This window comes from Terrabacter sp. Root85 (assembly GCF_001429185.1).
In the GTDB taxonomy this organism is placed as follows: Bacteria; Actinomycetota; Actinomycetes; order Actinomycetales; family Dermatophilaceae; genus Terrabacter.
Genome location: NZ_LMIW01000009.1, coordinates 1 through 452170 on the forward strand (window position 1 = coordinate 1; position 452170 = coordinate 452170).

The 452170-nt window shown below is 72.0% G+C and carries 418 protein-coding genes, 6 tRNA genes and 4 riboswitches; of the genes, 235 read left to right on the forward strand and 189 right to left on the reverse strand.

Features of this window, described 5'->3' with window-relative positions; genetic code table 11:
* Nucleotides 1-26: 26 nt before the first annotated feature.
* A protein-coding gene (locus tag ASE25_RS12235) for an IS3 family transposase (protein WP_369793485.1) occupies nucleotides 27-1306 on the reverse strand; the annotation gives its coding sequence in 2 pieces (ribosomal slippage) (nucleotides 27-982 and nucleotides 982-1306; 1281 coding nt in all).
* Nucleotides 1307-1566: 260 nt separating this feature from the next.
* On the opposite strand from ASE25_RS12235, the gene ASE25_RS12245 reads away from it, so the two are divergent.
* From ASE25_RS12245 to ASE25_RS12265, 5 genes are read left to right on the forward strand one after another with little or no spacing between them, the layout of a single operon-like run.
* Nucleotides 1567-1824 (forward strand): hypothetical protein, encoded by a 258-nt coding sequence (locus tag ASE25_RS12245; protein WP_157623416.1) that lies wholly within the window; start codon nucleotides 1567-1569, stop codon nucleotides 1822-1824.
* A gap of 49 nt (nucleotides 1825-1873) precedes the next feature.
* Complete coding sequence (locus tag ASE25_RS12250; protein WP_235508667.1) at nucleotides 1874-2620, forward strand: NTP transferase domain-containing protein; 747 nt, start codon at nucleotides 1874-1876, stop codon at nucleotides 2618-2620.
* Nucleotides 2621-2668: 48 nt separating this feature from the next.
* Complete coding sequence (locus ASE25_RS12255) at nucleotides 2669-3556, forward strand: MoxR family ATPase (protein ID WP_056825789.1); 888 nt, start codon at nucleotides 2669-2671, stop codon at nucleotides 3554-3556.
* Nucleotides 3553-4704 (forward strand): VWA domain-containing protein, encoded by a 1152-nt coding sequence (locus ASE25_RS12260; protein WP_082622852.1) that lies wholly within the window; start codon nucleotides 3553-3555, stop codon nucleotides 4702-4704. Before ASE25_RS12255 ends, ASE25_RS12260 begins: the two co-directional genes overlap by 4 nt.
* A complete protein-coding gene (locus ASE25_RS12265; protein WP_056825790.1) occupies nucleotides 4697-5866 on the forward strand; it encodes an XdhC/CoxI family protein in 1170 nt (389 codons plus the stop codon). The genes ASE25_RS12260 and ASE25_RS12265 overlap by 8 nt, the downstream gene beginning before the upstream one ends.
* A gap of 34 nt (nucleotides 5867-5900) precedes the next feature.
* On the opposite strand, the gene ASE25_RS12270 is transcribed toward ASE25_RS12265, so the two are convergent.
* Nucleotides 5901-6335 (reverse strand): DUF309 domain-containing protein, encoded by a 435-nt coding sequence (locus tag ASE25_RS12270; protein WP_056825792.1) that lies wholly within the window; start codon nucleotides 6333-6335, stop codon nucleotides 5901-5903.
* A gap of 76 nt (nucleotides 6336-6411) precedes the next feature.
* Nucleotides 6412-6912, reverse strand: coding sequence for a cupin domain-containing protein (locus ASE25_RS12275; protein ID WP_056825794.1), 501 nt, complete (start codon nucleotides 6910-6912; stop codon nucleotides 6412-6414).
* A 73-nt stretch (nucleotides 6913-6985) separates the two neighbouring features.
* Here ASE25_RS12275 and ASE25_RS12280 point away from each other — a divergent pair, with 73 nt between their 5' ends.
* Complete coding sequence (locus tag ASE25_RS12280) at nucleotides 6986-7597, forward strand: TetR/AcrR family transcriptional regulator (protein ID WP_056826225.1); 612 nt, start codon at nucleotides 6986-6988, stop codon at nucleotides 7595-7597.
* Between the two features lie 5 nt (nucleotides 7598-7602).
* Here ASE25_RS12280 and ASE25_RS12285 read toward each other — a convergent pair whose 3' ends face one another.
* Nucleotides 7603-8115, reverse strand: coding sequence for a PaaI family thioesterase (locus ASE25_RS12285; protein ID WP_056825797.1), 513 nt, complete (start codon nucleotides 8113-8115; stop codon nucleotides 7603-7605).
* Nucleotides 8116-8199: 84 nt separating this feature from the next.
* Here ASE25_RS12285 and ASE25_RS12290 point away from each other — a divergent pair, with 84 nt between their 5' ends.
* The 4 genes from ASE25_RS12290 to ASE25_RS12305 all read left to right on the forward strand — a co-directional run bounded on the left by ASE25_RS12290 (nucleotide 8200) and on the right by ASE25_RS12305 (nucleotide 11350).
* Entirely contained in the window at nucleotides 8200-8937 is a 738-nt protein-coding gene (locus tag ASE25_RS12290) for a FadR/GntR family transcriptional regulator (protein ID WP_056825798.1), read from the forward strand.
* On the forward strand, nucleotides 8937-9764 hold the full coding sequence (locus ASE25_RS12295) for a sterol desaturase family protein (RefSeq protein ID WP_056825801.1): 828 nt from the start codon (nucleotides 8937-8939) through the stop codon (nucleotides 9762-9764). The genes ASE25_RS12290 and ASE25_RS12295 overlap by 1 nt, the downstream gene beginning before the upstream one ends.
* Before the next feature lie 85 nt (nucleotides 9765-9849).
* Complete coding sequence (locus tag ASE25_RS12300) at nucleotides 9850-10419, forward strand: NADPH-dependent FMN reductase (protein ID WP_056775113.1); 570 nt, start codon at nucleotides 9850-9852, stop codon at nucleotides 10417-10419.
* Between the two features lie 136 nt (nucleotides 10420-10555).
* Nucleotides 10556-11350 (forward strand): trypsin-like serine protease, encoded by a 795-nt coding sequence (locus ASE25_RS12305; protein WP_056825803.1) that lies wholly within the window; start codon nucleotides 10556-10558, stop codon nucleotides 11348-11350.
* 208 nt (nucleotides 11351-11558) lie between these two features.
* On the opposite strand, the gene mgrA is transcribed toward ASE25_RS12305, so the two are convergent.
* Nucleotides 11559-12602 (reverse strand): L-glyceraldehyde 3-phosphate reductase, encoded by a 1044-nt coding sequence (gene mgrA, locus ASE25_RS12310; protein WP_056825805.1) that lies wholly within the window; start codon nucleotides 12600-12602, stop codon nucleotides 11559-11561.
* A gap of 206 nt (nucleotides 12603-12808) precedes the next feature.
* Here mgrA and ASE25_RS12315 point away from each other — a divergent pair, with 206 nt between their 5' ends.
* The 5 genes from ASE25_RS12315 (at nucleotide 12809) to ASE25_RS12335 (ending at nucleotide 18236) form a co-directional block, all read left to right on the forward strand.
* Nucleotides 12809-13336 carry a (2Fe-2S)-binding protein gene (locus tag ASE25_RS12315; RefSeq protein WP_056825807.1) on the forward strand — a complete coding sequence of 176 codons (528 nt, stop codon included), beginning with the start codon at nucleotides 12809-12811 and terminating at the stop codon, nucleotides 13334-13336.
* Complete coding sequence (locus ASE25_RS12320) at nucleotides 13333-15819, forward strand: xanthine dehydrogenase family protein molybdopterin-binding subunit (protein ID WP_056775103.1); 2487 nt, start codon at nucleotides 13333-13335, stop codon at nucleotides 15817-15819. The genes ASE25_RS12315 and ASE25_RS12320 overlap by 4 nt, the downstream gene beginning before the upstream one ends.
* Nucleotides 15816-16673: a xanthine dehydrogenase family protein subunit M gene (locus ASE25_RS12325; protein WP_056825809.1), complete on the forward strand. Its 858-nt coding sequence runs from the start codon at nucleotides 15816-15818 to the stop codon at nucleotides 16671-16673. The genes ASE25_RS12320 and ASE25_RS12325 overlap by 4 nt, the downstream gene beginning before the upstream one ends.
* A gap of 7 nt (nucleotides 16674-16680) precedes the next feature.
* Nucleotides 16681-17469 carry an SRPBCC family protein gene (locus ASE25_RS12330; RefSeq protein ID WP_056825811.1) on the forward strand — a complete coding sequence of 263 codons (789 nt, stop codon included), beginning with the start codon at nucleotides 16681-16683 and terminating at the stop codon, nucleotides 17467-17469.
* Nucleotides 17470-17582: 113 nt separating this feature from the next.
* Complete coding sequence (locus ASE25_RS12335) at nucleotides 17583-18236, forward strand: NAD(P)-dependent oxidoreductase (RefSeq protein ID WP_056825812.1); 654 nt, start codon at nucleotides 17583-17585, stop codon at nucleotides 18234-18236.
* A 140-nt stretch (nucleotides 18237-18376) separates the two neighbouring features.
* Here the strand turns inward: ASE25_RS12335 and ASE25_RS12340 are convergent, their stop codons facing one another.
* The gene (locus ASE25_RS12340) at nucleotides 18377-19330 is read right to left on the reverse strand and encodes an ornithine cyclodeaminase family protein (RefSeq protein ID WP_056825814.1); all 954 of its coding nucleotides are present in this window, start codon (nucleotides 19328-19330) and stop codon (nucleotides 18377-18379) included.
* A gap of 1 nt (nucleotide 19331) precedes the next feature.
* Complete coding sequence (locus ASE25_RS12345) at nucleotides 19332-19661, reverse strand: hypothetical protein (RefSeq protein ID WP_056825817.1); 330 nt, start codon at nucleotides 19659-19661, stop codon at nucleotides 19332-19334.
* 160 nt (nucleotides 19662-19821) lie between these two features.
* Between ASE25_RS12345 and ASE25_RS12350 the strand changes: the two genes are divergently transcribed.
* Nucleotides 19822-21195, forward strand: a complete 1374-nt coding sequence (locus ASE25_RS12350; RefSeq protein ID WP_056775085.1) for an L-serine ammonia-lyase — start codon at nucleotides 19822-19824, stop codon at nucleotides 21193-21195.
* A 238-nt stretch (nucleotides 21196-21433) separates the two neighbouring features.
* A complete protein-coding gene (locus ASE25_RS12355; RefSeq protein WP_056825819.1) occupies nucleotides 21434-21922 on the forward strand; it encodes a hypothetical protein in 489 nt (162 codons plus the stop codon).
* Nucleotides 21923-21992: 70 nt separating this feature from the next.
* Here ASE25_RS12355 and ASE25_RS12360 read toward each other — a convergent pair whose 3' ends face one another.
* Together ASE25_RS12360 and ASE25_RS12365 are read right to left on the reverse strand one after the other, a co-directional pair.
* Nucleotides 21993-22418: a hypothetical protein gene (locus ASE25_RS12360; RefSeq protein ID WP_056775079.1), complete on the reverse strand. Its 426-nt coding sequence runs from the start codon at nucleotides 22416-22418 to the stop codon at nucleotides 21993-21995.
* An 80-nt stretch (nucleotides 22419-22498) separates the two neighbouring features.
* Nucleotides 22499-23818 carry a glycoside hydrolase family 1 protein gene (locus tag ASE25_RS12365; protein WP_056825821.1) on the reverse strand — a complete coding sequence of 440 codons (1320 nt, stop codon included), beginning with the start codon at nucleotides 23816-23818 and terminating at the stop codon, nucleotides 22499-22501.
* Between the two features lie 42 nt (nucleotides 23819-23860).
* Here ASE25_RS12365 and glp point away from each other — a divergent pair, with 42 nt between their 5' ends.
* From glp to ASE25_RS12380, 3 genes are all read left to right on the forward strand, one after another.
* Nucleotides 23861-25054, forward strand: a complete 1194-nt coding sequence (gene glp, locus ASE25_RS12370) for a gephyrin-like molybdotransferase Glp (protein WP_056825823.1) — start codon at nucleotides 23861-23863, stop codon at nucleotides 25052-25054.
* A 36-nt stretch (nucleotides 25055-25090) separates the two neighbouring features.
* Nucleotides 25091-26728 (forward strand): ABC-F family ATP-binding cassette domain-containing protein, encoded by a 1638-nt coding sequence (locus ASE25_RS12375; protein WP_056826227.1) that lies wholly within the window; start codon nucleotides 25091-25093, stop codon nucleotides 26726-26728.
* A gap of 99 nt (nucleotides 26729-26827) precedes the next feature.
* Nucleotides 26828-27178, forward strand: coding sequence for a VOC family protein (locus ASE25_RS12380; protein ID WP_056775070.1), 351 nt, complete (start codon nucleotides 26828-26830; stop codon nucleotides 27176-27178).
* Nucleotides 27179-27287: 109 nt separating this feature from the next.
* Here the strand turns inward: ASE25_RS12380 and ASE25_RS12385 are convergent, their stop codons facing one another.
* Together ASE25_RS12385 and fdhD are read right to left on the reverse strand one after the other, a co-directional pair.
* Nucleotides 27288-27626 (reverse strand): YciI family protein, encoded by a 339-nt coding sequence (locus ASE25_RS12385; RefSeq protein ID WP_056775067.1) that lies wholly within the window; start codon nucleotides 27624-27626, stop codon nucleotides 27288-27290.
* Between the two features lie 35 nt (nucleotides 27627-27661).
* On the reverse strand, nucleotides 27662-28510 hold the full coding sequence (gene fdhD / locus ASE25_RS12390) for a formate dehydrogenase accessory sulfurtransferase FdhD (RefSeq protein ID WP_056775390.1): 849 nt from the start codon (nucleotides 28508-28510) through the stop codon (nucleotides 27662-27664).
* 38 nt (nucleotides 28511-28548) lie between these two features.
* On the opposite strand from fdhD, the gene ASE25_RS12395 reads away from it, so the two are divergent.
* Nucleotides 28549-29196, forward strand: coding sequence for a molybdenum cofactor guanylyltransferase (locus ASE25_RS12395; RefSeq protein ID WP_157623417.1), 648 nt, complete (start codon nucleotides 28549-28551; stop codon nucleotides 29194-29196).
* 246 nt (nucleotides 29197-29442) lie between these two features.
* The gene (locus ASE25_RS12400; RefSeq protein WP_056825827.1) at nucleotides 29443-31500 is read left to right on the forward strand and encodes a M4 family metallopeptidase; all 2058 of its coding nucleotides are present in this window, start codon (nucleotides 29443-29445) and stop codon (nucleotides 31498-31500) included.
* Nucleotides 31501-31630: 130 nt separating this feature from the next.
* Here the strand turns inward: ASE25_RS12400 and ASE25_RS12405 are convergent, their stop codons facing one another.
* Nucleotides 31631-32257, reverse strand: coding sequence for a hypothetical protein (locus ASE25_RS12405; RefSeq protein ID WP_157623418.1), 627 nt, complete (start codon nucleotides 32255-32257; stop codon nucleotides 31631-31633).
* Nucleotides 32258-32491: 234 nt separating this feature from the next.
* Between ASE25_RS12405 and ASE25_RS12410 the strand changes: the two genes are divergently transcribed.
* Complete coding sequence (locus ASE25_RS12410; RefSeq protein WP_082622853.1) at nucleotides 32492-34456, forward strand: N-acetylmuramoyl-L-alanine amidase; 1965 nt, start codon at nucleotides 32492-32494, stop codon at nucleotides 34454-34456.
* Between the two features lie 141 nt (nucleotides 34457-34597).
* Here ASE25_RS12410 and ASE25_RS12415 read toward each other — a convergent pair whose 3' ends face one another.
* The 3 genes from ASE25_RS12415 to ASE25_RS12425 all read right to left on the reverse strand — a co-directional run bounded on the left by ASE25_RS12415 (nucleotide 34598) and on the right by ASE25_RS12425 (nucleotide 38303).
* The gene (locus tag ASE25_RS12415; protein WP_056825830.1) at nucleotides 34598-36523 is read right to left on the reverse strand and encodes a penicillin-binding transpeptidase domain-containing protein; all 1926 of its coding nucleotides are present in this window, start codon (nucleotides 36521-36523) and stop codon (nucleotides 34598-34600) included.
* Nucleotides 36524-36558: 35 nt separating this feature from the next.
* Nucleotides 36559-37593, reverse strand: coding sequence for a hypothetical protein (locus ASE25_RS12420; RefSeq protein ID WP_157623419.1), 1035 nt, complete (start codon nucleotides 37591-37593; stop codon nucleotides 36559-36561).
* A 77-nt stretch (nucleotides 37594-37670) separates the two neighbouring features.
* The gene (locus tag ASE25_RS12425) at nucleotides 37671-38303 is read right to left on the reverse strand and encodes an N-acetyltransferase (protein ID WP_156415522.1); all 633 of its coding nucleotides are present in this window, start codon (nucleotides 38301-38303) and stop codon (nucleotides 37671-37673) included.
* Between the two features lie 135 nt (nucleotides 38304-38438).
* On the opposite strand from ASE25_RS12425, the gene ASE25_RS12430 reads away from it, so the two are divergent.
* From ASE25_RS12430 to ASE25_RS12440, 3 genes are all read left to right on the forward strand, one after another.
* Nucleotides 38439-39551, forward strand: a complete 1113-nt coding sequence (locus tag ASE25_RS12430) for an App1 family protein (protein WP_056775052.1) — start codon at nucleotides 38439-38441, stop codon at nucleotides 39549-39551.
* A gap of 12 nt (nucleotides 39552-39563) precedes the next feature.
* A complete protein-coding gene (locus ASE25_RS12435; protein WP_056775050.1) occupies nucleotides 39564-40424 on the forward strand; it encodes an Fpg/Nei family DNA glycosylase in 861 nt (286 codons plus the stop codon).
* 63 nt (nucleotides 40425-40487) lie between these two features.
* The gene (locus ASE25_RS12440) at nucleotides 40488-41288 is read left to right on the forward strand and encodes a hypothetical protein (protein WP_056825834.1); all 801 of its coding nucleotides are present in this window, start codon (nucleotides 40488-40490) and stop codon (nucleotides 41286-41288) included.
* Between the two features lie 4 nt (nucleotides 41289-41292).
* Here the strand turns inward: ASE25_RS12440 and ASE25_RS12445 are convergent, their stop codons facing one another.
* The 4 genes from ASE25_RS12445 to ASE25_RS12460 all read right to left on the reverse strand — a co-directional run bounded on the left by ASE25_RS12445 (nucleotide 41293) and on the right by ASE25_RS12460 (nucleotide 43554).
* On the reverse strand, nucleotides 41293-41784 hold the full coding sequence (locus ASE25_RS12445; RefSeq protein ID WP_056825836.1) for a CD225/dispanin family protein: 492 nt from the start codon (nucleotides 41782-41784) through the stop codon (nucleotides 41293-41295).
* A gap of 110 nt (nucleotides 41785-41894) precedes the next feature.
* Nucleotides 41895-42224, reverse strand: coding sequence for a rhodanese-like domain-containing protein (locus ASE25_RS12450; protein WP_056775043.1), 330 nt, complete (start codon nucleotides 42222-42224; stop codon nucleotides 41895-41897).
* A 17-nt stretch (nucleotides 42225-42241) separates the two neighbouring features.
* Entirely contained in the window at nucleotides 42242-43201 is a 960-nt protein-coding gene (locus ASE25_RS12455; RefSeq protein ID WP_056825839.1) for a DUF1648 domain-containing protein, read from the reverse strand.
* Nucleotides 43198-43554, reverse strand: a complete 357-nt coding sequence (locus ASE25_RS12460; protein ID WP_056775036.1) for a GntR family transcriptional regulator — start codon at nucleotides 43552-43554, stop codon at nucleotides 43198-43200. Before ASE25_RS12460 ends, ASE25_RS12455 begins: the two co-directional genes overlap by 4 nt.
* A gap of 54 nt (nucleotides 43555-43608) precedes the next feature.
* Here ASE25_RS12460 and pdxY point away from each other — a divergent pair, with 54 nt between their 5' ends.
* Nucleotides 43609-44457 (forward strand): pyridoxal kinase PdxY, encoded by an 849-nt coding sequence (pdxY, locus tag ASE25_RS12465; RefSeq protein ID WP_056775383.1) that lies wholly within the window; start codon nucleotides 43609-43611, stop codon nucleotides 44455-44457.
* 234 nt (nucleotides 44458-44691) lie between these two features.
* Nucleotides 44692-45960, forward strand: coding sequence for an ATP-binding protein (locus ASE25_RS12470; RefSeq protein ID WP_056825841.1), 1269 nt, complete (start codon nucleotides 44692-44694; stop codon nucleotides 45958-45960).
* Between the two features lie 3 nt (nucleotides 45961-45963).
* Here the strand turns inward: ASE25_RS12470 and ASE25_RS12475 are convergent, their stop codons facing one another.
* Complete coding sequence (locus ASE25_RS12475; RefSeq protein ID WP_056775029.1) at nucleotides 45964-46548, reverse strand: helix-turn-helix domain-containing protein; 585 nt, start codon at nucleotides 46546-46548, stop codon at nucleotides 45964-45966.
* A 48-nt stretch (nucleotides 46549-46596) separates the two neighbouring features.
* Between ASE25_RS12475 and ASE25_RS12480 the strand changes: the two genes are divergently transcribed.
* Both ASE25_RS12480 and ASE25_RS12485 read left to right on the forward strand, forming a co-directional pair.
* Nucleotides 46597-47508, forward strand: coding sequence for a class I SAM-dependent methyltransferase (locus ASE25_RS12480; protein WP_082622854.1), 912 nt, complete (start codon nucleotides 46597-46599; stop codon nucleotides 47506-47508).
* A 156-nt stretch (nucleotides 47509-47664) separates the two neighbouring features.
* Entirely contained in the window at nucleotides 47665-48534 is an 870-nt protein-coding gene (locus ASE25_RS12485) for a peptidase inhibitor family I36 protein (RefSeq protein ID WP_056825843.1), read from the forward strand.
* A 60-nt stretch (nucleotides 48535-48594) separates the two neighbouring features.
* On the opposite strand, the gene ASE25_RS12490 is transcribed toward ASE25_RS12485, so the two are convergent.
* Nucleotides 48595-49332, reverse strand: a complete 738-nt coding sequence (locus ASE25_RS12490) for a metal-dependent hydrolase (protein WP_082622855.1) — start codon at nucleotides 49330-49332, stop codon at nucleotides 48595-48597.
* Between the two features lie 247 nt (nucleotides 49333-49579).
* Here ASE25_RS12490 and ASE25_RS12495 point away from each other — a divergent pair, with 247 nt between their 5' ends.
* The 3 genes from ASE25_RS12495 to ASE25_RS12505 all read left to right on the forward strand — a co-directional run bounded on the left by ASE25_RS12495 (nucleotide 49580) and on the right by ASE25_RS12505 (nucleotide 53652).
* Nucleotides 49580-50236, forward strand: a complete 657-nt coding sequence (locus ASE25_RS12495; protein WP_056826233.1) for an HNH endonuclease family protein — start codon at nucleotides 49580-49582, stop codon at nucleotides 50234-50236.
* A 332-nt stretch (nucleotides 50237-50568) separates the two neighbouring features.
* Nucleotides 50569-52581 carry an acyltransferase family protein gene (locus ASE25_RS12500; protein ID WP_082622856.1) on the forward strand — a complete coding sequence of 671 codons (2013 nt, stop codon included), beginning with the start codon at nucleotides 50569-50571 and terminating at the stop codon, nucleotides 52579-52581.
* Nucleotides 52582-52647: 66 nt separating this feature from the next.
* The gene (locus tag ASE25_RS12505) at nucleotides 52648-53652 is read left to right on the forward strand and encodes a YdcF family protein (RefSeq protein WP_056825849.1); all 1005 of its coding nucleotides are present in this window, start codon (nucleotides 52648-52650) and stop codon (nucleotides 53650-53652) included.
* Nucleotides 53653-53667: 15 nt separating this feature from the next.
* Here ASE25_RS12505 and ASE25_RS12510 read toward each other — a convergent pair whose 3' ends face one another.
* Both ASE25_RS12510 and ASE25_RS12515 read right to left on the reverse strand, forming a co-directional pair.
* Complete coding sequence (locus ASE25_RS12510; protein WP_056825850.1) at nucleotides 53668-55218, reverse strand: fatty acyl-CoA synthetase; 1551 nt, start codon at nucleotides 55216-55218, stop codon at nucleotides 53668-53670.
* A complete protein-coding gene (locus ASE25_RS12515; protein ID WP_200959097.1) occupies nucleotides 55215-56030 on the reverse strand; it encodes an enoyl-CoA hydratase/isomerase family protein in 816 nt (271 codons plus the stop codon). Before ASE25_RS12515 ends, ASE25_RS12510 begins: the two co-directional genes overlap by 4 nt.
* Nucleotides 56031-56136: 106 nt before the next feature.
* Between ASE25_RS12515 and ASE25_RS12520 the strand changes: the two genes are divergently transcribed.
* The 3 genes from ASE25_RS12520 to ASE25_RS12530 are packed head-to-tail and all read left to right on the forward strand — an operon-like array spanning nucleotide 56137 to nucleotide 57765.
* Nucleotides 56137-56736, forward strand: a complete 600-nt coding sequence (locus ASE25_RS12520) for a sulfite oxidase-like oxidoreductase (protein ID WP_056825853.1) — start codon at nucleotides 56137-56139, stop codon at nucleotides 56734-56736.
* Entirely contained in the window at nucleotides 56706-57461 is a 756-nt protein-coding gene (locus ASE25_RS12525) for a ferredoxin reductase (RefSeq protein WP_056825854.1), read from the forward strand. Before ASE25_RS12520 ends, ASE25_RS12525 begins: the two co-directional genes overlap by 31 nt.
* A 13-nt stretch (nucleotides 57462-57474) precedes the next feature.
* Nucleotides 57475-57765, forward strand: coding sequence for a DUF6510 family protein (locus ASE25_RS12530; protein ID WP_056825856.1), 291 nt, complete (start codon nucleotides 57475-57477; stop codon nucleotides 57763-57765).
* Between the two features lie 111 nt (nucleotides 57766-57876).
* Here the strand turns inward: ASE25_RS12530 and ASE25_RS12535 are convergent, their stop codons facing one another.
* From ASE25_RS12535 to ASE25_RS12545, 3 genes are all read right to left on the reverse strand, one after another.
* Complete coding sequence (locus ASE25_RS12535; protein ID WP_056825859.1) at nucleotides 57877-58404, reverse strand: hypothetical protein; 528 nt, start codon at nucleotides 58402-58404, stop codon at nucleotides 57877-57879.
* Nucleotides 58405-58455: 51 nt separating this feature from the next.
* Nucleotides 58456-63993, reverse strand: coding sequence for a carboxyl transferase domain-containing protein (locus ASE25_RS12540; RefSeq protein WP_056825861.1), 5538 nt, complete (start codon nucleotides 63991-63993; stop codon nucleotides 58456-58458).
* A gap of 111 nt (nucleotides 63994-64104) precedes the next feature.
* Complete coding sequence (locus ASE25_RS12545; RefSeq protein WP_056825862.1) at nucleotides 64105-65007, reverse strand: aminoglycoside phosphotransferase family protein; 903 nt, start codon at nucleotides 65005-65007, stop codon at nucleotides 64105-64107.
* 237 nt (nucleotides 65008-65244) lie between these two features.
* On the opposite strand from ASE25_RS12545, the gene ASE25_RS12550 reads away from it, so the two are divergent.
* The 3 genes from ASE25_RS12550 (at nucleotide 65245) to ASE25_RS12560 (ending at nucleotide 67266) form a co-directional block, all read left to right on the forward strand.
* Complete coding sequence (locus ASE25_RS12550) at nucleotides 65245-65529, forward strand: hypothetical protein (protein ID WP_235508669.1); 285 nt, start codon at nucleotides 65245-65247, stop codon at nucleotides 65527-65529.
* A 56-nt stretch (nucleotides 65530-65585) separates the two neighbouring features.
* A complete protein-coding gene (locus tag ASE25_RS12555) occupies nucleotides 65586-66194 on the forward strand; it encodes a thymidine kinase (RefSeq protein WP_082622857.1) in 609 nt (202 codons plus the stop codon).
* A gap of 118 nt (nucleotides 66195-66312) precedes the next feature.
* Nucleotides 66313-67266, forward strand: a complete 954-nt coding sequence (locus ASE25_RS12560) for an alpha/beta fold hydrolase (protein ID WP_056825866.1) — start codon at nucleotides 66313-66315, stop codon at nucleotides 67264-67266.
* Here the strand turns inward: ASE25_RS12560 and ASE25_RS12565 are convergent.
* On the reverse strand, nucleotides 67261-67893 hold the full coding sequence (locus tag ASE25_RS12565) for a uridine kinase (RefSeq protein WP_157623420.1): 633 nt from the start codon (nucleotides 67891-67893) through the stop codon (nucleotides 67261-67263). The genes ASE25_RS12560 and ASE25_RS12565 overlap by 6 nt on opposite strands.
* A gap of 66 nt (nucleotides 67894-67959) precedes the next feature.
* Between ASE25_RS12565 and ASE25_RS12570 the strand changes: the two genes are divergently transcribed.
* A complete protein-coding gene (locus ASE25_RS12570; RefSeq protein ID WP_056825868.1) occupies nucleotides 67960-68373 on the forward strand; it encodes a RidA family protein in 414 nt (137 codons plus the stop codon).
* Here ASE25_RS12570 and ASE25_RS12575 read toward each other — a convergent pair.
* From ASE25_RS12575 to ASE25_RS12600, 6 genes are all read right to left on the reverse strand, one after another.
* Nucleotides 68366-69532 carry a VWA domain-containing protein gene (locus ASE25_RS12575; RefSeq protein ID WP_056774989.1) on the reverse strand — a complete coding sequence of 389 codons (1167 nt, stop codon included), beginning with the start codon at nucleotides 69530-69532 and terminating at the stop codon, nucleotides 68366-68368. The genes ASE25_RS12570 and ASE25_RS12575 overlap by 8 nt on opposite strands.
* Complete coding sequence (locus tag ASE25_RS12580) at nucleotides 69529-71739, reverse strand: DUF5682 family protein (RefSeq protein WP_056825869.1); 2211 nt, start codon at nucleotides 71737-71739, stop codon at nucleotides 69529-69531. Before ASE25_RS12580 ends, ASE25_RS12575 begins: the two co-directional genes overlap by 4 nt.
* A gap of 19 nt (nucleotides 71740-71758) precedes the next feature.
* Nucleotides 71759-72856 (reverse strand): AAA family ATPase, encoded by a 1098-nt coding sequence (locus tag ASE25_RS12585; RefSeq protein WP_056825871.1) that lies wholly within the window; start codon nucleotides 72854-72856, stop codon nucleotides 71759-71761.
* Nucleotides 72853-74373: a DUF5691 domain-containing protein gene (locus tag ASE25_RS12590; RefSeq protein WP_056825873.1), complete on the reverse strand. Its 1521-nt coding sequence runs from the start codon at nucleotides 74371-74373 to the stop codon at nucleotides 72853-72855. The genes ASE25_RS12585 and ASE25_RS12590 overlap by 4 nt, the downstream gene beginning before the upstream one ends.
* The gene (locus ASE25_RS12595) at nucleotides 74370-75515 is read right to left on the reverse strand and encodes an SWIM zinc finger family protein (RefSeq protein WP_235508670.1); all 1146 of its coding nucleotides are present in this window, start codon (nucleotides 75513-75515) and stop codon (nucleotides 74370-74372) included. The genes ASE25_RS12590 and ASE25_RS12595 overlap by 4 nt, the downstream gene beginning before the upstream one ends.
* Nucleotides 75516-75747: 232 nt before the next feature.
* Nucleotides 75748-76002, reverse strand: a complete 255-nt coding sequence (locus ASE25_RS12600; protein WP_056774975.1) for a helix-turn-helix domain-containing protein — start codon at nucleotides 76000-76002, stop codon at nucleotides 75748-75750.
* A 144-nt stretch (nucleotides 76003-76146) separates the two neighbouring features.
* On the opposite strand from ASE25_RS12600, the gene ASE25_RS12605 reads away from it, so the two are divergent.
* Nucleotides 76147-76839 carry an SDR family oxidoreductase gene (locus tag ASE25_RS12605; protein ID WP_056774973.1) on the forward strand — a complete coding sequence of 231 codons (693 nt, stop codon included), beginning with the start codon at nucleotides 76147-76149 and terminating at the stop codon, nucleotides 76837-76839.
* Here the strand turns inward: ASE25_RS12605 and ASE25_RS12610 are convergent.
* Together ASE25_RS12610 and ASE25_RS12615 are read right to left on the reverse strand one after the other, a co-directional pair.
* Nucleotides 76829-79036 (reverse strand): acyltransferase family protein, encoded by a 2208-nt coding sequence (locus ASE25_RS12610; protein ID WP_162260608.1) that lies wholly within the window; start codon nucleotides 79034-79036, stop codon nucleotides 76829-76831. The two genes, ASE25_RS12605 and ASE25_RS12610, sit on opposite strands and share 11 nt — an antisense overlap.
* A complete protein-coding gene (locus ASE25_RS12615) occupies nucleotides 79005-80282 on the reverse strand; it encodes an MFS transporter (protein WP_056825877.1) in 1278 nt (425 codons plus the stop codon). The genes ASE25_RS12610 and ASE25_RS12615 overlap by 32 nt, the downstream gene beginning before the upstream one ends.
* Before the next feature lie 71 nt (nucleotides 80283-80353).
* On the opposite strand from ASE25_RS12615, the gene ASE25_RS12620 reads away from it, so the two are divergent.
* Nucleotides 80354-81283, forward strand: a complete 930-nt coding sequence (locus ASE25_RS12620; RefSeq protein WP_082622858.1) for a LysR family transcriptional regulator — start codon at nucleotides 80354-80356, stop codon at nucleotides 81281-81283.
* Here ASE25_RS12620 and ASE25_RS22790 read toward each other — a convergent pair.
* The 7 genes from ASE25_RS22790 to ASE25_RS12650 form a co-directional block, all read right to left on the reverse strand.
* The gene (locus ASE25_RS22790; protein WP_156415520.1) at nucleotides 81267-81443 is read right to left on the reverse strand and encodes a hypothetical protein; all 177 of its coding nucleotides are present in this window, start codon (nucleotides 81441-81443) and stop codon (nucleotides 81267-81269) included. The two genes, ASE25_RS12620 and ASE25_RS22790, sit on opposite strands and share 17 nt — an antisense overlap.
* 102 nt (nucleotides 81444-81545) lie before the next feature.
* Nucleotides 81546-82214: a B12-binding domain-containing protein gene (locus ASE25_RS12625; RefSeq protein WP_056825879.1), complete on the reverse strand. Its 669-nt coding sequence runs from the start codon at nucleotides 82212-82214 to the stop codon at nucleotides 81546-81548.
* Between the two features lie 153 nt (nucleotides 82215-82367).
* Entirely contained in the window at nucleotides 82368-82610 is a 243-nt protein-coding gene (locus ASE25_RS12630) for a hypothetical protein (protein ID WP_056774958.1), read from the reverse strand.
* A 62-nt stretch (nucleotides 82611-82672) separates the two neighbouring features.
* Nucleotides 82673-83665, reverse strand: coding sequence for a hypothetical protein (locus ASE25_RS12635; RefSeq protein ID WP_056825881.1), 993 nt, complete (start codon nucleotides 83663-83665; stop codon nucleotides 82673-82675).
* Nucleotides 83666-83837: 172 nt separating this feature from the next.
* Entirely contained in the window at nucleotides 83838-84194 is a 357-nt protein-coding gene (locus ASE25_RS12640) for a DUF2853 family protein (RefSeq protein WP_235508671.1), read from the reverse strand.
* 74 nt (nucleotides 84195-84268) lie between these two features.
* Entirely contained in the window at nucleotides 84269-85267 is a 999-nt protein-coding gene (locus ASE25_RS12645) for a peptidoglycan-binding protein (protein WP_056825883.1), read from the reverse strand.
* Nucleotides 85268-85323: 56 nt separating this feature from the next.
* The gene (locus ASE25_RS12650; protein ID WP_056825885.1) at nucleotides 85324-86319 is read right to left on the reverse strand and encodes a helix-turn-helix transcriptional regulator; all 996 of its coding nucleotides are present in this window, start codon (nucleotides 86317-86319) and stop codon (nucleotides 85324-85326) included.
* A gap of 58 nt (nucleotides 86320-86377) precedes the next feature.
* On the opposite strand from ASE25_RS12650, the gene ASE25_RS12655 reads away from it, so the two are divergent.
* Entirely contained in the window at nucleotides 86378-87586 is a 1209-nt protein-coding gene (locus ASE25_RS12655; RefSeq protein ID WP_056825886.1) for a hypothetical protein, read from the forward strand.
* Between the two features lie 6 nt (nucleotides 87587-87592).
* On the opposite strand, the gene ASE25_RS23705 is transcribed toward ASE25_RS12655, so the two are convergent.
* The 4 genes from ASE25_RS23705 to ASE25_RS12670 all read right to left on the reverse strand — a co-directional run bounded on the left by ASE25_RS23705 (nucleotide 87593) and on the right by ASE25_RS12670 (nucleotide 92500).
* Nucleotides 87593-90586, reverse strand: coding sequence for a helix-turn-helix transcriptional regulator (locus ASE25_RS23705; RefSeq protein ID WP_304437919.1), 2994 nt, complete (start codon nucleotides 90584-90586; stop codon nucleotides 87593-87595).
* 17 nt (nucleotides 90587-90603) lie between these two features.
* Nucleotides 90604-90762, reverse strand: coding sequence for a hypothetical protein (locus ASE25_RS22795; RefSeq protein WP_020143554.1), 159 nt, complete (start codon nucleotides 90760-90762; stop codon nucleotides 90604-90606).
* A gap of 157 nt (nucleotides 90763-90919) precedes the next feature.
* Nucleotides 90920-91846, reverse strand: coding sequence for a nuclease-related domain-containing protein (locus ASE25_RS12665; protein ID WP_082622859.1), 927 nt, complete (start codon nucleotides 91844-91846; stop codon nucleotides 90920-90922).
* Between the two features lie 57 nt (nucleotides 91847-91903).
* A complete protein-coding gene (locus ASE25_RS12670; protein ID WP_157623421.1) occupies nucleotides 91904-92500 on the reverse strand; it encodes a LysE/ArgO family amino acid transporter in 597 nt (198 codons plus the stop codon).
* 70 nt (nucleotides 92501-92570) lie between these two features.
* Here ASE25_RS12670 and ASE25_RS12675 point away from each other — a divergent pair, with 70 nt between their 5' ends.
* From ASE25_RS12675 to ASE25_RS12685, 3 genes are read left to right on the forward strand one after another with little or no spacing between them, the layout of a single operon-like run.
* A complete protein-coding gene (locus tag ASE25_RS12675; RefSeq protein ID WP_056774942.1) occupies nucleotides 92571-93512 on the forward strand; it encodes a LysR family transcriptional regulator ArgP in 942 nt (313 codons plus the stop codon).
* Between the two features lie 28 nt (nucleotides 93513-93540).
* Nucleotides 93541-94239, forward strand: a complete 699-nt coding sequence (locus tag ASE25_RS12680; RefSeq protein WP_056825890.1) for a hypothetical protein — start codon at nucleotides 93541-93543, stop codon at nucleotides 94237-94239.
* A gap of 34 nt (nucleotides 94240-94273) precedes the next feature.
* Nucleotides 94274-95650 carry a glutamate decarboxylase gene (locus ASE25_RS12685; RefSeq protein ID WP_056774937.1) on the forward strand — a complete coding sequence of 459 codons (1377 nt, stop codon included), beginning with the start codon at nucleotides 94274-94276 and terminating at the stop codon, nucleotides 95648-95650.
* Between the two features lie 36 nt (nucleotides 95651-95686).
* Here ASE25_RS12685 and ASE25_RS12690 read toward each other — a convergent pair whose 3' ends face one another.
* Nucleotides 95687-96067 (reverse strand): rhodanese-like domain-containing protein, encoded by a 381-nt coding sequence (locus tag ASE25_RS12690; protein ID WP_056774935.1) that lies wholly within the window; start codon nucleotides 96065-96067, stop codon nucleotides 95687-95689.
* A 192-nt stretch (nucleotides 96068-96259) separates the two neighbouring features.
* Here ASE25_RS12690 and ASE25_RS12695 point away from each other — a divergent pair, with 192 nt between their 5' ends.
* The 3 genes from ASE25_RS12695 to ASE25_RS12705 all read left to right on the forward strand — a co-directional run bounded on the left by ASE25_RS12695 (nucleotide 96260) and on the right by ASE25_RS12705 (nucleotide 99713).
* Nucleotides 96260-97192 carry a DMT family transporter gene (locus ASE25_RS12695; RefSeq protein ID WP_235508672.1) on the forward strand — a complete coding sequence of 311 codons (933 nt, stop codon included), beginning with the start codon at nucleotides 96260-96262 and terminating at the stop codon, nucleotides 97190-97192.
* Between the two features lie 124 nt (nucleotides 97193-97316).
* The gene (locus ASE25_RS12700; RefSeq protein ID WP_056825892.1) at nucleotides 97317-98801 is read left to right on the forward strand and encodes an HNH endonuclease signature motif containing protein; all 1485 of its coding nucleotides are present in this window, start codon (nucleotides 97317-97319) and stop codon (nucleotides 98799-98801) included.
* A 66-nt stretch (nucleotides 98802-98867) separates the two neighbouring features.
* The gene (locus ASE25_RS12705) at nucleotides 98868-99713 is read left to right on the forward strand and encodes a PHP domain-containing protein (protein ID WP_056825893.1); all 846 of its coding nucleotides are present in this window, start codon (nucleotides 98868-98870) and stop codon (nucleotides 99711-99713) included.
* Nucleotides 99714-99742: 29 nt separating this feature from the next.
* On the opposite strand, the gene ASE25_RS22800 is transcribed toward ASE25_RS12705, so the two are convergent.
* Nucleotides 99743-99904, reverse strand: coding sequence for a hypothetical protein (locus ASE25_RS22800; RefSeq protein WP_156415519.1), 162 nt, complete (start codon nucleotides 99902-99904; stop codon nucleotides 99743-99745).
* Between the two features lie 91 nt (nucleotides 99905-99995).
* Between ASE25_RS22800 and ASE25_RS12710 the strand changes: the two genes are divergently transcribed.
* A complete protein-coding gene (locus tag ASE25_RS12710; RefSeq protein WP_056825895.1) occupies nucleotides 99996-100958 on the forward strand; it encodes a GlxA family transcriptional regulator in 963 nt (320 codons plus the stop codon).
* 101 nt (nucleotides 100959-101059) lie between these two features.
* The gene (locus tag ASE25_RS12715) at nucleotides 101060-102301 is read left to right on the forward strand and encodes a lipase family protein (RefSeq protein WP_200959099.1); all 1242 of its coding nucleotides are present in this window, start codon (nucleotides 101060-101062) and stop codon (nucleotides 102299-102301) included.
* A gap of 20 nt (nucleotides 102302-102321) precedes the next feature.
* On the opposite strand, the gene ASE25_RS12720 is transcribed toward ASE25_RS12715, so the two are convergent.
* Genes ASE25_RS12720 through ASE25_RS12745 form a run of 6 tightly spaced genes read right to left on the reverse strand, consistent with a single transcriptional unit; the run spans nucleotide 102322 to nucleotide 109158 of the window.
* Nucleotides 102322-103749, reverse strand: coding sequence for a tryptophan-rich sensory protein (locus ASE25_RS12720; RefSeq protein WP_056825897.1), 1428 nt, complete (start codon nucleotides 103747-103749; stop codon nucleotides 102322-102324).
* A gap of 4 nt (nucleotides 103750-103753) precedes the next feature.
* Entirely contained in the window at nucleotides 103754-104473 is a 720-nt protein-coding gene (locus ASE25_RS12725; RefSeq protein ID WP_056774914.1) for a CPBP family intramembrane glutamic endopeptidase, read from the reverse strand.
* An 8-nt stretch (nucleotides 104474-104481) separates the two neighbouring features.
* Nucleotides 104482-105849 (reverse strand): deoxyribodipyrimidine photo-lyase, encoded by a 1368-nt coding sequence (locus ASE25_RS12730; RefSeq protein WP_056825898.1) that lies wholly within the window; start codon nucleotides 105847-105849, stop codon nucleotides 104482-104484.
* Complete coding sequence (locus ASE25_RS12735) at nucleotides 105849-107126, reverse strand: cyclopropane-fatty-acyl-phospholipid synthase family protein (RefSeq protein ID WP_056825900.1); 1278 nt, start codon at nucleotides 107124-107126, stop codon at nucleotides 105849-105851. The genes ASE25_RS12730 and ASE25_RS12735 overlap by 1 nt, the downstream gene beginning before the upstream one ends.
* Complete coding sequence (locus ASE25_RS12740; RefSeq protein WP_056774906.1) at nucleotides 107123-107878, reverse strand: DUF1365 domain-containing protein; 756 nt, start codon at nucleotides 107876-107878, stop codon at nucleotides 107123-107125. The genes ASE25_RS12735 and ASE25_RS12740 overlap by 4 nt, the downstream gene beginning before the upstream one ends.
* The gene (locus tag ASE25_RS12745; RefSeq protein ID WP_056825901.1) at nucleotides 107875-109158 is read right to left on the reverse strand and encodes an NAD(P)/FAD-dependent oxidoreductase; all 1284 of its coding nucleotides are present in this window, start codon (nucleotides 109156-109158) and stop codon (nucleotides 107875-107877) included. Before ASE25_RS12745 ends, ASE25_RS12740 begins: the two co-directional genes overlap by 4 nt.
* 157 nt (nucleotides 109159-109315) lie before the next feature.
* On the opposite strand from ASE25_RS12745, the gene ASE25_RS12750 reads away from it, so the two are divergent.
* Genes ASE25_RS12750 through ASE25_RS12770 form a run of 5 tightly spaced genes read left to right on the forward strand, consistent with a single transcriptional unit; the run spans nucleotide 109316 to nucleotide 113736 of the window.
* Nucleotides 109316-109771 (forward strand): SRPBCC family protein, encoded by a 456-nt coding sequence (locus tag ASE25_RS12750; protein WP_056774899.1) that lies wholly within the window; start codon nucleotides 109316-109318, stop codon nucleotides 109769-109771.
* Between the two features lie 3 nt (nucleotides 109772-109774).
* The gene (locus ASE25_RS12755; protein WP_056774896.1) at nucleotides 109775-110710 is read left to right on the forward strand and encodes a MerR family transcriptional regulator; all 936 of its coding nucleotides are present in this window, start codon (nucleotides 109775-109777) and stop codon (nucleotides 110708-110710) included.
* 2 nt (nucleotides 110711-110712) lie between these two features.
* Nucleotides 110713-111453, forward strand: coding sequence for a cobalt-precorrin-6A reductase (locus tag ASE25_RS12760; RefSeq protein ID WP_056825902.1), 741 nt, complete (start codon nucleotides 110713-110715; stop codon nucleotides 111451-111453).
* Nucleotides 111454-111482: 29 nt separating this feature from the next.
* On the forward strand, nucleotides 111483-113267 hold the full coding sequence (locus ASE25_RS12765) for a SulP family inorganic anion transporter (protein WP_157623422.1): 1785 nt from the start codon (nucleotides 111483-111485) through the stop codon (nucleotides 113265-113267).
* A gap of 10 nt (nucleotides 113268-113277) precedes the next feature.
* Nucleotides 113278-113736: an MOSC domain-containing protein gene (locus tag ASE25_RS12770; RefSeq protein WP_056825903.1), complete on the forward strand. Its 459-nt coding sequence runs from the start codon at nucleotides 113278-113280 to the stop codon at nucleotides 113734-113736.
* Here the strand turns inward: ASE25_RS12770 and ASE25_RS12775 are convergent.
* The 8 genes from ASE25_RS12775 to ASE25_RS12810 all read right to left on the reverse strand — a co-directional run bounded on the left by ASE25_RS12775 (nucleotide 113702) and on the right by ASE25_RS12810 (nucleotide 122450).
* A complete protein-coding gene (locus ASE25_RS12775; RefSeq protein ID WP_056825905.1) occupies nucleotides 113702-114658 on the reverse strand; it encodes a cobalamin biosynthesis protein in 957 nt (318 codons plus the stop codon). The two genes, ASE25_RS12770 and ASE25_RS12775, sit on opposite strands and share 35 nt — an antisense overlap.
* Nucleotides 114655-115665 carry a uroporphyrinogen-III C-methyltransferase gene (gene cobA / locus ASE25_RS12780; RefSeq protein ID WP_056825906.1) on the reverse strand — a complete coding sequence of 337 codons (1011 nt, stop codon included), beginning with the start codon at nucleotides 115663-115665 and terminating at the stop codon, nucleotides 114655-114657. Before cobA ends, ASE25_RS12775 begins: the two co-directional genes overlap by 4 nt.
* Complete coding sequence (gene cobC, locus ASE25_RS23490; protein ID WP_056825908.1) at nucleotides 115655-116716, reverse strand: Rv2231c family pyridoxal phosphate-dependent protein CobC; 1062 nt, start codon at nucleotides 116714-116716, stop codon at nucleotides 115655-115657. Before cobC ends, cobA begins: the two co-directional genes overlap by 11 nt.
* On the reverse strand, nucleotides 116713-118239 hold the full coding sequence (locus ASE25_RS23495; protein ID WP_235508673.1) for a cobyrinate a,c-diamide synthase: 1527 nt from the start codon (nucleotides 118237-118239) through the stop codon (nucleotides 116713-116715). Before ASE25_RS23495 ends, cobC begins: the two co-directional genes overlap by 4 nt.
* Nucleotides 118236-118847, reverse strand: a complete 612-nt coding sequence (gene cobO / locus ASE25_RS12795) for a cob(I)yrinic acid a,c-diamide adenosyltransferase (RefSeq protein ID WP_235508674.1) — start codon at nucleotides 118845-118847, stop codon at nucleotides 118236-118238. Before cobO ends, ASE25_RS23495 begins: the two co-directional genes overlap by 4 nt.
* Nucleotides 118847-120982 carry a VWA domain-containing protein gene (locus ASE25_RS12800; RefSeq protein WP_082622860.1) on the reverse strand — a complete coding sequence of 712 codons (2136 nt, stop codon included), beginning with the start codon at nucleotides 120980-120982 and terminating at the stop codon, nucleotides 118847-118849. The genes cobO and ASE25_RS12800 overlap by 1 nt, the downstream gene beginning before the upstream one ends.
* Nucleotides 120983-121063: 81 nt before the next feature.
* Nucleotides 121064-121135: riboswitch (cobalamin riboswitch) on the reverse strand.
* 56 nt (nucleotides 121136-121191) lie between these two features.
* Nucleotides 121192-121944: a hypothetical protein gene (locus tag ASE25_RS12805; protein ID WP_156415517.1), complete on the reverse strand. Its 753-nt coding sequence runs from the start codon at nucleotides 121942-121944 to the stop codon at nucleotides 121192-121194.
* The gene (locus ASE25_RS12810) at nucleotides 121941-122450 is read right to left on the reverse strand and encodes a hypothetical protein (protein WP_056774872.1); all 510 of its coding nucleotides are present in this window, start codon (nucleotides 122448-122450) and stop codon (nucleotides 121941-121943) included. Before ASE25_RS12810 ends, ASE25_RS12805 begins: the two co-directional genes overlap by 4 nt.
* Nucleotides 122451-122594: 144 nt before the next feature.
* On the opposite strand from ASE25_RS12810, the gene cbiE reads away from it, so the two are divergent.
* The 5 genes from cbiE to ASE25_RS12835 all read left to right on the forward strand — a co-directional run bounded on the left by cbiE (nucleotide 122595) and on the right by ASE25_RS12835 (nucleotide 126218).
* Nucleotides 122595-123824, forward strand: a complete 1230-nt coding sequence (cbiE, locus tag ASE25_RS12815; protein WP_157623423.1) for a precorrin-6y C5,15-methyltransferase (decarboxylating) subunit CbiE — start codon at nucleotides 122595-122597, stop codon at nucleotides 123822-123824.
* On the forward strand, nucleotides 123821-124585 hold the full coding sequence (gene cobM, locus ASE25_RS12820) for a precorrin-4 C(11)-methyltransferase (protein WP_056774868.1): 765 nt from the start codon (nucleotides 123821-123823) through the stop codon (nucleotides 124583-124585). The genes cbiE and cobM overlap by 4 nt, the downstream gene beginning before the upstream one ends.
* Before the next feature lie 30 nt (nucleotides 124586-124615).
* Nucleotides 124616-124803, forward strand: a riboswitch (cobalamin riboswitch).
* Nucleotides 124804-124832: 29 nt separating this feature from the next.
* Entirely contained in the window at nucleotides 124833-125039 is a 207-nt protein-coding gene (locus tag ASE25_RS12825) for a CbtB-domain containing protein (protein WP_020143588.1), read from the forward strand.
* 1 nt (nucleotide 125040) lies between these two features.
* Nucleotides 125041-125814, forward strand: coding sequence for a CbtA family protein (locus ASE25_RS12830; RefSeq protein WP_056825913.1), 774 nt, complete (start codon nucleotides 125041-125043; stop codon nucleotides 125812-125814).
* Complete coding sequence (locus ASE25_RS12835) at nucleotides 125811-126218, forward strand: hypothetical protein (RefSeq protein WP_235508675.1); 408 nt, start codon at nucleotides 125811-125813, stop codon at nucleotides 126216-126218. The genes ASE25_RS12830 and ASE25_RS12835 overlap by 4 nt, the downstream gene beginning before the upstream one ends.
* A gap of 9 nt (nucleotides 126219-126227) precedes the next feature.
* Here ASE25_RS12835 and ASE25_RS12840 read toward each other — a convergent pair whose 3' ends face one another.
* On the reverse strand, nucleotides 126228-126518 hold the full coding sequence (locus tag ASE25_RS12840; RefSeq protein WP_056774862.1) for a DUF1905 domain-containing protein: 291 nt from the start codon (nucleotides 126516-126518) through the stop codon (nucleotides 126228-126230).
* A gap of 76 nt (nucleotides 126519-126594) precedes the next feature.
* Between ASE25_RS12840 and ASE25_RS12845 the strand changes: the two genes are divergently transcribed.
* On the forward strand, nucleotides 126595-127050 hold the full coding sequence (locus ASE25_RS12845) for a DUF1801 domain-containing protein (protein WP_056826250.1): 456 nt from the start codon (nucleotides 126595-126597) through the stop codon (nucleotides 127048-127050).
* A 60-nt stretch (nucleotides 127051-127110) separates the two neighbouring features.
* Nucleotides 127111-128115 carry a DUF4037 domain-containing protein gene (locus tag ASE25_RS12850; protein ID WP_056826252.1) on the forward strand — a complete coding sequence of 335 codons (1005 nt, stop codon included), beginning with the start codon at nucleotides 127111-127113 and terminating at the stop codon, nucleotides 128113-128115.
* 63 nt (nucleotides 128116-128178) lie between these two features.
* Here the strand turns inward: ASE25_RS12850 and ASE25_RS12855 are convergent, their stop codons facing one another.
* From ASE25_RS12855 to ASE25_RS12870, 4 genes are read right to left on the reverse strand one after another with little or no spacing between them, the layout of a single operon-like run.
* On the reverse strand, nucleotides 128179-129708 hold the full coding sequence (locus ASE25_RS12855) for a precorrin-2 C(20)-methyltransferase (protein WP_056825915.1): 1530 nt from the start codon (nucleotides 129706-129708) through the stop codon (nucleotides 128179-128181).
* Nucleotides 129705-130373, reverse strand: a complete 669-nt coding sequence (locus ASE25_RS12860; protein ID WP_056774858.1) for a precorrin-8X methylmutase — start codon at nucleotides 130371-130373, stop codon at nucleotides 129705-129707. The genes ASE25_RS12855 and ASE25_RS12860 overlap by 4 nt, the downstream gene beginning before the upstream one ends.
* A complete protein-coding gene (locus ASE25_RS12865; protein WP_369793486.1) occupies nucleotides 130364-131506 on the reverse strand; it encodes a precorrin-3B synthase in 1143 nt (380 codons plus the stop codon). Before ASE25_RS12865 ends, ASE25_RS12860 begins: the two co-directional genes overlap by 10 nt.
* A 54-nt stretch (nucleotides 131507-131560) precedes the next feature.
* Complete coding sequence (locus tag ASE25_RS12870) at nucleotides 131561-132340, reverse strand: GNAT family N-acetyltransferase (protein ID WP_157623424.1); 780 nt, start codon at nucleotides 132338-132340, stop codon at nucleotides 131561-131563.
* 53 nt (nucleotides 132341-132393) lie between these two features.
* Nucleotides 132394-132522: riboswitch (cobalamin riboswitch) on the forward strand.
* 40 nt (nucleotides 132523-132562) lie between these two features.
* Between ASE25_RS12870 and cobN the strand changes: the two genes are divergently transcribed.
* Both cobN and ASE25_RS12880 read left to right on the forward strand, forming a co-directional pair.
* Nucleotides 132563-136216 (forward strand): cobaltochelatase subunit CobN, encoded by a 3654-nt coding sequence (cobN, locus tag ASE25_RS12875; RefSeq protein WP_056825918.1) that lies wholly within the window; start codon nucleotides 132563-132565, stop codon nucleotides 136214-136216.
* 57 nt (nucleotides 136217-136273) lie between these two features.
* Nucleotides 136274-136735: a hypothetical protein gene (locus tag ASE25_RS12880; protein WP_157623425.1), complete on the forward strand. Its 462-nt coding sequence runs from the start codon at nucleotides 136274-136276 to the stop codon at nucleotides 136733-136735.
* 42 nt (nucleotides 136736-136777) lie between these two features.
* Here ASE25_RS12880 and ASE25_RS22805 read toward each other — a convergent pair whose 3' ends face one another.
* The 4 genes from ASE25_RS22805 to ASE25_RS12895 all read right to left on the reverse strand — a co-directional run bounded on the left by ASE25_RS22805 (nucleotide 136778) and on the right by ASE25_RS12895 (nucleotide 138500).
* Complete coding sequence (locus ASE25_RS22805) at nucleotides 136778-136918, reverse strand: hypothetical protein (RefSeq protein WP_156415514.1); 141 nt, start codon at nucleotides 136916-136918, stop codon at nucleotides 136778-136780.
* 49 nt (nucleotides 136919-136967) lie between these two features.
* Nucleotides 136968-137450 (reverse strand): DUF2510 domain-containing protein, encoded by a 483-nt coding sequence (locus ASE25_RS22420; RefSeq protein ID WP_082622861.1) that lies wholly within the window; start codon nucleotides 137448-137450, stop codon nucleotides 136968-136970.
* 88 nt (nucleotides 137451-137538) lie between these two features.
* The gene (locus tag ASE25_RS12890; protein WP_056774842.1) at nucleotides 137539-137910 is read right to left on the reverse strand and encodes a VOC family protein; all 372 of its coding nucleotides are present in this window, start codon (nucleotides 137908-137910) and stop codon (nucleotides 137539-137541) included.
* On the reverse strand, nucleotides 137907-138500 hold the full coding sequence (locus ASE25_RS12895; protein ID WP_056825925.1) for a helix-turn-helix domain-containing protein: 594 nt from the start codon (nucleotides 138498-138500) through the stop codon (nucleotides 137907-137909). The genes ASE25_RS12890 and ASE25_RS12895 overlap by 4 nt, the downstream gene beginning before the upstream one ends.
* Nucleotides 138501-138561: 61 nt before the next feature.
* Between ASE25_RS12895 and ASE25_RS12900 the strand changes: the two genes are divergently transcribed.
* Nucleotides 138562-139137 carry a dienelactone hydrolase family protein gene (locus ASE25_RS12900; RefSeq protein ID WP_056825927.1) on the forward strand — a complete coding sequence of 192 codons (576 nt, stop codon included), beginning with the start codon at nucleotides 138562-138564 and terminating at the stop codon, nucleotides 139135-139137.
* 4 nt (nucleotides 139138-139141) lie between these two features.
* On the opposite strand, the gene cobF is transcribed toward ASE25_RS12900, so the two are convergent.
* Together cobF and ASE25_RS12910 are read right to left on the reverse strand one after the other, a co-directional pair.
* Nucleotides 139142-140518, reverse strand: a complete 1377-nt coding sequence (gene cobF / locus ASE25_RS23500; protein WP_082622862.1) for a precorrin-6A synthase (deacetylating) — start codon at nucleotides 140516-140518, stop codon at nucleotides 139142-139144.
* Complete coding sequence (locus tag ASE25_RS12910; protein WP_056774833.1) at nucleotides 140515-142032, reverse strand: cobyric acid synthase; 1518 nt, start codon at nucleotides 142030-142032, stop codon at nucleotides 140515-140517. Before ASE25_RS12910 ends, cobF begins: the two co-directional genes overlap by 4 nt.
* A gap of 56 nt (nucleotides 142033-142088) precedes the next feature.
* On the opposite strand from ASE25_RS12910, the gene ASE25_RS12915 reads away from it, so the two are divergent.
* A complete protein-coding gene (locus ASE25_RS12915; protein ID WP_056825930.1) occupies nucleotides 142089-142595 on the forward strand; it encodes a nitroreductase family deazaflavin-dependent oxidoreductase in 507 nt (168 codons plus the stop codon).
* Nucleotides 142596-142634: 39 nt separating this feature from the next.
* Here the strand turns inward: ASE25_RS12915 and ASE25_RS12920 are convergent, their stop codons facing one another.
* Nucleotides 142635-143345: a PadR family transcriptional regulator gene (locus tag ASE25_RS12920; protein WP_056774827.1), complete on the reverse strand. Its 711-nt coding sequence runs from the start codon at nucleotides 143343-143345 to the stop codon at nucleotides 142635-142637.
* A 396-nt stretch (nucleotides 143346-143741) separates the two neighbouring features.
* On the opposite strand from ASE25_RS12920, the gene ASE25_RS12925 reads away from it, so the two are divergent.
* Genes ASE25_RS12925 through ASE25_RS12940 form a run of 4 tightly spaced genes read left to right on the forward strand, consistent with a single transcriptional unit; the run spans nucleotide 143742 to nucleotide 147312 of the window.
* A complete protein-coding gene (locus ASE25_RS12925; RefSeq protein ID WP_056774825.1) occupies nucleotides 143742-144176 on the forward strand; it encodes an ATP-binding protein in 435 nt (144 codons plus the stop codon).
* Between the two features lie 19 nt (nucleotides 144177-144195).
* Nucleotides 144196-145650, forward strand: a complete 1455-nt coding sequence (locus tag ASE25_RS12930; protein WP_056825931.1) for an LLM class flavin-dependent oxidoreductase — start codon at nucleotides 144196-144198, stop codon at nucleotides 145648-145650.
* Nucleotides 145651-145678: 28 nt separating this feature from the next.
* Nucleotides 145679-146566: a DUF5926 family protein gene (locus tag ASE25_RS12935; RefSeq protein WP_056774819.1), complete on the forward strand. Its 888-nt coding sequence runs from the start codon at nucleotides 145679-145681 to the stop codon at nucleotides 146564-146566.
* Between the two features lie 14 nt (nucleotides 146567-146580).
* Nucleotides 146581-147312 carry a glycosyltransferase family 2 protein gene (locus ASE25_RS12940; protein WP_056825933.1) on the forward strand — a complete coding sequence of 244 codons (732 nt, stop codon included), beginning with the start codon at nucleotides 146581-146583 and terminating at the stop codon, nucleotides 147310-147312.
* A gap of 10 nt (nucleotides 147313-147322) precedes the next feature.
* On the opposite strand, the gene ASE25_RS12945 is transcribed toward ASE25_RS12940, so the two are convergent.
* Both ASE25_RS12945 and ASE25_RS12950 read right to left on the reverse strand, forming a co-directional pair.
* On the reverse strand, nucleotides 147323-147895 hold the full coding sequence (locus ASE25_RS12945) for an orotate phosphoribosyltransferase (protein WP_056825935.1): 573 nt from the start codon (nucleotides 147893-147895) through the stop codon (nucleotides 147323-147325).
* 11 nt (nucleotides 147896-147906) lie between these two features.
* A complete protein-coding gene (locus ASE25_RS12950; protein WP_056825936.1) occupies nucleotides 147907-150099 on the reverse strand; it encodes a hypothetical protein in 2193 nt (730 codons plus the stop codon).
* A 97-nt stretch (nucleotides 150100-150196) separates the two neighbouring features.
* Between ASE25_RS12950 and ASE25_RS12955 the strand changes: the two genes are divergently transcribed.
* Together ASE25_RS12955 and pheA are read left to right on the forward strand one after the other, a co-directional pair.
* Nucleotides 150197-150697 (forward strand): DUF4446 family protein, encoded by a 501-nt coding sequence (locus ASE25_RS12955; RefSeq protein WP_056825938.1) that lies wholly within the window; start codon nucleotides 150197-150199, stop codon nucleotides 150695-150697.
* Entirely contained in the window at nucleotides 150694-151641 is a 948-nt protein-coding gene (gene pheA / locus ASE25_RS12960; RefSeq protein ID WP_369793489.1) for a prephenate dehydratase, read from the forward strand. The genes ASE25_RS12955 and pheA overlap by 4 nt, the downstream gene beginning before the upstream one ends.
* A 34-nt stretch (nucleotides 151642-151675) precedes the next feature.
* On the opposite strand, the gene ASE25_RS12965 is transcribed toward pheA, so the two are convergent.
* The gene (locus tag ASE25_RS12965) at nucleotides 151676-152440 is read right to left on the reverse strand and encodes a peptidoglycan-binding protein (RefSeq protein ID WP_157623426.1); all 765 of its coding nucleotides are present in this window, start codon (nucleotides 152438-152440) and stop codon (nucleotides 151676-151678) included.
* A 439-nt stretch (nucleotides 152441-152879) separates the two neighbouring features.
* Here ASE25_RS12965 and ASE25_RS12970 point away from each other — a divergent pair, with 439 nt between their 5' ends.
* The 4 genes from ASE25_RS12970 (at nucleotide 152880) to ASE25_RS12985 (ending at nucleotide 158274) form a co-directional block, all read left to right on the forward strand.
* The gene (locus tag ASE25_RS12970) at nucleotides 152880-154454 is read left to right on the forward strand and encodes a S8/S53 family peptidase (RefSeq protein ID WP_056825941.1); all 1575 of its coding nucleotides are present in this window, start codon (nucleotides 152880-152882) and stop codon (nucleotides 154452-154454) included.
* Complete coding sequence (locus tag ASE25_RS12975; protein ID WP_020143616.1) at nucleotides 154451-155032, forward strand: RNA polymerase sigma factor; 582 nt, start codon at nucleotides 154451-154453, stop codon at nucleotides 155030-155032. The genes ASE25_RS12970 and ASE25_RS12975 overlap by 4 nt, the downstream gene beginning before the upstream one ends.
* Before the next feature lies 1 nt (nucleotide 155033).
* The gene (locus ASE25_RS12980) at nucleotides 155034-155540 is read left to right on the forward strand and encodes a carboxypeptidase regulatory-like domain-containing protein (RefSeq protein ID WP_056825943.1); all 507 of its coding nucleotides are present in this window, start codon (nucleotides 155034-155036) and stop codon (nucleotides 155538-155540) included.
* Nucleotides 155541-155646: 106 nt separating this feature from the next.
* Nucleotides 155647-158274, forward strand: a complete 2628-nt coding sequence (locus ASE25_RS12985) for a CHAT domain-containing protein (protein WP_056825944.1) — start codon at nucleotides 155647-155649, stop codon at nucleotides 158272-158274.
* A 124-nt stretch (nucleotides 158275-158398) separates the two neighbouring features.
* Here ASE25_RS12985 and ASE25_RS12990 read toward each other — a convergent pair whose 3' ends face one another.
* Entirely contained in the window at nucleotides 158399-159580 is a 1182-nt protein-coding gene (locus ASE25_RS12990) for an NAD(P)/FAD-dependent oxidoreductase (RefSeq protein ID WP_056825947.1), read from the reverse strand.
* An 80-nt stretch (nucleotides 159581-159660) separates the two neighbouring features.
* Here ASE25_RS12990 and ASE25_RS12995 point away from each other — a divergent pair, with 80 nt between their 5' ends.
* Complete coding sequence (locus ASE25_RS12995) at nucleotides 159661-160524, forward strand: methyltransferase domain-containing protein (RefSeq protein WP_162260609.1); 864 nt, start codon at nucleotides 159661-159663, stop codon at nucleotides 160522-160524.
* A 25-nt stretch (nucleotides 160525-160549) separates the two neighbouring features.
* On the opposite strand, the gene ASE25_RS13000 is transcribed toward ASE25_RS12995, so the two are convergent.
* The gene (locus ASE25_RS13000; protein WP_056825950.1) at nucleotides 160550-161227 is read right to left on the reverse strand and encodes a DUF2461 domain-containing protein; all 678 of its coding nucleotides are present in this window, start codon (nucleotides 161225-161227) and stop codon (nucleotides 160550-160552) included.
* A 113-nt stretch (nucleotides 161228-161340) separates the two neighbouring features.
* On the opposite strand from ASE25_RS13000, the gene efeU reads away from it, so the two are divergent.
* From efeU to efeB, 3 genes are all read left to right on the forward strand, one after another.
* Nucleotides 161341-162231 (forward strand): iron uptake transporter permease EfeU, encoded by an 891-nt coding sequence (gene efeU / locus ASE25_RS13005; RefSeq protein WP_056825952.1) that lies wholly within the window; start codon nucleotides 161341-161343, stop codon nucleotides 162229-162231.
* A gap of 68 nt (nucleotides 162232-162299) precedes the next feature.
* Nucleotides 162300-163481 (forward strand): iron uptake system protein EfeO, encoded by a 1182-nt coding sequence (gene efeO / locus ASE25_RS13010; RefSeq protein ID WP_056825954.1) that lies wholly within the window; start codon nucleotides 162300-162302, stop codon nucleotides 163479-163481.
* The gene (efeB, locus tag ASE25_RS13015; RefSeq protein WP_369793490.1) at nucleotides 163478-164836 is read left to right on the forward strand and encodes an iron uptake transporter deferrochelatase/peroxidase subunit; all 1359 of its coding nucleotides are present in this window, start codon (nucleotides 163478-163480) and stop codon (nucleotides 164834-164836) included. Before efeO ends, efeB begins: the two co-directional genes overlap by 4 nt.
* 122 nt (nucleotides 164837-164958) lie before the next feature.
* Here the strand turns inward: efeB and ASE25_RS13020 are convergent, their stop codons facing one another.
* Nucleotides 164959-166068 (reverse strand): diacylglycerol kinase family protein, encoded by a 1110-nt coding sequence (locus tag ASE25_RS13020; RefSeq protein WP_056825956.1) that lies wholly within the window; start codon nucleotides 166066-166068, stop codon nucleotides 164959-164961.
* Nucleotides 166069-166149: 81 nt separating this feature from the next.
* Between ASE25_RS13020 and ASE25_RS13025 the strand changes: the two genes are divergently transcribed.
* From ASE25_RS13025 to ASE25_RS13040, 4 genes are all read left to right on the forward strand, one after another.
* Complete coding sequence (locus ASE25_RS13025; RefSeq protein ID WP_056825958.1) at nucleotides 166150-166698, forward strand: DinB family protein; 549 nt, start codon at nucleotides 166150-166152, stop codon at nucleotides 166696-166698.
* Nucleotides 166695-167750, forward strand: a complete 1056-nt coding sequence (locus ASE25_RS13030; RefSeq protein WP_056825961.1) for a Gfo/Idh/MocA family protein — start codon at nucleotides 166695-166697, stop codon at nucleotides 167748-167750. The genes ASE25_RS13025 and ASE25_RS13030 overlap by 4 nt, the downstream gene beginning before the upstream one ends.
* 66 nt (nucleotides 167751-167816) lie before the next feature.
* Nucleotides 167817-168314, forward strand: coding sequence for a hypothetical protein (locus ASE25_RS13035; RefSeq protein WP_056774769.1), 498 nt, complete (start codon nucleotides 167817-167819; stop codon nucleotides 168312-168314).
* 51 nt (nucleotides 168315-168365) lie between these two features.
* Nucleotides 168366-168848, forward strand: coding sequence for a DUF2500 domain-containing protein (locus tag ASE25_RS13040; protein ID WP_200959101.1), 483 nt, complete (start codon nucleotides 168366-168368; stop codon nucleotides 168846-168848).
* A 20-nt stretch (nucleotides 168849-168868) separates the two neighbouring features.
* Here ASE25_RS13040 and ASE25_RS13045 read toward each other — a convergent pair whose 3' ends face one another.
* The gene (locus ASE25_RS13045) at nucleotides 168869-169888 is read right to left on the reverse strand and encodes a hypothetical protein (RefSeq protein WP_056774764.1); all 1020 of its coding nucleotides are present in this window, start codon (nucleotides 169886-169888) and stop codon (nucleotides 168869-168871) included.
* A gap of 83 nt (nucleotides 169889-169971) precedes the next feature.
* Entirely contained in the window at nucleotides 169972-171405 is a 1434-nt protein-coding gene (zwf, locus tag ASE25_RS13050; RefSeq protein ID WP_056774761.1) for a glucose-6-phosphate dehydrogenase, read from the reverse strand.
* Nucleotides 171406-171633: 228 nt separating this feature from the next.
* Between zwf and ASE25_RS13055 the strand changes: the two genes are divergently transcribed.
* Complete coding sequence (locus ASE25_RS13055) at nucleotides 171634-172566, forward strand: YhjD/YihY/BrkB family envelope integrity protein (protein ID WP_056774758.1); 933 nt, start codon at nucleotides 171634-171636, stop codon at nucleotides 172564-172566.
* Nucleotides 172567-172593: 27 nt separating this feature from the next.
* The gene (locus ASE25_RS13060) at nucleotides 172594-172857 is read left to right on the forward strand and encodes a GlsB/YeaQ/YmgE family stress response membrane protein (protein WP_056774754.1); all 264 of its coding nucleotides are present in this window, start codon (nucleotides 172594-172596) and stop codon (nucleotides 172855-172857) included.
* Between the two features lie 23 nt (nucleotides 172858-172880).
* On the opposite strand, the gene ASE25_RS13065 is transcribed toward ASE25_RS13060, so the two are convergent.
* From ASE25_RS13065 to ASE25_RS13075, 3 genes are all read right to left on the reverse strand, one after another.
* Entirely contained in the window at nucleotides 172881-174539 is a 1659-nt protein-coding gene (locus ASE25_RS13065; protein WP_056825963.1) for an ABC-F family ATP-binding cassette domain-containing protein, read from the reverse strand.
* 294 nt (nucleotides 174540-174833) lie between these two features.
* Nucleotides 174834-175547, reverse strand: coding sequence for a response regulator transcription factor (locus tag ASE25_RS13070; RefSeq protein ID WP_056775322.1), 714 nt, complete (start codon nucleotides 175545-175547; stop codon nucleotides 174834-174836).
* Nucleotides 175544-176779, reverse strand: a complete 1236-nt coding sequence (locus ASE25_RS13075) for a sensor histidine kinase (protein WP_200959103.1) — start codon at nucleotides 176777-176779, stop codon at nucleotides 175544-175546. The genes ASE25_RS13070 and ASE25_RS13075 overlap by 4 nt, the downstream gene beginning before the upstream one ends.
* A gap of 186 nt (nucleotides 176780-176965) precedes the next feature.
* Here ASE25_RS13075 and ASE25_RS13080 point away from each other — a divergent pair, with 186 nt between their 5' ends.
* Entirely contained in the window at nucleotides 176966-177865 is a 900-nt protein-coding gene (locus ASE25_RS13080; protein ID WP_056774748.1) for an ABC transporter ATP-binding protein, read from the forward strand.
* A complete protein-coding gene (locus ASE25_RS13085) occupies nucleotides 177862-178710 on the forward strand; it encodes an ABC transporter permease subunit (RefSeq protein WP_056774745.1) in 849 nt (282 codons plus the stop codon). Before ASE25_RS13080 ends, ASE25_RS13085 begins: the two co-directional genes overlap by 4 nt.
* 85 nt (nucleotides 178711-178795) lie before the next feature.
* Here ASE25_RS13085 and ASE25_RS13090 read toward each other — a convergent pair whose 3' ends face one another.
* A complete protein-coding gene (locus ASE25_RS13090) occupies nucleotides 178796-180382 on the reverse strand; it encodes a catalase (RefSeq protein WP_056825965.1) in 1587 nt (528 codons plus the stop codon).
* Nucleotides 180383-180448: 66 nt separating this feature from the next.
* On the opposite strand from ASE25_RS13090, the gene ASE25_RS13095 reads away from it, so the two are divergent.
* Together ASE25_RS13095 and serS are read left to right on the forward strand one after the other, a co-directional pair.
* Nucleotides 180449-180982: a hypothetical protein gene (locus ASE25_RS13095; RefSeq protein ID WP_056825967.1), complete on the forward strand. Its 534-nt coding sequence runs from the start codon at nucleotides 180449-180451 to the stop codon at nucleotides 180980-180982.
* Nucleotides 180983-181176: 194 nt separating this feature from the next.
* Nucleotides 181177-182502 (forward strand): serine--tRNA ligase, encoded by a 1326-nt coding sequence (serS, locus tag ASE25_RS13100; RefSeq protein ID WP_056825969.1) that lies wholly within the window; start codon nucleotides 181177-181179, stop codon nucleotides 182500-182502.
* 47 nt (nucleotides 182503-182549) lie between these two features.
* Here the strand turns inward: serS and ASE25_RS13105 are convergent, their stop codons facing one another.
* From ASE25_RS13105 to ASE25_RS13130, 6 genes are all read right to left on the reverse strand, one after another.
* Nucleotides 182550-183596, reverse strand: coding sequence for a Gfo/Idh/MocA family protein (locus ASE25_RS13105; RefSeq protein WP_235508677.1), 1047 nt, complete (start codon nucleotides 183594-183596; stop codon nucleotides 182550-182552).
* A gap of 46 nt (nucleotides 183597-183642) precedes the next feature.
* Nucleotides 183643-184383: a GntR family transcriptional regulator gene (locus ASE25_RS13110; RefSeq protein ID WP_056774733.1), complete on the reverse strand. Its 741-nt coding sequence runs from the start codon at nucleotides 184381-184383 to the stop codon at nucleotides 183643-183645.
* A gap of 66 nt (nucleotides 184384-184449) precedes the next feature.
* On the reverse strand, nucleotides 184450-184863 hold the full coding sequence (locus ASE25_RS13115; protein ID WP_056774731.1) for a universal stress protein: 414 nt from the start codon (nucleotides 184861-184863) through the stop codon (nucleotides 184450-184452).
* 13 nt (nucleotides 184864-184876) lie between these two features.
* Entirely contained in the window at nucleotides 184877-185692 is an 816-nt protein-coding gene (locus tag ASE25_RS13120; RefSeq protein WP_020143647.1) for an ATP-binding cassette domain-containing protein, read from the reverse strand.
* A gap of 1 nt (nucleotide 185693) precedes the next feature.
* Nucleotides 185694-186755 carry an ABC transporter permease gene (locus tag ASE25_RS13125; RefSeq protein WP_020143648.1) on the reverse strand — a complete coding sequence of 354 codons (1062 nt, stop codon included), beginning with the start codon at nucleotides 186753-186755 and terminating at the stop codon, nucleotides 185694-185696.
* A gap of 88 nt (nucleotides 186756-186843) precedes the next feature.
* A complete protein-coding gene (locus tag ASE25_RS13130) occupies nucleotides 186844-187845 on the reverse strand; it encodes a substrate-binding domain-containing protein (RefSeq protein ID WP_056825970.1) in 1002 nt (333 codons plus the stop codon).
* A gap of 566 nt (nucleotides 187846-188411) precedes the next feature.
* Between ASE25_RS13130 and ASE25_RS13135 the strand changes: the two genes are divergently transcribed.
* The 11 genes from ASE25_RS13135 (at nucleotide 188412) to ASE25_RS13185 (ending at nucleotide 201708) form a co-directional block, all read left to right on the forward strand.
* Nucleotides 188412-189416 (forward strand): Gfo/Idh/MocA family oxidoreductase, encoded by a 1005-nt coding sequence (locus ASE25_RS13135; protein WP_056775316.1) that lies wholly within the window; start codon nucleotides 188412-188414, stop codon nucleotides 189414-189416.
* A gap of 14 nt (nucleotides 189417-189430) precedes the next feature.
* Nucleotides 189431-190444, forward strand: a complete 1014-nt coding sequence (iolC, locus tag ASE25_RS13140; protein ID WP_056826260.1) for a 5-dehydro-2-deoxygluconokinase — start codon at nucleotides 189431-189433, stop codon at nucleotides 190442-190444.
* Nucleotides 190441-191364, forward strand: coding sequence for a hypothetical protein (locus ASE25_RS13145; RefSeq protein WP_056825972.1), 924 nt, complete (start codon nucleotides 190441-190443; stop codon nucleotides 191362-191364). The genes iolC and ASE25_RS13145 overlap by 4 nt, the downstream gene beginning before the upstream one ends.
* Nucleotides 191361-192281 (forward strand): 5-deoxy-glucuronate isomerase, encoded by a 921-nt coding sequence (gene iolB / locus ASE25_RS13150; RefSeq protein ID WP_056825973.1) that lies wholly within the window; start codon nucleotides 191361-191363, stop codon nucleotides 192279-192281. The genes ASE25_RS13145 and iolB overlap by 4 nt, the downstream gene beginning before the upstream one ends.
* The gene (gene iolD / locus ASE25_RS13155; RefSeq protein WP_056825975.1) at nucleotides 192278-194248 is read left to right on the forward strand and encodes a 3D-(3,5/4)-trihydroxycyclohexane-1,2-dione acylhydrolase (decyclizing); all 1971 of its coding nucleotides are present in this window, start codon (nucleotides 192278-192280) and stop codon (nucleotides 194246-194248) included. Before iolB ends, iolD begins: the two co-directional genes overlap by 4 nt.
* Entirely contained in the window at nucleotides 194245-195126 is an 882-nt protein-coding gene (locus ASE25_RS13160) for a sugar phosphate isomerase/epimerase (protein WP_056774714.1), read from the forward strand. Before iolD ends, ASE25_RS13160 begins: the two co-directional genes overlap by 4 nt.
* A 97-nt stretch (nucleotides 195127-195223) precedes the next feature.
* Nucleotides 195224-196723, forward strand: coding sequence for a CoA-acylating methylmalonate-semialdehyde dehydrogenase (locus tag ASE25_RS13165; RefSeq protein WP_056774711.1), 1500 nt, complete (start codon nucleotides 195224-195226; stop codon nucleotides 196721-196723).
* 32 nt (nucleotides 196724-196755) lie between these two features.
* Nucleotides 196756-197688: a TIM barrel protein gene (locus ASE25_RS13170; protein WP_056774709.1), complete on the forward strand. Its 933-nt coding sequence runs from the start codon at nucleotides 196756-196758 to the stop codon at nucleotides 197686-197688.
* A 33-nt stretch (nucleotides 197689-197721) separates the two neighbouring features.
* Nucleotides 197722-198726 carry a Gfo/Idh/MocA family protein gene (locus ASE25_RS13175; protein ID WP_056825977.1) on the forward strand — a complete coding sequence of 335 codons (1005 nt, stop codon included), beginning with the start codon at nucleotides 197722-197724 and terminating at the stop codon, nucleotides 198724-198726.
* Nucleotides 198727-198990: 264 nt separating this feature from the next.
* A complete protein-coding gene (locus tag ASE25_RS13180; RefSeq protein ID WP_082622863.1) occupies nucleotides 198991-200808 on the forward strand; it encodes an amino acid permease in 1818 nt (605 codons plus the stop codon).
* A 3-nt stretch (nucleotides 200809-200811) separates the two neighbouring features.
* Nucleotides 200812-201708 carry a universal stress protein gene (locus ASE25_RS13185; protein WP_056825979.1) on the forward strand — a complete coding sequence of 299 codons (897 nt, stop codon included), beginning with the start codon at nucleotides 200812-200814 and terminating at the stop codon, nucleotides 201706-201708.
* A 30-nt stretch (nucleotides 201709-201738) separates the two neighbouring features.
* On the opposite strand, the gene uvrA is transcribed toward ASE25_RS13185, so the two are convergent.
* From uvrA to ASE25_RS13200, 3 genes are all read right to left on the reverse strand, one after another.
* A complete protein-coding gene (uvrA, locus tag ASE25_RS13190; RefSeq protein ID WP_056825981.1) occupies nucleotides 201739-204225 on the reverse strand; it encodes an excinuclease ABC subunit UvrA in 2487 nt (828 codons plus the stop codon).
* A 56-nt stretch (nucleotides 204226-204281) separates the two neighbouring features.
* Nucleotides 204282-204746 carry a hypothetical protein gene (locus ASE25_RS13195; RefSeq protein WP_056825982.1) on the reverse strand — a complete coding sequence of 155 codons (465 nt, stop codon included), beginning with the start codon at nucleotides 204744-204746 and terminating at the stop codon, nucleotides 204282-204284.
* A 110-nt stretch (nucleotides 204747-204856) separates the two neighbouring features.
* Nucleotides 204857-205300 carry a PA2169 family four-helix-bundle protein gene (locus tag ASE25_RS13200; protein WP_056825984.1) on the reverse strand — a complete coding sequence of 148 codons (444 nt, stop codon included), beginning with the start codon at nucleotides 205298-205300 and terminating at the stop codon, nucleotides 204857-204859.
* A 204-nt stretch (nucleotides 205301-205504) separates the two neighbouring features.
* Here ASE25_RS13200 and ASE25_RS13205 point away from each other — a divergent pair, with 204 nt between their 5' ends.
* Nucleotides 205505-206623: an ANTAR domain-containing protein gene (locus ASE25_RS13205; RefSeq protein WP_056825985.1), complete on the forward strand. Its 1119-nt coding sequence runs from the start codon at nucleotides 205505-205507 to the stop codon at nucleotides 206621-206623.
* Between the two features lie 42 nt (nucleotides 206624-206665).
* On the opposite strand, the gene ASE25_RS13210 is transcribed toward ASE25_RS13205, so the two are convergent.
* From ASE25_RS13210 to ASE25_RS13230, 5 genes are all read right to left on the reverse strand, one after another.
* On the reverse strand, nucleotides 206666-207253 hold the full coding sequence (locus tag ASE25_RS13210; RefSeq protein ID WP_056774693.1) for a DUF6529 family protein: 588 nt from the start codon (nucleotides 207251-207253) through the stop codon (nucleotides 206666-206668).
* A 154-nt stretch (nucleotides 207254-207407) separates the two neighbouring features.
* A complete protein-coding gene (locus ASE25_RS13215; RefSeq protein ID WP_235508678.1) occupies nucleotides 207408-208229 on the reverse strand; it encodes an Ltp family lipoprotein in 822 nt (273 codons plus the stop codon).
* 109 nt (nucleotides 208230-208338) lie between these two features.
* Nucleotides 208339-208743, reverse strand: coding sequence for a DUF1294 domain-containing protein (locus ASE25_RS13220; protein WP_056825990.1), 405 nt, complete (start codon nucleotides 208741-208743; stop codon nucleotides 208339-208341).
* Between the two features lie 161 nt (nucleotides 208744-208904).
* Nucleotides 208905-209510 (reverse strand): dihydrofolate reductase family protein, encoded by a 606-nt coding sequence (locus ASE25_RS13225; protein ID WP_056825991.1) that lies wholly within the window; start codon nucleotides 209508-209510, stop codon nucleotides 208905-208907.
* A 121-nt stretch (nucleotides 209511-209631) separates the two neighbouring features.
* Nucleotides 209632-210606 (reverse strand): patatin-like phospholipase family protein, encoded by a 975-nt coding sequence (locus ASE25_RS13230; RefSeq protein ID WP_082622865.1) that lies wholly within the window; start codon nucleotides 210604-210606, stop codon nucleotides 209632-209634.
* Between the two features lie 227 nt (nucleotides 210607-210833).
* On the opposite strand from ASE25_RS13230, the gene ASE25_RS13235 reads away from it, so the two are divergent.
* The 5 genes from ASE25_RS13235 (at nucleotide 210834) to ASE25_RS13255 (ending at nucleotide 214562) form a co-directional block, all read left to right on the forward strand.
* A complete protein-coding gene (locus tag ASE25_RS13235) occupies nucleotides 210834-211199 on the forward strand; it encodes a nitroreductase/quinone reductase family protein (RefSeq protein WP_056774680.1) in 366 nt (121 codons plus the stop codon).
* Between the two features lie 102 nt (nucleotides 211200-211301).
* The gene (locus ASE25_RS13240; RefSeq protein WP_056825995.1) at nucleotides 211302-211991 is read left to right on the forward strand and encodes a GPP34 family phosphoprotein; all 690 of its coding nucleotides are present in this window, start codon (nucleotides 211302-211304) and stop codon (nucleotides 211989-211991) included.
* Nucleotides 211992-212281: 290 nt separating this feature from the next.
* Complete coding sequence (locus tag ASE25_RS13245) at nucleotides 212282-213691, forward strand: alkaline phosphatase family protein (RefSeq protein WP_162260610.1); 1410 nt, start codon at nucleotides 212282-212284, stop codon at nucleotides 213689-213691.
* 49 nt (nucleotides 213692-213740) lie between these two features.
* Complete coding sequence (locus tag ASE25_RS13250) at nucleotides 213741-213941, forward strand: hypothetical protein (protein WP_056774673.1); 201 nt, start codon at nucleotides 213741-213743, stop codon at nucleotides 213939-213941.
* A 60-nt stretch (nucleotides 213942-214001) separates the two neighbouring features.
* A complete protein-coding gene (locus tag ASE25_RS13255) occupies nucleotides 214002-214562 on the forward strand; it encodes an NYN domain-containing protein (RefSeq protein ID WP_056774669.1) in 561 nt (186 codons plus the stop codon).
* Between the two features lie 15 nt (nucleotides 214563-214577).
* Here ASE25_RS13255 and ASE25_RS13260 read toward each other — a convergent pair whose 3' ends face one another.
* On the reverse strand, nucleotides 214578-214988 hold the full coding sequence (locus tag ASE25_RS13260) for an MmcQ/YjbR family DNA-binding protein (RefSeq protein ID WP_056826264.1): 411 nt from the start codon (nucleotides 214986-214988) through the stop codon (nucleotides 214578-214580).
* A gap of 78 nt (nucleotides 214989-215066) precedes the next feature.
* Here ASE25_RS13260 and ASE25_RS13265 point away from each other — a divergent pair, with 78 nt between their 5' ends.
* Nucleotides 215067-215660: a GNAT family N-acetyltransferase gene (locus ASE25_RS13265; protein ID WP_056825998.1), complete on the forward strand. Its 594-nt coding sequence runs from the start codon at nucleotides 215067-215069 to the stop codon at nucleotides 215658-215660.
* Nucleotides 215661-215700: 40 nt separating this feature from the next.
* On the opposite strand, the gene ASE25_RS13270 is transcribed toward ASE25_RS13265, so the two are convergent.
* A complete protein-coding gene (locus ASE25_RS13270) occupies nucleotides 215701-216378 on the reverse strand; it encodes a Type 1 glutamine amidotransferase-like domain-containing protein (RefSeq protein ID WP_056826000.1) in 678 nt (225 codons plus the stop codon).
* A gap of 266 nt (nucleotides 216379-216644) precedes the next feature.
* Between ASE25_RS13270 and ASE25_RS13275 the strand changes: the two genes are divergently transcribed.
* Nucleotides 216645-219368: a GAF domain-containing protein gene (locus ASE25_RS13275; protein ID WP_082622867.1), complete on the forward strand. Its 2724-nt coding sequence runs from the start codon at nucleotides 216645-216647 to the stop codon at nucleotides 219366-219368.
* 106 nt (nucleotides 219369-219474) lie between these two features.
* Nucleotides 219475-219891, forward strand: a complete 417-nt coding sequence (locus ASE25_RS13280; protein ID WP_056826004.1) for a nitroreductase family deazaflavin-dependent oxidoreductase — start codon at nucleotides 219475-219477, stop codon at nucleotides 219889-219891.
* A gap of 68 nt (nucleotides 219892-219959) precedes the next feature.
* Here the strand turns inward: ASE25_RS13280 and ASE25_RS13285 are convergent, their stop codons facing one another.
* Nucleotides 219960-220772, reverse strand: a complete 813-nt coding sequence (locus tag ASE25_RS13285) for an oxidoreductase (RefSeq protein ID WP_235508691.1) — start codon at nucleotides 220770-220772, stop codon at nucleotides 219960-219962.
* Here ASE25_RS13285 and ASE25_RS23505 point away from each other — a divergent pair.
* Complete coding sequence (locus ASE25_RS23505) at nucleotides 220677-221336, forward strand: hypothetical protein (RefSeq protein WP_235508693.1); 660 nt, start codon at nucleotides 220677-220679, stop codon at nucleotides 221334-221336. The genes ASE25_RS13285 and ASE25_RS23505 overlap by 96 nt on opposite strands.
* A 136-nt stretch (nucleotides 221337-221472) precedes the next feature.
* Here ASE25_RS23505 and ASE25_RS13290 read toward each other — a convergent pair whose 3' ends face one another.
* Nucleotides 221473-222864, reverse strand: coding sequence for a hypothetical protein (locus tag ASE25_RS13290; RefSeq protein ID WP_157623429.1), 1392 nt, complete (start codon nucleotides 222862-222864; stop codon nucleotides 221473-221475).
* Between the two features lie 247 nt (nucleotides 222865-223111).
* Here ASE25_RS13290 and ASE25_RS13295 point away from each other — a divergent pair, with 247 nt between their 5' ends.
* Nucleotides 223112-224707, forward strand: a complete 1596-nt coding sequence (locus tag ASE25_RS13295) for an alkaline phosphatase PhoX (RefSeq protein ID WP_056826010.1) — start codon at nucleotides 223112-223114, stop codon at nucleotides 224705-224707.
* A gap of 84 nt (nucleotides 224708-224791) precedes the next feature.
* On the opposite strand, the gene ASE25_RS13300 is transcribed toward ASE25_RS13295, so the two are convergent.
* Complete coding sequence (locus tag ASE25_RS13300; protein ID WP_056826012.1) at nucleotides 224792-225778, reverse strand: sugar phosphate isomerase/epimerase; 987 nt, start codon at nucleotides 225776-225778, stop codon at nucleotides 224792-224794.
* 49 nt (nucleotides 225779-225827) lie between these two features.
* The gene (locus tag ASE25_RS13305; protein WP_056826014.1) at nucleotides 225828-227006 is read right to left on the reverse strand and encodes a Gfo/Idh/MocA family protein; all 1179 of its coding nucleotides are present in this window, start codon (nucleotides 227004-227006) and stop codon (nucleotides 225828-225830) included.
* Nucleotides 227007-227195: 189 nt separating this feature from the next.
* Between ASE25_RS13305 and ASE25_RS13310 the strand changes: the two genes are divergently transcribed.
* Nucleotides 227196-228299: a LacI family DNA-binding transcriptional regulator gene (locus tag ASE25_RS13310; RefSeq protein WP_056826016.1), complete on the forward strand. Its 1104-nt coding sequence runs from the start codon at nucleotides 227196-227198 to the stop codon at nucleotides 228297-228299.
* 37 nt (nucleotides 228300-228336) lie between these two features.
* Entirely contained in the window at nucleotides 228337-228993 is a 657-nt protein-coding gene (locus ASE25_RS13315) for a VOC family protein (protein WP_056826266.1), read from the forward strand.
* A gap of 6 nt (nucleotides 228994-228999) precedes the next feature.
* Here ASE25_RS13315 and ASE25_RS13320 read toward each other — a convergent pair whose 3' ends face one another.
* Genes ASE25_RS13320 through ASE25_RS13330 form a run of 3 tightly spaced genes read right to left on the reverse strand, consistent with a single transcriptional unit; the run spans nucleotide 229000 to nucleotide 231712 of the window.
* Nucleotides 229000-229836 carry an alpha/beta fold hydrolase gene (locus tag ASE25_RS13320; RefSeq protein ID WP_056826018.1) on the reverse strand — a complete coding sequence of 279 codons (837 nt, stop codon included), beginning with the start codon at nucleotides 229834-229836 and terminating at the stop codon, nucleotides 229000-229002.
* A 26-nt stretch (nucleotides 229837-229862) separates the two neighbouring features.
* On the reverse strand, nucleotides 229863-230675 hold the full coding sequence (locus tag ASE25_RS13325) for an alpha/beta fold hydrolase (protein ID WP_056826020.1): 813 nt from the start codon (nucleotides 230673-230675) through the stop codon (nucleotides 229863-229865).
* On the reverse strand, nucleotides 230672-231712 hold the full coding sequence (locus ASE25_RS13330) for a LacI family DNA-binding transcriptional regulator (protein ID WP_082622868.1): 1041 nt from the start codon (nucleotides 231710-231712) through the stop codon (nucleotides 230672-230674). The genes ASE25_RS13325 and ASE25_RS13330 overlap by 4 nt, the downstream gene beginning before the upstream one ends.
* A 117-nt stretch (nucleotides 231713-231829) precedes the next feature.
* Between ASE25_RS13330 and ASE25_RS13335 the strand changes: the two genes are divergently transcribed.
* Nucleotides 231830-232870, forward strand: coding sequence for a Gfo/Idh/MocA family oxidoreductase (locus tag ASE25_RS13335; protein WP_056826024.1), 1041 nt, complete (start codon nucleotides 231830-231832; stop codon nucleotides 232868-232870).
* Nucleotides 232870-233661, forward strand: a complete 792-nt coding sequence (locus ASE25_RS13340) for a TIM barrel protein (protein ID WP_056826026.1) — start codon at nucleotides 232870-232872, stop codon at nucleotides 233659-233661. The genes ASE25_RS13335 and ASE25_RS13340 overlap by 1 nt, the downstream gene beginning before the upstream one ends.
* Nucleotides 233662-233755: 94 nt before the next feature.
* On the opposite strand, the gene ASE25_RS13345 is transcribed toward ASE25_RS13340, so the two are convergent.
* From ASE25_RS13345 to ASE25_RS13355, 3 genes are all read right to left on the reverse strand, one after another.
* Nucleotides 233756-234607, reverse strand: a complete 852-nt coding sequence (locus tag ASE25_RS13345) for a hypothetical protein (protein ID WP_200959105.1) — start codon at nucleotides 234605-234607, stop codon at nucleotides 233756-233758.
* Nucleotides 234608-234651: 44 nt separating this feature from the next.
* On the reverse strand, nucleotides 234652-235386 hold the full coding sequence (locus tag ASE25_RS13350; protein ID WP_056774618.1) for a sulfite exporter TauE/SafE family protein: 735 nt from the start codon (nucleotides 235384-235386) through the stop codon (nucleotides 234652-234654).
* Nucleotides 235387-235461: 75 nt separating this feature from the next.
* On the reverse strand, nucleotides 235462-235959 hold the full coding sequence (locus ASE25_RS13355) for a MarR family winged helix-turn-helix transcriptional regulator (protein WP_056826028.1): 498 nt from the start codon (nucleotides 235957-235959) through the stop codon (nucleotides 235462-235464).
* Between the two features lie 39 nt (nucleotides 235960-235998).
* Here ASE25_RS13355 and ASE25_RS13360 point away from each other — a divergent pair, with 39 nt between their 5' ends.
* From ASE25_RS13360 to ASE25_RS13405, 10 genes are all read left to right on the forward strand, one after another.
* Nucleotides 235999-237054 (forward strand): DMT family transporter, encoded by a 1056-nt coding sequence (locus ASE25_RS13360; protein ID WP_235508679.1) that lies wholly within the window; start codon nucleotides 235999-236001, stop codon nucleotides 237052-237054.
* Nucleotides 237055-237128: 74 nt separating this feature from the next.
* Nucleotides 237129-239363, forward strand: coding sequence for a M15 family metallopeptidase (locus tag ASE25_RS13365; protein WP_056826029.1), 2235 nt, complete (start codon nucleotides 237129-237131; stop codon nucleotides 239361-239363).
* Nucleotides 239364-239454: 91 nt separating this feature from the next.
* On the forward strand, nucleotides 239455-240822 hold the full coding sequence (locus tag ASE25_RS13370) for an NAD(P)/FAD-dependent oxidoreductase (protein ID WP_056826031.1): 1368 nt from the start codon (nucleotides 239455-239457) through the stop codon (nucleotides 240820-240822).
* 168 nt (nucleotides 240823-240990) lie between these two features.
* The gene (locus ASE25_RS13375; protein ID WP_056826032.1) at nucleotides 240991-241848 is read left to right on the forward strand and encodes an HAD family hydrolase; all 858 of its coding nucleotides are present in this window, start codon (nucleotides 240991-240993) and stop codon (nucleotides 241846-241848) included.
* 21 nt (nucleotides 241849-241869) lie between these two features.
* Complete coding sequence (locus tag ASE25_RS23070; protein WP_056826035.1) at nucleotides 241870-242796, forward strand: hypothetical protein; 927 nt, start codon at nucleotides 241870-241872, stop codon at nucleotides 242794-242796.
* A gap of 108 nt (nucleotides 242797-242904) precedes the next feature.
* A complete protein-coding gene (locus tag ASE25_RS13385; protein WP_056826271.1) occupies nucleotides 242905-243345 on the forward strand; it encodes a YciI family protein in 441 nt (146 codons plus the stop codon).
* Between the two features lie 30 nt (nucleotides 243346-243375).
* A complete protein-coding gene (locus ASE25_RS13390; RefSeq protein ID WP_082622870.1) occupies nucleotides 243376-244698 on the forward strand; it encodes an RNA polymerase sigma factor in 1323 nt (440 codons plus the stop codon).
* A gap of 98 nt (nucleotides 244699-244796) precedes the next feature.
* Nucleotides 244797-245630 (forward strand): uracil-DNA glycosylase family protein, encoded by an 834-nt coding sequence (locus tag ASE25_RS13395; RefSeq protein ID WP_056826036.1) that lies wholly within the window; start codon nucleotides 244797-244799, stop codon nucleotides 245628-245630.
* Entirely contained in the window at nucleotides 245615-247057 is a 1443-nt protein-coding gene (locus ASE25_RS13400) for an amidohydrolase family protein (protein WP_235508680.1), read from the forward strand. The genes ASE25_RS13395 and ASE25_RS13400 overlap by 16 nt, the downstream gene beginning before the upstream one ends.
* A gap of 187 nt (nucleotides 247058-247244) precedes the next feature.
* A complete protein-coding gene (locus tag ASE25_RS13405) occupies nucleotides 247245-247865 on the forward strand; it encodes a hypothetical protein (RefSeq protein WP_056826038.1) in 621 nt (206 codons plus the stop codon).
* Nucleotides 247866-248011: 146 nt separating this feature from the next.
* On the opposite strand, the gene ASE25_RS13410 is transcribed toward ASE25_RS13405, so the two are convergent.
* The 7 genes from ASE25_RS13410 to ASE25_RS13440 all read right to left on the reverse strand — a co-directional run bounded on the left by ASE25_RS13410 (nucleotide 248012) and on the right by ASE25_RS13440 (nucleotide 253959).
* A complete protein-coding gene (locus tag ASE25_RS13410; protein WP_056826040.1) occupies nucleotides 248012-249070 on the reverse strand; it encodes a TerC/Alx family metal homeostasis membrane protein in 1059 nt (352 codons plus the stop codon).
* A gap of 174 nt (nucleotides 249071-249244) precedes the next feature.
* Nucleotides 249245-249937: an NADPH-dependent F420 reductase gene (locus ASE25_RS13415; protein ID WP_056826041.1), complete on the reverse strand. Its 693-nt coding sequence runs from the start codon at nucleotides 249935-249937 to the stop codon at nucleotides 249245-249247.
* A 183-nt stretch (nucleotides 249938-250120) separates the two neighbouring features.
* Nucleotides 250121-251509, reverse strand: a complete 1389-nt coding sequence (locus ASE25_RS13420; protein ID WP_056826043.1) for a HAMP domain-containing sensor histidine kinase — start codon at nucleotides 251507-251509, stop codon at nucleotides 250121-250123.
* Nucleotides 251506-252282 carry a response regulator transcription factor gene (locus ASE25_RS13425; protein ID WP_056826275.1) on the reverse strand — a complete coding sequence of 259 codons (777 nt, stop codon included), beginning with the start codon at nucleotides 252280-252282 and terminating at the stop codon, nucleotides 251506-251508. Before ASE25_RS13425 ends, ASE25_RS13420 begins: the two co-directional genes overlap by 4 nt.
* Before the next feature lie 56 nt (nucleotides 252283-252338).
* A complete protein-coding gene (locus ASE25_RS13430) occupies nucleotides 252339-252839 on the reverse strand; it encodes a DedA family protein (RefSeq protein ID WP_056826045.1) in 501 nt (166 codons plus the stop codon).
* A 53-nt stretch (nucleotides 252840-252892) separates the two neighbouring features.
* Entirely contained in the window at nucleotides 252893-253453 is a 561-nt protein-coding gene (locus ASE25_RS13435; protein ID WP_056774581.1) for a cysteine hydrolase family protein, read from the reverse strand.
* A 77-nt stretch (nucleotides 253454-253530) separates the two neighbouring features.
* Entirely contained in the window at nucleotides 253531-253959 is a 429-nt protein-coding gene (locus ASE25_RS13440; protein WP_082619627.1) for a VOC family protein, read from the reverse strand.
* 421 nt (nucleotides 253960-254380) lie between these two features.
* On the opposite strand from ASE25_RS13440, the gene ASE25_RS13445 reads away from it, so the two are divergent.
* The 3 genes from ASE25_RS13445 to ASE25_RS13455 all read left to right on the forward strand — a co-directional run bounded on the left by ASE25_RS13445 (nucleotide 254381) and on the right by ASE25_RS13455 (nucleotide 256829).
* Nucleotides 254381-255238, forward strand: a complete 858-nt coding sequence (locus tag ASE25_RS13445; protein ID WP_056826048.1) for an RNA methyltransferase — start codon at nucleotides 254381-254383, stop codon at nucleotides 255236-255238.
* A gap of 139 nt (nucleotides 255239-255377) precedes the next feature.
* Nucleotides 255378-256013, forward strand: a complete 636-nt coding sequence (locus tag ASE25_RS13450) for a VOC family protein (protein ID WP_020143723.1) — start codon at nucleotides 255378-255380, stop codon at nucleotides 256011-256013.
* Between the two features lie 123 nt (nucleotides 256014-256136).
* Nucleotides 256137-256829 carry a hypothetical protein gene (locus tag ASE25_RS13455; protein WP_157623430.1) on the forward strand — a complete coding sequence of 231 codons (693 nt, stop codon included), beginning with the start codon at nucleotides 256137-256139 and terminating at the stop codon, nucleotides 256827-256829.
* A 64-nt stretch (nucleotides 256830-256893) separates the two neighbouring features.
* Here the strand turns inward: ASE25_RS13455 and ASE25_RS13460 are convergent, their stop codons facing one another.
* The 5 genes from ASE25_RS13460 to ASE25_RS13480 all read right to left on the reverse strand — a co-directional run bounded on the left by ASE25_RS13460 (nucleotide 256894) and on the right by ASE25_RS13480 (nucleotide 260799).
* Nucleotides 256894-257232: a VOC family protein gene (locus ASE25_RS13460; RefSeq protein ID WP_056774572.1), complete on the reverse strand. Its 339-nt coding sequence runs from the start codon at nucleotides 257230-257232 to the stop codon at nucleotides 256894-256896.
* Nucleotides 257233-257336: 104 nt separating this feature from the next.
* Nucleotides 257337-259805 carry a cation-translocating P-type ATPase gene (locus ASE25_RS13465; RefSeq protein ID WP_056826050.1) on the reverse strand — a complete coding sequence of 823 codons (2469 nt, stop codon included), beginning with the start codon at nucleotides 259803-259805 and terminating at the stop codon, nucleotides 257337-257339.
* Entirely contained in the window at nucleotides 259802-260023 is a 222-nt protein-coding gene (locus ASE25_RS13470; RefSeq protein WP_020143727.1) for a heavy-metal-associated domain-containing protein, read from the reverse strand. Before ASE25_RS13470 ends, ASE25_RS13465 begins: the two co-directional genes overlap by 4 nt.
* Before the next feature lie 34 nt (nucleotides 260024-260057).
* On the reverse strand, nucleotides 260058-260339 hold the full coding sequence (locus ASE25_RS13475) for a metal-sensitive transcriptional regulator (RefSeq protein ID WP_020143728.1): 282 nt from the start codon (nucleotides 260337-260339) through the stop codon (nucleotides 260058-260060).
* 52 nt (nucleotides 260340-260391) lie between these two features.
* Nucleotides 260392-260799, reverse strand: coding sequence for an MmcQ/YjbR family DNA-binding protein (locus ASE25_RS13480; RefSeq protein ID WP_056826051.1), 408 nt, complete (start codon nucleotides 260797-260799; stop codon nucleotides 260392-260394).
* 279 nt (nucleotides 260800-261078) lie between these two features.
* On the opposite strand from ASE25_RS13480, the gene ASE25_RS13485 reads away from it, so the two are divergent.
* From ASE25_RS13485 to ASE25_RS13575, 20 genes are all read left to right on the forward strand, one after another.
* Nucleotides 261079-261885 (forward strand): bacterial transcriptional activator domain-containing protein, encoded by an 807-nt coding sequence (locus tag ASE25_RS13485; RefSeq protein ID WP_056826053.1) that lies wholly within the window; start codon nucleotides 261079-261081, stop codon nucleotides 261883-261885.
* 189 nt (nucleotides 261886-262074) lie between these two features.
* On the forward strand, nucleotides 262075-262311 hold the full coding sequence (locus tag ASE25_RS23075) for a hypothetical protein (RefSeq protein ID WP_056774562.1): 237 nt from the start codon (nucleotides 262075-262077) through the stop codon (nucleotides 262309-262311).
* Nucleotides 262308-262850 carry a Pvc16 family protein gene (locus ASE25_RS13495; protein WP_056826055.1) on the forward strand — a complete coding sequence of 181 codons (543 nt, stop codon included), beginning with the start codon at nucleotides 262308-262310 and terminating at the stop codon, nucleotides 262848-262850. The genes ASE25_RS23075 and ASE25_RS13495 overlap by 4 nt, the downstream gene beginning before the upstream one ends.
* Nucleotides 262847-263458, forward strand: coding sequence for a hypothetical protein (locus ASE25_RS13500; RefSeq protein WP_056774556.1), 612 nt, complete (start codon nucleotides 262847-262849; stop codon nucleotides 263456-263458). Before ASE25_RS13495 ends, ASE25_RS13500 begins: the two co-directional genes overlap by 4 nt.
* A gap of 117 nt (nucleotides 263459-263575) precedes the next feature.
* Nucleotides 263576-266191, forward strand: coding sequence for a phage tail sheath subtilisin-like domain-containing protein (locus tag ASE25_RS13505; protein WP_056774552.1), 2616 nt, complete (start codon nucleotides 263576-263578; stop codon nucleotides 266189-266191).
* Nucleotides 266192-266264: 73 nt separating this feature from the next.
* Nucleotides 266265-266702 (forward strand): phage tail protein, encoded by a 438-nt coding sequence (locus ASE25_RS13510; RefSeq protein ID WP_056774549.1) that lies wholly within the window; start codon nucleotides 266265-266267, stop codon nucleotides 266700-266702.
* Nucleotides 266703-266705: 3 nt separating this feature from the next.
* The gene (locus ASE25_RS13515) at nucleotides 266706-267167 is read left to right on the forward strand and encodes a phage tail protein (RefSeq protein WP_056755764.1); all 462 of its coding nucleotides are present in this window, start codon (nucleotides 266706-266708) and stop codon (nucleotides 267165-267167) included.
* Entirely contained in the window at nucleotides 267168-267335 is a 168-nt protein-coding gene (locus ASE25_RS22820; protein ID WP_156415510.1) for a DUF5908 family protein, read from the forward strand. It abuts the gene before it with no gap.
* On the forward strand, nucleotides 267332-268006 hold the full coding sequence (locus ASE25_RS13520) for a hypothetical protein (RefSeq protein WP_056826057.1): 675 nt from the start codon (nucleotides 267332-267334) through the stop codon (nucleotides 268004-268006). Before ASE25_RS22820 ends, ASE25_RS13520 begins: the two co-directional genes overlap by 4 nt.
* Nucleotides 268003-269754, forward strand: coding sequence for a phage baseplate assembly protein V (locus ASE25_RS13525; protein ID WP_056826058.1), 1752 nt, complete (start codon nucleotides 268003-268005; stop codon nucleotides 269752-269754). The genes ASE25_RS13520 and ASE25_RS13525 overlap by 4 nt, the downstream gene beginning before the upstream one ends.
* A gap of 60 nt (nucleotides 269755-269814) precedes the next feature.
* On the forward strand, nucleotides 269815-270090 hold the full coding sequence (locus tag ASE25_RS13530; protein ID WP_056774539.1) for a PAAR domain-containing protein: 276 nt from the start codon (nucleotides 269815-269817) through the stop codon (nucleotides 270088-270090).
* A complete protein-coding gene (locus tag ASE25_RS13535) occupies nucleotides 270087-270521 on the forward strand; it encodes a GPW/gp25 family protein (RefSeq protein ID WP_056774535.1) in 435 nt (144 codons plus the stop codon). The genes ASE25_RS13530 and ASE25_RS13535 overlap by 4 nt, the downstream gene beginning before the upstream one ends.
* The gene (locus tag ASE25_RS13540; RefSeq protein WP_056826060.1) at nucleotides 270518-273235 is read left to right on the forward strand and encodes a baseplate J/gp47 family protein; all 2718 of its coding nucleotides are present in this window, start codon (nucleotides 270518-270520) and stop codon (nucleotides 273233-273235) included. Before ASE25_RS13535 ends, ASE25_RS13540 begins: the two co-directional genes overlap by 4 nt.
* Nucleotides 273232-274986 (forward strand): hypothetical protein, encoded by a 1755-nt coding sequence (locus ASE25_RS13545; protein WP_056826063.1) that lies wholly within the window; start codon nucleotides 273232-273234, stop codon nucleotides 274984-274986. The genes ASE25_RS13540 and ASE25_RS13545 overlap by 4 nt, the downstream gene beginning before the upstream one ends.
* Nucleotides 274979-275905: a hypothetical protein gene (locus ASE25_RS13550; RefSeq protein ID WP_056826065.1), complete on the forward strand. Its 927-nt coding sequence runs from the start codon at nucleotides 274979-274981 to the stop codon at nucleotides 275903-275905. The genes ASE25_RS13545 and ASE25_RS13550 overlap by 8 nt, the downstream gene beginning before the upstream one ends.
* Nucleotides 275906-275925: 20 nt before the next feature.
* Nucleotides 275926-278148 (forward strand): hypothetical protein, encoded by a 2223-nt coding sequence (locus tag ASE25_RS23230; RefSeq protein WP_056826066.1) that lies wholly within the window; start codon nucleotides 275926-275928, stop codon nucleotides 278146-278148.
* Nucleotides 278145-279356: a contractile injection system tape measure protein gene (locus tag ASE25_RS22825; protein ID WP_056826069.1), complete on the forward strand. Its 1212-nt coding sequence runs from the start codon at nucleotides 278145-278147 to the stop codon at nucleotides 279354-279356. Before ASE25_RS23230 ends, ASE25_RS22825 begins: the two co-directional genes overlap by 4 nt.
* Nucleotides 279353-280702: an ATP-binding protein gene (locus ASE25_RS13565; RefSeq protein WP_056826070.1), complete on the forward strand. Its 1350-nt coding sequence runs from the start codon at nucleotides 279353-279355 to the stop codon at nucleotides 280700-280702. The genes ASE25_RS22825 and ASE25_RS13565 overlap by 4 nt, the downstream gene beginning before the upstream one ends.
* Nucleotides 280699-285813 carry a hypothetical protein gene (locus ASE25_RS13570; RefSeq protein WP_157623431.1) on the forward strand — a complete coding sequence of 1705 codons (5115 nt, stop codon included), beginning with the start codon at nucleotides 280699-280701 and terminating at the stop codon, nucleotides 285811-285813. Before ASE25_RS13565 ends, ASE25_RS13570 begins: the two co-directional genes overlap by 4 nt.
* Complete coding sequence (locus ASE25_RS13575; protein WP_056826074.1) at nucleotides 285810-286127, forward strand: hypothetical protein; 318 nt, start codon at nucleotides 285810-285812, stop codon at nucleotides 286125-286127. The genes ASE25_RS13570 and ASE25_RS13575 overlap by 4 nt, the downstream gene beginning before the upstream one ends.
* Nucleotides 286128-286233: 106 nt before the next feature.
* Here the strand turns inward: ASE25_RS13575 and purB are convergent, their stop codons facing one another.
* From purB to ASE25_RS13595, 4 genes are all read right to left on the reverse strand, one after another.
* Complete coding sequence (purB, locus tag ASE25_RS13580; RefSeq protein WP_056826076.1) at nucleotides 286234-287646, reverse strand: adenylosuccinate lyase; 1413 nt, start codon at nucleotides 287644-287646, stop codon at nucleotides 286234-286236.
* Between the two features lie 108 nt (nucleotides 287647-287754).
* The gene (locus tag ASE25_RS13585; RefSeq protein WP_056774502.1) at nucleotides 287755-288549 is read right to left on the reverse strand and encodes a VOC family protein; all 795 of its coding nucleotides are present in this window, start codon (nucleotides 288547-288549) and stop codon (nucleotides 287755-287757) included.
* Nucleotides 288550-288578: 29 nt separating this feature from the next.
* Nucleotides 288579-289349 (reverse strand): VOC family protein, encoded by a 771-nt coding sequence (locus ASE25_RS13590; protein WP_082622873.1) that lies wholly within the window; start codon nucleotides 289347-289349, stop codon nucleotides 288579-288581.
* 25 nt (nucleotides 289350-289374) lie between these two features.
* Nucleotides 289375-289920 carry a low molecular weight protein-tyrosine-phosphatase gene (locus tag ASE25_RS13595; RefSeq protein WP_056775295.1) on the reverse strand — a complete coding sequence of 182 codons (546 nt, stop codon included), beginning with the start codon at nucleotides 289918-289920 and terminating at the stop codon, nucleotides 289375-289377.
* A gap of 159 nt (nucleotides 289921-290079) precedes the next feature.
* On the opposite strand from ASE25_RS13595, the gene ASE25_RS13600 reads away from it, so the two are divergent.
* Together ASE25_RS13600 and ASE25_RS13605 are read left to right on the forward strand one after the other, a co-directional pair.
* The gene (locus tag ASE25_RS13600) at nucleotides 290080-290508 is read left to right on the forward strand and encodes a nuclear transport factor 2 family protein (protein ID WP_157623432.1); all 429 of its coding nucleotides are present in this window, start codon (nucleotides 290080-290082) and stop codon (nucleotides 290506-290508) included.
* Between the two features lie 9 nt (nucleotides 290509-290517).
* Nucleotides 290518-291861, forward strand: a complete 1344-nt coding sequence (locus tag ASE25_RS13605) for an MFS transporter (RefSeq protein ID WP_200959109.1) — start codon at nucleotides 290518-290520, stop codon at nucleotides 291859-291861.
* A 65-nt stretch (nucleotides 291862-291926) separates the two neighbouring features.
* On the opposite strand, the gene ASE25_RS13610 is transcribed toward ASE25_RS13605, so the two are convergent.
* Both ASE25_RS13610 and ASE25_RS13615 read right to left on the reverse strand, forming a co-directional pair.
* Nucleotides 291927-292604 (reverse strand): response regulator transcription factor, encoded by a 678-nt coding sequence (locus ASE25_RS13610; protein ID WP_056774492.1) that lies wholly within the window; start codon nucleotides 292602-292604, stop codon nucleotides 291927-291929.
* Entirely contained in the window at nucleotides 292601-293839 is a 1239-nt protein-coding gene (locus ASE25_RS13615; RefSeq protein ID WP_156415507.1) for a sensor histidine kinase, read from the reverse strand. Before ASE25_RS13615 ends, ASE25_RS13610 begins: the two co-directional genes overlap by 4 nt.
* Before the next feature lie 230 nt (nucleotides 293840-294069).
* Here ASE25_RS13615 and ASE25_RS13620 point away from each other — a divergent pair, with 230 nt between their 5' ends.
* From ASE25_RS13620 to ASE25_RS13630, 3 genes are read left to right on the forward strand one after another with little or no spacing between them, the layout of a single operon-like run.
* On the forward strand, nucleotides 294070-297231 hold the full coding sequence (locus tag ASE25_RS13620) for an efflux RND transporter permease subunit (RefSeq protein ID WP_235508681.1): 3162 nt from the start codon (nucleotides 294070-294072) through the stop codon (nucleotides 297229-297231).
* Nucleotides 297228-297668 carry a hypothetical protein gene (locus ASE25_RS13625; protein WP_056774487.1) on the forward strand — a complete coding sequence of 147 codons (441 nt, stop codon included), beginning with the start codon at nucleotides 297228-297230 and terminating at the stop codon, nucleotides 297666-297668. The genes ASE25_RS13620 and ASE25_RS13625 overlap by 4 nt, the downstream gene beginning before the upstream one ends.
* Nucleotides 297665-300832, forward strand: coding sequence for an efflux RND transporter permease subunit (locus ASE25_RS13630; protein ID WP_235508682.1), 3168 nt, complete (start codon nucleotides 297665-297667; stop codon nucleotides 300830-300832). Before ASE25_RS13625 ends, ASE25_RS13630 begins: the two co-directional genes overlap by 4 nt.
* Before the next feature lie 10 nt (nucleotides 300833-300842).
* On the opposite strand, the gene galE is transcribed toward ASE25_RS13630, so the two are convergent.
* The 7 genes from galE to ASE25_RS13665 are packed head-to-tail and all read right to left on the reverse strand — an operon-like array spanning nucleotide 300843 to nucleotide 309471.
* Nucleotides 300843-301859, reverse strand: a complete 1017-nt coding sequence (galE, locus tag ASE25_RS13635; RefSeq protein WP_056774484.1) for a UDP-glucose 4-epimerase GalE — start codon at nucleotides 301857-301859, stop codon at nucleotides 300843-300845.
* 41 nt (nucleotides 301860-301900) lie between these two features.
* Nucleotides 301901-302797, reverse strand: coding sequence for a M56 family metallopeptidase (locus tag ASE25_RS13640; RefSeq protein ID WP_056774482.1), 897 nt, complete (start codon nucleotides 302795-302797; stop codon nucleotides 301901-301903).
* Nucleotides 302798-302839: 42 nt separating this feature from the next.
* Nucleotides 302840-303253, reverse strand: a complete 414-nt coding sequence (locus ASE25_RS13645) for a BlaI/MecI/CopY family transcriptional regulator (RefSeq protein ID WP_056774481.1) — start codon at nucleotides 303251-303253, stop codon at nucleotides 302840-302842.
* Between the two features lie 11 nt (nucleotides 303254-303264).
* Nucleotides 303265-305133: a thiol reductant ABC exporter subunit CydC gene (cydC, locus tag ASE25_RS13650; RefSeq protein ID WP_235508683.1), complete on the reverse strand. Its 1869-nt coding sequence runs from the start codon at nucleotides 305131-305133 to the stop codon at nucleotides 303265-303267.
* A complete protein-coding gene (gene cydD, locus ASE25_RS13655) occupies nucleotides 305130-306872 on the reverse strand; it encodes a thiol reductant ABC exporter subunit CydD (RefSeq protein WP_056826084.1) in 1743 nt (580 codons plus the stop codon). Before cydD ends, cydC begins: the two co-directional genes overlap by 4 nt.
* A 54-nt stretch (nucleotides 306873-306926) precedes the next feature.
* On the reverse strand, nucleotides 306927-307976 hold the full coding sequence (cydB, locus tag ASE25_RS13660; RefSeq protein WP_056774476.1) for a cytochrome d ubiquinol oxidase subunit II: 1050 nt from the start codon (nucleotides 307974-307976) through the stop codon (nucleotides 306927-306929).
* A 16-nt stretch (nucleotides 307977-307992) separates the two neighbouring features.
* Nucleotides 307993-309471, reverse strand: coding sequence for a cytochrome ubiquinol oxidase subunit I (locus ASE25_RS13665; RefSeq protein WP_056826086.1), 1479 nt, complete (start codon nucleotides 309469-309471; stop codon nucleotides 307993-307995).
* Between the two features lie 184 nt (nucleotides 309472-309655).
* Between ASE25_RS13665 and ASE25_RS13670 the strand changes: the two genes are divergently transcribed.
* Nucleotides 309656-310615 carry a hypothetical protein gene (locus ASE25_RS13670; protein ID WP_156415506.1) on the forward strand — a complete coding sequence of 320 codons (960 nt, stop codon included), beginning with the start codon at nucleotides 309656-309658 and terminating at the stop codon, nucleotides 310613-310615.
* Complete coding sequence (locus ASE25_RS13675) at nucleotides 310612-310989, forward strand: GntR family transcriptional regulator (protein ID WP_056774467.1); 378 nt, start codon at nucleotides 310612-310614, stop codon at nucleotides 310987-310989. Before ASE25_RS13670 ends, ASE25_RS13675 begins: the two co-directional genes overlap by 4 nt.
* A 24-nt stretch (nucleotides 310990-311013) precedes the next feature.
* Here the strand turns inward: ASE25_RS13675 and ASE25_RS13680 are convergent, their stop codons facing one another.
* Entirely contained in the window at nucleotides 311014-311235 is a 222-nt protein-coding gene (locus ASE25_RS13680; RefSeq protein ID WP_056826088.1) for a hypothetical protein, read from the reverse strand.
* Between the two features lie 568 nt (nucleotides 311236-311803).
* Here ASE25_RS13680 and ASE25_RS22830 point away from each other — a divergent pair.
* Nucleotides 311804-311962, forward strand: a complete 159-nt coding sequence (locus tag ASE25_RS22830) for a hypothetical protein (RefSeq protein WP_156415505.1) — start codon at nucleotides 311804-311806, stop codon at nucleotides 311960-311962.
* 142 nt (nucleotides 311963-312104) lie between these two features.
* The gene (locus tag ASE25_RS13690) at nucleotides 312105-314162 is read left to right on the forward strand and encodes a discoidin domain-containing protein (protein WP_056826092.1); all 2058 of its coding nucleotides are present in this window, start codon (nucleotides 312105-312107) and stop codon (nucleotides 314160-314162) included.
* Between the two features lie 27 nt (nucleotides 314163-314189).
* Here ASE25_RS13690 and ASE25_RS13695 read toward each other — a convergent pair whose 3' ends face one another.
* The 5 genes from ASE25_RS13695 to ASE25_RS13715 all read right to left on the reverse strand — a co-directional run bounded on the left by ASE25_RS13695 (nucleotide 314190) and on the right by ASE25_RS13715 (nucleotide 319143).
* Entirely contained in the window at nucleotides 314190-314963 is a 774-nt protein-coding gene (locus tag ASE25_RS13695; protein WP_056826094.1) for a DUF402 domain-containing protein, read from the reverse strand.
* Nucleotides 314960-316279 (reverse strand): phenylacetate--CoA ligase PaaK, encoded by a 1320-nt coding sequence (paaK, locus tag ASE25_RS13700; protein WP_056774452.1) that lies wholly within the window; start codon nucleotides 316277-316279, stop codon nucleotides 314960-314962. Before paaK ends, ASE25_RS13695 begins: the two co-directional genes overlap by 4 nt.
* A 103-nt stretch (nucleotides 316280-316382) precedes the next feature.
* A complete protein-coding gene (locus ASE25_RS13705) occupies nucleotides 316383-317285 on the reverse strand; it encodes an amino acid ABC transporter ATP-binding protein (RefSeq protein WP_056774450.1) in 903 nt (300 codons plus the stop codon).
* Nucleotides 317285-318232 (reverse strand): amino acid ABC transporter permease, encoded by a 948-nt coding sequence (locus tag ASE25_RS13710; RefSeq protein WP_056774447.1) that lies wholly within the window; start codon nucleotides 318230-318232, stop codon nucleotides 317285-317287. Before ASE25_RS13710 ends, ASE25_RS13705 begins: the two co-directional genes overlap by 1 nt.
* A gap of 8 nt (nucleotides 318233-318240) precedes the next feature.
* Nucleotides 318241-319143: an ABC transporter substrate-binding protein gene (locus tag ASE25_RS13715; protein WP_056774443.1), complete on the reverse strand. Its 903-nt coding sequence runs from the start codon at nucleotides 319141-319143 to the stop codon at nucleotides 318241-318243.
* 366 nt (nucleotides 319144-319509) lie between these two features.
* Here ASE25_RS13715 and ASE25_RS13720 point away from each other — a divergent pair, with 366 nt between their 5' ends.
* A complete protein-coding gene (locus tag ASE25_RS13720; protein ID WP_056774440.1) occupies nucleotides 319510-321066 on the forward strand; it encodes a DEAD/DEAH box helicase in 1557 nt (518 codons plus the stop codon).
* 130 nt (nucleotides 321067-321196) lie between these two features.
* Here ASE25_RS13720 and paaI read toward each other — a convergent pair whose 3' ends face one another.
* Both paaI and ASE25_RS13730 read right to left on the reverse strand, forming a co-directional pair.
* Nucleotides 321197-321649: a hydroxyphenylacetyl-CoA thioesterase PaaI gene (paaI, locus tag ASE25_RS13725; protein WP_200959111.1), complete on the reverse strand. Its 453-nt coding sequence runs from the start codon at nucleotides 321647-321649 to the stop codon at nucleotides 321197-321199.
* Nucleotides 321646-322866, reverse strand: a complete 1221-nt coding sequence (locus tag ASE25_RS13730; protein ID WP_056774438.1) for a 3-hydroxyacyl-CoA dehydrogenase NAD-binding domain-containing protein — start codon at nucleotides 322864-322866, stop codon at nucleotides 321646-321648. The genes paaI and ASE25_RS13730 overlap by 4 nt, the downstream gene beginning before the upstream one ends.
* 104 nt (nucleotides 322867-322970) lie before the next feature.
* On the opposite strand from ASE25_RS13730, the gene paaN reads away from it, so the two are divergent.
* Both paaN and ASE25_RS13740 read left to right on the forward strand, forming a co-directional pair.
* On the forward strand, nucleotides 322971-324695 hold the full coding sequence (gene paaN / locus ASE25_RS13735) for a phenylacetic acid degradation protein PaaN (protein ID WP_056774436.1): 1725 nt from the start codon (nucleotides 322971-322973) through the stop codon (nucleotides 324693-324695).
* 7 nt (nucleotides 324696-324702) lie between these two features.
* Nucleotides 324703-326028, forward strand: a complete 1326-nt coding sequence (locus ASE25_RS13740) for an MFS transporter (RefSeq protein WP_056826096.1) — start codon at nucleotides 324703-324705, stop codon at nucleotides 326026-326028.
* Here ASE25_RS13740 and ASE25_RS13745 read toward each other — a convergent pair.
* From ASE25_RS13745 to ASE25_RS13755, 3 genes are all read right to left on the reverse strand, one after another.
* Nucleotides 326021-326401, reverse strand: a complete 381-nt coding sequence (locus ASE25_RS13745; RefSeq protein WP_056826098.1) for a DUF1304 domain-containing protein — start codon at nucleotides 326399-326401, stop codon at nucleotides 326021-326023. The genes ASE25_RS13740 and ASE25_RS13745 overlap by 8 nt on opposite strands.
* Before the next feature lie 115 nt (nucleotides 326402-326516).
* On the reverse strand, nucleotides 326517-329510 hold the full coding sequence (locus ASE25_RS13750) for an AAA family ATPase (RefSeq protein WP_056826099.1): 2994 nt from the start codon (nucleotides 329508-329510) through the stop codon (nucleotides 326517-326519).
* 1 nt (nucleotide 329511) lies between these two features.
* Nucleotides 329512-330708: an exonuclease SbcCD subunit D gene (locus tag ASE25_RS13755; protein ID WP_056826101.1), complete on the reverse strand. Its 1197-nt coding sequence runs from the start codon at nucleotides 330706-330708 to the stop codon at nucleotides 329512-329514.
* 124 nt (nucleotides 330709-330832) lie between these two features.
* On the opposite strand from ASE25_RS13755, the gene ASE25_RS13760 reads away from it, so the two are divergent.
* The gene (locus tag ASE25_RS13760) at nucleotides 330833-331567 is read left to right on the forward strand and encodes a dihydrofolate reductase family protein (protein WP_056826103.1); all 735 of its coding nucleotides are present in this window, start codon (nucleotides 330833-330835) and stop codon (nucleotides 331565-331567) included.
* Here the strand turns inward: ASE25_RS13760 and ASE25_RS13765 are convergent.
* From ASE25_RS13765 to ASE25_RS13780, 4 genes are all read right to left on the reverse strand, one after another.
* Nucleotides 331557-332303 carry a TetR/AcrR family transcriptional regulator gene (locus ASE25_RS13765; protein ID WP_082622875.1) on the reverse strand — a complete coding sequence of 249 codons (747 nt, stop codon included), beginning with the start codon at nucleotides 332301-332303 and terminating at the stop codon, nucleotides 331557-331559. The two genes, ASE25_RS13760 and ASE25_RS13765, sit on opposite strands and share 11 nt — an antisense overlap.
* A 141-nt stretch (nucleotides 332304-332444) precedes the next feature.
* The gene (locus tag ASE25_RS13770; protein WP_200959113.1) at nucleotides 332445-333356 is read right to left on the reverse strand and encodes a hypothetical protein; all 912 of its coding nucleotides are present in this window, start codon (nucleotides 333354-333356) and stop codon (nucleotides 332445-332447) included.
* A 186-nt stretch (nucleotides 333357-333542) separates the two neighbouring features.
* The gene (locus ASE25_RS13775) at nucleotides 333543-333920 is read right to left on the reverse strand and encodes a phage holin family protein (RefSeq protein ID WP_056775276.1); all 378 of its coding nucleotides are present in this window, start codon (nucleotides 333918-333920) and stop codon (nucleotides 333543-333545) included.
* A gap of 4 nt (nucleotides 333921-333924) precedes the next feature.
* Nucleotides 333925-335013, reverse strand: coding sequence for a 6-phosphofructokinase (locus tag ASE25_RS13780; RefSeq protein WP_056774416.1), 1089 nt, complete (start codon nucleotides 335011-335013; stop codon nucleotides 333925-333927).
* A gap of 146 nt (nucleotides 335014-335159) precedes the next feature.
* On the opposite strand from ASE25_RS13780, the gene hisC reads away from it, so the two are divergent.
* The 11 genes from hisC to ASE25_RS13835 all read left to right on the forward strand — a co-directional run bounded on the left by hisC (nucleotide 335160) and on the right by ASE25_RS13835 (nucleotide 345744).
* Nucleotides 335160-336317: a histidinol-phosphate transaminase gene (gene hisC, locus ASE25_RS13785; RefSeq protein ID WP_082619622.1), complete on the forward strand. Its 1158-nt coding sequence runs from the start codon at nucleotides 335160-335162 to the stop codon at nucleotides 336315-336317.
* A gap of 82 nt (nucleotides 336318-336399) precedes the next feature.
* On the forward strand, nucleotides 336400-337137 hold the full coding sequence (locus tag ASE25_RS13790; RefSeq protein ID WP_056826105.1) for a hypothetical protein: 738 nt from the start codon (nucleotides 336400-336402) through the stop codon (nucleotides 337135-337137).
* Nucleotides 337134-337901, forward strand: a complete 768-nt coding sequence (locus ASE25_RS13795) for a hypothetical protein (protein WP_056774412.1) — start codon at nucleotides 337134-337136, stop codon at nucleotides 337899-337901. The genes ASE25_RS13790 and ASE25_RS13795 overlap by 4 nt, the downstream gene beginning before the upstream one ends.
* Nucleotides 337898-338662 (forward strand): hypothetical protein, encoded by a 765-nt coding sequence (locus ASE25_RS13800; protein WP_056774410.1) that lies wholly within the window; start codon nucleotides 337898-337900, stop codon nucleotides 338660-338662. The genes ASE25_RS13795 and ASE25_RS13800 overlap by 4 nt, the downstream gene beginning before the upstream one ends.
* A gap of 77 nt (nucleotides 338663-338739) precedes the next feature.
* Entirely contained in the window at nucleotides 338740-339147 is a 408-nt protein-coding gene (locus ASE25_RS13805; RefSeq protein ID WP_056826107.1) for a glyoxalase superfamily protein, read from the forward strand.
* A gap of 27 nt (nucleotides 339148-339174) precedes the next feature.
* The gene (locus tag ASE25_RS13810; RefSeq protein ID WP_056826109.1) at nucleotides 339175-339672 is read left to right on the forward strand and encodes a hypothetical protein; all 498 of its coding nucleotides are present in this window, start codon (nucleotides 339175-339177) and stop codon (nucleotides 339670-339672) included.
* A 76-nt stretch (nucleotides 339673-339748) separates the two neighbouring features.
* Nucleotides 339749-341128 (forward strand): AAA family ATPase, encoded by a 1380-nt coding sequence (locus ASE25_RS13815; RefSeq protein WP_056774402.1) that lies wholly within the window; start codon nucleotides 339749-339751, stop codon nucleotides 341126-341128.
* A gap of 281 nt (nucleotides 341129-341409) precedes the next feature.
* Entirely contained in the window at nucleotides 341410-342564 is a 1155-nt protein-coding gene (gene pdhA / locus ASE25_RS13820; RefSeq protein WP_056755923.1) for a pyruvate dehydrogenase (acetyl-transferring) E1 component subunit alpha, read from the forward strand.
* The gene (locus ASE25_RS13825; protein WP_056774399.1) at nucleotides 342564-343556 is read left to right on the forward strand and encodes an alpha-ketoacid dehydrogenase subunit beta; all 993 of its coding nucleotides are present in this window, start codon (nucleotides 342564-342566) and stop codon (nucleotides 343554-343556) included. Before pdhA ends, ASE25_RS13825 begins: the two co-directional genes overlap by 1 nt.
* A gap of 15 nt (nucleotides 343557-343571) precedes the next feature.
* On the forward strand, nucleotides 343572-345029 hold the full coding sequence (locus ASE25_RS13830; protein ID WP_056826111.1) for a dihydrolipoamide acetyltransferase family protein: 1458 nt from the start codon (nucleotides 343572-343574) through the stop codon (nucleotides 345027-345029).
* Nucleotides 345030-345315: 286 nt separating this feature from the next.
* Complete coding sequence (locus ASE25_RS13835) at nucleotides 345316-345744, forward strand: response regulator transcription factor (RefSeq protein ID WP_056826113.1); 429 nt, start codon at nucleotides 345316-345318, stop codon at nucleotides 345742-345744.
* Between the two features lie 27 nt (nucleotides 345745-345771).
* Here ASE25_RS13835 and ASE25_RS13840 read toward each other — a convergent pair whose 3' ends face one another.
* Together ASE25_RS13840 and ASE25_RS13845 are read right to left on the reverse strand one after the other, a co-directional pair.
* Complete coding sequence (locus ASE25_RS13840; protein WP_056826115.1) at nucleotides 345772-347070, reverse strand: sensor histidine kinase; 1299 nt, start codon at nucleotides 347068-347070, stop codon at nucleotides 345772-345774.
* 52 nt (nucleotides 347071-347122) lie between these two features.
* The gene (locus tag ASE25_RS13845) at nucleotides 347123-347749 is read right to left on the reverse strand and encodes a response regulator transcription factor (protein ID WP_056774388.1); all 627 of its coding nucleotides are present in this window, start codon (nucleotides 347747-347749) and stop codon (nucleotides 347123-347125) included.
* A 328-nt stretch (nucleotides 347750-348077) separates the two neighbouring features.
* On the opposite strand from ASE25_RS13845, the gene ASE25_RS13850 reads away from it, so the two are divergent.
* The 3 genes from ASE25_RS13850 to ASE25_RS13860 all read left to right on the forward strand — a co-directional run bounded on the left by ASE25_RS13850 (nucleotide 348078) and on the right by ASE25_RS13860 (nucleotide 352720).
* Complete coding sequence (locus ASE25_RS13850) at nucleotides 348078-350300, forward strand: multicopper oxidase family protein (protein ID WP_056774384.1); 2223 nt, start codon at nucleotides 348078-348080, stop codon at nucleotides 350298-350300.
* An 87-nt stretch (nucleotides 350301-350387) separates the two neighbouring features.
* The gene (locus ASE25_RS13855) at nucleotides 350388-351518 is read left to right on the forward strand and encodes a hypothetical protein (protein WP_056826117.1); all 1131 of its coding nucleotides are present in this window, start codon (nucleotides 350388-350390) and stop codon (nucleotides 351516-351518) included.
* Nucleotides 351519-351733: 215 nt separating this feature from the next.
* Nucleotides 351734-352720, forward strand: coding sequence for a BTAD domain-containing putative transcriptional regulator (locus ASE25_RS13860; RefSeq protein WP_056826118.1), 987 nt, complete (start codon nucleotides 351734-351736; stop codon nucleotides 352718-352720).
* Between the two features lie 71 nt (nucleotides 352721-352791).
* Here the strand turns inward: ASE25_RS13860 and ASE25_RS13865 are convergent, their stop codons facing one another.
* Nucleotides 352792-353613 carry an oxidoreductase gene (locus ASE25_RS13865; protein WP_056826120.1) on the reverse strand — a complete coding sequence of 274 codons (822 nt, stop codon included), beginning with the start codon at nucleotides 353611-353613 and terminating at the stop codon, nucleotides 352792-352794.
* Between the two features lie 225 nt (nucleotides 353614-353838).
* Nucleotides 353839-355971 carry an MDR family MFS transporter gene (locus tag ASE25_RS13870; protein ID WP_056826282.1) on the reverse strand — a complete coding sequence of 711 codons (2133 nt, stop codon included), beginning with the start codon at nucleotides 355969-355971 and terminating at the stop codon, nucleotides 353839-353841.
* 74 nt (nucleotides 355972-356045) lie between these two features.
* Between ASE25_RS13870 and ASE25_RS13875 the strand changes: the two genes are divergently transcribed.
* On the forward strand, nucleotides 356046-356654 hold the full coding sequence (locus ASE25_RS13875; RefSeq protein WP_056826122.1) for a TetR/AcrR family transcriptional regulator: 609 nt from the start codon (nucleotides 356046-356048) through the stop codon (nucleotides 356652-356654).
* Nucleotides 356655-356723: 69 nt separating this feature from the next.
* Here the strand turns inward: ASE25_RS13875 and ASE25_RS13880 are convergent, their stop codons facing one another.
* The gene (locus ASE25_RS13880) at nucleotides 356724-357299 is read right to left on the reverse strand and encodes a TetR/AcrR family transcriptional regulator (protein ID WP_056774373.1); all 576 of its coding nucleotides are present in this window, start codon (nucleotides 357297-357299) and stop codon (nucleotides 356724-356726) included.
* Nucleotides 357300-357395: 96 nt separating this feature from the next.
* Here ASE25_RS13880 and ASE25_RS13885 point away from each other — a divergent pair, with 96 nt between their 5' ends.
* Nucleotides 357396-358073, forward strand: a complete 678-nt coding sequence (locus ASE25_RS13885) for an NADPH-dependent F420 reductase (protein ID WP_056826124.1) — start codon at nucleotides 357396-357398, stop codon at nucleotides 358071-358073.
* Between the two features lie 24 nt (nucleotides 358074-358097).
* Here the strand turns inward: ASE25_RS13885 and ASE25_RS13890 are convergent, their stop codons facing one another.
* On the reverse strand, nucleotides 358098-358448 hold the full coding sequence (locus ASE25_RS13890; protein WP_082619617.1) for a hypothetical protein: 351 nt from the start codon (nucleotides 358446-358448) through the stop codon (nucleotides 358098-358100).
* A gap of 338 nt (nucleotides 358449-358786) precedes the next feature.
* On the opposite strand from ASE25_RS13890, the gene ASE25_RS13895 reads away from it, so the two are divergent.
* Nucleotides 358787-363454, forward strand: coding sequence for a multicopper oxidase domain-containing protein (locus ASE25_RS13895; RefSeq protein ID WP_235508684.1), 4668 nt, complete (start codon nucleotides 358787-358789; stop codon nucleotides 363452-363454).
* Between the two features lie 77 nt (nucleotides 363455-363531).
* Here the strand turns inward: ASE25_RS13895 and ASE25_RS13900 are convergent, their stop codons facing one another.
* Nucleotides 363532-363891: a TraR/DksA C4-type zinc finger protein gene (locus tag ASE25_RS13900; protein ID WP_056774367.1), complete on the reverse strand. Its 360-nt coding sequence runs from the start codon at nucleotides 363889-363891 to the stop codon at nucleotides 363532-363534.
* 259 nt (nucleotides 363892-364150) lie between these two features.
* On the opposite strand from ASE25_RS13900, the gene ASE25_RS13905 reads away from it, so the two are divergent.
* The 7 genes from ASE25_RS13905 (at nucleotide 364151) to ASE25_RS13935 (ending at nucleotide 372346) form a co-directional block, all read left to right on the forward strand.
* Nucleotides 364151-364783 (forward strand): hypothetical protein, encoded by a 633-nt coding sequence (locus ASE25_RS13905; RefSeq protein ID WP_157623434.1) that lies wholly within the window; start codon nucleotides 364151-364153, stop codon nucleotides 364781-364783.
* A gap of 100 nt (nucleotides 364784-364883) precedes the next feature.
* Nucleotides 364884-366347 (forward strand): hypothetical protein, encoded by a 1464-nt coding sequence (locus ASE25_RS13910; RefSeq protein ID WP_056826128.1) that lies wholly within the window; start codon nucleotides 364884-364886, stop codon nucleotides 366345-366347.
* A 93-nt stretch (nucleotides 366348-366440) separates the two neighbouring features.
* Entirely contained in the window at nucleotides 366441-367697 is a 1257-nt protein-coding gene (locus ASE25_RS13915; protein WP_235508685.1) for an Nramp family divalent metal transporter, read from the forward strand.
* 310 nt (nucleotides 367698-368007) lie between these two features.
* The gene (locus tag ASE25_RS13920) at nucleotides 368008-369153 is read left to right on the forward strand and encodes an acyl-CoA dehydrogenase family protein (protein ID WP_056826132.1); all 1146 of its coding nucleotides are present in this window, start codon (nucleotides 368008-368010) and stop codon (nucleotides 369151-369153) included.
* Complete coding sequence (locus ASE25_RS13925) at nucleotides 369153-370229, forward strand: acyl-CoA dehydrogenase family protein (RefSeq protein ID WP_056774358.1); 1077 nt, start codon at nucleotides 369153-369155, stop codon at nucleotides 370227-370229. Before ASE25_RS13920 ends, ASE25_RS13925 begins: the two co-directional genes overlap by 1 nt.
* Nucleotides 370230-370314: 85 nt before the next feature.
* Complete coding sequence (locus ASE25_RS13930; protein WP_056774356.1) at nucleotides 370315-371052, forward strand: enoyl-CoA hydratase-related protein; 738 nt, start codon at nucleotides 370315-370317, stop codon at nucleotides 371050-371052.
* 94 nt (nucleotides 371053-371146) lie between these two features.
* A complete protein-coding gene (locus ASE25_RS13935; protein WP_056774354.1) occupies nucleotides 371147-372346 on the forward strand; it encodes an MFS transporter in 1200 nt (399 codons plus the stop codon).
* Nucleotides 372347-372507: 161 nt separating this feature from the next.
* Here the strand turns inward: ASE25_RS13935 and ASE25_RS13940 are convergent, their stop codons facing one another.
* Together ASE25_RS13940 and ASE25_RS13945 are read right to left on the reverse strand one after the other, a co-directional pair.
* Nucleotides 372508-374253 carry an MDR family MFS transporter gene (locus ASE25_RS13940; protein WP_056826134.1) on the reverse strand — a complete coding sequence of 582 codons (1746 nt, stop codon included), beginning with the start codon at nucleotides 374251-374253 and terminating at the stop codon, nucleotides 372508-372510.
* Nucleotide 374254: 1 nt separating this feature from the next.
* Nucleotides 374255-374761 (reverse strand): MarR family winged helix-turn-helix transcriptional regulator, encoded by a 507-nt coding sequence (locus ASE25_RS13945; RefSeq protein ID WP_162260611.1) that lies wholly within the window; start codon nucleotides 374759-374761, stop codon nucleotides 374255-374257.
* 238 nt (nucleotides 374762-374999) lie between these two features.
* On the opposite strand from ASE25_RS13945, the gene ASE25_RS13950 reads away from it, so the two are divergent.
* A complete protein-coding gene (locus ASE25_RS13950; RefSeq protein ID WP_056774344.1) occupies nucleotides 375000-375755 on the forward strand; it encodes a GAF and ANTAR domain-containing protein in 756 nt (251 codons plus the stop codon).
* A 119-nt stretch (nucleotides 375756-375874) separates the two neighbouring features.
* Here the strand turns inward: ASE25_RS13950 and ASE25_RS13955 are convergent, their stop codons facing one another.
* Together ASE25_RS13955 and ASE25_RS13960 are read right to left on the reverse strand one after the other, a co-directional pair.
* The gene (locus tag ASE25_RS13955; protein WP_200959116.1) at nucleotides 375875-376663 is read right to left on the reverse strand and encodes a sigma-70 family RNA polymerase sigma factor; all 789 of its coding nucleotides are present in this window, start codon (nucleotides 376661-376663) and stop codon (nucleotides 375875-375877) included.
* Between the two features lie 192 nt (nucleotides 376664-376855).
* Nucleotides 376856-377719, reverse strand: coding sequence for a maleylpyruvate isomerase family mycothiol-dependent enzyme (locus tag ASE25_RS13960; protein WP_235508686.1), 864 nt, complete (start codon nucleotides 377717-377719; stop codon nucleotides 376856-376858).
* Nucleotides 377720-377745: 26 nt separating this feature from the next.
* Here ASE25_RS13960 and ASE25_RS13965 point away from each other — a divergent pair, with 26 nt between their 5' ends.
* The gene (locus ASE25_RS13965) at nucleotides 377746-379851 is read left to right on the forward strand and encodes a cytochrome c oxidase assembly protein (RefSeq protein WP_056826140.1); all 2106 of its coding nucleotides are present in this window, start codon (nucleotides 377746-377748) and stop codon (nucleotides 379849-379851) included.
* Nucleotides 379852-379907: 56 nt separating this feature from the next.
* Nucleotides 379908-380111 (forward strand): DUF6767 domain-containing protein, encoded by a 204-nt coding sequence (locus ASE25_RS13970; protein WP_056826142.1) that lies wholly within the window; start codon nucleotides 379908-379910, stop codon nucleotides 380109-380111.
* Here the strand turns inward: ASE25_RS13970 and ASE25_RS13975 are convergent.
* Nucleotides 380083-380337, reverse strand: a complete 255-nt coding sequence (locus ASE25_RS13975; RefSeq protein WP_157623435.1) for a hypothetical protein — start codon at nucleotides 380335-380337, stop codon at nucleotides 380083-380085. The genes ASE25_RS13970 and ASE25_RS13975 overlap by 29 nt on opposite strands.
* Here ASE25_RS13975 and ASE25_RS13980 point away from each other — a divergent pair.
* The 6 genes from ASE25_RS13980 (at nucleotide 380321) to ASE25_RS14005 (ending at nucleotide 387001) form a co-directional block, all read left to right on the forward strand.
* Nucleotides 380321-381127 (forward strand): carbon-nitrogen family hydrolase, encoded by an 807-nt coding sequence (locus tag ASE25_RS13980; protein ID WP_056826146.1) that lies wholly within the window; start codon nucleotides 380321-380323, stop codon nucleotides 381125-381127. The two genes, ASE25_RS13975 and ASE25_RS13980, sit on opposite strands and share 17 nt — an antisense overlap.
* Nucleotides 381124-383010 carry an NHL domain-containing thioredoxin family protein gene (locus ASE25_RS13985; RefSeq protein ID WP_056826148.1) on the forward strand — a complete coding sequence of 629 codons (1887 nt, stop codon included), beginning with the start codon at nucleotides 381124-381126 and terminating at the stop codon, nucleotides 383008-383010. Before ASE25_RS13980 ends, ASE25_RS13985 begins: the two co-directional genes overlap by 4 nt.
* 55 nt (nucleotides 383011-383065) lie before the next feature.
* The gene (locus ASE25_RS13990) at nucleotides 383066-383944 is read left to right on the forward strand and encodes a hypothetical protein (RefSeq protein WP_157623436.1); all 879 of its coding nucleotides are present in this window, start codon (nucleotides 383066-383068) and stop codon (nucleotides 383942-383944) included.
* A gap of 99 nt (nucleotides 383945-384043) precedes the next feature.
* Complete coding sequence (locus ASE25_RS13995; RefSeq protein WP_056774322.1) at nucleotides 384044-384337, forward strand: DUF6458 family protein; 294 nt, start codon at nucleotides 384044-384046, stop codon at nucleotides 384335-384337.
* Between the two features lie 171 nt (nucleotides 384338-384508).
* Nucleotides 384509-385888, forward strand: a complete 1380-nt coding sequence (locus tag ASE25_RS14000; protein WP_056826152.1) for an acyltransferase — start codon at nucleotides 384509-384511, stop codon at nucleotides 385886-385888.
* Between the two features lie 105 nt (nucleotides 385889-385993).
* Complete coding sequence (locus ASE25_RS14005) at nucleotides 385994-387001, forward strand: GNAT family N-acetyltransferase (protein WP_056826155.1); 1008 nt, start codon at nucleotides 385994-385996, stop codon at nucleotides 386999-387001.
* Between the two features lie 183 nt (nucleotides 387002-387184).
* Here the strand turns inward: ASE25_RS14005 and ASE25_RS14010 are convergent, their stop codons facing one another.
* Nucleotides 387185-389047 (reverse strand): acyl-CoA dehydrogenase, encoded by a 1863-nt coding sequence (locus tag ASE25_RS14010; protein ID WP_056826157.1) that lies wholly within the window; start codon nucleotides 389045-389047, stop codon nucleotides 387185-387187.
* Nucleotides 389048-389300: 253 nt separating this feature from the next.
* Between ASE25_RS14010 and ASE25_RS23235 the strand changes: the two genes are divergently transcribed.
* On the forward strand, nucleotides 389301-389456 hold the full coding sequence (locus tag ASE25_RS23235) for a hypothetical protein (protein WP_200959118.1): 156 nt from the start codon (nucleotides 389301-389303) through the stop codon (nucleotides 389454-389456).
* A 118-nt stretch (nucleotides 389457-389574) separates the two neighbouring features.
* Here the strand turns inward: ASE25_RS23235 and ASE25_RS22835 are convergent.
* Nucleotides 389575-389648: transfer RNA gene (locus tag ASE25_RS22835), tRNA-Gly, on the reverse strand.
* 114 nt (nucleotides 389649-389762) lie between these two features.
* On the reverse strand, nucleotides 389763-390257 hold the full coding sequence (locus ASE25_RS14015) for an FBP domain-containing protein (protein WP_056826159.1): 495 nt from the start codon (nucleotides 390255-390257) through the stop codon (nucleotides 389763-389765).
* A 390-nt stretch (nucleotides 390258-390647) separates the two neighbouring features.
* A riboswitch (cyclic di-AMP (ydaO/yuaA leader) is annotated at nucleotides 390648-390818 on the forward strand.
* Between the two features lie 37 nt (nucleotides 390819-390855).
* Between ASE25_RS14015 and ASE25_RS14020 the strand changes: the two genes are divergently transcribed.
* Together ASE25_RS14020 and ASE25_RS14025 are read left to right on the forward strand one after the other, a co-directional pair.
* A complete protein-coding gene (locus ASE25_RS14020; RefSeq protein WP_235508687.1) occupies nucleotides 390856-391374 on the forward strand; it encodes a C40 family peptidase in 519 nt (172 codons plus the stop codon).
* Between the two features lie 127 nt (nucleotides 391375-391501).
* Nucleotides 391502-393133 carry a DUF6345 domain-containing protein gene (locus ASE25_RS14025; RefSeq protein ID WP_056826160.1) on the forward strand — a complete coding sequence of 544 codons (1632 nt, stop codon included), beginning with the start codon at nucleotides 391502-391504 and terminating at the stop codon, nucleotides 393131-393133.
* A 62-nt stretch (nucleotides 393134-393195) separates the two neighbouring features.
* Here ASE25_RS14025 and ASE25_RS14030 read toward each other — a convergent pair.
* Nucleotides 393196-393269: transfer RNA gene (locus ASE25_RS14030), tRNA-Gly, on the reverse strand.
* 110 nt (nucleotides 393270-393379) lie between these two features.
* On the opposite strand from ASE25_RS14030, the gene ASE25_RS14035 reads away from it, so the two are divergent.
* Both ASE25_RS14035 and ASE25_RS14040 read left to right on the forward strand, forming a co-directional pair.
* Nucleotides 393380-393811 carry a hypothetical protein gene (locus tag ASE25_RS14035; protein ID WP_056774299.1) on the forward strand — a complete coding sequence of 144 codons (432 nt, stop codon included), beginning with the start codon at nucleotides 393380-393382 and terminating at the stop codon, nucleotides 393809-393811.
* Nucleotides 393811-394680, forward strand: coding sequence for an SMP-30/gluconolactonase/LRE family protein (locus tag ASE25_RS14040; RefSeq protein ID WP_056826162.1), 870 nt, complete (start codon nucleotides 393811-393813; stop codon nucleotides 394678-394680). The genes ASE25_RS14035 and ASE25_RS14040 overlap by 1 nt, the downstream gene beginning before the upstream one ends.
* An 83-nt stretch (nucleotides 394681-394763) precedes the next feature.
* Here ASE25_RS14040 and ASE25_RS14045 read toward each other — a convergent pair whose 3' ends face one another.
* Nucleotides 394764-396296: an ATP-binding protein gene (locus ASE25_RS14045; RefSeq protein WP_056774293.1), complete on the reverse strand. Its 1533-nt coding sequence runs from the start codon at nucleotides 396294-396296 to the stop codon at nucleotides 394764-394766.
* A 104-nt stretch (nucleotides 396297-396400) separates the two neighbouring features.
* Here ASE25_RS14045 and dcd point away from each other — a divergent pair, with 104 nt between their 5' ends.
* From dcd to rpmG, 7 genes are all read left to right on the forward strand, one after another.
* Nucleotides 396401-396979: a dCTP deaminase gene (gene dcd / locus ASE25_RS14050; RefSeq protein ID WP_020143865.1), complete on the forward strand. Its 579-nt coding sequence runs from the start codon at nucleotides 396401-396403 to the stop codon at nucleotides 396977-396979.
* Nucleotides 396976-397716 (forward strand): serine aminopeptidase domain-containing protein, encoded by a 741-nt coding sequence (locus ASE25_RS14055; protein WP_082622880.1) that lies wholly within the window; start codon nucleotides 396976-396978, stop codon nucleotides 397714-397716. Before dcd ends, ASE25_RS14055 begins: the two co-directional genes overlap by 4 nt.
* Before the next feature lie 51 nt (nucleotides 397717-397767).
* Complete coding sequence (locus ASE25_RS14060) at nucleotides 397768-398919, forward strand: ABC transporter ATP-binding protein (RefSeq protein ID WP_056774290.1); 1152 nt, start codon at nucleotides 397768-397770, stop codon at nucleotides 398917-398919.
* Nucleotides 398916-399557, forward strand: a complete 642-nt coding sequence (locus ASE25_RS14065) for an ABC transporter permease (protein WP_056826163.1) — start codon at nucleotides 398916-398918, stop codon at nucleotides 399555-399557. Before ASE25_RS14060 ends, ASE25_RS14065 begins: the two co-directional genes overlap by 4 nt.
* Nucleotides 399554-400411 carry an ABC transporter permease gene (locus tag ASE25_RS14070; RefSeq protein WP_056826165.1) on the forward strand — a complete coding sequence of 286 codons (858 nt, stop codon included), beginning with the start codon at nucleotides 399554-399556 and terminating at the stop codon, nucleotides 400409-400411. The genes ASE25_RS14065 and ASE25_RS14070 overlap by 4 nt, the downstream gene beginning before the upstream one ends.
* Entirely contained in the window at nucleotides 400408-401340 is a 933-nt protein-coding gene (locus ASE25_RS14075) for an ABC transporter substrate-binding protein (protein WP_056826167.1), read from the forward strand. Before ASE25_RS14070 ends, ASE25_RS14075 begins: the two co-directional genes overlap by 4 nt.
* Before the next feature lie 204 nt (nucleotides 401341-401544).
* Complete coding sequence (rpmG, locus tag ASE25_RS14080; protein WP_020143871.1) at nucleotides 401545-401712, forward strand: 50S ribosomal protein L33; 168 nt, start codon at nucleotides 401545-401547, stop codon at nucleotides 401710-401712.
* 84 nt (nucleotides 401713-401796) lie between these two features.
* Here the strand turns inward: rpmG and ASE25_RS14085 are convergent, their stop codons facing one another.
* The gene (locus ASE25_RS14085; RefSeq protein ID WP_056826169.1) at nucleotides 401797-402522 is read right to left on the reverse strand and encodes a hypothetical protein; all 726 of its coding nucleotides are present in this window, start codon (nucleotides 402520-402522) and stop codon (nucleotides 401797-401799) included.
* A gap of 167 nt (nucleotides 402523-402689) precedes the next feature.
* On the opposite strand from ASE25_RS14085, the gene ASE25_RS14090 reads away from it, so the two are divergent.
* The 3 genes from ASE25_RS14090 (at nucleotide 402690) to ASE25_RS14100 (ending at nucleotide 406041) form a co-directional block, all read left to right on the forward strand.
* Entirely contained in the window at nucleotides 402690-403925 is a 1236-nt protein-coding gene (locus ASE25_RS14090) for a GAF domain-containing protein (RefSeq protein WP_056826172.1), read from the forward strand.
* A gap of 128 nt (nucleotides 403926-404053) precedes the next feature.
* Nucleotides 404054-405577, forward strand: coding sequence for an aldehyde dehydrogenase family protein (locus tag ASE25_RS14095; RefSeq protein ID WP_056826175.1), 1524 nt, complete (start codon nucleotides 404054-404056; stop codon nucleotides 405575-405577).
* Nucleotides 405578-405591: 14 nt separating this feature from the next.
* Nucleotides 405592-406041 (forward strand): DUF779 domain-containing protein, encoded by a 450-nt coding sequence (locus tag ASE25_RS14100; protein ID WP_056774267.1) that lies wholly within the window; start codon nucleotides 405592-405594, stop codon nucleotides 406039-406041.
* A 106-nt stretch (nucleotides 406042-406147) separates the two neighbouring features.
* Here ASE25_RS14100 and ASE25_RS14105 read toward each other — a convergent pair whose 3' ends face one another.
* The 5 genes from ASE25_RS14105 to ASE25_RS14125 form a co-directional block, all read right to left on the reverse strand.
* Nucleotides 406148-406873, reverse strand: a complete 726-nt coding sequence (locus tag ASE25_RS14105; RefSeq protein WP_056826176.1) for a transporter substrate-binding domain-containing protein — start codon at nucleotides 406871-406873, stop codon at nucleotides 406148-406150.
* Nucleotides 406874-406877: 4 nt separating this feature from the next.
* Complete coding sequence (locus ASE25_RS14110; protein ID WP_056826179.1) at nucleotides 406878-407570, reverse strand: hypothetical protein; 693 nt, start codon at nucleotides 407568-407570, stop codon at nucleotides 406878-406880.
* Between the two features lie 13 nt (nucleotides 407571-407583).
* Entirely contained in the window at nucleotides 407584-408387 is an 804-nt protein-coding gene (locus ASE25_RS14115; RefSeq protein ID WP_020143878.1) for a hypothetical protein, read from the reverse strand.
* Nucleotides 408388-408396: 9 nt separating this feature from the next.
* Complete coding sequence (locus tag ASE25_RS14120) at nucleotides 408397-409116, reverse strand: hypothetical protein (protein WP_056826181.1); 720 nt, start codon at nucleotides 409114-409116, stop codon at nucleotides 408397-408399.
* A gap of 171 nt (nucleotides 409117-409287) precedes the next feature.
* Nucleotides 409288-411624, reverse strand: a complete 2337-nt coding sequence (locus ASE25_RS14125; protein WP_056774257.1) for a (Fe-S)-binding protein — start codon at nucleotides 411622-411624, stop codon at nucleotides 409288-409290.
* A gap of 268 nt (nucleotides 411625-411892) precedes the next feature.
* On the opposite strand from ASE25_RS14125, the gene cysK reads away from it, so the two are divergent.
* From cysK to ASE25_RS14150, 5 genes are all read left to right on the forward strand, one after another.
* Complete coding sequence (cysK, locus tag ASE25_RS14130; RefSeq protein ID WP_056774255.1) at nucleotides 411893-412822, forward strand: cysteine synthase A; 930 nt, start codon at nucleotides 411893-411895, stop codon at nucleotides 412820-412822.
* Nucleotides 412823-412871: 49 nt separating this feature from the next.
* A complete protein-coding gene (gene cysE / locus ASE25_RS14135) occupies nucleotides 412872-413621 on the forward strand; it encodes a serine O-acetyltransferase (protein ID WP_056826183.1) in 750 nt (249 codons plus the stop codon).
* Nucleotides 413622-413788: 167 nt separating this feature from the next.
* Nucleotides 413789-413879, forward strand: a tRNA-Ser gene (locus ASE25_RS14140).
* 752 nt (nucleotides 413880-414631) lie between these two features.
* A complete protein-coding gene (gene folP, locus ASE25_RS14145) occupies nucleotides 414632-415567 on the forward strand; it encodes a dihydropteroate synthase (protein ID WP_056826288.1) in 936 nt (311 codons plus the stop codon).
* A gap of 228 nt (nucleotides 415568-415795) precedes the next feature.
* Nucleotides 415796-415999, forward strand: coding sequence for a cold-shock protein (locus tag ASE25_RS14150; RefSeq protein WP_013491183.1), 204 nt, complete (start codon nucleotides 415796-415798; stop codon nucleotides 415997-415999).
* A gap of 103 nt (nucleotides 416000-416102) precedes the next feature.
* Here ASE25_RS14150 and ASE25_RS14155 read toward each other — a convergent pair whose 3' ends face one another.
* On the reverse strand, nucleotides 416103-417629 hold the full coding sequence (locus tag ASE25_RS14155; RefSeq protein ID WP_056826185.1) for an LCP family protein: 1527 nt from the start codon (nucleotides 417627-417629) through the stop codon (nucleotides 416103-416105).
* Between the two features lie 191 nt (nucleotides 417630-417820).
* On the opposite strand from ASE25_RS14155, the gene ASE25_RS14160 reads away from it, so the two are divergent.
* A tRNA-Ser gene (locus ASE25_RS14160) sits at nucleotides 417821-417907 on the forward strand.
* A gap of 206 nt (nucleotides 417908-418113) precedes the next feature.
* On the opposite strand, the gene ASE25_RS14165 is transcribed toward ASE25_RS14160, so the two are convergent.
* Both ASE25_RS14165 and ASE25_RS14170 read right to left on the reverse strand, forming a co-directional pair.
* Entirely contained in the window at nucleotides 418114-418647 is a 534-nt protein-coding gene (locus tag ASE25_RS14165) for a DUF6328 family protein (protein ID WP_056826300.1), read from the reverse strand.
* A gap of 202 nt (nucleotides 418648-418849) precedes the next feature.
* Nucleotides 418850-420694, reverse strand: a complete 1845-nt coding sequence (locus tag ASE25_RS14170; RefSeq protein WP_056774247.1) for a phosphoenolpyruvate carboxykinase (GTP) — start codon at nucleotides 420692-420694, stop codon at nucleotides 418850-418852.
* A gap of 442 nt (nucleotides 420695-421136) precedes the next feature.
* Here ASE25_RS14170 and ASE25_RS14175 point away from each other — a divergent pair.
* From ASE25_RS14175 to ASE25_RS14215, 9 genes are all read left to right on the forward strand, one after another.
* Nucleotides 421137-421209 (forward strand) — tRNA-Arg (locus ASE25_RS14175).
* A gap of 224 nt (nucleotides 421210-421433) precedes the next feature.
* Nucleotides 421434-422282: an alpha/beta fold hydrolase gene (locus tag ASE25_RS14180; protein WP_056775249.1), complete on the forward strand. Its 849-nt coding sequence runs from the start codon at nucleotides 421434-421436 to the stop codon at nucleotides 422280-422282.
* Nucleotides 422283-422415: 133 nt separating this feature from the next.
* The gene (locus tag ASE25_RS14185; protein WP_056826187.1) at nucleotides 422416-424059 is read left to right on the forward strand and encodes an AMP-binding protein; all 1644 of its coding nucleotides are present in this window, start codon (nucleotides 422416-422418) and stop codon (nucleotides 424057-424059) included.
* A 270-nt stretch (nucleotides 424060-424329) separates the two neighbouring features.
* Nucleotides 424330-425229: a hypothetical protein gene (locus ASE25_RS14190; protein WP_056826189.1), complete on the forward strand. Its 900-nt coding sequence runs from the start codon at nucleotides 424330-424332 to the stop codon at nucleotides 425227-425229.
* A 127-nt stretch (nucleotides 425230-425356) separates the two neighbouring features.
* Nucleotides 425357-426193: a hypothetical protein gene (locus tag ASE25_RS14195; protein WP_157623437.1), complete on the forward strand. Its 837-nt coding sequence runs from the start codon at nucleotides 425357-425359 to the stop codon at nucleotides 426191-426193.
* A gap of 191 nt (nucleotides 426194-426384) precedes the next feature.
* Nucleotides 426385-428145 carry an arginine--tRNA ligase gene (gene argS, locus ASE25_RS14200; protein ID WP_056826192.1) on the forward strand — a complete coding sequence of 587 codons (1761 nt, stop codon included), beginning with the start codon at nucleotides 426385-426387 and terminating at the stop codon, nucleotides 428143-428145.
* Between the two features lie 118 nt (nucleotides 428146-428263).
* A complete protein-coding gene (locus tag ASE25_RS14205) occupies nucleotides 428264-429061 on the forward strand; it encodes a DUF4328 domain-containing protein (protein ID WP_056826194.1) in 798 nt (265 codons plus the stop codon).
* A gap of 114 nt (nucleotides 429062-429175) precedes the next feature.
* Nucleotides 429176-429886: a flavodoxin family protein gene (locus ASE25_RS14210; protein ID WP_056826196.1), complete on the forward strand. Its 711-nt coding sequence runs from the start codon at nucleotides 429176-429178 to the stop codon at nucleotides 429884-429886.
* A gap of 109 nt (nucleotides 429887-429995) precedes the next feature.
* The gene (locus tag ASE25_RS14215) at nucleotides 429996-430379 is read left to right on the forward strand and encodes an SHOCT domain-containing protein (RefSeq protein ID WP_056826198.1); all 384 of its coding nucleotides are present in this window, start codon (nucleotides 429996-429998) and stop codon (nucleotides 430377-430379) included.
* Nucleotides 430380-430500: 121 nt separating this feature from the next.
* On the opposite strand, the gene xylB is transcribed toward ASE25_RS14215, so the two are convergent.
* The 6 genes from xylB to ASE25_RS14245 form a co-directional block, all read right to left on the reverse strand.
* On the reverse strand, nucleotides 430501-431946 hold the full coding sequence (gene xylB, locus ASE25_RS14220; protein ID WP_056826200.1) for a xylulokinase: 1446 nt from the start codon (nucleotides 431944-431946) through the stop codon (nucleotides 430501-430503).
* The gene (locus tag ASE25_RS14225; RefSeq protein WP_056826202.1) at nucleotides 431919-433445 is read right to left on the reverse strand and encodes a mannitol dehydrogenase family protein; all 1527 of its coding nucleotides are present in this window, start codon (nucleotides 433443-433445) and stop codon (nucleotides 431919-431921) included. Before ASE25_RS14225 ends, xylB begins: the two co-directional genes overlap by 28 nt.
* A 97-nt stretch (nucleotides 433446-433542) precedes the next feature.
* Nucleotides 433543-434328: an SDR family oxidoreductase gene (locus ASE25_RS14230; RefSeq protein ID WP_056774223.1), complete on the reverse strand. Its 786-nt coding sequence runs from the start codon at nucleotides 434326-434328 to the stop codon at nucleotides 433543-433545.
* Nucleotides 434325-435167: a carbohydrate ABC transporter permease gene (locus ASE25_RS14235; RefSeq protein ID WP_056826203.1), complete on the reverse strand. Its 843-nt coding sequence runs from the start codon at nucleotides 435165-435167 to the stop codon at nucleotides 434325-434327. The genes ASE25_RS14230 and ASE25_RS14235 overlap by 4 nt, the downstream gene beginning before the upstream one ends.
* Nucleotides 435164-436114 carry a carbohydrate ABC transporter permease gene (locus ASE25_RS14240; RefSeq protein ID WP_056774214.1) on the reverse strand — a complete coding sequence of 317 codons (951 nt, stop codon included), beginning with the start codon at nucleotides 436112-436114 and terminating at the stop codon, nucleotides 435164-435166. Before ASE25_RS14240 ends, ASE25_RS14235 begins: the two co-directional genes overlap by 4 nt.
* Nucleotides 436115-436224: 110 nt before the next feature.
* On the reverse strand, nucleotides 436225-437589 hold the full coding sequence (locus ASE25_RS14245; protein ID WP_056774211.1) for an ABC transporter substrate-binding protein: 1365 nt from the start codon (nucleotides 437587-437589) through the stop codon (nucleotides 436225-436227).
* A gap of 309 nt (nucleotides 437590-437898) precedes the next feature.
* Between ASE25_RS14245 and ASE25_RS14250 the strand changes: the two genes are divergently transcribed.
* The 3 genes from ASE25_RS14250 (at nucleotide 437899) to pntB (ending at nucleotide 441997) form a co-directional block, all read left to right on the forward strand.
* The gene (locus ASE25_RS14250) at nucleotides 437899-438846 is read left to right on the forward strand and encodes a helix-turn-helix domain-containing protein (RefSeq protein ID WP_235508688.1); all 948 of its coding nucleotides are present in this window, start codon (nucleotides 437899-437901) and stop codon (nucleotides 438844-438846) included.
* Between the two features lie 187 nt (nucleotides 438847-439033).
* A complete protein-coding gene (locus tag ASE25_RS14255; RefSeq protein WP_056774205.1) occupies nucleotides 439034-440602 on the forward strand; it encodes a Re/Si-specific NAD(P)(+) transhydrogenase subunit alpha in 1569 nt (522 codons plus the stop codon).
* A 6-nt stretch (nucleotides 440603-440608) separates the two neighbouring features.
* Nucleotides 440609-441997 (forward strand): Re/Si-specific NAD(P)(+) transhydrogenase subunit beta, encoded by a 1389-nt coding sequence (gene pntB, locus ASE25_RS14260; RefSeq protein WP_056774202.1) that lies wholly within the window; start codon nucleotides 440609-440611, stop codon nucleotides 441995-441997.
* 114 nt (nucleotides 441998-442111) lie between these two features.
* Here the strand turns inward: pntB and ASE25_RS14265 are convergent, their stop codons facing one another.
* The 4 genes from ASE25_RS14265 to ASE25_RS23240 all read right to left on the reverse strand — a co-directional run bounded on the left by ASE25_RS14265 (nucleotide 442112) and on the right by ASE25_RS23240 (nucleotide 445901).
* Nucleotides 442112-443047 carry a hypothetical protein gene (locus ASE25_RS14265; protein ID WP_056826207.1) on the reverse strand — a complete coding sequence of 312 codons (936 nt, stop codon included), beginning with the start codon at nucleotides 443045-443047 and terminating at the stop codon, nucleotides 442112-442114.
* A gap of 187 nt (nucleotides 443048-443234) precedes the next feature.
* The gene (locus ASE25_RS14270) at nucleotides 443235-444734 is read right to left on the reverse strand and encodes an APC family permease (protein WP_056826209.1); all 1500 of its coding nucleotides are present in this window, start codon (nucleotides 444732-444734) and stop codon (nucleotides 443235-443237) included.
* Nucleotides 444735-444911: 177 nt separating this feature from the next.
* Entirely contained in the window at nucleotides 444912-445712 is an 801-nt protein-coding gene (locus ASE25_RS14275; protein WP_056774195.1) for a PH domain-containing protein, read from the reverse strand.
* A gap of 18 nt (nucleotides 445713-445730) precedes the next feature.
* Nucleotides 445731-445901, reverse strand: coding sequence for a hypothetical protein (locus tag ASE25_RS23240; RefSeq protein WP_200959120.1), 171 nt, complete (start codon nucleotides 445899-445901; stop codon nucleotides 445731-445733).
* 150 nt (nucleotides 445902-446051) lie between these two features.
* On the opposite strand from ASE25_RS23240, the gene ASE25_RS14280 reads away from it, so the two are divergent.
* Entirely contained in the window at nucleotides 446052-447041 is a 990-nt protein-coding gene (locus ASE25_RS14280; RefSeq protein ID WP_056826211.1) for a small ribosomal subunit Rsm22 family protein, read from the forward strand.
* A 28-nt stretch (nucleotides 447042-447069) separates the two neighbouring features.
* Here ASE25_RS14280 and upp read toward each other — a convergent pair whose 3' ends face one another.
* Nucleotides 447070-447708, reverse strand: a complete 639-nt coding sequence (upp, locus tag ASE25_RS14285; RefSeq protein WP_020143911.1) for a uracil phosphoribosyltransferase — start codon at nucleotides 447706-447708, stop codon at nucleotides 447070-447072.
* A 17-nt stretch (nucleotides 447709-447725) separates the two neighbouring features.
* On the opposite strand from upp, the gene ASE25_RS14290 reads away from it, so the two are divergent.
* The 5 genes from ASE25_RS14290 to ASE25_RS14315 all read left to right on the forward strand — a co-directional run bounded on the left by ASE25_RS14290 (nucleotide 447726) and on the right by ASE25_RS14315 (nucleotide 452152).
* Nucleotides 447726-448229 (forward strand): nucleoside deaminase, encoded by a 504-nt coding sequence (locus ASE25_RS14290; RefSeq protein ID WP_056774190.1) that lies wholly within the window; start codon nucleotides 447726-447728, stop codon nucleotides 448227-448229.
* Nucleotides 448230-448239: 10 nt separating this feature from the next.
* A tRNA-Ser gene (locus ASE25_RS14295) sits at nucleotides 448240-448326 on the forward strand.
* Nucleotides 448327-448736: 410 nt separating this feature from the next.
* Nucleotides 448737-449186: a hypothetical protein gene (locus tag ASE25_RS14300; RefSeq protein WP_157623439.1), complete on the forward strand. Its 450-nt coding sequence runs from the start codon at nucleotides 448737-448739 to the stop codon at nucleotides 449184-449186.
* A gap of 919 nt (nucleotides 449187-450105) precedes the next feature.
* On the forward strand, nucleotides 450106-450666 hold the full coding sequence (locus tag ASE25_RS14310; RefSeq protein ID WP_082622882.1) for a DUF4265 domain-containing protein: 561 nt from the start codon (nucleotides 450106-450108) through the stop codon (nucleotides 450664-450666).
* Between the two features lie 286 nt (nucleotides 450667-450952).
* A complete protein-coding gene (locus ASE25_RS14315) occupies nucleotides 450953-452152 on the forward strand; it encodes an IS110 family transposase (RefSeq protein ID WP_056826218.1) in 1200 nt (399 codons plus the stop codon).
* The last annotated feature ends 18 nt before the right edge of the window (nucleotides 452153-452170 follow it).

A 452170-nucleotide genomic window follows, 5' to 3' on the forward strand; every position in this document is an offset into this window, starting at 1 on the left:
TGAACCGCCCCGGTGAGTCGGGAGACTCAGTGGTTTGAGAGCTCCAGATCCTGCTGGGCCTCGTTTTGAGCGTAGTAGGCCGCTTCGAGGTCGACCGGTGGGATGTCGCCGCAGTACTCGTAGAGGCGGCGGTGGTTGAACCAGTCGACCCACTCGGCGGTCGCGATCTCGACGGCGTCGAGGGTGCGCCACGGACCGCGTGGTTTGATCAGCTCGGTCTTGAACAGGCCGTTGATCGACTCGGCCAGCGCGTTGTCGTAGGACGATCCAACCGAGCCGACCGACGCGGCGATGTTCGCCTCGGCCAAGCGTTCGGTGTAGCGGATCGCAGTGTACTGCGACCCGCGATCCGTATGCGCCACAACGGAATCCAGCGAATGACCCTCACGTTCCCGCGTCCAGACGGCCTGCTCCAGCGCGTCCAGGACCAGCTGGGTAGACATGCTCGACCCACACCGCCAGCCGATGATCCGCCGCGCGAACGCGTCAACGACGAACGCGACGTACACCCATCCCGCCCATGTCGACACATAGGTGATGTCGGCGACCCAGAGCCGATTCGGAGCGAGCGGGGCGAAGTCGCGCCGGACCAGGTCACGCGCCCGCGGGCCGGCCGGGTCCGCGATGGTGGTGCGCTTGACCTTCCCGCGGACCGCGCCGGTCAGGCCGTCCTCGCGCATGAGTCGTTCGACCGTGCACCGGGCCACTGGGATCCCTTCGCGGTTGAGCTGGAGCCACACCTTCCGCGCGCCGTACACCCCGTAGTTGCCGGCGTGGACTCGTCGGACCTCGTTCAGCAGCAGCGCATCCCGGTGCTCACGAGCCGTGGCGGGCCGGTTCACGTGCGCGTAGTACGTCGACGGGGCGATCGGCAGCCCGTGCTCGCTCAGCACGGTGCAGATCGGCTCGACACCCCATCGCAGGCCACCGTTGTCGCACTCCTCACGGTGCCCTGCGTGCTCGCGGATGAACTCCACGATCAGCGGGAGGGCCGGTCGAGCTCGGCTCCGAAGAAAGCCGCCGCGGCCTTCAGGATCGAGTTCGCGCGGCGTAGCTCGGCGTTCTCTCGTCTCAACCGTTTGACCTCGGCCGACTCCTCGCTGGTGACGCCCGGACGGGCGCCTTGGTCGACCTGGGCTTGGCGCACCCACTTGCGGACGGTCTCTGCGGTGCTCACCCCGAGCAGCTGCGCGACCTTCGTCATCGCCTCCCAGTCCGTGGCGTGATCGCCGCGGATCTCCTCGAACATCCGCACCGCCCGAGCCCTCAGCTCAGGCGGGTACCTCTTGGACGTGTTCCCCGGCATGACTCCAACCTTCCCAAGGTTTGGAGTCTCCCGACATGCCGGGGCGGTTCACCCGAGCCCTCAGCTCAGGCGGGTACCTCTTGGACGTGTTCCCCGGCATGACTCCAACCTTCCCAAGGTTTGGAGTCTCCCGACATGCCGGGGCGGTTCAGATCGGCAAGTTCTCGTAGGACTGGAGGTGGACTTCGATGACCACCACGAACCGAAGCCAAAGCGTCTGTGGCACAGAGTCCTTCACCGCAGGCGCCACGCCCGCGGCAGTGAGGCAGCGTGGTCCGGCGCGCATTCGACGCCGCGCCTCGATCGCCCTCTTCGTCGCCATGGCGGCTCTGGCAGTGCCACACCCGGCGGCCGCGCTCGTGCCCATCCCGCCCGCGCCGGTGAGGTTCCCGATCGCGGACGTCGGGCACGCCATCCTGACGCTCGCCGAGCAGTACACGCAGGCGCCGCTCACCGACAAGGGCCCACTCCACAACGAGATGGTGCTGCTCATCAACATGGGGCACGCGGCGATCTGAGCAACCCCGCCTCAGCAAACAAGTGCATCCCGCCGGGTAGGTTCCGGATGTGAGCGAGAGCGACACCGCACCCCACCCGGCTGCCGTGCATGGACGGGCGGCCCACGGCCGCGGGCTCGTCCTTGCTGCCGGTGCCGGCAGGCGCATGGGCGGCCCCAAGGCTCTGGTTCGCCGCCACCCCGATGAACCGACGCTCGTCGAGCGCGCCGTCTCCCTGCTCCACGCCGGCGGCTGCTCCGGAATCACCGTCGTCGTCGGTGCCGCCGCCGAAGAAGTGACGGCGATCGTCACCGCCCTTGGCCGAGATGTCGACGTCGTGACTTGCCCCGACTGGGACGAGGGCATGGGCGCCTCCCTCCGCGCCGGACTGACCGCCCTCACTCGCTCCACCCATGAGGGCGAGGGCTGCGTCGACGCCGTGCTCGTCACCCTCGTCGACCTCCCGGACCTGACACCCGAGGTCGTCGCAAGAGTCCTCGACGCCCCCGGCCATGTCGACAACGCCCACTCACCGCACCCCGACCCCGACGAGCACGCCGTCGAGCTCCACAAGACAACCACCGCCCCCACCAACCAGGAGCTCCGAGCGACCCTGCGCCGCGCGGCATACGACGGAGTCCCCGGACACCCGGCGCTCATCGGGCGCGACCACTGGGAGCAGGTCATCGCCTCGGCGACCGGCGACCACGGAGCCCGCCACTACTTCCGCACCACCCCTCACGAGCTCGTCGAGTGCGGCGACCTCGCGACGGGCCGCGACGTCGACACCCGCGAGGAGCTCGACACGTCTCGCTGAAGAGGCCCTCCGCTTCCGCAACCCCCGTTCATGAGTGATGCTCAGGGGATGGATCACCTGTTCAACAGTGCCGACGACGTCACGACCGCCCTGGGCGGCACGGGCTATCTCGCCGACGAGGCGCTCGCGACGATCACCTTCCTCGCGACCCGGCTGAACCGCCCGATCCTGCTCGAGGGCGAGCCCGGCACCGGCAAGACCGCTCTCGCGGAGGGCCTCGCCCAGGCGCTGGACCTCAAGCTGATCCGCCTCCAGTGCTACGAGGGCATCGATGCGACGCAGGCCCTCTACGACTGGGACTTCCCGCGCCAGATCCTCCACCTGCGCACCGTCGAGGCCCTCAGCCGCGAGGAGCACCACGACGCCAAGGCGCTCGAGGCCGAGCTCTTCGACGAGCGCTTCCTCCTCGCCCGCCCCGTGCTCCAGGCCCTGCGCGAAGCCCCCTGCGTGCTGCTCATCGACGAGATCGATCGCGCTGACGACGAGTTCGAGGCCTTCCTCCTCGAGGTCCTGAGCACGTGGCAGGTGACGATCCCCGAGCTCGGCACCATCGCAGCCAAAACCCCGCCGATCGTCGTCCTCACCTCCAACCGCACCCGCGAGCTGCACGACGCGCTCAAGCGCCGCTGCCTCTACCACTGGATCGACCACCCCGGCCTGGCCCGCGAGCTCGAGATCGTGCGCACGCGCCTGCCCGAGGTGAGCGCCGCGCTCGCCGAGCAGGTCGTCACCCTCGTCCAGCGCCTCCGCACGGGCGGCGAGCTCATCAAGCCCCCGGGCGTCGCCGAGACGCTTGACTGGGCGCGCGCCCTCGAGACCGTCGGCGCCACCCGCCTCGACGCCGAGGTCGCCGCCGCCACCCTCGGCGCCGCCCTGAAGTATCGCGAGGACTCCGAGCGGATCCGCGCCTCGCTCGACAAGCTGCTCACCGCATGACCCGAGACCTCACGCCCGCCGCGCGCCCCGCCGCAACCACCCGGCCCCAGACCGAGCCCGACGTCGACGAGCTGCTCCTCGGCTTTGCCCGCGCCCTGCGCGCCGCCGGCATCAACGTCACCGCCGACCGCGAGCGCACCTTCCTCGTCGCTGCGGCCACCGTCGGCATGGGCGAGCGCACCGGGGTCTACTGGGCCGGCCGCTCGACCCTCACGTCCACGCCCGCGGACTTCCCGGCATACGACGAGCTCTTCGAGCGCTGGTTCGGCGGCGAGTCCATCCCGCAGGGACGCCGCGTCGACATCCAGCGCCCGCCCGTGCGCCAGGCGCCCCTCGGCGACACCGAGGGGGAGGCCGGCGACGGCGACGCCGACACGATCCAGGCCAAGGCGAGCGCGCAGGAGGTGCTGCGCCACCGCGACGTCGCGAGCCTCAGCGCCGCCGACCGCGCCGCCGCCGCGCGCCTCTTCGCGAGCCTCGACCCGCGCTCGCCGCTGCGCCGCGCCCGCCGCCACGTCCGCGCGAGCAGCGGCACCGTCGACGGCCCCGCCACGCTCCGCGAGCAGCTGCGCCGGATGGGCGAGCCCGGCCGCATCCACCACCGCCGCCGCGGCACCCGCCCGCGCCGCATCGTCCTGCTCATCGACGTCTCCGGCTCCATGAGCCCGTATGCCGACAGCCTCCTCCGCCTCGCCCACGTCTTCGTGCGCACGGTGCCCCACGTCGAGGTCTTCACCATGGGCACCCGCCTGACCCACGTGACTCGGGCGCTCACCGAGCGCGACCCGGACCGCGCGCTCGCCGCCGCCGGACGCGTCGTCCCCGACTGGTCGGGCGGCACCCGCCTCGGCGAGGCCATCGGCGCCTTCCTCGACCGATGGGGCCGGCGGGGTATGGCCCGGGGCTCCGTCGTCGTTGTCTTCTCCGACGGCTGGGAACGCGAGGGTCCGGAGGTGCTCGGTGAGCAGATGCGAAGGCTGGGCGCCCTCTCGCACCGGGTCGTGTGGGCCAACCCGCACCGCGGGAAGGTCGGCTACGAGCCGGTGCAGCAGGGGATCGTCGCGGCCCTGCCGCACATCGACGACTTCGTCGCTGGGCACTCGCTCGCGGCGTTCGAGGAGCTGATCGAGGTGGTGGCCCGTGCGTGAGGTGATGGACGAGCTGATGCAGTGGTGGTCGGCCGGCGAGACCGTCGGCGTCGGCACCGTCGTCGGCACGTGGCGCTCGGCGCCACGCCAGGCCGGCGCCTCGATGCTCGTCGGCCCGGGCGGCGAGGCCGTCGGCTCGGTCTCCGGCGGCTGCGTCGAGGGCGCCGTCTACGAGCTGAGCCAAGAGGTCGTCGAGACCGGCCGGCCGGTGCTCCAGCGCTACGGCGTCAGCGACGACGACGCGTATGCCGTCGGGCTGACCTGCGGGGGCATCCTCGACGTCTTTGTCGAGAAGGTCTCCCGCGAGACGTTTCCCGAGCTCGGCGACGTCGCCGACGACATCGCGACCGGACGGCCCGTCGCCGTCGTCACCGTCATCGAGCACCCCGAGCCGACGTGGGTCGGCCGCCGCGTCGTCGTGCACGCAGAAGACGAAGGCGACGACGACACCTCCGTGCTCGGCTCGCTCGGCAGCGGGCGCGCGGACGATGCCGTACGCGATGACGCCCGTGGCCTTCTGGCACAGGGCCGCTCGGCCATCCTCACCTACGGCCCCGACGGGGAGCGTCGCGGCGAGGGGATGCGGGTCTTCGTCGCCGCGCACGCCCCGAAGCCGCGGATGCTCGTCTTCGGCGCCATCGACTTCGCCGCGGCCGTCGCGCGGGTCGGCGGCTTCCTCGGCTACTACGTCACCGTGTGCGACGCCCGGCCCGTCTTCGCGACGAAGACGCGCTTCCCCGGCGCCGACGAGGTCGTCGTCATGTGGCCGCACGACTACCTCCAGAACGAGGTCGACGAGGGCCGCATCGACAGCCGCACCGTCATCGCCGTGCTCACCCACGACCCGAAGTTCGACGTGCCGCTGCTCGAGGTCGCGCTCCGGCTGCCCGAGGTCGCCTACATCGGCGCGATGGGCTCGCGGCGCACCCACGAGGACCGGCTCGAGCGGCTGCGCGAGGCCGGCCTCACCGACGACGAGCTGGCCCGGATGAGCTCACCGATCGGCCTCGACCTCGGTGCCCGCACCCCCGAGGAGACCGCGGTCTCGATCGCGGCCGAGATCATCGCGCTGCGGTGGGGCGGCGCCGGCGAGCGGCTCGCCGCGACCGAGGGCCCGATCCACCACCATCATCCCGCGCACGACAACCCGCTCGGCCACTGAGCACTCCGCTGTCGGCGGCGCCGCCGTCGGTCGGCTACTGCGAAGCGACCCGGTCACGCGCGCAGGAGACGACGGCCGTGAGGTCGAGCCCGTAGGTGGGACCCCCGCTCGCGGCATACTGCTGGAGCCGGTCGACGCCACGGTCGAGCAGCCGGTGAGCCCCGACCTCGTTGCCCCGAGCGGCGTGCGTCAGGGCGACGCAGAGCTGGGCGAGGCCCTGCCAGAGGTCACGCTCGCCATCGGGCCCGGCCTTCCAGCGGGCCTCGAGGACCTCGTGCGCCGAGAAGGGTCGCCCCTCCTCGACGAGGGCCTTGGCCGCAGTCAGGCTCTCGTGCGGCGGGAGTGGCTCCTCGGAGACCGGCTCGACACCTTCGGCGCCATACGGCAGCGGCCGACCGAGAGCATCGCGCGGTCGCTCCTGGCGGGGTCGCCCGGCCCCGTCGCGGTCGCGGTCGCTCGCGCCGGTCACCGCAGGTTCCGCTGGACGTGACGTCGGATGGGCAGCCTCATACGCCCACCGTAGGCCGTGCCCTCGCGGTCCGGTCCTACCCGTCGACCCGCGACGAGAACGGCGGCGGGCCGAGCAGCTCGATGCCGCCGTGCTCGCGGGCCGAGGCCGCGATGCGGTCGAAGTCGACCACCCCCGTGCTCGTCGCGGCGTCGATGGGCTCGCTGGCCCCGAGGTAGAACGCCTCGCACGTCCCTGGTGTGTGCAGGCACAGCATCCGCGCGCCCTCCGAGCCGACGAGGAACGCGTGCGGCACTCCGGCCGGTGCGAGCGCGACCCCGCCTGCCGTGACGCGGTGGTCCGTGCCGTCGAGGTGGACGAGCAGCTCTCCCTCGAGGACGACGAGGGTTTCGTCGGCGGGATGGGTGTGGAGCGGCGTGGCCTTGCCGGACTCCATCGACATCTCACACAGCAGGAAGGTGCCGCCCGTGTCCGCAGCGCGCGCCAGCCAGGTGTGGACCCCGCCGCCGTAGAACCACCGCCGCTCGGCGTCGTCCGCGTTGCGGACCAAGGACGGGACCATCTCGGTAGCGCTCATGTCGCGCCTTCTCTCGTCGGCGGCAGCATTTGGTACTGCCGTACCAAATTGAGACTGACGTACCATGTTCAGCATGTCAACCCCCTACGAGCAGGGCGGCTACGTCAACCCCAAGCGCCGCACGAGGCAGGCCCTCGTCACTGCCGCGCAGGACATCGTCGCCAACGGCCGCGCGCCCAAGGTCGAGGAGGCCGCCGCCGTTGCAGGGGTCTCGCGCACGACGGCCTACCGCTACTTCCCCAACCAGGCAGCCCTGCTCGCAGCAGCACACCCGGAGGTCGCAGCGCCCACGCTGCTCGACGCCGACGCCCCCGAGGACGTGGCCGTCCGGCTCGACGCGGTGGTCGTCCGTTTCGTCGAGCTCATCTTGTCGACCGAGGCGCAGCAGCGCACGATGCTGCGCCTGTCCCTCGACCCCGATCCCCAGCGTCGAGCCGACCTCCCGCTCCGGCAGGGGCGGGCCATCGGCTGGATCGAGACGGCCCTAGAGCCGCTCCGGGCCGAGCTCGGCGAGGACGCCATCCACCGCCTCACGCTGGCCGTCCGCAGCGCCATCGGCATCGAGTCCCTCGTCTGGCTCACGGACGTCGCGGGTCTCTCCCGCGAAGCCGCAGCCCGGACGATGCGCTGGTCCGCGGCGGCCATGCTCTCGGCAGCGCTCGCGGACGGCGGCCCGCTGGGCTGAGAGGCTCAGGTGCGAGGGCGCCAGCGCTTCCAGACGGCGGTCGCTTGCGCGCGCACCTTGCCGTCGAAGTGCAGCTCGACCGAGACCGTCATCTGCGGCTCGTCCGACTCGGTGACGGTCGCGAAGAGCTCGACCTCGTCGTGCAGGGGAGCAGGTCGCAGGTAGCGCACGTCGAGCCCGGCCGTGACGTAGGAGAGGTCGGCGCCCGGCAGCGGCGGCCAGCCCCGGCGCTCGGCCTCGAGCATGACGGCGGCCGCGCTGTGGCAGTCGAGGACCGTGCCGATGATGCCGCCGTTGAGGTGGCCGAGGCCGTTGTCGTGCTCGGGCCACGGCGTGAACGCCGCCGTCACCCCTGCGCATTCACCACCGCCACTGCTGTCACCGACGGGATAGCTCTTGAGCTGGAGCCCCTTCGGGTTGCCCTGCCCGCAGCCGAAGCACGGGAGGTTTGGGTAGAGCCGCTCCTGGATGCTGAGCGCGGTCGCAGCCACGGCGGTGTCGACGTCGGTGTCCGGCATCCGCCCAACCTACAAGCGTGCGTCCGGTCACGAATTGGTCCAACCTCTTGATGAGTTGACGCGCCCGGTGTCATCCTCGACGACATGAGTCAGAGTGGATTCAGCCCCGTCCCGCGACGGTCGGTCTCCGACGAGGTCTTCGCCGAGCTGCGCGACGCCGTGCTCACCGGCCGCTTCGCCCCCGGCGACTCGCTGCCGCCCGAGCGCGAGCTCGCCGCCTCCTTCGCCGTCAACCGGCACGCCGTCCGCGAGGCCCTCCAGCGCCTCCAGCTCGCCGGCTTCGTCCGCGTCGTCCACGGCGGCGGCACGACGGTCCTCGACGTGCGCAGCACCGCCGGCCTCGACCTGCTCGCCCACCTCGCCCGGTCGGGCGACGGGCTCGACCCGATGATCCTGCGCGACGGTCTCGAGATGCGCCGCTGCATCGGCATCGAGGCCTCCCGGCTCGCCGCGACCCGGGCCGCCGAGCCGGCACGCGCGAGCGTCGTGGCGGCAGCGGCGGCATACGGCTGCCCCGACATCGACGACGCCGACCGCGACTTCTGGCTCGCCGTCGTCGAGGCGAGCGGCAACCTCACCTTCCGGCTCGCGCTCAACTCGCTCGTCCACGCCATCGACGGCAGCCCCGACGTCATGGACGCGCTGCTCGCCGGCGACCGCGCCGACCTGCTGCCGCACGCGCCGCTCGCCGAGGCCATCGCCACCGGTGACGCCGCCGAGGCCGCGCGCCTCGCCGACGCGATCCTCACCCAGGCCGTCGACGTGTGGGCCTCGCTCACCGACGACGGTCGCACGCTCGACCCGATGACCAAGGGGGCGTGATGGTCGACATCATCGTCACGGCGATCCCCTTCTTCATCGTCTTCATCGTCATCGAGGTGCTGTCGCTGTGGCTCGCGCCCGACGACGACGAGGTCGGCTACGAGGTCCGCGACACCGTCACGAGCCTCACGATGGGCATCGGGAGCGTCGGCGTCGGGATCCTCTACAAGGCATCCCAGCTCGTCGTCTACGCCGCGTTGTATGCCGTGACGCCCCTGCGCCTCGACACCTCGCTGTGGTGGGTGTGGGTCGTCATCTTCTTCGCCGAGGACCTCGCCTACTACTGGTACCACCGCGCCCACCACGAGGTGCGCATCCTCTGGGCCAGCCACGTCGTGCACCACTCGAGCCAGCGCTACAACTTCTCGACGGCGCTGCGCCAGACGTGGACCCCCTTCGGCGGCATCCCGTTCTGGGCGCCGCTCGCGCTCCTCGGCGTGCCGGTCTGGGCGATCTTCCTCCAGCAGTCGATCTCGCTGCTCTACCAGTTCTTCCTCCACACCGAACGCGTCGGGAAGCTCTGGCGCCCAGTCGAGTTCGTCATGAACACGCCCTCGCACCACCGCGTTCACCACGGCATGAACAACGCCTACCTCGACCGCAACTACGGCGGCATCCTCGTCATCTGGGACCGGCTCTTCCGTTCCTTCGAGCCCGAGGGCGAGCGCGTCGTCTACGGCCTGACGAAGCAGCTGCGCACCTACAACCCGCTCGTCGTCGCTACCCACGAGTACGCCTCGATCTGGGCCGACGTCCGCGGCGCCCGCTCGTGGCGCGACCGGTGGGGCTTCGTCGCCCGCGGCCCGGGCTGGCAGCCCCGCACCTGAATCCGCACGGCTGGCCGAGGCCCGCCCTCAGGGCCACGATGGAGGGATGGGCGCGGCCCCCGCTCCCGGACCAGGAGGACCCATCGTGAGCACGTACAAGGTCGGCTACTTCGTCGGCAGCCTGTCATCGGCGTCGATCAACCGGACGCTGAGCAAGGCCCTGATCCGCCTCGCACCGAAGGACCTCGAGTTCGCCGAGATCCCCATCGGCAACCTCCCGCTCTACAGCCCCGACTTCGACGCCGACTACCCGGCCGAGCCGCGCGCGCTCAAGGAGGCCCTCGCCGCGTCGTCGGCCGTCCTCTTCGTCACGCCGGAGTACAACCGGTCGATCCCCGGCGCGCTGAAGAACGCCATCGACTGGGCGTCGCGCCCGTGGGGCCAGAACTCCTTCAACCACGTGCCCGCCGCCGTCATCGGCGCCTCGCCCGGACAGATCGGCACCGCGCTCGCCCAGCAGAGCCTGCGCGGCGTCCTCAGCTTCTGCAACGCCCGCCAGATGACCTCGCCCGAGGCCTACGTCCGACTCGCGCCCGGGACGATCACCGACGACGGCGACGTCACCGACGAGTCGATGAAGACCTTCCTCACCGACTTCATGCAGGAGTTCCGCGACCACATCGAACGCGTCCTCACGGTGCTGCCCCGCCACTGAGTGCCACACCGGGCCCGATGCCTCGGATCGGTTGGACGAAGAGGCACCTGCGGGCCGTGTGCCGGGTTACCGTGGCGGGACCTCGGGGGAACGAGCCACGCGCTTCGGCGCGCCCGCCCTCGAAAGGTCAACTCACATGAAGAAGATCTGGTTCGCGCTCGTCGCGACCCTCGCCCTGCTGCTCGGGGCGTCCGCGCCCGCGGGTGCCGTCACCAACGGCACGCTCGACGGCAACGGCCACCCCTACGTCGGGCTCATGGTCGCCCAGGACGCCGCCGGCAACCCCCTGTGGCGCTGCTCCGGCACGCTCCTCAGCCCCACCGTCTACCTCACCGCCGGTCACTGCACCGAGGCTCCCGCTGCCCACGTCGAGATCTGGTTCGCCGCTGACGTCGAGCACGGCATCCCCGGCAACGGCTACCCGCGCAACGGCGACGTCGGCGGCACGCCGCACACGATCCCCTCGTTCGACACGGACGCGTTCTTCCTCCACGACGTCGGCGTGGTCGTGCTCGACACGCCGATGCCCATGTCGACCTACGGCGCCCTGCCCTCGACCAACCAGCTCGACGCCCTCAAGCCGAGCCGCGCGACGACGTTCACCTCGGTCGGCTACGGCCTCCAGAAGGCCTTCCCCGACGCCGCCGCGTGGAAGGAGTCGGCGCTGCGCATCCGCATGGTCGCGCACCCGCACCTGCTGCAGATCAACACCGGCTTCACCGGCCCCCAGTCGCTGCTGCTGTCCAACAACGCCAACACCGGCGGGACGTGCTTCGGTGACTCCGGAGGCCCGAACTTCCTCGGCACGAGCAACGTCGTCGCGGGCGTCACGTCCTTCGGGATCAACCCGACGTGCGCCGGCACCGGCGGGGTGTTCCGGGTCGACCGGCCCGACGTCCTCGCGTTCGTCAACGGCTTCCTCGCGGACTGACGACCGCACGCGGGCCCGCAGCCAACAGGCACCACCTGGGTATGCCGTGTCGCCGGCCCCGCTCGGAAGCTGCTCCGTTTTAGGGAGCAGCTTCCGAGCAGCACGGCGGGGTCAGGACAACCGGCCCACACCTCGACCCACGTCCGTGACTCCGGGCCGGCGGCTGGGACCGCGCGCAGGCGCGGTCCCAGCGACACGGCATACGCCATCAGTGGGCGCTGGAGGTCTTCCAGAGGTTGATGCCGCCCTCGACCGCGTGCTGGTCGATCGTGTCGAGCTCCTCCTGCGAGAAGTCGAGGTTGTCGAGCGAGCCGAGGCTGTCCTCGAGCTGGGCGACCGAGGAGGCGCCGATGAGCACCGACGTGACGCGCTGGTCGCGCAGGATCCACGCGAGCGCCATCTGCGCGAGCGACTGGCCGCGCGACTGCGCCATCCCGTTGAGGGCACGGATGTGCGTGAGGTTCTGCTCGGTCAGCAGGTCGGTCGAGAGCGACTTGTCCTGCGACGCGCGCGAGCCCTCCGGCACCCCGTTGAGGTACTTGCTCGTGAGCATGCCCTGCGCGAGCGGGCTGAAGGCGATGCAGCCGACACCCTCGTCGCCGAGCACGTCGAGCAGGTCCTCCTCGACCCAGCGGTTGAGCATCGAGTAGCTCGGCTGGTGGATGAGCAGCGGCGTGCCCATCGACCGCAGGATCTCTACGGCCTCGCGAGTGCGCGGACCCGAGTAGGAGGAGATGCCGGCATACAGCGCCTTGCCCTGGCGGACGGCCGTGTCCAGGGCGCCCATCGTCTCCTCGAGCGGCGTCGTCTCGTCGAAACGGTGGGAGTAGAAGATGTCGACGTAGTCGACGCCCATCCGGGCGAGGGACTGGTCAAGGGAGGACAGGACGTACTTGCGGCTGCCACCGCCCTGACCGTACGGGCCCGGCCACATGTCGTAGCCGGCCTTCGTCGACAGGATCAGCTCGTCGCGGTAGCGCTTGAAGTCCTGCGCGTAGATCGCGCCGAAGTTGCGCTCGGCGCTGCCGTAGGGCGGTCCGTAGTTGTTGGCGAGGTCGAAGTGCGTGACGCCGAGGTCGAACGCGCGGCGCAGCGTCGCGCGCTGGCGGTCCAGCGGGACGTCGTCGCCGAAGTTGTGCCACATCCCGAGCGAGACGGCCGGCAGGTCGAGCCCCGAACGGCCCGTGCGGCGGTAGGTCATCGAGTCGTAGCGGCTGCGCGAGGCCTGGTAGTCGTCGGCGTGAAGAGTCATGCGACCCAGTCTCGTCCCCCTGGCGTATGCCGCCAAAAGCCGGGTCACGCTGTGGCCGCGACATCGCCCGGCTGGGGATCCGCTGCGGATGCTCTGCGGATGTGGAGGGTTCTCCCCGTTGCCCTTGTGCAGTAGTTGAACGCGAGTCAGACTGCGCGTGGGGAAGTCAACGATGTCAACTGCAGCGTGGCAGGAGGACCGACAGCATGACCCGAATCAACATGACCGTCGACGGGGTGAGCTACTCCGATGAGGTCGAGCCCAGGACCCTTCTGGTCCAGTACCTTCGCGAGAGCCTGGGGAAGACCGGAACCGTCATCGGATGCGACACGAGCAACTGCGGTGCCTGCACCGTGCACCTCGACGGCACCAGCGTGAAGTCGTGCAACGTCCTCGCCGTCCAGGCCGACGGCCACGAGGTGACGACGATCGAGGGGCTCGCCCAGAACGGTGAGCTCCACCCGGTCCAGCAGGCCTTCCACGAGTGCCACGCCCTCCAGTGCGGCTACTGCACCCCCGGCATGATCATGCAGGCGTGTGACGTCCTCAAGAACAACCCCGACCCCAGCGAGCAGGAGATCCGCGAGGGTCTCGAGGGCAACCTCTGTCGCTGCACCGGCTACCACAACATCGTCAAGGCCGTGCAGCAGGCGGCCGGCACGATGAGCTCAGCCAGCTCAGCCAGCTCGGCCAGCGCAGCAAGCCCGGCGAGCTCGCAGGCGGTGTCGTCATGACGATCACCGAGGACCGCCCGGCCGACGCGCCGACACCCGAGATCGGCAAGTCGCGCACCCGCAAGGAGGACCAGCGCCTCATCACCGGACGCACCCGGTGGACCGACAACATCCAGCTCCCCGGCATGCTGCACCTCGCCATGGTGCGCAGCCCCTTCGCCCACGCCACGATCAGCGCGATCGACACCTCCGAGGCCAAGGGATCGTCCGGCGTCGTCGCCGTCTTCACCGGCGAGGACCTCAAGGACATCCAGGGCGTCAACATCACCGCCTGGCCCGTCTCCGCCGAGCAGAAGAGCCCCGACCACCTGCCCGTCGCCGTCTCGCACGTCGCGCACGCCGGTGAGATCGTCGCCGTCGTCGCCGCCCGCACGGCGGCCGAGGCCCGCGACGCCGCCGAGCTCGTCGACGTCGACTACGACGAGCTGCCCGCGGTCCTCGACCTCAAGGAGGCCGCGAAGGACGAGGTGCTCGCCCACCCCAGCCTCGGCACCAACACGAGCGCCACGTGGCAGCTCGACTCGGCCGGACAGGGCTCCGGCGGCGACATCGAGGAGGCCATCGCCACGGCCCGCGAGGGCGGCATCCTCATCGAGCGCGAGTACCGCCAGCAGCGGCTCATCCCCGCCTTCATGGAGCCGCGCTCGACCGTCGTCGACCCGACCGGCGAGCAGGTGACGATGTGGTCGTCCACGCAGGTGCCGCACGTGCTGCGTTTCTGCATCGCCGCCACGACGGGCCTGCCCGAGTCGAAGATCCGCGTCATCGCCCCCGACGTCGGCGGCGGTTTCGGCGGCAAGCTGCAGACGACCCCGGAGGAGTTCGCGACGCTCGCCGTCGCGCGGAAGCTCAGCAAGGCCGTCAAGTACACCGAGACCCGCTCCGAGACGATGGTCTCGGGCCACCACGGCCGTGACCAGTGGCAGAAGCTGACGCTTGCCGCCGAGAAGGACGGCCGCGTCACCGGCCTCAAGGTCGAGCTCATGGCCGACCTCGGGGCGTATGCCGCGCTCGTCGGTGGCGGCGTGCCGGTCCTCGGCGCGTGGATGTTCAACTCGATCTACAAGTTCGCGTCGTACCAGTTCAACCTGACGAACTACTACACGAACAAGACGTGGGTCGACGCCTACCGCGGCGCCGGCCGGCCCGAGGCGACGTATGCCATCGAGCGGCTCATGGACGAGCTCGCGGCCGAGGTCGGGGTCGACCCGCTCGAGATCCGCGAGAAGAACTGGATCACCCACGACGAGTTCCCGTTCACCACGGTGGCGGGCATGACGTACGACTCGGGCAACTACGAGGCGGCCACGGCCAAGGCCAAGGAGCTCTTCGGCTACGACGAGCTGCGCGCGGAGCAGAAGCAGCGCCGCGAGAGCAACGACCCGGTCCAGCTCGGCATCGGCATCTCGACGTTCACCGAGATGTGCGGCCTCGCGCCGTCCCGCATCCTCGGCGCGCTCAACTACGGCGCCGGCGGCTGGGAGAGCGCCAGCATCCGGATGCTCGCCACCGGCACGGTCGAGGTCATCACCGGCGTCTCGCCGCACGGCCAGGGCCACGAGACGGCGTGGAGCCAGATCGTCGCCGACAAGCTCGGCGTGCCGTTCGAGAACGTCGAGGTGCTCCACGGCGACACGCAGATCGCACCCAAGGGCATGGACACCTATGGCTCGCGCTCGCTCGTCGTCGGAGCCGAGGCCGTCGTCCGGGCCGCCGACAAGGTCATCGAGAAGGCCAAGGTCGTCGCGGCCCACCTCCTCGAGGCGAGCGTCGACGACATCGAGTTCTCGGCCGGGACGTTCGGCGTCAAGGGCACCGACAAGGGCATCTCGATGCCCGAGGTGGCGCTCGCGACGTGGACCGGCCACAACCTGCCCGACGGGATGGAGCCGTCGATCGACGCCGACGCCACCTTCGACCCCGACAACTTCTCCTTCCCGCACGGCACCCACCTGTGCGCGATGGAGGTCGACACCGAGACCGGGGCCTCGACGATGCGCAAGTACGTCTGCGTCGACGACATCGGCAACATCATCAACCCGCTCATCGTCGAGGGGCAGGTCCACGGTGGCCTCGTCCAGGGCATCGCCCAGGCCCTCTGGGAGGGGGCGGAGTACGACGACCAGGGCACCCTCGTCACCGGCTCGTTCGTCGACTACACCCTGCCGACGTCGGCCGACACGATCAGCTTCATCACCGACCACACCTACTCGCCGTCGACGTACAACTCGCTCGGCACCAAGGGTGTCGGCGAGGCGGGCTGCATCGCCTCGACCCCGGCCGTCGTCAACGCCATCGTCGACGCCGTGCGCTCGTTCGGTGTCAACGACATCCTCATGCCGTGCACGCCCGAGCGGGTGTGGAAGGCGATCCAGAAGGGCCGTTCGGTGCCCGGCGAGGGCGAGCGCGACGCGCAGCCGCACTTCGACGAGGGCGTGCCCAACCAGGATCCCGGCGCCGCGGCCGAAGGGAGCCAGGCATGATCCCCGCACAGTTCGACTACCTCGCACCGACGTCGGTGGCGGACGCCGTTGCAGCGCTCGCCGAGCACGGTGACGACGCCAAGGTGCTGGCCGGCGGCCAGTCCCTGCTGCCGATCCTGCGCATGCGGCTGAACGCACCCGGGGTCGTCATCGACCTCGGCCGCATCCCCGAGCTCCAGGGCGTCTCCGAGGACGGTGACCACCTCGTCATCGGAGCCATGACGACGTATGCCGCCGTGCTCGCCTCCGAGGCCGTCACGACCCACGCGGCCCTGCTGTCCAAGGCGATCGCGACCGTCGCCGACCCGCAGATCCGCCACCGCGGCACCATCGGCGGCGCGCTCGTGCACGCCGACCCGGCCGGTGACGTCGGTGCGCCGGCGCTCGCGCTGGGCGCCGAGCTCGTCATCGCGGGCGCGGACGGCTCGACCCGCACCGTCGCGGCGGAGGACTTCTTCGAGGACCTCTTCGCGACAGCGGTCGGTGAGGGCGAGCTGCTGACGCAGATCCGCATCCCGAAGCACACGGGCTGGGGCGCGCACTACGAGAAGTTCGTCCGCGTCAGCCACCAGTGGTCGATCGTCGGCGTCGCGGCCACGGTGCGGAGCGAGGGCGGCTCGATCGCCGAGGCCCGCGTCGGCCTGACCAACATGGGCTCGACCCCGCTGCGGGCGCGCTCCGTCGAGGAGGCCCTCGTCGGGCAGCCGGCGACCGACGAGGCCGTCCGCGCGGCCGTCGCCTCCGTCACCGACGGCACCAACCCGCCGTCGGACCTCAACGGCGACGCCGACTACCGCAAGCACCTCGCCACGGTGCTGACGCGGCGTGCGGTCCTCGCCGCGGCAGGAGCGTGATGCCCGGATGGACCTGACGCACTCCTTCACCGTGCCGACCTCGGTCGACGACGCCTGGGCCCTCTTCATGGACCTCGAGCGCGTCGGCAGCTGTTTCCCCGGGGCGACCGTGACGGAGGTGACCGACGACGGCTTCTCCGGCACGGTCAAGGTCAAGCTCGGGCCGATCGCGCTCGTCTACTCCGGGTCGGGCTCGTTCGTCGAGCGCGACGACGCGGCGCACCACGCCGTCATCGAGGCCAAGGGCAAGGACAAGCGGGGCAACGGCACGGCCGGCGCCACCGTGACGATCACCCTGAGCCCCGACGGCGACGGCACCCGCGCCGACGTCGTCACCGACCTCGCGGTCACGGGCAAGCCGGCGCAGTTCGGCCGCGGCGTCATGCAGGACGTGTCCGACAAGCTGCTCAATGCGTTCGTCGCGTGCATCGAGAAGCAGCTGACCGGTCCCGAGGCGGCACCGGAGGCGGCGCCTGCTGCTGCTGCCGGCGCACCCTCCTCCGGCGGCTTCGTCGAGACGGCGTCGGACGCACTCGCGGCCGACACGGGGGCCCGGGTCGGTGCCGGAGTCGGTGCCGGCGTCGGCTCCACGACGGCCGCGCCGGTCACGACGGCGCCTGCAGCGGCGCACCGTCCGCCGGCCCCGCGCCGGGTCCCGGCCTCCGTCGAGGAGGACGCACCCCTCGACCTCGGTTCGGCAGTGATGCCCGTGCTGGTCCAGCGGTATGCCGGTTACGCAGCGGCTGCCGCCATCGGGGTCGTCATCGGTTGGCTCATCGGCCACCGGGGCGACTGACCCCAGCACGTGCAGCAGGCCCGGTCGCGCTCCCGACCGGGCCTGCGGCATACCTAAGGGGTCCGGTGGCGTTGGACCTGACGAGACCCCCGTCCCCGACCCCCAGGAGAGTCATGTCCCGCGTCATCCTCATCGGCGGCCACGGCAAGGTCGCGCTGCTCGCCGCCCCGCTGCTCGTCTCCGACGGCCACGACGTCACCTCCGTCGTGCGCAACCCCGACCACGTGGCCGACGTCGAGGCGACCGGCGCCTCGGCAGCCCTGCTCGACGTCGAGCACGCCACGACCGAGCAGATCGCCGACCTCGTGCGCGGCAGCGACGTCGTCGTGTGGTCGGCGGGCGCCGGTGGCGGCAGCCCCGAGCGGACGTATGCCGTCGACCGCGACGCCGCGATCCGCTCGATGGACGCCGCGGCGCAGGCCGGCGTCGGGCGCTACGTCATGGTGTCCTACTTCGGTGCCGGGCCCGACCATGGCGTCCCCGAGGACAACAGCTTCTACGCGTACGCCGAGGCCAAGGCCGCGGCCGACGAGCACCTCCAGGGCACCGACCTCGCGTGGACGATCCTGCGCCCGAGCGGCCTGACCACCGACGCGGCCACGGGTCACATCGAGACCGGTGCGGGCGTCGAGGCCGGCAAGGTCTCGCGCGACAACGTCGCCCACGTCATCCGCGCCGTCGTCGAGCACCCCGACACGACGGCCCGCCGCATCCTGCCCTTCAACGACGGCTTCCAGCCGATCGACGACGTCGTAGCAAGCCCCTGACCCACGCCCATCCCACTCGAGTGAGCACCCCGTCCCACTCGAGTGAGCGCCCCGTCCCACTTGTCCGCGTCGCATGTGACTGCCTACTCACTCGACTGTGACTGGGGGCTCACTCGACTGTGACTGCCGGCTCACTGGTGTCAGGCGCGGGCGAGGTGCTCGGCGATGACGAGGTCCTGCCACGCCATGCCGACGCTCTTGAAGACGTTGGGCCGGTCGGTCGTCCGCTCGACCCGGCCGTGCACGAGGTCGGCGAGCGTGTGCACGTCGGCCCAGTCGAGGGCGCCCTGCGCGGCGGCGAGGATGACGTCGCCCGCCTCGCGGTGCGCCGTGCCTATGTCCTCGACGACGACGAGCGAGCGCCCGAGCAGCGCCGACCCGAGCTCGCGCCGGTGCGGCTCGTGCGACCCGATGGCCACGACGCACGCGCCGTCCGCGACCCAGTCGTCGCCGAGCACCGGGGTCGCCGCCGACGTCGCCGTCACGACGACCTGCGCCTCGCGCACGGCTGCCTCGACCTGCGGGTCGTCGACGGTGAGCCCACGCGTCGTGAGCGGGTGCGTCGAGGCCAGCCCCGAGATCCGTTGCGCGGTCGCACGGGCCGCGTCCTCCCGGCGACCGACGACGGTCACCGAGGTCGTGTGCCGGATGGCGAGCAGCGCCTCCGCGTGACCGAGTGCCTGAGGCCCGCTGCCGAAGATGACGGCCGACTCGACCTCCTCCGGGGCGAGCGCGTCGATCGCGACGGCGGACACCGCCGGGGTGCGCAGCGACGTGACGGCCGTGCCGTCGACGAGCACCGACGGGGCCAGGGTGTCGGCGTCCATGAGGACGTAGACCGCCTGGATGCGGTCGAGCCCGCGCGCCGGGTTGCCCGGTGCGACGGTGAGCACCTTGACCCCGGCCACGCGGCCGTTCGTCGACGGCATGACGAGCAGCTGCCCGCGGCCGTCACCGACGTCGGCGACGAGCCTTGCCGGGTCCGACGCCGGGTCGAGGCCGTCAGCGAGCTCGCGACGGATGAGCCTGCGGGCGCGGTCGGGGGAGAGGCTCCGGCGCACGGCGGCGGCGTCGACCCAGCGCGGCTGCTGCACCTCAGTCCTCGCCCGCGCTCGAGCGGGCGCGCTCGACCCGCACCGGGTCGCCACCGGCATCCGTGAGGGTCGCGAGGTGGGTGCGCAGCTGCCTGGCGAGCGACCACTGGGTGACCTCGTGGGTGATCGAGCGCACCCAACCCGGGTCGACGGCATACGCCAGCGTCAGCACGACGAGCGTGCCGTCTCTCTCGGCGTCGAAGCGCCAGGTGAGGGGCTCGGGGGTCACGTGCGGGGGCAGTCGGAGGGCCGGCTCACCCACGGACGCGGCCAGCGCCCGGGCGACGGACGGCGGGAGCGGGACGTGGACATCGGCACTGACCTGGGGCACTCCTCGACTGTAGGTGTCAGCGCTGGGAGCCGCCCGTCCGCCCTGCGCCGGGGGAGCGGATCCACGCATGTGCGTGGGGGTGCCCCCGGGACGTAGGCTCGAGCGGATCGCCCACCACCCCGGGCGGCAGCCGTCAACGACGACACGAAGTCAGGACTCCATGGCGCTCAGCGTTTTCGATCTCTTCTCGGTCGGCATCGGGCCGTCGAGCTCGCACACCGTCGGTCCGATGCGGGCCGCCGCCCTCTTCGCGGAGCGGCTGCGCGACGAAGGAGTCATCGACCGGGTCGCCCGGGTGCGCTCGCAGCTCTTCGGCTCGCTCGGGGCCACCGGGCACGGGCACGGCAGCGACAAGGCCGTCCTCCTCGGCCTGACGGGCGAGCGGCCCGAGCTGTGCGACCCGCGGGCCGTCGAGGGCCGCCTCGCCGAGATCCGCGCGACCAAGCGCCTCCGCCTGCTCGGCGAGCACGAGATCGACTTCATCGAGCTCGAGGACCTCACGCTGCACCGCCGCAAGACCCTCCCGCTGCACCCCAACGGCATGACGTTCACGGCGCTCGACGCCGACGGCGCGACCGTCGCCGAGCACACGTACTACTCGGTCGGCGGCGGCTTCGTCGTCGGCGAGGACGCCGACGGGTCGACGAAGATCGTCGAGGACTCGACGCCGGTCGCGCACCCCTTCCGCACCGGTGACGAGCTGCTCGCCCACTGCAAGGAGACGGGCAAGTCGATCGCCCGCATCATGCTCGAGAACGAGCTGTCGTGGCGCACGGAGCAGGAGGTCCGCGACGGCCTCCTCGAGATCTGGCGCGTCATGAAGGAGTGCGTGCGCAACGGCATCGCCACCGAGGGCGTGCTGCCCGGCGGTCTGCGCGTGCGTCGCCGCGCTCCGGAGCTGGCCCGCCGCCTCTCGCTCGAGGCCAACAGCGACGACCCGCTGCGCGGCATGGACTGGATCACCCTCTACGCGCTCGCCGTCAACGAGGAGAACGCGTCGGGTGGCCGCGTCGTCACCGCCCCGACCAACGGCGCGGCCGGCATCATCCCCGCGGTGCTCCACTACTACGCGAACTTCGTCAACGGCGCCGACCGCGACGGCATCGTCCGCTTCCTGCTCACCGCCGGCGCGATCGGCGTCATCTACAAGGAGACCGCCTCGATCTCCGGTGCCGAGGTCGGCTGCCAGGGCGAGGTCGGCTCGGCCTGCTCGATGGCGGCCGCCGCGATGGCCGCCGTCATGGGCGGCACGCCCGAGCAGGTCGAGAACGCCGCCGAGATCGGTATGGAGCACAACCTCGGCCTGACCTGCGACCCCGTCGGCGGCCTCGTGCAGATCCCGTGCATCGAGCGCAATGCCATCGCCTCGGTCAAGGCCATCACCGCGGCCCGCACCGCGTTGCGCGGCGACGGCTCGCACGTCGTCTCGCTCGACAAGGTCGTCAAGACGATGCGTGAGACCGGTCGCGACATGAAGGTGAAGTACAAGGAGACCGCGCGCGGCGGTCTCGCCGTCAACGTCATCGAGTGCTGACACCCGGGACGGGCGCTCACGACCGCCGTACGCGGCCCGGCCACGCAGCACCGGGAATGTCCCGGTATGCGTGCAGGACGGTCTCAGGCTGGGACGTGATCCTCCGAGTTTCCTGACAGTTGCGGCCTTTTCGTCTCTGGAGACGTGCTTCGGAGCACCGTGGAGAGTGGCGCCGAAACGGCGTCGCCCGGCGACCTCGGGGGCCCTGCGCCGGCTTCAACAGGGAAAAGGGGAAGTCATGCGTTCACTGCGCAGCCGTGCCGTCGTGGCCGGCATCACCGCACTGGGCACGATCGGACTGGCATCAGGAGCCGCCTTCGCGGCACCGGCGAGCGGGGGGACCGAGCACTCGTCGTTCCCCGCGGTGGGTGCCGTCTTCGAGTGCAGCGCCCCGACGGGCGACATCACCGCGACGAGCGGCACCGTCGACATGGTCGACCACTGGAACGTCGACGCTCGTGGGGTCTTCCACGAGACCGGGACCGTCCACACGAGCGGCGTCACGCTGCAGGGGTCGAACGGTGACCGCTACACGGTCTCGGGGGCCTCGTGGTTCGGCGGAAAGGTGTCTGCCGGGGGCGCGCCGCTCGTCTTCACCGACACCGAGCACTGGGTCCTGCACGACGTCACCTCCGGCGGGAACGTCAAGGTGCAGATCGTCAGCCACTGGTCACCCGGTTCGAGCTTCACGTGGGACAAGGGCACCTGCTCCGCTCCGGAGGGGTGAGCGGAAAGGCCTGCCCGGGCGCCGCCGCGTCCCGCCGAGGGGCGTGGCGGCGTTCCCGTGTTCGGGCTGCTCAGGGCTCCGTCGCGTCGCGCAGCGGCAGCTCGACCTGGCACTCGTAGTAGCGCATCTGGAGCCGGGAGTGCTCGACGTCGATGGTGCCCTCGCCCACGGCGATGACGTCGTCGAGCCACCGGTGCGACGGTGCCTCGGCCTGGAAGGTGAGGACGTGGACGCCGCGACCGTCCGTCAGCGACGACAGGCCGGTCAGGGTGAAGAGCACGACCCCGTCGTCGACGTGGATGACGCCCCTGGCCTCCGGTGAGGCCCAGCCCTCCCGGATGCGCGGGAAGTTCGACCACGACGCCGTGCCCGACAGCCGGCCCGTCAGGGTGCCGGTGCCCTGGCCGTAGACGCGTCCGTCACGCCCGGCCGAGGGCTCGACCTCGTGGATGAGGTCATAGACCCAGCTCGCGTCACAGAGAGGGATGAGACGCATGGCAGCCTCCTCGGGAAGGTCCGACCCCTTCGACGGTACTCTCGTCGTCGCGCCCGCGCCGCCGTCTGTGCGAGATCACCTCAACGGTGATGGGCCCCGGCGCTGCTGACCGGATAAGTCTGTCCCGCAACGTATCTCGCGTGCATGTCGGCCGTCGCTCCGCCCTCACGGGCGACCTCGGCGAAGAGTCGCCCCGAGTCGCGCACCGTGCGCTCCTGCGTGTCGTAGTCGAGGGCCACGAGGCCGAACCGCGGGCCCTCGCCCTCGTTCCACTCCCAGTTGTCGACGAAGCACCAGTGGTAGTAGCGGTCGACCGGAACCCCTTGGGCCCGAACGTCGCTCAGGACCGACAGGTGCTCCCAGAGGTAGCGCGACCGGAAGGCGTCGGCGGCGTCACACGTGCCGTTCTCGGTGACCCAGACGGGAAGGCGGTAGGTCTCCCACGCCCACCGGGCCGTCTCGCCGAGCCCGGCGGCATGCACCTCCCAGCCGAGGTCGTTGACCGGGACGCCCGGCGGCGTGCCGTCGTCGAAGCGCGTCACCGTGGTCCGGGAGTAGTAGTTGAGCCCGAAGAAGTCGGCGTAGCGCCCGGGCGTGATCCCGTCCGGTCGGCGCAGCGGCGGCGCGAACTCCCCGGTCGTCATCGCCCGCACGATCGCGTCCTGGAAGAGGTGGCGCATGACGGGTGTCAGCGCGCGGTGCCAGGGGTTGCGGGGGTTGCCCGGCCGGAAGGGCCGCAGGTGGTGGGCGACCCCGACCATCGTGTCGGAGCCGGGCCGCAGCGCGTGGATGAGGGCGTACGCCCGGATGTGCGCGGCCGCGAGCACGCCGTAGACCCGCATCCCCTCGCGCAGGCTCCGGTGGCCCGGCGGGAAGTCGCCGAAGACGTGCGCGCCGCTGACGTAGACGTTCGGCTCGTTGATCGTCACCCACTCCGCGACGAGGTCGCCCAGCCGCGTCACGACCTCGGCGACGAAGCGCTCCCACACCCACAGGGCGCCGGGCGCGAGCCATCCGCCGTCGCGCTCGAACCACAGCGGGTGGCTGAAGTGGTGCAGCGTCACGAGGGGGCGGATCCCCTTGTCGCGCAAAAGCTCCAGCTCCTCTCGGTAGCGGGCGAACGCCGCGTCGTCCCACACGCCCGGGAGCGGCTCGAGGCGCGCCCACTCGACGCTCATTCGGTAGACCTGCACCCCGAGCGAGGCCATCAGCCCGGTGTCCTCGCGCCAGCGCCGCCAGTGGTCGGTGGCGCGCCGTGGCGTCGAGCCGTCGGCGATGGTGCCCGGGCGGTCGGCCCAGTCGGTCCAGCTGCTCTCGACGTCCCCGCCCTCGATCTGCGTGGCCGCGGTCGCGACGCCGAGCAGCAGCCCGTCGAGCCTGAAGCCGTCAGCGGTCGCCATGCGGCTCAACGTACCGGCGCCCGATGCGTCAGACTGGCGCGCGTGGGTCACGTCTCCGTCGCAGATCACCGGTCCGCCGTCGAGCGGCTGCTCGGCGACGGGTCCCTCGAGCAGGTGACGCTCGACCGCCACGCCGCCGGACGCCGCCTCGCCGCCGACCTCGTCGCGGCCGACGACCTGCCGCGCTTCGACGCCTCGGCCATGGACGGGTATGCCGTGTGCCCGGGTTCGCCGGACCAGCGCGCCTATCCCGTCGTCGGGGACGTGCCCGCCGGGTCGGCACCCGACTTCGTGCTGGCCCCCGGTGAGGCGGCCCGGGTCATGACGGGCGCGCGGGTGCCGCAGGGCACGGTCGCCGTCGTCCCCGTCGAGCGCACCGACGCTAGCCCCACCGGCCCCGCGCCCGAGCACGTCACCGTCGACCTCGATCCCGCACCGGGCCGGCACATCCGTCCCCGCGGCGAGGACGTGGCGGCTGGGTCGGTCATCGCGACCGCCGGCACGGCCGTGACGGCGGCGCTCATCGCGCTGGGTCGTTCGGCCGGGTGCACGAAGGTCGAGGTCCACGTGCCGACGAGGGTGGCGGTCATCGCGACCGGCGCCGAGCTCGCGCCGCCCGAGGCCGACCCCGGCGCCGGCGGCATCCACGAGTCGAACTCCGACATGGTCGCCGCGCTCGCCGAGGCCGCGGGCTGCGACGTGCGCCGTGTCGAGGTGTGCTCCGACGAGCCCGACGACCTGCGGGCCAGGCTCGACGCGCTCGACGCCGACCCCGACGTCGATCTCGTCGTCACGACCGGGGGCGTCAGCGCCGGCGCCTACGAGGTCGTGCGACAGGTCTGCGAGCCGCTCCCGACGTTCGACTTCGTCCACCTCGCGATGCAGCCCGGCGGCCCGCAGGGGCTCGGCCGCTACGGGTCCACGCCGGTCGTCTGCCTGCCGGGGACGCCGATCGGCGCGTTCGTGGCCTTCCACGTGCTCGTCCGTCCGGCGCTCGACCGACGCCACGGGGTGCCGCCCACGCGACCCGGCCGGGCGGCATACGTCGGCAGGACCCGACGCACCCGCACGGGGCGCGTCCAGTTCGTCACGAGCGTGCTCCACGACGACGGCACCGTCAGCGCGCCCGACGCCCGGCACCTCACGGCGCTCGCCGCGGCCACCTGCCTCATCGAGGTGCCCGAAGGTGTCGACCAGCTCATCGAGGGCGACCTCGTCGCCGTCCACCCGGTGTGAACGGGGCACCGGCCGAGCGCCCCTAGGCTGGTGGGCGTGAGCGCGACCCTCGTGGCCAAGGACCTCGCCGGGGGCCACGCCCACCGGACCCTCTTCGAGCACCTCGACCTCACGGTCGCGCCCGGCGACGTCGTCGGGGTCGTCGGCGCCAACGGGGCCGGCAAGTCGACCCTGCTGCGCCTGCTCGCCGGCGAGGACGAGCCGCTCGGCGGCACCGTGACGACCGCGCCCTCCGACGCGTTCGTCGGGTGGTTGCCGCAGGAGCACGAGCGCGTGCCCGGCGAGACCGTCGCCGACCACATCGGTCGCCGCACGGGCGCCACCGCCGCGACCCTCGCCATGGAGGAGGCGGCTGCCACCCTCGGCGGTGACGACCCCACCGCCGACGAGAGGTATGCCGTCGCGCTCGACCACTGGCTCGTCAGCGGTGCGCCGGACCTCGACGACCGGATCCCGCCGATGCTCGCCGAGCTGGGCCTCGACGTCGGACCTGACGCGCTCATGACGTCCCTCTCCGGAGGCCAGGCGGCCCGGGCGGCGCTCGCCGCGCTGCTGCTGAGCCGCTTCGACCTCGTGCTCCTCGACGAACCGACCAACGACCTCGACCTCGCCGGGCTCGACCGGCTCGAGGCCTTCGTCGACGGCCAGCGCGGGGGAGTCGTGCTCGTCTCGCACGACCGCGAGTTCCTCGCCCGCTGCGTCACCCGCATCGTCGAGCTCGACCTCGCGCAGAACTCCGTCGCCGTCCACGACGGCGGCTACGAGTCCTACCTCGAGGAGCGCGAGGTCGCCCGTCGGCACGCGCGCGAGGCGTACGAGGCGTATGCCGGCACGAAGTCCGACCTCGAGGCGCGGGCCCGCACGCAGCGCGAGTGGTCGTCCAAGGGCGTGCGCAACGCGATGAAGAAGAGCCCCGACAACGACAAGATCCGGCGCTCGGCGCAGCACGACTCGGCCGAGAAGCAGGCCCGCAAGGTGCGCCAGATGGAGTCGCGGATCGCCCGGCTCGACGAGGTCGCCGAGCCGCGCAAGGAGTGGGTGCTCCAGTTCAGCATCGCCGCGGCGCCCCGGTCGAGCTCCGTGGTCGCGACGCTCAACGAGGCCGTCGTGCGCCGGGGTGACTGGACCATCGGACCGGTGTCGCTGCAGGTCGAGGCGCGACGGCGCATCGGCATCACCGGGCCCAACGGCGCCGGCAAGACGACCCTGCTGTCGCTCCTGCTCGGGCGGGTCGACCCCGACGAGGGGAGCGCCTCGCTCGGGGCCAGCGTCGCCGTCGGCGAGATCGACCAGTCGCGCACGGGTCTGCGCGACGACCTCCCGCTCGGGGACGCGTTCGGCGAGGCCGTGCCCGACCTCAACCCGGCCGACCGCCGCACCCTGCTCGCGAAGTTCGGGCTCAAGGCCGACCAGGTCGGCAGCGCCGTCGGTCGGCTCTCACCCGGCGAGCGCACCCGGGCCGCGATGGCGCTCCTCCAGGCGCGGGGCGTCAACCTTCTCGTCCTCGACGAGCCGACGAACCACCTCGACCTGCCCGCCATCGAGCAGCTCGAGGAGGCGCTCGACTCCTACGACGGGGCCCTGCTGCTGGTGTCGCACGACCGCCGGCTGCTCGAGAACGTCCGTCTCGACGAGCGCTGGCACGTCGAGGCCGGCAAGGTCACGGCGACCTGACCGGCCGGTCGAGCGGGGCGCGTGTCGATTTCCGGGGCGCTCGTTCGTCATCGAGGTGAGCGGTCACCGGCCGGTGATCGTGAGCCCACGGAGGTCATCATGAGTCACCCCATCGTCCACGCCGAGATCCGCTCGAGCGACCCCGACGCCACCCGCGCCTTCTTCGGCGACCTGTTCGGCTGGACCTATCCCACCGAGGGCGCCTTCCCCGGCTACACCTTCGTCGAGACGGGCGTCCCGGGCGCGCTCTACACGGCGATCAGCCCGCTGCAGGGCGATGCCGACCTCGTCACGTTCTTCGTCGGCGTCGACGACATGACCGCCTCCATCGCCGACGCGACCCGCCTCGGCGGCCGGGTCGTGCAGGATCCGGTCACGGTCCCGGGCGTCGCGTTCGCCCTCATCGCCGACCCGCAGGGTCACGTCGTCGGCCTGGCCCAACAGCTCTGACCCCCTCCCCCACCCCCGCAACACACCGAGCAGGTCACAACACACCCGGGTCCGATCCCGGTGTGTCGCGACCTGCACGGTGTGTTGCCCGGGGGAGTGGTGCGGGGTGTCAGCCGGGTGAGTTGGTCGGGTCGGCGACCCACGGGCCGAGCGGCGGGTCCCACCGGCGCACGACGCGGCGCAGAATGTGGCCGCCGAGCCAGTAGGGGTCCTGGTCGAACGCCTCGGTGACCGCCTCGAGCGACTCGCCCGAGCACACGATCAGCGCCGCGTTGACGGCCTCCTGATCGGTCGGCTCGCCCTCGCTCACCTCGTCGATGCCGTCCTGGTACATCCCGGCGACGAGCAGCCCAGAGAGCCCGCTCAGCCACTCGCGGTGCTCGGGGCGGATCGTCAGCATCTCGGTCGCGTCGTCGGGGTAGGTGTAGTGGATCGCGAAGATCGCCACGGGTGGGCCTCCAGTCGCTCGGGTGGTCAGGGTGGTCAGGTGGTCGTGATCCGGTGCGCGCCCGCATACACGTTGAGGCGGGTGCCGCGCACGAAGCCGAGCAGGCTCATCCCGGCGTCCTCGGCGCACTCCACCGCCAGTGACGACGGCGCCGAGACCGCTGCGAGGCAAGGGATCCCGGCCATGATCGCCTTCTGGGTCAGCTCGAACGACGCGCGCCCCGACACGACGAGCACGCACCCGACGCCGGGCACGCGTCCGCTCTGCAGGGCCCATCCGACGACCTTGTCGACGGCGTTGTGCCGGCCCACGTCCTCGCGCACGACGAGCAGCTCGCCGTCGGCGGTGAAGAGGCCGGCGGCGTGCAGCCCGCCCGTCTTGTCGAACGACCGCTGCTCGACGCGCAGGGCGTCGGGCAGCTCGGCGATGATCTTGGCCGCGAACTCCGTCGTGTCGGCGCGCACGTCGAAGGCCGACTGCGCCCGCAGCTGCTCGATGCTGGCCTTGCCGCAGACGCCGCACGACGAGTTCGTGAAGAAGGCGCGCGTGGCCGAGGCGGCCGGCGCTGCCACGCCCGGCGCCAGCGTCACGTCGATGACGTTGTACGTGTTCTCGTCGAAGCCGCTCTCACCCGAGACGACCGCGCCCTCGCAGTAGCGCGCCAGGGCGATGTCGTCGGCGGACCTGATCAGCCCCTCCGACATGAGGAAGCCGTGGATGAGCTCGATGTCGTGCCCCGGCGTGCGCATCGTCACCGTGAGCGGCGAGCCGTTGACCCGCAGCTCGAGCGGCTCCTCGACCGTGAGGGTGTCGGGGCGCGTCGTCGACGATGGGGTCGCGAGGTCGATCGTCGTGACCTTGCGCCGTACCGTGACCCGTCCCATGACCTCAGCCTGCCAGACTCCGTGCCAGACTCCGATGGGTGCCGCCCCGCCCACCTGAAGCGCCCCCGGTCGTCGTCGTCCTGACGGGCGGGGCCTCCCGGCGGATGGGCTCGCACAAACCCGTCCTCGACGTCGGCGGCCGCCCCCTCGTCGCGCGCGTGCTCGACGCGGCCGGCGACCGCCCGGCGCTCGTCGTCGGCCCGGGCCAGGGCGTCCCCGACGGCGTACGCGTCGTGTGGGAGCGCGTTCCCGGCGGCGGTCCCGTGTCCGGCGTGTCCACCGCCGTCGAGGCCCTCGCCGCCGATGCCGCCACGAGTGCCACCCCGCTGCCGTATGCCGTCGTGCTGCTGGCCGCGGACCTGCCCTTCGTCACCTCCGCCCACGTCGACCGGCTCCTCGAGGCGCTCGGGTCGGCCGACCTCGCCGTGACGGTCGACCGTGACGGACGCACCAACTGGCTCTGCTCGGCCTGGCGCGTCGCCGCCCTGCACGGGCGTCTCGACGAGCTCGGGGACCCCTACGGCAGGAGCATGCGCGACCTCGCCGACGGCATACGCACGCAGTCGGTGGACGACCCCTCCGGGGTCGCGCTGGACGTCGACACACCGGCCGACCTGACGCGTGCGCGCGACCGTGCGCGCGGCCGCGCGCGCGGCCGCGCGGAGCACCGTCCGAGCGTCGACTGAAGGCCGGCTGAGGCCCTCGACGGGCGACTCTGGGAGATCGCCCAAGTCGGACCCTGCGGCGAATCCCCCTGCGGCCAAGTGCTACTCCGGACTTCGGAGGCATTTGGCAAAGACTTGGTAAGCCCCGTTGACCCGTGTTCCGGGCGGCTGCCAACGTCACGCTCGTTCCGGCCCGATCTCATGTCGTGAGATGAGCGGAACTCCCTCCAGGCGGCCCTCGAGCCGCATCTCGACAAGGAGCAACCAGTGAATCGACTGAAGTCTGGGCTGGCGACCGGAGGGCTGCTCGCCCTCGCCCTCGCCATCTCGCCGGCGATCCCGGCGGGCGCAGCGGCCGGTGCAGGACGCGACAAGGCGCCCGCCCCCGAGTCGCAGAGCCTCAAGGCGACCGAGCAGTCCCGAGCAGCATCGTCCGCGAGCGCCCTCGGCCTCGCCTCGGGCGAGAAGCTCACCGTCAAGTCCGTCATCCAGGACGCCAACGGCGCGACGCACGTCCGCTACGAGCGGACCCTCGACGGCCTCCGCGTCATCGGCGGCGACTTCGTCAGCCACAAGGACTCCTCGGGTGCCGTCAAGAGCGTCACGTGGAACTACCGCAAGAACGTCACCCCCGCGACGATGACCCCGAGCGTCTCCAAGAGCGAGGCGCACCAGGCTGGTCTCGCCGCGTCGAAGGCCAACAAGGAGACCGCCACCCCCGGTGAGCTCGTCGTCTTCCAGTCGGCCACCGGCCCCAAGCTCGCCTACGAGGTCATCACCGAGGGCATCAAGGCCGACCAGACCCCGACCCGACTGCACACGATCGTCGACGCCACGACGGGCAAGACCCTGACGAGCTGGGACGACGTCAAGCAGGGCACCGGCAACGGCATCTTCGTCGGCTCCGTCACGCTGGCCACGACCGCCGGCACGACGTACACGATGAAGGACACGCACGGGAACTACACGACCGACCTCAACCAGGCCACGAGCGGCAACGGCACGACGTTCACCGACGCCGACGACGTCTGGGGCAACGGCGCCCAGAGCAACCGCCAGTCGGCGGCCGTCGACGCGCACTACGGCGCCGGCAAGACGTACGACTACTACAACACCCAGCTCGGCCGCGCCGGCATCTGGAACAACGGCACGGGCGCCCGCAGCCGCGTCCACTACGGCCAGAACTACGTCAACGCCTTCTGGGACGGCACGCAGATGACCTACGGCGACGGCGCGGGCAACGCGGCCCCGCTCGTCGAGCTCGACGTCGCCGGCCACGAGATGAGCCACGGCGTCACCGAGAACACCGCGGGCCTCGCCTACACCGGCGACGCGGGCGGCCTCAACGAGGCGACGTCGGACATCTTCGGCACGGGTGTCGAGTGGTACACCAACAACCCGAGCGACACCCCCGACTACCTCATCGGCGAAGAGATCAACATCAACGGCAACGGCACGCCGCTGCGCTACATGGACAAGCCGAGCAAGGACGGCGGCTCGAAGGACTGCTGGAGCAGCTCCCTCGGCGGCCTCGACCCGCACTACTCGTCCGGCCCGCTGAACCACTGGTACTACCTGGCCTCCGAGGGTTCGGGTGCCAAGACGATCAACGGTGTGAGCTACAACAGCACCACCTGCAACGCCTCGACGGTGACCGGCATCGGCCACCTCAAGGTCGAGAAGATCTGGTACCGCACGCTGTCGACGTACCTCACCTCGAGCAGCAACTACGCGGCGGCCCGCACCGGCGTCATCAAGGCGGCCAAGGACCTCTACGGCGTCGGCTCGGCCGAGTGCACCGCGGTCGACAAGGCCATGGGCGCCATCTCGGCTCCGGCCAGCACCGAGACCTGCGGCACCGGTGGTGGCGGTGGCGGCGGCGCTGCCCTGACGAACGGCGGCTTCGAGTCCGGCCAGACCGGATGGACCGGCACGACGGGCCCGATCACGAACAACACGGGCCGTCCGGCCCACGGTGGCTCGTACAAGCTGTGGCTCGGCGGCAACGGCACGGCCGGCTCGGAGAACGAGTCGCAGACCTTCGCCGTCCCGGCCACGGCCACCGCTCCGGCGCTGACCTACTGGATCCGCATCGACACGGCCGAGACCACGACGACGAGCGCCTACGACACGGCCACCGTCCAGATCAACGGCGTGACGAAGCAGAGCTACTCCAACCTGTCCACGCCGAAGGCGTCCTACGTCCAGAAGACGATCGACCTCACGGCCTACAAGGGCACGAACGTCACGCTGAAGTTCGCTGACACCGAGGACTCCTCGCTCCAGACGAGCTTCGTCGTCGACGACGTCGCGACGAACTTCTGACGGACCGAGCACTCCGGGCCGCGTGAGCTGCCCAGATGGACACGCACCACAGAGGTCGGTATGCCGCCGGGTCAGCCCCGCGGCATACCGACCTCCTGCGTGCGGCGGGGGCTCCTGCCCGCGCGGACGCTCAGGAGGCGGGCGCGGTGGTCGGCGTCCCCGGCGCAGCGGTGGTCGGCGTCGTGCAGCGGGTCGTCGAGGGCGCCGAGAGGGTGACGTCGCTGACGAGGATGCCGACGAGGCCGGAGATCTCACCGAGCGACGGGTCGCTGAGGTCGACGGCGCGGGCCTGGTGGTCGGTGACCGAGATCGTGATCGGGTCGCTCTCGGGGACGGCGTCGGGGTCGAGCACGGTGGACCCGTCGGTCGGCGGCGGGGCCGTCGAGGGGCCGAGGCGGAGCGTCGCGAGGAGGGTGACGAGCTGGCGCTGCTGCGGGGCGCTGAGCGTGCACACGCGACCGTGGACCGAGCGGGTCTCGACGCGGACCCGACCGTTGGCCTCGAGCACGATCTGGTCGTCGAAGCCGGCGATGCCACCGGTGCGCCGCAACGTCAGCGGGAACGTGGGGCCGTACGACGACCCGAGCGCGTCCTCACCGGCGGCGCCGAAGCGCAGCGCCGAGGTCGTCGACGACGTGGGCGCCGAGGCCGACGAGGTCACCTCACCCGTCGACCCGTCCTCAGGCGTGGCTGACCCGCAGCCCCCGACGAAGAGTGCTGCGACGGCCATCCCCACGCACAGGCCTGCGCGCCCCATGACGTCCATGGTGGCCCCTCGCGGCGGACGATGCACGCCCGACGCGGTGGAATCGGGACAACGCTTGGGTGACGGTTTCAAGTGGCGGGCCTCGGGGTGCGCGGGAATGCTCGGTGTCAGAGGTGTGTGTCGGGCTCGGGGCCGGACGCACCCATTCGCACGGAGGCGGGCACCGACGGACCCACGTCGGCGGTCGGCGTCCTGCGGTCACCAGGGACATGAAAGGGACATCGAGTGATACCCATCTCCACACCACACCGAACTCCGGGAAGCCGCAGGACGCGGCGGTCGGTCGCAGCGCTCGGCGCCGTCGCGGCCGTCGCCGCCGGCCTGGCTCTGACGAGCCCGGCCGCGCAGGCTGCGGACCCGTCGGCCTCGGCCTCGGGCAGCGACCCCGCCAGCCGGGAGCGGGCCTTCGCCGCGGCCTCGGCGGAGTACGGCGTGCCGCGCACGGTCCTCGAGGCGGTGTCGTACGCCCAGACCCGCTGGGACTTCAACCCCGGGCACAGCACGTCCGGCGGCTACGGCCCGATGCACCTCGTCGACGCCGACCTCGGCACCCGCGCCGACGCGAAGGGCCTCGGGGAGCCGTCCGCTCCGGAGGCCGCACCCGTGGCCGACACGCTCGGCCGCGCCGCGGAGCTGACCGGCCTCGCCGAGGACGCACTGCGCACCGACGAGGTCGCCAACATCCGCGGCGGTGCGGCCCTGCTCGCCGCCACGCAGAAGCGCCTCGGGCTGCCCATGGGACAGTCCACCGACGCGGGCCAGTGGTACGCCGCCGTCGCCGACGCCTCGGGCTCGGCCCAGGAGGACGTCGCGGCGGCCTTCGCCGACGACACCTACTCCGTCATCGCGTCCGGCGCCTCGCGCCGCACCGTCGACGGCAAGGAGGTCTCGCTGCTGCCGTCGGCCGTCAGGGCGGACACGGCGCAGGTCGACCGCCTCGGGCTGCTCAAGAAGCCCAACGGCGGCCCCGTCGACTGCCCGCCCGGGCTCGACTGCGAGTGGGTCCCCGCACCGTACGAGCAGTACGGCCCGGGCGCCGGTGACTACGGCAACCACGACCTCGCCCAGCGTCCGCGCTCGCCGAAGATCACCAACATCGTCATCCACGACACCGAGGCGACCTACGACACGACCCTCAAGCTGGTGAGCGACCCTACCTACGTGTCGTGGCAGTACAGCCTGCGCAGCTCCGACGGCCACATCGCCCAGCACCTCACGCCGCAGGACGTCGGCTGGCACGCGGGCAACTGGTACGTCAACAGCCACTCGATCGGCCTCGAGCACGAGGGCTTCGCGCCCCAGGGCGCCGAGTGGTTCAGCGAGCCGATGTACCGCTCGTCCGCGCGGCTCGTGCGCTACCTCGCCACGACGTACGACATCCCGCTCGACATGCAGCACGTCTTCGGCCACGACCAGATCCCGGGTGTGACCCCGGGCAACGTCGCCGGCATGCACTGGGACCCGGGCCCCTACTGGAACTGGGAGCACTACTTCCAGCTCCTCGGGGCGCCGCTCTCGGCCCACCAGTCCGGTGCGGCCCAGGACCTCGTGCGGATCCTCCCCGGCTTCGAGGACAACATCCAGCCGGTGACCGGCTGCACGACGGCGGGCGTCGCCTGCCGCGCGCAGGGCACCAACTTCGTCTACCTGCACACCCAGCCGTCCGAGACGGCGCCGCTCGTCAACGACATCGGCCGCAAGTCCAACGGCGCGGCGTCGACGACGAACGTGTCCGACATCGGGGCCCGGGCCCAGACCGGTCTGACCTTCGCCGTGGCCGAGCGCAGCGGTGACTGGACGGCCATCTGGTTCAACGGCGTCAAGGGCTGGTTCCTCAACCCGGCGTCCGACCCGACGGCCGTCCCGGTCAAGGGCTCCTACGTCGTGCCCAAGGCCGGTCTGGCCAAGGCCCCCGTCTACGGGCGGGCCTACCCCGAGGCGTCGGCCTACCCGGCGGGGATCCCGGTCCAGGCGCTCGCGCCGCTGCAGTACTCCTTCGCGGCGGGCCAGCGGTATGCCGTCGGTGACCTCACGGTGCCGACGAACTACTACCGTGCCTCGACGTTCTCGCTGGGGACCCCGAACGACCACGTCGACGTCGTCGGTCAGGACCGCTACTACCAGATCTCCCTCGGCCACCGCTTCGCCTACGTGCGCGCGGCCGACGTGGACGTCGTCACGGCCCAGTAGCCAGCGGCACCACCCAACCGTCGAGGGGCCAGAATCTGTCGCCTCATCGACGTCGAAAGGCCACTTCTCGTCACGAGAAGTGGCCTTTCGACTGCCCGTGACCGGCACGAAGTGGCCTCTCGACGGTCAGGGGGCGGGGGCTCAGCGGAGGTCGTACGCCTTGAGGAAGCTGACGATGAAGGGCGCGGCGCCCGTCACGCCGTTGTCCCCGACCTCGTTGTAGGCCGCGATCGCGATGTCCCCGCGGCCGGCGACCATCCACACGTGGGTGTCGGGCGGGCTCTTCGTGCCGAACTCGGCGGTGCCGGTCTTGGCGTACTCGACGCCGAGCGGACCCAGGACCTTGCCTGACCCCTCGGTGACGACGTCACGCATCTCCTGACGCAGCACACCCGCCTCGGTGGGGTCGAGGGGCGTCGCGGGCTTGGGCAGGGCGGGGGCGCCGGCCACGAGCTGCGGGCGCACCGTCTGGCCCTTCATGACCGACGCGACGACGATCGCCATCGTCAGCGGTGACGCCTCGACGCGCCCCTGCCCGATGAACGACGCCGCGTGCTCGACGACGTCGTCGGTCGTCGGCACCGAGCCGAGGAAGCCGGTGAAGGGCAGGTCGAGCTTCTCGCCCATGCCGAGCGACTGCGCGGCGGACACGAGGTCGTCCTGGCTCACCTTCTCGTGCTGGCTGATGAAGGCCGTGTTGCACGAGTAGGCGAGGGCGGTCCGCATCGGGATGTCGCCGAGCTTGTCCTTGGGGTAAGTCGTGTAGTTGCTGAACCGGCGGCCGTTGACGGTGAGCGTCTCGGTGCACGGCAGCAACGCGTCGGCCGTGGCGCCCTTGCGCACGTTGGCGAGCGAGCTGACGATCTTGAACGTCGAGCCCGGCGCCTCCTTGCCGGCCAGGGCGAGGGTCGTGCCGGCAGCGGCAGGCCCGACGGCCGCGGCGAGCACCTCACCGGTCGACACGCGGACGGCGACGAGCGCGGTCGGGTGCTTCGTCTGCTTGGCGAGCGCCGACTCGGCCGCGGACTGGGCCTTGGGGTCGAGGGTGATCGTCAACGGCTCGCCCTCGGTCGACTGCTCGGCGAAGAGCTCGCGCTTGTCGAGGGCGCTGCCGTCGGCGCCGCGCTTGACGGCGTGGACCGCCAGGCCGGGCGTGCCTCGTAGCCGGGCGTCGTAGCGGTACTCGAGGCCGTTCTTGCCGACGGTGTCGCCGGCCTCGAGGGCGTCCTTCGAGGCCTTGATCTGCTCGGCCGTGGCCTCGCCGACCGTGCCGAGGATCGGGGCGGCCCACGTGCGGCTCGGGCCGAGCACCTGCAGGGCCGGGACGGTGAGCGCACCCGTGACCTTCTCGATCGCGGTGCCCCGCTCCTCGATGATCGGGTCGGTGGCTCGCAGGGTGACGCCCTCGACGAAGGCCTTGGAGCCGGCTGCCTCGACCTTCGCCGCGAAGCGGGCGGGATCGATCTCGATGAGGGCGGCGAGCTTCTTCGCCGCGGCAGTCGCCTCGGCGCCCGACACCTTCGTCTTGTCGATGCCGACGGCGGCGACCTCGCGCTCGGTCATGATCTTGCCGCCCGAGGAGTCGACGATGTCGGCCCGCCGAGGCCACTTGCGGGCGAGGTCGAGGGTCTCGTCGGAGGTGAGCTGGGGCGCGACGACGCCGGGCGTCCAGGACACCCGCCACTGGTCGTCGACGAGACTCAGGTCGACCTGCGTCTCGTAGGTCCAGTCGGTCGGGGACGTCGAGACGTCCCAGCGGCTGAAGAGCGTGGCCGTGGCGTGGTCGGAGCCCTCGGTGTGGCTCATCTCGCTGAGGGCCACCTGCGGACGCAGCGTGCCTAGGTCCTTGTAGGCGGCCTTGACGAAGGCGGTCGCCTTAGCGGGCGTCGTGTTCTTGAAGGTGACCGCGCCGAGGTCACCGCTCGCCAGCCCCGAGGCGAGGGCACGAGCGGTGTCGTCGGGCTTCGGCGGCGAGTCGAAGAGGGAGCAGCCGGCGCCGAGCGTGCCGACGAGCACCCCCGAGAGCGACACGGCGACGAGAGTCCTGGCACGAGATCCCCTGAGCATGGCTCCACGGTACGTGCCGGGCCGCGGCCGCCGTGTCATGAGGTCGTGGCGCCGGCGTGACGATCGTCTGCAGGAGCGGGCGTGTGCCGGGCGGCCTGGCCGGGTGCCTGGCGTGCGCCGCCGCGGGGCGGCGTGCGCGGCCGGCGCCACAGCACGAGCGACCCGAGCAGGCCGACGACGAGCGCGACGAGGTGAACGCCCCAGGCCTGGTTGGCGGGCGACAGAGCGGCGAGGAAGACGTCGCGGCTCGCCTCGACGTGGTCGCGCAGCCCGTTGGGCAGTCCCGAGCGCGGCCGCAGGTAGGACGCGAGGTAGGAGAAGGCGGTCTGGCCGGCGGCGCAGACGGAGAGCAGGACGAGCACCGCGAGCCACGCGACGAGGCGTCGGGCCGGGCGCAGACCCAGGCCGGCCAGGGCGAGACCCGCGGCCACGCCCACGACGACGGAGCTCCACTGCAGCAGGCCCAGCGACCGCTGGAGGCCGAGCAGGGCGACGACGACGGCGCTGACCCAGCTGCCGAGAGCCACGGCGAGCGGGGCGGCGGCCAGGGCTCGCAGCACCGGGCCGCCGAGGGCGACGAGGAGCCCGAGCACGAGACCGAGGACGGTGCCGAGGACCGCGACGGCGAGGACGCCGACGATGACGCGGTCGTCGCGGTCGAAGTCGCTGCCGAGCTGGCGGGTGGCCCCCGCCGACTGGGCGATCGTGTAGGCGCCGGACGTGAGGGCCCCCAGGGTGGCGAGCACGGCCACCCGGAGCCGTCGCCCGGCGCGGGGACGCACCCAGAGCGTCGCGAGGGCCGCGAGGCCGCCGCCGACGAGCGTGATCGTCAGGAGCAGCCCGAGGCGCGCCGTGATGAACGGCAGGAGGCTGATGTAGCCGTCGGTCGCCGACCCCGTGGCGACGTCGTAGGGCCAGTTTCGTGGTGAGCGCGCGCCGAGCCCGTCGAGGATCCAGGGCAGCGCGCCGCCGACCCACCAGGCCGCCGCCGCGAGAGGGAGGACCGGCCACAGGTGGGCACGCGCAGGCCGACGGTGTGCCTCACTGCCCACGCCAACGCCGGTGTCCACGCGCAGATCCGATCATGACTGACCGACATCCGCCAATCGTCGGCGTGCTCGAGCGCCACAAAGGTCAGCGGTCGGGGTCAGCGCTCGGGGCGCCAGAGCTGCACGGACGCCACCGGCTCGAAGCCGGCCGCGAGGAACGCGCGCAGGGCGCGGGCGTTGCCGGGCGCGCAGGCCGCGACGACGACGTCGCCCTCGTCGATGAGGGTCAGGGCGTCGCGGACGACGTCGGTCCCGACGTGGTCCTTGGACGGATCGGTCTCGAGGCCCACCTCGGGCAGTCCGCCCAGCCCCGTCGAGAGGGTCACGAGCGTGTGGTCGTCGGGGGCGGCATACCCGAAGGTCGTGACGTCGCTGCGCACGGAGGTCGCGTGCTGGGCGCGGGGGTGGTTGCGCAGGTCGCTGCGCGGCACGAGCGCGGGCTCGCCGCCGGCTCCGCGGGCCACGAGGATGAGGTCGAGGGCGTCGATCCAGCCGGTGCCGGCCAGGCGCGAGACGAGGCGCGGGTTGCTCGCGCCGCCGAAGCCGTCCGGGCTCAAGGAGTCCAGGGTGCCGTCCGAGACGTCGTCGTCGACGGCGAGGTAGGCGTGCCCGGTGAAGGCGACGACGCCCTCGACGCCGGGCCGCCACGGCTCGACGCGCTGCCACGCGCCGTCGACGGTCGGGAAGTCGCCGCCTGCGGCCTTGCTGAGGACTTCGGCAATGGGGTGCACGGCGTCCATCAAACCCGCCGCGTCGACCCGGCGCCCGCCGGGGTCCACCTGTTGGCACCCGGCCGCCGCGCGCCCGCCGCGCGCCCGCCGCGCTCCCTCTGCTCGCCCGACACCCCCGCCGGGTAGGTTGTGGCCATGTCCCGACCGCACGCGGCCGCCATCGTGGAGGACGCCGTCCACGAGCAGGTCGAGCGCGTGCTCCGCAGCCGCGGCTGGGGCAACCGGGTCATCACCCACGTGGGCTACGGCTCGTCCTCCTTCGTCCGTGTCTATGCGCGGATCCTCCTCGGGCGCAAGGGCCGTGAGGACGTCGAGGGTCCGGAGGCCAGGCAGGACGCGACCGGTGCCCTCAGCCCGGCCCACTACGACCGGGGTTGGCGCGCCTTCATCACCTCGCCCGCGACGGGCGTCCCGGTCAAGGTCACCGCCGGTGACCGTGAGGTCTACGGCCGGTCCGACCGCGGCGGACACGTCGACATCGTCGCCCGCGACCACGGCCTCGCCCCGGGCTGGCAGCAGGTGGTCGTCGAGGTGCAGGGCACCGACCCCGTCGCGGCAGACGTCTTCATCGTCGCCGACGGCGTGACGCACGGCATCGTCAGCGACATCGACGACACCGTCATCACGACGATGCTGCCCCGCCCGATGATCGCGGCGTTCAACACCTTCGTCCGCAGGGGCAAGGCGCGTCACGCGGTGTCGGGCATGGCGCCGATGTACCGCCGCATCCTCTCGGCGCACCCGGGCGCGCCCATCGTCTACGTGTCGACCGGCGCCTGGAACGCCGCCGCCACCCTCAACCGCTTCCTCGTCGAGAACGGCTTCCCGCTCGGTCCGCTCATGCTCACCGACTGGGGGCCCACCAACACCGGGTGGTTCCGCAGCGGACAGGCGCACAAGCGCACCTGCCTCGACCGCCTCGCCCGCGACTTCCCCGAGATCACGTGGCTGCTCGTCGGCGACGACGGCCAGCACGACCCCCAGATCTACGCCGACTTCGCCGAGGCGCGCCCCGACCGCGTCGACGCCATCTGCATCCGGCACCTGTCGCCGACCGAGCAGGTGCTCTCCAACCCGATGAAGATCGACTCGCCCATCCGTCCCTGGGCGTCGCGGTCCGTGCCGACGTTCTCGGCTGCGGACGGGCACGGGATGCTCCGCGTCCTCGAGGGCGCCGGCAAGGTCGGCGAGGTCGTCGCGGCCGACGAGCAGCCCTCGCGTCCGGGCCGTTCCGTCGGCTCCGGGTGACAGACTGGGGCCATGCCTGAGCTGCCGGAGGTGCAGGCGCTCGTCGACTTCCTCGCCGAGCGGACGGACGGCCTTGCCGTCACGAAGGTCGAGCTCGCCTCGTTCAGCGTGCTCAAGACGTTCAACCCGCCACCGCAGGCGCTCGAGGGCGCACCCATCGACGGCGTCCACCGCCACGGCAAGTTCCTCGACATCGACGCCGACGGCACCCACCTCGTCTTCCACCTCGCGCGGGCCGGCTGGCTGCGCTGGTCCGACCAGCTGCCGATGACCGTCCTGCGACCGGGCAAGTCACCGATCGCGCTCCGGGTGCGGTTGTCCGACGGCTCCGGTTTCGACCTGACCGAGGCCGGCACGAAGAAGTCGCTCGCGGCCTACATCGTCACCGACCCGGCCCAGGTGCCCGGCATCGCGCGCCTCGGTCCCGACCCGATGGCCGACGACTTCACGCTCGAGCAGTTCCGCTCGATGCTCGAGGGCCGGCGCACGCAGATCAAGGGACTGCTGCGCGACCAGGAGTTCATCGCCGGCGTCGGCAACGCCTACTCCGACGAGATCCTCCACGTCGCCAAGATCAGCCCGTTCGCCATCGCGGGCACGCTCGCCCCCGAGGTGGTCGACCGGTTGTATGCCGCCCTGCGCGACACGCTGAAGAGCGCGGTCACGACGGCGTCGGGCAAGCCGGCCAAGGAGCTCAAGGACGCCAAGCGCGCGGGCATGCGGGTCCACGCGCGCACCGGCCAGCTGTGCCCGGAGTGCGGCGACGTCGTCCGCGAGGTGTCGTTCGCCGACACGTCGCTGCAGTACTGCGCCACCTGCCAGACCGGCGGCAAGCCGCTCGCCGACCGACGGATGTCCAAGCTGCTCAAGTGAGCACGTCCCGTCAGGCATGACGGCCCGGCGCGGATTCGTCCGGAATGCAACGCTTCCGGTCTCGTGGTTGTCTTCATCGTCATGAAGCCGTTGACCCACCACGTCCTGCGCGGTCCCCTCCACCCGGTTCGTCCCGGTCGAGCATTCGTCGCGCTCGCCCTCGGATCCGTGCTCGTCACGAGTGCCTGCGGGCAGGCGACGCCGTCACCCGGGGCCGCCACGCCCGCCGGTGGCGACGGTCCGTCGGCCACGGCCGGCTCGACGGTCGACGCCGGCGCGGGCGCCGAGACGGCGACGTCGGGCGACGTGCGCCTCGAGGCGACGATGGCGCCGGGAGGGCCCGAGGTGGGCGCGACGGGTGCCGGCATCGCGGCGAGTCCCGGCCTCGTCGTCGACTACACGCTGACCAACACGGGCACGAAGCCCGTCCTCGCCTACGACGTCGTGCCCGCCGACCTCGGCAGCGCGACGCTGCCCATGGACGTCGATGCCAAGCACGCGTGGGTCTACGAGGAGTCCGGCGTCCTCCGCCTCAGCAAGCAGGGTTTCGCTCCCGGCCCGAACGTCCGCTTCGCGGCGGCGCCCGTCATGGGCGGCCACACGATCGCGCCCGGTGCCAGCATCACCGGGAAGGCGTATGCCGTGTCGCCGCCGACGCTCGACGTGCCGGGTGACTCCTTCGAGGCCCCGCGGACCCCGGTCGACCCGGCCGTCAAGCAGTGGCAGTTCTGCGTCCAGGTCTCCGATCGTGCCGGGCAGGCCCGACCGTCCGCGGTCGGCGGCGGCGTCCTCGAGGCGGCCTCCGCGGCGCCGCAGGGCGACGAGCTCGTCTGCACCCCACCGTCGACGATCCCGGTCGCCTGACGGGTCAGAGGTGGATCGAGACGTGGCCGCCGTTCGCGATGCCCAGGCAGCTGAAGAGCATGAAGGATCCGGGCCAGGCCGCGGCGGCGGCCAGGCACCACGTCTTGACCGACCGTGAGGCGGCCCGCGCCCCGTCCCAGTCGCCGAGGGCCCACTTCGCGTTGACCTGGGTGGACTTGATGATCGCGACGATCCCGAAGGGCGTGAAGCAGCAGATCGTGCACAGGATCGCCCAGCCGAGGCGGGTCGGCGGTGGCGGGGCCTGGCCGCTGCGGGGGCCCACCCACTCGGCGATGGGGGTGGAGGCATACGGCAGCGGGTCGACCCGGCCTGCGGGCGGCGGCAGCGGGACGGGCGGCGGCATCACCGGTGAGATCGGCGCGCTCGGCGCGCTCGGCGCGCTCGGGGCGCTCGAGGCCGTGGCGTCCGGCGACTCGAGGTCGGGCAGCCACTGCGACCAGGTGTCCTGCGTGGGATCGGGTCGACGGTCGTCCATGGTCCGGGTGCTCCTGGCTCGGCGGGTCGGTCACTGGTGAGACCCGTCAGGAGCGACAGCGTTACACGGAGAAGACGCGTGCGGGTGTGAACCGGACGAATCGCCCCGAGTCAGATGATGGTGGGGTCGCCGTCCGCGCTGAGCTGCTTGCCGGCCCGCTCCCACTCGAGCATCCCGCCCTCGACGTTGGCGACGTCGTAGCCCTGGTGCACGAGCCACTGGACAGCGCGGGCCGACCGGCCGCCCATCCGGCAGACGATGGCGACGGTGTCGTCGGTCTCGGGCAGCTCGTCGATACGTGCCGGCAGCTCCGCGAGGGGGATGTGGATGGCGTTGGGGGCGTGGCCGGCGGCCCACTCGTCGGCCTCGCGGACGTCGACGAGGACGGCGTCGTCGGGCAGCTCGGACACGGTCGTCGTGGGGATGCTCATGCCGTCCATCCTGACACGGGACCTCGTCATCCCACGCGTGCGGCGAGGGTGTTGAGCACGGCGGCGGCCTCGTCGGCGTCGTCGACCGTGACGACGACGTCGGGCTCGCCGACGCGGTGCACGACGAGGGCCTCGCCGGCGCGGGTGACGTAGCCACGCCGGCCGTCGACGCCGATCCGCCAGCCCCAGCCGCCGAACTCGCGCAACGGGGAGACGGTCGTCGTCCCGGCCGACGCCACCCGCTCGAGCGGCACGCGGGACCACGAGAGCCCGGCGCTCGAGACCCGCAGGCCGGAGGCGTCGACCGTGACGCGCGCCGAGAGAGTGAGAGCGAGGAGAGCCCCGAGGGCGAGCGCCAGCAGCCAGACCCAGGCGAACCCGGCGAGCGCCACCCAGACGAGCGGTAGCGCGACGACGACCGCGAGCGCCGCCGTCGGGCCCACGCGCAGGCTCGCCCGCCCCGTCCACGCGAGCCGGGTCGTCGGTGTGACGTCGAGCCGAGGCTCGTCGGCGGGCAGGGGCGCGCGGGCACCGGTGACCTCGGGTGGCGTCGTGCGTCCCCAGCGCCAGAGCCCGACGGCGACGAGGGCGGTCAGCACGAGTGTCGGGACGGCCCACTGCGGCGGGAACGCCTGCGGGACCTGTCCCGGCCGCTGCGCGAGGAGGCCACCGAAGAGCACGCCGCCGAGGAACACGGCGAGGCCACCGGCGACGGCGGCGAGCGGACCCCGGGCGGAGCGGTGCATGAGCGCGCCGAGGCCGACGAGGGCCAGTGGCATCACCGTCGTGATGACGGCCGCGGTGACGACGGCCGCCCCGAAGGGCTGCCAGCGGTCCGGCTCGCCGTCCAGGCCCCAGTGGACGGCCACGGGGTCCGGCACCAGGTCGCGGACGGCATACGCCAGCCCGGTGCCGACCGCGGCCACGACGGGAGCCAGCACGGCGCTCGCGACCAGGGCGTGGGTCGGGCGGCGGTCGGTGGTCATCGCTGGAACTCGCTCTCGATGAGTCGGGTGAGGTCGGCCGGGGTGGCGCCGACGAGCCGAGCCTCGGCGACGAGCTCGGCGACGAGGGTGCGCAGCCGCGCGTCACCTCCGGGGTCGGAGGTGCTGACGACGGCCCCGCGGCCGCGGCGCAGGTCGATGAGCCCCTCGTCCCGGAGGGACTGGTAGGCGCGGAGCACCGTGTGGAGGTTGACGTCGAGCACGCCGGCGACCTCCTTGGCCGAGGGCAGGCGGTCGCCCTTCGCGAGGCGTCCGGAGGCCATCTCGCGTCGGACGCAGGCGGCCACCTGCACGTGCAACGCCGTGCTCGACGTGGGGTCCACCTGCCACAACATAGTTCTAGTATCACTAGAAATAGATCGTCAAGACAAGCGGCTAGGGTGGAGGCCGTGAAGATCCTGTCGATCCAGTCCCACGTCGCCTACGGTCACGCCGGCAACTCGGCCGCGGTCTTCCCGCTCCAGCGGCTCGGGCACGAGGTCTATCCCGTGCTCACGGTCACCTTCTCCAACCACACCGGCTACGGCTCGACGCGAGGCCCGCTCATCGCGCCCGCCGACGTCGCGGCCGTCATCGACGGCGTCGAGGAGCGGGGGGCCTTCCCGGCCATCGACGCGGTGCTCTCCGGCTACCAGGGCGCCGAGGCGGTCGGCGAGGTCGTCCTCGACGCCGTCGCGCGGGTCAAGGCGGCCAACCCCGCCGCGGTCTACTGCTGCGACCCGGTCATGGGCGACGTCGGCCGCGGCTTCTTCGTGCGCGAGGGCATCCCCGAGTACATGCGCGACCACGTCGTGCCGAAGGCCGACATCGTCACGCCCAACCTGTTCGAGCTCGAGTTCCTCGTCGGTCGCCCGGTGTCGACGCAGGCCGACCTCGTCGCCGCGGCGCGCGAGCTCGTCGCGCAGGGGCCGAGCGTCGTCCTCGTGACGAGCGCGCTGACCTCCGACACGCCTGAGGGCTCGATCCAGATGGCGTGCGTCACCGCCGACGACGCCTGGGTCGTGACGACCCCGATGCTGCCGATGACGGTGCGCGGCGGTGGTGACGTGACCGCTGCGGTGTTCCTCGCGCACTACCTGACGGACGGCCCGGAAGTGGCCCTGCGCCGCACCGCGGCGACGATGTATGCCGTGCTCGAGCGCACCCACGCGAGCGGCTCGGACGAGATGCTCCTCGTCGCCGAGCAGGACGCGATCGCGCACCCCGACGAAGTTTTTGAAATCTCTTCGATCAGTTGACCGTTTCGCCCCAGAGCGCGTTATAGTCGCAACGCGCCGTTCCGCATGACCACCCCTGACCGTGCGGAACGGCGCTTTTTCATGCCTGAATTCAGTGGAATCCGAATCAAATGACTTCGGTATCCATGGAGTCGGTGTCGGCCTCGCGCTCCGCCCCGGCGTTCGGACGACGCGCCGATCAGGGTCGATCGGGATGTCTCAGGTTTTCGGTAGAGATGCGTATAGCCTCCGATCGTGGACCCGATCACGAACCCGTACGCCCCGGGGGCGGGCCAGCGCCCGCCCGAGCTCGCCGGCCGTGACGAGCAGCTGCGCACCTTCGACGTCGTGCTCGAGCGCATCGCCCGCGGACGCTCCGAGCGCTCGATCGTCCTCACCGGCCTGCGCGGCGTCGGCAAGACCGTCCTGCTCAACGCCCTGCGCAGCTCGGCCGTGCGGGCCGACTGGGGCACGGGCAAGTTCGAGGCCCGCCCCGACCAGCGGCTGCGGCGACCGCTTGCCGCGGCCGCGCACCAGGCCGTGCGCGAGCTCGGTCACCCGCGCGGCGAGGACGTCGACCACGTGCTCGGCATCATCAAGGCCTTCGCGCTGCGTGACGCCCCGACGGGCGCGAAGCTGCGTGACAAGTGGCAGCCGGGCATCGATGTCCCGGCCGTCACCGGCCGCGCCGACTCGGGCGACATCGAGATCGACCTCGTCGAGCTCTTCACCGACATCGGTGGCCTCGCCGCCGACGTCGGCAAGGGCGTCGCCGTCTTCATCGACGAGATGCAGGACCTCGACCCGGACGACGTGTCGGCGCTCTGCGCGGCGTGCCACGAGATCTCGCAGTCGGGTCTGCCCGTCATCGTCGTCGGTGCCGGCCTGCCCCACCTGCCCGCGGTGCTCTCGGCCTCGAAGTCCTACTCCGAGAGGCTCTTCCGCTACTCGCGCATCGACCGGCTGCCTCGCGACTCCGCCGACCGCGCCCTCGTCGGCCCGGCCACCGAGGAAGGGTGCGAGTTCACGCCCGAGGCGCTCGACGAGATGTATGCCGTGACGGCCGGCTACCCGTACTTCATCCAGGCCTACGGCAAGGTCGTGTGGGATGTCGCGCCCTCCTCACCCGTGACCGCCCAGGACATCCGGGTCGCGGTGCCCGAGGCCGAGTCCGAGCTCGCCGTCGGCTTCTTCGGCTCACGCTTCGAGCGGGCGACGCCGGCCGAGCGCGAGTACCTCCGGGCCATGGCCGACGCGGCCCTCGTCAACCCGCCCGCAGGGGAGGGGGACGCGGAGGGGAGCGACGCAACGATCGCGGTCGAGACGGCATACGTCCGCGACGGGGTGACCGAGCGCGAGGCCGTGCCGACGTCCGCCGTGGCGGAGGTGCTGGGGCGCAAGCCGCAGTCGCTGTCGCCGGCGCGCGACGCCCTCATCAAGAAGGGCCTCATCTACTCCGGCGAGCGCGGCCTCATCGCCTTCACGGTGCCCCACTTCGGGCGGTACCTGCGCACCCAGTCCTGAGGGCTACGCGGGCGCCTCGCCCGCAGCGACGTCGAGGTGCGCGCGGCGTCCGTCCCGGTCGAGCACGAGGATGACCTCGACCGGCTCGTCGTCGGCGGTGATGGCGTGCGGGACCATCGTCGAGAACTGCGCCGACTGGCCCTCCTCGACGAGCACGACGCGCTCGCCGAGGTGCAGCCGAGCCGTCCCCGACAGCACGGTGAACCACTCGTGACCCGGGTGCACGCCGAGCCGGCCGCTGTGGCGCGTGGCCGTGATCCGCATCTTGGCCACGACCAGACCGTGCGGCTCGTCCTCACGCGTCAGCAACCACGTCGTGCGCCCCTGGGTCGTGTCCCGGCGCGGGTGGATGACGACGTCGTCGTCGCTCGCGAGGTCGACGAGCTCGTCGATGGTCGTGCCGAGCGCGCGGGCGATCGGACCGAGCTGGTCGATGGCGATCCGGCGGTGGCCCGTCTCGATCCGGCTCAGCGTCGACGGGCTGAGGCCGCACCGGCCGGCGAGGGCGTCGAGGGACCACCCGCGGGCGACGCGGAGGCCGCGGATGCGGGCGCGGATCACTGCGTCGAGGTCGAGTTCTTGCGTCATCGGCAAGATCGTATGCCGTGTGCGCAACGGTGTCCTACCGTGACACGTATGTCGCACGCACAGCACGGAGACGCCCCCGCCCACCACGGACACGGTGACCACGACGGCCACAGGCACGACGACCTGGCGTCCGAGGCCGAGGGCGCCGACCTGCTCGACCTCGACGGCGACGTGCTCCGGACCTACTGGGACGCGGCGCTCGACTGCATCACCGCGGCCCTGGTGTCGTCGCCGGCCGACGAGCAGGGCGCGCCCGCCCGGGTCGTCGACCTCGGTGCCGGCACCGGCACCGGCACGCTCGGACTGGCCCGACGGCTGCCCGACGCCGAGGTCGTCGCCGTGGACGTCTCAGAGCTCGCCCTCGTGCGTGTCGACGCCAAGGCGCGGGCCGCCGGCGTGGGCGACCGCGTCCGCACCGTGGTGGCCGACCTCGACGCCGGATGGCCCGACCTGGACCCGATCGATCTCACCTGGGCCTCGATGTCGCTGCACCACCTCGCGGACCCGAACCGCGCTCTCTCCGACCTTCGTCGGATCACCCGCGACGGGGGTCTGGTCGCCGTGGCCGAGTTCGACGAGCCGCTGCGCTTCCTGCCCGACGACCTCGGTCTCGGCCGTCCCGGTTTCGAGGGCCGGGCGCTCGGCGTGCTCTCCGCCGTGCACGCCGAGGTGCTGCCCTCCATCGGCGCGTCCTGGGACGAGGTGCTCCGCGAGGCCGGCTGGACGGTGGTCGACGAGCACGACGTCGTCATCGACGAGCGCTCGCCGGACCATCCGCTCGCCGGCCGCTACGCCCGGGCCTGGTTCGACCGGCTCGCGCACGGCCTCACCGACCGGCTGGACGCCGAGGACCTCCGCACGCTCGAGGCCCTGCTCGACGACGACGGCCCCCACGGTCTGCTCCACCGCACCGACCTGCACCTGCACGGCGTCCGCACGGTGACGATCGCGCGCCGCTGACCGGTCCCGGTCTGCCGACTGCACGCCGATGGGGAGTGCTCCCCGCTTTCCGGCGCGCCGGCCGGGAGCGGCTGTCCTAGCGTCGGATCCGGGACGAAAGCCGGGCGACCGCCCGACGGCCCGGGGGCCCATGGCCCCACGACGACAGGGGACACCATGAAGAAGACGATCGCGCCGGCCGCCGTCGCGGCCGCGCTCGCCGGGGCCGTTGTGGCTTCGGCACCCGCCGCGCAGGCCGCCACGGCGCGCAACGGCGTCTGCGAGACGGGCGAGTTCTGCCTCTACTACAACTCCGGCAACGGCGGGTCGCTCGTCGACCTCGCGAACAGCCAGTCCGACTACGGCACCGGGTCCGGGTGCGTCACCTTCGTCTCGGCGGGCAACGGCCAGGGGCAGTGCGTCAAGAACAACGCCGCGTCGGTCTGGAACCGGGAGGCCGCCGTGGCGACGGTCTTCTACCGGAGCGGCTACTCCGGGGCCATCGACTCGGTCGACCCGGGCGTCATGGCAGACCTGCGTCCGGAGCTGAAGAACGAGAATGCCGGCCACATCGTCGGCGTCGCCACCAACGACGCCTTCGAGTACGGCGTCTACCACTCGGCGGGTGCTCGCGTGACGGCGTGGTTCGACGGCTACCTCAACACCCCGGGGCGACACGAGGGCATCGACGTCGCCTACCAGTCCGGCGCCGACGTCTTCGCCGTCCTCGGCGGCACCGTGACCCGGGTGACCGAGGGCAGCGACGCGACGGATGCGCTGTCCACGCTCGCGGTCTACAACGCCACCTACGACAAGACCGTCGTCTACCTCCACCTCAACCCGTTGGGCTTCGCGGTGGGACAGTCGATCTCGAAGGGCCAGAAGATCGGCGACGAGGCGGCTCGCGGCGCCCCTGCCACGCACACCCACGTCGAGATGCGCCCCGGGCGCCAGACCGCGGCGACCTTCAGCAGCGACACGACGCTCGTGAATCCGGTGCCCACCCAGTTCTGGATGGACCGCCGCTACAACGCCTGCTGCCAGTGACGCGTCGGGTGTGGCCGACGCGCTCGGCCACACCCGAGGCCGGCGCGTCAGCTGGGCGCCTCAGCCGGGGACGGCGAGCTGGACGGTGCGCCAGGTCGTCCGGAGTGCAGGACCGATGACGTCCACGCCGCCGGCCATCGTCACGACGAGCCAGGCCGCCGCCACGGTGAGAGCCGGCCCGACGACGTAGCGCTCGACGGCGTGGTCGGTGCTCAGGGCCAGGTAGTTGTAGCGGTGTCCGTGCACCGGCCAGAAGAGCGGGCAGCCCTGCACCGTGGCCATGTCGCCGAGGAGGTGGACCACCACCCCGACCGCGACCGCCCACGGCACGACGTCGACGGGGAAGGAGTCGAGCACGGCGCCACGAGTCAGCATCGCGCCCATCAGCAGGCAGAGCAGGGTGTGGCCCACCGTCGCCCGGACCATCGTGACGCGCAGGGCCGCCGCCGCGAGGGCGAAGAGGAACGACAGGAACAGACCGAGGGGCAGGCCGCCGACGTTCGTCAGGTAGGCCGCGAGTGCGGTGAAGGCCGCCAAGCCGAGGAGCGAGTGGGTGCCGTTGCGGTGCCCGCCACTGACCAGTCCCACGCACCAGGCGATTCCGGCCGTCAGCGGCCCGAGGGAGCGTGCCGGTGTCGCGTGCGCGTGGTCGATGTCCGGGAGCACTGCGGCGCCCGCCGCGGTCACGGCTGCGACCGGGACCGCCCAGGCCTCGACGGGGACGCCGTGGTCACGCAGCAACGGCGTCAGGGCGAGCACGGCCACCGCCCCGGACAGGGCATGAGTCCTACCGAGCACCGCGGGTCACCGATCGCACGACGGCAGACTCTAGCCAGCCGGCGCGGTGACGCCGACACCGGGGGCCAGCCGTCTCGGCGAGCCGTATGCCTCCCAATTCCATTGTGTGGCAGGGTTGCCGATCGTGCCTGCTCGCTCCTTGCCCCCGCTCCTGGCTGTTCTCGTCGCGGCGGGCGTGGCGCTGGCCGGCTGCGGCCTGCCGCTGTCGTCGCCCGGCGCCGGCCTTCCGCACGCCCCGACCCGCGTCGTGCCCGGCAGTGCGGCAGGCGGAGCCACCGCGAGCTCCGGGCCGTCCCCCGTCCCGCCCCTGACACCCGCGCTAGCGCGCGCGGCGCTCACGACGCTCGACGGCCTCCCGGTCAAGGGCCGGGCCCCCAAGACCGGCTACGACCGGGACGCGTTCGGCCCCGCCTGGAGCGACGACGTCGACGTGAGCCTCGGACACAACGGCTGCGACACCCGCAACGACGTGCTGCGCCGCGACCTCGTCGCCGAACGGTTGAAGCCCGGCACACACGGATGTGTCGTCGTCTCAGGCACGCTCGCGGATCCCTACACCGGGCGCAGCATCACCTTCGTCCGGGGACGCGCCACGTCGGCGAAGGTGCAGATCGACCACGTCGTTGCCCTCGGCGATGCCTGGGTCACGGGTGCGCAGCAGCTGACGGCGACCGAGCGCAGGACGCTCGCAAACGACCCGCTCAACCTGCTCGCCGTCGACGGCCCGACGAACAGCGCCAAGCGTGACGCGGACGCCGCGTCGTGGCTGCCTCCGAACAAGGCCTACCGCTGCACCTACGTCGCGCGTCAGGTCGCCGTGAAGTCGCGCTACCGCCTCTGGGTCACCGCGGCGGAGAAGGCGCAGATCGCTCGGGTCCTCACCGGGTGCTCGCGAGCACGCTGACTCCGGCTGACGCCTGGGAGGTGGAAGGGCCGGACCCCACCTGACTGCCAAGCCGTGAGGGAGGGGTGGAGTGGCAGTCAATCCCGGCCCTTCCAGTAGGACACGCTACGGGACGCGGGGTGCCCTGTGGGGGCGAAGATCCCCGTGAATCCTGTCGATTCGACGGGAAATGCGCCTTTCGTCGGGCTCGTGGGCGTCACATCCTCGGTGCACCGTTCTCCCGGAATCGCCCGAACCGCGTTCGCCGCGCACGTCGACCACCCGCGAGGCGGTGCGACCTAGCCTGCTGGCATCCGGGGTCCTCGGCATCCCGGCGACCTCTGGCGGACCCGATGCCCAGACCGACAGAACGCCCGACCGCCTACGTGCCGGGGCTCGACGGAGTGCGTGCCCTCGCGGTGGCGGCTGTCGTCGGCTACCACCTCGGTGTGCCGGCCCTTGGCGGAGGGCTGCTCGGGGTCGGGGTCTTCTTCACGCTCAGCGGCTTCCTCATCACGGGCGTCCTCGTCGCCGGGTGGGAACGTACGCGGACCGTCGGACTCAGCCGCTTCTACGTGCACCGGGCCCGTCGGCTGCTTCCGGCCGTCGTCGTGCTGCTCGTCGTCGTGTCGTTCGTGTCCGTCGTCACCCACCCCGACGCCGCGGGTGAGCGCCTGGCCGAGTCCGTGGCCGCCCTGCTCTACGTGAGCAACTGGAAGACGATCTCGGACGGCGAGTCCTACTTCCAGCGGTTCAGCGGGCCGGGACCCTTCGACCACCTCTGGTCCCTCGCCGTCGAGGAGCAGTTCTACGTCGTCTGGCCCGTGCTCATGCTCGGACTCCTCGTCGTCGTGCGGGGTCGGCTGCGTGGCGTGGCGACGCTGACGACCGTGCTCGCCCTCGCGTCGTTCGTGCTCCTCTGGCTCCTCGCCGTGCCGGGCTTCGACAACACGCGGGCCTACGAGGGCACCGACGCGCGGGCCGGAGGACTCCTCGTCGGCGCTGCCGTGGCCCTCGTCTGGCGCCGCGGCTCACTGCCACCACTGTCCGACCGAAAGGACCGTCGGGCTCTCGACGGCGTCGGCGTCGGCTGTCTCGTCGTCGTCCTCGCCCTCATGACGCTCACGGACGAGTACTCGCTGTCGCTCTACCGCGGCGGACTGCTGCTGCTGTCCCTCGCCACGGCCGGCCTCGTCGCGGTCGTGTCGCACCCGCGGTCACGACTCGGCCGCCTGCTCGGGGTCCGGCCCCTGCGCTGGGTCGGCGAGCGGTCGTACGGGATCTACCTCTGGCACCTGCCCGTCGTCGCCCTGACCGGCCCGGACGTGCTGCGCGGGCATCACGGGCTCAGGGGCGCGCTCCAGCTCGGGCTGACGCTGCTGCTCGCGACGCTGTCGTGGAACCTCGTCGAGGACCCGATCCGACGGCGCGGCTTCCGGCGCGCCCTCCGCCCGCGACGGCCGCGACCCGGCGACCTGCCGCGCGCCGTGCCGTCGATGCCGGCCGTCGCCGCCGGCACGATCGCCCTGGCCCTCGTCTCCGTCACCTCGCTCAGCGCCGCCGCGCTCGTCGGCGGGGGACGGGCGGACGACCGGGCGCTCGACCCGGGCGACCCGCCCGCGCCGCCGACGACCGCCGCGACCTCGACGTCCCCACCCGCGTCACCGCCGTCCCCGACCTCAACGCCGTCCCCGACGTCACCGACGTCACCGACCGCGCCGCCCTCGCACCCTCCGGCGCGGACGTCGTGCACGTCCCTCGTCCACATCGGGGACTCGACGTCCGTCGGTCTCGTCGACCCGGCATACCAACCCCGTGCGTCGACGCGGCTGCCCGCCCAGTACGCCCGCGTCGGGGTCACGAGCTTCGTGCCGGACATCCTCGGCGCGCGCTCGATCGTCGAGACGTTCCGGGGGCAGCCGAACGCCGAGAGCGCCGTGACGTCACGGACCACGCAGGGGTACGCCGGGTGCTGGGTCCTCGCGATGGGCACCAACGAGGTCGCGAACCAGTACGTCGGGGGTGTCGTGCCGCTCGCCCACCGGATCGACCTGCTGATGCGGCCGATCGGCAACCACCCGGTGCTGTGGCTGACGGTGCGCACCACCGACACCTCGGGGCCCTACGCCGACCGTGAGATGGAGAAGTGGAACGCGGCCCTGCTCGACGCGTGCAGCCGCTACCCGACCATGCGCGTCTACGACTGGCGCACCGAGGTGCACCGGTCGTGGTTCGTCGACGACGGGATCCACTTCACGACGCGGGGCTACACCGAGCGCGGCAAGCGCATCGCCGACGCGCTGGCCCGGGCCTTCCCGGCCGCAGGGGCGCCGGCCCCCGGCTGTCTCGTGCAGTCGGGAGACTGACCGGCCGGGACGCCCCGGCCACCAGCCGGTTTCGCGACGAGGCCTCCGGGAGGGCATGCTCGTCGCATGCGCCCGGCCCTCGACCTCCTCCTCGTCGTGGCGCTCCTGGGCCTCGCGGTCCACCTCGCGCGTGCCGACCCGCGCCGATGGCGGATCGGGGTCCTGCTCCTCGGCACCCTCTGGGCCGTGCTGTCGGCGGTCGGGGTGGACGTGCTCGTGCTCCCGCAGGTCCTCTCGGTCGTGCTGGGACTCCTCTTCGTCGGCAACGGCCTGCGCCTGCTGCGCCCGCAGGGCCGGGGTCCGACCAACGTCCTCGCGCTGCTCCTCGGCATCGCGATCCTGACGGCGACGGCCGTCGGGACGGGTGTCGTCGGCTCCGGTGCCGCCGGCGCGATCGCCGCCGTCCCGACGGGGCCGGAGGTCCTCGGGATCGTCGTCCTGCTCCTGCCCGGCTACCCGGCGCTCGCCTTCGGCAGCTTCGCGCTCTACTGCCTGACCTACCGGCGCCACCGCGCCCGCGCCGAGCCGGCGGCGGTCGTCGTCCTCGGCTCGGGACTCGTGGGCGGCACGGTGCCGCAGCTGCTCGCCCACCGGCTCGACGCGGCCGCCGACGCGTGGCGCGCAGAGCGCGACCGCGGCCACGAGTGCCTCCTCGTGCCGAGCGGCGGGCAGGGCGACGACGAGCCGATGTCCGAGGGGATGGCCATGACCGCGTACCTCATGGCCCACGGCATACCCCAGGCGTCGGTCGCGACCGAGGACCGCGCGACGACGACCGAGGAGAACCTGCTGCTCTCACGCGAGATCCTGCGGTCGCGCGGGATCGGCGACGCCGGGCCCCTGCGCGTCGTGACGAGCAACTACCACGTCGGCCGCGCGGCGCTGCTGGCCCGGCGCCTCGGCATCGACGCCGACGTCACCGGCGGGCCGACGGCGTGGTACTTCGTGCCGAGCGCCTTCGTGCGCGAGTTCCTCGCCGCGCTGACGCTCCACCCGCGCACCAACCTCGCGGGCCTCGGCGTGTGGGCGGCCTGGACGGCCTGGCTCGCGTATGCCGTCCTGCCCGTCTGAGGGCGCCGCGCGCGGTCACGACGTGGCTGGCCCCTGAGCCAGGTCGTCACGCAGCACTCGCTTGAGCAGCTTGCCGCTCTGGTTGCGGGGCAGCTCGTCGACGAAGTGGATCGCCTTGGGCAGCTTGAAGGGCGCGAGGCTGGCGCGGGCATGGTCGACGAGCTCGGTCTCGGTCACCGTCTGTCCGTCGCGCAGGACGACGACGGCGGTGACGGCCTCGACCCAGCGTTCGTGCGGCGTTGCGATGACGGCGACCTCGGCCACGGCAGGGTGGGTGTAGAGCGCGTCCTCGACCTCGCGGGAGGCGACCATGACGCCGCCGGTGTTGATGACGTCCTTGATGCGATCGACGACGGTGAGGTAGCCGGCGTCGTCGCGGGTGACGAGGTCGCCGGAGTGGAACCACCCGTCACGGTAGGCCTCGGCCGTCGCGTCCTGCTTGTTCCAGTAGCCGGTGCACAGCTGCGGCGATCGGTAGAGCAGCTCGCCCGACTCCCCGGCGGGGACGTCGGTGCCTTCGGGGTCGACGACGCGTGCCTCGACGAAGAGCACGGTGCGGCCGCACGCCTCGGGTCGCTCGGCGTGCTCCTCGGGCCGCAGCACCGTGGCGAGCGGGCCGATCTCGGACTGCCCGAAGCAGTTCCAGAAGCCGAGCCCGGGCAGGCGCTGCTGGAGCCGGTCACGCACCGGGACCGGCATGATCGACGCGCCGTAGTACGCCTTGCGGAGCGAGCCGAGGTCGGCGGTCTCGAGCGCCGGGTGGTTGGAGAGCGGTACCCAGACGGTGGGGGCGAGGAAGAGCGAGCCGATGCCGTGCGTGGCGACCCGCTCGAGGATCGTCGCGACGTCGGGACGGGGCAGCAGGTGGTTCGTCGCGCCGACCGCGAGGTAGGGCAGGAGGAAGACGTGCATCTGGGCCGAGTGGTAGAGCGGCATCGAGTGGAGTGGGGCGTCGTCCTCGCACAGGTCGAGGCCGACGATGCACGAGACGTACTCGTGGACGAGGGCCCGGTGCGTCATCATCGCGCCCTTGGGCTGGGACGTCGTGCCCGAGGTGTAGAGCAGCTGGACGAGGTCGGTGTCGCGCGTCCCGACGTCGAGCGTGGGCACATCGCCCTCGCTCCACCGCGGCAGCACGGCGTCGTCCCCGCCGTGGAGCAGCAGCACCTGCTCGAGGTCGGTGTCGGCGCGCACGGCCTCGACGCCGTCGCGCAGCGTCACGTCGACGAGCGCGACGCGCGCGCCTGAGTCGCGCAGCAGGTAGGTCAGCTCGGGGCCGGTCAGCGCGTAGTTGACGGGGACGTGGACGAGGCCCGCGCGGGCACAGCCGAGGTAGGCGAGCAGGTAGGCGTCGGAGTTGACCCCGACCGTCGCGACGCGGTCGCCGCCGGCGAGTCCGAGACCGAGCAGGTGCGCGGCCGCGCGGGACACGGCGGCGTCGAGGGCGGCATACGTCCACGTGCGGTCGTCGAAGACGAGCGCGACCCGGTCCGGATGGCGCGCGGCGCTGCGGCGGACGACGTCGTCGACGGTGCTCGAGGTGATCTGCGCGGTGCTGACGCTCATGGGGTGTCTCCGGGGTCGGGGCGTTCGCGAGGTCGGTCGGGTCGGTGGGCGGGCGCGGCGAAGGACTCGAGGAGGGCTCCCGCCTCGGCGCCCCCGGCGAGCCGCGCGATGGTCGCGGCCTCGTCGGCGAGCTGGTCGGCATACGGGCGCTCACCCGCGAGGCGCAGCAGGCGGGCTGCCTCGCCGACGGCCTCGCGGGGGAGGGCGGCGATCGCGGCGACGACCTCGCCGGCGCGGGCGTCGAGGTCCGGGGCGGGGCACACCTCGGTGACGAGCCCCCAGTCGAGCGCGGTCGCCGCGTCGATGGGGGTGCCGGTCAGCAGGAAGAGGGCCGCCCGGCGCGCGCCGACCGCGCCGGGCAGCAGGGCGCTGACGCCGCAGTCGGGCGACAGGCCGACGCCGGGGTAGGCCGCGACGAACGTCGCGTGGTCGGCCGCGAGGACCACGTCGGAGGCGAGGACGAGGCCGACACCGGCGCCCGCGGCGGCGCCCTGGACCACCGCGACGACCGGGACCGGCAGCGCGCGCAGGGCCGTGAGCGTCTCGTGCAGGATCCCCGCCAGCTCGGCGACGAAGGCCCGGCGCTCGGGTGCCGCGGCCATGGCGCGCACGTCGCCGCCGGCGCAGAAGAGCCGGCCGTCGGCCCGGAGGACGACGACGTGCACCGGCCCGGAGGCGCTCGCGACCGCGCCGACCGCGTCGCGCAGCGCGATGGCGGTCGGCAGGTCCACGGCGTTGCCGGCGTCGGGTCGCGCGAGCCGGATCGTGGCCACGCCGTCCGACACCGACAGCATCGGCACCGTCGTCGTCACGGGCTCATCCTGCCCCGCCGGAGCCGTCCTGGGGAGGGGTGGCGCACGGAACGACCGGTCGCGTATGCCGTCCGGCGTGGTCGGCGGCCCCGTACAGTGACTGGGCATGGACTTCGTGACACGAGGGTTCCAGGGTCGGCCACGCGGCCGCGACGACCGGCTGCCCCCGGGCCAGTACCTCACCGGTGACTTCCCGGTGCTCTCGGCGGGCCCCACCTCGAACGTCGACCACGACGAGTTCGAGCTGTGGGTCGCGACGGAGGACGGCACCCGCCACACGTGGTCGTGGGCCGAGCTCATGGCCCTCCCGGCCGAGACGGTGACCGTCGACATCCACTGCGTCACGAGCTGGTCCAAGCTCGACACCGAGTGGCGCGGCGTCTCGCTCGACACCCTCCTCGCCGACGTCGAGACGGCCGCCGACTTCGCGATGGTGCACAGCTACGGCGGCTACACGACGAACCTGCCGCTCGAGGACCTCCTCGACGGACAGGCCTGGGTCGCGTACGGCTACGACGGCGACGACCTCCGACCCGAGCACGGCGGTCCCGCAAGGCTGCTCGTCCCGCACCTCTACTTCTGGAAGTCGGCCAAGTGGGTGCGCGGCATCGAGCTGATGCTCGAGGACTCACCCGGCTTCTGGGAGCAGCTCGGCTACCACGACTACGGCGACCCATGGCGCGAGCAGCGGTACCAGGGGGACTGAGTGCCCGGCGCGCGTGGCGGGAGGCCACGCTCGTCGAGCGACGTCCCGAGACCGACAGCGCCGTGACGCTCGTCCTCGACGTCGACGGGTGGCCCGGTCACCTGCCGGGTCAGCACGTCGACGTGCGGCTCACCGCGCCCGACGGCTACACGGCGACCCGGAGCTACTCCGTCTCGGCGCCCGAGCGCGGTGACCGGGTCGAGCTGACCGTCCAGCGGGTGCCGGACGGGGAGGTCTCGACCTTCCTCGCCGACGGTCTCGCGGTCGGCGACGCCGTGCGCGTGCGTGGGCCCGTCGGTGGCTGGTTCGTCTGGCGCACCGGGCAGCCCGGGCCCGTGCTGCTCGTGGCCGGCGGCTCCGGCGTCGTCCCCCTCATGGCGATCCTGCGGGCCCGCGGGCCCGGCGCAGCGCCGTTCCGCCTCGTCTACTCGGTCCGCGGGCCCGACGACGTCATCTACCGCGACGAGCTCGCGGTGCTGGCCGCCACGGACGGCGTCGACGTCCGGCTCGTCCACACGCGCCGGGCCCCCGACGTTGACAAGCGCCCGGTCGGCCGGCTGCGCGAGTCGGACCTCGCCGCGCCCGGCTGGACGGGGGAGGACGCACCCACGTGCTACGTGTGCGGGCCGACCGGCTTCGTCGAGGGCGCTGCCGACCTGCTCGTCGCGCTCGGCCACGCGGCCGACCGCATCCGGACAGAGCGATTCGGGCCGAGCGGCCCGTGAAGGAGGACTTCCCATGACGATCCCCGACGGTCCAGGGCCCACGGCGGCATACGACGGCAACCTCATGGCCGGCCCGCTCTCGGAGCTCTTCGCGCTCGACGTCACGGTGGCCGTCGTCCGCTGTCGCGGCTGTGGCGCGGACGCGGAGGTGGCGACGCTGCGTGTCTACGGGCCCGAGCCGGGCCTCGTCGGTCGGTGCCCGGGCTGCGACGACGTGCTCGTCCGGGTCGTCCGCACTCCCGACGCGGTGTGGCTCGACCTCGGCGGCGTCACGTCACTGCAGGTGCCGGCCCCGAAGCGCTAGCCGGGTCAGCTCAACGGTGCGTCCTCGTGCCACAGGTGCGCGTTGCAACGCGCACTCCTGCCGTCGGGGACCATCTCCCGCGCCACCGCGCACCGCTGCCGGTGATCCTGGTCAGCTGAGCAGGGCGTGGATGCCGATGGCGGCGAAGGCGCCCACGGTGAGGACGATCGTGGCGATGCCGACGACGAGAGCACCACGCTGCTCGGTGTTCATCCGCTCCGTCCAGCCGAGCTCCTTCGCCACACCCCGGATGAGGTCGCGTCCCTCGCCGGCCTGGAACGAGTAGTCGACGACCTTGCCGACCCGACCCGTCCCGGCGTCGACGCCGAACTCGACGCGCCGCGAGTAGCTCATCACCCGGCCACGCTTGAACGACCTCTCGGCCGAGAGCGACGCGGTCCCGCCGCTGTAGCTGACGGTGTTGTCGACGTCGGTGATGCCGTAGCGGCCATCGTCCCTCAGGTGCACCTCGTGGGTGAAGACGCGCTTGAGCCCGTGCGCCCGCGTGATGGTGAGCCACCGGGCGTCGGCGAGGTCGATGGTCAGGTCGAAGCCGTACGGGCGCTCCGCGACGGCATACGGCGTGCCCTCGGCTGCCGCGCGGGCACGGTCGACGAACTCCTGCGTGCTGCTGCTCATGTGCTCCCCTGTGTGTCGGTGGTGGGCGCCCGGATCCGCGCGCCCACCCGGTCAGCCCTGCAGGCCGGCCTCGATCGCGGCGATGATGCGCGGACGAATGTCGTGGGCGTCGATGACGGCGTCGACGGACCCGACCGAGACGGCGCGGTGGATGCTGTGCACCGTGTCGAACTCGGACGCGACCTGGCCGAGCTTCTCGGCGCGCACCGAGCTGCGCAGCTCGGCGAGCTCGGTGGCCAGCCGGGCGCGCTCGACGCCGGTGGCCGACGCGACCCGACCCTCCAGCTCGGTGACGCGCGGGTCCGACGCCGTGCGGGCGTCGACGTCGCGCGAGAAGACGACGGCCGCCGCCGGCGCACCGCCGAGCACCGACGCGAACGACCCTTCGATGGCCAGCACCGTCATGCGCGGGTTGAGCGTCTTGGAGAAGACGACGAACGCGCCGCCGTGGTAGCGGGAGACGACGGTGAAGACGATCGGGCCGTCGAAGTTGACGATGGCCCGGCCGATCTCGGCGCCGTACTCGAGCTGGAGGCTGCGCATCGACTCGGGTGAGCCGTCGAAGCCCGACAGGTTCGCCAGGACGACGACGGGGCGGTTGCCGCTCGCCGCGTTGATGGCGCGCGCCACCTTCTTGCTCGACCGCGGGAAGAGCGTGCCGGCCGTGTACGTGTCGGGGCCGTCGGTGGGCGGGAAGCCGCGGCGCGGCACCGACTTGGACTCGATGCCGATGAGGCACACGGGGATGCCACCGAGGTGGGCGTCCTGCACGACCGCGGTCTCGGCGTCGGCCATGCCGGCCCAGCGCTCGAGCGGCTCGCGGTCCTGGTCGCTGACGGCCCGCATGAGAGTGCGGATGTCGAACGGCTTCTTGCGGTCCGGGTTGGTGAGCGAGCTGAAGATGTCGCCGACCGTCTTGAAGCCGGAGTCGGCCAGCTCGTGCGGGTAGAGCGTCACGTCACGGTGCGACGGGTCGCTCGTCGTGACGCGGCGCGGCCCGGACTCGCCCGGGCTGACGTAGGCGTGCTCGTAGTGCGCCATGAGGATGGCCCGGGCACCCGCGAGATCCTTGGCCCAGTACTGCGCCTGCCCGTTCGGGCCCATGACGCGGTCGTAGCCACCGATGCCGAAGTTGTCCTCGGCCGAGACGCCGCCGGAGAAGTCGAGCGACTGCTTGCCGGTGAGGACCATGGCGCTGTCCGGCGTCATGACGAGGATGCCCTTGGTGTGCATGAGCATCGTCGCCTCGGCGTTCCAGTAGGGCTGGGCGCCGACGTTGATGCCGGCGACGACGATGTTGATCTCGCCACCCGCCTGGGTGAACTCGATGATCCGCTTGAGGGCACGGGCGACCCAGTCCATGTTCTCGGTGCCGGAGTCCATCGAGATGCGCGCACCGGCGGACAGGGAGTACCACTCGAGCGGCACCTGCATCCGCTCGGCGAGGTCGAGGGCCGCGATGACCCGGGCGCACTCGGCCTCGGCCACGGAGCCGAGCGACCGGAGCGGGTCGCCCGAGAGGACGACGCGCGTCACGCCCTCGGGGTGGCGGACCGTCGGCGAGCTGACGACGGCGACGATGATGCCGGCCTTGTTGAGACCCTGGGGACGGTCGACGGGCACGAGCGTGCCGGAGTCGTCGAGGTCGTGCTCGACCACCGTGCCGCCGTCGCCGGCGATCATCGACTGGAGCTCGTAGGGGTAGACGAGACCACGGCGTCGGGCCCGGACGACCTTGGAGGCGTAGTCGTCGAGCGGCTTGAGCGGCTCGGTGGGCGGGGCGCCCAGCGAGCCGGTGACGCCCGAGCCGGGCTGGTAGAAGAAGCGGCCCGCGATCGGGGCGGGCGCCTCGCCGGGTGCCCCGGCGACCTGCGCCTGCACGAGGACCTCCTCGATGCCGGCGCCGGCGGTGACGGGGGCGATCTTGCTCTGGAGCGCCGTCAGCTGGCCGAGGTCGGCCTCGATGGTCGGCCAGATCTGGACCCACACGTGGTTCATGTCGAGCCGGGAACCCTTGGCGCCGCGGCTCGCCCGGACCCGACGGATCGCCTCGAGACAGTTGGCGATGGCGCGCTCGACGTGCGGCAGGCCCGACACCTGACCGGACTCGTCGCGCACGACGACGACCTGACGCACCTGCGCGAGGGCGACGAGGCGGTGGTCGTCGGGGTTGTCCTTGGCGACGCACTCGTAGAGCAGGACGTCCTCGGGGGCCTCGAGCCGCGTCACGTCGAAGGACGTGAGGCGCCACAGGTTGAGGCGGCGCCCGACCATGGGGTGCACGCCGCGGACGAGGCGGTCCTCGACGAGGGTGCCGTCGACGGGGCGGAAGGTGAAGTAGCCGACCGGGCGCCCCTGGCCGGCGCTCACGGCGACGGCGACCCGGCGTACGTCCTGGGCGAAGGGCAGTTGCTGGAGCAGCGCGGCGAGCTGATCGCTCGCGGCGTCCGGCGACTCGGGCTCCTGCGCCCAGCGCAGGTAGAGGTCGACGACGGACTGGAGCCCCGTGGGTCGCGACCACACGTCGTTGGAGACGGCCGCGTCGAGCGGGCTGCCCGGCACGAGCTCGTCGACCCCGCCGATCGTCGACGTCAGGTGCGTCGGACGCTCGTCGAGCGTGTAGTCGGCGACGGCGAAGGGCCGGTCGCCCTCGGAGAAGGTGCGCAGGCCGTGCAGCTCGTGCTCGCGGTAGTGCCGCTTGATGAGCACCTCGAGCATCGGCTCGTGCTCGGGTAGCCGCTCCGGCGCCTCCTCGTGGAGGCGCTCGGTGAGGAACCGGACGATCTGCTCGGGGATCGCAGCGAGCTCGTCGATGCGCGCCGTGTGGTCGGGTGCGTCGGGCTCGGCCGCGAGCGCCGCGAGCTTGTCGCGGACCCCGGCGAGGACGCTCTGGCGCTCCTCGTCGACGAGCGGCTGGTCGAACCAGCGGAAGCGGACGCTGCGGGCGAGGTCGCCGATGACGGGGAAGCGCAGCTGGGTCGCGACGACGAGCCGGTCGAGCGCGTCACGGGCTGCCGCGTCGAGCGGCGGCGCCGGGATCGGCTCGGCGAGCCACCGCTGGAGGATCGATGTCGCGAGCTGCACCTCGGGCGCCGAACGCTGCTGCGCGAGGAAGACGCGGAAGACCGCCTCCTCCAGGTCGGGCGTGCGCTCGAAGTCGGTGACGCCGTAGTGGCGCAGGACGCGGGCGAGCTTGTCGCGGAAGTCCGCCGAGAGACCGGCGCGGTCGACGTCGAGGCTCTGGAGGTAGGAGTGGAAGTGCTCGCGCGGGCTGTGGACGAGCAGCTCGGTGTGGCGCTCCTCGGCGGCCGGGCGGTTGCGGCTCAGCTCGGCGAAGTCGGTGAGCAGCTCGAGGACGTCGATCTCCTCGGCCAGTGGGATCGTGCCCTCCGCCGCGAGCTCGTCGCGCGCCGAGAGGTAGCCGGTGAGCACCCTGCGGTCGCCGATCGGGTCGCCGTCGAAGCCGAGGACGCTCGCGGAGAGGTCCTCGATGCCGCGGCCGACGCGCTCGCGCACGCTCGCCTGCCCGGCGTTGGAGTCGGGCAGGTCGAGGTCGACGGTCTCGGTGGCCACGGCCTCGGCGACCTCGGCCTCGTCGCCGGTGGGCTCGAGCCGCACGAGCGGTGCGCCGGTCTCGACCTGGCTGCCGACGGAGACGAGCAGCTCGCGCACGCGGGCGGCGAAGGGCGCCGGGAGGACCGTCTCCATCTTCATCGACTCGAGGACGAGCACCGGGGCACCGGCGGCGACCTCGTCGCCCACGGCCGCGGGGGTGGCGACGACGAGCGCGGGCGCGGGCGAGCGCACGACGCCGCCCTCGTCGCGGGACACGCGGTGGGTCACGCCGTCGACCTCGACGAGGTGGACGGGGCCGTGGGTGGCGGTCACGAGGCGGTGCGCGCGTCCCTCGACGACGATGCGGCCGGCATACTCGTCGATGCGGTCGAGCGTCGCGTCGACGACGTGCTCGTCGCCGCCGTTGGCGATGGAGACGCGGTAGCGGTGCGACGCGGTGCGCAGCACCATGACCTTGTATGCCGTGCCGCGCAGCTTGAGGTCGATGGCGCGGCCGACCGTGTGCTGCACCTGCGGACGGCCCCCGCGGGCCGACTCGAGCAGGCGGGCCCGCTCGATGGCCTCCGCGTCCTCGTAGGCCTCGATGCCGGCGGCGACGAGCGCGACGCCGGAGTGGCGGTGCGACACGAGGCGGCCCTCGGCGCGGACGCGGTCGATCCAACCGGTGTCGGCGGAGCCGTCGATGATCTCGGGCTGGTCGAGCAGGTCGAGGATGAAGCTCTTGTTCGTCGAGCCGCCGTCGATGACGACGGTCGTCTCGGCCATGGCGCGGCGCAGGCGGGCGAGGGCCTCGTCGCGGTCGCGGCCGTGGGCGATGATCTTGGCGATCATCGAGTCGAAGTCGGCGGGGATCGAGTCGCCCTCTCCCACACCGGTGTCGACGCGGATGCCGGGACCGGCCGGGAACTGGAGCAGGCTGATGCGGCCGGGGCTCGGGGCGAAGTCGCGGTCGGGGTCCTCGGCGTTGAGGCGGGCCTCGACGGCGTGGCCGCGCTGCGTGGGGCGGCCGCCGGGCAGATCGTCGAGACGCCCGCCGTTCGCGACGTGGATCTGGAGCTTGACGAGGTCGGTGTCGGTGACGACCTCGGTGATCGGGTGCTCGACCTGGAGGCGGGTGTTGACCTCGAGGAAGGCGAAGAAGCGCTCGCCCGGGTGGTAGAGGAACTCGACGGTCCCGGCGCCGGCGTAGCCGACCGCGATGGCGAGCCGCTCGGCGCTGGCGCGGACCTCGTCCTCCTGCTCGGGGCGCAGGACGGGAGAGGCGGACTCCTCGATGACCTTCTGGTTGCGGCGCTGCACCGAGCAGTCGCGCACGCCCACGGCCCACGCGGAGCCCTGGCCGTCGGCGATGACCTGGACCTCGATGTGGCGGGCGCCGGTGACGAGCTTCTCGAGGAAGACGACGCCCGAGCCGAACGCGCGCTGGGCCTCGTCGCGGGTGCGCTCGTAGGCATCGGTGAGGTCGGCGTCGGAGTCGACGCGGCGGATGCCGCGGCCACCACCGCCGGCGGTCGCCTTGAGCATGAGGGGATAGCCGATGCGTGCGGCTGCTGCCTTCGCGTCCTCGAGGGTGTCGACGCCGCCGCGGCTCCACGGCGCGACGGGGACGCCGACCTCCTCGGCGATGAGCTTGCTGCCGATCTTGTCACCGAGCTTGCGCATGGCATCGGGGCTCGGGCCGATGAAGGTGACGCCGACGCGCTCGCACAGCTCGGCGAAGGCGGGGTCCTCGGCGACGAAGCCCCAGCCGACCCACGCCGCGTCGACCTTCGTCTCGCGCAGGGCGCGCTCGAGGACGGCGTGGTCGAGGTAGGGGCGCGCCGAGGCCGGTCCGAGGTCGTAGGCGTCATCGCTCTCGCGCACGAACATGGCCCGCCGCTCGCCCTCGGTGTGCAGGGCGACCGTCTCGATGCGGTGGCCGTCGCGACCCGCGGCGGCGTTGAGGTCCCGCACCGCGTGGATGAGCCGCATGGCGGCCTCGCCGCGGTTCACGATGGCGATGCGCGAGATCATCGGTGCTCCTTCAGACGGGGGTGGTGTCGCACCCTGCAGCCTTCCACGCCTGCCCGGTGACCGGCGAGTAGACAGGCGCGGAGTCGTGGGGTGCGTGGTTCGGCCGGTCGGTCAGGCGAGCTCGGCGACGACGGCGCGCACCATCTGACGGCCGTGCTCGGCCATCCGCGGGAAGGTGTGCCGGTAGTAGTCGATGCCGGTGAGCGACGGCGCGAGAGCCCAGCCGCACGCCCGGAGCCACGTGGCGTCGTCGGGGCAGACGGTCTCGCGGTAGAGGTCTCGTGCGTCTCCCGTGAAGGTCCACAGGGCGGCGGCGACGTCGGGAGCCGGGTCGCCGACACCGAGGGCGCCCCAGTCGATGACGGCGACGAGGCGGCCGGTGTCGACGACGAGGTTGCCGGGCTGGAGGTCGCCGTGGATCCACACGGGGTCGCCCTCCCAGTCCGGGGCGGAGACGCAGATGTCCCAGGCGCGCTCGGCGGCGTCGAGGTCGAGGGCGTCGTCGTGGCCGCGCAGCCGCTCGAGGCCGGCGCGCGCCGCCGCGTCGACGTGGGAGAGCGGGGTGCCGCGCGAGCCCGGTGGCTTGGTGGGGCCGCCCGTGGCGTCGACCTCGCGCAGTCGCAGGGCGAAGTCCGCGACGTCGCGGGCAAGAGGGACGTCGTCGGAGCCGAGGCGCGGCGGGGTCGTGCCGTCGACCCAGGGGACGACCGACCACGCCCACGGGTAGTCGTCGGACGGGCGTCCGAGGTGGACGGGGACCGGCACGCCGACGGGCAGGTGCGGTGCGAGACGAGGGAGCCACCGGGCGTCGGAGTCGGCCTGCTGCGCGGCCCACTCGACCTTGGGCATCCGCACGACCAGCGCGTCGCCGAGCCGGAAGAGGACGTTGTCGGTGCCCTCGACGTCGTCGGGAAGGGCCGTCACGGGCAGCTCCGCAAGCTGCGGGCACTGGTCGGCGAGCAACCGTCGGACCAGCTCGGGAGTCGCGCGGACCTCGTCCTCGTGCATGGGCATCCCGGCACGCTAGGCGGCGAGCAGCGTCCCTGGCGACTGCTTTCCGGGCGAGGCGTCGACCTTGGGAGTACCTTCGCCTCACCGGCACAGGGGAGCGCCACGGACGACAGGGGCAGTCGCATGGACGAGACGGTGACCAGCACGACGCGGGCGGAGGCGCCGGACGGGCTCGGGCAGCCGGGGCAGCGCGGTCCGGACTCGCCTCTCAGCGGCGTGGAGCGCTCAGTGGGTCGCCCCGTGAGCGTGGGCCTCGTGCTCCTGCTCGTCATCGCCAACACCATCGGCTGGCTGTGGTTCGTGGGCCACCAGGACGAGCAGTTCCAGATGCTCCAGTCGCAGGTGGGGGCGGTCGACGTGTCCGTGCCGTCCACCCAGACCGACCCGACGCTGTGCTGGCTCGTCGGAGCGCAGGCCCGGGCCGCCGGTCACGCCAAGGAGCTCGTGGGTCAGGTGACCACGTCGGGCACCGTCGACGCGTGCATCGAGAACGTGATCCGAGGCGCCAACGGCTACGGCCGCTGACCCGGGTGCGAGGCGATGCCACCGACTGACACCGGGGGCCGATAGCGTTCTCGCCCGTGACCACGATCGACGACGTCAGGCAGGCCGTCCGCACCGCGTCCGAGGTGTCGCTCGACGTCGTCCTCGGGCCGATGAAGTCGGGCAAGAGCCTCGCGCTCATCTCGCTGCTGTCACCGCTGCAGTTCACGCGGGTGCGACACCGCGTGTACCAGTCGGAGCGGCACGTCCGCGACAGCGGCGTCACCTCCCGCAGCGGTGGTGTGCTCGCGACGACGAAGGTGCGCAGCCTGCACGAGGCCCTCGACGAGCAGCTCGACGTCGTGGCCGTCGACGAGGTGCATATGTTCGACCTCGACGACGTCGCGGTCGTCGACCAGCTCCTGCGTCGCGGCACCCGTGTCGTCGTCGCCGGCATCGACCTCGACCACCGCGGCGAGCTCTTCGCCCCCGTCCGGGCGCTGCTCGAGCTCGGGCCCGACACCGTGACCTACCGCCGCGCCGTGTGCGACCAGTGCCGCGACTTCAGCGCCACGCACACGCAGGTCCTCCGCTCGGGCGAGCCCTTCCTCGACAGCCTCGGCGGCTCCGAGGCCCTTCCGGACGACGGCACCTTCACCTACGAGGCACGCTGCCGCTCCTGCTTCGTGCGGCCCGCGTCGTCCTGAGCCGGCGGCACCCGGGCTCCTGTCCGGCTCTGTCGCCGCGCGCACAGACACGCGTCCCCTGAACGGTCATCCTCGGGTCGAGGACGCAACGCCCTCGCTCTCGCAGAGGGAGACCGAGATGGGAACCACGACCGGACGCAGGCACCGGACCGGAACCACGCACGGCCTGAGGTGGCTGACCGTCGTGCTCGTGATGGCGCTGGCACCGGCCCTCGCGGCCTGCACGTCCGGCTCCGCCGGTGCCGGCGCCGTGACGACCCCGACCGCACGAGCAACCCCCACCGTACGAGCAACCCCGACCGTGCGAGCGACCCCGACCCTCGAGCCCGAGCGTGACGTCGTCGTTGCCGGCCGGCACCTCAAGGCCCGGTGCGCCGGCAGCGGCCCGTCGGTCGTCCTCGTGGCCGACTACGGACTGGCCATGGACGACGCGTGGGGCACGATCCCGCAGACCCTCGCGACGCGCGGCCGGGTCTGTGTCTATGACCGACTCGGGATCGGACGGAGCGACTCGGTGCCCGACCGCCAGACCTTCGCCAGCCTCGCCGACGACCTCGACGGAGTCATCTCGGGGCTCGGGCTGACACGGCCCGTCGTCGTCCTGGGACTCGCCATGGGGGCTCCGATCGTGCTGACGTGGATGAGCCGGCACGAGTCCGACGCCAAGGCCGTCGTCCTGCTCGACCCCGTCCCCCCGGGCTACTTCGGACCCACCGGCGCCCTGCTCAGGCTCCTGCCGCCGAAGGACCCGAGCGACCCTGAGCTGGGCAGCGTGTGGGCCGACCTTGGCCGCTTCAGCGCGGTCGCGACGAACAAGGAGAGCCTCGACCCGACCTCGTGGACGGCCTACGAACGGCTGCCCGTGACGTCCACGCCGCTCTACGACCTCGTCGGGGCGCAGGTGCAGCCGTGGCCGGCGGCGGTCGACGGCAGCAAGATCGACGGTGTCTGGAGGCAGTACCAGCGCCGGGTGCTCGCGCTGTCGTCGCAGGCCGAGCTCCGGATCGTGCCGAAGCCCGACGACTGGCCCGCGACGATCAGGAGCACGCTCGAGCGCGCGCTGCAGTCATGACCGAGGACCGCCCGGCGCCACCACCCAGCCGCCAGCGTCGCCGCTGACCACGAGGTCGGCTCGCTGCCAAGGACGGTCGCCGGCGAGGAAGGGCTCCTCGGCCGTCATCCACTCGTCCCAGAATCGCTCGGCCTCCGCACGCGTGCGACCGAGCTCGACGTCGCGCCGCAGCCCGCGCTCGCGCGCCTCGTCACGGTCGGCCTGCACCCAGACGACCACGTCGGCGTGGAGGGCCAGCGACGCGCGGCCCGCGCCGACCCCCTCGAGGACGAGCACGCGTACGCCCTCGAGGACGGTCACGGAACCGTCGCGCCCCTGCGCGGCCCAGCCCGGCGGTCGGTGGTCGACGAGCTCGCCGCGCCGCCAGGGCCCGATGACGTGCTCGAGGGCGACGTCGTCCCACGCGATCGCGTCGTGGTGCCAGGCGGGGTCGTCGGTGTGGACGACAGCACCGCCGAGCAGCGTCGCCGCCCGCTCGGCGAACGTCGTCTTGCCCGACCCGGACCGGCCGTCGACGAGCAGGACGCCCCGTCCGTCCGGGAGCAGGGTCCCGAGGAGCGTCTCGATCGCGGCATCGTCGACGGGACGCCACGGCCCCGCCTCGGTCTCCTCGGGGTGCAGTCGCATGGCGTGAGTATGCCGTCCGGTCGCGTCGGTCACGGTCAGGTCGGCTCGCGCACTAGCGTCCTGACCATGAGCCGACCCACCAGCGCCGTGCGCCTCATCAGGGCCGCCGCGCTCACCGACACCGCGCCCTACGCGTATGCCGCGACGACCGACCCCGGCGCCCGGCTCCTCTTCACGGCGGGAGCCTGCCCCCTCGACGAGTCCGGTGCAACCGTGGCGCCCGGCGACGTCCCAGCCCAGGCCCGGCAGTGCGTGGCCAACCTCGTGACCGCTCTCGAGGCCGCCGGCGCGACGCTGGGGGACGTCGCCTACACGCGCGTCCTCGTGGCGACGGCCGTCCGCGAGGACCTCGTGGCGGCGTGGACCGTCGTCCACGACGCCTTCGGCGAGCACGAGGTGCCGAGCACCCTGCACGGCGTCACCGTCCTCGGCTACCCGGACCAGCTCGTGGAGATCGAGGCCGTCGCCGCGCTCAGGTAGCCGGCTCGGCCTCGTGGGTCGTGACGATGTCGTTGGCCGCGGCCCAGGCCGTGATGTCGCGCTTCTCGATGGCCGTCGCCATGAGGTCGGGGAACTGGTCGGGCGTGCAGGCGAAGGCCGGCACCCCGACGGCCGCGAGGGCCGAGGCGTGGTCGGCGTCGAAGCTCGGCCGGCCCGAGTCGCTGAGCGCGAGCAGGGCGACCATCGTCGCGCCGGACGCGACGATCGAGGATGCGCGTCGGACCATCTCCTCGGCGATGCCGCCTTCGTAGAGGTCGCTGATGAGCACGAGGATCGTCTCGCCCGGCTGCTCGATGAGGCCCTCGCAGTAGGCGAGCGCCTGGTTGATGTCGGTGCCTCCGCCGAGCTGCACGCCGAAGAGCACGTCGACGGGGTCGTCGAGCTCGTCGGTGAGGTCGACGACGGCGGTGTCGAAGACGACGAGGCGCGTCTCGACCGACCGGAGCGAGGCGAGGACTGCCCCGAAGACGCTGGAGTAGACGACGGACTCGGCCATCGAGCCGGACTGGTCGATGCAGAGGATGATCCGCCGCTCGACTCGGTGCGCCCGCCGGGCGTGACCGACGAGCCGTTCGGGCACGACGGTGCCGTGCTCGGGCTGGTAGTGCTTGAGGTTGGCCGCGATGGTGCGGTTCCAGTCGATGTCGGACGCCTTGGGGCGCCGGGTGCGTGACGCCCGGTTGAGCGCGCCGGAGACGGCCTGGACCGTCTCGGAGCGGAGCCGCTCCTCGAGCTCGTCGGTGACGACGCGGACGACCGCCCGCGCCGTGGCGCGCGACCGCTCGGGGATGACGCGGCCCAGCCCGACGAGCGTCGTGACGAGGTTGACGTCGGGCTGCACGGCCTCCATGAGCTCGGGCTCGAGGAGCAGCTGGGTCAGGCCGAGCCGGTCCATCGCGTCGTGCTGCATGACCTGCACGACCGACGACGGGAAGTAGCCACGGATGTCGCCGAGCCAGCGCGCGACGCGCGGCGCCGACGCCCCCAGACCGCTACGGCGCTCGCCGTCGTAGAGCTCGCGCAGGGCCTCGTCGCGCTTGAGGTCGTCGGGGTCGAGGCTTGCGCCCTCGCCGATGCCGTCGGACTGCTCGCCGCCGAGGACGAGGCGCCAACGGGTGAGCCGGTCGCGGTCGGTCATGACGCCACCTCCATCCCGAGCAGGCGAGCGACCGCGGCGATCGCCGGTGCCGCCCGGTCGAGGTCGAGCGAGTCCGTCGACGACGGAGTCGTACGCGTGCCGCTCGCGAGGTCGCGCAGGTGCGTCCCGATGAGGCGGCGTTCGGCGGGCTGGTAGCGCGAGAACGTGCGGCGCACGAGGGGCAGGAGGTCCTCGAAGGCCTCCTCGGACGCGCCGACGAGCCACTCGTCGATGATCGAGAGCAGGTCGTCGCCGTGGATGAGGAGCAGCGCCTCGCCGGTGAGGAAACCGTCGAGCCAGGCCGCGGCGGCCGGGGCCGGGGTGCCGGGGGAGAGCCGGCGGCTCAGGCGCGCGGCCGCGTCGTCGTGCGTGAGGTGCGAGCCGTCGAGCAGCAGCCGGTTGACGCGTCCGGCGACGGCGCCGTGGATGACCTCGTCGCGACCGACGGTCACGAGCGCCTCGGTCCACGGGTCGCGCAGGTCGTCGCGGTCGACGAGCGCCACACCGCGGTGCGCCGCCTCGACAGCGGTGCGCATGGCGGCCGCGCTGTCGTCGTCGAGGCTCGAGCACGCGGCGCGGAGCCCGACGGACGCACGCACGACGACGGTCTGGAGCACGTGCGCCACGTCGGCGACGTCGACGCCGCGCACGTCGCCGTAGCGGCACGTCCGCGCGAGCGGCTCGACGGTCTCGAGCAGGGCCTGGGTGTCGTGCTGTCGGGCCGTGCGCTCGGCCAGCGCGGCCACGACGGCGCGCAGTCCCTCCGGCAGGTCGGCGAGCAGGCACTCCTCGATGAGCCGCCCGAGGACGCGGAGGTCGGCCGCCTCCCCCGCCTCCTCGGCGATGCGGGACTCGGCGGCGCTGCGGACCGTCGTGCCGTGGAGGCTCGCCTCGATGACGGCGACGGCGAGCTCGGGTGTCCACTCGAGCTCCCAGGCCTCCTTGAAGGTGCCCGTCGTGCGGCCGGCGTCGACCTGCGTGCCCCACGGGACGTCGAGGACGGCGAGTCGGTGCAGCAGCACCGACCGGGCGAGCTGGGACTCGCGGCGGAGGTCGAGCTGCACGACCGTCGAGGTCGCGGACGCCTTGAGCCGCAAGGTCTTCTGCTGCTTGGCGAGGTCGCCGGCCAGTGGCACCATCGGCGTCGACTCGGGCACCCTCCCGAGCAGCTCACCGATGACGAGGGTGCGGTCGACGAGCCGCAGGGGCAGGTCGGAGCCCTCCGTGAGGACCGCCCGGGCCGCATCGGTCAGCTCGGCGAGCCCGACCGACGGCCTGCCCCGCACGGCGGCGAGCGCGCCCGCGAGACGGGTCGCCTCGACGACCGAGGCGGTCGACGCGTCGAGATCCTGGCCGCGCAGGGCCCGGGCGACGCGGACGAACCACGACGGCACGACCTCGTCGTCGGGGGTGACGAAGAGGTGGTGGTACCACCCGGGCGAGCGGACCCCCGCGCCGTAGCCACTGGCATACGACAGGCGCTCGGAGCTCCACGGCGCCCACGTGGCGGCGACCTTGATCTTCGGCAGCTTGCTCATGAGCGCGTTGTCACGGCTGGCCGGCGGGAAGGATGCCGGGTCGAGAGCCGGGGCGTGGTAGGCGCCGCAGACGACGGCGATGCGCTCGCGACCGCCCCGCATCTCGGCGCGGATCACCTTGCGCATGAACGCCTCTCGCCGCGCGTCGTCGTCGACCTCGAGGTCGCCCCGGACCCCCTCCATCGCCCCGCGCAGGTGGGCGAAGTGGGCGAGAGACGACGTGCGGCGGTGCTCGACGGCGTCCTCCCACCAACGCTCGGGGTCGTCGTAGCCGGCAGCCGACGCGAGGGCCGAGATGGGGTCGAGGCGCCGGCCCGGACGACGCGGAGCGTCCTCGGCGTCGCTGTCGGCGAGGTGGTGCGTCGCGGGCAGGTCGGCGAAGCGGACGTCGACCCCGTGCTCGAGGGCCCACCGCAGCGCGACCCACTCGGGGGAGAAGACGGCGAACGGGTAGAACGCCGCCCGCCTCGGCTCGTCGACGGCGTAGACGAGCCCGGCCACCGGCGGCACGAGGTCGGGGTCGGCGGCGAGCGGGATCAGCGCGTCGAGCTCGGGTGGGCCCTCGATGACGATGACGTCGGGCAGCAGCTCGTCGAGGGCGCGCCCGACGGAACGTGCGGAGCCCGGACCGTGGTGCCGGACGCCGAGCACCTCGACACGAACGTCCACCCCAGGAACGCTCACGGGCTCAGCCGAGCTCGCGGCACGCGCGGTAGAGGTCGGTCCACTCGGTGCGGTCCTTGACGACGGTCTCGAGGTACTCATGCCAGACGATGCGGTCCTGGACCGGGTCCTTGACGACGGCGCCGACGAGGCCGGCCGCGACGTCGTCGGCCCGGACGATGCCGTCGCCGAAGTGGGCGGCGAGCGACAGCCCGTTGGTCATGACCGAGATGGCCTCGGCGGTCGACAGCGTCGCCGACGGCGACTTGACGGTGGTCCGCTGGTCGGCGGTGACCCCCGAGCGCAGCTCGCGGAAGATCGTGACGACGCGCTCGATCTCGGCGAGGGACTCGAGCCCGGGCGGCAATTCGAGCGAGCGGCCCAGCGAGTCGACGCGGGTGCGGACGATCTCGACCTCCTGCGCGAGGGTGTCGGGCAGGGGCAGCACGAGGGTGTTGAAGCGGCGCTTGAGGGCCGACGAGAGGTCGTTGACACCCTTGTCGCGGTTGTTGGCGGTGGCGATGACGTTGAAGCCCTGCTGCGCCTGCACCTCGGAGTCGAGCTCGGGGATCGGCAGGTGCTTCTCGGACAGGATCGTGATGAGGGCGTCCTGGACGTCAGCCGGGATGCGCGTCAGCTCCTCGATGCGCACGAGGGTCCCGGTCTCCATGGCCCGCATGACCGGGCTCGGCACGAGCGCGCCGCGCGTCGGCCCCTCGGCGAGCAGGCGCGCGTAGTTCCAGCCGTAGCGCAGCGACTCCTCGGGCGTGCCGGCCGTGCCCTGGACGACGAGCGTCGACGAGCCGCTGACGGCGGCCGCGAGGTGCTCGCTGACCCATGTCTTGGCCGTGCCCGGCACGCCGAGGAGCAGCAGGGCCCGGTCGGTGGCGAGCGAGGCGACGGCGACCTCCATGAGCCGCCGTGACCCGAGGTACTTCGGGGTGATCTCGGTGCCGTCGTCGAGCGTGCCGCCGAGGAGGTAGGTCGTGACGGCCCACGGCGACAGCCTCCATCGCGGAGGGCGGGGGCGGTCGTCGGAGGCAGCGAGGGCGGTCAGCTCGGCGGCATACGCGTCTTCGGCGTGGGCGCGCAGGACCGTGGTGGGAGAGGGTGATTCGCTCATCTGAAGGCCTCGGTGATCGATCGCTTGACGGAGTGGAACTGGAGCAGGTGGCGCAGGTTGGTCGTCAGGGTCTGGTCGGCGCCGCTGGACTCGAGCCAGCGCTCGACGGCGTCGAGCGCGGCGGGGTGCAGCCCGGCGACGAGGTAGGGCATCGTCGCGACGACGATCGCCGAGCCCTGGGGTGCGGCGCGGAGCCGGGACACGAGGGCGACGCTGTAGTCGGCCGACCACGGGGGCTCGACGGCCGCGATGACGGCGGCCGCGTGGTGCGGCTTGGTGCTCGTCGCGTCGACGCGCCTCAGCACGGCTCGCTCACGCAACTCACGCGGAAGGGCGGGCACGAGCGTCGGGTCCCAGCCGCCGTCGAGGAGCGCCGCCGCCCACTCGGGGTCGCGTCGGACTCGCACGGCACGGCGTATGCCGGCCAGGGCGTCCGTCGCCTGCGCGTCGGTGAGGCGCTTGACCGTCGCCACCGGACCCGCGCCGGTCAGCTCGGCCCAGAGCTCGAGCGGGGCGCCGGCGCAGAGCTGCTCGAGCCACCAGCCGCGGGCGGAGCGGCGCGGCGGGGGCTTGCCGAGGCCGTCGCGCACGGCTGCGTCGTCCGGCTCGTCGGGCAGCCGCACCTCGACGCCGCGACCGAGCAGGCCGGTGCGCTGGACGAGCGGTCGCAGCCGCGCGGCCATGCGAGCGGCGCGTGCCGAGTCCGGAAGGGCGTCGAGCAGCTCGGCCGCCAGCTCACGCACACTGGCGGCCCGGTCGTCGAGAGCGTCCTCGAGGAGCGGCTCGTCGTCGGGGCCGAGGGCGATGCGCAGGGCGTCGAGGTGTGCGCGTCGGTCGCGCGCCGCGTCGGTGGCCCAGGTGGAGCGGACGAGCTCGCGCGCCGCAGCCGGGTCGTGGGCCCGGACACCGGTGAGCACGGTGACCCGGTCGGTCGAGGGCAGGCGGGCCCAGTCGTCGGCCCGCGGCGCGGCGCCGGTCCGGCGCGAGGCGGTGCGGGCCTCGGCGCCCGCGGAGGCGTCGGCGACCCACGACCACTCGTCGCGCAGCCCGGCGAGCCATCGGCCCCGTTCGTCGAGCACCGCGGCCGTCGGGCGCCGCAGCTCGCGCGCCCCGGTGGCGAGCGCGAGCAGCGTCGGCAGCAGGGCGTGCGGCACCCGGCAGCCGGCGTCGTCGGCGGCACCCAGCCAGTGCGCGAGCAGGGCGCTGCGCTGCTGGGCCCCGGCCGGAGGCTGGGTCATGACGAGCTCGAGCAGCTGGACGGCCCGGCGCGGGGCCACGGGACGACGGTCGTCGGGGGCGGCTTCCGGTGGGTCGGCGTGGTCGAGCCGGCGCCCCGCGCGCAGGGCCGCGCCGCCCAGCGCGGCGGCGTCGAGGAGGGCCTCCTCGCGGGAGGACTCGCCGGAACGTCCCAGGACACCGGCCCGCCCGAGATCGGGCAGCGGGGGCGCCGGCCGGCGCGCCGTGCCCAGCAGCGCGGCGTTGCCGACGTCGCGCCACCACGTGTCGACATCGCTCACAGCCCGACCACCTCGCCGTCGAGCACGACGGTGAGCGGCCTCAGGCGGGTCTCCTCGAGCTCGCCGAAGACGCGCGCCGGTCCGCCGCCGGTCAGGCCGAGCAGCGACCACACGTCGGCGTCGTCGGTCAGGGAGACGCTCGCACCGTCCGCGTCGACGACCCGGTCGACTCCGACGCGCACGTCGGACAGGACGACGGGGATGCGGCGCGCCCACGGGTTGCGGCCCCAGGCCTCGGCCGCCGCCGACCGCGCGTCCGCGAGGGACGCGCCGGACGGCATACGCACGTCGCCGTCGGAGACGGTGGGCTCGTCGACGAAGAGGGCCCGCCGCACGGCGGCACCCGGGTAGCGGGCCAGCGTCGCGTCGAGCCCGGATCCGACGACGCGCGGGACCGGCAGCACCTGGCCCCCGGCCGCGAAGTCGAGCACCTGCACCGTCTCGCCGGTGGCGCTCCCGCGCAGCCACGTGCGCTGCTGCTGGAGGCGGCCGTCGTCGCTGCGGTGCGCGCCGAGGACGAGCCAGCGGTCGGCCACGGCGTCGGCCCGGCGCACCGACTCGGTGCTCGTCGACCAGCCGAGGTAGGCGCGCAGGTCGCCGAGCCGGGCCTCGTCGAGGGACTCGCGTCCGGACCAGGCCCGGGTGGCGGTCCACCAGCGACCGAGCGCGACGAGCAGGCGCTCGGCCCAGTCGGGGCGACCGCTCACGGCGCCTCCGACCGAGCGCACGTCGTCGGCGAGTCCGGGCAGCTGGGCGTCGACGAGGCGCGCGGCCGTGCCGTCCCACCACGCGTAGGACTGGTGCCGTGCGGCTGCCGTGCCGCTGCGCGCGAGGTCGGTGAGCCACCGCGCGAAGTCGTCCATGCCGTCGTCCATGAGGGCGAGCCGCTCCTCGAGGCGCTTTGCCGCGGCTGCGGGGTCGGGGGTCCTCGCCGGGCGGGCGGCGTCCCCGGCGGCCTTCGCCTCGGCCCGGGCCGAGCGCTCGGCGGCCCACTCCTGGGCGAACCCGGCCACCTCGGTCGCCTCGGCGACGGACCCCGACCCGTCCACCCAGAGGAGCAGGAGCGCGAGCCCGTGCTTGCACGGGAACTTGCGGCTCGGGCACGAGCACCGGAACGCGGGCCCGGTGAGGTCGATGCTCACCTGGTAGGGCGTCTTGCCGGAGCCCTGGCACTTGCCCAGAGCAACGTCTCGGTGGAGCCGGTGTCGGACCACGGCCCGGGGCGCGCGAGCCTCCGGGCAGCGGCCAGCGACGAGGCGTCGGGAGCCAGACCGGCCACCTGCTGGGAAGTCCATCGCGTCATGACTCGCACATCATGACCGACACCCCCCACACCCGTGGGCGGAGCGCCGTATGCCGTGTCGCCGCGTGCGGTCAGGCGTCGCCGGTCGAGCTTCGGCTGCGGTCCGCGTCACCCTCGCGCACGAGCCGCTCCAGGTGGGCCATGACGCTGGCGCGCTCGAACCGCCGGTGGCCGCCGGGCGTCCGGGTCGAGGTCAGCAGGCCGACCCGGGCCCAGCGGGTGATGGTGGCCGGAGAGACCCGGAAGATCCGGGCGACCTCGTGCGGAGCCATGAGCTCCCGGTCGTCACCGTCGTGCCCGCGGCCGGATGAGTGTGCTGTCGCCATGGTGCTGCCCCCGTGTCCCCTGTGCGCTGCGTCCCCCGACGCGCGATCGACCACAACATACCCACCTTCGCAGCCGTCCGTCGGCGAACCGAGCGACCCGGGGCGCACCTTCCGGCCGGCCGTTCGCCGGGTGATGATGGCCGGGTGACCGACCTCGCCTCTGCGCACGTCCTCGTCCTCGGCGCCACCGGCGGCCTCGGCAGCGCGATCGCGAGGCGTCTCGTGGCGTCCGGCGCCCGGGTCAGCGTGTCCGGTCGGGACGGAGCCCGTCTGGAGGCGCTCGCCGACGAGCTCGGCACCGCCGTCGTGACAGTCGTCGCCGCCGACCTGACGATGCCCGACGGACCGGCCTCGGTCGTGCGTGCCGCGAGTGCGGACGCAGCCCTCACGGGGGTCGTCAACGCGGCCGGTGTCGTCGCGTTCGGCACGGTCGAGGACCTCGACGACGACACGCTCGACGAGGTGCTCCTGCTCGACCTCGTCGCGCCGATCCGCCTGGCCCGTGCCGCCCTCGCGGTCATCCCGGAGGGTGGCTTCCTCGCGCAGGTGAGCGCCGTCGTCGCTGAGAAGGCGATGCCCGGGATGGCGGCCTACAGTGCCGCGAAGGCGGGCCTCACCGCCTTCGACGCGGCTCTCGCGACCGAGCTGCGGCGGCGGCGCATCCGGGTCCTCGACGTCCGTCCGCCGCACACCGAGACGGGTCTGGCGACCCGACCGGTCGCCGGCGAGGCGCCGAGGCTGCCGCAGGGGCTCGACCCCGACGCCGTCGCCGAGCGCGTCGTGCGGGCCCTCGCCGACGAGGAGCGCGACCTCCCGTCGACGGCCTTCACAGCCTGACGCCGGAGGCCCTGAGGAGATGGGCGAGGTCGGGGGCGAGCTGGCGGGCGTACTGCACCGACGTGTGGAGGTAGTCGCCCTTGAGCACCGTCCCGGTTGTCGTCGTGAAGATGGGGCACCGTCCGTCGACGCAGTACCAGTGGGTCGTGTCGACGAAGACGGCGTGCTGCACCTTCTTCTCGACGTCGCGCGTGCGCGCCCACCACGTCGGGATGCCGGTGACGCACCGTCCCGGCGACCCACCCGTCCGGTAGCAGTCGAGGAACGCGACGCCCGGCATCGACGGCGCGACGATGACGACGGTGCCGACGCTCCCGCGCACCGCGTCGACGAACGCCTGGTCGGCGGCCAGCCACTCCTTCGCCGAGGCCGCGCCCTTCGCGTGGGACGTGAGGCGGACGGCCCACGAGTACGTCTCGGTCATGATGAGGACCTTCGGCTTCACCTTCCGCACGTAGTCGAGCACCATCTTCCGGTGGTCGACGCAGGGGAGCGCCCACTCGTCCTTGCCGTAGTTTGCGTCGACGCCGTTGACGGCACAGGCGATCTTCGTCATGCCGCGCACCTTGTAGGTCCTGCCGTAGGCCTTCTCGACCGTCGCGAGGAGCGGGAAGCCGATGGAGTCGCCGTAGACGATGATCTCGGGCCCGGCGCGGTTGCCGAAGGTGCACGACTCGGGGTCCTCGGCGTCGGTCGCCGTGCAGGCGCTCATCGCGGCGCGCTGGTCGGCGGTCGTCTGCCACTGGTCGGGTGAGGGGTTGAGGTCGGTCGGCCACGACCCCGACGCGAGGGCGCCTCGGAGCCCGTCCTGGATGCGGGTTCCGCTGGCGCCCAGTGGGATCGGCGTCCAGCTCGTGGACGTGGGCGTCGGCGTGGGGGTCGGCGTGGGGGGCGGCACGGGGGGCGTCGTCCGGGTCGGTGGGCTGGTCGTCGTCGCCGTGGGCGTCGGCTCGAGGGTCTGCGCCGTCGGCGCGGGCACCTCGCCCTCCGGAGGTGGTGGAACAGCGCCATCGGGGTCGTCGGCCGCGACGACGGTGCCACCCGCGAAGAGGTCGGGTCGGGCCGACGCCGCCCCGCCGACCCCGACGACGAGGAGCACGAGCGCCAGGGCGGCGGCCACCATGCTGCGACGCCGCACCCGTGGCGCGTCGAGAACCGGTCGCTCGACGAGGTGGTGCGAGATGACGGCCAGCGCGAGCGTCGCCGTGAGGACGATCGCCGCGCTCGTCGCGCCCGTGGTCGTGAGCACGACCGGGGCGAGCACGACGAGCGGGAAGTGCCAGAGGTAGAGCCCGTAGGAGATGTCGCCGACGTAGCCGCTCACCGGGTTCGTCAGCAGCACCGCTCCCGGTGCCGGCGCACCGATCCCAGCGACGAGCACGAGCACGGTGCCGACGGCGACCCCGAGCGCCGCCGGCCAGGGGATGCCCGTGCCCGGCGTGACGAGGACGTATGCCGTCACGACCGTCGCGAGGCCCGCCCAGGACAGCGCGGTGCGGGCTGCGGGAGCCAGCCGGACGGCATACCGGGGCACGGTGGCGAGCGCGGCGCCGAGCGCGAGCTCCCACGCGCGGGTCAGCGTCGAGAAGTAGGCGGTCGTCGGGTCGGAGGAGGTCGAGGCGGCTGCCCAGACGAGGGACGCGACGCCGACGGCCGCCGCGAGGCTGCCGATCGCCACCCGGTGTCGGCGCACACCTCCCGCGATGGCGACGACAAGCACGACGAGCAGCGGCCACACGAGGTAGAACTGCTCCTCGACCCCCAGCGACCAGTAGTGCAGGAGCGGCGAGGGCGCCGAGCCGGTATCGAAGTACGTGTCGGCGCGGGCGGCGTAGTGCCAGTTCGCGGCGAAGAGCATCGCCCACAGGGCGTCCGTGTGGATCGAGGCGACCTTGGCGGCCGCCCACGCCCACGGCGCGATGGCGACGACGGCGGCGATGACGAGCAGCGCGAGCGGCAGGATCCGTCGGGCCCGGCGGATCCAGAAGGCGCGCAACGAGATCCGTCCCGTGCGGTCGCGCTCGCGGACGAGCACCCCGGTGATGACGAAGCCGGACACGAGGAAGAAGGCGTCGACCCCGAGGTAGCCGCCGCTCGGCCAGCCGAAGAGGTGGAAGGCGATGACGGCGGTCACGGCCACGGCCCGGAGGCCCTGGATGTCCGCCCTACGCGGTCCCCCCACCGGACCGTCGCTCATGCGGGACAGCATGCACCGCGCGGGCCTCCGGGGAGACCGTAACGCCGGTGCCGATCCGATCGCGGCCGGGCAGCGCGGTCAGGGCGAGCGCCAGGGCGACCGCGGCGAGCACGACCACGGCGCCCACGACGGCGCGCCAGCCGGGTCCCGACCACGCGTAGCCGAGCAGCCAGCCGACGAGGGCGGACCCGCTGTAGTAGGCGACGTTGTAGAGCGCGGTCGCCTGGGCGCGCCCGGTCGTCGCCCGGGCGCCGACCCAGGCGGAGGCCGTCGCGTGGGCGGCGAAGAAGCCGGCCGTGAGGACGAGGAGGCCGACGACGACGACGGGCAGCGCGCCCGACAGCGTGAGCAGGGCGCCGACGGCCATGGTCACGGTGCCCGAGGCGAGCACGCGCCGCCGCCCGAGACGCGGCACCCAGCGGCCGGTGAGGCGCGAGCTGACGGTCCCGGCGGCATAGGCGGCGAAGATCAGCGACCCGACCGTCGCGGGCAGCGCGAACTCCGGGCCCTCGAGCCGGAAGGCGAGGTAGTTGTAGACCGCGACGAAGCCGCCCATGAGGAGGGCCCCCTGGCCGTAGAGCGCCAGCAGCGCCGGGTCCCGCAGGCTCGTGCGTATGCCGTCCACGACGGTCCGCGCGGTGGCTGCGGTCGTCGGTCGGTAGCCACGCGCCCGCGGCATGAGCCGCAGGAAGACGACCGACGCGACGGCACACACGGCGGCCACCGTGAGCAGGGCCGGGCGCCAGCCGACGACGCCCGCGAGCGGTCCGGCGATGAGCCGCCCGGCTGCACCACCGATCGTCGTGCCGGAGATGTAGGCAGCCGCAGCCGCTGCCGTGTGGCGGGCGTGCACCTCGTCGTGGAGGTAGGTGACGGCGAGCGCGGGCAGCCCACCGAGGGCCATCCCCTCGACGAGGCGCAGGGCGAGCAGGGCCTCGATCCCGGGCGCGAGCGCGACGGCGACGCCGAGCACGGTCGAGGCGACGATGGCCACCTGCATGGCGCGCAGCCGACCGACGCGGTCGGCGATCCACGACCACGGCAGCACCGCGACGGCGACGCCGAGGGTCGCGAGCGAGACCGACAGGGCCGCATCGGCGGGGCTGACCTCGAGGCCGCGCGCGAGGGTGGGCAGCAGCCCCTGGGGTGAGTAGAGCTGCGCGAACGTCGCGATGCCGGCGGCACCGAGCCCGACGAGGATGCGGCGGTACTCGCGGCTCGCGGGGAGGTGTCCGGCCCAGGTCATGCGCTCGACGCTAGGTCGGTCAGGTCGTGCGCACCAATGCATACCAGAGGCCCGACGCATACGATCAGAGCATGAGACCTGCCGATTCCCGGGCCGTCGTGCGGTTGCTGCCCGTCTTCGTCGTCGTCGCGGAGGTCGGCCAGGTGACGACCGCGGCCGCCGTCCTCGGCATGCCGCAGCCGACCGTCAGTCGGGCCCTGGCCCGCCTCGGGGAGCTGCTCGGCACCCCCGTCGTCGAGCGGGACGGGCGCGGGATCGCCCTGACCGCGGCCGGCCGGGCGCTGCTGCCCTTCGCGCAGGAGGGGGTGGGTGCGCTCGAGCGCGGTGTCGACGTCGTGACCGGGTCGAGCGTCGTCGGGCACGGCACGGTCGGTCTGTCGTTCCAGACCCTGCTCGGGGAGGCGGTCGTGCCGGCCCTGATCCGCCGATTCCGCGACCGCTTCCCGGGCGTGCGGTTCGAGCTGGCCCAGGGCTCACGGCAGAAGGCCCTCGACGACTTCGCGGCCGGCCGCTGCTCCGTCGCGCTCGTCGCGTCGCCACCGTCACTGCCCGGTGCGTCGACCACGGTGCTCTACGACGAGCCCCTCGTCGTCGCCGTGCACCGGTCGCACCCGGCCGCCGGAGCGGGCTCGGTCTCCGTCGAGCGTCTGGCCGCCGACGGGGGCGACGAGCTCATCGTCCTCAAGACCGGCTTCGGCCTGCGTGGCCGCGTCGAGGAGATCTACGCCGACGCCGGGGTGCCGCTGCGCGTGGCCTTCGAGGCCGAGGACGTCCACACCGCAAGGGGACTCGTCGGTGCAGGCCTCGGCGTCGCGATCCTCCCGGACTTCGCCCCGGAGGGCGACGTGGTGCCCGTCCGGCTCGACCACCCGCAGGCGCAACGGACCATCGGCGCGATGGTGCGCAACCCCGCGCACGACCCGACGATCGCCGCCTTCGAGGAGTTCGTGGGCCGGTCGGGGCGGCCGGTGGCGCTCGCCGCGCTCAGCCGGCCATCCTGACCACGACGGTGATCAGCCCGGCGACGAGGAGGGCGGCGGCGGCGATGCCCGCGAAGACGAGCCCGATCCGCTGGTCGCGCCCCGTGCGACCGGGTCCCTCCACGGGCTCCGACCCGACCTGGTCGACGAGGTGCTGCGGGCCGTTCGGTCCTGCGTTCATGGGAGCTCCATCGGTCGGGTCCTGCGGGTCACGGTGCCTGGGCACGGCAAACGAGCCTAGCGCCGAACAGGTCACGCGCGCGGTGGGCAGGCCGGCCTGTCGTCAGACAGCCGTGGACTCGTCGATCTGCGTGGCGGACTCGCCGAGGGCCTCGTGGAGGGTGCGGGCGCCGCGGACGGGATCGCCGTCGAGGCGGGTCGCGTGGCACAGCTGGGCGACCTCGTCGGTGGCGCCAGCCGCGGCGAGGTGTACCGGCGTGGACTTGGCGACGCGGCGCAGCGCCGGCGCGTGGGCGGCGAAGGCCGTGGCCCGGCGTGCCGCGACGACGACGACCGCGGGCTGGAGCGTCCGGCAGGTGAGGGCGAGCTCGGCGGCGGGCGTGTCGGCACCGAGGTAGCAGGTGCGCCAGCCGAGGCGCGAGAGCACGATCGAGGTGGCCATGAGCCCGAACTCGTGCTGCTCGCCGGGCATGCAGGCGAGCACGGCGAGGGGGCCCTCGGGTCGTTCGTCGGCCCCCATGAGCACCGAGAGCCGCGAGCGCAGGACGTTGCTCGCGAAGTGCTCCTGCGCCACGCCGATCGACCCGGCCGACCACCGTTCACCGAGCCCGTGGAGGTAGGGGAGCACGACGAGCGAGAGGGCGTCCTCGACGCCGAGCTCGTCGAAGACCTGGGTGAGGATGCGGTGCCCGCCGGTCTCGTCGAACGCCTCGAGCGTCTGCTCGAGGTGGTCCATCCACTCGCGGGGCGTGGTGCGGCGCGGCGTCGGCATGGCGGGATCCTCGCGGGTGGGACGGGGACCCGGGACGTCACCCGGGTCCGAACTGACGCGACGTACCCAGTCGGGCCGTTGTCCCCACCGGCCGTGACCGAATCGTGGCCCGGGGCGCCGGACCACCCCTGCGAGCAGGCTCGACGGGTGGCGCTAGAGGTCGCTCATCATCGAGACGGAGCACGACCCGGCCCGTGTGGGCACGTGGTGCGGCGTCGGCGCCGACGGCAGGCGCACGTCGGCGAGCGAGGTCGTGACGACGGGGGCGACCGGAGCCACCGTCCGGGGTGCGGCGACGGCCGACGATCCGGCCAGGGCCGTGAGGGCGACGAGTGCCGAGCCCGCGACGGCGGTCAGGGCGCTGCGACGGGTCAACCTGCTGCGGCGCGTGTCCATCTGTCCAGTGTGCGCCCGTACGGCCGCCGGGTCCATGGGGGACCCGACGGCATACGTCCTCGTCATCCGGCCGGGAGGCGGGTGACCCAGAAGGGTGCCGTGTCGGGTGAGGGGATCCCGAAGCGGGCGTTGACGACCCAGAGCGACCCGAGCGCGGCCGTGGCGGTCGACGGCACGTCGAGTCCGGCGTCGGTGAGCGTGGCGACCCACCGGCCGCGCAGCTCGCCGGCGTGAGTCCGGAGCCGCACGACGCTGACGTCCTGGGGGCCGCTCCCGCGCACGTTGTAGAGGGTCCGGCCCACGAGCTCCAGCCCGTCGCCGCTCGTGATCGGGGGTCCACCGGTGACGGCGATCCGGCGGGCGACGCCGGATGCCGGGTCGACCTGCCAGAGACCGCCCACGCGGCTGTGGTTGAGGACGATCGGTCCGTGTGGGAGGGTGCGGATCCCGTTGGCGTTGAAGGTGTTCGGGGGACTCGTCGGCCAGTCGCCGATGAGGTTCACGAACTCGGCCGGGGCCCAGGACGGGCGGCCGTGGCGGGTGAGTCGCACGATCGTGAGGCGGTCGACGTTCGAGTCGGTGGCCCACACGGCGCGACGGGTGACGACGAGGTCGTTGAGGAAACCCGCCCCGGGGACCACGGTGTCGCCGACGACGGCTCCCGACCGGGCGTCCACGGCCCAGACGTGTCCGACGGTGCCGAGCGAGCCCACGGCCCAGACGAGCCCTGTGCGGGAGTCGAAGTAGAGGCCGCGCAGCGATCGTCCGGCCTCGGGGGCGAGAAGGGTGCGGACGGCTCCGGTGCGGAGGTCGCCCGTAACGATGCGGCCGTCGGCGACGGAGCCGACGTAGAAGGTCGGCCCCGGCCCGGACGTGATGCCCTCGGGGCGGGTCCCGACCGGGAGGTCGATGCGCGACGGGAGGCGGCCGCGGCGAAGGCCCTGCTCGGCGGAGGCGACGGGAGCGGTGAGGGCGGTGACGGCGACGGCAGCAGCCGAGCCGAGGACGAGGCGACGCGAGGGAGTGCCATGGTGCACGGCGTTGTGGTTGTCCATCCTCCATGGTGAGCGGACGGCCGACCGGAAATCGAGGGGCGGCCGGTGAACCTTTGACCCGGGTGTGTCGTTGCACCCGGGCCACCGCCCCGGAAACAGACCGTGTGCCGCCTGGCCCGGCCAGGCGGCATACGTTCGTCCGCGTCCGAAGGGACGCGGTCAGCAGCGGAGGTCAGCGGAAGAGGTCGAGCTTCCCGTGCTTCTCGGCCAGCAGGTAGTAGACGGTGACGCGGTTCTTCGTGCGGTCGCCCTTGAGCGTCTGCCCGACCTCAGCCAGGGAGGCGTCGAGATCGGCGTCGGAGTCGGTGAGGCCGAGCTTCTTCTTCATGAATCCGTCACGCACGCGGTCGGTCTCGCTCTTGTCGCTGAACGACACCAGTGCCGAGTCGCGCTTCTGCAGCGCGATGCCGCAGTGCCGGACGACGGCCCTTGATCGCGGCGTCGTCGGCGTCGGGGGAGTACTTCTTGACGTCTGCTGCCCAGTCTTCTGCCATGTGCCGTGCCCCTCTTCGTTGAATGGCGTGAACACCACAGACGCTAGACCTGAAACCCCCGTCGGAGAGGGGTCCTCGCTGGGAAGTTCCGGGGAGAACCGTTCGCTTGTCAGACGGTGAGCATCGCCCAGGTGCGGGCGCCCACGACGCCGTCGGCCGCGAGCCCCCGGGACTGCTGGAAGGCCTGCGTCTTCGTCGCGGTCATCGCGCCGAAGACGCCGTCGGCCGTGAGGCTGTAGCCCCGGTGGGTCAGCAGCTTCTGCGCGGCGACGACGGCCTGGCCGCTCGAGCCGCGCTTGACGGAGACGACGAGCGCCGACCAGGTCTTCGGTCCGACGACACCGTCGACCGCGAGGCCCTTGGAGCGCTGGAACGAGATGACGCGGCTCTGGGTCGTCGGTCCGAACGAGCCGTCGACGGTGAGGCTGAACCCGCGCTGGCGCAGCAGGTGCTGGATGGCCGTGACGCGGAAGCCGCTCGCCCCGCGCTTGACCGTGGTCCAGGCGATCGGGGCGGGCGTCGGGGTGCCGCCACCGCCGCCGATCCGCTGGGCGAGGGCCGCGAGGCGAGCATCCCCGGGGCGGACGTTGATCTCGAAGTGCATCTCGTCCTTGCGGCCCGAGTAGTCCCCGCCCCAGCGCACGACTCCGTTGCAGGAGTTCAGGATCGAGCGGATGTGCGAGCGCTGCGTCGCCGTGAAGGTGCCCGACGTGCCGAGCGGGTGGCGCGGGGCGTTGAGGTCGATGGCCGTGCCGCTCGAGTGGTTCGACAGGGTGGTGCTCCCCGAGATCGGACGGTAGCTGTGGCCCCAGCACCAGCCCTTGACGAGCGCCTCGACCTCGCTGTTGAAGCGGCGGGCGACGTAGCCGAGGACGATGTGGACGTCACCACGGCGGACGCCTGCCGGGAAGGTCGCGGCGCCGACGGCCAAGGTGGCGAGCGGGACGGTCGACGTTGAGCCGGCCGGCCAGCCGTTCTGCGACGTGGCGGCCTGGGCGGCGGTGGCCGTGGCGGCGACGAGTCCGCCGCCGATGAGGAGGCCGCCCGCGCCGCGGATCAGTGTGCGGCGCCCGACGGCGGGACTGGTGGTTTCGTGGAGCTCACACATGACTACCCCTGAGCGTGTGTCGGTGGCTGGACGCGGGCGCGTCCGCAGCGCCGACGCTAGGGGCGAGCGGCGTTGCGGTACATGGGGAGAACTCCCCGACCAGAGGCCACGAGGGCGTCGCCCAGGGCGGTGCGCCAGTAGAGCACCTCGCGTCCCGACCGTCGGCGCAGCACGGTGCCCGAGGCGAGCAGCACCTTGAGGTGGTCGCCGACCGAGCCCAGCGGCATACCCGTGCGGGCGACGAGCGCGCTCGTGCTCGACGGTCCGTCGAGGGCGCGCAGCAGCCGTGCCCGAGCGCTGCCGACGAGGCGCTCGAGCCCGTCGTCTGCCTGGCCGTCGACCTCGGCGAGGGCTCCGGTCACGGGGTAGTAGATGGCGTAGCGACGGGGGAGGTCCCAGCCGACCCACGTGGCGGTCCCGTGGGCGGGCACGAAGTAGAGGTCGGCGTCGTCGTCGAGGACGCGCGAGGGCAGGTCGTAGCGGTTGATCCGGAGCTGGCCGTCGCCGAGCCACTCGCGGTCGCGGCCGAGGTCACGCAGCACGGCGGCCCAGCCGTGGGTCGCGAGGCGCGCCGTCCGCGACACGATGTCGGCACGCAGGATGCGCTCGCGGCGGCCCCAGTCGCTGGCGAGGGCGTGCGTCCACACCCACTCGAGCAGCTGGGCCGCCTGCTCGGCCGTGCCCGGTCGGCTGAGGATGCGCGGCAGCGACGCCTCGGGGGTGCTCTCGCGCAGGTAGGCGCGAATTCGCTTGTCCCCCAAGGTTCGCACGTCATCGACCTCGTCGGCGAAGCTGCGACCCGGACCGTCTGGCGGGAGTGCGAGCCAGTCGGAGATCCATCCCGTGCGCCAGCTGTGGTCGAGGACGGCACGCCGCACGGGGTGCTCGGCGAGCATCGCCTCGAACGACTCGCGGTGCGCGGCGGCGAAGGCCCGCCCCGCGGCGTCGCTGGGCCGCACGAGGTCGTTGAGGGCGGCCACCGTCTCGATGCGCGGTGACACCACGAAGCGGCTCCGCGCCAGCAGGTCGGCCGAGATCCGCCACGTCCCCATGTTTCGCCTCCGTCCGAAAGATTAGCGGCCCGGGTCGCGACTCGTCAGGGTGGAGCGAGTGAAGACCTACCGCCAGCTGTTCGCCATCCGTGAGTTCCGGGTCCTCTTCCTCGTCCAGTGCATCAACATCGGGTCGTATGCCGTCGCGTCCCTCGCGCTCGGCACCATCACCTTCGCCGCCACGGGGTCGCCGGTCCTGACGGCCCTCGCGATGTTCGGCGCGCCGCTCATGCGCATCGTCGGCCAGACCCTCTTCGGCTCCGGCTCCGACCTGGTCCGCCCGCGCACCGCGCTGCTGCTCGTCTTCACGACGACGATGGTCACCGACCTGCTGCAGGCGATCCCGGGCCTGGCCTGGGGCTGGCGTTTCGCCCTGCTCGCGGTCGGCCCGCTCATCACCTCGGCGCTCGGCGGCAGCATGATGGCGCTCGTCTCCGACATCCTCCCGCCCGACGGCTTCATCCTCGGCCGGGCGACGATGAACATCGCGGTCGGCGGCATGCAGATCGTCGGCTACGGCATCGGGGGCCTGCTCCTCATCACCTTCACGACGACCGAGCTCTTCCTCGGTTCGGGTGTCGCCCTCCTCGTCGCGGTCGTGCTGCTCCGCCTCGGCCTCTCGGACCACCCGCCGCGGCACGCGGCCACCTCCCTCGTGCGCCGCACCCGCGAGGTCAACCGAGCCCTGCTCGGGTCGCGCGTCATCCGTCCGATCTACCTGACGTTGTGGGTGCCCAACGGGCTCATCGTCGGGTGCGAGGCACTCTTCGTGCCGTTCGCGGGCGAGCGCGCGGGCTACCTCTTCGCCGTCACCGCCGCCGGCATGCTGCTCGGCGACGTCGTCGTCGGGCGCTTCCTCGCCGTGGCCGTGCGCGACCGGCTCATCGGCCCGCTGCGGCTCCTGCTCGCGATCCCCTACCTCGCCTTCTTCGCCGTCCCGTCGCTTCCGTATGCCGCCGCGCTGGCCTTCGTCGCGTCCGTGGGCTACTCGGCGAGCCTGCCCCTGCAGGAGCGGCTGGTGACGCACACCGACGCGCAGGCGCGAGGCCAGGTCTTCGGGCTGCAGGGCACGGGCCTCATGGTGGGCCAGGCCCTCGGGGCGCTGCTCGGCGGCGTCGTCGCGAGCTCCCTGGGGATGGGGCCGGCCGCGGCCGCGCAGGCGATGGGCGTCATGGCCGTCGCCTCGGTGGTCGTCTCGGTCGCCCTCACCCCCGGTCTGCGTCGGTCGCGGCCGGCGACCGAGGTCCTCGAGGCCGCCGCGGCCTGATCGCACTCAGCCGGTCACGAGCCCACGTCGCCGCGCGATGGCGGCCGCCTCGGTGCGACCGGAGGCGCCGAGCTTGGCCAGGAGGTTGGAGACGTGGACGCTCACGGTCTTGGTGCTGATGTAGAGCTGCTTGCCGATCTGACCGTTGGTCAGGCCCTGCGCCAGCAGCGCGAGCACCTCGAGCTCACGCGGGGTGAGGTCGACCGTCACGCCGCCGGGGCGCACCGCGTCGAGCTCGGCGAGGAGCGGCTTCGCTTCGAGCCTGACGGCCTCCTCGCGGGCCAGCTCGGCGACCGTGCGGGACTCGACGTCCTCGCCCGCGGCCCGCAGGGCCTCGGCGAGCCGCGCCCGCGAGCGGGCGGTCTCGAAGACGTGGCCGTAGCGCTCGAACGCCGCGACGCTCTCGCGCCACGCGTCGACGAGCTCGGTCACCGGCGGCGGCTCCTCGACCCCGGCGACCCGCTGAAGCCGCAGCACCTCGGCCTCGAGCCGCGCGGTCCACGCCCACGTCTCGCGGCTCGTGTCCTCGAGCGACTCGGCGGCCGCGCGCTCGAACTTCGGACGGCTCGCCTTCTCGACGGCGGGCCGCAGCTCGCTGATGCGGCGGCCGCGATCGGCGAGCTCCTCGACGACGGCGACGGCGCGGGCCCGGAGCGCCGGGTCGGCCCGCGGTACGAGCGCTGCAGCCTGCCCGGCCACGAGCGCGGCGAGCCGCACGACGGCGTGGTACTCGCCCCAGGTGGCGTCGAGGACGCGGACGGCCTCCTCGGTGAGGTCGAGCATCCCTCCGAGGTCGCCCGTCTGGCCGAGCACGTCGACGGCGGGCATGGTCGTCAGCACGACGCACAGGCCGTCGACGGGCCACCACTCCCGCATCGCCCCGATGAGGTCGGGGTCGACGGGGTCTCCGCGACCGGCGTGCACGAGCAGGGCGGCGCCGGTGAAGATCGTGCGCCCCGGCTGCGGGGCCGGTCGCCCCGCGAGGTCGAGGCGTCGAGCCGCGCCGTCCCAGTCGCCGAGCTCGTAGGCCGTGAGTCCGCCGAGCAGGCGGCACTCCTGCCCCCAGGGTGCCCACTCTCGGTGCATCCGCCGGGCGACGGCGGCCCCGCGGTCGTAGAGCTCGAGCGACCCGGGAAGGTCGCCGCGGCGGTGCGCGAGGGACGCGAGCTGGTGCAGGGCGCGAAGGAGGAGGGGGTCGTCTGGATCGATGTCGGCGACGATCGAGCGAAGGTGCGTCTCGACCGAGTCGAGGTCCTCCTGCGCCTCGAGGATGCGAGCCATGATGGTGCGCACCTCGGCGAGCGCGCCGCCGAGTCCGAGACGCTCGGCGAGCAGGGACACCTCGTTGCCGACGACGGCGGCTTCGACGAACGAGCCGTTGTCGACGAGAGCCTGCACTCGGGCGACGAGCACCCGGACCCGGCGCTCGTCGGCCTCCTCGCCGATGAGCGACAGGGCCTCGTCGGTCAGGGCGATGGAGTCGATCGGCAGGTCGAGGATGCGCGAGCGGATGACGAGCGTCGAGAGCAGGTCGGCGCGCGCGCCCGGGTCCTGCGCGGTGCCGGGATGGTCCAGCCGGTCGCGCAGCAGGTCCATGGCTCGGATCGGCTCACCGGCGACCATCGCCGCGCGCGAGGCCCGGAGGGTCACCTCGTCGCGTTCGGGGTCGTCCTCGTCGAGCCACGAGAGCGCGCGCTCGAGGAGCAGCAGCGCCTCCTGCGGACCGCCGACGGCCATGGCGGCCTCGGCCGCGGCTCGACTCGCGCGGACCGCCGTCGGCAGGTCGCCCACGGCGGCGGCGTGGCGGGCCAGCTCGGACGCGGGGGCGAGCTCGGGACGCTCGGCCAGCACGGCGGCATACGCCCGGTGGAGCCGTAGGCGCTCGCCGGGCAGGAGGCTGTCGGCCACGGCCTCACCGAGGAGGGCGTGGCGGAAGGTGTAGGCCGGCGGCCAGCGGGCCTCGAGGACGTGGTGCTCCACCGCGGCGGCCAGCGCGGCCTCGAGCGTCTCGTCGGGGAGGTCGACGACGCGGGAGAGGAGGTCGTGGCCGATGAACTGCCCGCCCTTGAGGGCGATGGCCCGGAGCACGCGCTGGGCGGTGTCGTCGAGCTGCTCGACGCGGGCGCGGAGCACGCGGCTCAGGCCGCCGGTCAGGCCCTGGCCGGCCGCGGCGCTCGCGACGAGCTCCTCGGCGAAGAACGGGTTGCCCTCGGAGCGGCGGGCGATCTCGGCGTTCGTCGCGGCGTCGGTCGGGGCGCCCTCGATGCCGGAGACGAGCTCTCGCACGGCGTCGTCGGGGAGCGGGGCGAGCTCGACGTGCTCGAGCCCCGCGATGCGCGCCCACACGGCGAGCGTCTCGTGCAGGGGGTGGCGGCGGTAGAGGTCGTCGGAGCGGTAGGTCACGACGAGGCCGACCGCGTGCGTGAAGCCACGGGTCAGCAGGAGGGTGATGAGGTCGCGCGAGGAGTGGTCGGCCCAGTGGACGTCCTCGACGACGAGGAGGGACGGCTGGGCGTCGCCGAGCGCGGACAGCAGCGCGTGCACGGCCTCGGCGACCTGGCCGGGGTCGGTGCTGCGTCCGGAACGGTCCCGGTCGGGTGCGTCGGTGCGCCCCGGCAGCAGGTGGCCGAGGCTCGGGTGGGTCTCGAGCACACGCTCGACGACGTCGGGATGGCCTGCGTCGATGGTGCCGACGAGCTCGACGAAGGGCAGGTAGGCGAGGCTGCTGCCGGCCTGGCCGACGCAGTGACCGACGGCGGTGAACCAGTCGGACGCGGTGGCCTCGGTGACGAGGTGCCCCACGATGCGGGACTTGCCGATGCCGGCGTCGCCCGACAGCACGACGACGCCACCGGGCCGGGCACCCGGGGTGGGGCGCAGTCCGATGGCGTCGGCGAGACGGGACAGGTCGGTGTCCCGCCCGATGAGGGGGCCCGTGCTGAGCGGCATACGCGGAATCATCGCGTACTCCGCCGACAGGAGCGGGACGGTCGGCGACACGGGTCGCGTCGCCGTCGTCACCGCGCGCGGCCCGGGTTGTTCTCCTCTCGGGAGACCCGCGCCATGGTGCGGCGCATGATCTCGAGCGACGAGTCGCGGCGGACGCGGCGACGCTGCGGGTAGCGGGACTCGATCTCGACCTGGACGGTGCGGAAGTCGATGTACTGGGTGGTCATGGTCTTTCCTCTGCTCGTGCCGTTCTGGACTTCTCCAGACTCGGTTGCTGAGGTAGACCCCCACATCGGACGACCGCCCTATCCCTGCCCGCCGACTACCTCAGATCCGATGGCGTATGCCGGGTGGACCCGTCTGAGGTAGTCGCCCGGTGGCTTTTCAGGCGGGCGGGAAGGCAGCCGCCAGCCGATCGCGCACGGCTGCGACGTCCACGGTCGCGAGCGACGCCGTGTCGCGGGTGGGCGGCGTCGCCGTGACGAGCTGCACGAGGCGCTGGGACCACAGCACGTGAACTCCGCAGGTCACGAAGGCACCACCGATGAGCGGCCAGTCGGCGGCGACGAAGCACAGCACCCCCGTCACGGGGACGGTCGGGTCGTCGACGGCCGTGCGGACGATGTCGACCTGCCCCAGCACCCCGTCGACGAGCTTCGTGCAGTCCCTTCCACCGACGACGAGCTTCTCGGTGCGGGGCCGAAAGAGGCCGCCCTCGACGCGGAGGGCGGGCCTGCCCTTGTACTTCTTCGCGTCGACGACGAAGATGCCGTGGCGCGAGACGACGACGTGGTCGATGTTGGCCCGCGTCCTGGGAATGCGCCGATCGTGCAGCACGGCGAGGTCGTCACCCACGAGGGCGTCGAGACGGCCGCCCACGAACTGCTCGCCCTCCGCGCCGGTGTCCCACGCCCGGGTGCTCTGCGGCTCCTCGGTGATGGCGAGGAGGAATCCGCCGATGCGTGGGTGGCGCTCGCGGACGCGTCGCTCCCGGGCGTCGCGCCGCCGTTCGAACTCGCGCCGCGCCGACCCCCCGGCCTGGCCGCTGGTTTCCCGGGCCGGCTCGGGCTGGAGGGACGGCTGGGCCCGTGGTTCGTCGGGGACGACGGCCACGCCGACGTCGTCGCACTCCGGGGTGACCGTCTTGGCCGACTCACCCGGGCACTCGAGGCAGCGCACGGTCCGGCTCGACCGTTCGTAGACGGCACGGGTACCTGCTGGGAGCGGGGCGGCGCACCGTCGGCACGTGCCGGCATACCGAAGCCTCATGCGTTTGTCGTCGCCGACGTCGGCGACGTCCCCCGTGCTCACGCAGCAGAGGTTAGGTCGAGTCCTTCCGTCGCGCAGGCCAACGAGCGAATCGGGCGTTCAGCCGAGGAGGAGGGTGGCGGCGATGGTGAACATGACGACGGCGATCGCGACGTCGAGAACGCGCCACGTGGCCGGCCGCGCGAAGAGCGGCGCGAGCAGGCGCGCGCCGTAGCCGAGCGAGGTGAACCACACGACGCTGGCGAGCGCGGCCCCACCGGCGAACCACCACCGTCCGTCCGGACCGTGCTGGTTGGCGAGCGACCCGACGAGCAGCACGGTGTCGAGGTAGACGTGCGGGTTGAGCCAGGTGAGCGCGAGGACCGTCGCGAGCACGCCGCTGCGCGACCGCTGGGTGCCGCCGGCCTCGAGGCCCTTGGGGTGGCGCGCGTTGCGCAGGCACAGCAGGCCGTAGCCGACGAGGTATGCCGCCCCGACCCACCGCACGACCGTCAGCAGTCCCGGGTGGGCCGTGACCAGACCGCCCACGCCGAGCACGCCGGCGAGGACGAGGACGGCGTCGCTCACGGCGCAGACGGCGACGACGAGCCCGACGTGGTGACGCGCGAGGCCGGTGCGGAGCACGTAGGCGTTCTGCGCGCCGATGGCCACGATGAGCGAGGCCATGGTGAGGAAGCCGGGCACGAGGGAGGTCACGCCCTCGACCGTAGAGGGAACGTGACCTTCAGTGAAGCGAAGGTTTCTTCAGCATCATTAGCATGGCTTCATGCGGCTCCAGCCCGAGCACCTCGCGACCCTGCTCGCCATCATCGACACCGGCACCTTCGACGCGGCGGCCCGACGGCTCCACGTGACACCGTCGGCCGTGAGCCAGCGGGTCAAGGCGCTCGAGGCCGAGGTCGGCCAGGTCGTGGTCGTGCGCAGCACCCCGTGTCGCGCCACGAGCGCGGGCGAGGCGCTCGTCCGGCTCGCCCGGCAGCAGGGACTGCTCGAGTCGGAGGCGCTTGCGGGGCTTGTCGCCGACGGCCGGTCCCGGGTCGACCTGCCGATCGTCGTCAACGCGGACTCGATGTCGACGTGGTTCGGTGCGGTGCTGACCGAGGCTGCCGCCTGGGACGACGTCGTGCTGCGCCTGAGGGTCGAGGACCAGGACCACTCGGCTCGGCTGCTCCGGTCGGGTGAGGTGCTCGGCGCCGTGACGTCCGACCCGACGCCGGTCCAGGGCTGCTCGACCGAGCCTCTCGTCACGATGCGCTACCTGCCAGCGGCAGCGCCACAGCTCGTGGACCGTCATCGGGTCGGCCGTGGGATCGACTGGGCCGCAATGCCGCTCGTGCGTTTCAACGACAAGGACGACATCCAGCAGCGCATCCTCGACCGGCGCGGCGTGGACGTCGCGCCGCCGACGCACGAGGTGCCCGACGGTGGTGGCTTCGTGACGGCGGTCCGCTCCGGGCTCGGCTGGGGTGCGCTCCTGACAACGCAGCTCGGGCCGTTGCTCGACGCTGGTGAGCTCGTGCGACTCGGGTCGCGCGACCACGTCGACGTCCAGCTCTACTGGCAGCGGTGGCGGCTGCCCTCGGCGCACCTCGACCGGCTGAGCGACACGGTCCGACGCGAGTCGGCGCGTGGCGGGATCCATCCGGATGGCGGCAGTCACCCGCAAGGGGTGAGCCGCGGCGACCAGGGCCGCTCGATAGTGGAGTGATCGACCCGTCGACGGGAGCGAGCCGAGGATGAGGGTACGACCAGAACGCCTGAACGCGGCGATCGCCTGGCTCTTCATGGCCGGCTCGGCGTGCTTCGTGCTGGGCTCGGTGCCTGCCTACCTGAATGCCGTCGGGGGATGGGTCGATGGCGTCACCTACGTCGTCGGCTCGGTCTTCTTCACCAGCGCTTCGTCCTGCCAGCTCGTGCAGGCGCAGAACCCCTCGACGACCGCCGTCGACGAGGTCACCCAGCACCAGCCGGTCCAGGCGCGTCTGTGGTGCTGGCTGCCGCACGACCTCAACTGGCTGGCCGCGGCCGTGCAAGTCCCCGGCACGCTGTTCTTCAACGTCAGCACCGTCGCCGCCGTGACCCACAACGCGACGGCCGCCGAGTCCGATCGCTACGTGTGGCGGCCGGACCTCTACGGGTCGGTGCTCTTCCTCGTGGCGAGCGCCTGCGCCGTGCTCGCGGTCTCGAGCCGCTTCCTCAGCGTCCAGCCCCGGTCGTTCCCGTGGCGGATCGCATGGCTCAACATGCTCGGCTCGGTGTTCTTCATGGCCTCCGCGATCGCCAGCTTCGTCGTTCCGAGCACGGACCAGGTGCTGAGCACGCGGATCGCCGTGGCCGGGACCTTCTGGGGCGCCGTGTGCTTCCTCGTCGGCGCCGCACTCCTGCTCCCGGCCTGGCGGCGTGCCGTCGCGACCGTCACGCCCGCGAGTCCCTAGACACCACCCCTCCGTCCGACTCAAGGAGAAGCGCATGTCCACACCGTCCGAGATCAACGCCATAGCAGCGCTCTACGGCAACCGCTTCGTCACCGAGGAGGTGCCCAGCCGCGAGTTCCCGGTCACGGGGATGAGCGCGGTCGACGCCAGGCGCCTGGTGGCCGAAGACCTCGCCCTCGAAGGGGATCCGGGGCGCAACCTCGCGACCTTCGTCACCACGTGGATGGAGCCGGAGGCGCAGCAGATCATCGCGGAGAACCTGCACCGCAACTTCATCGACCACGCGGAGTACCCGCGCACGGCCGAGATCGAGCAGCGCTGCATCCGGATGCTCGCCGACCTGTTCCACGCCCCGGGCGAGACCACGGGAGCGCGGACGCAGGGCTCGTCCGAGGCGATCATGCTCGGCGGTCTGTCGCTGAAGTGGAACTGGCGCACCCGTCGCCAGGCCGCGGGCAGCTCGACGGAGCGTCCGAACCTGGTCTTCGGCGGCGACGTGCACGTCGTGTGGGAGAAGTTCTGTCGCTATTTCGACGTCGAGGCGCGGATCGTCCCGCTTCAGCGCGGGAAGTACACCATCGGCCCGGAGGACGTCGCCCCGCACGTGGACGAGAACACCATCGGAGTCGCGGCCGTCCTCGGCACGACCTTCACCGGCCACAAGGACGACATCGTCGGCATCAACGACCTGCTCGTGCAGATGAAGCAGGAGCGTGACCTCGACGTGCCGTTACACATCGACGGGGCCAGTGGTGGCTTCGTGTGGCCGTTCCTCTACCCGGACTCGCCCTGGGACTTCCGGCTCGAGCAGGTGCGCTCGATCAACGTCTCGGGGCACAAGTTCGGCCTGGTCTATCCGGGCATCGGCTGGTTGATCTTCCGGGAGGTCGCCGACCTGGCGCCCGACCTGGTCTTCAAGGAGAACTACCTCGGCAAGACCGACTCGACCTTCACCCTGAACTTCTCGACGGGGTCGGCGATGGTCCTGGCGCAGTACTACAACCTCGTGCGCTACGGACGTGAGGGCTACACCTACATCATGCGCAACATGCAGGCGAATGCTCGGATGCTCGGCGACAAGCTCGAGGCGATGGGCCGCTTCGAGCTGATCGGCCGGGAGGAGGAGCAGCTCCCGCTCGTCGCCTTCATGCTGTCCGGTGACCACGGGTACGACGAGTTCGACATCGCCTGGCAGCTGTCTGCCGAGCGCGGTTGGATGGTGCCCGCCTACACGCTGCCACCCGACGCCCAGGACGTCACCATCATGCGCGCGCTGGTCAAGGAGACGATGAGCCGCGAGCACGTCGACACCCTGGCCCGCGACATCGAGGAGGCCTGCACGACGCTGGCGGCGAAGGGTGCGGCACACGAGTCGGAGCGAGCCAAGATGGTCAGCGGCCCGGGCCACTGAACGACTGCTGCGCCCTCGACCGTCCTCGGTCCTGGCCTACTCGGCGGAGGCGTGCCACGCCCGCCACGCGGCATACCCCCCGATGACGTCGGTGGCGCGGTGGATGCCGAGGTCCTGGAGCGCGGCGGCCGCCAGGCTGGAGGTGTAGCCCTCCTGGCAGAGGACGATCACCTCGAGGTCGTGGCTCGCGACCGGCAGCGACGCGTCGCTCGAGGGGTCGAGACGCCACTCGAGGACGTTGCGCTCGATCACCGTCACGAAGGGCAGCTCACCCTCGGCCGCACGCTGGGCGGCAGGGCGGATGTCGACGACGAGCGCGCCGTCCGCACGTGCCGTCTCCGCCTGTTCGGGCGTGAGCCGGTGGAGGCGACCGCGAGCCTCGGCGAGGACCTCGTCGATGGTGCGGGGTCGGGACATGGTCAGGCCTCTCGGGACGGGCAGTGGCAGGTCGGCCAGCCTTGCGCTGGGGGCACGTCCACCGTGCCACACGGCGGGCGTCGACGCGTGTGCGACCTGACGCCTGACACCCGTCCGTGGTGGCGGGATGTGGGGGACATCTGACCGGAAAACCGGCGGCGCTCTGTCGGTGTCGACGCCTACGGTCGTCGAGTGACCGTGGACTCCCGCACTGCATCCCAGGCCCCGCCCAGCGCTCGCCGTGCGAGGTGGCTCGTCCTGGCTGCCGTGGCCGTGACGCTCCTCCTCTGGGCGTCCGCGTTCGTCGCGATCCGCCACCTCGGCCGAGACGTGCCGCCGGGCGCACTGTCGCTCGGGCGGCTGCTCGTCGCGTCGGTCGCCCTCGGGGTCCTCGTCTTCCGACGGCCGCGGACCTGGCCGGCCCGCCGCGACTGGCCCCTGCTGCTGCTCTGCGGCGTCGGCTGGTTCGGCATCTACAACCTCGCCCTCAACGAGGCCGAGCGGCGCATCGACGCCGGCACCTCCGCGCTCATCGTGCAGATCGGGCCGATCATCGTCGCGCTCCTCGCCACGGTCTTCCTCGGCGAGAAGATGACGCGTTGGCTGCTCATCGGCATGGCCGTCGGCTTCGCGGGTGTCGTCGTCATCGCGCGCGGCTTCTCCTCCGGTGACTCCGGCGACATGGTGGGCGTGTGGCTCGCCGTCCTGGCTGCGGTGACGTATGCCGTGGGCGTCCTCGCGCAGAAGCCGCTCCTCGGGCGGTTGCCGGGTCCCGAGGTCACCTGGCTCGCCTGCATCATCGGCGCCATCGTGTGCCTGCCGTGGAGCGGCGAGCTCGTCACCGTGGTGCGTGACAGCGACCCGAGCACCTTGTGGTGGATCGCCTACCTCGGCCTCTTCCCGACCGCCATCGCCTTCTCGACGTGGGCCTACGTGCTGGCGCGCAGCGATGCCGGCACGCTGACCCTGACGACGTTCCTCGTGCCGTTCATCGCGACACTCATCGCCTGGGCGCTGCTCTCCGAGGTGCCGCCGCCCCTGACCTTCGTCGGCGGGGCGTTGTGCATCGCCGGTGTCCTGCTCACGCGGCGCAAGCCACGAGTGGCTCCGACCGCGGAGGAGTGAGTGCGCTCCGATCCCTTTGCGACGCAACGGGATCGGTGGACTCACAGTGTGGACAGACCTTCACAATCTATCGAACATGTGTTCCAATAGAGGGGTCGGCGACCCGGGTGGGAGGAGTGAGTTCGTGCCATTCCTCGACACCGGGCGTCCGGCGCCCGACGCGACTGACGGTGGCAGCAGCCTCGACCCCCGCGTGGTCTGGCTGGTCGGTCAGGCGAAGGCCCGCGCCGATCGGGCGCAGGAGCGCAGCTCGTCCCTCACGTTGGCCGACGAGGCCGACGAGGTGCTCACGCAGATCGAGCGCCTCGAGGTCCAGAAGGCTCGCCTCGAGGGTCGTATCGTCGACGCGTATGCCGCGCTGCACTCCGTCGAGGAGCAGCAGCTCGCCCGGTGGACGACGAGCTCGCCCGTGCCGATCACGGCCGACCAGGTCGCCGCGCAGGAGATCGCCTGGGCGACCGGGGTGGGCGCGACCGAGGTCGCCCGTCGGCTCGAGCTCGCGACAGCACCCCGGCGTCATCGGGTGCTGCGTGAGCGGCTGCGGGCCGGTGCTGTCAGTCTCCAGCGAGCCCTGCGCGTCGTCGTCGAGACGCGGGCGCTCGCCGACGACGTCCTCCCCGACCTCGAGGCCACGGTGCTCGCGCCGGCTCCGGACGGCGCGGTCGCCTCTCAACGCCTCTTCGCCACACGGTTGCAGCGGTGCGTCCGCTCGGCCGAGTCCCGCGCCGCCGAGGAGCGCCGCCGGTCCTCTCATCTGCGTCGCACGGCGTACGGCCGCCTCGTCGAGGACGGTATGGGGACGTTCACCGTCGTCGCGCCGGCCGAGCGGGTCGTCGGTGTGCTCGACCGGGTCGATGCCCTGGCTCGGGCCGCCCGCGCGGGTGGCGACGACCGCAGCCTCGACCAGCTGCGCAGCGACCTGCTCTGCGACCTCGCCCTCTTCGGCGTCGTCCCGTCCGGCATCGGCGGACCTGCCGGCGCCGGTGCCGGTGGCGGTCTTGGTGGCGGTCTCGAGGAAGAGCTCTCGTGTGCGGGCCTGCTGTCCGACGCGGCGCCCGCGGCCGTCCGCATCGTCGTCCCGTTCGAGGTCGCCGTCGGGATGTCCGACGCTGCGTGCGAGCTGCCCGGCCACGGCTGGGTCACCGCCGCCCACGCCCGCCAGATCATGACCGCACCGGGCTCGGTGTGGCAGCGCCTCGCCGTCGACGTCGACACCGGCCGCGCCCTCGAGCTCTCCACCGACTGCTACCGCCCGACCGCCGCGATGGTCGAGCACGTGCGGGCCGTCGACGGCGTCTGCCGGGCACCCGGGTGCCAGGTGCCGGCCGACCGGTGCGATCTCGACCACGTCGTCCCGTGGCCGGCCGGCCCCACCCACGTCTCCAACTCCGAGTCCCTGAGCCGGGGCTGCCACAACGGCAAGACCGCCGGAGTCTGGCAGGTCGAGTGGGTCGACGACGACGGCATCTCCTGGTCCTCGCTCGCCGGTCGCGACTACATCACCTATCCCAAGGACTGGCGAGAAGCCCTCCGCGACCCGGGCTCGGGTCCACCGCCTCGATCCCCTTCAGCAGGAGCCGAGACTGCCGACGATCCGCCACCCTTCTGACCGCTGGGCCGGCTGGTGTGCGGCTTCGGCGGCGCCAATGGCGGCGGGTGGGCCTAGCGTGGCCGGATGACGCTTCCGGCGGACAGTCATGTGCACAGCGAGTGGTCGTGGGACGCCGCGCACGGGTCGATGGACCGCACGTGCGCGCGGGCGCTCGAGCTGGGCCTGCCGGCCGTCGCGTTCACCGAGCACGTCGACCACACCGTCTGGTCGCTCGACCGCTCGCACCTCGTCGAGGATGCGCACCTGCTGACCTTCACGTCGCCCGATGGCCTGGTGACCCCCGGCCCGTTCGACGCCGCCGGCTACCTCGAGGCGATCGCGGAGTGCCGGGAGCGCCACCCCGGCCTGCGCATCCTCAGCGGGCTCGAGCTCGGCGAGCCGCACCTGCACCCCGAGGCCGTCGCGCGGGTGCTCGCGGCCGGCCCGTTCGACCGGGTGCTCGGCTCCCTGCACTGTCTGCCGGACGGCGACGGCTGGACCGAGCCCGGCGAGCTCTTCGGCCGCAGGCCCGCCGTGGACATCGTCCGCAGCTACCTGCGCGACGTCGCAGCCATGGTCGCGGCCGACGACACGTTCGAGGTCCTCGCCCACATCGACTACCCCGTCCGCTCCTGGGACGAGGCCGCGGACGGCCCCTTCGACCCGGCGGAGTTCGACGTCGAATTCCGCCAGACGCTCGAGGCCGTCGCGGAGGCCGGCAAGGTGCTCGAGATCAACACCGTGCTGCCGCTGCACCCGACGGTCGTCCGCTGGTGGCACGACGTCGGCGGTGGCGCGGTGAGCTTCGGCAGTGACGCGCACGAGCCCGTGTCGCTCGCCCGTCGGTTCCGCGACGCCCGGCACCTCGCCGAGGCCTGTGGCTTCCGACCGGGTCGCGATCCGCACGACCTCTGGCCGCGCATCGACTGACGGCCGCCAGACGGCGGGGTCCAGGTGGGTCAGCGGGTGACGGGCACGTCGTGCAGGACGCGCTCGATGTCGCGGTCGACCTCGGCGTCGGCGCCGAAGGGAGCGCGCGGCAGCGAGAACGTCCGGCGGTGGTGCGGCTCGAGGGCCGCGACGATGGCGATGATCATGACGAAGAAGAAGATGATGTCCATGGCAGAAAGTCTGCGCTCATCATGATCCCGCCACGAGTGGCAGAACTGTCGATGATCGACAAGATCCTGCCAAACATGCCATGCTGGCCGGATGCTGCGCACCATCGCCGTCATCGCCCAGGAGCCTGTGGCCATGTTCGAGCTCGGCGTCCTCTGCGAGGTCTTCGGCATCGACCGCACCGACGACGGGGTCCCGGCCTTCGACTTCCGGGTCTGCTCGTCGCGTCCCGGCGAGGTTCTGCGCACGACGAGCGGCATGAGCATCGTCGCGCCCTTCCCGCTCGAGGCGGCCCGCGGTGCCGACCTCGTCGCCATCCCCGGTGGAGCGGTCGACGGTCCCTACGACCCGGACGTCCTCGACATCCTCCGCCACACAGCGGCGAACGGCGGTCGCGTGCTCTCCGTCTGCTCGGGCGCCTTCCAGCTCGCCGCCGCCGGCCTGCTCGACGGTCGTGAGTGCACGACCCACTGGAGGTATGCCGCCCGGCTGGCCGACGAGCACCCCCGCGCCTGCGTTGACCTCGACGTCCTCTACGTCGAGGACGGCCCGGTCCTGACGAGCGCCGGCACGGCTGCCGGCATCGACGCGTGCCTGCACATCGTGCGCACCGAGCTCGGCTCGGAGGTGGCGACCCGCATCGCGCGCCGCATGGTCGTCCCGCCGCACCGCTCCGGTGGGCAGCGCCAGTTCGTCGAGACGCCCGTCCCGTCCGAGCCGTGCGAGGGTCTCCAGGACGTCATGGAGTGGGTCGCCGAGCGCCTCGACGAGGAGCACTCGATCCCCTCGCTCGCCAGGCGGGCGGCCATGTCGGAACGCACCTTCGCGCGCCGCTTCACCGCCGAGGTCGGCACGACCCCGCACAAGTGGGTGACGAGCCAGCGGGTGCTCCGGGCCCGCCACCTGCTCGAGTCGACGGACCTCGACGTCGAGCGGATCGCCCGCGAGAGCGGCTTCGCCACTGCGGCGGTGCTGCGCCACCACTTCCAACGGGAGATCGGCATCCCGCCCGTCGCCTACCGACGCGCCTTCACGAAGCAGCCCGCCTCGGCCTGACCCTGCGCCGCAGCTTCAGCGCGACAGGCATGGTTACCGTCAGTAAGTTGCTGGCCAGTGGACGCCACCGACGTCGTCCTGCCGCCTGAGGGGAAGCCGCCGTGCCTCGTTCGACCCACCGCTCGTCCCGCACCCGCACCCGCACCCGTCGCGTCGTCGGCGTCGTGGTGCTCGCGATCGCCGCGGCCGTCATGTCGCCGGTCACGACAGCCCGGGCCTCCGGCTTCTACGACCCTCCCACGCCCGTCACCGGAGCACCCGGCACGGTGCTCAAGACCGAGCCGATGACCTTCTATCTCGACCCGCTCAAGGCCGTCCCCTCGACCGCGCGCGCCACTCGGGTCATGTATGCCAGCCGCGACCGCAGCGGTGCGCCGATCGCCGTGACGGGCACCGTCCTCGTGCCGCCGGTCCCGTGGTTCGGTCCGGGCCAGCGCCCCCTCATCGGCTACGCCGCGGGCACCCAGGGCATGGGTGACCAGTGCGCCCCGAGCCGTCAGCTCGCGGCCGGCTCGGAGTACGAAGGTGCCTTCGTCTCCGGCCTGCTGACCCGCGGCTATGCGGTCGCCATGACCGACTACCAGGGCCTCGGCACACCCGGCACCCACACCTACATGGTCCGCGAGGCCCAGGCGTACGCCGTCCTTGACATGGTGCGCGCCGCCCAGCGCCTCCCCGGCACCGGGCTGCCGAGCGGCGGCCCGGTCATGCTGGCCGGTTACAGCCAGGGCGGCGGTGCGAGTGCCGCAGCCGTGGAGCTCGCGCCCACGTATGCCCCAGAGCTGAGGCTCGAGGGTGCGGTCGCCGGCGCCGTCCCCGCCGAGCTCGGTGCCGTCGCCGACCACCTCGACGGCAGCCTCTACTCCGCCTTCGCGCTCTACGCCGTCGCCGGCCAGTCCGCCGCCTACGGCCTCGACCTCGACGGCTTCCTCAACGCCCGGGGCGCCTCGGTCGTCGCCGCCGTCAAGGGCGAGTGCGTCGGCGAGTCGATCGCGCTGCACGCGTTCACCCGCTCGAGCGACCTGACGAAGGACGGCCGCACGCTGACCGAGCTCGCCGCGGCCGAGCCCTTCCGATCGATCATCGCCGAGCAGCGCATCGGTCGGCTCAAGCCCGCCGTCCCGGTGCTCGTGACGCACTCCGTCCTCGACGACGTCATCCCGTATGCCGTCGGGCGCGGTCTCGCGCACGACTGGTGCACCCGCGGCGCCAACGTGGCCTTCTCGCCCAACATCACACCGACGCACGTCGGCGGGGCGGTGCCGTCGTTCGCCAAGCAGTACGCCTTCCTCGAGGCGCGCGTCGCCGGGCTCCCCGAGGTCTCCGACTGCTGGTGGCTCTGAGCCGGTCCGACCGACCGGGCTCAGCGGTTGCGGCGCGCGATCGCCGTCGAGAGCGCGGTCGCGAAGCCGCACCACACGGCATACGGCGACAGGGCGATGCCCGCGCCCTTGCTCACGGTGCCGGCGCGGCGGGCGAGGTCCGCCGCGCTCGCCGTGAGCAGCGCCGCCTCCGCGGCCGCCACCCACGGCTTGCGCACGCGCCAGAAGAGCACGCTCCAGGCCGTGTTGAGGGCCAGGTTGGTCCCGAAGGCCTTGAGGTAGGCGTTGCGACCCTCGGTGTCACCGGCCTTGTCGTACGCGTTGAGCGCCGTCGCGGACGTCGCCGCGATGTCGGCGTAGAGCGCGGTCCACACCAGGGGGAAGGCGAGCGTCGGGGGCTGCCAGTCCGGCAGGTCGAGAGAGCGGTACCAGCGTGAGTCGGGCTGCGTCGCAAGCGAACCCGCAACGGCACTCGCCACCGTCGCGGCGCTCGTCAGGGCGAGGTTGCGCATCGCCGTGTCGGGCTTGGCCGTGCGCATCGCCGACCGGACGGCCGTGTCGAAGTCGATGAAGCCCCCGGGCACGTCGACGTGCTCCCGGATGTCGTCCTCCTTGGCGACGACCTCGTGGACGAGGCTGCCGACGAGCGGCTTGGCCAGGCCCGCCGAGATCGGGGTGACGAGCCCGACCCAGTGGCTCGCCAGGCGCGGCGTCAGCACCGGCACGGTCACGACGACCGGGCGGCGCCGGTCCGTCGCGTCGGAGAAACGGGCGATCATCTCGCGGTAGGTCAGCACCTCGGGACCCCCGATGTCGAAGGGGCGGTTGACCTCGGGGGGCAGGCTGCCGGCGCCCACGAGGAGCGTCACGACGTCGTCGATGGCGATCGGCTGGATCTTGTTGTCGAGCCACTTCGGAGCGACCATCGCCGGCAGGCGGGTCGTGAGGTAGCGCAGCATGTCGAAGGACGCCGACCCGTCACCGAGCACGACGGCGGCCTGGAGCACCGCCGTCGGCACGCCCGAGTCGAGCAGGATCCGCCCGACCTCGACGCGCGAGGCGAGGTGCGGCGAGAGCACCTCGTCATCGGGGTGCAGGCCGCCGAGGTAGACGATGCGCGAGACCCCGGCCTCCTTCGCCGCCTCCGAGAAGATCGTCGCCGCCTCGCGGTCGCGCTCCTGGAAGTCGGGCTGGTCGTCCATGGAGTGCACGAGGTACCACGCGGCGTCGACGTCCTCGAGCGCGCGGCGCATGTCGTCGGCCGACGCGACGTCACCCTCGGCGACCTCGACCCGGTCGACCCACGGCTTGTCGTCCATCGAGGCGCGGCGGCGGGTCAGCACCCGCACCGCCCAGCCCTCGTCGAGCAGCCGCGGCACGACCTGCCCGCCGACGTATCCGGAGGCGCCCGTGACGAGGGCGCGGCGCGGAGTGCCGTCGGTCGTGGTGGGGTTCGGGGCAGGGTTCATGCGGTCACCTGGTCAGCTCGAGGGCGGGTGGGAGGAGCAGGAGCATCCCCGTCGACCACACGACGTGCGTGATGATCGGCCCGAGGAAGCCGCCGGTGACGCGGCGCTGCAGGGCGGTCACGAGACCGATGACGGCAGCCGCCAGGACGAGCAGCGGGATGCCGCTGCCGACGGTGGTCAGGGCGTAGAGCAGGGTCGTCAGGGTCACCTGGTGGCGGGGGAGGGCGGCGTAGAGGGCGCCGCGGAAGTAGAGCTCCTCGACGACGCCGTTGACGAAGGTGATGGCGAGCACCGCCGTGAAGGCCCCGAACCGAGCGTGGTCGAGCAGCTGGTCGACCGGCTCGCGCAGCACGGGGATGCGGGCGACGACGAGCGCGCCGACGAGGAAGAGGACGAGGAGCAGCACGCCGAGCACGAGGGACTGCACGATCGGCCGGGCCTTCTCGCCGCGACGCGTGTGCCCCATGCCCGCGTGCAGCGGGCCCGAGAGCAGCGCGCCGACGAGCCACACCGCCGCCAGGGCGAGCGTCGCGACGTAGAAGAGCGGGTCGCCCGGGGTGATCCGCAGCGCCCACGCCAGCACCGCGGTGCCCACGACGAAGGTGAGCGCGACGACGACCTGGCGGCGCCGGAAGACGTCGTCGGGGTCGCGGTGGTCGCGGTCCACCTTCTCGATGAGCGCGGCGTTGACGAACGCACGCAGCTCGGTCACGGGGCCCCGCATCTCGTCTCCTAGCCTCGGGCGCGCTCGTAGCGGGCCAGGGTCTCCTTGCGCTCCTCATCATGGTCGACGACGCGCTGGGGATACTCATGGTCGTACCCGTTGTCGTGCTTCCACGGCTCGTGAGCCGCGCCACCCGGCAGGTGGGCGAGCTCCGGAACCCAGCGCCGGACGTACTCCCCGTCGGGGTCGAACTTCTTCCCCTGCGTCACGGGGTTGAAGACGCGGAAGTACGGCGACGCGTCGGTGCCCGTCCCGGCGACCCACTGCCACCCGTGGTTGTTGGAGGCGATGTCGCCGTCGACGAGGTGGTCGAGGAAGTGCTGTGCCCCGACCGGCCACCAGACGTGGAGGTCCTTGGTGAGGAAGCTCGCCGTGATCATCCTGACGCGGTTGTGCATCCAGCCCTCCGCGAGCAGCTGGCGCATGCCGGCGTCGACGACGGGGTAGCCGGTGCGCCCCTCGCGCCACACGTCGACGAGCCGGTCGGTCTCGGCGCCCGAGTCGTAGGGCAGCTTCGCGAGCTCGGGCCGCAGGTCGTGCCACGCCGAGTCCGGGTGGTGCCACAGCACGTCGGCGTAGAACTCGCGCCAGATCAGCTCGGTGACGTAGGTGCTCGCCGCCTGCGACCGCCCGGCCGAGTGCGCCGCGATGTCGGCGAGCATCGTGCGGGGGTGGATCTCGCCGTACTTGAGCGGCGCCGACAGCCGACTCGTCGTGTCGAGGTCGGGACGGTCGCGTTCCTTGTCGTATGCCGTGAGCCCGTCGTGGAGGAAGCTCTCCCACCGCTTGAGCGCGGCGGCCTCGCCGGCCTCGAGCCGGGACAGATCGGGCACCTCGGGCAGCGGGTCGCTGTGGACGTCCTCGCGCAGCCACGGGATGCGCTTGGGGCGGGCTGCCGGAGCCGGCCGCCCGTGCTCGTGCCATGCCTTGGAGAAGGGCGTGAAGACCTTGTACGGCGAGCCCGCCTGGTTGACGATGCGACCCGGCCCGACGGCATAGGGCGTCCCTGTGGCGACGAGCTCGCGCCCGTCCTCGGCGAGGGCCTTCTCGACGGCGTCGTCGCGTCGGCGGCCGTAGGGCGTCGTCTCCCGCGACACGTGCACCTGCGTCGCCCCGACCTCGGCGGCGAGCGCGGGGATGACGTCGACGGGGTCACCGCGCCGGACGACGAGCGCCCCCCGGGTGTCCTTCGACAGCGATGCGAGGGAGGCGAGCAGTCGCCGGGTGCGGGGCGTGTCGGTCTCGAGCAGGCGCGGGTCGAGGACGAAGACCGGCAGCACGTGCGAGGCCGCGTCGACCGCCGCGAGCAGCGCCGGGTGGTCGTTCAGCCGCAGGTCGCGGCGGAACCACAGGATCGACGTCGTCGACGGAGCCATCACGAGGCCGCGGCCGCGGCGCCCTCCCGCTCGAAGCGCACCTGGGCCACGTCGAGGTAGCCGGTCGCGAATCCCGCCTCGCAGTAGGCGAGGTAGAACTCCCACTTGCGGCGGAAGGTCTCATCGAAGCCCAGTGCGTGCACCTCGGGCCAGCGGGCGAGGAAGGTCTCGCGCCAGCGCCGCAGGGTCTCGGCGTAGTCGGCGCCGAACGCCTCGACGGCCGACATGCGCAGCGTCGTCGCGGCGTCGGTCGTCTCGCTCATCGCCTGGAGGCTCGGGATGAGCCCGCCGGGGAAGATGTGCTTCTGGATCCAGCCGTAGGAGTGCTTCGTCGCCATGAGCCGCTCGTGCGACATGAGGATCGCCTGGACGGCCGCGATGCCGCCCGGGGCGAGGCGCTCGTCGATGGTGCGGAAGTAGGTCTCCCAGTACTCCTCGCCGACGGCCTCGATCATCTCGACGCTGACGACGGCGTCGTAGACGCCCTCGACCTCGCGGTAGTCCTGGATGCGGATGTCGACGGTGTCGGTGAACCCGGCATCGGCGACGCGCTGCCGGGCGAGCGCCGCCTGCTCCTTGGAGAGGGTGACGCTCGTGACCGTGGCGCCGCGCCGCGCCGCCTCGAGGGCGAGCGTGCCCCAGCCGGTGCCGATCTCGAGCACGCGGCTGTCCTGGCCGACCTTGGCCATGTCGAGGATCGCGTGGACCTTGCGCAGCTGGGCCTCCTCGAAGGACTGCGTGCGCAGCGGCTCGTCCTCGTCGAAGATCGCCGAGCTGTAGCTCATCGTCTCGTCGAGGAAGGTCGCGAAGAGGTCGTTGGACAGGTCGTAGTGCGCCTCGATGTTGCGGCGCGAGCCAAGCAGCGAGTTGTTCTGGATGCTCGGGATGCGGCGGTCGACGAAGCCGCGCAGCCGCAGCCACCCCCCGGGGACGGCCGTCGTCATGCGCTCGGCGAAGGGCATGAGCAGCTCGGCGAGGTCGGTGCCCTCGGCGGCCTTCCAGTCCCCGGCCATGTAGGCCTCGCCGATCCCGATCTTGGGGTGGTGCGCGAGCCGCTCGAAGACGGCGGTCGGACGCACGATCTCGAGCCCCGGCCGGTCGGTCCGACGCGTGCCGCCACCGAGCAGCGAGCCGTCCGGCATGACGACGTCGACCGGCACGCGCTTGGCGACCTGGGCGAGGATGCTGCGGGCCAGGCGGGCGCGCACGCACAGGACGCGCAGGGTGGGGCGGCGCAGGCACAGCGGCTGGGCCATGGTCGGGGACTGGGCGGTCATCGGACGGCCTCCTTGGGGTGTCGGGGGCGGGGCATGACGGGCAGACGGCGCAACCACAGACGGATGCCGTGTACCCGGATGAGGGTCGTCACTCTCTGCGTGATGAGGCCGTGACGTCGGACGAGGCGGAGCAGCGCCCGGGTCGTGGCCGGCTCCGGGGTGCCGCGGGTGACGGCGGTCATGATCCGCTCGCCGTCGCGGTCGAGGGCCACTGTCACGCTCACGGCGCCGGGCTCGAGGACGAGGCGGACGGCATACTCCCCGCGGGTGTCGTTGAAGGGGGAGACGTAGAAGGCCTTGCCGACGGTCGCCGTGCCGTCGTCGTGCACGTCGAGGAGGTAGGCGTGGCGCTCGCCGTACGTGTTGTGCACCTCGAAGACGACGGCGAGGAGGGAGCCGTCGGGCCGCAGGCACCAGAAGACCGACAAAGGGTCGAAGGTGTGGCCGAGCACCCGCGCGTTGGCGAGCATGAGGACACGGTCCTCGGCGGCCAGCGACACATCGCGCGCCGCGAGGAAGCGCTCGACGTCGCCGCGGATGCCGCCGCCGAGCCGACCCCCGTCGAGGTGGTCGCGCACGTCGAAGCGCGCGAGCAGCCTTGCGGGCCAGGGGAGCCGGGGAAGATGGTCGACGTCGACGAGCCACTGGTAGTGGCCGTAGGTGAAACTGTGGTGCAGCGGGGTGCGGCGCGAGTGGGCCACGGTGCCGTCGACGAGCGCGGGCACCTCGGGCGGTGTCAGGACGGCCGTCACCAGCGCACCCCGAAGGACTCGGCGGCTTCCACGCCGGAGCGGCACCCGTCCTCGTGGAAACCCCAGCCGAGGTGTGCGCCGGCGAAGGCCAGGCGGTCGCCGCCGCCCTCGCGCAGGTGCGACGCGGCCTCGACGGCCTCACGCGTGAAGATCGGGTGGTCGTAGGACATCCGCGCCGTCACGAGCGACTCGTCGATGCTGCCGGCCGGGTTGAGCGTCACGACGTGGTCGTCGGCGTCGGTGATGCCCTGGAGGCGGTTCATCCAGTAGCTGACGGTGACGTCGGGGGCCGGGGCGTCACACGCGTGCATGCGGTAGTTCCAGGAGGCCTTGGCCTGGCGCGGCTTCGGCAGGACCGAGGAGTCGCGGTGCAGCCAGGTCTCGTTGCGGGAGTAGCGGATCGCCGAGAGGTCACGCTTCTCGTCGGGCGTCGCGTCGGCGAGCAGGTCGAGGGCCTGGTCTGCGTGCGTGGCGATGACGGCGCGGTCGAACGTCGCCGTCCGGCCGTCGCGCACGAGCACGTCCACGCCGTCGTCGTGCCTCGTCACGGCGGTCACCGGGCTCTCCTTGCGCACGTCGGGCAGGCGCTCGACGAGCCGGTCGACGTAGGTCGCCGACCCGCCGGTGACGGTGCGCCACGTGGGCGACCCCGTCACCGTCAGCATCCCGTGGTGGTCGAGGAACCGGAAGAGATGACGCGCCGGGTAGGACGACGCGTCGAGGTCGCCGCACGACCAGACGCAGGCCACGAGCGGGATCGCGAAGTGGCGCACGAAGTAGTCGGAGAAGCCCTCGACGGCGAGGAACTCGCCCCACGTCGGGTCCTGCGAGTCATCGGCGAGCAGGGCGCGCGCTGCCGCGTGGAAGCGCGGGACGTCGCGGAGCATGCGGATGAAGCGGGGGTCGGCGAGGCGGCGCTTCTGGGCGAACATCCCCTTGGGACCGCGTCCACCGGCATACGACAGGCCGCACCCCTCGCACGTGATGCTCATGCTCATCTCGGTCGGCTGGGTCGGCACGTCGAGCTCGCTGAAGAGGCGGAGCAGGTGCGGGTAGGTCTTCTCGTTGTGCACGATGAAGCCGCTGTCGATGCGCAGGCTGCCGTCGCGCCCGGGGACGTCATGGGTGTGCGCGTGCCCGCCGAGGCGGGTGTCGCTCTCGTAGAGGGTCACGTCGTGCGTCGCGCTGAGGACGTGGGCGGCGGTCAGGCCGGACACGCCCGCGCCGATGACGGCTGCGGTCGGTCTGGTCGACGGTGTGGGTCGGTTCGGTCGAGTCACCGAGGCCTCCTGGCTGATGTGGTCCCGTGTGGTTCGGCGCGGAGCCCCGACCGGATGGTTCGACGGTTTTGAGTGATGGCGGTCGCGTCGTGCGTTGTCCATCCTTCGTCCACACCGTAGAGTGGCTGTTCAAGGTCTGTCAAAGGTTGGAGAAGGCATGGAGATCGAGCGCAGCGTCACGGTGGCACACCCGGTCGACCGCGTCTTCGCCTACCTCAGCGACTTCACGAACACCACGGAATGGGACCCCGGGACCGTCCGCACCGAGCGCGTCTCGGGCGACGGCGGCCTCGGCACCCGCTACCACAACGTGTCGAAGTTCCTCGGCCGTGAGACCGAGCTCGACTACATGGTCATCGAGCACGTCCCCGACGAGCGGTTCGCGCTGCGGGGCGAGAACGCGACGGTCGTCGCCAAGGACACGATGACCTTCGTGCGCACCGTGACGGGCTCGGGAGCAGCCTCGAGCGAGGGCACGACGGTGACCTACCGGGCGGACTTCGAGTTCAAGGGCATCGCCAAGCTCGCCGCACCGTTGCTCGCGCCGGCCTTCAAGAAGCTCGGCGACGAGGCCGAGCAGGGCATGCGAGACGCGTTGAGCAGGCTGGGGTAGCGGATGTACACCATCAAGCGTGCCGCGGAGCTGACCGGGATCAGCGTCGCCACCCTGCGCGCCTGGGAGCGCCGCTACGGCGTCGTCAGCCCGCAGCGCTCCGACGGCGGCTACCGCCTCTACGGCCCCGAGGACGTCCGCGCCCTCGCGATCATGAACTCCCTCGTCAACGAGGGCTGGTCGGCCCGTGAGGCCGCCGCCGAGACGACCCGGCGGCTCTCGAGCCGCGACCCCGCCGGTCGAGAGGCACCCTTCGGTCGCGCCGACCGCGAGGGCCGCGGCGGCCGCGTCGCACCGCTGCGCCCAGGTGGGCGCTACCAGTCCGAGGACGCCGAGGCGTTCGTCCGTGCGGCCGAGCGGCTCGACTCCGCGTCCGCGTCGGCGGTGCTCGATGCGCGCTTCGCGCTCGGCACCTTCGAGCACGTCGTCGACGACTGGCTCATGCCGACCCTCCAGCTCGTCGGTGAGGAGTGGGCGCACGGCCGGCTCACCGTCGCCGGTGAGCACCTCGTGTCGTATGCCGTCCAGCGCCGTCTCGCGGCCGCCTATGAAGCCGCGTCTGGCCGGGTCGACGGCCCGACCCTCCTCATCGGCCTGCCGCCCGGTGCCCGTCACGAGCTCGGCCTGCTGGCCTTCGCCGTGGCCGCGCGTCGGGCCGGCTTCGCGACGGTCTACGTCGGCGCCGACCTGCCCGTCGAGGACTGGCTGCGCGCCATCGAGGCGCGGGGGGCCACCGGCATGGTCATGGCCGTGCCGCGCGACATCGACATCACCGCGGCGCAGGAGATCGTCGACACCGTGGCCCGCGTCCACCCGGAGGTCGTCATCGGGCTCGGCGGCAGCCAGCAGAACGAGATCAACGGACCCTGCGTGCACCTCGGCCACTCGATCACCGTCGCGGTGGGCGAGATGACGCGCCGCCTGCGCATCCCCGCCTGACCGTGCGCGTCCTCGTCCTCGGGGGCACGGGGGAGGCGCGGGACCTCGCAGGTCGCCTCGTCGAGCGCGGCGACGCCGTCGTGTCGAGCCTCGCGGGCCGGGTCAGCGCGCCGGCCCTGCCGGTCGGCGAGGTGCGCACCGGCGGCTTCGGCGGTGTCGACGGCCTCGCCGACCACCTCGTGGCGCACGGCTACGACGTCGTCGTCGACGCGACCCACCCGTTCGCCGCGCAGATCACGGGCAACGCCGTCGCCGCCTGCGGCCGGGTCGGCGTGCCGCTCGTCCGACTCCAGCGACCGGGGTGGTCGCGCCACCCGCTCGCCGGGGCGTTCACCTGGGTCGACGACGTCGAGGCCGCGCGGGTCGCGGCCGAGGCCCTCGGGGTCCGGCCGTTCCTCACGACCGGGCGCCAGCAGCTCGAGACCTTCGCCGCGTGGGACGACCGCTACGTCCTGGCGCGTGTCGTCGACCCGCCCGACTGGGACGTGCCCTCCTCCTGGGAGGTGCTGCGGGCGCGCGGGCCCTACCCCTACGCCGCCGAGCGCGAGCTCCTCGAGAGCCGGGCCGTCGACGTACTCCTCACCAAGGACTCCGGCGGCGCCCTGACAGAGGCCAAGCTCGGTGCCGCCCACGACCTCGGCGTGCCCGTCGTCGTCGTGCGACGACCGCCGGTGCCCGGCGGCGTGGCCGTCGTCGAGTCGGTGGGGGAGGCCCTCGGCGCGATCGACGCGAAACGGGCCTGACGGCATACGACCTCGCGTACGTTCGAGAGGTGACGGCGGACCTGCAGCAGCGGGCGCGGTGGGAGCGGCTGCTCCCGGGTGTGGCGGTGCTGCGCCGCTACGACAAGGTGTGGTTGCGCGGCGACGTGCTCGGCGGCATCACGGTCGCCGCCTACCTCGTGCCCCAGGTGCTCGCCTACGCCGAGGTGGCCGGGCTTCCCGCGGTCAGCGGGCTGTGGGCCGTCGGGCCGGGACTGCTCGTCTACGCGGTGCTCGGGTCGTCGCGACAGCTGTCCGTCGGGCCCGAGTCGACGACCGCGCTCATGACGGCTGCCGGCGTGGGTGCGCTCGTGACGGCCGGCGGGGGCATGGCGATGCGCCAGGAGATGGCTGCGCTCCTCGCGATCGCCGTCGGGCTCATCTGCCTCGTCGGCTTCGTGACGCGGCTCGGCTTCCTCTCCGACCTGCTGTCGAAGCCGGTGCTCGTCGGCTACATGGCCGGCATCGCGGCACTCATGATCGTCAGCCAGATCGGCAAGGTGACCGGGCTCCACGTCGAGGGCGACTCCTTCCTCCAGGAGGTGAGGTATGCCGTCACGCACCTCGGCGACGTCCAGGTGCCGACGGTGCTGCTGTCGCTGGGCGTGCTCGTCGTGCTCTTCGCCTTCCAGCGCTTCGCGCCGCTCTGGCCGGGGCCGCTCATCGCGATGCTCGGGGCGACGGTGGTCGCCGCCGTCCTCGACCTCGCCGACCGTTTCGGGATCACGCTCGTCGGCCCCGTGCCGGAGGGGCTCCCGTCCTTCTCGCTGCCAAACGTGTCCGACGTCGACGTGTGGGCCCTGCTGCCTGCGGCCCTGGGCGTCGCGGTCGTCGCCTACTCGGACAACGTGCTGACCGGGCGGGCCTTCGCCGGTCGCCACCGCGAGACCATCGACAGCGACCAGGAGTTCCTGGCCCTCGGCGGCGCCAACGTCGCGACCGGCCTGCTGCAGGGCTTCCCGATCAGCTCGAGCGGCAGCCGCACCGTCATCGCCGACTCGATGGGGGCACGCACCCAGCTGCACTCCCTCGTCTCGCTCGTCCTCGTCATCGCGACCCTGCTCTGGCTCGGGCCGGTCATCGCGGCCTTCCCCACCGCGGCGCTCGGCGCCGTCGTCGTCTACGCCGCGATCCGCCTCGTCGACATCGCCGAGATGCGGCGCATCGGCGCGTTCCGGCGCAGCGAGCTCGTGCTGGCGCTCGCGACGACCGCCGCCGTGCTCCTCTTCGGGGTGCTGCCCGGCATCGGGGCGGCGATCGCGCTCTCGGTGCTCGACCTGCTGCGCCGCATCGTCCACCCGCACGACGGGGTCCTCGGCTACGTGCCCGACGTCGCGGGCATGCACGACGTCGACGACCACCCGGACGCCGTGCAGGTGCCCGGACTCGTCGTCTACCGCTACGACTCGCCCCTCTTCTTCGCCAACTCCGACGACTTCGTCAGCCGTGCCCTCAAGGTCGTCGACGAGGCGACCCGCCACGCACGGGTCGAGTGGTTCCTGCTCAACGCCGAGGCCAACACCGAGGTCGACCTCACGGCGGTCGACGCGCTCGAGACGCTGCGCTCGACGCTCTCGGACCGGGAGATCCGCTTCGCCATGGCCCGGGTCAAGGAGGACATGCGGCTCTCGCTCGAGGCGGGTGGCTTCATCGACAAGGTCGGGACGGACCTCATCTTCCCGACGCTGCCGACCGCCGTGGCCGCGTATGCCGCGTGGTACGAGCGCGAGCACGGCTCTGGTCCGCCCGGGCTCCGGATCCCACCCGTGCCGGTCCAGCCCGAGCCCGACGCCTAGCCTGGCCGGCATGCACCTCGACCCACCTGCCGCGCCGCCGACCGTCGTCGGGATCCACGTCGCCAAGGGGCGCCGGCTGCCGACGCGCTCGGTGCCGAGCGTCGAGGCGGAGGCGGGCGCCGGGCTCGTCGGTGACCGCTACCACGGCAGCAAGCACCGGCACGTGACGATCCAGTCGCTGCCTGACCTCGAGGCCGCCGCTGCCGACCTCGGGCGTCCGGTCGACCCGGGCCTGACGCGTCGCAACCTGACGATCTCCGGCGGCGTGATCCCGACGAAGCCGGGCTCCCGCATCACCATCGGCGACGTCGAGCTCGAGGTCGTCCGCATCGCGGCGCCCTGTCGCCTCCTCGACGACAACCTCGGACCGGGCGCGGCGCGGGCGCTGCACGCACGGGCGGGGACGGTCTTCCGGTTGCTGACGTCCGGGACGATCAGCGTCGGCGACGAGGTCGACCTCGCCCCCTGAGCGCTGTCGCGGCCGCGACAGCGACGGCGACGGCGAGGGAGCCGACGCTCACGCGTCGCGCGAGGCGGGCGGCCGGGCCGATGTCGTGGGCCCTCGCCGCCGGGCCGGTGCCGAGGGTGCCGCGGTCCTCGCTCTCGCCGTCGTAGACGTTCGATCCCCCGAGCCGCACCCCGAGCACGCCGGCGAAGGCGGCCTCGACGACGCCGCCGTTCGGGCTCGGGTGGGCCGGGGCGTCACGCCGGACGGCCGCCCAGCCGGCGACGGCTCGCTCCCTGGACCCGGCGCTCGCCAGGGTCAGGGCGGCCGCGACCCGGGCCGGGACCCAGTTGACGACGTCGTCGAGCCTCGCTGCGGCCCAGCCGAACTCGCGGTAGCGGTCGTTGCGGTGGCCGACCATCGCGTCGAGCGTGTTGACGGCGCGATAGCCGAGCAGCCCGGGGACGCCGAGCAGAGCGCCCCAGAGGAGCGGCGCGACGACCGCGTCGGACGTGTTCTCGGCGAGCGACTCGATGCAGGCGCGGGCGACCTCGTCGGCGTCGAGCCGCGTCGTGTCCCGCCCGACGAGGTGGCGCACCTGCACCCGGGCGGCCTCGAGGTCACCCCGCCGCAGCTGGCCGTCGATCGTGGACGCCTCGCGCGTCAGTGAGCGACCGCCGAGCACGGCCCAGGTCGCCGCGGCGGTCACGAGGGTGTGGGCGACGTCGCTGCGCCGCGTCGACCGCTCGGCCACGACGCCGAGGCCGGCGGTGGCGCCCACGAGCAGCGCGACGTGCGCGACGCCGCGAGCTCGCCGGACGGCATACGTCCGCTGCTCGAGGGCCGTTGCGGCCGAGCCGAACCCGGCCACGGGGTGCCAGCGGCGCGGGTCACCGAAGGCCCGGTCGAGCGCCCAGCCCAGGACCAGCCCGGCGGACCGGCTCATCGGAGGACGTCGAGGGCCGCGACGTCACCGATGACGACGACGGCAGGGGCGCCGAGGCCGTCACGGCGGGCGCGGGCGTCGATGTCGCGCAGGGGTGCCCGGACCGTTCGCATGCTCGGCAGCCCTGCGTCGGCGACGACCGCCGCAGGGGTCTGCGGCGACAGGCCCTCGGCGACGAGGGTCTCGGCGACCGCTCCCAGCGTGGCGACACCCATGAGCACGACGATCGTCGTGCGGCTCCGGGCGATGGCCCCCCAGTCGAGAGTGCTGCGCGGGTCGCCCGGCGGCACGTGGGCGCTCACGACGGTGAAGCCCTGCACGAGGCTGCGGTGCGTGACGGGGATGCCGGCGAGGGCCGGTGCGGCGATGCTCGACGAGATGCCCGGGATGACGACGACGGGGATGCCACGCGCCGCGCAGGCCTCGGCCTCCTCACCACCGCGACCGAAGACGAAGTTGTCGCCGCCCTTGAAGCGCAGGACGTTCCGACCGGCCAGGGCGTGCTCGACGAGAAGGTCGTTGATCCGCTCCTGGGGTGTGAAGTCGCCGCGCGGGATCTTGCCGACGTCGACGACGTGCACGTCATCGCGGGCGTGCCGCAGCGCGCTGAGCGGCGCGAGCCGGTCATGGACGATGACGTCGGCCTGCCGAACGGCCTCGATGCCGGCGACCGTCAGCAGGCCGGGGTCGCCGAGGCCACCCCCGAGCAGCGTCACCGTCCCGACCACGGGGTGGCCTTCCGCGACAGCGGCTTCGGGGGGCGGCGCGGGAGACGTCGACGGGTCGCCGCGCAGGACGACGTCGTAGGCCGTCGGGTCGGCCTGCGGGGCGAGCGTGACGAGCCCGCGTTCGGCGAGGTCGCGCAGGGAGGTGGGCAGGTCGTCGAGCGCCGCGGCGACGGTCACGTGGGCCCCGTCGCGCAGGAGCGCATGGACCGTCGCGACCGAGTGCGGAGCGATGCGCGCGACGAGGACGGAGAGGCTGGAGAAGCTCAGCTCAGGCGACATGGTGGAGTCTCCTCAGGTCGTCGAGCGCCGCGGCGACGCCGCGTGAGGTCGCGGGGTCACGCACGGCGAGCCGGATCCACGTCGGGCCGAGGCCGGGGAACGTCTCGCCCCGGCGCACGGCGAACCCGAGGCGGGCGAGGTCCTCGCGGACGGACTCTGCGCCGACAGGGCTCGTGTCCACGAGGACGAAGGGCGCCGCCGACGGGGCCGCGGCGCGCAGCCCGACGGCGGCGAGCTCGCCCACGAGCACTGCACGGTCGGCGGCGAAGGACACGGCCGCTGCCTCCGCCTCGGCGACGGCGCGCTCGGACAGGCAGGCGACCGTGGCGGCGAGGGCAGGGCTCGAGACGGCCCACGGCGGCTGCACGCCACGGAGGCCGGCGACGAGCGCAGGGTCTCCGACGACGTAGCCGGCACGCAGGCCGGCCAGGCCCCACGTCTTCGTCAGCGACCGGACGACGATCAGCCCTTCGAGGTCGCGACCGACGACCGACTCGGGCTCGCCCGGCACGGCGTCCATGAAGGCCTCGTCGATGACGACGACGCGCCCGCTCCGGCGCAGCGACCGCACGTCGCCGGCGGGGTGCAGCACCCCCGTGGGGTTCGTCGGGTTGCCGACGACGACGAGGTCGGCGGCGGCGTGCTCGCCGGACGGGCCGAAGGACGACGGGTCGAGGCGGAAGCCGTTCTCGTGCGGCAGCACGCACCGGTCGACCGGTCGACCGGCTGCGACGAGGGCTGCCTCGGGCTCGGTGAACTGCGGGTGCACGACGACGGGGCGGCCGCCGGAGACCGCGCGGGCGACGAGCGTGAACGCCTCGGCCCCTCCCGCGGTCGGCAGCACGCACTCAGGGTCGACGCGGTGCCGTCGTGCGATGGCAGCGACCGCCGCTGACGGGTCCGGGTATCTCCCGAGGTCGTGCAGCGAGACCGCGATGACGTCGGCGAGCCATGGCGGCGGCGCCGGCAGCCGGACGTTGACGGCGAGGTCGACGAGACCGGGGACGACGTCACGGTCGCCGTGGTGGTGCAGGTCGACGTGCCCGCTCACGACGCCCTCCGGCGCGAGGCGGTCGTGACGGCATACGCGTGGACGGCCTCGGCGAAGCGGGCAGCGAGCCGGGGGTGACCCGCCCAGTGGGTGTGGAGGTAGGACGCGTGCAGGGTGGCGCGGCCGGTGCCGGCGGGGTCGAGGGCGAAGCCGTCGGGCGTCCCGTCGAGCAGCCAGGCCGCCGAGCTGGGCCGCTGCTCGCCGCCCACGGTCGTCCGGTGGAACTCGTGGCCCGTCACGCGGGTGCCGGCCACCGAGAGCACCGAGTCGCCCGGGGCGATCGCGGTGCGGTAGCCCAAGGTGAGGCGTGGGCCCATCGCCCCCACCGTCGGGATGGCGCCGACCATCTCGTGGCCGTCGACGGACTCGGAGAGGTAGAGCATGCCCGCGCACTCGGCCACGGTCGGCAGGCCGCCGCGGACGGCGTCCAGGATGTCCTCGCGCAGGTCGGAGTTCGCGGACAGGTCCTCGGCGTGGACCTCGGGGAAGCCGCCGCCGAGGTAGAGCCCGGCCGTGCCCGCGGGCAGGGACCGCGCGTGGAGCGGGTCGAAGACGACCGGCTCGAGGCCCGCGGCCCGGAGCAGCTCGTCGGTCTCCGCGTAGCGGAAGGTGAAGGCACGGCCGCCCGCGACGGCCACGACGGGACGCCGCCCGGTCGGGGCCGGCCGGGCGGCCTCGCCGAGGACGGTGGCAGCGTCCCACGCCGGGACGTCGAGGTCGGGGGCCGACCGGGCGATCGACAGCACCGCGTCGAGGTCGACGTGCTCGGCCACGCGCTCGGCGAGCAGCCGCACCGACCGGGCGGCCTCCTCGCGCTCGGCGGCGGGCACGAGGCCGAGGTGACGCGACGGGGCCTCGATGCCGGCGTCGCGCGGCAGCACTCCGAGGACCGGGACCCCGGTCGCCTCGAGCGCTGACCAGACCTCGCGGGTGTGCCGGCCCGACGCAGCCTTGTTGAGGACGACCCCGGCGACGCGGACCCCGGGCTCGAAGGTCGCGAGGCCGTGGACGATCGCGGCCGCGGTGCGCGTCATGTGGCTGACGTCGAGGGCGAGCACGACCGGCGTGCGGGTCAGGGTCGCGACGTGCGCGGTCGACGCGTAGCCGTCGCCGCCGATACGCCCGTCGAAGAGCCCCATGACGCCCTCGACGACGGCGACGTCGGTCGGTCCGCCGGCGGTCGCGCCGTGCACGAGGAGCGGCGCCACCTGGTCCTGGCCGCAGAGGAAGGGGTCGAGGTTGCGACCGGGTCGGCCCGTGGCGAGCGTGTGGTAGCCGGGGTCGATGAAGTCCGGGCCCACCTTGAACCCCGAGACCCCTAGACCACGGGCGCGCAGCGCGGCCATGAGCCCCGTCGCGACGGTCGTCTTGCCGTGGCCCGAGCCGGGGGCCGCGACGACGAGTCGAGGGAGAGCGGTGGCGCCGGGCACGTCGGGCCCGTCGGGCCCGGCGGAGAGCCGGCCGAGGGCGGTGCCGATCGCCGAGCCGACGGCGGCGTCGACCGCGCTGCTGAAGGCGCTCACCACTCGATCCCTCGCTGGCCCTTCTGGCCCTCGTCGAACGGGTGCTTGACCTTGGTCATCTCGGTCACGAGGTCGGCGAGGTCGAGGACGGCCTGCGGGCAGCGACGTCCGGTGATGACGACGTGCTGGTGGCCCGGGCGCTCGCGCAGGGTCGCGACGACGTCGTCGACGTCGATCCAGCCCCACGCCATCGGGTAGGTGAACTCGTCGAGGACGTAGACGGCGTGCGTCTCGGCAGCGAGCCGGCGCTTGATCTCCGCCCACCCCTCGCGAGCCGCCTCGGCGTGGTCGTCCTCGGTGCCCTCCTTGCGGGTCCAGGACCAGCCGGCGCCCATCTTGTGCCACTCCATCGGACCGCCCTTGCCGGTCTCGCGGTGCAGCTCGGCGAGGGTCTCGACGGCGGTCTGCTCGCCGATGCGCCACTTCGCGCTCTTGACGAACTGGAACACGCCGACCGACCAGCCCTGGTTCCAGCCGCGGAGGGCCAGGCCGAAGGCGGCCGTCGACTTCCCCTTGCCGTCGCCGGTGTTGACGATGAGCAGGGGCCGGTTGCGACGCTGGCGCGTCGTGAGGCCGTCCTCGGGGACGGTCGTCGGCTGGCCGCGCATCAGGCGGCCCGCCCCGTCGGGCGCGGCGTGCGTGCCGCGCCGACGATGGCCGACGCGGCGAGCTCGCCGACGGGCAGGTGCTCGGCGCCGAGGTGCTCGGCGAGCCGGGCCGCCAGCCCCATCCGGAAGCGCCCCGACTCGCAGTCGAGCACGACGCTCTCGACTCCTTCGCCGCGAAGCCGGGTGGCGACGCGCGCGGCGCGGCCCAGCGCGTCGGCGCCGCTCGTGGCCCGGCCGTCCGTGACGACGACGAGGAGCGCGCGCCGGTTGGGGTCGCGCAGGCGCTCGACGCGCAACGTGTCGAATGCCGTCCCGAGCCCTTCCGCGAGCGGCGTCCGTCCGCCGTGGGGCAGGTCGCGAAGCCGCCGGGCCGCGATGTCGACCGAGCCGGTCGGCGGCAGGGTGAGCTCGGCGTCGGACCCGCGGAAGGTCACGAGGCCGACCTTGTCGCGCCGCTGGTAGGCGTCGAGGAGCAGCGAGAGCACCGCCGACTTCACGGCCTCCATGCGCTTGCGGGCGGCCATCGACCCGGACGCGTCGACGCAGAGCAGCACGAGGTTGGACTCCCGACCCTGCAGGACCGAGCGGCGCAGGTCGCCGGGGAGCACGCGCAGGCGTCCCGACCGGTCGCCCGTGGCGCCGCGTCCCGCGGCCGCGCGGATCGTCGCGGGCACGTGGACCGGCCCGGTGCGGGCGGTCGTCGAGCCGACGCGGCGTCCCGTGCTCGTCAGGGCGGCCGACCGGCGTCCCGGGTCGCCCTGCCCGATCCCCTTGGCGCGCAGCAGCTTCGCCCGGTAGGGCTCATCGGCCGCGCTCACCGTCGAAGCCGCGGGCACCTCGCTCTCACCGCCCTCGCCGCCCTCACGGCCCTCGCCGGGCCCCGGCTCGAGCTCGGCGTGCTGGGGCTCGGGCTGTCGTGGCGACTCCTGCCCGTCGGTCCGTGCCGTCTCCGACGACGAGCCCGGCTGCGCCTCGCCGTCGTGGTCGTGGTCGTGGTCGCTAGGCTCCGGCTCGCCGCCGTCACCCGGTCCCGGATCCGGCTCGGGGTCCGGCTCGTCGGCGCCGAGGAGCTCGTCGAGCAGGTCCTCGTCGATCCCGGGGGAGTCGAACGGGTTGCGGCGCCGGCGGTGCGGCAACGCCAGCCGGGCAGCCGCCCGGACGTCGGCGACGGTGACCACCGTGCGGCCCGACCAGGCCGCGTGGGCGACGGCGGCGCGTGCCGTGACGATGTCGGCGCGCAGACCGTCCACCTCGAAGCCGGCACAGACGACCGCGATCCGGGTCAGCATCTCGTCCGTCAGGGTCACGGCTCCGACCCGCGACCGCGCGGCGGCGATCCGCCCGCGCAGCGCCTCCTGGTCGTCCTCGAACCGGGCCGCGAACGCAGCCGGCGACGCGTCGAAGGCCAGCCGGCGGCGTACGACCTCGGCGCGCAGCGCGGGCTCCCGGGGCGCGGCGACCTCGACGGTCAGCCCGAAGCGGTCGAGCAGCTGCGGGCGCAGCTCGCCCTCCTCGGGGTTCATCGTCCCGACGAGGACGATCCGGGCGGCGTGCGAGACCGAGACGCCGTCGCGCTCGACGGTGTTGCGGCCCATGGCAGCCGCGTCGAGCAGCAGGTCGACGAGGTGGTCGTGGAGGAGGTTGACCTCGTCGACGTAGAGGATGCCGCGGTTCGCGGCCGCGAGCAGGCCGGGCTGGTATGCCGTCTCGCCGCGTCCCAGCGCCCGCTCGAGGTCGAGGGACCCGACGACACGGTCCTCGGTGGCGCCGATCGGCAGCTCGACGAGGCGGGCCGCTCGGGTGCCGGCCGCGGCGTCCGGGTCGTGCGGTCCGTCCGGGCATCCGGCGCCGTCGCCCGGTGCGCAGCCGAAGCGGCAGCCGGCGACGACCTGCTGGCGGGGGAGCACGGCGGCGAGGCCGCGCACCATCGTCGACTTCGCCGTGCCCTTCTCGCCGCGCACGAGCACGCCGCCCACCTCCGGCGAGACCGCCGTGAGGACGAGCGCCAGGGCCAGGTCGTCGGAGCCGACGACCGCCGAGAAGGGGAAGGTGCCGGGTGGTGACCCGTGCTGGTCAGGGTCGTTCAGGACATCGTTCGGGACGTCGTTCGGGACGTCGTTCGAGCCGTCGCGCATGTGACTGCGAGCCTCCTGCGGGTGCCGCGCCCGCGTCGGTGGACCGGACGCGCCCGGGCGGGCGCGACCAGCGACGGGAGATGCCCTGGCTTCCGCCGACCGCGTGGTCGGAGGTTCACAGTGGCGGGACCGCTCCGGATTCGCACCGGATTCCTCTCCCAGTCGCCAGCGGCAGTCTGCCACGTCGCCGGGGTGCGGCGCCCGGCGGCTCAGGCCGACTGCGCCACGGTGCCGGTCTCGGTGCCCGTCTCGGCGTCGGTCGGAAGGATCGACACGATGGCCCGCCACACGGCGGTCGACGTCGTCGGCACCAGGGCAGGACCGTGCTCGTCGGCCTCGACCCGGAGCAGTCCGGCGTCGACGTCGACCCACGCGAGTCGACGCACGACGGTGCGGTCCCGGGCCTGGAAGGCGATGTCGACGACCGACAGCTGCCACAGTCCGGCACGCACGGCCGCGCCCGCGCGGGGCCACGGGGCGAGCAGGTCGGCGAGGGCCTCGCTGCCGGCGGTGCGGGCGGCCACGGAGTTGGAGGCGAGGTCGTCGAGCAGCGACTCGTCGACGACGGCCGACGCCGCGTCGAGACGGGGCCGGGCCCGCAGCCCGGTCAGCTGCGCGATGGTCGTCGGCACGAACTCGGTGCTCAGGGCCGCGAAGTCGTAGGTGCCGTCGGCGAGGTCGGTGAGCATGGCGCTGACGAAGGCCACCCAGGCCTGGTGGAGGCGCACTCCGTCGGGTCCGGTGACGAGCACCTGGAGCGAGCCGAGCGAGCTGGTGACGGCGGCCAAGGCGTTGCGCAGGACGGGGTGCGGGGCTCCGTCGGCAACCGCGCCGGCGTCGCTGAGGCGCTCCACGACGTCCTCGCAGGCACCCTCGGGGTCGGTGGCGTACTCCACGAGGGTGATGAACGCGTCGGCGTCGAGCCGCAGACGGGTGGTCGAGGCGTCGAACGTCACGCTCATGCAGGCACCAGACCGTCGGTCCGCATGACGAGGCTCGCCGCGACGGCGTCGAGGACGGGTGCCAGGTGCGTGAGTCGCAGGGTGCCGACCCGGGCGGTCAGCGTGATGCCCGTGCCGTCGACGAGGGTCGTCCACGACTCGGTGGTCACGGACTCATGGGCAGGGGTCGAGTGGGTCGTGAGCCGGCGCAGCCCGACGTGGCCGCCCACGGTGATCTCCTCGTGGTCGAGGAGGAGGTAGCCGTCGAGCTCCTGCGACTCCAGGTGCTGCGTCGTGCGCTGCCATTCGGCGAGCGAGCCCTGCACGTCGGCGAACGTGAGGACGACGTTGGTCCGGAAACGGTCGGAGTCGTCCGGCTCGACGGCGGCGACGACGTCCCCGTCCGGCGAGAGCTCGATCGCGTCCCAGTGCTCGGGCACGGCGAACGACACGCGGCCCCCGCGCGTGCTCATCGTGGTCAGTCGGGGCGTCGGGACCTGCCCCGAGCCCGGGTGGACGTCGGTCATCTCGGTGTTCCTCCCCTGTGTCGCCATCTGGGTGCCAGCCGTCCCCCGACGACGTGCGATAGACATCATGGGGCCGAGATGGGGCGTATCGCACCGGAACGGTCATAACGAATGCCACCGGATCGTCGCGCTAGGGTCGCCGCTGTGATCGAGGTGGTCGGCGTGGGTGCATCCGGGCTGGAGTCCCTCGGCCCCGACGGCCGCCGGCTCGTCGACGAGGCCGAGGTCGTCGTCGGCGGTGAGCGGCATCTCGCGATGCTCGGGGTCCGTCCCGGCCGGCGCCTCGTGCCGTGGCCGTCGCCCTTGCTCCCGGGCCTGCGGCGCGTGCTCGACGACGCCGGTGCGGGTCGGGTCGTCGTGCTCGCGAGCGGGGACCCGCTCGTCTCGGGCATCGGGTCGACCCTCGTGCGCGAGCTCGGTGCCGCCGCCGTACGCATCCACCCGGGTGTCTCGTCGGTTGCGCTCGCCCGAGCCCGGATGCATTGGGCCGCAGAGGATTCCGACGTCGTCACCCTCGTGGGCCGAGATGTCGACCGGCTGCGCCGTGACCTGGCGCCGCGGGCCCGGCTCGTCGTGCTGACGTCGGGCGACGACGCCCCCGCGCGCATCGCCTCCCTGCTCGTCGAGGAGGGGTATGCCGGCAGCCGGCTCACGGTGCTCGGTGACCTCGGCTCACCGGCGGAGTCCCGCATCGACGGGCTGGCCGCATCGTGGGACGGCCGTCCCGCCCCTCGACTGCACCTGGTCTGCGTCGAGTGCGAGCCCCGTCCCGCCCGGAGCGCGAGGTCGCTCGTGCCGGGACTCGACGAGACGGCATACGACCACGACGGGCAGCTGACGAAGCGCGTCGTGCGCGCGGCCGCGCTGGCCCACCTCGCCCCGCAGCCCGGCGACGTCATGTGGGACCTCGGCGCCGGCGCCGGGTCGGTCGGCATCGAGTTCGCGCGGCAGCACCCGCGCAACGAGGTCCACTCGGTCGAGCGTGACCCGGAGCGGGCCGAGCGGGTGCGGCGCAACGCCCGTGCGCTCGGGGTGCCCGGGGTGCGGGTCGTCGAGGCGGCGTCGATCGACGCGGTCGCGGAGCTGCCCCGTCCGGACGCCGTCTTCGTGGGGGGCGGAGCCACCGGCCCGCTGCTCGACGCGTGCTGGTCCGCACTCGTGCCGGGGGGACGGCTCGTCGTCCACGGCGTCACGGTCGAGACCGAGGTGCTGCTCCACGAGGTCCGGGCCAGGCTCGGTGGGTCGATGAGCCGGATCGCCGTCGAGGACCTCGACACCATCGGGTCGCTCCACGGCTGGAAGCCTGCGCGGTCGATCGTGCAGTGGTCGGTCGAAAGACCTGTGACACAGACGGATTCGGAGACTGACGCATGACGGTCCACTTCATCGGTGCCGGCCCGGGTGCCGCCGACCTGCTGACGCTCCGCGCGGTACGGCTCGTCGGGGAGGCGCAGGTGTGTCTCTATGCCGGCACCTACATCGGGTCGGAGGTGCTCGCGCACTGCCCCGAGGGAGCCGAGCTCGTGGACACCCAGCACCTCGACCTCGACGCCATCACCGAGCACTGCGTCCGCGCCCACGCGGCCGGTCACGACGTGGCGCGGCTGTGCTCCGGGGACCCGTCGCTCTACTCCGCCGTCGCCGAGCAGACCCGGCGGCTCGACCGCGCGGGGGTGCCGTGGGACGTGACGCCCGGCGTTCCCGCGTATGCCGCTGCTGCTGCCCTCATCGGTCGCGAGCTGACGGTCCCCGAGGTCGCGCAGTCCGTGGTGCTGACCCGGGCCCACCGCGACTCGACGCAGATGCCCGAGACGGAGTCGCTCGCCCACTTCGCGCGGTCCCGAGCCACGCTCGTGCTGCACCTCGCGATCCGCCGCACCCGCGAGCTCATGGCGTCGCTCGTCGGCGACTACGGCGACGACTGCCCCGTGGTCGTCGTCGCCAACGCCGAGCAGCCCGACCAGCTCGTGCTGCGCGGGACCCTGGCCGACATCGCCGACCAGGTCGAGGCCGCCGGTCTGCGTCAGGCCGCGGTCATCCTCGTCGGACGCGCGCTCGCCGCGCGCGACGCCGACGACTTCGTCGAGTCGCACCTCTACGGCACGCGGATCACCCGAAACACGCCGGGCGCCTAGGGTCCCCGTGGCGTGTCCGGACGGGCTGTGTCAGGATGCGAGTGCCGCAGTGCACGGGAAGTCGGTGTGATTCCGACGTGGTCCTCGCCACTGTGACCAGGGAGCAAGTCCCCACCGTTCGCCACTGGTGACCTCAGGTTGACGCCGGGTCGCTGGGAAGGCTGGGGAGGCGTGACGATCTGGAAGCCAGGAGACCGGCTGCGGCGCGATCTGTCCACGAGGCATGGAACGAAAGGGTCAATCTGCCATGACCACTGCTGCATCGGCGTCTGCCGTCTCCCCGTCCACGAGCGTCCGCGTCCCCGTCTGGGCGTGGGCCCTGCTGGCGTTCGCCGTCTTCGCGCTCTACTTCGTCTCGCAGGAGAACGGCGCCCTGCTCAGCGCTCCCGCTGCGCAGATGCTCCACGAGCTGACGCACGACGCGCGTCACGCTCTCGGCGTCCCCTGCCACTGAGGTGGGCCTGAGCTTCGGCTCCGTGCTGCGGCGCGGGGTCCTTGCCGGCGTGTCCGCAGGTCTCGCGGCCGCCGTCGTCATCTGGCTCGTCGTCGAGCCGGTCATCCGTCGGGCCCTCGCCATCGAGGACATGCGCTCGATGCACGGCGGCCAGTCGGCGCCCGCCGGTCTGCCCACCCACGGTGGCGACGAGCCGCTCGTGTCGCGGGCCGCCCAGGTCGTCGGTGGCGCCGTGACGGCGGTCCTCGTCGGGGTCGCCGTCGGGGTCGTCTTCGCCGTCGTCTTCGCCAGGATGCGTGAGCGGCTCCCCGGTCGGGGCGACTTCGGCCGCTCGATGGTGCTCGCCACCATCGGCTTCGCAGCCGTGAGTCTCCTTCCGGCACTGAAGATCCCGTCGAACCCGCCGGCAGTCGGCGATCCGGGGACAGTCGGGCAGCGCACGCTGGTCTATGCCGTCGTCCTCCTCCTCGGGGTCGCGATCGCCCTGCTCGTGCCGGTGCTCGACCAGCGCCTCGTGGCGCGAGGGACGGTGCCGGCCACGCGGTGGGCCATCGACGTCGTCGCGACCGTGGTGCTCGTCGTGCTCGTGCTGGTGCTCGTGCCGGGCTCGCCCGATGCTGTGCCGGCCGACGTGCCGGCGGCGCTGCTCTGGGACTTCCGGCTCGCCTCCCTGGCACAGCTCGCCACGATGTGGCTCACGCTGGGTCTCGTCTTCGGGCTGCTCCTCGAACGGGTCGCCGCGCCCAAGCGGGCTCTCGAGCCCGTGGCGGCGTGACGGCACACGAGAACGCCTCTGCCGACAGCGATTCCGCGCGCACGTGCATCGTCCGCGTGTGCCGTGACTGCTGCTGCGGCACGGAACGCAAGCACCCCGGGGTCGACCACGACGGGCTCCTGGCCCGCCTCGAGGTCGGCACCCGGGGGAGCGCCCGCGTGCTGCGGAGCGCGTGCCTGCTCGCCTGCGACGAGTCGAACGTCGTCGTCGTGACGCCGTCGGTGGTCGGTCGCCGCGCCGGCGGTCGGCCCGTGTGGGTGCGCGCCGTGCTCGACGACGAGACGGTCGACGCGGTCACCGGGTGGGTCGCGCTCGGCGGCCCGGGTGTCGCGGACGTGCCGGCGCCGCTCGCGCAGCAGGTGTTCGCCCCGAGCGGGCTGTCGCTGACGTGGACGGCGGTCTGAGGCGCCGCATCAGGAGTCGGCGCGGACGTCCAGCCCCACCTCGACGGTGTCACCCTCCTCGACGTCCTCGGCGCGACGGACGGCGACCTTGAGGGGGACGACGTAGCCGCCGTCCTTGGGCCACAACGACGTCGTCCACCGGGTGCGCCCGATGCGTGCGGTGACCGGGATCATGCCCCAGCCGTAGCTGACGTGCGCGACGTCGTGCAGCGCCTGCGACTCGTCCTCGGGCACGCTGACGAAGTAGTAGGGCGACGGACCCCGCCACTCCCAGACCTCGGCGCTGAACTCCAGCTCCATGCCCACAGGATGGCACCGATGTCGCTCCGCTCGACGTGGTCTGCGACGGCCCGACGTGGCTAGCATCGTGACCGAGATGGACACTCCTCAGCAGGTCGAGGCCTACCTCGCCGGTCAACCCGAGCCCAAGCAGACCGAGCTCCGAGAGCTGCACGCGCGGATGCTCGCGGAGTTTCCCGCATGCCGGCTGTGGTTCATCGACGGCTCGGACGAGCACGGCAGGGTCGTGGCCAACCCCAACATCGGCTATGGCGTCCGCACCATCACCTATGCCGACGGGTCGTCACGCGAGTTCTACCGCATCGGCCTCAGCGCGAACACGACGGGCATCTCCGTGTACGTGCTCGGCCTGGCGGACAAGACCTACCTCGCGCGCACCTACGCAGACTCGATCGGCAAGGCCAGCGTCACGGGCTACTGCATCAAGTTCAGGCGCCTCTCGGCCGTCGACGCCGATGCGCTCCAGGCGGCGATCCGCGACGGCATGACCGGCGACCAGAGCTGCGGACCGTTGTCCACGGAGCACAGGTAGCGGCGTGGTCGACCAAGCCGTCGGGTCAACACTGTCCACGGAGGAGGTGGGGGCGTGTCGATGTTCGTTCCCGGGGCGGAGCTGAGCCGGCGGTTCTACGACGAGGTCGTGCAGCCCGTCTTGAGCGCCACCTTTCCCGGCGTGCCGCACTCTGCTGCGCTGCTCGGCCGTGGGTCGGAGGTGCTCGGCTTCGATGATGAGATGTCGACGGACCACGACTGGAAGCCCCGTGCTCTGATCTTTCTTGCCGAGGAGGACGAGCGGCGCCTCGGTGCCGAGGTGCGAGCGGCGCTGCAGCGCGACCTTCCGGCGACCTTCGCCGGTCGTCCGACCGGCCATGCGGTCCACACCGTGCGCGGCTATCTCCGGCAACAGCTGGAGCTGGACATCGACCACGACATCGAGCCGCGCGACTGGCTGACCCTGCCGGAGCACGGGTTACGTGCGTTCACCTCGGGCGTCGTCTTCCACGACGAGGTGGACCTGCAGACGGCCCGCGACCGTCTGGCCCACTATCCCCATGACGTCTGGCTCTACCTGCTGATCGCCGGGTGGTGGCGCGTGCACCCGGAGATGAACCTGGTGGGCAGAGCGGGAGCTGCGGGCGACGAGCTGGGCTCCTCGCTGATCGGGTCGCGCCTGGTCGGCGACCTGATGCGGCTCGCGTTCCTGATGGAACGGCAGTACGCGCCGTACTCGAAATGGTTCGGGACGGCCTTCTCACGTCTGGAGTGTGGCTCGGAGCTGACTCCGGTCCTGTGGAACGTAGGCCGCGCGGCAACGTGGCCGGACCGCGAAGCGGCTCTCATGACGGCGTACGAGCGTCTGACCGCGATGCACAACGCGCTCGGTCTGACGGCTCCGGTCACGACGGAGGTCGTGCAGTTGTGGGACCGACCCTTCAAGGTCGCGTGGGCGGGCATCCCGGACCTGCTCCTGCCTCTGATCCAGGACCCAGCGGTCGTGAGCATTGCGCAGAGATGGCCGGTCGGACCCGTGGACCAGTTCCGCGAGCTGATCTGGGCACCGCAGAATCGACACCTGCTCCTGCGACTCTTCGACTAGGGGGAGCCCACGGAGTGTTCGCACGCGTCTCCGGGCCGTGGTCAGAGCGGTCGCCCGCGAGCGTCAGTGGACGTAGCGGGGCGTCCACACCTGGCCGACGCCGGTGACGCGGGTGCCGGACGCGCAGACGATGACGAGGCACTTCATGTCGATCGTCGCCGGGTCGAGGTCGGCGAGGGTCGTCACCGTGAGGGACTCCTCGGCTCGGCCGACGTCGCGACCCACGACGACGACGGTGGCTGGGTCGCGTTCCTCGAGGAAGACCTCGCGGGCGCGGGCCACCTGCTCGGTCCGGCTGCGTGAGGCGGGGTTGTAGAGAGCGACGACGAGGTCGGCCGACGCGGCGGCCCGCAGGCGCCTCTCGATGACGTGCCACGGCTTGAGCCGGTCGGAGAGCGACATGATGGCGAAGTCGCCGCCCAGCGGTGCGCCGGCGCGAGCCGCCACGGCCTGGGCCGCAGTGACTCCGGGCAGCACTCGCACCGGCACGTCGGTGTAGCCGTGCATCTCGGCCGCCTCGAAGACCGCCGATGCCATGCCGAAGACTCCGGCGTCGCCACCGGAGACGACCGCGACCCGCTCGCCCTTGCGGGCCAGCTCGAGGGCGTCCCGGGCGCGGTCCACCTCGACCGTGTTGCCGGAGGCGTGACGGGTGAGGCCCTCGCGCTGCGGGACCCGGTTGACGTAGGGCGCGTAGCCGACGACGTGACCGACGTCGGCGAGCGCGGCCGACGCCTCCGGGGTGAGCCAGCGGTCGGGTCCGGGGCCGAGGCCGATGACGACGACCTCGCCCTGGACGTCGTCCTCCGGACCTTGTTGCGGGACAGCCGGATCGCTCGTGCCTGAGGATGCCGCACGCCCGGCCGCGTCAGCCCGCAGGTCGCGACCGGGAACGACGACCATCGACATGTACGGCACGGTCGAGGCGTCGACCTCGGCGACGGGGAGCACCCGCTCGGCATCCGAGCTGGCCCGCTCGACGTAGCGCGCCTCGTCGAGCCGTCCGGCCTGTCGCAGGGCCTCGCGGACGTTCTCGAAGGTGCGGCCGAGCTTCATCACGACGGCAGCCTCGGTGTCGGCGAGCCGGCGCGCGAGCTCCGGCACCGGCAGCGTCCCGGGCAGGATCGTCAGCACGTCCTCGTGTCGGCAGAGGCCGGTGGCGACGGCGGCCGCCGACCCGCTGACCGACGTGACACCCGGGACGACCGCGGTGTCGTAGCGGTCGGCGAGACGGTCGTGGAGGTACATGTAGGTGCCGTAGAAGAGCGGGTCCCCCTCGGCGAGGACGACGACGTTGCGGCCCGAGTCCAGATGTGCGGCAAGGCGATCGGCCGACTCGTCGTAGAAGTCGGCCATGAGGCCGTGGTAGCCGAGCGGGTGGTCCGTCGCGCCGGTGGTGACGGGGTAGACGAGCAGCTCCTCGACGACTCCGTCACGGAAGTACGAGGCGGCGATGCGTCGGGCGATCGAGTCGCCCCGCGGCCCGCTGTGGAAGGCGACGACGTCGGCCTCACCGATGAGCCGCGCGGCCTTGACGGTGACGAGCTCGGGGTCACCCGGCCCGACGCCGACGCCGCGGAGCCAGCCGGTCACAGCTCCTCCTCGCGGGCCAGGGCGTTGACGGCAGAGGCCGCGAGGGCTGAGCCACCGCGCCGACCGTGCACCACGAGCCACGGGATGTCGAAGGGGTTGTCGGCCAGGGCGAGCTTCGACTCCGCGGAGCCGATGAAGCCGACGGGGATGCCGATGATGGCGGCCGGGCGCGGGCCCCCGTCGGCGATCGTCTCGAGGAGGTGGAAGAGCGCCGTGGGCGCGTTGCCGATCGCGACCACGGCGCCGTCGACCCGGTCGCCCCAGAGCGAGACGGCCGCCGCGGATCGCGTCGTGCCCCAGGCCCGTGCGAGAGCCGGAACCCGCTCGTCGCGCAGCGTGCAGACGACCTCGTTGTCGCGGGGGAGCCGGGCCCGGGTGATGCCGGAGGCGATCATGTGCGCATCGGTGAGGATGGGCGCACCGGACCGCAACGCGGTCCGCGCGGCCGCGACGAGCCGGGGGTGCACGGCGATGTGCTCGGTGAGGTCGACGTCGCCGCTGGCGTGCACCATGCGGACGGCCACGACTCGGGCGTCCTCGGGAAGGTGGTCGAGCCGGGCCTCCGTCCGGATCGTCGCGAACGACCGGCGATAGATCTCCGCCCCGTCCGTGACGTAGTCGTAGCGGCGCGTCGGCGCCTGCCGTGTCTCGGTGGTCACGTCCATGAGGACTCCTGCTCGGCGATGGTGGACAAGGCTTGCTCGGCGGACCGTGGGGCCACCACGTCGACGTATGCCGTCGCGGGCGTTCCGCACCGACGCTCGCATCCGCTGACGTGCACGGGGAGGTGGCCGCCCGGCAGGACCGGGGCGAGGTCGCGGGCCAGGGCTCGGGTGTCGAGAGCGGACCGGGCACAGCCCGGGAGGCCGGTGCAGGCGTGCAGCCGGGTCCAGGGTGAGCCGGCGTGGGTCACCAGGCCCGCTGCCTCGAGCTCGGGCAGTGCTGCGGCGGCCTTCTCGATGACGAGCGAGCGCCACGGAGTCACGAGCACGCGGTCCGTGACCCCGGCGAGCGCGGCAACGTGGTCGGGTCGGAGCAGGCCGAGCGGCACCGCCACGACGGCGTGGTCGCCGACGGCGCCGAGCGGGCGCTCCGGCTGACGTGGCAGGTCGAGCTCGGCCGTCGGCTCGGGTCCGAGCGGCACCGCGAGCTCGCTGACGTGCCAGACGGATTCGTCGCCGCTGGCCGCTTGCACGAACTGACGGGCGAGGGCGACCAGCCGCGGAACTGCGGCCGCCAGCGGCACCTCCCAGCCGCGGTCGATGCCGCCAGCCAGCACGACGCAGCGAGCGGGACCGGTCGCGAACAGGCCGAGGTCGAAGGACTCGCCCACGACGTCGCCACGCCCGTCGTCGAGGACGAGGAGGAAGCGGCCGCCGAGGCGGGAGAGGTCGGGATCGGTGCGGAGCGCGGCGTCGAGGGCGCGGGTCACGGGACGCAGGTCGCAGTGCCCGGCGCCGTCGAGACCGGAGAGCGGCGAGGCGACGATGTTGCGGACGAGCTCGTGGGTCGCCGAGGGGACGAGTCCCGTCGCCCGGATCGCGTCGCGGATCCGCGGCGTCAGCGGGTCGGGGAGCCCCCGCAGCTGCAGGGCGCCCCGAGACGTCAGTTGGATCGCCGGATCCTGCTGTCCGGCAATGACATCCATGAGATCGGACAGGACCTCGATGCGCACCGGCTGGCCGGCAGGACGGAGCCGCACGATCGAGCCGTCGACCGCGACGAAGGGTCGGCTGACACCGGGACAGGCATCGCCTGCCCGGCGCTCTCGGCTCGACGGGGCGGTCACGCGGCACATGCTAGGCCTGAGCCCGGCGAGGTCAAGACGGCCGTCTCGGGCACCGGCCCGGTGTCAGGGGCTCGGCACCCACATGTACTGGGGGGTCTGGCACACCTCGACGAAACCGAGTCGCTCGTACGTGGGCCGACCCATCTCGGACGCCATGAGGACCGCTTCGGTGCATCCGCGGCGTTGCGCGAGGTTCATCAGGGTGGCTGTGACGGCATACCCCAGGCCTTGTCGCCTGGCCGGCTCGACGGTGGCGATGTTGTAGACTCCTGCCGTCCGCCCGGTGACGAAGACCGACCCGGTGCTCACGGCCTCCCCACCGACCCGTGCGACGACGTGGAAGAGCACGTCGGGGCCGAAGTCGGCCAGTGCCAGTCGCAGCGGTTCGACGACGAAGTCGGGGAAGCCGAAACCGGAGGCCATCACGGCCACGAGCTCCTCGGTCACCGGGCTGAGCGAGATGTCGACACCCGCCCGTAGGCCTGCGTCGACCGGTCCGGCGAGCCGGACGTGCATGCCGGGCTCGGGGCGCGGGTCGATGCCCCGGTCGCGCAGCACGGCGTCCATCTCGGGCGTCATCGTCGACGGGGTCGCCCACCACAGGAAGGGCAGCCCTCGGGCCACGTAACCGTCGACGAGCTCGGCGGTGCGCCGCGCCTCCGAACCCGCAGCGAACCGTGCTCCGCAGATCGCGTTGAAGAGCGGGAACGCGAGATCGCGGGTGAACGCGACGACATCGTCGTCGGGGAGGGCCTCGACGTGCTCGGTGCCGGCCAGGAGCCGGAACTGGGCGATGAGGTTCTCCTCCACTGCGGTGACTCGTGGATCGCCGTGAGCGCTCACGGTCGCACCGTAGCCGGGGCGCGATGCGGTCCGCAGGGAAATGCGCGTCGCCCACGGGCTATGGTGGGGCCAGCGTCGTCGATCCAGGAACCCGGTGAGAATCCGGGACGGTCCCGCCACTGTGAGTCGCCACCCGTGAGGGAGGCGGTGAGTCAGGAACTGCCGGCAGCGCTTCTCTTTCCTTTCGACCGCGGGGCGTGGACACCCCGCCGAGGAGTTCCAGTGACGCGCATCGCGCTGCTCTCGACGTCTGACACCGACCTGCTGTGTGCCCGCGGGAGCGGTGCCGACTACCTGGTCGCCAACCCCTCCCGTCCCGGTCACACGTCCATGGCCGAGGCCATCGAGGCTGCCGACATCGTCGTGGCCCGCATCCTCGGTGGTCCCCAGGACCTCTGCGCGGGCTTCCGCCGGATCCGGAGCACGGGCACGCCGATGGTCGTGCTCGGCGGCGAGCAGACCCCGCACGCCGCCCTCATGGAGCTCTCGACGGTCGCGCCCGGCGTCGTCGCCGAGGCGCACCGCTACCTCGCCGAGGGCGGTGCCGCCAACCTCCGGGAGCTGCACGCCTTCCTCGGCGACACGCTCCTCATGACGGGGGAGGGTTTCGAGCCGCCCGTGGCCCTGCCGACATGGGGCGTGCTCGACCGCCCGGAGCCCGGGCCTGCGGTCGACGGCCACCCCCGTCCTCGAGTCGGGATCCTCTTCTACCGGGCCCAGTTCGCCGCCGAGAACACCGCCTACGTCCACGCCCTCGCCGACGCCGTCGACGCGGCCGGCGGTGTCGGCGTGCCGGTCCACGTCTCGTCGCTGCGCGACGCCCCCGCCGACCTGCTCGAGCACCTCACGGCATACGACGTCCTCGTGACGACGGTGCTCGCAGCGGGCGGCACCAAGCCGGGCACGGCGAGCGCCGGCGAGGACGACGAGGCGTGGGACGTGCAGGCGCTGGCCGCCCTCGACGTCCCGATCATCCAGGGCCTCTGCCTGACGTGGAGCCGCGACCAGTGGGACGCGAGCGACGACGGGATGAGCCCGCTCGACGTCGCGACGCAGGTCGCCGTGCCCGAGTTCGACGGCCGCATCATCGGAGGGGTCTTCTCCTTCAAGGAGACCGACGCCGACGGCCTGCCGCACTACGTGCCCGACCCCGAGCGCTGCGCGCGTCTCGCCACGCTCGCCGTCAACCACGCCCGCCTGCGCCACACCCCGCCGGCCGAGCGCAGGATCGCGATCGTCCTGTCGGCCTACCCGTCCAAGCACTCGCGCATCGGCAACGCCGTCGGTCTCGACACGCCGGTCTCGATCATCCGGCTGCTGCGGGCGATGCGCGACGCCGGCTACGACCTCGGCGAGCCGGGCGAGATCCCCGGCACCGGGCCGCTCGAGCCGGTCGACGGCGAGTCGCCCGACACGACCGCGGGCAACGCGCTCATCCACGCCCTCATCGAGGCTGGTGGCCAGGACGAGGACTGGCTGACGCAGGAGCAGCTGAGCGGCCAGCCGGTGCGCATCCCGGCTGCCCGCTACCGCGAGCACTTCGACGCCCTCCGGGCGGGGCTGCGCGACGCCGTCACGAAGCACTGGGGCGACGCGCCCGGCGAGGTCTTCGTCGACCGCCACGCGGACCCCGAGGGCGAGCTCGTCGCGGCGAGCATCCGAGCCGGCAACGTCGTCGTCCTCGTCCAGCCGCCGCGCGGCTTCGGCGAGAACCCCATCGCGATCTACCACGACCCCGACCTGCCGCCGACGCACCACTACCTCGCCGTCTACGACTTCCTCGCAAGGGAGTTCGGCGCTCACGCCGTCGTCCACATGGGCAAGCACGGCAACCTCGAGTGGCTGCCCGGCAAGAACCTCGCGCTCTCCGCGGCGTGCGGGCCCGACGCGACGATCGGGTCGATCCCGCTCGTCTACCCCTTCCTCGTCAACGACCCCGGAGAGGGCAGCCAGGCCAAGCGCCGCGCCCACGCGACGATCGTCGACCACCTCGTGCCCCCGATGGCCCGCGCCGAGTCCTACGGCGACATCGCCCGACTCGAGCAGCTGCTCGACGAGTACGGCAACGTCTCCGTCATGGACCCGGCCAAGGCGCCGGCCCTGCGCGCCGAGATCTGGACGCTCATCCAGTCCGCTCAGATGCACCACGACCTGGGCCTGACGGACCGGCCCGACGACGATGCCTTCGACGAGTTCGTCATGCACGTCGACGGCTGGCTCTGCGAGGTCAAGGACGTCCAGATCAGGGACGGACTCCATGTTCTTGGCGAGGCCCCCACGGGGGAGGGCCTCGCCAACCTCGTGCTCGCGATCCTGCGGGCCAACCAGGTCTTCGCCGGTGCCGTGGGCGCCGTGCCGGGACTTCGGACGGCGCTCGGGGTGAGTGAGGGGCACTCCGAGCGCTCGTCCGTCGACGACGCCGAGGAGCAGGCGAGCGCACTCGTCGCCGCTCTCGCCGAGGCCGACTGGGACGAAGCCGCGGTGCCAGGCATCGTGCGCGACCGGCTGGGCGCCGACCCGCAGGTCGACACCGATGGCGTATGCCGTTCGCTGGCCTTCGCGTGCCGCGAGGTCGTCCCGCGCTTGCGGGCGACGACGGGCGAGATCGACGCGGTGCTCCATGCGCTCGACGGTGGCTACGTCCCGGCCGGGCCGTCGGGGTCGCCTCTGCGCGGCCTCGTCAACGTGCTGCCGACCGGCCGCAACTTCTACTCCGTCGACCCGAAGGCGATCCCGAGCCGACTCGCCTGGGAGACCGGACAGCGCCTCGCCGACGACCTGCTCGCCCGGCACCGAGCCGACACCGGCGAGTGGCCACGGTCGGTCGGGCTCTCGGTGTGGGGCACGTCGGCGATGCGCACGTCGGGCGACGACATCGCCGAGGTGCTGGCGCTCCTCGGCGTGCGCCCCCGCTGGGACGAGATGTCGCGCCGGGTCGTCGGGCTCGACGCCGTCCCGCTCGCCGAGCTCGGCCGGCCGCGCATCGACGTCACGGTCCGCATCTCCGGCTTCTTCCGGGACGCCTTCCCGCACGTCATCGCCATGCTCGACGACGCCGTGCAGCTCGTGGCCGACCTCGCCGAGTCCCCCGACGACAACTACCTCCGGGCCCACGTCGCCGGCGACCTCGCCGAGCACGGTGATGCCCGCCGCGCCACGACCCGGATCTTCGGCAGCAAGCCCGGCTCCTACGGCGCCGGCATCCTCCCGCTCATCGAGTCGGGCAACTGGCGCTCGGACGCCGACCTCGCGGAGGTCTACGCGACGTGGGGCGGCTTCGCGTACGGGCGTGAGCTGGACGGCATACCTGCTCGGGCCGACATGGAGCGCACCTACGCGCGGATGGACGTCGCCGCGAAGAACATCGACACGCGCGAGCACGACATCGCCGACAGCGACGACTACTTCCAGTACCACGGCGGCATGGTCGCGACGGTCCGCGCGCTCACCGGTCGCGAGCCCAAGGCGTACGTCGGCGACTCCACGACGCCGGACGCGGTGCGCACGCGCAGCCTCACGGAGGAGACGGCGCGCGTCTTCCGGGCACGCGTCGTCAACCCGCGCTGGATCGCGGCGATGCGGCGGCACGGCTACAAGGGCGCCTTCGAGCTCGCGGCGACCGTCGACTACCTCTACGGCTTCGACGCGACGGCCGGTGTCGTGACGGACTGGATGTACGAGCAGCTCGCCCAGACCTACGTGCTCGACAAGGAGAACCGCGACTTCCTCCAGCACGCCAACCCGTGGGCGCTGCACGGCATGATCGAGCGGCTCCACGAGGCCGTCGACCGCGGCCTCTGGGAGGAGCCGGACCCCCAGCTGATGGCGGACCTCCAGCAGGTCTACCTCGACGTCGAGGGCGACCTCGAGGACTGAGCCGCGCGCTCGTCTCGTTGCGGGGACGCGGCGGCGCCCCGGGTCCTACCGTGGGGCATGGTCGGTCGATCGGGAGGTCGGGCGGTGCGTGGCCTCGCGGCAGCCGCAACCGTCGTCATGATGGCCGGGCTGGCCGGCTGTGGGGACGACGACAGTGGCGGTGGCGGCGGGGACGCCGCGACCGACCAGGCCTGCGAGTTGACCATGAGTGCCCTCGCCTCGGGGCTGCAGGAGTACTCGCGCACCCGCGCCGTCGGCGAGTTCCTCTCCGTCATCGCCAAACCCGCCTCGGTCCCGTGCCGCAACGCGATCGCCAACCTCGCTTCCGGTCGCTCGGCGACGTTCGACCTGCTGCGCCCCAACGGGTCGGTCGAACCGCTCGACGTGTCGCCCCAGGTGTTCGAGCCGGTCATCGGTAGGCCGGGTGGCGCGGACGTCAGGGCGTCGCGGTGTGCGGCGACGTTCGGGACGACCTGGCTCTACGACTCCTGCGTCCTCGGGCGGATCGACCCGCTCTGACGCACTGCCCTCGGGTCGTGGTTCGCCCCGGCCCGTCAGGTCTCAGAACTGCAGGCCGCGCATGTCGTGCTCGACGACGTCGACGTCGCCGCACCGCTTGCAGGTCAGGATCGTGCGGCCCCTCAGCTTCATGCGCGTGTAGCGGTGGCCGAGGATGAGGCACTTGAGATTTCGTCGCGCCATCCCCCGAGTCTCCTCCGATCCCTTCGCCCCGGGACCGGATCGACCGGAACTAGCTGAGGATCCCGTGGCGCGCGTTCCAGCGCCTCGCGCCCGCGGCCGCGTCGACCATGCCCCACACCCAGAAGCCGAAGACGCCGACGATCCCGATGAGGACGATGACGAGCACACAGCTGATGAGGTAGCCGATGAGGATCCCGACGCCCTTGGCCACGTCGCCGTTGATCATGCTGCCGAGGCCCGGCAGGAAGAACGACGCGAGCACGGAGAGCGCCGGGCTCTTCGGTGCCACCTGGGCGTAGTAGACCGGGGTGCCGACCATCCCGGGAGGGCCGGGGGAGGGCGTCGGAGGCGGCCAGCCGGGCTGTCCCCAGGGCGCGTCCGCCACACGGTGCGGCAGCCCGTGGGCGTCCGTCGCGGCCACCGGTGGGGCCATCGGGGGCCGGGTGTGCGCTGTCCACGCGCGCCCGTCCCAGTAGCGCTCGCCCTCACCGGCCGGGTACCAGCCGGGAGGAGCCGAAGGTCCTTCGTTCATGATCGAGCTCCTCCTCCGCCTCGTCGGCCTCGTCAATGTCCTGACCTCCAGAGCGTATGTCGGGACGCGGCCACGTCTGGACGTTTTGTCAGGGAGCGAAGGGCGTCAGGCAGAAGGGATGGCCGGCAGGGTCGAGCAGCACGCGCCAGCGGGCGTCGGGCTGCGGGTCCACGAGGCGCGCGCCCAGTCCGCGGGCGCGCTCGGTCTGGGCGTGGAGGTCGTCGGCGTCGACCGTGACGTCGAGGTGCACGATCGAGTGGTCTGGCCACGTCGGCTCGCGATGGTCCTCGACCCCCTGCGCCACGAGGACCAGGCCGCCCACGTCGACAGCCGACGCGTGGTCGTGCGACCAGAGCACCGTGCCGTCGAAGAGCTCCGCGTAGAAGGTCGCGAGCGCGGCATGGTCGGCGCAGTCGAGCGAGACGGCGCTGACGCGAAGAGGGGCTGGGTCGGCGGTCATGGTGCCTCCTCGTCGGCAGGCTCGGCCTCGGGCAGGACGGGCTGGTCGGTGGGGTAGAGGCCGACGGCGAGCCCGTAGACGGTGTCGCCGGAGCGCGGCAGTGCGGTGAACTCGCGCACGAGCCCCTCGACGCGGCGCCAGAACTCCGACGCGCTCTCCCTCGGGATCCGGACGTGCCGGAGCGTCGAGTAGAGCGTGTCGTCCTCGTGGGCCGGGACCGACTCGGCCGCGGCGACCGAGAGCCCGTTGACGCACACGGGGACCGTCGGGTCGCCGGGGTGGCGGGACACGCCGATGGTGATGGTGCGGCCGGTGCGACCGTAGAAGCGCTCGTCGATGGCGCGCACCCGGCGGGTCCGGACGACCCGCAGCATGCCGGCGTCGACGAGCACGCCGACGTGGTGCGCGACGGTGCTCCTGGGCCGGCCGACGGCGGCGGCCAGCTCGGCCACGGTGGCCGCCCGCTCGAGCACGAGGTCGAGGAGGGACGAGCGGAGCGGATCGGCGATGGCGCGCAGCTGGGCAGGCGTCGTCAGCTCCACCGCGTCGGGGAGCTCGTAGTCGGGAAGCTGCGGGCTATTGATCGACATTGTTGGATCAGTCTAGATTGTTGGATCAACAGCAGGGAAACCATCGAGCACAGGAGCAAGCATGGCCGACGTCCTCCTCCTCCACCACGCCCAGGGCCAGACCCAGGGCTTCCTCGCCTTCGCCGACGCCCTCCGCGCCGCGGGCCACACGGTCCACACGCCCGACCTCTACGGCGGCGAGAGCTTCGCGACCCTCGACGAAGGGATGGCCAAGGCCCGCTCGATCGGCTTCGGCACCCTTCAGGAGCAGGGGGTCGCTGCGGCCGACGGTCTCCCCGACGACCTCGTCTGTGCCGGCTTCTCGCTCGGCGTCATGGCGGCGCAGCGGCTCGCCCAGACCCGGCCGGGCGCGCGCGGCGCCGTCCTGCTCGACTCGGCCATCCCGCTCGGCGAGTTCGCCCCCGACTGGCCCGCAGGCGTCCCCGTGCAGATCCACGGCGGCGAGGCCGACGAGTTCTTCATGGACGAGGGTGACGTCGACGCGGCCCGCGCCGTCGTCGCCGCCGCCGAGGACGGGGAGCTCTTCACGTATGCCGGGTGCGGGCACCTCTTCGCCGACGCGAGCACGACGGCCTACGACCCCGAGGCCGCCGCGCTCGTGCAGCAGCGCGTCCTCGACTTCCTCGCCCGGGTCTGAGGGTTCAGGCCGGGGCCTCTGGCCTCAAGGCCTCGCGGGTCAGGGAGTAGTAGATCTCGTCGGAGCGGGTGCCGTCCGGGTTGGGCAGACGGCCGCTGAGCCGGCCCTCGGCCCGGAAGCCCGCCTTGGCGGCCACCCGGCCCGAGGCCTCGTTGCCCACCTTGTGGCCGAGCTCGAGCCGGGCGAGCCCTGTCTCCTCGAGCGCCCACCGCGACACGAGTCGCAGGGCCCGGGTCGTGAACCCGCGCCCCCGGAAGGCCGGGAGCACGCCGTAGCCGATGAGCCCGGTGCCGGGCGGTCCCATCCGCAGGACGCCGATGACGCCCGCACCCTCACCGGAGGCGGCGTCGACGACGACGAATCGCGCCGCCCGCCCGCGGCGCCACTCGAGCGTGGCCGAGGCCGCCCGGCGGCGCGCCTCGTCGTCGGTCAGCGGCTGGCCCGCGAAGTCCCAGCGCAGCGACTCCTCGTTGTTGTGCTCGTCCCGCACCGTCTCCCAGTCGGCAGCGGTCATCGGCCGCAGCGTGACGACTCCGTCGGTCAGCGGCTCCGTCTGCGGGAAGGGGCTCGGGCGGGGGCCGGTGGGCGCGTCCGCCGGCGGCCGGAGCAGGTAGGTGTCCATGACCCAGCCGTGGCGCTCGCGGGCCTCGGCGCGCAGGCGCCGCACCTCGCCGACGACGTCGGCGAGACGTCCGTGCACGAGCAGCTCGTCGGGCGTGCCGAGGTAGGCACCCCACCAGAGCTCGAGGTCGGGGAAGGCGCCGGCGAGCTCGCCGCACGCGAGGTGCCCGTCGAGCATGACGACGACATCACCGAGCGAGGGGTCGTACTCGTCGAGCAGCCGTCGGCCGGTCGTGATGTGGATCGGCGCGCCGATCCGGTTGAGCGGGATGCGGTGCCGCGCGGCGAGCAGCTGCGGCGCGCTGATCCCGGCGATGACGTCGTGCTCGACGGTGAACCCCGTTGCGGCGTAGCGCTCGACGAGCGCGTCGACGACCCGGATCGTGGAGTCGTAGAAGGCCGGGTCGCCCCACACGAGGAAGCCGACCGTCGTCTCGCCGTCGTCGAGCCCGTCGATGACGTCGGCGTACGCGTCCACGCGGGCCGCGTGCCAGTCGCGCACCCCGCGGTCGTATGCCGTCGCGTCGCGTTCGGCGTCCGGCCCCCGTCGCGGGTCGGTGACCTCCACGACGCGGTAGGCGTGCTCGGCGGGGATGAGCGCGTCGCACACGGCCTGCCGGGCGGCGACGAGGTCGGACTTCGCGTCGCCCTTGTCGGCGACGAGGTAGACGTCGACGGTGGCCAGGGCGCGGGCCGCCTCGCCGGTCACGTGCCCCGGGTCGCCCATGCCGATCCCGATGACACGGATGTGCTCGATCATGGCGTGGCTCCCATCCGGGTGAAGGAGAGGAGGGCGTCGATGTCGACGTGCTCCTCGAGGGCGTCGGCGAGGGTGTCGAGCATCCGCTCGCGCCGCACCGCGAAGCCCGGGGCGTCGGCGTGGGGCTGCCACTCCGATCCTGCCGCGCGGGCGACCTGCGTGAGCCAGGCTCGACGGAAGTCGTCGCTCTCGAAGGCGCCGTGCCACATCGTGCCCCACACCCGGCCGACGGTCCAGCCGTCGAGGAAGCCCTGCGCTGCAGGCGATTCCACGGTCGCAGGGTGACCGTCGGGCAGCCTTCGCGCGATGCCGTGGTGGATCTCGTAGGCGGTGTCCACGGCGTGCTGGCCCCACCACCCCTCGGGCCGCGCCAGCACCTTCGACTCGCCGAACTCGACCCGCACGGGCAGGTGCCCGAGTCCGGGCACGACTCCGACGCGGCCCTCGACGTCGTCCTCGATCTCGTGCCCGAGCATCTGGTAGCCGCCGCACACGCCGAGAACCGGACGTCCGGCCGCGACGCGGCGGTCGACGACCTCGGCGAGTCCCCGTTCGCGCAGCCACTCGAGATCGCTTGCCGTCGAACGGGATCCGGGCAGGACGAGCAGGTCCGCAGCCTCGGCGACGGCCGGGTCGATCGTCACGAGGACGTCGACGCCGGGCTCGGCGGCGAGGGCGTCGACGTCGGTGGCGTTCGAGATGCGGGGGAGCCGGAGGACCGCCACCTTGAGCCGGTCGCGAGACGTCGCGGACAGGGCGGTCGAGGCCCGCCAGTGACCGACCTCGAGGGTGTCCTCGCTGTCTAGCCACACGTCGAGCAGCCACGGGATGACGCCGTGGAACGGCACGCCGGTGCGGTCCGTGATGGCCTCCAGCCCCGGCTCGAGCACCGACACGTCGCCGCGGAACTTGTTGATGACGAAGGACTTGAGCAGCGACCGGTCGTCCTCGTCGAGGAGCGCCCACGTGCCGTAGAGCGAGGCGAGGATGCCACCCCGGTCGATGTCACCGACGACGACGACCGGCAGGCCGAACTCGCGGGCCAGTCCCATGTTGACGTAGTCGCCCGAGCGGAGGTTGATCTCGGCGGGGGAGCCGGCGCCCTCGCACACGACGAGCTCGTACGCGTCGGCGAGCTCGCGGTAGGCCGCGAACGCGGCGTCGGCCAGGTGGGCGCGCCCGGCGGCATACTGCCCCGCCTCGAGCGTCCCGGCCGGTTCGCCCCGCACGACGATGAACGACCGGCGGTCGGTGCCCGGCTTGAGCAACACGGGGTTCATCGCCGTGGTCGGCTCGACCCGGGCGGCGACGGCCTGGAGCCACTGCGCCCGGCCGATCTCACCGCCGTCGAGGCAGACCATCGAGTTGTTCGACATGTTCTGCGCCTTGAACGGGGCGACCCGCACGCCACGGCGCACGAGGGCGCGGCACAGTCCCGCGACGATGACGGACTTGCCGGCGTCGGACGACGTCCCGGCGACGAGGAGGCCGGAGGGGGCGGCGGGCGTGGGCACCCGACCATCCTGCCGGACGACCCCGCAACGCCACCCGACGGTCCTACGCTGCACCCATGCAGCTGCGCCCGGTCGACGACGCCAACCCGGTCCAACGCGCCCTGCGGTCCGTCGTCGCCTCCCGGCCGGGTGCGTGGGTCTCGAAGCGCGTGCTCCACCGGCTCGACCTGCTGGCCCACCGGCTCGCGCCCGGCCGGACCCTGCCGAGCCAGTGGCTCGCCGCCGTCCCCGTCGGGATGCTGACGACCACGGGTGCACGGTCCGGGCAGCCCCGCACCGTGCCGCTCATGCTCGCGCCGCTCGAGGACGGGTGGGGCGTCATCGCCTCCCGCTACGGCTCGGCGACGCCGCCGGCGTGGTACTTCAACCTCCGCGCGCACCCGCAGGCCTCGCTCGAGGTCGACGGCGTCGTGCACCGGGTCAGGGCCGAGCAGGTCCAGGGGCCCGACAAGGAGCGCGTGCGCGAGGCGGCCCTCGAGTACTACCGCGGCTACACGGCTTACGAGGAACGTGCCGGTGGGCGCGACCTCGGCTTCTTCGTGCTGCACCCCGAGCGCGACTGAGCGCGCTCGGGGTGCAGGTGGGGCCGGTGGTTGTCAGGCCTACTCCGGGTCGCCGTCGGCGAGCAGGCGGTAGAGCTTGCGTCGGGTCTCCGTGAGGATCTCCGCCGCCTCCGCGCGCTGTTGGGAGGTGCCGGTCGTGACGACCTGCCACATCCCGCCCATGACCTGGCCGACGAGCGGCATGAGGTCGTTGGCACCGCCGGAGGGGCGGGGGGCGTCCTCCTCGGTCGACTCCTCGAAGGGCCGCCAGGTGGCGGCCATCTCCTCGGCGTTCTCCTCGACGTAGGCGCGACCCGCGTCGGTGAGGCGCAGCAGTCGCCGGCCCTCGACGTCGCGGCCCTCGACGAGGCCTTCGTCCTCGAGCTGCTGGACGGTCGGGTAGACCGAGCCGGGGCTCGGCTTCCACGCACCGTTCGTGCGCTCGGAGATCTGCTGGATGAGCTGGTAGCCGTTCATCTCGTCGCCCGCGAGGACGTCGAGGATGGCGGCGCGGACGTCGCCGCGTCGGGCGCGGGGTCCGCGGCGTCCGCCGAACTCGGGGCCGAAGCCGGGTCCGCCGAAGTGGCGGACGAGGTCGGCGACCCACGGGGGCGGGCCGGGGCGGCCACGGCCGCCGGGGCCGGGTCCTCCGGGACCGCCCCAGGGGCCACGGCCGGGTCCGAAGCCGGGGCCGTTGCCCTGGCCTCCCCAGCCGCCGCCCCAGTTGCCGTCCCAGCCGGACTCGCGTCGGTGGTGGTGGTGTCCGTGCATGGTGGTTCTCCTTCTACGAACGCGGCTCACGAACAGTCGCGATAGGTCGACGATATATCGCGACTGTTCGTGATGCAAGCAGCTGTCCAAGACGTCCGCGGGTGGGTAAGGGCGGGGCGGGTGCGAGAGTCCCCGCAGTGCGAGCCCGCGGCTTCCGCCGTATCCAGCCCTCTACGACATTCGCTAGATGTCTGGATACGGACGAATCGGCAGGTCAGCGGCACGGGAAAAACTCGCACTTCATTGAGGTACGGCGCAGGTTTCGTTAGCGTTCAACGACGGGGGCATGCGAATCGCCCGTGAGGAGGACCTGACGTGGCGAGCACACAGGGGAGCGGCTCGGCGTCCCACACCGATGTGGACGCCCGACGAGCCAACGCGATCGCGAGGAGATCCATGAGCAACGTCCCGGCCGTTCCGCTGGGCGAGAAGCGCACCGTCCGCATCCAGTGGGCGCCGTCCGCGGCTCCTCGGATCCGCAAGGAGCTCGTCGAGGACCTCCTGGCCCGTGAGGTCTCGCCGCAGGTCATCGACGAGGCCGAGATCGTCGTCAGCGAGCTCGTCGCCAACGCCATCCGCCACGCAAAACCCCTCTCCGACGGTGCGATCCGCATCCACTGGAAGGTCAAGAACAACGTCGTCGAGGTCGAGGTCTCCGACGGCGGCGGTCCGACCGCACCACGCCCCGCGCCCCCGACGATGTGGGCTCCGGGCGGCCGCGGTCTGCGCATCGTCCGCTCCCTCGCCCACGAGTGGGGCGTCATCGAGGAGCCCCACGGCCGCACCGTCTGGGCCTCGCTCGGCGGTCCCTCGCGCCGCCGCTCGCACTGAGCCTCGGGCAACCCGCGTCGTGTCCCTTCCCGACCCGGCGCTCGTCGTCCTCGTCGGCGCCTCCGGCTCGGGCAAGTCGACGTGGGCGGCGTCGCGCTACCGCGACGCCGAGGTCGTCTCGTCCGACGCGCTGCGCGCCGTCGTCGGCAGTGGTGAGCACGACCTCGACGCCTCGGCCGATGCCTTCGCGCTGCTCGAGCAGGTCGTCGCCGCCCGCCTCGGTCGCCGACTCACGACCGTCGTCGACACGCTCGGCAACGACGCCATCCGGCGCGGCGCGTGGAGGGACGCCGCTCGGGCCGTGGGACTCCCGGCCGTCGCGGTCGTCCTCGACACCCCTGCGGGCGTATGCCGTGCGCGCAACGCGGCCCGCGACCGCCCGGTCCCGGCCCGCGTCCTCACGAGCCAGCTCGCGTCGGTCGCGGCCACGGTCGACCTGCTCGATGCCGAGGGCTGGCAGGTCGTGCGGGTCGCCGTGGACCAGTCGTCCACCGACGGGCCCGCGCTCGAGCCTGCCCGTCCTCCAGCATCGGCCGGGGCACCGCCGGGCCTGCGCGGCGTCGTGCTCCAGCTCTCGCGCTTCCCGGCCGAGGGTGACCTGCTCGTCTGGCTTCGCGACATGGCCGCAGCGGCCGAGGAGGCCGGGCTCGCCGGCCTCGCCCTCATGGACCACCTCATCCAGATCCCTCAGGTCGGCCGCGCGTGGGACCCGATCCCGGAGCCGTGGGTGACCCTCGGCGCCCTCGCCGCCTCGACGACCCGACTCCAGCTCGGCACCCTGGTCACGCCCGTCACCTTCAGGGCCCCGGGCATCACGGCCAAGGCCGTGGCGACACTGTCGGCGCTGACGGGTGGGAGGGCGTTCGTCGGTGTCGGTGCGGGCTGGTGGGAGCGCGAGCACGCGGCATACGGCCTCGGGTTCCCTTCTGCGCGAGCGCGACTCGACGCGCTGGAACTGGGCATCGAGACGATGAAGGCCCTCTGGGCACCCGGCACCAAACCGTATGCCGGACAGCGGGTCTCGCTGCCCGAGACGACGTCGTACCCCAGGCCGGTCGGCGAGATCCCGGTCATCGTGGGCGGCGGCGGCGACCGGACGCTGCGCATCGCGGCCCGGCTCGGCGACGGCTGCAACGTGCCCTCCGACGAGGTCGGTCTCGCCAAGGTGGTGCGCTACCTCGCGCTCGTGGGGCAGGCCGGTCGGGACCCGGCAGCGGTCCACGCGACGGTGCTCGACCTGCCGCTCGTCGGCCGGGACCGCGACGACGTCTGGGCCCGTGTCGAGCGACACCGGGGTCGCACGGCCGCAGCGACCTTCGCTGCGCGACACCACGCCGGCACGGCGGCGGAGCACGCGCCCCGTCTCGCGGGCCTCGCCGACCTCGGGGTCACCACCGCGTTCGTCGCTCCGATCGGGCTCGACGGGCCCGACGACGTGCTGGCCCTCGCCCCGCTCGCGACCGCGTTCGGCTGACCCCGCCCCGGCCACTAGGGTGGCGCGCATGGGTAAGGCATCACGTCGACCGCGCAGCGAGCGCGCAGACCGTTCCGCACGTCCGCTTCCGGCCCCGTTCGTGGCGCGCCCCTTCGAGGGCCTTCCCAACGAGACCGACTGGGTCGCGATGCGCGAGATCGTCCCGGCCGCGACCGCCACGGTGCGCTTCGCGAAGGGTCAGGCGCCCGAGGACGCGCCCGACGAGGTGACGATCGCGACCGTGCTCCCCCTCGCCTGGCCGGGCCTGCACCGCGAGAACGGCGAGGTGCTCGTCGGCATCCAGTCCGGCAACGCGAGCGGCGACACGAGCCGCGACATCGCCCAGGCGATCGCGCTCGCGTCCGTCGCCGAGGCCGGCTCGCCCGTGACGACGCTGCCGGTCTCGATGGCCGACACCCCGCGCCTGCAGGACATCCTCGACACCGAGGCGGCCTTCGAGATGGAGCTGCACGAGGGCTTCGACTTCTGGGTTGCCGACGCCGATCTCGACGCCGACGGCAAGGAGTCGCTCGACCGCGCCAACGAGTCGGCCATCCCGACGGTCAAGCTCGACGCCGCGCCGTCCGCCTTCTGGTGCCGCATCGGCGAGCGCACCTACGTGCGTTGGGTGCTGCCGTTCGACGAGGACACCGCGACCGGCGCCCTGGCCCGCCTCCACGCCGCCGGCGAGAGCCACCTCGGCGAGGACGGCCGCCTGCTCGGCTGCTTCCGCTCGAGCGGGCTGCTCATCCCGGTGTGGGAGGTCGACCCCGGTTCAGCCGCCGCCGACTTCGAGGACGCCGTCGCGGCCATGAAGACGAAGATCGACGCCGCGGCCGCCTCGACCGAGCCGCTCAATGCGGCCGAGCGCGGCGCGAAGGCCGGGCTGACCAACCGCCAGGTCACCCTGCGCTGAGGAGACGCGCGACGATGACGACCCCACCGCTGTCCGTCGCCGTCGTCATCCCGGCCAAGGACGAGTCCGCTCGGATCGCCGAGACCATCCGGGGCGTGCGCACCATCCCCGGCGTGTCCGCGGTGGTCGTCGTCGACGACGGGTCGACCGACGGCACCGCCGTGATCGCCGCCCGCGAGGGGGCCGAGGTCGTGCGCCACGTGCGCAACCACGGCAAGGCCGACGCGATGATGAGCGGCCTCGGCCGCGTGTCCGGGCTGCGCCGAGTCGGGCGCCTCGACGCCGGCACGTCGGTCCTCTTCGTCGACGCCGACCTCGAGGCGTCGGCCCAGGCCGTCGGTGCCCTCGTCGGACCCGTCGCCCGCGGCGAGGCCGACCTCACGATCGCCACCCTGCCCGAGCAGAAGGGCAGCGCCGGCGGACACGGCCTCGTCGTCGGCCTGGCCCGGCGCGGCATCGAGGAGCTCACCGGCTGGTCCCCGAAGCAGCCGCTGTCGGGCATGCGCTGCCTCTCGCCGGCGGCGATCGCCGCGGCCACGCCCTTCGCCCGCGGGTGGGGCGTCGAGGTGGGCATGACCGTCGACGTGCTCGACGCCGGCCTGACCATCCTCGAGGTGCCGTGCGACCTCCAGCACCGGGTCACCGGCACCGACTGGCGCGCGCAGGTGCACCGGGCCGGTCAGTACCGCGACGTCGCGCTCGCCCTCGGCGTCCGCCGGCTGCGTCGCCGCCTCGGCCCCGGCTGACCCGGCCCGTTCAGGGGCGCGCGGTCGCTCGCGCGGCGTCGAGGTCGGCGCGGGTCAGCACGGACCGGGTCTCGAGCCCCAGCTCGTGGAGGCGGTTGGCCCCCGGCTCGCTGCGGTCGATGGTGCACACGACGACCTCGACGGTGGCGCCCTGCCCACGGAGCGCGACCGTCGCGTCCCGGGCGGCGCCGCCCGTCGTGACGATGTCCTCGACGAGGGTGATCCGTCGACCGTCCACGTCGGCGCCCTCGGCGAGCCGGCGCGTGCCGTACGCCTTGGGTGCCTTGCGGACGAAGAGCGCCGGCAGGCCGGTGAGGCTGCTCATCATCGTCGCGATCGGCACGCCGCCGAGCTCGAGACCGCCCAGCAGGTCGGTGTCGGCCGGCACGAGGGGCACCATGGCCGCGGCCACCCGACGCAGCAGCAGCGGGTCGGACTCGAAGAGGTACTTGTCGAAGTACTCCGACACGACGGCGCCGGACCGGACGACGAACTCGCCCTCGAGGCGGCAGACCCGGTCGATGTCACGGGCCAGCGCGGCCAGCTCGGCCGGCGCGGCGTGCACGTCGGGCTGCTCGCCCATGGGGTCGCTCCTCAGATGTGGTGGCGGTCGCGGCGCCGGCGCACGGGGGCGTTGCGCGCCTCGATGGACAGGAAGTGCATGACCGCCGACACGACGAGCGGCACGGTGAAGATCGCCGCGACGGGTGGGATCGCCGCGCCCGAGTCGTTGGTGAGGAAGCCGATGACGGCCATGACGATGACCGAGAGCAGGCCGCGTCGCATGAGCGGGGCCTCCTCGAGCAGGCGGCGGAGCGGCTCGGTCCCGAGGATGCCGGGGCGCAGCACGATCATGACGACGACCACCATGAGGGCGACGACGACGAGGAGCAGCACCGGCAGGTGCACGGCGAGGGAGACGTTGCCCCACAGCTTGCGCGACATGACGTCCCAGGCACCGCCGTCGATGACGGTCTGGAGGAAGCGACCCGGGTGCGAGCGCTCGGACTCAGGCCGGCGCCAGTCGAGGTAGCAGACGAGCCCGACGACGAGGCCCGCGACGAGCACGACGATCGACACGTTGCGCACCGACGTGCGCCAGCCCATGACGCCCATGAGGAGGAAGCCGAGGGCCGGCACGAGCGCGATCGGCCCACCGAAGTCGGCACCCCAGGCGGGGAGCACGTCGACGGCAAGCGCGACACCCCCGATGACGACGACCGCGAAGACGGCGAGCCGCGGGGAGTCCCGCCTGACGAGCGCGTGCGCGATGGCGGCGCACAGCAGCAGGACGGCGGCGGCATACAACGCGAAGGCGACGTTGCCCATGCCGTAGAAGCGGCCTCCGACGAGCGGCTGGAGTCCGAAGATCGACGAGATCTGCAGGTGTGAGCCCGTCAGCAGGTCGATGCCGATGACGCCCGCCGTGATGGCCGACATCGCAGCCAGCGGGCCGAGGGCCGAGCTGCTCCACGGGCCCTGGAGGCACGCGAGGGTCAGCACGGAGCTGATCGCGAGGACGAGGACGAGGAGCACCGCCACGAGCACGACGGTGTTCGTCGACCAGCGCCACCACGGGACGAGGTTGGCCAGGAAGGTCGCGGCGGGCATCGCGGCCGAGACGAGCCCGACGAGGCGCACGAGGCGCAGGACGCGCGCCCGCGTGAAGCGGCGGTTCCACGGTCGGGCCCGGCGCATCACGAGCCACAGCACGAGCATCGCCAGGGCCGTGCCCACGAGCCAGATGAGCAGGAACGGCGCGACGACGTCGTGCATCGCGTCGGCCTTGGTGTCGATGTCGGTGAGCACCGTCAGCTTGGCCGCGGCCGTCGACTCGCTGTTGTTGGCCGACGGCACGACGCTGAGCGCCCGGCCGCCGATGGCGGCCTGCGGCTCCACGCCGCCGCGCTGGAGGATCGTGGCCGTGATGTCCGAGAGCTGCGCGATCCCGACCATGCGCGTCGAGGCCGACGCGAGCAGGCCCGGGGCGTAGTGCGGTCCGCTCGCCGTGAGCAGCCGCAGACGCTCCTGCTGGTCACGGTCGGCCAGCCCGGCGACGACGAGGTCGGCGCCGTTGGGCATGGCGTCCATGACGAGCTCGATCCGGCGCTCGATGCCGTTGATCTGCTCGAGGTGCCGCGTCGGGTTGGGGTCGGTCGAGCTGATGCCGCCGACGTCGACGATGCTGACCGGGCACTGCGCCAGGTCGGACACGAGGGTCGTCGCCTGGAAGGGGGAGTACTTCGCGACCTTGCCGTCCCCCGTCGCTGCGGCGAGGCCGGCGCCCGGGCCGACGGCCTGGATGCACGTCTTGGCCGCCGCGAAGCTGTCGCCGAGCAGGCCGAGCTGTGCCCGGAACTCCGCCTCGCGCGACGCCGCCGCGAGCGCGTCGAAGCCGATGACGCGGTAGCCGGTCGTCGCGTCACCCGCGACGGGTGGCAGTGGCGTGCACTGCGGGCGGGACTCGGTCGTGTCCGGGCCGGCCGCCTCACCGGCCGAGACCGTGGCCCAGCCGTCGGTCGGGCACGTCGTCAGCCGCAGGCTCTTGACCGACACCGACGCGGCCGAGCCGTCACGGAGCAGGCCCCAGAGGATGGGCGTGTCCTCGGCCGAGACGTCGTCCCACGAGAGGCCTCCGAGCCCCACGACGACGAGCGACTCGCCCGGTTTCGGCTGCGAGGTGGGCGGCACGGGGACGGTGGTGCGCTTGACGTACGCGAGCGTGAGCGCAGCCACCATCACCAGGAGCAGGACGACGAGCGTCTTGACGGGGTGGCGGCGGATCACGGGGGACAGACTACAAACCGAGCCTGTCCGTGGAGGGCGAGGTCACGGGCTGGAATCGGAAGGCCACGGGCGACCGGCGCGGCTACCCTTTCCGATCGTGGACGCCTCGACGCTGACGACCCTGGCCATCGCCGCCGCCGTCGTCGCGCTGCTCGCCCTCGCGCTCGCCGTCCGGGCCCAGCTGCAGCTCTCCCGGCTCCGGCGCGACTTCGCCGCCCTGGACGACGGCGGCCAGACCGACATCGCGCGCGTGGCCGCCACCCAGAACCACCGCATCGACCGGCTCACGGCCGAGCTGACCCGCCTGCGCGAGCACGTGGCGAGCGCCGAGGACGACGTGCGCCAGAGCCTGCGCAACGTCGCCGTCGTGCGCTACGACGCCTTCGGTGACATGGGCGGGCGACTGTCCTTCTCGGCCGCCATCGTCGACGACCTGGGGGACGGCATCGTGATCAGCTCGATCCACGCCCGCGGCGAGTCCCGCACGTATGCCAAGGGCATCGTCGGCGGGAAGTCGAGCATCACCCTGACCCCCGAGGAGCAGCAGGCGCTCGCCTCGGCGACCCGCCTGCCCGACCGGACGAAGGACGCGTCGTGACGCCGCCCCGCACGCCAGACCAGCTGCACCGCTTCGGCTACCTCGGGCCGCGTGGCACCTTCACCCAGATGGCGCTCGACGCCTGGGACGCCGCCGAGGGCCGCGACCACCTGCCGTTCGGCTCGGTCGACGCGGCGCTCTCGGCGCTCCGGACCGGTGACATCGACGCCGCCATGGTCCCGATCGAGAACTCCGTCGAGGGAGGCGTGTCCGCGACCCTCGACTCCCTGGCGACGGGGGAGCCGCTCGTCGTCATCGGCGAGGTGCTCGTCCCGATCACGTTCGTCCTCTGCGCCCGGCCGGGTGTGCCGCTCGACACGGTCCGCACGGTCGGCACCCACTCGCACGCCTGGGCCCAGGTGCGCGGCTGGATGGGGCAGCACCTTCCCGAGGCGGAGTACGTCCCGACCCTGTCGACGGCCGCGAGCGCCGCCGCGCTCGGGCAGCCGGGCGACGTCATGTTCGACGCCGGCGTCTGCGCGCCCGCCGCGGCCCGCAACGAGGGGCTCGAGATCCTCGCCGAGGACATCGGCGACAACGCGTCGGCCGTCACGCGCTTCGTCCTCGTCGCGCGACCCGGCACGCTGCCCGAGCCGACCGGCGCCGACAAGACGACGGTCGTGCTCTTCCAGCGCGACGACCACGCGGGTGGCCTGCTCGAGCTGCTCGAGCAGTTCGCGGTCCGCGGCGTCAACATGACCCGCCTCGAGTCACGGCCCACGGGCGAGGCCATGGGCTCGTACTGCTTCTCCATCGACTTCGAGGGCCACGTCCTCGACGCGCGCGTCGGCGAGACCCTCATGGGCCTGCGGCGGGTGTGTGCCGAGGTGCGGTTCCTCGGGTCCTACCCGCGGGCCGACGGGGGTCGCCCCGACGCACGGCCCGGCACGTCCGACGACGACTTCGATCGCGCGAGGACCTGGCTCGACGACCTGCGCGCCTGACCGGCCCTCCTCGGACGGTCCGGCCGACTCGGCCTCAGCCGATCGTCGCGCCCATCTTGAGCAGGAAGAGCGTCTCGTCGCCGACGACGCCGTCGTCCCCGATGCGGTTGGCCTGCTGGAAGCGCTTGACGACCTTCTTCGTCTCGGAGCCGAAGTCCCCGTCGACGGTGATCGTGCCGCCCGCGGCCCGCAGCGCCCGCTGGAGCGTCACGACGTCGGCGCCCTTCGAGCCGACCTTGAGCGTGCCGTCGCCGAGGGAGCGCGAGATGAGCAGCACCCACATGCCGGCGTCGATGCGGCCCGGCTTGGGCGCCGGCCCCTCGAAGGTCGACTCGACCTTCGTCACGGCCGCGCGGGTCTGGGCGCCGTAGACGCCGTCGACCGCGACCGGGCCGTAGTCGGCGTCGTTGAGGAAGCACTGGAGCGACCGCACCGCCGGTGCCGTCGCGCCGCGCTCGAGCGCGGGGTATGCCGGCAGCGTGCGCTCGCACGCCCCCGCGACGCTCCCCGGGTCGGTCGGCGTCGGAGCCGGTGTCGTCGGCGTCGCGCTGGGCGTGGCCGACGGGCGCGGGGTGGGCTTCGTCGGGGTGAGCGGGTCGGCCGTCACCGTCGGGATCGGCTCGGTGGGGCCGGGCTGGACGGTGCCCGTCGCCGTGGCCGTGACCGTAGGCGACTCGACGGCTGACGTCGTCTGCGGTGTCGTGCCGCTGCACGCCGTCAACGTCAGGCCGAGCACGACCACCGCTGCAGCAGAGGCGATCCCGCCCCGTCGATCGTGACTGTTCCGAAGGCCTATCATGCCCTGCACCCTGACTCCCCTGAGCTCACGTCGCGCGGTCCCGACGTCCGCGCACGTTCGAGAAGTATGCGCTGCCGGGAGGGAGCGCGCGAGCGCGACGCGCGGCGACGGCATACGCGGGCCGTGCCCGTCCGAGGTGCGGCCCTGCGCGCGGGCCGGGGAGGGGGCGCCGGTGCTGCCAGGCCCGGCGCCCCACGGACGGGACCGCCCCCTGGAAGTCCCGAACCCCTGTGCAGGTCACCGGGCCTGCTGCCCCTCCGCAGCGCCCCGTTGCAGCCCGGTGACCGTTCCCCCTGACCACCCAGAGTCGTCCCGTCCCGGCTTGATACGTCTCCGGACGAAAAAGTTCGGAAGGCCCGATGTATCAGGAAAACGAGTACGCACACTCAGTCGGGTGTAAGGGTCTTTCCAACACCATCCGCCCCTCAGGAGGTTGTCGATGTCAGAGTCGGGTCCCGACGCCCCACAGGGAGCGACCGGCGAGAACGCGGCCGGCGGCTCCCGCCGCCCCGAACGTCCGCCCGTCCGCGCCCTCGACCCGGCCACGGCGATGCGCCTGACCGACGGTCGCCCGCCGCTTCCCGCCCTCTACCTCTCCGACCGCCTCCTCGTGCGCACTCCGTCGGGTGGGGGCAGGCCGCGAGGACTCGAGGACCTGCGCACGGCGCTGGGCAAGCTCGAGCTCGACTTCACCGTGACGCCCCGGCCCGACGGTGGGCCGCGCGACCTCGACCAGCCCACTTGGGGCACGAGCATCACGCTCCGGCCGACCCGCTCGATCGACCCTGTCGACGCGTGGAGCGTGCTCCAGCGGCTGCGCCAGTCCGGCGAGCCCGTCGCCGAGCAGCTGAGCCTCGAGCACGTCCTGCGGCCGGCAGACGGCTACTGGGGCGGCGTGGGCGGCTACTGGGGCGGCGTCGGGGGCTACTGGGGTGGCGTGGGCGGCTACTGGGGTGGCGTCGGGGGTTACTGGGGTGGCGTCGGCGGGTCCGCGCTGCAGGAGTACTCCGTGCCCGGGCGGGGCGGCCGTATGCCGGTGGCCCTGGCCCTGCCCGACCCGCGGCTGCGGGCACGTCCCGTCGACCGCAACCCCGTCGTCGTCGTGCCCGACACGGCGGTCGCGGTGCACCCCTGGTTCAAGGACGGCGAGGGGGTCGTGCGGCTCGAGCTCAAGGACGGCCGGCTCGTGCCGGTGAAGACGCCGAAGCCGGTCGACCCACCGATCTCCGTGCCGGCCCCGAGCGAGCCCGTCGGGCTGCTCCAGGGGCACGCGACGTTCATCGCCGGCCTCGTGCGCCAAGGCTGCCCGGAGGCGACGATCCTCTCCATCCCTGTCATGGGTGACGACGGCGTCGTCGACGAGAGCGTCATGCTCGACGTCCTCCAGGCGCTGCTCGACCGGCACGTCCACGGGCAGGAGCACGACGACGCGTCCGAGGTGGTCGACGTCCTCTCGCTCTCCCTCGGCTACTACGCCGAGGACCGCAGCTACACGTCCGGGCCCGTCGCCGACCTGCTCGACCGCTTCGGCGAGCACGGCGTCCTCGTCGTGGCCGGAGTCGGCAACGACGGCACGAACGCGCCGTTCGTCCCTGCGGCGCTCGCGGCGGCACCCCCGCAGCGCGTCACCGCGAAGTCGGTCCCGCCGCTGGCCAGCGTCGGCGCGACGAACCCCGACGGGGTGACCGTCGCGCTCTTCTCCAACAACCTCACGGTCGTCAGCGCCGTGCGGTCCGGCGTCTCCGTCGTCAGCACCTTGCCGCTCACCAACGGCATGGGCCAGCCGTCGTCGCAGGTCTCGGCCGACGGCACGGTGCGCTGCACGGTCGACCCCGACGACTACACCGGTGGCTTCGGCGTCTGGAGCGGCACGTCCTTCTCCACCCCGGTCTTCGCGGCAGAGCTCGCGGCGGCCCTCATCGACGAGGGCGGCCTGGCCGAGGTCTCGTCGCCCGTCATGCGCAAGCGGGCCATCCGTGCCCTGCGCACCTGCATCGGAAGGGCGCGATCATGACGCCGACCCCCACCGCTCCCGACGGACTCGGGACCCTCGCGGGCAAGGCGTTCGCCGCCTACCGCGCGGGGGAGCGCGAGCGGCTCTCCGAGCTCGTCGACCTCGTGACCCCGGTCCTCTGGAACGCGGCGCGTTCCCAGGGCGGCGCGCCTGCGACGTGCGAGGACGCCATCCAGACGGCGTTCCTCCAGCTCGTCGACCGGGCCGACTCGATCAACGAGCCGGCTGCGGTGCTCGGTTGGCTCGTCGTCGTCGTCAAGCGCGAGGTCTGGCGGCTCGCCCGCGGGGCCCGGCGCGAGTTCGGTGTCGAGGAGGTGCCGGAGGCCCCGGCGCAGCAGCTCGACCCCGAGGCGCAGTCGATCCTCTCCGAGCGCCAGCGCGTGCTGTGGAAGCACGTCTCGACCCTCTCACCGCGGTGCCAGGAGCTGCTCCGGGTCATCGCCTTCGCCGACCGCCCTGACTACGCCGCCATCGCGGAGTCGCTGGGGATGCCGGTCGGCAGCATCGGCCCGACCCGTGGCCGCTGCCTCCAGAAGCTGAGGACGACCCTCGGCACCGACCCCGGATGGGCGGTCTGACATGACATCTCACACTGACGCCATCGATGCCCGCGACATCGCCAACCTCCACCACGTGCGTGACCTCTTCGGCCACGCCGACCCCGTCCCGAGCGACCTCGCCGAGCGCATCAAGTTCGCGATCACGGTCCACGCCCTGCACGCCGAGGTCGCCGAGCTCATGGACTCGGCCCTGCTGACGACGCGGGGCGCCGACGCCAAGGTCGAGCCGACACCGACCGACTCGGTGACCTTCACGGCCGCCTCGGTGAGCCTCATGGTCTCGTCCGGTCCCGCGGACTCCGACGGCACGGACGACGACGACGACCGTGTGCGCGTCGACGGCTGGGTCACGACGCCGGGCGCGCAGATCGAGGCCGTGACGACCGAAGGCAGTTCCATGGTGATTTCGGATGCGAACGGGCGCTTCGTTCTGGATGATCTACCCCATGGGCCGGTGCACTTCGTCGTCACCGACCCTGGCAACGAGGACATGCGACCGGTCATCACCCCCACCATCCAGATCTGACGATCCGGCCCGACGTGGTGACCGGCCCTGAGCGAAAGGCCGGGCGGGACCCATCGATCTGCTCGAGAGTGCACGCACCCTGCGCGAGCAGGGTGCCGCGGACAACATGGCCGGCAGGCCGGTCGACGCGGCGCGCTCGCTGACGGCGGCCCTCGACGAGATCGAGCGCCTGGCGGGCGCCGCGCCCTCCCGGGATCGGCTCGAGCTGCGCTGCAAGACCCTCATCACGCTCGCCCTGACGGAGTTCATGCTGTCCGGCGTCGAGGCCGCCCTGGCTCGGCTCTCCGAGGCCGAGGTGCTCGTCGACGAGCTCGGCGACGAGGCGCTCCGAGCCCGGCTCGACTATCAGCGCGCCAACATCCACGGCCGCGTCGGTGACCTCGCCTCGGCATGGGACGGGCTCGAGGGGGCAGTGCGCCGCCTCGACGCCTTCACCGAGCGCGAGCAGTGCTCGGTGCACCTAAGCCGCGGGATGCTCGCCTTCGAGCTGCTGCGGCCGCAGGAGGCGCTCGAGTCCTTCGCCGAGGCGGCGCGCCTCGCGCACGACCTCGGCGGGGTGGCCCAGGAGTTCATGGCCCGCCACAACGAGGGGTATGCCGCCTACCTCCTCGGTGACATCCCGCGGTCCCTCGCCGGCATGGCGCTCGCCGAGGAGCTGGAGTCCGACGTCTTCACGGGACCAGCGCGCCTCGACCGTGCCCAGGTGCTGCTCGAGGCGGGGCTCGTCAAGGAGGCGGTCGAGGCGCTGCACGGTGGCCTCGAGGCTCTCGAGGGCGACGGCCACGACCAGATGCGGGCCGAGTTCGAGCTGGCACTCGCGCGCGCCCACCGGCTGCTCGGCCACCTCGACCTGGCGGCCTCGGCCGCCGCGTCGGCTCGCGAGACGTATGCCCGCATCGGGGCGACCGCGTGGGCTGCCAAGGCGATGCTCGTCGGCCTGCTCGTCGAGCTGGACCGCCAGCGGCGCACCCGCCGTGGTCGGGAGCGCGACGGCCACGGCGGCGTCACCGAGCACCAGGACGGGAGCCGCCAGACCGGGGAGCGCCAGGGAGAGCTCCGTGAGGCCGACCTCCGTGAGGCCGACCTCGTCCGGCGCGTCGTCGGTGTCGGGGACGCCACCGTGGCCCTCGCGGCGGCGGCGACCGCCGACGAGCTCGCGGAGACGGCGACCGAGCTGGGCGACTCCGAGCTCGCCGACAGTGCTCGGGTCGTCGCCGCGCAGGCACTGCTGCTCGCCGGTGACCCGGCCGGAGCCAACACGAGGCTGCTCGGCCTCGAGCGGGTCTCCACCGGGTCGCTCTCCGACGAGCTCGATGCCGCCGTGGTCACCGCGATGACGCTCGTCGCCACCGGCGACCTCGCGCCGGCCCGACGCATCCTCGTTCGGGCCTCCCGTCGCCTCGCGGCGGGTCAGGAGGGGAGCGCGAGCCTCGACCTGCGCACCGCCCGCGCGGTCCACGGAGCCCGACTCTCCGAGCTCGACCTCGAGCTCGCCGTCCCCCGGGGCAGCGGCGCCGTGCTCGAGGCCCTCGAGCGGTGGCGCAGCGCCACCGACCGGCTGCCGTCGCTCGGGCGACCCGACGACGAGCAGCTCGCCCAGCTCACCGAGCAGCTGCGCGCCGTCCGGGGGCACCTGCGCGGAGAGGGCGACCCGGAGCAGGCGCGCGAGCTGCACGACCACGCCTCGCGCCTCGAGCGGCAGATCCGAGACCGCGACTGGGCCCTGAGCCGCAGCGGTGGGGCCTCGCGCGCCGTGCCGGTGCGGGTCCGTGAGGCGCGCGAGCACCTCGGCCGGGCCGACCGCGACCTCGTGTGGTTCTTCCGGCACCGCGGCCGCATCGGTGCGGTCGGGGTCGTCGGTGGTCGCGCGACGATGCGTGACCTCATGCCGGCCGACCGGGCCGCAGAGCTCGCCCAACGCATCCGCGTCGACCTGCGGGCCGCGGCCACGCACCACCTGGGCCCGCTCGCCGGCGCCGTCTGGTCGTCGTTGCGTTCGAGCGCGACCGAGCTCGACGACGGCCTGCTGCGGCCGTGGCGCACCGACCGTGGCCTCGTCGTCGTGACGTGCCCCGAGCTGTCGGCCCTCCCGTGGGCGCTCCTGCCGTCGATGACCGGACGGCCGTTCACGGTGGCGCTGTCGCTGACATCGTTCACCCGCCGCGCCGCACCAGCGGGGGACGCTCCTCGTCGGGGGCCCGTCCACGTCAGCGTCGGCCCATCCGTGCCTCGCGCGTCGGGCGAGGGCCGCACGATCGTCGGCACGTGGGGCGAGGTCGCCCACCTCGCCGAGCCGTCCCGCCGGGCCGACCTCGTCGGGGCACTCGCCCGCCCGGGTGTCGTCCACGTCGCCGCGCACGGCACCCACCAGGTGGAGTCGCCGCTCTTCTCCTCGCTCGTGCTCCACGACGGGCCCGTCTTCGCTCACGAGCTGCAGCCCACCGGCGTGCGCGCCGACCACGTCGTGCTCTCGGCGTGCGAGGTCGGGCTCACCTCGCCCCGCCCCGGGCACGAGTCCCTCGGTCTGGCGCTCTCACTCCTCTCGCTCGGCGCGCGCTCGGTCGTCGCGGCGGTCTCGCCCGTGCCCGACGACGTCGCCGCGACGACGATGACGCGCCACCACGAGCTGCTGGCCGCCGGCCTCCCGAGCGACGAGGCCCTGGCCCGCTCGGTCGCGGAGACCGACGACGTCGCCGCCGCCTTCCTCAACCTCGGCGGCCAGCACCGCCCCTGAGCGCGCCCCCATCCCGAACCGAACGCAGCGTTCGATCGCGAACTCAGGGCTCTAACAGTGAGTTCGAGAGCGAACGCGGCGTTCGGTCGGGTTTGTGGCGGGTCTGTGGCGGGTCTGTGGTGGGTCAGGCGGCCTTGCGGCGGGCCTTGATCTCGCGGCGCTTGCGCAGGGCCATGGCCAGGGCGATCTTGCGCGCGTCGATGGACAGCTCGCGGAGCATGCCGGAGATCGGGTTCGTGTAGCCGGTGAACCACAGGCCCTTGGCGCCGCGCGCCGTGCGCCCGCCGCGTTCGACCGGGCGGCCCTTCTCGTCGAGCACCCCGAGGTGCCCGATGAGGGGCTCGAGCCCCTGGCTGTAGCCGGTCGCGAGCACGACGAGGTCGGGCGTCAGGCGTGTGCCGTCCGCGAGCACGACGGCATCCCCGCCGAACTCCCGCAGCGCCGCCACCGGCTCGACGGCGCCGGTCCGGATCGCGTCGATGATGCCGACGTCCTGCACCGGGATCGCGTTGTCGCGCTCGACCCTGGTCAGCAGGCCGGTGTCGGGACGCGGCAGTCCCTGCGCCGACAGGTCAGGGGTCTGCAGCCGGCCGACGATCGGTGCCACCGTGTCGACGAAGGCCGTGGGCAGCCGCCGCACGGCGATGCCGGTGTACTGAGCGGCATACGGCCCCGTGTTGCGTCGCAGGATGTGCGGCACCGTGCGCACGGCCAGGCGCACGCGCGCGGCGCCGTGCTCGACGAGGTCGACGGCCAGCTCGGTGCCGGTGTTGCCCGTGCCCACGACGAGGACGTCCTTGCTGGCGTGGGCCGACCCGTTGCGGTAGTGCCGAGCCAGCACGACCTCACCGGAATATCCTTGCAGGCCAGGCACGTCCGGCTCGCGAGCCGTGTGGTTGAAGCCCGTGGCCACGACGGCGTACGGCGCCGTGAGGGTCGTCCCGTCCGCGAGCGTGAGCATCCACGACTCACCGTCCGCGGAGCGGTCGACCCGGCGCACCTCGGTGCCGAGGCGCACGTCGAGCCGGTGGTGGGCGGCATACAGCTCGAGATAGCGCACGACGTCGTCGCGTGCGACCCAGCGGCCCATCTCCTTCGGGATCGGGAAGCCCGGAAGGCCGGAGAGCTCACGCGGTGTGTGCAGGTGCAGCCGGTCGTAGTGGCTGCGCCACGACGTGCCGACGCCGTTGCTCCGCTCGAGGACGACGCCGTGCAGGCCACGGGCTTCGAGGGCGGCGGCGACGGCCAGGCCACCCGGGCCGGCACCGATGATGTATGCGTCGACCGGGACGCTGCGCTGGGTCACCGGCCCAACGTAGCCGCCCACCCTCGACAGTTCTCGGCAAACCCCGCCCCGATCCGAACGGTGGGCAGCATGCTGGAGCGGTGACCCCTCAGTCGGGCCCGACTCTTCCCGAGGAGCCGGGCGCCGCCCCGAACATGTTCACGCGGGAGCGGATCGGCGAGGGCGACGCTGCCCGCGTCGCCACCCTCGTCGCGCTCCTCGACGCGCAGGAGCAGCAGCCGGCGGTCCGGCGCCTGCGGGCCTGGGCGTTCGCGGCCCTGGCGCCGGAGCCCGGGGAGTCGGTCGTCGACGTCGGGGCGGGGCTCGGCACGGAGCTGCGTCGCCTCGCCGAGGCCGTCGCACCGAACGGACGTGCGGTCGGTGTCGAGCCCAACCCCGGCCTGCGCGAGGAGGCGTCGCGGCGTGCGGCCCTGCTCGGGTCCGCCGCGACGTTCATCGACGGCGACGCCGCCGACCTGCCCTTCGCCGACGGTGCCGTGCACGTGCTGCGCTGCGAGCGCGTCTTCCAGCACCTCGCCGACCCGCAGGCTGCGGCCCACGAGCTCGCGCGGGTGCTCGCGCCCGGTGGACGCGCCGCCGTCCTCGACAGCGACTGGGGCACCGTCATCAGCCACCCCGGCGACCCCGACCTCGTGCGTCGCTACGCCGAGGCCAACTGGCGACGGATGCCGAACCCGTTCGCGGCGCGACACCTGCCGAACCAGCTCCGGGCCGCCGGGCTGCTCGTCGACCACGACATCGGCTCGGCCGCGCTGATCATGCCGCCGCGCGCGCTGCTCGGCAGCGGTGTGGTCCACCGGAACGCCGATGCCGCGGTGCAGGAGGGCGCGCTGACCCGCGAGGAGGCCGACCGGCTCCTGGCGGACGTCATGGCCGCGGCGCGGGCGGGCACGGCCTTCTTCTCCGTGACGATGTTCGGGGTCATCGGTCGCAAGGCCGGCTGACGGTGCAGCCGGGAGGCCGGGCACGTCACCGCCGGGTCGCAGGCTCCTCGGCGCCGACGTGCTCCTCGAGCCAGGCCGTCAGCGCTCGCACGGCCCGCCACGTGTCCCGGACCTCCGTCAGCGTCCGGGTCGTCGACAGCCAGGCGGGCGCGCCGAAGTCGCGGGAGACCATCAGCTCCTTGTGACGCAGCGTCGCGATGCGGGGGTGGTCGGCGGCGTATCCCCTCGGGGTGGTCTTGACCTGCTCGCCCATCAGCTCGAAGTCCTTGCCGCGCAACGCCTCGAGGATGGTCTCGAGCGCGAGTCCACTGGACGGCGTGTCGACGGCTGCCCGGAAGCGGGCGGTCTGCGCCGGGCTCACCGCCCGGAAGCCGCCGCCAGCGCGCAGGCCGTCGGCGCTCACCTGCACGTAGTAGCCGAGCACCGTGCCGGAGCCCACGAGCGCGCCCTGGTGGGTCTTGTAGGGCGACTTGTCGGCGCTGAAGCGCACGTCGCGGTTGGGTCGGAAGAGCTTGGCCGGGCCGAACTCGTCCTCGAGACCGTCGAGCAGGGCGAGCATCGGCTCGCGCACGTCGCGCTCGTAGACGTCCTTGTGGGCGAGCCACCAGTCCCGGGAGTTCACGTCCTCGAGCTCGGCGTAGAAGGACAGGGCACCGGGAGGAAAGCCGGAAAATGTCGGGGAGGAGGACTCAGGCGTGCTCATGTGGCGACTCTGACACCGGGACCGGGTTGTTAGGCAAGGCTTACCTGTGCTTTCCTGAATTCCGTCACGTCGCCGTGGCGTAATTGCTGAGAATAACCTGAGAGAAGGCACCCGTGCTCGCGAGCAACGCGCTCATCGGACTCCGAGAAGGACTCGAGGCGGCCCTCGTGGTCGTCATCCTCGTGGCCTTCCTCGTCAAGACCGATCGCCGCTGGGCCCTGCGCCACGTCTGGACCGGGGTCGGTGTCGCCGTCGCCCTGTCGGTCGCCCTCGGGGCCCTGCTCACCTACGGCACGAAGCAGCTGACCTTCGAGGCCCAGGAGCTCATCGGTGGCAGCGCCTCGATCATCGCGGTCGTCTTCGTCACCTTCATGGTCTTCTGGATGAAGTCCGCCTCGCGGACGATCTCGGGCGAGCTCAAGGGCAAGCTCGACAAGGCGCTCGACATGGGCCCGCTCGCGATCGCCCTCGTCGCCTTCCTCGGCGTCGGGCGCGAGGGACTCGAGACGGCGATCTTCTTCTACGCCACGACCGAGGCCGCCGGCCAGGGCAACAACCAGCCGCTCATCGGCTGGGTCATCGGTCTCGGCGGCGCCGTCGTCCTCGGCTGGCTCATCTACCGAGGCGCGGTCAAGATCAACCTCGGCACCTTCTTCCGCTACACCGGCATCCTCCTCGTCCTCGTCGCGGCCGGCATCCTCGCCTACGGCATCCACGACCTCCAGGAGGCCGGCTTCCTGCCCGGCCTGACGACGCTCGCCTTCGACGTCAGCGCGACCGTCGACCCGGGCAGCTGGTACGCCACCCTGCTCAAGGGCATCTTCAACTTCACGCCCGCGACCACCGTGCTCCAGGCCATCGCGTGGGTGCTCTACGTCGGCATCGTCCTGACCCTCTTCCTGCGCCCGGCCCGGCCGGCCGCCCCGGTCGCCCCGGCTGCCCCGGCGCAGCAGGCCCCCAGCGCGACCCCGACGAGCGACGCGCGTCCCACCGTCGCCGCCTGACCGTCTCGCGCCGACCGGCCCGGCCGGTCCCCTCCGCACTCACACCGACGCCCTCCAGGAGAACCACCATGCCCCGCCCTGCCTTGCGCCCCGCTGCCCGCGCCGTGCGCACCGCCGTGCCCGTCGCCCTGTCACTCGCAGCGGCCCTCGCCCTGACCGGCTGCGCCGACAAGCCGACCGCGACTGCCGGCTCGACCGCGGCCGGTGGCGGCGGCGGACCGATCACGGTCAACGCCACCGACACCGCGTGCGAGCTGAGCGCCACGACGGCCAAGGCCGGCACCGTGACCTTCCAGGTCACGAACTCGGGCAGCAAGGTCAACGAGTTCTATCTCTACGCCGAGGGTGACCGCATCGTCTCCGAGGTCGAGAACATCACGCCCGGCCTGAGCCGCGAGCTCAAGGTCGAGATCACCGAGCCCGGCACGTTCACGACCTCGTGCAAGCCCGGCATGGTCGGCGACGGCATCCGCGGCGCGTTCACCGTGACGGGCACCGCGGCGAAGGGCAGCGCCGACTCGAAGGTCGCCAAGGCGATCACCGACTACAAGGCCTTCGTCGCCTCCGAGGCCGACGAGTTCGTCGACGGCACCGAGGAGTTCGTCGCCGCGGTCAAGGCCGGTGACGTCGCGAAGGCCAAGTCGCTCTACGCCCAGGCGCGCCACCCGTGGGAGGCCATCGAGCCGGTCGCCGAGAGCTTCGGCGACCTCGACCCGAAGATCGACGGCCGTGAGGACGTCATCGCCGACGGCATGGCCTTCACCGGCTACCACCGCCTCGAGAAGGACCTCTGGAAGGACGGCCTCCAGAAGGACTCGGGTGCGATCGCCGACCAGCTGCTCGCCGACGTCACCGAGATCGCCGCGAAGAGCAAGACCGTCGAGCCGACCGCCCTGTCGATCGCGGGCGGCGCCAAGGCCCTGCTCGACGAGGTCGCGACGGGCAAGATCACGGGCGAGGAGGAGCGCTACTCGCACACCGACCTCTGGGACTTCGACGGCAACCTCGAGGGCTCGCGTCAGGCGCTCGCCGTGCTGCGCCCCGTCATCGCCGAGCGCGACCCGGCCCTGCAGAAGGCCCTCGACGCCGACTTCACCGAGCTGTCGAGCCTGCTCGCCAAGCACAAGACCGGCGCCGACTACGCGAGCTACACCGCGCTCACCGAGGCCGACATCAAGGACCTGACCGTCTCGCTCGACGCGCTCTCCGAGCAGGTGTCCAAGGTCCCCGGAGTCGTGGAGGCCAAGTGAGCCCCTTCCCTGACGAGCCCGGCGTCCCCGAGCGCGCAGACGCGACGGTCCCCGGGACCGAGGTCGGTGGCGGCGTGAGCCGCCGCCGTCTCCTGGGCGCCTCCGGGACCGCCGCGGTCGCCGGCGTGGTCGCGGGCGCGACGAGTGCCTATGCCGTGTCGCGCGGTACCGACGCCTCTGCGGCAGGTGCCCCGACGGCCACCGCAGCGCCCGCGCTCGCGCTCGACGCGGCCATCCCGTTCCGCGGTGAGCACCAGGCCGGCATCGTCACTCCCGCGCAGGACCGCCTCCACTTCGTCGCGCTCGACGTCGTAACGAAGGACCGCACGCAGCTGCGCCGGCTCCTCGAGGACTGGACCCGTGCGGCCGAGCGGATGACGGCCGGCGCCGAGGCAGCGCCCGGCGGGCTCGTCGGTGGCGGCCCCAACCGGGCTCCCGAGGACACGGGTGAGGCCTACGGCCTGCCGGCGTCCGGGCTGACGATCACGATCGGCTACGGCCCCTCCCTCTTCGACGACCGGTTCGGCCTCGCGTCGAAGCGCCCGGCCGCGCTGCGGGACCTCCCGGCCTTCACCGGCGACCAGCTCGATCCGCGCCGCACGGGCGGGGACCTCTGCATCCAGGCGTGCGCGAACGACCCGCAGGTCGCGGTCCATGCCGTGCGCAACCTCGTGCGGCTCGGCTTCGGGGTCGTCGCGGTCCGCTGGTCCCAGCTCGGCTTCGGCCGCACGTCGTCGACGTCGACCGCGCAGGCCACGCCGCGCAACATGTTCGGCTTCAAGGACGGCACCAACAACGTCAAGGCGGAGGAGCCGGAGGGCCTCGCGCAGCACGTGTGGGTCGCACCTGACGACGAGACCGGCGGCGGTGCGTGGATGGCCGGCGGCTCCTACCTCGTCGCGCGCCGCATCCGGATGCACATCGAGGTCTGGGACCGGACGAGCCTGCAGGAGCAGGAGGACGTCATCGGTCGCGACAAGAAGGAGGGGGCCCCGCTCGGCCGGGCGAAGGAGTTCGACGCGCTCGACTTCGCGAGGAAGGGCCCCGACGGCCAGCCGGCGATCCCCGTCCGCGCGCACGTGCGTCTCGCCCACGAGAGCCAGCTCGGCGGCATACGCATCCTGCGGCGCGGCTACAACTTCACCGACGGCTCCGACGGCGTCGGCCACCTCGACGCGGGGCTCTTCTTCCTCGCCTACATGCGCGACCCGGGCCGGCAGTTCGTCCCGATGCAGCGGGCCCTCGCCAAGGCGGACGTGCTCAACGAGTACATCGAGCACAACGGCTCGGCGGTCTTCGCGTGCCCACCCGGTTTGAAGGACGGGCAGACTTGGGGTCAGGCGCTCTTCGCCTGAGCGGCCCTGCCCGGACCCATCCCCTCCTCCCGCCCGAACGCTGCGTTCGGTCGCGAACTCAGTGTTCTAACAGCGCGTTCGCCACCGAACGCTGCGTTCGATGCGGGGGGTGAGGGGGCGGCCTACTGGCTGACGCGCACCGTGAGGCAGCCGGGGCGCACGGTCGCACTGACCTCGGTGGCCTCGCCGATGACGTCACCGTCGATCTGGACGGGCACGGGCCGGTCGGTGCGCACGCGGATCTCCTTGCACGCCTTGTGGTCCAGGGTCGGGTGACCCTTGCGCTGCCGGGTGGCGACCCGCGTCGCCACGGGCACCCAGCCGACGACCCCGCGCGGGGACGCGATGACGGCGTCGAGCTGGCCGTCGTCGACGCGGGCGTTCGGCATGAGCACGAGGCCGCCGAGGAGGCGTCCGCAGTTGCCGATGACGACCATCCTTGCGCGACGGCGGAACTCGAGCTCGTCGTCGACCTTGACGGCGATCCGGAACTCCGGCGAGACGAGGTGCTTGGCCCCCGAGACCATGTAGGCGGGCCAGCCGACCTTGGCCTTGAGGTTCTCGTTGGTGCCGGCCATGATCTGCGCGTCCATGCCGACACCGCTCATGACGAGGAAGTAGTGCGTCTCGGGGTCGACCGGCTCGTCGGAGTCCTCGCCCGCCTCGCCGCTCGCGGTCACGCCCAGGACGAGCTCGCCGACGTCGATGCGCCGGTTGCGCCCCGTCAGCGCGACCGCAACGGCCGCCTCGAGGGCGACGGGCAGGTCGAGGTTGCGCGCGAGCAGGTTGCCGGTGCCGGCGGGGAGGATGCCGAGCGCCGTCTCGGTGCCGACGAGGGCGGTCGCGACGTTGCGCACGGTGCCGTCGCCACCGAGCGTGCACACGATGTCGACGCCGTCGCGGACGGCCTGCGCGGCCTGCCCCTGCCCAGGGTCCTCGACGGTCGTCTCGTAGAAGTGCGGCTCGCCCCAGCCGTTCGCGAGGCACGTGGCGGTGATCCGCTCGCGCACCGCGGGCAGGTCGGTGAACTTCGTGGGGTTGATGACGATCCCGGCCCGCTTGAGCGGGGCGGGGCTCTCGTCACCGCTGCGGAAGTGGTCGCGCGGCGGGCGGGGACGGCGGCGCAAGGTCGCGGTCGCCTCAGGAGCGACGCGGGTCAGGACGACTCCTCCGATGACCAGCGCCAGCACGACGAGGCCGGCGACGATCCACGGCAGGTAGTCCTTGAGCACGAAGACATACGGTATCCCCCGCAGGGTGGACTCCCCGAACTGCCGCTCGCCGGTGGGCGCCCCGGCCCTAGGCTGGGCGCCATGAGCGAGCCCCTCACCGACCCCGGGCCGTCGATGCCGGACGACGCGGACTGGACGTGGGTCCTGACGCGACCGTGCCCCGACTGCGGCTTCGACGCCGCGGCCGTCGAGCCCGCCGACGTGCCGGCGCTGCTCCGCGACGCGGGGCAGCGGTATGCCGCCGCACTGGGTCGCGAGGACGTGCGGGCCCGCCCGGCCGAGGGCGTCTGGTCGCCGCTCGAGTACAGCTGCCACGTCCGCGACGTCTGCGACGTCATGCGGGGCCGGCTCGAGCAGATCCTCGCCGGAGGCGGCGAGGTCGTCCGCTTCGCCGACTGGGACCAGGACGAGAGCGCCGTCGAGCAGCAGTACTGGCGCTCCGACCCCGACGTCGTGGCACGCGAGGTCACGGCGGCGTTCGAGGCGGCGGCGACGGCATACGCCCTCCCGGCGGGTACGCAGTGGGAGTGGCCGGCCCTGCGCAGCAACGGCTCGGAGTTCACGGCCCGTACCCTCGCGCTCTACTTCACCCACGACATACGCCACCACCTCTGGGATGTGAACGCATGACCCTGCCCATCGACGTGCCCCTCCAGCTGCCCGAGCCGCGCACGCCCGACCCGCACGACGCCCCCGCCATCCGATGGGGCGTCCTCGCGCCCGGTGGCATCGCGCACGCCTTCGCCGACGCCGTGGCGGTCGGGACGTCGTCGTCGGTCGTCGCCGTCGGCTCGCGCAGCCGCGAGCGGGCGCAGGACTTCGCCGACGAGTTCGCGGTCCCGCGGGCGTACGGCTCCTACGAGGAGCTCGTCGCCGACCCGGAGGTGGACGCGATCTACGTCGCGTCGCCGCACTCCGAGCACCGCGACCACGCCCTGCTGGCGCTCGAGGCCGGCAAGCCGGTGCTCGTCGAGAAGGCCTTCGCGCGCAGCGCCGCCGAGGCCCGCGAGGTGCTCGCCGCCGCCGACGCCCAGAACCTGCTCGTCGTCGAGGCGATGTGGAGCCGCTTCCTGCCGCACTACGACGTCGTGCGACACGTCGTCGAGACCGGCCTCATCGGCGAGCTCGTCGCCGTGTTCGCCGACCACGGGCAGCGCCTCTACCCCGGCGGCCCGGCCCGCCTCTCGCAGCCCGAGCTCGCGGGTGGCGCCCTGCTCGACCTCGGCGTCTACCCCGTGTCGTTCGCCGACCTCGTGCTCGGCGCACCGTCGGCCGTCACGGCCACCGGCACGCTCACCGACCTCGGCGTCGACGCGACGACGACGATCACCGTCACCGGCTCCGGGGGAGCCCACGGCGTGCTCTCGTGCACGATGGCCGCGGTCACGCCGGTCACCGCGGTCGTCGCCGGCACCCTGGCCCGCCTCGAGCTGTCCGGCGCCTTCTACGGTCCGGGCTCGACGATCCGGCTCGTCGGCCCCGACAACGAGGTCATCGACGAGCGGCCCGGCGGCCTCACCGAGGACGTGCGCGGCTTCTCCTACGAGGCGGCCGAGTTCGCCCGCTGCCTCGTCGCCGGTGACACCGAGTCACCGCTCATGCCGCACGCCACGACGCTGCGCGTCATGGAGACGATGGATGCCGTACGCCGTCAGGTCGGGGTCGTCTACCCCGGCGAGTGAGGTGGGGCGGGCATCACCCCCAACAGGTGATGCCCGCCGACGTCGGCGCGACGAGGATCGAGTGCCATGACGACGACGACATCGCTCACGGCGGACCAGGCCGACCTCGTCCGCGAAACCGAGCCGGCCCGCCTCGCCGAGCTGTCCGAGGACGAGCTCATCGAGCTGCACCAGAGGGTGCGTCGGGCCCGCACCAAGCACGTCGGCCTCTACCGGCGTCAGGCCAGCGCGCGGGTCGCGGCCAAGGGGTCTCGCGGCGCGGCTCGACCGGCCAACCGGCTCAACGCCGACCGGGCCGAGGTCTTCGAGCTGGCTCTGGCACGGGTCAGTGCGAGGCTCGGCGTCGTCGCCCGAGCCGCGGCCGCCGACCTCAAGGCCGAGCGCCTCGCGGCGGCGCGTGAGGTCAAGGCCGGGACGGGTCCGGGATCGGTGGCCTCGACTGCCGGTGCCGCCTCGGTGCCGTCGGGCAAGCGGCGCGCGACGAAGACGACGGGCGGCCAGAAGCGGGACGCGTCGTCGCAGTCGCAGGGCGCCCGCCGACAGGCCAAGAAGGATGCTCGCTAGACCGAGCCCGACGGCGTGCAACCATTCGGGCCGGGGACGCAGTCATAGAGGATGACTCACCCGACCGACGACAGGGTTGCCATGCTCACCGAGGAGTTCGTCCCGTTCGACCAGGCGATGTCCGGTCCGCCGCCGCTGTTCATGGCGTTCTTCGGCCTCGTCGCCATGGTGGTCGTCGCGGGGTTCGCGTTCGTGATCATCAAGGGCGTCTCGCAGTGGCGGGCCAACAAGGCCAGCCCGCTGCGCAGCGTCGAGGCCCTCGTGGTGTCGCGTCGCACCGACGTGCGCCGGCGTTCCGGGTCGCCGGGCCTCCCCGGCGCCGAGGCCGGCGCGCCGATGAGCGCCGACACTCCCTCGAGCGCGAGCACGACGTACTTCGTGACGTTCGAGGAGCCGTCCGGCGAGCGCCGTGAGCTGATGGTGTCCGGTCGGGACTTCGGCCAGCTGGCTGAGGGGGACCGAGGCCACCTCATGCACCAAGGCACTCGCTACAAGGGATTCACCCGCCAGACGGTCGTCGACGGCCCACGCTGAGGCATCACCGGCCGGGCGGGTCAGGGCAGCTGGACGGAGCCTGTCGCGGTGACGAAATCCTCGCCGACGAGCCGGGTGTCGAAGGTCAGGTCCACCCGCCCGTGCGTGTCGGCCGAGATGGGGAAGCACAGGTGCAGTCGGCGCACGGGTGGGGCGTCGACGCCAAGGACGAGGCTCATCCCGGGCTCGGCGACCGCCGCGGTGCTTCCGGCTGGGCTGGCCATCGCGCGCTGTGCCGCGACGCCGCCCACCGATCGCGACGGCGACTGGATCGTCCCGACGAGCTCGAGGACGAGCTGGTCGGAGGCCAGGGGCACATAGGTCACGTCGACCGGGTTCGGACCCGAGCACGCCGCCGCCAGGAGGCTGACGTCGCGCGACTCGAACCTGGCGCCCGTGTGGGCGTTGCTGATGACGACGGTCGCCGGGACGTCGCGCGGGCGGGTCGCGACGGCCGTCGCGTTGGCCTTCGGGTCGCCGAGGGCGAAGACGGCCTGGTGGTCGCCCTCGCCGCCGAGGACGAGCTGGGCCGCGGTCAGGTCGAAGTCGTCCGGCACCGAGGGAAAGCGCAGGGTGCTGGGCAGCGTCGTGCCGTGCGGGATGGTGTCGGAGGCCGTGTCCCACGCCGTCACGTGGTCGGGGGAGCCGACCGAGATCTCGGCTCTCGTGGCGCCGAGGTTGGTGTCGACGGACGACGTGTTCGTCAGTTTCGCCTGCACCTCGAGCAGCCGGGTCTGCTCGTCGAGGCGGGCGGAGACGAGCTCGATCTCGAAGCCGGACCACCACACCGGAGCGCCCGGCAGGAAGGCCGCTTCGGTCGGAGAGCCTGACCCGGAGGCCGTCGACGGAGCGGTGGAGGTCAGCCCGTCAGCGGCGGCCGACGTCGCCGAGCCGACGGCAGCCGTGCCCGGTCCCGGCGCGGGGCCCGGGTTCGGCGTGCCGACCGAGCTCCCGCAGGCCGCGAGGAGGCCTGCGGCAGCGGTCGCGACAGCAGCAGTGGTCGCGGCGGTCGCGGCCCTGACCAGACGTGTGGGCACCATGGCGGCTCCATCGTTAGCGGGCCACCCCAGTGTGCTCGCGGGCTCCCGGCCCGCGCAGCCGAATTACGACCTCCTGGTTGGGCTCAGGCGCCGGTCGTGTTGGGGTCGCGCCAGCGCCGCTCGAAGGGCAGGCGCCACGTGAAGGGTGCGACGAGCTGGTGGATCTGGTTGGGGCCCCACGTGCCCGGGTCGTAGGGGCGCACGATCGGCGGGTTGTCGAGGAGCGGCTGGCTGATCTCCCAGAGGCGTTCGATGCCGTCGGCCGACGTGAAGAGGGTGCGGTCGCCGCGGGCGGCGTCGTAGATGAGCCGCTCGTACGCCTCGAGCACCGCTCCGGCCCAGTCGGTCTCGCCCATGGAGAACTGCATCGAGAGCTTGTCGAGCTTCATCCCGGGCCCGGGTCGCTTGCCGTAGAAGGAGAGCGACATGCGTGACCGGTCGGCGAGGTCAAAGGTCAGGTGGTCGGGGCCGTTGTCGCCGACGCCCGATCCTGCCGGGAACATCGAGCGCGGCGGCTCTTTGAAGGCGATCGAGATGATGCGCGCGCCCTCAGCCAGCCGCTTGCCGGTGCGCAGGTAGAAGGGCACCCCCGCCCAGCGCCAGTTGTCGACGAAGCACTTGAGCGCGACGAAGGTCTCGGTCTGGCTGTCGTGCCTGACGCCGGGGACGTCGCGATAGCCGACGTACTGCCCGCGCACGACGTCGTGCGGCTCGATCGGCGACATCGACCGGAAGACCTTGTTCTTCTCCTCGCTGATGGCGTGCGGCTCGAGCGCCGTCGGCGGCTCCATCGCGGTGAAGGCGAGCACCTGGAAGAGGTGCGTGACGACCATGTCGCGGTAGGCGCCAGTGCTCTCGTAGAAGTCCGCGCGCTGCGCGAGGCCGAGCGTCTCCGGGACGTCGATCTGGATGTGGTCGATGTGGTTGCGGTGCCAGATCGGCTCGAAGAGGCCGTTGGCGAAGCGGAAGGCGAGGATGTTCTGGGCCGCCTCCTTGCCGAGGAAGTGGTCGATGCGGAAGATCTGCTCCTCATCGAAGACCTCGTGGAGCTCGGCGTTGAGCTTGCGGGCGCTCTCGAGGTCGGTGCCGAAGGGCTTCTCCATGATGATCCGGCTGCGTTCGACGAGACCGGCTTCGGCGAGCTGGTGCACGACGGCGAGGGCGGCCTTGGGCGGCACCGAGAGGTAGTGCAGCCGTCGTGCGTCGGGTCCGAGGATCGCCTCCGACTCGTCGACGGCGGCCCGGATCCCTTGCGGCCCGGAGCTGCCCGGCACCCAGTGGATCCGCTCGGCGAACTCGCGCAGGTCGTCGTCGCTCACGTTGTGGCTGCTGTGCTCGCGCACCGACGCGAGGACGAGGTCGAGGAACTCCTCGCGGCTCAGCTCGTCGAGCGAGGTCGCGACGATGCGCAGGCCCTCGAGGAGCTGGGACTCGTGCAGGTGCAGCATGCCCGGGAGCAGCTTGCGCCTGGCGAGGTCTCCGGTGGCGCCGAAGAGGACGACCGTGGTGGCTGGCATGGGTCCAGCGTGGCGCAGATCGGGCGCCAGCGGGAGGTGCGGTCCGGACCGGTCGGGCGAAGACCCACCACTGGGGCGCTCGCCGTGGGAACCTCAGCCATGGCACACGGGGCCGGGCACGACGCAGACCTGGAGGCCGACGGGGGCGCGGTGGAGCCCGCGTCAGGTCGTCTGGCGCGTCTGCGGTCACGAGGGGAGGACACCGCGTCCCGGTATGCCCGGAAGTACATGGAGCTCTCCCGCCGCATTCCCGCGGCGAAGGTGCCCCTGGAGATGGCGGCCCTCTACGTCGCCCGCCAGGGCATGCTGCTCGCCAGCGCCGTCGCGTTCCGCACCTTCCTGTGGCTGCTCCCGCTCGCCCTGCTCGTGTCCGGCCTGGTGGCGGGACTCAGCCGCGCGATCCCCGGTGCGGCCGAGGACGCCGTCGCCGTCACGGGGGTGACGAGCACCCTGCGGCAACAGATCACCGTCGCCCTCGAGGAGTCCACCCGCTCGTGGTGGGTGGCCGTGCTCGTCGGTCTCTTCCTCTCGCTGTGGACGACGCGAACCCTGATGCGCAACCTCGTCATCGTCAACGCGCACGTGTGGGACGCCCGGGTGCCGCGACGCACGCAGCGCGAGGTGCTGGGGGCGACGCTCGTCTTCGGGGCGGCCTGGCTGGGCATCTTCCTCGGTGCCGCGCTCGTCACGAGTCTCGACAACCTCCTGCCCGGCGGCATCCTGCTGTCCTTCGTCTGCCAGGCGGGGATCTCCGGCGCCGGGTGGGTGCTCATCACCCTCCACCTGCCCGACCGGCGTCGGTCCTGGCTGGACCTCGTGCCCGGCGGCCTGCTCTTCGGGGTGGGGCTCGCGACCCTCCACGTCATCAGCCGCGTCTACCTCCCGGCCCGGATCGAGCACTCGTCGGCGCTCTACGGCTCGCTCGGCGTCGCCGGTGCCGTGCTCGTCTGGCTCCTCGTCGCCGGTCAGCTCATCGTGGGCTGCGCCATCCTCAACCGGGTGTGGCTACGCCACCAGGACCCGACGTTCGACCTGGACTTCGACGCGTCGTTGGACTTCTCGATCGAGCCGGCCATCGAGAGGGCCGCCGAACGTGCCACCGAACGGACCACCGAACGGACCACCGAGAAGCCAGATGATTCGGGCGACACCACGGTCTGAGGCGTCTGGTGCCTCTATGCTCGGCCCATGCTCATCATCGGCATGATCCTCTTCGGCATGCTCGTCGGCGCCGCCGCCCAGCTCATCCTGGGTCGCGAGGGCAAGAGCATCGACTGGACGATGGCCATCGTCGCGGGCCTCGTGGGCTCGTTCGTCGGTGGTCTCCTCGCGAGCCTCATCGCGGGCGACGGCCTCGCGCTGCGACCGAGCGGCATCATCGGCTCGATCGTCGGCGCCGTCGTCGTGACGGCCGTGTGGCGCTGGAGCCGCACCCGCAGCGTCACCCGCTGACCGAGCCTCTGCCGCAGGTCCGGTCAAAGGCTCTCGACGCGGACGCGTCCGCGCGTGACGACCCACCGGTGGGTCAGGCGTATGCCGTCGAGCAGGCTCTCGTCGTGGCTCACGACGAGCACGGTCCCTCCGAAGGCCGCCACGGCGGCCTCGAGCTGCTCGATGGCGTCGACGTCGAGGTGGTTCGTCGGCTCGTCGAGCACGAGGACGTTGACCTCACGACCCTGGAAGAGGGCCATGAGCGCTCGCGTCCGCTCTCCCATCGACAGGCTCCGGGCCGGACGTGAGACGTGCTCGGACCCGAGCCCGAACTTCGCGAGGAGGGTGCGCACCTCCGCGACCGGCCACTCGCTCCCCGACCTCGGGTGGGTCCCGAGCTCGCGCCGCACGACCTCGAGCACCGAGGCGTCGTCGTCGAGCAGGTGCCGGCGCTGGTCGATGACGCCGACGGCCACACGCGTGCCCAGGCTCTGGCGACCGGACGTGAGGGGCAGGTCACCGAGCAGGGCGCCGAGCAGCGTCGTCTTGCCCGAGCCGTTGTCGCCGACGAGCGCGATGCGGTCGCCGCGGCCGACGACGAGGCTGACCGGGCCGAGCCGGAAGCCGTGCCGCTCGACGACCGCGTCGGAGAGCGTGGCCACGACATCGGCGGAGGGCCGGCCCTCGGTGATGGCGTAGCGCAGCTGCCACTCCTTGCGTGGTTGCTCCACCGCGTCGAGTCGATCAGCGGCCCGCTCGAGGCGGCCGCCCTTCGCGGCCTGACGGTCGGCCCTGGCCTTGTGCTTCTCGCGGATGTGCTTGTCAGGCTCCTTGCCGAGCGCGACATTGCGCCGCCCCCGGTCGGCCCAGTCGTGCCGCTGCCGGGACTGCGCGAGCAGCGAGTCCCGCTCGGCGGCATACCCCTCGTACGCCTCCCACGCGTGGGCGCGGGCGAGCTCGCGCTGCGCGACGAAGCTGCTCCAGCCGCCGGTGTAGTGGCCGATGCGCTGCTGCTTGACGTCGAGCTCGACGACGCCGGTGGCGACCGCGTCGAGGAAGGTGCGGTCATGGCTGGCGACGAGGATCGGGCCCTCGTGCGCGGCGACGAAGTGGGCCACGAGGGTGAGCCCGCGGGCGTCGAGGTCGTTCGTCGGCTCGTCGAGGAGCAGCACGTCGTACTGGCTGAGCAGCACGGCGACGAGGCAGGCCCGCGCGGCCTGCCCGCCGGACAGGGTGCCGAGGGGACGGTTGGACGCGACGTCGAGCCCGACGCGGGCGGCCGCCTCGGGCAGCCGCTCGTCGAGGTCGGCGGCCCCGAGCGCGAGCCAGCGCTCGAGGGCGGCGGCGTAGCGGTCCTCGCTGCCCTCGTCGCCGGCAGCGATCGCGGCGGACGCGGCCTCGAGCTCGGTGTCGGCCGCCGTGACGCCGGTGCGTCGACGGGCATACGTCAGGAGGGTCTCCGACGGGTCGGGCACGACTTGCGGGAGCCAGCCGACCGTCGCGTCGCGCGGGGCGAGACGGATCGAGCCGGCCTCGATCGGCAGCTCGCCGACGATGGTGCGCATGAGCGTCGACTTGCCCGACCCGTTGGGGCCGACGACGGCGAGCACGTCGCCGTCGGCGAGGGTCAGGTCGAGACCGGAGAAGAGGGTGCGTGCCCCGAAGGCGACGTCCAGTCCGGAGATGGTGAGGGTGGAAGACATGGGGGTCCTTGATGGTCGGCAGGGCCCCGCGGGTGACGTCAGACGGTCGTCGTCAGGTCAGCGGCGGGCGGGCTCGAGGCATCAGGAGATCCACACGGGAGAGAAGGTACGCGGCGCCCAGGGCTCGCGTCCAGCCCTTTTCCGTCGCGCTCGGGCAACTCGACCCCGCCCGGGCGGAGTTGTGGTGGTCAGGCGGCTTCCGGGGCGCGCCAGGTCCGCCCGGGCGGAGTTGTGGTGGTCAGGCGGGCTTCCGGCGCGCGCCAGGTCCGCCCGGGCGGAGTTGTCGCGCCGGGCTCAGGGGAGGGCGGCGTCGTGGACGACGATGGCGATCTGGACGCGGTTGTCGGCGCCGAGCTTGTCGAGGACGCGCGACACGTGGGCCTTGACGGTCGGCACGGAGAGGTAGAGCTCGCGCGAGATGTCGGCGTTGGACAGTCCGCGGCCGATGGCGAGGGCCACCTCGCGCTCGCGGTCGGTGAGGGTCGCCAGGCGGGCCTCGGCGTCGGCGCGGCGGCGGTCGCCGGCGTCCGCCACGGCTCCTCCGCCGGTCGCGACGTGGGCCATGAGGGTCGCGGTGACGCTCGGCGACAGGATCGGCTCGCCGGTGGCGACGAGGCGCACCGCCTCGACGAGCCGTCGCGGCTCGGTGTCCTTGAGCAGGAAGCCGTGCGCGCCGGCCCGCAGCGCCTGCACGACCATGTCGTCGGCGTCGAAGGTCGTCAGGACGATGACCTTGAGGTCGTCGCCGCGCGCACCGCGGACGGCCCGGGCGCCTTCGGACAGCAGCGCTCTCGTCGTCTCGAGGCCGTCCCGGCGCGGCATCCGGATATCCATGAGGACGACGTCGGGCCGGTGCTCGTCGACGACGCGCTCACCCGCGATGCCGTCACCCGCCTCCGCGACGACGTCGAGGTCGGGTGCCCCACCGAGGATCATCCTCAGCCCGGCACGCACGAGCGCGTCGTCGTCGACGATCACGACGCGCGTACGCCATGGGTCCCCGGTCATCGCGACCACGGTAGCCGGGCCGTGAGGACGAAGTCGCCCGCGCGGTCGGGACCGTAGGTCAGCTCGCCCCCGGCGAGGACGGCCCGCTCCGTGAGCCCGAGCAGCCCCAGCCCGGCTCCCACCGTGACGTCCTGGCGTATGCCGTCCGCTGCGTCCCCGCCTCCGCGCGGGACCGTGTTGCGCACCGTCACGCGGACGGCCTCGTCGTCGAGGCCGCCCTCCGGGGCGGTGGCCACGGTGACCCGGACGGCCGCGCCAGGGGCGTGCTTGCGGGCGTTCGTCAGGCCCTCCTGCACGATCCGGTAGGCGCCGCGCGACACCTGCTCGGGCACACGCTCGAGGTCACCCGACCGGTCGAGCCGGACCGTCGTGCCGCCCGAGCGTGCCTCGGCGACGAGCGCCTCGAGGTCGGCGAGCGTCGGCTGCGGCGGCTGGGGCGTGCCGTCGGCGGGAGCCCCCGAGCCGGGCACGTCGCGGAGCACCCCGAGCACGGCCCGCAGCTCGGTCAGGGCCTCGTTGGCGCTCTCGCGGACCACCTCGGCCGTCTCGGAGACCTGCTCGGGCGTCAGGTCGGTGCGGTAGGCGAGGGCGCCGGAGTGCATGGCCACCAGGGAGATCCGGTGTGCGAGGACGTCGTGCATCTCGCGCGCGATCCGGGCCCGCTCTGCGACCTGCGCCTGGACGACGCGCATCGCCTGCTCGCGCTCGGCGGTCAGGGCCCGTTCGTGGAGCGAGGCGACGAAGGCGCGGCGCTCGCCGATGGCCCAGCCGATCGCGACGCTGACGGCATAGCTGAGCAGGCCGATGATGACGTTCGGCAGGGTGACGACCTGGTCCTCGGTCGGGTAGACCATCGAGTGCGACCAGCCCGCCACCATCCACGGCACGAGGACGACCGCGATCTCGCGCCAGTGGCGGCGCGTCGACAGGGACACGAGCGCCACGACGGACGCACCGATCGCGACGGAGGAGATCCCGGAGAGGGCCGCCGTGACGACGGCGACGGCGAGCGGCCAGCGGCGGCGCCACAGCAGCAGCGTCGTCGAGCCGAGCCCGATCGCGAGGTCGACGAGGAGCCAGTCCTTGCCGAACGTCGGCTCCACGTGGCGTTGGTCGAGCTGCGCCTGCACGGCGCCCCAGAGAGCGAGTCCGAAGAGGAAGGCGACCCCGAGCCGCCACGTCTCACCCCACACGTGGCCCCGTCGGGTGCGGGCGATCCGGGGCAGCGGCACCCGGCCAGCGTAGGCGCCGACCGGGCGCGACGGCATCCGACCAAGGTCTCGTCCGCGACCGCCGACGGGGTCCGACCCTGAGCACGGACCCTGACTCCGGTCAGGGTCGGGTGCGACCTAGGTAGGGGTCGGAATCAGGCTTGTGACGGATGTGCGACCACCGCCTCTCCCGGGAGGGTGGAGCCCATGATCACAGTGGAACGACTCACCAAGCGCTACGGCCCGTTCACGGCCGTCGACGACGTCTCCTTCGACGTCAAGCCGGGCCTCGTCACCGGCTTCCTCGGCCCCAACGGCGCGGGCAAGACGACCGCGATGCGCGTCATGGCCGGCCTGACGCCCGCCACGTCAGGACGGGCCACGGTGCTCGGCAAGCCGTATGCCGCCCTGCCGAACCCCGGCCGCCACGTCGGCCTCCTGCTCGACGCCTCCGCGCAGCACGCCGGCCGCACCGGCCGCGAGGTGCTGACACTCGGCGCCATCCTCATGGGTGTCGGCAAGCACCGCGTCGACGAGATGGTCGAGCTCGTCGGCCTCACCGAGAAGGAGGCGAACCGCCGGGTGCGCAACTACTCCCTCGGTATGCGCCAGCGGCTCGGCATCGCGCACGCGCTGCTCGGCGACCCCGAGGTGCTCATCCTCGACGAGCCGGCCAACGGTCTCGACCCCGCCGGGATCCGCTGGATGCGTGACCTCCTGCGCGGTTACGCCAACGAGGGCGGCACGGTGCTGCTCAGCTCGCACCTGCTCAACGAGATCGAGCGCGTCGCCGACGAGATCATCGTCATCGGCCACGGCAAGATCGTCGCCCACGGCACCAAGGACGAGCTGCTCGCCGGGGCCGGCACCTACACCCGCTCCACCGACGACGACGCCCTCCTGGCCGCGCTCGCCGAGGCCTCGATCGTCGCCCAGCGCACCCCGACGGGCGGCCTGCAGGTCGAGGCCGAGCCGATCGCCGTCGGCCGCGTCGCCGTCGCCCACCAGATCGTCCTGACCGAGCTGCGCGGCGCCGACAGCCGGGGCCTCGAGGAGATGTTCCTCGACCTCACGGCCGACGCCGCCCGAGAGGAGGTGGCGGCATGACCGCCACGACCACGACGACGCCCACCGCGGCTCCCGTCTCCAAGAACGCCGAGTCGGCCCTGCCGACCCACGCCAAGGTGCCGAGCCGCATCGCCGGCACGCGTCCCACGACCGGGGTGCCCTTCGGCCGTCTCGTCCACGTCGAGCTGCGCAAGATGCTCGACACCAGGGCAGGCCGCTGGCTCCTCATCGGCATCGGCGCCATCATCGCGGTCGCGCTGACGATCATGTTCTTCAACGAGGGTGGCCAGCACGCCTTCGGCGAGTACCTCCAGGCCACGACGATGCCGATGGCGCTCATCCTCCCGGTCGTCGGCATCCTCGCCGTGACGTCCGAGTGGAGCCAGCGCACCGGCCTCGTCACCTTCGGTCTCGAACCGCGCCGCATGCGCATCGCGTGGGCCAAGCTCCTCTCTGCGCTCCTCGTCGGCGTCTGCGCCTTCGCGCTGTCGCTCGTGCTGGCCGCCCTCGCGCACCAGGCCGCGATCACCTTCCGCGGCATCACCGGCGACTGGTCCACGGACGCGCTCGTGCTCCTCGGCGCCGGCGGCTACGTGCTGCTCGGCATCGCCCAGGGTGTCGGTTTCGGCATGCTCTTCAAGAACACGCCCGCCGCGGTCGTCGTCTTCTTCGTCCTGCCGACCGCGTGGTCGATCCTCGGCTCGATGGTCTCGTGGCTGGGCGACGCCGCGACCTGGCTCGACATGAACCAGACGATGCAGCCGCTCTTCGAGGGATCGCTGACGGGTGCCCAGTGGGCCCACCTCGCCACCTCGGTCGCCGTCTGGGTCGTCGCGCCCCTGGCTGTCGGCATCTGGCGCCTGACCCGCGCCGAGGTGAAGTAGCACCTGACCACGAACAAGAGGTATGCCGTGTGCCTGACGGGGGCACACGGCATACCTCTGCGTGTTGCTGGGGCGAAAGGCCTTGTCAGTTGGCCGCGTTCGTCTTCGTCTCGACGATCGGGTCCTTGACGACCTTGGCGTCGTCGGCGTCTCCGCCCGGGTTGGCGCCGCCGAGGCCGGCGCGGACGAGCTCCTCGATCTGCTTGCCCGTCTCGGCGTCGACGCTCTTCCAGTAGTCGATGGCGCGCTCGAGCACCGGGGACTTCACGCCGCCGAGCAGGTGGCCGGCCACCGTCTCGGTGAACGCCTCTCGCTGTGCGTCGTCCCAGACCTCGCGGACGAGCAGGCCCGCCTGGCTGAAGTCGTCGTCGTCCTCGCGCAGCGTGTAGGCCTGGCGCACCATGGCGCCGTCGGTCTCCCAGCCCTCCTCGACCTCACCGACCTCGTCGGCGTAGCCGCGGCCCTCGCTGTTGGGGGCGTAGACGGGCAGGTCGCCGTGGTGGTCGTAGGCCATCGGGCCGTCCTGCGTGTAGGTGTTGAGGCCCTCGACGCGCGGACGGTTGACCGGCAGCTGGAGATAGTTCGGGCCGATGCGGTAGCGGTGCGTGTCGCTGTAGGCGAAGACGCGGCCGAGCAGCATCTTGTCGGGCGAGAAGCCGATGCCCGGCACGACCGCCGACGGCTCGAAGGCCGCCTGCTCGATCTGCGCGAAGAAGTTGTCGGGGTTGCGGTTCAGCGTCATCGTGCCGACCTTGATGAGCGGGTAGTCGCGGTGCGGCCACACCTTCGTCAGGTCGAACGGGTTGACGTGGTAGGTCTTCGCGTCCTCGTAGGGCATGGCCTGGATCGACAGCGTCCAGCTCGGGAAGTCGCCCGCCTCGATGGCGTCGTGGAGGTCGCGGCGGTGGTGGTCGGCGTCCTGACCGGCGATGCGCTCGGCCTCGGCGCCGGTCAGGCCCTCGACCCCCTGGTTGCTGTGGAAGTGGTACTTGACCCAGTGCTTGTCGCCGGCCCCGTTGACCCAGAGGAAGGTGTGGCTGCCGTAGCCGTTCATGTGGCGGAACGTCTTCGGGATGCCGCGGTCGCCCATGAGGTAGGTGACCTGGTGCGCCGACTCCGGGTTGAGGCTCCAGAAGTCCCACTGCATGTGGTTGTCGCGCAGCCCCGAGCCGCCGCGGCGCTTCTGGCTGCGGATGAAGTGCGGGAACTTCATCGTGTCGCGGATGAAGAAGACCGGGGTGTTGTTGCCGACGAGGTCGTAGTTGCCCTCGGTCGTGTAGAACTTCAGCGCGAAGCCGCGCGGGTCGCGCCACGTGTCGGGGCTGCCCTGCTCGCCGGCGACCGTCGAGAAGCGCGCGAGCATCTCGGTGCTGGCGCCCTTCTGGAAGAGCGCGGCCTTGGTGTAGGCCGACACGTCCTCGGTGGTCTCGAAGGTGCCGAACGCGCCGGAGCCCTTGGCGTGGACGTTGCGCTCCGGGATGCGCTCGCGGTTGAAGTGCGCCATCTGGTTGAGGAAATGGTGGTCGTGCAGCAGGATCGGGCCGTCCGGGCCGACCGTGAGCGAGTTGCGGTCACTCGGCGCCGGTGCTCCGGTCTCGGTGTGCGACCCGAGTCGCGCCTCCTCGCTCGGGGCCGTCTCGATGGACTCGCGGGACTTCGTGCTCTCACTCATGTCTGCTCCTTCGACGTCTGTACAGGGGCCATACCCAGTCGGCTCCGCCGGTCCTAGAGTCGGGTCATGAGGCTGCGCCGTGTCGTCGAGGCCGTGCCGGTGGTGGCCGCGCTGGCCACGGCCCTGCTGGCTGCCGGGTGCACGACCGACGGAGGCGTGCGCGTGTCGCCCACGGTTGGCGTGTCCGCGGGGGCCGCGACGCCCGAGGTCTCCCTGACGCCCATCGACCCCGGGCCACCACCCGTCGTGACGGTGCCTCCGCCGGTGGCCGGTGAGGTGGCGCGGGTGGTCGTGAGCAAGCAGGGCTCGGGCAAGGCGTTCCGCAACGTCCCCGGCGTGCCGGTCGCCGAGGGGCGCACCTACACGGTCGAGGTCGCGTGCGCCGCCGGTCGGGCCACGGAGGGCTCGAGCTACGCCGTCTACGATGCCGCGCCCGGCACGTGGGGCCACGGCGAGCCGCTCTACTCCCGCCCCTTCGCGTGCGACGGCGCCGTGCAGCGGACCGTGCACCTCGGGCTGCCGTCCGGGCGCGTCCAGATCGACGTCCGCGGCCTCCCGGCCGACGCCGTGACGGCATACGCCCTCATCCGCCCCGAATAGTCGAGTGAGCGCCCCGCCCCACTCGAGTGAGCGCTCCGTAACAGTCGAGCGAGCGCGCCGCCCCACGCGTCACGCGACGGATGGGACGGAGTGCTCAGTCGTGTGTGGTCAAGCGCTCACTCGAGGTGGGGAGGGTGGGGGACCGGCGGGATCTCGGTCGTGGGTCCGCGGGGCGCGCGGATAGGCTGACCCGCGTGATCGACATCAAGCTCGTGCGCGACGAACCCGACCGGGTCCGCGCCTCGCAACAGGCCCGTGGTGAGGACCCGGGGATCGTGGACGCGATCCTCGCTGCCGACGAGCGCCGTCGATCGTCCCTCGGCGACTTCGAGAAGCTGCGCGCCGAGCAGAAGACCGTCAGCAAGTCGGTCGGCGCGGCCATGGGTGCCTTCCAGAAGGCGAAGAAGTCGGGCGCCGACGACGCCGACCACCTGGAGAAGGTGGCGCACGAGGCGCGGGCGCGCGCCGGCACGCTGAGCGAGCAGGTCAAGTCGCTCGAGAGCGACGCCGACGAGGCCGGGGCCGAGCTCGAGCGCCTGCTCCGCCGGGTCGGCAACGTCATCATCGACGGTGTGCCCGTCGGCGGTGAGGACGACTACGTCGTGCTCGAGACCGTTGGAACGCCAAGGGATTTCGAGGCCGAGGGCTTCGAGCCGCTCGACCACCTCGCGCTCGGCGAGAAGCTCGGCGCCATCGACATGGAGCGCGGCGCCAAGGTCGGTGGCGCGCGCTTCTACTACCTCACCGGCGTCGGGGCCCTCCTCGAGCTGGCGCTGCTCAACATGGCGATGGCCCAGGCGACCGCGTCCGGCTTCACGCCGATGATCACGCCGACGCTCGCGCGCCCGGAGGTCATGGTCGGCGCCGGCTTCATGGACGCGCACGCCGACGAGGTCTACCACCTCGAGGCCGACGACCTCTATCTCACCGGCACCTCGGAGGTCGCCCTCGCCGGCTACCACTCCGACGAGATCATCGACCTGACGAACGGCCCGAAGAGGTATGCCGGGTGGTCGGCCTGCTACCGCCGCGAGGCGGGGTCGCACGGCAAGGACACCCGCGGCATCATCCGCGTGCACCAGTTCCACAAGGTCGAGATGTTCAGCTACTGCCGTCCCGAGGACGCCGAGGCCGAGCACCAGCGCCTGCTCGCGTGGGAGCAGGAGATGCTCGCCAAGATCGAGGTGCCCTACCGGATCATCGACACGGCGGCCGGCGACCTCGGTGGTCCGGCGGCTCGCAAGTTCGACTGCGAGGCCTGGGTGCCGACGCAGGGCAAGTTCCGCGAGCTGTCGTCGACGTCGAACTGCACGACCTACCAGGCGCGCCGGCTGGGCACCCGCGAGCGTGATCCGAACGGCTCGGGCACCCGCGCCGTCGCGACGCTCAACGGCACGCTGGGCACGACGCGCTGGCTCGTCGCGATCCTCGAGAACCACCAGCAGGCCGACGGCTCGGTCCGCATGCCCGAGGCCCTGCGCCCCTTCCTCGGCAGGGACGTCCTGACGCCGCTGTCCTGACCACCCGGTTGAGGTGGGCGCGCCGCGGAAACGCGCGCGCGATCACCTCAAACCGTGGGGGAGTAGGTGACGCCGAGCTGCCTCGCGACCTCGTCCAACGCCGCCATGTTGGCCTGGACCGACTCTGCCGCGTGCAGGGGAGACTCGAGCAGGCCGTCGCCGATGCAGCGGGCCACTTCGAGGGCCGAGTGGTAGAGCGCGCCGTGACCGATCGGCTCGGGATCGGTCCACGTCACCGAGCCTGACCCGTCGGCGGAGGTGACGACGACGTCGCCGGGCATGAAGAACGGTCCGGGCAGGGTCAGCGTGGCCTCCGTCCCGGCGATGGTGGCCGCCGTGGGCGTACGCGTGAGCAGCGTCGAGTGCAGCACGCTCGTCGCGTTGCCGGCGTGGGTCAGGAGCATCGCGGCCTGGCCGTTGACCCCGGACGCGGCCGTCTCGCCGGACGCCAGGACGCGCGTGGCCGGGCCGAGCGCCCATGTCGCCAGCGTCGTGACGTAGGTGCCGAGGTCGAGGAGCGAGCCGCCGGCCATGGCCGGGTCGAGGATGCGGTGCGGCGGGTCGAAGTGCTCGCCGTGGTCGGCGATGACGGTGCGCACGTCGCCGAGGAGGCCGGCGTCGAGCACCTGCCGCACGACGTCGAAGCGCGGCAGGAAGAGCGACCACATGGCCTCCATGCAGAAGACGCCGGCGGCCCCTGCAGCAGCCGAGATCGACTGTGCCTCAGACGCATCGAGACCCAGCGGCTTCTCGACGAGGACGTGCTTGCCGGCCCCGACGGCCAGGAGTGCGCCCGCGAGGTGCGCGTGGTGCGGCGTCGCGACGTACACGACGTCGACGTCCGGGTCGCTCACCAGTGCCTCGTGGCTCGCGTGCGCCCGCAGCCCACCCGCACCCCGGGCGAAGGTGTCGGCCGAGGCCTGCGACCGCGACCCCACGGCCACGACCTGCTGCGTCGTCGTGGCCTGGAGCGACGCGACGAAGCGTGACGCGATCCACCCTGTGCCGAGGATGCCCCAGCGGAGGATCGGCACGCTGTCGGGCGACGGACGGCGTGGGGCGGGGAGGGTGGTGGGCAGCGAAAGGGCCGACACGGCATACCTTCTCGGTGGTCGGGCGCCGCGACGGACCCCGGCGCGGTCAGCGCTCGTCGAGCATGACCTCGATGGAGTAGTCCTGGGCGCGGTAGCAGTGGTCGCCGTACTCGACGGGGCCGCCGACGGCGTCGAACGCGGTGCGCGACATCGTCAGGACCGGCTGGGACGGCGTGAGGTTCAGGTGCTTGCGCTCGGAGGCCGACGGCTGCCGCGCACCGATGCGCTGGTGGGCCACGACGGGCTTGCCGCCGCGAGCGCGGAGCAGGGCGTAGAGGCCGTCGTGCTCGAGGTCCTCGCGGCTGATGTCGGAGTAGGCCGGCGGCAGCCAGTTGCGCAGGATCGCGAGCGGCCGGTCGCCGTCGAGACGGAGCCGGACGAGGCGCAGCAACGGCGTGTCGGCCGGGAGGCCCATCGCCGTCGCCGCGACCTCGTCGGTCGTCACCTCGTGCGTCAGCACCTGGGTGCGAGGGTCCCCCGAGCCCTCGCGCCGCAGGTCGTCGTAGAGGCTCGTCAGCTCGGCCCGCCGGTGGATCTGGCGGCCCGCGACCGTCGTGCCGAGACCTCGCCGCCGCAGCAACAGCCCCTGCCCGACGAGCTCCTGGATGGCCCGCCGCACCGTCGGTCGCGACAGGCCGAGCCGGTCGGCCATCGCGACCTCGTTCTCGAACGGGTCCCCCGGCTGGAGCACGCCGTCCGCGATGGCCGCGCTCAGCTGCTCGGCCAGCTGGTGGTAGAGCGGGACCGGCGTCTCGCGGTCGATGCGGACGTCAACGGGCTTGGGCATGGCCGCAGACTAACGAGACGTTTCGGCCATGCGCGCACGTGTTCATGTCAGCACACCCTCGTGTCATCACCTCGGGCTCTTGACGACGAGGACGGGCACGTCCGCGTCGAGGATGATGTTCTGCGCCACGCTGCCGAGGAAGGCCTTGCCCATCGGCGAGCGGCGCCGAGCCCCGATGACGAGCAGGTCCGGACCGAGCTCGTGCACGGTCGCGAGGATCGCCTCGGAGACGTCCGCGATGTCCCGGCCCCCGGGGACGAGGCGCACGTCCCACTGGAGGTCGGGCAGGCAGGCGGCCTCGAGCGCGCTCTCGACGGCATCGGAGATACCGGCCTTGTTGGCCTCCGCGATGTCGTTGTCGAGCGACTCGACGACGTGGACGACGAGCAGGTGGGTCCCGCGGTATGCCGCCTGGCGGGCTCCCTCCTGGAGCGCGAGCGCGCTCGAGCTGCGGGTGTGGTGGGCGACGGCGACGCTCATGACGCCACCCCGCTCACTTCTGCAGCTCGTGCGAGAGCTCGGTGAGCTCGTCGCCGCCGGCCATCTGGCGGGTGAGCTCGTCGAGACCGACGTCGGCGCGCTTCTTGTCGAGCACGGCCTGGCCGAGCTTGAGGATGACGAAGTGGTTGCCGACGAGGTAGGCGTGGTGCGGGTTGTGGGTGATGAAGACGACGCCGAGGCCGGCGTCGCGGGCCGCAGCCGTGTACTTGAGCACGACGCCGGACTGCTTGACGCCGAGGGCCGCGGTCGGCTCGTCGAGGATGAGCACGCGGGCGCCGAAGTAGACGGCCCGGGCGATCGCGACGCACTGGCGCTGGCCACCCGAGAGGGTGCCGATCGGCTGGTTGATGTCCTTGACGACGACGCCCATCTTGCGCAGCTCCTCGTCGGCGATGCGCTTCATGTCGGCGATCCGGAGGGTGGCGAACGGGCCCCTGCCGCTCGTCAGCTCGGAGCCGAGGAAGAAGTTGCGCCACACCTCCATGAGCGAGACGACGGCGAGGTCCTGGTAGACGGTCGCGATGCCGTGGTCGAGGGACTCGCGCGGCGAGGAGAAGCTGACCTCCTTGCCGTCGACCTTCATCGTGCCCTCGTTGTGCGGGTGGAGGCCGGCCATGATCTTGATCAGGGTCGACTTGCCGGCGCCGTTGTCGCCGAGGACGCAGGTCACCTCGCCGGCGCGCACCGTGAGGTTGATGCCCTTGAGGGCGCGGATGGCGCCGTACGTCTTGCCGACGTCCTTCATCTCGATGAGCGGCTCGCCCGAGTGGAGCTCCGGGTCCGCGTGCTCGGACAGGGTGTCAGTCATGTCAGCCCACCTTTCGGGCGGTCGAGAGCTTCTTGACGTAGAGGTTGACCATGACGGCGAGCAGGAGCATGACGCCGAGGAAGGCCCGGAACCAGTTGGGGTCCCAGCCGGCGTAGACGATGCAGAGGCTCGTCATGCCAAAGATGAACGCGCCGATCGCGACGCCGATGGCGTTGCCGTAGCCGCCGGTGAGCAGCGTGCCACCCACGACCGCGGCGATGATGTAGAGGAACTCGTTGCCGATGCCGTTGCCGGCCTGGAGGGTGTCGAACTTGTAGAGCGTGTGCATGCCGACGAACCAGCCGAGGAACGAGACCGACATGAAGAGGCCGATCTTGACGGCCTTGACCGGGACGCCGACGGCACGGGCCGAGTCGGCGTTGCCGCCGACGGCGTAGATCCAGTTGCCGATCTTGGTGCGCTGGAGGATGAACGCCGACAGGGCGACGAAGAGGAACCACCAGAGGACGGTGATCTCGACGGTGACACTGCCGATCTTGAAGCTCGAGGCGAAGATCGCGTCGAGGGTCTTGTAGCCGTCCATCTGGTTGATGTTGGGCGTCGAGACCGAGCCGGTGACGAGCTTCGTGACCCCGAGGTTCGCGCCCTGCAGCACGAAGAACGTGCCCAGGGTGATGAGGAAGCTCGGTATGCCGGTCCTCACCACCAGGTAGCCGTTGAGGAAGCCGATGGCGAGGCAGAAGACGAGCGAGAGCACGGCGCCGACGATGAGGTTGATGCCGAGCTGGTAGCAGAACATCGCGTTGACGAGGCCGGCCGTGGTGACGATGACGCCGGCGGAGAGGTCGAACTCGCCGCCGATCATGAGCATTCCCACGGCCACCGCGACGATGCCGATGGTGGAGGACTGGTAGAGCACGGTGAAGAACGACGCGGGCGACCGGAAGGCCGGCGCGACGATGAGGAAGAAGACGAAGATGACGATCGCCGCGACGAGCGCCCCGACCTCGGGGCGGGCGAGCAGGCGGTTCGACCAGCCGAGCGTGACCCTGTTCGATGCCTCGGCTGGTGCCGAGGGTGGAGTCTTGGTGGTTTGACTCATGGACCTCTCCGATCCGGTTTGACGAGCGAGCAGTGGAGTGCGGGAAGGGCGGCCGGCCCTGGTTGCCCGGGCCGGCCGCCCCGGTGGGTCAGCGCGTGTTGTTCTTGGCGAACGGGAGGATCACGGCGATGTTCTTCGAGTCCACGAACGACGGTCCGGTCAGGACGGCGAGGCCGCCACCGATGTCGTTGCCGTTCTTCTTGTTGAGGTAGAGCGACTGGATGGCGAGGTAGCCCTGCACGTAGGGCTGCTGGTCGACCGAGAACTGGATCTTGCCGTCCTGGATCGCCTGCGCGGCGTCGACGTTGAGGTCGAAGGTGGCGAGCTTGGCCTTGCTGCTGGCCGCGTCCATCGCCTTGAGGGCGTCGAGGGCGATCGGGGCGCCGAGCGTGACGATCCAGTCGATCGAGCTGTCCTGCGCGAGCTTGGCCTGAAGGGCCGAGACGACCGACGGGTCGTCGGCGCCGTTGACCTGGATGTTCTCCGTCGCCGGGATGCCCTTCTTGACGCCGGCGCACCGCGCCTCGAGGGCCACCGAGCCGGCGGCCTGGATGACGCAGAGGACCTTCTTGCCACCGGCGGCGGCGATGCGCTTGCCGGTCGCCTCACCGGCGAGGTTCTCGTCGGAGCCGAAGTACATCTTGGCGCCGACCTGCTGGTACTGGTCGATGCCGGAGTTGAAGGCGACGACGGGGATGCCGGCGTCGTTGGCCGACTTGACCGCACCGGCGAGGGCGTCGGGCGTGGCGAGTGTCGTGGCGATGCCGTCGACCTTCGAGTCGACGGCATTCTGGATCAGGGTCGCCTGCTTGGCCGGGTCGGGGTCGTTGGAGTACTTGAGCGTGATGCCGCTGTTCTTCGCGGCCTGGGTGGCGCCGGCCTTGATCTTGTCCCAGAAGGTGTCGCCGGGGGTCTCGTGGGTGACCATGGCGAACGTGTAGCCGGAGTTGTCGCCGGCGCCGCTGCCGCTCCCGGCGTCGGCGGTGCTGGCGGGGGCGCCGCCGCTGCTGCACGCCGCGAGGGCGAGGGCGGCGGCCGTGGCCATGCCGGCTGCGACGGTCAGGCTCTTGCGAGTCCGAGTCGGAGTCATCGTTGATTCCTTTCGTTGCGTCGCGGTGGCCCGGTCGCCGGAGTGGCGCGACGTTCTGTGACGGTCGATCCGTCGATCAGGGTGGAGCCCGAATGCCGTGTGCCGCCTGGCACGTGAGGTGCGGGCTGGAGGGGTGTCGGGTCGTGTCGACCCGGCCGGTGCGCCTGTGGTGCGCGTGGGCTGAGCGGTCTGGCTGCGTCGCGTCCGGTGCGGACGGTGTGGGGCGAGGTCGTCGCCCGGAAGGTGTGCGGGGATCTCGGCGAGCTCCGGCGACGTGGTGCGCCTCCGTGCTCGCACTGGCTCCTCCGTCGCGGGCGGACATCGGTGTCGATGTCTGCCGGTCCCGGCGTCGGTGCCAGCGATTGGAGGATGCTCCTCTTCCTGCATGCATGTCAAGAGATTGATCAAACATCAGAATGTCCTAACATTTGCTTGACATGGCGACGGCCACGGCAGGACCATCGTTCTCGAAGGGACGACGACGTCGAGGCGCTCGCCGTCCGGACCTCACGGCGACCACCCCCACCGGGTCGCCACCCACCGCGATCACCCAAGGGAGTGTGCACATGCGCATCGGACTGGCCGGAGTCGGCCGCATCGGGGCGTTCCACGCCGAGACCCTCCGCGACCTGTCCGACGTCGACGAGGTCGTCGTCTCCGACCTGGACGCCGACGCCGCCCGCGCCGTCGCGGACAAGCTCGAGGTCGGCTTCGCCGCCTCGCCGGCCGAACTGCTCGCCCAGGGCGTCGACGGCTTCGTCATCGCCACGGCGACGCCGGGACACGCACCCCTCATCCGCCTCGGTCTCGAGGCCGGCGTCCCCACCTTCTGCGAGAAGCCCGTGGCCGCCACGCTCGACGAGACGCTGGACCTCGCACGGCTCGTCCGCACGACGAGCACGCCCGTCCACGTCGGCTTCCAGCGCCGCTTCGACCGCGGCTACCAGCGCGCCCAGCAGGCCGTGGCCGGCGGCGAGCTCGGCTTCGTCCACAGCATCCGCGCCCAGACGCACGACCAGGCGCCGCCCCATGCCGCCTACATCCCGACGAGCGGCGGCCTCTTCCGCGACTGCTCGATCCACGACTTCGACATCATCCGCTTCGTCACCGGTCGCGAGGTCGCCTCGGTCTACGCCACCGGCGCCAACAAGGGCGCGGCGTTCTTCTCCGAGGCCGGCGACGTCGACACCGCGGCAGCCGTGCTGACGCTCGACGACGGCACGCTCGTCAACCTCTCGGCCACGCGCTACAACGGCGGGGGCCACGACGTGCGCATGGAGGTCCTCGGCAGCGACGGCACGATCGGCGTCGGCTACGACGACTCGCTCGCCGTCACCTCGGCCGAGCCCGGTGCCACCTACCCGGTCGGCCCCCGACACTGGTCGTTCATGGAGCGCTTCCTGCCGGCCTACCGCGCCGAGCTGACGGCCTTCGCGGCCGTCGCCCGCGGGGCGCTGGCCTCGCCGTGCACCGTCGACGACGCGCTCCAGGCGTTCCGCGTCGCCGATGCCTGCGAGCTCTCGCGGCGCGAGCGTCGCGTCGTCTCGCTCGACGAGATCCCGAGCCTGTGAGCGACGTGGACGCCATGGACACCACCACCCCCGCCGCCGGCGACACGGCATACGACGTCGTTGCGATCGGACGCACCGGCGTCGACATCTACCCGCTCCAGCACGGCGTGGGGCTCGAGAAGGTCCGCACGTTCGAGAAGTTCCTCGGCGGCAGCGCGACGAACGTCGCGGTGGCGGCAGCCCGCCACGGGCACCGGACCGCGCTCGTCACGCGGACCGGGCAGGACGCGTTCGGACGCTACATCCACGAGGCGCTGCGCGATTTCGGGGTCGACGACTCCTTCGTCTCCGCCGTCGCCGGCCCGCCGACCCCCGTCACCTTCTGCGAGGTCTTCCCGCCCGACGACTTCCCGCTGTACTTCTACCGCTACCCGACCGCTCCGGACCTCATGATCGAGGCCGACGAGCTGCCGCTCGACGCGATCCGCGACGCCGGCGTCTACTGGGCGACCGTCACGGGGCTGTCGCAGGAGCCGAGCCGGGCCGCGCACTTCCGCGCCTGGGACGTCCGGGCCCGCCGCACCCACACGGTGCTCGACCTCGACTACCGGCCGATGTTCTGGTCCGACCCGGCCGAGGCGAGCGTGCAGGTCGGGCGCGCGCTCGACCACGTGACCGTCGCCGTCGGCAACCGCGAGGAGTGCGAGGTCGCCGTCGGCGAGACCGACCCCCAGCGAGCGGCCGACGCGCTGCTCGAGCGCGGCGTCGAGCTCGCCGTCGTCAAGCAGGGCCCCAAGGGGGTGCTCGCCGCGACCCGCGACGAGCGGCTCGAGGTCCCGCCCTTCCCCGTCGACGTCGTCAACGGCCTCGGTGCCGGCGACGCGTTCGGGGGCGCCCTCTGCCACGGCCTGCTCGAGGGCTGGGACCTGCGGCGCGTCCTCGAGTTCGCGAACGTCGCAGGTGCGATCGTCGCCAGCAAGCTCGAGTGCTCCACCGCGATGCCGACCTCCGCCGAGGTCGACGAGCGCCTGGCCACCGCCGGCCGGCAGGCCTCACCGTTCGCCACCACCGCCGAGGAGGCGCGATGACCACCACGCAGCACGAGCCGACCGTCAGCCCCAGCGTCCGGGTCGCCGACCTGACCGAGATCCGCGTGCGCGAACCCGGGCGCATCGCCGCCGCGTGGGCCGCGCGCCGCCGCCGTCCCCTCGTCCGTGAGGACGGCCGGATGCTCCTCGTCGCCGCCGACCACCCCGCGCGCGGTGCCCTCGGCGTCCGCGGCGCCGGCGCCGCCATGGCGAGCCGCAGCGACCTGCTCGAGCGCCTCGTCACCGCCCTCCAGCGTCCCGGCGTCGACGGGGTGCTCGGCACGCCCGACGTCCTCGACGACCTCCTCCTGCTCGGCGCCCTCGACGGCAAGGTCGCCATCGGTTCGATGAACCGCGGCGGCCTCCAGGGAGCGACCTTCGAGCTCGACGACCGCTTCACCGCCTACACCGCGGCCGAGATCGCGGCGCGCGGCATCGACGGCGGCAAGATGCTGACCCGCATCTGCCTCGACGACCCGGGCACGGTGGCCACCCTCGAGGCGAGCGCCAACGCCGTCACCGAGCTCGCCGAGCACCAGGTCATGGCGATGGTCGAGCCGTTCCTCTCGACGCGCGAGGGCGGTCGGGTCGTCAACCAGCTCGACCCCGACTCGACGATCAAGTCGGTCCACATCGCTGCCGGCCTCGGTGCCTCGAGCGCCTACACGTGGCTCAAGCTTCCCGTCGTCGACGAGCTCGACCGCGTCATGGACGCGACGACCCTGCCGACGCTCCTCCTCGGCGGGGACCCCCAGGGCGACCCGCAGGACACGTACGCCTCGTGGGGCCGCGCGCTCGACCTGCCCGCCGTGCGCGGTCTCGTCGTCGGCCGCGCCCTGCTCTTCCCGCCCGACGGTGACGTCGCCGCGGCCGTCGACATCGCCGCCGGGCTGGTGCACGGGAGCGGGGTCGGCGCGTGAGCGACAACGAGCGCTGGGTGCGGCCCCTGGGGAGCGCCGGCACGGCGGAGTGGTCGGTCGCCATCGACGACGCCGTCGACGGGTGGTCGCACACCCGGTTGTATGCCGCCGCGCTGGCTGCCGGGGAGAGCCGCACCGTCGCGGCCGGGGAGTGGGAGCACGTCGTCGTGCCGCTCTCGGGATCCGTCGCCGTCACGGCCGTCGACCCCGAGGGCCTCGAGCACGAGGCCGTCCTCGCGGGTCGGGCCTCGGTCTTCGCCGGGCCCACCGACGTCGCCTACGCCACGCGCGACTGCGACGTCACGGTGACCGCGGAGGGCGGTCCCGCCACGATCGCCGTCTGCGGCGCCCGCGCGACGCGACGGCACACGCCGCCGTTCCGTCACGTGGGCGTCGCAGACGTGCCCGTCGAGCTGCGCGGCGCGGGCGTCGCGTCCCGCGAGGTCCGCAACTTCGGCATCCCCGGCGTCCTCGACGCCGACTCGATCATCGCCTGCGAGGTCATCACCCCCGGCGGCAACTGGAGCTCCTACCCGCCGCACAAGCACGACGAGGAGCGGCCGGGGGTCGAGACGGAGCTCGAGGAGATCTACTACTTCGAGGTCGCCCCGTCGGCTGGTGCTCCGGAGGCTGCAGGCACGAGCCCGGTCGGCTACCAGCGGGTCTACGGCACCGACGACCGGCCGATCGACGTGCTCGCCGAGGTGCGCTCGGGCGACGTCGTCCTCGTGCCGCACGGCTGGCACGGCCCGGCGATGGCCGCCCCCGGCTACGACCTCTACTACCTCAACGTCATGGCCGGCCCGGGTGCCGAGCGGGCCTGGCTCATCTGCGACGACCCCGCACACGGCTGGGTCCGCGACACGTGGTCCGACCAGCCGGTCGACCCCCGACTTCCCCTTGGAGGTGCTCGATGACGAGCGACACCCACGCGGCCGCGACGGTGCGTCTGACCGTGGCCCAGGCCGTGGTGCGCTTCCTCGCCAACCAGTGGAGCGAGCGCGACGGCGAGCGGCAGAAGCTCTTCGCCGGCTGCTTCGGGATCTTCGGCCACGGCAACGTCGCCGGGATCGGCCAGGCGCTGCTGCAGAACGAGCTCGCCGACGGCGAGGAGCACCTCCCGTACGTGCTCGCCCGCAACGAGCAGGCGATGGTCCACACGTCCGTCGCATACGCCCGCCAGAAGGACCGCCTGCAGACGTGGGCGTGCACCGCGTCCGTCGGTCCCGGCTCGACGAACATGCTGACCGGCGCCGCCCTGGCGACGATCAACCGTCTGCCCGTGCTGCTGCTCCCGTCGGGCACCTTCGCGACGCGAGTGTCCTCCCCGGTGCTCCAGGAGCTCGAGCTGCCGTGTGCCGCCGACGTGACGGTCAACGACGCCTTCCGCCCGCTGTCGAAGTTCTTCGACCGGGTCAGCCGTCCCGAGCAGCTGCCGTCGGCGCTGCTCGGTGCGATGCGGGTGCTCACCGACCCCGTCGAGACGGGCGCCGTGACGATCTCGCTGCCGCAGGACGTGCAGGCCGAGGCGCACGACTGGCCGCTCGAGCTCTTCGCGCCGCGCACGTGGCGGGTGGCGCGTCCGCTGCCCGAGGCCGTCGACGTCGCCGACGCCGCAGCGGTCATCCGCTCGGCGAAGCGGCCGCTCGTCGTCGCCGGTGGCGGCGTGCACTACAGCGGCGCCGAGGAGGCGCTCCGCGCGTTCTGCGAGGCCACCGGCATCCCCGTCGGTGAGTCGCAGGCCGGCAAGGGGTCCCTGCCGCACGGGCACCCGCAGGAGATGGGTGCGGTCGGCTCGACCGGCACGACGGCCGCCAACGCGCTCGCCGCAGAGGCCGACGTCGTCATCGGCATCGGCACGCGGTGGAGCGACTTCACCACTGCCTCGCGGACAGCCTTCCAGGACAACGGGGTCCGCTTCGTCAACGTCAACGTCGCGCGCTTCGACGCCGGCAAGCACTCGGGGCTCTCGGTCGTCGCCGACGCCCGGGAGGCGCTCGTCGCGCTCACTGCGGCGCTCGACGGGTATGCCGTCGACGACGCCCACCGGTCACGCCAGGCCGCGCTGTGGGCCGAGTGGGACGCCTCGGTCGAGGCGGCCTTCCACCCCGCTCCGGAGGTCACCGACCGGCTGGCCGATGGCCTGCTCACCCAGGGCCAGGTGCTCGGCGCGGTCAACGAGCTGACCGACCCCCGCGACGTCGTGCTCTGTGCGGCGGGCTCGATGCCCGGCGACATCCACAAGCTGTGGCGGGTGCGCGACCGCAAGGCGTACCACGTCGAGTACGGCTACTCCTGCATGGGTTACGAGGTGCCGGCCTCGCTCGGCATCCGTCTCGCCGACGAGTCGCGCGACGTCTTCGCCATGGTCGGCGACGGCGGCTACCTCATGATGCCGACCGAGCTCGTCACGGCGGTGCAGGAGCGCATCAAGGTCATCGTCGTCCTCGTGCAGAACCACGGCTTCCACTCGATCGGATCGCTGTCGGAGTCGCTCGGCTCGCAGCGCTTCGGCACGAGCTACCGCTTCCGTGGTGAGTCGTCCGGACGCCTCGACGGCGCCGTCCTGCCCGTCGACCTCGCCGCCAACGCGCGCTCGCTCGGCGCGCACGTCATCGAGGTGCACTCGCTCGACGAGCTGCACCAGGCGATCAAGGAGGCCAAGGCCGCTCCGGCCGACGGCGGGCCCGTCGTCATCCACGTCGAGACCGACCCGCTCGTCCACGCGCCCGACAGCGCGTCCTGGTGGGACGTGCCGGTCTCGGAGGTCAGCGACCTCGACACGACGCGGACGGCATACGCGGAGTACGTCGACCACAAGGCCACCCAGCGTCCGCTCATCACTCCCGTCGGCACCACCTCTCACCCGGAGTCCTCGTCATGAAGCTCGCCCTCGACCCGTACATGTTCCGTGAGACGCCGCTGCTCGAGCTGCCCTCCCTCGTGGCCGACCTCGGCTACGAGTGGATCGAGCTGTCGCCGCGCGACGACTTCATCCCCTTCTTCAACCACCCGCGCGTCGACGACGCCGGCGTGGCCGCGTTCCGGTCGGCGCTGGCGTCTGCGGGGGTCGGGGTGTCGTCGCTCCTGCCACTCTTCCGGTGGTCGGGTCCCGACGAGGACGACCGCAAGGCGGCCGTGCGCTACTGGACGCGCGCCATCCAGATCGCCAGCGACCTCGGTGTCGACACGATGAACTCCGAGCTCAACGGCAACCCCCGCGAGGCGGCCGTGTGCGAGCGGATGTTCTGGCAGTCGATGGAGGAGCTGCTGCCCGTCTTCGAGAAGGAGGGGATCCGGCTCGTGCTCGAGCCGCACCCCGACGACTGGGAGGAGGACGGCAAGCGTGCGGTCGACATCATCAAGGGGATCAACAGCCCCAACGTGTCGTTCCTCTACTGCGCGCCGCACACCTTCCACCAGGGCAACGATCCCGACGGGATCATGGACAAGGCCGGCGACCTGCTGAGGATGGTCCACGTCGCCGACGCCTACGACCACACCGCGTCGTCCGGGCTGCGCTACATCGTCAACCCGCCCGGGTCGCAGGTCACGGTGCACCAGCACCTCGACATCGGGCAGGGCGAGGTCGACTTCGGCCAGTTCTTCGCCGGCCTCGAGCGCATCGGCTTCGACGGCATCGTCACCTCCTGCGTCTTCGCCTGGGAGGACCGCGCGCGTGAGTCGAGCACCTACATGCGCGACACGATCCGCTCCTACCTCGACAAGTGGTCGACGCCGCCCACGCTCGTCTCGCCCTGAGCCACCAGCATCCGAGCCGAACCCACGTGTTCCCTCCTCGAGCCGGCCACCCGGCACACGCCCCCTCCGCCTTGATCTGAACCCGAAGGACACTGCCATGAGCACGCCCACCCGCATCACCCACCTCATTGACGGCCAGCCGTGGGCCGGCACCGCCGAGCGCACGTCGCCCGTCTTCAACCCCGCGACGGGGGAGCAGTCCGGCGTGCTCGACCTCGCCTCGGCCTCGCTCGTCGACGAGGCCGTCACGTCCGCCGCCTCCGCGTGGGAGGAGTGGGCCGACGCCTCGCTCGCCAAGCGCTCGGGCGTGCTCTTCGCCTTCCGCGAGCTGCTCAACGAGCGCAAGGAGGACGTCGCGGCGCTCATCACGGCCGAGCACGGCAAGGTGCTCTCCGACGCGCTCGGCGAGGTGACGCGCGGCCTCGAGGTCGCCGAGTTCGCCTGTGGCATCCCGCACCTCATGCGCGGCGGCTTCTCGGAGAACGCCTCGACGAACGTCGACGTCTACTCGATCCGCCAGCCGCTCGGGGTCGTCGCCGTCATCTCGCCGTTCAACTTCCCGGCGATGGTGCCGATGTGGTTCATCCCCATCGCCATCGCGTGCGGCAACGCGGTGATCCTCAAGCCGTCCGAGAAGGACCCCTCGGCCGCGATCGCGGTCGCGGCGCTCTGGAAGGAGGCCGGCCTGCCCGACGGTGTCATGCAGGTCGTCAACGGCGACAAGGAGGCGGTCGACGCGCTGCTGAGGCACCCCGACGTGAAGTCGGTGTCGTTCGTCGGCTCGACGCCGATCGCGAAGTACGTCTACGAGACGGGCACCGCGCACGGCAAGCGGGTCCAGGCCCTCGGCGGCGCCAAGAACCACATGCTCGTCCTGCCGGACGCCGACCTCGACCTCGCCGCGGACGCGGCGGTCAACGCCGGCTTCGGCTCGGCGGGGGAGCGGTGCATGGCGATCTCGGCACTCGTCGCCGTCGAACCCATCGCGGACGAGCTGATCTCGAAGATCAAGGACCGCATGGGCAAGCTCGTCACCGGTGACGGCACGCGCGGCTGCGACATGGGCCCGCTCGTCACCTCGCAGCACCGCGACAAGGTGACGTCCTACCTCGACGCCGGGGTGTCCGAAGGTGCGACGCTCGTCGTCGACGGTCGTCAGGACTCCTACGAGTCCGACGGGGAGGGCTACTTCCTCGCGCCGACCCTCTTCGACCACGTCAAGCCCGGCATGTCGCTCTACGACGACGAGATCTTCGGTCCGGTGCTGTCGGTCGTTCGCGTCGGCTCCTACGACGAGGGCCTCACGCTCATCAACAGCAACCCCTACGGCAACGGCACGGCGATCTTCACCAACGACGGTGGCGCGGCCCGCAAGTTCCAGCGCAACGTCGAGGTCGGCATGGTCGGCGTCAACGTGCCGATCCCCGTGCCGGTGTCGTACTACTCCTTCGGCGGGTGGAAGAACTCGCTCTTCGGCGACACCCACGCCCACGGCATGGAGGGCGTCCACTTCTTCACCCGCGGCAAGGTCGTCACGTCGCGCTGGCTCGACCCGAGCCACGGCGGCCTCAACCTTGGCTTCCCCCAGAACGACTGACCCGCAACACTTTTCGAGAGGAACGAACGACCATGGCCGAGTCCAAGGCCCGCAACACCGACGACCGCTACAGCAAGCTGACGATCGGTGTCTGTCCTGACCAGTGGGGCGTCTGGTTCCCCGAGGACGAGAAGCAGATCCACTGGGAGACCGCGCTCGACGAGATGGCCGAGGCCGGCTTCTCGGTCATGGAGACGGGGCCGTTCGGCTACTTCCCCAAGGACCCGAAGCGCCTGCAGGAGGAGATGGACAAGCGAGGCTTCCAGGTCGTCGCCGGCACGGGCTGGGGCATCCTGCACAAGCCGGAGGCCTGGGCCGACACGGAGAAGACCTTCCGCGAGATCGCCGAGACGCACGCCGCCGTCGGGGCGGAGTACATCGTGCACCTACCGCCCCTCTTCCGCGACGACAAGACGTGGGAGTTCACCGACGACCGCGTGCTGTCGACGGAGGCGTGGAACGCCTACATCTCCAATGCCGACAAGCTCGGTCGCATCATGAAGGAGGACTACGGCCTCAAGATGGTCCTCCACCCGCACGGCGACAGCCACATCGAGACGCCCGAGGACATCGACCGCGTCTTCCAGGCGACCGACCCCGACTACGTCGGCTTCTGCCTCGACACCGGCCACATCGTCTACGGCGGTGGGGACCCGATGGAGCTGTGCCGCAAGTACCCCGAGCGCATCTCCTACGTCCACATCAAGGCGATGGACGAAGGCCTCGTCAAGCAGGCCCACGACGAGGACTGGCCCTTCGGTCTCGCTGTCGCCAAGGGCTGCTCCGTCGCACCGCCGGCCGGCGCGCCGGACATGCCGTCGCTCATCGAGGCCCTGGCCGACCTCGACAAGGAGCTCTACGTCGTGTGCGAGCAGGACATGTACCCGTGCGAGCCGTCCTACCCGCTGCCCAACGCCATCCAGACCCGCGAGTACCTCGCGTCCATCGGCCTCGGCCTCCGCTGAGCCCCTGCTCTCGCTGACGAAGGAGTCACACCAATGACCGTACGCATCGGCATGATTGGCCCGGGCGGCATGGGCCAGGCTCACATCGACCGGATCCACACCGTCATCGCGGGCGGGCGGGTCGTCGCCGTCTCCGACGTCGACCCGGCCCGAGCGGCCGAGGTGGCGTCGCGGGTCGACGGGACGGCATACGCGTCCTCGGCCGAGCTCATCGCCGCCGACGAGGTCGACGCCGTCATGATCTGCAGCTACGGGCCGGCGCACGAGGTGGACGTGCTCGCGGCCATCGCGGCGGGCAAGCCCGTCTTCTGCGAGAAGCCGCTGACGCCGACGGCGGAGGCCGCGCTGCGGATCATGGAGGCCGAGCAGGCCGGCGGGCGGCGCCTGGTGACAGTCGGATTCATGCGTCGCTTCGATCGGAGCTACCGCGAGATGAAGACGCTGCTCGACTCGGGCGAGCTCGGCGAGACGCTCATGGTCCACTGCGCGCACCGCAACCCGACCGTGCCCGAGCACTACACGTGGGACATGGCCATCAACGACACCGCGATCCACGAGGTCGACACGATGCGCTGGCTGCTCGGCGAGGAGTTCGTCTCGGCGCGGGTCGACAAGCCGAAGAAGACGTCGCTGCGCTTCGAGCACCTCCAGGACCCACTCGTGCTCATCCTCGAGACGGAGTCGGGGGTGCGCGTCGACGACGAGATCTTCGTCAACTGCCAGTTCGGCTACGACATCCGCTGCGAGGCGGTTGCCGAGAAAGGCACGGTGTCGTTGGGCGACCAGAACGCGATCGTCGTGCGCGACGGCGTCGGGGTGCGCAACGCCATCGCCCGCGACCACAACGACCGCTTCTGGGGCGCCTTCGTCACCGAGGTGCAGGAGTGGATCTCCGCAGTGGCGCGGGGCGAGCACACCGGGTCGACGTCGTGGGACGGGTATGCCGCCGCGTGCGTCTGTGACGCCGGTGTCCGAGCGCTCACCGACGAGGGCGTCGTCAAGGTCGAGATGATCGCGAAGCCCGACTTCTACGCCTGACGTCGGGCGCCGGCCGGCTCACGGCCACACCGATGGAACGCGGTGGATCGCCGGCACCAGGTACCGGCGATCCACCGCGGTGAACGCTCGGATCGCCCTGATCGGCAAGGTTGGACTCGCGTGGACAGATGGTCCGCTCGTGGCTACTTTGGGCAGATCGTCGCGGGGGCGGTCAGCCTCCTCGGTCCGATCGAGAGGGCTGTCCCATGTCTCGTCACGTGAACCCCTGTCACTGCTCCACCACCATGGATCGGACGGCCTGACGTGGCCGGCGCGGGGCCGGAGCTCAAGCGGTCGCTCAACCAGCGGCAGCTGACGATGATCGCCATGGGCGGCGTCATCGGGGCGGGCCTGTTCGTCGGCTCGGGCACCGTCATCCACGACACGGGCCCCGGGGCGTTCATCACCTACGCCCTGTGCGGCGTCCTCATCATCATGGTGATGCGGATGCTGGCCGAGATGGCCGTGGCCAACCCGTCGACCGGCTCGTTCGCCGACTACTCCCGCAAGGCGCTCGGTGACTGGGCGGGCTTCTCCGTCGGCTGGCTCTACTGGTACTTCTGGGTCATCGTCGTGGGCTTCGAGGCCGTCGCCGGCGCCAAGGTCATCAACTTCTGGCTGCCGGGGGTGCCGACGTGGGTGCTGAGCCTGCTGCTCATGCTCCTCATGACGGGCACCAACCTCATCTCGGTCTCGTCGTTCGGGGAGTTCGAGTTCTGGTTCGCCGGGATCAAGGTCGCGGCGATCATCGTCTTCCTCGCCTGCGGTGCCCTCTTCGTCTTCGGCATCTGGCCGAACGCCGACCTCGACTTCAGCAACCTCACCGCGCACGGCGGCTTCTTCCCCAACGGCGGACTGGCGGTCACGGCGGGTGTCGTGACGGTGATCTTCTCGATGGTGGGCGCCGAGATCGCGACCATCGCCGCAGCCGAGTCCGACAACCCGGAGCGGGCCGTGTCCAAGGCCGCGAACTCCGTCATCACCCGCATCGCCATCTTCTTCGTCGGCTCGATCTTCCTGCTCGCGGTGATCCTGCCGTGGAACTCGGCCACCCTGGAGGCGTCGCCCTACGTCGCGGCCTTCCAGGAGATGGGCATCCCGTATGCCGACCACGTGATGAACGCGGTCGTGCTGACCGCCGTGCTCAGCTGCCTCAACTCCGGCCTCTACACCGCGTCCCGGATGCTCTTCGTGCTGGCCGCCCGCCGGGAGGCACCCGCCTCGATGGTCTCGGTCAACTCCCGTGGCGTGCCGATGGTCGCCATCCTGGCCTCGTCGGTCGTCGGCTTCCTCGCCGTCATCATGGCCGCCGTCTCGCCCGACACCGTCTTCTCGTTCCTGCTCAACTCGTCCGGCGCCGTCATCCTCTTCGTCTACCTGCTCATCGCCGTCTCGCAGATCATCCTGCGCTACCGGGCTGACGCGTCGACGCTCAAGGTGAAGATGTGGTGGTTCCCCGCCCTGTCGGTCATCACGGCGCTCGGCATCGTCCTGGTGCTCGTCCAGATGGGACTCACCGAGGACGTGCGCATCCAGCTCGTGCTGAGCCTCGTGTCGTTCGGCATCGTCCTCGTCCTCTTCTTCATCAACCGGGCCCGCATCGCCCGCCTGCCCGAGCGTGTCGCGCCCGACCACACCGGTGAGGCACGGCGCGTGCTCGTGCTCGCCAACCAGACCCTCGAGGCCGACGAGCTGATGCGCGAGCTCCAGCGCATCGACGCCATGGGCAAGGCGACCTACTACGTCTGCGTCCCCGCCAGCGCCGTCGAGACGGGCACCGCCTCGACGCACGGCGCCGTGTCCGTCGCCGAGGCGACGACCGAGGCGGCGCAGGCCCGGCTGGACCGGACCCTCGAGGCCCTCACGGCGCACCACCTCGACGCGACCGGCGGGCTCGGCGACTACCGGCCCCTGCGTGCCCTCCGGGCGGCGGTGAGCCACTTCGACCCCGACCAGATCGTCATCGTGACGCTGCCTGCCACGGACTCGATCTGGCAGCGCTTCGAGGTCGTCGACCGGGCCGGCGAGCTCGGTCTGCCGGTGACCCACGTCGAGGCCGCCTCGCTCGTCATGCAGGCCTGAGCCGTGGCCATCGTCGTCGCCTACACGGCGCAGGACAGCGGCGCGTCGGCGCTCGAGCTGGCCGCCGTGCTGTCACGGTCGACGGGCGAGCCCCTCACCGTGGCCGTCGTCGTGACGACCCCGCACGCAGCGGGGGCCGCGGAGTTCGTCGACGGGGACTACCTCGGGCCGCTCCGCGACTGGGGCGAGTCGGTCCTCGAGCAGGCCCGGACGGCGCTGCCTCCTGACGTCGAGGCGAGCTTCGTGGTGCGTGCGGCATCGTCGATCCCCGCCGGCCTGCTCGAGCTGGCGGCCGAGGTCGACGCGTCCGCCCTCGTGCTCGGCTCGTCGAGCAAGGGCGCGCTGGGTCGCATCTCCTTCGGCAGCGTGACCGACCGGCTCGTGCACTCGGCGCCCCTCCCGGTGCTCCTGGCCCCCCTCGGATACCGACCCACGCCGGGCTCTCGCATCCGCCGGGTCAGCATCGGCTTCGGCGGGTCTGCGGGCGCGTCGCACGTGGCGGCCGTGGGGGCCGCGGTCGCCGAAGCCCTCGGTGCGAGCCTGCGGGCGGTGTCGTTCGCCGTCCGGCCGCCCAAGCGGATCTACGGCAGCGTCGAGGAGTCGGCCGACGACCTCGTCGTCGACCGGTGGGTGGCGCGCACGACGAGCGCTCTCCGGGCCCAGGTGGGAGCCCACGACGCCGCACTGGCCGAGCGTCTCGCCCGGTCGCTCGTCGTCGGCGAGGGAGTCTCGTGGAGCACGGCGATCTGGGACGTCGAGTGGAGCGACGGCGACCTGCTCGTCGTCGGTCCGAGCTCGTCGGCCCCGGCCGCCCGGCTCTTCCTCGGCTCGCGCGCCTCGAAGATCATCCGGTCGGCACCGGTGCCCGTCTACCTCGTGCCGGCCCCCCGAGCAGGCTGAGCCTCCTTCTGCACCAAGCAGATCCGGCCGCTACCGGTCCGCGTGAGAGGAGAGCTGGGCGGCGAGATAGGGCGCTGTCGCGCTCCCCTCGACGCCCGCGACCTGCTCCGGGGTGCCCGTCGCCACGACACGGCCCCCCGCGTCCCCACCGCCCGGGCCGAGGTCGATGACCCAGTCCGCGCTGACGATGGTGCCGAGGTCGTGCTCGACGAGCACGACGGTGTTCCCGGCGTCGACCAGCGTGTGGAGCTGGCGCAGCAGCAGGGCGATGTCGGCCGGGTGCAGCCCGGCCGTGGGCTCGTCGAGGAGGTAGAGGGCGTGCCCGCGCCGGGTCCGCTGCAGCTCGGTCGCCAGCTTGATCCGCTGGGCCTCCCCACCGCTCAGCTCGGTGGCGGGCTGACCGAGACGCAGGTAGCCGAGCCCCACCTCGCGCAGCGTCGTGAGGCTGCGCGCGGCGGCCGGCACGTCGGCGAGGAAGTCGGCGGCCTCGTCGACGGAGAGGGCCAGCACGTCGGCGACGTTCTTGCCGCGGTGGGTGATCTCGAGCGTCGCGGCGTTGTAGCGCGCGCCGTGGCAGGTCGGGCACGGCGCATACGTCCCGGGCAGGAAGAGCAGCTCGACGGAGACGAAGCCCTCGCCCTGACACGTCTCACAGCGTCCCTCGGCGACGTTGAAGGAGAAGCGGCCCGCGCCGTAGCCGCGGGCGCGCGCCTCGGGGGTGGCGGCATACAGCTTGCGCACGGCGTCGAAGAGGCCGGTGTACGTGGCGAGGTTCGAGCGCGGGGTGCGCCCGATGGGCCGCTGGTCGACACGGACGAGCCGGTCGAACGACTCGAGGCCGGTGGCGTCGTCGACGTCGATCTCGAGCTCGGTCTCCTCGGGGTCGTCGGGGCTCTGGCCGAGGTGGCGGCGGACGAGCTCGGAGAGCACCTGGGTGACGAGCGTCGACTTGCCCGACCCCGAGACTCCGGTGACGGCCGTCAGGACGCAGAGCGGGACGTCGACGGAGACGTCGTCGAGGTTGTGCCGGCTGATCCCGCGCAGGTGCAGCCAGCCCTGGGGCTCGCGCTGCGGCCGCGGGGGACGCTCGGCGCGGCCGAAGAGGTGGTGCCCGGTGACCGAGGCCTCGACGTGCTCGAGCCCGTCGACCGGACCCGAGTAGAGCACGTGGCCGCCCTGCTCGCCCGCGCCCGGACCGATGTCGACGACCCAGTCGGCGCGGCGGACGATGTCGAGGTCGTGCTCGACGACGAAGAGCGAGTTGCCCGAGCGCTTGAGCGCGTCGAGCACCTCGAGCAGCGGCGCGGCATCGGCCGGGTGCAGCCCCGCGGACGGCTCGTCGAGGACGTAGACGACCCCGAAGAGGCCGGACCGCAGCTGGGACGCGATACGCAGGCGCTGGGCCTCACCGGGGGAGAGCGTCGTCGAGCTGCGTCCCAGCGAGAGGTAGCCGAGGCCGAGGTCGAGCAGCACCTGGACGCGCGCGAGGAGGTCGGTGCAGAGACGCACGGCGACTTCGGTGGCCTCGCCCGACGTGGCGGACGACGTCGCCGCGCCGGCCTCGGTCAGCTCGGCGACGGGGCGCACCAGGGCCGCGAGGTCGGTGAAGGACAACGCGTTGGTATGCGCGATGCTCAGTCCCCGGAAGGTGACGGCAAGGGCGTCCTCCCGCAGTCCCGTGCCGTGGCACGCCGGGCACCGGACGCTGCGGACGAAGCGCAGGGCCTTGTCGCGCATCATCTGGCTCTTCGTGTCGGCCAGGGTGTGGCGGATGTGCTTGCGGGCGCTCCAGAAGGTGCCGTGGTAGTCGCGGCCGGTCGTGTCGTCGGCCTCACCGCGCCGGTCGATGAGCACCCGCGGCTGCTCGTCGGTGTAGAGCAACCAGTCGCGGTCCGTGCGGGAGAGGTCACGCCAAGGTGCGTCGACGTCGATCCCGAGGGTCCTCGTGACGCGCACGAGGTTCTTGCCCTGCCAGGCGCCCGGCCACGCCGCGATCGCGCCGTCGCGGATGCTCAGGGACGGGTCGGGCACGAGCAGGTCCTCGGCCACGTCGTGCGCCTCGCCCAGCCCGTGGCACTCGGGGCATGCCCCGGCGGCGGTGTTGGGGGAGAAGGCCTCTGCCTCGAGGCGGGTCGCGCCGACGGGGTAGGTGCCGGCGCGGGAGTAGAGCATCCGCACGAGGTTGGAGAGGGTCGTCAACGTGCCGACGGTCGAGCGCGAGCTCGGGGCGCCGCGGCGCTGCTGGAGCGCGACGGCCGGCGGCAGGCCGGTGATCTCCTGCACGTGCGGGGCGCCGACCTGCTGGAGCAGCCGGCGAGCGTAGGGCGCCACCGACTCGAAGTAGCGCCGCTGCGCCTCGGCATAGAGGGTGCCGAAGGCGAGGGAGGACTTGCCCGAGCCGGAGACGCCGGTGAAGGCCACCATCGCGTCACGCGGCAGGTCGACGTCGACGGTCTTGAGGTTGTGCTCGCTGGCTCCGCGGACGTGGACGAAGTGGTCGGTCGGGTCGAGGTGCACGTGACCTGTCTAGTCGCTCGGGCCCGGGCGGGCACCATCGGTCGTGGCCGGTCGGGTCAGTACTCGCCCTTGATGACGAAGTAGGAGCCCCGGATCGTGCCGGCCAGCTTCGACTTCTGACGGGCGAACTTGAACCGGGACGCGAGCTCCTCGGGGACCTCCATGCCGTCGGAGAGCTTGAAGCCGACGGCGCGCTTGCCCGCCGGGTCGATCGCGTACATGACGTTGATCGACAGGCCGGACTCGTAGAAGACGTAGGCCATCCTGAGCCCGTCGACCTCGAACGCCGTGGCCTCGAGGGGCCGCGACTCGATCGTGAGGTCACGCTCCTCCGCGAGGATGCGGTGGACGTACTCGACGATCTCGCTCGCGTCTGCCGCGGGCTCGACGGTGAGGACGTGGTCGTACTTGTTCTTGTAGTAGCGCGCCTCGTTGGCCCGGAGGCCGGCCAGCGCCTCCGCGACGGGGGAGCTCTCGAGCCCCTCGGTGGACACGTCCACGAAGTCGACGACGTACGACACGGCATACCTCCTGGTCTCGGGGCTTCGTCGCCACAGTAGCGCCGCGCCCACGCGATGACCCCTCCACCGGACCGGGGCCGGTGGAGGGGCCAGGCCGAGCCCGGGCGCCGTCAGTCGGCGACGTGGAGGGCCTTGACCTCGTCGCGGGCAGCCACGATCGCGGCGTGCTGGCGGGTCACGACGGCGCGGAAGCCGGCGCTGAGGTCGGCCTTCTCGGCCTTCTCGTACTCGGAGACCGCGTGGTCCTCGCCGGTCACGGCCGCGCCGAGGACGCTGCCCGCGTCGTCGCCCGTCACGGCGTCCTTGAGCGAGATCCAGCCGCGGTGCACGGTCGCCGCGACCGATCCGCTCTCGTCGACGTCGTCGCCGTACTCATGGCCCATCTCGACGATCTCGCGGTGGAAGCCGGCGCGCTGCTCGGACAGCCGCTGCAGGGTGGTGGCCCACTCGGCGCGGTCGCTGTCACGCAGCTTCTCCGCAGCTGAGGCGAAGCCGCGCTCGCCGTCCTTCAGGGTCTCCACGAGGTCCTTGGCGACCTTCTCGTCATCCGACATGTGCACTCCTTCGATCGGGTTGCTGGTCCCTCGGGTCCTACCCGACGGCGTCACGACCCAATCGTGGGCAGCCCGGATCCGCCCCGCGCCGGGTGCGCCACGAGCCGGTGCTCGTGGTCGGCGCTTCACGCGTAGCGATCTGGTGAGCACCGCTCGACGATAGAGTCGAGGAAGGATCGGGGCGTCTGGGAGGAGGCCACGGCGATGGCATCGGAATCGGTCGAGGACGAGCGCCAGTGGGCTGCCGAGAAGCGCGACTTCGTCGCCGACCGACGTGACGAGCTGGCGGCTGAGCGCGACGCCGTCGCGGACGCGAGGGACGCGATCGCGGACGCGCGACAGGCTCAGCTGGACGAGCGGGAACGGCAGCTGGACGCCCGCGCGGTCGAGCTCGGATCCACAGGTGACAGTGTCGAATCGGCTGCTTCACGAGTTGCCGACCGGGTCGGCCGGGCACGGGCGCTCGAGGACCGTGAGGAGATGGCCACCTCCCGCGATGCCGCCGAGGTCGACCGGGACGAGGTTGCTGAGCGACGGCACGCGGCCACTCCGACGACCAAGCTGGCCGCGGCGTTCGCCGAGGTCGCCGAGCACCTCTACGCCGCCGACTCCTTCGACGAGGTCATGTCGCGGATCGCCCAGGCCGCGGTGAGCACCATCGCGGGGTGCCAGATGGCCAGCGTCACGCTCCGGGAGAGCGGGGCCTTCCAGACCGCAGCGACCACGGCCTCGGCCGCCACGGCCGTCGACGACGCGCAGTACGCGGCACACGAGGGACCCTGCCTGGACGCGGTGGACGAAGCCATCGTGTATGCGCGGGCCTTCCCCGACACACGCTGGCCGACGCTGGCGTCACGCCCGGTCGACCACGGCGCCGAGTCCGCTGCCTCCTACCGCCTGGCCGCGCCGAGACTGTGGACCGACGGCGCCGGGGGGTCGCTCAACACCTACGGGGCCGAGCCGGATGCGTTCAGCGACGACGCGCGGGACATCGGGCTCATCCTGGCTGCGCACGCGGGGCTGGCCGCGGGAGCAGCCCACGAACGTCGCGACCTCGAGGACCTGGCCGAGGGGCTGAACCAGGCACTCGTGTCCAGGGACGTCATCGGCCAGGCCAAGGGGATCCTCATGGAGCGGCTGAAGCTCACCCCGGAGGATGCGTTCGACGCCCTGCGACGGGCGTCCCAGCGGCTCAACGAGAAGCTCCGGTCGGTGGCTGTCACGGTGGCGCAGACGGGCGAGTTCGACAGCAGCGACGCCCCGCGGGCGGACTCGGGTGCGACCCGGCCGCCTGCGCGAGCCCGCGACGCGGGCGGGGCGTGAGCACCCGGCATACAACGGGTGACGATCACGGGTGCTGAGGGGTCAGCCGTAGCCACCCGAGCCCGGCCAGCCCCGGGCCGCGATGTACCAGATCGCCGACGTCAGCACGGCGCCGATGAGCAGCGCGAAGAGCAGACCGCCGGCCACGGGCAGGAACCAGCCGGGTGCGCGCCTGGACCGGACCGCGACGACCTTGACGACGACGGCACCGATGACGGCGCACCCGAGGATGCCGTGCACGACGGTGCGCGTGGAGACGGGCTCGCCGTCACGGAGCGTCCCGGACTCGAGGCCGAGGGCCCAGAGGCAGTGGTAGGCGACGAGGACGATGAGCACGACGGCGACCGCGCCGCAGATGCGGTGGGCGGTGCCGAGCCAGGACGGCGCGCCGATGCCGAGCCTGCCGTAGAGCCAGAGGGCACCGACGAGCTGGAGCAGCGCGAGCACCCCGATCACGACGGACAGCACGACCTTCATGTCGATCACCGTGCGGAAGCCGAACGTCGTCGTGCCGGCGAGCGTCGGGTCGTGGACCTTGCCGAAGACCCCGACGAGCAGAGCGACGACCGCGCCCGCGGCGAACGCCGTCAGGGGGATCGCCAGGCTCTTCGCAGGCCTGCTGTCAGCCATGGTCTCAGGATCCTCCTGCCCGGCCCGGACGGGAGAGGAACGGCTCAAGACGGAGCCCGTCGCCTGAGACAGAAGGGTCCCGGGGTGCGCGGGGCCGGTCAGTCCGTGCGGGCTGACCGGCTCCACGCCGAGATGGGCTGCGCCGGCGAATCGCTCAGAGGCCGACGGCCGTGACGCCGTAGGTGGCCTGCGCGGTGGTGAAGCCCTCGAACTTCAGCTGTGAGATGAGCCCCCCGCGGGAGAACGGCGTCAGGTCGAGGTAGGACTGGGCCTTCTTGGCGGCCTGCTCCTTCCAGTTCACCGTGATGTGGTCGACGGCGAACGTCGCGTCGGCCTTGGAGAACTGCTCGAACCGCAGCTGCTCGATCAGACCCTTGCGCGAGAACGCCGTGAGCTCGAGGTAGGACTCGGCCTTGGCGACGGCCTGCTCCTGCGACACGGTCATGGCGTTGGCGGCTTCCTCAGCGGCCGCCTTCGCTGCAGCGGCCTTGGCGGCGGCAGCCTTCGCCGCTGCAGCCTTGGCCGCAGCAACCTTCGCAGCGGCAGCCTTGGCGGCAGCAACCTTCGCAGCGGCAGCCTTGGCCGCTGCAGCCTTGTCGGCGGCGGTCTTGTCCGCCGCCGCCTTGTCCGCCGCCGCCTTGTCCGCCGCCGCCTTGTCGGCGGCGGCCTTGTCCGCCGCTGCCGTGTCGACCGTGGCGGCCGGTGAGGCAGCCGGAGTCGTGGCGACGCCCGTCGTGGTCACGCTCGCGGCGGTGGCGGCGGTCGGAGTGGTCTTGGGGTTGTTGCCGGTCGTGCCGATGGCGATGAGAGCGACGACGAGGCCACCGGCCCACAGGCCGGCCTTCTTGCCCTTGCCCATCTTCGGCTTCGTCCTCCCGCCCGACTCCGTGAGCGGAGCGCCCTGCGGAGGTGCCCACGTCAACGGCGCGGTCGGCACTCCTTCGGGCGCGGGGTAGTGGTAGTTGTTGTCGCTCATGAATGGCTCTCCCTGTGGATTCCCTGGAACTGCTAGGGAAGTGTCCGGGCCCATTGGCGGTCGTGTCCCGGTTTCGGAGATATCGGTGGGGACGTGGCCCGGTCTGGATCTAGACGGACGACAGCTCGTGCACGAGCCAGGCGAGGGCCGCGCCGTTGGCGAGGACGGTGAACCAGAAGACCGTGCGGAAGGGCTGCTTGATCGTCTTGTGCCGGAAGACGTGTCGCGCGACGAGCGCCCCCGGCCAGCCACCCAGGAGGTCGATCGTGTGGAGCGTGGACTCCGGCGTACGCCGTTTGCCACTGACCGATGCCGCCGACTTGTCCGCGCGGTACATCGCGAAGGCGACGCCGCTGAGCAAGAGGTAGGCGACCGGTAGCCAGACCGGGAGGATGTCCCGCACCAGGAGGACCCCCAAGAGGCCGAAGAAGAGGATCGCGACGGCGACCGCCAGCAGGCTGCCGCGCGCTCGGCGGCGTCCACGCCGGTCTCCGACGCGGTTGTCTGCGGGCATCTCTTCGGCTCCTCGGCTCGGGATGGTCAGGCGGGACAGCCTGGCTCGAGGGGGAGCGGGTCGTCCTGACCGGACATTATGCGGCCCGCCCTGCTGCCCGTGGCGAGGATTCGCGAACGACGGTCGGGTCGGCGGCGCGGCCGAGCAGGGGCGAGCTCGCGTCAGGAGGACTGGGCCGGGCGCACCGGGTAGCGCAGGTGCGTCACCCCGACGCCGGCGATGACGGTCGGGTCGCCGAGGACGGCCGGCGTCGTCGCGAGGTGGTCGAAGAGTCGCACCCCGGAGCCGAGCAGCACTGCGGCGACGTCGATCTGGAGGTGGTCGACCAGTCCGGCGTTGAGCAGCTGCTGGATCGTGTCGGCGCCGTGGACGCCCACGGACTTCTCGCCGGCGGCGTCCTTGGCCAGGCGCACCGCGCTCTCGATGCCGTCCGTCACGAAGTGGACGGTCGACCCGGGCCGGGGCCACCCGTCCGGGACGTCGTGAGTGACGACGAAGGCGGGGCCCCACGCGTGGTTGCCGCCCCAGCCCTGGGCGACCTCGAAGGTGCGGCGTCCGGTGAGGACGGCCCCGAGCTGGGGCGTGAGCTCGCGGAGGTACCGGGCGCTCGGCTCGGACACCCTGAACGTCATGGGGTCCGAGCCTCCGGTGGCGAACTCGACGTCACCGGAGGCGAAGTACCAGTCGAAGACCTGCATCACGTCGTCGTCGGGACCGGCGACGAAGCCGTCGAGCGACATGGACATGATGGCGACGACGTCAGACATGGTGGTGGTTCCTCTCCACAGTGGGTGCATGTGAACTGCTCTCACTCTGGCAACGAACAGCACCGTCTCGGTCGGACAGCGGTCACCGAACGTTCTCGCGGTGCCCCGGGTGGGAGCCCGGTCAGGTCCAGAGCTCGACCAGATGCTCCGCGAGGCCGAGGCCCTGGTCGTAGCCTCCTCGCGCGGCCGGCAGACGCGTCGACGGGTCGAGCGCGTCGGCGCCGAAGACGTCACCCGCTCGGCCGTCCGGGAAGACGGTCTCGACCCTGCTGCCACCGGCCCGCAGGTCCGCGACCTGGCTGGAGAGGTCCATGCCCCACTCGAGCGGCATGCGCGTCCGGCCGCTGAAGGGGGACAGCACGAGGACCCGCCCGTAGCCGGCTGCCAGATCGGCGTTCTCGCTGCGCCGGTAGCCGCCGTTGAGGTAGCGGTGCTCGCCGATCCGATAGGGCGTCATCGCCGAGGTGCTGGCGGCAACGGCGTCCACGAGGTCGACCCCGCTGTCCCGGTCGAAGACGACGGGCTCCCCGGTGTCCGCATCGACGGCGGTGATGAGGATGCGCTGACGCGGCCAGTCGTGGTGGGGGAGACGGGACGCGACGATGCCGCGCCACCGTGTCGGGTCGGACGGGTTGGCCGCCTCCCGCTCCAGCGCGGCCGCGCCCATCCGGCGACGCATGTCGTATGCGTTCTCCGACGTCGCGATGATCGTGTCCGACCATTCCAGGTAGTTCGCGCCCGAGACGTTCGATCCGCCTCGTCGGTGGGCCCCGCCACCCCGGGACGGAGGCGGGGGCACCTCAGCGAGGATGGCGGCATACAGCTCCGTCGGGCGTGTCCTGCCGGTGATCTGGGCTGCCACGGTCGACCCGGCCGAGGTCCCGACGACGAGGTCGGCCTCCGTGAGGTCGACGCCGGCATCCGAGAGCCCGGCGATGAGGCCGAGCTCCCACGCGTTGCCGGCGGCTCCCGCGCCGGCCAGCACGAGGGCGCGTTGGTCGGTGGAGGCCGATTGGCTTGTGGAGTGGGCTTGCTGGGCGATCGGCCAGTTACCTGGTTGTGGGTCTCGAGGCGTCGAGGCGGGAGTGGTGTTCATGGGAGTGCCTTTCGCGGGTTGCGTGGAGGGCCTCCCCGTGGCGACTACGTCGGTCGGGCGATCGTGGACTGCGGGGGAGCACCCAGTGCGGTTGCTGCGTTCACGGGTCTCACCTCCTGCGGACGGATCACGATCAGTCGGACGCTAGCAGCCCGACAGCCCAGTGCGCATCGTCAGGCGACCACGGGCAGGCCGCACGTCACCGCGATGTTCCATAGCCTTCATGGATGGACGTGGTGGAGATGCCGCCGACCGGCACCTGCGAGATCAGCACTGTCGGGCGCAGGAGTGGCCGCGTCACCAGGATCGAGATCTGGTACGTCGTGGTCGACGGACAGATTGTCCTGACCGGCACTCCCGGCTCGAGGCACTGGCTGGCCAACCTGCGCGCACACCGCGAGGCCGTGCTGCACCTGCGTGAGCCGCCCGACGATCGTGCAGTCGTGGCAGACGAGGTGACGGATCCGGCCGTGCGGCGACATGTCACCGAAGAGGCCTGGCGTCTCCAACCGTGGTACGCAGCCCAGCCGTACTCGATGGACGAATGGGTGAGCGGCTCGCCCATGGTCAGGCTGACAGCCCGTGACGAGTAATGTGTCCGCCCGGAACGCGCGACCATCGCCCTGGGCCGCTCATCGTTCGGGCAGGGTCCAACGGCCCTACCCGTTCACGACCACGTCAGCCACGATCGAATCATGCTGATCGCCGAGGATCTGTTGCTGTTGCTCACCGATGACGACACCGGAAAGCTGGCTGCTTCCAGCACCACGGTGGACATCGCACTGGGGGGTGCCCTGCTGGTCGAGCTCGCACTCATCGAACGTGTCGACGTCGCGGGTCCCGCGCAGGAGGTGGCGCCGGGACGCCTCGTCGTCCATGACCCAGGGCCCACCGGTGACGAGATCCTCGATGAGGCACTCGCAACGGTCACGAGCAAGGAAGGCAAGAAGCCCCAGACCGTGGTGACTGCCCTGGGCAGGGGCACCCGCCTCCGACTCTACGAGCGCCTCGCTGAGGGCGGTGTGCTCCGGGAGAAGGAGGGCCGGGTCCTTGGCGTCTTCCCTACTCACCGCTGGCCCGCCCAGGACGCCAGTCACGAGGCGGCGGTCCGGGCCGCGCTCGAGTCCGCCCTGCGGCACGGCGCGGCCACCGACTCCCGGACCGGCGCACTCGTCTCCCCGCTGTCCGCGCTCAACGCCGTCGCGGACGTCGTGGATCCGAGGGCAGTCGGCCTCTCGAAGCGGGAGCTGAACGCGAACGCTCGCAGGGTCGCCGAAGGCGACTGGGCAGCCGCCGCTGTTCGATCGGCCATCGGGAGCATGATGGCGGCCGTCGCTGCAGCGATCGCGTCCGCCGTCGTCGTTGCCGGAAGTGGCGGCTCCTGAGCTGCTGCGCCAGTCGTCGCCGCTGCCGCTGCCGCTGCGAAGACGGCTCCCTGGGTCGGGATGACCGTCGTGGGCGACCTGTTGATCGCTGCCGGATGTGCGAAACGGTGTCAGACCGGGCCATTCCGGCGCTAACGTCTTGAGGTCGGAAAAGTCTTCGGCCCTGAGGGGGAGCCGTGCGTGCTACCGGGTGGCGAGCTGTTGCATGGGTGACGGCGCCGATCGTCGGAGCGTTGTCCTTTGCCCCAATCGGTTCGGCGTCGACGCAGCTGAATCCGAAGGTGGAGCACGTGCTGCTGCTCAGCCTCGACGGGTTTCACGACGTCGATCTGACGAACTATGTCGCGGCGCATCCCACATCCGCGCTGGCGGAGGTCGTGGCACGAGGACGTCGCTACTCGAACGCGTCAGCCCAGACACCGTCGGACTCGTTTCCCGGCACGCTCGCCATGGCGACAGGCGGGTCACCGCGGTCGACCGGGGTCTACTACGACGTGTCCTGGGACAGCAGCCTCTCGCCGGCCGGCTCGGACTGCAGTACGCGGGGCGCGCTCGTTCCGTTCAACCAGACGATCAACGTCAACGCCAACACGGGCGACAGCGTGGCCGACATCAACCCGGCCAAGCTGCCGCGTGACCCGGACCACGGGTGCAGCGTCGTCTACCCGCATCAGTTCCTCAAGGTGAACACGATCTACGAGGTGGCGCACGCGGCAGGGCTGCGCACGGCCGTCGCCGACAAGCACCCGAGCTACGAGATCCTGTCCGGTCCCTCCGGGACAGGCATCGACGACTTCTACGGCCCCGAGTTCAACGCGGCCAAGGCCGACATCACGAAGATCATGGCCAACGACGAGCTCAAGGTCAGGGCAGTGCTGAACGAGATCGACGGGCTCGACCACGACGGCACCGCGGTCGTCGGCGTCCCCGCCATCTTCGGCATGAACTTCCAGGCACCGAACATCGGGCAGAAGTTCTCCGGCTACGTCGACGGTGCCGGCACGATCCCCCAGAGCGTCACCACCATCGGCCCCCTCGCCGGGAGCGCCCCCGGGCTCGCGCAGGCGCTCGACTACGTGGACGGCGCGGTGGGCCGGATGCTGAGCCGGGTCGGGGCCAACGGCCTGAACGGCGACACGATGATCATCCTGACCGCCAAGCACGCCAACAGCCCGGTCGACCGCTCCACCCTGCGGTGGATAGACCCAGCCGGCTTCGCTCCGCTCATCAACAGCGTCCAGCCCGGGCTGACCGCGCAGGTGACGGCGGACACGATGGCGCTCGTCTGGCTCACGGATCGCACCCGTGCAGCCGACGTGGCGGCCGTGCTCGAGGCGAACGCCGCGACGGTCGGGGCCAGCACCGTCACCAGCGGTGCCGCAGTCGCGGAGCTCTTCGCCGGACAGCTCGGCGGCAACGCGAGCCGGATCCCCGACGTCGTCGTGCAGCCGGCGACCGGGGTCGTCTATGCCGCGCCGAATGCGAAGCTGGTCGACCACGGAAGCGGTAGCGCCGAAGACACCCACGTCCCCTTGGTCATCATCGAACCCGGTCGCAAGGGCGGTCGCACCCTCGTCTGTCCTGTCTCGCTGCGACAGATCGCGCCGACCGTCCTCCGCGCCCTCGGGCTCAGGGAAGACACGCTCGACGCGGTCCGACTGGAAGGCACGCAGCGGCTGACGAACGGGGACGAGTGTTGAGTTGGTCTGCCGTGGGCTGTCCGGCCCTGCCGAGGGCGTCCGGTGAGCGATGACGTACTTCTGGGTCGGCATCGGCGTGCTGCTCGTGGTCGGCCTCGGCATGATCGTGTGGGCCTCCCAGTCGGGGCCGGACCCGTCCGGGCGTGACGTCTCGGCCCGGCGGAGCAGGCAGACGCAGATCGGTGCCCTCCTGGTGGCGGTCTCGCTCGGCGTCCTCGTGGTCGCCTATCTCACGGCCGCCTGGCCCTAGGCCGCTGCCCGCTTCGCTGGGCGGAGTTGCGAGAGCGGTGGGGGACGTAGGCTCCATCCCATGGCTGAGACTCCCCGCGTCACGTACGTCCTCATCGACGGGGAGAACATCGACGCCACCCTCGGGACCTCGATCCTGGGACGGCGTCCGCGCCCCGAGGAGCGCCCGAGGTGGGAACGGCTGCTCCAGTTCGCGCAGGAGCTGTGGAACCAGCCGGCCGCCGGGCTCTTCTTCCTCGCGGCCAACAACGAGCTGCCGATGCCGTTCGTCCAGGCGCTGATGGCCATCGGCTACCGGCCCGTCCCGCTCTCCGGCGCGCCGGGCGAGAAGGTCGTCGACATCGCCATCCAGCGGACGCTCGTCGAGATCCGTCAACGCCGGGCCGACGTGCTCCTCGTCAGCAACGACGGGGACTTCGTCGACCAGGTGGGCGACCTGCTGGACGGCCGGCGGGTGGGGGTCGTCGGTTTCCAGGAGTTCCGCAGCAACGCGTTTCTCGAGCTGACGGCCCAGGGTCTGGCCACCTTCGACCTCGAGTACGACGTGCAAGCCTTCCGGGAGTCGCTGCCGCGGATCCGTGTCATCGCGATCGAGGACTTCGACCCGGCCGACTTCCTCTAGACCCGCCTCGCGCCGTCACTGGTCCAGTCGGCGCCTCAGCGTGTGGGGCGCGCAGAACCGGTAGCTCTCGGTCACCAGCTCGGCGACCTCGTCCCAGTCGGTGTCGTCGTCGAGCACCATGCCGACGACGGTCGGCGACCACGGCGGCCGGTAGAACGGCGGACCTGCGTTGACCAGCGCCGACAGCTCGTCTCCGGATGAGCGGAAGGTCAGCACCGTGGTCGGCTCGGTCACGCCCGTCACGTCGCGGTATGCCGAGGTGTACCCCTCCTGGGCCACGAGGACGTGGGCGAAGGTCTTGCTCCGCACCCGCCACCGTATGCCGGTCCAGGCGTCCTCCTCGTAGGCGTCGGGCAGGGCCAGCGCAGTGGACCCGAGGCGCGCGACGACATCGCCGGAGGGCTCGATGCGCGGCGGCCTGGACACGCGCCGAGTCTGCCAGCGCACGCCGACAGGTGGTCGCTCGTCCGGGCGCGTCCCCACCGCCACCACTAGTCTCGAGGTGTGCCCGAGTTCAGCTGGCGACCGGCCAACGACGCGATGATCGCGGACGTCGAGGCCGTGTTCGATGCCGGTGGCGCCGCCAAGTGCCGCTGCCAGGCGCTCAAGGTCCCGGGCTGGATCTGGCGCGACACGACTCAGGACGAGCGTGACGCTGCGCTCCTGGAGCAGGCCGGCTGCGGCACGAGCGGCCCGACATCCGGCCTCGTCGGCTACGTCGACGGCGAGCCGGCCGGCTGGGTCGCGGTCGAGCCTCGGGAGAACTATCCGAGGATCTGGGCCCGGCAGAAGGCGTGGATGCGGATGGACCCCGAGCTCGAGGGCGTCTGGTCGGTCACCTGCTTCGTCGTGCGCAAGGGCTTCCGGCGACAGGGCCTGATGTACGAGCTCGCCGCCGCCACCGTCGAGCACGGCAGGAAGGTCGGCGCTCGCGTCCTCGAGGGCTACCCCACCGAGCCGCCGCCCGGGAAGACGGTGATCTGGGACGAGGCGTCGGTCGGGCTGCTCCAGGTCTTCCTCGACGCCGGCTACGAGGTCGAGGCGTCGCCCACTCTGCGTCGGAGGGTCGTGCGACACCGGCTCGGCGCATCGTCCTGACGGTCGGCTCCGTCAGGGCCATCTCTGGCTCGAGGTGGCGTCAGCGGTCACGAGGGAAGTGCTTCCAGTTCCCTTCTGTCACAACCTCGACGGTGCCATCGGCCACCTTGATCGCCGTCTGGTCGTCCATGGCATACGCAGGATGGGAGATGCCGGCCACCCACTGCTCCGCCTCGGCCATGGAGTTGCCCGGCATGCCGTCCGGAGCCAGATGGGGACAGATCGAGAAGTCAACGATGCCCAGCGTGCGGTCGTCGCCGGTCGGCGGTCTCCACTGGATGAAGTCTTCCCCGACCTCGGGGGTCATCACCATGCTCCCGGCGCTCAGCCCCACCCAGACCGTCTCGGTCAGGGATGGAAGCAGGTCCGCCAGCCCAGACTCCCGCATCCAGTAGCAGAGATAGAGAACGTCGCCCCCGGCCACCAAGAGCACGTCGGTTTCCCGGACCAGCGGCACCCAGCGCTCCTCACCGATGCTGGGGAGCGCGGTCAGCTCCAGCACGCCGACGGACTTCCAGCCCAGGTCGACCATGGGATTCTGGGAGTTTCCACTGATGAACTGCCACGCCTTGACGCCAGGACCGACATGGGGATGTCCGTACTGGGCGGTCGGGATGCACAGAGCGCTCGAGTCTGCGATCGGCTTGCCCAGCAGATCGACCAACGCGTCGCGGATGCTCGAGTTCGTGACTCCGCCAGAGGTGAGGAGAAGACGCATTGCCTTGGCTCCGTCAGTCGTGCCGTCCCTGAGGACGAGCGTGGTCAACCTCGAAGCGGGAAGGCCCGAGGCGTGTGCACACCGTACACACGCGGACGCCTGGGCAGGGTTCTTGACTGTCGGACCCATCTCGGAGGTCCTGTCGGCAGATCCGGTGACGCCTGTGCTCGGAAGGCCGAGGTTGCGCCTTTCTCGACCGCGCGCCGTCCGAGGGGAGGAAACTGCAGGGTGGAGCGCATCGAGGCACCAAGGATGGGGAGCCGCGCATGGTCAGGTCCGGAGAGGCGCCGGAGGACAGCATTGCCGTGATGTCGCGGCAGGCGCTCGTGGGGCGTCTTGCGCAGGTCAAGGAGCAGTTCCGGGCCACGAGCGACATCCTCAAGGTGTTGACGAGCTCGTCGGGAGACCCCGACAAGGTCTTCGACGCCGTCGTCGAGAACGCCCGGACGCTGCTCAACGCGGCCGTCGCGCAGATCTACCTCGTCAAGGGCGCGACGTACGTCATCGCGCGCCAGAGCGGCATGACGGAGGAACACCGCCGACTCCTCGAGCAACACCCGATCAAGCGCGACCGCGGCACCCTCGTCGGCCGCGTGACCATCGACCGCCGGATCCACCACATCACCGACGCCGTCGCCGACCCGGACTACAGCCGGTCCGACCTCCAACGGATGGCCGGCTTCCGGTCGATGATCGGCGCGCCGCTCATCGTGGGAGACGAGGTGGTCGGGGCGCTCAACGTGATGCGGAACCGCGTCGCCCCCTTCGACGACGTCGACGAGCGCGTGCTCGCGACGTTCGCCGAGCAGGCGGCGCTCGCGCTACGCCACGTCGACCTGTTCGCCGCGCTCGAGAGCAGGTCAGCCGCCCTCGAGAACAGGTCCGCCGAGCTGGCACGAAAGGTCGAGCAGCTGGAGGGCCTCGCCGACGTCGGCGCCGCGATCAGCTCGACGCTCGTCCCGGACGAGATGCTCGCCACGATCGTGTCGCACGCAGTCGAGCTGTCCGGCACCGACGGTGGTTCGCTGATGGAGTACGACGAGGCGACCGGGCTCTTCCGGGTGCGAACCGTGTACGGCACGAGCGACGACACGGTCTCTGCCCTTCGGGCCGCCGAGATCCACATCGACCGGACGTGGGTCGGCAAGGCGGCTCGGACCCGCCGCGTCCTGCAGATCCCCGACCTGGACGAGGCGCAGCTCGACGAGCACCTGGCCGTCCTGCACGCGGACGGCTGGAAGTCGCTCGTCGCCGTCCCGCTCGCCAGCCCTGACCGGGTCGTCGGCGTCCTGGTCGTCCGGCGAAAGAGAACTGGCTCCTTCAGTGGTGAGACGTGCGACCTGCTCGACACGTTCGCCAGCCAGTCCGCGGTGGCACTGACGAACGCCCGCCTCTACCAGCAGCTCGAGCTCCAGAGCGCCGACCTGGCCGAGGCGAGCAGGCACAAGTCCGAGTTCCTCGCGAGCATGTCGCACGAGCTGCGCACCCCGCTCAACGCCGTGATCGGGTTCTCCGAGGTGCTCCTCGAGCGGATGTTCGGTGACCTCAACGAGCGGCAGGAGGACTACCTCAAGGACATCCATGATGCCGGCCGTCACCTGCTCGCGCTGCTCGGCGACATCCTCGACCTGTCGAAGATCGAGGCGGGGCGGATGGAGCTCGACCTCACCACGTTCCTGGTGGACGACATCATCGGCCAGGCCCTCTCGCTGGTGCGCGAGCGGGCGGCACTGCACGGCATCGAGCTCACGCTCGAAGCCCAGCAGGGCCTCGGGCTCGTCACCGCCGACGAGCTGCGCCTCAAGCAGGTGCTGCTCAACCTGCTCAGCAACGCCGTCAAGTTCACGCCGGACGGGGGCTCCGTCGGGGTCCACGCCCGTCGCGACGCAGGCGACCTCGTCGTGACGGTCACCGACACGGGCATCGGCATCTCGCGAGAGGACCAGGCCCGCATCTTCGACTCGTTCCAGCAGGGCAGCAGGTCTGCGTCGACGACGGAGGGCACGGGCCTCGGGCTCACGCTGAGCAAGCAGATCGTCGAGCTGCACGGGGGCGCGATGTGGGTGCGGAGCGCTCTCGGGGAGGGCAGCACGTTCGGCCTCAGGATCCCGCAGGCGGTGGTGCCTCCGAAGGTGCGAGACGAGCAGTGGCCGGCCGACGACCTCTCGAACTCCGGACCGACCGTGGTGGTCATCGAGGACGACCAGAGATCGGCCGAGCTCGTCGCGCTGCACCTTCGCGCCGCCGGCCTGAACCCTGTGACAGTCGGCACCGGTGAGGCGGGCCTCGAGGCCGTCCGCCACCTGTCGCCGGCTGCGGTCGTCCTCGACATCCACCTGCCGGGAATGACGGGATGGGACGTGCTGGAGACCCTGAAGGCGGACCCCTCCACGGCGTCCGTGCCCGTCGTGATCGTCAGTGTCGAACCCGAGCGCGGCCGCGGATTCGCTCTGGGCGCAACGGAGTACCTCGTCAAGCCGGTCGCCGGGGAGCACCTCCTCGCAGCCGTCAGCCGAGCTTTGCCACAGACTCGGAATCCCGTCCCGGTGGGGACCCTTCCCGAAGGTCGTAGCGTCGTCGTCGTCGACGACGACCCGCTCGCACTCAAGCTCGTGCGAAGCACTCTGGAGCCGCTCCGCTGGACGGTCCACACATGCTCGGGCGGCCTCAACGCTGCGGATGTGGTCCGCACGGTGAACCCGTCGGTCGTCATCATGGACCTGCTCATGCCGGAGGTGGACGGGTTCGCCGTCATCGACGAGCTGCGGGCCGACGGCACAGACAGCGGCCCACCCATCGTCGTCCTCACGGCGAAGTCGCTGACGTCAGAGGACCTGCGGCGACTCGAGGGTCGGATCGCCTTCGTCGCGGAGAAGGCAGGGCTCGACCTGGCGAGCCTGGCACGGCGGCTGGCCCAGATCGCCGCTGCGGACGAGGCCGAGACCGGGAGCGGGACCAGCCACGAGACGGGCGACGGAGGGGCGTCATGAGCGACCGGCCGCTGGTCCTCTCGCGGAGGACCACCTCGTCGATCGGCGACGAAAGGCCGGGCTGCGCTACGGGTGTGGTCGGGCCACCCCGCGTAGCCTGACGGGCATGAGCGACTGGAATGACAAGGTCATTGCCGAGTTCCGGGACAACGGCGGGAAGGTCGGCGGCAACTTCGCGGGCGCGCCGCTCCTCCTGCTCCACACCACCGGCGCCAAGTCGGGGGAGACGCGCGTCAACCCGATGATGTACCAGGCCGTCGACGGAGGCTGGGCCGTCTTCGCGTCCTACGCCGGCCTCGACGTGAACCCGGCGTGGTTCCACAACCTCAAAGCCCACCCCGACGTGGCGATCGAGGTGGGCGCCGAGGGTGAGGTCGAGACGATCGACGTGCACGGGAGGGTCCTGACCCCCGACGAGCGCGACCCGGTCTGGGAGGAGCAGAAGCGCCGCTACCCGGGCTTCGCCCAGTACGAGCAGAAGACCGACCGCGTCATCCCGGTCGTCCTCCTGACGCGCCGCTGACGCGGCCCTGACGCGGCGCTGACGCGCCCCTGACGCGGCGCCGACGCGCGCCTGACGCCCAGCCCCGGTCAGGCGGCGACCGCCGCCAGCTCGGCCAGGTCGTCGTCGGTCAGCTCGAGGTCGGCGACCGCCATGTTCTCCTCGAGGTGCGCGACCGACGATGTGCCCGGAATGAGCAGCACGTTGTCGGCGCGGCCGAGCAGCCAGGCCAGGCCGACCCGCGCCGCGGGTACGCCGCGACGAGCGCCGACCGCCTGCACCGCAGCCTGGTCGACGACCTTCGGCAGGTGCGGGAAGGCCGAGCCGAGCGGGAAGTACGGCACGTAGGCGATCCCGGCCGACGTGCACGCGTCGAGGACGTCTGCGTCCGTCTGGTCGACCAGGCTGAAGGGGTTTTGCACGCACACGATCTCCGTGATCGCTTGCGCCGCAGCGAGATCCGCAGCCGACACGGTCGAGAGGCCGACCCCGGCGATCTTGCCCTCGTCGCGCAGGGCGGCGAGCTCGGCGACCTGGTCCTCGAGCGGCACCTCACCGGCGCCGGGCGCGTCGGCGTCCATCCGACGCAGGTTCACTGCCGTCAGGCGGTCGACCCCGAGAGCGCGCAGATTCGCCTCCACGTCGGCGCGCAGCTCTGCAGGCTTCTGGGCAGGCAGCCACGCGCCGGCCGAGTCGCGCCGCGCCCCCACCTTGGAGACGAGAGCCAGGTCGGCGGCATACGGGTGGAGGGCCTCGCGGATCAGCTCGTTGCTGACGTCGGGCCCGTAGAACTGGGCGGTGTCGATGTGGTCGACGCCGAGCTCGACGGCTCGGCGCAGCACGCGCAGCGCCTCGTCGCGGTCGCGCGGCGGGCCCATGACCCGGGGGCCGGGGAGCTGCATGGCGCCGAAGCCCACGCGTCGGACGGTGCGGTCTGCCAGGGGGAAGGTGTCGGTCATCCCATCGACGCTAGGTGTTGGAGTGCGCTCCAACGCAAGACCGCCGGCCCCGACCGACGACCCACCCTCGACACGTGGCTCCGGATCCCGGTCGTCATTGCCACCACAACCTGCGAAATCGCGCTCTCCAACCCGCTCTTCGGCAAGACCCGGCTGCGGTCCGTCCCCCAGATCTGCTGCAACGGCCTGTTCGCCTGCCCTGCAACCGGACCCAAGCACACGTTCGCCTACGTCGACGACGTCGCCACGGCCGGTAGCGGCTTCGACACCGCCGCCAAGTGGGACACCGGCGCCAACCCGAGCAGCGGTGGCACGGCCGCCTACACCAACCAGGAGCTCAGCGGTCTCGGCTCCTCGATGACCGACGCCGGAGACGGCAAGATCTACGTCGGCTTCAACATCGCCGACCGTGGAGACAGCGGCAAATCGACGTCGGCCGCCACGACGACGGACCCGACGACCTCGGTTGCCGACACGGCTTCCGCGTCGGGCTCGACCAGGCGGTGACCAAGCCGGCGACGTCGGCCGGAGGCCAGCCGGTGACCTCGGAGGGCGCCACCAAGTAGCCGTAGACCCCGGGCGAGGCGCTCGGCGCGCAGGATCTGCGGGCCGAGCGCCTCGACCGAGGGAGGCTCGGGCGCGCTCAGCGCAGGTTGTAGAACTCGCGGTGGACGTTGGCCGGGCCGACACCCGCGCGCACGAGCCCGCGCTGGAGCGTGCTCACCATCTGCTCCGGTCCACAGAGGAAGGCCGAGAGGAGGCGAGGCTCGGCGCCCACCGTGGCGAGCACCTGCTCGACCGTGAGCCGCGGGTCGGTCTCGGTGTCGACGAGGTGGAGGTGCAGCTCCTCGTGGTGCCCCACCAGGTGCGCGACCTCGTCGGCGAGGGGCGCCGGACCTCGCGCTGTGTAGAAGAAGTCGACGCGGTGCGGCAGCTCACCGGGCCTGACGGAGCGGAGCCAGCTGAGCATCGGCGAGACCCCGATCCCGCCCGCGACCCACACCTGGTGCTCGGTGCCCCGCGTGAAGTCGAAATGCCCCTGTGGGCTGCTGATGACGGCCGGCATGCCCGGCGCGACGAGATCGCCGATGCTCGACGTGAAGTCGCCGAGGGCGCGGACCGTGATCCGGACCTCCTTCTCCTGCGGGCCGCTGGCGATCGTGAAGGGGTGGCGGTGCCAGCGGTCGCGGGCCTCGAGGTTGACGAGGGCGAACTGGCCGGGGCGGAAGGCGAAGCGGTCACCGAGCGGGCGCAGCCAGATCTCGTACGACGCGTCGTCGATGGGCTCCACCGACGACACCTCGTAGTCATGGGTCCGGGCGACGCGCCGGGCCAGCAGCTCGCGGTAGAGGTAGAAGGCGAGACCGACGCCACCGACCGCGACGTAGGACCACCGCAGCAGCTGCGAGCCGAAGACGGTCGCGTCCATGAGGCCGTGGACGAACCCGAGTCCCAGAAAGATCCCGGTCAGGCGATGGAAGCCGCGCCAGAGCCCGTAGCGGCCGATCCACCTGCCGACGAACCGGATCGGCGGCGCCGCCATGAAACGCTCCACGAGCGGGCGCGCCGGTCGCGGTGTGATGGAGCGCCAACGCGGGGCGATGGCCCACACGGTGAGGGTCGCGAGCCCGACGATGCCGATCGTGCCCAGGGTCGGACCGAGCTGGGTGGGGTTGGGGTTGCCCGTCGACGCGATGTGCACGCCGATGAGGGCCGTGCCCGCCATCGCGACCCGGCGGTGCCACACCGCGGCCTTGTCGACGCCGTCGAAGAACTGCTCGACCCAGCGCAGTGTGCTGATGAGGACGAGGCCGACCGACAGGAGCAGGACCCCCTCCGCGCCGATGAGCTGACCGATGAACTGGCCCGCGTCGCCGACTGGTCGGGCCAGCAGCCAGAGCAGCGCGAAGGCGACGACGAGGGCGCCGATCGTCGCCGGCCCGACGAGGCGGGTGACGAGGTGCGCGCCGCGGTAGGGGCGTCGCTGGCGCAGCTGGGTCTCGAGGGCCATCGGGGTCTCGGCTTTCGGCGGCACGCGGCGATGCGTGCGGGGACATGGCGTCGGCCTGTGTCGCGCTCCCCGAGCAGGCCATCCCCAGACACGTACCCCGTCCGCCAGTGGCCGCGTCCGGGCGGTCGTCGAGACTTCACCCGCTCGTCGGCGCGATCTTCCACGCCGTTCACGGGATCCGAAGGGTTCTCCCAGACTCCGCCGAAAGTGTGGAGCGGTCTCAGCTCACCCACCCCGGGCACTCACACCGGGGCCCACGAGAGGCTTCTCCGTGCACACTCCCACCATCCTCAAGGCGGGGCTCGTCGGCACCCTCGCCGCAGCCGCCGCCTTCGCCCTCGGCGGCTCCTCCGCCGACGCCCACGGCGGCCTGCCCGTCGTGGGCGTGCCGCACGCCAACCCGAAGTTCGGCGTGCAGAACAACGTCCTCACCCCGTCGGCCAGCCAGACGTCCGTCGCCTGGGGCAACCTGCCGCTGACGAACCCCGACACCGCCAACGGCGTGACCCACTACGGCTTCAACACCCTCGACGGTGCGCCTCTGACGCAGACGAAGAACGAGGCCCACAAGACCGAGCCCGACAAGAACGTCTACCTCGTCCTCGGCGGCAGGCACTACCTCTACCAGGGCCACGAGATCGGTCCGCGCGGCTATGTCACGCGCATCAACCTCGACGAGACCGATCCCCTCAAGCGGGTCACGCTGATCTCCGACACCGACGTCGCGGGCAACGCCTACCCGACGATCGACGGCATCACGTGGGACCCGTTCACCCGCCAGCTCCTCCTCACGGCCGAGTCGAGCGCCCCCAAGGGTGGCGTGTTCGGGGTCGGCCTCGACGCGAAGGGCGACCCGGTCGACGGCGGCAGGGCGACGCGGCTCGCGGCGCTCGGCTCCGGTGGCTTCGAGGGCATCCAGAACGACGCTGCCGGCAACGTCTGGATGCTCGAGGACATCGGCGGTGCCGGGGCGAGCGGCGGCAAGGTGCCCAACAGCTTCGTCTACCGCTTCGTGCCGAACGACAAGAGCGACCTCACCCGGGGCGGCACGCTCCAGGCGTTGCAGATCAGGCGCGCCGACGGCACGCCGGCCACGACGTCACAGCTCCAGTCCAACCCTTCGGACCCGTTCATCGGTGCGCTGCACACGTACGGCTCGTCCTTCGCGACGGCGTGGGTCACGATCCACACCGGCACGACCGAGGCGTTCGACGCCACCGCCGCTGCCAAGGCAGCGAACGCAACGCCGCTCAAGCGTCCCGAGAACGGCGTCTTCCGGCCCGGCACGGGATTCAAGGAGTTCTACTTCACCGAGACGGGTGACACGAGCACCTCGAGCACCCTCCCCGGCGCGTACGGCGGCGTCTTCCGCATCTCGCAGGCGAGCCCGACCTCCGACACCGGTCGCATCTCGATCGCCGCGGTCGGCGACGTCGAGCACACCGGCTTCGACAACATCACCTTCGCGACGAAGGACGACCTGCTCGTCGTCGAGGACGCCGGCGACGGCCTGCACACCCAGCGCAACGCGCTCGACTCCGGCTACGTCTTCAACCTCGCCGACGGCCGCGAGCAGGAGGGGTCGTATGCCGCCGGGCCGGGTCGCGCTCCGAAGCCGGTCCGCTTCCTGGCGGAAGGCCGCGACGCGTCCGCGACGTTCGACTCGATGAGCGGCCCGTCGTACAACGACGGCGACAACGAGATCACCGGCATCCACGTCTCCGACGGCGACCCGACGGTCGGCGGTCTCCTCGGCGCCAAGCTGCCCCAGCCCACGACGTCGGCCTCCTGGCGGACGTTCTGGACCCAGCAGCACGGCGACAACACGACCTGGGAGATCAGCTGGAACGGCGACCGCCAGAACTGACGGGCCGCTGACCGACCGCCCGGTTGAGGTATCGCCGCCGCAGAACCTGCGGCGCGCCTACCTCAACCGGGTGGCGGCGCGGCGTCAGATGCCCTTCGCGGCCTCGATGAGGGTGTTGGCGGCGAAGCGCAGCCCCTCGAGCTGGTCGAGCTCCTGGTCCTCGTGCTCGATGTTGACGGGCATGTCGGGGTCGACCTTGTGCAGGGCGCGGAGGAACTCGGTCCAGTAGGCCGTGTCGTGCCCGCGGCCGACGGCGACGAAGTCCCAGGAAGGGCTCTTGGGCCAGCCGCTCAGGGTCGTGCCGCCACCCAGCGGCAGGTAGCCGGGCTCGCCCTGGGCGACGCGGTAGAAGGAGTCGTCGATGACGCCGTTGACCTTCGCGGCGTCATTGATGCGCGTGTCCTTGGCCGCGGCGACGAAGACGAGCTCGCCGAGGTCGGCCACGGCGAGGACGGGGTCGATGCCCTGCCAGAAGAGGTGGCTCGGGTCCATCTCGGCACCGACGTGGGTCGCTCCGGTCTCCTCGACGAGGCGGTGCAGGGTGCGCGGGTTGAAGACGATGTTGCCCGGGTGCATCTCGATGGCGACGCGGACGTCCGCCGCGGCGGCCCGGGCCTGGATGTTCTTCCAGTAGGGCACGGCGACGCTCCACTGATGGTCCTGCACGTCGAGGAAGGGGCTCCACCACGGGAGCGGGTTCCACACGGGGACATCGGTGCCCGGCTCGCCGCCCGGAGCGCCGGACATCGTGATGACGCGCGGGACGCCGAGGAGCGCGGCGAGCTCGATCGAGTCGACGAGGTCCTGAGAGTGCGGGAAGCCGGCGGCCGGGTGCAGCGGGTTGCCGTTGCAGTTGAGGGCGGTCAGGGTCAGGCCGCGCGAGGTGAACTCGCCGAGGTAGTCCTGCCGGGCCTGCTCGCTCGCCCGGAGGTCGTCGACGGGCAGGTGGATGGGCGGCAGGAAGCCGCCGGAGTTGATCTCGACGCTCGTGAGTCCGAGGCTCGCGATCATGTCGAGGGCCTCGCCGAGGGGCTTGTCGCCGAGGCAGGCGTTGTAGGCGCCGAGCTGCATGGTCGTACCTTTCGAAAGTGTCTGGGGTGGTGAGGGATTCGAGCGCGCGTCAGGCGAGCGAGACGGACGATCCGTCGGCCGCGGCTGAGCGGGTGACCGCATCGATGATGGTGAGGTCGCGCAGGCCGTCCTCGAAGGTCGCGACGGGCGGCAGACCCTCGATGCCGGCGACCTGCTCGAGGAAGGCGCGGCACTGGTAGCCGAAGAGGTCGCCGACACCGAAGGAGACGCCGGGGAAGTCCATCGGCAGGCCGCCCTTGACGTAGGGGTGGGCCGGGCCGGCGAGCACCTGGTTGTAGCCGTCGAGGCCGTCGTCGCGCAGCTTGCGGATGACGGAGAACTCGGCGGGTCGGTCCATGTCCCACTTCGCGGCGCCGTGCTCGGCCATGAGGTCGAAGGCGAGCGAGTTCGCGTGGCCCGGCGCGATGCGCGAGATCGAGAAGGTGCCGACGGCGCCCGACTCGAAGTGCGCGGTGAAGGTCGCGACGTCGTCGTTCTCGACCGGCTCGCGCACGTCGGACAGCTCGGCCCGGGCGTGGCCGTAGGTCGTGCCGAGCGGCACGGCGCGCTCCGTGACCTTCGTAGTGAACGTCGCGCCGCTCACGGAGTCCATCGGCCCGCAGAGGAACTCGGCGAGGTCGATGAGGTGGCTGCCGATGTCGGCGAGGGCACCGGTGCCCGGGCCGCCCTTGTAGCGCCATGCCATCGGCGTCTCGGTGCTGCGGGCGTAGTCGCACCAGTAGCGGCCGTTGAAGTGGCTCACCTCGCCGAGCTCGTCGTGCAGCAGGTCGCGGATCGCGGCGACGGCGGGCTGGCGACGGTAGACGAAAGCCGTGCCGGTCGTGAGGTCCGGGTGCTTCTCGGCGGCGGCGATCATGGCGCGGGCGTCGTCGATGCTCGCGGCGATCGGCTTCTCGCAGAGCACGTGCTTGCCGGCGTCGAGGAGGGCCTCGACGATCTCGCGGTGCAGGTGGTTGGCGACGACGACGCTGACGACCTGGACGTCGTCGGCCGTCAGCAGCTCGCGCCAGTCGGTGCCGTGGCGTTCGTAGCCGTAGCGGGCGGCAGCGTCCTTGGCGACGGCTTCGTTCGCGTCGACGACGGCGGCATACCGGATGGGCGGCAGCGGCGGGTCGAAGAGCGTGGGGGCGGTGCGGTAGCCGGCGCAGTGCGCCCGTCCCGCCATGCCGGCGCCGATGACGGCGACGCCGATGGGTGACTGCGTCATGGGATGTACCTCTCTGGACATCTCGGTCAGGGTTGCGCAACGAGCGTTTTAAAGCGCTTTAAGTTACGATGGCTCCAGTGTGCGGAGCGCCGCCCACGCCTGTCAACACTTTGTTCTGACAATCTGTCCTGAGTCCCTCCCGACGCCGCCACCGACGCCGCCACCCGAGCCGCCACCCGAAGGAGCCGTATGCCGTCCCGCCCCGCGCGCCCCCGCCTCGAGGACGTCGCCTCCCGGGCCGGCGTCAGCACCGCCTCGGCGTCCCTCGTCCTGCGTGGACGCCCGGGGCCGGGTGCCGCGACGCGCGAGGCCGTCCTCGACGCCGCCCGCGAGCTCGGCTACCGCGCCGACCGCACCGCGAGCCTCCTCGCCCGGCGGCGCACCCAGCTCCTCGGCGTGACGATGGACGTCAGCAGCACCTTCCACGCCGAGCTGCTCGAGGACCTCCAGACCGCCGCCGACGAGCGCGGCTACGACATCGTCGTCAGCCCGCTGACACGCACCCGCGACGAGCGCCGCGCCGTCGAGTCGCTCCTCGACTTCCGCTGCGAGGCCTTGCTGCTGCTCGGTCCCCGGCTGCCCGACGCCGAGCTCGCGGCGCTGGCCGAGGAGCACCACGTCGTGGCCATCGGCCGCCGGGCGCAGGCGGCCGGCGTCGACGTCGTGCGCGCGGCCGACGACGTCGGCGTCGGCCTCGCCGTCGAGCACCTCGTCGGGCTGGGTCACCGCGACATCGCCTTCGTCGACGGGCCGCGCGGGCCGATCGCCACGCTGCGCCGACAGGGCTACCGCAGCGCCATGAAACGCCTCGGTCTCGCGGACGCGGCCGTCGTCGTCGACGGCGGGGGAGACGAGGAGTCCGGCGCCCGCGCCGCCGCAGCCCTCCACCTCCCCTCTGAACCGTCGAAGGGCCGTGAACCGGAGCCCGCCGACGATCGGGCGGCCCGACGTGGCCGCGTGCGTATGCCGTCCGCCGTCGTCGCGTTCAACGACCGGGCCGCGCTCGGCCTCCTCGACCGCCTGCGGCGCGACGGTGTCGACGTGCCGGGGGACGTCTCGGTCGTCGGCTACGACGACAGCCTCATCGCCCGGCTCGCGACCGTCGACCTGACGAGCGTCAGCCAGATTCCCGAGGCGATGGCGACGGCCGCGGTCGAGGCGGCGACGCAGCGCCTCGACGAGGGGCGCACCGAGCCCGTCGAGCTCGTCCTGGAGCCGCAGCTCGTGGTCCGCGGCACGACGGCGCCGCGCGGTGACCCGACGACCCGGCGCGGCGGCATACGCGAGCCGTGAGGGACCGGGCGTCGGCGCAGCGGACTACGGTCGGGTCATGGCCGACAAGCTGACCCGACAGGCGGCGTCCGACGCCCTCCCCACGTGGCGGTTCCTGCTCCAGCGGATGCACCTCACGGTGCGGGCGCCCGACGTCGCCACGGCCTTCGACTTCGTCGCGCGGGTCGGCGCCGTGGCGACGCCCCTGGGCCGGCAGCCCGACCTCGACGTCCGGGGCATCCTCGTGCACCTGGCCGTGTCGACCGAGCCGGCCGGTGGCGTCAGCGACGCCGACATCGCGGTCGGCCGGGCCGTCGACTCCGTGGTCGCCGAGATGGGGCTGACCTCGCAACCGGGGACCCTCACGGTCGTCGAGATCGCCATCGACGCCATGGACATCGACGCCGTCCGGCCCTTCTGGGACGCCGTCCTCGGGTGGGACGTCATCGCCCGCGACGACGTGCAGGACCCGCTCCGCCTCGGCCCGGCCGTGTGGTTCCAGCAGATGGACGAGCCTCGGCCGCAGCGCAACCGGATCCACCTCGACGTCACCGTCGCCCACGACGAGGCGCCCGGACGCATCGAGCGGGCACTGGCCGCCGGCGGGCACCTCGTGTCCGACTCGAGGGCCCCGGCCTTCTGGATCCTCGCCGACCCCGAGGGCAACGAGGCGTGCGTCTGCACGTGGCAGGGCCGCGACCCCGTCCCGGGCTGACGCTCCTCAGTCCTCCAGTGCGGCCGACACCAGGCGCGCGAAGCGGCCCGGGTCGTCGACCCAGGGGAAGTGGCCGGCGCCGGGCTGCACGACGGAGCGGCCGTCGACGAAGAGCGCGGCGAGCTCCGCGCCGAGCTCCGGGCCCGGCATGAGGTCGAGCTCGCCGACGATGACGCGCACCGGGGCGGTCAGTGACCCGAGTGCCGCCCGCGTCGTGGCCGTGTCGACGGCCTCGGCGCGGAAGGCCAGGGTGCCCCCGCGGTTGCGCTGGGCCTCGTCCGTCGCGGCGTGCCGCCGTGCGGCCTCGGTCCACCGCCCGTAGAGGAAGGGTGACATCGCCTGCCGCGTCGCCGGGGAGTCGTCGTCGGAGTCGAGAGCGACCCTGGCCGCCGCGAACCACGGCTCGCCGGAGCGCAGCGCGACGCGCTCCTCCCAGTCGTCGTCGCTGATGTCGAGGCCCACCGCCGAGGTGCCGGGGGCGACGAGCACGAGGCGACCGACGCGTGCAGGGTGGCGTGCGGCGTACAGCAGGCACACGGATGCCCCGGCGGAATGGCCGAGGAGGTCGAAGCGCTCGAGCCCGAGGTGGGCGCGGAGCGCGTCGAGGTCGTCGGCGAGCTGCGACGGGCCGTATGCCGTCGGGTCGGCCGGCTCCGGGGAGGCGCCGGTGCCGCGCGGGTCCGGGACGACGAGCGTGCGCCCGGCCACTCGCGCGAGTCCGCCGAGGTCCCCGAGGTATGCCGCGTCACGGGCGGGGCCGCCGGGCCAGACGACGAGCGGGTCGCCGGTGCCCTCGGTGCGGTAGGCGAGCTCGGTGCCGTCATCGGACAGGTAGGTCGGCATGGGTCCACCCTGCCAGTCCGGACGGCTCAGACGGCGGCCGCGGCCGCCGCGTCGGCGGCCGCCCGCACGACGAGCCCGGCGATCTCCTCCGGGTGCGTGAAGAGGTTGTTGTGCGAGCCGCCGAGCAGCGACGTGCGCACGCTCGGCGCGCTGTGGGCGGACGAGGCGAGCTGGTCGAGCCACGTGACCGGCACGAAGGCGTCGTGCACCCCCGCGGTCACCGTCACGGGCACGGGCAGGTGCGCGATCCGCTCCTCGGGGGCGTCGTGGATCCCCGACTGGAGCATCGTGATGATGCCGGTGCGACCCCGGTAGAGCTCCATCGCGTCGACCTGGTCGAGGCGGTCGTCGCGGTAGGCGAAGGGGGTGGCCCGGGCCAGACGGTGCAGGCGGCGTTGCTCGGGGGCGAAGGTCGTCCCGGCGAGCACGAGCGAGAAGTCCCGGCGGCGGGCACTGAGGGCGAGGGCGGCGGTCAGCGCTGCTTGCCCGCCCGTCGAGTGGCCGAGCACGACGACGGGGTGCCCGGCGGCCTGGGCCTCGATCCAGCGCGCCGCGGTGAGGCCCGTGGCGTGGATCGAGGGGCTCGTCGGACGTGGCAGGTCGGAGCCGGAGCCGGGCAGGTCGAGCACCGTGCAGGCCAGGCCGCGGGCGACGAGGGCTCGCGCGGTCGGGATCGTGTAGAACGGCAGACCGAGCCCGGGGAGGACGACGACGAGCGGCGTCGTGCGGGGCGCGTCGCCCCCGAGGGCCAACGACCGCACGACCCGGCCCCGGAGGCTCGTGAACTGCACGCGCACGTCCGTCCCGACGTCACGGCCGAGCACGTGGTGCGGCTTCACGAGCGCACGCCGCGGCGCGTGGCCGGAGCCGTGCTGGCACGCACGACCATTTCGGGCTCGATGACCACCGGGGCGGGCGGTGTCGTGCCCGAACCCCCGTCCGGGGACCCGCCGTCGAGCCGGTCGGCGAGGGTGCGCACGGTCTCGGCACCGAGCCGCTCGGCGTCCTGGCGCACCGTCGTCAGGGCCACGTGCGGGTAGCCGGCCTCGGTGATGTCGTCGAAGCCGACGACGGACACGTCGCCGGGCACGTGGAGCCCGGCCTGCCGCACCACGTCGACGAAGCCGATCGCGCAGCGGTCGTTGAAGGCCGCGACGGCCGTGGGTCGTTCGCGCGCGCCGAGCCGGAGGAAGGCGCGGGCCGCCTCGGCACCCTCGAGCTCGGTGACGCCGCCGGGCAGGATCATCTCGGTCAGGGCCGGCGAGCGGCGCATCGCCGTGCGGTAGCCGCGTCGCCGCTCGGCCGCGCCCGCGGTGCGACCGCCGTCGAGCAAGGCGACCCGGCGGTGGCCGAGGCCACGGAGGTGCTCGACCGACAGGCGCAGCCCGGCGGCGTCGTCGGTGCGCACGACGCCGACCCCGCCACCGGGGACGGGCCGCAGGACGCTGACGACCGGAAGGTGTGCGGCGAGTCGCTCGAGCTGCGCCGTCTCCTGGCTGCTGCCGAGCAGGATGATGCCCTCGCACCGCTCGGCGAGCAGGGTCTCGACCGCGGCCGCCTCCGAGCGCGACGGCGTGACGCCGCTCAGGACGAGCTCGTAGGCCGCCGCGTCGGCGTGCGTGTAGAGGCTCTCCAGCAGGTCGCCGTGGAAGGCGTGACCGACGGCGAACGTCACGCCGAGCGTGCGGGTGCGGCTGCTGCCGAGACGGCTGGCGCGGGTGTCCGGGCGGTAGTCGAGCTCGCGTGCGGCGGCGAGGACGCGCTCGCGGGTCGCCTCGGACGCGCCGGCGACACCGCGGAAGACGATCGAGACGAGGGCGCGCGAGACGCCCGCACGTGCGGCGACGTGCTCCATCGTGACTCTCTCGCTGCCCACGTCGCGACTCTAGAGCGCTCCATGAATGTCGGCCAGCCCTTGACCGGCGTGGCGGTGGGGCGCTTCAATGAGTCACGAACTAGAGCGCTCTAGTCACCATCTGCGAAGGAGCAGCCCATGACGCGCATCGACCCGGTCCGGATCGGTCTCATCGGAGCCGGCCGCATCGGCACCCACCACGCCACGACACTGGCTCGGAGGCTCGGGGAGGCCGAGCTCGTCGCCGTCGCCGACCCCCGGGCGGCCGCGGCCGAGCGGCTCGGCGAGGAGCTCGGCGTCGACTGGCTCACCGACCCGCAGGCCCTCATCGACGACCCACGGGTCGAGGCCGTCGCCATCACGTGCGCCAGCACCGCGCACGCCGACCTCGTCGTCGCGGCTGCGGAGGCCGGCAAGGCCGTCTTCGTCGAGAAGCCGATGGCGATGACCCTCGCCGACGCCGACCGCGCCGTCGCCGCGGCCCGAGCTGCCGGCACACCCCTGCAGGTGGGCTTCAACCGTCGCTTCGCCCGCGACTTCGCCGCCGCCCACGAGACGGTCGCCGCCGGGGGCATCGGGACGCCCCAGCTGCTCCGCTCGCTCACCCGCGACCCCGACCTCGCCGACCCGGCCGGCGTGCCGCCGTGGACGATCTTCACCCAGACGCTGATCCACGACTTCGACGCGCTCAACTGGTTCAACGCCGGCGCGACAGCCGTCGAGGTCTCCGTCATGGCCGACGCCCTCGTCGCACCCGACTTCAAGGACGCGGGCCTGCTCGACACCGCCGTCGTGACCATCCGCTACGACAACGGCGCGATCGCCGTCGCCGAGGCGAGCTTCTCGGCCGCCTACGGCTATGACGTGCGCGCCGAGGTCTTCGGCTCGGCCGGCATGGTCACCGCCGGCAGCCCGGCCCACCTCCGCACGGCGCACTGGAGCGCGGCCGGGGTGGCGAGCCCGACGGCCCGCGCCGACACCGACCTCTTCACCGACGCGTATGCCGCCGAGCTCGCCGCCTTCTGCGCCGCGGCTCGCACCGGTGGGCCCACGCAGGTCGGTGGTGAGGACGCCCGTGCCGCGCTGCGGATCGCACTCGCCTGCATCGAGGCCGTCGAGACCGGTGGCACCGTGACGGTCCGCGACGCCGACCGCGTGGCGACCGGAGTGGGTGCCTGATGGCGAGCCCGTTCCCGCTCGCGGTGAGCGCCGAGATGGTCTACCTCGACCTGCCCTTCGCCGAGCGCGTGCGCCGCATCCACGCGCTCGGCTTCCAGGTCGAGATCTGGGACTGGACGCGCCACGACGTCGACGAGCTCGTCGCCCTGCGTGACGAGGGGGTCGTCTACTCGTCGATGACGGGCTACGTCCGCGGCCGGCTCGGCGACACGGAGGGGGCGGACGAGCTGCTCGCGACCGCCGCCGAGTCGGTGCCGGTGGCGCAGCGGCTCGGCATCCCGCGGCTCAACCTCCACGGCACCGGCCTCGACGACCGCGGCCTGCCCGTGCGGCCCGAGCCGGTCGCGACCGGCCCGATGTGGCTGACGGCCCAGCGCACGCTCGGGCGCCTCGCCGAGCTGGGGCAGCGCGAGGGGGTCATGTTCGTGCTCGAGAACCTCAACACCGCGGTCGACCACCCCGGCGTGCCCTTCGCGACCGCCGCCGACTGCCTCGCCCTCGTCGCGGCCGTCGACAGCCCGCACCTCAAGCTGATGCTCGACCTCTACCACGCCCAGATCGGCGAGGGGAACCTCATCGAGCTCTGCCGCCGGGCCCTGCCGCACATCGGCGAGATCCAGGTGGCCGACGTGCCCGGCCGTCGGGAGCCCGGCACCGGCGAGATCGCCTATCCGGCCATCGCGCGGGCCCTCGTCGAGATGGGCTACTCCGGTCCGGTCGGTCTCGAGGGCTTCGCGTCGGGCGACGACGAGCAAGCGCTGCAAGGCTTTCGCGACGCCTTCACCCCCTGACGGTCGGCTCGAACCCGCGGGGGCACAGGCTCGTTCGAGGTGATCCGGACACCGACGTGCGTCGCAGGATCACCTCGAACCGCGGTGGGGGAGGTCAGCCGCGAGAGCTGATCCAGTCGGGGAGGATGCCGCTGCCGAGCGCGGCCGCCCGCAGCGGCGCGGCCAGCTCGGCGACCCTTCGCGTGCCCTCGAGCCCCAGGTGCGCCCAGCCCTCGAGGGCCATCCGGTCCGTCTCGCGCTCGAGGTCCTTGCGGAACGCGAGCCCCTCCTCCGTGAGCGCGTCGCCGTCGACGAGCCCCCGCTCGGTGAGCCGCGCGACGCCGGCCGCCCACTCGTCGTCCGACCAGCCGCGGCTCGACCGCATGAATCCGGTGTTGCCGGAGAAGAGGCCGCCGATGACGATCGACTCGACCGGGTCGAGCCCGGCGCGGAGCAGCGCTGCCACGTGGCCGTCCCCGCGGTGCTCGCGGATGAGGGTCGCGGCGTGCCAGAGCGCGAGGCGCGGCTCGTCCGGCCATTCGAGCCCGGCGTGGGCGGCATACAACGGGCGGCCGGGGGCCGTGAGGCCCGCGCAGACGGTACGGGCGAGGTCGAGCAGCTCGGTGACGTCGGTGTCGCCGACGACGCGGTCGAGCACGACGGTCATGCCGTCGCGACGGGCCTGCTGCACCTGCTCGGGGCTCGCAGCAGCCCACGACGCGGGCAGGGCCTTGGCGTGCAGCCACGGTGCGAAGACGTAGAACGTCGCGGTCGGGACCTCGGGCCCGACCGCACCGAAGGCGGCCGACCGTGCGGCGAAGTAGCTGAGGCGCGGGTGCAGGCCGAGGGCGACATAGGCGTCGCGCACGTCGTCGGCGAAGTAGCCGAGCACGTGGAGCGTCTCGAGACCTCCCCAGGCCTGTCGGGAGGCGCGGATGAGATCGAGGTCGTCGGCGGCGCGGCTCATGACGAGCACCCTAGGCGGCGAACCGCGGTGAACGTCGATGAGCCTCAGCGGACGACGAGCGCGAGTGCCGAGACGATGGTCGCGGCGAGCACGAGCTGGTCGAAGCGGGTCTGGCTGAGGCGCCGTGCCGTGTGCAGCCCCAGCCAGGTGCCGACGAGCACGAGCGGAGCGAGCAGGACTGTGCGCCAAAGGGTCTCCACGCTGAAGAGGCCGAGTCCGATGCTGAAGGGCAGCTTGCAGAGGTTGACGCCGAAGAAGAAGAGCGCTCCGGTGCCGAGGAAGCGGCGCTTCTCGACGCCCTGCGCGACGAGGTAGAGCGTCATGACCGGGCCGGCAGCGTTCGCCGTCATCGTCGCGAAGCCCGCGGCCGCCCCCGTGCCGAGCGCGGCGGCGCGCGAGGAGCCGACCCGGGCCGTGTCGGGGGAGCGCCACGTGAGGACGAGCTGGAGCGCCGCGAGGACGAGGAGGAGGCCGCCGATGGCGCGACGCAGCGTCGTGTCGTCGACCCACGAGAGGAAGAGGGCGCCGAGGGCGAGTCCGGGCAGCACGGCCGGGATGAGCCGCTTGAGCAGGCCGGTGTCGGCGTCGCGGCGGTAGTGCCAGACGGCGACGACGTCACCGATGAGGAGCAGCAGCAGGATCGCCGCCGTCGACTCCTTCGTCGGAAGCACGAAGGCGAAGATCGCGATGGAGATGCTCGCGACCCCACCGATGGCCGTCTTGGCGAAGCCGATGAGCAGCGCGGCGACGCCGAGCAGCACCAGCGACGTGACGGTCATGGAATCGGAGCGTAGGCCGCGGCGGCCGGGCGCGTCCGTCCGTCCACGGCATCCGGCCTCGGGTCAGACGCCGCGTCAGACCCCGAGCGAGGCGCCGAGCTTGCCGAGCAGGCGAGCGAGGGTGGCGCGCTCCGACGCGCTGAGTGGCTCGAGCAGGCGCGCCTCGTTGGCGAAGTGCTCGGGCGCCGCGCGATCGATGCGCTCGCGCCCCTTCTCGGTGAGCACGACGATGCGGCTGCGGCGGTCGCCGCCTGCGACACGGCGCTCGACGAGCCCGGCGCCCTCGAGCCGGTCGAGCCGCTTGGTCACCGCGCCCGAGGTCACCATCGTCTGGTCCATCAGCTCGGTCGGGGTCAGCTCGTGCGGCTCACCGGTGCGGCGCAGGGTGGCGAGCACGTCGAAGTCGCCCTCGCCGAGACCGTGCGCGTTGTAGACCTTGACGAGCTCGGTCGTCAGGGCCAGGGCGACGCGGTGCAGCCGGCCGATGACGAGCACCGGGGTGACGTCGAGCTCGGGGCGGACGGCGGCCCACTGGTCGACGACGTGCTGGGCGTGGTCCTCGTGGTGCTCCATGGGTGGAATATATCTTCTCCGGAAGGTATTTTATCTTCCATGGAAGGCAATCGAGCGAGCTGGACGAACGTCGCGCTGACGGCGCTCCCCGCCGCCATCTGGGGATCCACGTATGCCGTCACGCAGCAGTGGCTCCCACCCGGCCGTCCGCTCTTCGCCGCCACCGTGCGGGCCCTACCCGTCGGCCTGCTCATGCTCCTGTGGCTCCGGCGCCTGCCTCGGGGCGACTGGTGGTGGCGCTCGCTCGTCCTCGGCTCGCTCAACATCGGGCTCTTCTACGCGCTCCTCTTCTTCGCGGCCTACCGCCTCCCGAGCGGCCTCGGCACCACGCTCGTCGCCACCGCTCCCATGGTGACGATGGGTGTCTCGTGGTTGCTCCTGGACCAGCGACCTGCCCGGGTCTCGGTGGCGGCCGGGCTGGTCGGCCTCGTCGGGGTCGCGATGCTCGTGCTCCAGAACGGCCTCGACCAACCTCTCGACCCGGTCGGCCTCGGGGCCGGGCTCCTCGCCGTCGTGCTGTCGTCGTGCGGCTTCGTCCTCACGAGGAAGTGGGCGCCCACCGACGACGTCGTCACCATGACGTCGTGGCAGCTCGTCGCGGGTGGCCTCGTGCTCCTGCCGATCGGGCTCGTCGTCGAGGGCGCGCCGCCGGCCCTCGACCTGCCGGCCGTGGGGGCGCTCGTCTTCCTCGGTCTTCTCGGCAGCGGCGTCGCCTACGTCCTGTGGTTCCGCGGTCTGGCGATCCTCGGCCCGACCTCCGCCTCGATCATCGGCCTCGTCAACCCGGTGGTCGGCGTCCTGCTCGGCGTCGCGCTCCTCGGTGAGCGCTTCGGTCCGGTGCACCTCGTCGCCATGGTCCTCGTCATCGGCAGCGTCCTCGCAGCGCAGGAGCCGGTCCGGGCCCGCCTCGCCCCTCGCCAGGCGAGGCCCTGGTCGCCCAGAAGAGCAGCACGGGATCGGTGTTTCCCTGTGCCACGTGCCGACCCTGGCCGCCGAGGGCGACCGCGGCGCACGGCATACCGCCTCGGAGGCGCACGGTTGCGAGCAGACACGAGGAGCGCAACGCGAGCTCGGGCAGGCAGCGTGCGCCCCTAGGGTGCGCCTCAGTCGGTCTCGTCGAGAGCGCGCCGCGGCCCCCGTGCCGCGTGACAGGGGATGAGGAGTGCGCGATGCGTGGATCCCAGCCGGAGCGCGACGACGAGATCGCCCGGGTCCGGGCCCGCCGCACACGACCGCGTGGGACCGGTCGGTCGATGCGAGGGCGTGTCGGGCAGCGGGCCCCCGTCGTCCGGGCTGCCCTCGTGGCCCTCTGTGCCCTCGTGGCGGTCCTGACCGTGTCCGGCGGCGCCACGGCCCTCGAGCGTCCGGATTCGCTCGGCCTCGAGCAGTCGCCGCCCACGGTCACGGTGGTCGGCGCGGCGCAGGTCGGGGGAGACCTGACGGCCGAGCCGGCCGACTTCGCCGTCGGCGACGTCATGATGTACGCGTGGTCCGCCGACGGCGTGCCGCTCACGGGCGCCGACGCTGCCCGACTCCCGCTGACGCCCGACCTCGTCGGCGCCATGCTCACCGTGACGGCGACCGGCCGGCAGGACGGCCGGCCGGACGAGATGGCCACGGCCACCGTCGGTCCCGTCACGCCCGGCGTCATCGCACCGGTCGGCACGCCGCTCATCACGGGGACGCCGCGGGTCGATGCCGTGCTGTCGGGGAGCGCCGGGACGTGGGACCCGGCCGCCACGCTGACCTACGCCTGGCTCGCCGACGGAAGCCCGGTCACGGGAGCCACCTCCCTGACGTTCACGCCGCGCGCCGAGCAGGTCACCGCCGTCCTGTCCCTGCGGGTCACAGCCGTCCGCGACGGCTACGCGACCCGCTCTGCGACCAGCGCCGTCACGCTCCCTGTCGGGTCCGCCACCTTCACCACGTCACCCACTCCGACGATCAGCGGCACGCTCCGTGTGGGTCGGGTGCTCACGGCCGACCCGGGGGCCTGGTCGCCGAGTGCCACGCTGACCTACCAGTGGCGGGCCGGCGGGGTCGCGATCGCCGGAGCGACCGCCCGCACGTACGTGCTGCAGGCCGCCGACCGGACCAGGCAGATGTCGGTCCAGGTGCGGGGCGGCCGCCCCGGCTACGTGCCGGTGACGCGGACCTCCGCGGCCACGGCCGCCGTCGACTACGGCCTCTTCACCGCCTCGCCGACGCCGACGATCGGCGGCGTCGTGCAGATCGGCTCGACCGTCCGGGCGGCCCCGGGCACGTGGTCACCGTCGGCCGTGCTGAGCTACCAGTGGCGGGTCGGCGGCGTGGCGATCACGGGAGCGACCGGCGCGTCCTACGTGATCCCCTCGGGCTACCTCGGCAGGTCCCTCTCCGTCACGGTCACGGGGCGCCGGACGGGCTACCTCACCGTCTCTCGCACCAGCACGGCGCGGACGGTGACCCAGCCCTTCACGGCGGCGCCGACCCCGAAGATCTCGGCCCAGCTCACCCGCGTGGGGTGGGTGCAGCGAGCCACGGCCGGCGCCTGGTCGCCCGCGGCGACGCTCAGTGTCCAGTGGCGGCGCAACGGCGCCGCCATCACCGGCGCGACCGGGTGGAGCTACCGGCTGACCACCGCCGACCTCGGCAAGCGCATCACCGTGACGGTGACGGGGCGCCGGTCCGGCTACACGACGACGACCCGCACGAGCGCGGCCACCGCGACCGTGCTCGCTGCCCCCTACGGCTTCACCAGCTCCGGCACGCCGGCCGCCCCACCCACCGCGGCCTACGCGCCGTCGGTCATCCGCACCCTGACCGATGCGCAGTGGTCGGCCATCACCGTGGCCGGTGTGTGGCGTGCGGGAGACTGCCCCGGCGGACGCTCGACCTTCCGCCGCGTCGACGTGCCCTACTGGGGTCTCGACGGCAAGGTCCACCGTGGCTACGTGGTCGTCAACGCCGACGTCGCCCGCAGCACGGCCAAGATCTTCGACGCCCTCTACGCCAAGCGCTTCCCCCTGCACCGGGTCGAGGGCATCGAGAACTGGGGCGGCTGGGAGTGGCTCGCCTCGAAGGCCAACGCCTCGACCGCCATGAACTGCCGCAAGCCGTCCGAGGCCAACTCCAGCAACGCGTACTCGCCCCACGCCTGGGGTCGCGCCCTCGACTTCAACCCCGTCCAGAACCCCTACGTCAACCCACACACCGGCAGCTGGGACCCCAACCCGCCGCCCTCGGCCTCGACCCCGGGGACGATCCGCTACGGCGGCGTGGCCTGGACGGTCGTCACCTCGTTCGGGTGGTACTGGTCGGGCAACGACTCGTGGCACGACTACATGCACTTCGACACCGGCTACCCGTCCACGCCGCGCAGCGGCTTGCGGGTCGTCGACGGGGCGGTCGGTCACGACCGCTGACCGGCCGGCAGCGCGCCGCGTTCGCCACGGGCCGGGCGGACGGCAGGCGGCCGCCTCTTCCCAGCGGGGCCCGAGCGGGTAAGGCTGTGGCATGGCCACCGACACCGACCACACCTTCGACGTCATCGTCATCGGGCTCGGACCGGGCGGTGAGCACGTCGCCGGGAGCCTTGCCGAGCGCGGCCTGCGCGTGCTCGGTGTCGACCGCAGACTCGTGGGGGGCGAGTGCCCCTACTGGGGCTGCATCCCGTCGAAGATGATGATCCGCGCCGCTGACGCGCTCGCCGAGGCCCGTCGTGTCGACGGGCTGGCCGGGTCGGTCGGCGACGTCGTGCCCGACTGGTCGGTCGTCGCCACGCGCATCCGCGAGGAGGCCACCGACGACTGGGACGACAGGGTCGCCGTCGAGCGACTCACCGGCAAGGGCGCGACCTTCGTCCGCGGCACGGCCCGCATCGCGGGGCCGGGACGCGTCGACGTCGACGGCACCGCCTACACGGCGACGACGGGCATCGTCGTCAACACCGGCACGACGGCTGCGATCCCACCCGTCGACGGCCTCGCGGACACGCCCTACTGGACCAACCACGACATCGTCGAGGCCACCGAGCTGCCCGGGTCGATCGTCGTGCTCGGCGGCGGCGCCATCGGCTGCGAGCTGAGCCAGGTCATGGCCCGATTCGGCGTCGACGTGACGGTCGTCGAGGCTGCCGACCGCATCCTCGCGCTCGAGGAGCCGGAGGCCTCCGACCACCTCGAGAGTGCGCTCGAGGCGGACGGCATCACCGTCCGCGTGGGTGTCGGCGCCGAGAAGGTGACCCACGACGGCTCGACGTTCACGGTCACGCTCGCCGACGGCTCGACGCTGGCGGCTGAGAAGCTCCTCGTCGCGACCGGCCGCCGCGCCGGCCCCGCCGCCGTCGGGCTCGACACGGTCGGCGTCGCCAAGGACTCGCGCACTGCGCCCGTCGACGACCGCTGCCGCGTCGCCGACGGCGTCTGGGCCGTCGGCGACATCACCGGCAAGGGCGCCTTCACGCACGTCTCGATGTACCAGGCGGGTGTCGTCATCCGTGACGTCCTCGGCGACGACGGCCCACCGGCGGAGTATGCCGCCCTCCCGCGCGTGACGTTCACCGATCCCGAGGTCGGTGCCGTCGGGATGACGGAGGCCCAGGCTCGCGAGAAGCTCGCGAACGTCCAGGTGGGCGTGACCCCGCTCGGCGAGACGACCCGCGGCTGGATCGCCAAGGCGGACGGTCTCATCAAGGTCGTCGCCGACGCCGACCGCGGCGTCCTCGTCGGCGCCACGACGATGGGTCCGGCCGGGGGAGAGGTGCTCGGCGCGCTCGCCGTCGCCGTGCACGGCGAGGTCCCGATCGAGCGGCTCCGCTCGATGATCTACGCCTACCCGACGCTCCACCGCGGCATCGAGGACGCGCTCGGTCGCCTCGCCTGAGGCCGCGGGTCGCGCCGCCCTCTGCGGGCCGCGCCCGTGCCGGTGCGCCGTGTGGGGAGCAGTGACCTGGCGACATTCGGGCGACGGGGCGGTGACGGATGCGCGGCGCGCGGGTGACGGGTGTCCGGGCCTGCATGGGCGACTCGGGCCGGGCGATACGGTGAGCGCATGGCACAGCGACTGCTCGCCCTCGACCTCGACGGCACGACTCTCAACCACATGGGCGAGCTCTCCGACCGCGTCCGCGACGCCGTCCAGGCCCTGCCCGACGACGTCGCCGTCGTCATCGCGACGGGCCGGTCGATCATCGCGACGACGCCGATCCTCGAGGCTCTCGGTCTGCGCCAGGGCTACGCCATCTGCTCCAACGGTGCGCTGACGCTCCGCCTCGACCCGTCTGCGGCAGAGGGCTACTCGATCATCGACATGGTGACCTTCGACCCCCAGGCGGTGCTCGAGAAGATGCGCGTCGCCCTCCCCGACGCGCTCATCGCCGTCGAGGAGCCCGGCGTCGGCTTCAAGGTGAGCAAGCACTTCCCCGACGGCGAGCTGATGGGTGAGTCGCGCGAGGTCGACTGGGACGAGCTCATCGCCCACCCCGTCACGCGCGTCACCCTGCGCCAGCCCGAGGCCACGGCCGAGGAGTTCATGGAGATGGTCGAGCGAGCCGGTCTGCACGGGGTGTCGTATGCCGTCGGCTGGTCCGCGTGGCTCGACATCAACCCGGAGGGCGTGTCCAAGGCGAGTGCGCTCGAGCTCGTCCGTCGCCAGCTGCGCGTCGAGCCGATCCACACCGTCGCGTGCGGCGACCAGCGCAACGACCTCGAGATGTTGCACTGGGCCGCGTGGGGCGTCGCCATGGGCAACGCCCCCGACCAGGTCAAGGCCGTCGCCGACGAGGTCACCGGCCACGTCGACGACGACGGCCTCGTCCCGGTGCTCGAGGCCGTCGCGCAGGCGGCGCGGGCAGGCGTCGCCTTCCGCGACGGCGTCGAGTCGGCCGCGACCGCGCGGCTCGAGCTCTAGACCCGGACGACGGGCCCTCGCGTGCCGATCGTCTTCGTCCACGGCGTCGCGGTCCGCGACGAGGACCCCACCCTCGCGCGGGCGACGCGGGCCTTCGGCGAGGTCCCGTGGCCCACGATCGAGGCGCACCTGCGCGAGCACGTCGCGCCTGCCGTCTCGGACGACCCCACCGGGGTGCCGATCATGCGGATCTACTGGGGCGACCTCGGCGCCCACTTCGCGTTCGGCGGCCGGTCCCTGGTCTCGCGCCCGCTCGACCTGCCGGAGGCGGCCGAGCACGCTGCAGGCGCCGTGGCGGAGGCAGCCGACGAGCTCGTCGACGACGTCATCCCCGAGCCGCGACGCATCCGTCGGCTGCGCGGGGCGGCCACGTCGCTGCGCCGGCCGCTCGAGGACTTCGTACCGGTCTTCCTCGGCGACGTCCTGACCTACGTCTCGACGCGAGGCAGTGCCGAGGCTCCGGGACCGATCGTCGAACGTGTCCTCGCCGGCCTCGACGCGGCGGCCTTCGCTGCCGAGAGCCGGGACGAGCCGCTCGTCGTGCTCACCCACAGCATGGGCGGGCAGATCGTCTACGACCTCGTCACCCACTTCCTGCCCCGGATGCCGGAGCACCGGGGGATCCGCATCGACTACTGGTGCGCGGCTGCGTCGCAGGTCGGCCTCTTCGAGGAGCTCGGGCTCTTCCTCGAGAGCGCGCCCGACCGCGGACCCGGCCCGGCGGCACGCCCCCCTCGCGAGCACCTCGGTGGCTGGTGGAACGTGTGGGACCACGCCGACCTGCTGAGCTTCCGCGCGGAGGGCATCGTCGAGGGCGTCGACGACTCGGCGTTCTTCGCGGCGGGCAGCCTCGCGACCGACCACTACCGCTATCTCGCGAACGCCGACTTCTACCGCGCCCTCGCCGGCCGCGTCCGTGCCAGCATCGGACGACCGGACCGCCACTGAGCCGTCGCCGAAGGATTCTCGGGTCTCGTGTCGAGAAGCGTCCGACGCGTTCGACGTAGAGGTGAGCAGGGTCCGACGACCGTGCACCGACCGCAGGAGGAGACCGCCATGCGCTTCATGATCATCGTCCACAGCACCCCCGAGACCGAGCAGGGCACGACCGGCACCGAGCAGCAGTTCGCCGACATGCAGGCCTACAACGAGGAGATGCTCAAGGCCGGCGTCTTCGTCGACGGGCAGGGGCTCCACCCGACCGCCAAGGGTGCGCGCGTCACGTACGAGGACGGCGACTGGGTCGTCACCGACGGGCCGTTCGCCGAGGCGAAGGAGCTCGTCGCCGGCTTCTCGATCATCGATGTCAGCTCCCGCGAGGAGGCGCTCGAGTGGCTCCGGAAGTGGCCGGTGTCGTGCGCCCCCGACCCCGGTCAGGCACTCGAGCTGCGCCAGGTGTTCGCCGCCGAGGACTTCGGCGACGCCTTCTCACCCGAGCTGCGCGAGCGCGAGGAGCAGATGCGCGCCGAGGCCGCTCGCAACGCCGCCCAGGGCTGAACCGACACCGGTTCGTGCCACAGTGTCGGGGTGTCATCCACCGCCGACCAGACCGACGAGACCACGTCACAGGCCACCCGGGCATCGCACGACGACGTCCAGCGCACTCTCGAGGCCGTGTGGCGCATGGAGGCCGCCAAGGTGACGGCCGTCGTCGCCCGCGTCGTCGGCGACGTCGGGCTCGCCGAGGACCTCGCGCAGGACGCGTTCGTGCAGGCGCTCGAGCAGTGGCCCCGCGACGGCATCCCGACGAAGCCGGGTGCCTGGCTGACGGCGACCGCGAGGCGGCGGGCCATCGACCGCATCCGGCGCGACGTCAACCTCGCGAGCAAGCTGCAGCAGGTGGGACACATGGAGGAGCTGCGCGTGGCCGAGCTGGCCGAGGGCGACTTCGACGCCGCGCTCGAGGACATCGACGACGACGTCCTCGGCCTCGTCTTCGCCGCGTGCCATCCCGCCCTGACCGCCCAGGCGCGAATCTCCTTGACGCTGAGGATGATCGGTGGCCTGACGACGCGCGAGATCGCCCGTGCCTTCCTCACCACCGAGCCGACCATCGCCCAGCGCATCTCGCGGGCGAAGAAGACCCTGAGCCAGGACGGCATCACCATCGAGGTGCCGTCGGGCGCCGAGCTGGCAACACGTCTCGCGTCGGTCCTCGAGGTCGTCTACCTCATCTTCAACGAGGGGTATGCCGCCACGTCAGGTCGCGACTGGGTGCGTGGCGACCTCATGGAGGAGGCCATCCGGCTCGGTCGGGTGCTCTCGGCCCTCGCGCCCGGGGAGCCCGAGGTGCACGGCCTGCTCGCCCTCATGGAGATCCAGGCCTCGCGCACGCGGGCCCGCATCGGTCGCGACGGCGAGCCCGTCCTGCTCCTCGACCAGGACCGCACGAAGTGGGACTGGGCCCTCATCCGCCACGCGCTCGCCGCCCTCGAGCGCGCCGTGTCTCTCGTCGACCCCGGCCGCGGGGCGACCGGCCCGTACGTGCTGCAGGCCGCCATCGCCGCCTGCCACGCCCGCGCCCGCACGGCCGACGCCACCGACTGGGCGCGCATCGTCGCGCTCTACTCCCAGCTCGGAGCCAACCGCCCGTCGCCCGTCATCGACCTCAACCGTGCGGTGGCCCTGTCCTACGCCGACGGGCCGGCCGCGGCGCTCGAGGTCGTCGACGGGCTCGTGGCTTCAGGCGCGCTCGCCGACTACCACCTGCTGCCGAGCGTCCGTGGCGACCTGCTCGCCCGCCTCGGCCGCGACGAGGAGGCCCGCGCCGAGTTCGCCCGCGCGGCCGGGATGACGCAGAACGACGCCGAGAGGGCGCTCCTGCTGCGCCGCGCGGCCGGCGAGGACTGACCTCCACCGGCACGAAAGCGCCGACGGGGTCGATGTATCAGGACTACCGTCGAGAGACCCTGCACTGACAACGGCTGTCGATCGGGTGGAGGTCTGCCATGGCCGTGGTGCACCAGAGCTGTGTCGGCTACGGCGCCGAGCCCTTCGCGTCGCTCGTCGCCGACTACCCCGGTGACGACGTCTACCCGTCGGCCGACTTCCGCACCGAGTGGGGGCCTGTCTTCCACCGTGGCCGGCTCGACGGCAGCGCGCGCGTGCTCGTCCTCGGCCAGGATCCGGCGACGCACGAGGCGATCTCGCGCCGCATCCTCGTCGGTGAGGCCGGCCAGCGCGTCCAGGGGCTGCTGGCCAAGATCGGCGTCCACACGGCATACGCCATGGTCAACGTCTACCTCTACAGCGTCTTCGGGCAGGCGGCCGGGAGCCGCCACGCCAAGGACGCCGCCATCGCGGCCTACCGGCACCGCTGGCTCGACGCCCTTCTCGTCGGCACCGACGTCACCGCCGTCGTCGCGCTCGGCGACCTCGCGGCGACGGCGTATGCCGCGTGGGCACGGACCCAGCCCGCCACCGCTGGGTCGCTGCACCTGGCAGCGATCCGGCACCCTACGTACGCGGAGGGATTCGCTCGTGCGTCGGGCAAGCCGCTCGCCGAGACGACCGCCTCGCAGCTTGCGAACTGGAACGACCACCTCGGCGACCTCGCCGCGCACGTGACCCCCGAGGGACCCACCGACCTGACGCCGTATGCCGCCACGTGGGGTCCCACGGACCTCGCACCCATCCCGGAGGTCGACCTCCCACCCGGCGCGCCCGCGTGGTGGCGCGACGTCGACGCGTGGGCGACCCGCACCGGCGACGACAAGCAGACGAAGCGCGCGACGATCAGCGTCGTCGTCCCGAAGGGAGCCCGCACATGGCCAGCTCTGTGACCCGGCCGGCACGACCCAGCGCCGGCACGACGTCCGCCCGCGAGCACTGGGATCCGGGCGGGTCCGGCGGTGGCTCGGGCCCGTTCGCCAAGGCGTACGCCCGCGGCATCACCGAGGAGCTGCCCGAGCCGACGCGCCGCTCCCGGGCGCTTCCTCCGGCGCCCTTCGCGCTGCACGGCGCCGTCATCACCCCCGACGGGGCGTGGTCGAGCGGCTACGTCACGGTCTCCGGCGGGGTCATCGACCGAGTCTCGAAGAGCAAGCCGACCGACGTCACCGTGCTCGAGACCGACGGGGTCATCCTGCCCGGGCTGCTCGACCTCCACGGCCACCCGGAGTTCAACGTCTTCGCCGCGTGGGAGCCGCCGAAGCTCTACGACAACCGCTACGCGTGGCGGCGGTCCAAGCCCTACCAGGCCCTCGTCCGCGACCCGCAGAACCTCCTGCTCACGCAGGTGCCGCCCAAGACGCAGACCCGCTACGCCGAGGTGCGCGCGCTCGTGGGCGGCGTCACCGGCATCCAGGGCGCGTCGGGTGCGAGCAGCGCGTCGTCCGAGCCGCTCGTGCGCAACCTCGACCAGTGGGCCTTCGGCGCGCACCGCGCGCGCTCGATGATCGACCTGCCGTCAGGGTCGTTCGGGCTGCCGAGCTTCGAGGCCGTCATGGCGCGGATCACGGCCGGCGACGTCAACGCCTTCTACCTGCACCTGTGCGAGGGGAAGCGCGGGGATGCCGTGAGCGCCAAGGAGTTCCAGCGTTTCATGACGCTCGGCGGGGCGACGTCGGCGACGAACATCATCCACGGCAGCGCCCTGACCGCCGACGACCTCCACACCGTCGCAGAGCTCGGGTGCCGGCTCGTGTGGTCGCCGCAGTCCAACCTGCGCCTCTACGGCGAGACGACCCTCGCGGGCGAGGCCGTCGCGGCCGGGATGCCTGTCGCCCTCGGCGCCGACTGGCTGCCCTCCGGCTCGACGAGCCTGCTCGCCGAGATGAAGGTCGCCCGCCGTGAGCTCGCCCGCCAGGGTCACCCGATCGCCGCAGCCGACCTCGTCGCCATGGTGACCTCCGTCGCTGCGCGGCTCGCCGGGCTGGACGACCATCTCGGCGCCGTCGCGGAGGGCCGCCCCGCCGACCTCGTCGTGCTCGAGCGGCACCACCCGGACCCCTACGAGAACGTGTGCCTCGCCGACCCCTCATGGGTCGACCTCGTCTGCATCGGGGGCGACGTCACGTACGGCCGCGCCGACTGGTTCGGGCAGCTGTCCGGTGCCGCGACCGGCACGACGATCGAGGACCTCACCGCGTGGGGCAAGCCGATGCGGCTCGACACCGGCTACCAGGGCGGCACGGACGTCCCGTCACTGACCGCCGTGCGCACCGCCCTCACCGCCGCGTACCCCGCCGTGGGCCCGATCTTCGCCTGACGGCACACGCCCGCCTCGGCGCGCCCTCCGCTCGCGGCGGCACAGCGTGGAGCCAGCCGCCCAGCGCCTCCTGTGTGTCGCTGACCCCGACGGGTGCGGCTGCGCTCGGGCCCAGCGGCCGCCGCCCGAACACGATCCGAACACGACCCGGACCGAGGCTTCACCTGGGTGCGCGAACGTAGGGGCCATGAACACCGACACCCGCCGGACGACCGGCCTCAAGCGCTCCTCCACCGCCCTCGGTGCGGCGGTCCTCGTCCTCGGCAGCCTCGCGCTCGGCGCCTGCTCGAAGACCGACTCGACCGGCACCGCCGCCAGTGCCATCGGTGCCGCGTCAGGGCAGGACTCGGCAGCCGGCGACGGCGACACCATCGACCTCGTCTCGGCAGCCGTAGACACCCCGGCCGTCGACGACTCGACCCAGGGGGCGGCCGCCGCCGCGAAGGGTGACCGCAAGGGTCTGCGCGCCCGGATGCTCCGGGCGCTGCACGGCACGTGGGTCACCGAGGGCACGTCCGGTCCGGTCACCCACCAGGCGATCCGCGGCGACGTCACCGCGGTCTCGAAGGGCTCGATCACGGTCAAGGCCAAGGACGGCTTCTCGCAGACCTTCGCCATCGCAACGGACACGAAAGTCCGGGTCCGTTCCAACGGCAAGGGCGCCGACTCGACCATCGGGGCCGTCACGATCGGTGCCAAGGCGCTCGTCTCCGGCGTCGGCGCGACGAACCCGACGGCCCGTCTCGTCGTCTTCAAGGTCACGACGTCCCAGCCCGGCGGCTCTCCCTCCCCGAGCGCGACGAGCTGAGACGCGGCACCCCGTCCGGGGACGGGCCGGACGGGGTGCACAGACGAGGGAGGCGCCCCGCACCCAGCGGGACGCCTCCCTCATTGACGGTCGGCACGGCATACGACCCGGGTATGCCGTGTGGCCGGCCGGACGCCCACGTCCCGTCAGGCGTGCGGCAGCGAGGACGCCTCGTCCTCGGGCTCGGCAGCCGGGTCCGGGGCGGCGTCGGCCCGCTTGTTGGCCGCCACGCTCGTCACGGTGACGACCGCGAGGATGCCGATGATGACGCCGAGCGAGAGCAGCGTCGGGATCTCCGGGACGCCCGGCCACACCCCGTGGGCCCAGTGCAGGACGAGCTTGACGCCGATGAAGGCGAGGATGAGCGACAGGCCGTGGCCGAGGTGCACGAGCTTGGCCAGGGCGCCCTCGAGGACGAAGTAGAGCGCCCGGAGGCCGAGGAGGGCGAAGGCGTTCGTCGCGAAGACGAGGTAGGGGTCGCCGGTGATGCCGTAGACGGCCGGCACGGAGTCGATGGCGAAGACGATGTCGGTGCCGAGGATCGCGACGGCGACGAGAGCCAGCGGCGTGAGGGCCCGCGTGCGACCCTGGCGGACCGTGAGGCTGGTGCCCGCGTAGGTGTCGGTGACGGGGTAGAAGCGGCGGATCAACCTGACGCTGCGCACCTGGTCGACGTCGATGCTGTGGTCGGTGTGCGACAGGGCGTCGCGGCCGACCTTGACCGCTGTTGCGAGCAGGATCGCGCCGAAGAGCAGGAAGGTCCAGGCGAAGCTCGCGATCATCTGCGCGCCGAGCGCGATGAAGATGCCACGGAGCACGAGGGCGCCGCCGACGCCGATGAGCAGCACCCGCTGGCGCAGCTCGCGCGGCACGGCGAACGCCGAGAGCAGGATGATGAAGACGAAGAGGTTGTCGACGGACAGCGACTTCTCGACGATGTAGCCGGTGTAGTACTCGACGCCCTGCTGGGAGCCGTACTGCCACCACAGCCAGCCGCCGAAGACGACCGGGATCGCGATGTAGAAGGCCGACCAGCCGATCGCCTCGCGCATGCTCGGGTCATGGGGGCGGCGGGTGATGAGGAAGTCGATGACGAAGAGGGCGACGATGCCGGCGATCGTCGCGATCCACAGCGTCGGCGAGCCGATCGACTCGGCCGATCCAGCGGGCGGCGCCGGGGTGGCGGCGGACAGGGCAGTGAGCATGGGTCTCCTCAGAACGTGATGTCTGAGGTCTCCTTCACCGACTGCCGTCGGCCACGAACCGGGGTGGTCGTCGGACCACCGTACTGACCGGAGCGCGCGAGGAAGTACTCCCCTCGAGGATGATTCTACGGGCGGCGCGGTCGCCGCCCAAACGGCCTGTCGAGGGTTGCGGCCTCAGGCCTCGCGGGTGGCTCGCACCGCGCGGCCGGCGAGCTCGTCGGAGCTGACCGGGCGGGCCCCGGCGGTCCAGTCGGCCTCGTCCTTGGCGTACTGGAGCCCGTAGGCCGGCTGGCCGGGCTGGGTGCGCCAGCCCTCGGCGAGCGGGCCGAGGTCGAGGGTGTCGTAGCCGATGGCGTCGAAGGCGCGGCGCACGGCGTCCTTCGCGGCGGCGTCGTCGCCGGCGATGGCGAGGGCGCTGCGGCCGTCCGCGCCGGCGTGCAGCAGGGGCTGGGCGAGGTCGCGCAGGTGCTGGACGTAGATGTTGTTGAAGCCCTTGACGACGTGTGACTGCGGCAGGTGCGCCTGGAGCAGCTCGGAGCTCGTCGTGGAGCCGTCGTCGAGGGCCTCGATCTGGCCGTCGCGCTGGGGGTAGTAGTTCATCGTGTCGATGACGACCGTACCGGCGAGCTCGTCGACCGGCACGTCGCGGTAGGCCTTGAGCGGGATCGTCACGACGACGAGGTCGCCGGCCGCTGCCGCCTCCTGCGTCGTGGCGGCTCGGGCGTGCGGGCCGAGCTCGGTCACGAGGTCCGCGAGGGTCTCGGGACCCCTGCTGTTGCTCAGCACGACGTCGTGTCCGGCCGCGATCGCGAGCCGGGCGACGGTGCTGCCGATGTTGCCGCTGCCGATGAAGCCCCAGGTGGTCATGCCTCGTCAACCGCCGGAGTGCCCGGCCCATTCCGAGGGCCAGGTGGTCCTGCCGATGGTGCGGCGTCCGGTGGGGTCATCACCCCACCGGACGCAGGACGATCCGCCGGTCGATGCGACGGGCCTCCCGTGCCGCGGCACCGAGGGCGTATGCCGTCCGCTCCTGGCGGTGGGCCGGCGCCGTCAGTGCGAGGTGGCGTGGGAGAGGCGCAGGGTGAAGCGGGCGCCTCCCTCGGCGGCGTGCCCGGCCTCGACGGTCCCGCCGAGCAGCTGGGCGAGCCGCCCGACGATGGACAGGCCGAGGCCGGTGCCGACAGGGCGGATGCCGCGGTAGCGCTCGTGCAGCACCGACGGCTCGAAGGCGACGATGAGGTCGTCGTCGGTCAGGCCGGGACCGCCGTCGCGCACCTCGACGACGGCCACGTCCAAGGGGAAGCGGGGCTCGCGGCGCACCTCGACGACGATCGGGCGGCCGGACGGCGTGACCCGCAGAGCGTTCTCGAGCAGGCCGTCGACGAGCTGGCGCACCCGAGCCGGGTCGGTGACCGTCCAGGCGTCGGCCACGGCCGGGACGAAGGCGAAGGGCACTCCCACGGCGGCGCAGCGCCGGGACCAGACCGACTCGACCTCGCGGCCGATGGCGACGAGGTCGGTGCGTTCGGGGTGCACGCTCGGGCTGTCGGCGCGGAGCCGCGCGAGGTCGAGCAGGTCGCCGACGAGCCGCTCGAGACGCTTCGCCTCGGTGAGGACGACGCCGCCGACCCGGGCGGTGTCCTCGGGAGGGACGACGCCGCTCGCGAGCGACTCGGCGTAGCCGCTGATGCCGGTGAGCGGCGTGCGCAGGTCGTGGGACACCGAGAGGAGGAAGTCGCGCTGGCGGCCCTCGGACCGGGACAGCGAGCTCGACAGGGAGTTGAGGGCGCTCGCCACCTCGGCGACCTCGTCGGGACCCTCGACCGGCACCCGGACGTCGCGCTGACCGGCCGCGAGGGCATGTGCCGCGTCGGCCGTCCTCCGCAGCGGCCGGGACAGGCGCCTCGCGACGGCGATGCTGACGACGACGGCGACGACCGCGGCGATGGCGAGCGCGAGCAGGACGCGGCGCACGAGCCGGTCGGAGTCGGCCGTCGCGTCGGACCGGCGCTGGACGAGGACGATGCCCCCGGCGTCGGTCGGGCGGCCCTCGACGAGGACGAGCGTGCCACCGAGGTCGTCGCGGGTCGAGACGGTGCGACCGGCGAGCAGGGCCTTCTGCCGGGCCGGGGTCAGGGCGTCCCGGGCGAGGGCGCTCGTCGAGGTCACGGCACCCCCGCGTCCGACGCTCGCGGACTCGATCCCCAGGGCGCCCAGCGTGCGGACCGCCTTGTTCTGGGCCGCCCGCGCGACGACGCCCGAGTCGGCGCGTTCGGCGGCGGCGTCGGCGATGCGCGACAGCGTGCGCCGGGCCGAGTCGTCGGCGGACGTGCGGGTCAGGCCGACCGCGAGCAGGCCGGCCAGGAGAGCGGTCAGCACCGCGATGCCGACGGCGAGCAGGACGATCCGTCGCGACAGCGTCCCCCGCGAGCCCGTCACGGTCGCGGCCCGGGCGCTCGTGGGTCGTCCGCGGCAGGGGCGGCGCCCTCGTGCGGAGCCCGCGCGGCGGCATACCCGACGGAGCGGACGGTGCGGATCGGGCTGGCGTCACCGAGCTTGGCGCGCACCTGGGCGACGTGGACGTCGACGGTGCGCCCGCCGGCGGTCGCGGCATACCCCCAGACGTCGCTGAGCAGCTGCTCGCGCGTGAAGACGACCCCCGGACGACGCATGAGGTGCGTCAGGAGGTCGAACTCCGTTGCGGTCAGGGCGATCTCGCGCCCGGCGACACGCACCTCGTGGCTCGTCAGGTCGATGCTGAGGTCGCCGGCGCGGAGCACCTCGGGCGCCTGGGAGTCCCCGCGGGTGCGTCGCAGCACGCCCCCGAGCCGTGCCACGAGCTCCCGCGGCGAGAAGGGTTTCGTGACGTAGTCGTCGGCTCCGAGCTCGAGACCGACGATGCGGTCGACCTCGTCGTCGCGGGCCGTCACGAAGAGGACGGGGGTCCAGTCGCCGCGCCCCCGGAGGCGGCGACACACCTCGATGCCGTCGAGCACCGGCAGGCCGATGTCGAGCACGATGGCGCTCGGGCGCAGGTCGCGCGCCGCGTCGAGGGCGCTCGCCCCGTCGGCCACGACCTCGACGCCGTAGCCGGCGGCCCGGAGGTTGAGCCGCAGCACGTCGGCGATGGCCGGCTCGTCCTCGACGACGAGCACGAGACCGCGGCCGGGGTCGGGGTCGGCGCGACGGTCGGGGCCGGGCTCGGTGGACACGATCGCAGCGTAGTGAGCGCCGGCGGCGCGCACGTCACGCTCGTGTTCGGGTCGTGTCAGGGGACGAGGCGCTCACTCGGGTGGGACGGGGCGCTCACTCGACCGGGCAGGCGACGGCGGCGGGCCCCGACCCACGCGGCGGCCCCGGCCATGACGAGCACGACGACCACCACGCCCCACCACGACCCGGCCTCGGCGGCGAGCCAGGCCTGGACCACGGCGAGCCCGACCGTCGCGTAGAGCACCGCCCAGAGGGTCGACCCGACGACGGCGGCCGGCAGGTACCAGCGCAGCGGCATCCGCATCACCCCGGCGGTGAGGTGGATCGCCGTCTGGATGCCGACCGTGAGGTAGGACAGCGTCACGGCGAAGGGCCCGAAGCGTCGCAGCAGACCCTCGGCGCGGGTCGTCAGGTCGCCGTGCGTGCCGCGGTAGCGACGCCAGCCGGCCACGGCGCCGCGCCCGACCCAGTAGGTGCCGTTGGACCGCACCATGGCGCTCGCGAAGAGCGCGAGGAACGCCTGCCAGAAGGGCAGCGCGGCCAACGTGTCGAGCATGGCGTCAGCCTAGGCGGGCGCTCGAGCCCGGCCCGCCGAGGGCCACGCCCTCGTCAGAGCGGGCCGAAGTCGACCTCGGCGGCGGCCACGACATCGCCCGTGCGGCCGGGTGCGTCCGACCAGGACCAGTAGGTGTTGGTGTGGGCGATGACCTGCTCGGGCGCGACGGGGACACCCCACTGGCGGAGGTCCTCGGTCGTGTGGGCGTCCCCGACGAGGGTGGTGTCGTAGCCACGGACGAGAGCGCCGTGCAGTGTCGAGCGGATGCAGGCGTCGGTCTGAGCGCCGGTGACGACGACCCGACCGACCTGGCGCTCGGCGAGGACCGACTCGAGGTCGGTGTCCTCGAAGGAGTCGCCGTAGCGCTTGTGGACGAGCGGCTCGGACTCGGCACGGGCCAGCTCGGGGACGAACTGCCAGCCCTCCGTGTCGATCGGCATGTTGTCGTCGGAGTGCTGCACCCAGATGACGGGGACCTGCTCGTTGCGTGCCTTGTCGACGAGGGCGTTGATCCGGGCGATGACGCCGTCGCGGTCGTGCGCGCCCGAGACGACGTCATTCTGGACGTCGATGACGAGCAGTGCGGTGTTGGGGCGTCCGTGCAGGGTGGTCATGGTGGCTCGCACCTCCAGGTCTCGGTCTGCGTCCTCGCTCCGCCGACGCTACGCCTGCCCGCCGACGGCGTGGGCTCTCAGGGCGCGACGAGGAGACAGAACGGGTGGCCGGCCGGGTCGGCGAGCACGACGAGCGGCTCCTCCTCGTCGTCGGTGCGGTCGAGCAGCACCTGTGCGCCCAGGGAGAGCGCCCGGTCCCGATGCCGCTCGAGCTCGGCGACGCTCGGCACGGCGTAGTCGACGTGCAGCTGCATCGGCACCTCGTGGCTCGGCCACGTCGAGCGCGACAGCGGACCGTCGACCTGCTGGACCGCGAGCCGCCGCACGCCGTCGGCGTCGAGCAGGACGAGCCAGTCGGCGTCGTCCTCGGCCCCGTCAGCCGGGGGCTCGTCGCCGGGCCGGTAGTGCAGGCCGAGCAGCGCGCGGTAGAACTCGGCGAGGGCGCGGGCGTCCTCGGTGTCGAGGGCGGTGTGCATGAGACGCGGGTATGCCGGCTGCTCAGTCACGGGTCCTCCTCGGTCGCGGTCGCCACCCACCCTAGGAGCGGCCGCCGGGTTAGCGTCGCCCGTGTGGGTGTGCCGATCGACCGGACCGTGTCGTGGCGACCGGGACCGCCCCACCCCGCAACACACCGAGAAGGTCACAACACACCGGGGTCCGATCGCGGGGTGTTGTGACCTGCACGGTGTGTTGCGTCTGCATGCTCGAGGTGTTCGCGACCCTCGTCGGCCTCGCCCTCCACGCATCGAAGAACACCGTTGACCGCATCCTCAAGGGCGCCCGCCTCCACCCATGACCCACCCCTCGTCGAGTGAGCGCCCGACCACAGTCGAGTGAGCACGTCGTCACTCCAGTCGCCGTGGGACGGGACGGGACGCTCACTCGAGTGGGACGGGGCGCTCACTCGAGTGGGATGCTGGGCCCGAGATGACGAACCCGACCCACGCCTCCCGCGAGCTCACCATCACGTCCGCGTCCAACCCGCGCCTCAAGGGCCTGCTCGCGCTCCGCCGCCGTCGCACCCGCGAGGAGACCGGCCAGACCCTCGTCGAGGGCTACGAGGAGATCGGCCTCGCCCTGTCGGCCGGGGTGCGGCCCGGCACCGTCTACGTCTGCGAGGAGCTCTTCAGCCCCGCCGGCCGAGCCGGCAGCCAGGACATCGGCCACCAGACCGACCTGCTCGGGCGACTGCGCGACGACCAGGTCGAGGTCGTGCACCTCAGCCGCAACGCCTTCGAGAAGGTCAGCTACCGCGAGGGACCGGACGGGCTCCTCGCCGTCGTCGACCGCATCGGCGTCTCCCTCGGCGACCTGCGCGTCGACGGGCCCGACCACCTGACCCTGCTCAGCCAGGGCGTGGAGAAGCCCGGCAACCTCGGCGCCATGCTCCGCACCGCCGACGCCGCGGGGGTCGACGCCGTCGTGGCCGCCGACCCCGTCACCGACTGGGGCAACCCCAACGTCGTGCGCGCCAGCAAGGGCACGGTCTTCGCCGTGCCGGCCGCGAGCGCGACGACGGCCGAGGCGCTCGACTGGATCGCGGCGCACGAGATCCGTCTCGTCGTCACGACGCCCGAGACCGACCTGCTGCACACCGACGTCGACTACACCGGCCGCGTCGCAATCGCCGTCGGCAGCGAGAAGCACGGCGCCGACCGCACCCTGCTCGAGGCCGCGACCCATCGCGTCCGGATTCCCATGCACGGCAAGGCGAACAGCCTCAACGTCGCCGCGTCTGCCGCGATCGTGCTCTACGAGGCGGTTCGTCAGCGCGACGCCCGCTGACCGTGCGGGCCGTGGGAGCCCGCGGGACGGCATACGAGATGACGCCCAGGTTTCATTCATGTGACGCGTGTGACGAGCCCCGCAAGAGACAGGGAGGGGTGGTCAAGAGCACCCCTTGGCGTGTGTCACGATGTTCTGTATGCGAGTTGACCACGTCTCCTATGCAGCGGAGGCCGGTGGCCTCAAGGCCACAGCCGCCCGACTGTCCGAGCTCATCGGCGTCGCGCCGGTCGACGGAGGGGTGCATCCCCGGTTCGGCACGCGCAACGTGATCTTCCCCCTGGCCAAGGACCACTACCTCGAGGTCGTCGAGGTGCTGGACCACCCGGCCTCCGACAAGGCGCCCTTCGGGCAGGCCGTCCGTGCCGCCTCCGAGGCCGGCGGTGGCTGGCTCGGCTGGGTCGTCGCCGTCGACGACATCGCCGTGGTCGAGCAGCGCCTCGGCCGCGAGTCGGTCCCGGGCAACCGGCACCGCCCCGACGGCACCGAGCTCAAGTGGCGCCAGCTCGGCATCAAGGGCCTCATGGCGGACCCCCAGGTCCCCTACTTCATCGAGTGGGACGACATGACGGTGCACCCCTCCGCGGGCGCCGACACGTCGGTCTCCATCGACAACCTCCAGATCGCCGGTGACCCCAAGCGCGTGCGCGAGTGGCTCGGCCCGGAGGACACCTTCGACAAGGGCGGCATCGACTTCACCTTCGTCGCCCCGCACGGCACGCCGGGTCTGCTGTCGGTCACCTTCGACACCCCGGCCGGCAAGGTCACCATCTGACCGAGTCACCAACTCGCACGCGCACGGCGGTCACCCTGAGGGGTGGCCGCCGTTTCGTCGTCCCGAGGGCGTATGCCGTGTCGCGGGGCGGGCGGTCGCGCGCGGTTCGGTTACGGTGCCTGAATGCCGCTGGAGCTTCCGGTGCCGGGACGCGACCGTCGAGGGGCTGCGCCTTCCCTCGACCTGGAGACGTTGCCCCGCGAGGTGCGCGCGGCGGTGGAGGCGATGGTCGCCGGACACGAGGTGTCGCTCCGCCGCGACGGCCGCGAGATCGGCGTGCTCGTGCACCGCCCGAGCGTGCTGGTGGGCACCGTCGTGGGCGGACCGGAGCCGGAGCGGGCCGGTCGCGAGGACGACGAGGGTCGTGGTCCGGAGCGCGTGCCCGAGGGCGTCATGGTCGTGGCGACGGCGACGAAGCTGTCGAAGGCCGCTCGCCAGCGTCTCTCCGACGAGCTCGGCGACGGCTACGTCGTGCTCGACCTGTTGCGGGCCCCGGCCAGCGCCGATGTCGTGCTGACGCATCCGGTGAGCCCACAGCTGCTCGGGTCGCTGCGCGGGATGTTCCCGCAGGCCCGGATCATCGTCACCGAGATCGAGGACGACGAGCTCGGCGTCAGCGCACCGGGTCCCGTGAGCCGGCTGCTCGACGCCGGGGCGTCGGCCTACCTGCCGCCGCGTCCGCTGCGCGAGGTGGCCGCGAACGTCCACGCGTACCTGACCGGCTCCGGTGCGCCGCAGCTCACCGCCGGTGACTCGGGGACGCCGCCGCGCGCGGCGCTGGGTTCCTCACCCGACGGTGCCCCGCCACCCGGTTGAGGTCCCCGCCGCAGCATCCAGCGCGGGCTCACCTCAACCGGCAGCTGCGTGCTCGCGGTGTCGCTCAGGACTCGACACAGAACTCGTTGCCTTCAGGGTCGGCCATGACCACCAGGTCGCCGTCGCCGCCGGTCACCGTTGCGCCCAGGGCGACGAGGCGCTCGACCTCGGCCTCGACCGTGTCCATGGTGCGCAGGTCGAAGTGCTGCCGGTTCTTCGCCGTCTTGGCCTCCGGGACGGGCTGGAACCACAGGGTCGGGCCACCCCAGCCCGCGGGCTCGACCCAGGCCCGCTCGTCCGTGCTGTCCTCGTCGACGTTCGAGCCGAGGGCCGCGGCCCAGAAGGTCGCGAGCCGCAACGGCTCGGCGCAGTCGAACGTCACCGACTTCACGAAGGCCACCATGCACCGAACCTAGCCGCCCCCGGTCGCCACCACCCCTTTGAGGTATCCGCGCCGCAGGACTCGCGGTCGGGATACGTCAAACCGGGGCGCGGGACCAGCAGCGGTCAGCGGTGCCAGCGCTTGAGGCGCAGGGAGTTGCTGACGACGAGCACGGACGAGAGGGCCATCGTCGCGCCGGCGATCATCGGGTTGAGCAGGCCGAACGCGGCGAGCGGGATCGCGGCGGTGTTGTAGCCGAAGGCCCAGGCGAGGTTCTGCTTGATGATGCGCAGGGTCTCGCGGGAGAGCCCGATCGCGTCGCCGACTGCGTCGAGGTCGGTGCGCACGAGGACGATGTCGGCCGAGTCCATCGCGACGTCGGTGCCCGAGCCCATCGCGAGACCGAGGTCGGCCTGGGCGAGGGCTGCGGCGTCGTTGACGCCGTCGCCGACCATGGCGACGACCCGGCCGGACTGCTGCAGCTCGGTGACGACGGCGTGCTTCTGCGCCGGCAGCACGTCGGCGCGCACGTTGGAGGCATCGATGCCGACCTGCTCGGCGACGCTGCGCGCGTTGGAGGCGCTGTCGCCGGTCAGCAGGTAGGGCGTCAGGCCGAGCGCCCGGAGCCGCGCGATGGCGGCCTTGGACGAGTCGCGCACCGTGTCCTCGACGGTGAGAGCCGCCTGGGCGACGCCGTCCCAGCCGACGTAGACCGTCGTGCCGGCGTGGCTGCGGGCGTGCGCGACGAGCTCGGGGTCGACGCTCTCGAAGAGGACGGCCTTGCCGACGGTGACCTCGGTGTCCTTGATCCGCGCGGTGGCTCCCTCGCCGGGGTTCGACTGGAAGTCGCGGATGCGCGGCAGGTCGAGCGTGGCCAGTCGGGCGCCGTCGACGACGGCCTGCGCGATGGGGTGCTCGCTGCCCTGTTCGACGGCGGCGGCCGCGGTGAGCGCCGCCTTCTTGGACAGCTTGCCGCGCACGGCGATGCTCCGCAGCCGCAGCTCGCCGGTCGTCACGGTGCCCGTCTTGTCGAGCACGACGGTGTCGACCCGGCGCGTGTCCTCGAGCACCTGCGGGCCCTTGATGAGGGTGCCGAGCTGGGCACCGCGACCGGTGCCGACGAGCAGGGCGGTCGGCGTGGCCAGACCGAGGGCGCAGGGGCAGGCGATGATGAGCACGGTCACGGCGACGGCGAGCGACGTGCCGAGGTCGTGGCCTGTCAGGAGCCAGGCGGCGAACGTCACGACCGCGATGACGAGGACGACGGGCACGAAGATCGCGGAGACGCGGTCGGCGAGGCGCTGGACGTCGGCCTTGCCGGTCTGGGCGGTCTCGACGAGACGCTGGATGCCGGCGAGCATCGTGTCGGCGCCGACCTTGCGCGCCTCGACGACGATGCGTCCGGTCGTGTTGATCGAGCCGCCGGTGACGTCGTCGCCGGGGGAGACGTCGACGGGGGTCGACTCGCCGGTGACGAGGCTCGCGTCGACGGCGCTCGAGCCGTCGCGCACGGTGCCGTCGGTCGCGACCTTCTCACCGGGCCGGACGACGAACTGGTCGCCGACGACGAGCTGGTCGACGGGGATGCGCTGCTCGCTCGTGATCCGCGACTGCGGGTCGACGCGCAGGACGGAGACGTCCTTGGCGCCGAGGTCGAGCAGCGAGCGCAGGGCGTCCTTGCCGGAGTCCTTGGCGCGCGCCTCGAGGAAGCGGCCGACGAGCAGGAACGTCGTGACGACCGAGGCCACCTCGAAGTAGAGGTGCATGCCGCCCTGGAGCAGCTCGACGACGGAGTAGCCCCACGCCGCGAGCACGCCGAGCGACACGAGGGTGTCCATCGTCGAGGCGAGGTGGCGGGCGTTGACCGCGGCGGCGCGGTGGAACGGCCAGGCGCACCAGAAGACGACGGGCGTCGCGAGGAGCAGCTCGAGCCAGGGACTCGCCCCGAAGGTCGGGAGCACCATGGCGAGCAGCAGGACGGGGATCGTCAGCGCGATGGCGACGACGAGCCGGGGCTTGAGGACGTCCTGCGCGGGCGTGTGGTCGAGGTGGTTCTCGCCGGAGCCGCCGTGGCCGGCCTGACCGTCGTGACCGTCGTGACCTGCGTGGCCCTCGCGTGCCGCCGAGGGCGTTGGAGTCGTCGCGGGACGGACGTCGACCTGCGTGGTCGCGGCGGTGTCGCGGACCTTCTGGCGGGCCAGCTCCTGGGCCCGCAGCTTCTCGAGCAGCGCACCGGCGGCAGGCCTCGCGACCTCGCCACCCGCGGAGCCGGCCGGGGCACTCTCGCGCGACACGGCATACGTGCTCGGGGCGGTGGGGGCCGGCGGCGCAGGGCGCGAGCCGTCGATGACGGTGGCGCCGTAGCCGGTCTTCTTCACCTCGGCGACGATCTGCTCGACCGTGACGGGAGCGGTGAACGAGACGAGCGCCTTCTCGGTGGCGAGGTTGACGGTCGCGGACTCGACGCCGGCGACCTTGGACAGCTTGCGCTCGATGCGGGCCGAGCAGGAGGCGCAGGTCATGCCGGTGATGGCGAGGCGGACCTCGTCGGGGGTCCGCTCGGCCGTGGTCACCGGCGCCTGGCCCTCGGTCATCGGAGGCTGTAACCGGCCTCCGCGACGGCGTCCGCGACGGCGGACGGGTCGAGGGGGGCCTCGCTCGTGATGGTGACGGGGGAGTCCTCGCCGGGGTGCAGGTCGACCGCGACCGCGACGACGCCGGGCAGGGCCGACAGCTCGCCGCTCACGGCGGCAGTGCAGTGACCGCACGTCATGCCGGTCACGGTGATCTCGGTCTGGGTGGTGGTGCTCATGAGGTGCCTCCTCGGGCGGTGGTCGGTGGGGTGCTCAGCTGCGCACGAGTCGGGCGATGGCCTCCGAGGCCTCGCGCACCTTCTCGGCGGCGGCCTCGTCGGACTCGCGGGCGGCATCGACGACGCAGTGGGCGACGTGGTCCTCGAGCAGGCCGAGGCTCACCGCCTGCAGCGCCTTGGTGATGGCGCTGACCTGGGTCAGGATGTCGATGCAGTAGGTGTCGGTGTCGACCATCTTCTGCACGCCACGCACCTGCCCCTCGATGCGGCGCAGCCGCTTCAGGTAGTCGTCCTTGCTGCCGGTGTATCCAGCCATGGCACCTCCTCGTGGTGGTCAACAGGATACCCCTCTGGGGTATTCCCCTCCGTCACGAACCGCCGAGCACCTCCTTCGCCAGCCGCTTCGGGGCTTTGGCCAGCCAGGCGTCGGTGACGACCTCGCGGATCTCCTCCGTGGTGAGCCTGCCGAGGTCCCGCTCAAGCAGGAGCACGGCGTTGTAGCCGTTCCAGTGCGGCGTCGTGAACCACGGCGAGTCGGGGTCCGAGACCATCGACTCCTTGTCCTCGGCCGTGCACGAGAAGGCGAGCACGTCGTCGTAGGGCTCGCCCGTCTCCGGGTCGAACGCGTCCTTGCGCGGGCCGCGAGCGAAGGCGAACGTCTTGCCCCTGACCTGGAAGCTCGGCCGTCCGCCGGCAGGCGGGTCGCGCGTCACCTCGGGCAGCGCGGCGGCTGCCTCGTCGATGTCGCTGAGCCGGGCGGGACGCGAGCGGGCCATGCCCTCGCACGTTAGCCCGCCGGACGGCATACCTGAAGGGGCCACGCGGCCACGGGCGAAGCGGACGTCGGGCACCCCGGCGGGCACGCCGGCGGACGGTGCGGCGGACGGTGCGGCGGACGGTGCGGCGGATCCGGCCAAACCGGTCACGAAAGTCGCGGTTCGGGCGTATTTTCTGGGGTGAGCAGCCCACCTCGATGTGTGGGGGTTAGCGTGGCCGTCTCGGGGCTCAGACTCAATCTTCTCGGTGCTCCGACGCTCGTCTCGGGAGACGATCCCGTGGCGCTGTCGCCGGGTACCGCGGTGCTCGTCGCCTATCTCGCGCTCGCACCGCGCGAGGGGCGCCAGCGCGCGGTCGCCGCTGCCCAGCTCTTCTCCGACTGCCCTGTGGACTCGGCCCGCCGCCGGCTCAACACCGCGGTCTGGCGGCTGCAGTCCGAGGTGCGCGCGAGCACGGGCGTCGAGCTCGTCGGCCGCTCCGGCGGTCGGTCCGTGGCGCTGAGCCCGGCCGTGCCGATGACCGTCGACGCCGTGCGCTTCGAGGACCTGCTGGCCCCCGTCCTGCGCCGCAGCGTCGTCGACCTCACCGACGACGACGTCCGTCGGCTCGAGGACGCCGTCGCGCTGCACCGGGGCCGGCTCGTCGAGGTCTGCGACGACGAGTGGGTGCTCGGGGCGCGCCACCGGATCGAGACCCTCTACCTCACCGCCCTCGACTACCTCGTCCAGCACCACGGGTCCCGCGGTGACGTCGCCGCCGTCGACCGCTACGGGACGCTCGCGCTCGCCATCGAGCCGTTGCGCGAGGACATCCACCGCCACCTCATGGGCGCCTACGCGGCGTCCGGCCGGCACGACCTCGTCGAGCGGCAGTTCGAGCAGTGCCGCCTGACCCTGCTCGACGAGCTCGGCGCCGACCCGATGCCCGAGACGGTCGCGCTCTACGCCCGGATCACCCGGGGCGACGCCGGCCAGGCCGCCTCGGTGGCCGCGCTCGTCGCCGAGCTCGAACGGGCCCGGCGCGAGGTCGTGCGCCTCGCCGAGATCGTCGACCGCGCGCTCGACCGCCTGCACCGCATGCCCTGACGGGCACCGAGGGCGTATGCCGTGTCGCCGGGGAGCAGCACGGGTGACCTCTCGACGTGGCCGGGTGGGCAGGACTCGGCCTCTCGACGGTGGGGGTCGGCGGCGGTCGGTGGTGAGCAGGCGGTGAGCGGGTGGTGATCGGGGGGCGGGGGGCTCGTGAGCGGTCGGTGATCGGGGGCCGGGACGCTCGTGCCTGAGCAGAAGGGTCACGGCCTGGTGATGCGAGCGTGGAGGCGGCGATTCCTCATCGACGTGTGGGCCGAGCCCCGCGACGTCGACTCGCTCCCGGCCGTCATCAGGGCCCGGGTGCGCGACATGGCCACGGACGAGGAGACCTACGTGGGATCGTTCGCCGAGATCGAGCAGATCGTCGAGGCACGCCTCGACGACGACGGCGTGGCCCCGAGGCGTTGGGAGCGACCGTGATCCGCGAGGTCAGCGAGGCGCTGCGCGACGTCATCCACCGGGCCACCCCCGACCTCGGTGCGTGGGTCGTGCTCCACTCGCTCTCGCAGGGCGACAAGACGGCCCTGCCGGACACGAAGGGCATCCTCGCGCTCATCGCGGTCGCCGAGCACCCCCACCTGCGCAACCGACCCCTCGTCGACGGCCTCACCGGGCTCGTCCGCGCGCCCCTGTCGCTCCAGCTGACCTACCTCGTCACCTACGTCGGCGACCACGACGAGGCGCAGACCCGGCTCGGTCGCATCGTCCAGGCCTTCCACACGACGCCGATCGTGCGTCCGCCGGACCTGACGCCGCCGCTGTCGGACGAGGTCGAGAGCATCGCCGTCCGGCTGCTCGCGCCGAACGCCGACGAGCGCAACCAGGTGTGGGGGTCGCTGGGTCGGGCCGGGCGGCTCGCCCTCTTCTACGAGGTCGACGTCGTTCCGGTGCCGGTCCTCGAGCGCGAGGGCCGCGGCCGGGTGCGCGAGCACCGCATCGACTGGGTGGGGGCGACGTGAGCGTCCAGCCGGCGGCCCCGCACCTCGCAACGGTCACGACGACGCTGCGCCACACCGTGCGCCTCGTCCACGCCTCGACCGGGGCGCGGCTGCGCGGCCTCGACGCCCACCTCGAGCCGGCCCCGGCAGGCTGGACCCTCCGCGTGCTCCCGGACGTCCTCGTCGTCGCCGTCCGCGCCGACGCTCCGGTGCCCGCCGTGCCGCCGAGGGTCGTCGTCACCCTGACGGACGGGGCGCTCGCCGACGTCCTCGTCGTGCCGCAGCTCGCGGGTCGACCCCCGCGGACGTTCGTCGTCGACCTCACCGGACCCGAGGTCGAGGTCGTCGTCCACCCCGTCCCCTCGACCCTCACCGTCATCCTCACGACCCCGTCGACCGGAGCGCCACGCACCGGTGTCACCGTCACGGCGCGCGCGACCTCGGGTCCCGACCCGAAGCCGAGCGTCGCTCTCCCCGAGGTCGACCCGGGCACCTACCGCTCCGCGCCCGTCGAGTGGACGGCCGCCTTCACCCCGCTCGACCTGCTCGTCGGCGGCCAGCCGCTGCGCACCCTCGCCGTCGACGTCGCGACGTCGACCACCACGGCCCACCTCGTCGACACGACCTGACGGACCGGGCCCCACCCACCAGGAGAACCGCACCACCCGAACCGCACCACGACCGAATCCATCCGCACCGCACCCCCACCTGAACCGCACGACAGAGCACGAGCCGAGGAGGGCACCGTGACGACCTACCTTTCACCCGGCGTCTACGTCGAGGAGGTCCCCTCGGGGCCGCAACCGATCGCAGCCGCCCCCACGAGCGTCGTCGCCGTGCTCGGCACGACGCGTCGGGGTCCCGTCAAGGAGCCGACGCGCGTCACCGGCTGGGCCGACTTCGTGCGGACCTTCGGGGCAGCGACGTCGCGGGGCTTCACGGGGGAGTCGGTCTTCGGCTACTTCGAGAACGGCGGTCCGGCCGCCTGGATCGTCCGGGTCGACCCGTCGACCGGCGCCTCGTGGACCGTCTTCGACGTCGCGGGCACGGAGAGCTTCGACATCGAGGCGAGCTCGCCGGGCACGTGGGGCAACGACCTATCGGTCGCCGTCTCCGCCGACGAGTCCGCCGCGTCGGGGTCCTTCTACCGCGCGACGACGACGTCGGCGACGGGCGCCATCGCGAGCGGTGGGGCCGGCACGATCGCCGTCGCCTCGACCGCGGGGCTCAAGCCCGGCGACACCGTCGCCCTCGTGGCTGCGCCGACGAGCGGGTCGGTCGCGGCACCGCCCACCGCGATCGTCACGGCCCTGACGACGACGTCGATCACCGTCGGCAGCGCGAGCGCCGCCGTCACCCTCCCGGCCGGCTCGGTCGTCGCGAGCGCGGCCGCCGCGGCGGCCACCTCGGTCTTCCTCCCCTCCGGCAAGGGCTTCAAGAAGGGGGACGTCGTCGTCGCCGTCGCCCCGAACGGCACGCGCACGAGCGCGGTGGTCACCGACGTCACGACCGCCGGCAGCGGGGTCACGCTGACCCTCGACGCGTCCCTCGGGGCGGTCCCCGGCGCGGCGTTCGTCCAGCGGCGCACCGACTACCGGGCCACCGCGACGATCGCCGGCACCCCGGCCGGGTCGCCGCCGTCGCTCAACGTCTCGGCGTCGGCCCTCGCGTTCGACCGCCCGCTGACGGCACCGATCGCGTCCGAGCTGACGGCGAGCGGCGTCGAGCACGCGGCCGCACGCCTCACGACCGGTGACGGCCGCACCGCCTCCTGGCAGACGAACCGCTTCGTCGTCGTCGGCGCCACCGCCGCCCCGAGCGGCCCGGTCACCGTCAACGCGGCGGTCACCGCGGTGCTGCTCGCGGACTCGGGCCTCGGGATCACCGGGCTGTCCGCGGCCGACGTCGGCAACGCCTACGGCTTCCTCCCGGCGGGCGCCAAGGTGACCTACACGGGTGCGGGTCCCACGCCCGCCGTCGTCGCGACGCGCACGGCCGGAGGGTTCACGCTCGCACCCGCTCCCGTCGCGACCGACACCTACACCGACGCGACGTTCACCCTCCAGGCCGACGCCGACGACGGCATCGCCGTCCGCTGCGCCGTGGCGCCCAGGGTCGGCGACGTGCTCGGTCTCGGGACGGCCTACGCCCCGATCACGGGGGTCGACGCGGCCGGGGGTGACACGTACGTGCTCCGGTTCGCGGCGAGCACGGCCGTCTCCAACGCCGCCCAGGCGCGTTTCCCGCTGTATGCCGTCGAGTCGGCGTCCGTCGTGGCCGCGCGGTTCACCCTGGCGGTCTCCGTCGGCGGTGCCCTCGCCGAGACGTTCGGCGGCCTGTCCCTCAGTCCCGACCACCCGGCGTACTTCGCCAAGGACGACGTCGTCAACGGCACCTCGTCCCTCGTCACCGTGACCGCACGCGCCGGTGGCGCCCCGGCGGTGTCGCTCGCGGCGGCACCGTTCTACACGGCCGTCGACCGGATCGGCGCCGACAAGGCGCCGACCAACGACGACTTCCGCGCCGGGCTGACCCGGCTCGAGGAGGTCGCCGAGCCGGCCATGGTCATCTGCCCGGACGCGCTGACGCTCGACGACCCGCTCCTGCAGGCCGACCTCGTCGGCCAGGTCGTGACGCACTGCGAGAACTTCCGGCGCTTCGCCATCGTCGACGCACCCGACCTCGACGACACCGACCTGCTGTCGTGGCGCAACACGACGCTGTCGAGCACGTATGCCGCCCTCTACGCGCCGCACCTGCAGATCGTCACGATCGATCCCGACTCGATCGACCGCTTCACGACCGTGCCGCCGTCGGGCTTCGTCGCCGGCGTCTTCGCCCGCACCGACCGGCTGCGTGGCGTGCACAAGGCGCCCGGCAACGAGACGGTCACCGGCATCGTCGGGCTCTCGCAGGCCTACACGCAGCGTCGCCAGGACCTGCTCAACCCCGGCGGGGTCAACCTCATCCGGGCCTTCCCGGGCCGGGGCACCCGACTCTGGGGTGCCCGCAACGCGACCGACGACACGACGTGGCGCTACGTCAACGTCCGACGACTCTTCAACATGGTCGAGACGTCCGTCGACCGCGCCACCCAGTGGGTCGTCTTCGAGCCCAACACCGCCCAGACGTGGATCCGCGTCAAGGTCTCGGTCGAGAACTTCCTCGACCAGCAGTGGCGGGCGGGCGCGCTGGCGGGCACGAAGCCCGAGCAGGCCTACCGAGTGCGCGTCGGCCTCGGCGAGACGATGACCGAGACGGACATCGACCTCGGGCTCATCATCACCGAGGTCGCGATCGCGCCGGCCAAGCCCGCTGAGTTCGTCATCTTCCGCTTCAGCCACAAGCGGCTGTCCGAGTGACCCGCCGTGACCAGCCGCGATCAGCCGACACGCGTACGCCGCCTGAATCCTCGTGTGAGCCAAGGAGCCTGACATGTATCCCATGACCACCCTGCACTTCACCGTCAGCTGGGGCGACCGCCAGCAGACCTCGAGCTTCTCGGAGGTGAGCGGGCTGACGATGGAGGCCGAGGTCGTCGAGTACCGCGGCGGCGCCGACCCGCAGTTCTCGACGCGCAAGCAGCCCGGGCTGCGCAAGTTCTCCAACGTGACGCTCAAGCGCGGCATCGCCCCGACGGAGGCCGGCAACGGTCTCTTCGAGTGGTACAACTCCATCACCATCGGCGCCGTCGAGCGGCGCGACGTCACGGTGAGCCTCCTCAACGAGGAGCGCGAACCGGTCATGACGTGGAAGATCAAGGAGGCCTGGCCGGTCAAGATCGAGGGCCCCGGCCTCAAGTCAACCGGCACCGACGTCGCCATCGAGTCGGTCGAGTTCGCCTGCGAGGGCATCGAGATCGAGGCGAAGTAGCCGATGCTCCCGCTCGCCTCACCCGCGCTCGTGCCGTTCACGACGGCGCACTTCGTGCTGGCCATCGACGGGCTCGCGTCCGTCAGCTTCAGCAAGTGCACCGGGCTCGCGGGTGAGGTCGCCGTCGAGGAGTACCAGGAGGGCGGCGAGAACCGCTTCGCCCATCGCTTCCCGACGCGGGCGTCCTTCCCCAACCTCGTCCTCAACCAGGGCGCCGGCCCGCTCCAGGAGCTGTGGGACTGGTTCTACGAGTTCCACGTGACGGGCGTCGTCACCCCGCGGGACGGGACCGTCGTGCTCATGAGCACCGTCGAGGGCGCCCTCGCCCCGGTCCGCGTGTGGGCCTTCACGCGCGGGTGGCCCGTCAAGCTCACCGGCCCCGACCTCGATGCCCAGAGCTCGGCCGTCGCCGTCGAGGCCGTCGAGATCGCCCACCACGGGCTCGTCCTCAAGAAGGTGGTCTGAGTGCCCGTCGTCATCGGGGAGATCGTCACCGAGGTCGTCGTCGCGCCGAGGACGGATGCCGCCGGGCCCGCCCCCGATGCGTCGCTCGACGACGCGGCCATGGAGGCCCTCGTGCGCCGCGCCGTCGAGCGCGTCCTCGAGGTGCTGCGGCGGGAGTGGGATCGATGAACCTCACCGCCACCCAGCTGACGAAGCTGACCATCGACGCGTACGCCGACCTCACGTTCGAGCAGCCCACCGGGCTGCGCTGGCAGGCGCTGCTCAACCCGACCGAGCTGTCCTTCTCGCGCAAGAACCTCTACCAGGCAACGCAGTCGGCGGGCACGTCCGCGCCGCAGCAGTCCTTCAGCGGCGGCGAGCCCGACCAGGTGCAGATCGACCTGCTCCTCGACGGCACCGGGGTGGTCGGCGAGGCCGGGGGCATCGGTGAGCTGCTCGACGCGCTCCTCGCGCTGACGAAGTTCCAGGGCGACACGCACCAGCCCTACTACGTGCACTGCTACTGGGGGCGGTTCAGCTTCCGGGGGATCCTCACCCAGGCCGACGTGACGTACAAGCTCTTCGACCGGGCGGGTGAACCGCTGCGCGCGACGGTCAAGCTCTCGCTCAAGGAGGCACTGTCACCGCAGGAGGTCGCCGCCGAGGACCGGCCGGCCTCGCCCGACCTCTACCAGACGTGGCTCGTCAAGGACGGCGACGCCCTCGACGCCATCGCGGCCAGGGTCTACGGCGACCCGGCCTTCTGGCGCCCGCTCGCGGCGGCCAACCGGTTGGCGAACCCGCGCGGCCTCACCACCGGACAGCTGCTCCTGCTCCCGCCTCTGGGGACGACCCGATGACCGCGCCGACGACCCAGCGCGATCGACCGGCCTTCGAGGTCCGGGTCGGCGGGACGGCGCTCGAGCCGATCGTCGCGGCCGACGTCGTCGAGCTCGAGGTGCACGAGGAGGTCGGCCGGCACGGACGGCTCACGCTCCTCGTCCAGAACTGGGACGCCGACCAGCGCGCTGTGCGGCACAGCGACGACGGGCCGTTCACCCCCGGAGCGGGCATCGCGGTCTCCCTCGGCTACCACTCGGACCTCACCGAGGTCTTCGACGGAGTCATCGCCTCGCTGACGACGCACTTCCCGAGCGGCAGCCCGCCGGTGCTCCGGGTGGAGGGCCGGTCGCGGTCCGTCCTCATGGACCATCCGCCGCGGTCGCGCCAGCTCGCCGACGTCACCGATGCCGACATCGCCTCCGCCGTTGCCGCCGACTACTCGCTCGAGACCGATGCGGCGGACGGCGTCACGCACCCCTTCTGGGCCAGTGACCGGGTCAGCGACTGGGACGCCCTGACCCGCCGGGCCGGCGAGCTCGGCTGGGTCGTCTTCGTCCGGGGCACGAAGCTCGTGCTGCGGCCGCCGTCGGCCGCGCAGGACCTGCTCGAGCTCGACTGGACCCGGTCGCTCGTCGAGCTGCACCTCACCGAGGACCTGACCCTGGCCATCGACACCGCGGTGGGGGTCGGCTGGGACGTCGACGCCGCCGAGGCGACCGAGAGCGAGCAGAGCGCGAGCGCGGCCGACCTCGACGTCGGTGACCGGCAGACGCACTCGGCCGCCGTCGGCGACGCCGGCTGGCCGCTGCGCGCCGAGCGCGTGGAGTCCGACGCGATCGGGGCCGCCGACGAGGCCGACGCGAGAGCCGTTGCCGCCCAACGACGCTCCGCGCTCGGGCACATCCACGGAACCGGCGTCGTGCAGGGCGAGCCAGGGCTGCGCTGCGACGGCTGGCTCTCCATCGCCGGCGTCGGACGACGGATGTCCGGACCGCACTACGTCACGGCTGCACGGCACCGGCTCTCGGCCCAGGGCTACGTCACCGAGTTCCAGGTGGGCTCGCCGCCACGGCTCGTTCCCCGCGCGGGGGGCGACGTCGGGTCGGCCCGGTCGGGCGACCTCGGACCGGCCCTCGGGCTCGGCGTCGTCGAGGCGCTCGACGACCCGGCCTCCCTCAACCGCGTCAAGGTGCGCCTGCCGTGGCGCAGCGACGGCGGCGACGGCGTCTGGGCCCGTCTCTCGAACGTCGACGCGGGCGACGGCTACGGAGCGGTCATCGTGCCGGCGGTGGGACAGGAGGTGCTCGTCGGCTTCGTCGGCGGCGACCCCGCATACCCCGTCGTCCTCGGCTCGCTCTACAACGGCAGCCAGCAGCCACCCTTCACCGTCGACCCGGACACGAACGCCGTGCGAGCCCTCGTCTCGCCGGACCAGCACACCGTCCGCCTCGAGGACGGGGACGCGAGCGCGGTCACCGTCAAGACCGGCAAGGGGCACTCGATCGTGCTGTCCGACAAGGACTCCGAGGTCGTCATCACCCACAAGGACAGCGGCAACGCGATCCGGCTGTCGGCCGACGGCATCGAGCTGACCGCGGCGCAGGGCGACATCACCCTCTCGTCGTCGTCCGGGACCATCTCGCTCGACTCGCTCAAGCTCGCGGCCAAGGCGTCGGGCCCGTCGAGCATCGAGAGCTCGGCGACCCTCGACGTCAAGGCCTCGGGATCCCTGGGGCTCAAGGGGTCCCTCGTGACCATCAACTAGACGAGCACTCATCACCGTCACATCACCGTCACACCAGCGACCAGCCAAGGAGGAGGAGACATGCCGGGGGCAGCACGCGTCGGTGACACCACCGCGCACGGGGGCACGGTCGTCGGACCGGGCGTCGCCACCGTGCTCATCGCCGGGATGCCTGCCGCCGTCGTCGGCGACATGCACGCCTGCGTCATCCCGCCGCCGTCGCACATCCCGGTCAGTCCGTTCGTCGCCGGCTCCGCGACGGTCCTCGTGCAGGGCCGACCCGCGCTGCGCGCCGGTGACGCCTGCGGCTGCGGCGCGTCCGTCGTCGTGGGCAGCCCGACGGTGGTGATCGGATGAGCACCACGGACTACCCGCAGGTCGGCAGCGGCTGGGCGTTCCCACCGCGCTGGGAGCGCTCCGGCGTCGACGCCACCGGTGCAGCCGGGCCCGTCGAGCTCGTGACGAACGACGGCGCCGCGCACGTCGCCGAGGCGCTCGTCCTGCTGCTTCGGACGATGATCGGCAGCCGCGTCATGCGACCTGACCTCGGCGCCGGCGTCGACCGCTACGTCTTCGAGCCGCGCACGTCGGAGGCCTGCCACCGGCTCGCCGACGACGTCCGCCGGGCCCTCGTCCTCGGCGAGCCGCGGGTCATCGTGGACGCCGTCGAGGCGGTGCCGGCCGGCGAGGCCGATGACCGGGTCGACGTCACCATCGAGTTCCGGATCGACCGGCACCGGCGGCCGACGAGTCTCGTCGTGCCCTTCTACCTGGCCGGTGCGTCATGACCGCTGGAGGGCGCACCCCCGAGCAGGTCGCCGCTGCGATGGCCGCCGCCGCGCGCCTGACGCCCTACGACACTGCCGGGACCTGGGCCGACGTGCTCTTCGCGACCGACGCCGACGGCGTGACGGCGCCCGCGCCGGCAGGTGCCCCCGACCGCGAGCTGCTCGCTGCCGTCGCCGCCGAGTACGCCGCCCTCGACGAGCACCTCGCGACGTTGCCGGAACGCACCCGCCGGACGTGGCTCGAGGACCTGCTCGGCATCGGCCGGCTCCCCGCGCTGCCCGACCGCGTCATCGCGCACGCGACCGTCGACCCCAAGGCGGCGCCTGCGGTGCTGCCCCCGGGCACGCCGCTGCGCGGCGGCAAGGACGCCTTCGGCAACGAGCGCCGCTACGTCACCCTCGACGCCCTGACGGCGCACGGCGCGGCCCTCACCGGGGTGCGGTCCTTCGCGCCCGGCGACCCCGTGCGCGCGCACGGGGGCGCGGCGGCGGCCCCGGACTTCCCGCTGCGACCCTCGGCCGGACCGGAGGCCACGCACTCCCTGCGGATCCACTCGCCGGCGCTGTCCTTCGAGGGCGGTGACCTGACCGCCGAGGTGGCCTTCACGGGAGCGGCCGGCGCCGAGGGCCTGTCTGCGCTCGTGTGGCGCTGGTCGCGGGCCGACGGCACGACGAGCGGGACGACGGGCGGCACCGTGTCCGGGTCAACCGTCACGGTCACGCTGACCGGTGACTGCGGTGCGCCCGACGGCGAGACCCCGTGGATCGAAGGCGTCGTCACGTCGGGGGCGGCAGTGCCCGTGGGCTTCTCGTTCACCGGCGTCACGGTCCGCGTGACGGACCGGACGGCATACGTCCCCGAGGCGGCCTTCTACAACGACGGCGCGGTCGACGTCACCAAGGAGTTCCAGCCGTTCGGGGCCGTCGCGAAGCGCGGCGACGCGTTCTACGTGCGCTCGGACGAGGCGTTCGGCAAGGCGCTCGCGACCGTCGAGGTCGCGGTGCAGGTCATGCAGGAGGGCGGGGCGCCGCTCTCGTCGTCGGCGGGTGGCACGGGCATCCCCGTGTGGCTCGCGGAGAACCTCAAGACCCAGCTGATCAGCATCAAGAACGCGCTCGGGTCGCAGTACGCCTCGGTCGAGACGCAGTGGACGTCGATCTACGGCTCCGTCTCGACGGCGACGACCCCGTCGGTCGTGTGGCAGCGCCGCGAGGACGGCGCGTGGAAGCCGGTCGGCTCCGCGTCGTCGAGCTTCGGCACGCTGTCGGCGACGGTGAGCGGGTCGGCCGTGGCGTCCGAGACCTTCGCGGTCGCCGGCCAGCCCGGGAACTACCTCCGGGCCTTCCTCGCGCAGGGCGACTTCGGCTGGACCGACTACCAGGCCAAGGTCGCCGACTTCGCGACCCGGGCCGTGGCGGGCACGGGTCCGAAGCCCACGATGCCGCCCGTGCCGGTGCCGCCGATCGCGTCGGCCGTGACGGTGCGCTACACGACGACTCCCGTCGAGGCCACGCTCGTCGAGTCGAGCAGCGGCTGGCGGCGTCAGGGCCGCGTCGGCGGGGCAGCCGGTCGCTTCACGCCGTTCCGGCTCGTCGTGTCCGACCTCGGCGCGACGGCCATGGTCGCCATCGGGCTCGAGCTGCCCGACGCCGCCCTCGGGTCGAGCGTCTCGCTCTACCTCGACGTCGACTCCGCCTCGCCGTGCGGCAGCTCCGACACGGTCGTGGCCTCCTGGCAGTTCTGGGACGGCACGACGTGGGCGCCGCTCGCGGTCGCCGACGGCTCGCACGAGCTCCGCGAGGCGGGTCTGCTCCGCTTCGTCGCCCCGCGCACGTGGGCCGTCGGCTGCGACGACCTGTCGGCCGACACCGGTCGCTGGGTGCGGATCGAGACCGACCAGCCGGAACGTCTGGGCGTGCTGCTCGCCGTGGTCGTCGACGCCGTCGTGGCCGAGTTCGTCTCCCGGGCGGCCGATCCCGGCCTCGACCCCAGCTCGGCGGAAGCCCTCCCGGTGGGCGCGATCAAGGGCACGCTCGCGCCGGTCCCCGGCGTCAAGAAGGTCACCAACCTCGCGTCCGTGCGCGGCCGTGCGCCCGAGACGGACGCCGACTACCTCGCGCGTGCCTCGGCGCGGGTGCGCCACCGCGACCGGGCCCTGACCCCGTGGGACCTCGAGCAGCACGTCGCGCTCGCGCTCCCCGAGGTGGCCGCCGTGCTGTGCCTGCCGCACACCGGCAGCGACGGGCTGCGCGCGCCCGGCCACGTCGGCCTCGTCGTCGTGCCGGACCGTCCGCTCGACGTCGCGCCCCGGCCGTCCGTGAGCCTCGCGGGCCGGGTCGTGGGCCTCGTGCAGCCCCGCGCGCCGATCGGCGCCGTGCTCCACGTGCTCTGCCCTGACTACCGTCCCGTCACCGTCGTCGCGTCGATCCGGCTGCGCGCGGGCGTGGCGGCGCTCACGGGCACCCAGGCGATCACCGCGGCCCTCGAGCGGGTGCTGCACCCGACGGGAACCGTGCCCGTCCGCTGGGGCCGCGACCTCTACGCCTCTACCCTCATCGCCGTCCTCGAACGGCAGCCCGACGTCGACGTCGTCCTCGACTTCGCCCTGCACGACGGCTCGGGCGGACCTGTCGAGGTCGTCACCGTCGACCCGTGCCGCGGGCTCTACTGCTCGTCCGGCGACCACCACCTCTCGTGCGAGGAGCAGCTGTGAGTCCCAGAGCGGGCACCGGGCCGTCCACCCGGCAGACCACGCCGATCACGCGCTTCGTGCCCGTCGCTCCCGACGCGGACTGGGAGACCGTGCGGGCCCGGATGGTCGACCACCTCACCGCGACGGCGACGCCCGAGTGGACCGACCACAACGCGGCCGACCCCGGCATCACCCTGCTCGAGGTCCTCGCCTACGGGCTCGCCGACCTGCACTACCGGACCGCCGCGCACCGCCTCGACGACTGGCCGCTCGAGGTGCGCGCCTGGGACGCCGACGCCGGGCGGCACTGGGACGCAACGCTCCCCGCCGGACGATGGGACCCCGAGGCCGACCCCTCCGACCCGGCGCTCGCCGCCACCGACCTCGCGCCGCTGTCGGCCCTGGCCGACGTCCTCGCCGCACCGGCGACCTCCGCGACGGTGCTCGAACCTCTCGTCCGTGCGTGCCGGTCGCGAGCCGACGCGGTCGCCCTGCTGTCGGCCGAGCCGTGGGCGAGCGCCGTCCGGGCCGCCGACCGTCCGGCGATGGTGGCGCTGATGCGCGCCCGGCTCGTGCGCCAGGTCGCGCAGGAGCAGGCCGGCGTCGTCGCGTCCGCCGTGACGGCCGCGCAGGCCGCCGCGGTCGCTGCCGCCCCGCGGCGCGCCGACCCCGACGCGCCAGTCGACGTCCCGGCCATCGATGCCGCGGCGTCCGCTGAGCTCGCCTGGTCCCTGCCGCTGTGGGACGAGGAGGTCGTCGCCCTCGTGCGCCGTGAGCGGCGGAGACGGTCGCGCGAGGTCCTCACCGACGGCCTCGACCTCGTCCGCGCGACGACGGCCGACACCCTCGCGGCGACGCGCTCCGCCCTCACCCTCGCGGGACTCGACGCTGACGAGGTGACGTATGCCGTCGCGGCCGCCCCGCAGGCGGCGAGCCTGCTCCCCGAGGACCTCGAGGACGAGCAGGGCCGCTCGCTCGTCTGGCCACCGCACCCGGTGCAGGCCCTGACGTGCGAGCCGGTGACCGCCGACGACTACGCCCGCCGGGCGCGGGCCCACCCGGACGTCGTGCGTGCCTGGACGGTCAAGGGCCGTTTGCCCGGCATCGCGTGGAACGGGCTGCCCACCGGCGCCATCGCGTCCGTCGCCGTCGACGAGCACGCCGCCGCGCTGACGCTCGTCGTCGAGAGCCGCACCGAGCCCACCACGCCCGCGCGCCGTGACGCCTTGCTGCGCGACGTCCTCACGACGGCCATCGGACCCGAGGCGGGCGCACCCTTCCCCGACTGGCGCGACGACGTCGACGACCTCGAGCCGCGACGCGTCGTGTGCGACGAGGTGGGCGCGAGCCTCCTCGACCGGGCACCCGTCCTCGTCCAGGCGACGCTCGTCACCGAGGTCGGCGCCAACCGCGAGGCCGTCGTCGACGACGCCCGGGCCCGGATCGCCGCCTTCTTCGAGAGAGGTCGGCCGGAGACGTTCGCCCCCACCCCGGCGCCGGTCGTCGACGGCCCTTGGCCCCGCCACGACCAGGCCACCCTCGGCTGGGTGCCCGGCGAGCCGGTCCGCTTCACCGAGGTCGTCGAGGCGATCGTCGGCAACCCGCTCGTCCGCGGCGTCGAGGACCTCGCCATGAAGGTCGACGGAGAGCCCGACTTCCTCGCGGCGAGCCACGGCTACCTGCCGATCCCGCGCAACGCGGTGCCCCGGCTCGCCGACGCCCGCTGCATCCGGGTGCGCTTCTCGCTGACGAGCCGGTGCGGCGATGCGTAGCCCGTGGCCGGCGGGCCCCAGCACCGCCCCCGCGCGCGGGCCCGACCACACCCGCCTCGCGTCGCAGCTGCCCGCCGTCTACCAGGAGGACGAGGCCTCGTTCGCCCAGGTCGACGCCTACCTCGGCCTCGCCGACGAGCTGAGCCACGCGGTCGTCGAGCACCTCGAGGACCTGCTCACGGCCCTCGGGCCCGACGCGACGCTGCGCTGGCCCGCCGACCTGCCCCTCGACGCGGGGGCCGCGGCCCTCGTCGCGCACCACCTCCAGACCTACGACGAGGTCGCGCGGTGGGCGAGCGTCACCTTCCCGACGAGCTGGCCGGGCACGGAGCGTGGCCTCCAGCAGCGCCGCGAGCTCCTCGCCCGCTGCACCCGGCTGTGGCGCCGCCGCGGCACGCCGCGTGGCTTCCTCAGCTGGTTCTGCCTGTGGTTCGACCTGCCCGCGGCCGGCCGGCCCTACCTGCTCGAGCACTTCAAGGCCCCGGGCGCCGGCCTCACCGCCGAGCCCTACACCGCGACCCTCTTCGTGCCGACGATCGTGCCCGTGCCGAGCACCGGTGACCCGTCGACGGCGAAGGGCTTCGTCGACTGGGAGCGGCGCGAGGAGGCGGTCGACTTCGTGCGGCGCTACGCCCCCGCGCACGTCGACCTGCGTGTCTGCTTCACCGACCCTGCGGTCTTCACCGACCTCGCGGTGCTCGCGTCCCCGCCGACGCTCCCGGCCACGCCCACGGCGGACGAGGTGACGGCATACGCCATCGCCGTCCAGCAGCAGCAGGCCGACCTCAACGCGCTCCTGTGCTCCGTCGTGTCGGTCGTGAGCCACGCGAGCGGCATCCACCTCTACGCGTGCATCGACGCCGGCCGAGGCATCGACCGCCTCGGCGTCGGCCTCCTGCCGACCGATTCGACGACGTGAGTCCCGAAGGGAAACCAGCGATGGCAGACAACCAGTACCCCGTCTTCGTGGACGGCCAGACCCTCACCGAGGCCGAGCTCAACGACCTCAGGGACTTCCTCCACCAGCGCGACCGCCTCGTCGGGCGCCTGGTCGGCTTCGGCGTCAACGCCGGGCTCGGGGGCACGGTCTCGACGCCGACGACCTTGGCGGTCGGGCCCGGGCTCGCGATCGACCAGCGCGGTGAGCCGCTGCTCCTCGGGGTGGAGCAGACGCTGCCCCTGCCGCCCGTCGCCGAGTCGGTGACCTATGACTTCGTCGATGCCACGGCCGAAGGGTTCAGCGTCGTCCTCGAGTCCACCGACGCGATCGAGCCCACCCCGGACTGCGGCGAGTCGGGCTGCGCCGGGCACGCCGAGCTGCACACGCGTGGGGTCGCGCTGCGTGTCGTCGCCGGTCGGGTGACCGGCACGCGGATGGACTTCGCGGCCGAGCCGCTGCTCAGCGTCGAGCCGATCCGGCTCGCGCTCGACTCGTCGCCGATCAACTCCTACCCGACCCTGCGCAACGCCATCGCCGCCCGGCTGACGAACGGCACCTCGCCCCTCGTCGACCCCACCCTCATCGCCAGGCTCCAGGCCACGTCGATCGCAAGCACGGACGCGGCAGGCATCCGGGGCTACAAGTGCGGCTGGCTCAACATGGTGCTCTTCGCGACACTCGACCTGCTGCGGGTCCGCGCCCTGCTGGCCCTCACGTGGGACCGCGACACGACGCGACCGGGTGTCGTCCTCGGCTCGGTGCACCAGGTGGCGGGCGTGTGGGTCTTCGACTGCGCCTACCGGCACGCGTGGGAGCCGCCGCGGGGGTTCACCGAGGCCTTCCTCGGCGGGTCGTGCACCGACCCGGCGGGTGCCTTCCGCGACGAGGTCGAGGCGCTCCTCACCGGCTTCGCACCGCCCGACCCAGCGCCGGTCGGCGATCCCAAGCCGCCCATCGCCTGCCCCGTCGGCTCCATCCGCGTCGGCGATCGGTGCGTCAAGATCGTCTTCCCGCCCAAGGAGATTCCCGACAAGTGGCGGCACAAGTGGGTCTTCGACCCGCGCGAGCCGGTCTGGAACCCGCCGATCAAGACGTGGGAGCGGCCCGACGTCGTCTACGAGCGGCAGCCCATCGACGTGCTCGGCGAGCAGGAGTTCCCGCTCACCGACTTCCTCGGCCACGACGCGAACGACGTCAGGACGGTGCTCGGCGGCTTCATCACGGGGCAGGGAGCCATCGCCGACGTCCGCGTCATGTCGGCCGGGGACGTCATGACCCTCGACGGCTACGCGCCCGCCGGTGGCTTCGCGGCCTCGGACTCCGTCGTGCTCGGCACCGACGCGAACGGCGTCGTCGTCTCGACGGGCCGCGTCCCGACGGTGCAGAACGTCCGGACCGTGGGCTCGGCGCTGCCGGCGGCCGTGGGCGCCGCGACCGAGGCGATGGCGGCGGCGACCGAGCTGCGCGGCCTGTCGACCGGTTTCGAGACCCGCCTCGGCCAGCTCGACCAGTCGGTCGCCGGGCTCGGCGGCTCGATCTCGACGCTCCAGACCGACTTCACGTCGTTCCGCGGCAGCTTCGACGCGGTGACCATCACGAACCGCCTCGGCGACCTCGAGTCCGGCATCAAGCGGATCGACACGGTGCAGAACCAGATCGACGTCCTCGCCGGCAAGGTCGAGGTCATCTCGAAGTTCGGCGACGGCATCAAGCTCGACCCGAAGGTCGGTGGCGGCGGCGTCATCGCCATAGACCCGAACATCGGCACGCACGTCGGCGGCGGCGTCATCGGCGGCCCCGGCGGCGGGGGAGTGATCAGCGGTCCGGGCGTCGGTGGGATCGGTGGGATCGGTGGGATCGGTGGGATCGGCGGCGTCGTCGTCAAGCCGTCCGGGCAGGTCGACCGCGAGCTGGCCCAAGGGGTCGCCGACTTCGCGCGCACGACCGTGGACGCGCTGCGGTCGCTGCCCAACCCGCGCAACCGCAGCTTCAGCAGGTATGCCGCCGCGGCCGACCGCGCCCACGCCGCGCTCGCGCAGGCGGTGGCGCCACCGGACACGCCGGAGGAGGCGGTCGAGACGCTCGAACCCGCCGCCCTGACGGCGGCGACGCTCGAGGTCCTCGGCACGCTCCGGACCCTCGTCAAGGCCGCGGGCGTCCCGAAGGACGTCGGTCGGCAGCTCGACGCGCAGCTGCGTGACCTCGGGGGCCTGGTGCCGTGACCGACGTGGCCGTCGACGTGCTGCGCCTGCGCGGGCCGGGCGCGCCACGACTCGCGCGCGTCGCGGCCACGACGCTGCCTGCGGCCCTGGACCGGGCCCTGGCCGACGTCGGCGACGTCCGTCTCGAGCACGTGGCCGTGACGCTCGACCTGTCCGTCGACGACTACGATGACGAGACGCTCGCGGTGTTGTGGGCCGAGGCGATCCGCACGCAGCTGCTCGCCGACGGAGGCGGGCGTCGCGACGTCGTCGCGCGGGATGGCGATGCGGACACGTCCCGGGGGCCGGGCTCCTGGCCGTCGCCGGTCGACGTCGCCACCGCGGCGCGGCTCTGGACGGCAACGGCCGGTCCGCGTCCCGCAGCGCTTCCCTCCGCCGTGCTCGCCCTCGCCGACCCCCAGGTGGCGGCGTCGGCCCGCCCACGGCTCGGCGGCGCTGAGTGGAGAGCCCTGGTCGGCACGATCGAGAGAGCCCTTGCGCCGCAGGCACGTTCAGGCCCTGCAGCCGCGGCGGACACGACGCCGTCAGGGTCCCTGTCGGACCCGCCCCAGCCGCCTGACGCACCAGCGCCGGACGACGCGTCGACCGGCGGTGCACCGACGCCCGTGGCCGTGGCACCCGCGACGGCGCCGCGCCCCGTCCGTGACGCCGAGGTGCTGGCCCGGCTCGCGGCCGTCGCCCAGGTCGCGCCCGAGGGCGGTGCGCCTGTCGTGCTCGCCGACCTGACCCGGGCGGCCGGCCTCGTGCTGCTCTACCCGTGGCTCGCCGACCACTGCCGTCGTGCCGAGGCGCTGCATCCCCGGCTCGACCCGGTCGACGTGCGCGAGCTGGCGCTCGCCGCCGTCGTCGATCCCGACGACCCGACGCTCGCCGACGACCCGCTCGTCCGCCTCCTCGCCGGGCGGCCACCGGGCGTCGGCGTCGAGCCCCGAGCACGTATGCCGCTCAGCGGAGCCCGCGAGATCGCCGAGTCCGCGGACGGCGTGCTCGCCCGCTTCGCGGGGCTGCTGCCGGGCTTCGAGCGGTCGAGCGAGCCCTTCGTGCGGGCGTCCTGGATCGTGCGCGCCGGACTGCTCGACACCGACCGCGACCCGGTGCTGCTCACCGCCGCGACCCACCCGCTCGACGTGCTCCTGCCGCGCCTGCCCTTCCCGGTCGGCCTGCTCAAGCTGCCGTGGTCCCCGCCGGTCACCGTGAGGTTCCGGTGAGAGCCGGGCCCGAGCCGCTGTCCGGGACCTCCCGGTCCGCGGGCGCGTCGCCGCAGGTCGCCGAGCTGCGGGCGGCCTTCGAGATCCTCGACGCGCTCGTGGCCGTGCGCATCGAGGAGCGGCGGGGTGGCCCCGCCGGGCGACCGCTCGGCCTCGAGGGCGACGGTGAGGGCCTGCCGTCGCTCGACCGCTTCGCCGGAGTGGGTCCGCTCGCCGAGCTCGTCACGCTCACCGGACTGTCCGCCGCCGAGGCGGTCATCCTCGTGGCCGCGGTCGCACCTCACGCCGACGAGCGCTTCGCCGTGCGCTACGGCGCCCTCACGGATCGCCAGTCGGTCGTCGGCCTGACCGGCGAGGTGGCCCGGACCCTCGTCGCCCGGTCGTTCCGCGGGCGGCTGGACGCCACCGTCCTGCTCTCGTCGCAGGGCCGGCTGCGCGCGCAGGGGCTGCTGTCCCTCGACCCGCCCGGCGACCTGTCCGGGGCGCTGCGTCCCGACCCGTCGCTCGTGGCCTGGCTGCTCGGCCTCCCCGCCGAGGTGCCCGTCGCGTCGTCGGACTTCCCGGCGCGCCCGCTCACGACCGTCCACACGCTGGCCGACGTCGTCCTGCCCGCCGCCGCTCGCACTCGCGTCGACGACCTCGCGGCCCGGATCACCCAGCGTGACACCGTCGTCGACGACTGGGGCTTCGGCGCCCACCACGACAACGCCAGCGGTCTCATCGCCCTCTTCCACGGGCCGCCGGGCACCGGGAAGACGATGACGGCCGCGGCGCTGGCAGCGTCGGCCGGCCTCCCGGCATACCTCGTCGACCTCTCGGCGCTCGTGTCGAAGTACATCGGGGAGACGGAGAAGGCCCTCGCCAAGGTCTTCGAGCGGGCGGCGCGCGAGCGGTGCGTCCTCGTCTTCGACGAGGCGGACGCCGTCTTCGGGGCGCGCACCGAGGTCGGCGACGCACACGACCGCTACGCCAACCAGGAGGTGTCCTACCTGCTGTCCCGGGTCGAGCAGCACCCCGGCATCGTCGTCCTCACCTCCAACCTGCTCGCCAACATCGACACGGCCTTCCAGCGGCGCATCCACGTCATGGTCGAGTTCCCCGAGCCCGGGCCGGGTGAGCGCGAGCGGCTCTGGGCCGCAGTGGCCCCCGCGTCGCTGCCGATGGATCCGGCGATCGACCTGCGCGACCTCGCGCGCCGCTTCCCCCTGACCGGCGCGCAGATCCGAGACGCGACGCTCGATGCGGCCTACCTCGCCGCGTCGAACGGTCGGGTCGTCACGACCGCGCACCTGCTCGACGGCATCCGTCGCCAGTTCGAGAAGGCGGGGCGGACGGTGCCGCGGTGAGCACGCCGGTCACGACACGGGCGGGACCGGGTCCTGGCCCGGACGCCGAGCGGGCCGGGGCCGGTTCGACGCGGTCGCCGCGGGATGCCGTGGCGCCGCGGTCACCGACCGGGGACGGCGCTCCCGTGCTCGGGACCGTGCCGCGACCTGCCGGTGGTGGCGCCGAGGCAGCCGTCGTCGTGCTCGACCCGGCCATGACCGCCGGCGGCCTGTCGGCCGTGCAGGCCGAGTGGGGCGTCGACGGTGGCGCGGTGGTGCTCAGCGGACGGGGGCCCTTCACCGAGCTGACGGGGCACGCAGGCTTCCGGTCCGACGGGTCGCTCGACGGCAGCGTCGAGATGCGCGCGCGGGTGGGGCTGCTGGGCCTGAACCTCGGTGAGGCGACCTGGCGGGTCGAGGGCTGGGCGCCCGAGCAGCCCCTGGCGGGCCCGGCCGTGACGCTCCGCGGGACGACGCTCGGCGTCGACCTGCGACCCCTCCCGGCGGAGGCCGGCTGGTCGGCGCCCGAGGGCGTCGACGCGCCCCGGAGCGGTGCGCAGGCGACGATCCACCTGCCGGGCGACGCCACACCGCCGGGACTTCCACTCACGCCTCGCGTGGCCGAGGTCTACCGGGGACTGCTCGGCGTCGACGTCAGCGGCATCCGTGTCCACCCGGACTCCCCCGTCGCAGGCGCGCCCGCGTTCGTCACCGACGCCGACCTCTTCCTCGCGCCCGGCGTCTACGGCGTCGACAGCCCCGAGATGCTCGCCGTGCTCGACGCCGCGATCAGGGCCGCGCTGGGCGGCCTCTTCGGCGCCGTCACCGGAGAGTCCGCACCCCTCGTGCCACCCGCCCCGCCCACCCCGGCGGCACCCCCGGCCGACACGACCGTGGTGCCGGCCACCGTCCCGGAGCCCGCCTCGCCGAGCACGGTCGCCGAAGGGGCGGCCGCGCGCACGGGTGAGGCGCCCGCGACCGGTGAGACCGCGGAGCAGGCCACCGCGGCGGTGGCCGGGGCGGGCGCGGCGGGCGCCGACGCAGGGACCGCGGCGGACGGCATACCCGGCGGTGGCGCGGGGGAGCCCACGGCGGAGGGGGAGGCTGCCCCGGCGGTGGTCGAGCTGATCATGCCCGAGCCGCCCACGACCCTGACCCCCGCGGCCACGGCTCGCGGAGGGTCGGTGGCCGGCGGGGCGCGGAGCGCGGCCGGCGCGGCGCGCGACCTGCCCACGGCCGACGCCAACGTCGCCGACTCCCGCGGGGCCGTCACCGAGCCGGCTGCGGAGACGGCGGCCCGCGCCCGGGAGGAGCTCGCCGCCGAGCTCGGCGAGCGGCCCGCTCCGAGCCCCGAGATCGTCGCCCTCTGCGAGCGCATCCGGACGGCGATCCGCGAGAACCGGCCCGAGGACGAGGACCAGCTCCTCGAGACCGACCCCACCCACGAGGCCCAGGCGGCCGGTGCCACGATCACGGGTTCCGTGGAGACGCAGACCGCGGAGGTGGGCAGCAGCTACGACGCGATGGGCTCACCTCCCGCGGGGACGCCCGCGCTCACCCCGACCCCGATCGCCGCCCCCTCGCCGACGTCCCCGGGGATGGGCGTCGACGCCGCGGGTGCCGCCCCTGACCCGATCCCGCCGGAGAACACCTCACTCGACGCCGATGTCGCCGCCACCGACCAGCGCATCGCCGACGCGGGCATCGACACCCGGGTCACGCAGGAGATCCCGGACGGACCGTTTGCCGAGGCGCGCGCGGCGCGGGGCGAGCTCGGGGAGGCTGCGGCGCGGACGCCGCAGCAGATCCAGGCCGAGCAGCAGCAGGCCATCGACACCGCGCAGGGCGACATGGCGGCGCTGCAGCAGCAGGCGGTCGCTGCGATGCGGGCGTCGCGGTCCGGCACCGTCGGCGCCGTCGGTGGCGCGCAGGGTGGCATGGTCACCTCCGAGGAGCAGACCCGCGAGTCGGTCTCGGCCCGCGCCCAAGGCATCTACGACCAGGCGCAGACGCAGGTCAACGCCCTGCTCGAGCCGCTGAGCCGCACCGCGATCGCCCGCTGGGACGCCGGCCTCGCCCGGCTCTCGCAGGACTTCCACGACACGCTCGACCGGGTCAAGCGCTGGATCGACGACCGGCACTCCGGCGTCGGTGGCGCGATCCTCGCCGTCGGCGACTACATCGGCGGCCTGCCCGACTGGGTGACGGACGAGTACAACCGCGCCGAGCGCGAGTTCGGCGACGGCGTCTGCACCCTGCTCACCGACATCTCGAGCGACGTCAACGGCGTCGTCGCCGCAGCGCAGGCCGTCATCAACCACGCGCGCGACGACATCGACACGGCCTTCCGGGCCATGGAGGCGGAGTTCCCCGAGTGGGCGGCGCAGGAGCGGGCGCGGTTCTCCGGCATGCTCGACGGCCTCAGCCAAAGAGTCACCGACGCCCAGACGAGCTTCGTGCGTGACGTGTCGCAGCGAGCCGTCCAGGCGGTCAACGAGGTGCACGCCGAGGCACAGGCCCGCCGGGACGAGGCCGGCGGCCTCATCGGTCGGGTCGTCGCGGCCATCGAGGAGTTCATCGACGACCCGGTCCGCGCCATCATCAACGGTCTGCTGCGTCTCGTCGGGATCCCGCCGGCAGCCTTCTGGGCGTTGATCGCCCGCATCGAGCAGGTCATCTCCGACATTGCCGACGACCCCGAGAACTTCATCAACAACCTCGTCGCCGGCGTCAAGCAGGGCTTCGAGCAGTTCTTCGACCACTTCGGCACCCACGTGCTGCACGGCTTCTGGGACTGGCTCTTCTCCGGGCTCGAGACCCCGATCCCGATGCCGCGCGACTTCTCGGCGCGCTCGCTCTTCTCCTTCGCGCTCCAGCTCATGGGCGTCACGTGGCCGCGCGTCCGCGAGATCCTCGTGCGGCACATCGGGCCCACGGCGGTCGACGTCATCGAGGCCGCGTGGCAGCTCGTCTCGGTCCTCATCGAGCGCGGCCCCGAGGGGCTCGTCGAGCTCGTCAAGGAGCAGCTGACCCCCGAGAACATCGTCACCATGATCCTCGACGCGGCGGTGCAGTACCTCGTCGAGACGCTCATCCAGCAGGTCGTCGTCCGTGTCATCGGGATGCTCAACCCGGTCGGCGCCATCGCCCAGGCCATCGACCTCATCTACCAGGTGTGCTCGTGGATCTTCCGCAACGCGGCGCGGATCTTCCGGTTCGTCGAGGCGATCGTCAACGGGATGGCCGACGTCATCGCCGGCAACATCGGCGGCCTGGCCGCCGCCGTCGAGCGCTCCCTCGCCTCGCTCATCCCGCCCGTCATCGACTTCCTCGCCGGCCTCTGCCACCTCGGTGGGCTGCCCGGCGAGATCGCCGACGTCATCACCCGCATGCAGGCGGTCGTGTATGCCGCGATGGACCGGGTCATCGGCTTCCTCGCCGAGCGCGGACGGGCGCTGTTGGCGCGCATGGGGATCGGCGGCAACCCGGACGAGGGCGGCCACAACGACGACAGCGAGCTCGGCACGACGGTGCGCTTCAGCGCCGCCCACGAGGCGCACCGGCTCTGGTTCGAACGCAACGGCTCGGGCGCGCACCTGATGGTGGCGTCCACCCCGACGAGGATCCCGGACCTCATCGTCGAGTGGAACCGCAGGCTGGCCGCCGACGAGCCCTCCGACCCGGATCTTCGCTCCGAGGCCCGCAACCTCATCATCAACCTGCGCGGCGATGCGGCCACGGCCGACGCCGAGGCGAGCCGGCTCGTCGGCCAGTTCGACGCCGCCAGCCGGGACACGACGCACCAGACCGCCGCACCGGACGACAACGCCCTCGAGTCGAGTGAGCGCTCCATCGCGTCGACGCTGGACCGCCTCTTCACGATCTTCGGCGAGGGCGACCGAGCCCAGCAGATCGGCCAGATCCGGGCGTCGCTCCCGGTGAAGGGGCTCGAGCAGACCGGGCTCGTCGTCCAGAGCTGGATGGCTCGGTTCATCGAGCCGACCAGGGCCAAGCCGATCGAGGGCGCCGAAGGGCCGGTCTGGAGTGCGGCCGACTTCACGGCGGATGCGCTCCAGCCCTCGGAAGTGCTCGGCTCCGGCACCAACCACGCCGCCCTGCTGAGCTTCTTCGAGGCCGGCGTCGACCGGCGCGGAGGCGCAGACTCGGATGCGTTCCGGTCCTACGCCTTCGAGAACATGTCGGCACCCCACCCGGTCCGTCGTCGGTTCCTCACCTCGCTCGGGTCACGCACCGCCTCGCAGCTGCGATCCCTCGGCACTGGCCGCCTGACCGGCACGGGTGACAGCGACCTGCTCACCAAGGTCCGGAGCATCCGCTACAGCTCCAGCGGTGGAACGGGGTACGGATCGTTCGAGCCGTGGCCGAGCAACCCTGTCTCGGTCCTCGTCCACGGAGTGGTGACGAGTGCGGGTCCCCTCGAGGCCTTCCGCGCGTTCGTCCAGGGTTTGACCGTGGGAGCCGTGTCCTACGACGAGTTCCGCGCCGAGCTCGAGCGCGACCAGACGGCTCGGACCTGGGTGGCGGGCCAGATCCGCGACGTCCGGGCCGGCCAGCACGAGTGGCTCCCGGTCTCGATCGGCTACGAGGTGCTCCACCACGCGGTCGAGACGAGCCGGCAGGATCTGAGGCAGGCGCTCGGATGGATCTCCCTCCTCGAGTCCCTGCGCAGCCCCACCAACGGGATCCTGTGGCGCATCACGAGGGACCCGATCCTCGTCCAGGGCGGTCCGGTGGAGGAAGGCACCCAGATCGGGGCGCAGGGGCACGTTGCCTCACTCTCACTCGAGCGGTTCAGACTCGTGCAGGACGGACTCACCACTGGGACCGGCGACTTCCACGGCGCCCTGCGCACGTTCTTCCGCCAGAACCGCGGGCTGGAACCGGCTGCCTGGGTCGACGCGCTGCTGGCCCACCTTCCGTCGATCATGTGGACCGGGTCGAACATCGCCATCCCGGGCGAGCTGCGCTCCAGACCGATCGGTGTCTTCTATGCGATGCCGTCCGGGGTGTTCGCGCCCGATCTGACGGTGGCGCAGGTGCAGGCGGAACAGCAGGCCCGGTGGGAAGAGATCCGAGCGGCTTTCCTCGCAGCGAAGGCAGGGATCCGGTGAGCGACGAACCCGACGACACGGCATACGGCCCCGGGACGCGGTGGGTCGCCCAGCGCACCGGGCGCACACCCGAGGAGCTGACGGCGTCACCCGCTGCGGCGGTGGCCGCGGTCGGCGACGCCGTGCGCGAGGTGGCGGCGCTCGCCGCCCGGCTCGAGTCCGAGGACCCCGAGGTCAGGGCCGCGGCGCAGGCGGAGGCCGACGCCCTGCGCCGGCAGGTCGAGACCGAGCCGACCCCGGGGGAGCGGTTCGGCTCGCGTGTCGCCCAGGTGCTCCGCGACGCCGCCGAGCGGCTCGACCGGCCACGCAGCTGAGCCCGGCCACGAGGACAAAGCAATCTGCGCCCCGGCGCCGTCGCACGCGGGGACAGCCGGCCGGAGCGGGACTTGCTGTGTCGTGCGGGCCCGCGGGCGTATGCCGTCAGGCGAGGTAGTCGTCGACGAGCCGGCTCGCGAGGGCCGTGTAGGTCTGCGGCGTCAGGGCCACGAAGCGGACCTCGACGTCGGCGGGCAGCCCCAGCCCGCGGACGAACTCGCGGAGGTCGTCACCGTCGATTCGGCGGCCGCGGGTCAGCTCCTTGAGCCGCTCGTAGGGCTCCTCCATGCCCGGAACACCTTGTGCGCCAAGGGCCCTCATCGCCGACTGGATCGGCTCGCCGAGCACCTCCCAGTTGGCCTCGAGGTCGGCTGCCATGCGCTCGGGCACGGCGTCGAGACCGGCGAGGCCGCGGCCGACGTTGTCGAGCGCGAGCATCGAGTGACCGAAGGCCGTGCCGATGTTGCGCTGCATGCTCGAGTCGGTGAGGTCGCGCTGGAGTCGGCTCTGCACGAGGGTCCCGCCGAGCACGTCGAGCAGGGCGTTGCTCACCTCGAGGTTGGCCTCGGCGTTCTCGAAGCGGATCGGGTTGACCTTGTGCGGCATCGTCGACGACCCCACGGTGCCCTGGCCGCGCACCTGCGCGAAGTAGCCCATCGAGATGTAGGTCCACACGTCGGTGCAGAGGTTGTGCAGGATGCGGTTGAAGCGCGCGACGTCGGCATAGAGCTCGGCCTGCCAGTCGTGGCTCTCGATCTGCGTCGTCAGCGGGTTCCACGTGAGGCCCAGTCCCTCGACGAAGGCGCGCGACACCGCGGGCCAGTCGACGTCGGGCAGCGCGAGCGCGTGCGCACCGAACGTGCCGGTCGCGCCGTTGAACTTGCCGAGGTACTCCTGCCCCTCGATGCGGCGCAGCTGCCGGCCGAGGCGGTGCGCGAGCACGGCGAGCTCCTTGCCCATCGTCGTGGGTGTCGCGGGCTGGCCGTGGGTGTGCGCGAGCAGCGGCACGTCCTTGAGCTCGCGCGCCAGGTCGGAGACCTGCGCGACGAGGGCCTGCGCCCGGGGCAGCCACACCTGCTCGACGGCGCCCTTGACCATGAGGGCGTAGGAGAGGTTGTTGATGTCCTCGCTCGTGCAGCCGAAGTGGATCAGCTCGGCGAGACCCTTGTCCTCGTCGGCCGGGGCGATCGCCGTGAGGCGCTTCTTCAGGAAGTACTCGACGGCCTTGACGTCGTGGACGGTGACCCGCTCGATCTCGCCGAGCTCGGCGACCTCGTCGGTGCCGAAGTCGTCGACGACGGCTCGCAGCGCAGCGATCTCGTCGTCGGTGAGCTGCCGCACGCCCGGCACGACGCCGTGGCTCGTCTGGTGGATGAGCCACTCGATCTCGACGTGCACGCGCTGCCGGTTGAGCGCCGCCTCCGACAGGTGGTCGACGAGCGGCGCGACGGCGCCGCGGTAGCGACCGTCGAGCGCCCCGAGCGCGATGGGCGGGGTTGCGTCAGCGAGCGAAGCCATGCCGACATCCTCCCAGAGCGCGCGGAGTGGTTCGTATGCCGTCCGGCGCGGTCGGTGGGTGCCGCGAGGTCCGGGCCCGGCGGCATACGCCCTCGGTCCGCGGGGACCTCAGTCGGTGGCGCGCTGCTCGGGGAGCTGCATGACGGAGAACGTCTCGCCCTGGGGGCCCGCGACGAGGGCCATCCGGCCGTAGGGGGTGTCGAAGGGCGGCTGCATGACGGTGCCGCCGAGGGCCGTGACCCGGTCGGCCGCCGCGTCGGCGTCGGCGACCGCGAAGTAGGCCATCCAGTGCGACGGCACGTCGGCCGGTGCCGCGTCGGGGATGGCGCCGATGCCACCGACGGGCTTGTCGCCGTCGAGCGTCGCGACGGAGTACTGGAAGCCGCCCTCGCCGATCTCCTGCAGGCGGTACCCGAAGACGTCGGAGTAGAAGGCCTTGCTCGCCTCGTAGCTGCGGCTCATCGACTCGGCCCAGCAGAGGGACCCGGGCTCGTCGACGAGGTCGGTGCCCGTGTGCTCCTTGGCCTGCCACAGGCCGTAGGCGGCCCCTGCCGGGTCGGCGCCGACGGCGAGGCGACCCACCTGCAGGACGTCCATCGGCCCGAGGAAGAAGACGCCGCCCGCCGCCCGGGCGCGCTCCGCCGTGGCGTCGACGTCGTCGGTCGAGAGGTAGACGGTCCACGCGCTGACCTGGCCCGGGTCGTCCGGGTTCTTGGCCATGGCGCCGGCGACGACGTGGCCGTCCTTGCGGGCCATGACGTAGCCGCCGGCCTCGGGCGGGAGGTCCTCGAAGGTCCAGCCGAAGAGGCTGCCGTAGAAGTCGCGGGCACGGTCGAGGTCGTCGACCATGACGTCGGCCCAGCACGGCGTTCCGGGTGCGAAGGACTCCTCGTGGACGGGCACGGGTGGCTCCTGGTGTGTTGGTGTCGTGGTCAGTCGAGGTCGGGGACGAGGAGCGAGAACACTTCTCCCTCAGGGCCGCTCAGCACCGCACCCATCCCGTACGGCCCGTCGAACGGGCCCTGGAGCAGCGTCGCGCCGAGGTCGAGCGCACGCGCCAGGCCCGGCACGACGTTGCGCGTCGCGAAGGACGCCACCCAGTGCGGCGGGATCTCGGCCGGCCACTCGCCGTCGATCTCCGCGAGGCCGTAGGCCGGGTTGCCGTCGCCGGTGTGCGCCGTCGCCCAGCGTGGGCCACCGGCTTCGGTCTCGTCGGTGAACTCGTGGCCGAAGACGCCGAACTGGAAGTTCTGCACCATCTCGTAGTCGCGGGTGAGCAGCTCGTTCCACGTGAGCGACCCGGGCTCGTCGAGGATGCCGCTGCCCGGCAGGTCACCGGGCTCCCAGACGCCGAAGTACGAGCCGCCGGGGTCGACGGCGATGAGGGTGCGCGACAGGGCGCCGATGGAGACGGGCCGTCCGAGGGTGCGTCCGCCGTAGGCGTGGATGGCTCGCGCCGCGACGTCGATGTCGCCGACGCGGAGGTAGGTCGTCCACTGGCTGGGGATCGCCGCCGTCTCGGGCTTGCGGCTGATGCCGGCGACGGGGTGGCCGTCGAGGAGCGCCATCGTGTAGCCGCCGGTCGCGGGGTCGCCGGCCAGCCAGCGCCAGCCGAAGAGCTCGCTGTAGAACGTCTTGGCGCGGGGGACGTCGCTGACGAGCAGGTCGACCCAGCACGGGGAACCATAGGGATAGTCGGGCACAGTCAGATTCAGGTCTCGCATCGGGTCAGGGCTGCTCCGTGTCGTGCTGGGAGTGTGCGCGTCCGGCCAGCCGGCCGTCCAGCTGGTCCCTGACGTGGTGAAGGATGCCATGACAGGCCGCCTCCACCTCTGCGAAACACCGCGCGAAGTGCTCGGCCCCGCCGTACCACGGGTCTCCGGTCTCGAGGGTGCCGGCGGCGACGGCCTCGGGGTCGAACTCGCGCACGAGCCGGATCTTGCTGCGGTTGTGCGGGGTGCGGGCGAGCCGCTGCAACGTGCGCACGTGTCCCTCGTCCGAGGCGAGGACGAGGTCGAGGTCGTCGAACTCGTCGGGGTCGAACTCTCGGGCCCGGTGCCGTGAGCCGTCGTAGCCGTGCTCGGCGAGGACCTCGACGGTGCGCGGGTCGGCGTGCTCGCCGACGTGCCAGTCGCCGGTGCCGCTCGAGCTGACCCGGACGTCCTCGGCGATGCCGGCGTCGTCGACGAGGCGCTGGAGGATCACGTGACCCATGGGAGACCTGCAGATGTTGCCGCTGCACACGAAGGTGACGTGGAGTGGGCGAGACGACATGGTGCCCATTGAACACCGCGGATCGGGCCCCGAGGCCCGAAGCGCGGTCTCACCTCGTCACGGTGTCGCCGAGCGGGTGGCGGAGGCCTTCGCGTGGCCGGTTCTGGGGTTGGCCGTGTGGCCGGTGGGGCTGTCGGTGGCTGGTGGGACGGTGTGACCATGACGACGACCGCGCACCCGTCCGCCGTGGGGGCCAGTGCCCCCGAGGCCCTCGAGTCCTGCTTCGCCGCCTGCGTCGCCGCCGGCGACCTGGACGGCATCGTGGGGTTGTATGCCGCCGACGCCGTCGTGAGCCTGCCGCGCGGTCGCGAGGCGGCGGGCTCCACCGCCATCCGCTCGGCGTTCGCTGCCGCGTTGGCCGCGGGCGTCCTCGGTCCGGTCGGTGAGCCGGCGCCGGCGGTGTCGGCCCGCGCCGTCGTGACCGGCGGGCTCGCGATGACGACGTCGGCCACGCCCGACGGCACGGTGCGCACCCAGGTGGCCCGCCGCACCGTCGACGGACGCTGGGTGTGGGTGCGCGACGGCTCGCGACTGCGCGACGTCGGGGCCTGCCTCCCCGCGCCGTCGGGCGACCTGGCGGTGGCGTAGTTTCACTCTGTGACCGATGCACCCCCAGGCCCTGAGGCTCCCGCCCCGGCCGCTCGTCGGTCGCACTTCGTCGACCTGACGCCGCTGCGGGTCAGCCCGCCCTTCGCCCGGCTCTGGTTCGGCAACACGCTCGCCGGCATCGGCACGTTCGTCACCAACACCGCGGTCGGCCTGCACATCTACGACCTGACGCGATCGACCTTCATGGTCTCGCTCGTCGCGTGGTTCTCCCTGCTGCCGATGATCCTCGCCGGGCTCTACGGCGGCGCCATCGCCGACCGCTTCGACCGGCGCGCGGTGGCCCTGTCCGCCTCGACGGTGGCGTGGGCCTCGACGGTGGTCCTCGCGACGATCGTCTGGCTCGGGGCCGAGCAGGTCTGGATGTTCTACGTCATCACCACGGTCAACGCCGTCGCCGCGACGATCGCCTCGGCCACGCGACAGGCGATCACCCCGCGCCTGCTGCCCAAGGAGCAGCTCCCCAAGGCCGCAGCGCTGCTCGGCATCTCGGCGGGGATCATGGTGACGGTCGGGCCGGGCATCGCCGGCGTCCTCGTCGCGCGGGCCGGCTACGCGTGGACCTACACCGTCGACGTCATCCTCTTCTTCGCCGGCTTCTTCGGGCTGTGGACCCTGCCGCGCATCCGGCCCGAGGGGGAGCGGCCGACCACCGGTGGCTTCCGTTCGGTCGTCGACGGGCTCGCGCACCTGCGGCGCGCGCCCAACGTCCGGATGAGCTTCATCGTCGACATCATCGCGATGACGTTCGGCCAGCCGATGGTGCTCTTCCCCGCCGTCGGCGCGATCGTCATCGGGGGCGGGTCGGTCACGGCCGGCATCCTGCTCGCGTCGTTCGCCGTCGGCGGGATCCTCTCGAGCCTCGGGTCCGGACGCGTGACGGGCCTGCGCTGGCAGGGCCTCGCGATCCGCAACGCGATCGTCTCCTACGGCCTCGCCATCCTCGGGTTCGGCGTCGTCCTCGCCGTCACCGAGCTCGGCGGGCACGCGGTGCAGTCGATGGACTTCGGCGACGCCAACCGGTGGGCGCTCGCGCTCGCGGCCCTCTGCCTCGCCGTGGCCGGCGGGTCCGACAACATCAGCGCGATCTTCCGCCAGTCGATCCTCCAGGCTGCCGTGCCCGACCACCTGCGCGGTCGCACCCAGGGCGTCTTCACGGTCGTCGTCACGGGCGGACCGCGGCTCGGGCAGATGTTCGCCGGGACGCTCGCGACCCTGACGGCGACGTGGGTGCCGTCCGTCGTCGGCGGTGCCCTCGTCGTCGTGCTCGTCATCGCCTCCGTCGCGAGGGTGTCGTCCTTCCGCCACTACGACGCCCTCGACCCGCGCCCCTAGGGGCAGGCCGTCCGGGGGAAGACGGCTCGAGAAGCCGCGAGGGCTCAGGGCTCAGGGCTCGGGGCTCAGGGCTCTCGGGGCGGGCCACCCTGGGGTTGCACGAGGCCCGACTCGTAGGCGTGGATGACCAGGTGGACCCGGTCGTGGACGCCCAGCTTCACGAGGAGGTGTCCGATGTGGGTCTTGACGCTGCTCTCGGCGACGAAGAGCCTGGCGGCGATCTGGGCGTTGGACTCGCCCTGGGCCACCAACCTGAGCACCTCCAGCTCGCGAGGTGTCAGGTCGGCTTCCGGCATCAGGGCGGTCGGGGCCGGGAGGAAGCGGGCGTAGCGGTCCAACAGCCTCCGAGTCACTCCCGGCGCGAGCAGGGCCTCGCCGCCGGCGACCGTGCGGACGGCGTGCACGAGCTCCTCGGCGGTCGCGTCCTTGAGCAGGAAGCCGCTCGCGCCGACGCGCAGCGCGTTGACGATGTAGTCGTCGAGCTCGAACGTCGTCATGACGATCACCCTCGGCGGCGCGGCGCCACCGTCCACGATGCGACGGGTCGCCTCGATGCCGTCCATGACGGGCATGCGGATGTCGATGATGGCCACGTCGGGCGCGTGGATGCGAGCCTGCTCGACGGCCTGCTCGCCGTTGGCGGCCTCGGCGACGACCTCGATCTCGGGTTCGCTGCCGAGGCAGTCGCGCAGCGCCGTGCGCATGAGCGGCTGGTCCTCGGCGATCATCACGCGGATGGTCACGTCAGGGCTTCGCGTTCCACGGGGAGGCGGGCGTCGACGAGGAAACCGCCCTCTCGTCCGGGACCGACGTAGATCGAGCCACCGACCGACGCGACGCGCTGACGCATGCTGTGCAGGCCCCGGCCCGAGGAACCCGTCTGGCTGCGACCTCCACCGAAGTCGCGGACCGAGACCCGGAGCGCGTCGGCGCCGAAGTCGACGCGCACGTCGACGGCCGACCCCGTCGCGTGCTTGAGGGCGTTGCTCAGGCCCTCCTGCACGATCCGGAAGGCGTTGAGTTCGATGGCGGGCGGCAGGAGTCGGCGGTGGCCGGTCACGTGCAGCCCGACAGTGGCGCCGGCCTCGACGATGGTGGTGACGAGGATCTCGAGCTGCCCCAGGTCCGGTGGTCGCATCGGCAGGGCATCCCCGTCGTCGGAGTGCAGCACCCCCACGAGCCGGCGCATGTCGGACAGGGCCCCCTTGCCGAGAGCCTCGATCGAGGTCAGGGCGTCGCGAACCGGTGTCGGCTCGTCCCCCAGGCTCCGGCGCAGCGTGGACGCGCGGAGCACGATGACACCGACGTCGCTGGACACGATGTCGTGCAGCTCCCGGGCGATGGACGCCCGCTCCCGTGCGGCCGAGAGCGCCGCCAGGGCCGCCTGCTCGTGGGCGAAGCGTTCCGTGCGGTCCTCGAGGAGGCGTGCGTGCTGTTCGAGGAGCTCGGTGCGTCCCCTCTCCAGCCGGACGCCGCGACCCAGCGACCACGCACACACCAGCGCGATCACCTCCGTCAGCGCCTCGTCGTACTCTCCCGGGTTGAGGAAGACGAGGGCCCCGAAGGCCATCACCGTGCAGACGGCCAGCAGGCACCAGGCCGAGCGCGCGAGGGTCCACAGCTGGGCCACCGTGTAGATCGCCACGACGACCGCGAACGGGAGGGCGGCCACGGGGTAGCGCTGCCAGTACCTGATGAACGTGGACGTGACGCACACCGCCAGGACCAAGCCGGGCGCGAGCCGACGCCACGCGAGCGCTGAGGTGCCCACCAGGACCTCTGCGGCGCCGGAGGGGTCGGGATCGGTGTAGTGGAGGTCGCCGTCGTCGGTGATGACGACGAAAGACGCGCGCTCGAGGAAGCTGACGAGGGACAGGGCAGTGACCACGGCCGCCAGGGCGACGTCGGCCATCGGGGGCTGCCATCTCGAGCGTCCGGAGGGCGGCTCCGGCGTGCCGTCGCGGGGCGAGGTGACCATGTCGGCATGGTCAGTCGAGTCCCCCCGGAGGTGGACGCCGGCGTCCACCCGTCGACCGTCGTGCCCTCTCCACAGGGCCCATCGGACACGCGTGGGCGTGAGCTGAACTCGATCCCTCGACCGGACGACCACACGGCCCTCCCTCACTAGCGTCCTTCAGAAGGTAAGACGTTCGTGACCGTGGAGGGTTCGAAATGGGCGAAGGGCTGTCGGGCGTTCGACGCAGGACCTTGCTGCCATGGCGGTCCATCGGCGAGTCCCCGTCGGCGACCGAGTCGCCCGACGGCACCGGCGGGGGCGGCCCTCGCTTCGGCCGCCTCGCCATAGCGGCCGCGCTCGGTGTCCTCGTCTTCGCCGGTGCGCAGCTGGGCTCGGCCAAGGTCGACTTCCTCCCCGAGTTCATGCCCCCGTCGGTGCAGGTGCAGACCGAGGCACTGGGTCTGTCCGCCGCGGAGGTGGAGCAGCTCGTGACGGTGCCGCTCGAGCAGGACCTGCTCAACGGCGTCCCGTGGCTCGACCGAATCCACTCGCGCTCGCAGCCGGGACTGTCCGCCATCGATGTCGTCTTCGAGCCGGGCACCGACCTGTATGCCGCCCGACAGATGGTCCAGGAACGGCTCACCCAGGCCCACGCGCTCCCCAACGTGGGCAGCGCCCCCGTCATGGTCGAACCGTTGGCGTCGACGAGCCGAGTGTCGATGATCGCGCTCTCGTCGCGCACCACCTCGCTCATCGACATGTCGGTCCTCGCCCGGTGGAAGGTGCGCCCGCGGCTGATGGGCATCGCCGGTGTGGCCAACGTCGCCGTCTACGGCATGAGGGACCGGCAGCTGCAGATCCAGGCGGACCCGGCCACCCTCAGCGGGAAGGGCGTGACCCTGACGCAGGTCATCGAGACGGCGGGTAACGCGCTGTGGGTCTCACCCTTGACCTTCGTGGAGGCATCGACGCCGGGCACCGGCGGGTTCGTCGAGGGACGGAACCAGCGACTTGCCGTGCAGCACGTCCTGCCCATCACGACGGCCGACACGCTCGGGCAGGTCACCATCGAGGGGACGTCGCCGCCCCTGCGGCTCAGTGACGTCACGCGGGTCGTCGAGGACCACCAGCCGCTCATCGGCGATGCCGTGAACAGCGACCCGACGCTCTTCCTCGTGGTCCAGAAGTTCCCCGGAGCGGACACCGCAGAGGTGACACGGTCGGTCGAGGAGGCGATGGCCAGCCTCGCCCCGGGACTGGGCGGCATCCGCGTCGACACGTCGGTGTACCGACCAGCCACGTATGTCGAGAGCGCCAAGCGCACCCTGGGCCTGACGGGAGGGCTCGCCCTGTTCGTGATCGTGCTCGCGAGCTGGGCGCTGTTCCGGTCGTGGCGGGCTGCCCTGGTGGTGGGGGCGGCCGTCACGGTCACCCTTGCAGGCACCTTCACCGTGCTCTACCTGGCCCGCGTGACGCTCACGACCCTGACGCTGTCCGCCCTCCTCGTCGCGGCTGTGCTCACCATTGCCGTCGCCACGTCGAACGTCGATGCCGTGTGGGCCCAGGCTCGCGCCCAGCGGCTGTCGCCCCACCGGCTGCCGCCGAACGAGCTCATCGGACGCACGTTGCGCCACACCTCGCGCGATGCCGCGGTGGGTCTGCTCGTCGGGATCGTGGTGCTGACGCCGACTCTCGCCCTGGGGCCCTCGGCCATGGCCTTCAGCCGGCCGCTCATCACCGCCTTCGCGCTCGCGCTCGGTGTCGGCCTGGTCGTGTCGATCGGGCTGACCCCGGCTCTCACCCACGTGCTGATGCGCGAGGTGCCGCGCGCGGAGGTGGCCTCCGGGCCGATGGGACCCGTCGCCGCTGCCCTGACACGGCTGGTCACGCGTTTCACTGGCTCACGGGTCCTGACCTGGTCCGCCGCCGCAGCGCTGTTCGTCGTCGTGCTGACCGCGCTGCCCCAGCTGTCCAGCACGTCGCTGGTGCCGACGCCGCGAGACCTCAACGTGCTCCTGGCCGTCGAGGCGGCCCCGGGCACCTCACTCACCGAGATGAACCGGCTCTCCGCCCTCATGTCCGCCCGCCTCCGGGCCGTCGACGGGGTGGTCAGCGTGGGCGGTCACAACGGCCGTGCCGTCACCTCGGACCAGCTCGGCGACGTCAACGCGGGCGAGCTGTGGCTGACTCTCGACGAGTCCGCGGACTACGCGGCGACCCGCAAGGCGATCGACGCTGTGGCGCACGGCTACCCGGGGGTCGGCGTCGACGTGCTCGACTACACCCAGGACCGGATCCAGGCCGCGACCGCGACGGCGCAGCACGACCTCGTCGTGCGCGTGCTCGGGCAGGACCTGCCGGCCCTCCAGCAGACCGCCGAGCAGGTGGCGGACCGGATGTCGGAGCTCTCCGGGGTCTCGGCAGCTCGCGTCGTACCGATCGCGACGCAGCCGACGGTCCGGGTCGAGGTCGACCTGGCTGCCGCACGACGCTTCGGGCTGCGCCCGGGCGACGTGCGACGCGAGGCCACGACGTTGGTCTCCGGCCTCACCGTGGGCAACCTCTACGAGGAGGCCAAGGTCTTCGACGTCGTCGTCCTCGGCACCCCGTCCGCCCGGGCGAACCTCTCCAGCCTGGCCGACGTCAAGATCGACACACCCTCGGGCACGCAGGTACGGCTGGGCGACGTGGCCAAGGTCAGCGTCGGTCCCGAGCCGGCCTCCATCGTCCATGACCAGGTCATGCGGTCCGTGGACGTCGTCGCCGACGTGACCGGCTCCGACGCGTCGGCGGCCGTGGCAGACGTGCGCTCTGCCGTCGCCGGGGTGCCGATGCCCGCCGAGGCCCACCTGCAGGTCCTGAGCAGTGCGGTCGACCGTCAGTCCGACGCGCGCCGCGTCGGGCTCGTGGGGCTCGGCGTGATCGTCGTCATCATCCTGATCCTGCAGGCGGCGACCGGAGGCTGGCGACCTGCGGCAGCGCTCGTCCTGCTGGCCCTGCTCGGCGGCGCGGGGAGCATCGCCGTCGCCCCCCTCGTGGGTGGGATGGGAACGCTCGGACCGCTCCTCGGCTTCCTGACGACAGTGCTCGTGACGCTCTTCGGTGGTCTCGCGTCGGTGCGGGCCGATGGTCTCCGTCTCGCGCTGGCCCGGACCTCCGCCGTCGACGGATCTCCGACCGGGACCTCGGGACGCGCCCGCATCGACCTCACACGGGAGCGGATCGTGCCGGTCCTCCGAACCGCAGCCATCACGGCGCCCGCGCTCGTCCCCGCGATCGCCTTCGGCGACCGGGCTGGTTCGGAGGTCTTCAGGCCGTTCGCCGTCACCGTCGTGGGCGGCCTCGTCACGAGCGTCCTCGTCGTGCTCCTCCTCGTCCCCACCCTGTGTCTCGCCAAGGAGGTGGACCGATGAGCATCCTCCGGTCCCTGTCGTTCATGGCCGGCAGCATCGTCCTCGCCGTTGCCGTCACCGGCTGCACGTCCGAGGAGGAACCGCCGACGACTCCGCCCGCCGTGGTCGAGGACGTCCCCGGCAGCGAGGCCAAGTCAGTGACGCTGCGTGCGGATGCCGCTGAGGCCGTCGGCATCCGCACGGCCGCGGTCGCCAGGGGCGACGCGACCGGCCGACTCACGATCCCGTATGCCGCTGTCGTCTACTACCTGGACGGCTCCACCTGGGCCTACACGGAGACGGGCTCCCACACCTTCCAGCGCGCGCCGATCACGGTTGCCTCGATCACCGGCGACGTCGCCACGCTCACGGCCGGCCCCCCGGTCGGCACGCCGGTCGTGGTCGTCGGTGCCCCCGAGGTGTTCGGTGCCGAGCTGGAGATCGACGGTGAGCAGTGAGACCTCGACGTTCGGCCATCGCCTGGATCGTGCAGACCAGCCTCAACCTGCGCTTCCTCGTCGTGGCTGCCTCCGTCGCGCTCATGGTCATCGGCATCACCTCCCTCCCCCGGATGCGCGTTGACGTCTTCCCGGAGTTCGCGCCCCCGCGGGTCGTGATCCAGACGGCGAGCGTCGGACTGTCCACCTCGGACGTCGAGGAGCTCGTCACCGTCCCGCTCGAGCAGGGCCTCAACGGGCTCCAGGGCCTGGAGGACATGCGGTCCCGGTCGGTGCCGCAGCTGTCGTCGATCGAGCTGCTCTTCTCGGCCGACACCGACCTGCTCCACGCCCGTCAGCTCGTGCAGGAGCGGCTCGCCATCGTCTCACCCAGCCTGCCCACGTGGGCCGCACCGCCCGTCATCCTGGCACCGGTCTCGGCGACGGGCCGCGCCATGCAGATCGGGATGACCTCCTCGAAGCAGTCGATCATCCAGATGTCGATGGCCGCCTACTGGAACATCCGTGCCCGTCTGCTCCAGGTGCCCGGGGTCGCCAACGTCGCCATCTGGAACGAACGCCTCCAGCTCATGACGGTCCAGGCCGAACCCGCCCTGATGGCGAGGCGCGACGTCACCCTCGACCAGGTGATGGAGACGACGGCGGCGGCCGTCGACTCGGGCCTGCTCCGGTTCTCGACGGGAAGCGTCATCGGCACGGGCGGGATGATCGAGTCGCAGAACCAGCGGATGCCGATCCGGAACGTGCTGCCCATCGTCACGCCCGCCGACCTGGCCGAGGTCCCGATCGACGGGGCCGCCGCGCCGACCACGCTCGGGGACGTCGCCAGGGTCGCCGAGGACCACCAGCCCCTCATCGGGAGCGCCGTGGTCAACGGTGAACCGGGCGTGCTCCTCGTCGTCGAGAAGCTTCCCTGGGCCAACACGATCGACCTCACCGACGGGGTCGAGCGGGCCATCGACGAGCTCCGGCCGGGCCTGCCCGACGTCGTCTTCGACACGCACGTCTTCCAGCAGGCCGACTTCGTCAAGCTCGCGATCTCCAACCTCTCCCAGGCCCTGCTCCTCGGCTTCCTCCTCGTCGTCGTGATCCTGATGCTCTTCCTCTTCGAGTGGCGCGTCGCGCTGATCAGTCTTCTGACCATCCCCCTGTCGCTCGTCGTGACGATGCTCGTCCTCTACTGGCGCGAGGCCACGATCAACACCATGACGCTGGCCGGTCTGGTCATCGCGCTCGGCGCCGTCGTCGACGACGCCATCATCGACGCCGAGAACATCGTGAGGAGACTGAGGGAGTCCCGGCTCGCCGGCAGCGACGAGCGGGTGGCCTCGGTCATCCTCCGTGCCTCGCTCGAGGTGCGCAGTCCCATCGTCTACGCGACCTTCATCATCGTCGCGGCCTCGATCCCGGTCTTCCTGCTGTCCGGGCTGACGGGGGCCTTCTTCAGACCGCTGGCCGTGGCCTACACGCTCGCCATCGTCGCATCCATGCTCGTCGCGCTGACGCTCACGCCGGCCCTCTGCCTCATCCTCCTGCGCAACGCGCCGGTCGAGCGGCGCACGTCCCCGCTCGTCCGCTGGCTGCAACGGCACTACGCCGCAGCCCTGTACCGCATCGTGGCGCGTCCCCGGCGCGTCTACGCTGCAGCGGTCGTGGTGACCCTTCTCGGGCTCGGCGTGGGCTCCGGTCTCGGACAGAGTCTCTTTCCCGCCTTCCAGGAGCGGGACTTCCTGATGCACTGGGTCGGGGTGCCCGGGACGTCGGTCCAGGAGACGGAACGCACGACGACCGCAGTCAGCCGGGAGCTTCTCGCGGTCCCGGGGGTGCGCAGCTTCGGCGCGCACATCGGCCAGGCCCTGCTCGGCGAGGAGGTCTTCGGGGTCAACTTCGGCGAGAACTGGATCAGCCTCGCTCCCGACGCCGACTACGAAGCGGCCCGCGAGCAGATCGACGAGGTCGCCGCGAAGTACCCGGGGCTCTTTGCCGAGGTCCAGACCTATCTCGACGAACGGGTCGAGGAGGTCCTCACCGGTGGCAAGGAACCGATCATCGTGCGCGTCTACGGTGAGGACCTCGGGGTCCTGCGCGAGAAGTCGGGCGAGATCCTCGACCTCATCGCCTCGGTCCCGGGCGTCTCCAACGCCCACACGGACATCTCGACCGACATCCCGCAGATCGACGTCGAGGTCAAGCTGGACGCCGCCGAGAAGCTCGGCCTGAAGCCCGGTGACGTGCGCCGCGCCGCCGCGACGATGGTGGCGGGTGAGGAGGTCGGGGACATCTTCCGGTCCGGCCGGGCCTACGACGTCGTCGTCTGGGGCACCCCCGAGAGCCGTGGAGACGTGACCGCGCTCAAGCGGCTCCCGATCGACACGCCGTCGGGGACCAAGGTCCCGTTGAGCGACGTGGCCACGGTCGTCGTCGCGCCCAACCCCAACGCCATCGAGCGCCAGGGCGACTCGCGCCGGCTGGACGTCGGTGCGTCCGTCGAGGGCCGCGACCTGGCGTCGGTGGTCAACGACATCAACGCCAAGCTGAAGGGGGTCCAGTTCCCCGTCGGCTACCACGCCGAGGTGCTCGGTGAGTACAAGGAGCTGCAGTCTGCGCAGAGTCGGCTCGTGACGTCCGCCGTCGTGGCCGGGGTGCTGATCCTCCTGCTGCTGCAGGCGTCGTTCCGCAGCTGGAGGCTGGCCGCGCTGGTCTTCTTCACGCTGCCGATGGCCCTCGTCGGGGGCATCCTCGCGGCGCGCCTCGCGGGTGGGGTGCTCTCACTGGGATCGCTCGTCGGCTTCTTCACCGTCTTCGGGATCGCGGCGCGCAACAGCATCCTGCTCATCAACCACTGCCAGCACCTCGAGGAGGTGGAGGGTGAGGAGTTCGCGGTCGCCCTCGTCGTCCGGGCCGCCCGCGAGCGGCTCGCGCCGATCCTCATGACCACCCTCGCCACCGGTCTGGCCCTCGTACCGCTCGTCGTGCTGGGCCAGCGGCCCGGTCACGAGATCGAGCACCCGCTCGCGGTCGTGATCCTCGGTGGCCTCGTGACCTCGACGCTCCTCAGCCTGTTCGTCGTGCCGTCGCTCTACCTCAGGTTCCACCGGGCGCCCGAGTCTGCCCAGCCGCCCGAGTCACCGCCGGCGACCGCCCCCGACCGTCTACCCGGGTGAGGTCGCGGGTTCAGGCGTCGGGGTAGCCGGTGGGGTTGGCGCTCTGCCAGCGCCACTGGTCGACGCACATGTCCTCGATGGTGCGCTCCGCGCGCCAGCCGAGCTCGGCGTGGGCTCGCGACGGGTCGGCGAACGACTCGGGCAGGTCACCCGCGCGCCGGCCGACGACCTCGTAGGGCAGCTCGTGCCCGACCGCCTGCTCGAAGGCGTGCAGCACCTCGAGGACGCTCGTGCCGTGACCCGTGCCGAGGTTCCACGTCGAGACCGGGTCGTCGACCTGGCCCAGCTTGGTCAGCGCCGCGAGGTGGCCGGCGGCGAGGTCCTCGACGTGGATGTAGTCGCGCAGCGGCGTGCCGTCGGGGGTCGGGTAGTCGTCACCGAAGACGAGCAGCTTCTCGCGTCGGCCGACCGCGACCTGGGCGATGAACGGCATGAGGTTGTTGGGGATGCCCTGCGGGTCCTCGCCGATGGTGCCGCTCGCGTGCGCGCCGACCGGGTTGAAGTAGCGCAGCAGCGCGATCCGCAGCGACGGGTCGGCCGCGGCGACGTCGCGCAGGATCTGCTCGATCATCACCTTGGTCCAGCCGTAGGGGTTGGTCGCCGCGGTCGACATCTCCTCGGTGAGCGGCGGGCTGTTGTGGCCGTAGACCGTGGCCGAGCTGCTGAAGACGAGCTTCGTCACGCCGTGCCGACGCATCGCGCGCACGAGCGAGAAGGTCGAGACGAGGTTGTTCTCGTAGTACTCGAGCGGCAGCTCGACGCTCTCGCCGACGGCCTTGAGCCCGGCGAAGTGGATGACGGCGTCGATCTTCTCGTTGGCGAAGAGGTGCTCGGTCTTGTCGTGGTCGCGCAGGTCGAACGACCGCACGTCGAGGTGGGTGCCGGTCAGGGCCTCGAGACGGTTGACGACCGTCGGCTTGCTGTTGCCGAAGTTGTCGACGATGAGCACCTCGTGCCCCGCCGCGACGAGCTGGACCACCGTGTGCGAGCCGATGTAGCCGGCTCCGCCGCTGACGAGTACGCGCATGGCGCCACCCTATCGAGGCGGCCCCACGCGTCGGCAGGCCCTCAGACGAGCGTGAGCTCGGCGATCGCGCCGAGGTAGAGCGCGAGCGGCGTCGCGATGAGAACGGCCGACACGGCATACATCATCACCGCGACGGCGGGGATCGGCAGACCGGCGATCCGCTCGGCGTCGAGCAGCCCGATGCGCGCGGTGGCCACGCGCGTGCTGTCGGCCATCGCCATGGCGCCGGCCGGTTTGGGTCCGCCGGCCATGGCGACGATGGCGCGCCCGGTGCTGACGGCCCCGGCGTGACGGACGGCGGCGCGGTCGGCGAGGACCTCGATGAGCAGGTGCACCTCGCGCAGGGCGTCGTCGCAGCGCAGGAAGCCGGGCATCGCCTCGTGGACGACGGTGAAGAACTCCATGACGAGGTCGTGACGGGCGCCGAGGTGGGCGCGCTCATGGGCGAGGACCGCCGACAGCTCGTCGGGACCGAGCCGGTCGAGGGTGCCCTGCGTCAGGACGACGCGACGACGGACGCCCGGGACGCAGTAGGCGGTCGGGGTCGTGTGCTCGAGGACGCGCATGTGCCGGTCGGCGCCCTCGCCGGGGACCCCGAGCAGGTCGACGAGGTCGCGGTGGCGACGGCGCGCCGCGCGCAGGTTGCGTCCGACCCGGTCGCCCGAGAGGAGCAGTCGCACGGCGACGACCCCGCTGAGCGCGGCGGCGACGGCGAGCGTCACCCAGTGCTCCGAGAGCCGCACCTGCCGGCCGACGAGCAGCGGGATCGCCGCGGGCGCCGCGAGCAGCGCGGCGAGCACGGCGGCGACGGCGGTGGACTGCCACAGCACGAGCGCGGCCCGGGGCGCGCGGCGCAGCGACGTCGCGCGGGCCAGGACGCGCGGCACCGGCCACGCGAGCAGGACCGCGAGGACGACGAGGGCCGCGACGACGAGCACGGTCAGGTGGCGCGGCGGGCCGCAGAGGGAGTCATCGGTCGGTCAGCGCTTCGCGTCGTCGGGGCGCCGCGCCTCGAGCTCGGCGAGCGCGGCCTTGAGCTCGTCGATCTCCTCCGGGGTGGACTCGTCGAGGAAGTGGAGCAGCGCGGTGCGTCGCGTGTTGCCGGCGAGCTCGCCGAGCGTGTGGTGCAGCGACTCGGACGTCAGCTCGGCGCGGGTCGACGCGGCGGTGTAGCGCCAGGCGCGGCCGTCGCGCTCGCGGTGGACGAGGTCCTTCTTCGCCATCCGGTCGAGGACCGTCATGAGCGTCGTGTAGGCGAGCCCGCGCTCGACACCGATCGCGTCGTGGACCTCACGGACGGTGCGCCCCTCGGGGTGGGCGTCCGCGGTGGTCCAGAGCTCTTCCATGACGACACGCTCGAGGTCGCCGAGACGGTTGCGGGGTGTGCTGGGCATGGCGTTCCAATCTACCGACGGGGTGGGTCGGCTTCGTGCGTGCGGTCGCCCGAGTGGGGGACCGGGTCTGCGGTGGTCGGGGACATCGTCCCCGACGGCGGGCGGCGCACCTCGAGGACACGGTCGAACAGGTCGGCCCCGTCGTCGCGGTGGGTCACCATGATGATCGTCTGCGCAGGCGCATCCGTGCCCGCCACCCCTGTCGTACCCGGTGCGCGGCCGAGGCGCGTCAGGTCCTCGACGACGGCGCGGGCCGTGGGCGGGTCGAGGTGGGCGACCGGCTCGTCGAGGAGCACGACGGGGCGGCCGCTGACGTGCGCCCGGGCGATGCCGAGGCGGGCCCGCTCGCCGCCGGAGAGCCCGCGGCCGGTGGACCCGAGCGTCGTGTCGAGGCCGTCGGGCAGACCCTCGAGGAGGGTCGTGAGGCCGGCGGCGCGGAGGGCGCGCTCGACGTCGGCGTTGTCCGCGTCGGGGCGGGCCAGCGTGAGGTTGTTGCGCAGGCTCGTGGCGAAGACGTGGGTCTCGTCGTCGACGACGGCGATGCGCGCGCGGGTCTCCTCGAGGGGCTGGCGGAGCACGTCGGTCCCGCCGAGCCGGTAGGTCCCGCCCGACGGGTCGAGGTGGCGAGCGAGCACGGCCAGCAGGGTCGACTTGCCGCTGCCGTTGGGTCCCGTGACCGCGATGCGACTCCCGGCGGGCACGTCGAGGTCGGTCGGGCCCAGGTCGGTGCGCTCGCCCATCCACGAGGCGGTGAGTGCCCGCGTCGTGACGCCACTGCGTGCGTATGCCGTGTGCTCGGGCCGGGTGCCCGACGTGTCGTCGGGCGCATGGCCGGGCTCGGCGGCTGCGTGGCGGGGCTCGTCGGCGACGGCCGGGGCGAGGTCGAGCAGGGCGTCGATGCGGCGCTCGCTGCCGCGGGCCCGGGCCAGGGCGCGCATGGCGTCGACGAGGGGGGTGATCGCCTCGGAGACGGCGACGGGTGTGAGCACGAGGAGGGCCTTGACCGGGGTCGACACGGCGAGGTCCTGGGCGATGACCGCCGTGGCAGCGACCGCCGCGCCGACGGCGACGAGGAAGAGTGAGGCGGCGGCCGCCCGACCGGCGCTGATGCGTCGGGTGACGCGGTCGAGGGCGCTGTGGGCCTCGTCGAGCCAGCCGAGCGCCGTCGCCCAGCCGCCGACGGCACGCAGCTCGCCCGACTGGCTCGCCATCAGCTCGCTGACGCGGGTCACCTCGGCGCGGGCGGCGAGCAGCTCCGGCAGGGAGCGGGACTCGAGGCGGGTCGCGAGCAGGCTGATGAGGCAGACGGCGACGCCGAGCCCCAGCATGACCAGGCCGACGGGCCGGGACAGCACGAGGGTGAGCGCGATGGCGATGCCCCCCGCGACGGCCGTCGAGATGACCGGCACGGTGACTCGTACCTGCGCGTCGACGACGTCGGTGAGGTCGTCGACGACCCCGGTCAGCACGTCGGAGCGGCGGCGTCGCCCGAGCCGGGCGGGTGTCAGCGGCACGAGTGCCTCATAGGCGGAGGTCCGTCGCTCGGCGAGCATCTCGAGCGCGGCGTCGTGGCTCGTCAGGCGCTCCCAGTAGCGGAAGACCGGTCGGGCCATGCCGAAGGCGCGCACCATGACGATGGCGGTGAGGAGAGTGAGGATGACCGGCTGCTGTGACGCCCGGACGATGAGCCAGCCCGAGGTCGCGGTCAGGGCCATGCCCGACGCCGTGGCGATGCCGCCGAGCAGCCCGCCGCGCACGGTGCCGGCCGAGGGCCACCAGACCCGCCGCCGCCGCGAACCGGCGGTTCGAGGTGATGCCGGCACCGACGTGGGGTGCGCGACCACCTCGACGCGGGGGTCAGGAGCGGACGCGGTGCTCATCGGTCGCCCTCCTCTCCCGCGGTTCGAGGTGATGTCGATGGCGACGTGGCCTCCGTTATCACCTCGAGGGAGGTTGCGTCTGCGGCGGCGAGGACGAGGTGGTGGTCGGCGTGCGCGAGCAGCTCGTCGCGGTGCGTGACAGCGACGACGACACGGCGCTCGGCGAGCTCGGCGACGAGGGCGGCGACGTGCTCGGCGCCCTCGGGGTCGAGGTGCGCGGTCGGCTCGTCGAGGAGCAGCAGCGTCTCGGGGGCGAGCCAGGCGCGGGCCAGGGCCAGCCGCTGGCGCTGGCCGGCGGACAGGCCGAAGCCGTCGTCGCCGAGGTCGGCGGACAGCCCACCGGGGAGTGCCGCGACGACACCGTCGACACCGACGGCGCGCAGGGCCTCCCAGAGCTGGTCGTCGGTGGCCGGGTGGCCGATCGTCAGCGCCTGGCGCACCGACCCGGTCGAGAGGAAGGGCCGCTGCGTCACGTAGTGCGACGGGGGAGCCTCGACGGTTCCGGCCCCGGGGCGGCGCAGACCGGCGAGCAGGTCGAGCAGCGTCGACTTGCCGACGCCGGACGGACCGGTCACGACGGTGAGGCCGGGACCCGCCACGAGGTCGAGGTCACGGACGACGGGAGCCGGCGACCCGGCATACGCGTACGTGAGGCCGGCGACGCGCACCTCCCCGACCCGCCCGCTCCCAGGCGCCGCCCCACCGAACGCGGCGTTCGGTCGCGAACGCGCTGTTCTATCAGTGAGTTCGGCACCGAACGCGGCGTTCGGTGCGGGGGTCGAGGGGGACTCGGCCCTGGCCGGGGTGGGGTCGAGCTGGCCGAGGACCGCGTCGAGGGCGACGGCTCCGTCGGCGGCGGCGTGGTACTCCGCCCCGACCCGGCGCACCGGCCAGTACGCCTCGGGCGCCAGGAGGATCGCGACGAGTCCCGCCCCGAGCGCCATCGAGCCGTGCGAGAGGCGCAGGCCCACGGTGACGGCGACGATGGCGACGGAGATCGTCGCGAGCAGCTCGAGGGCCGCGGACGACAGGAACGCGATGCGCAGGGTCTCCATGGTGGCGCGCCGGTGCCGGTCGCTGACCTCGCGCACGGTCATGGCCTGGCGGTGGGCCCGGCCGTAGGTGACGAGCGTCGGCAGGCCGCGGACGACGTCGAGGAAGTGGCCGGAGAGCGAGGCGAGGGCGGCCCAGCGGCGTTCCGTCGACTCGGCGGTGGCCTTGCCGATGAGTGCCGCGAAGACGGGCAGGAGCGGCAGCGTCAGCGCGACGACCAGCGCACTCGGCCAGTCGACGACGACGAGCGTCGCGATGGCGAGGACCGGCACGACGGCCGCGGTCACGAGCGTCGGGAGGAAGCGAGCGGCATACGGCTCCACGGCCGCCGTGCCCGCGGTCGCGAGCGAGACGGCGGCGCCCGGCTCGAGCCGCGCGTCGGCGTCGACGGTGCCCCACCGGCGCAGCAGGGCCGCCCGCAGCGCCGACGAGACGGAGACGCCCGCCCAGGCGGCGACCCGCTCCGTCGTCGCGGCGAGGAAGGCCCGCACGACGAAGAGCCCGAGCAGCCAGGTGAGGGGCGACGCGAGGTCGGTCCCCTCGACGACCGCGACGACGACCGCCGACAGCGCGAAGGCCGTGGCGATCGTCGTGACACCGCTCGCGATGCCGGTCGCGGCGAGGACGCCGACGGGCCTCCGGGCGGCAGGGACCGCCCGGAGGAGTCGTGGGTCGAAGGGCTTCACGGAGTGCGTGCTCTCTCGTCGGGTCGGACGGGTGGGGTCGTGTGGCTCAGAGGGTCAGCGGGAGACGGTCTCGCGCGGTACGTCCTCGGGAATGTGCTTGACCGTCAAGCGCTTCCGGAAGACCCAGTACGTCCAGCCCTGGTACATCAGCACGATCGGGGTGAAGATCAGCGCGACGATCGTCATGACCTTGAGCGTGTAGTCGGTGCTCGAGGCGTTGGCGATGGTGAGGTTCCAGTCCGGGTTGGTCGAGCTCGGCATGACGTTCGGGAAGAGCACGAGGAAGTACGTCGCGACCGCCATGGCGATGGTGACGGCCGTGCCGATGAAGGCCCACCCCTCACGACCCGCGCGGTTGGCCGCGAGGGCGCCGAGGAGCGCCACCGCAGCGACCACCGTGGTGACCCACGAGGCGAGCTTGCCGTCGGTCAGGCCGAGCCAGAGGAGCAGGGCGACCGCGAGCACGGCGGCGACGACCCCGACGCGCTCGGCGACCTGGCGTGCCTCGTGACGGATCTTCCCGTCGGTCTTGAGGGCGACGAAGATCGCGCCGTGCGTGAGGAAGAGCGTCACGAAGACGAGCCCGCCGAGGATGCCGGCCGGGTTGAGCAGCGTGAAGAGGTTGCCGGTGAACTCCTTGTTCGCGTCGATCGGCACGCCACGCACGATGTTCGTCAGCGCCACACCCCACAGGAGCGCGGGCACGAGCGAGCCCCAGAAGATCGCCAGGTCCCAGCGGGCCTTCCACCGGGCCTCGGGCCGCTTGTGGCGGTACTCGAAGCCGAGGTTGCGCACGATGAGGGCGACGAGGATGAGGAGCAGCGGCAGGTAGAAGCCGCTGAACAGCGTGGCGTACCAGTGCGGGAAGGCCGCGAAGGTGGCGCCACCGGCGGTGAGCACCCACACCTCGTTGCCGTCCCAGACCGGGCCGATGGTGTTGAGCAGGACGCGGCGGCGCTTCTCGGCATCGGCGGCGTCGGACGCGTAGCGCTTGCCGCCGAGGACGGGCAGCAGCATGCCGACGCCGAAGTCGAAGCCCTCGAGGACGAGGTAGCCCGTCCAGAGCACGCCGAGGACGATGAACCAGAAGGTGGCGAGATCCATTGCAGCTCAGCCCTTCTCAGTAGGCGAAGACGAGGGGTGCGTCCTCGTCCCGGTCGGCGGGGTCCTGCGGCTCCTCGAAGGGCTCGGCCCCCTTGCGGACGTAGTGCAGGAAGAGCTTGATCTCGACGACGGCGAGGGCGCCGTAGAGGAGCGTGAAGACGACCATCGACGTGATGACCTCGCCCATCGAGACGCTCGGGGAGACGCCGTTGGCGGTCGTCATGAGGCCGAAGACGAGCCAGGGCTGGCGGCCGACCTCGGTGAAGATCCAGCCGAAGCTGTTGGCGAAGACGGGAAGGAGCGGAGCGGCCACGGCGGCATACGCGAGCCACCTGGCGGTCGGCGTGCGCCCCTTGCGCGTCAGCCAGAGCACGGCGATCGCGATGAGTGCCGTGGCGATGCCGAGACCGATCATGAGACGGAACGTCCAGTAGGTGGTCGGGATGTTGGGGACGAAGGCGGTCGCGACGTCGGCGACCCGGGGGTTCCCGCTCGCGCCGTAGGTCTTGGCGTACTCGGCCTTGAGGTCGTTGATCCCGCGGACCGCGCCCTGGAAGTTGCCGGTCGCGAGGAAGCTGAGCAGGCCGGGGATCTCGATGATCGCGTTGGCGTGCGACCCGTCGAGCGAGCCGACCGTCAGCACCGAGAAGGGCGCCCCCTCGCCCGCGGGAACGGACTCGTAGAGCGCCTCGGCGGCCGCCATCTTCATCGGCTGCACCTCGGTCATGATCTTGCCCTGCACGTCGCCGGTGATGGTGACGCCGACGGCGGCGACGAGCGTCAGGACCGCGCCGATGCGCGTGGCCGTGCGGTACATCGGCGCGTCGGTGCGGGCGACGTCCTGCGCGTCGTCGGCGGCCGCCTTGGCCTCACGGCGCATGAGCCAGAGCGAGACGCCCATGACGACGCCGGCGCCGGCCATGTAGGCGGCGAAGATGACGTGCGGGAAGGTGACGAGCTGGACCTTGTTGGTCAGCACCGCGAAGAAGTCGGTCAGCTCGGCGCGGCCGCTGGCGGCGTTGTAGGTGTAGCCGACCGGGTGCTGCATGAAGGAGTTGGCGGCGAGGATGAAGTACGCCGACAGCACCGTGCCGATGTGGACGAGCCACATCGTCGTGGCGTGCAGCTTCTCGGGCAGGCGCCCCCAGCCGAAGATCCACAGGCCGAGGAAGGTCGACTCGAGGAAGAAGGCGAGCAGGGCCTCGATGGCGAGCGGCGCGCCGAAGATGTCACCGACGAAACGCGAGTAGTCGCTCCAGTTCATCCCGAACTGGAACTCCTGCACGATGCCGGTGACGAGACCGAGCGCGAAGTTGATGAGGAAGAGCTTGCCGAAGAACTTCGCCAGCCTCATCCACTGCGGGTTGTGCGTGCGCACCCAGGCGGTGTGGAAGACGGCGACGATGAGGGACATGCCGATCGTGATCGGCACGAAGAGGAAGTGGTACACGGTGGTGATGGCGAACTGCCACCGTGCCAGGTCCGTTGCATCCATGGGGGCTCCGCGAGGGTCGCACCAGAACTACATGACGTAGTAGATGCTAGCGGGTGCGATTGCCGACGTCGGCCAGCCTGTCGAGGGATGGGCGTGACCCCGCTCACCCTGACCGCGGCCGCTTGACTCGTTTTGTATCAATGAGTTAAATGATTGCGACAAAGTCGGGGTTGAGGGGATTGGCATGGATGCTCGCGTGATCACGTGGTACCTCGGGCCGGTGGTGCTGCTGGCGCTGGTCGTCAACCTCGCGCGGTGGCTCGGCGCACGCCGGCTCGACGCCTTCGCCGCGCGGGCCCGACGCCGGGCCGCGCTGGGCTCCGTCGTCGGCGCACTCCTTGCGTATGCCGTCGCCCAGGCAGGCGTCGACCGGTCCGTCGCGTCGTCGTCGGGGGAGGGCGCGACCGCCCACCCGGGCGTACCGGCGCTCGCGGCCGTCGCCGGCATCATCGTCGCGGCGGTGGCCGAGCGCTGGGCGCCCCGCCGGCCGACATCCGGACCTCGCCGCGAGGCCGCCCTGGACATCCGCCGTGGCACCGAGTCGGTGCGCCTGACCGGCTACTACGTCGCGGGGCTCGTGCTCTGCGCCGTGGGGCTGCTCGTCGGGTGGCTGACGTCGGCGCCCGGGGGTCGCCTCGGCATGCGTGAGTGGAAGGGCGTCGTCGTCACGACCACGAGCGCCTACCCCGGCCGCGACTACACGCTGGGGACGGTCGGCGCCCTCGCGCTGCTGGCCGTCGCCACGTGGCTCGCCCTGCGCGTCGCCGACGCCCGTCCGGCCCACGTCGACGACCCCGACCTCGATCGTGCCCTTCGGCTCGGGGCGCGCGTGCGCGTGCTGAGGTGGTCGGCCGCCGGGTCCCTCGTCACGGCAGCCGGGCTCTGCCTCACCATCGGCCCGCAGCTCAACGACGTGACCCAGCGGCTGCGCGGCGCCGTGAGCGGCACGGGACTTCCGCCCGCGCCCGTCGCGCCCGTCGACTGGACCCAGAACCTCGCCTTCTCGCTGACGCTTCTCGGCTTCGTCGCCCTGGTCGCCGCGCTCTTCTGCCTGCTCTGGGACGCGCCTGCCGTGCCGAGCTCGCGTGCGGCGAACCATCCTGCAGCGTCAGCGGTCTCGACGTCGGGTGGGGGCTCCCGATGAGCGACGACCTGCGCATCGTCGTCGACCTCGAGGTCGCCGAGCCCCCCTTCGAGCAGGTCCGCGCCCAGCTGGCCGGCCTCATCGCGACGGGCCACCTGCTGCCGGGCGACCGACTTCCGACCGTGCGGGCCCTCGCCGCAGACCTCGGCCTGGCCGCCAACACCGTGGCGCGCGCCTTCAAGGAGCTCGAGGCGGCGGGGCTCGTCGAGACGCGTCGTCGGGCCGGCACCGTCGTGGCGTCCGGAGAGCACACGGCCGACGTCGCCGTCATGGCGCTCGCGGCGAAGTTCGCGGCAGCAGCCCGCGACGCGGGGCTCGACACCGCGGCAGCGGTCGACCTCGTCAGGGCCGCGCTCAAGGCGCAGACCGGCTGAGCGGTCGTATGCCGGATCGCCCGGTCAGGCGTGCCGGGCGGGCTGGGTGCCGAGCGGGCTCTGGGCGTCCTTGGGCGAGAGCTGGATCGGCCGACGCAGTGGGTGCAGCAGACGGGCCGCCGTGATCCGGTGCGAGCGGTCGCGCGGGACTGGACGGGCCGATGCCGGTGCCGGCACGGGAGCCGGTCGGCTGGTCTGCACGGCCCAGGCTCCGGCCATGCGTGCTGCGTGCGGAGGGATGCCCATGACGTTCTCCTTGTGTCGTCCGGCTCGAGGAGTCTGCGAGCCTCGACGGTCAGAGAGGCGCCGCGCGTCGGTGATACGTCAGGCGGCGCGCGGACGGCGGTCAAGAGGTAGCGTTCAGGCGTCATCTGCAGGGAGATGGGCGGGGATGTCGATGCGTGAATCGCGACGCAGGGTGACCCGGAGCTCCGTCCGTCACCTGGGCGTGGCCGCCGCGGCAGCCCTCGTGGCCGGGGCGACCTCGGCGTGCACGGGTGCGGATGCGCCGACCCCGCGGCCCACGGTCGAGGGTCCGTCGTTCACGACGATTCCCGATGGCGGTGGCACGGTGACGGTGGATCGGCTCGAGCCTCCCGCGCAGTCGCCTGCCGATGTGACACGCCTGCTCGTCAGCAATGCGGACGGCCTCTTCTGGAGTGGTACGTCGGAGCCGGGCTTGGCCTCACCCGCGCGGGCAGGTCAGCGTTACCGGCTCACAGGTCGGTGCCTGCCGGCCACCACCGGGGGCACGCTCGTCGTCGACGTGCTCGGTCCGGGTGAGGGGGGCTCTGCGGGTGCTCCCTCGCGGCCGATGTCGGGTCCGCGCGTCGCGACGCTCACCGTCCCGTGCGACGGGACCGAGGTGCGGCTCGACCTCCGAAGCCTGCCCGCCGGGTCGGGCGAGCTCATGGTCACCGAGGCCACGAGCCAGGTCGCGACGGGCTGGGTCGTGCTGACCCGCAGCTCCTGACCCTCCTCCCAGACCGGCCACGCGGCGACTCGACCCGGCCGCGCGAGGCGGCGGCACGGCATACGTTCTCGGCGCGCGCGGCGGCCTTACCGCTGGTAACTTCGCCGGAATCAGGAGACCCACACTCCTCGGGGAGGCTTCGATGACGAAGCGCTGGTTCCGGACCATCCGACGACCCCTGGTCGCCGCTGCGGCGGCTGCCGTGGTCGGGGCGGCAGGGCTGGGCACGGCCGCTGCCACGGGAGACCCGTACACGCCGGTCAACCCGCAGAGTCCCGACTCGCAGGTCGACGTCACGGGGCCGCCGTTCAGCGGTACTCAGCCCGACGGCACGGTGCGCGGCTACGTCGACGCGCACACCCACCTCATGTCCAACGTCGGCTTCGGCGGCAACATCGTCTGCGGAGCGACCTTCAGCCCCAACGGGATCGCCGACGCCCTCAAGGACTGTGACAACCACTACCCCAACGGCCAGGCCGCGCTCATCGAGAACCTCACGAACAAGGCCGGCGGCAACCCGCTCGCCACCCACGACCCGGTGGGGTGGCCGACCTTCGCCGACTGGCCGAAATGGAGCAGCCTCACCCACCAGCAGATGTACTACACGTGGGTCGAGCGAGCCTGGCGCGGCGGCCAACGGATCTTGGTGGCCGACGCCGTCAACAACAACGTCCTGTGCAGCCTGCCCACACAGGTCAACCGCTACTCGTGCGACGACATGGACACGGTGCGCCGACAGATCGCCGAGACGAAGAAGCTCGAGGCGTTCGTCGACCAGCAGTACGGCGGCACCGGCAAGGGCTGGTTCCGGATCGCCTACTCCGCCGACGAGGCCCGCACCTACGTCGCCCAGGGCAAGCTCGCCGTCATCCTCGGCGTCGAGGTGAGCAACCCCTTCGGCTGCAAGCTCACCCTCGGTGTCCCCGGCTGCACCAAGGCGCAGATCGACGCCGGACTGACCGAGCTGCACGGGCTCGGGGTGCGCTCGATGTTCCTCTGCCACAAGTTCGACAACGCCCTGTGCGGCGTGCGCTTCGACGAGGGCACGCAGGGCGTCATCGTCAACCTCGGCAACTTCCTCAACACCGGCCAGTGGTGGCAGGTGCAGACGTGCACGGGTGAGCTGCACGACCACACCGTCGCCAACGGCGTCATCCCCAAGGAGCTCGCGCCCCTCCTGCCGCTCGGACTCGTCCTGCCGATCTACCCCGAGGGTCCGCACTGCAACCCGCGCGGACTCTCCTCGCTGGGGGAGTACGCCCTCGCCGGGATGATGCAACGCGGCATGGTCGTCGAGGTCGACCACATGAGCGTCAAGGCGGCCTCGCGCACGCTCGACCTGCTCGAGGCCGCGCACTACCCCGGCGTCGTGTCGTCGCACTCGTGGATGGACACCCACTTCACCGAGCGCCTCTACCGCTTGGGCGGGTTCGTCACGCAGTACGGCCACGACGCCGACGAGTTCGTCGACACGATGCACACCGACGAGGCGCTGCGCGCGAAGTACCACGTCGGCTACGGCTTCGGCATGGACATGAACGGCTTCGGGGGCACACCGGCGCCGCGACCGGGATCGAGCGTGACCTACCCCTTCACGACTCTGGGAGGCGCATCCGCCGACCGCCAGGTCACCGGCCAGCGCACCTGGGACTACAACGTCGACGGCGTCCCCCACTACGGCCTCATCCCCGACTGGGTCGAGGACATGCGGCGGATCGGTGGACAGCAGGTCGTCGACGAGCTGGCGATGGGCGCCGAGTCCTACCTCCGGACCGCCAAGGCCGCCCAGACCTGGACGCCGCCGCCCGACCTCGCGGCGGGGCGGCCGGCCACGGCCAGCAGCTACCAGTGGGACCTCTTCGCCGACTTCCGGGCGCCCCGCGCTGTCGACGGCCGGCGTGACACTCGATGGGCGAGCGCCTGGAGCGACAACCAGTGGTGGCGCGTCGACCTCGGCTCGGCGCGTCAGGTCGGTCGCGTCGTCCTCGACTGGGAGTCGGCCTACGCCCGCGACTACCGCGTCGAGGTCTCGACCGACGGGTCCACCTGGACGACCGTCGCGAGCCGCACCGGCGCGGACGGTGGCGTCGACGTGCTCGCGTTCACCCCGACGACGGCCCGCTACGTCCGCGTCGTCGGCACGAGGCGCGCGACGACGTACGGCTACTCGTTGTGGGAGGTCGGGGTCCAGGCCACCTGAGCGACCGTCGGAGTGGGCGACCGCCCGTCAGTCGACGAGGTCGACGTCCCAGCGTTCGTCGTCGCGCAGGCCCGGTGTCGTCCACGTCGGGTCCGGCCGCCACCGCGTCCACTCGTCGGCGAACGGCCAGTCGCGGGCGGCGAACGAGGCACGGGCGTGCTCCGCGTTGTGCCGGATGGCGTCCGCCTGATGGGGCGTCCCGCGTCCCTGCTCGACGGCGGCCACGAGCTCGTCGGCGTCCTTGACGTTGACCGTGCCGTCCGCCTCGATCCAGAGGTCGAGCACGTGGTCTCCGGTGAAGGTCTCTGCGCCGCAACGCTGGTGGGTCGTCTCGAGGTTGACGTACCAGCCGCCGAACTCCCAGGCGTCGTGTCCTGAGGGGTCAGCCGGGTCGATGCCGTCGGGCACGTCCCAGAAGAGCCACACCGACCACGGCACCCCGACCGGGGCGATCCGCAGGATGCCGGCGCCGTGCCACCGCGTGCGCGCCTGCACGCGCTGAGCGTCCCGGAGGAACCGCTCGCCCATCGGCACGTCGCGCAGGTCCGAGCCGTCGGCACACCGCTTCGTCAGGTGCACGGTGCCGGGCGCGAGCCAGGCCACGAGACCCCGCTCGTCGTCGCGGACGACCCGCATCGGGGACGCCGTCTCGGGGTGGCCCGGCTCCCACGCGTGGTCGCGGTAGCGCCACATGACAACCTCACCGGGGTCGAGGAAGGGGGCGACGCCGAGCGGGCGGGCCCCCTCGGGCGCCGACACGGCATACGGCTCGAGCACGGGTCCGGTGCGGTGCGCGTTCATGCCTTGGGCCGCTCGTCGACGATCCGGCGGGCCTTGCCGATCGAGCGCTCGATCGAGCCGGGTTCGCGCATCTCGACGCGGCACGTCGTGCCGATGCGGGCCTTGATCGTCGCCTCGAGCGTCCGGGCGATCTGCTCGGCGGCACCCGGCTCGAGCCGCGAGAGCGGCTCGACGAGCACGGTCAGCTCGACCATCCGGCCGGGCTGCGTCAGGACACACTGGAAGTACGGCGACAGCCGCGGTTCGGCGAGCACGTGCTCCTCGATCTGCGTCGGGAAGACGTTGACGCCGCGGACGATCATCATGTCGTCGGTGCGACCGGTGACCTTCTCCATCCTCCGCATCGACGGGACCGCGGTGCCCGGCAGCAGCCGCGTCAGGTCGCGGGTGCGGTAGCGGATGACGGGCATCGCCTGCTTCGTCAGCGACGTGAAGACGAGCTCGCCGAGCTCACCGTCGGGCAGCACCTCCTCGGTGATCGGGTCGATGACCTCGGGGTAGAAGTGGTCCTCCCAGATGTGGAGGCCGTCCTTCGTCGTCGCGGCCTCCTGGGCGACGCCGGGCCCCATGACCTCCGAGAGGCCGTAGATGTCGACGGCGTCCATGCCGGTGCGTCGCTCGATCTCCCGGCGCATCGACTCGGTCCACGGCTCGGCACCGAAGATCCCGACCTGCAGGCTCGTCGTCGCGGGGTCGACGCCTTCGCGCTCCATCTCGTCGAGCAGGCTGAGGAAGTAGCTCGGCGTCACCATGATGACGCGGGGCTGGAAGTCGCGGATCAGCTGCACCTGCCGCTCGGTCATGCCGCCGCTCACCGGCACGACCGTTGCGCCGAGACGCTCGACGCCGTAGTGCGCGCCGAGGCCCCCGGTGAAGAGGCCGTAGCCGTAGGCGACGTGGATGACGTCGCCCGGGTGACCGCCGGCGAGCCGGATCGAGCGGGCCATGAGGTCGGCCCACGTGTCGATGTCGGCCTTCGTGTAGCCCACGACCGTCGGACGGCCCGTGGTGCCCGAGCTCGCGTGCACGCGGACGACCTGCTCGCGCGGCACGGCGAACATCCCGAAGGGGTAGTTGGCGCGCAGGTCCGCCTTCGTCGTGAACGGCATCCGGCTCAGGTCGTCGAGCGAGCGCAGGTCGTCGGGGTGGAATCCCCTGGCGTCGAAGGCTGCTCGGTAGTGCGGGACGTTGTCGTATGCCGTCCGCACCGTCTGCTGGAGCCGCTCGAGCTGGGTGCCCCGCAGCTCGTCGACCCCGATCGTGGGGATCTCGTGGTCCGGCAGGCGCGGTCGGCTCTCGGGTGACTCCGTCGTCATGGGCCCATTGTGCCCACACCGTCCGGCCGAGGCTCCTCGCCCATGACGTCGAGTGGGCGCTGTCTCCGGGGAGAGAGCGCCCACTCGACGTGCACGGGGACGGTCAGGCGTCCGGCGTCTCCAGGGACTCCGCGTCGGCGGCGGCCTCGTCGTCCTCGGCGCGCATGCGCTTGAGGAACGACTGCGTCCGCTCGTGCTGCGGGTTGCTGATGACGTCCTTCGGCTTGCCCTGCTCGACGACGACGCCACCGTCCATGAAGACGACGTGGTCGGCGACGTCGCGGGCGAAGCCCATCTCGTGCGTCACGACGATCATCGTCATGCCCTGGTCGGCGAGCTCGCGCATGACGCGGAGCACCTCGCCGACGAGCTCGGGGTCGAGCGCGGACGTCGGCTCGTCGAAGAGCATGAGCTTGGGGTCCATCGCGAGCGCCCGGGCGATGGCGACCCGCTGCTGCTGGCCACCGGAGAGCTGTGCCGGGTAGGCGTTCGGCTTGTCGCCGAGGCCGACCTGCTCGAGCAGCTCGAGCGCGCGTGCCCGCGCCTGCTTCTTGCCGACCCGCCGCACCTGGACGGGAGCCTCCATGACGTTCTGGAGAGCCGTCATGTGCGGGAACAGGTTGAAGCGCTGGAAGACCATGCCGATCTCACGGCGCTGCGTCGCGACCTGCTTGTCCGTGAGGTGGTGCAGCTGCCCGCCGTCGTCGCGGAAGCCGACGAGGTCGCCGTCGACCCAGATGCGACCGCCGTCGATCTCCTCGAGCTGGTTGATGCAGCGCAGGAACGTCGTCTTGCCCGATCCCGAGGGGCCGAGCAGGCAGACGACCTCGCCGCGGTGCACATCGAGGTCGATGCCCTTGAGCACCTCGTTGCCGTGGAAGCTCTTGAGCACGTTGAGCGCGCGGACGAGGGGCTGGTCCTCGCCGGTGCGCGAGCGAGCGTCGGTCCCGGTGGCGGGCCCGCTCGTGGGCTCGCTCGTGGGCTCGCTGGTGGTGGTGTCTGACATCAGGCGCCTCCTGCCCCGGCCGGACGCGCGAAGCGCTTGTTGGGTGCCCCGGTGCCGAAGCCTCGGCCGAAGCGCCGCTCGAGGAAGTACTGCCCGACCATGAGGACCGACCCGACGAGGAGGTACCAGGCGGTGACGGCGACGAACGACGGCATGATCTGCAGCGTCCGGGTGCCGATGGCGCGGGTCTGGTAGAAGAGCTCGGTGATGATCGGGATGGCCGAGAGCAGCGAGGTGTCCTTGACCATGGCGATGGTCTCGTTGCCCGTCGGCGGCACGATGACGCGCATCGCCTGGGGGAGCACGATGCGGCGCATGGACTGGCCACGGTTCATGCCGAGCGCGGCCGCCGCCTCGTTCTGACCCTTGTCGACCGACAGGATGCCGGCCCGTGCGATCTCGGCCATGTAGGCCGCCTCCGACAGGCCGAGGCCGATGATGCCCGCCAGCAGGCTGCTCGAGAACTGGTTGACGTCGAGCGTGAAGAACGTGAAGTCGCTCGAGAGCCCCATGAGGGAGGCCAGCTGCTTGCCGAACGGGATGCCGAAGTCGAGGTTGGCGTAGAGGAAGCCGACGCCGCTGCCGATCATCGCGAGGAGCACGAGGCGCGGGATGCCGCGGAAGAACCACGTGTAGACGAAGGAGACGCCGCGCAGGACGGGGTTGTGCGACAGGCGCAGGATCGCGATGATCACGCCGCCGACGATGCCGATGGCCATCGACCCGATGGTGCCGACGATGGTGCCCTTCCAGAGCCCTTCGAGCACCGGCTTCTGGTTCATGATCTCCAGGGCCTTGGAGAAGCCCCACCGCTCGTTGGTGATGAACGAGCTGATCAGCATCGCGACGAGGACGATGATGACGGCGAGCGCGACCCATCGTCCGGGGTGCCGGACCGGCCGGGCCTCGATGAGGCCCGGCCGGTCGTCGGTGGTCGGTGTGGTCACCGGATCACTCACGGGTTGAGGGCGAAGTCGCTGATCGCGCCGGCCTCGACGGAGAACTTCTTGAGGGCCGCCTCGTAGCTGCCGTCCTTCTGCGTGGCCTTGAGCGCCTCGACGAGGAGGTTGGCGAAGTCCGTCTGGTCCTTCGGCACGACATAGCCGTAGGGAGCCGAGTCGTAGATGGCGCCGAGGGCCTCGAGCTGGCCGGTCTGCTTGACGGCGTAGAGGCCGACGGGGGAGTCGGCGAGCATGGCGTCGGTCTTGCCGCTGACGACGTCGGCCGTGACCTGGTCCTGGCCCTCCTGGACGATCTGGTTGATGGCCGACTTGCCGGCGTCGGTGCACTTCTTGCTGCGGGCGGTGAGGTCGTCGATCTGCACGGTGCCCTTCTGGACGCCGATGTTGCGGCCGCAGGCGTCGTCGATGTTGACACCCTTGGGGTTGCCCTTGGCGACGACCCACTGGGTGCCGGCCTTGTAGTAGCTCACCATGTTGACCTGCTTCTTGCGGTCCGGATTGATGGTGAAGCTCGAGACGCCGACGTCGTACTTGCCACCCGTCACGCCGAGGATGATCGAGTCGAAGCTGGCCGGGACCCACTCGGTCTTGAGGCCGAGCTTGGCCGCCACGGCGTTGAAGACGTCGACGTCGAAGCCCTCGACCGTCTTGCCGTCGCCCGCGAGCATCTCGCTCGGGGCGTACGTCGGGTCGGTGCCGATGACGATCTTGCCCGCCGACTTCAGCTTGGCGGGAACCTTGGCCGCGAGGGCCTGGTCGACGCCACCGCCGGCGGCCGTCCCGGCGGGGGTGCTGCCCGCGCCCGGCGAGCTGGACAGCGAGTCCGACCCACAGGCGGAGAGCGTGAGGCCGGCGGCGACGAAGCCGGTGACGGCGATGAGGGACATGCGACGCATCAAGATGGTCCTTCCGGGGCGAACGCGGTCATTCAGGTGCGGGCGCTACGGTGCGCCGGCTGATTGGCCGATCCTGCCACCTTTCGGTGCGGGTGCCCACGGATGCAGCCGAACCGTTAGCGGGCCCACAGGAAAGCCCCGGGTGCGGCCTCGCCGGGCACCCGTCGAGGGCTCGGTTAACGTCCTCGGCGCCCGCTCGGGTAGTCTTTGTCCCAGTGGTCCGCCCAGTTCTGCCTCGGGCCGCTTCTTCTTGGCCTGGCGGAGTGTCGCCGGCCCCGTCGATTCGCTCTTGCGCCGCGACACCTCACAGCTGAGGCCCTTCGCGCCGGGCAGAACGACCGCTTCCACTTTTTGGAGTATCCACCTGTGTCCACTGACACGAACTTCGCCGTTCTCGGCGTGCCCGCCGACCTCGTCACGATCCTCGACGGTCTCGGCATCACCACCCCGACGCCCATCCAGGCCGCGACGCTGCCCGACTCCCTCGCCGGGCGCGACGTCCTCGGCCGTGGCCGCACCGGCTCCGGCAAGACGTACGCCTTCCTGCTGCCGCTGCTGACCCGCCTCTCGCAGTCGCGTCGGAGCCGCCTGGCCCGCCGTCCGCGCGCGCTCATCCTCGCCCCGACCCGCGAGCTCGTGACGCAGATCGACACCGCGATGGCCCCGCTCGCCAAGGCGCTCGGCCTCAACTCGCAGACGATCTTCGGCGGCGTCGGCCAGAACCCGCAGGTCCAGGGCCTCCGGAACGGCGTCGACGTCATCGTCGCCTGCCCCGGCCGTCTCGAGGACCTCATGCAGCAGGGTCACGTCAACCTCGACAGCGTCGAGGTCACGATCCTCGACGAGGCTGACCACATGGCCGACCTCGGCTTCCTGCCGGGCGTGCGCCGGATCATGGAGAAGACGCCCCGCAACGGCCAGCGCCTCCTCTTCTCGGCGACGCTCGACGGCGCGATCAACGTGCTCGTCAACAAGTTCCTGCACCAGCCCGTGACGCACGAGGCCGACTCGGCGCAGTCGCCCGTCTCGACGATGAGCCACCACGTGCTCCATGTCGACAACGGCTCGCACCTGCCGGTCATCCTCGACCTCACCGCGGCTCCGGGCCGCAAGGTCGTCTTCACCCGCACCAAGCACCGGGCCAAGAAGCTCGCCAAGCAGCTCAACGCCTCGGGAGTTCCGGCCGTCGAGCTGCACGGCAACCTCAGCCAGGGTGCCCGCACGCGCAACATGGACGACTTCCACTCGGGCCGCGCGCAGACGCTCGTCGCGACCGACATCGCCGCCCGTGGCATCCACGTCGACGACGTCGCGCTCGTCATCCACGCCGACCCGCCGGTCGAGCACAAGGCGTACCTGCACCGCTCGGGTCGCACGGCCCGCGCCGGCAACGACGGCATCGTCGTCACGATGATGCTCGACGAGCAGGTGCGCGACGTGCGCGACCTGACCCGCAAGGCCGGCATCAAGCCGACGACGACGCGCGTCCAGCTCGGCCACCCGCTCCTGACCGAGCTCGCCCCCGGCGACCGGTCGTATGCCGGCGGCCTCGTCCGCGAGGACGCCCCGGCCCGCTCGGGCTCCGGCTCGGGCTCGAACTCGGCGTCCGGCGGCTCCGGCCGCGCCCGTGGTCGTGCGCGTGGCCAGGGCGGCAGCGGCGCTGCCACCGGTGGTGGCCGCGGTGCAGGTCGCGGGGCCGGCGAGGGTGCTCGTGGGCCCGGCGCCGGTGGTCGCGGCTCGGGTCGTGGTCGCTCCGGCCAGAGTGGCGAGGGCCAGGGCGGCGGTCGCCGCTCGGGCGGCGCCGGCAACGGTGGCGGCTCCGGCCGTCGCGGCGGCTCCTCGACCGTCTACTCGACGAGCAGCGGCGGCAGCGCCGCGGCGTTCTCCGCCGGCACCCGCGCCGGTGGCCGCCGCTCCCGCTGACCCAGCGCACGTCAATCGTCGAGAGGCCAAGGTTCGTCACGAACCTTGGCCTCTCGACGGTCTGGCACCCGCGAACCTTGGCCTCTCGACGAGGAGGACCCGCGAACTTTGGCCTTTCGACGGTTCAGGGTCAGGGGCGCTTGAGGCTGCGGCTCCGGCCGCGGAACTCGGCGATGATCTGACCGTCGGACTCCCGCTTGACCGTCACGTCCGTGATGCCGCTGCGCCCGAACGCCGAGCGCACGTGGCCATCGGCGACGAGCACGTCACCGAGCCGGCCCGGCGCGGTGAAGGAGATGTCGGCCCCGGCCGCCACCGTGAGGCGCCCCCGCGAGTTGCAGGCGAGCGCGAAGCACGAGTCGGCCAGGGTGAAGATGTAGCCGCCGTGGCAGATGGCGTGACCGTTGACCATGTCGTCGCGGATCGCCATCCGCACGACGGCGTGGTCCTGCTCGACGACGGCGGCCTCCATGCCGAGGCGTCGCGAGGCCACGTCGTCGTCCCACATCTGCCGGGCGAACGCGACCCCGGCCTCGACGTCCTGGCCGTCCCCACCACCGGCGGGCAGCTGGGTCTCGCTCACGTCAGGCTCCCGTCGGTCAGGGCCGGGCTCGGCCGGTAGCGACCACCGGGGAAGGCCTCGTCGAGCTCGGTGAGCTGCCGGGCGACGACGTCGAAGCCGATCTCGCGGCCCCACGCGATGGGCCCCTTCGGGTAGCGCGTGCCGAGCTGCATCGCCGTGTCGACGTCGTCGACGCTCGCCTCACCGCGGGCGACGAGGTCGACGGCCTCGTTGACGAGCATCGCGAGCGTGCGCGCGAGCGGGTCGGTCGCGACCGGTCCACCGACGAGGCGCTCGGCGAGCTCGACGTCCGGCTCGGCACCGGTGACCGAGCCGTCGGCGGCATACGCGTACACCCCGGAGCCCGTCTTGCGGCCGAGCCGGCCGGCCTCGACGAGACCCTGCTGGAAGGCCGTCGGCGCGTAGCGCTCGTCACGTCCCGTCTGCTCCCACACCGACGTGCCGACGGCGAGGTTGACGTCCTGCCCGATGAAGTCGGTGAGCTCGAGCGGCCCCATCGGGAAGCCGCCCTTCTCGCGGAGCGCCCAGTCCACCGTCGCCGCGTCGGCGACGCCGCTCTCGACGATGCGCTGCGCCTCGCCGTAGAAGGGACGCGCGACGCGGTTGACGATGAAGCCCGGGGTCGAGCTGCACCGCACCGGCGTCTTGCCCCAGGCGTCCATGAGCGCGACGGCGTGCTCGACGAAGGCCCGCGCGGTGCGCTCGCCGTGCACCACCTCGACGAGCCGCATGACGGGCGGCGGGTTGAAGAAGTGCAGTCCGAGCACCCGCTCCGGGTCGGCCACCTCGGCGGCGATGTCGTCGATGTCGATGCTCGACGTGTTCGTCGCGAGCACCGTCGTCGACGGCTGGACGTCGGCGAGGTCGGCGAAGATCCGGCGCTTGAGGTCGAGGTCCTCGGGCACGGCCTCGATGACGAGGCCGCACTCGGGCAGCTCCTCGACCGACGCGGCCGGGGTGATGCGTGCCAGCACCGCCGACGCGTCCTCGTCGGACAGGCGGCCCTTGTCCACGAGCCGCTTGAGGGCGGCGCCGATCGTGTCGACGGCACCTGCCGCGGCGCCCGGCACCGAGTCGACGAGGGTGACCGCGTGGCCCGCGGTGGCCGCCACCTGGGCGATGCCGGCCCCCATGGCCCCCGCCCCGATGACGCCGACGGGTCCGAAGGCGGACTGGTCGGGGTGGTCCGTGCTGGCCTCGGTGGTGTCCCTGTCCATGCCCGCCATCCTGCCGCGTGGCCCACCCCGGGCGCGCGGCGGGCGGTCGCGGACCGCCCGTGACGGCATACGGCTGAGGTCCGGAGCGGGGCTAGCATCGACCCGTGACTGCACCGGCAACGACGCCCACCCACCCCCTGCTCGACGCGCACGCGGGAGTCCTCGACGAGATCCGTCAGGCCCTGGCGAGCCGCAGCTGGTACTCCCGCTACCCCGAGTCGCCCAGCCCCCGCGTCTACGGCGAGACGGCCGCGGCCGACGGGCTCGCCGCGCACGAGGCCCACCTGGACGGGGCGTATGCCGCCCTGTCGAGCCAGCCGACCGACGGCACCCTCGTGGGGAGCGAGGTCTCCCCCTACGGACCGACGCTCGGCGCGACCTACCCGGCGCTCGACGTCGATGCCGGGCTCGCGGCGGCACGCGCGGCCATGGCGGCCTGGCGAGACGCGGGTCCGCAGGTGCGGGCCGCGGTGTGCGTCGAGATCGTCGACCGCATCAACAAGCGCAGCTTCGAGATCGCCAACGCCGTCATGCACACGTCTGGGCAGCCCTTCGTCATGTCGTTCCAGGCCGGCGGCCCGCACGCCCAGGACCGGGCGATCGAGGCGATCGCGGCGGGGCTCGTCGAGCAGGAGCGGGTGCCCGCGTCGGTCGTCTGGGAGAAGCCGGGTCGTGATCGCGAGGGGAAGCCCGCGCCGACGCGGATGCAGAAGGACTACCGCCTCGTGCCGCGCGGGGTCGCGCTCGTCATCGGGTGCAACACCTTCCCGACGTGGAACGCCTACCCCGGCATCTTCGCCTCGCTCGTCACGGGCAACGCGGTCGTCGTCAAGCCGCACCCGCGGGCCGTGCTGCCGCTCGCGATCTCCGTCGAGGTCGCGCGGTCGGTGCTCGCCGAGGCCGGCTTCGACCCGGCCCTCGTGCAGCTCGCGGCCGAGGCCGACGGGCAGGGTCTCGCCAAGACCCTCGCCGAGCGCGACGAGGTCGCGATCATCGACTACACCGGAGGCCCGGCCTTCGGGGCCTGGCTCGAGGAGTCGGCGGCCGCGCACGGCAAGCTCGTCTACACCGAGAAGGCCGGCCTCAACTCGATCGTCGTCGACTCGACCGACGACCTGCGCGGGATGCTCGGCAACCTCGCCTTCAGCCTCACGCTCTACTCCGGGCAGATGTGCACCGCCCCGCAGAACCTCTACGTGCCCGAGGGGGGCGTCGACACCGACGAGGGCCACCTGACCTTCGACGAGTTCGGCGAGCGACTGGCCGGCGCCGTCGGCCGGCTCACCGGTGACGACGCCAAGGCCGTCGAGCTGCTCGGGGCCACGGTCAACGACCAGGTCCGCTCCAACGCAGACTCCCTCGCCTCGATCGCCGAGGACGCCGACGGCCGCGTCGTGCTCGACTCGCGTCGCGTCGTGCACCCGACGTGGGGCGACGCCGTCGTGCGCGCCCCGGGTCTCGTCGCCGTCGACGTCGCCCGCGAGGACGTCTACACCCAGGAGTGCTTCGGTCCCGTCGGCTTCCTCATCCGGACGGCCTCGACGGAGCAGTCGCTCGCGCAGCTCGCCGACACGGTGCGCGAGCACGGTGCCATGACCGCTGCCGTCTACTCGACGAGCGACGCGGTGCTCGATGCGGCGCGTGACGCGGCGGCCGAGGGTGGGGTCGCCCTGTCCGAGAACCTGACGGGGCAGATCTTCGTCAACCAGACGGCTGCCTTCTCCGACTTCCACGGCACCGGGGCCAACCCGGCCGCGAACTCCGCCTACACCGACGCCGCCTTCGTCGCGAACCGCTTCCGCGTCATCACGTCGCGCCGTCACGTCTGAGCTGCTGATGGTCCTCGCTCCAGCTCAGCTCGACCGGGCGACCTTGCAACGCAAGGTGGTCCGCACTCTCGTCGGGTCGCAGATCCTCAGCGGGGTCGGCATGGCCTGCGGCATCGCCGTCGGCGCGCTGATCGCCGAGGACCTCAGCGGCACCGAGGCGCTCGCCGGTGTCGGCACGACAGCCCAGGTGCTCGGCACGGCGCTGCTGACGATCCCCGTCGCCCGGGCGACGGCCGCCCGGGGCCGCCGCGTCGGGCTGCGCTGGGGTCTGGCCGTGGCCTTCGTCGGGGCGTCGCTCGTGCTCGTGGCGGCCGTGCTGCGCTCGTTCCCCCTCTTCGTCGTCGGCATGTTCCTCTTCGGTGGCGGCACGACCGCCAACAACCAGACGCGGTATGCCGCCGCCGACCTCGCGGACCCGGCGCGCCGCGGGCGCGACCTGTCGATCGTCGTGTGGGCCACGACGATCGGCTCGGTGGTCGGACCGAACCTCGTCGGACCGGGCAAGGTGCTCGCGCACCGTCTCGGGTTGCCCGAGCTGGCCGGGACGTTCGTCTTCTCCCTCGTCGGCTTCGTGGCCGCCTGGCTCGTCGTCGACCGGCTGCTGCGGCCCGACCCGCTGCTCACGGCGCGTGCCCTCGACGCCGCCCACCGCGAGGAGGGGCGCCGGGCTGCGGCGCCTGACGTCGTGGCCGACCCGGCATCCGGCGGCGTCGCCGACGTGCCGAACCACGACGGCTCGATGCGCCGCGGCCTCGCCGTGGTGCGGTCGAACCCGCGGGCGCTCCAGGCGATCCTCGTCATGGCGCTCGGCCACCTCGTCATGGTCAGCGTCATGGTCATGACGCCGATCCACATGAAGCACGGTCACGCGGAGCTCGAGGTCATCGGCTTCGTCATCTCGGTGCACATCCTCGGGATGTTCGCCCTGTCGCCGCTCGTGGGGGCGGCCGTCGACCGGTGGGGCGCGCCGCCGGTCGCCATGACGGGCGGCGTCGTGCTCACGGTCGCATCGCTGCTCGCGTCGCGCTCCCAGGCCGGCTGGTCCGGCCTGCTGCTCGTCGCCCTCTTCCTGCTCGGGGTGGGGTGGTCGTGCACCCTCGTGTCGGGCTCGACCCTGCTCACGTCGGTCGTCACGACCGACGAGCGTCCCGCCACCCAGGGACTCGCCGACGTGCTCATGGGTCTCGCGGGTGCCGGGGGAGGCGTGGCGGCCGGCATCGTCGTCGGGTCGCTCGGCTACTCGGCGCTCGCGTCGGGGTCGGCCGCGGTCGGCGTCGTCATCCTCGTCGTCGGCGCGGCCCGTGTGAGGCGCACCGCCGCCGACGTCAGCTGAGCAGGGCCAGCACGAAGCCGATGAGCGGCAGCGTGCCCTGGGTCAGGGCGGCTCGCACGTAGCTGCGGCCGGTCGTGACGAGCACCGCGGCCGCGGCCACCATCGAGCCCGTGCAGAAGAGGGCGAGGGTGCGCCCGGCCGTGTCGTGGCCGGTCCACCAGAGCACGAGGCCGAGCGCGGCGCCGATGCCGAGGAAGAGGTTGTAGAAGCCCTGGTTGTAGGCCATCGGCCGGGTCACGTCGGCAGCCGCCTGGTCAGCGACGCCGAAGCGCTTCCACACCTCGGGGCGGGTCCAGCCGACGCTCTCCATCCAGAAGATGAAGAAGTGCAGCAGTGCGGCCAGCCCGACGAACACGCTCGCGGCGATCTTCATGATCGGATCGTAGGGGTCCGGGACCCGCAGGACGTGGCCTCTCGACGTGTGGAGACCCGCAGATCGTGGCCTCTCGACGTGTGGAGGAGGCTCCGGCGGTCAGGCGGTCAGGCGGTCAGGCGGTGATGCGCAGGGTGCTCGTGCGGTCGGGCTTGACGAGCACCTCGATGCGGTCGGCGACCCGCGACTTCAGCTCGGTGACGTGGCTGACGATGCCGACGGTGCGGCCCCCCTCGCGCAACCCTTCGAGGGTGTGCATGACGTCGTCGAGCACGTCGGGGTCGAGGGTGCCGAAGCCTTCATCGACGAAGAGCGTGCCGAGGTCGACGCCGCCGGACTCGGCGCGCACGACCTCGGCGAGGGCGAGGGCGAGCGACAGGGAGACGTAGAAGGTCTCACCGCCGGAGAGGGTGCCGACCTCGCGGACCTGGTTGGTGTGCATGTCGTGGACGCGCACGCCGAGCCCGGACTTGGCGTTGCCCTTCTTGGCGTCGGTGTGCTCGAGCGTGTAGCGGCCGCCGGAGAAACGGCCGAGCTCGGTGTTGGCCGCCGACAGCACCTCGGTGAAGCGGCGGATGAGGACGTACTTCGCGAGGTCGAGGTTCAGCTGGTTGTCGCCGTTGCCCGCGACGAGCTGGCCGACCCGCACGGCGTCGGCGGTCGAGGTGATGACGGCGGCGTTGCGGGCCATGGCCTCGCGGATGTCGGTGACCCGTCGCTTGGTGCGCGTCACCTGGTCACGGAGGCTCCCGTGCTCGTTGCTCGCGGCCTCCATGTCCTTCTTCGCGGCGGCCGCGAGGGCCTCGAGCTGCTCGATGTCGTCGAAGAGGGCGTCGAGCTGGACGTCGGCGAGCTCTGGCCCGGTCAGCCCGGCGCGCACCTGGGTGCAGGCCCGCTCGAACTCCGCGATCTCCTGGGTGTTGGCATTGATCCACTCGGCGCCGCGGTCGGCCGCCATCCACTCGGCGACGTCGGCGAAGCCGAACTGCGCGAGGTCGGCGTCGCGCGCCGCGGTGTCCTCGGCGACCGACGACGCGGCGACGTCACGCTGCCCGAGAGCGTCGACGAGGGAGTCGATGCGGCTGGCGCCGGCGACGAGAGCCTCGCGTCGCGCGGTGACGCTGGGGTGGCCGTCACGGGCCTGCTCGACGACGACCGTCTCCTCGGCGATGCGGCCGTCGAGGTCGACGACCGACTGCTCGCCGCGCGCGAGATCGGCACCGAGCCGGGCGGCCTCGGCGCTGAGCGTGTCGACGCGGTCGCGCAGCTCGGTCACACGCGCCGCCCCGGCCTCGACGTCGGCCCGGGCCTGCACCGAGGCCGCGAGGTCGTGCGCCGTCGCCTCGGCCCGGGCGCGGGCCTCGGTCACGTCGAGCCCCTCGCACCGGGCCGTGAGCTCGCGCACCTCTGACCGGAGGGCCCCGAGGGCCTCCGCGGTGGTGGCGGCCTGCTCGCGCAGCCGGACGACGCGGGACTCCTCGGCGTCGATCTGCTCGGGGGTGACGGCGTCGAGGGTCGGGCGGGCAGGGGAGGGGTGCTCGACGGACCCGCACACCGGGCACGGGTCGCCGCCGACGAGCGAGAGCCCGAGCTCGCCGGCGATCCCGTCGATGCGAGCCCGGCGCAGCCCCGCGAGCGACGACTCGGCCGCCGCCACCGTGCCCAGCGCCTCGGTCGCGGCCGACTCGGCCCGCGGCACCCGAGCTACCGCAGCCGCGCGGGCCACCGACGCCTCGAGCCGGGCCCTCGCCCGATCGCCCTCGGCGGCGCGCCCGTCGAGCAGTGCCGCCAGACGGCGCGCCTCTGTGAGCGCCGCCTCGTGCGTGGCGATGGTGCCGGGGAGGGCCTCGAGCTCGCTCGTCACCGACGCCACCGACCGACGTGCTCCGTCGAGCCGCTCGCGCAGCCGCGCCAGGTCCGCGATGCGGCCGGCGAGCGCGCCCTCGAGCGCGATGGCACCGGTGAGGGAGCCGACGACCTCACGGGCCTGGGCGGCGGCCTCGCGCAGGGCAGTCGGTCCGCGGTCGCGCAGCGCCGGGTCGACGCGGGCGCGGGCCTGCGTCAGGGCTGCCTCTGCGCGCTTGAGCGTCGCCTCGGACTGGGCCAGGGTGCGCACGGCGCCGGCCACCGGGCGAGCCTGGCGCGCTCGGGCCACCTCCTCGCCGAGCTGCTGGAAGGCCACCGCCTGCTTGCCGAGGTCGTGCTCCTGCTGCTGGAGCTGGATGAGCCGCTCGCGGCGCTGCATGCGCAGCCGGGCGTCGCTGACCATGTCGGCCATCTGCTTGTGCGTCTCGATGGCCTCGCGGCTCGCCTTGCCCGCGTGGCGCTCGCGCGTCGTCAGCTCGTCGACGACCTGGGCCAGCTCGGCGTCGAGGGACTCCGGCGTCGTGCGGCTCAGGTCCTCGAGCTCGTCGCGCCGCTCGGTCTCGAGCCCGGCCGACACCGCCAGGGCGTGCACCGCGAGCCGGATCTCGTCGACCGCTGACTGGCGCCGGGCCTGCGCGGCCCGCCCGGCCTCGACGATCTCGTCCTGGACCCGGCGGAAGAACGCCGTGCCGAAGACCTTCTCGAGGAGCTTGCCCTTGTCCTCGGACCGGGCGCGCAGGAACGTCGCGAACTCGCCCTGCGGCAGGATCACGGTCTGCACGAACTGGTCGCGGGTGAGCCCGACGGCGCGGGTGATCTCGTCGTCGCAGTCCCCGATGTTGGTCGAGAGCAGCTCGCCGCCCTCGAGGTCGTCGGGCGTCTGGAGGCGCCACAGCTTGATCGTCGGCTGCTGCACCGTCGTGCCGTCGCCGCGCGACTTGGGGCGCTCGAAGCGAGGCGTGCGCTGGACGCGGTAGAGCCCCGACTGCGTCTCGAAGACGAGCACGACGACCGGCACGGTGCGCGGGTCGGCGTGGTGGGAGTGGATGCGCTCGACGTCGGCCGAGGCCTGCGCGACCTTGCCGTAGAGCGCGAACGTGATGGCGTCGATGATCGTCGACTTGCCCGACCCGGTGGGCCCCTCGAGCAGGAAGAGGCCGGCGCGCCCGACGGTGGTGAAGTCGATGACCTCGGTGCCCGCATACGGCCCGATGGCCGTCATGGACAGGTGGTGCAGCTGCACGTCACGCCACCTCCTGCGCCTCGGCCCGGTGCTGGGCCCGGACGGCGGCCTCGAAGCCGGCCTCGAAGACGTCGACCTCGCCGCCGCTCGCCTCGGTCTTGGTGACGTAGGCGATGAAGTCGGAGCCGAGCTCGCGGGGGTCGCGCTCGCTGACGACGGTCGTGCCGCCTCGCCCGCGGTCGATCGCGCCCTCGGGCTCGTGGAAGACCTGCAGGGCGTGCGGGAAGCGGGACTTGAGGCGGTCCATGAGCGAGTCGGGGCGCACCCGGTCGGTGACCGTGACGCGCACCCACGCGGCCTCGGCGCTCGCGAACGACGGCGACTCGAGCAGCTCGTCGAGGCGACCGCGCAGCGTCGCCATGGCGCGCGGCTGCACGATCTCGACCGGGGTCACCCGGGCCGGGCCGGACGCGTCGAGGTCGACGAGGAGCACGACCTTCTCGTGGTCCTGCTCGGAGAACGAGTAGCGCAGCGGCGACCCCGAGTAACGCACGACCGAGCCGTCTGCGGCCTCCGGCGCCTGCGGCCCGTGGAGGTGCCCGAGCGCGGCGTAGTCGAGGCCGTGGAAGACCGTGCCGGCCACCCGGTCGACGCCGCCGACCATGATCGAGCGCTCGGAGTCGCTCGGCTCGGCGCCCGCCACGAACGCGTGGGCCAGCACGACCGACCGCACCCCGGGCCGGTCGGCGAGGTCGGCGCGGATGCGGTCGCACGCCGCACCCACGACGGCCTGGTGCGACCGGGGCAGCGGCTCGCCACCCCCTGCCAGCGCAACGCGCGCGTGGTCGGGGTCGAGGTAGGGGATGCCGTAGACCACGGCCTGCACGCCGTCGCTGCCCTCGAGGAGCAGGGGCAGGTCGAGCTGGCCGAGGTCGGTGACCATCCGGATGCTGTCGCGGAAGAGGCCGGCGCCATAGCCGAGCCGGATCGCCGAGTCGTGGTTGCCCGACGTGATGACGACGGTGGTGACGGCCGACAGGCGCGAGAGGGTCCACTCGAAGAGCTGGACCGACTCGACGGGCGGCACCCCGCGGTCGTAGACGTCGCCCGCGACGAGCACGGCGTCGATCGGGATGCCGTCGGGTGGGTCCTCGACGAGCTCGCAGATGCGCTCGAGCACGGCCGACTGCGCCTCGTGGAGGTTCACGCCGTGGAGCGTGCGCCCGAGGTGCCAGTCGGAGGTGTGGAGCAACCGCATGCCACGACGGTAGGACCCTGCGCCCACACCCTCGACACCGACACCCCGACGGCCCCTGCGCCCGTCGCCGAGCGGTGGTGCGAGAGCGCCCGCGACCGTCGGTGCGGACCCCTACCGTGGTCGGATGGAGCGCCCCGACCGTCCCCACGTCGTCGTCTACAACGAGGCCAGCATCGACGGGAGGGTCGTCGGCTTCGACACCGACCCGTCCCGCTACTACCGGCTGGGCTTCCGCTGGCGCAGCGACGCGATCCTCATGGGCAGCACGACCGCCCTCGCCTTCGGGCCGCCCGAGTCCGATACCGACCAGCAGCGCATCCTGCTGCGGCCCGAGCGCGTGCCCGTCGTGCCCGGCTTCGAGTCGCTCGTCACCGAGCCGCGCCCGCTCCTCGTCGTCCCCGACAGCCGCGGCGCCGTGCGGTGCTGGACCCACGCCCTGTCCCAGCCGTGGTACCGCGACGTCGTCGTCCTCGTCACGCGCCACACCCCGACCGACTACCTGCGCTACCTCGACCGCCGCGGCATCGAGCACGTCGACGCGACCGGACCGGCGTCCGGTCGCGTCGACCTCGCCGCAGGGCTCGCGCACCTCGCGGGTTCGCACGGCGTGCGCGACGTCCGCACCGACGGTGGCGGCGCGCTCACCGGCGCCCTGCTCGCCGCCGGGCTCGTCGACGAGATCGTCGTCCTGCTCGACCCGGTGGTGTCGAGCGACCCGGACGGCCAGCGGCTGGTCACGCTGCCCCACGCGGGGCCACCCGGCGGCATACGCCTGCGGCTCGACGACGTCGAGCGCTTCGACGACGGCGCGCTCCTCCTGCGCTACGCGACGGCCACCGACCGGGCTCCTACTGGCTGAGCTGGAGATCCATCCGTTCGAGGAGGGCCTCGAGGGCCTCCTCGAAGTCCACCTCGACCCGGTCCTCCTCGAGCTTCGGAGCCAGCCGCTGCACGGTGGGGAAGGCGTCCAGGGGCAACGTCCCGTCGTCGTTGGGCTGGTGGGCCCCGCCCTCGTCGAGAGGCGTCTCCGGCCCCGAGAACTGCGCCCCCCGGGTGGCCGACTCGAGCAGCAGGTGGCCGAGCAGGAAGCTCGTGTAGGTGCGGTAGGCCCACACGGCCTGGTCCTCGGTGAAGCCGCGCTGCATCAACCCGTTGAGGAACTCCTCGACCACCGCGAGGCTGCGCAGGGGAGGCCGCAGCCACGGCGCCGCCGGGTGTCGCGTGGCGATCAGGGGGAAGGCCAGCGGATGGTCGAGGGCGAGCCGTCGCACGTTGTGCGCCATCCACTGCAGGAACGCCTGCCAGCCGTCGGAGGGCTCCATGCGCGTGCCGGGGTCGATCTCGAGCGAGGACACGAGGCGGTCGACGACTCCTTCGAGGAGGTCCTCGCGCCCGTTGACGTAGCGGTAGAGGGCCATGGCCTCGACGCCGAGACGTGCGCCGAGACGGCGCATGGTCAGTGCGTTGACACCCTCGGCGTCGACGAGCGCGATGGCTTCGTCGACGATGCGGTCTCGGGTGAGGCGGTGCCCTCCGTCGGCGCGGCATGCTCCGGCCGCCTCCTCCGGCTCGGGCGGGGCTCCCGGGGTCGTCATGGCTGCTCCTCGGACGCTCGGCGGTGGTTCCCTCGAGTCCATCATGCCCGGCTGGCACCGCCCACTCCCCGGTCGGACGCGAACGGGCGGAACCCCATGGGGATTCCGCCCGTTCGAGAGCCGGTTCGACCGGAGTGGACGTCAGTACGTGCTCTGACCGCCGTTGGTCGGACGGTAGTGGCTGTCGGGCTGGTCGTCGGCCTCGAACGCCGTGGTCCGGGTCGGGTCGAAGGACGCCGTGGGCTGACCCGTCTCGGGCCGCCCGTGGTAGAAGTCGTCAGCCGAAGCGGCCTCCTGGGGGGCCGGGGTGGTGGTGTCGCCCCCGTCGTGACGCGCCTTCGCCTGACGTGCCTGCTCGCCGACGCCCGGGGCCTGTCGTACCTGCTCGCGGACCCGGCCGGTCTCCTCGGCCAGGGTGTCGAGGTAGCCCTCCCAGCGAGCCTGCATCGGCTTGACGAGGCCGCCTCCGACGCCGACGACGATCACGCCGGCCACGGTCGCCAGCACGGCGATGAGCACCGGCATCGTCACGGTGGTGGCGATACCGACCTGCCCCAGAGCGGCGATGATGCCGAGCCCCAGGATGAAGATGCTGGCGATGTTGGCGAGCAGCTTGCCGTAGGACAGGCCGCCCAGGGTGTTGGTGATGAGCTCGCGCACGGCAGCGGCGATCGCAGCGGCCACGACGACGATGACGATGGCCACGACGGCCTTGGGCAGGAATGCGATGACCCCGCTGAGCAGGTCACTGATCGGGTTGGGGCCCCAGATGCCGAAGGCGAGCTGGAGCACGAAGAGCAGCAGGGCGTAGTAGACGATCTTGCCGACGATGGTCGACGCGTCGTACTCGCTCCTGGCCAGCGCGCGCTTGATGCCTCCGCGCTCGACTGCGCGGTCGAAACCGACCCGCTCGAGGACCTTGTCGACGACCTTCCCGATGGCCTTGGCGACGAGCCAGCCGATCACGAGGATGACCAGGAAGGCCAAGAACTTGGGTACGAAGAGCGCCACGGACCTCCACAGGTCCGTCAGTGCTGTGCTGATGTTGTCCACGAGAGTCTCCAGGGAGTCGATGGTTTACGTTGTAAACGCCAGTCGGGGTGGTACCTACCCCGCCTGCCCCGGAGGGAAACCTCGACGACCGCTGGGCGTAGGGGGCGCCGACGTCCGGACGTGCCAAGAGCCCGCCCTCCCCGTGGAAGGCGGGCTCAGGGCATACGCGCTCTGGGCGCAGGGACCTCAGTCGGTCTTGATGAAGCTGAGCAGCATCGACACGAACGTGATGATGAGGCCGCCGAAGACGGCGTCCCAGAAGAAGTGCTCGACGTGGAAGGGGAGGTCGAGCTTGCCGGCCAGCCACGACGTGAGCTCGAGCATCAGGGCGTTGACGATGAAGACGAACAGGCCCAGCGTCAGGATGATGAGCGGCAGTGAGATGAGCTTGATGATCGGCTTGATGAAGGCGTTGAGGATGCCGAAGATCAGGGCCACGAGGACGACCGTCCAGATGACCTGACCCGTCGAGCCACCGCCGAACGTGATGCCGGGGATGGCCCACGCGGCCACCCCCAGGGCGACGGCGTTGACCACCGTCCGAAGCGCGAAGTTGAGGAGCATGCGCTCAGTGTTCCACGGGCGCAGGCGCATCGGCGGGAAGGCCGGGGTGCTCGTCGCCGGGGATCCGCGGCTGGAACATCGCGTTGAGACGCAACAGGTCCGGCTCGACCATCTTGAGCGAGCCGATGGCCTCGGCGACGGGCACGCGCTCGATGCGGCCCTTCTGCAGGGCGACCATCTGGCCCCAGGCCCCGTCGAGGGCGGCCTCGACCGCAGCCACACCGAAGCGGGTGCCGAGGACTCGGTCGAAGGCGACGGGCGAGCCGCCGCGCTGGATGTGGCCGAGCGCGGTCATCCGGCTCTCGATGCCGGTCCGGCCCTGGATCTCGCGGGCGAGGATCGAGCCGATGCCGCCGAGGATCTGGTGGCCGTACTTGTCGACCTCGGGCGCCGGGATGTCCATCGTGCCGGCCTTGGGCAGCGCGCCCTCGGCGACGACGACGATCGTCGCGAAGCGACCCTTCTTGTGCCGGTGGACGATTCGCTCGCAGACCTCGTCGACGTCGAAGGGCTCCTCGGGCACGAGCGTGATCGCGGCGCCCCCGGCGAGGCCCGACCAGATCGCGATGTGGCCGACGTGGCGGCCCATGACCTCGACGACGAGGACGCGGTGGTGGCTCTCGGCCGTCGTGTGCAGCCGGTCGATGGCGTCGGTGCAGATCTGCACGGCGGTCTGGAAGCCGAACGTCATCTCGGTGAGGGAGATGTCGTTGTCGATCGTCTTGGGCACGCCGATGACGGGAAAACCGTTCTCGTGCAAGCGGTTGACGACACCCATCGAGCCCTCGCCACCGATGCCGATGATGGCGTCGAGCCCGTGCCGGTCGTAGGCCTTGCGCACGCGCTTGAGGCCGTCCTCGTGGGCGAACGGCTGGTCGCGGCTCGTGCCGAGGATCGTGCCACCGAGGGGCAGGATGCCGCGGCACCGGTCGACGTCGAGGATCTCGTAGTCGTTGTCCATGACCCCGCGCCAGGCATTGCGGAAGCCGATGACGGTGCTGTCGTACGTGACCTCGGCGGCGCGGGTCGCGCCCCGGATGACGGCGTTGAGGCCGGGACAGTCCCCGCCCCCGGTGAGGATGCCGATGCGCATGATCTGACTTTCGTGAGGCTGGGCATGAAGAAGATGTCGAGGCGGCGGTGGCGCGACGATGTGAGCCTAGCCACAGACCGGCGTCGCCGTCAGGAGAGCGTCCATGGGCCGGTCGCCCGCGTGGACACTGGCTCTACAGTTCGGGTATGAGCGACAGCCCTGAGACCGTCAGCGAGAGCGTGACCGAGAGCGCCACCCCGGACGAGGCGTATGCCGCCCCGCAGGCGTCGGGCGCCACCGTGCGGCTCCGCGACGTGCTGGCCCAGATGCCCGACTACAAGCCCGGGAAGCCCGCGTCGGCACCCGCCGGCGTGACGGCATACAAGCTGTCGTCCAACGAGAACCCCTACGGTCCGCTCCCGTCGGTGCTCGCGGCGATCGACGACGCGGCGGCCACGGTGAACCGCTACCCCGACATGGCCGTCACGGCGCTGACCGAGCGGCTCGCGAAGGCGCTCGACGTCCCGGCCGAGTGCATCGCGACGGGCACCGGCTCGGTCGCGGTCCTCGCCCAGATCGTCAACGCCGCGTGCGACGCCGGTGACGAGGTCGTCTTCGCGTGGCGCTCGTTCGAGGCCTACCCGATCGTCACGCAGCTGGCCGGCGCGAAGCCCGTCATGGTCGGCCTCGACGAGCGGGCCCGCCACCGCCTCGACGCGATGTTCTCCGCGATCACGGACCGCACCCGCGTCGTCCTCGTCTGCACCCCCAACAACCCCACCGGACCGTGCGTCCACCAGGCGGAGCTCGAGGCCTTCCTCGACAAGGTCCCGAGCGACGTCATCGTCGTCGTCGACGAGGCGTACGTCGAGTTCGTCCGCGACCCCGACGCCGTGCGCGGGCTCGAGACGTGGCGCCACCGCCCCAACGTCGTCGTCCTGCGGACCTTCTCCAAGGCGTACGGCCTCGCCGGCCTCCGCGTGGGGTATGCCGTCGCGCACCCGCCTGTCGCCGCCGCCCTCCGCAAGACGGCCACGCCCTTCGGCGTCAACTCGGTCGCGCAGGTGGCCGCCATCGCCTCGCTCGACGCGTTCGACGAGCTCAACGCGCGCGTCGAGTCGCTCGTCGCCGAGCGCGACCGGGTCGTCCGGGCCCTCGGCGACCAGGGCTGGAAGCTTCCGCAGTCCGATGCGAACTTCGTGTGGTTCCCGCTCGGCGCCGACTCGACGGCCTTCTCGCAGGCGTGTGCCGAGGCCGGCCTCACGGTGCGGCAGTACGGCGACGACGGCGTGCGCGTCACGATCGGCGAGGTGGACGCGAACTCCCGGCTCATCGAGGTCGCCGAACGCTTCGGGGCCCGCTGACCGAGCCGATCGGGGCGACAATGGGCTGAGCCGCGCGGTGTCGCGCGGCCGTCGTTGCAGGTCGTGGCGCAGGAGGTCGCGGATGGGCACGGTGCGGAGGCGGCTCGCCGGTCGCGCGCTCAGCGGCAGCCTCGCGCTGCTCGGTGTCCTGCTCGTCGTGCCGTCGCTGTACTCGCCGACCCGGGAGATGGCGGTCGCCGACCGCGAGCACGGCTCGCTCCTGTCGCACCAGTGGGAGTGGAGCTGGGGGCGCGTCCGGGTGGCCGGTCTCGAGGGGGTCGAGCTGCGCGACCAGTGGAACCCGTTCGGCCTCGCCGTCCTCGTGGTGCTCCTCGTCTCGGGCCTCGCAGGCGTCGGCGTCTGGCTGGCCCGCCGGGTCACGTGGGGTCACGTGCTCGGGCTCGTCACGGTAGGGCTGCTGACCGGTCGCGTCCTGACGACGGTGGCCGAGCGGCTCGGCCGCTCGCTCGGCGAGGTCGACCAGGGGGCTGCCGGCCTCACGGTCCGGACCGAGATGACGCAGGCGGGGTCGCTCGAGACGGTCGCTGCCTGCGTGCTCGTCGTCGCGCTCGTGCTCATGGGTGTGGCCGCGGCCCGGTCGACGGGCCGGAGCACCCTGCCGGCGGTGCTCCCCGGGACGCCGGCTGCCGGCACCGCGGCTGCCGGCCCTCCGGCAGGTCGGGCGGGGCCGGCCGGGCTGCGCCCTGTCGGTGAGCACCTGACGACCGCGCCCGTGTCGTTCGACGACGCAGGTGCGGGCGGTGGGGGCGGAGGGGCTGACACGCCGGCGACGGCAGGAAAGCCCGGGAGGACGCCGTGACGGACATCCGGAAGCACATGGTCGCCGGCCGGCTGACAGCCGCGCTCGTCGGGCTTCTCGGGGTGCTGCTCGCACTGCCCACGCTCGTGCTCCCGACCCACGCCATCTTCCAGAAGCCGCCGGAGTCGGCCGAGCCCGACGCGTCCCCGTTCCGGCTGTCCGTCTGGAGCTGGGGGCACGTCGCAGACACGACCGCCAACACGGACGGCCAGATCGACGTCGGCAACACGACCGGCCTGGTGATCCTCGTCGTGGCCCTTGCCGCAGGCCTCGCCGGCGTCCTCGCGTACGCGTTCCGGGCCGGCACCGATGGCCGGATCCTCGGTGTGGCGGGACTCGCCTGGGCTGCATCCCAGGTCGTCGGTGGGCTGGGACGACGGGTCGGTGACACGATCTCGGGCATCTTCGGCGACGGTGACCAGCTCGTCGTCGAGACCTTCCCCACCGGCTACCTCGAGGTGGCCTCCGCCGCGCTGCTCGTCGTGTCGCTCGGTCTCCTCGTGCTGCGACCCGTGGCCGCGCTGGCGCGGTCGGCCGTCGTCCGCGCGCGGGCGCTCGCCCGCCGTGCGGCCACGCACGACGAGGTGTCCGATGCGGCAGGCACCACGGAGACGGCAGCGCCGCGCGTCGGGATCGCGACGATCCGTGACGTGCCCGCGGGCCCCGACCATCGGTCCCCTGCGCGGCGCGAGCACGCCGGCACGGGCGTCGGCTTCTCCGACGACCCGACCGTCGACCCCGACCGGTTCCGGCCGCCGAGATGACCGACGGTCCCGTCCACGACGCCGACCCGGAAGCCGGGCCGGGATGGCGTACGCGTGTGGCGGGGGTGGCGCTCGGCGGCGTCGGCGTGGTGCTGGCGGCGTCCACGGTGGTGTGGCCGACGAAGGTCGTCGCGGTCCGCGTCCCGGAGGTCGGCGACTTCACCAAGGGCTACGAGCAGCTGATCTGGTCGTGGGGACGTGAGGTCGTCTACACCTCGGACGGTGTGCTCCTCGACGCGTTCTCCGGTCCCGACCCGGTGCCGCGAGCGGTGCTCCTCGTCGTCGTCCTGCTGCTCGCCGCGGCCGGGCTGGTCGCCCGGCTCGTCCGTGGCGGGCGGCCCGGTGAGCTCGCGTCGGGGGTCGGCCTGGCGCTGGCTCTCGCGACGGTCGCGGCATCCGTGGTGCAGCGGCTGTCGGTCGACGACCGGACGATCGGCCTGCAGCCCGGGCTCGTCGTCGTGACGACGACGGTCGGCTGGCTCGAGGTCGTGTCGGTCGTCCTGCTCACGGCAGCAGTCGCCGGTCTCGTCGTCCCGGTGTTGCTGCCGCGCGTGGCGGACTCGGTCACCGGCACGGTGTCCGGCGTCGCGGCGCTACTTCGGCAGCGTCGCGCCCTGGTGGAGGCCACCCCACCGCTCGTCGCCACCCTGATGGACCCCGGTCCGGTCGGCACGGGGCGGGCGCCCGAGGTCGGCTTCAGAGACACGCCCTTCCCGTCGGGTGCGGACGGGGGAGTGCCGCCGACCGACACCGACAGGTGAGGGCTGGATGGGGCCTCGTGGAAACTGGTCGTGTGCCGGACGTCCGCAGTGTGGGTGGGCGGCCCTACCGTCGGGGCATGGACATGAAGCTCGAGCTGGTGGCCGTGCCCGTGACCGACGTCGACCGGGCCAAGGATTTCTACGCCGAGAGGGTCGGATTCGTCCTCGACCACGACCACACGGTCAGTGACGAGATCCGTTTCGTGCAGCTGACCCCACCCGGGTCGGCCTGCTCGATTGCGATCGGCAAGGGTCTGACCGAGATCGTCCCCGGCGGCCTCGACAACCTCCAGATGGTCGTCGCCGACGCCGACGCCATCCGGGCCGAGCTCGTCGGTCGCGGCGTCGAGGCGTCCGAGGTCGACGAGCAGCCGTGGGGCCGTTTCGTCCACTTCAGTGACCCCGACGGCAACCGGTGGTCGCTGCAGGAGCTGCCCCCCTGGTCCGCCGGTGCCGGCGGCGACGGCGTCGACCCCGGGGCCTGACGCGTCGTGTCCGGGCTCCGTAGGGCCGTGCCGCTGCTCCTCGTGACGGGGGCCGTCCTGCTCGCCGCGGTCCTCGTCTGGCCCACTCACCACCTCGTCTCACGCACGGCCGGGGGGAGCGAGACTCTCGTCGACATCTGGTTCGACGGACGCGTGCGGGCCGTGAGCCAAGCGATCGAGGTGCAGCGAGAGAGCTCGCTCACCGCGGTCCTGCTCGTCGTCGCGGCCATCGTCCTGCTCCTCGCCGCCGGCGGGCTCTGGGTGGCGGCCGCTCGGAGAACCCCGGTCGTGCCGGCTGTCGCGGTGACGGCTGCGACGCTCGCCGCTCTCGCTGTCGCGGTGTCCGTCCTGGTCCTGGTCCGCAGTGAACCCTTCTCCTTCGGGTGGGTAGGGAGTGCGGAGGTGGGGCAGCTCGACACGGCGATGACGCCGGTGGCGCTCTTCCTCCCGGCCGTGGTGGTGCTCGGGGCGCTGGCGATCGTCGCGATGCTGACGAGGGTGGCTCGGCGTCGCGTGGCGACCTGACGACCTGACGACCTGACGACGTGATGACCTGAACGGCCGGGCGGCCCGTGTCGGTCCTCCGGCGTACGTTCACGGCATGCTCACCGCCGTCGCCGTGTCCGGCTACCGCTCGCTGCGCGACGTCGTCGTGCCCCTGCACGGGCTCGACGTCGTGACGGGCGCGAACGGCAGCGGCAAGTCGAGCCTCTACCGGTCGCTCCGGCTCCTCGCCGGCTGCGGCCGGGGCGACGTCATCGCCACCCTCGCCCGCGAGGGTGGCCTCCAGTCCGCGCTGTGGGCCGGCCCGGCGACCCTCGGCGGCGCCCGCGACCGTGGTCACGCCGTGCAGGGCACCCGTCGCAAGGGCCCGATCAGTCTCCAGCTCGGCTTCGCCTCCGACGACTTCGGCTACCTCGTCGACCTCGGCCTGCCGCAGCAGTCGACCGGCAGCGAGGCAGGGACGCCGTCGGCGTTCCTGCGCGACCCCGAGATCAAGCGCGAGGTGGTCTGGGCCGGCCCCGTCATGCGGCCCGGCTCGGTGCTCGTGCGCCGCCGGTGGGGTGTCGTCGAGACCCGCGCCGTGGGCGGGAGCGACGACGGCTGGGCCTCCGACTGGGGACCCGACGACGGCGAGGCCGCGGAGTGGGAGTCCGACCCCGTCGAGGCCCCGGGATCACGCACCGGCTCGCGAGCGGCCTACAGGGAGTCGGGCGCCGGCACGGCGTCGGGCCCGAGTCGCGGTGCACGCCCCGGGTGGGTCGAACTGACCCGCTCGCTGCGCCCGTGGGAGAGCATGCTGACCGAGCTCGCCGACCCCGAGCGGGCGCCCGAGCTGCTCCGGGTGCGCCGGATGATCCGCGGCTGGCGGTTCTACGACGGGTTCCGCGCCGACGCCGAGGCCCCGGCCCGGACGCCCCAGGTCGGCACCCGCACCCCGGTGCTCGCCGACGACGGACGCGACCTCGCCGCCGCGCTCCAGACGATCCGCGAGAACGGCCGGTCCGAGCTCGACCGAGCCGTCGCCGACGCCTTCGACGGGGCGATCCTCGAGGTCACCGTCGACAGCGGCCGCTTCGACGTGGAGCTGCACCAGCCCGGGATGCTGCGGCCGCTCGCCGGGGCCGAGCTGTCCGACGGCACGCTGCGCTACCTGCTCCTCGTCGCCGCGCTGCTGACGCCCGACCCGCCGTCGCTCATGGTCCTCAACGAGCCCGAGACGTCGCTGCACCCCGACCTGCTCCCACCGCTCGGACGGCTCGTCCGGTCCGCGGCCGAACGCAGCCAGGTCATGGTCGTCTCCCACTCCGAGGCGCTCATCCGCGAGCTCGGTGTGGTCGATCCCGACGACGACGAGGCACCGGTCGGGCTCGGCTCACCGGCCCGAGGCATCACCCTCGTCAAGGACCTCGGCGAGACCTTCGTGCAGGGTCAGGGCCTGCTCACCACCCCGGCCTGGACCTGGGGCACCCGGCGCTGACCGCGCCGGCGAGCGCGCCCCGAGCACACGGCATACGCCCTCCCGCCCGGGTGGTGCCCTCCTTGGACCCGGCGGCGTCCGCGCAGGTCAGCCTCTCGGTGGAGCGCGACGTCGTCCCGCATTGTGAGATTCGCAGGGCTCTCCGGTAAGTTCCGGGTCGAGGACCAAGCACGTGTCCGTCGTCACGAACGGCGGCCCTGCGCCCCCCAGAAGCCGACGAGCGGGTGACCCCCGTTTGCGGGCCGAACGAGTAGGCCGGTCTCACCGGCGAAGGAGCCCCAGTGAGCGACAAGGTTGTCGCCGAGCTGCAGGAGCCGACCCCCGCGGTCGGCGACGGTGGCCCGGACATGATCCAGCTGCTGACCCCCGAAGGTCAGCGCGTGTCCCATCCCGACTACGACAAGTACGTCGCGGACCTGACGCCCGAGGACCTGCGGAGCTTCTACCGCGACCTCGTCCTCATCCGCCGGCTCGACGCCGAGGGCTACGCGCTGCAGCGCCAGGGCGAGCTCGGCCTGTGGCCCAGCCTGCTCGGCCAGGAGGCGGCCCAGGTCGGCTCCGGTCGTGCGCTGCGGCCCCACGACTTCGTCTTCCCGACCTACCGCGAGCACGGCGTCGGCTTCGTGCGTGGCATGGACCCGCAGAGCTCGCTGCAGCTCTTCCGCGGCGTCAGCCAGGGCGGCTGGGACCCGCAGGAGAACAACTTCCACCTCTACACGATCGTCATCGGGGCCCAGGCGCTGCACGCCACGGGGTACGCGATGGGTGTGCGGATGGACGGCAACGTCGGCACCGGCGACCCCGACCGCGACACCGCGGTCATCTGCTACTTCGGCGACGGCGCCTCCTCGCAGGGTGACGTCAACGAGGCCTTCGTCTACGCGGCGAGCTTCGACGCGCCGGTCGTCTTCTTCTGCCAGAACAACCAGTGGGCCATCTCCGAGCCCGTCGAGAAGCAGACCCGGATCCCGCTCTTCCAGCGCGCCCGCGGCTTCGGCTTCCCGGGTGTCCGCGTCGACGGCAACGACATCCTCGCGACGTATGCCGTGACGCAGCACTGCCTCGACGAGGCCCGCAACGGCAACGGCCCGCTCCTCATCGAGGCCTACACGTACCGCATGGGTGCGCACACGACGGCCGACGACCCGACGAAGTACCGCGTCTCGGCCGAGGTCGAGGAGTGGAAGTTCCGCGACCCGATCCTGCGCCTCAAGACGCTCCTCGCGCACGAGGGGATGGCCGACGAGGCCTTCTTCGTCCGCATCGACGAGGAGGCCGACCAGTTCGCAGCCGAGCTGCGCGAGGGCTGCGTCACGATGGAGACGATGGCCGGCGAGACGATGTGGGACCACGTCTACGCCGAGGACCACCCGGTCATGGAGGCGGAGCGTGCCGCCTACCTCGCCTACAAGGCGAGCTTCGAGGAGGCGAACTGATGGCCGGCCAGCTCGAGAAGGTCACGCTTGGCAAGAGCATCACCAACGGCCTGCGCAAGGCCATGGAGGCCGACCCCAAGGTCGTGCTCATCGGTGAGGACATCGGCAAGCTCGGTGGCGTCTTCCGCATCACCGAGGGTCTGCAGAAGGACTTCGGCGAGGACCGCGTCATCGACAGCCCGCTCGCCGAGTCCGGCATCGTCGGCACCGCGGTCGGCATGGCGCTGCGCGGCTACCGCCCCGTCTGCGAGATCCAGTTCGACGGCTTCGTCTACCCGGCCTTCGACCAGATCGTCAGCCAGGTCGCCAAGATGCACGCCCGTGCCCTCGGCGCGGTCAAGATCCCGATGGTCATCCGCATCCCGTTCGGCGGCGGCATCGGCAGCCCGGAGCACCACTCCGAGAGCCCCGAGGCCTACTTCGCCCACACCGCGGGCCTGCGCGTCGTCGCGTGCAGCAACCCCGAGGACGCCCACTGGATGATCCAGCAGGCCGTCGCGTGCGACGACCCGGTGATCTTCTTCGAGCCGAAGCGCCGCTACCACGACCGTGCGGAGTACGACACGACCGCGACCACCGCGCCGCGCGGCCTCTTCGAGGCCAACGTGCTCCGTGAGGGCACCGACGTGACGCTGCTCGGCTACGGCCCTGTCGTCAAGACGATGCTCGAGTCGGCCGCCGCGGCGGAGGCCGAGGGCACGAGCATCGAGGTCATCGACCTGCGCTCGCTCTCGCCGCTGCCGATCGACACCATCGTCGAGTCGGTGCGCAAGACGGGTCGCCTCGTCGTCGTCCAGGAGGCGAGCAGCTTCCTCGGCATGGCGTCGGAGATCTCGGCGCAGGTCACGGAGCAGTGCTTCTACGAGCTCGAGGCACCCGTCATCCGGGTCGCCGGCGCGAACATCCCCTACCCGCCGAGCCGGATGGAGGAGGAGTTCCTCCCCGACCTCGACCGCATCCTCGACGGCGTCGACCGCGCGCTCGCGTACTGAGAAGGGCTGCGACACATGGCAATCAAGACGTTCAACCTGCCCGACCCCGGTGAGGGGCTCGTCGAGGCCGAGATCGTGGAGTGGAAGGTGTCGCCCGGCGACACCGTCAAGGTCAACGACATGGTCCTCGAGATCGAGACCGCCAAGTCGCTCGTCGAGCTGCCCATCCCGTGGGCCGGCACCGTCAAGGAGCTGCTCGTCGAGGTCGGCCAGACGATCGACGTCGGCACGCCGATCATCTCGATCGACGACGGCAAGGGCGGCGACGACGCTCCCGCCGCCGCACCGTCGATCCCGGGCGAGAAGGCCGCTCCGGCCGAGGGCGCGGGTGGCGGCTCCGAGGCGATCCTCGTCGGCTACGGCGCCAAGGCCGGCGCCACGGCCCGTCGTGCCCGCAAGGGCTTGGCCGCCGCCCCCGTCGCCGCCGCACCGACCGAGACCGAGCAGGTCGCGGCTGCCGCACCGGTTGCCGAGCACGCAGCCCCGGCTCCGCGTGTCGAGTCGCCGGCTCCTGCCGTCCCGGTCGCGTCCGCTGCCGGTGGCCGTCCCAAGGCGAAGCCGCCCGTCCGCAAGCTCGCCAAGGACCTCGGCATCGACCTCGCGTCCGTCACCCCGACCGGGGCCGACGGCATCATCACGCGCGACGACGTGACGAACCATGCAAGCGGCGCCGTCGTGAACGGCGTTGCAGCACAAGCCGACTCCGCCGTCGGGGGTGCCGCGCCGGCCATCTCGCGTATGCCGTTCGGCGCGGGTGAGCGCGAGGAGCGCACGCCGATCAAGGGCGTCCGCAAGATGACGGCGCAGGCGATGGTCGGATCGGCCTTCACCGCACCGCACGTCACCGAGTGGATCACCATCGACGTCACGAAGACGATGGAGCTCGTCGACCGCCTCAAGGGCAGCCGCGAGTTCAAGGACGTCAAGGTCACGCCGCTGCTCGTGCTCGCCAAGGCGCTCGTCCTCGCAGTCAAGCGCAACCCCGGCATGAACGCGACGTGGGACGAGGCCAACCAGGAGATCGTCCAGAAGAACTACGTCAACCTCGGCATCGCCGCGGCGACCCCGCGTGGCCTCATCGTCCCGAACATCAAGGACGCCCACGCCATGACGATGCTCGAGCTGGCGCAGGCCATCGGGCAGCTCACCGCCACGGCTCGCGAGGGCCGCACCCAGCCGGCCGAGATGTCGGGCGGCACGATGACGATCACCAACGTCGGCGTGTTCGGCGTCGACAGCGGCACCCCGATCATCAACCCGGGGGAGTCGGCCATCGTGTGCTTCGGTGCGATCCGCAAGCAGCCGTGGGTCGTCACCGATGCCGACGGCAACGACGAGATCGCCATCCGCCACGTCACGCAGCTCGCGGTGAGCTTCGACCACCGTCTCATCGACGGTGAGCTCGGCAGCCGCTTCCTGTCCGACCTGGCAGGGATCCTCGCCGACCCGGCCCAGGCCCTCGTCTGGGGCTGACCCACTCAACCGTCGAAGGGCCACAAACCGGTACCGGTTTGTGGCCCTTCGACGTTCCGTCCTGACAGCGACGCCTCAGGCGGACCGCGATCGGATCGGGACACACCCCCACGATTGGGGGTATGCCGACCCCACCCGTGGCGCGTGCGCCACGCCGCGCGCCGCGCCACGATGGTGGAGTTCCCGATCGGGCGATCGCCCCTGAGCAGTGGAGGTCCGTCATGGGTGGGCAGCGCGTGCACGGGCCGGGTCCGTGGTGTGCCCGGGCAGGACGGGGGCCCCGCCGGTGACTGCTCTCCGCTCGGACCCGACCCCGCAGGGACCGGACGTCGTCCGCGTGCTCGTCGTCGACGACGTGCACATCCTCCGGATCGGGCTCGCCTCGCTCTTCTCCCTCGAGGGTGACCTCGAGCTCTGCGGCGCCGCCGAGAGTGGCGAGCAGGCGGTCGAGGTGGCCCGGCGCACTCACCCCGACGTCGTGCTCATGGACATCCGGATGCCCGGCATCGGCGGGGTCGAGGCCACCCGGAGGATCCTGGAGGACCTGCCGACGACCCAGGTCGTCGTGCTGACGGGAGAGCCGTCGGTGCAGGGACGGCGCGCGGCGCTGGAGGCCGGCGCGGCGGCATACATCGTCAAGGACGCGGTGCCGTCGACGGTCCTCGACGCGGTCCGTGGCGTGGGCAGGGGGCGCCAGCCCGGGATGCCGCGCTGACCCTCCAGACGCCGCGGCCGGCGACGCTCAGGGGAGCTGGAGCTCGCTCGCGAAGGAGGTCGGGAAACGCGCCACGAGCTCGGTCCCACCCTCGGCGCGGCGGCCCAGTCGCAGCGACCCACCGACGTCGGTCAGGGTGTCCTCGAGCAGGCGCAGGCCGAGGTGGCCGGTGGCGATCGGTCCCGGAGGTGGCCCGCTGCCGTCGTCGAGCACCGTCACCGTGGCCTCGTCGCCCTCGACGGCGGCGACGAGGGTCGCGCGGGAGGCGTTGGCGTGCTTGACGACGTTGCGCAGCCCCTCGCGCAGGCTGCGGTAGGTCAGCTGGATCGCCTCCCTGGACAGGTGGGCGTAGCCGGGAGAGACCTCGACGTCGACGGCGACGCCCGACTCGCGGGCCCGCGCCGCGAGGATGTCGAGGGCCGCCGTGAGCCCGGGCAGGGACGGGTCGGCCGGGTAGAGGTCGGTGACCAGGCCCCGCAGTGACGAGATGTCACCGCGGAGGCTCTGACCTGCCGAGTCGAGCAGCTCGCGCGCCTCGACCGAGCTGTCGGGCAGCTGGCGGGCGACCATCGGGAGGGCGTAGCCGAGGGCCGCGAGGTTCTGGATCAGGCCGTCGTGCAGCTCCTCGGCGATGCGGCGCCGCTCCATGTCGGAGGCGGCGAGGGCATGGCGCAGCATCGCCCCGCGTTCGGTGCGCGCGTGGTCCACCCGACGGGCCAGCGACAGGGCCAACGGCAGGAGGAAGAGCGTCAGGATGAGCATGGCGCCGACGGCGAGGGCCGTCAGCGCGTAGAGCAGCAGCCGCTGGTCGCTCTCGAGCCGCTCGGTCGACCAGTAGGACTCGATGACGACCGGCTTGCTGTCGGCGTCGAACGCACCGACGTACACCTCGAGCAGCTGGCCCGCGGTGCGCTCCTCGACGTTCTCCACCTTGCTGAGGTCCGACACGTCGGCGACGACGTCCTGGGTGCCGAAGAGTGCGGCGACGTCCTCGTCCATGACGTACGTGCGGCCGATGAGGTCGCGCTCGTCCGACCAGATGACGTTGCCCTCCATCGACCAGAGCTTGACGTGGACGAGGGACCCGTCCCGCAGCCGCGACTCGACGACCGTGACCAGGCTCTGGGAGGAGTTCGGGCGCCGGGAGCGCACCGCCGTGTCGACGAAGGGCGCTGCGACGTTGGTCGCGAAGGTCCTGCCTCGCAGGCTCGCCTCGCGCAGCGCGAGGTCCGCCGCCAACGCGCGTGCCACCAGGACCGCCCCGACCGCGACGATGAGGAAGGCCACGAGCGTCCACAGCCCGAAACGGGTGATGGCCTCGCGCACGATCGACGGGGGCCGGCCGTGTGTCCCACCGGACCCTTGCGAGCCCGGTGCGCTAGCCACGCCTGGTCGGTGCGATGAGGCCGAGCCGGCTCGCGGTCACGACGGCCTCGAGCTGGGAGTGTGCGTGCAGCTTGCGCAGCAGGGTCTTGACGTAGCCGCGACACGTCAGCACCGAGATCCCGAGCTCCCTGGCGATCATGACGGCATCGGCTCCGTCCGCCAGCCGGCGCAGGACGTCGGCCTCGCGCGGCGTCAGGCGCGGGACGGGAGCCCCGTGGCGGTCGGCGCCGGCCCGCACGATCGTGCGCAGCAGGCCGGGGTCGATGGCGAAGCCCTTCCGGGTCGACGACCGGACGGCGCCGAGGATCTCGTCGAGGGAGCCGTCCTTGGGAAGGAGCGCACACGCTCCGGCGTTGAGCGACCTCGTGAGCAGGGCCTGGTCGATGAAGGCGCTGAGCACGATGATGCGCACGTTCGGGACGGCACTGATGAGGTCCGTGGCGAGGTCGATGCCGTCGTCCTGACCGAGCCGGACGTCCATGAGGATGACGTCGGGCTGCCAGTACGCCGCCAGCGCGCGAGCCTGGGCAGCGTTGAGCGCCGTTGCGACACAGCGCAGGTCGGGCTCGCCGTTGATCACCAAGCCGATGGCGTCGGCAAGGACGCGGTGGTCGTCCACGACCAGGACTGATGTCTGTGTGCTGTCAACGCACGGTGAAGCCTTCATGGGCACCCCCCCGGGAGCATGTCGGCTTTCAGTATCGGCCACGTCGGCGGGCGCCGTCCCACGAATCCGAAGGGTCCGGTTCGTCCCGCGAACGCCGACCGCGTCCCGACCGGTACTCCCGACGGACCCCGAGGTTCTCCCGAGCAGGTCCGCCCACCATGGGCGTGGACATCCCCCGCTGGTCGGGGGGCCCACTGCAGCAGCACAGTTCGACCGGGACGTCGGGCACCGGGAGCAGCACGCACCACGGGGCTCGCCGTCCACCACCTGAGGAGCAGGCATGAACACCTCCACACCTTCGGAACCCCAAGACCCGCGTGAGCTCGAGCCCGGCGGGGTCTACCGACGCACCGTCCTCCGGCTCGGGGCCGCCGGAGGACTCGGAGCCGCCCTCGTCGCCGCCCGCGGATTCGGCGGTCCCGTCCTGGCGCAGCAGGGTCTGCTGTCGCCCGACGGCGCCTTCGCAGCCTCGTCGACGACACTCGGCGACCTGCTCTTCTACGTCGAGGCCTTCCCGACGAGCCCGCTGATCCTCTCGCCCTTCTCCGACCCGCTCCCGATACCGAAGGCCCTGGCGCCCGTGCCCGTGTCGACCTTCAGCGGTTGGGCAAAGCCTCCCGGTCCCGGTGTGGGACAGCAGAACTCGTTCGGGAGCGAGCGGCACCAGATCTGGCCGTCCGCGCTCGGCTACCCCGACCCGATCGTCTACAAGATCGACCTGCTCCTGCGCACCCACTCGTTCACGACCTCCCAGGTGCTGCCGATCGACTCGAACGGCAAGCCGACGGCGTCGTTCGACGCCTACGGCGCGACGTATGCCGCCGGCACGAAGCGCTGGCTGCCGATGAGCACGATCTACGGCTTCAACGGCACCTTCCCCGGCCCGAGGATCAACGCGGAGTACGGCAAGCCCGTCCTCGTCCGCTTCGAGAACCACCTCGACGAGAACCCGCTCGGCCTCGACCGGCAGGACTTCGGGTCCCCGGACTGGTCGTTCCTCACCCACCTGCACAACGGCCACACGGCGCCCGAGAGCGACGGCAACCCGCACTACTGCATGACCTACGGCCCCAAGTCGACCGGCTACGGACCCCAGACCTTCTGCGACAACCTCTACCTCAACTGGCCGGCGGGAGGGGACGACCGCGAGAAGCAGAGCTTCTTCTGGTTCCACGACCACCGCATGGACCACACCGGGTCGAACGTCTACAAGGGCATGGTCGGCCTCTACCCGATCTACGACCCCAAGAACGGCACGGACATGGGAGACGAGCGCCAGGGGCTCAGGCTGCCCGGCGTCCGCCGGGACAACCCGGACGGCTCCTTCGACGTCGACTACGACGTCCCGCTCGCGTTCTACGACTGCCGCCTCGACGACGGGGTGACCACGCACCAGGACGTCCACGACGGGATGGGGGAGTTCCCGGCAGCGAAGAACCCTGCGACGCACCCGGAGTGGTGGGGCAAGACGTTCTACAAGCACTTCCCCAACCACGGCTTCGTCGGCGACATCTTCACCGTCAACGGCACCGCCTACCCGACGATGGTCGTGCGACGCCGGAAGTACCGCTTCCGCTTCCTCGATGCCTCGATCGCCCGCATCTACGAGTTCAAGCTGATGGCGTCGACGACGGGCCCGAAGTCATCCGCGTCCCTGGGCTACGGCGGTGACGAGCTCGAGGGGCAGTACCGCATCCCTGACGGCCAGCAGTGCATGCAGTTCACCCAGATCGCCTCGGACGGCGGCCTGCTGCCGTTCGCGATCAAGCGCGACTCGTTCGAGCTGTGGCCGGCCAAGCGCCGCGAGGTCATCGTCGACTTCACCCGCTACCAGGACGGGACGCCGACGACGAAGGGCGACGTCGTCTACCTCACGAACGTCATGAAGATGCCGAACGGTCGCATGTGGTCCAACTCGTCCCGGTTCTCGCCGGACCCGAACTACAAGGTGCCGGTGCTGAAGTTCGTCATCGGCGACGACGCCCCGGACGACAGCCTCATCCCACAGCCGGGTCAGCTGCTGCGGTCGCTGCCGCCGCTGCCGGGCAACTGGCAGAGCATGCTCGACAACCGCCTGGTCTTCGAGGTCGAGCGCGGGAGCTCGTCCGCCGACGTCGAGTGGCTCATCAACGGCCAGCCGTTCGACCCGACGCACGTCGGCACGAGCCTCAAGAACCCCGCCGGAAAGACCCCGCTCGCGCAGCAGAAGCGCGGCAGCTTCAACCTCTGGGAGATCCGCAACGGCGGCGGCGGCTGGGTGCACCCGTTCCACCTGCACATGGAGGAGCACCGCGTCGTCATGCGCAACGGCAAGGACGCGACAAAGGGCAGCGCGGGTCACCCCGACGACGTCTCGCGCGAGGACCTGACGGCCCTCGACCCGGGCGAGTCCGTCATCGTCTACCGGGGATTCCGGGACTTCGTGGGTCCCTACGTCGCGCACTGCCACAACCTCGCGCACGAGGACCACGCGATGATGTTCGGCTGGGAGATCACGCCGTAGGGAGCGTATGCCGTGTCGTGGCCTCCGCGTGGACGCCCACGACACGGCCTACGCCGTGGTCCACCACTGGGAAGGAAAGGCACTGCCATGACCACCTCCTCGACCGTCGTCGCGGCCCCACCCACCGTCCCGGGGCGCCGACGCGCCGTCCCCTGGGCGACGGTGCTGCCCCTCGCGGTGGTGCTGGCCTACGCGGACGGCTTCTGGGTGACCTCGATGCGCGGTGCGGTCGGCGCCGTCGGTCGCGGGCAGGGCCCGTTCACGACCTGGTGGCACGAGTCCACCGTCCTCGTCCCCGTCTACGTGTGCGCCGTCCTCGCCGCGCTGGCGCTCGCCGTGCACGTGTCGGACCGACGACACGGCGACCGGGGACGGGCGCCGCTGCTGCTGACCGCGGGGCTCGTCGTCGTGGCCGCCACGCTCGTCGGCGCCGTCGAGATGGCGGTCGGGGCCGCGTACGACTTCCACCTCCAGTCGGGCCAGCTCGAGACGATGGCCTCGATGCGAGGCGACTGCCGGGCGGACTGCATCGAGCGGCTGCGGCAGGACACGTGGTGGCTGCAGCTGCGCGCCACCGGGCTCGGAGCCGTGCTCCTGCTCGTCACCAACCTCGGAGCCGTCGCATGGGTGACGATGTTCCACGGCGGCCGACTGGACTCCGTCCGGTCGGCGCGCGCCCGGAGTCGGTCGCTGGACGCCCGCGGTGAGCGGCGGCGGCTCCTGGCCCTGGCCCTCGTCGGTGGTGCGCTCATCCACCTGGCGGTCGTGCCGGAGCACTTCGAGGAGTGGGTCGCCGCGGCCTGGTTCTTCGTCGCGCTGGCGGTCGCCCAGGCCGTGGCGGCGTTCCTCGTGCTCCGGTGGCCCGCGCCCGCTCGCGGCCTCCTGCTCCTCGTGGCCGCGCTCTCGGCCGGTCCACTCGTCGTGTGGGCGTGGTCGCGCACCTGGGGTCTGCCGGTCGGTCCCGACCCCGGCGTCCCCGAGGCCGTCGGGCTCCCCGACATCGCTGCCGGCCTCCTGGAGCTCGTGGCCCTCGTCCTCGTCGTCGTCCTGCTGCGCGGCGTCCCGGTCGCCGCCGTACGCCGCCTCCGGCCCGAGCACCTGGGCCGACTCGCGGTGGCCGCTGTGCTGGCCGTCACCGTGGTCGGAGTGGCGTCGAGCCAGGCGGGGTGGTTCGACGTCGTTCGTTCGGAGAGCCCCACGAGCTCGGGCATGGGCTAGCAGATGAACGGCGCCGTGTTCGTGAAGTGAGCCGACTGCTCACCCCCAATCTTCGGGTCCGACCTCCCCGCACGTGGTGGAGCCCGCAGGCCGCCTCCTCGCCCGACCATGGAGGAGTCAAGGGAGGGGTTGACATGACGAACTCGAGCCTGGGGGCGCGAGCAGGGGTTGAGGGACCCGTGCGAGCCGAGGTCACACTGTGTCGGAGTCTGCGCGTGTCGGTCGGCGACCGGTCGATCGGACCGCGCCAGCTCGGCGGGGCGAAACCGCGCCAGATCCTCGTCGCGCTGCTGCTGCGGCCCGACCAGGCCGTCTGCAAGGCAAGTCTCGTGCGGCTGCTGTGGGACGACGCCCCACCGGCGGGCGCCCTGAGCACCCTCGAGGGCTACGTCAGCCTGGTCCGCAAGCGGCTCGACGCCCTGACGCCGGGGCTCGGCAGCGCCGTGCGCACGGAGCCGGGCGGCTACCTGCTCGACTCGGCGTTCGTCGACGTCGACGTCCACCGCTTCCGGCGCCTGGCCGCCCGGGCGCGCGCCTGCTCGGGGCCGGCCGCCGTGCGCGGCTGGGTCGCTGCCTTCGACGTCCTCGACGTCCTCGATGCCCTCGGGGGAGCCGGCGGCCCCGGTGGCCTGCTCCTGCCGGACGAGCACCTCGACTGGATCGAGCAGGCGCGTGAGGAGCTCGACGCCGAGCTGCTGCGGGCCCTCGCCGAGGCGGCGGGGGTGGCCCTCGACGCGGGAGACCTCGACCGTGCCCACCGCTGGGCGAGAGAGGCGCTCGCCGCCGACCCCTACGACGAGGCCGCCTGGCGCGTCGTCCTCGAGTGCTGTGAGCAGCGCGGCCGCTACGCGGAGGGCCTGCGCGCCTACGACGAGTGCCGGCGGCTGCTCGCGGACGAGCTCGGCTGCACGCCCGGACCCGGGGTCCGCGAGGTCTTCGGCCGCCTCCTGGACGGCGCGAGGCAGACCGACGACGACCCGCTGTCGGCATTGGTCGACGCCGTCGTCCGTCTCCACGTCGCGGTGTCGCTCCCGGCCGGGCCGGCCGGTGCGGACCCCGAGGGGACCACGGGGCTGGGGCGCCCCGGCCCGGCGGGGCAGCGGGGCGGCTCCCCGCCGGTCGAGGAGGACTGGCGGCTGCTCGAGCGTCTGCTGTCGATGGCGCGCAGCGGTTGGCACCCCACGGCTCGGGCCACCGCCTGACCCACCCGACCGTCGAAGGGCCACGTACCGGTACCGGTTCGTGGCCCTTCGACGTCGGGACGGTGGACGGGTCAGCCGGAGAAGGCGCGCCTCATGACGGCGTCCATGGCGCGGTCCGGCAGCAGCCGGCGCGCGGTGACGATGGCGCGCGCGCCGCGTCCGGCGGGGTAGCGCGCCGCGGGGTTCGCGGCCTCCAGCGCCTTGAGCACCTTCTCGGCGACCGCCTCGGGCCCGGAGCTCATCCGCGGGGTGTCGACGCGCTCGAACATCACGGCCATCCGGCGGGCGAGGTCCTCGTAGACGGTGCCGATCGACTGCTCGACCATGCTCTCGCGGGCGATGGTGTTCCACTCCGAGATGATCGGGCCCGGCTCGACGATGACGACGTCGATGCCGAAGGGGGCGAGCTCGATGCGCAGGCTGTCGCTGAAGCCCTCGACCGCGAACTTCGTGGCGTGGTACCAGGCGCCGAGTGGCTCGTAGATCTTGCCGCCGATGCTGGAGATGTTGACGATCCGGCCGCGACGCCGCGTGCGCATGTGCGGCGTGACGAGCTGGGTGAGGCGGGCGAGCCCGAAGACGTTGACCTCGAACTGTCGTCGCGCCTCGTCGATCGGCACGTGCTCGACCGGTCCGTACGAGCCGTAGCCGGCGTTGTTGACGAGGGCGTCGATCTGCCCCTGCTCGGTGATGATGCGGTCGACCCCCGCGACCATCGACGCGTCGTCGGTGACGTCCATGGCGAAGGGGATGATGCCGCGCGACTCGAGCGCGGCCATGCGCTCGACCCGGCGGGCGACGGCATACACCGTCCACCCGGACTCGACGAGGTGGATGGCGATGGACTCGCCGATGCCGGAGGACGCGCCGGTGACGAGGGCTACCTTGCTCATCCCGACACCGTATGCGGCCCCGCTCGGACCCGGAGCGCGCGCCCACCTCACAGCGTGGGCCGGCCGGACGGCATACGCCCCTCCCTCACACCGTTCGAGAGGCCACGTCGGGCCGCCTGGACGCAGTCGAGAGGCCAGCTCTCGGTGGGGAGAACTGGCCTCTCGATGTGTCGGAGGAGGCCACAGGCGGCCTCTCGACGGGTCAGGTCGGGGAGTGGGGCGCGGTCAGCGCACCAACGCCTCGGCCTGCTCGGCGACCCTGGCGTTCTGCCGGTCGACGAGGTAGGCGGCGGTGAGGTCGTCACCGACGGCGGAGAGGAGGCGGATGTCGACGGCCTCGTGGCGCTCGGCGACGGTCGGCTCGACCGTCGTCATGACGGTGCGGGCGTCGCGCTCGGCCACGGCCGTGGCGAGCTCGCGCTTGAGCGCCTCGTCGAGGATGCCGCCGGGCACCTTGGCCCGGGCCGCGACCTCGACGGCGAACCGCTCGGTCTCGGCGGCGAGCGTGGCGTCCTCGGTCGTCAGCATCCGCGACGTGCGGTGCAGCAGCGCCGCGCCGGCGTCGAGGTCGCCCTCGCCGAGTCGGCTGACGGCCTGGGTCAGCAGGGGACGGTCGCCGCGCAGCGCCGAGTCGGCGAGCAGGCCGAGGCGCAGCCCGAGCAGCCGCTCGTGCGTACGCGTGTTGCCGGCCTCGCGGCCCAGCGGCACCTTGAGCTCGTCGTCAGGAGCAGACTGCGACATCGTGTCGAGCAGCTCGATGCCGGCCTCGTCGGGCGTGTGCACGGTGTCGCGCAGCGGCACCTCCTTGATGAAGAGCGCGGCGAGCAGGGCGAGCGCGAAAGGCACGAGACCCCAGACGAACACCGTGTGCAGGGAGTCGGCGAGGCCCTGCTGGACACCCGTGGCGATCTGCGGCGGCAGCTTGGCGAGGGCCGACGGGTCGAGCACCGAACCGGCGCTGACCTGCTGTCCGGACGCCTGCATCTGCTGCACCACGGAGGCGGGCAGGTGCGAGGCGATGTTGCCGGCCAGGCCGCTCGTCATGATCGTGCCGAAGACGGCCGTGCCGACGGTCGAGCCGACGTTGCGGAAGAACTGCGTCGACGCCGTCGCGACGCCGAGGTCCTTGCGCTGCGAGGAGTTCTGGATGATGAGGGTGAAGACCTGCAGCGCCATGCCGAGGCCGATGCCGAAGACGATCATCGAGAGCGTCAGCTCGGTCTGGCTCGAGCCGTAGTGCAGCTGGGTCAGCAGCCAGAAGCCGACGCCCATGATGAGGATGCCCGCGATGGTCTGGAGCTTGTAGCGGCCGGTCTTGGTGATGACGAGGCCCGAGATGATCGACAGGCCGATCATGGCGACCGACATCGGCATGAGGATGAGACCCGAGTTGGTGGCCGACGCGCCGAGCACGCCCTGGGCGTAGACCGGGAGGTAGATCATCGCGCCGAACATCATGACGGAGACCATGAAGGCCGCGATGTTGGAGAGCGTGAAGAGCGGGCTCTTGAAGAGGCGCAGCGGCAGCACCGGTTCGACGGCCCTGCGCTCGATGGCGATGAAGACGCCGAGCATGACGATGCCGGCGGCGTACATGCCGATGATGGCGGGGGAGCCCCACGCGAGCGTCGTTCCGCCGAGCGAGGTGGGCACGAGCAGCAGGATGAGGGTCATCGAGAGCGCGGCGATGCCGGCCTTGTCGACGACGGTCTCGCGCGGCGTGTGCTCGAGGTGGAGGAAGCGGCTGATGCCGAAGAAGGCGAAGACGCCGACCGGCAGCGTGATGAAGAAGAGGTAGCGCCAGCCCCAGTTGTCGGTGACGAAGCCGCCGACGAGCGGGCCGAGGATCGAGGCGAGGCCGAAGACGCCGCCCATGAGGCCCTGGTACTTGCCGCGCTGACGCGGCGGGATGATGTCGCCGATGATCGTCTGCGACAACGGCATCAGGGTGCCCATGCCGGCGCCCTGGATGGCGCGGGCCGCGATGAGCCACCAGAAGTTCTGGGCGAAGCCGGAGAGGATCGAGCCGGCCATGAAGACGACGAGCCCGCCGAGGTAGAAGCCGCGGCGACCGTAGAGGTCGCTCATCTTGCCGACGATGGGGACGGTGATCGCGCTGACGAGCATGGCGGCCGTGGCGAGCCACGAATAGTGGTCGATGCCGCCGAGCTCGGCGACGATGCGTGGCATCGCCGGACCGACGATCGTCTGGCTGATCGACGCCACGAGCATGCCGAGCATGAGCGCGATGAAGATGTTGCGGGTCGGGCGGTCGAGTCCGGGCGCCTTGGTGACAGTCGCCTCGCTGGCTGATGTGGTCGCGGTGTCCGTGGCTACCCCCTGGGTCTTCTGTGGCATGCCCGCCACAGTACGCCGAAAGTGCAGTCACTGCAAAATTGCAGTCCATGCAGTGAACGTGTCACGATGGGGGCATGAGCACGGACCTGCTGACCGACGAGTCGTGCGGCCTGCGGGAGCGCAAGAAGCGCGAGACCCGCCGCGCGCTCAACCTCGCCGCCCTCGACCTCGTCGAGGAGAAGGGCTTCACGGCCGTCACGACCGAGGAGATCGCGGCCCGGGCCGGCGTCAGCGCCCGCACGTTCTTCAACTACTTCCCGTCCAAGGAGGCCGCCGTCATCGGCACGACGGCCGAGGAGCTCGAGTCGTATGCCGCCGCGCTGGAGCAGGACGTCGAGGGCGAGACGCCGCTCGAGTCCCTCCGTCGGATCCTCGCCGGCATGCTCGCGCCCGCGTCGATCGACCGCGAGCTGCGGGCCCGGCGTCGTCGCATCCTGCTCGGCGAGCCGTCGCTCGCCCCGGCGCTCGTGGGCAACAACATCCGCATCGAGAACGCCCTGACGGCCGCGCTCGAGCGTCGTCTCGGCGTGCAGCCGGGCGCGTCGCTCGAGGCGCGCCTGACGGTGGCCGTGGCCATCGCGGCCGTGCGCGCCTGCATCGAGCACCAGCAGAACGGCGGCTCGGGTCGTCTCGAGCGCAACATCGACCAGGCCTTCGACCGCATCGCGGCCGGCCTGCGCTGAGGAGCGCCGCAGAGCTGCCGGGGCGCTGAGACGGACCGGCGTCGCTGAGGCGGACCGGTTCGAGGTCGCTCAGTGCGAGGCGGTCGCCCCGCTGACGAGCGCCTCGGCCGCGGCCTTGGCGGCGCGGGGTGCGTCCGGCAGCGCATCGAGCGAGCCGCTCGCGAGTCCGCCGTCGAGGAGCAGGGTGAGGGTGCGCGCCAGGCCGTCGGGGTCGGGTGCTCCCGCGTCGACCGCGAGCCCACGCACCCAGCCGCGCACCGAGTCCTTGTGGGCGAGCGTCCGGGCGTGGATCGCCGTGCCCGGCTCGTTCTCGGCCGCGGCGTTGATGAAGGCGCACCCGCGGTAGCCGTCGCGACGGCAGGCCGTGTCGAGAGCGTCGAAGAGCCCGACGAGCTGGTCGGCGGGCGCCGGGCCGGCCGCCTCGGCAGCAGCGTGCAGCTGCCCCGACCAGGTCGTGTCGACGACGTCGAGGTAGGCGAGGACGAGGTCGTCCTTGGCCGGGAAGTGGTTGTAGAAGGTCTGTTTGGCGACCCCGGACTCGGCGATGATCCGGTCGACCCCGACCGCGCGGATGCCGTGGGCGTAGAAGAGCGCGAAGGCCGTGTCGAGAATGCGCTGCCGAGCCGCGCTCGCTGTCCGTGCCATGGGGCCATCATACCTTGCGAGTAGACAGATCTGTCTGCTAGCGTCCCGGTAAGTAGACAGATCTGTCTATTCTGTTTCGCCACCCAAGGACCTCCCATGCGTTACGCAGTTCTCGGCACCGGCTCCGTCGGTCGCACCATCGCGTCCCGTCTCGACGAGCTCGGCCACGCGGTCACCATCGGCACGCGTGACCCGGCGAGCACGCTCGCGCGCACCGAGCCCGACCAGATGGGCAACGCCGCCTTCGCGACGTGGGCGACGGCATACCCGGGCATCTCGCTCGCGACCTTCGCGGAGGCCGCAGCCTCGGCCGAGGTCGTCGTCAACGCGACGAGCGGCGACGCCTCGCTCGCGGTGCTCGGCCTCGCCGGTGCCGACGCTCTCGCCGGCAAGGTGCTGCTCGACATCGCCAACCCGCTCGACTTCTCGGCAGGGATGCCGCCCACCCTCTTCGTCAAGGACTCCGACTCGCTCGGCGAGCAGATCCAGCGTGCCTTCCCCGACGCCAGGGTCGTCAAGGCGCTCAACACGCTGACCGCAGAGCTCATGGTGCGCCCGGCCGGCCTGCCCGAGCGCAGCAGCGTCTTCGTGTCCGGCGACGACGCCGGGGCCAAGGCCGCCGTCACGGCCCTGCTCGTCGAGTTCGGTCACGAGGACGTCATCGACCTCGGCGACATCACGACCGCCCGCGGCACGGAGATGCTGCTGCCGGTCTGGCTGCGTCTGATGGGCGCCCTCGGCACGCCGATGTTCAACTTCCGGATCGTCCGCTGACCGAGGTGGACGCCCGCGACGGCGTCACTGCACGTCGCGCTCGCGCTCCCGCGCGGGGGTGAGGTGCGGGGGTGCGTCCGTCATCCGCAGTCGGGGGCGGCGCCGGGCGAGGTCGATGAAGTCGCCGACGCGCAGTCCTGCCTCCAGGGGGTGGCGGAAGCGCACCTCGCGACGGACCACGTAGCGGTTGCGCCGCCCCTCGCGGTGCCGAGTGATCACGCGGGCCCCCTCGAGGTCGGCCACGATCTGTTGGACTGCCCGCTCGGTGATCCCGATGTTGGAGGCAACGTCCTTGAGCAACATGTCCGGGTCGTCCGCCAGGCAGACCAGAACGTGTCCGTGGTTCGAGAGGAAGGTCCATCCTTTCCTTCTCATGACTCGACGGTAGATCGCTGTGTGGGCGGCCGCGGCAAAAGGCGAAGAGGGCTTCGTCACACGTCCTCGTCGTATGCGAGCTTCGTCCCTCTCTGGGCTTGGCAAGTGTCCCGTTTTGCCGAACCTGAGCACGATTGTGCATGAATGCGGACAGGCGAAATCCATTTCCGGAATCGCTTGTGGCGCAAAAGGCTTCGCATTTTCAATGCAAGAGAAAGTGGACGTTCTGACCCCCATTCCTGTCTAACCTTTGTGAATTCGCTGGACATGCGAAGTAGGTCACGGGGCAGGTGGGGAAGATGCCAGGTAGCAGTCCGAGAAGATGGTTGTCGGCGATCGTGGCCAGTGCCGCGACGGTGCTCGCGTTGGGCCTGCAGGCGGGGGTGGTGCCGGCCACGGTCGCGGCAGCGTCGCCACCGACGGGAGCCACGGACGCGTCGAAGGTTCCCCACTACTTCGGGCCCTGGCCGAACTGGGCCAACAGCCCCCTGACGTTGCCGACGGCGACGGTCAGCATCACTGACGCCGGCACCGGAGCAGGCGCGACCGCCGTGGCGCAGGTGGGACCTGACGGCAGCATCGGTGCGATCAACCTGACAGCTCCGGGGCACGACTACACCTCGCCCACCGTCACCATCAACGCGCCGACCGTCGCCGGCGGGACGCAGGCGACGGCGACCGCGACGGTCAAGGCGACCGGCGCGGTCGTCTCCGCGTCGGTCACCGCCGCGGGCGCGGGCTACTCCGGCTTCGTCGCCACCGTGGCAGGCGACGGGACGGGCGCCAGCGTGACGCCTTCCGGTGGCGTCGACGCCGTGGCCCTGACGGACGGCGGCGCGGGCTACACCATGCCCACCGTCCTCATCGACCTCCCGGACGACCCGAACGGCACGCGTGCCACCGGTCACGTCGAGCAGGCCGACCTCGTCGGCGGCGTGGTCCAGAAGGTCACGGTGGACGACCCCGGCTCGGGCTACACGACCTTACCGGCCGTCAGGATCCTCGACGGGACGCTCTCCGACCCGATCAGTGGGTCGACCCCAGCCGCGGCGACCGCGACGCTCGAGCTCGTCGGACTCGCTGTCGACGTCCCGGGCTCGGGGTACACCGCGGCCACGGTGGCTGTCACGGACCCGACCGGAGGCGGAACGGGTGCCACCGGCGCCGTGACGACTGACGTCGGATCGCTCGACTCGGTCACCGTCACCAATGCCGGCAGCGGCTACCTCACGGCGGGCATGAAGAAGTTCCAGGACGCTCTGCCGGTCACGTGCGACCCCAAGGCCGACGGATCCGGCTGTCCCGCCATCGCCCAGGTGCAGGGGACGGACGCAGCCATGGGGCCCGACAACAAGTTCATCCCGTTGGCGGTCCCCGAGGCGAAGACCTACAACGGCAAGGTCGCCGACGAGTACGTCATTGGTCTCGTGCAGTACCGCACGAAGTTCTCGTCCGACCTTCCGGCAACCCTCGTCCGCGGCTACGTCCAGCTCTCGACGACCGCAGTCCCGGGCCGGCAGGTCCCCCTCTTCAACGAGCTGCAGAACGGTGACCAGCAGGCCATCTCCGGCTACACCGGGGTGACCGCCCCGCAATGGCTCGGCCCGATCATCGCGGCGACGAAGGACCGTCCCGTGCGCATCGTCTTCCGCAACCTGCTGCCCAAGGGCGCCGACGGTGATCTCTTCCTGCCCACCGACAGCACGATGATGGGCTCCGGCATGGGCCCGATGGCCATGCCCGCACCCGTCGACAGCGGCGCCGTGACCGACGCCGTGCGCAACCCCACGTGCACCCAGGAGCCGAAGGCCGTCGACTGCTTCAAGGACAACCGCGCCACCCTGCACCTGCACGGCGGCACGACCCCGTGGATCAGCGACGGGACGCCGCACCAGTGGATCACGCCCGCCGGGGAGAGCACGTCGTGGCCGCAGGGCGTCAGCGTGCAGAACGTCCCCGACATGCTGTCGGACCCGGCCAACCCCAGCTCTCCCGCAGTCTGTGCCGCGAAGGACGATGGCTGCTCGACGTTCTACTACACCAACCAGCAGAGCGCGCGGCTGATGTTCTACCACGACCACTCGTGGGGCATCACGCGTCTCAACGTGTATGCCGGTGAGGCCGCCGGCTACACCATCACCGACAACACCGAGAAGGCGCTCGTGAACGCGGGCCTGATCCCGACCGCCGCCGACACCTTGCCGCTCATCGTCCAGGACCGGACCTTCGTGCCCGGCGACGCCCAGCTCAAGGACACCGTCGACGCCAACAGCAAGGTCACGGCATACGGCCAGGATCCGACGTGGGACGCGAAGCGATGGGGCACCAAGGGCAGCTTCTGGTACCACCACGTCTACATGCCGGCGCAGAACCCGGGTGACCCCGGTGGGCTGAGCGCCTACGGACGGTGGATGTACGGACCGTGGTTCTGGCCACCGGCCACGGGCACGACGTACGGACCGATCGCGAACCCGTACTACGACCCGAGCTGCAACCTCGACGACCCGTCGACGTGGCAGTACCAGACCGACCCGTTCTGCGAGCCGGAGCAGATCCCCGGCACGCCCAACGTGTCGGCCGGCATGGAGCAGTTCAACGACACCCCGATCGTCAACGGTGTCGCCTACCCGACCATGACCCTGCAGCCGAAGACGTACCGGATGCGGCTGCTCAACGCCGCGAACGACCGGTTCTTCAACTTCCAGTGGTACACGGCCGACCCCGACCCGGCGAACGGCAACGGCCAGAGCGAGGTCAAGCTGAACCCGACCGAGCTGGCTGCCGCGCAGACCGACCCGACGGTGTCACCGACACCGGCCGACGCCCACAACGACGCCGCCGGCCCAGACTGGGTGCAGATCGCGAGCGAGGGCGGCTTCCTGCCTGCGCCCGCGGTGATCGACGGCCAGCAGCCGACGACCTGGATCACCGACCCGACCCGCTTCGACTTCGGCAACGTCGACAAGCACTCGATGCTGCTCGCTCCGGCGGAGCGTGCCGACGTCGTCGTCGACTTCTCGAAGTTCGCGGGCAAGACGCTGATCCTCTACAACGACGCACCCGCTGCCTTCCCGGCACGTGTGCCGTCGTACGACTACTACACGGGCGGCCCGGACCTCAGTCCGACCGGGGCTCCGACCGTCATGCCGGGCTACGGGCCCAACACCCGCACCGTCATGCAGGTGAAGATCGCGGCCGCCACCCCGGCGCCGGCCTTCAACGTGACGGCGCTCGCCGCCGCCTTCAAGCACCAGCCGAACGGATCCGGGGTCTTCGAGTCCGGCCAGCACCCGGCGATCGTCGGCCAAGCCGCCTACAACTCGGCCTATGGGACGAGCTTTGCTGCCAGCAGCAACTGCAACGTCAATACGGGAAACGTCACCAGGTGCGACGGCCTCGTGCGCGTCAACGACACCGGCACCTTCGGCTTCAACACCCTTGCGGCTCCCACCGCGAAGATGACGATGGGGCTCGAACCGAAGGCGATCCACGACGAGATGAACTCCTCGACGTTCGACGACTACGGGCGCATGCAGGCCAACCTCGGTGTGGAGGCGCAACCTCCGGCACCGGGAGCGCAGAACGTCACGCTGTACCCGTACATCAACCCGGCGACCGAGCTCATCGACGGCACCAACCTGCCGGCAGCGGACGTCGCGGTCACCCCGATCACCGACGCCAAGGACGGGACGCAGATCTGGCGCTTCACCCACAACGGCGTGGACACGCACCCGATCCACTTCCACCTCTACGACGTCCAGGTGCTCAACCGGATCACGTGGGACAACATCGTCATCCCACCGGACGCGAACGAGCTCGGCTGGAAGGACACCGTGCGGATGAGCCCGCTCGAGGACACCATCGTCGCCCTGCGGCCTGTGGTCCCCCAGGTGCCCTTCGAGGTGCCGAACGCGATCCGCGCCCTCAACCCGATGATGCCCCTCGGATCACAGTCCGGGTTCAACAACATCGACCCGCAAGGGAACCCGACGGGTGCCATCGTCAACTCACTCGTCAACATGGGCTGGGAGTACGTCATCCACTGCCACATCCTCAGTCACGAGGAGATGGACATGATGCGTCCCGAGTCCCTGGCCCTGCCACCACACACGGCGAACTGGCCGGCGACCGGGGGAGCAGTGGTGACGGGCAACGGCAACAACCGCCACATCACCCTGACGTGGGGCGACAACTCGATCACCGAGACGGCGTTCGTGGTCCAGCGGTCCACCGACGGGACGTCGTGGGTGGATGTGGGAACGGTGAACGTGCCGCTCACGGACACCAACGTCCACCAGTCGCGGACGCTCACCGACTCCACGTCGAACCCGAGCACGGCCTACCTCTACCGGGTGGTCGCCCAGAACACGGTCGGCTACGGGCAGGGGTTCCCGACGATGACGGCGAGCTCGACCTCGGCCACCCTGGGTGTCAATGCGCCGGCGGCTCCGACGACCCTCACCGCGACCCTGGCGGCAGGTCCGCAGGTCAGCCTCTCGTGGCGTGACAACGCCACGAACGAGTCCGGCTTCCTCGTCGAGCGCTCGGTCAACGGCGGCGCGTTCGCCCGGCTCGCGACCCCACCTGCGCGTGCCAACACCGGAACGGCGACCTACGTCGACGGCGCCGTCTCGGTCGGCAGCACGTACGCCTACCGGGTCAGCGCGGTCAACGTCGCCGGGCAGTCGACGCCGAGCAACACTTCCACGGCGGCGGTGCTGCTCCCGGGACAGCCCACGATCGCCACGGCGACCGCGGTCCGGTCCGGCAACAACGAGCGGGTGACGCTGACGTGGGGTGACGTCGCCAACGAGACGAGCTACGTCGTCCAGTGGAGCGCGAACAGCTTCGCGACGGTCTCCGGGCAGTCCGGAGCGCTGGCGGCGGGCTCGACGACCTTCACGACGGGCAACATCGCCCGGCAGGCCTGGTCCTTCCGGGTCCGCGCAGTGAACGTCGTCGGAGTCGTCGACTCGGCGGTGCGGCCGGTGGCAGCAGCACCGTGACGCGGCTCTAGACGCTCGACCAGCAGTGGGGGCTCGTGGCGACGGGCCCTCACTGCTGCCCGCTGCCGCACGGTCGGTCAGCGCAGGGCGGTCCCCGCGTGGCTCATGCAGGTCCGGGCCGTGGGTCGGGCCCGTAGCCGCTCGTCGGGGATCGCCTCGCCGCAGACCTCGCACCGGCCGTAGCCGCCGTCGGTGATCCGCTGCAGCGCGGCGTCGATCTCGACGAGGTGCCGCTCCGCCTGCTCGATGAGGGCGCCGATCTGGGTGCGCTCGTAGGCGATGGTCGAGCCCTCGGGGTCGTGCTCGTCGTCGGCGATGTTGGCCGCCGACGCCTCGACGACCTCGGTGAACTCCCGGCGCAGCCCGGTGATGCGCTCGACCTCGGTGGCCCGGTCCGCCGTCAGCTCCGCCGCGTGTGCGGCCGTCTTGGTGCTCATGTCCCCATCGTCCTCCCGTTCGGCCGGGCCGGCCTGATCGAGTGGTCCACGGCACCATCCCCGGCGCCGGACCGACCGACGATCCGGGCGCCTCGCCCGGACGACTACGACGCCGCGAGCCCGTGTCCCCGATGTCACGGCGTGGGCGACCCGTCCCGCGACGTGGGCACCGATCTGCTGTGCGTCGTATCAGCGGTGGCTCACGGCCTTCCGACCTGTGACGGGTGTCGACGGGGCACCCCGGGCGAGGGAGCCGGTCGTGACGGACGGACGAGTGCGCGACGCGGTCCACGGCATCGCCTGGGTCGCCGGGCTGGCGGCTCTCGCGTGGGGAGGACTCGGTCTCACCGGGGTGCAGGGCGCGCCGCGCAGCGGCCACGGCGCCGTCGCGGCATCGTCGGTGGTGATCACGACGCCGCCGAGCGGGATCCGTATCGAGGGTGGCCCGAACGCTGACGGCTGGTATGCCGCCCCGGCTCGCTACCACTGGGTGACGCAGGACCTCGGCGGCGGGATCGCCTCGTGCCAGGGCGGATCCGTCGTCGCCGTCGACTCGGGAGTGCCTCGTACCGTCTACGGCACGTGTGTCGACGGTGCGGGCCGGGCGGCGCCCTACGTCGGCTTCTCCTACCGCTACGACGGCACGCCGCCGACGCTCGACCCGGTCGCCATCCCAGCGGTCGTGCCCCGGCACGGGGTCGTCGTCGCCGTGCCACGGGCGACCGACGCACTCTCGGGCGTCGACCGCCAGAGCTGCAACGGTGGCCGCGCGCCGAACACCCGTCGGCTCGGACGCCACACCGTCACGTGCTTCGTGCGGGACCGCGCCGGCAACCTGGCCACGGCCAGCGTGTCCTACCTCGTCGTCGACCGACGGCTCCGCCATGGCTGAGCGACCGCGGAGGACGGCCGGGCGGCCGGGCAGGCCGACCAAGCGCCCGCCGACCAGCCGGCCGCGACGAATCGAGCTGCCCACCCGGCAGGATGGAGCCATGAGCGACCCCAGAGGAGTGGTCTTCCCACTCGACCCGACGTCCGGACGCCGCAGCACGACTGCCACCGGACGTGCCGTGGTCGCCGACGCCCTGCGGGGGGTCGACCCGGTCGGCGCCGCCTCCGCCGAACGCGAGACGAACTGGCGCCAGGGCTACCTCCCGCACTTCCGGCGCCTCGTCGAGGCCGGGGTCGCGGTCCCGGGCGCGGCGCAGGCCATCCCCACGAGCGGGCTCGACTCCCTGCACGCCCGCATGCGCTGGGCGACCGACGACGGCGACCGACCGCTCGAGGTGGCCGTCGCCGCCGACGAGAGCGTGCCCGCGCTCGGCTCCGAGACCGTGCGTGGCGAGGGCGCGCCCGACCGCACGCTCTCGGTGCCGTATGCCGGTGAGCGACTCTCGGGGGACGCCCTGCGTCGACGGCTCGAGCTGTGGGTCGAGGCGGGGACCGTCGAGCCCACATGCGCCGAGGCCGTCGGCCTCGTCATCGACAACCCCGACTGGCTCGACCTCTCCGACCGCACGGTCGTGGTGCTCGGTGCCGCCGCCGAGATGGGCCCACTGCGCTCGCTGCTGCGCTGGGGCGCCGACGTCGCCGCCGTCGATCTGCCGCGAAAGGACCTGTGGGACAAGCTGATCGGAGACACGCGCCGACTCGCTGGATCCATCACCGTGCCGGTCCGCCCCGGGGGCGAGCCACTGGCAGCACGCGCCGGCGGCGATCTCGTCCACGACCTCGGCGCCGTCACCCGATGGGTCGCGGCCATCGACGGACCGATCGCCATCGGCAACTACGTCTATGCCGACGGCGAGACCAACGTCCGTGTCTCGATGGCCGTCGACTCTCTGACCCGCGCGGTCGTCGAGGCCAAGGGCCGCGACGACGTCGCTCTCGCCTTCCTCGCGACCCCGACCGACGTCTTCGCCGTCCCCGGGGCCGCGGTCGAGCGCTCCGTCGACAGCTACGCCCACCGGCGCACCTCCAAGGTCATGCGGGCGCCGCTGCGCACCGTGAGTGGCGGCCGGCTCCTGCGCCGCAACTACGTGCCCGGCCAGGACCCCGGCATCAACGACAGCGTCGTGCTCCAGCAGGGACCGAACTACCTGCTCGCCAAGCGCCTCCAGCGGTGGCGGGCGACGGCATACCGCGCCGACGGCGGTCTCGTGTCGTTCAAGGTGGCCCCGCCCACGCGCACCCGCTCGGTCGTCAAGAACCGGGCGCTCGCCGCCGCCTACGCCGGCGCGCACCGCTTCGGCATCGAGGTGTTCGAGCCCGGCACGGCCAACACGCTCATGGCCGCGCTCCTCGTCCACGACCTGCGCACCGGCTCGCCCGCGCAGCCGACGGCCTGGCAGGACGAGGCGTATGGTGCCGCGCACGGAGGCCTGTGGACGGCCGCCTACGACCCGCGCAGCGCCCTCGGGATCGCCGCCCTCCTGGGGGTCGCGTCGGCCCGCTGAGCTCCTGGAGGGGGGCCGGTCGGGGTGAGGCCTTCGTCGCACCGACGCCGGGGGAGTTGGCGCACGCGCCCCGGAGGCTCGATGCTGTGTCCCATGGGTGAGCGAGTGGCGCAGCAGCCACGCGTGGACGACCGGTCGCCCGAGCGTGGGCTCGGCGGCACCATCGGCGCGCCCCGCACCCTCGTCCCGGCGCTGCTGGCCGCCATCGCCTATGTCGACCCCGGCAACTTCGGCGTCAACATCACGTCCGGGGCCGAGCACGGCTACACGCTCGTGTGGGTCGTCGTCTTCGCGAGCTGCTCGGCCATGGTCATCCAGTACCTCGCGGCCAAGCTCGGCATGGCGTCCGGCAAGAGCCTCGCCGAGCACAGCTCCGAACGCTTCCCGGGCGTCGGCCGGCTGCTCCTCTGGGCCCAGGCCGAGCTCGTCGTCATCATGACCGACCTCGCCGAGGTCGTCGGCGGGGCCATCGCGCTCAAGCTCCTCTTCGGCATGCCCCTCATGGCCGGGGCCGTCTGTGTGGCCCTCTTCAGCCTCGTCGTCCTCGCCCTCAAGGTCCGGGGGCGCAGCCACTTCGACTCGGTCGTGCTCGTCCTGCTCGTCGTCATCATCGGCTCGCTGCTGTGGCAGGTGCTCGTCGCCGACGTCGACCGGGTCGCGCTGCTGCGCTCGGTCGTGCCCGGACCGCTCGACTCGTCGGCGGCGCTGCTCGCGGTCGGCATCGTCGGCGCGACGGTGATGCCGCACGCCCTGCACTTCCACTCGGCCGCGTCGCGGGGTCATGACGACGGCAGCGAGGCGAGCCACGCCGAGCGTTTGCGCAGCGGCCGTCGCACGGTGCGCAGCGTCGTCATCGCCATGACGATCGCCGGTGCCGCCAACATCAGCCTCGTCGTGTTCGCAGCAGCCCTGCCCTCCACGGCCGGCGCGAGCATCGAGACGGCGTATGCCGCCCTGTCGGCCAACGCGGGGCAGATCGCCGCGACGATGCTGGCGGTCGCCCTCCTCGCGTCGGGGCTCGCCTCGACCCTCGTCGGCGTCCAGACGGGTGACGTCGTCATGCAGGGCTTCGGCCGCCGGCCCATCGCGCCGCTGCTGCGCCGGATGCTCGCCGTCGTGCCCACGCTCGTCATCCTCGGCCTGGGTGTCGAGCCGACCAACGCGCTCGTGTGGAGCCAGGTCGTCCTGTCGTTCGCCCTGCCCGGCACCCTCGTGCCGCTCCTGCTCTTCACCCGCGACCGCAGGATCATGGGCGTGCTCGTCAACCACCGCCTGACCACGGCCGTCGCCGTGGTCATCACCGCCGTCATCGTCGGTCTCTGCGCCTACCTCGTCGCCACCGCCTTCTGACCCACGCCCACGCCCCGTCGAGTGAGCGCCCCGTCACAGTCGAGTGAACGCCCCGTCACAGTCGAGTCAACGCCCTGCGCCGCCAGGGTGGGGTTGAGCGCTCACTCGAGTGTGGTTGGGCGCTCACTCGAGTTTGGTTGGGCGGCCATTGGGGTGGGGTTGCGCGCTCAGTCGAGGGAGCGCTCGGCACCATGCGGACCGGGTGTGGCGGACGGCACCCGGCGGGACGGCATACGGCCTCGGGTCTCGCGAGGGACCGTGTGGGAGAGTGGCGCACGAACCGCTGCGACGTCGCGTGAGGAAGGTGAGCATGGCCCGTCTCGTCCCTCCGGGTGCGCGGGAGCTGCCCGCCCTGACCGAGCTGCGTCTCGAGGTGCGCGCCTTCCTCGCCGAGCAGGTCGCGGCCGGCGCGTTCGTGCCCCACGTCGACACGTGGCTCACCCGCTGGGACCGTGACTTCACCCGCGAGCTCGGCCGGCGCGGCTGGCTGGGGATGGTCATCCCGCAGCAGTACGGCGGGCAGGGCCGCACCTTTCTCGAGCGCTTCGTCGTCACCGAGGAGCTGCTCGTCGTCGGGGCCCCCGTCGCGGCGCACTGGATCGCCGAGCGGCAGATCGGACCGTCGCTGCTGCGCTACGGCACCGAGGAGCAGAAGGAGGCGTACCTGCCCGGGATCAGCCGCGGCGAGGTCGTCTTCGGCATCGGGATGAGCGAGCCGGACTCGGGCTCCGACCTCGCCAGTGTCCGCACCCGCGCCGAGCGGGTCGACGGCGGCTGGCGGCTCACCGGCACCAAGGTGTGGACCTCCGGCGCCCACGAGGCCGACGCCTTCTTCGCGCTCGCCCGGTCCGCGCCGCTCGACCCGGCGCACCGCCACGCGGGGCTGAGCCAGTTCATCGTCGACCTCCGGGCGCCCGGTGTCACGATCCGCCCGATCATCTCGATGGGCGGCGACCACCACTTCAACGAGGTGCACCTCGACGGCGTCCTCATCCCCGACGACCGCGTGCTCGGCGAGGTGGGGGAGGGCTGGTCGCAGGTGACGTCCGAGCTCGCCCACGAGCGCAGCGGGCCCGAGCGGGTCCTGTCCACCTTCCAGCTCCTCGCCGCCGCCGCGCAGGCGATGGACGACGGCCGCCTGCCCACCGACCCGGGCCTCGGTCGCCACGTCGCGCGGGTCGCCGCCCTGCACCACATGTCGTTCGCCGTCTCGACGGCGCTCGAGAACGCCGAGGACGCCGACACGGCCGCCGCGGTCGTCAAGGTGCTCGGGACGACGGGCGAGGGCGACATCGCCGACTACGTCGACACGCTGACCGCCACCGGGTGGGCCCTCGACGAGGAGCTCGACACCCTCCTGCACGCGGCGATCCTCCAGCGTCCCGGCTTCACGCTGCGCGGCGGCACCAACGAGATCCTCCGCGGCGTCATCGCCCGCGGCCTGGGGATGCGCTGATGGCCGACCCCCGCGACCTCGCCGCGCCCACGACGCCGGACCCCGACCTCGTCGCGGTCCTCACCGACCTCTTCGCCGACTACCGCGCCACCCGCGCCACGCCCACCGCCGTCGTCGACCTCGACCGCGGCCTGTGGCAGCGCCTCGAGGACCTCGGACTGACGCGGCTCACCGGCTCGGAGTCCGCCGGCGGCAGCGGGGGAGGCTGGGTCGACGCCGCAGCGCTGCTCGGGCTCGCCGCCGCGGCGGCCGCGCCCGTGCCGCTCGCAGAGCACGACGTGCTCGGTGGCTGGCTGCTCGAGGCGGCCGGGCTGCCCAACGACGGAGGCCTCCGGACCGTATGCCGTCCCGACCCGTCCGGGGTCGCCCTCAACGTCACGTGGGCGCGCGACGCGAGCAGCGTCGTGGCCCTCTGGGAGGACCGCGACCAGTGGCGGGTCGCCGACGTGCCGATCGACCGGGTCGGCGTGGAGGAGCGCCGCAACCTCGCCGGGGAGCCCAGCGACACCGTCGAGTTCGACCTCGACGACCTCGAGGCGGGCATCGTCGTCGACCACGCGATCGGCGAGCAGTTCCACCTGCGTGGGGCGCTGGCCCGCTCGGCCCAGGTCGTCGGCGCCATGGAACGCGTCGTCGACGTCGTCCTCGCGCACGTGCGCGAGCGCGAGCAGTTCGGGCGGCCGATCGGGCGATTCCAGGCGGTGCAGCACCTCGTGTCCGACATCGCCTGCGAGACGGCCCTGGCCCGTGCCGCCACCGATGCCGCCGTCGCCCGGGCCGCCGCGTCCGACTGGACCGACCCCGGGATGCTCTTCGCGGTCGGGGTCGCGAAGTCGTGCGTCGGGCACGCCGCCTCGGTCGTCGTCCGCGGGTCGCACCAGGCGCTCGGGGCCATCGGCACGACCCTCGAGCACGAGCTGCACACCCTGACGCGCCCGATCCTCGCCCGGCGCAGCGAGTACGGCTCCCTCCAGGACTGGGACGAGACCCTCACGGCGCTCGCCTCGTCCGCTGGTCACGACCGACTCTGGACCCTCATCACGACCGGCCGTGCCAAGACGCAGCACGCCCCCTGAACGACCCTGAACCACCGGGACCGCTCTGGACCCCTCTGGACCCCCTGAACCACCGAGCTCGCTGGTAGCCAAGGAGATTCGCCGCATGACCGAGATCCGCTACGACGTGACCGACGGCGTCGCGCTCATCACCCTCGACGCGCCCGAGCGCCGCAACGCCCTCTCCGTCGAGATGTCGCGCGAGCTCATCGACGCCGCCCGCACGGCCGAGGCCGACGACGAGGTCGGTGCCGTCGTCGTCACGGGCGGAGCCCACTTCTGCGCGGGGGCGGTCCGCAGCGTTCTCGCCGACACGGGCCGTGACCCCGTCGAGGACGAGGCCTACCGCAACCTCGAGACCGTCTACGCCGCGTTCACGACGATCGGCGGGGTCGCGGTCCCGACCGTCGCGGCCGTGCGCGGGGCGGCAGTGGGGGCCGGCCTCAACCTCGCCCTTGCCACCGACCTGCGCATCGTCTCGCGCACGGCCCGGCTGCTCCCCGGCTTCGCCCAGATCGGCATCCACCCCGGCGGCGGCCACTTCACGCTCATCAACCGGGTCGCCGGGCGCGAGGCCGCCGCGGCCCTCGGGCTCTTCGGCGACGAGGTCGACGGCGAGCGCGCCGTCGCGCTGGGACTCGCCTGGGCGGCCTACGACGACGGCGACGTGCAGGACGCGGCGATGGCGGTAGCCGTTCGGGTCGCCCGGGACCCCGCCCTCGCCCGACGGATGGTCGCGAGCTTCCGCCGGGAGACGGCGCCCGGGGGCATGCCGTGGGACGTCGCCGTCGAGCTCGAGCGCTCGCCGCAGATGTGGTCGCTGCGCCGCAAGCACGGGGTGTGAGGCACGGCTCACCACGAATCCGGCATTTCGGATCCTCGGGGGTCGTGGTGCAAGGATGGGGAAGTTGGCCGTCCCCCACCGCGAAGGAGCACCTGTGCTGGCGTCCTACCGACCTCTCTTCGAGGTACCGGGGGCACGCGTCTTCATCACCGGCGGGCTGATCGCCCGCTCGGCAGGCTCGATGTTCGCCGTGTCCGTGGTCGCGATGGTCTCGGCACGCACCGGCTCCTACGCGCTCGCCGGGGCCGTGGTGGCGGTCGGGATGGTCTCCCTGGCGCTCTTCGCCCCCTTCCTCGGGCGGCTCGTCGACCGCTACGGCCAGCGCCGCATCGCCATCCCCTTCTTCCTCTGGTCGGGGTTCTGGGCCGTCATGACCCTCCTCGTCTCGATGCGGGGGCTGCCCTCGTGGCTGCTCTTCATCACGTTCCCGCTGTGCGGCGCGATCCCCAACCTCGGCACGATGGCCCGCGCGCGGTGGTCGCACATCTTCGCCGACGACCCACGCAACCTCCACGCGGCGATGTCGTTCGAGCAGGTCATGGAGGAGGTCACCTTCGTCATCGGACCGGTCCTCGCGATCTGGCTGTCGACGACGCTCTTCCCCGAGGCGGGCTTCGCCTTCGCCACCGTCGCCTACACCGTGGGCGTGCTGATCTTCATCTCGGCACGGTCCACGGAGCCGCCGGTCGTGCCGCACCACGAGCGACCCACCGAGCACGCCTACACGGTGCCGGGCCTCATCCCGCTCGCCTTCATCATGGTGATGACGGGGGCGATCTTCGGCGTCAACGAGGTCGTGACGCTCGCCGTCTCGCAGGAGCTGGGCGCGCCGAGCGCCGCCGGCGCCATCCTCGCGTTGTATGCCGTGGGGTCGGCCTCCGCGGGCCTCGTCTTCGGGCACGTCTCGCACGGCCGCAGCCTCGTCAAGCTCCTCATCGCCGGGACGTTCGGGATGGCGGTCCTCGAGATCCCGGTGCTCTTCGCCGGCAACCTCTGGGTCCTCGCTGGTCTCATGCTCGTCGCGGGCATGGCCACCGCTCCGACCCTCATCACGACGATGAACCTCATCGAGCGGATCGTCCCCAAGGCCCAGCTCAACGAGGGCATGACGATCGTGCTCACGGGACTCATCATCGGCATCGCGGCCGGCTCGGCCGTGTCGGGCATCGTCGTCGACCACGTCGGACCGCAGCACGGCTACTGGGTCGCGATCATCGCGGGCGCCTTCGCCTTCGTCATGGCCCTGGGCACGCGCGCGTTCCTCACCCGCCGCGAGCTGCACAACCTCCGCTGACCCGAGCCCACGGCATACGCCCCGACTGAACCGTCGAAAGGCCACGTTTCGCCGGTGCCACCACGTCGAAAGGCCACTTCTCCGACGAGAAGTGGCCTTTCGACTGCTCCGAGGCCACAGATCGTGGCCTCTCGACGGTGGGGCGGGGTGTGCCCGGAGGGTCAGTGGCCGGCGGGGGCCACCACGACGTCCTCGTCCTTCGCCGGCGCGGCCTGACCGGGCTTGGGGCCCAGGTCGATGTTCGGCAGGAAGAGCGTGGCGATGAACGCGAGGACGAGCACGCCGGCCGCGACGACGAAGACGACCGACATCGCGTCGGAGAAGCCGACGAGGAACGGCTTGGCGAGCGCCGGGTCGAGCTGGTTGATGAACGAGCTGTCCGACAGGGCCGCGCCGCCGACGCCCGCCCCCGAGCCGCCGGACTGCTGCGCGGCCTGGAGCTGCTCGATGAACGCCTTGTTGGCAGCCGGGTCGCCACCGGTCGGGTTGCGCAGGGCCGCCTGGAACTCCGGGGTCGGGGCGATCGCCGCGAACGCCTCGGAGATCTTCGTGCCGGCCTGCGAGAAGAGGATCGACAGGAAGACCGCGGTGCCGAGCGTGCCGCCGATCTGGCGGGTGAAGGTCGCGGACGACGTGGCGACGCCCATGTCGCGGCGGTCGACGGCGTTCTGCACGGCGAGGGTCAGCGGCTGGAAGTTGAAGCCGAGGCCGATACCGAAGAAGAACATCACGATCATCGTCTTCCAGAGCGGGGTGTCCGCGCCGACGAAGTGGAAGGCGAAGAGCGACAGGACGAGGATCGCCGCGCCCATGATCGGGAAGTGGCGGTAGCGTCCGGTCCGGGAGATGAGCTGACCGGAGACGATCGAGCCGGCCATGATCCCGAGGGTCATCGGGAGCAGCTGGAGGCCGGCCTGGGTCGGCGACGAGCCCTTGACGATCTGCAGGTAGAGCGGGATCGCGGCGAGGCCGCCGAACATGCCCATGCCGATGAAGACCGAGGCGACCGACGACGACGCGACGGTGCGGTTCGTGAAGAGGCGCAGCGGGATGAGCGCCTCCTCACCCATGGACCGCTCGAAGAGGAAGAAGGCGACGAGACCGGCGAGGCCGATGGCGTAGCAGGTGATGGAGGTCGGTGAACCCCAGCCCCACGCACGTCCCTGCTCGGCCACGATGAGCAGCGGCACGAGGGCGACCGAGAGGCTGAGGGCGCCCCAGTAGTCGATGCGGTGGTCGAGACGCGTGTGCCGGAGGTGCAGCGTGCGCGTCACGACGATGAGCGCGGCGACGGCGATCGGCACGTTGACGAGGAAGACCCAACGCCAGCCGGTGACGCCGAGGAGCGTCTCCTGGCCGGCGAAGAAGCCGCCGATGACCGGGCCGAGGACGCTCGAGGTGCCGAAGACGGCGAGGAAGTAGCCCTGGTACTTCGCGCGCTCACGCGGCGGCACGATGTCGCCGATGATGGCGAGGGCGAGCGAGAAGAGGCCGCCGGCGCCGATGCCCTGGACGGCTCGGAAGGCCGCTAGCGACGGGATCGACCACGACAGCGTGCAGAGCATCGAGCCGATCGTGAAGATCGTGATCGCGAAGATGAAGAGCTTCTTGCGCCCGTAGATGTCGCCGAGCTTGCCGTAGAGCGGCGTCGTGATCGTCGCGGTGATGAGGTATGCCGTCGTGACCCATGCCTGGCCGGCAAGGTCGTTGAGGTCGTCGGCGATGACGCGCATGGCACTCGCGACGATGGTCTGGTCGAGCGCGGCGAGGAACATCCCCATCATGAGCCCGACGAGGATGGTCAGGATCTCCTTGTGGGAGAGCACCGGTCGCGCGTCGGGGCCTGCACCCGCTGGTGCGTCCGCGGTCGCGTCGACGCGAGGCGGCTCGGCGGTGGTGTCGGACATGTCAGTCCTCTTTCTGCTTCTGGGCTCTGGTGGAGTCGAAGGGCATGGGGGGCGGCGCTGCACCCCGGGCCCGGAGGTTGCTGTCGAGCGCGTCGCCGAGCTCGCGGAGCCGGTCGACGAACTCCTCGGTGGCAGGGCCGTCCCACTCGGAGAGCAGCCCCTGGAACCACTTGGCGCGGCTCGACTGGATGCGCTCGAGGGCCGCGCGGCCGTGGTCGGTGAGGGAGACGACCCACGCCCGCCCGTCGCTGGGGTCGGCGCTCTTCTCGAGCAGTCCGCTCGCCACGAGTGCGCTGACCTGGCGGCTCACGGTGGAGACGTCGTTGTGCAGCGTCGTCGCGAGCTCGGAGATGCGGACGGTGCCCTGGCCCGCCACGACGAAGAGCACGGGGTATGCCGTGACGTCCACGCCGTCCTCGAGCCGAGGGGCGGTGTGCTTGGCCGCGACGAGCAGCTTCTGGACGCGGAGGAGCCCGAGGAAGACGTCGTTCGCCTCGTCCCTGCTCACGGCCATCACATGCCCCCTGGGTCAACTACTTGCTTGCAGCATGCAAGTATTTGCCCGAACCGTCTCGGCTGTCAACTCACCTGTCGAAGGTTTGTCCAGCCATCGGATCGTCTCGCCACGTGCGGGGCTCATGTGGTTGTCTGTGGTCTCGCGCCATCGGGGAGGTGCGAGGATGACTCACGTGCCCGAACCGTCCAGCAGTGTGCGGAGCAGCCGGGCCAGATGTGCAGGGAGTGCCATGACGAGCGACGTTCCCGTCGATCCGACGATCAACGACGCCTTCCGACAGATGTCGGCCCTGATCTATGCCGGCGCCGACGCCGGCTCGATCCACCAGTCGCTCGTCGACTCCGCGCTACGCCTCGTCGAGGGCTGTGACCGGGCGTCGCTCCTCGTGCGCACGCGCGACCGCTACGTCACGGCGGCGAGCACCGACGACATCGCCCGACGCATCGACCAGATCGAGCTCGAGGTCGGCGAGGGCCCCTGTGTCGACGCCATCGTCTCCGAGGCCTACCAGCACGACGCCGACCTCACCGACGCGAAGACCCCGTGGCCGCGCTTCACCGAGCGCATCGTCGCCGAGACGCCGGTCCGGTCGGCCATCGGCTACCGGCTCCTGCTGGAGGGCGACAAGGTCGGTGCCCTCAACCTCTTCTCGGACACCCCCGGCGGGCTCACCTCGAAGTCGGCCGACGTCGGCGCGGTCATCGCCTCGTTCGCCTCGGTCGCGCTCATGGCGATCCGGGCGCGCGAGGAGGCGGCGACCCTCCGACAGGGGCTGACGAGCAACCGCGAGATCGGCAAGGCCGTCGGTCTGCTCATGGCGGCGCACCACATCAGCGGACAGGAGGCGTTCGAGCTGCTGCGCAGCACCTCGCAGGAGCTCAACATGAAGCTGGCCCAGGTGGCTTCGCAGGTCATCGAGGGGCAGGAGTCGCAGTTCGGTCATGCCGGCCCGGCCGGCGGTGCCACGGCGGACTCGACGGTCTGACCCGACGCCGCGCCCGACGCGCCCGACGTGGGCGCGCACGCGGGCACGACCCTGTGCTGGATGACGAGTGGCCCCGACGCGCCTCACGGGCGTCGGGACCACGGTCGGAGCGGCGGGGGTCAGGCCGAGGCCATGCCCTCCGCGGACAGCTGGCGGCGCAGCTCGTCGAGCGTGCGCCGGAGCAGGCGGCTCACCTGCATCGCGCTGAGCCCCATGGACTCGGCGATCTCGGCCTGCGTCATGTCGCCGCCGAACCGGAGCTCGACGAGCTTCTGGTCCCGGGCGGGGAGCCGCCCGAGAGCGGTGCGCACGACGATGCCCTCGTCGAGGGCCGGGTCGGACCCCGAGTCGCCGCGGGCGTCGAGCAGGTCGAGGACCGGACGGCCACCGTCTGCGGTCGTCGCGTCGAGGGAGGCGGGGCGCAGGTTGGTCGCCGCGACCTGGGCCTCCTTGACGGCATCGAGTGTGATGTCGAGCTCGTGGGCGAGCTCGCCGGCGTCCGGGTCGTGGCCGAGACGCTGCTCGAGCCGTGACCTCGTGTCGGTGACGAGCTGGCGTCGCTCCTGCAGCTCGCGCGGCGGGCGGACGAGCCAGCCGTGGTCGCGGAAGTGACGGCGCAGCTCACCGGTGATGGTGGGCGTGGCGTAGGCGCCGAACTCGGTCGGCTTGGACAGGTCGAACCGCTGGAGCGCCTTGAGCAGTGCGAGGAACGCGACCTGCTCGAGGTCCTCTCGATCGAGGCCCTTGCCCGAGTAGCGGTGGGCGAGAGAGCGGGCGAGCGGCATGTGCAGCACGGTCACGGTCTCGAGGGCGGTGGCGCGCTCGGACGACGAGTCCGAGGTGCGCAGGGTACTGATGAGCTCTCTGGTTCGCGCATCCTTGCGCGGACCCACGGATGGGTCGGTCATTTCAACTCCGATGGATCGGATCCCCGATGCGGCGCTGGCTTGACCGACTACTAGTGACGCTAGGCCGTTGCCCCTATATACACAAGGTGGACTTCGGCCCCGTCCAGGGGTCCCGAGGTGTATACGCGGGCGCGAGCAGCGACGGCCCTGGCGGTGTTCCCGATGTGTGTGGGACCAGCCGGCTCAGGAGCCTCAGTGCGTGACGACGACGAGCGCCTCGAGGACGCGCCGGGCGATGTCCTCGTCGCCGGTGACGGTGTAGTGGATCTCGTCGACGCCGCGGCGTCCGGCGGCCCGACGCGTCAGGGCGTCGGTCGTGAGGTGGATCGACGTGACGTCGAGCTGCTCCTCACCCTCGGGCCGGTCGTTGCCGCTGAAAAGTGCTTCCCCGTAAGGGCGCCCGTCGTCACCGGTGATGATGCGCACCCCACCGCGCGCGACGACGGGACCGCTCACGTCGAGCACCACGGCGTGGCCGGCCCCGATGCCGGCGACCCTCGAGGCGATGCGCGGGAGGGCGGCGAGGATGTCGGCGGTGAAGACCGCGGCACTCGCGGAGTCGAGGTTGCCGGGCCGGTCGAGGGCGGCGCGGAGGTCCTGCTCGTGCACCCAGGCGTCGACGATCCGACGGTGCAGGTGGTCGCCGAAGGTCGTCTCGGGCCCGAAGAAACCGCCGATCACGGTGTCGATGTCGGCGTCCGACGCGCGCAGGTCGGCGACGCGCTGCGGGTGGAACTCGGCCAGCTCGGCCACGACCTCGCGTCCGGAGAGGCCGCGCCGCGCCTCGACGTCGACCTCGACGAAGCGGGCGAAGTCGCTGTGGACGTGCGGGTAGTCGGGAACCTCGACCTGGGGCCGGGGCATGCCGGCAAAGGACTTCTCGGCCCCGACGACGTGGGCGATCTGGTCCTTGACGGTCCAGCCGGGGCACTCGGTCTGGATCTCGAAGTCCTCGTCTCGGCAGGAGTGCCCGAGGTCGATGATCGACTGCACGGAGTGGTCGAACGCGTCGATCAGTCCGTTGCGGTCGTCTGGGGCGGCCGGATGCATGGGCATGTCATCAGACTACTTACCCTTGAGGCATGCCAACCCTGCAGCGAGACGGTCTCGCCGGCCCGCGGACAGGCCCCACCTCCCCGGCCTCCGGGCTCGTCCCGCTCGTCCTCGCCGCCGTCGTGGCGGTCGGTCTGCTGGCGAGCGTGGTCGCCGCGCGCTACACCGGCGCGGCCGCCCCGTTGCCCGGCGGCTTGACCGACGCGGGCCCGGTCGTCCGCTGGGCCCTTCCGCTCGTCCGGGTCGTCCACGACGTCGCCGCCTCGCTCACCATCGGCTCGCTGCTCCTCGCCGCCACGATGATCCCCGGCCGCACGCGCGCCGAGAGCGCCGCGCTCGACGAGCCGCGCCGCGCCGCCGCCCTCCGGGTCACGACCGCCGCGGCGTTCGTCTGGGCGCTCGCGGGGGCCGTCGGCGTCGTCTTCACCTTCGCCGATGCAGCAGGTATGCCGCTCAGTGACCCTCTCTTCGGACGCAACCTCACCGGGTCGGTGTGGTCGATCGAGCCGCTCCGGGTCGGGCTCATCAGCGCGGTCGCCGCGTTCGTCGTCGCCTCGGTCGCCGCCGTGGCCCGCTCTCGTGCCGTCGCGCTCGCGCTCACCGTCGTCTCGGCGTTCGGCCTGCTCGTCCTCGGCCTCGCCGGCCACGCGGGCGGGTCGGCCGACCACGAGACCGCCGTCAACGCGATCGCCGCCCACCTGCTCAGTGCTGCCGTCTGGGTCGGTGGACTCCTCGCACTGATCGTGCTCCGTCGTCCCCTGGGTGACGCGCTCGGCGTCGTCGCCCGCCGCTACTCGACCGTCGCCCTCTGGTGCTATGTCACCCTCGGCGCCTCCGGCGTCATGTCGGCCACGACGCGGCTCGGCTCGTGGTCCGACCTCGCGACGCCCTACGGCGTCCTCGTCCTCGTCAAGGTCCTGGCCTTCGCGGTCCTCGGGGTCGCGGGCGTCTGGCACCGGCGCGTCACGCTCGATCGCATCGACGAGACCGGCACCTCGGGTGCCGGCGCCGCCGGCACCGGCGTCCCTGAGGGTGCCCGGAGGCTGCGGAGCCGGCTCTTCGTGCGCCTCGCCGTCGCTGAGACCCTCGTCATGGCGCTCGCGTTCGGCGTCGCGACCGCGCTCGCGCGGAGCGAGCCCCCGGTGCCCGAGACGGTGGCAGACCCGAGCGCCGCGCTCTCGCTGACCGGCTACCCCGCGCCACCCGCCCCCACGGCGATGTCGTGGCTCACGGCCTGGCGGGTCGAGTGGCTCTTCCTCGCCACCGGCCTGCTGGCGGTCGGGCTCTACCTGGCCGGTGTCGTGCGCCTGCGCCGTCGTGGCGACGCCTGGCCGGTGATGCGGACCGTCAGCTGGGTCGTGGGCTGGCTGCTCTTCGTCTACGCCACCAACGGCGTGCTCGGCATCTACGGGCGGGTCGCCTTCTCGTGGCACATGACGCTGCACATGCTCGAGGCGATGGTCGTCCCGATCTTCCTCGTGCTCGGTGCGCCCGTGACGCTCGCGCTGCGCACCGTCCGGTCACGCCGCGACGGCACGCTCGGCCCGCGCGAGATGCTTCTCGCGCTCATCCACTCGCGGTTCCTCGCCGTCGTCGGCAACCCGGTCTTCGCGGCGGTCTTCTTCTTCATGAGCCTCGTCGTCTTCTACTGGACCGGTCTGTTCCAGCTGGCCCTGCAGACGCACACGGGGCACCTGCTCATGACCGCGCACTTCGTCCTCACGGGCTATCTCTTCGCGTGGGTGCTCGTCGGGGTCGACCCGGGCCCCAAGCGCTGGAGCCCGGCGCTGCGCCTCGTCGTGCTCTTCGCGACGATCTCCTTCCACGCCTTCTTCGGTGTCGCGATGATCAGCGGCACGACGCTCCTCGGCGGAGACTTCTTCCCGACGGTCGCCATCCCGTGGGTCACCGACCCGCTCGCGGACCAGCGCTACGGCGGGGGCGTGGCGTGGGCCATCGGTGAGCTGCCGAGCCTCGTGCTCGCGCTCACCGTCGCCCTGCAGTGGTTCCGCACCGACAGCGCGGAGTCGGTGCGGCAGGACCGCCGGGCCGACCGTGACGGCGATGCCGAGCTCACGGCATACAACGAGCGTCTGGCCGCGCTCGCCCGCCGCGACGAGGGCTCGCGGCGCTGACCAGGCGGTCGGAGCGTCACTACTACTCGATGTAGTATTGGCGTCGAGGAGGCGACATGCCGCAGCGACCGTCCGACCCGAGGTGCCCGATCCGGCTCGGTGAGCCGTGCACCCTCTGCTTCCCGGGGGCGAGCGGACCGCAGGACTGTGGCCTCGTCTACCTCGTCCGGAGCGACCCGGAGCTCCGCGAGGAGCTCGCGGCACGACGCCGCGAGCGCCACGCGGCGCAGCTCAGCGCACCGGCTGCCGCAGCTCCGTGACCCCCGCGTCGGCGTCGCCTGTCGGCGACTCGAGGTAGACCTCCCGACAGGGGCCGTATGCCGTGAGCTCCGTCGCGTCGACCTGCGTCGCGAGTGCGAGTCTCGCCTTGATGGCCTGCAGGCGACCGCGGTCGGCCGCCTCGGGTCCAGGGTGCCCGCGGGACGGAACCGCGGGCCCGGCACCGGCTCGGCCGTGTGAGAGTTGGACCATGAAGGTTGCGCTCATCCAGCTGGCCTATGGCGACGACGAGTCGGTCGCCGACCGCACCGCCCGCGTCGTCGATCTCGTGCGGGCCCAGGCCGGTCACGACCTCGTCGTGCTCCCCGAGCTGTGGTCGGCCGGCGGCTTCGACTACACCGCGTGGGACGAGCGGGCCGAGGCCGTCGACGGACCCGTCGCGCAGGCGCTCGCCGCCGCCGCCCGCGACGCCCGGGTCACGCTGCACGGCGGCTCGATCGTCGAACGGGCCGAGCCCGCCGAGCCCGGTGGCCGAGGGCTCTGGAACACCAGCCTCGTCTTCTCGCCCGACGGCGAGCTCGTCGCGACGTACCGCAAGATCCACCGTTTCGGCTTCGGCGAGGGCGAGCCGAGCCTCATGGACGCGGGCAAGGACCTCGTCGTCGTCGACGTGCCCGTCGCGGACGGCGGCACGGTGCCGGTCGGGCTCTCCACGTGCTACGACCTGCGCTTCCCCGAGCTCTACCGGCGCCTTCTCGAGCACGGCGCCGAGGTCTTCGTCATCCCGGCGGCCTGGCCGCGCAAGCGGGTCGCGCACTGGACCCTGCTCGGCCAGGCGCGTGCCGTCGAGGACCAGTGCGTCGTGCTCCAGTCCAACACCGCGGGCACGCACGCCCGCCACGAGATGGGTGGTCACTCGCAGGTCGTCGACGCGACCGGGAAGGTTCTGGCCGCCGCCGGCCTTGACGAGGAGGTGCTGAGCATCGACATCGACACCGCGGCGACGCCGGAGTGGCGTCGCACGTTCCCCGTGCTGACCGACCGGAGGCTCTCGTGACGCCCGGTGCCGGGGTCGAGACCGCCTCGCTGCGCTCCCGCGTCAAGGTCCGGGCCCCCGAGCTCGTCGGCCGTGGCTGGCTCAACACCGGCGGACGGTCGCTGTCGCTCGCCGATCTGCGCGGTCGGGTCGTCGTCCTCGACTTCTGGACCTTCTGCTGCGTCAACTGCCTCCATGTGCTCGACGAGCTGCGGCCCGTCGAGGCGCAGTTCCCCGACGCGCTGACCATCATCGGCGTCCACTCGCCGAAGTTCGAGCACGAGGCCGACGCCGACGCGCTGGCCGCCGCCGTCGAGCGGTATGCCGTCCACCACCCCGTGCTCGACGACCCCGAGCTCGTGACGTGGAAGGCGTATGCCGCCCGCGCCTGGCCCACGCTCGTCGTGCTGGATCCGGAGGGCTACGTCGTCGCGTCGATGTCGGGGGAGGGCCACGGCCCGGGTCTCGCCTCCCTCGTCACGGAGCTCGTCGAGGAGCACCGGGCCAAGGGCACCCTCCAGCCGGGCGACGACCCCTACGTCCCGCCGCCCGCCCCCGACACCGCCCTTCGCTTCCCCGGCAAGGCGGTCGCCCTGCCGGACGGGTCGTTCGTCGTCAGCGACACGGCCGACCACGAGGTCGTGCACCTCGAGGACGACCTCGAGACCGAGCGGGCCCGGTGGGGTGGCGACGGTCTGCTCAACGAGCCGCAAGGCGTCGTCCTCGCGACCCCCGACGTGGCCGAGCGCTTCGGTATCGACCTGCTCGTCGCCGACTCGGTCAACCACCAGGTCAAGGGAATCCGCTTCTCCGACGGATCGGTCCACGTCGTCGCCGGCACCGGGTCGCAGCTCCGGGAGCGCACCGGGGGCGGTCCCGCCCTCGAGCAGCCGCTGTCGACGCCGTGGGACCTCGCGTGGCTCGGCGACCGGCTCGTCGTCGCGATGGCCGGCACGCACCAGCTGTGGGCGTGGACGCCGGGCAACACCCTCGAGGACGGGCGTGTCGAGGGCGTGGGCGGCACGTCCAACGAGGGCCTCGTCGACGGGCCGGCACCCGAGGCGTGGTTCGCCCAACCCTCCGGGCTCTCCGCCTCCGCCTCCGGCGACCGCGTGTGGGTGGCCGACTCCGAGACCTCCGCCCTGCGGTCGGTGACGACCGGTGCGGACGGCGGCCTCGTCGTCGAGACCCACGTCGGCACCGGGCTCTTCGACTTCGGTCACCGTGACGGCGACGCCGCCGACGCGCTGCTCCAGCACCCGCTCGGCGTGACCGAGCTGCCCGACGGCTCGGTCGCCGTCAGCGACACCTACAACGGTGCCGTCCGACGCTTCGACCCCGTGACGGGCCAGGTGTCGACCTTGGCCCAGGGACTGGCCGAGCCGAGCGACGCCGTCGTCGAGCACGACCCCGAGACCGGCGAGGTGCGCCTCGTCGTCGTCGAGTCCGCTGCCCACCGCCTCACCCGCGTGAGCCTGCCCGAGGCCGCCCAGCGCGTCGACGGCCCCGCCCACCGCACCCAGCGGCCGCCGACTCCGCTGCCCGCCGGTGAGGTCGCCCTCGAGGTGACCTTCGTGCCGCCGACCGGGCAGAAGCTCGACCTGCGCTGGGGCGACCCGACACGCCTCGACGTGTCCGCGACGCCCGACGCGCTCCTCGTCTCCGGGGCCGGGCGGGCCGAGGGCCTGACCCGGACGCTCGTCCTCCGTGACGGCATCGGGTCAGGCACGCTGCACATCTCCGTGCAGGCTGCCGCCTGCGACGGCGACCCCGAGACGGGCGAGGTGCCCGAGCACGCCGCGTGCCACCTCTTCCAGCAGGACTGGGGGATCCCGGTCACCCTCGACCCGACCGCCGATGCCACACTGACTCTCGACCTTCGCGGGGTCCAGGCCGCAAGCTAGCCGGTTCGACCCCCAGCAGGTCGTGACGAGACCAGCGGACGACAAGGCGGCACACGTGGCACGACAGGCATCTGGTGGCAGCGGACGCTCCGTCCTCTCGGCGGTGTGCGGGCTGCTGGCCATCGTCCTGCTGCCCGTGTCGCTCGTCGGCTTCTGGGCGTCGGTCATGCTGACGCGCACCGACGTCTTCGTGGAGGAGCTGCGGCCGGTCGTCACGAAACCGCTGGTCCAGGAGGCCCTCACCGACGGCGTCGTCGAGGGCGTCCTCGGTGCGGTCCAGCTCCAGCCGGCGATCGAGAAGGCGCTCGAGGCGCCGATCCGGACCCAGGCTGCCGCCCTCGTCGCGAGCCCCCAGGTCACGACGGCCTGGGCCACCGGCATCCGGGCGCTGCACACCCAGTTCATCGCCGTCATGGAGGGCCGGGCCGACACGAAGCTCGACGACCAGGGGCGCGTCTCGGTGCGCCTGACGATCCCGGTCCCGGCTCTGACGTCGACGCTCGAGCAGGCCGGGGTCCCCGACGCCGGGTCGATCGCGCCGGTCGTGACGATCCCCCTCGTCAAGGCCACCGACCTGCAGAAGGCCCAGGCGGCATACCGCATCGCCGACGCGTGGGGCCCGTGGGGACCGCTCGTCGTGGGCGCCCTGGCGCTGCTGTCGATCGCGCTCGCGCGGCGCTGGCGCACGGCGACCACGCTCGTCGCCATTGGCTGGATCGTCACGGCCCTCGCGCTCGCCCTCGCCGTCATGGTCTCGCGCGAGCCGCTCATGCGCCGCGTCGACCCGGAGGTGGCGCGCACCATCGCCGACGCCGCCTACGGTCTCGCGGCGCGCACCCTCTACTACGAGATCGCGATCGCCGTGGGTGTCGGGGTCGTCATGCTCGTCGTCTCGGCCGTCTCTCTCGCGTTCGGGCGGCGGCGCTCCGGCTGACCGCGGGCCCGTCGATGCCGGGATCGTGACGGTTTGCCGACCGGCGGGTATGTGGCACGCAGGTACGCGTCCAGGGCGTACCCCAGCCAAGGAGACCTCATGGGTATCGGACTCGGGATCTTCCTGCTCGTCGTCGGCGCGATCTTCAGCTTCACGAACATCGACTCCAGCGTCCTCAACCTGAGCAGCAGCACGGGCAACACGATCGGGATCATCCTCATGGTGGCCGGCGCGCTCGCGATCATCCTCGCGCTCGTCCTCAACGCCCAGCGCGCGCGCACCCAGCACACGGTCGTCACGGAGCGCCGGGGCGCTCCCGACGTCGTCGAGCGCCGGGTCGACGGCGACGAGGTCGTCGAGCGCCGCGTCGAGCACCGCGACGGCACCATCTAGAACCGTCGAAGGGCCACGAACCCGGCCCGCGACCGTCGAAAGGCCACGAACCGGAGCCCGGTTCGTGGCCTTTCGGCGGTGGATGAGTGGGGGACAGGGAGCTGAGCCACGGACGGTGGCCTGAGCAGGAGAACTCACCTGCGCGGGGCGCCGTCCGTGCTTCGATGAGACGTGAGCCGGACCCACCCCGACGCGTCGCCCCGCACAGCCTCCGAGATCGACGCCGCGACCCCCGCCGACCGGGACCGCTGGGTCGACACCCTCCGCGTCGGGTCTCTCCTCGTCGTGGTCCTCGGGCACTGGCTCATGGTCTCGATCACGCCCGACGGGCAGATCACGAACGCGCTCGCGGTCGTGCCGGCCCTCCAGCCACTGACCTGGCTGCTCCAGGTCATGCCGCTCTTCTTCCTCGTCGGGGGCGTCGCCCACGCCCACACGCTCGAGTCGCTCGAGCGCCGGCGGCCCGAGCCCCGCGGACGGTATGCCGCGTTCTTCCGGGCGCGGGCGACGCGCCTGCTGCGCCCCACCCTGGCCTTCCTCGCCGTCTGGGTAGCGCTCGGCGTCGTCGCCGACCTCTCGGGCCTGACGTCGCGTCCCGGTGACGCGGGGAGGCTCGCACGCGACGCCCTCGTCATGGTGCCGCAGCTGCTGTGGTTCGTCGGGATCTACCTGGGGGCCTGTGCCTTCGCCCCGCTGATGCGTGACCTCCACCGGCGCTGGGGCCTCGTCGTCGTCGTGGTGCTCGTCCTGCTGGCGTGCGTCGTCGACGTCGTGCGTTTCGGGGGCGGCCCCGAGCTCATCGGCAACCTCAACTTCGCCCTCGTCTGGCTGGCCCTGCACCAGCTCGGGTTCGCTTGGCGTGACGGCCTGCTCACGACCGCACGCGGCTGGGCGATGGCCCTCCTCGGTTTCGGCGCGATGGGTCTCGCCGTCGCGTTCGGGCCCTACCCGACGTCGATGGTGGGCCTGCCCGGAGAGGCCGTCTCCAACATGGCGCCGCCCACGGCGGCCCTGCTCGCCCAGGGCATCGGCATCTGCGGCCTCGCCGTCGTCCTGCGGCCGGTCATGGCGCGCGTGCTCGCCCGGCCCCGTGTCTGGCGCTCGGTCGTCCTGGCCGGACCCTTCGCGATGACCGCCTTCCTCTGGCACCTCACGGCGCTCATGACGGTGCTCCTGGCGCTGCGCGCAGTCGGCGTCGTCCAGCCGTCCGTCGCGTCGTGGCAGTGGTGGCTGACCCGGCCGCTCCTCTTCGCCGTGCTCGCGGTCGTGACCGGCCTGCTCGTGGCCGTCTTCGTCCGCTTCGACCGCGGGCCTCGCCCGGCGGCTGACGCCGCGCCGGAACCGCGGGGCTGGGTCGACCCCGTGGCCGCCGTGTCGGCGGGCGTGCTCTTCTTCGGCATCCTCATCGTCTCGATCGTCGGCGTCGACGTGCTCGGCAACCGGCCGGTCTTCTTCCTCGTCGGCGACGTCTCGCCGGTCGTCGGCTTCGCCGTCCTCGCGGTCGGCCTGCTCCTGCTGCGCACGACCCGCCCCCGCGCACCCCGCACCTGACGCGCGCTCCACCCGTCGAGTGAGCGCCCCGTCCGGGTCGAGTGAGCGCTCCGTCCCAGGGAAACTCGATGGCAGCGCCCACGCGCGGACCCCTACCGTCGTGCCATGGAGACGAGGCTCATCGACGTGCACGACGACGCCGTCTGCGCCCGCGCGTACGACGTCATCATCGCCAGCAAGGGCCACGAGCGCCCGTGGAACGAGCCACCGTCCCTCGCGGAGACGCTCGTCGAGTGGCGTCACGTCGACGAGGCCGAACGCATGGAGATGTGGGCGGCCCACGACGGTGACGAGCTCGTCGGCGTCGCGACGCTCTGGCTGCCGCTGTCGGACAACACGACGATGACGTGGACCGACGTCCAGGTCGACCCGGCCCACCGCAGGCGCGGCGCCGGCACCGCCCTCGTCGAGCGCCTCCTCGAGCGGGCCCGTGAGGAGGGTCGCGTCACGATGGTCGTCGACTTCCTCGTGCCCCCGGAGTCGGACGGACACGGCTACCGCCGCTTCGCCGAGCGGCACGGCTTCCACCTCAGCAACACCGAGATCATGCGCCACCTCCAGCTGCCCGTCGACGAAGAGCTCCTCGCCCGGCACGCCGAGCACGCCCGACCGCGCTGGGAGGGCGTCTACCGCCTCGAGACCCATGTCGGCGGCGTGCCCGAGCACCTGCAGGAGTCGCTCTGCGCCGTCATGAACCAGCTCGCCGTCGACGCGCCGACGGGCGACATCGAGTTCGAGGAGGAGTCCCTCACGCCGGCGCGCTACCGGGAGTACCTCGACGTCGCGAGTGCCCAAGGGCGCGTACGCCTGACGACCGTCGCGGTCCACGAGGACAGTGGCGACGTCGTGGCCTACACCGACTTCATGCTGCCCTCGGGCGCCCCTGGGATCGCTTGGCAGTGGGGGACGCTCGTGCACCGCGACCACCGGGGACGTCGGCTCGGCATGGCCCTCAAGGTCGAGAACCTCCGGCGCCTGCAGGTGGACCACCCCGAGCGGCAGCGGGTCGTCACCGGCAACGACGACACGAACTCGTGGATGGTCTCGATCAACGAGGACCTCGGCTTCCGCATCGTCGAGCTGTGCCCGGCCTACCAGCGGTCGCTCGCCTGACCTCGCTCGTCCCCCTCGGTCGTCGCGACCGAGCCGGCTGGCGTTCCACTCACGGCCGCGCCACCGCGCGCCCGCCACGGCACCCCGTGACCGGGGCGGACGGCATACGCACGCGGTCGTGAGACGACGAGGCGCCCGCTCCCCGGGTGGGGAGGGGCGCCTCGAGGTGAGGGGTGGTGCGCGTCAGAACGCGGACTCGGGGACGTCCATGAGGTCGTTGTCGGTGGCCTCGGCGATGGCGCGCTCGGCGGCGAGCTTCGGCAGGACGTTCTTGGCGTAGAAGGACGCTGCGGCGACCTTGCCGCGGTAGAAGTCGGCGTCCTTGCCCGTGGCGCCGCCGTCGATAGCCTTCTGGGCGACCTCGGCCTGGCGGAGCAGCAGCCAGCCGACGACGAGGTCACCGGCCGCGAGGAGCAGGCGGGTCGTGTTCTGGCCGACCTTGTAGAGGTTTGCCGTGTCGCCGCCCATCCGCGGGTCGCTCTTCATGGCGTCGCCGATCATGTGGCCGACGATGCCCTGGACGTCCTCGAGGGCCCGGCCGAGCAGCTCGCGCTCGGTGTCGAGCGAGCCGCCGAGGTCCTTGGCGAACTCCTGGATCTGTCCGGCGACGTGCTGCAGGGCCTGGCCCTTGTCGCGGACGATCTTGCGGAAGAAGAAGTCGAGCCCCTGGATGGCGGTCGTGCCCTCGTAGAGCGTGTCGATCTTCGCGTCGCGGACGTACTGCTCGATCGGGTAGTCCTGCAGGAAGCCCGAGCCGCCGTAGGTCTGGAGCGACTCGGTGCCGAGCAGCACCCAGGCGCGCTCGGAGCCGAGGCCCTTGACGAGGGGCAGCATGAGGTCGCTGATCCGGTTGGCGACCTCGGCCGCCGAGCCCTTCTCGAGCGGCACGGCCGGGTTGCCGGCCTGCGCCTGGTTGACCGCGTCCTGCTGGCTCGCGGTGTAGATGACGAGGGCTCGCAGGCCCTCGGCATACGCCTTCTGGAGCATGAGCGAACGGCGGACGTCGGGGTGGTGCGTGATGGTGACGCGCGGCGCCGCCTTGTCGGTCATCTGCGTCAGGTCGGCGCCCTGGACGCGCTCCTTGGCGTACTCGAGGGCGTTGAGGTAGCCGGTCGAGAGTGTGGCGATCGCCTTGGTGCCGACGAACATCCGGGCGTTCTCGATGACCTTGAACATCTGGGCGATGCCGTCGTGCACGTCGCCGAGCAGGGTGCCGACGGCCGGCTCGTGCTCGCCGAAGGTGACCTCGCACGTGGTGCTGACCTTGAGGCCCATCTTGTGCTCGACGTTGGTGACGTGGGCGCCGTTGCGCTCGCCGAGCTCGCCGGTCTCGAGGTCGACCTGGAACTTCGGCACGATGAAGAGGGAGAGGCCCTTGGTGCCGGGGCCTGCGCCCTCGGGGCGGGCCAGGACGAAGTGGACGACGTTGTCGACCATGTCGGACTCGGCCGAGGTGATGAAGCGCTTGACGCCGGTGATGTGCCACGTGCCGTCGGGCTGCTGGACGGCCTTGGTGCGGCCCGCGCCGACGTCGGAGCCGGCGTCGGGCTCGGTGAGCACCATGGTCGTGTGCCAGGCCTGGTCGACGATGTGCTTGGCGAGCTTCTTCTGGTCGTCGGTGCCGAGGTGCCAGAGGAGGTTGGCGAAGGAGTAGCTCGCCGTGAACATGTGGATCGCGGGGTTGGCGCCGCAGACCATCTCGGCGACCGACCAGCGCAGGGAGGCCGGCACGACCATGCCGCCGAGCTCGGCGGGGACGTCGAGGTTGCCCCAGTCGCCGTCGACGTAGGCCTTGAACGACTTCCTGAACGACTCGGGCATCGTCACCGACTGGCTGACCGGGTCGTAGACGGGCGGGTTGCGGTCGCTGTCGAGCAGGCTGTCGGCCAGCTCGTGCTCGGCGAGGCGTGAGACCTCGCGGAGGATGTCCTTGGCGGCGTCGACGTCGACGTCGGCGTAGATGCCGGTGCCGAGGACGTCCTGACGGTTGAAGACCTCGAAGAGGTTGAACTCGAGGTCACGCACATTGCTCTTGTAGTGGCCCATCCGGGGACCCTCCACGTTCTGTCGCTCGTCGTGCGTCCGCGCTGTCGTCGGCGGGCGCGCCAAGTTACTGGCCGGTCACTTCCATGATGCTACTGACCGGTAACGATCGCAAGGGGGAGAGGTCACGGTTGCGCCACGAGCGGCCTCCGAGGGCGTATGCCGCCCGGCCGGCCTGTGCGCCACGCACCCGTCGCCGGGACGACCCGATCGCAAACGGGGTGCGTCACGCGTCGGGAGCCGCTGGGATGGGGACATGGACGCCCGTCACCGCCTCGCCCTGGACCCCTTCGACTGGCAGCGCACCGCCTCGGGCCAGATCCGCGTGAGCCGGGGTGGCCGGCTCGAGGACGCGGTCCAGCACGCCCTGGCCCGGGCGACCGGCAACTACCGGCCCGGCAACGAGCGCTGACGGTGGGGAGTGCCGGCCACCCGGCCCGCGAGCCCCGGCCGGACGGCATACGTGCTCGGACGGCATACGTGCCCGGACAGCAGAAGGGCCCGGTCACGGAGACCGGGCCCTTCCCATCTGGAGCAGGCGGCACGAATTGCACGTACGTCTTCCTTCTGGAAGAAGGCTGTTCTGCTACTGAACTACGCCTGCGAGGCGTCGCCAACCGTAGCAACAGTCGGGCCGCGACGTCCAAACGGCGCGCTCGGGCGCGCCGCCGGAACGCCCGCTCGGGTCCGGGCCGACGCGCTCGAGGTCAGCCGACGGTCACGAGCCGTCGCGCAGGCGGCGGGCGAAGGCCGATGACCGCGCCCGCAGCTCCTCGACACGTCGCTCGACGAGGGCGAGCGGGTCCAGGCCGCCCTCCATGCCGTTCGGCGGCCGCCGGACGTGCGTCGAGCAGCTGAAGTCGGCGTGCACGAGGGTGCCGAGGCTGTTGCCCTCGCGGCCGGATGCCCCGGCCCGCCGGGCCACGAAGAGGGCCACCTCGCTCGTCGCAAAGGCGTCCTCGCACCAGGCGCACATCGCGCTCGCCTTGCGCGTGCGCTCTGCGGTCCGGAGGAGGAAGCCGACGGGTTCGTCGTCGACCGGGACGACGGCGTAGGCCCGTTGCGGGTTGCTGCGGTCGACCCAGCCGAGGTAGTCGAGCGTCTCCCAGCGCCGTCCGAGGTCGAGGTCGGCGGGAAGGGTGGCCTGCTTGGCCTCACGCCGGGAGGCGTTGACGAAGGAGGCGCGAATCTCGTTGTCCGTCAATGGTTTCACGGTCTGTTCCTGTCAGTCGGGCAGGACCGGGTGACCCGGTCAGCCGGGGTGGGGGAGGTGGGGCGGGACCCTGACCGCTGAGCAGGCCATGACGGCCACCCACCTCTCCGCGGGCCTCCCCGCTGACGACTGACGTGCCCCGACGGAGCAGCGTCCATGGTGTGTCACGACGTCCGCGGTGGTCCACCGGTTTACCGGAGCGCAGCAGCGCCGGACTGCGTATGCCGTGGGCTACCGAGGACGTCCATCACGCCGCGGCGGCCGACGGAATGTCCGCTCCCACCGCATTTGACTTGTCAACTATTGCCACAATCTGTTCGTGTAGGACCCTTTTCGTGACCTGTCTGTCACCGTCGATGGATGCTCATCGCCCGGGGTCTCCCCCGAGCGGCCCACCGCACGCCGAGTCCTGTCCACCGGTGGGGCAGCAACGCAATAACGGACAGGAGTGGGGGACCCACTTTCGGGCCGGCCAGCCGGTCCTTGGGGTGAAGCCGCATCTGCGGCCGGGCATCTTCCGCCCGAACCCGACAGCTCACCTCACAGGCGTGGGAAGGAATCCACCATGCCCGCTTCTACCCTTGCACGCCGAATTCCCTTGCAGTCCCTGGCTATCACGCCACTTCTCGCAGCCGCCCTCCTCGTCGGGACGGGTACCGCGCCGACATCGTCGGTGACGCCCCAGGCGGCCTCTCGAGCGGGGACCGCTCCGGTCACCATCAAGGCCAAACCGGTCGCCTACGTCTCGGCCGCCACGCGTGCTGCGCGCGGCAGGACCGCCGTCAGGATCGCCGCCGCACAGCAGGGCGATCCCTACCGCTACGGGGCCGCGGGCCCGTCGGCGTTCGACTGCTCCGGCCTCGTCTACTACACCTACCGCACCCGTCTCGGCGTCGGCGTCCCGCGCACCGCCAACGCACAGAGACTCGCCAGCGTCCGCATCAGCAAGGCGAACGTCCAGCAGGGCGACCTCATCTTCTTCATGTCCGGGGGCCGCGCCTACCACGTCGGCATCTACGCCGGCTACGGCAAGGTCTGGCACGCACCCAGACCCGGCCAGCGCGTCCAGCTCTCGAGGATCTGGACGACGAGCTGGGTCGCAGGCCGCATGCCCTGACGCCCGTCACACCGTCCCGTGACCGGTGTCGGGCGCGTCCGCCACCGGCCACGGGACGGCGTATCAGTGACTGCCCCGTGGGCCTCTGTCCCCTGCGTCGTCCGACGTCCGGACCAGGGAGATCTCCATGACCACGTCACTGCCCGTCTTCGAGCTGGGCCGACCGCGGCTCGACCTCGAACGCGTCGCCGCCCTCGCCGCCGACCTGCTGCAGCTGCGGGGAGAGGTGACCGAGGACGGGGACCGTCTCTCCGTCTCCGACGAGAACCTCGTGCTCGAGGTCTTCACCGCCTCCGGCGAGCTCTTCGCGGCGGACCGGTCGCAGCTGCACAACCCATCCCTGCGCCCCGTGCTGCCCACGCCTGACGAGGCCTACGCGCTGGCGAGGGGTCTCATGGAGCGCCACGACCTCGCCCCTCGGACCGGTGACCTCGTCGAGCTCGTCGAGCTCGGCCCCGGCGGTACCCACGTCGCGGCACGGGCACGTCGCCGCGCACGTGCGGACCGGCGCACCCGGCAGCTGGACGTGCAGGCACGCTTCACCCTCGGCATCCGCAACCCCGGGGTGGACTCGGAGCCGAAGGTCCTCCCGGTCATCGGCGGTGGCGGGAAGCTCTCCTTCACCTTCGGTGACGGGGGGCGGCTCATCGGCGCCAACGGCGGCTTCCGCCCGGTCGGCGATCCGACGTTCGTCGACGCGCTCGACGTCGACGAGGCGTTCGAGAGGCTCGGCTCGGGCGACACGCTCGACCGCGAGGGCGCCTACCTCGCGTACTACCTCGCGCCGGGTGACGTCGGTCAGACGGTGCTCACGCCGGTCTGGGTCTTCACGAGCGCGTTCGACGTCGACCACGCCGGTGGCAGGGGCCGATCGACCGTGCACGGCCGCCACACCTTCGTGGCGGCCACCGACCGCGGACCCGTCTTTGCGCAGGTGGAGGAGCAGTCGGAGCGGCGGGACAGGCCCCCGGCAGCCCGGAGACCCTTCGACCGCAAGGGGGCCCGAGCCGACCGTGCAGTCAACCCGAGCGAGGCGGGCACCAGCTGGGTCAGGCAGATCGACCAGAGCACGCCCCTGGGTGGCAGCCCTGCCAACGCCCAAGGCTTCGTCGACGGCCTGTCGGCCGACGGGTGGCAGATGAACTTCAACTGGGGCGACCTCAACGCCTGGGAGTCGGACTGGCACTCCGACGACGACACGTGGGTCGACGCCGCCGACTTCGTCTTCTACACCGGCCACGCCAACCAGAACGGCTGGGTGCTGTGCGTGCCCGGCAAGAAGCAGTCGGTGCTCCTGACCCCGAGCTCCGTCGGTGCGGCGCCGGCATCACCCGGCGACCTCTACGGCCAGAACGACCTCGAGTGGTTCGCCGTGGCCGCCTGCGGGCCGCTCCAGGACGACGTCATCTCGGCCGGTGGCGGCGACGTGCTGAGCCGCTGGGACGGCGCCTTCGACGGCCTGCACACGATGCTCGGCTACGGCGCGATCACCTTCGACAACGCCGATGAGGGACGCAAGCTGGCCCGCTACACCCGCGACGGAATGAGCGTCATCGATGCCTGGTTCCGGACCGCCAAGGAGGTCCAGCCAGCCACGAACGGAGAGGCCGCGCCCGACGGCCCGGACGTGTGGGTGGGTGCCATGTGGGTCACCAAGGCGGGCGTCGACCCCTCTGGCGACCACATCTGGGGCCACGGCTCGGTCGCCGCCGACCCGACGGCACCCACGCAGCTCGTCTGCATGTGGACGACCTGCTAGGCGGACGTCGCGAGACGCGCGAGGGCCCCGAACGGCATACCGGTCGGGGCCCTCGCGTCGTGTGGAGCGAGCGACGGGAATCGAACCCGCGTATCCAGCTTGGGAAGCTGGCGCTCTACCATTGAGCTACGCTCGCACGGGCCGCCCGGAGGTGCCCCGCGAAAGGGTCCGCAAGGCGGCACGCGGCGTCAGTGTAGCCGACACCGCGCCAGTGCCAGGAACGCGACCCCAGGGGCCGAAACCGTCATGGATCTCGCCAAGCAGACCGCCTTCGTCGACCATGTCCGCGAGCGCGGCGGGGCGAGTGCCCAGGTGGCCGTCACCCTCGAGCAGTTCTTCGAGGGCAACGACTGCGAGTGGTGCATCGCGCCGAACCGTCCCGAGGACGTGCCGCTCGACACCGTGCGCCGGGTGCTCTTCGAGCTGCGCGAGCACCCGGAGGTGCACGACGTGCGGGTGGAGCTCGACGTCCTCGAGTTCCAGGACTTCCCCGACGACGAATGGCCCTACGCGAGTGGGGTGGCCGTCATCACGACCCTGCTCCCCGAGGAGGTCGACGCGATGACGATCGATGCCGACACCGAGTCGAGCGGCGGCCCCGCCGCGAGCGCGCAGTGGCTCGTCGACGGGCCGGTCGTGCCCGACGGTCACCACTACGTCGGCGTGTGGTGGGACTGATGGCTGCCGACGGCGGCCGGATCGTGACGGGAGAGCTCGAGCAGGTCACCGACGCCGTCTGCTACCACGGCGAGGGGCCCGTGTGGTCGCCGACGTGGGGTGGGCTGCGCTGGGTCGACCTTCTCGCCGGTGACGTCCTGACCCTGCGCGCCGACGGCTCCGTCGACCGCCTGCACGTCGGCGACGTCGCCGCCTTCGTGCGGCCACGCAGGTCCGGCGGCTGGGTGGTCGCGACCGAGCGCGGTCTGGCGCTCGCGGACGAGCCGGACGGCACACCCGCCCCGTGGTTCGACCTCTGGGACGACCCGGCGGTCCGGATGAACGAGGGCGGCGTCGACGGCGAGGGCCGCCTGTGGGCGGGGACGATGGGCTACGACCGCGTGCCCGGCAGCGCGCGGCTCTTCCGTGTCGACGGCAACGGCGACGTCACGACCCTGCTGCCCGACGTGACGATCTCCAACGGCATCGACCTCTCGCCCGACGGCCGGCTCGCCTACTACGACGACACCCCGACCGGCCGCACCGACGTCTTCACGGTCGTCGACGGCGAGCTCACCGACCGGCGCCCCTTCGTCACCCACGACGTCGGCCACCCTGACGGGCTCACGGTCGACAGCGCCGGCAACGTCTGGGTCGCCCTCAACGGCGCTGGCCGCGTCCGCTGCCACTCACCGGGGGGCGACGTGCTCGCCGAGGTCGCCGTCCCCGTGCGCCTCACAACGGCGTGCACGTTCGGCGGCGACGACCTGCGCGACCTCTACCTCACGACGTCGCGCGAGAACCTCGACGACCCCGAGCCCCAGGCCGGAGCCGTCTTCCGCGTGCGCGTCGCGGTGCCGGGGCAGCCGGTGCGCGCCTTCGCCGGCTGAGCAGCAGCCCCCAGACCACCGAGGGCGTATGCCGTGTGCCCGGGTCGCGCAGCGGGGCCCGGGCGCGCTCGGCACGCATCACCTCACGGCGGTGGTCCCGGGCGGGTCATCCCGCCGTCGGAGGACGGGCCGAGGAGCACGACCGGGCGACGCGGTCGCAGCCGGCCGGACGGCATACCACCGGGGTCGACGGCGGCGCCGTCTTCGTCCTTGCCGCCCACGCCGAGGAGGCTGCGCGTCAGCGCCTGCGCGTCCGACAGGAGCTCGTCGAGGGCCTGGCCGAGGTGGTCGTCGGCCGGCGGCTCGTCGGCGACCGCCGCCGCGAGGACCGCGCGCCGCACGAGCTCCTTGGCGAAGGACGCTGTCGTGCCCTCGGCCCGGGCGGCCGCGGCCGAGATCGCCTCGGGGCCGAAGAGGTGCCCGCCGTAGAGGCGGAGCAGCTCGCGACGGCCCTCGGCGTCCGGCAGCGGGATCTCGGCGGCCAGGTCGACACGGCCGGGCCGCTGCGACAGGGCGACCTCCAGGTCCTCGACGCGGTTCGTCGTCAGCACGAAGGCGACGTCGGAGTCGGAGTCGAGGCCGTCGAGGGCGTCGAGCACCTCGAAGAGCAGGGGAGAGGCCCCCATCGGGGCGAACGACCGGTCCTCGGCGACGAGATCGCAGTCCTCGAGGACGACGATCGCCGGCTGGTGCGCCCGCGCGACCTTGGCGGCGTCGTGGATGAAGCGCAACGAGCCGCCGCTCAGCAGCACCGCCGTCGTGCCCGGCGTCGCCGAGAGCAGGTAGCGCACCGTGTGCGTCTTGCCGGTGCCGGGCGGCCCGTAGAGCAGGACCCCGCGCTTGAGGTGCTGCCCGTGGGCCACGAGCCGCTCCCGGTGCTCGCCCATGCCGATGACGTGGTGCGCCACCCGGTCGAGCACCCCGTCGGGCAGCACCACGGCGGCCGCGTCGACGGTCGGTCGCTCGATGAAGGTCACGCCCGCCATGCCGGGGCCGTAGGGGTCCGAGCCGAACGTCACGACCTGGCCGCGGATGACGCTGCGCTCGTCCATGAGCTCCTGGATGCGCGCCATGAGCGCGTCGGACACGTCGCGGTCGCGGGCGACGACCTCGATGGTCCCGGACTCGCGCCCGAACTGTCGGTTCATGCCCTGCTGACGGACCGCGACGGCGTGTCCGTCGAAGTGGAAGAGGCGGATGCCGGAGGTCACGACCTGTCGCTGGTCGTCCTTGCCGGGGCCGGTCGGCATCCGGTCGTAGTCGACCTGGCCGACCGACATGACCTGGCCGTGGAAGCGCTGCACGAGGTCGCCGAGCGACATGTGGTGACGCGCGTCGCCGGCGATGCCGATGACGGCGGCGTCGGGATCGGCGCCCGCGACCTCGGACAGGGCGATGTCCGCGTCGACGAGGCGGTGCGGCAGCACGGTCGCCGAGACGACGGCCAGCAGGTGCGGCTCGACCCCGAGGTGCTCGCGCAGGGCGTCCGACAGCCGCTGGCCGGCCTCGTCGGACGGTAGCGACTCGAGGATCCGCCGGAGGACGGAGTGGAAGTCGGCGAGCAGGGCGTCGTCGGCGCGGCCGGAGCCCGGGCCGGAGGGGTCGGAGGGGTCCATGACGTGACGATAGGTCGCCGACGGCGTCCGTGGGGCGTCCGCGAGGGAGGAGAGTCGGGCAGGAGTGTCGGGGCGAATCCGGCCCGGCGTTATAGCCTCGTCCCGTGCTGCTCTCCGACAAGGACATCCGGGCCGAGATCGCCGCCGAGCGCGTCGTGCTCGACCCGTGGGACCCCTCGATGGTCCAACCGTCGAGCGTCGACGTCCGGCTGGACAAGTTCTTCCGGCTCTTCGACAACCACAAGTACCCCTACATCGACCCCGCCGCCGAGCAGCCGGAGCTGACGCGGCTCGTCGAGGTCGGTCCCGACGAGGACAGCTTCGTGCTGCACCCGGGCGAGTTCGTCCTCGGCTCGACGCTCGAGACCGTGACGCTCCCCGACGACCTCGCTGCGCGCGTCGAGGGCAAGAGCTCGCTCGGACGGCTCGGCCTGCTGACCCATGCGACCGCCGGCTTCGTCGACCCCGGCTTCTCCGGCCACGTCACGCTCGAGCTGTCCAACGTCGCGACCCTGCCGATCATGCTCTACCCCGGCATGAAGATCGGCCAGCTCTGCTTCATCCGCCTCAGCTCGCCGGCCGAGAACCCTTACGGCTCAGCGGCCTACGGCTCCCACTACCAGGGGCAGCGCGGGCCCACGGCGAGCCGCTCGTTCGCGAGCTTCCACCGCACCCAGGTGTGAGCGCCGACCTCGACACCACCGCGGCCGACGGCGACAGCATGCCGCTGGCCTCCCTGGTCTGGGACGCCCGGCCCGCGGACACGGCCGTCGTCGCCCTCGTCATGCACGGCGGTGCCGTCGACGGGCACGAGCCCAACCGGCCCTGGTCGCACAACGTCGCGCGCCTCGTGCCGTTCGCCCGGTCCCTCAAGAGGGTGCCCGGTCCGATCGCCGTCGCCCGGCTCCGCTTCCGCGTCCGTGGCTGGAACGGCGACGCGATGCCCGTCGAGGACGCCCGGTGGGCGCTGGCACAGGTGCGGGCGGCATACCCCGGTGTCCCGATCGCCCTCGTCGGTCACTCGATGGGCGGCCGGGTCGCGATGTTCGTCGGCGACGAGCCCGACGTCCGCCTCGTCGTCGGCCTCGCTCCGTGGGTCGAGCCGGGCGACCCGCACCCGGGCGAGGGCCGGCGCACGGTCCTCGTCCACGGCGACCGTGACGTCATCTGCTCGCTCGCCCGTACCCGCCGCGCGGTCGAGCAGATGCAGGCCGACGGTCTCGACGCCTCCCTCGTCCGCGTCGCGCGCGCCGACCACGCGATGCTCGTGCGAGCCCGGCTCTGGACCGCCCTCGTCGCCGAGGTCGTCGAGGCCACCTTCGCGAACGAGCTCGGTGGCACGGGAGAGCCGCGATCCGGCCCGATCGGGGCCGTCGTCGCCCGGGTCGTGCACTCCGGGGGCGTCACGGTCGACATCTGACCCTCGACGAGGATCGCGGCGCGGTCGGGGCAGGCGGGTACGTTGAGGGACATGATCCGCTTCGAGGGCGTGACCAAGCGATACGCCGATGCGTCCGGCACCGACCGCGGGGACGGGTCGGTCGCTGTCGACGACCTGACCCTCGAGGCCCCGACGGGCAAGATCACGGTCCTCGTCGGTCCCTCGGGATGCGGCAAGACGACGACGCTGCGCATGGTCAACCGGATGATCACCCCGACGTCCGGCACCATCTCGATCGACGGCCGCGACACCGCCTCGCTCGACGTCGCCGAGCTGCGCCGCGGCATCGGCTACGTCATCCAGCACGCCGGTCTCTTCCCGCACCGCACGGTCCTCGACAACGTCACGACCGTCCCGCGGCTGCTCGGCACCGACAAGCGCACCGCGCGGACGCGGGCCATGGAGCTCATCGAGCGGGTCGGCCTCGACCCGGCGATGGCCAAGCGCTATCCCGCGCAGCTCTCCGGCGGCCAGCAGCAGCGCGTCGGTGTGGCCCGCGCGCTCGCAGCCGACCCGCCCGTCATGCTCATGGACGAGCCCTTCTCGGCCGTCGATCCCGTCGTGCGCGAGCAGCTCCAGAACGAGTTCCTGCGGCTCCAGTCCGACCTCGGCAAGACCATCCTCTTCGTGACCCACGACATCGACGAGGCCGTCAAGCTCGGCGACCAGGTGGCGGTCCTACGCGTGGGCGGCGTTCTCGCCCAGCTCGACTCGCCGGCCAAGCTCCTCGCCGACCCCGTCGACGACTTCGTCGCCGGCTTCGTCGGCCGCGACCGTGGCTACCGCGCGCTCTCCTTTGCGGCGGCCCCCGAGCTCTCGCTCGCCGACGAGCCCACCGTGTCCCTCGGTGCCAGTGCCGACGACGTCCGAGCCGTCGGTACGCCGTGGGTGCTGTGCGTCGGTGCCGCGGGCGAGCCGTTGGGCTGGGTCCGGGCGGCTGCCGTCGAGTCCGAGGTGACGCGCACGGTCCTGCACCGCGGTGGCACTGTGGCCTCGACCACCGGATCGCTGCGGGCCCTGCTCGACGCGGCCCTGTCGTCCCCGAGCGGGCGCGGCGTCGTGGCCGACGACGACGGACGCCTCGTCGGCACCATCCGCGCCGCCGAGGTGATCCCCGCGATCGAGGCCCGGCGCGACGCCGTCGCCTCCCAGGCCCCCGCCGAGGAGGCGACCGCTCGGTGACCTGGGCCCTCGACCACATCGGCGACATCATGTCCCGCGCCGGCCAGCACGCCTGGCTCGCGGGGCTGCCGCTCGTGCTGGGTCTCGTCATCGCCCTCCCGCTGGGCTGGCTCGCGGCGCGCCGGCCGCGGCTGCGGGCCGTGCTGCTCACGACGACCGGCCTGCTCTACACGATCCCGTCGCTCGCGCTCTTCATCCTGCTGCCGCCGCTGCTCGGCACGAAGATCCTCGATCCCGTCAACGTCATCGTCGCGATGACCGTCTACACCGTCGCGCTGCTGACCCGCACCGTCGCCGACGGGCTCTCCTCCGTCGACGGGTCGACGCAGCAAGCGGCCATCGCGATGGGCTACGGCTCGTTCGCCCGGTTCCGCGCGGTCGACCTCCCGCTCGCGGTGCCCGTCATCGCGGCCGGCCTGCGCGTCGCTGCCGTGAGCAACGTCAGCATCGTCAGTGTCGCCTCGCTCATCGGCATCTCGCAGCTCGGCTACTTCCTCACCGACGGCTACGCCCGCTCCTTCCCGACCGAGGTGTGGGTCGGCATCGTCGCGTGCCTGCTCCTCGCGCTCGTCTTCGACCTCGTCATCCAGGTCGTCTCGCGGTTCCTCACCCCCTGGACCAGGGCGGTGGCCGCATGAGCCTCGCGACGATCTGGGCCTGGTTCACCGACCCGGCCAACTGGCAGGGCACCGACGGCGTGCCCAACCGCGTGCTCGAGCACCTGCTCTACACCGGGCTGACCCTGCTCATCGCGCTCGTCGTCGCCGTGCCGCTCGGCGCCTGGGTGGGCCACTCCGGACGCCTGCGCTGGCTCGTCACGGGCGCCAACGCCGCCCGGGCCATCCCGACCCTGGGGCTGCTCTTCGCCGTGTCGATGTTCGTCGGGCCGCTCATCCAGAGCGATCTGGCCTTCGTCATCCCGAGCATCACCGTCCTCGTGCTGCTCGCGATCCCACCTCTGCTGTCGGGCACCTACGCCGGCATCGACAGCGTCGAGCCCGCTGCGCGCGACGCGGCCCGGGGGATGGGCATGACCGGCTGGCAGGTGCTGACCAAGGTGGAGGCCCCCATCGCGCTCCCGCTCTTCCTCAGCGGCCTGCGCAGCGCGACCCTCCAGGTCATCGCCACCGCCACCATCGCGGCCTCCGTCAGCCTCGGCGGCCTCGGCCGCTACCTCATCGACGGGCTGGCCTCGCGTGACTACGTGCAGATGGTCTGCGGGTCGATCCTCGTCGCCGTCCTGGCCCTCGTCGCCGACGGCCTCCTGGCCCTGCTCGAGAAGAGGGCCGTCTCACCGGGAATCTCCGGACGGGCCACGCGTGTTGCCCGTTCACGCGCACGAAACTCCGATCCCCACTCCGAACCAGACCCCGACGGTGCAGACCGCTCGGACCCCGACTCGCGGCAGGCCGCAGTGGTCGGCTCCGGCAGCACCGGCCCCGTGGAGGCGACCGCCGCCACGGGCACCCCATCCGAAAGGGACCGACCATGACACGCACGCGCTTCCTCGCCGCGGGCCTGCTCCTCGCCGCCGTCGTGCCGCTCGCCGCCTGCGGTGGCGGCGGTGACCCGCTCGCCCCTGCCTCGAGCCCCGCTGCCGGCGGGACCGGTGGATCGACCGGCGCCGCCGGCTCGGTCAAGGTCGGTTCCGCCGACTTCCCCGAGAGCGCCCTGCTCGCCGAGATCTACGCCCAGGCCCTCGAGGCCAAGGGCATGACGGTGACGCGCCAGTTCAACATCGGCAGCCGCGAGACCTACCTCAAGGCCATCTCCGGTGGTGAGGTCGACGTGCTCCCCGAGTACTCCGGCACGCTTCTCACCTTCTTCGACAAGAACGCCAAGGTCACCCAGCCCGACGAGGTCTACGCCGCCCTGCAGAAGGCGGTGCCGCAGGGCCTCTCGGTCCTGGACAAGTCCGCGGCCGAGGACAAGGACTCCATCGCCGTCACCAAGGAGACGGCCGATGCGTGGTCGCTCAAGGCGATCCCCGACCTCACCGCGCACCAGGCCGAGCTGACGCTCGGGGCGCCGCCGGAGTTCAAGACCCGCCAGCGGGGCCTCGTCGGCCTCAAGTCGGTCTACAACGTCGTGCCCAAGGAGTTCCGCGCGCTGCAGAGCCAGGCCGCCGTCGCTGCACTGAAGAACGGCCAGGTCAAGGCCGCCAACATCTTCAGCACCGACCCGTCCATCGCGGCCGACGGCTTCGTCGTGCTCGACGACCCGCAGAGCCTCTTCGGCTCCGACAACGTCGTGCCGCTCGTGCGCACCGAGAAGGCCGACAGCCTCAAGGCGGCCCTCAACCCGGTCGCGGCCAAGCTCGACACGACGTCGCTCGCCGACATGGTCAAGCAGGTCGTCGTCGACAAGAAGGACGCGAGCGAGGTCGCCAAGACGTGGCTCGCGAGCGCCGGTCTCGCCTGATCCGAGGCACCTGCTGAGCGGCTGACGGCATACGCCTTCTGTCCGCAGGACACGCCTGAGCCCCCGCGTCGGATGCGGGGGCCTCGGTCGTGCCCCGACAGGACCCGGCCGGGCTGACTCGGCCGTACCGGGAATGTAGCACCGCCGAGAATGGTTCTCATTACAGTCGCGAAAACTCGTGACCCCGAGACCGAAGGAGCCCCCATGGCCAAGCGCACCGACCTGCGCCCCGTCGTCACCCTGCGTTCGACCGCCGGCACCGGCTACAGCTACGTGACGCGCAAGAACCGTCGCAGCAACCCCGACCGCATGGTGCTGCGCAAGTTCGACCCCGTCGCGCGCGAGCACGTCGACTTCCGCGAGACCCGCTGACGGCAGGCGCTTGCCGCGACCCGCGGCCGACGCGCAGTGGCCACGTCCGACCTCGGACGTGGCCACTCGCGTATGCGGGCGCGATCAGCGGGTGAGGCTGCCTGCCTGGCGGGTGGTCTCGGGGGCGACGGGCGTCGACGCGGGGGTGGCCCAGGTGACGCTGACCGGCTCGGGCGCGAGCGGCGCGAACGTGGCCACGACGTCGATGCCGTCGCGGAGGAGCTTGACGAGCCGCTCCTCCGGGTCGTCGACACAGGCGCGGGCGATGCCGTCCACGGCGAGGGCGACGACCTTGGCGGCGTTGGCCGGCCGGACGGCTGCGGTGTTGAATCCCATGCGGGCCAAGTGGATCCGTGCCCAACGCTCGGCCGCCGGCGCCGTTGTGAGCGCGGCGCGAGAGGCCCTGGACAGCTGTCCGTGAGCGCGCCCGTCCTGCTCGGCGAGGATGCCCTCGGCGTTGAGGATGGCGAGGGCCATGACGTTCTGGCGCTCCTCGGCGGCGACGGGCAGTGCCGCCCGAGCCGTGGTCAGCACGAGCGCCGTCGTGACCCGTGGGTCGTCCGGGTTGAGCCCCACCACCTCGGGGATCATCATCACGAGGCGCTGGCGATGCGTCTCGTCGAGCATGTCGTTGACGCAGCGCGCGAGGGTCGCGAGCACCGGGTGCGTGCACTCCGGGTGGTCGCTCCACCGCTCGCCGGCCAGGAATGAGGCCATCTCCATGAAGCACGCGCCCTTGCGCGAGCTGCGGTGGCGGCCGCGCGACAGCACCGGCACGCCGTCGGGCACGAAGGGGGCTCGTCGTGACATCGTCGCTCCTCGGACTTTCCCATCAAGGATCCTGTGCGGGTTCCTTCATGGTGCGCCTCAATCGGCTCCTTGACCACCCCTTCTGTCCAACCCCGTGGTCAGGGTGGTGGCTGTGGGATCGCGTGCACTCCTGTCGCTGGGCGTCGGAGTGTGTGCACAATCGGCCCATGCCCGTCGACGCGCACGCCGAGTCCGAGAGCGGCGGGGTCCGCGCCCACGTCGCCGACTCGTGGCTGCGCTCGGCCGCGGCCGGCGTGCAGGTCGACACCGTCGACGCGCCGATCACGTTGCCCGGGGACGCCCTCCGCGACCACCGTGAAGCGCACCCGCTGGCGAGGGTCTTCCCCCTGCTCGACGACGTGCTCGGCCAGGCGGCGCGCGACTGTGACGCCGTGATGGCGGTGTCCGACGCCTCCGGTCAGCTGCTCTGGGTGTGCGGGACGCCGAGCGTGCTCCGTCGCGCCGAGTCGATCGGCTTCGTCGAGGGCAGCAACTGGGACGAGCGGCTCGCCGGCACCAACGCCCCCGGCATGGCGCTGCGCCTCGACCAGTCCGTCAACGTGATCGGCGCCGAGCACTTCCGGCACTCCGTCCAGCGCTGGAGCTGCGCGGCCACGACGATCCACGACCCGTCCGACCAGAGCGTGCTCGGGGTCCTCGACATCACCGGCGGTGACGACATCGTCGTGCCGCAGACGATGGCGATGGTGCGCGCCGCGGCCCGGATGGCCGAGTCCGAGCTGGCCCGCGAGCTGCTCGTCAGCGGCCGAGGCGCCCAGCCCGACGCCGTCGGGCGCGGGCTCTCGGTGCTCATGGAGTCGCTCGGTCGCAACGACACCCTCCTGACCGTCGACGACGGCCGGGGCCACCGCCGGACGGTGCGGCTCAGCCCGCGGCACAGCGAGATCCTGCTCCTGCTCGCCTCGGCACCGCGCGGCCTCTCCGGCGACGAGCTCGCCGTCCTGCTCTACGAGGAGGACAGCAGCGCCTCGACGCTCCGGGTCGAGATGGGCCGGCTGCGCAGCCTGCTCGGGGAGGACCTCCTCGGCTCGCGCCCGTATCGCCTCGTCGCCGAGCTCTCCGGGGACTGGATCGGGGTCGAGGCGCACCTCGCCGCCGGTGACGTCGCGAGCGCGATGCGGGCCTACCGGGGACCCCTGCTCCCGCGGTCGACGGCACCCGGGGTGGTCCGGCTGCGCGCGAGCGTCGAGGGCGACCTGCGTCGAGCCGTCCTCGGAAGCGGTCGCGCCGACCTCATGTCGGCGTGGACCCGCTCCGCGTCGGGCGCCGACGACTACGAGATGTGGCAGGCGCAGGCACGCGTGCTCGGCCCCGGCTCGCCCCTCATGCCCCTCGTCCAGAACCAGATCCACCGCCTCGACCGCGAGCTCGGCCCCACCTGACCCCAACCGGGCGTATGCCGTGACGCCGCCACCCGGCATACGCGACGCAACGTGGTTGCAACGTTGCGCTGCCTACGGTCACGCCAACCCCTGGGAGGGGAACCACCAAGGATGTTGGGAGATCAACCATGACCGTCTACGCACCGCCCGGCTCGCCGGACTCGCTCGTCACCGTCCTCGACCGTTACGGCCACTTCATCGGCGGCAACTGGGTCGACCCGAAGAAGGGCCTCTGGTTCGAGAACATCTCGCCGGTCAACGGCAAGCCGTTCTGCGAGGTCGCCCGCGGCACCGAGGAGGACATCGAGGCCGCCCTCGACGCCGCCCACGCCGCCGCACCCGCCTGGGGCAAGACCTCGCTCGGCGAGCGTTCGCTCATCCTCAACCGGATCGCCGACCGCATCGAGGCCAACCTCGAGTCGCTCGCCGTCGCCGAGTCGTGGGAGAACGGCAAGGCCGTCCGCGAGACCCTCGCCGCCGACCTCCCGCTCGCCGTCGACCACTTCCGCTACTTCGCGGGCGTCCTTCGGGGACAGGAGGGTTCGAGCAGCGAGATCGACGAGAACACCGTCGCCTACCACTTCCACGAGCCCCTCGGCGTCGTCGGCCAGATCATCCCGTGGAACTTCCCGATCCTCATGGCCGTGTGGAAGCTCGCCCCGGCCCTCGCCGCCGGCAACTGCGTCGTGCTCAAGCCGGCCGAACAGACGCCGTGGTCGATCCTCAAGGTCGTCGAGCTCATCGGCGACCTGCTGCCCCCGGGCACGCTCAACGTCGTCAACGGCTTCGGCGTCGAGGCCGGCAAGCCGCTCGCCAGCAGCCCCCGCATCGCCAAGATCGCCTTCACCGGCGAGACGACGACCGGCCGCCTCATCATGCAGTACGCCTCGCAGAACATCATCCCGGTCACCCTCGAGCTCGGCGGCAAGAGCCCCAACGTCTTCTTCGAGGACGTCGCTCAGGAGCGGGACGCCTTCTACGACAAGGCTCTCGAGGGCTTCACGATGTTCGCCCTCAACCAGGGCGAGGTCTGCACGTGCCCGTCGCGCGCGCTCGTGCAGAGCTCGATCTACAGCGACTTCGTGCCTGACGCGGTGGCCCGGGTCGAGAAGATCAAGCAGGGCAACCCGCTCGACACCGAGACGACCATGGGCGCCCAGGCCAGCAACGACCAGCTCGAGAAGATCCTGTCCTACATGGACATCGGCCGCCAGGAGGGCGCGAAGATCCTCACCGGCGGCGACCGCAACGAGCTCGACGGCGACCTCGCCGAGGGCTACTACGTGGCGCCGACGATCTTCGAGGGCGACAACTCGATGCGGATCTTCCAGGAGGAGATCTTCGGCCCGGTGGTCTCGCTCACGAGCTTCGACGACGAGGCCGACGCGCTCTCCATCGCCAACGACACCCTCTACGGCCTCGGCGCCGGTGTGTGGACCCGCGACGGCTCGCGCGCCTACCGGATGGGCCGTGGCATCAAGGCCGGTCGCGTCTGGACGAACTGCTACCACCAGTACCCGGCGCACGCCGCGTTCGGTGGCTACAAGCAGTCGGGCATCGGCCGGGAGAACCACAAGATGATGCTCGACCACTACCAGCAGACGAAGAACCTCCTCGTCTCCTACTCGCCCGACGCGCTCGGGTTCTTCTGAGCGGGCCGGCCCCCGTGGCCACCACGCCCCCAGAGACGGTCGCACCCGGTGAGCCATCGGCTTCCCCCAGCCGGGTCGACCTCACCGGTGAGGCGGCGGACCTGCTCCGCCGCCTCACCGGGATCCACGGTCCGCTGATGTTCCACCAGTCGGGCGGCTGCTGCGACGGCAGCTCTCCCATGTGCTTCCCGGCCGGTGAGTTCATGACGAGCGAGGCCGACGTGCACCTGGCCGACCTCGTCGTCGAGGGGGCCCCGGCGCCCATCGGCTTCTGGATGTCGGTCTCGCAGTACGAGTACTGGAAGCACACGCACCTCACCGTCGACGTCGTGAAGGGCCGCGGCAGCGGCTTCTCCGTCGAGGCGCCCGAGGGTGTGCGGTTCCTCATCCGCTCGCGCCTGCTGACCGGCGCGGAGCTGTCGGCCTTCGGCATCACCGCTCCGACCGTGGGCCGGGTCGGCTGAGTCCGACCGGACCGTGGAGGTCCGCACCCCTGTGCGGGGGTGCGGACCTCCACGCCGTCGTGGGCCGGGTGTCGGCGGGCGTATGCCGTCCGACCGGCGTATGCCGTCAGGCGGGCGGGGCGACCGCCGCCCCCGACTGCCCCGACCGCGAGAGCGCGTCGGCGACGAAGCCGCTCGCCTTGAGCTCCTCGACGAGCTCGTGGAGGAAGGCGACGGTCTCGACCGTACGCGTACACGTCGTTCCCACGGCCTGCCCGATCTGCATGAACGCCTCGTCGACGACCCGCACGTCGTCGCGGCGCGCGGCGAAGGCCGTGACGGGCTCGCGGATGCCGGCGCCGACCTCGAGACCCTCGGTGACGAAGACGTCGACGCCCTCGTCGCCACGCACGACCGTCGCGTGCGCCAGAGTGCGGGAGAGGAAGAGGTCGTAGGCCGAGCCCTCCTTGACCCCCACCCGGACGTCCTCGCGGTCCACGTCGGCGACGGACACCACGGGCGAGTCGACGGGCACGACGTAGACGCCCTCGATGACGGCATACGGCGCCGTGAAGGCGACCTCGGTCGCCCGGGCCGGGTCGGCGGCGAGGAAGCACAGGTCGGCCGCGCCCGTCTTCATGGCCTCGAACGACCGGCGCGCCGCGTCGAAGCAGACCAGCTCGACGGGCACGCCGAGCCGATGGCCGACGGCGCGGGCGATGTCGACGGTCACCCCGCTGGGCGAGTCCGGTGTGCCTTGGGCGAGCACGGGGTTGCCGAGGTTGATCGAGGCGCGGAGGACGCCCGTCGGCGCGAGGTCCTGGGCGATGGCGGGCGTCGGGGTCGCAGTCACCCGGTCAGGCTACGGCGTCCTTGCCCCGGGTGGGCTTGCGGTAGAAGGCGATCCCGGGCACGGGCCGCTCGGCCTCGATGACGGCCGTGTCGGTGATCGAGATGCCCGGCCCGGCGACGATCGCGAAGAAGACCGTCTGGCCCAGCACGACGTCGACCTCGGCGGGCTCCGCCTGGCCGTCCGTGACCATGACGAGGACGCCCTGGCGCTGCTGGCTCTGCCAGCTCCGGATCCCCTTGTCCGAGCTCGAGTCGGGCGTCGAGACGCGGACGACTCCCTTGGCGCCGGAGCCGTGGGCGTCGGCCCACTCGTAGGTCCCGGTGCACGTGAAGGCGTGCGAGTAGCCCGACTCGTTGACGAGGCGGTCGCTCGAGAAGAAGTCCTTCTCGCCCGAGACGGCGAAGGGCCGGGCGTGCGGGTCGGGGCAGTGCCACATGACCATGTCGCCCGCGTTGACCGTCACCTTCGGGGCGTCCGGCACGAAGGCCTTGCCCTCGGCGTGGACGGTGACGAGCGTCTGGGCCATCTCGCCGCGCTTCGGGGAGTCACCTTCGACGACGACGACGTAGGGGTGGTCCTGGGCCAGGGCGGCGGTGCCGGCGTGGCCGATCGCGTAGGCGTAGGTGCCGGGCTTCATGAACCGCTGCCCGTAGCAGTCGGTCTGTCGCAGCGCCCTGCTGTCGAAGTGGTCGCTCATGGTTCCGCCCTCCTCAGGCGCTGATGTCGGCGCTGAGGACGAGCTCGTCCTCGGGCGCGTTGTGCTGGACCTCGGCGCCGACGGCGTCGATGTGGACCGAGACGGCCGGGTCGATCGCCGACGTCGCCGGCAACACCTCGAACCACTCGGGCTGCTCGTAGACCGGGAAGCGGGTGCCCGAGATGAACGGCGTGATGATGGGGCCGAGCCAGCCAGTGAGCCCGGCGATCCCGATGGCCGCGGTGACGGCGATGGCGAGCCCGGCGAGGAAGGGACCGATGAGCGGCACCCAGGCGACGGCGGCCGCGACAGCGAGCCCGATGCCGGCGACGATCGCCGCGGTCCCCGGGCCGAAGGCCAGGCTCGGCACGCCTTGGACGATGCCCTCGACCTTCCACACGCCACCGACGAGCGTCACGGACAGCCCGAGGTCGACGGTGGCCCGCACGAAGTCGCCGAACGACACGGGCACCGAGACGGTGGGCCACGTGATGTCGATCCGCGGGGTGCAGACCGTCCCGACGCACGGGATGTCGATGCAGACCTGGGGGATGTGGATCTCGGGGAGGAAGTCGCCGAGGTCGAGCGACAGCGTCGCGCTCGCGCTCCAGTCGAGGCGCAGGTCGGCGATCCGGATGGTGCCCGGCGGGATGAGGTCGACGGTGCCGTTGCTCAGGGTGCCGCTCACGGAGTAGCTGACCGCGAACGGTCCGAGGCTGGACGAGCCGCTCGTCGACTGCGGGCCGAGCCCGGCGACGACGGTGTCGAGGAAGTCGTTGGCCGCGCCCTCGTCGATGGCGGCGATGATCTCGGACATGTGGGTCTCCTAGAGGTTGCCGCGGGCGAGCACGCGGTCGGTGTCGATGAGCGGGCCGACCGTCGGGGTCAGGGTGAAGGCGCCGACGCGCAGCGCCGAGACGGGGACGCGGATCGCCGTGAGGACGGCGCGCAGCATCTGGCCGATGAGGCACTCGAGCACCGACTCGAGGTCGTCCGGCATCACGTCGACGAGCTCGACGGCGTCGACGGCGAATCCGAGGGCGGGCTGCCCGTCGAGCGTCGTCCCGGCGAGGTGCCCGACGGCATACAGCTCGATGGTCGTGCACACGGGGTTCTCGGCCTTGCCCGGCTTGTCGTCCCAGCGGGGGTCGTCCGGCTCGTTCGGGTGGTCGCCACCGTGGTCGCCGTGCGGGTCGTGCGGGTCGTCCTTGGGATCGTGCCGGTCCTTCGGGCAGTCGACGCAGATCTGCACCTTCGTCGACACGCTGAACTGCCCCGGGCCGAGGCTCAGCTGGGGCGGCAGGGGCGCGTCCTCGTCGTAGAGGTCGAGGTGGGGCACCGAGAAGCGCACGTGCCACTGGATGCCCCCGGTGCCGGGGAAGAGGATCGGCGGCATCTGCGTGTCGGCCACGTCCGAGACCGGCACGAAGGCCGGGGACCCGTACGACAGCAGGTGTGGTCTGGCGGTGCACAGCGCCGTCACGAGGTCGTTGAGGGCTGACTCCTCGGCGGAGACGAAGACCTCGGAGGTGTCGGTCAGGCTCATGGGTTCCCCCGGTGCTCGGGCCGGCTGCGGTGCGCCGGCTGCAGGGAGTCAGTGCGGCGGGCGCGACCCGCTGATACACGCCGACGTCGCGTGACGGCATACGCACAAGGCCCCCTCCGCGGGTGCGGAGGGGGCCTTCGTCAGGAAGCGGGCGTATGCCGTCCGGCGCGCTCAGGCGACCGGTGCGGGCTCCGGGTCCGGCTGGGGCTCAGGCGTTTCCGCCTCGTCGGGCTCACCGCCGCCGTCGCCGCGGCGCACGGCGGCGAGGAGCATCTGGGCGACGTCGACGACCTCGACGGCGTCGGTGGCCTTGCCGTCCTGGATCGCGGCGTTGAGGCCGTCGGAGAGCATGACCTTGCAGAAGGGGCAGCCGACGGCGATGCGCTCGGCGCCCGTCGCGAGAGCCTCCTCGGTGCGGTTGGTGTTGATCCGCGTGCCGAGCTTCTCCTCCATCCACATGCGCGCGCCACCGGCGCCGCAGCAGAAGGACTTCTCCTTGCTGCGCTCCATCTCGGCGTACTCCACGCCGGGGAGGATCTGGAGCAGCTCGCGCGGCGGGGCGTAGACCTGGTTGTGCCGACCGAGGTAGCAGGGGTCGTGGTAGGTCACCTTGGCGCCGGTCGACGCCGCTCCGGTGGCGACCGCGTCACCCGGGCGCGCGACGGGCGTCAGGCGCTTCTCGCGGACGAGGCGGTTGAGCAGCTGCGTGTGGTGCAGCACCTCGTACTGCCCGCCGAGCTGCGGGTACTCGTTCTTGATGGTGTTGAAGCAGTGCGCGCAGGTGACGACGATCTTCGTCGCGCCGACCTCGTTGAGGGTCTCGACGTTCTGCTGGGCGAGCATCTGGAAGAGGAACTCGTTGCCGGCGCGGCGGGCCGAGTCGCCCGTGCAGGCCTCGCCGTCGCCGAGCACGGCGAAGGAGACACCGGCGGTGTCGAGCAGCTCGGCCACCGCGCGGGTCGTCTTCTTGGCGCGGTCCTCGTAGGCGCCGGCGCAGCCGACCCAGAAGAGGTAGTCGACCTCGTCGAGGCTCTCGACGTCCTGGCCGACCTGCTTGACCTCGAAGGGGAGGTCCTTGGCCCAGTCCATCCGCAGCCGCGGTGCGAGGCCCCAGGGGTTCGAGTTCTTCTCGAGGTTCTTGAACAGGCCGTTGAGCTCGGCCGGGAAGGCCGACTCGATGAGGTTCTTGTAGCGGCGCATGTCGACGATGGCGTCGACGTGCTCGATGTCGACGGGGCACTGCTCGACGCAGGCGCCGCACGTCGTGCACGACCAGAGCACGTCTTCGTCGATGACGGCGTCGGGACCGTGCGGGTTGTAGGCCGTCAGCGGGTGGCGGATGTCGTAGCCGGTCTCGCCGACGAGCTGCTCGGTCGCGACGGCGCCCTTCGTGGCGTCGCTGAAGCCCTCGGCCGACTCGATGCCGCCCGCGCGGACCTCCTCGGAGGCGAGCAGCCAGGGCGACTTGGCGTGCGCGTGGTCGCGCAGCGTCATGACGAGCAGCTTGGGGGAGAGGGGCTTGTCGGTGTTCCATGCCGGGCACTGGCTCTGGCAGCGACCGCACTCGGTGCACGTCGTGAAGTCGAGCAGGCCCTTCCACGTGAAGTCCTCGACCTTGCCGACGCCGAGCGCGGCGTCCTCGTCGAGCTCGTCGACGTTCTCGAAGTCGAGCACCTCGCCGCCGACGCGGATCGGTTGGAGCTCGCCGAGGCTCGTGCGGCCGTCGGCGTGGCGCTTGAAGAAGATGTTGAAGAACGCGAGGAAGCGGTGCCAGGCGACGCCCATCGTCGGCTGGAGCGCGATGGTGATCATCCAGGCGAAGGAGATGAGGATCTTGACCGCGGCGATGACGACGATGAGGTTCTCGACGGCGCTGACCGACAGGCCGGTGAAGAAGTTGCCGATCCAGCCCGTCAGCGGGAAGTGGAGGGCGGTGTCCATGCCGGTGCCGGTCTTGCGCGCGAGGGTCCACTCGAGGGCGCGGAGCAGGCCGATGCAGAGGGTGACGCCGAGGATCGTCAGCTCGACGTAGTAGGCCTGCCACCACGTGGAGCCGAAGAAGCGGCTGCGGCGACCGTCCTCACCGGCGGCCGAGCGCGGGTGGTTCTTCTGGCGGATCGCCATGAGCACGAGGATCGAGAGGAAGCCCGCGAAGGCGAAGAAGTCGGTGATCCACTCGTAGGGGAAGAAGTGGCCGATGAGCGGCAGCACGAACTCCGGCTGGAAGAGCTGACCGAACGCGTTGAGCAGGGTGAAGAAGAGGACGCCGAAGCTGACCATCGTGAACCAGTGCGCGATCGCGACGACCGGCAGGCGCGACATGCGCGTGTGGCCGAGGAACTCGCGCAGCAGCGTGCGCGTGCGGGCCCCCTTGTCGTCGCCGCGGTCCTCGGGCTGGCCGAGGCGGAAGGTCGCGAGGAAGTGGTTGACCGTCTTGACGAGCAGGGCGACGGCGACGGCGGTCACGCCGAGGCAGACGACGACGGCGACGATCTGGAGCGCACTCATGCCGGGGAGTCTACTGACGCGTGAGCAAGCGCTTAGTGATTGTGACGGCCGTCGCGGCGTGACGCTCGTCCCCTTCGTCCCGCGCCGGGCGGCATACGCCCTTCGGGGTGTGTGCCGGGTGGCCCGGCGTCGTGTCGGCGCCCGGATCATGGGCGCGGCCTTGGCAATCGATAACGACGTGTTGGAATATGCATAACGAGAACTCGGTTGTCGGAGACAATCGAGGCGACAGACCGTTCCGCCGTACCCAGCCGAAAGGGCTCCAGCAATGCCGATCTACGACGACGTGACCAAGCTGATCGGCAACACGCCGCTCGTGCGCCTCAACAAGGTCACCGACGGGGCGCAGGCGACCGTGGCCGCCAAGCTCGAGTTCTACAACCCCGCCAACTCCGTCAAGGACCGCATCGGCGTCGCCATCATCGACGCCGCCGAGGCGAGCGGGCAGCTCGAGCCCGGCGGCACCATCGTCGAGGCCACCTCCGGCAACACCGGCATCGCGCTCGCCATGGTCGGCGCCGCCCGTGGCTACAAGGTCGTGCTGACGATGCCCGAGTCGATGAGCAAGGAGCGCCGCGCGCTGCTGCGCGCCTTCGGCGCCGAGCTCGTCCTCACCGACCCGTCGACCGGCATGAAGGGCGCGGTCGCCAAGGCCGACGAGATCGTCGCCGAGCGCGGCGGCGTGCTGGCCCGCCAGTTCGCCAACGAGGCCAACCCCGAGATCCACCGCAGGACCACCGCGGAGGAGATCTGGAAGGACACCGACGGCGAGGTCGACATCGTCGTCGCCGGCATCGGCACGGGCGGCACCATCACCGGCGTCGGCCAGGTGCTCAAGGCCCGCAAGCCGAGCGTCCAGATCATCGCCGTCGAGCCCGAGGAGAGCCCGATCCTCAACGGCGGCCAGCCCGGTCCGCACAAGATCCAGGGCATCGGCGCCAACTTCGTCCCCGAGATCCTCGACACCGAGGTCTACGACGAGGTCATCGACGTCAACGCCGAGACCTCCGTCAAGTGGGCCCGCCGCGCCGCGACCGAGGAGGGCCTGCTCGTCGGCCTGTCGTCCGGTGCCGCCATCGCTGCCGCCGTCCAGGTCGCCCAGCGTCCCGAGAACGCCGGCAAGACGATCGTCGTCATCATCCCGTCGTTCGGTGAGCGCTACCTGTCGACGATCCTCTTCGAGGGCCTCGTCGACTGACGTCCCCTCGTTCGCCCGCCCCACCTGCAATGCCACCAAGGAGTCGTGCATGAGCACCGCACCACAGATCGACCACGAGCCCCGGCCGGCCGAGAAGCCGCTGACGCTCGTGCGCGGTGACGGCGCGGCCGAGGTGGTCGGGACAGCCGGGGAGCCGGCGGCGACTGTGACCTCCCACGCAGCCGCCGTCGTCCCCGGCGGGCGGTCGTATGCCGGCCCGCTCGGCCTCGTGCGCAAGCTCGCCGACCGGGCCCGCGAGGACGTCGACGGCGCGATCGAGCGCGACCCCGCGGCCAACTCCCGGCTCGAGATGGTCCTGACCTCTCCTGGGCTGCACGCCATCTGGGCGCACCGCGGCCTGCACGAGCTGTGGAAGCGCCCGGGCGGACGGCTGCCGGCGCGGGTCCTCGCGACGGTGACGCGCTCGATCACCGGCGTCGAGATCCACCCGGCGGCCCGGCTCGGCCGGCGGTTCTTCATCGACCACGGCATGGGAGTCGTCATCGGCGAGACCGCCGAGGTCGGCGACGACGTCATGATCTACCACGGGGTCACCCTGGGCGGCCGGTCGATGGAACACGTCAAGCGGCACCCCACGGTCGGCGACCGCGTCACCATCGGCGCCGGTGCCCGCGTGCTCGGGCCCATCCGCGTCGGCGACGACGTCCAGATCGGCGCCAACTCGGTCGTCGTCAAGGACGTCCCTTCCGGCGCGGTCGCGACCGGCATCCCGGCGGTCATCCGGTTCCCGAAGCGCGACGCGACCAACCAGTGGCTCGACCCGGCGATGTACATCTGACCCACTGCTCCGGCAGCGCCGTCATCGTCCTGCGGATGGTCCTGCCGCTGGTGGGGTGATGACCACACCAGACGCCGCATCATGAGGCGTGTCATCGGGCGCGTCATGGTCGGCGCCGGGATGATTCGGACGGCTGGGTCGCCCGCGGCTAGACTTCCGCGGACACTGGAGGGCTCGCATAGTGGCCGAGTGCGGCGGTCTTGAAAACCGCTATGGGTTCATAGCCCATCGTGGGTTCGAATCCCACGCCCTCCGCCAACTGCTCCGTCGGCGCGGAGCGCCTTCGGAGCAGCTTGCGGAGGCGTGAGATGACGGGGAGCGCTGGGCCCGGGCGAGGAACGAGCCCGGTACCAGCGCGGAGTCCCACGCCCTCCGCACGCTGGCCGGAGCGCGTCGCCACGCCGCAGGCCACGGGTGCACCCAGACAGCGCGGGAGATCGCGCAGCTCGTGTCGCCAGGGCGCAGCAGACGCACGACCTCGTGCGCGATCACACGCGCGACCTCACGACCCCACTCTTCCGGCCTGGCCTCGGACCGGATCCGGGCATGAAAAAAGGGCCTCCGGAGATCCGGAGTCCCTTTTGTTCTCATGCGCCGGCCTCGACGGTGAGCCCAGCGGTTGCACGCGCTCTCAGAGCAGGCCGAGCCTCTCCTCGAACGTCGTGCTGGAGTTGTACTGACCGACCGGCATCGACGTGGACGGACGGTTCATGGCCGCGAAGAACGACACGATGTACGACATCTCTGTATTCAGTTTCCTTGGTGACTGGGCCCGCCGACGCGTCGTCGCGGGCCCGGTTGGTCGACCGTCATTGCGGGACGATCAGGACCGGCGGACCACCCGCGACCCGGCCGGGAGCGTGGCCGGGCCGTGGGCGATGTCTGCTCGACAATGGTAACAGTTCCGCAACCATGCTCCCGACCGGCGTTGACCTTTGGGTGGAGCCGTGAGATACGACAGTGTGACCAGACATTCCGGCTCGGATCCCGCGCCCGACACCGCCGAGATCCTGAGCCGGCTGGCCCCTCTCGAGCTCCCGTCGGCGAGCCCTCTCGACCTGCGGGGACGCCGCTTCGACGCTGCCTCGCCCGCCGTCATGGCGATCGTCAACCGGACCCGTGACTCCTTCTTCAGCGGCAACCGCCACGCCGACCTCGAGTCCGCCAAGGCGGCCCTCGTCGAGGCCGTCGAGCTCGGCGCGGACCTCGTCGACGTCGGTGGCGTGCGCGCCGGTCAGGAGGGCGAGGTCGTCGACGCCGACGAGGAGATCCGGCGCGTCGTCCCGTTCCTGCAGTGGGCGCGGGCCGAGCACCCGGACGTCCTGCTGAGCCTCGACACGTGGAGGTCGGAGGTGGCCCGTGAGGCGGCCGGGGTCGTGGACCTCGTCAACGACACGTGGGCCGGACACGACCCCGAGCTCGTCCACGTCGCGTCGGGCATCGGTGCCGGCTACGTCATCTCACATACCGGCGGCCTTCCGCCCCGGACCGATCCGGTCGACGTCACCTACGGCGACGACCCGCTCGACGTCGTGCGGGACGTCGTGCGCACCCTGGCCGACGGCGCCCTGGCGGCCGAGCAGGCCGGCATACCTCGTGAACGCATCCTCGTCGACCCCACGCTCGACTTCGGCAAGACCACGGCGCACTCGCTCGAGGTCCTGAGGCACACGGCCGACATCACTGCCCTGAACTACCCTGTGCTGCAGGCGATGTCGCGCAAGGACTTCGTCGGGGAGTCCCTCGACCTGCCGGCCGAGGAGCGGCTCGAGGGGTCGCTCGCGGCGACCGCGGTGGCGGCCTGGCTGGGGGCCACGGTGTTCCGCGCGCACGACGTCCGGGCGACCCGGCGCGTCCTCGACATGGTCGCGACGATCCGCGGCGACCGACCCCCGCGGCTCGCGCTGCGAGGCACCCGACGTGACGTCGCGACGAACGGTTCCTGAACGCCCAAAAACGAGTGTCATCCGACGGGCCGACCGGCCGGTATTCTGCTAGGTTCGTCGCGGTTGCAGTTGCAGTTCCTCGCAGTCGAGCAGGTGCCCGTCATCCGCAACGGTGACGGGTTTCCTTTCGGCTTCGGTGGGTTCGCGCCCGTCGAGTGGAGTCAAAGCGGCAGCTTGGGATGCGCGAGGTGCGTTGTCCCACACGCTAAAGAAGGAAGAGTTACCCGTATGGCACAGGGCACCGTCAAGTGGTTCAACGCTGAAAAGGGCTTCGGCTTCATCGCCCAGGACGGCGGCGGCCCCGACGTTTTCGTCCACTACTCGGCCATTCAGTCGAACGGTTACCGTTCGCTGGACGAGGCGCAGCGAGTCGAGTTCGAGGTCACGCAGGGTCCCAAGGGCCCGCAGGCCGACGCAGTTCGCCCGCTCTGATCACTCGAGAGCAACAGCAACGAGCGACACCAACCTCAGTCGTTTGTGACAAAGCCCCCGGCCATCGGCCGGGGGCTTTGTTGTGGGTCGGCGGGCCTGCGGGTCAGCAGGTCTCGTAGGAGTCGGTGCTCGACGAGGTCGGGGTCTTCGTCTTCGTCGGCGTGCTCGTCGACGTCGAGGAGGGCTTGGGCGTCGCCTTCGGCGGCGCGATGCCCTTCTGGATCAGCTCGCGGATGAGCGCGTAGTCGGGGTCGTTGGAGTAGACCTTCTGCTTCTGCGTCAGGGCCACGCTGTTGATCTTCGACTTCTGCACACGCTCGACGAGCTCGACGAAGGCCGGGAGGTTCTGCACCGGGATGTCGGTGTAGATGTTGTCCTTGAGGATGCTCGCGACCTCGGGGTACTTCGAGACCATCTGGGCCGGGTTGACCTGCTGGACGATCGCCTGGACGACGCAGCGCTGGCGCATCTGGCGGAACGTGTCGCTGTCGGCGGCGCGCGAGCGGGCGTACCAGAGGGAGTGGTAGCCATCGAGGTGCTGGCGGCCGGGTTCGAAGTAGCCCTTGACGCCGAAGACGCTGCCGTCGGGGGCGTGCTCGCCGCCGATGGTCAGCTTGGTGCCGTAGCCGCTCAGCTTGACGTTGATGTCGAGTCCACCCATGGCGTCGATGAGGCGCGAGAAGCCCTTGAGGTCGATGACGACCATCTGGTCGACCTCGAGTCCGGTGATCTCCTGGACGGTCCCACGCAGCTCGACGCGCCCGGGCTGGTCACCCGAGGGGTAGGCGCCCGGGTGGGCCTTGGCGTAGTTCTCGGCGTCGACGTAGAGGTTGGTCAGCATGCACTGGCCGGGGCCCTGGTCACAGGAGCTGTCGGGCGAGCCGAACGTGCCGGAGGGGTAGATGGCGCGCAGCGGACTCTTCGGCGCCAGTGGCGCGTTGAGCAGGTTGCGCGGCATGGAGATGAGCGCGGTGCGTCCGGTCTTGGTGTCGATGCTCGCGAGGATCATCGAGTCGGTGCGGATGCCGACCCGGTCGGCGCCGGCGTCGGAGCCGAGCAGCAGGATGTTGACGCGGGCCTGCTCGGCCCAGGGGTCCTCGCCCTCGGAGACCTGGGCTCCGGCTCCGGGGGTCGTGGGGGTCTTGCCGAAGACCTGCGCCACGGTGCTCTGCGTGATCGTGGCGTACTCGGCGAACTTGAACGACGAGCCGGCGACGACGAAGACCATCAGGGTGGTGAAGCCGGCGAGCAGGCGCGTACGGGCACGGTCGAGCCTCGTGGGGCGCGACTGCACGGCAGTGAGGATGATCGAGCCGCACCAGAGGATGCCGCCGATGACGAAGGCGACGGCGAGCGTCTGCAGCACCGTGGGGCGCGCGACGATCGACAGGGCGGCGTTCGTCACGCCGGTGCGCATCACGTAGGACGCGCCGACGCCGAGGCTGACGATCGCGAGAGCGAGCAGTAGCCATCCGAACTTGCGGCTACGGGTCTGGGTCAGGCCTGCTCCGGGGACGACGGTGCCGAGGGCCGTGAGCCCGACGGCGCGACGGAAGCCTGACTTGAGCTCGCGTCGCAGCGCCTCACGGGTCGGGGGCGCAGCCGGACCTCGCGTGTTCGGGTAGGTCATGGAGTCCTCTCTGCATCGGCCCGTGCGCACGAGCCGATGCACATTGTGCCCTGCCAACCTGATATATGCCGCATCGAGTTGGGTAAGGCGCCTGGACGCGTCCACCCCCGGTTTGGGTCGGCCGCACCGGTGCCGGTAGCCTGTGCTCGCCCGTGCATCTGACGCCGCCTCGGCGGCCTCGTCGCGGGCACGGAGGCGTCGCATAGTGGCCTAGTGCGCCCGCCTGCTAAGCGGGTTGAGGATAAAACCTCTCGCGGGTTCAAATCCCGCCGCCTCCGCGCCAGAACGCCGAATGCCCCCGAGCGAGCTCGGGGGCATTCGGCGTTCTTCCACGGAGGCGGCGCGATGCTGGGAGGAGCGGCTGGTCGCGGCGAGGAACGAGCCACGACCAACGCGACGGCTCCCGCCGCCTCCGCCCCGGACAGGACCGCAAACATTGGCCCCTCAACAGTTGGGGACCCGCAAACGGTGGCCTCTCGACGGTTCAGGCGGGGGAGGAGTGGGCGCCGTCCGCATTCGCGTCGTCGTCGCCCTCGAGGTTCTGGCGGGCGCTGCCCTTCTTCGACAAGGGCACCCCGACCCACAGCGCCAGCCCCAGCACGCCCAGCGCGCCGCCGAACCAGAACGCGGCGGTGTGCGACATCAGCACGTCGAGCACGAGCACCACCCCGCCGATGATGCCGAGCCCGAGCGTGAGCAGCCCCACGCTCATCAGCCGGTCGGTGTAGGTGACGATGAAGTCCTTGAGCCCGTCGCGGAAGAGCGTGCGGTGCAGCGCGACCGGCGCCGTGAAGACGATGACGCTGACGGCGGCGGCCATGAGGGTCGCGACGTAGATGTCGCGCTGCAGGTCGCTCAAGATCGTGAAGCGCTGCTGGAACGGGATGGTCAGCAGGAAGGCGAAGAGGATCTGGACGCCGGCCTGGGCGATGCGCAGCTCCTGCAGCTGCTCGCCGAAGTTGCGATCGAGCCGCTCGGCCTCGGTCTCGTCGCGGGTGTAGGGGTGTGAGTTGCTCATGGCCCACGTGTACCCCACGACGGGCACCCGACGACAGGGGGGTATGCCGCCTGCCCCGGCGACACGGCATACGACCTCGGGTGCCGGGCGGGTCGACGACGCCACGGACCCGTGGCATGACGGAGGGCCCGGCACCGTGAGGTGCCGGGCCCTGCATCACGTCGTCCGCCGCCCGCCGGCCAGCAGGCGGTGGACCGACCTCTCAGCGCTCGCTGACGCGGGCCTTGAGGGCGTCGAACTCGGCCCACAGCTCCGCGGGGAGCTGCTCGCCGAACTTGTCGAACCACTCCTGGATGAGGGGCAGCTCCTTCTCCCAGTCGGCCGCGTCGACCCGGATGGCCTTGGCGACCTGCTCGGGCGTCATGTCGAGCCCGTCGATGTCGATGGCGCCCTCGGTCGGCACGAACCCGATCGGGGTCTCCACGGCATCGGCGTCGCCGTCGAGGCGCTCGATGACCCACTTGAGGACACGGCTGTTCTCGCCGAACCCGGGCCAGAGGAAGGAGCCGTCCTCCTCGTCGCGACGGAACCAGTTGACGCCGAAGATGCGGGGGAGCTTGGAGGCGTCCGCGCTCTTGCCGATCTCGAGCCAGTGGTTCATGTAGTCGCCCGCGTGGTAGCCGATGAAGGGCAGCATCGCCATCGGGTCGCGGCGCACGACGCCCACGGCGCCGGTCGCGGCGGCGGTGGTCTCCGATGAGAGCGTGGCGCCGATGAACGTGCCGTGCTGCCAGTCGCGCGACTCGTAGACGAGGGGCACGGTCGTCTTGCGGCGGCCGCCGAAGAGGATCGCGTCGATCGGCACGCCGTCGGGGTTGTCGTACTCCGGGGCGATCATCGGGCACTGCGAGGCCGGCGTGCAGAAGCGGCTGTTCGGGTGGCTCGAGAGCGTCCCCGCCTTGCCGTCCTCGGGCGTCCAGCTGTTGCCGTGCCAGTCGGTGAGGTGTGCCGGCGGCTCGTCGGTCATGCCCTCCCACCACACGTCGCCGTCGTCGGTCAGGGCGACGTTGGTGAAGACCGAGTTGCCCTTCTCGATGGTGGCCATCGCGTTGGGGTTGGTCGACTCGCCCGTGCCGGGGGCGACGCCGAAGAGCCCGAACTCCGGGTTCACGGCGTAGAGGCGGCCGTCCTCACCGAAGCGCATCCAGGCGATGTCGTCGCCGACCATCTCGGCCTTCCAGCCGGGGATGGTGGGCGTGATCATCGCGAGGTTCGTCTTGCCACAGGCGGACGGGAAGGCCGCCGCGATGTAGTGGACGGACCCCTTGGGCGAGGTGAGCTTGAGGATGAGCATGTGCTCGGCCATCCAGCCCTCGTCGCGGGCGATGGCCGAGGCGATGCGCAGCGAGTAGCACTTCTTGCCGAGCAGGGCGTTGCCGCCGTAGCCGGAGCCGTAGCTCCAGATCGTGCGCTCCTCGGGGAAGTGGACGATGTACTTCGTGTCGGAGCACGGCCACGCGACGTCGGCCTGGCCCTCGGCGAGCGGGGCACCGACCGAGTGGAGCGCCGGCACGTAGTCGGCGTTCGTCTCCTCGATCTTGTGGAGCACCTTGTCGCCGCAGCGGGCCATGACGAGCATGGAGACGACGACGTAGGCAGAGTCGGTGATCTCGACGCCGAACATCGGGACCTTGGCCTCGAGGTGACCCATGACGAACGGGATGACGTACATCGTGCGGCCCGCCATGCTGCCGCGGTACAGCTCGGTCATCCGAGCCTTCATCTCGTCGGGCGCCATCCAGTTGTTGGTGGGCCCGGAGTCCTTCTCGTCGACGGAGCAGATGTAGGTCTGCCCCTCGACGCGCGCGACGTCACTGGGGTCGGAGGCGCAGTAGAAGGAGTTCGGCTTCTTGCTCTCGTCGAGCCGGACGAAGGTGCCGGCCTCGACGAGGTGGTCGGTCAGCTCGGTCCACTCCTCGGGGGAGCCGGTGATCCAGCGGATGTCGCGCGGCTGCGTCAGCTCGGCGACCTGCTCGACCCACGCGGCAAGACCCGCGTGCGTCGTGTGTGTCTGTTTCTCGTGGGTCGTGGTCAACTCGGGGCCCATCCCTTCGCGCGCGGTGCCGCCCGGCACCACGTCGTGCCGGTGTGAAGCTGCTCCGCAGGTGGATCCTGGACGAGCCCGGATCGGGCTGCAGGTGTCCACATGCTGAACAGATGACGTGATGACTTCAAGGTACGCGCCGTCGTGGACGCCGTTGACCGCATGCGGGCGCCGGGGCGGTGAGACGCCTCACATGGGCTCGGGCCCGCAAGAAAAACGACGATCTGTTGTCGGTTTCTTGCAGGAATTTCAGTACTCGCCGGTACCGGGCATCGGGTGATCGTGGCCCCTTCTCGGGCCGACCGCGTATGCCGTGAGGCGGCGTCCGCGGGCCGCTGCTCGTGGGGTGCCGGGCGGGGTCGTCAGGCTCGGGCCGGGGCCGATTTCGTGGATGCGGACCCGAGGCGCTAAGGTAACTTTTCGTTCCTCCGAGTGACGGAACGACGCACCCGTAGCTCAACGGATAGAGCATCTGACTACGGATCAGAAGGTTTGGGGTTCGAATCCCTACGGGTGCACTCTGTGTTGAGACAGAACACCACGCCCCGACCGGGTCTCCCGGCCGGGGCGTCGTGCTGTCCGGTTGCCTCGGCCGTCCGCGTTCATCCTGTGGGGGTGACGCGGCACGCGTGCCGGGGGCGGACTCTGGTCCGGTGTCGACTCACCCATCAGTACCGGCATCCGTCCGATCCTCGCGGTCCTGGACGCGGCGACGCTCGCCCCTGCTCGGCGAGGCCTGACCGTGGCCGCGCCGGCGCTCGCCGAGCGATGGACGGTGATCGACGGGGTCAAGCTCTTCTACCGCGAGTCGCCCGGGCCGCCGGGCGCCGCACCGATGATGCACCTGCACGGCTTCGGTCTCTCCGGTCGCTACCTGCTGCCGACGGCGGAGCGGCTCGCGGGAGAGTTCCGCACCCTCGTCCCGGACCTGCCCGGCTTCGGTCGCAGCGGTCGGCCGCGCGAGCCTCTCGACGTGCCCGAGCTCGCCCACGCGGCAGCGGCGTTCCTCGACGACCGAGGTGTCGAGCGGGTGACCCTCGTCGGCAACTCGATGGGCTGCGCCGTCATCTGCGAGTTCGCCCACCTCTACCCGGAGCGTCTCGAGCGGGCCGTGCTCGTCGCGCCGGCGGGTGGCCTTCACAACCAGCCGTTGCGCCGGGCCGTGCAGCAGCTCGCGCGCGACGGCATACGCGAGCCGTTCGGCCTCATCCCGGTGGCCGTGCCCGACTACCTGCGGTTCGGGGTGCCGAGCACCGTGCGGATGTTCCGGGCCCTGACCCGCTACCCGGCGCTCGACCGCCTCCTCGCGCTCGACATCCCGACGCTCGTCGTGGTCGGGAGCGCCGACCCGCTCATGCCCGCGCCCCCGCGGATCAAGGAGGTCGCCGGGCAGACCGACAGCCACGTGATCCTCGTCGTCATCCACGGCGCCGCGCACGCCATCAACTTCAGCCACCCCGGCGAGCTGGCCAACGTGACGCGGCTCTTCATGTCGGACCGACCGATCCGGGACGACCCGGACTCGCCCGGTGACGCCCGGGCCTACGAGATCCACCGGGGAGTGCACGCGCCTCCGGCCGCCGACGCGTGAGGTCGCCGACGGGCACGTCCACCCGGCGCACCATGTGAGTTCGCTCCACCTCGCGCGCTTTCCCTTGTGCGCCGGGTCGTGCCGGGGTTGGGTGTGGTGAGACCGTTCACCGCCGCACGCCGGGAGGCCACCGATGACCGCCGCACCGCCCGTCACGCTCGACCCGAACCTCTCGCACACCCGCGGCGAGACGGACACCCCGCTGCTCGAGACGACGATCGGCGACAGCTTCGACGCCACGGCCGAGCGGTTCGGCGAGCGTGACGCCCTCGTCGACGTCACCCAGGGCCGCCGGTGGACGTATGCCGAGCTGCGGGCCGACGTGGACCGGCTGGCCCGCGCGCTGCTCGCCGTCGGCGTCGGCACGGGCGATCGGGTCGGCATCTGGGCGCCGAACTGCTCCGAGTGGACGCTCGTGCAGTACGCGACGGCCAAGATCGGCGCCATCCTCGTCAACATCAACCCGGCCTACCGGTCCCACGAGCTGCAGTACGTCCTCGGGCAGGCCGGCATCTCGACCCTCGTGGCGGCGGAGTCCTTCAAGTCGAGCAACTACCGGCAGATGGTCGACGAGGTGCGCGACGAGGTCGACGGCCTCGAGCGCGTCGTCTACATCGGGACGTCCGACTGGGCCGAGCTCGTCGCCCGTGCCGACGAGGTCGCCCCGGAGGAGCTCGCGCGCGTCCAGGCGGGACTCTCGAACACCGACCCGATCAACATCCAGTACACCTCGGGCACCACGGGGTTCCCGAAGGGCGCGACCCTGAGCCATCGCAACATCCTCAACAACGGCTACTTCGTCGGCGAGCTGTGCGACTACACCGAGGCCGACCGCGTCTGCATCCCGGTGCCCTTCTACCACTGCTTCGGCATGGTCATGGGCAACCTCGCCTGCACGACGCACGGTGCCTGCATGGTGATCCCGGCGCCCGGCTTCGACCCCGCGCTGACCCTCAAGGCCACCCAGGACGAGAAGGTCACCTCGCTCTACGGCGTGCCGACGATGTTCATCGCCGAGTGGAACCTTCCCTCCTTCGCCGACTACGACCTGTCCACCGTGCGCACCGGCATCATGGCCGGATCCCCCTGTCCCGCAGAGCTGATGAAGCAGCTCATCGCGGCCGGCATCGAGGAGATGACGATCTGCTACGGGATGACCGAGACGTCGCCGGTGTCGACCCAGAACCGCACGAACGACACGTTCGAGCAGAAGGTCGGCACGGTCGGTCGGGTCGGCCCGCACCTCGAGATCAAGATCGTCGACCCGGTGACCGGCGAGACGCTGCCCCGGGGGAAGGCCGGCGAGTTCCTGACGAAGGGCTACTCGGTGATGCTCGGCTACTGGGAGCAGCCCGACAAGACGGCGGAGGCCATCGAGGACGGGTGGATGCACACGGGCGACATCGGGGTGATGCACGACGACGGCTACGTCGAGATCACCGGACGCATCAAGGACATGGTCATCCGCGGTGGCGAGAACGTCTACCCCCGCGAGATCGAGGAGTTCCTCTACACGCACCCGGACATCCTCGACGCACAGGTCATCGGCGTCCCGGACGAGAAGTACGGCGAGGAGCTGTGCGCCTGGGTGCGGATGAAGGAGGGCGCCACCCCGCTGACCGCCGAGTCGCTGCGCGAGTTCTGCACCGGTCAGCTCGCCCACTACAAGATCCCGCGCTACGTCGAGATCGTCGACGAGTTCCCGATGACCGTGACGGGCAAGATTCGCAAGGTCGAGATGCGCGAGACCACGGCGAAGAAGCTCGGACTCGGCTGAGCACCTCGGGCGGACCCGAGTGGGGCCGCGGAGCAACGGGATTCGCGCGCACGAGCAGCGTGCGGGGCTGCACCCGAGCACCGATGACGTATGCCGTCCGGCTGGCCGGACGGCATACGCGCGCTCGTCGGGGTGCGAACCGGGCGGTCGTGCCCACGGTTCGGGGTACGTGCACGACGACGTCGGCGCGCTGGGTGCCGCAGAGGTCCCCCAGCGCAGTAGGTTTCGGGGGAAGTGGTCGTGAGGGCCCGTAATCCGTAAGGGGATGGCATGTCCGACACAGGCAAGACGATTCTGTGGATCGTGGTGGCGATCGTCGTCATTGCAGTGATCATCTGGTTGTTCGTCTCGGCAGGGCGGCGTCGCGAGGTCGAGGCACGCCGCTTCGAGGCCGGCGAGCTGCGAGCCAAGGTCGAGGAGCGCCTGCCCGAGGTGCAGGACACCGAGGACCGCGCGTCGGTGACGGCCGCGATGGCTGCTGATGCCCGCGCCGAGGCCGAGCGCAAGGCCGCCGAGGCCGAGCGAGTCGCTGCGGAGGCGCGGCGGCTCGAGGAGCAGGCCGAGGCGCACCGCACCTCCGCCGAGTCCGCCCGCGTCGAGCACGCAGGTCTCGAGCGTGAGGCCGACCGCGTCGACCCCGACGTCGCCACCGACGACGAGGGCTACCGCGTCGACGACGCCGGGAAGCGCCTGCCGGGTCAGGAGCCGCCGCGCGGTGCCGGGCTCGCCGCCGGTGCGGCGGGTGCTGCCGGTGCGGCAGCGGTCGGGGCCGCGGCGTTCGCGCACGACGACGACGAGGACGACCTCGCGGACGCCGAGAACCCCTTCGCGCCCAGCGCGTCCGCCACGGACGACGAGTCGGCCTCGCAGCGCACGGACCTCGCCAGCGAGGCGGACCTGCGCGCCGACGAGGAGCAGTCCTCCTACGCCACCGACGAGCCCGAGGTCACCGACGAGCCCGAGGTCACCGGCGGAGCGACGGCGGCAGCGTCGTCGACCGACGCCGACGCGGGTGCCGATGGTGGTGCCGACGCGGGTGCTGACGCCGCAGAGGAGTCGGGCAGTCACGACTGGTCCGCCACGGATGCGGATGCGGGTGCCGGGCAGTCACGACTGGTCCGCCACGGATGCGGATGCGGGTGCCGATGGTGGTGCCGACGCGGGTGCTGACGCCGCAGRGGAGTCGGGCRGTCACGACTGGTCCACGACGGATGCGGACGCGGTTGCCGATGCTGGTGCCGACGCGGGTGCTGACGCGCGGGACGAGGCCCCGCAGGTGGGGGCCGCCGCCGGAGGCGTGGCTGCTGCTGGCGCGCTGGCGTCGAGCGACGACGACCACGACCACGACGAGCAGCCCGTCCACGACGAGCAGCCCGTCCACGACGAGCACGCCGACGATGAGCCCGCAGACCGGGCCGCCGACGAGACCGCCTCGGAGAACCCGACGCCGCAGAGCGACCCGGCGCAGGCCGAGGCGGACACGGAGTCCGTCGAGGTGCCCGCGCTCGACGATCGCGACGAGGTCGTGACCGGTGGCGGCACCCCGGCCGACGACCCCGGCGACCACCGCGGCCAGCCATGGGCGACGACACCGGGCGAACGAGGTCCAGAGGAGGGCACCGACCTCGACGACGACACCGTCGACGACGGCTTCGACGACGGCTTCGACGTCGACATGGCGCCGCACTCGCATGCAAGCGAGGCCGATGAGGAGCTGGCGGAGCCGGCGCACGAGTCCGACCAGGACGCGGCCGAGGCCCGCACGGACGACGACACCGCCGTGACCGACGCCGACACGAGGACCACTGACGCGGAGACCTCCGACGCCACGGATGACTCGGCGGACGACACGGCCGATGACACTGCCGATGACACGGACTCTGCCGAGGAGACGGCGGTCTCCGGGCGACGCATCTCCGGGTTCGACGAGGTCGCCGACGGCGGGTTCGGCCTGGGCTCGGCCGCACCCATCGCGGACGGGGCGCAGCCGCTCGGTCACGCCGTCAAGGGCCGGCGCGACGGCACGACCTTCGTCGGCCCCGACGACGCCGGCTACGACGACGTCGAGCCCGACGTGTGGTTCTACAGCGAGGAGGCGGCCCGGCGCGCGGGCTTCCACCGCGACGGGGAGTGACCGTTCCCTGACGACAGTGGCCGCGTGCACAACGGTGTGCACGCGGCCACGCTCGTGCCCGGGACCTCTCCGCGGGGCCACCACGCTCGGCCCGCGCTCGGGCAGGGTCCGGGCGACACGGCATACGCCCTCGGTGGGCCGGTCCGAAACGGTGGCGCGGGCACCCGGTCGGCGCAAATAGACTTGCCGGCATGGTTTCCCCGCTCGTCGCGCTCACGCCCAAGGTCCAGTCCGCGATCGCCGCCGCCCTCGGTGACGACTTCCGCGAGGCCGACCCGGTGCTGCGTCCGTCGCAGTTCGCCGACGTGCAGGTCAACGCAGCGCTCGCCCTGGCCAAGAAGGTCGGGATGCCGCCGCGCGAGGTCGCGGCCAGGATCGTCGACGCCCTCGACCTCGACGGTGTGTGCGACTCCGTCGAGGTGAGCGGTCCCGGCTTCATCAACCTCACCTTCTCGAGCTCGTGGATCGCCGGACTGCTGCAGGACGTCGAGGCCGACGAGCGGGGCGGTGTCGCGCTGCAGGCGACGCAGAACATCCCGATCGACTACTCCGCACCCAACGTCGCCAAGGAGATGCACGTCGGGCACCTGCGCACGACCGTCGTCGGCGACTCCCTGGCCCGCACCCTCGAGCACCTCGGCCACCACGTCATCCGGCAGAACCACATCGGTGACTGGGGCACGCCCTTCGGCATGCTCATCGAGCACCTGCTCGATGTCGGTCGAGACTCCGAGGAGGCCGACCTCCTCGTCACCGACCCCAACGCCTTCTACCAGGCGGCCCGGGTCAAGTTCGACCGCGCCGACAAGGCCGAGCCGGCCGGCAGCGAGGGCGACTTCAACGTCCGGGCCCGCACGCGCGTCGTGAGCCTGCAGGCCGGCGACCCCGAGACCCTCGCCCTGTGGCGTGAGCTCGTCGACCTGTCGAAGATCTACTTCAACAAGATCTACTCGACGCTCGGCATCACGCTCACCGACGACGACCTCGCCGGCGAGTCCACCTACAACGAGGTGCTCGCCGACCTCTGTGCCGAGCTCGAGGCCAAGGGCATCGCGACCGTCTCGGACGGCGCCCTGTGCGTCTTCCTCGACGGCTACACCGGCCGTGAGGGCAAGCCGGTGCCGCTCATCATCCGCAAGAGCGACGGCGGCTACAACTACGGCACGACCGACCTCGCGACGATCAAGCACCGCGTCGAGGACCTCAAGGCGCACCGGGTGCTCTACGTCATCGGCGCCCCGCAGGCCCTGCACCTCAACATGGTGTGGGACACCGCGCGCAAGGCCGGCTGGCTGCCCGACGACGTCGTGCCCGTCCACGTCCAGATCGGCAACGTGCTCGGCGACGACCGCAAGATCCTCAAGACCCGCTCCGGCAAGCCGCTGCGGCTCATGGCCCTGCTCGACGAAGCCGTCGACAAGGCCCGGACCGTCATCGACGGCACGCGGCCCGACCTCGACGAGACCGTGCGCGCCACCATCGCCCGGCAGATCGGCATCGGCGCCGTGAAGTACGCCGACCTGTCCGTCGCGCACGACAGCGAGTACGTCTTCGACCTCGACCGCATGGTCGCGCTCACCGGCAACACCGGGCCCTACCTCCAGTACGTCGTCGCCCGCGTCCGGTCGATCTTCCGTCAGATCGGGCTCGATCCGGCCGCCCAGCACGCGCCGATCCTGCTCGGCGAGCCGCACGAGCGTGCCCTCGCGACGCACCTGCTCGGTTTCGGTGACGTCGTCGCCGAGGTCGGCGACACCTACGAGCCGCACCGGCTCGCCGGCTACCTCTTCGAGCTGGCGCAGGCGTTCTCGGCGTTCTACGAGAACTGTCCCGTGCTCAAGGCCGAGCTCGACGAGGTCAAGGAGTCGCGACTGACGTTGTGCGCGCTCGTCTTCCGGGTCATGACGACCGGTCTCGACCTGCTCGGACTGGAGTCCCCCGAGCAGATGTGACCTTCGAGGGCGGGTCGGTGTCGGCCCGGTCGCGGCGGTCGCCCGTTCTTCGCTCCTGTCCGCGCGCCTGCTGCTGTAGTTTTCGGGCGCACACGTTCATCGACAGGGGAGAACACTCATGACCCAACCCGCTGCACCTCACGAACCCCCGGTCCCGGCCGCGGCGCCGCCCGTCCCGACCGCCCCGCAGGGCCACCTGCCCGCGCCGACCGGACCGGCCCAGCCGGCGCCGACCGCCGAGCCGGGCCTGACCGCCAACTCCAAGACCGTCAAGGTGCGCCCGTGGAAGCAGTCCACCGCCGTGCTCGCCATCATCGCGCAGACCCTCTTCGCGGTCGCGGCCGTCGCCAACCTCTACCTGGCCTGGTTCGACATCCGGATCAAGGGGCTGCTCAGCGACGGTGACTTCGACGCCGTCGTCAGCGAGGCCGAGAGCGCCGATGCCCTCTACCTGCCGATCCTCGCCCTCGCCGGGCTGGCCGGCATCGTCATGCTCGTCTGGCTCCACCGGGTCTGGACCTCCGACCGGTCCGACCACGCGCTCTACACGCGTGGCGCCGGCATGGCCATCGGCGGCTGGTTCATCCCCTTCGCCAACGTCGTCCTGGGCCCACTGGCCCTGCGCGACGTCCTCTGGGGTACCGAGCACGCGAACCCGCGCACCCGCCACGATCGTCCGTCGACGACCCCGCCGCTGATCATCGCCCTCTGGGTCGTGCTCGCCGTCAACCTCGTCCTCGCGATGCTCGGCCGCGCCGCGCAGCGAGGGATCGAGCAGCCCGACTCCCTCGACTCCCTCGTCTCCACGCTGCAGACGGGCCTGACGTACGAGGCCCTCGGCGGCGTCTTCGGGGCCGCCGGCGGCGTCGTCGGCATCCTGCTCATCCGCAAGGTCATGGGCTTCACGCGTCGCTGACCACCCGACGTCCTGAGACGTGACCGACGAGGTGCTGACGACCGCGAGGACGTCAGCACCTCGTCACATCCGGGCCATTGCGGCGGCGGGCCGCGTCGGAGGACAGTCGACTCCATGACCGACTGGGACTTCACCGGCCTCAAGGCCACCTACGTCAACTGCACGCTGAAGAAGAGCCCCGAGCCGAGCCACACTCAGGGGCTCGTCGACGCGAGCGTCTCCATCATGCGCGAGCACGGGGTCACCGTCGACGAGATCCGCCTCGTCGACCACGACGTCGCCACGGGCGTCTACCCCGACATGCGCGAGCACGGCTGGGAGAGCGACGCGTGGCCCGACCTGTACCCCGGCATCCTCGACAGCCAGATCCTCGTCGTCGCCGGCCCCATCTGGCTCGGGGACAACTCGAGCGTCACGAAGCGCTTCATCGAGCGCATCTACTCGTTGAGCGGGATGCTCAACGACCAGGGGCAGTACCTCTTCTACGGCAGGGTCGCCGGCTGCCTCATCACCGGCAACGAGGACGGGATCAAGCACTGCGCCCAGAACGTGCTCTACAGCCTCCAGCACGTCGGCTACACGATCCCGCCCAACGCCGACGCCGGCTGGATCGGCGAGGCCGGTCCGGGGCCGAGCTATCTCGACCCCGGCAGCGGTGGCCCAGAGAACGACTTCACCAACCGCAACACGACCTTCATGACGTGGAACCTCATGCACCTCGCGAGGATGCTCCACGACGCGGGGGGCGTGCCGGCCTACGGCAACCTGCGGTCGGCCTGGAACGCCGGCGAGCACTTCGGCTGGCACAACCCTGAGTACCGCTGAGGCGCCGGGCCGCGCGGTCACCCCGTGTGGATGATGCCGAGGGTGGCCGCGCGTCACGACCATGGGGGTGAGCACCGCTTCCGTGCTGCCCTCCGAGAAAGGTCGCCCCATGTCGTTCTGGGACATCGTCTGGTTCATCGTCATCTTCTTCGCGTTCGCGACCTACCTCCTGGTGCTGTTCTCGATCGTGGCCGACCTGTTCCGCGACCCCCAGGTCTCCGGCGGGATGAAGGCGCTGTGGGTCGTGTGCCTCGTCTTCTTCACCTTCATCACCGCGATCGTCTACCTCATCGTCCGCGGCCGCGGCATGAACGAGCGTTCGACGCAGAAGTACGCTGAGGCCCGCCAGGCGCAGGAGGACTACGTCCGTTCCGTCGCTGGGGCCTCGAGCACCTCGGCACCGGAGCAGATCGCGAAGGCGAAGGAGCTGCTCGACGCGGGCACCATCTCCGCCGATGAGTTCGCTGCCCTCAAGGCGAAGGCCCTCGCCTGACGGCTGGGTTCGCCGTCCTGTCACGGCACCACCCGTAGGCGCCCCCCGAAGGCTCGGCCGTCGCGCCGAGCCTCCGCGAGGCATGAGGGCGTATGCCGCTCGCGTCCCGAGCGCTGGTGGCTCAGACCCGGTGGGTACGGGACACGAGGTCCTGGTAGCGCGCCACGACGTCGGCGTGCGCCTGCTCGTCACTCCTCGGGACGGCATACTCCGAGTCGATCGCGAGGGCCCACGTCGGTGGGTCCGCCTCTCCCGAAAGGGCCCACGCGGCTTGGCGCGCGGCGCCGACGCCGACGTACTCGGCTGGTGCCGGCACGACGACCGGGGCGCGGAAGAGGCCCGGCGCGATCTCGCGGACGGCACGTGACGCGGCCGCTCCGCCGATGAGCAGGATGCGTCCGACCTCGACGTCGTGGTCGCGCAGGGCGTCGACCCCCGCGACGAGGTTGCACAGCATCCCCTCGACCGCGGCCCGGGCGAGGTTCTCGGGTGCCGCGTTCGTGCGGGTGAGTCCGCTCAGAGTGCCGGTCGACTCGGGGAGGTCAGGGGTGCGCTCGCCGTCGAGGTAGGGCAGGAGGGTCAGGCCACCCGCGCCCGGGATCGCCTGCAGCGCAAGACGGTCGAGCTCTGCGAGGTCCACACCGAGCATCGATGCGGCCGCGGTCAGCACGCGGGCCGCATTGAGGGTGCACATGAGCGGGAGGTGGTGACCGGTCGCATCGGCGAAGCCGGCGATGGCACCGGTCTCGTCGCGGATCGCCGAGCCGTGCGGCGTGAAGACGGTGCCGCTCGTGCCGAGCGAGACGACGACGTCACCGGGGTGGAGAGTCAGGCCGAGAGCGGCACCCATGTTGTCGCCCGTGCCGGCGGCGACGAGCAGGCCGTCGGCCGTGCGGCCGGCAGCCTGGGCGGGAGAGAGCACCTCGGGGACCTCGAGGGTCCGGCCGAACGCCCGGTCGAGCAGGTCGAGCCGGTAGTCACCGTCGGCGGCCGACCAGTAGCCCGTGCCGGACGCGTCCCCGCGGTCCGTGCTCCAGCGCTCGAAACCGTTGCCCTGTTGGAGGATCCGGCCGGTGAGCCAGTCGTGGGGGAGGACCACCCTGGCCACCCGTGCAGCGTGGTCGGGCTCGTGCTCTGCGAGCCATCGCAGCTTCGTGACCGTAAAGCTCGCGACGGGGACGAGGCCGACGGCGTCGACCCACGCACTGACGCCGCCGAGCTCGGTCGTGAGGTCGCGGGCTGCCCCCGCGCTGCGGGTGTCGTTCCACAGCAGGGCGTCCCGCACGACGGTGTCGTCCTCGTCGAGCGTCACCATGCCGTGCTGCTGGCCACCGACGGCGATGGCGGTCACCCCGTCGAGGACGCCGTCGCCGCACGCGTGCTCGTAGGCCTCCCACCACCGGTCCGGGTGCACCTCGGTGCCGTCGGGATGAGGGGCCCGGGCCGTGCGCACGACCTGCCCCGTCTCGGCGTCGCAGACGACGATCTTCGTCGACTGGGTCGAGCTGTCGACCCCCGCCACGAGGGTGCGTCCATCGGTCACGTCGTGCTGCTCCGCCCGGTCCATGACTGCAGGGTCTCCCGAGCGCCCTTGGTGTGCAAGGCCGACAGGGCTCGCGTGAACACCGAGGTGAACCGCTCGTCGTCGACGAGGTCGCCGAAGAGGTCCCGGTCGCGGAGGAAGGCGAGCGGGTCGGTGCCCTGCTGCGCGGCTGCGGCCATGACCCGGTCCTTGACGCGGTCGACGACCTCGATCGGCTCGCCCTGCTCGTCGACGCCCTCCGCGTAGCGCGCCCACGAGGCGACGACGAGCGCGGAGCTGTCGATCTGCCCGCCCGTCTCGAGGTTGCGCCTGATGACGGGGACGAGCCATTTCGGGATGCGGTCCGAGCTCTCGGCGCAGAGGCGTGCCAGCGTGTCACGCACCTCCGGGTTGGCGAAGCGCGCGATGAGCTCGTGCCGGTAGGCGTCGAGGTCGACCCCTGGCACGTCGGGGAGCGTCGGACTGCCCTCGTGCTCCATGTAGCCGAGCAGGAAGTCGACGAAGAGGGGGTCCTGGCAGACCTCGTGGGCGTAGCGGTAGCCGGACAGGTAGCCGAGGTAGCAGAGGGCCTGGTGGCTCGCGTTGAGCAGGCGAAGCTTCATCAGCTCGTAGGGCACGACGTCCTCGACGAGCTGCACGCCGGCCGCTTCGAGGGGAGGACGCCCCTGGGTGAAGTGGTCCTCGAGGACCCACTGCGTGAACGGCTCGCACACGACGGGCCACCCGTCCTCGACCCCGAACTCCTCGACGAGGCGGTCGATGTCGTCCTGCACCGTGACGGGTGTGATGCGGTCGACCATGCCGTTGGGGAAGGAGACGTGCTCGTCCATCCAGTCCGCGAGCGCGGGGTCCTTGAGGCGGGCGTATGCCGTCATCATCGTCCGCGCGACGTCACCGTTCCCCGGCAGGTTGTCGCACGACATGACGGTGAAGGGCTCCTGCCCCGCGTCGCGGCGGGCCGCGAGACCCGCGACGACGTAGCCGAAGACGGTGCGCGGGACGGCGCCGTCCTCGAGGTCCGCCCGGATCGCCGGGTCGGCGGCGTCGAACTCGCCCGTGACCTGGTTGACGAGGTAGCCACCCTCGGTGATGGTCAGCGACACGATCCGCGTCCGGGGGTGGGCCAGCCGGTCGACGACGGCTTGCGGGTCGTCCGGTGCGAACACGAGCTCGACGAGGCTCCCGACGACGCGCGGCTCCCGGTGGCCGTCCGGGTGCTTGACGACGAGGGTGTAGAGGCCGTCCTGCGCCGTGAGGGTGTCGACGATGCGCCGGTCGTGGGGGAGGGCCCCGACGCCGCAGATGCCCCAGTCCAGGGCTCCGGGGACGCCCAGCTCCATGAGCCGGTCGACATACATCGCCTCGTGGGCACGGTGGAAGCCGCCGACGCCGAAGTGGACGATGCTCGCGGTGACGGCCGTCCGGTCGTAGGTGGGTCGGCCCACCGCGGCGGGGAGTGCGTCGAGCGTCGCGCTCGCGAGAGTCGTGGGCCGCGGGGGCGAGGTGGCGGGCGTGGTGGTCATGGTCGTCTGGGTCCTCTCGGAGGAAAGGGATGTCGTCGGCGGCGGGGTGGCCGGACACGGGGGGAGCCGGTCGTCCTCGACGCGCGGCTGACGGTCGTCAGTGCGTCTCGGACAGGCTCCACATCGTCCACAGCTCGGTGCGCATCCGTCGTGGCTGCCGGAGGGTGTAGACGACGGCCTGGGCGATGTCCTCCGGTTCCATGAAGTCGCCCTCGGACGGGTCGCGGTCGCCGAAGCGTCCGTCGGCGGCGGCGAAGGGGGTGTTGACGCCGGCCGGTGCGATGGTCGTCGTGCGGATCCCCTCCGAGCGCAGCTCGCGGTCGAGGGCGTAGCCGAGGTTGATCTGCGCAGCCTTGGTGGCGGAGTAGACCGCCTCCTTGCCGCCCCCGATGAGGAGTCCGGCGACCGAGCCGATGATGACGATGTCACCACCTCCGCCCTGGGCGCGGAACTGGCGCACGGCCGCCCGCGCCAGCCACACGGTGCCCTTGACGTTGACGTCGACCATGAGCGAGGCCTGCTCGGCCGAGTAGTCGAGGATCCCGCCGTAGAAGCCGACGGCGGCGTTGGCGACGACGGAGTCGACCCGACCGAAGGCCTGGACTCCCGCGGCGACGAGCGCGTCGGCGGTGCTCTCGTCCCGGACGTCGCCGAGGCCGACGGCCAGCCGCTCCTCGCCCCAGGCGTCGCGGAGCGAGCTGAGGGCCTCGGGCCGGAGGTCACCGGCGACGACGCGACCGCCCGCTTCGAGGACGATCCGGGCGATCGCGCCACCGATGCCACCGCCGGCACCGGTGACGACGACGACCGAGTCCTCGAGGCTCCGTCCACGGTCGACCGCGGGGAGCGTGACGGGACCGGGCGTGGTGCTGGTGCCGGTCACTTGATCGCCCCCATCGACAGGCCGCGGACGAGCTGCTTCTGGGCCGCCCAGCCCGCGATGATGACGGGGAGCGCCGCGATGGTCGCTGCGGCGGACAGGACGGCGAGGAACTGTCCTCGGCCGTCGACGAAGCTGCCGAGGAAGGGCGGCGTCGTGCGGGCGGCCGAGCTCGTCAGCAGCAGGGCGAGGAAGTACTCGTTCCACGCGAAGATGAAGCTGATGAGCGCTGCGGCCGCGACCCCGGGGAGGACGAGCGGCAGGACGATCCGCACGATCTCACGGAACATGCCGGCCCCGTCGACCCGGGCCGCCTCGATGATCTCGTAGGGCACCTCGAGGAAGAACGAGCGCATCATCCACACCGTCACGGGCAGGTTCATGGCGCCGTAGACGATGGCGAGCATGTAGATGTTGTCGAGCAGCCCGACGGTCTTGAAGATCATGAAGAGCGGCAGCACGATCGCGGCGAGCGGCATGAACCGGGTCGAGATGAAGAACGAGAGCGAGTTCTCGACGTTCTTGACCCGCCGGATCGACAGGGCGTACGCGGCGGGGATCGCGAGCACCACCGAGATGATCGTCGCGATGACAGCGGCGGTCAGCGAGTTCTGGAGGTAGCCGGCCATCCCGCGGTCCATCGCGAGCTGGTAGCCCTCCGTGACGGGTTTGAAGATGAACGTCGGGTTGACGGACGACGCGAGCGACTCCGGCTTGAACCCGTTGAGGACCATCCAGAAGACGGGGAAGAAGAAGATGAGCACGAGGATCCACGTGACGAGCGTCGTGAGGGCTCCTCGGGCCGATGTCTTCGACCTCGTGGTGCTGCCTGAGCCGTTCATCGGCTTCCTCCTGCCATGAAGACCTTGAAGACGCTCTTGAGAGCGATGGTCGCGACGATGATCGTGAGGACGACGGTCACGACGCCGTATGCCGCTGCCTGCCCGACGTCGAGCCCGATGAAGGCCCGCTCGTAGAGGAGATAGGCGAGGGTCTTCGTGCCGCCGGTCCCCTTGGTGAGGATCGCGATCGGGTCGAAGACCTGCAGGATGATGACCGAGCCGAGGAGCACCCCGATCTCGATGTACATCCGTAGGTGGGGCAGCGTGATCCAGGTGAAGGTCCGCCAGGTGCCGGCCCCGTCGACCTGGGCGGCTTCGAGGATGCCCTTGTCCTGGCCCTGGAGACCGGCCAGCAGGATGAGCATCATGAACGGCGTGAACTGCCACGTCAGCACGATGACCACCGTGGCCATCGGGTGCTCGGTGCTCCAGGCGACGACCGGCAGGTGCAGGGTCCGGAAGACCCAGTTGAGCATCCCGATGTTGGTGTCGAACATCGAGTACTTCCAGATGAGCGAGGCCGCCGCCGGCATGATGAGGAAGGGCGTGATCATCAGGGTCCGGGCGAGGGCGCGACCGCGGAACGGGCGGTCGAGCAGGACGGCGAAGAGCAGGCCGAAGAGGACCGCCAGGGTGACCGAGAAGGCCGTGATGAGCACCGTGGCGCGGATCGAGGGCCACAGGTCGCCCGAGGTGAGTGCGCTCGTGTAGTTGTCGAACCCGGCGAACGCACGGTCGTTGGGGTAGAGCAGGTTCCACTTCGTCAGTGAGAACCCGATGGTGGTCAGGAACGGGATCTGCGTCAGCAGGATGAGGAAGATGACGGCCGGGAGCAGCAGTCCCCGGTTGCGCCAGAGCTCCGTCCGCTGCACGCGCCGCTTGTCGGTCGCGGTGCTGGCCCGGACGTCCTCGAGCTCGGATGGTTGCGTGGTGGTGGTCGTCGTCATGTCGGCACTCCCTTGTGCGGCTCGTGCGACTGCGGGTTGGAGGGGGTGTGGTGCCGGGCCCGGGGCGTGCCGGGCCCGGCACCACGTGTCACCTGTTCGTCAACAGGAGGTCACTTCTTGTGCTTGTCGCCCGCAGCCTGGGCGATGGACTGGCACTTGCTGAGCGCGTCGTCGATCGTGCCGCGGTTCGCCAGGTAGTCCGCGACGAGCTGGGCGCACTGGTTGCCGACGTCCTGGAACTCGGGGATCGAGACGTACTGGATGCCGACCCAGCCCTGCGGGTTGACGCCCGGCTGCTTCGGGTTGACCGAGCTCATGACGTCGAGCGTGATGGGTGCGTACGCCTTGGCCGCGTCCTTGTACTCGGGGATGTCGTACGTCGAGGTCCGCGAGCCCGGCGGGACGTTGGACCAGCCGATCTTCGTGCCGACGAGCTTGATGTAGTCCTTGCTCGTGGCCCACTTGACGAACTTGACCGCCGCGTCCTTCTGCTTGGTCGACGTCGGGATCGCAAGGTTCCAGCTCCAGAGCCAGCCGGACTCCTTGGTCTTGTCGACCGGCATGTGCGCGTAGCCCATCTTGCCCTTGACGGGTGAGTCGGCCGCCTCGAGCATCGACGCGGCGACGGAGGCGTCGGCCCACATCGCGGCCTTTCCCTCCTTGAGGGCCGTGAGGCACTCGTTGAAGCTGTAGGAGACGGGGTCCTTCTCGCCGGACTGGTCGAGCATGGTCTTGTAGAAGCTGACCGCCTGCTTCCACTCCGGGGTGTCGACGGTGGCCTTCCAGCTGCTGTCGTACCAGTTGCCCCCGAAGGTCTGCACGACGGTGGTCAGCGGGGCGAAGAGGTCTCCCCAGCCGGGCTTGCCGCGCATGCAGATCCCGGCCATGTCGGCGGTGTTGACCTTCTTGGCCGCGTCCGCGACCTGCTGCCACGTGGGGTTCTGCGGGATCGTGACCCCGGCCTTGTCCATGACCTCCTTGTTGTACATGAGGATCGAGGACTCCCCGTAGAACGGGACGGCGAAGAGCTTGTTGTCGAAGGTGTTGACGTCGCGGACCGGGGGAAGCAGGTCATTGACGTCGTACGACGAGTCGGACTGGAGCTCCGGGGTGAGGTCGACGAGCCAACCGTTGGCGCCCCACTGCGGCGTCTCGTAGGCGCCGATGGTGACGATGTCGTACTGGCCGGCGCCGCTCGCGACGTCCGCCGTCACGGCGGCGCGGAGGTCGCCCTCCTCCATGACCTGGAAGTTGACCGTGACGCCGGGGTTCGCCTTCTCGTACTCGGACTTGAGCTTCTCCATGTCCTTCATCTGGCCGTTGTTCACGGTGGCCACCTTGAGGGTGACGGCGCCTCCGGCGGCGCCCGTGGACCCGTTGCCGGACTGCACTGCCCCGGACGAACAGGCAGCCACCGTCATGGCGACCGCCACCGCGCCCGTCCCCAGCGCGAGCATGCGCTTGTTCGCAAGCATTCCTAACTCCTTTGGTAGGCATTCCTCGTTTCCGTCGGCCGGTTCCACCTGGCCCTGCGGCGATCTCCGCTTCGTTTCTTGACGGGAACTTGCCGGAACGGTAACGACGCGCGAGTCGGGGCAACAAGCACCATGAGCCCCCTGTCGTTGATACGATTTTGCGTACGGGTGGGAGCTGCAGGTGACGAATCGGTCGCAGCCCCGCACGGGACGGCGACGGTGCTGTCCAGCGCGGCGAAGGAGACGAAGATTTCGTATCGATCCGGCCAGTCTTCGGATGGCGCTTCCCGCACGACCGACGTCGAGTCGATGCGTTCCGTACCGTCGGGCCCGATCCTGGGGCAGCCGGTCCGGCGGGAGTACATCCCGCACCACCCGCAGGCCTCGGCACGGGTGCTGACGCACGACTTCCCGAGCGAGATCTGCGGCTGGGGCTTCCATCCCGAGTACGAGATCCACCTCATCACCAAGACGCGTGGCAGCTTCATCGCCGGCGACCACATCGGCACCTTCGCGCCGGGTCACGTCAGCCTGATCGGCCCGAACCTGCCGCACGACTGGGTCAGCGACCTCGCGGAGGGGCAGGTGGCGGTCGACCGCGACGCGGTCATCCAGTTCAGCGACGAGTGGATCCACGCGGCGATGGAGCACCTGCCGGAGCTGGCCGAGGTGACGGAGGTGCTCCAGCGCTCGACCCGCGGGATCGTCTTCTCCGGTGCCACGGCCTGGCGGGCCGCCGAGACGATCCTCGCCTGCGTGCACAGCCAGGGCGTCGAGCAGCTCGGCCACCTCTTCAAGCTCCTCGCGCTCTTCGCGCACGCCCCGCCCGAGGAGTACGACCTCGTGGCGAGCGAGTGGATGGGCCGACCGACCGACGCGGCGTCGCGCGACGCCGGCGAGGCGGGGCTCAGCTACATCTCCGACAACCTGACGGGCGACATCCGGCTGTCGACGGCCGCACGCCTCGCGTACATGTCGGAGCCGACGTTCTCGAAGTACTTCAAGTCCGCGACCGGCATGACCTTCTCGAGCATGGTCAAGAAGCTGCGGATCGCCTACTCCCGACGCCTGCTCGACACGACCGACCACTCCGTGGCCCAGGTCGCCGAGATGAGCGGCTACCACAACATGGCCAACTTCAACCGGCAGTTCCTCGCGGAGGTGGGGACCACGCCGAGCGCCTACCGACGGCTCGAGTCCGACCAGAAGCCGCCGCCCGAGGTGTTCAGCCTCGGTCGTCGGGCGCCGTCGCACTGACCGTCCGGGTTCACGTCGAGCTCACCGGGGCAGCCTCGCCGACCCTCTGTCTGCCCACGATCAGAGACGTTCGGGTCCGGTCGCGTGTCATTTGTGTGACGTGCCCGGCAGACCTGCCGCTACCCGTGGGTCGTGCTCTAGGTTCGTGAACCAGTGCCCACCAGCCCTCCGCGCGAAGGAGCCCAGCGTGCAGATCGGTGTCCCCCGTGAGACCCGTGCCCGCGAGACACGTGTCGCCGCGACGCCCAAGACCGTCGAACAGCTCGTCGGACTCGGTTACGACGTCGCCGTCGAGAGCGGGGCGGGGGAGCGGGCGAGCTTCTCCGACGAGGCGTATGCCGCCGCCGGCGCTCGCGTCGTCACGGCCGAGGAGGCGTGGGGCTCGCCGATCGTCCACCAGGTCAACGCGCCCTCGGACGAGGACATCGCGCGGCTCCGCCCCGGTACCGTCCTCGTCTCGCTCATGGCGCCGGCCATCAGCCCCGACCTCGTCGAGAGGCTGCGCGCCGCGGGCGTCACCGCCATGGCGATGGACGCGGTGCCGCGCATCAGCCGGGCCCAGTCGCTCGACGTCCTGTCGTCGATGGCCAACATCGCCGGCTACCGCGCCGTCGTCGAGGCCGCCCACGAGTTCGGCTCCTTCTTCACCGGGCAGGTCACGGCGGCCGGCAAGGTGCCGCCCGCCAAGGTGCTCGTCGCTGGGGCCGGCGTGGCGGGCCTCGCCGCGATCGGCACGGCCCGCTCGCTCGGGGCGATCGTCCGCGCGACCGACGCCCGCGCCGAGGTGGCCGAGCAGGTCGAGTCGATGGGCGCCGACTTCCTCGCCGTCCAGATGCCCGAGGTCGACGCCGCTGCCGCGTCGAGCGACGGCTACGCCAAGGAGATGGGCGAGGAGTACAACCGACGGGCCGCTGAGCTGTATGCCGCCCAGGCGCCCGACGTCGACATCATCGTCACGACGGCGCTCATCCCCGGACGCCCGGCGCCGCGGCTCATCACCGGCGAGATGGTGGCGTCGATGAAGCCCGGCTCGGTCATCGTCGACATGGCCGCAGCCAACGGCGGCAACGTCGAGGGCGCCGTCGCCGACGAGATGGTCGTCACCGACAACGGGGTGACGATCATCGGTTACACCGACCTCGCGGCCCGGCTGCCCACGCAGGCCTCCCAGCTCTACGGCACGAACCTCGTCAACCTCATGAAGCTGCTGACGCCGGGCAAGGACGGCGAGCTCGTCCTCGACTTCGACGACGTCGTGCAGCGCAACATGACGGTGGCCCGCGACGGTGAGCTGCTGTGGCCGCCGCCCGCGATCCAGGTGAGCGCAGCAGCCCCGGTGGCCCAGACGGCGTCCGGGACGAAGGTCGTGAAAGAGCCTGAGCCACCGAAGGACCCACGCCGCAGGTACGCCGGGATGGCGATCGGAGCCGTCGTCTTCGGGGCGGTGGCCGCCGTCTCGCCGCCGAGCTTCCTCGGGCACTTCACCGTCTTCGCGCTCGCCGTCGTCATCGGCTACTACGTCATCGGCAACGTCCACCACGCCCTGCACACGCCTCTGATGTCCGTCACCAACGCGATCAGCGGCATCATCGTCGTCGGCGCGCTGCTCCAGCTCGGCTCGGCCGGGTCGGTGGGCGGCACGAAGGGTGTCGTGATCATGGTGCTGGGCTTCGTGGCTGCGCTCCTGGCCAGCATCAACATCTTCGGTGGCTTCACCGTGACCCGCCGCATGCTGACGATGTTCCGGAAGGGCTGACCGCACATGGACACCGCACTCATCCAGGCGGCATACATCGTCGCGGCGCTGCTCTTCATCATGTCGCTAGCCGGCCTCTCGAAGCACGAGACCGCCCGTGACGGCAACGTCCTCGGCATGGTCGGCATGGGCATCGCCCTCGTCGCGACGCTCTGGCTCTCCCTGCGCGATGCCGCGTGGTCGGCCTGGCTGCTCATCGCCGTCGCCATGGTCATCGGTGCCGCGATCGGGATCGCCCGGGCGCGCAAGGTCGAGATGACCGGCATGCCCGAGCTCATCGCGATGCTGCACTCGTTCGTCGGGGCCGCGGCGGTTCTCGTCGGCATCAACACGTTCGTCGCGACGTCCGACCTCGTCGGGGTCGAGGGTGAGGCCGTCCATCTCGTCGAGATCTTCCTCGGCGTCTTCATCGGAGCCGTGACGTTCACCGGATCGATCGTCGCGTTCCTCAAGCTGTCGGCGCGCATCTCGAGCAAGCCGCTGATGCTGCCGGCACGCCACTGGCTCAACCTCGCCGCGCTCGTCGTGTCCGCCGGGCTGCTCGTGTGGTTCGTGGCGGCCCACTCGATCGTGCCGCTCCTCGTCATGACGGCGATCGCGCTCGCGTTCGGCTGGCACCTCGTCGCCTCCATCGGCGGCGGTGACATGCCCGTCGTCGTGTCGATGCTCAACAGCTACTCGGGCTGGGCCGCCGCCGCCGCGGGGTTCATGCTCGGCAACGACCTGCTCATCGTCACCGGTGCGCTCGTCGGCTCGTCGGGTGCCTACCTCTCGTACATCATGTGCAAGGCCATGAACCGGTCGTTCGTCTCGGTCATCGCCGGCGGGTTCGGCTCCGACGGGGCGGTCTTCGACTCTGACGTCGACTACGGGGACCACCGTGAGACGAACGCATCAGAAGTCGCCGACCTGCTCAAGAACGCGTCGTCGGTCGTCATCACGCCCGGCTACGGCATGGCGGTCGCACAGGCGCAGTACCCCGTCGCCGAGCTGACGGCCAAGCTCCGGGAGCGCGGCGTGGACGTCCGGTTCGGCATCCACCCGGTGGCCGGCCGCCTGCCCGGCCACATGAACGTGCTGCTCGCCGAGGCTCGCGTGCCGTACGACATCGTCCTCGAGATGGACGAGGTCAACGACGACTTCCCGGACACCGACGTCGTGCTCGTCATCGGCGCCAACGACACCGTCAACCCGGCGGCCGCCGAGGACCCCACGTCACCGATCGCCGGGATGCCGGTCCTGCAGGTGTGGAACGCCAAGGACGTCGTCGTCTTCAAGCGCTCGATGAACGCCGGCTACGCCGGAGTCCAGAACCCGCTCTTCTTCCGCGACAACTCGGCGATGCTCTTCGGCGACGCCAAGGAACGCGTCGAAGACATCATCAAGGCCCTCTGACCCATCCCCTTCCCCACCGAACGCAGCGTTCGGTCGCGAACTCAGTGCTCTAACAGCGAATTCGTGACCGAACGCTGCGTTCGGTCACAGGGAGGGAGCTCAGAGGAGACGGGCTCAGGCCAGGGGGAGATCGGGCCGGGCGGGTCGGGAGTCGCGGATCGCGGCCTCGATGCGGGTCCTCACGAGGGCGGGGCGCGCCAGGTCCGCCCGGGTGAGGCGGACGACGACGAACCCGAGACGGCGCAGCTCGTCCTCTCGGAGCTTCTCGTCGAAGTTGGCTCTCGCGGCGTCAGGATTCGTCTCGGGGTCGTACTTCACCTTCCCGTCGAACTCGACCAGGACGTTGGTGCCATCGAGGTGGAAGTCGGCGTAGAAGGACCGTCCGGGGTGCTCGCGCCGGGCGATCTCGAGCTGGGGAGTGAAGGCATAGCCCAGCCCTCGAAGCACGTGGGCGGTCAGCGTCTCGCCCGGCGACTCGTGTCTCGAGTCGCACCACGAGACGGCCGCCTTGGCACGTGTGACACCGCGGTGGCCGCGTAGGCTCCGAGCCGCCGCAGTGAGGGACTCGCTCGTCGTCAACCCCTTGCGCAGACAGTGGTCGGCGACGACCAGCATGCCGATCTGGCTGTGCAGCCCGACCTGGACGGCAGCCAGGCCGAGGTCGACCGTTTGGCCTCGGTGATGCAGTCGCGGGTGCTCGACGAGCTCGTGGATGTGGACGCGGCTGAAGGCACGAAAGGGGCGTTCGGGGTCTCGCCACATGAGGTGCACCGTCCCCCAGTCGATGCCCTCGTCCGGCAGGTCCAGCACCGCCACAGCCGAGGCGTGGGAGGCCATCACCAGACCCGCGTACTCCTCGAGCAGGGCCGTCACACGCAGCCGGTGGCGGTGCTTGTCGCTGGTCGGCCGCTGCACGGAGTACCAGCCTCGATGGAGCGGGTGGCACTCGCCGCGCGCGACCAGACTCCGCAGCAGAGCGCCGCTGATCCCGCTCATGCGCGCTGCTGCGGCGGAGAAGACCCCGGAAGGAGCGAGATGGTGCAGGTTCATGGGGCCCATCGTGGCGGCATACGCGATCTGCCTGCCAAGGGCCTGTGGACAACTCACCCCCCCACAGACCGAACGCGGCGTTCGGTCTCGAAAGCTCTGTTCTAACAGTGAGTTCGAGACCGAACGCCGCGTTCGGTGGGAGAGGTGGGGCGAGGTGGGGCCGAGGTGGGGCCGAGGTGGGGCGAGGTCAGCGTTCGCTGAGGACCTCGGGGGCTGCTCGGCGGCCTTCCTCCTCCTCGCCCGTTGCCAGCTTGCTGTGGTGGCGGGAGTAGAGGAAGTAGATGAGGAAGCCCAGCAGCATCCAGATGACGAACCGGATCCACGTCTCGACCGAGAGGTTGAGCACGAGGTAGAAGCAGGCGGCCGCGGACAGCCACGGCACCACCGGGTTGCCGGGCACCTTGAACGAGCGCTTGAGGTCGGGGCGCCGCTTGCGCAGGATCGGGACGGCGAGCGAGACGAGCATGAAGGCGGTCAACGTGCCGATGTTGACCATCTCCTCGAGCTTGCCGATGGGGGTCAGCGAGGCGATGAGGGCGACGACGGTGCCGATGATGAGCGTGAGCCTGACCGGGGTGCTCGTGCGCGGGTTGGTCCGGCCCAGTCCGGCCGGGATCAGGCGGTCACGGCTCATCGCGAACGTGACGCGGGTCGCGCCGATGATGAGGGTCATGACCACTGTGGTGAGGCCGGCGACGGCGCCGGCCGAGATGAGCGTGGCGTAGCCTTCCTTGCCCACGGACTTGAACGCCGTGGCGAGCGCCGCATCGGGGTCGATGTCCTTGTAGTTCTGCATGCCGGTGATGACGAGCGTGACGGCGACGTAGAGCAGGGTGCAGATGGCGAGCGAGCCGAGGATGCCACGGGGCAGGTCACGCTGCGGGTTCTTGGCCTCTTCGGCCGTCGTCGCGACGACGTCGAAGCCGATGTAGGCGAAGAAGACGATGGCGGCGCCGGCCATGATGCCCATGACGCCGTACGTCGCGGGAGTCATGCCGGTGATGACCTGGAGCAGCGGCGTCGTCAGGCCCTCTGCGGCCTTGCCCGGCTGGGACGGCGGGATGAACGGCGACCAGTTGTCGCGGTTGATGAACTGGATGCCCGCGAAGATGACGAAGAGCACGATGAAGAGCTTGACGCCGACGAGCACGAGGTTGACGCGCAGCGACTCCTTGATGCCCCAGGCGATGAGCAGCGTCAGGCCGGCGATGAGCAGGAAGGCCGGCAGATCGAAATGCGACCCCGGCCCGACCGATTCTGGCCAGGTCACTCCCAGCTGCTCCAGGAAGGTCACGAAGTACTGCGACCACCCCTGGGCGACGACGCTCGCCCCGAGCATGAGCTCGAGAAGCAGGTCCCAGCCGATGATCCACGCGACGAGCTCGCCGAGCGTCGCGTAGGAGAAGGTGTAGGCCGAACCGGAGACGGGAACCGTCGACGCGAACTCGGCGTAGCAGAGAGCGGCGAGGCCGCAGACGATCGCACCGATGACGAACGACAGTGCGATGGACGGACCGGCGTAGTCCTTGGCGGCTCTGCCGGTCAGCGTGAAGATGCCGGCGCCGATGATGACACCGATGCCGAAGACCGTGAGGTCAAGGGCGCTGAGTGTCCTCTTCAGCTTGTGGTCGGCCTCTTCGGACGAGGCCATCGAGGCCTCGACCGACTTGGTGCGGAACACGCTCATGCTGACCTCCGAGCGGTCGGTGACGGGCGGATCATCACAAACTAGCGGGGAGCGCGACCGCCTGCGAGTCCTGCCCGGGCGTCGTTGGCCGCGCGCCGCGGGGGATGCCGCGACTACCCAGTGGTACCCGCCCCGACCGGATTCCGCTCACTCGGAGGACGATCTTGCTGGAGCTGCTCAGTCGTCGGAGCGCGGCCAGATCGGGCCGGTGTCAGCGCCGCGCCGGCGACGCTTGCGGTCGTCGCTCTCGTAGACGGTCTCGCTCTCGCCGGACGGCCGCTGGATCGGGACGGCCCGCGAGTAGGAGTCGAGACGGTCCTGGATCGGGTTGTGGGTGCGGTGGACGTCGGGATATGCCGTGCCGCCACCTGGGGCGATCGGGCTCACGGGCGGTATCTGACCGCCGGGCTGCCCTGTGTCGTCAGGGAACTCGTCGTCGATCTCCTCGAAGTCCTCGTCGCCGGGTGGCGGGACGATGTGGAAGATCTCGGCGCAGATGTCGCGGTAGGTCTGGTCGGGGTTGGGCACCCACTTGACCTCGCGGAGGGCCTGGTCCTGGCCCGCGCTCTCGAGGACGAACTTGCCGTAGCCGAGGAACTGGCCGGGGATGGAGCGGACATAGCTCATGTCGGTGACCTTGAGCAACGGCATCATCGCGACCTTGTGGGAGATGAGACCGTAGCGCAGCAGCAGCCGCTTGTCGGTGGCCACGAACCAGTTGTGGCTCCAGTCGAGCAGGCACCACAGGAGGCGGGCGAGCAGCACGAAGAAGAGCCACCAGAAGATGGTGCCGACGGCCTGCGTGGCCTTGGTGACGTTGGAGTCGACCCACACGGCAGCGGTGAGTCCCAGGAGCATCGTCACGACAGGCTCGGCGAGCTTGCCCCAGTGCGCACGCACCGCGGTGACGAGTCGCTCGCCCGGGAGCAGGATCGGCGCCAGTCCCGCCGGCACCTCCGTGCTCCGCATCAAGGCCATGAGCTCAGTGTGCTCGCTTCAGCGGTTGAGCAAGGAGTTGAAGAACCTGAGGATCGCGTTGAAGCCGTCGACGAGGACGCCCCAGATGTTGCTGACGATGTCGGCAGCCTTGTCGGGGGACGTGAACACGGCGTAGACGAAGAACGCGAGCACGATGATCAGGATGATCTTCTTGGCCTTGGGGCCCATGGTGTGTCGCTCCTTGGAGGGAAGGTGCTGGCGCTGCCCTGACAGCCCCACGGCACAGGGGTGGGACCAGTGTGCCGTACGTGACTGGTGGGGTGCGGCACCGGCGCCCGCGTGTCGGCTTGACCTCCACGTCGCCGCTATCCTCCACGAGTGTCGCGAACGCCAGCGTATGCCGCCGAGCTGCGCGCCGCTCTGAGCCGCGCCGCGCGTGGGGTCGACGGACGCGAGCTGACCCGGGCGACCGAGGCGCTCGTGTCGCGCTACCGGTCGGTCGCCCCTGCGTCGGCGCCGATCCTCGCCTCGCGGGTGCACGTGGCCGCGTATGCCGCCTACCGGATGCCGGCGACGCACGCGGCGCTGTCGCGGGTCATGGTCGACCTCGCCGTCCGCGGTCTGGCGCCGCGCTCGATGCTCGACCTCGGTGGCGGCACGGGCGCGGCGGCGTGGGCTGCCGCGGGCGCCTTCGACTCGCTCGAGTCGGTCACGGTGCTCGACCAGGTGGAGGACGCCCTGGCCCTCGGCCGTGACCTCGTCGCCGACGCGACGTCGCCCGCGCTGACGGGCGCGACGTTCCGGCGCGGTGTCGCCGGCGCCTGGCCCGAGCTCGACGCCGATCTCGTGACGGTGTCGTACGTGTTGAGCGAGCTCGACGAGACCCAGCAGGACGGGCTCGTCGCCGAGGCGATGCGCCGCGGCCGCGCCGTCGTCGTCGCCGAGCCGGGGACGCCCGACGGCTACGCCCGGGTGCTCCGCGTCCGAGCCGCCCTGCTCGCGGCCGGGTGGACCCTGCTCGGGCCGTGTCCGCATTCGATGGAATGCCCTCTCGCACCAGGGGACTGGTGCCACTTCGCGGCTCGGGTGAGCCGGTCCGCGGAGCATCGTCGGCTCAAGGGGGCGGAGCTGTCCTACGAGGACGAGAAGTTCTCGTGGGTCGCGGCCGCCGCTCCCGGCGTGCTGGAACCTCCGACCCCAGAGGAGATCTCGGGGCGCATCCTCCGACACCCGTTGAAGCGCAAGGGACTCGTCGAGTTCCAGGTCTGCCGGCCCGACGGGACCGCGGGTCGCGAGGTCGTCTCCAAGAAGTCGGGGGAGCGCTACCGCAGGGCGCGCGACGCCGAGTGGGGCGACGCGCTGCCCTGACCGGGCGGCATACGCAAGGGGTGTCGGCTCAGACGACGCCGTAGAGGCGGTCGCCGGCGTCACCGAGCCCGGGCACGATGTAGCCCTTCTCGTTGAGCTTCTCGTCGATGGTGCCGAGCACGACCTTGACGGGGATGTCGCTGTCGGCGAGCTCGTCCTCGAGGTGCTGGATGCCCTCGGGCGCGGCGAGCAGGCAGACGGCGGTGATGTCGCGGGCGCCCTTGGCCGTGAGGTAGTCGATCGCCATGACGAGCGTGCCGCCGGTGGCGAGCATCGGGTCGAGGATGAAGACCTGGCGTCCGGTGAGGTCGTCGGGCAGGCGGTTCGCGTAGGTCGAGACCTCGAGGGTCTCCTCGTTGCGGATCATGCCGAGGAATCCGACCTCGGCGCTCGGGAGCAGCTTGACCATGCCGTCGAGCATGCCGAGCCCCGCGCGCAGGATCGGGACGATGATCGGCTTGGGGTTGGAGAGCTTGATGCCGGTGGTCGGCGCGACCGGCGTCTCGATCTCGAACGGCTCGACACGGACGTCGCGCGTGGCCTCGTAGGCGAGCAGGGTGACGAGCTCCTCGGCGAGGCGCCGGAAGGTCGGGCTGTCGGTCCGCTTGTCGCGCAGGTAGGTCAGCTTGTGGGCGATGAGCGGGTGGTCTGCGACATGGACGTCCATGGGTGGAAACTTATCGCGTGGCGAAGAGATCCGAGACCCCCGGCAAGAGCTCCGTCCCGGCCCCGGAGACGTATGCCGCCTGGGTCGGCCAGGCGCTCGACCTCGCAGCCGCGACCGTCGGCTCGCAGGACGTGCCCGTCGGCGCGCTCGTCGTCGACGTCGCGGGTGATGTCGTGGGGCGTGGTCGCAACGTGCGCGAGGAGCTGGGTGACCCGACGGGCCACGCCGAGGTCGTCGCGCTGCGTGAGGCGGCGCAGGCGCTCGGCTCGTGGCGGCTGGACGGGTGCACGCTCGTCGTGACGCTCGAGCCGTGCGTCATGTGTGCCGGCGCGGCGATGGCGGCGCGGGTCGAGCGGGTCGTCTTCGGTGCCTGGGACCCCAAGGCGGGAGCGTGCGGATCGGTCTGGGACCTGACGCGGGACCCGCTCGCGACGCACGTCGTGGACGTCGTCGGGGGCGTCCGAGCGGAGGAGTCGGCGGCCCTGCTCGTCGATTTCTTCGAGGGCCGGAGGCTCGGGTAAGGTCTCTCCCGGTGGCGTGTCCGAGCGGCCTAAGGAGCACGCCTCGAAAGCGTGTGTGGGGGTAACTCCACCGTGGGTTCAAATCCCACCGCCACCGCCGCTGACCTGCGGAAACGTCGGCCCAAGCCTCTTCGGTGCGGGCCGGCGTTTCTCAGGCTTGGTCTCACTTGCGGTCTCACGTGGGCCTGCGAAGACCGCTGACAGTCTGTTCGCGGGGGTTCAACTTCGTTCACTGGCGTCCGTTTCCACGTGGACTGCGGTGAGGAACACGCGCCGAAAGCGGGCTTGGCGCTGTTCGCTGGCGTCCGCGACTGTTCGTCCGCGACCGTACGTCCGGGGCCGCCCGCACTTGGGGGCGGCCGGCGAAACGGGATGGGCCCTGTGTGTAGTGGTCATGCCCGGTCAGTTCGGGCGGACGGGCCTGAGCATGGTCGGGCATCATGCGATCTGCGGCAAAGTCGGACGTGTCAGCGCTGTTCGGGTACGCGTTGTGACAGGGTGCCAATCGTGAAGCCCCGCGGACGAGTACGTACGCCTCCGATCGGTCGTGCCATAGCGCTGGTTGGCGCGCTGGCGCTGGCTGGCTGCAGCACCGGTGGCCCGGGAGAGGCTGCGACCTGGACGCCGATGAACGGGGAAGCACTTACACAGGACTCGACCCACATCGAACTGAGCGTGACGCGCCTCGATTGCGCAAGCGGGAAGACCGGGACGGTGCTGGAACCCGAGGTCCGATTTGAGGCAGCCCGGGTGATCATCACGGCCTCCGTAGCGCCGCTCCCACAAGGCGTCGGTTACAACTGTCAAGGCAACGACAGTGTCAGCGTCAGCGTGGACTTGGACGAGCCAGTCGGCCAGCGGTCGCTGGTAGACGGAACCTGTCTTGGTGGCGAGGCCGCCAACACCGCCGTGTGCGTCGATGACGCTGGGGTGCGCTGGAAGCCGACCCGCGACTGAAGCGAAGCGTCCGCTATTCGGCACCACCGATCAGCGGCATGGTCGGGCGATCGTAGCCGCCCTCAGAGCGGCTACTTGTTTCATTGACGTAGGACCGGTGCCTGCGCAGGCTCGGTTCAGGTGCCCGGGTTCGTCGCTCGCAAAAGCGGCTGCCCACGCCTTGTCGTGTGGCTCTCACATGGGTTGCGCCGCCCGGGCACCGCCGGGCAGGAGAGGCTCAAGAAGGGATTGCTCTGCTCGAAGTAGCGGTGCCCTCCACGAATCGGGTCGAGGCAAGGGAGGCGTCATGGAAGAGCAGGTCCCGCGGGTCGTGATCGGGATGGACCCGCACAAACGCACGGTGACGATCGAGGTGATGACGCCGACGAAACCGTCGTCGGAGGCGGCCGGTTCGACACCACGGTCGAGGGCTACGCGGCGATGCTGGAGCACGTCGGGGGGTGGCCGGAGCGGGTGTGGGCCATCGAGGGCTGCGAGGGCATCGGCCGGCACGTCGCCCACCGACTGCTCGCCGACGGGCAGGACGTCGTGGACGTGCCGGCGAAGCTGTCCGCGCGAGCCCGGGTCTTCGCGACTGGGTCGGACGTCGTCCGACGAGCGGCATGGTCGGACGTCGTCCGACGAGCGGCATGGTCGGACGTCGTCCGACGAGCGGCAAATCCGGTAAACGTCTCACGCTTGATGAGCGGACGTTCGACCTCATGCATGGCATGCTCCATGCTGCGGATCAAGGGAGCGCCCTCGCTCGTAATCGAAGGTCGACCATATTCGACGCTTGCCTTGTGCGGGTCGTGTCAGGTGGCGCCTAGTGGCTGTGGCTCACGACGGTCGCCATGGTTCTTGTGGTAACCGGTCAGTTGGAGCGTCGCACCATAGAGCGGCACGAGCGAGGCCGCGCAAAGCTTGGAGGAGTAGGACCATGGACTCAGGCAATGTCGCGAACCCTCACGAACACCCTCGCGCTGGAACGACTGATGTTGAGCGGCTCTATAAGGTTGCTTTCGATCTGCCGGAGAACCTTGCGAGATGGGCTCGCGCCTCGACGGAGCGTCTATGGACCGAGAAGACGCCGGTGAGAATGGAGTCACGAGTCTGCAACGTCCCCTTCTACGTCAAGGGGATTGCGCTTGGCGACATCGTCCGCGTGCGGGCGGATAACGAGCGTCGAGAGTTGGTGTTCGAGGAGTTCGTCGCGCCTTCTGGGCACTCAACAGTTCGCCTCATCATCTTGGATAAAACTGAGTTGGACCGCATCGGGTCGCTGCTAAAGAAGTTCGAGTGCGCCTGGGAGGTGGACGGCTCAGGCATCCTCTGGGCAATCGACGTACCACCCGCCGTCGCCTATGACACGCTCCTAATCGCCCTCATGCAGCTCAAAGAAGCCGGAAAGATCGAAATCGAAGAGAGCGCCGTTGCACAGGGGCATCGCAAGGGACTTGACACGCTCGGCCAGTCAGGTGGTCTGCCCACTGGAGGGTGAGGAGTGACCACAACGGCAGCGCGGCGTGACTGCGCGCGCGTGGCCGTCCTCAGAGCGGCTACTTGTTTCATTGACGGCAGGACCGGTGCCTGCGCAGGCTCTGGTTTAGGTGCCCGGGCTCGTCGCTCGCAAACGCGGCTGCCCACGCCTGGTCGTGTGGCTCTCACATGGGTTGCGCCGCCCGGGCACCGCCGGGCAGGAGAGGCTCAAGAAGGGATTGCTCTGCTCGAAGTAGCGGTGCCCTCCACGCCCAACCAGTAGTCGGTTCCGGGCGAGGGAGGTTCACATGGAAGAGCAGGTTCCGCGGGTCGTGATCGGCATGGACCCGCACAAGCGCAGCGTGACGATCGAGGTGATGACGGCCGACGAGACGGTCCTCGATGGTGGCCGGTTCGACACGAGCGTCGAGGGCTACCAGGCGATGCTCGAGCACGTCGCGGCGTGGCCGGAGCGGGTCTGGGCGATCGAGGGGTGCGAGGGGATTGGCCGGCACATCGCGCACCGGCTGATCGCGGACGGGCAGGTCGTGGTCGACGTGCCGGCGAAGCTGTCCGCTCGGGCTCGGGTGTTCGCGACCGGGCAGGGCCGCAAGACCGACGCGACCGACGCGCACTCCGTCGCGCTCGTCGGCACGAGGATGGCCGGGCTGCGCCCGGTCGTGACGGATGCGCAGCTGGAGGTGCTGCAGCTGCTCGTTGACCGTCGCCGCTCGATCGGGGACGAGCACACCCGCAAGATCAGCCAGCTGCACCGAATCCTGTTGGAACTGCTGCCTGGTGGCGCGAAGAAGTACCTCTCCGCGGCCCAGGCCAAGGCCATCCTGGCCGGCATCCGACCGCGGGATGCGGTCGGGAAGACCCGCAAGCGGGTCGCCGCGGAGCTGGTCGCTGACCTGGAGCGGATCTACGCGCGGAAGAAGGCCGCGGACAAGGAGCTGAAGGAGCTCGTCGCGGCGACCGGGACCTCGCTGCTGGGGTTGCACGGGGTCGGCCCGTCGGGTGCGGCGCGGCTGCTCGTCGAGGTCGGTGACCTGTCTCGGTTCCCGGACCGTAACCACTTCGCCTCCTGGACCGGCACTGCTCCGATCGATGCGTCCTCCGGCGATCACGTGCGCCATCGGCTCTCTCGGGGCGGGAACCGCCAGATCAACCGGGTGCTGCACATCATGGCCACAGTCCAGCTGCGCACCCCGACCGAAGGCCGCGCGTACTTCGACCGGAAGAAGGCCTCCGGGAAGAGCTCGATGGAAGCGATGCGCTGCCTCAAACGGCGCCTGTCCGACCTCGTCTTCCGGACCATGCTCGGCGACTACGTCGCCGGTCGGATCACGACAGCCACACGACAGGTGACGGGCCCGGGAGGGCACCGGGGCAACGTCTCTGACTCCAGCGCGACCGGCTCACAACCCCACACCGGCTCTTCGGACAAGCCACTTCCCGGACCCGTCACGACCCAGCGTAGAACGCACCTCCCTGCCGCGTCTTGACACAGAAGGGAGCCATGT

What these genes read in the sequence shown, in the direction of transcription:
- purB (WP_056826076.1), bottom strand. Translation starts at nt 287,646, where the DNA reads ATGGCTTCGCTCGCTGACGCAACCCCGCCCATCGCGCTCGGGGCGCTC.
- ASE25_RS12645 (WP_056825883.1), bottom strand. Translation starts at nt 85,267, where the DNA reads ATGTGTGAGCTCCACGAAACCACCAGTCCCGCCGTCGGGCGCCGCACA.
- ASE25_RS12860 (WP_056774858.1), bottom strand. Translation starts at nt 130,373, where the DNA reads ATGGACGTGACCACCGAGACACGGCAGGCGCCGACGCGCCGCTACGAC.
- ASE25_RS13925 (WP_056774358.1), top strand. Translation starts at nt 369,153, where the DNA reads ATGGCCGACCCCCGCGACCTCGCCGCGCCCACGACGCCGGACCCCGAC.
- ASE25_RS12920 (WP_056774827.1), bottom strand. Translation starts at nt 143,345, where the DNA reads ATGCACGGACACCACCACCACCGACGCGAGTCCGGCTGGGACGGCAAC.
- ASE25_RS13220 (WP_056825990.1), bottom strand. Translation starts at nt 208,743, where the DNA reads ATGCCCGCAGACAACCGCGTCGGAGACCGGCGTGGACGCCGCCGAGCG.
- ASE25_RS12975 (WP_020143616.1), top strand. Translation starts at nt 154,451, where the DNA reads ATGACGCCGACCCCCACCGCTCCCGACGGACTCGGGACCCTCGCGGGC.
- ASE25_RS13070 (WP_056775322.1), bottom strand. Translation starts at nt 175,547, where the DNA reads ATGACCGGGGACCCATGGCGTACGCGCGTCGTGATCGTCGACGACGAC.
- pntB (WP_056774202.1), top strand. Translation starts at nt 440,609, where the DNA reads ATGGACACCGCACTCATCCAGGCGGCATACATCGTCGCGGCGCTGCTC.
- ASE25_RS12800 (WP_082622860.1), bottom strand. Translation starts at nt 120,982, where the DNA reads ATGCGCGACGGCTCGAACGACGTCCCGAACGACGTCCCGAACGATGTC.
- cobO (WP_235508674.1), bottom strand. Translation starts at nt 118,847, where the DNA reads ATGCGCGGCCAGCCGACGACCGTCCCCGAGGACGGCCTCACGACGCGC.
- ASE25_RS12750 (WP_056774899.1), top strand. Translation starts at nt 109,316, where the DNA reads ATGGAGATCGAGCGCAGCGTCACGGTGGCACACCCGGTCGACCGCGTC.
- ASE25_RS14120 (WP_056826181.1), bottom strand. Translation starts at nt 409,116, where the DNA reads ATGAGCCTGACCGACACCTCCGAGGTCTTCGTCTCCGCCGAGGAGTCA.
- ASE25_RS14225 (WP_056826202.1), bottom strand. Translation starts at nt 433,445, where the DNA reads ATGACCACCACGCCCGCCACCTCGCCCCCGCGGCCCACGACTCTCGCG.
- ASE25_RS13680 (WP_056826088.1), bottom strand. Translation starts at nt 311,235, where the DNA reads ATGGGCATCCCTCCGCACGCAGCACGCATGGCCGGAGCCTGGGCCGTG.
- ASE25_RS13040 (WP_200959101.1), top strand. Translation starts at nt 168,366, where the DNA reads ATGACTCACCCGACCGACGACAGGGTTGCCATGCTCACCGAGGAGTTC.
- ASE25_RS14215 (WP_056826198.1), top strand. Translation starts at nt 429,996, where the DNA reads ATGTCGTTCTGGGACATCGTCTGGTTCATCGTCATCTTCTTCGCGTTC.
- ASE25_RS13215 (WP_235508678.1), bottom strand. Translation starts at nt 208,229, where the DNA reads ATGAGCGACAACAACTACCACTACCCCGCGCCCGAAGGAGTGCCGACC.
- ASE25_RS12900 (WP_056825927.1), top strand. Translation starts at nt 138,562, where the DNA reads ATGGCCGACGTCCTCCTCCTCCACCACGCCCAGGGCCAGACCCAGGGC.
- ASE25_RS13755 (WP_056826101.1), bottom strand. Translation starts at nt 330,708, where the DNA reads ATGCGGTTGCTCCACACCTCCGACTGGCACCTCGGGCGCACGCTCCAC.
- cysK (WP_056774255.1), top strand. Translation starts at nt 411,893, where the DNA reads ATGCCGATCTACGACGACGTGACCAAGCTGATCGGCAACACGCCGCTC.
- ASE25_RS12635 (WP_056825881.1), bottom strand. Translation starts at nt 83,665, where the DNA reads ATGGACAACCACAACGCCGTGCACCATGGCACTCCCTCGCGTCGCCTC.
- ASE25_RS12475 (WP_056775029.1), bottom strand. Translation starts at nt 46,548, where the DNA reads ATGACGCAAGAACTCGACCTCGACGCAGTGATCCGCGCCCGCATCCGC.
- ASE25_RS12285 (WP_056825797.1), bottom strand. Translation starts at nt 8,115, where the DNA reads ATGCCGGACACCGACGTCGACACCGCCGTGGCTGCGACCGCGCTCAGC.
- ASE25_RS13025 (WP_056825958.1), top strand. Translation starts at nt 166,150, where the DNA reads ATGAGCGAGCCCCTCACCGACCCCGGGCCGTCGATGCCGGACGACGCG.
- ASE25_RS12690 (WP_056774935.1), bottom strand. Translation starts at nt 96,067, where the DNA reads ATGTCCCGACCCCGCACCATCGACGAGGTCCTCGCCGAGGCTCGCGGT.
- ASE25_RS13960 (WP_235508686.1), bottom strand. Translation starts at nt 377,719, where the DNA reads ATGCCCATGCATCCGGCCGCCCCAGACGACCGCAACGGACTGATCGAC.
- ASE25_RS12890 (WP_056774842.1), bottom strand. Translation starts at nt 137,910, where the DNA reads ATGACCGCCGACCCAGCCCCTCTTCGCGTCAGCGCCGTCTCGCTCGAC.
- ASE25_RS13550 (WP_056826065.1), top strand. Translation starts at nt 274,979, where the DNA reads ATGCGTAGCCCGTGGCCGGCGGGCCCCAGCACCGCCCCCGCGCGCGGG.
- ASE25_RS12480 (WP_082622854.1), top strand. Translation starts at nt 46,597, where the DNA reads ATGTCGCACGCACAGCACGGAGACGCCCCCGCCCACCACGGACACGGT.
- ASE25_RS13165 (WP_056774711.1), top strand. Translation starts at nt 195,224, where the DNA reads ATGAGCACGCCCACCCGCATCACCCACCTCATTGACGGCCAGCCGTGG.
- ASE25_RS13510 (WP_056774549.1), top strand. Translation starts at nt 266,265, where the DNA reads ATGTATCCCATGACCACCCTGCACTTCACCGTCAGCTGGGGCGACCGC.
- ASE25_RS12970 (WP_056825941.1), top strand. Translation starts at nt 152,880, where the DNA reads ATGTCAGAGTCGGGTCCCGACGCCCCACAGGGAGCGACCGGCGAGAAC.
- ASE25_RS14025 (WP_056826160.1), top strand. Translation starts at nt 391,502, where the DNA reads ATGACCACGTCACTGCCCGTCTTCGAGCTGGGCCGACCGCGGCTCGAC.
- ASE25_RS12965 (WP_157623426.1), bottom strand. Translation starts at nt 152,440, where the DNA reads ATGATAGGCCTTCGGAACAGTCACGATCGACGGGGCGGGATCGCCTCT.
- ASE25_RS12685 (WP_056774937.1), top strand. Translation starts at nt 94,274, where the DNA reads ATGTCCACACCGTCCGAGATCAACGCCATAGCAGCGCTCTACGGCAAC.
- ASE25_RS13175 (WP_056825977.1), top strand. Translation starts at nt 197,722, where the DNA reads ATGACCGTACGCATCGGCATGATTGGCCCGGGCGGCATGGGCCAGGCT.
- ASE25_RS12305 (WP_056825803.1), top strand. Translation starts at nt 10,556, where the DNA reads ATGAAGAAGATCTGGTTCGCGCTCGTCGCGACCCTCGCCCTGCTGCTC.
- ASE25_RS22830 (WP_156415505.1), top strand. Translation starts at nt 311,804, where the DNA reads ATGTCGGGTCCGCGCGTCGCGACGCTCACCGTCCCGTGCGACGGGACC.
- ASE25_RS12620 (WP_082622858.1), top strand. Translation starts at nt 80,354, where the DNA reads ATGAGACCTGCCGATTCCCGGGCCGTCGTGCGGTTGCTGCCCGTCTTC.
- ASE25_RS14315 (WP_056826218.1), top strand. Translation starts at nt 450,953, where the DNA reads ATGGAAGAGCAGGTTCCGCGGGTCGTGATCGGCATGGACCCGCACAAG.
- ASE25_RS14070 (WP_056826165.1), top strand. Translation starts at nt 399,554, where the DNA reads ATGAGCCTCGCGACGATCTGGGCCTGGTTCACCGACCCGGCCAACTGG.
- ASE25_RS13715 (WP_056774443.1), bottom strand. Translation starts at nt 319,143, where the DNA reads ATGCGTCGCATGTCCCTCATCGCCGTCACCGGCTTCGTCGCCGCCGGC.
- ASE25_RS13690 (WP_056826092.1), top strand. Translation starts at nt 312,105, where the DNA reads ATGACGAAGCGCTGGTTCCGGACCATCCGACGACCCCTGGTCGCCGCT.
- ASE25_RS12260 (WP_082622852.1), top strand. Translation starts at nt 3,553, where the DNA reads ATGACCCGAGACCTCACGCCCGCCGCGCGCCCCGCCGCAACCACCCGG.
- ASE25_RS13465 (WP_056826050.1), bottom strand. Translation starts at nt 259,805, where the DNA reads ATGACCGAGGGCCAGGCGCCGGTGACCACGGCCGAGCGGACCCCCGAC.
- ASE25_RS13310 (WP_056826016.1), top strand. Translation starts at nt 227,196, where the DNA reads ATGCCGTCCCGCCCCGCGCGCCCCCGCCTCGAGGACGTCGCCTCCCGG.
- ASE25_RS13210 (WP_056774693.1), bottom strand. Translation starts at nt 207,253, where the DNA reads ATGGCTGACAGCAGGCCTGCGAAGAGCCTGGCGATCCCCCTGACGGCG.
- ASE25_RS14210 (WP_056826196.1), top strand. Translation starts at nt 429,176, where the DNA reads ATGACCGACTGGGACTTCACCGGCCTCAAGGCCACCTACGTCAACTGC.
- ASE25_RS12840 (WP_056774862.1), bottom strand. Translation starts at nt 126,518, where the DNA reads ATGGAGCTGGAGTTCAGCGCCGAGGTCTGGGAGTGGCGGGGTCCGTCG.
- ASE25_RS13930 (WP_056774356.1), top strand. Translation starts at nt 370,315, where the DNA reads ATGACCGAGATCCGCTACGACGTGACCGACGGCGTCGCGCTCATCACC.
- ASE25_RS13235 (WP_056774680.1), top strand. Translation starts at nt 210,834, where the DNA reads ATGGACGTGGTGGAGATGCCGCCGACCGGCACCTGCGAGATCAGCACT.
- ASE25_RS12710 (WP_056825895.1), top strand. Translation starts at nt 99,996, where the DNA reads ATGCTGCGCACCATCGCCGTCATCGCCCAGGAGCCTGTGGCCATGTTC.
- ASE25_RS12770 (WP_056825903.1), top strand. Translation starts at nt 113,278, where the DNA reads ATGCACCTCGACCCACCTGCCGCGCCGCCGACCGTCGTCGGGATCCAC.
- ASE25_RS22795 (WP_020143554.1), bottom strand. Translation starts at nt 90,762, where the DNA reads ATGACCACCCAGTACATCGACTTCCGCACCGTCCAGGTCGAGATCGAG.
- ASE25_RS13445 (WP_056826048.1), top strand. Translation starts at nt 254,381, where the DNA reads ATGACGAACCCGACCCACGCCTCCCGCGAGCTCACCATCACGTCCGCG.
- ASE25_RS12720 (WP_056825897.1), bottom strand. Translation starts at nt 103,749, where the DNA reads ATGAACCCTGCCCCGAACCCCACCACGACCGACGGCACTCCGCGCCGC.
- ASE25_RS13805 (WP_056826107.1), top strand. Translation starts at nt 338,740, where the DNA reads ATGGACATGAAGCTCGAGCTGGTGGCCGTGCCCGTGACCGACGTCGAC.
- upp (WP_020143911.1), bottom strand. Translation starts at nt 447,708, where the DNA reads ATGGACGTCCATGTCGCAGACCACCCGCTCATCGCCCACAAGCTGACC.
- ASE25_RS13285 (WP_235508691.1), bottom strand. Translation starts at nt 220,772, where the DNA reads ATGCAGCTCCCCGGCCCCCGGGTCATGGGCCCGCCGCGCGACCGCGAC.
- ASE25_RS12940 (WP_056825933.1), top strand. Translation starts at nt 146,581, where the DNA reads ATGACGACCCCACCGCTGTCCGTCGCCGTCGTCATCCCGGCCAAGGAC.
- ASE25_RS14110 (WP_056826179.1), bottom strand. Translation starts at nt 407,570, where the DNA reads ATGAGCGACCACTTCGACAGCAGGGCGCTGCGACAGACCGACTGCTAC.
- ASE25_RS13670 (WP_156415506.1), top strand. Translation starts at nt 309,656, where the DNA reads ATGGATGCTCGCGTGATCACGTGGTACCTCGGGCCGGTGGTGCTGCTG.
- ASE25_RS14085 (WP_056826169.1), bottom strand. Translation starts at nt 402,522, where the DNA reads ATGTCACGACGAGCCCCCTTCGTGCCCGACGGCGTGCCGGTGCTGTCG.
- ASE25_RS13980 (WP_056826146.1), top strand. Translation starts at nt 380,321, where the DNA reads ATGAAGGTTGCGCTCATCCAGCTGGCCTATGGCGACGACGAGTCGGTC.
- cobM (WP_056774868.1), top strand. Translation starts at nt 123,821, where the DNA reads ATGACGGTCCACTTCATCGGTGCCGGCCCGGGTGCCGCCGACCTGCTG.
- ASE25_RS13035 (WP_056774769.1), top strand. Translation starts at nt 167,817, where the DNA reads ATGACGACGACGACATCGCTCACGGCGGACCAGGCCGACCTCGTCCGC.
- ASE25_RS13450 (WP_020143723.1), top strand. Translation starts at nt 255,378, where the DNA reads ATGCGAGTTGACCACGTCTCCTATGCAGCGGAGGCCGGTGGCCTCAAG.
- ASE25_RS13045 (WP_056774764.1), bottom strand. Translation starts at nt 169,888, where the DNA reads ATGGTGCCCACACGTCTGGTCAGGGCCGCGACCGCCGCGACCACTGCT.
- ASE25_RS13940 (WP_056826134.1), bottom strand. Translation starts at nt 374,253, where the DNA reads ATGTCCGACACCACCGCCGAGCCGCCTCGCGTCGACGCGACCGCGGAC.
- ASE25_RS14185 (WP_056826187.1), top strand. Translation starts at nt 422,416, where the DNA reads ATGACCGCCGCACCGCCCGTCACGCTCGACCCGAACCTCTCGCACACC.
- ASE25_RS13335 (WP_056826024.1), top strand. Translation starts at nt 231,830, where the DNA reads ATGACGCGCATCGACCCGGTCCGGATCGGTCTCATCGGAGCCGGCCGC.
- ASE25_RS14275 (WP_056774195.1), bottom strand. Translation starts at nt 445,712, where the DNA reads ATGGCCTTGATGCGGAGCACGGAGGTGCCGGCGGGACTGGCGCCGATC.
- cydC (WP_235508683.1), bottom strand. Translation starts at nt 305,133, where the DNA reads ATGAGCACCGCGTCCGCTCCTGACCCCCGCGTCGAGGTGGTCGCGCAC.
- ASE25_RS12810 (WP_056774872.1), bottom strand. Translation starts at nt 122,450, where the DNA reads ATGACCGACGTCCACCCGGGCTCGGGGCAGGTCCCGACGCCCCGACTG.
- ASE25_RS23240 (WP_200959120.1), bottom strand. Translation starts at nt 445,901, where the DNA reads ATGGGCCCCAAGGCCAAGAAGATCATCCTGATCATCGTGCTCGCGTTC.
- ASE25_RS13060 (WP_056774754.1), top strand. Translation starts at nt 172,594, where the DNA reads ATGCTCATCATCGGCATGATCCTCTTCGGCATGCTCGTCGGCGCCGCC.
- paaK (WP_056774452.1), bottom strand. Translation starts at nt 316,279, where the DNA reads ATGACGACGGAGTCACCCGAGAGCCGACCGCGCCTGCCGGACCACGAG.
- ASE25_RS14095 (WP_056826175.1), top strand. Translation starts at nt 404,054, where the DNA reads ATGACCGTCTACGCACCGCCCGGCTCGCCGGACTCGCTCGTCACCGTC.
- ASE25_RS13515 (WP_056755764.1), top strand. Translation starts at nt 266,706, where the DNA reads ATGCTCCCGCTCGCCTCACCCGCGCTCGTGCCGTTCACGACGGCGCAC.
- ASE25_RS12735 (WP_056825900.1), bottom strand. Translation starts at nt 107,126, where the DNA reads ATGACCGCCCAGTCCCCGACCATGGCCCAGCCGCTGTGCCTGCGCCGC.
- ASE25_RS12360 (WP_056775079.1), bottom strand. Translation starts at nt 22,418, where the DNA reads ATGCGTCTCATCCCTCTCTGTGACGCGAGCTGGGTCTATGACCTCATC.
- ASE25_RS12335 (WP_056825812.1), top strand. Translation starts at nt 17,583, where the DNA reads ATGTCCCGCGTCATCCTCATCGGCGGCCACGGCAAGGTCGCGCTGCTC.
- ASE25_RS13405 (WP_056826038.1), top strand. Translation starts at nt 247,245, where the DNA reads ATGAACACCGACACCCGCCGGACGACCGGCCTCAAGCGCTCCTCCACC.
- ASE25_RS14115 (WP_020143878.1), bottom strand. Translation starts at nt 408,387, where the DNA reads ATGTCCGAGATCATCGCCGCCATCGACGAGGGCGCGGCCAACGACTTC.
- ASE25_RS14040 (WP_056826162.1), top strand. Translation starts at nt 393,811, where the DNA reads ATGGCTGCCGACGGCGGCCGGATCGTGACGGGAGAGCTCGAGCAGGTC.
- ASE25_RS13540 (WP_056826060.1), top strand. Translation starts at nt 270,518, where the DNA reads ATGACCGCTGGAGGGCGCACCCCCGAGCAGGTCGCCGCTGCGATGGCC.
- ASE25_RS12255 (WP_056825789.1), top strand. Translation starts at nt 2,669, where the DNA reads ATGGATCACCTGTTCAACAGTGCCGACGACGTCACGACCGCCCTGGGC.
- ASE25_RS12530 (WP_056825856.1), top strand. Translation starts at nt 57,475, where the DNA reads ATGACGATCCCCGACGGTCCAGGGCCCACGGCGGCATACGACGGCAAC.
- ASE25_RS13250 (WP_056774673.1), top strand. Translation starts at nt 213,741, where the DNA reads ATGACGTACTTCTGGGTCGGCATCGGCGTGCTGCTCGTGGTCGGCCTC.
- ASE25_RS13115 (WP_056774731.1), bottom strand. Translation starts at nt 184,863, where the DNA reads ATGAGCGTCGCCGTCGCCCACCACACCCGCAGCTCGAGCGCGCTCGCG.
- ASE25_RS12320 (WP_056775103.1), top strand. Translation starts at nt 13,333, where the DNA reads ATGACGATCACCGAGGACCGCCCGGCCGACGCGCCGACACCCGAGATC.
- ASE25_RS13695 (WP_056826094.1), bottom strand. Translation starts at nt 314,963, where the DNA reads ATGAACGCGCACCGCACCGGACCCGTGCTCGAGCCGTATGCCGTGTCG.
- ASE25_RS12775 (WP_056825905.1), bottom strand. Translation starts at nt 114,658, where the DNA reads ATGAGCCGGTCCGCCGGGCTGGTCCTGGGCTGGGCGCTCGACCGGGCC.
- ASE25_RS12985 (WP_056825944.1), top strand. Translation starts at nt 155,647, where the DNA reads ATGGCCGGCAGGCCGGTCGACGCGGCGCGCTCGCTGACGGCGGCCCTC.
- ASE25_RS13415 (WP_056826041.1), bottom strand. Translation starts at nt 249,937, where the DNA reads ATGACCACCTGGGGCTTCATCGGCAGCGGCAACATCGGCAGCACCGTC.
- ASE25_RS12510 (WP_056825850.1), bottom strand. Translation starts at nt 55,218, where the DNA reads ATGAGCGTCAGCACCGCGCAGATCACCTCGAGCACCGTCGACGACGTC.
- ASE25_RS12560 (WP_056825866.1), top strand. Translation starts at nt 66,313, where the DNA reads ATGGGAACCACGACCGGACGCAGGCACCGGACCGGAACCACGCACGGC.
- ASE25_RS13765 (WP_082622875.1), bottom strand. Translation starts at nt 332,303, where the DNA reads ATGACGACCCCGGGAGCCCCGCCCGAGCCGGAGGAGGCGGCCGGAGCA.
- ASE25_RS13090 (WP_056825965.1), bottom strand. Translation starts at nt 180,382, where the DNA reads ATGAGTGAGAGCACGAAGTCCCGCGAGTCCATCGAGACGGCCCCGAGC.
- ASE25_RS22790 (WP_156415520.1), bottom strand. Translation starts at nt 81,443, where the DNA reads ATGAACGCAGGACCGAACGGCCCGCAGCACCTCGTCGACCAGGTCGGG.
- ASE25_RS14205 (WP_056826194.1), top strand. Translation starts at nt 428,264, where the DNA reads ATGACCCAACCCGCTGCACCTCACGAACCCCCGGTCCCGGCCGCGGCG.
- ASE25_RS12575 (WP_056774989.1), bottom strand. Translation starts at nt 69,532, where the DNA reads ATGACCGACCGCGACCGGCTCACCCGTTGGCGCCTCGTCCTCGGCGGC.
- ASE25_RS13995 (WP_056774322.1), top strand. Translation starts at nt 384,044, where the DNA reads ATGGGTATCGGACTCGGGATCTTCCTGCTCGTCGTCGGCGCGATCTTC.
- ASE25_RS12280 (WP_056826225.1), top strand. Translation starts at nt 6,986, where the DNA reads ATGTCAACCCCCTACGAGCAGGGCGGCTACGTCAACCCCAAGCGCCGC.
- ASE25_RS12520 (WP_056825853.1), top strand. Translation starts at nt 56,137, where the DNA reads ATGGACTTCGTGACACGAGGGTTCCAGGGTCGGCCACGCGGCCGCGAC.
- ASE25_RS12845 (WP_056826250.1), top strand. Translation starts at nt 126,595, where the DNA reads ATGGACACTCCTCAGCAGGTCGAGGCCTACCTCGCCGGTCAACCCGAG.
- ASE25_RS14240 (WP_056774214.1), bottom strand. Translation starts at nt 436,114, where the DNA reads ATGACGACGACCACCACCACGCAACCATCCGAGCTCGAGGACGTCCGG.
- ASE25_RS12565 (WP_157623420.1), bottom strand. Translation starts at nt 67,893, where the DNA reads ATGCGACTGCACCCCGAGGAGACCGAGGCGGGGCCGTGGCGTCCCGTC.
- ASE25_RS13355 (WP_056826028.1), bottom strand. Translation starts at nt 235,959, where the DNA reads ATGGAGCACCACGAGGACCACGCCCAGCACGTCGTCGACCAGTGGGCC.
- ASE25_RS23235 (WP_200959118.1), top strand. Translation starts at nt 389,301, where the DNA reads ATGGACGCCCGTCACCGCCTCGCCCTGGACCCCTTCGACTGGCAGCGC.
- ASE25_RS13800 (WP_056774410.1), top strand. Translation starts at nt 337,898, where the DNA reads ATGACCGACGGTCCCGTCCACGACGCCGACCCGGAAGCCGGGCCGGGA.
- ASE25_RS13740 (WP_056826096.1), top strand. Translation starts at nt 324,703, where the DNA reads ATGGTCCTCGCTCCAGCTCAGCTCGACCGGGCGACCTTGCAACGCAAG.
- ASE25_RS12925 (WP_056774825.1), top strand. Translation starts at nt 143,742, where the DNA reads ATGAGCAACGTCCCGGCCGTTCCGCTGGGCGAGAAGCGCACCGTCCGC.
- ASE25_RS13535 (WP_056774535.1), top strand. Translation starts at nt 270,087, where the DNA reads ATGAGCACCACGGACTACCCGCAGGTCGGCAGCGGCTGGGCGTTCCCA.
- ASE25_RS13745 (WP_056826098.1), bottom strand. Translation starts at nt 326,401, where the DNA reads ATGAAGATCGCCGCGAGCGTGTTCGTCGGGCTGGCCGCACTGCTGCAC.
- ASE25_RS12540 (WP_056825861.1), bottom strand. Translation starts at nt 63,993, where the DNA reads ATGATCTCGCGCATCGCCATCGTGAACCGCGGCGAGGCCGCCATGCGG.
- ASE25_RS13110 (WP_056774733.1), bottom strand. Translation starts at nt 184,383, where the DNA reads ATGCCCAAGCCCGTTGACGTCCGCATCGACCGCGAGACGCCGGTCCCG.
- ASE25_RS12600 (WP_056774975.1), bottom strand. Translation starts at nt 76,002, where the DNA reads ATGGCGACAGCACACTCATCCGGCCGCGGGCACGACGGTGACGACCGG.
- ASE25_RS12585 (WP_056825871.1), bottom strand. Translation starts at nt 72,856, where the DNA reads ATGAGCGAATCACCCTCTCCCACCACGGTCCTGCGCGCCCACGCCGAA.
- ASE25_RS12535 (WP_056825859.1), bottom strand. Translation starts at nt 58,404, where the DNA reads ATGAGCAGCAGCACGCAGGAGTTCGTCGACCGTGCCCGCGCGGCAGCC.
- ASE25_RS13780 (WP_056774416.1), bottom strand. Translation starts at nt 335,013, where the DNA reads ATGCGCATCGGCATCCTCACCGGGGGCGGGGACTGTCCCGGCCTCAAC.
- ASE25_RS13055 (WP_056774758.1), top strand. Translation starts at nt 171,634, where the DNA reads ATGGAGCTCTCCCGCCGCATTCCCGCGGCGAAGGTGCCCCTGGAGATG.
- ASE25_RS14005 (WP_056826155.1), top strand. Translation starts at nt 385,994, where the DNA reads ATGGAGACGAGGCTCATCGACGTGCACGACGACGCCGTCTGCGCCCGC.
- ASE25_RS23230 (WP_056826066.1), top strand. Translation starts at nt 275,926, where the DNA reads ATGGCAGACAACCAGTACCCCGTCTTCGTGGACGGCCAGACCCTCACC.
- ASE25_RS12945 (WP_056825935.1), bottom strand. Translation starts at nt 147,895, where the DNA reads ATGGGCGAGCAGCCCGACGTGCACGCCGCGCCGGCCGAGCTGGCCGCG.
- ASE25_RS12330 (WP_056825811.1), top strand. Translation starts at nt 16,681, where the DNA reads ATGGACCTGACGCACTCCTTCACCGTGCCGACCTCGGTCGACGACGCC.
- ASE25_RS13865 (WP_056826120.1), bottom strand. Translation starts at nt 353,613, where the DNA reads ATGAGCAAGGTAGCCCTCGTCACCGGCGCGTCCTCCGGCATCGGCGAG.
- ASE25_RS13030 (WP_056825961.1), top strand. Translation starts at nt 166,695, where the DNA reads ATGACCCTGCCCATCGACGTGCCCCTCCAGCTGCCCGAGCCGCGCACG.
- ASE25_RS12355 (WP_056825819.1), top strand. Translation starts at nt 21,434, where the DNA reads ATGCGTTCACTGCGCAGCCGTGCCGTCGTGGCCGGCATCACCGCACTG.
- ASE25_RS13315 (WP_056826266.1), top strand. Translation starts at nt 228,337, where the DNA reads ATGGCCGACAAGCTGACCCGACAGGCGGCGTCCGACGCCCTCCCCACG.
- ASE25_RS13910 (WP_056826128.1), top strand. Translation starts at nt 364,884, where the DNA reads ATGAGCGACCCCAGAGGAGTGGTCTTCCCACTCGACCCGACGTCCGGA.
- ASE25_RS13900 (WP_056774367.1), bottom strand. Translation starts at nt 363,891, where the DNA reads ATGAGCACCAAGACGGCCGCACACGCGGCGGAGCTGACGGCGGACCGG.
- ASE25_RS12680 (WP_056825890.1), top strand. Translation starts at nt 93,541, where the DNA reads ATGAGGGTACGACCAGAACGCCTGAACGCGGCGATCGCCTGGCTCTTC.
- xylB (WP_056826200.1), bottom strand. Translation starts at nt 431,946, where the DNA reads ATGGACCGGGCGGAGCAGCACGACGTGACCGATGGACGCACCCTCGTG.
- ASE25_RS13130 (WP_056825970.1), bottom strand. Translation starts at nt 187,845, where the DNA reads ATGACTCCGACTCGGACTCGCAAGAGCCTGACCGTCGCAGCCGGCATG.
- ASE25_RS13915 (WP_235508685.1), top strand. Translation starts at nt 366,441, where the DNA reads ATGGGTGAGCGAGTGGCGCAGCAGCCACGCGTGGACGACCGGTCGCCC.
- ASE25_RS12825 (WP_020143588.1), top strand. Translation starts at nt 124,833, where the DNA reads ATGACCACTGCTGCATCGGCGTCTGCCGTCTCCCCGTCCACGAGCGTC.
- ASE25_RS14310 (WP_082622882.1), top strand. Translation starts at nt 450,106, where the DNA reads ATGGACTCAGGCAATGTCGCGAACCCTCACGAACACCCTCGCGCTGGA.
- ASE25_RS13300 (WP_056826012.1), bottom strand. Translation starts at nt 225,778, where the DNA reads ATGCAGCTCGGCGCCTACAACGCCTGCCTCGGCGACAAGCCCCTCGGC.
- cobA (WP_056825906.1), bottom strand. Translation starts at nt 115,665, where the DNA reads ATGTCGCCTGAGCTGAGCTTCTCCAGCCTCTCCGTCCTCGTCGCGCGC.
- ASE25_RS12290 (WP_056825798.1), top strand. Translation starts at nt 8,200, where the DNA reads ATGAGTCAGAGTGGATTCAGCCCCGTCCCGCGACGGTCGGTCTCCGAC.
- ASE25_RS14190 (WP_056826189.1), top strand. Translation starts at nt 424,330, where the DNA reads ATGTCCGACACAGGCAAGACGATTCTGTGGATCGTGGTGGCGATCGTC.
- ASE25_RS12295 (WP_056825801.1), top strand. Translation starts at nt 8,937, where the DNA reads ATGGTCGACATCATCGTCACGGCGATCCCCTTCTTCATCGTCTTCATC.
- ASE25_RS12615 (WP_056825877.1), bottom strand. Translation starts at nt 80,282, where the DNA reads ATGACCTGGGCCGGACACCTCCCCGCGAGCCGCGAGTACCGCCGCATC.
- ASE25_RS13530 (WP_056774539.1), top strand. Translation starts at nt 269,815, where the DNA reads ATGCCGGGGGCAGCACGCGTCGGTGACACCACCGCGCACGGGGGCACG.
- ASE25_RS12725 (WP_056774914.1), bottom strand. Translation starts at nt 104,473, where the DNA reads ATGCGGGGCCCCGTGACCGAGCTGCGTGCGTTCGTCAACGCCGCGCTC.
- ASE25_RS12545 (WP_056825862.1), bottom strand. Translation starts at nt 65,007, where the DNA reads ATGCCCATGCACGAGGACGAGGTCCGCGCGACTCCCGAGCTGGTCCGA.
- ASE25_RS13160 (WP_056774714.1), top strand. Translation starts at nt 194,245, where the DNA reads ATGAAGCTCGCCCTCGACCCGTACATGTTCCGTGAGACGCCGCTGCTC.
- ASE25_RS13825 (WP_056774399.1), top strand. Translation starts at nt 342,564, where the DNA reads ATGGCCGGCCAGCTCGAGAAGGTCACGCTTGGCAAGAGCATCACCAAC.
- ASE25_RS14270 (WP_056826209.1), bottom strand. Translation starts at nt 444,734, where the DNA reads ATGAGCGTGTTCCGCACCAAGTCGGTCGAGGCCTCGATGGCCTCGTCC.
- ASE25_RS13970 (WP_056826142.1), top strand. Translation starts at nt 379,908, where the DNA reads ATGCCGCAGCGACCGTCCGACCCGAGGTGCCCGATCCGGCTCGGTGAG.
- ASE25_RS13305 (WP_056826014.1), bottom strand. Translation starts at nt 227,006, where the DNA reads ATGACGCAGTCACCCATCGGCGTCGCCGTCATCGGCGCCGGCATGGCG.
- ASE25_RS14265 (WP_056826207.1), bottom strand. Translation starts at nt 443,047, where the DNA reads ATGAACCTGCACCATCTCGCTCCTTCCGGGGTCTTCTCCGCCGCAGCA.
- ASE25_RS12630 (WP_056774958.1), bottom strand. Translation starts at nt 82,610, where the DNA reads ATGGACACGCGCCGCAGCAGGTTGACCCGTCGCAGCGCCCTGACCGCC.
- ASE25_RS13480 (WP_056826051.1), bottom strand. Translation starts at nt 260,799, where the DNA reads ATGGCCCGCTCGCGTCCCGCCCGGCTCAGCGACATCGACGAGGCAGCC.
- ASE25_RS14010 (WP_056826157.1), bottom strand. Translation starts at nt 389,047, where the DNA reads ATGGGCCACTACAAGAGCAATGTGCGTGACCTCGAGTTCAACCTCTTC.
- ASE25_RS13875 (WP_056826122.1), top strand. Translation starts at nt 356,046, where the DNA reads ATGAGCACGGACCTGCTGACCGACGAGTCGTGCGGCCTGCGGGAGCGC.
- ASE25_RS13830 (WP_056826111.1), top strand. Translation starts at nt 343,572, where the DNA reads ATGGCAATCAAGACGTTCAACCTGCCCGACCCCGGTGAGGGGCTCGTC.
- ASE25_RS13240 (WP_056825995.1), top strand. Translation starts at nt 211,302, where the DNA reads ATGCTGATCGCCGAGGATCTGTTGCTGTTGCTCACCGATGACGACACC.
- ASE25_RS12625 (WP_056825879.1), bottom strand. Translation starts at nt 82,214, where the DNA reads ATGCCGACGCCGCGCCGCACCACGCCCCGCGAGTGGATGGACCACCTC.
- ASE25_RS13950 (WP_056774344.1), top strand. Translation starts at nt 375,000, where the DNA reads ATGACGAGCGACGTTCCCGTCGATCCGACGATCAACGACGCCTTCCGA.
- ASE25_RS14125 (WP_056774257.1), bottom strand. Translation starts at nt 411,624, where the DNA reads ATGAGTGCGCTCCAGATCGTCGCCGTCGTCGTCTGCCTCGGCGTGACC.
- ASE25_RS13395 (WP_056826036.1), top strand. Translation starts at nt 244,797, where the DNA reads ATGGCCGTGGTGCACCAGAGCTGTGTCGGCTACGGCGCCGAGCCCTTC.
- ASE25_RS13400 (WP_235508680.1), top strand. Translation starts at nt 245,615, where the DNA reads ATGGCCAGCTCTGTGACCCGGCCGGCACGACCCAGCGCCGGCACGACG.
- ASE25_RS12915 (WP_056825930.1), top strand. Translation starts at nt 142,089, where the DNA reads ATGCAGCTGCGCCCGGTCGACGACGCCAACCCGGTCCAACGCGCCCTG.
- ASE25_RS12435 (WP_056775050.1), top strand. Translation starts at nt 39,564, where the DNA reads ATGCCTGAGCTGCCGGAGGTGCAGGCGCTCGTCGACTTCCTCGCCGAG.
- ASE25_RS13000 (WP_056825950.1), bottom strand. Translation starts at nt 161,227, where the DNA reads ATGAGCACGCCTGAGTCCTCCTCCCCGACATTTTCCGGCTTTCCTCCC.
- ASE25_RS13320 (WP_056826018.1), bottom strand. Translation starts at nt 229,836, where the DNA reads ATGCCGACCTACCTGTCCGATGACGGCACCGAGCTCGCCTACCGCACC.
- ASE25_RS13885 (WP_056826124.1), top strand. Translation starts at nt 357,396, where the DNA reads ATGCGTTACGCAGTTCTCGGCACCGGCTCCGTCGGTCGCACCATCGCG.
- ASE25_RS14155 (WP_056826185.1), bottom strand. Translation starts at nt 417,629, where the DNA reads ATGACCTACCCGAACACGCGAGGTCCGGCTGCGCCCCCGACCCGTGAG.
- ASE25_RS12505 (WP_056825849.1), top strand. Translation starts at nt 52,648, where the DNA reads ATGCGCCCGGCCCTCGACCTCCTCCTCGTCGTGGCGCTCCTGGGCCTC.
- ASE25_RS13880 (WP_056774373.1), bottom strand. Translation starts at nt 357,299, where the DNA reads ATGGCACGGACAGCGAGCGCGGCTCGGCAGCGCATTCTCGACACGGCC.
- ASE25_RS12275 (WP_056825794.1), bottom strand. Translation starts at nt 6,912, where the DNA reads ATGAGCGCTACCGAGATGGTCCCGTCCTTGGTCCGCAACGCGGACGAC.
- ASE25_RS13730 (WP_056774438.1), bottom strand. Translation starts at nt 322,866, where the DNA reads ATGGACAGGGACACCACCGAGGCCAGCACGGACCACCCCGACCAGTCC.
- ASE25_RS12895 (WP_056825925.1), bottom strand. Translation starts at nt 138,500, where the DNA reads ATGTCGATCAATAGCCCGCAGCTTCCCGACTACGAGCTCCCCGACGCG.
- mgrA (WP_056825805.1), bottom strand. Translation starts at nt 12,602, where the DNA reads ATGACTCTTCACGCCGACGACTACCAGGCCTCGCGCAGCCGCTACGAC.
- zwf (WP_056774761.1), bottom strand. Translation starts at nt 171,405, where the DNA reads ATGCCAGCCACCACGGTCGTCCTCTTCGGCGCCACCGGAGACCTCGCC.
- ASE25_RS12325 (WP_056825809.1), top strand. Translation starts at nt 15,816, where the DNA reads ATGATCCCCGCACAGTTCGACTACCTCGCACCGACGTCGGTGGCGGAC.
- ASE25_RS12935 (WP_056774819.1), top strand. Translation starts at nt 145,679, where the DNA reads ATGGGTAAGGCATCACGTCGACCGCGCAGCGAGCGCGCAGACCGTTCC.
- ASE25_RS13890 (WP_082619617.1), bottom strand. Translation starts at nt 358,448, where the DNA reads ATGAGAAGGAAAGGATGGACCTTCCTCTCGAACCACGGACACGTTCTG.
- ASE25_RS13430 (WP_056826045.1), bottom strand. Translation starts at nt 252,839, where the DNA reads ATGCTCGACACGTTGGCCGCGCTGCCCTTCTGGCAGGCGTTCCTCGCG.
- ASE25_RS13170 (WP_056774709.1), top strand. Translation starts at nt 196,756, where the DNA reads ATGGCCGAGTCCAAGGCCCGCAACACCGACGACCGCTACAGCAAGCTG.
- ASE25_RS13120 (WP_020143647.1), bottom strand. Translation starts at nt 185,692, where the DNA reads ATGACTGACACCCTGTCCGAGCACGCGGACCCGGAGCTCCACTCGGGC.
- ASE25_RS12880 (WP_157623425.1), top strand. Translation starts at nt 136,274, where the DNA reads ATGGTCGGTCGATCGGGAGGTCGGGCGGTGCGTGGCCTCGCGGCAGCC.
- ASE25_RS13520 (WP_056826057.1), top strand. Translation starts at nt 267,332, where the DNA reads ATGAACCTCACCGCCACCCAGCTGACGAAGCTGACCATCGACGCGTAC.
- ASE25_RS12350 (WP_056775085.1), top strand. Translation starts at nt 19,822, where the DNA reads ATGGCGCTCAGCGTTTTCGATCTCTTCTCGGTCGGCATCGGGCCGTCG.
- ASE25_RS12455 (WP_056825839.1), bottom strand. Translation starts at nt 43,201, where the DNA reads ATGACCACCGACCGCCGCCCGACCCACGCCCTGGTCGCGAGCGCCGTG.
- ASE25_RS13350 (WP_056774618.1), bottom strand. Translation starts at nt 235,386, where the DNA reads ATGACCGTCACGTCGCTGGTGCTGCTCGGCGTCGCCGCGCTGCTCATC.
- ASE25_RS14235 (WP_056826203.1), bottom strand. Translation starts at nt 435,167, where the DNA reads ATGAACGGCTCAGGCAGCACCACGAGGTCGAAGACATCGGCCCGAGGA.
- ASE25_RS13920 (WP_056826132.1), top strand. Translation starts at nt 368,008, where the DNA reads ATGGCCCGTCTCGTCCCTCCGGGTGCGCGGGAGCTGCCCGCCCTGACC.
- ASE25_RS13230 (WP_082622865.1), bottom strand. Translation starts at nt 210,606, where the DNA reads ATGAACACCACTCCCGCCTCGACGCCTCGAGACCCACAACCAGGTAAC.
- ASE25_RS13470 (WP_020143727.1), bottom strand. Translation starts at nt 260,023, where the DNA reads ATGAGCACCACCACCCAGACCGAGATCACCGTGACCGGCATGACGTGC.
- ASE25_RS13760 (WP_056826103.1), top strand. Translation starts at nt 330,833, where the DNA reads ATGGAGCGCCCCGACCGTCCCCACGTCGTCGTCTACAACGAGGCCAGC.
- argS (WP_056826192.1), top strand. Translation starts at nt 426,385, where the DNA reads ATGGTTTCCCCGCTCGTCGCGCTCACGCCCAAGGTCCAGTCCGCGATC.
- ASE25_RS12485 (WP_056825843.1), top strand. Translation starts at nt 47,665, where the DNA reads ATGAAGAAGACGATCGCGCCGGCCGCCGTCGCGGCCGCGCTCGCCGGG.
- ASE25_RS12380 (WP_056775070.1), top strand. Translation starts at nt 26,828, where the DNA reads ATGAGTCACCCCATCGTCCACGCCGAGATCCGCTCGAGCGACCCCGAC.
- ASE25_RS13275 (WP_082622867.1), top strand. Translation starts at nt 216,645, where the DNA reads ATGGTCAGGTCCGGAGAGGCGCCGGAGGACAGCATTGCCGTGATGTCG.
- ASE25_RS13205 (WP_056825985.1), top strand. Translation starts at nt 205,505, where the DNA reads ATGGCATCGGAATCGGTCGAGGACGAGCGCCAGTGGGCTGCCGAGAAG.
- ASE25_RS22420 (WP_082622861.1), bottom strand. Translation starts at nt 137,450, where the DNA reads ATGAACGAAGGACCTTCGGCTCCTCCCGGCTGGTACCCGGCCGGTGAG.
- ASE25_RS12500 (WP_082622856.1), top strand. Translation starts at nt 50,569, where the DNA reads ATGCCCAGACCGACAGAACGCCCGACCGCCTACGTGCCGGGGCTCGAC.
- ASE25_RS13345 (WP_200959105.1), bottom strand. Translation starts at nt 234,607, where the DNA reads ATGAGCCGCGCCGCCGACGACCTCGATCTCATCCGCGCCTCCCGACAG.
- ASE25_RS13385 (WP_056826271.1), top strand. Translation starts at nt 242,905, where the DNA reads ATGCGCTTCATGATCATCGTCCACAGCACCCCCGAGACCGAGCAGGGC.
- ASE25_RS14250 (WP_235508688.1), top strand. Translation starts at nt 437,899, where the DNA reads ATGCGTTCCGTACCGTCGGGCCCGATCCTGGGGCAGCCGGTCCGGCGG.
- ASE25_RS13410 (WP_056826040.1), bottom strand. Translation starts at nt 249,070, where the DNA reads ATGCTCACTGCCCTGTCCGCCGCCACCCCGGCGCCGCCCGCTGGATCG.
- ASE25_RS13065 (WP_056825963.1), bottom strand. Translation starts at nt 174,539, where the DNA reads ATGTCTTCCACCCTCACCATCTCCGGACTGGACGTCGCCTTCGGGGCA.
- ASE25_RS12430 (WP_056775052.1), top strand. Translation starts at nt 38,439, where the DNA reads ATGTCCCGACCGCACGCGGCCGCCATCGTGGAGGACGCCGTCCACGAG.
- ASE25_RS14170 (WP_056774247.1), bottom strand. Translation starts at nt 420,694, where the DNA reads ATGGGCCCCGAGTTGACCACGACCCACGAGAAACAGACACACACGACG.
- ASE25_RS14045 (WP_056774293.1), bottom strand. Translation starts at nt 396,296, where the DNA reads ATGGACCCCTCCGACCCCTCCGGCCCGGGCTCCGGCCGCGCCGACGAC.
- cydB (WP_056774476.1), bottom strand. Translation starts at nt 307,976, where the DNA reads ATGGATCTCGCCACCTTCTGGTTCATCGTCCTCGGCGTGCTCTGGACG.
- ASE25_RS13145 (WP_056825972.1), top strand. Translation starts at nt 190,441, where the DNA reads ATGACCACCACGCAGCACGAGCCGACCGTCAGCCCCAGCGTCCGGGTC.
- ASE25_RS12570 (WP_056825868.1), top strand. Translation starts at nt 67,960, where the DNA reads ATGAGCCGACCCACCAGCGCCGTGCGCCTCATCAGGGCCGCCGCGCTC.
- ASE25_RS14075 (WP_056826167.1), top strand. Translation starts at nt 400,408, where the DNA reads ATGACACGCACGCGCTTCCTCGCCGCGGGCCTGCTCCTCGCCGCCGTC.
- ASE25_RS13775 (WP_056775276.1), bottom strand. Translation starts at nt 333,920, where the DNA reads ATGCTCCTCAACTTCGCGCTTCGGACGGTGGTCAACGCCGTCGCCCTG.
- ASE25_RS12315 (WP_056825807.1), top strand. Translation starts at nt 12,809, where the DNA reads ATGACCCGAATCAACATGACCGTCGACGGGGTGAGCTACTCCGATGAG.
- cobF (WP_082622862.1), bottom strand. Translation starts at nt 140,518, where the DNA reads ATGATCGAGCACATCCGTGTCATCGGGATCGGCATGGGCGACCCGGGG.
- ASE25_RS12450 (WP_056775043.1), bottom strand. Translation starts at nt 42,224, where the DNA reads ATGGACGGCATGAGCATCCCCACGACGACCGTGTCCGAGCTGCCCGAC.
- ASE25_RS14035 (WP_056774299.1), top strand. Translation starts at nt 393,380, where the DNA reads ATGGATCTCGCCAAGCAGACCGCCTTCGTCGACCATGTCCGCGAGCGC.
- ASE25_RS12525 (WP_056825854.1), top strand. Translation starts at nt 56,706, where the DNA reads ATGGCGCGAGCAGCGGTACCAGGGGGACTGAGTGCCCGGCGCGCGTGG.
- ASE25_RS13270 (WP_056826000.1), bottom strand. Translation starts at nt 216,378, where the DNA reads ATGCGTCTTCTCCTCACCTCTGGCGGAGTCACGAACTCGAGCATCCGC.
- ASE25_RS13645 (WP_056774481.1), bottom strand. Translation starts at nt 303,253, where the DNA reads ATGCCCAGCACACCCCGCAACCGTCTCGGCGACCTCGAGCGTGTCGTC.
- ASE25_RS13870 (WP_056826282.1), bottom strand. Translation starts at nt 355,971, where the DNA reads ATGCCACAGAAGACCCAGGGGGTAGCCACGGACACCGCGACCACATCA.
- ASE25_RS22805 (WP_156415514.1), bottom strand. Translation starts at nt 136,918, where the DNA reads ATGGCGCGACGAAATCTCAAGTGCCTCATCCTCGGCCACCGCTACACG.
- ASE25_RS12650 (WP_056825885.1), bottom strand. Translation starts at nt 86,319, where the DNA reads ATGGGGACGTGGCGGATCTCGGCCGACCTGCTGGCGCGGAGCCGCTTC.
- ASE25_RS13525 (WP_056826058.1), top strand. Translation starts at nt 268,003, where the DNA reads ATGACCGCGCCGACGACCCAGCGCGATCGACCGGCCTTCGAGGTCCGG.
- iolD (WP_056825975.1), top strand. Translation starts at nt 192,278, where the DNA reads ATGACGAGCGACACCCACGCGGCCGCGACGGTGCGTCTGACCGTGGCC.
- ASE25_RS13600 (WP_157623432.1), top strand. Translation starts at nt 290,080, where the DNA reads ATGACGACGACCGCGCACCCGTCCGCCGTGGGGGCCAGTGCCCCCGAG.
- ASE25_RS13790 (WP_056826105.1), top strand. Translation starts at nt 336,400, where the DNA reads ATGGGCACGGTGCGGAGGCGGCTCGCCGGTCGCGCGCTCAGCGGCAGC.
- ASE25_RS13135 (WP_056775316.1), top strand. Translation starts at nt 188,412, where the DNA reads ATGCGCATCGGACTGGCCGGAGTCGGCCGCATCGGGGCGTTCCACGCC.
- ASE25_RS13455 (WP_157623430.1), top strand. Translation starts at nt 256,137, where the DNA reads ATGCCGCTGGAGCTTCCGGTGCCGGGACGCGACCGTCGAGGGGCTGCG.
- ASE25_RS12730 (WP_056825898.1), bottom strand. Translation starts at nt 105,849, where the DNA reads ATGGCTCCGTCGACGACGTCGATCCTGTGGTTCCGCCGCGACCTGCGG.
- ASE25_RS12675 (WP_056774942.1), top strand. Translation starts at nt 92,571, where the DNA reads ATGCGGCTCCAGCCCGAGCACCTCGCGACCCTGCTCGCCATCATCGAC.
- ASE25_RS13095 (WP_056825967.1), top strand. Translation starts at nt 180,449, where the DNA reads ATGAGGCTGCGCCGTGTCGTCGAGGCCGTGCCGGTGGTGGCCGCGCTG.
- ASE25_RS13855 (WP_056826117.1), top strand. Translation starts at nt 350,388, where the DNA reads ATGACCACCTCCTCGACCGTCGTCGCGGCCCCACCCACCGTCCCGGGG.
- ASE25_RS13675 (WP_056774467.1), top strand. Translation starts at nt 310,612, where the DNA reads ATGAGCGACGACCTGCGCATCGTCGTCGACCTCGAGGTCGCCGAGCCC.
- ASE25_RS13665 (WP_056826086.1), bottom strand. Translation starts at nt 309,471, where the DNA reads ATGGATGCAACGGACCTGGCACGGTGGCAGTTCGCCATCACCACCGTG.
- ASE25_RS13255 (WP_056774669.1), top strand. Translation starts at nt 214,002, where the DNA reads ATGGCTGAGACTCCCCGCGTCACGTACGTCCTCATCGACGGGGAGAAC.
- ASE25_RS12980 (WP_056825943.1), top strand. Translation starts at nt 155,034, where the DNA reads ATGACATCTCACACTGACGCCATCGATGCCCGCGACATCGCCAACCTC.
- ASE25_RS12755 (WP_056774896.1), top strand. Translation starts at nt 109,775, where the DNA reads ATGTACACCATCAAGCGTGCCGCGGAGCTGACCGGGATCAGCGTCGCC.
- ASE25_RS13615 (WP_156415507.1), bottom strand. Translation starts at nt 293,839, where the DNA reads ATGGTCACCTCGCCCCGCGACGGCACGCCGGAGCCGCCCTCCGGACGC.
- ASE25_RS12610 (WP_162260608.1), bottom strand. Translation starts at nt 79,036, where the DNA reads ATGAGCGACGGTCCGGTGGGGGGACCGCGTAGGGCGGACATCCAGGGC.
- ASE25_RS14165 (WP_056826300.1), bottom strand. Translation starts at nt 418,647, where the DNA reads ATGAGCAACTCACACCCCTACACCCGCGACGAGACCGAGGCCGAGCGG.
- ASE25_RS14245 (WP_056774211.1), bottom strand. Translation starts at nt 437,589, where the DNA reads ATGCTTGCGAACAAGCGCATGCTCGCGCTGGGGACGGGCGCGGTGGCG.
- ASE25_RS13965 (WP_056826140.1), top strand. Translation starts at nt 377,746, where the DNA reads ATGCCAACCCTGCAGCGAGACGGTCTCGCCGGCCCGCGGACAGGCCCC.
- ASE25_RS12365 (WP_056825821.1), bottom strand. Translation starts at nt 23,818, where the DNA reads ATGGCGACCGCTGACGGCTTCAGGCTCGACGGGCTGCTGCTCGGCGTC.
- ASE25_RS12865 (WP_369793486.1), bottom strand. Translation starts at nt 131,506, where the DNA reads ATGTGCCGCGTGACCGCCCCGTCGAGCCGAGAGCGCCGGGCAGGCGAT.
- ASE25_RS14090 (WP_056826172.1), top strand. Translation starts at nt 402,690, where the DNA reads ATGCCCGTCGACGCGCACGCCGAGTCCGAGAGCGGCGGGGTCCGCGCC.
- ASE25_RS12705 (WP_056825893.1), top strand. Translation starts at nt 98,868, where the DNA reads ATGACGCTTCCGGCGGACAGTCATGTGCACAGCGAGTGGTCGTGGGAC.
- ASE25_RS14150 (WP_013491183.1), top strand. Translation starts at nt 415,796, where the DNA reads ATGGCACAGGGCACCGTCAAGTGGTTCAACGCTGAAAAGGGCTTCGGC.
- cysE (WP_056826183.1), top strand. Translation starts at nt 412,872, where the DNA reads ATGAGCACCGCACCACAGATCGACCACGAGCCCCGGCCGGCCGAGAAG.
- ASE25_RS13200 (WP_056825984.1), bottom strand. Translation starts at nt 205,300, where the DNA reads ATGTCGGATGACGAGAAGGTCGCCAAGGACCTCGTGGAGACCCTGAAG.
- ASE25_RS13955 (WP_200959116.1), bottom strand. Translation starts at nt 376,663, where the DNA reads ATGACCGACCCATCCGTGGGTCCGCGCAAGGATGCGCGAACCAGAGAG.
- ASE25_RS12460 (WP_056775036.1), bottom strand. Translation starts at nt 43,554, where the DNA reads ATGTTGTGGCAGGTGGACCCCACGTCGAGCACGGCGTTGCACGTGCAG.
- efeO (WP_056825954.1), top strand. Translation starts at nt 162,300, where the DNA reads ATGCCCCGCCCTGCCTTGCGCCCCGCTGCCCGCGCCGTGCGCACCGCC.
- ASE25_RS13365 (WP_056826029.1), top strand. Translation starts at nt 237,129, where the DNA reads ATGCGTGGATCCCAGCCGGAGCGCGACGACGAGATCGCCCGGGTCCGG.
- ASE25_RS13085 (WP_056774745.1), top strand. Translation starts at nt 177,862, where the DNA reads ATGACCGCCACGACCACGACGACGCCCACCGCGGCTCCCGTCTCCAAG.
- ASE25_RS14060 (WP_056774290.1), top strand. Translation starts at nt 397,768, where the DNA reads ATGATCCGCTTCGAGGGCGTGACCAAGCGATACGCCGATGCGTCCGGC.
- ASE25_RS13475 (WP_020143728.1), bottom strand. Translation starts at nt 260,339, where the DNA reads ATGGCTGGATACACCGGCAGCAAGGACGACTACCTGAAGCGGCTGCGC.
- ASE25_RS13625 (WP_056774487.1), top strand. Translation starts at nt 297,228, where the DNA reads ATGAGCATCCTCCGGTCCCTGTCGTTCATGGCCGGCAGCATCGTCCTC.
- ASE25_RS13375 (WP_056826032.1), top strand. Translation starts at nt 240,991, where the DNA reads ATGGCACAGCGACTGCTCGCCCTCGACCTCGACGGCACGACTCTCAAC.
- ASE25_RS12405 (WP_157623418.1), bottom strand. Translation starts at nt 32,257, where the DNA reads ATGGGGCGCGCAGGCCTGTGCGTGGGGATGGCCGTCGCAGCACTCTTC.
- ASE25_RS13280 (WP_056826004.1), top strand. Translation starts at nt 219,475, where the DNA reads ATGAGCGACTGGAATGACAAGGTCATTGCCGAGTTCCGGGACAACGGC.
- ASE25_RS13370 (WP_056826031.1), top strand. Translation starts at nt 239,455, where the DNA reads ATGGCCACCGACACCGACCACACCTTCGACGTCATCGTCATCGGGCTC.
- fdhD (WP_056775390.1), bottom strand. Translation starts at nt 28,510, where the DNA reads ATGGGACGGGTCACGGTACGGCGCAAGGTCACGACGATCGACCTCGCG.
- ASE25_RS13360 (WP_235508679.1), top strand. Translation starts at nt 235,999, where the DNA reads ATGGAAGGCAATCGAGCGAGCTGGACGAACGTCGCGCTGACGGCGCTC.
- ASE25_RS13850 (WP_056774384.1), top strand. Translation starts at nt 348,078, where the DNA reads ATGAACACCTCCACACCTTCGGAACCCCAAGACCCGCGTGAGCTCGAG.
- ASE25_RS12805 (WP_156415517.1), bottom strand. Translation starts at nt 121,944, where the DNA reads ATGAGCGTGACGTTCGACGCCTCGACCACCCGTCTGCGGCTCGACGCC.
- ASE25_RS13080 (WP_056774748.1), top strand. Translation starts at nt 176,966, where the DNA reads ATGATCACAGTGGAACGACTCACCAAGCGCTACGGCCCGTTCACGGCC.
- iolC (WP_056826260.1), top strand. Translation starts at nt 189,431, where the DNA reads ATGGACACCACCACCCCCGCCGCCGGCGACACGGCATACGACGTCGTT.
- ASE25_RS12445 (WP_056825836.1), bottom strand. Translation starts at nt 41,784, where the DNA reads ATGGACGACCGTCGACCCGATCCCACGCAGGACACCTGGTCGCAGTGG.
- ASE25_RS12850 (WP_056826252.1), top strand. Translation starts at nt 127,111, where the DNA reads ATGTTCGTTCCCGGGGCGGAGCTGAGCCGGCGGTTCTACGACGAGGTC.
- ASE25_RS13435 (WP_056774581.1), bottom strand. Translation starts at nt 253,453, where the DNA reads ATGACCACCCTGCACGGACGCCCCAACACCGCACTGCTCGTCATCGAC.
- ASE25_RS13340 (WP_056826026.1), top strand. Translation starts at nt 232,870, where the DNA reads ATGGCGAGCCCGTTCCCGCTCGCGGTGAGCGCCGAGATGGTCTACCTC.
- ASE25_RS22800 (WP_156415519.1), bottom strand. Translation starts at nt 99,904, where the DNA reads ATGGACATCATCTTCTTCTTCGTCATGATCATCGCCATCGTCGCGGCC.
- ASE25_RS13705 (WP_056774450.1), bottom strand. Translation starts at nt 317,285, where the DNA reads ATGTCAGACACCACCACCAGCGAGCCCACGAGCGAGCCCACGAGCGGG.
- ASE25_RS12415 (WP_056825830.1), bottom strand. Translation starts at nt 36,523, where the DNA reads ATGCTCAGGGGATCTCGTGCCAGGACTCTCGTCGCCGTGTCGCTCTCG.
- ASE25_RS13460 (WP_056774572.1), bottom strand. Translation starts at nt 257,232, where the DNA reads ATGGTGGCCTTCGTGAAGTCGGTGACGTTCGACTGCGCCGAGCCGTTG.
- rpmG (WP_020143871.1), top strand. Translation starts at nt 401,545, where the DNA reads ATGGCCAAGCGCACCGACCTGCGCCCCGTCGTCACCCTGCGTTCGACC.
- ASE25_RS13595 (WP_056775295.1), bottom strand. Translation starts at nt 289,920, where the DNA reads ATGTCGTCTCGCCCACTCCACGTCACCTTCGTGTGCAGCGGCAACATC.
- ASE25_RS13225 (WP_056825991.1), bottom strand. Translation starts at nt 209,510, where the DNA reads ATGTCTGACGTCGTCGCCATCATGTCCATGTCGCTCGACGGCTTCGTC.
- ASE25_RS13815 (WP_056774402.1), top strand. Translation starts at nt 339,749, where the DNA reads ATGCTCACCGCCGTCGCCGTGTCCGGCTACCGCTCGCTGCGCGACGTC.
- ASE25_RS13125 (WP_020143648.1), bottom strand. Translation starts at nt 186,755, where the DNA reads ATGAGTCAAACCACCAAGACTCCACCCTCGGCACCAGCCGAGGCATCG.
- hisC (WP_082619622.1), top strand. Translation starts at nt 335,160, where the DNA reads ATGAGCGACAGCCCTGAGACCGTCAGCGAGAGCGTGACCGAGAGCGCC.
- ASE25_RS13975 (WP_157623435.1), bottom strand. Translation starts at nt 380,337, where the DNA reads ATGAGCGCAACCTTCATGGTCCAACTCTCACACGGCCGAGCCGGTGCC.
- galE (WP_056774484.1), bottom strand. Translation starts at nt 301,859, where the DNA reads ATGCGCGTACTCGTCAGCGGCGGAGCCGGCTACATCGGCTCGCACACG.